This window comes from Paenarthrobacter aurescens (assembly GCF_025421775.1).
GTDB classification, from domain to species: Bacteria; Actinomycetota; Actinomycetes; order Actinomycetales; family Micrococcaceae; genus Arthrobacter; species Arthrobacter aurescens_B.
Genome location: NZ_JAOEFX010000004.1, coordinates 1 through 455,512, shown reverse-complemented (window position 1 = coordinate 455,512; position 455,512 = coordinate 1). Strand labels below are relative to the sequence as shown.

Here is a 455,512-nt window from a genome sequence, read left to right as displayed (position 1 = left end):
GGCGGCTGACAAGATCGCCGACGGAATGAAGACTGCGGCGTCAAGCCCGGACTACCAAGCCGTCATGAAGGACCCGGCCGTGGCTTCGGACCCCGCTAACGCCAAGCTGTTCGACTTCTTCAAGAACGGCGCCAACAACGAGTCCTTGAACGACACCAGCTGGCTCCACTCGGCCAACAGCACGCTGACCAGGCCGATCACCGAGGGCTTTGCCCAGGCGATCGACGTCGTCATGCTCACGGCCGCTGCGCTCATGCTCATCGCTTTCCTGATCAGCTTCGCGTTGCCCAACAAAAAGCTCACGGATCCCAAGGCCGCCGCCAAGGAATCCGTGCCGGCGCACTAGCAACATCCACCCTTTGCGCGGCATTGATCGCGCTGACAAGAACGGCAGGCAGTCCTCGGACCGTCTGCCGTTCTTGTTGTGAAGCAGGAATCACTGCGCGGATCGGGACCTAATGTGCGGCCCGAACAAGCTGCTGGGCTTGGTCCATGTCGCCGCGGAGGTCACGGTCGGCAACGTCGGAGGGCAAAGTAAATCCAGCCTGCATCATCGCGCGCAGCCTGGGGCTGCCGAACTCCGAAGCTCGCCGCCCCTGCAGCCTCAGTGCCCGCGCCGCGCAGACAAGTTCGACGGCAGTGACGGTCGCCAAGGTTTCGGCAGTCGACTGCAGCTGGGCTGTGGCCGTGCTCGCAAAGCTCGCGTCCTCCTCAGCTCCCAGGGACAACACCACCGTCTGCAGGCTTGCCGGCTGGGCGTTCGAGCGAATCCGCCCTACTGCTGCGGCGGCCACGTACTCCAGCATCATGACGCCGGACTGGCCTGTTCCATCCTCGGCCAGGAAGGGGTGCAAGCCCGTGTAGTTGGGGTCGCACAGGAGATCAATCCTCCGCAGATGCGTTGCACACGCGGCACCAATGGCCAGCTGCAAGATATCCACACGGCGGGCAAGATTGGTCATTTGGAAGAGCCCATGGTGGGCGACGTCGTTTGAGCCATCGGACATCGACCCGTGGACCAGTGGGTTCTCATTTCCCGCTGTCACGAGACGGCTCAACAATGCCCCCAGTGCGTCCAGCTCCTCGGCCTGGGATCCGAAGATCTGAGGCAAGGTCCGCAGGCAATAGGGATCCTGGATTCGGGAGGGCACACCACTGCCCTGGACCATGCCATGGAAGGTGTTCGCGGCTTCTGCCACGGCAAGGGTGTCCGCCGCCGCAGCCACCGCCGGGCTCAGCGCCTCAGCATTGCCGGACATCGCCACGAAAGACAATGCGGCCACTGACGCCGCGTTGTCCAGGAGCCTCGATAATTCCTGATGAGCAAGGACGGCCTGGGCGATCGTCAAAGCACTGGAGCTGATGAAGGGCAGGGCATCGGCCGTAGCCCAACCCGGCACGATGCGTTGCGTTCCTCCCCCACCCAGGGGACTGCGCTCCCCGAGCATCGTGAGCGCAGTCCCCGCCAGTGCTTGCAAATCTGCCGTACCAATGCCGCCGAACTCCCGGATTTCAGGCACAATGTCCGCGTTGATCAGCTCAGTGAGCGCCACGGCAACGTCGGGGTTGATCCCCGACCCACCGGCCGCCAACTGGGACAGCCTGACCACCAACATGGCTCGGACGGTCCGGCGGTCCAAAGGCTTGCCCGCATCAACGGCGTGGCTGCGCAGAAGCTTGAGACCATGGGAGTCGCCCCCGTCTGCTTCCGCCAAAGCAACAGTCCGATTCGCGCCAACCCCGGTTGAACGGCCATAAACGGGCCGTCGCGAGGCTGTGGCAATGGCTGACTCCTGCGAGCCGGCCATGCGGATCAACGCATCAGGTGCGAGGTGGACTGAAGCGCCGTCTGCAACGGCTGCGATATCCGCCAAGGCCAAGTTCCGGCCGTCGATCTCGATCATGGAGGGATCCTTTCATCCGTCGTCGACGTTGTCATGGACGTTTGCCGGCAGGTGTGGCGATGGTGGCAAGCTAATCGGTTTCGGGAGCAATGCGGACTGGATTCCACACATCCCGAACCCCCCGGGCAGGAACCCGTTCCCGCGGGACTGTATCGGCCGGCGGGCCAACCACCACCTGGGGAGAGTCGCAATCCGTTGGGAAACGCTCCGTAGTGGAGCTGGTGGACGCCATCATTGGCTTCCTTCCGAGGAACCGTCCTCCGGGCCCACGCGAGCAGGGTTCCCGGACCGAGCCCGCGTGGTTAGGGAGTTCGTGGGGATGGTCATGTTCTTAGTTCTCGTTCATGGGGATGCGGACGCCGCGTTCGTTGGCGACCTCGATGGCGCGGTCGTAGCCGGCGTCGACGTGGCGGATGACGCCCATGCCGGGGTCGTTGGTCAGGAGCCGTTCGAGCTTCTCGGCAGCCAGGTCGGTGCCGTCGGCGACGGAAACCTGTCCGGTGTGGATGGACCGGCCAATACCGACACCGCCGCCGTGGTGGATGGACACCCAGGTAGCACCCGAGGATGCAGCGGTCAGTGCGTTCAGCAGCGGCCAGTCAGCAACCGCGTCCGAGCCGTCCTTCATGGACTCGGTCTCCCGATACGGAGACGCCACCGAACCGGAGTCCAGGTGGTCACGGCCGATCACGATCGGGGCCTTGACCTTGCCCTCCTTCACCAACTGATTGAACAACAACCCGGCCTTGGCCCGTTCGCCGTACCCGAGCCAGCAAATACGTGCCGGCAGGCCCTCGAACTCCACCCGCTCGGCCGCGGCATCAATCCACTTGTGCAGGTGGGTGTTCTCCGGGAACAGTTCCTTGATGGCTTCATCGGTTACGCGGATGTCTTCCGGGTCACCGGAGAGTGCGACCCAGCGGAACGGGCCAAGACCCTCGCAGAACAACGGACGGATGTACGCCGGGACGAAGCCGGGGAACTCAAACGCCCGGTCATACCCGCCCTTACGGGCCTCATCACGGATTGAGTTACCGTAATCAAACACCTCAGAGCCAGCATCCTGGAATTCCACCATCGCCTGCACCTGACGGGCCATGGAAGCCTGGGCCTTCTTCGTGAACCCTTCCGGATCCGCCTCGGCCTCGGTATGCCACTCAGCCACCGTGATGCCCTCGGGCAGGTACGACAACGGGTCATGCGCGGACGTCTGGTCCGTGACCACATCAAAAGTGACCTCGCCGGCCTTGTGGCGGCGCAGCAATTCCGGGAACACCTCCGCGGCGTTGCCCACATAACCGACAGACCAACCGCGGCGTTCATCCTTCGCGGCCTGGACCTTCGCGAGCGCGGTGTCCAAATCGGTTTCGACCTCGTCCAGGTACCGCTTGCCCACACGTCGACGCAGGCGGGACTCATCCACATCAACAATCAAGCAGGCGCCGTCGTTCAACGTCACGGCCAGCGGCTGGGCCCCGCCCATGCCACCACACCCACCGGTCAACGTCAAAGTGCCGGCCAAAGGCCCCTCCGTGGAACCAGTCGGGGCCGGATGACGGCCAGTGTTCTGCCTAACAGCAGCGAGCTTGTTGCCGACGGCGGCAAACGTTTCGTACGTGCCCTGCAGGATGCCCTGGGTGCCGATGTAAATCCAGGACCCGGCGGTCATCTGGCCGTACATCATCAAACCCTCAGCCTCGAGGCGGCGGAACTCAGGCCACGTCGCCCAATCCCCCACCAGGTTCGAGTTGGCCAGCAACACCCGCGGCGCCCACTCATTCGTGCGGAACACACCCACCGGCTTGCCCGACTGGACCAGGAGGGTCTCGTCCTTCTCCATGGTCTCCAGGGTCCGGGTAATCGCATCAAACGCAGCCCACGAACGCGCTGCGCGGCCCGTGCCTCCGTAAACCACCAGATCATCAGGACGCTCAGCGACCTCCGGATCCAGGTTGTTCATCAGCATGCGCAACGGCGCCTCGGTCTGCCACGACTTGGCAGTGAGCTCAGTACCCCGGGCAGCCTTGACCGGACGGGCTCCTGTAGTGAAATCAGCAGTCATTCTTTACTCCTATTAGCCGGGAACCCGCAGGGCAGCGGGATTAGCCCAGGTTCTTGGTCTTGAGCCATTCCTTGGCGATTTCGCCGATGTCCTCGAACTTGGCCACACGACCGTTCATCTTGATCAGGTCCTCGGTGGTGAGCGCTGCAGAGACCTTGTCCAGCGTTTCCTTGACGGCGTCTGTCGACTTCTTCTCATTGATGACCGGCACGATGTTCTCGGAGAGGAAGAGGTTCTTGTTGTCCTCAAGTGCCACCAGGTTGTTCTCCGCCAGCGCCGGATCCGTGCTGAAGAGGTCCGCTACCTGTACCTGGCCGGAAAGGAGCGCATTCAGCGTGAGCGGCCCACCGGCGTCGAGCGCTGAAAATTCCTTGAACTCAAGGTTGTAGACGGACTTCAGGCCGGCGACGCCGTTGAGGCGGGTCTTCCACTCCGGCGGGCCGCCCAGCACGAGCTCCTTGGCAACGGGCTGAAGGTCTTCGATGGTCTTGAGCTTGTACTGGTCGGCGATGTCCTTCTTGACGGCCAGGACGTCCTTATCCTCCGCTTCGGAAGCCGTCAGGACAGTGAGGCCGGCCGGGATCTTGGTTGTCAGTTCTTTGGCAACGTCCTCGGAGGAAACAGCCTTGGTGGCTGAGTCCAGGTACTGCAGGAGCGCTCCGCCGTACTCGGGCATGAGGTCGATGGAACCGTCCTTGAGGGCGGGGATGGTGACCTCGCGGCTGCCAATGCTTGGCTTCTCGGTAACCTCTACGCCTTTGGCCTTGAGGGCTTCGGCGTAGATCTTGGCGATCAGTTGGCTCTCCGGGAAGTCCGCGGAACCAACGATGATGCTGTCGCCAGAGGCTCCTGCCGCAGTGTTGGACGTACTCATGGGATCCCCGCCGCCGCAGGCGCTCAGGGTGATTGCGGCAACTGCCGCGAGGGTGAAACCGGTGAGGTACTTCTTCATGTCAGCTCTCCTGGAACGGCCCTGCAGGACATGCAGCGGCCAGGTGGGGGTGGGGTGGAGGTGCAAAAGGGTAGTGGCTAGACCGTGACGGGGGTCTTCACGGGCTCGGCTTCAGGAGCCGACTTGATAGTGCGCCGGGTGAGTCCGGGTGAGACAACGCGGCGGGTGATGAAGGCGAGGAGCTGGTCGAAGAACAAGGCCAGCAATGCGACGAGGACCGCGCCTGCAACCATCTGGCTGTAGTCGTTCTGGGCCTTGCCGTCGATAAGGAGGCGACCAAGGCCGCCAAGCGAAATGTATGCGGCGATGGTCGCCGTCGAGATGATTTGCAGTAGGGCACTGCGGACACCGGACAAAACCAGCGGAAGGGAGCAAGGAAGCTGGACATCCGTGAGGATCTTCATGGTACGGAAACCCATGCCCTTGGCCGCGTCGACGGCGGCAGCATCCACCGCCCGGACGCCGGCATAGGTGTTGGTAAGGATGGGCGGGACTGCCAGCAGAACCAGCACGATGAGGCTCGGCAGTACGTAGCCCATGCGGGACGGGAAGGCAGGCGAGATGAGCAGGACCAACAGGATCAGCAAACCGACGCTGGGAAGTGCCCGGAGGGCGTTGGCGAGGCCGGCGATCATGAACACGCCCTTGCCCGTGACGCCGATGTAGATACCAAGCGGGACGGCGATGACCGCAGCCACAGCCAGGGCGATGAGGGAGTAGAGGAGATGCTCGGCTATCAGCGTTGGGATGCCGTCGGCGCCGCTCCAATGCGCGGGGTCGAACAAGTAGTTCACGATGCCACCACCTTGGGGGTCCACGGTGTCAGCCACCGGTTGATGAGGATGATCAGCCCGTCCAGGATCATGGCCAGGACCACGCAGAGCACTATGCCCGCGATGATCGGCGTGTAGAAACGGAGCTGGAAGCCCTGCGTGAAGAGCGAACCAAGCTGCGGAATGCCAAGCAGCGCAGCGACGGAGACGAGGCTGACGTTGGAGACGGCGGCAACGCGCAGGCCGGCACAAATGACCGGGACACCCACGGGAAGTTCAACCTTCAGGAGGCTTTGGTAGCCGCGGTAACCCATGGCCTTTGCGGCTTGGACGGTGTCCTCAGGGACGGAGTCCAGCGCATCCGCTACCACCCGGACCAGGAGGGCCACGGTGTAGATGGTCAGGGCGGCCACAATGTTGAGCGGGTCCAGGATCTTGGTGCCCAGGACCAGCGGCAGCAAGACGAAGAGCGCCAGGGACGGGACCGTGTAGAGCAAACCCGCCACGCCCACCAGCAGTGGGTAGATGCGGCGGCTCCGGTGCGCCCACCAGCCCAGGGGTAAAGCGATGAGCAAGCCCAGGATCAGCGGGGTGACAGCCAGCAGGACGTGCCAGCCGAACAGGAACACAATGTTGTCGAACTGGCGGCCCAGCCATTCGAAGTTCATCGTGCCGTCTCCAAGTGCGGCTCGGCCTCAATGGCCTTGACCACGTCCGTGGCAGTCACCGTGCCGATCAGCTCACCATGCTCGTTGACCACGACACCGCGACGGCTGGGGGAGGAAAGGGCCGCATCGAGCAGCTGGCGCATCGTCCCTGATGCCGCGGCCGGGATGCCGCTGAGGTTCAGGTTCTCGCGCTTCACCTCACCGTTGAGAAGGTCAGGCTGAGCCCAACCGAGGGGCTTCCTGCCGCCGTCGACCACCAGGACCCAAGCACCCGACGCCTTGGCGCGGGCCTCATCAACGGATGTCCCAAGCTGCACCACAGCTTCTTCGCCGATGGCCACAGTGCCTGCGGTCTTGGTGAACCCGAGCGAGCGGTAGCCGCGGTCCCGGCCAACGAAGTCGGCAACGAACTCGTCTGCGGGAGAAGTGAGCAGCTCAGACGGAGTAGCCATCTGCGCCAGCTTGCCGCCGACGCGCATCACGGCCACCTGGTCGCCCAGCTTGAGGGCTTCGTCAATGTCGTGGGTGACCATGATGATGGTCTTGCCGATCTCGCGCTGGAGGCGGAGGAACTCCTCCTGCAGCTGGCCACGGACCACGGGATCCACTGCGCTGAACGGTTCATCCATCAGCATGAACGCGGGGTCAGCGGCCAGGGCCCGGGCCACACCGACGCGCTGCTGCTGGCCGCCGGACAGCTGCCATGGGTATCGCGTGGCGAAGCTCGTGGGAAGCCCCACGCGCTCCATCAGTTCCAGAGCTTTGGTCCGGGCCTTCTGGCGGCTTTCGCCGAGGAGGACCGGCATGGTGGAGACGTTGTCCACGATGGTCTTGTGCGGGAAGAGCCCCGCGTGCTGGATGACGTAGCCGATTCGGCGGCGGAGTAACGCTGCGTCCATGCCGGAAGTAGGCTCGTCATCGAGGTAAATGGTGCCGCTAGTAGGTTCGATGAGGCGGTTGATCATCCTCAGCGAGGTGGTCTTGCCGCAGCCTGAGGGACCAACAAGGATGGTCAGCTTGCCCGTCGGCGCCTCCAGGTTGAGGCCGTCGACGGCGACCGTGCCATCAGGGTAGGCCTTGGTGACATTTTCAAACTTGATCATTTTGCTTCCATGCTTTCCTGGGGTAGCTCATGGTTGTCGGTGTTCAGGGTGAGGATGTTGTCAGCTTCCTCCACCAGTTGCTGGCCGATTTTGAGGGCCTTCAGCTCATCCACGCGGTAGCTGGGAACCACGACGCTGAGCGAAGCCACCGTTCGTCCTCCCATCACCACCGGCGCAGCAATGGCCGTAACGTCGTCCTCCACACCGCTGCGCACTACGGCAAAGCCACGCTCAGGATGTTCGCCCTTGAGTACTTGGCCGGACGCTGTGCCTTCGAGCGGAATGCTCCGTCCGACCCAGCTGGAGTGCCTGATCGAGTGAGTGCCCTCGACGATCGCAATGTAGATTCCCGTGTCCCCAACCCCGGGAATGCTCAGATAGCAGGATTCGCGCGTTGTTGCGACGAGACGCTTCATGGCGGGCGTGCACAACGAGACGAGTGATTCCTTGCCGAGTGCGAGCGCACCCAGCTGGATGATGCTGGCGCCCGGACGGAAGTTTCCGCCGTCGTCTCTTGAGACGAAGCCAACGCCTTCAAGGGTGCGGAGAAGGCGAAGAGCCGTGCTGGGCGAGAGGTCCGCAACCCGTGCGGCGTCGCTCAACGCAATGGCTCCCTCGGAGCAAACTGCCCCCAAGAGGGCGAGCGCCCGCTCTACCGTCCGAGTCGAAGAATCTGCTGCCATTGCCTGGCCTGCTTTCAAGTGGTCTGGATCACCATGTCTTGCCACTTAGTAAAAAGCAATTTTCACAGCATGGCAAGAGTCTTCGAGAACTTTCGCGGTATTTCGGGAAATATGTCGCATAACCTCACCAGCCCATGACGCCAAGATTTCCTGCCCGTTAAATAGAACTCACCCGCCCGTTAACCCTTGCCATGTGATGACAACTGCTTTTTACTTGGTGGCAGTCGTCAACATCGGAGGAACACGTGGAAACCGTCAATCAGCTCCTTGATTCGATCAAGGATGTAGGCCGGGATGGCGTGCGCGGAGGCTACTCCAGGGCCGTGTATTCAACGCCTGAACTCGATCTCCGGGAGTGGTTCATGGAGCAAGCCGCGCAACGTGGCCTGCTCATCGAGACAGACCGCAACGGCATTATCTGGGCGTGGTGGGGCGAGCCACAGGACGGCGCCCTGGTCACAGGAAGCCACCTCGATTCGGTGCCCGGCGGCGGAGCATATGACGGACCTCTTGGCGTCGCTTCCGCACTGGCCGCCGTCGATATCCTCAAAGACCGCGGGCTCCAGCCAAGTCGCTCCTTGGCAGTCACCGTCTTCCCGGAAGAAGAAGGGTCCCGTTTCGGCGTGGCATGCCTGGGTTCCCGGCTCCTGACGGGTGCCATCGATGTGAACAAGGCACTTAATCTGCGCGATGCCAATGGCGACACTTTCGCCGACGTGGCACGATCCAATGGCCTGGATCCCCGGCATGTTGGTGCCGACGCCGAAGCGATGGCCAGAATCGGCGATTTTGTTGAATTGCACGTGGAACAGGGCAAGGGGCTGGGGCAGGGCGGTCCGGCGATCGCCGTTGGCAGTTCGATCCTGGGTCATGGACGCTGGAAGATCAGCGTCAGCGGCCAAGGAAACCACGCAGGCACCACGCTCATGGCAGACCGCGCGGATCCAATGGTGGCTGCCGCCCAGATCGTCCTGGCTGTTCGCGACACCGCAGCCAGGCAGCCGGATGCCCGGGCAACCGTTGGCCGTTTGACGCCCATTCCCGGCGGCACCAATGTGATTGCATCCCGCGTAGACATGTGGCTTGATGCCCGCCACCCGGACGACGCCGTGACCGCTCGCCTCATCGAAGCGATCTACAGCGCGGCCCAGGAAGTGGCCGCAGCTGAAGGGTGCACCGCGACCCTCACCGAAGAGTCCTACAGCGGGACCGTTCATTTTGATACAGAGCTAAGCCGACGGATCGGTGGCCTTCTCCCGGAGGCGCCGGTGTTGGCTACGGGCGCCGGGCATGACGCCGGCGTGCTGGCGGGGTACGTGCCCTCGGCCATGCTCTTTGTCCGCAACCCCAGCGGAATCTCGCATTCGCCGGAAGAACATGTTGCCGATGAAGATGCGTCCTCCGGAGCCGTTGCCCTTGCAGACGTTTTGGAGGGGCTCCTGTGAACGCGTTCTGGTGTGAAACGGCGATCATCGCGGCCAACAACGGGTCAGGGGTCCCCGAGGCCGCTTCCGGAGTTCGTCTGGAAACCCACGAGGGCCTGATTTCCAGCGTCACCACCGGCACCCAGCCCCAACCCGGCGACAAAAAACTGGACGGCATCGTCTTCCCCGCAGCCGCCAACGCACACTCGCACGCCTTCCACAGGGTGTTGCGTGGCCGGACCCATGAAGGGCGCGGAGATTTCTGGGTGTGGCGGGAGCAGATGTACACGAGTGCGTCGGAGCTGACTCCGGAGAAGTACCAAAAGCTGGCGACGGCTGTGTTTACCGAGATGGTTGTGGCCGGTTTCAGCAGCGTCGCGGAGTTCCACTATGTCCACCACCAGCCCGGCGGTGAACCTTATCCGGAGCCCCACGCCATGGAGTTGGCGCTGGCCCGCGCGGCAATGTCAGCCGGTATCCGTTTGACTCTTTTGGACACCTTGTACCTGGCCGGCGGAATGGGAACACCCCTGAGTTCCGAACAGGCAAGGTTCGGGGACGCTGACGTGCACGCCTGGCTCCGCCGCCTTGCCTCGCTCCGCGCTGCGATAGCCGGAAGCTTCCCGCCGGATCGCGTGAGCATCGGAGCGGCCTTGCACTCGGTTCGGGCGGTACCTGAAGAGGACCTGAAGGTTGTGGCCGCCAAATTGCCCGGCGACATTCCCCTTCACATCCACCTGAGCGAACAACCTGCCGAGAACGAAGCTTGCCTTGAGGCTTACGGCACCACACCCGCTGGCCTCTTGGAACGTCATGGGCTGCTGACCAGCAGGCTCTCGGCTGTCCATTCAACCCACCTGACACAGGAAGACATCACTGCGCTGGGACAAGCCGGCATCACGGTGGTGATGTGCCCAAGCACCGAGGCCGACCTCGCAGACGGTATTGGTCCGGCGAGGGAACTTTCCGATGCGGGAGCAACGATCGCCCTGGGTACTGACCAGCACGCCGTGATCGATCCATGGATTGAGATGCGCACCCTGGAACATGGGGAGCGGTTGGGCAGCGGCCAACGCGGGAGGTTTTCACCCCAGGAATTGCTGCGGGCCGCAACCGATGGGGCAGCCCGATCCATGGCCACGCCGGTGGCCCAGTGGGCGCTCGAAGAGGGTGGTGTTTGCGATCTTATGGTCATTGACCCGGCCTCCACGCGCACTGCTGGATCCAGGCCGATGCAGATGGCATTCAGCGCGACAGCCAGCGACGTCACTGAGGTCATCATCGCCGGAGAGCTGCTCGCCTCGCACGGTGTCCACACGCGGCTGGGAAGGCCTGGCAGCCTGCTGTCGGCAGCGCTCAAGGAACTCTCCTAGCGCAGCTGCTTCGGTCGCAAAGCTGCCGACGGCGGTCCTTGGGTTTGGCACCAAACTTAAGGGCCGCCGTCGTGCTGTGTGTTCAATTAGTGGATTCAGGAGGGGGTGTCGCTGCCAGGAATTGCCTCTCTAGCGCTCTCAGAGGACGTCCAGGTCGAAGTCAGGGATGATTGAGTTAAGTAAGTGAACGCATGTCATCCGACACGCCTTGACTGGAACTTGCGCGACGGGGCATGCCACACTGTGTAGCGCGAGTGCACCGGCGTCCCCGTCGGAACAGCCGACGACGTCCCGCACCGCGATCCCACACCACCATTCCCCAAGGGAGTCCCATGTCCAGTTCCAGCACCGAAGGCGCGCCCCAAGTCTCCCGGAAGGTGATCGGCCTGGCCGTTGCCGGCGCGGTTGGCGGCTTCCTCTTCGGCTTTGATTCCTCCGTGGTCAATGGTGCCGTGGATGCGATGGCAGACGAGTTCGTCATGAGCGAAGCCCTGACCGGGTTCGCCGTCGCGGTTGCGCTGCTTGGTTGTGCCGCGGGCGCCTACTTGGCCGGCAAGGTTGCCGACCGCTACGGCCGCATCCCGGCCATGAAGATCGGCGCATTGCTCTTCCTGGTCAGCGCAGTTGGAACCGGCCTGGCGTTCAGTGTTTGGGACCTCATTTTCTGGCGCCTCGTGGGCGGCCTGGGTATTGGACTGGCGTCCGTGATTGCCCCCGCTTACATCTCCGAGATCTCCCCCAGGCACGTGCGCGGCCGTTTGGCTTCCCTCCAGCAACTCGCCATCACCACCGGTATTTTCGCAGCGCTGCTCTCCGACGCGGTTCTTGCCAACTCGGCCGGTGGCGCCGACGGAACGTTGTGGCTGGGCATCGAAGCCTGGCGCTGGATGTTCATCGCCTGCGCGGTGCCCGCTGCAGTGTATGGCTGGATCGCCTTCCGTCTGCCGGAGTCTCCGCACTTCCTGGTGCTGAACGGCAAGGAAGACCAAGCCCGCACCATTTTCAACAAGCTGATCCCGGGCGACGACATCGAACGGCACATCCGCGAGATCCGCGAATCCATCCAGCAGGAAAAGCTCTCCACCAAAAAGGGCTCACTCCGCGGCAACAGGTTCGGCCTGCTGCCCGTGGTGTGGATCGGCATCATCCTCTCCGTGCTGCAGCAGTTCGTCGGCATCAACGTGATCTTCTACTACTCCACCACGCTATGGAAAGCGGTGGGGTTCCAGGAAAAGGACTCCCTCACCATCTCCGTGGCCACCTCCGTCACCAACATCCTGGTGACCCTGGTTGCCATCGCATTGGTAGACCGCATTGGCCGCCGCCCCATCCTCCTCACAGGTTCAATAGGCATGGCGGTATCGCTGGGCGTCATGGCACTGGCCTTCTCGTCCGCCACCGGCTCGGGTTCCGACATTTCCCTGCCGGGAGCATGGGGCCCCGTGGCGCTCGTGGCGGCAAACGTCTTCGTCATAAGCTTCGGCGCTTCCTGGGGCCCGCTGGTGTGGGTGCTGCTGGGCGAGATCTTCCCGTCCCGCATCCGCGCCCGCGCGCTCGGCCTCGCAGCTGCGGCTCAGTGGATCGCGAACTTTGCCATCACGCTCAGCTTCCCCATCATGGCGGCAGGTTCGCTGCCGCTGACGTACGCCATGTACGCGGCCTTCGCGGCGGCGTCGTTCTTCTTTGTAATGTTCAAGGTTCCCGAGACGAATGGCATGTCCCTGGAGCAGGCAGAGACGCTGTTCGTACCCAAGGGCGCACCAGTGGCGCCGCTGCCGGTCGCCTCTGACGAACCCAAGTAGATGCACAAAGAGCCCCGCGGATTGCCGCGGGGCTCTTTGCTTAAGGCGCAACCTTTACACCAAGTGCGGTTCGTGCGACGTGAGGTAACTGCGGCCGCCGAAGGCGATAAGGATCGCGACGACCATGGCCACTGCACCGGCGAAGAATGGCACCTGCGGGCCGAAGTGTTCGCCAAGTTGGGCCGCCGCGAACGGAGCCAGCGCGCCGCCCATCCAGCGCACGAAATTGTAGCCGGCGGACGCAACGGGACGCGGCGAATCGGAGACGCCCATGGCCAGTTCGGTATAGACCGTGTTGTTGATGCCCAGCAGGGCGCCCGCCACAATGACAAGCACGACGACGGCAGTCACCGAGTGCCCCGCTGCCAGTCCGAGTCCAATCAGGTCAAGCATGAGGACGGCCAGGGTGCCGGTCAGAACCTTGACGGCACCGAAGCGCTTCTGCAGCACGGGAGCGACGAACACCGAGAACACGGCCACAGCAACGCCCCAACCGAAGAACACCCCCCCGATCCCATAGGCATCCATACCCAGGATGAAGGGGGTGAAGGCGAGGATGGTGAAGAAGCCGTAGTTATAGAAGAGCGCACTGGCAGCGGTGGTCCTGAGCCCCCGGTGCCCGAGCGCCAGAAGCGGATCCCTCAGGCGGGATTTCTTCGCCGGAGCAGGTGTCTTAGGGAGCAGTGCCAGCAGCGCGATGAAGGCGGCCGCCATGAGGACTGCGGTGCCGAAAAACGGAGCACGCCACTGCCAGCCACCCAGAAGGGCTCCCAGTAGCGGGCCGAGCGAGATCCCGAGGCCCAAGGCTGCCTCATAGAGAATAATGGCCGTTCCGGTTCCACCGCTGGCCACGCCCACGATCACTGCCAGGGCAGTTGCTACGAACAGCGCGTTGCCGAGACCCCACCCCGCGCGGAACCCAACCAGCTGCTCAACGCTTCCGGAGAGGCCTGACAACGAAGCGAATGCCACGATGATTGCCAAGCCGATCAGCAGCGTCTTCTTCCCGCCGATCCTTGAGGAGACGAACCCACTGATCAACATCGCAACTGCGGTCACCAGAAAATAGCTGGTGAACAGCAACGACACTTCACTGGTGGAGGCTTCCAGGTTCTTGGCAATCGCCGGAAGGATCGGATCCACGAGGCCGATGCCCATGAACGCGAAAACGGCCGCGAGGGCCGTGGCCCACACCGCCTTTGGCTGCTTGAGGAACGAAGCTTTCTCCGCTTCCAGGGTGGTTTCGGTGGTTGTTTCGGCGCTTGCTGAAGCGTCAGCCAACTGGCGTGACATTCAATTGCTCCTTGTCGGTGCGTTAATTCTGGTTAGTTCTGGAATGAGCTGTTGATCTTGCTGATGACGGGAAGGGCCGCGGCCAGCTGCTCGATTTCTTGCTTACTGAGGCCCTGAAGCAGTTGGGCCACCATGGCGTTGCGCCGCTGGTTGGCAGATTCGACAGCGGCGGTCCCGGTCTTGGTGATGGCCACCTGGACCGCGCGGGAATCGTCAGGGTCAGGTTGGCGAGTGACGAGGTCGGCGCGCTCGAGCTTGATGATCTGCTCGGTAGCGCTCGGAACTTTGATCCCCAGGTTCTTGGCGATGTCACCCACACGGAGGCCCCCGTCCGAGATCATGGAGAGCAGGCTCAGTTGCGCGGCGGTAAGGTCGCCTTCCGGATCAAGGCGACGGAACATGTACACGCCTAGCCGCAGTGACTCGCGGAATTCCTGCGCGAGGTCAAGGAGCCGGGGATCAAAGGTGTTCATATTTAGGTAGCCTAATAGTTAGGGTACCTAATAGTCAAGCCTGGCCGGTGTGGTTGGTCCGCGTCCATGTCCCGGTGGCGCCGGGGCTTTTGATGTGTAGGTGTGGCCGGTTGGTGTGCAGACTTCAAGGGTGTGCACATCCCCGGGGAGCGACTTGGCCGTCCAACCATGGCTTTCCTTCGTATAGTTGCAGGCTTCGCAAAGTCCGGCTCCGTTGGCCGGTGTGGTGGTCCCACCGGAATGCCAGGCGACCACATGGTCGATGTGCCTGATGGGCGCGTCGCAGTAGGGCGTCCGGCAGGTGTCGTCGCGGGTTTCGATGAATCGCCTGAGCCGCGGTGGGAAGAGCCTTGCCTTGGAGTCCATGGCCAGGAGTTCACCCGTGGCCGGTGCGGTGTAGAGCCGCCGCAGCCACACGACCAGCTCATCGGCTTGCCTTGGTGCCGGACCATCGGGTGTCGAGGGTGATTGGCCAGCCACAGGATTCTTCCTCGTCCCACGAGGCTCGTCCGAGACAGTCCCTCCGGCACCAACCAGTGCCCTGGCCCATTCCGCAGGCACAACTCCGTACCCCCGCAGCCGGGCGGGCTCGCTGTCGCCTTGGAAGAGGGCTCGGTCGGTCATGACGAGCTGGAGGTCGACGCCACTGATCCCTCCGCGCCTGCCGGTGACGCGCTCGACGAGGGTATCTGCCATGACTTGGCCCCTGATCCGGGAGTCGCCGCCGGAACGGGCGGAGTCCGCCTTTCGGGTAAGGGCGGCATAGACGGCTACGCCGTGGGCGACGGGGAGCAGCGCGGTCAGGTACGTCATGGCATCCGGAGCAGGACGCAGGTTTACTGTCCGCTCGGCAGCGGCGTAACTGGCACGCTGGGCAACGGAACGGGGATCACGCCGGTAGGCGGCGGCCTTCGCGGCGGCGACGATGGCGTTGTCGCCGGCGCCAATGAAGGTGCCGGCGTCGGCGGCAAGTTCCTCGTCCACGGCAAACCGGTCCGCAACTGACAGGCAGGCAGTTTCTTTCACGAGCAGCGTGGCGCGCCACTCATTGAGCAGGCCTGACTCCAGCGCCGCCATGGTGTGCGGCATCTCCGTGACCAACGCTTTCGCGAGCCCGAGGAGACGGGAGCCGCGGTTGGGCGATTCGCGCCGGGCCAACGCGAGCTGCGCACCCACACCCCTGCCCCGCTCCGACGAGGGAACACCCGCAGCCGCCTGCTGGCGCCGTTGGGCCAGGTCAAAGGCCACCGCGGCCCGGGCCTGTAGACCAACGATGGCCGCCTTCAGATCCTCCAGCCCACGGATTTGGTCGATCAGCTCGCTGCTTTCGGCGCCGAGGCGGACGGCGCGCAAGAGTGGGACGAGTTCCGAAACACGGGGTGCGGAGCCATTGGACCGAAGCCCCACCCCATCGTCAGTAGGGGCCGTATCAATCGATTGCTGTTCCCGAACCTGCTCCATGGCTCAAGACTTCCAGCCAGCCACGGACACCAGAAGGCATGAAGATTCCTATGTGGAAAACAATCCGGCCTTGAGCCCGGCGCGTCTTTTGTAGATGACGACTCCCTACCTTGTCCGCTCACCTCGCCGCTGTACGGTGCGCGGGGCGAACAAGTACAGGAAGCGCGCTAGAGCGTCAGCTTCATCCCCTCATGACTCGCGACGAAGCCGAGCCGTGAGTAGAAACGGTGCGCTGCCACACGCGATTTGTCGGTTGTCAGCTGCACCAGTGAGCAGCCCCGCTCGCGCGCCTGGCCGATGGCCCACTGGATCATGAGCGCCCCGACACCTTGGCCGCGCAGCACTTCGGACACCCGTACCGCCTCGATCTGAGCGCGCCAGGACCCCCTGCGGGACAGGCCCGGAAGGTAGCTGAGCTGGAACGTGGCAACAACGTCGCCGGCGAGTTCGCCGACCACCAGCAGGTGGGCCGGGTCGGCGTCGATCGCGTCAAAGGCGTGTTCGTATGGCGCTGGATCCTCGAGGTTTTCCCGCGTGGCGCCCAACTGGTCATCCGCGAGCAAGGCGAGGATCCGCGGCAGGTCGCCTTTGCGGGCGCGCCGCAGGCTGAAGGTTCCAGAGTCGACGGCGGCAGTCATCAGGGCGGGCGCGGCGGCAGATTCCATGGTCACCAACCCAGCATGCCATCCAGCTCGGAACTCAGTATTGCTAAGTACTGGTACTTAGTTCTACTATGTAGTGGTAGCTAGTAATACTGAGTAGCTAACCAGACAGAGAAGCAGAGGAGGTGTCTGATGGGCAAGCAAATGACAGAGATGCTCAAAGGCACGTTGGAGGGCATCGTTCTGGCTCTCCTGACCGGAAAGGCAGCGTATGGATACGAGATCACTACGCAGCTCCGGGAGCAGGGTTTCACCGAGATCGCTGAGGGCACCGTGTATGCGCTGCTGGTCAGGATCGAGCAAAAGGGGCTGGTGGACGTTGAAAAACGGCCTTCAGAAAAGGGGCCACCCCGCAAGGTCTACACGCTCAACGCGCAGGGCCAAAAAGAACTGAACGAATTCTGGAACACCTGGAGCTTCTTGTCCGAACGGCTTGAACAGCTCCGCAAGGAAGGAAATTAACATGGCAGCGAAATGGATCGAACTGGTCACCGGATCACTCGAGCAGAAGAAGCAGTACAAGCAAGCCAAGGCGCGGCTGGATTCCCTGCCCGAGCCCTACCTCACCGTGGCCAACGCCTTCAACCGCTACCTCATGTACTACGGCGGTGTCACTGAGGGCGACACCATGGTTCAGATGCTGACGGATTTCGCAGACCTCTGGGACCGCGCCGCCATCGACGGCACGCCCGTGACTGAGATCGTCGGCGATGATCCCGTCGAGTTCGCCGAGGCCTTTGCCCAGGCCTACGGCGGAAAGCGCTGGATCGACAAGGAACGCGACCGTCTCATCAAGGCAATCGATAAAGCGAAGGAGGCGGAGTCATGACCGCAACGGCAATCCGCGTAGAGGGCATTGAGAAGTCATACAAGGACCTGCATGTCCTGCGCGGTGTGGACTTCGACGTAGCGTCAGGCAGCATTTTTGCCCTTCTCGGCTCCAATGGAGCGGGCAAGACCACCATGGTGAAGATCCTGTCCACGCTGCTCAAAGCGGACGCCGGCTCGGCCGCCGTCGAAGGCTTTGATGTGGCTGCGGAGTCGCTTCAGGTGAGGCAGTCCATCAGCCTCACCGGGCAGTTCGCAGCCGTGGACGAGGTCCTGACCGGCAAGGAGAACCTGGTCCTCGTGGCGAAGCTCCGTCACTTGAAGAACCCGGGACAGATCGCGGATGAGTTGCTGGCGCAGTTCAGCCTCACCGAGGCCGGGCCCCGCAAAGTGGCAACGTACTCCGGCGGCATGCGTCGGCGTTTGGACATCGCGATGAGCCTGATCGGCGACCCGAAGGTGATCTTCCTGGATGAGCCCACTACGGGCCTGGACCCTGAGGCCCGCCTTGAGGTGTGGCAAATCGTCAAGAACCTGGCCAATCAGGGGACCACGGTCCTCCTCACCACCCAGTACCTCGACGAGGCTGAGCAACTCGCGGACCGGATTGCCATCCTCCACGAGGGACGCATCATTGCGAACGGCACCCTCGCCGAGCTGAAGCAACTGCTGCCGCCGGCCAAGATCGAATACGTCGAGAAACAGCCGAGCCTGGAGGACATCTTCCTTGCTCTGGTGGGAACCGGCAGCAACGTCCCAGCCGGTAACAACGAGTCAGCAAAGGACAGGTCATGAACACCCATTTCTTCGCAGACACCTCGGTCCTGCTGGGCCGTTCCATGCGCCATATTTTCCGCAGCGTGGACACCATCATCACCACGGCGATCACCCCGATTGCCCTCATGCTGTTGTTCGTCTACGTTTTCGGCGGAGCCATCAGGACCAACACCGAGAACTACGTCAACTACCTGCTCCCGGGAATCATGCTGATCGCGATCGCGTCCGGCATTGCCTACACAGCGGTCCGGTTGTTCACGGACATGCAGAGCGGCATCTTCGAGCGGTTCCAGTCCATGCCGATCGCACGCTCATCGGTGCTCTGGGCGCACGTACTGACCTCCATGGTGGCCAACGGCCTCTCACTGGTGATTATCGTGTTGGTGGCGCTCCTCATGGGGTTCCGGACCTCGGCGAGCGTGCTGGACTGGCTGGCCGTTGCGGGAATCCTGGCGCTGTTCACGCTGGCGCTCACGTGGATCGCCATCATCGCGGGTCTCTCGGCCAAGTCCGTGGATGGTGCCGGAGGGTTCTCCTACCCGCTGATTTTCCTGCCGTTCATCAGTTCGGCCTTCGTCCCGACGGAGACAATGCCAGGCCCGGTCCGTTGGTTCGCCGAGAACCAGCCTGTGACGTCCATCGTGAACACCCTCCAGGATCTGTTCGCGCAGCGTCCGGTGGGCGGCGATATCTGGGTTGCCCTGGCATGGTGCCTGGGGATCCTTGTCGTCTCCTACGCCTTCGCCACTGCCGCCTACAAGCGCCAGATCGCCTAGCAGAGTCAGCCAGGAACACCGGCCTAAGCTCCCCTTTTCCACAGGGGGAGCTTTCGCCATGCAGACCGATTCGCCATTGGTCAGACATTGGCTATAGCTTTATCGAACAGATTTGTAACGGCCGTCACTAATATGGCGGGTCCTTCGAAGGGTTCTTGAACTAATGTCCGACCAGACAACACAGGGGCAGCTCCGCGCCTCCAGCAGGGACAGCGAGCCCCACCTGTCGCGCTCGCTCAGCAACCGCCACATCCAACTCCTGGCCATCGGCGGCGCGATCGGAACGGGCCTCTTCATGGGCTCCGGCAAGACCATCTCCGTTGCAGGTCCCTCCGTGATCTTCGTGTACATGATCATCGGCTTCATGCTCTTCTTCGTGATGCGGGCCATGGGTCAGTTGCTGCTTTCCAACCTGAACTACAAGTCCTTCAGCGATTTCGCGGGCGACCTCCTGGGCCCGTGGGCGGGCTTCTTCACCGGCTGGACCTACTGGTTCTGCTGGGTCGTCACCGGTGTTGCGGACGTCATCGCGATTGCGGGCTACGCCAACGAACTCTGGCCGGGAATCCAACTCTGGATCCCAGGCATCGCCACCATCATCATCTTGCTGCTCCTCAACCTCCCCACGGTCAAGGCCTTCGGCGAGACCGAGTTCTGGTTCGCACTCATCAAGATCATTGCCATCGTGGCGCTGATCGTGGTGGGCCTGGTGATGATCTTCACCGGATTCCAGTCCAACGCAGGCACCGCGAGCTTTACCAACCTCTGGAGCCACGGCGGTTTCTTCCCCAAGGAATTCATGGGCTTCGTGGCCGGTTTCCAGATCGCCGTCTTCGCCTTCGTCGGCATCGAGCTGGTGGGCACCGCAGCGGCCGAAACCAAGAACCCGGAGCACAACCTCCCCCGTGCCATCAACGCCATCCCCCTGCGCGTCATGCTCTTCTACGTGGGCGCCCTCATCATCCTCATGTCGGTCACCCCGTGGACCGAATTCAAGGCGGGCCAGAGCCCGTTCATCGCAATGTTCTCCCTCGCCGGTCTGGGAATGGCAGCGACCGTGGTCAACCTCGTAGTGCTCACCTCGGCCATGTCCTCGGCCAACTCGGGCATCTACTCCACGTCCCGCATGGTCTACGGCCTGGCAAACGACGGCGATGCCCCCAAGCTCTTCGGCCGGCTCTCCAGCCGCAAAGTACCCCAGAACGCGCTGTTCCTTTCCTGCGTCCTGTTGCTGGCCGGCGTCGCGCTTCTCTACGCGGGCAAGGACGTTGGCGTGGCGTTCGACATGGTCACCACTGTGTCCGCCGTCTGCTTCATGTTCGTCTGGTCCATCATCCTGGCCAGCTACCTCGTGTACCGGAAGCGCCGCCCTGAGCAGCACGCCGCCTCTCCGTTCAAGATGCCAGGCGGCATCCCGATGGTGTGGGTGGTCTTCGCGTTCTTCGCGTTCCTCGTGTGGGCACTCACCACCCAGCCGGATACGCTCACGGCACTGCTGGTGACGCCCATCTGGTTCGCGATCCTCGGGGTCGCCTATGCAGTGGTCCGCAGGTCACCCCCCCCCCCGCCCGGCGGGCCCGTGTGTCCGGCCCTGTCCGCGGCCGAACCCGCGGCACCGCGCTGACACCCGAGAAACCGAGCCCGACGTCGGCACCCCGCTGGGGTGCCGACGTCGGGCTCTGTTGTCTGACGGTGAGAGAGCGTCCCGCCCAAGCACGCGGAAGGTGAGAGAGCGTCAGGCGAAGTACACGCCGATCCGGTTGCCGTCGATTTCCTCGATGCGGATGTTGATGTCGTAAACGTCGTGCAGCATCCCGGCGCGCATGATCTCCGAGGGCGTGCCCTGATGGATGAGCCGGCCGTCCTTCATGGCCAGGATGGTGTCCGAGTAGCAGGACGCGAAGTTGATGTCGTGGACCACCAGGACGATCGTCTTTCCGAGCTCGTCGGCCAGCCGGCGCAGCAGCCGCATCATTTCCACGGAGTGCTTCATGTCCAGGTTGTTGAGCGGTTCGTCGAGCAGCAGGTATTCGGTGTCCTGCGCCAGGACCATCGCGATGTACGCGCGTTGACGCTGACCGCCGGAGAGCTCATCCACGAACTTGTCAGCCATGGACGTCAGGTCCAGCTGCCGGATGGCCTCGTCCACGTGCTCAAGGTCCTCCACCGTTGGCCGGCCGCCGCTGTGCGGGAAGCGGCCAAAAGCCACGAGGTCGCGGACCGTGAGCCGCATGGTCAGGTGGTTCTCCTGCCGCAGGATGGCCATGGTCTTGGCCAGTTCCTTGCTGGGCGTCGCTGTGACATCCAAGCCAGCCACCGACACTCCCCCGCCGTCCATGGGCTGGAGGCGGCTGATCAGCGATAGCAGCGTGGACTTGCCCGCGCCGTTGGGGCCGATGATGGAGGTGATGCCGCCGCGAGGGATCTCGCAAGTGACGTCGTCCAGCACCGTAGTGCCGCCGTAGCGCTTGGTCACGTTCCGGACGGTAATCATGCACAGACGCCAATCATTTCAGTGAGCCTTTCAGCAACAGGTAAAGGAAGAGGATGCCGCCGGTGAACTCGATGATGACGCTCAGCGCCGTGGCGAACCCGAAAACGCGCTCCAGCAGCAACTGGCCGCCCACCAACGCAATGGCACCAATGAGCACCACCATCGGTAGCAGCCACGCATGCCGGAAGCCGCGGCACAGCTGGTAGCCAAGGCTGACCACCAGGAGTCCGAAGAACGTCACCGGCCCCACCAGGGCCGTGGAGATCGCTACCAGCAGGGAGCACGCCAACAGGACGCGCATCACTACACGCTTGTGGTCGACGCCCACGTTGATGGCCACTTCGCGGCCGAGCGCCAGCACGTCCAAGGTGTGCCGCATCCGCCACACGCCAACGCACACCAAGGCGATCAGCACCGCGGAAACTGCCAGCAACCCCGGGTCCACGTTGTTGAAGCTGGCGAAGAACAAGTCCTGCAGGATGATGAATTCGCTGGGCTCCATGAGGCGCTGCAACAGCGAGGAGAAGCCGCGGAACAGAGTTCCCAGCACGATTCCCACCAACAGCAACAGGTGCAGGGATCTCGTGGCGCCGGTGAACATCCACCGGTACAGGAAGGCGCTGAAGCCCACCATCAGGAGGATCTCGAGCCCAAATTTCAGCGTTGACGGAGCCGTCGCCAGCGTCGCGGCACCCGCCACGAACGCCAGCGCGGTCTGCACCAGAATGTACAACGAATCGAAGCCCATGATGGACGGCGTCAGGATCCGGTTGGCCGTCACTGTCTGGAACAGCAGCGTGGAAACCCCAACCGCGACAGCCACCAGCAGCATCGCGGACACCTTGATGGCCCGGCGAGGCAGGATGTAGGCGATGTTGCCCTTAAGGTCGATCGTCAGGAAAACGGCAACAAGCACGACGGCGGCAATAGCCAGAATGCCGATCACCAGTCCCGGTGGGGTACTGCGGATGGCGTCGCGCCAACGGGTGCGGGTGGACAGACGGGGTGCCGTGAGGACAGTTTCAGGCATTGCGTTTCCTCAACAGCAGGAAAAGGAACAGGATGGCGCCCAACACGGACATGACCATGCCTACTGGCACTTCGTAGGGGAACCGGATGGTCCGGCCGATGATGTCGCAGACCAGCACGAATGCCGCCCCAAAAAGAGCGGTCCACGGCACAGCCCGGCGGAGGTTGTCGCCGAAGAGCAGGGACACAATGTTGGGGACCACCAGGCCGAGGAACGGCACGGCCCCCACGGTGGTGACAACCACTGCGGAGATCAACGAAACGATCATCAGCCCCAGCCGCATGGTGCGCGCGTAGTTCAGGCCAAGGTTGGTGGTGAAGTCCTGCCCCATGCCGGCCACGGTGAAGCGGTCAGCAGCAAAGAGGCCCACCAGCACCAGCACGGCCACGATCCACAGCAGTTCATACCGCCCGCGGAGCACGCCGGAGAAGTCGCCGATCATCCAGTTGCTCAGGGTCTGGAGGAGATCGAAGCGGTAGGCGAAGAACGTGGTGACTGCAGCAATGATGCCGCCCAGCATGATGCCTACCAGCGGAATAAGCAGGGTGTTGCGCGCGGGCAGCCTGCGGAGAATGGCCAGGAACAGGGCCGTGCCCAGCACGGCGAACACAGAAGCCACCAGCATTTTGGTGAGAATCGGAGAGTCCGGAGCCAGCACAGTGACGACCAGGATTCCCAGGGTTGCCGACTCCACGGTGCCCACGGTGGAGGGCTCAACAAAGCGGTTCCGGGCCATGAGCTGCATGATTAACCCGGCCACGGCGACCGCCATTCCGGCCAGGACTACGGCCACGGTGCGTGGCACCCGGGAGACCCAGAAGATTTCCCAGGCACCGGCGTCGTTCGCCAGCAAGGCGGGCAGCGAAACATCGCTGACGCCGACGAAGATGCTGCCAACCGCGATCACCAGCACAACGGCAGCAGCCGCAACCAGTCGGGCGGTCTCGCCCGTCCGGTTGCGGCTTGCTGCTGCCGTGGGGCGCACGGCTGTAGTTGTCACGTCAGGATTTCAGGTGGAGCGGGTTGTCAGGCGACAGAGTCGGCCACTGCCGTGACCATGGCCTGGACGTTGTTCAGGCCATAGCCCACGATGTACCAGCCGGCGGGATCCAGGTTGACGATCTTGTTGTTCTTGGCAGCGTTGGTGGACTTCACCAGCTCGTTGTCCAGGATGGGGTTGGCTGTGGAGCCTGCGGTGCCGATCGCGGTGTCGCGGTTGATGACGTAGAGGATGTCCGGGTTGGTTTCCTTGATGTATTCAAAGGAAACAGCCTCGCCGTGGGAACCTTCGGCTTTGACGTCTGCGGCGGTAGGAACGCCCAGGACGTCGTGGATGATGCCGAAGCGGGAGCCCGCACCGTATGCGGTGACTTCACCGCCTGAGGTGAGGACGATCAGGCCCTTGCCAGCCGAGGCGGCCTTGGTCCTGGTATCCGCGACGGTCTTGTCCACCTCTGCGAGCTTGGAAGCGACTTCGTCTTCCTTCTTGAAGATCTTGCCGAGCTTCTCGGTCTGGGCCTTGAAGCTTTCCATGGGCTTGGCCGCATCAACGGAGAGGTCGATGGTGGGGGCAATCTTGCTCAGTTCCTCGTAGGCGCCGGCAGTGCGGCCGGAGACGATGATGAGGTCCGGGGCTGCGGAGCTGACGGCTTCGAAGTCGGGTTCCTTGAGCGAGCCCACCTTGGCGTACTTGGCCTCGGAGAACTTTTTGAGCGCCTCCGGGTAGCTGGCCTCGGGAACACCGGTGGGCTCGACGCCGAGCGCGTTCATGGTGTCCAGGACGCCGAGATCGAAGGTGACAACCTTGGCCGGATTCACGGGAACGTTGGTGGTTGAACCCTGGGCGTGCTCGATGGTGATGGTGCTGGCTTCTTCAGGCTGCGAGGACGCCGTCGCGCCGCCTCCGCACGCCGTGACGGTCAGCAAGGCAGCGCCTGCAGCCAGTGCCCCAATGTAGCTCGACAGCCTCTTTTTCACGCCAGTACTCCACTCACTAATAAGTCATAGATGTGTTGCCTAATTGTTTTTGACTCTATTAGTAAGGTGAGGCTAACTTCAAAACCGAAAGGCCCTCCAGCGGGCATTTGTGACTGAAGTCACGCTTTTTTCTCCCGCCGGAGAGCCTTTGTTACTTTCGGGTGGCGCTTACGCCTCGGCCTGCCGATCTTCCACGAGCTTCTGCAACGCCGGGAACAGAGGGTGCGTCGGCGTCAGTTCCGTGATGCGTTCGACGGCGGCAGCCGCGTCCAGCTCGGACAGCATGTTTGCGAGCTCAACGGCTTCGTCGTCGGCGCCGTCGTCGAAACGAAGGGCCGCAGACATTGCCTCGAGCAGCGCTACCGGAGTGACTCCACGCTCGGCGAGCTCAGCTGCCGGGCCAACAAACCGTTCGTGCCGGCCGAGCTTCCGCAGCGGCGCACGGCCCACGCGGTTCACGGTGTCCGGCAAGTGCGGGTTGGTGAAGCGGGACAAGATCTTCTGCACATACGCTTCCTGCTCCGCCTCGACGAACCCATGTTTGGCCACCAGCAGTTCCTTGGTTTCCTCCAGGACTGCGCGGACCTTCGCTGCAACTGACGGATCCGCCATAGCCTCGGAGATCTTCTCAAGCCCGGCTTGGTACCCGAAGTACGCTGCCGAAGCATGCCCAGTGTTCACCGTGAACAGCTTGCGCTCGATGTACGGGCCGAGCTCGTCCACGAAGGTTGCACCGGGGATGTCCGGTACGTTGTCACCGAACGGGGTGCGGTCGATGACCCATTCGTAGAAGGTCTCCACCGTGACATCCAGGCCCTGGTCCGGAGCCTGGTTGGGGACAATGCGGTCCACAGCAGTGTTGGCAAAGACCGCGACGGCGTCCAAGTCGCCCGCCGAGTCGTCCCAGGCCGCCCGGATTTCCGTGTGCAGGAGGTCCGTGGCGTTAATGGCGTTCTCGCAGGCCATCACCTGCAGAGGCGGCAGGTCAGTGGGCCTGGCCGCCAGCCCGCGGGCGATCACCGGTGCCACAAACTTCAGGATGTGTGGCCCCACAGCAGTGGTGACCACATCCGCCGTCGAGATTTCCTCCACAACAGCTGTTTCCTGCGACGCGGAATTGAAGGCACGGAAGCCGGTAACGGTCTTGACCGCCGGACTCTCGCCAACCTCGTGGACGTCGTAGCTGCTGGCCGCTGCGAGCTGGCTGATCAGCGCGTCCGCGACATCCGCGAACACCACCTCATAGCCGGCCTCGTGAAGCAGCAGCCCCACGAAGCCGCGCCCGATGTTGCCTGCCCCAAAATGGACTGCCTTCACTATGCGTTGACCTTTCCGAACAGCTCCAGGACTTCATCAACCGTGGTTGCTTCCTCCAACTGGGCTACCTGCGCCTTGTTGGTGAAGATCTTGGCGATCGACGAGAGGATGTGGAGGTGTTCGTTGTTGATGCCGGCCACGCCGACCACGAACTTCACTTGCTTGCCGCCCCAGTCGATGCCCTCGGGGTAGCGGATGATGGACACTGCCGAGTGGTTGATGTGTTCCTTGGCATCGTTGGTGCCGTGCGGGATCGCCAGGAAACTGCCCATGTAGGTGGACACTGATTCCTCGCGTTCGTGCATGGCGTGGACGTAGCTGACATCAACGGCCCCGCGATCCAGCAGGAGCTTTCCGGCCTCGTCGATCGCCGCGTCGCGGTCAATCGCCGTGCCGTTCAGGACCACGCTTTCGCGGAGCAGGACACCTTTACCCTCGACGGCGGCCGCGGGTTCAGCGGCATGCGCACCGTGGGTGGTGGCTGCCGGAGTGGCGGCTGCCGGGGTGGCGGCAGCCGGAGTGGCGGCAGGGGCTTCGCTGTTGCTACTCCGGACCAACTCGACGATTTCGTCGTAGCGGGGGCTGTTCATGAAGTTGTCCACCGAGTAGTGAACGGCGCTGGCCGTCCTCGGCTGGGCACGCTCGGTCAGGTCCTGGTGCGTGACCACCACATCGTAGCTGTCGTTCAAGTTGGCGATGGCCGAGTTGGTGACCTTGACGTCCGGGAAACCGGCTGCCTTGATCTTGTTGCGCAGGACCGAGGCACCCATGGCGCTGGAACCCATGCCGGCGTCGCAGGCGAACACGATGTTCTGGACCGGGCGGGTCAGGACGGTGCCAGGCTGGGCGCCTGCGCGGTCACCAACAAGTGCCGAAGAGACGGAGCTCTTCTTGCCCTTCATGGCTTCCATCCGGGACGTTGCTGCCGAGAGGTCATCCTCGCCCGTGTTCTTGGAGGCACGGAGGATCACCGAGGCGATCAGGAAGGAAACAGCCGTCGCAATAATGACGGCCAGGATGACCCCCAGGTAACTGTCACGCGCGGTCTGGGCGAGCACCGCAATGATGGAGCCCGGAGCAGCCGGAGCCACCAACCCTGCGTTGGTGATGGTGAGCGTGGCGATACCTGCCATGCCGCCGCCGATGGCAGCGAGGATCAGGATTGGCTTCATCAGGACGTACGGGAAGTAGATCTCGTGGATGCCGCCAAAGAAGTGGATGATCGCGGCGCCGGGTGCCGATGCCCTGGCTGCACCGCGGCCAAAGAACATGTACGCCAGCAGGATGCCGAGGCCCGGACCGGGGTTGGCCTCAAGCAGGAACAGGATGGACTTGCCCTCTTCCAAGGACTGCTGAATGCCGAGCGGCGTCATCACACCATGGTTGATGGCGTTATTGAGGAACAGGACCTTGGCAGGCTCAATGAAGATGGAGGTCAGCGGCAGCAGGCTGTTGTTGATCAGGAATTGGATCACCGCGGTAGCGCCATCAGTGAACACCTTGACCACGGGTGAGATGGCAAACAAACCGAGCAACGCCAACAGCGCCCCCCAGATACCGGCGGAGAAGTTATTCACCAGCATCTCGAAGCCGGGGCGGATTTTGCCGTCCCATAGGGCGTCGAGCTTCTTCATGGTCCAGCCGCCCAGCGGGCCCATGATCATGGCGCCGATGAACATAGGAATCCCGGCACCAACAATCACACCCATGGTGCCAATGGCACCCACCACGCCACCACGGACGCCGTGGACCATCTTGCCGCCTGTGTAAGCAATAAGTAGCGGCAGCAGGTACTTCACCATGGGGTCAACGAGGCCCAGGTTTTTGACTCCCTCGGCATCAGTACCGAATCCGCCGAGGACGGGTACTGGAATCCAACCCTTCTCGATGAACAGGGCCGTGATGAGTCCCCAGGCGATAAAGGCGCCAATGTTGGGCATGATCATGCCGGACAGGAATGTTCCGAACTTTTGGACACCAACGCGGACGCTGGTGCGGGGCTTCGCAACTGTCTCTGTTGCCATGTGAATTCCTAACGTGTGTCCCGCGGCGGCGCGGGGTCAGTCGATATAGATCGAGAGAGTGCAGCCTTAGGAGCTGCTGGAAATGCGGTGAAGCCATTCAAGGAAGAGCTTCAGTTCAGAGCTGGAAAGTTGGTCCGAATGCGAGGCCTGCAGTGCCGCATTCAGGGCGATTGCCGCAACAACTACCGACGACTTACCGGAGTCGTCCGCTGCGGCGCCACGGGCGGTTTCCGTGGAGACAGCAAAAATCATGGAATCCCGGGTCATCGTTGAGAGCTCGAGGTTCCGTTCTTCCACCGGTTCAGCGATCAACATGAGCGTGACGCCCACGTTGGCCGCCAGGATGCTGCGTGCCGCTTCGCGGGGTGGCACGTTGATCTGACCGGAGATAGCGGCCTTGTTCAGCATCTCTTCCAGAAGCGCTTCAGCATCAGCCACGATTGCTGGGCGGCTTTCCGGCCTGATGTTGCCGAACATCACCAGATACAGATGGGGTTGGCTCAGCCCGAACTGGACGTGGTTATCCCACATCCGCCGGACGTCTTCCAAAGGCTCCCCGGACGGCGCAAAGTCACGCTCTCCTGCCACATACTCTTCAAAGCCGGCGGAAACGACGGCGTCGAACAGTCCTTCTTTGTCACCAAAGTGGTGGTAGAGCGTAGGCGCCGTGACCCCGGCAAGCTTGGTGATCTGGCGCGTTGAGACCGCTGACCCCTCCGAATTCGCCAGCAACTCGGCAGCTGCGCGAAGCAACCGAATTTTGGGCGGAAGCTGGTCATCGAAACTCATAACCGCTACCCTAGCACCTATAGCGTTGCTATATGAAGTGGCTCACAAAGGAATTTTGTAGGCTAGTTTTCGAGGCTCCCGGTGCCGTCGCCGGCGGGCCTGAACCAACAAGCAGGAACAGAGGATTCAGTGCAGAATTTCCAAGGAGTAGGGGTAAGCCCTGGCCGCATCATTGGTTCCGTCCGCCAGATGCCCAAGCCGGTGAGCGAACCGCCGTCGGGAGAGCGTTTGGCTGCGGACGTTGCGCCGGAAGACGCTGTCGCAGGCTTGAAGGCTGCCGCGCAGTCCGTCCATGACGAGCTCAAGGGACGTGCGGACAGCGCTTCAGGCGACGGCAAGGCCGTCCTCGAAGCCACTGCGCTCATGGCCAAGGACACCATGCTCCTGAAGTCGGCGGCCAAGCTCATCAACGCCGGATCTTCAGCGGAGCGGGCCATCTGGGAAGCCGGCGCGTCTGTCTCTGAAATGCTGCACAACCTGGGCGGCTACATGGCCGAGCGCGCCACTGACGTCCTGGACGTGCGCGCCCGTATTGTGGCTGAACTCCGTGGCGTCCCCGCACCGGGCATTCCTGCCTCGGAGACGCCCTTCATCCTGGTGGCCGAGGACCTGGCGCCGGCCGACACCGCAACGCTGAATCCCTCCGTGGTGCTGGCATTGGTGACCTCCGGTGGTGGCCCGCAGTCCCACACGGCCATCATCGCCCGCTCCCTCGGCCTGCCTGCTGTTGTTGCCGCACACGGGGTTGACGAGATTGCCGATGGTACCGAGGTCTACGTGGACGGCGCGGCTGGTTTCGTTGCTGTTTCCCCCTCTGAGGAGCAGCGCGCCGCAGCGACGGCGTGGGCGGAAACCTCCGCCACGCTCGCCGAATTCGACGGAAACGGCACGACGGCGGACGGGCACTTGGTGCCGCTGCTCGCCAACGTCGGCGGAGCCAAGGATGCTGTGGCAGCTGCCGCTTTGGGCGCCCAAGGTGTTGGCCTGTTCCGCACCGAATTCTGCTTCCTGGAACGTGACACGGAGCCTTCCGTGGACGAGCAGGCCGCAGCCTACAAAGCCGTGTTCGATGCGTTCCCGGGCAAGAAAGTGGTCCTCCGCACCCTGGATGCGGGCGCGGACAAGCCCCTGCCCTTCCTCACCGACGCCACCGAACCCAACCCTGCACTGGGTGTGCGTGGTTACCGCACCGACTTCACCACACCGGGCGTGCTGGAGCGCCAGCTTGAGGCCATCGCCCGGGCAGCCTCAGAGTCCGACGCCGATGTGTGGGTCATGGCACCGATGATCTCCACCGCCGCCGAAGCCGGCCGCTTCGCATCCCTGTGCGCCGCCGCCGGTATCCAGACACCGGGCGTGATGGTGGAAGTTCCCTCTGCTGCGTTGACCGCCGCCACCGTCCTGCGGGAAGTCGGGTTCGCCTCCCTGGGCACCAACGACCTCACCCAGTACGCCATGGCCGCCGACCGCCAGCTCGGACCCCTCGCCGAACTCAACACTCCGTGGCAGCCCGCCGTGCTCCGTCTCGTCCAGCTCACCGTGGAAGGCGCGGCGCAGGAAGGCTCCGGTCGGGAAGGCGATCCCAAGCCGGTGGGCGTCTGTGGCGAGGCAGCCGCGGACCCGGCCCTCGCCGTCGTCCTTACCGGACTGGGTGTGACCACACTGTCCATGACCGCCCGGTCGCTGGCCGCCGTCGGGACTGTGCTGAAGACCGTCACCCTGGAGCAGGCGCAGGAACTGGCACGCTTGGCTCTGTCCGCACCGAGCGCCCTTGAAGCCCGCGACTGGGTGCGCGCCAAACTCCCCGTCCTCGAAGAACTCGGCCTCTAACTTCTGTTTGTTTCCGTCAAAGGAGAAACCCATGCCCGAACGCACAGCCACCATCGCCAGCCGCTCCGGCCTGCACGCCCGCCCCGCCGCCTTGTTCGCCGAGGCCGCGGGTGAGCAGCCAGTGGAGGTCACCATTGCCATGCAGGGCGAGCCCGCCGATGACGCGCTCGACGCCGCCAGCATCCTTTCGCTCATGACTCTCGGTGCCGCGAAAGGCGACGTCGTGGTGCTGCGGGCCGAGGGGGACGGTGCCGACGCTGCGCTGGACGCACTGGTGAAGCTGCTGGAGACGGACCTGGACGCGGAATAGCGTTTCCTGCTTGCCCGGCCGGCGGTGCGCCTCAGGCTAGGCTTCTGCCATGGCATTGATAGCTCCACGCGTCACCGCTGGCCTCCCCGCCGATGACGCCCGGAATCTGGCGCGCTCCCTGGCGGACAGCAACGACATCACCGTGTTTGTGGATGGCACCGTCCACCGTCTGCCCGATCAGGCGAGGGACGCCGTCGTCGATCTCCTCGCGAGGCTGGGCCGGGGCGAAACGGTGACGGTCAGCAGCGTGGAGGAAATGCTCACCACCTCGCAGGCAGCGGAGCTCGCGGGCATTTCGCACACGTATCTGCGCAACATGACAGATCGCGGCGAAATCCCCGTGGAGTACCGTGGCACGCATCGCCGGATCCGGCAGGCCGCCATCATGGCCTGGCTGGAAACGCAAAAGAAGAAACAGGCTGAAGCGGCCGCTGTGCAGGCCGACGAAAATGACTTAAACGCCGGCTAAAAGTGTCGGAGTGATAAGGATCAAGCAACGATCCCATCCAACAGGCCAGCACCACTTAAGGCCGGGGTTACGCTTGATCGGTGGGCAATTTCAAAGGGTGGCATATCGTGGCCGGGTTGGCCGCCATGGCCCTTGCCGCACCCTTGGGCTCTGCCATGGGATTGAACTTTGTGGCAACCTTCATGTTCGCGTGCACGGTGTTCGTGGCCGTGGCCATGTGGACGGAATCGAGAATTGCACGACGCCGGGACGCAGCTGAGGCGGCCGCGGCGCTTGACGCTTCACGTCCCGCAGTCGACCCCACCGAGTCGGACGACGCGAACAGGGAATAGCCCAGCCTGAATTGCCGCCATGCTGTTCAATAGCAGTATGGCGTCGACTTCCCCTTCCATTGTCTGGCCCGTGGTGCATGAGGAACGCCGTGCCCTGATCCAGGATCTGGACCAACTTCCGCCAGAGCAATGGAAGACACCGACGCTGTGCCCGGGCTGGGACGTCCATGATGTCCTGGCTCACATTATCGACAGCGCCAAGACCACGCGCCTCAATTTCATGCGCCGAATGATTGCCTCCCGGATGGATTTTGACCGCGACAACGCCGTGGGTGTGGAGCGCGAGAAGACCGGGGACCCCGCAAAGACCTTGGTCCAGTTGGAGTCCGTACTCTCCCGGACATCCGGTCCGCCGGCCGGACTGGCCACCAGGCTGGTCGAGGCGTTCGTCCACGGGGAGGACATTCGCCGCCCACTGGGCTTGCACCGCGATTATCCGGCGGACCACGTCGCCACTGCCATCGATTACCAAGTGCGGACCACCACCAAGATGGGTGGCGGCAAGGAGATCGCAGCGGGTTGGCGCCTGGTGGCAACAGACACCCCGTTCGAGCACGGGGACGGCCCCGCCGTTGAAGGCGCGGCCATTTCCCTGCTGCTCGCGGTGTCCGGCCGGCCGGTTGCGGAGAGTGAATTGACCGGCCCAGGCGCTGCGGCGTTCCTGCAGCGGACATCCTGATGAAAGCGCGGGAGAAGCCGGCAGCGCTGCTGTCCGCCGACGTCGAGGCGTTGGGCCTGAAGGGGCGAATCGTATGGGCAGAGGGCACGCCTTCGCCCGAGCCTGGGCCCGGGTTGGGCACCGAACCTGCGTACATCCTGATCCATGGCATCGGGGTCTCACACCGCTACCTGGCGCGACTTCATGCCGTTCTCGCGGCTGATGCACCCACGTACTCCCTGGACCTCCCGGGTTTTGCAGGGACACCAAAGCCTGATCGGCAGCTCTCCGTGGAGGATTACGGGGCCTTCATCGCTGCGGCCCTCGCGTCCCGCGGCATCGATTCGTACGTACTGGTGGGCCACTCCATGGGCGTGCAGTTCACCATCGAAGCGGCTTTGCATGCGCCGGAACGCGCCCGGCAGTTGGTGCTGATGGGACCGGTGGTTGATTCGCGGCACAAGAACGTGGGGCGCCAATCCTTGGCCCTTGTCCTCGACGGGCTGCTCCGCGAGAGTCCCTCGTCAAACTGGATCGTCATTTCCGACTATTTCCGCTGCGGCCCGCGCTGGTACCTCTCCCAGCTGCCCGTGATGATGAAGTACCCCACCGAGAAACGCCTGGCCTCGATCAACGTTCCGGTGCTGGTGCTGCGTGGAAGCCGCGACAACGTGGCGGGCCCTGATTGGTCGCTACGGCTGTCCCGGGCGGTTTCACAGGGTCGGCTGGTAGAGATTCCCGGCGTAGGACACGTTGCTCAACACATGCGCCCGAAGGCCGTGGCGGATGCCATCCGGAGCTTCGTCGCCGCGACCACTCCGCGGCGCTGAGCGCAGGCACGACGCCGGCGGGGGGCTTGAGTGCACTTGTTGGGTCAGCGAGTCACGACTAGGCTGACGAAGCAGGCGCACTAGTAAGTTTGCTTATGAAAGGGTTGATCGTGACGAACAAAGACTCAAATGAAGAAACCCAGGGCTTCGGGGTAACCGGCGCCACGGGGCCCTACGGCGCTGCAACGACCCCCGAGCCCGTCAAGGACGACGTCAACGCCGATCCCGAACTGCGCCAGGACGAGGACGATGATCCGGCCGCCTCCGCCAACCCTGATCCCCTCGACGGGACTGTCACGGGACTGGAGCCCGGCGGCGGGGTACCACCGGGAGAAACCCCGCCGGCCGAGGGCAGCATGAGCAGCGATCAGGGACACGAAGAGTAACTACGGCAGCCTCAGGATCTCCCCCAGGTCATAGTCCGCCGGCTCCTCCAGCTGCGAGTACGTGCAGCTCTCTGGAGTCCGGTCCGGCCGCCACCGGCGGAACTGTGTGGTGTGCCGGAAACGGTCGCCCTCCATGTAGTCGTAGGCCACTTCGATCACCAGCTCGGGACGCAACGGCACAAAGGAGAAATCCTTACCCCCGCTCCACCGGCTTTGGGCACCGGGCATCCGCGAACCTGAGGCTCCCTCTCCCTGGCTGGCCCACTCGCCCCAAGGGTGCTCGCTGAGTTCAATCTGGTAGGGCTCAAGCTCGGCCACCAGGCTTTCCCTTCGGGCCATGGGAAATGAGGCCACCACCCCCACGTGCTGCAGCCGTCCGGCGTCGTTATAAAGACCCAACAGCATGGACCCCACAACTTTCGCTGTCTTGTGCCAGCGGAATCCCGCCACCACGCAGTCCGCAGTCCGCTCGTGCTTGGTCTTGAACATCACACGCTTGTTGGGTTGATAGCTCCCATCCAACGGCTTGGACAGCACCCCATCCAGTCCGGCGCCTTCCAACTGGACGAACCACTCCTGCGCCCGCTCAAGGTCCTTCACCGCGGGGGTCACGTAGACGGGAGGCTCAGCCTCGGCGAGCGCACGCTCCAGGATGGCGCGGCGCTCCGAGAAGGGCCTGTCCATGAGGTTCTCATCACCCAGGGCGAGGATGTCGAACGCAATCATGGAGGACGGAGTCTTCTCGGCGAGCATCCGGACCCGGCTGTCCGCGGGGTGGATCCGCTGCTGCAGCACCTCGAATTCCAGCCTGTTGCCCTGGATCAGGACAATCTCGCCGTCGATCACGCATTTGTCCGGGAGGTTCTTTCGCAGCGCCTCCACCAGCTCCGGGAAGTACCGGGTCATGGGCTTCTCGTTGCGGCTGCCCAGGATGACCTCGTCCCCATCCTTAAAGACGATGGTCCTGAAGCCGTCCCACTTGGGCTCATAGTGCCCAACATCGGGGATGGCCGGAACGGACTTGGCGAGCATGGGCGAGACGGGCGGCATCACTGGCAGGTCCATAGACAATGTCTACCTGCCGCTGCACGCCGAAGCTAGTCTTAGGCGATGGATATCTTGGCCGTGTTGGCCGCAGTACTCGGAGTTCCCGCGCTCCTCGCCGGCCTCTGGTACTGGACCTCGCGGCAGTCCAAGCACGGAGTCAGGCGGGCGGCGGCGGGCGGAATGCTGGGCATCGCCGACGAGATCTTCCGCCCTGAGACTCATCAGGCACACCAAATCCAGAAGATCCAGCACGAGCTCCCGGCTCCAGCGCCGGCCCCGAAGCCTAAGCGGTAGGGCTCCCTCAATCCGGGCGACCTACCGCCCGTTACATTAATGTGACTTTACTTTCCGGCTCATGTACCGTCGTAGGGCGACCCGTATATCCGCTGGGCCGCTTCCGGATTGACGCCGAGCTCTGCCGCAATCCGGGATCCGCCAGACCCGCGGCAGAGGCGGGGGACCCAGAGTTCCCGGGCTTGTTTCCAAGTCCTTGGGGTGAAGCCGCTCAGGCGGCCGGACGGCCTCGTCCGAACCCGACAGCTAACCTCGAAGGCGTTGAGAGGCAACCACCATGTCCCCAACCATGGATCAGCCGCGCCGCGCCCAGAACGACCGCGAGCGCACCAAGCCAACCGGACGCCGTCGGGCCCAACCCAGCGGATCCCTCACCAGCGCGCCAGCAGACGCCGTCGCGGCGCCGGAAACTTCAAGCACGACGCCGGAAGCCGCCATTGCGGCCACCCCCACCGTCGCAGCACCCGCCACGCGCGCAGCCGTTCGCGCGGCGGAGCGTGAGCAGGCGGCCCGGGCCGTCATCGCACCGGAGGAATCCGCAGCTGAAGAGTCAGCACTGCCGGAACCGGCTACCGCGGCAATTCCGACCGTTGAGGCCGCCCGGGCAGCAGCTCCCAAGCCGACCACGCCGGGGCCTCCCACTGCGGCCATTCCGATCGTGCAGCCAGCAGGCACTGAGCCGGACAAGTCTGAGCCCGCAACGGCCGCCATTCCCGTAGTGGCCGTCCGCGAGGAAGCCGCGACCGCTCCCGTAGCCCGCACCTCGTCTCCGGCACCCACCTCGCCGGCACCCACCTCGGCGACACCCATCTCGCCGCGAGGCAAGTCCCCGGCCCAGGTTGCCGCGGCCGCAACAGCCTCGGCTTCCCTCGCCAGCCGCAAGGATTCACGGAAGCAGCCGGGAGCACCCACGGCTGCCAAATCCGGCTTCGGCGCCGCGTCGTCGTTGGGCCGCGAACCCCAAACTGTTTTGCGGAAAGCCGCTTCGGTGAAGCACATGAGCCAGCGTATGGCAGTGGTTGCCGGCGCCCTTGGCTTGGTACTGACGGCCGGAACCCTGGGCCAGGCCCTGGAAATTCCGTTCTTCGGACAGGAAACCCCGGCCCAGGAAGCCAGCGGCAGCAAGGGCGGTGAGGACCGCGAGTCGGCGTCAACCTCCCCCGCGCCACGAGCCTCCTATGCCACGGCATCAGCACCCTCATCGTCGGCTTCGTCATCGTCCCAAGCGGGCCAGCCCGCAACGGTTCCGGAGGCACCCGCGGCAGTATCGCCGTCGTCAGTCCCGACACCACAGGTATCGCTCGCTGATCCGGTGTGGGTTCCTTCAGCGGCAGCCCCGTCAGCCGTCACCCCTGTGCCCGGCGTGACCACCCCTGTTCCGGCCCAGCCGGCACCCGCACCCAGCGACGTTCCATCGGATACGATCACCACGCCGCCCACTACGCCGACGCCCACAACGACCCCGACGGTCACTCCCACGCCGACCCCGACTCCCACACCCACGGAGACCGCCACGCCGACCTCCAAGCCGCGCCCCACGGGCAATCCCAATGCGGGCACCACCCCGCAGCCCAGTGAAACCACCTTGGAATCGCTCCTTGACGCAGCCAAGAAGGCATTGCAGTGAGTACGCGGTTGCCCCGGACCACCGTGCACGTCGGGTGGCATGGGCGGTATTGCAGCAGCGGCCGCACTGCCATGTTCCGACGCCGGCTGGGGCGCTGGAGCTGCCAGCGGTTGAGGCGCTCGTAGAGCCGTACGTCAAAGGAGGCAGGCACCCACACTGGGTGCCTGCCTCCGGGCTTTCCGGGGATCAGATCCGAGGTCGCCCCGCCCACCGCCTCGCTTTCAACGCCGCATGCAATTCAAGCCGGATCGCGCCGTTCAGCGGATCAGCACCGATGAGTTGGCGGATACGGCCGAGCCTGTTGTAAATGCTGCTTCTGTGGAGGTGGAGTTTGGACGCGACGTCCTGCACGGAACTGTCGTTGTCGTAGAGCAGTTCCAGGACGGGCAAGAGCTCGCCGTTCTTGTCCTGATCCTCAAGGGTCCTGAAATGCACTGAACCGGTGTCGTCCCAGCCGCCCGGGGCCAGCAGGCGGTCAAAGAGCTGGTAAACCCCCACGGCGCGGCTGTCCACGAGCTCTCCCAGAGGCCTGTCCACTGAAGCCGCCTGCGCAGCAACCCTGGACTGGCGGTATGCACCCGAAAGCTGCCGGATGACTTGGAATGGCTCACTGATGCCCAGAATCACCCTGTCCACCTTGCGGCCCGCGCGTTTCGCAAGCTCCAGTTGATAGTGCACCAGCACCTGAGCGTGGTCAGCCCGTCCCCCGGACTCGCGGAACAGGACCACCGAGTGCGTCTCGGTTCCGGCGCTGAACAACGCGGCATGGACGCCGATGGTGGACTGCAGCGCGGCCGAGCGGTGCGTCAGGGTCGCGGCAATGGGATCGACGTCGGACCTGGCACCTTCAGGGTCCAGGATGGTCACCAGTTGCCACGGACCGCGGCCTTGGATTTCCTTCCAACCGGCCACTGCGGCAACAGCGTTCGATTCCCCACCGCAGGCCGAGAGGAACTCCTGCTCACGCCTGCGCCGGAACTCGGATTCGGCTGTGTTCGAGTCAAGGAGCAACCCCGCCAACAGGTCCAGTTCGTCGCGCACGCCGGGCAATTCGGCGAGTATCGCCGTCGCGCTTTGCTCCTCGAGGTCCAACTGAACCCACAAGTAGCCCACACGGAAACCGCGCACCAGCAGGGGCACGCACACACGGCCCAACATGCCGAGTTCGTCATTGGCGGGAACCACCACGGGACGCACCGCCGTTGCGATGCCGTGGGAGAGCTGCCAGACGCTGACGTCGCTGGGGACCCGCTTGCTGAGGAGGAAGTTCACGCGAACGCGGTCGGCGTGCGACTGGTTGGAGCTGTAGGCCAGGAGGACACCGTCAAGGTCTTCAAGGGACAGGCCACGGCCGAGCTTCAAAGCCACGCGTTCTACGATCTGTTCCACGTCCTGCTGCATCCAGAAAGCGTACCAACAGCAGGCGACACCTGACGCTCCAGTGCTCGACAAATGTCGAGCGGCAGCAGGGAAGAACCTTGACTTTCCGGGGTTTCCGCAGATGCAGGCGCTGGAATCCATGTCGCCTGCCTCACAGCCGGATTTATTCTGGAATCACAGCCCGCAACACATTTTCGGCCGAAGAGGCCGCTAACGATGGAGCCCACAGATGATCATCGGCGTCCCCAAAGAAATCAAGAACAACGAATTCCGCGTAGCCATCACGGCTGCTGGTGTCCACGAATTCCGCACCCACGGACACACCGTTCTGGTTGAGCGCGGCGCAGGCCTCGGCTCGGGCATCACCGACGAGGAATACTCGATCGCCGGCGCTGAAATCGTCAACGAAGCTGACGACGTCTGGGGCCGCGCGGACATGGTCATGAAGGTCAAGGAGCCCATCGCGGCCGAGTACCACCGCTTCCGCAAGGGCCTCATCCTCTTCACCTACCTGCACCTCGCCGCAGAGCCCGAGCTCACCGCCGAGCTCATCAACTCCGGCGTCACGGCCATCGCTTACGAAACCGTGCAGGAAGGCCGCACCCTTCCGCTCCTCGCTCCCATGTCCGAGGTCGCGGGCCGCCTGTCCGTCGTGGTCGGCGCTTCCTCCCTCATGGCTCCTGCCGGCGGTAAGGGCGTCCTCCTGGGCGGCGTACCGGGAGTCCGTCCGGCCAAGGTTGTCGTCCTCGGTGCCGGTGTTGCGGGAACCAACGCCGCCGCCATGGCGCTGGGCCTCGGTGCTGATGTCACCATCATGGATATCAACATCAACCGGCTGCGCGAACTCGATGCCCTCTACCAGGGCCGCCTGAAGACCGTTGCCTCCAACGCCTACGAGATCGAGAAGTCAGTCATCGACGCAGATCTCGTGATCGGCTCCGTCCTGATCCCGGGTGCCAAGGCTCCCAAGCTGGTCACCAATGAACTTGTCTCCCGCATGAAGCCGGGCTCGGTTCTGGTGGACATCGCTGTGGACCAGGGCGGCTGCTTCGAGGACACGCACCCCACCACCCACCAGGAACCGACGTACAAGGTCCACAACTCGATCTTCTACTGCGTTGCCAACATGCCTGGCGCTGTTCCGAACACCTCCACGTACGCACTGACCAACGTCACCCTGCGCTACGCAGTGGCACTGGCCAACCTGGGCGTCAAGGCCGCATTCGACCGCGACCCCGCACTGGCTGCAGGCCTCAACATCGCCGCAGGCCACGTGGCACACCACTCCGTTTCCGAGGCGCACAACCTGCCCTTGGTGACCGACTGGCACGGCCTGGTTTCCGCGTAGTACTTACGCCCGACGGCGGGGTGCAGCTTCCACACGAAGCCGCACCCCGCCGTCGTGGTTTAACCCGCGCCGAAGATGCTGGGATCGGCCGGCGGTGAGGGAACCACGTGGGTGGGAACCGGCACGGGAAGGTCCGACGGGCGGAGCTGAGAAGGATCGACTCTCGGCGCATCGAGGGCGGGCGGTGTCACAGGTACGGCCGGGGGCGTCGGGATGACATTGCCGGGCCCGCCCTTTCCGGGAGCCTTGGGCATGTGGGCCGACGCTCCCCCGCCGGGCTGAGGCTGGGAACCGGACTCCGGGGCGCCCGTGGGCGTGGGGGCAACCGGCGCTGGCGCGGGCAGGTTCCGGGCAGGAGCTGCGGGCGTTTCCCCAACACCGGGAGCCGGGGTTGAATCCGCCGGACCGCCTTGCTGCGGAACGTTCCCGGAGCCGGGCGTGAACTGCGAGACCACTGAACCGATGGCTGCGCCAAGATGCTGGAAGGCGCCGGGGATGCCGCCATCGGACGCAACTGCAGCAGTAGCACCACCGGCCAGCGACACGACAACTGCGAGGCCGGCAATGGTCGCACCACGCTTCCTCCGCCGCCGCGCAGCAAGTTCGTCGACAGGCGCCAACTCCTCCATAGGGGCGGGGACCGTCGGGGCAACCGTGGTGAGTACCGACGTCGGTGCGCCGGACGATGCCGGCCCGCCATCCGCCGTCGTGGGCTGCTGGGTGGCCGCAGCCGGGCCGCTGGCCATAAGTGCGCGGACTGCGTCGGACGGCAAAGGCGCTGTGCTGGCCAGCGAGCGGAGTTCCAGCAATTCGGCGCGGAGATCAGCGTCGCCTTCCAGGCCGGAGTCAGCCATCAGGCGGTCGATCGCCTGCTCGTCGTTGCGTCCCCGCAGCGGAGAATGTTCGCTCATGATGTGCCGTTCGTTCGTTGCGCACGTTTCTTCAGTGCGCTCAATGCCCTGCGCTGTAACTGCTTCACGGCTCCCTGGGACTTGCCCATGGTGGCCGCTGTTTCCTCCACGGAAAGGTCCGCTACAACGCGCAAAGCCAGGACCTCCCGGTAGTCGTCCGCGAGGTCGTCCAGAAGTTCCGTGACGGCCAGGCCGGAGGCCCGTCCCATGGCCTGGTCTTCCGCCGACGGTGTACGCCGCGAGTCCAAGTCTGAGTCATAGGGGGTGGAACCAGGCGTGCGTTCGCGTTTGCGGTAATGGTCCACCATCCGCGCGTGGGCGATCGAGAACAACAACGCCTTGGCACCTTGGAGGCCGCCGTGGAGAGTCTCCAGCTTTGGATACAGGGCGAGGAACACGTCCTGGGTGACGGCTTCGGGGTCGTCCACGCCGCGGGCACGAAGGTAACCAAAGACAGGTCCGGCGAAGTTGTTGTAGGCAGCCGTGAAGAGCAGCGCGGGGTCGTCATGATCCGCCTGCACATATTCATCAGCCAAGGGGTCAAGCACCCGTGGACGCCTCCATCCCACGTTATGAAGCGGGGCTCCTTGTCCTAAGCCAAGGAGCCCCGCCCTTAAACCGTAGCCGCTGCCCGCTTAGCGGACAGAATCGAGGGGTGCTCCTGGTGCCGCCGGAACGTCGCTCGGAACCTGCGACGGGAGAGCCGGGACAGCAGGCGTCGCCGGGACCGCAGGGGTCGCCGGCACGTCAGGCGTTGCAGGGACGGCAGGCTTGGCGGGGACGGCCGGTACCGCCGGCTTTGCCGGGAGTCCGGACACCACGGAAGCATCGGCGTCGGCGTCTGCCTGGGCCGAACCGTTCGCCTTCGCGTCGGCGGCATTGCCGGCGTCAACCACTGCCTCACAGTGCGCTTCCACCTTCGCTTCGCCACCGGCGGCAATGGTCAGGGACTCAAAGCCCGGGACCTTGGCATCAGACTTCAGTCCGCCGTTGAGGAACGCGGTGCACAGGCCGAAAGCCTCCGGGGAGGTGGCGTCGTTGGCCGTGGCCGTCGCGCCGGAAACAGCATCGGCAGCCTTTGCCTGACCGGCTTCGGCGGCTTCGGTCGCCTGTGCCTGCGCGGTCCCGACGGCGCCAGCCGCCTTGGTGTTGGCCGATTCGACGGCTTGGGCTGCTTCCGCGGCCTTTCCGTCGAGCGGGGCAGGTGCGCCGGCCATGTCATGGGCGGTCTGCTGGAGTTCGGTGGGGAGTGCGCCATTGAAGGCAGCTACACCGGTTCCACCGGCAGCTACAGCTCCGGCGGCCAGGACGCCCGCGGCGACTTTGCTGGTGGCGAGGACAGTGAACAAGGACATAAAAACCCTCCGACAAAATTCTTGGGATTGCCCCGGCAGCGGTTGGGTCGCTGCCGGATGATCAGTGCGCGGACGTGGCCCGCACTCCCCTTACATCGTTCGCGGCTGCGACGAGGTTACGCAGGTGGCCAAATTTTCCGGACGGACTTATCCACCCCGGTAGTTCTCCCCATGGCAGCCTTGTTCCCGGGCAACTATGCTCGGGAGACGCCTGGCGCCAAGACTGGTCCGCAGGTTTTTGCAATGTCGCTACGTTCAGGGGATGCGTGATGGGGCTGAGTACATAATGGGGCAGGGACTGGTAGGCGCCGACGTCGGAGATCTCCGCCGGCTCTCGGCAGTGATGGACTCCGAAGCTGAGAAGCTCACCACACTTCAACAGCAGCTCAACGTGCTCATTCAGAATGGCAACTACTGGCGGGGAAACGACGCCGAGCAATTCCGCAGCAACTGGCACAGCCAGCTTTACGGACGGCTCGGTGCGGCAGCGGTTTGCCTCAAGGACAACGCCCGCGCCCTGAAACTCAATGCCGATCAGCAGGAGCAAGCTTCGCTGGGCGGTCCGGGGCGGGGGCTTGGTGACGGAAAGGGCAGGAGCCCCTCAGGGCCACTGGGTTTCACTTTTGATCCCACCACCTACGGTCCCGTCACCGTTGAAGGCGAAGGCTCCTTCGACAGTCAGGCAACAGGCGAAGTGCACGGCTCGATGGGGCCGGACGGGATCGCAGTAGGCGGCTCCGCCGAGGCATCCACCGGCGGGCAGATGACGTGGACAGCAAAGTCCGGATACGGGCCAGTGGACACCACTGTCACCAACGAAACGTTCGTCGGAGCGCGCGCCAACGGCGAGTTCGATGCAAGCGTGCCCTTCGGGCTGCGACTCCCCCACGCCAGCGCCACCGGCGAAGCGTTTGCAGGGGCCGAGAACACTACCACCGTGCGGTCCGACTTTTTTGACGGCTGGGCCACCAATACCTCCACGACGCGCGTGATGACCGGGGTGGAGGCCAGCGCACACGCCGAAGCGACCAGCCCGTTCCTGTTTTCCGCGGGCGGTGAAGGCTTTGCTGGTCAGAAGCTCACCGTGGACAACAAGACCGAGTTCGCCGGCGGGCTGTTCTCCCTGGGGCAGGGCGGAGAACTGCGCGCCGGGGCCTGGGCAAGCGCCGGCGAAGGCGAGCTGAGCGTTAAGGGCCGCGAGACAACCGGTACAGCGTTCAGCGCTGGTGCCGGAGCGGAACTGACCGGAAGCCGGTACGTCGAAGTTTTAGGCCAGACGCTGACTCTCAACGCAACAGTTGCCGCCGGAGCCGGCGAGAGTCACTTCTTTACGGCTTCCATGGACGAAGACGGACTGACCCTCGGCGCGGGCGCCAAGATCACTGCGGAGCTGGGACTGGGAGCAGGTGGCCAGATCACCATCAGCCCGTCCGGGTTCGTTGATTCCGTGACCGGGTTTGTCGACTTCCTCAGCAAATAGCTTCCTGCACTGAACGCTCCGAAAGGGCTCCCATGACATCGCACCAGGTTTTCCCGTCCAGCGGGTTCCCCGCCTACCCCACCATCAAACTCAACGCACCCGCGGGATGGTCCCAGCAAGTGGTCCCCGACGCGGTGGGCGCCCTGATGGCCCCCACTGCGGAAGGACGCTACACAGCGAATGTGGTGATTTCCGTGTCGCGCCGCTTGCCCGGCTACCAGCTCCAGGACATCGCTGCGTCCGTGGACTCGTTCCTGGATGCCTTGCCGGATGCTGTTCTGCTGGGCACGGAGCCGGTGGTGATTAATGGCCGGGATTGGCACGTACGCGAAGCACGCTACACGCATCCGCAGGCCGGCTCGCTGGCCCAGTTCACCGCCGTCACGGTAGTTCACCACGAGACCGCAGCGGATATCGTCCAGCTGACGGGCAGTTGCCAGCCCACTGAAGGCAACGACGACCTCAAGGCCATCTACTCGCTGGTTGCCAGCGCGGACGTTACGCCAGCGACCTAGCCTGCTCAATCAGCTTCAGCACCGCAACGGAGCCGGCCGGATCCACAGGTAAGGGAAGCGCGGAGGCTGTGCCGCCGTCGTCGAGCTTTTCCGCCAGAATCCGGTAGAACTCGGGGTAGGCGCCGCGCTCTGTGGGGACCTCGATGCGCTGCCCGTTCAGTTCCAGCGTGCCATGATTTTCGGCGGGTTCGACGCCGTATCGCGCGTCCGTAGGGAGCCCGCCTCCCAGCACATAGGGCTCCTGGGGGTCGGTGCCGAACTTCACGAAGCCGCCCTCGGTACCGAGGATGCGGAAGCGCGGGCCGTGCAGGTGGCTGGTCAGGTTGATGGTGACATGGCTGACCACACCGGACTGGTGCCGGAGTGCCAGGAAGACATCGTCATCGACGCTTTCCTGGGGACGGCGCGCCTGGATTTCCGCGTAGGTGACGGTGGCCGGACCAAAGAACTGCAGGCACAGGTCCAGGACGTGCGTGCCGAGGTCGAACAGGACGCCGCCACCGTCTTCTGCCGTGGCGCTGGCCTTCCACGCTTTGGCGATCTCCGGCGCCCAGCGCTCCATGCCCACCTCAAACCTGGTCACGGTCCCCAGCGTTCCGGCGTCGAGCAGTTTCCTGACGGTGAGCGAGTCGCCGTCCCATCGCCGGTTCTGGTAGACCGTGAGAACACGGCCCAGTTTCGCCGCGAGGTGGATCAATTCCTCGCCCTCGGCGCTCCGGACCGTGAACGGTTTGTCCACGACGACGTCAAGCCCGGCTTCCAGCGCGGCTTTCGCGAGGGGGAAATGGGTTGCGGGCGGTGTGCCCAGGACGATGAGGTCCAGCTGGTCAGCCAGTGCCAAAATGTCCTCCGGCGTGCGGACAATGGTGGCCTGCGGATAGCGGTCCTTGGCCTTCGCTTGGCGCGACTCGTCCGAAGTGGAGATGACGGCAAGCTCATATGCAGGGTTGCTGGCAATGAAGGGCGCGTGAAAGACGCTGCCCGACAGGCCAAAACCTGCCACTGCGGTACGGATCGGCTGGGAAGTCATGACCCTAGGCTACCGATCCTCTCTCACGTAATAGCCCTTTCACGCCAACCCTCTATCACCGGGTGAGAGAGGGTAGGGGTGAAGGGCGCGAAAGGTGAGAGAGCGTCGGGGACGGCGAAGGCCGGGAACCTCCCGAACCCCTCAAGGGGTTCAAGAAGTTCCCGGCCTTCAGGAAACTACTGCTGAGGGGCTACTTCTTGGTGCCCTTTTCCCAGCCGATGGTGGTCCAGTCCGGAACATTGGAGTTGCTCTTGAACAAGGACGGACCGTAGTTGGCCAGGCCCGTGCGCACAAACTGGATCTCCGGGCCGTTCAGCAGGGTACCCATGGAGAAGTACTTCTCCATGTGCTTCTTCTCTACCTCCATGGCGGCCTTGTTGCGCTCTTTGTCATCAGCAATGGTCGCCAGGCGCTTGATTTCAGCGTCCAGCTCGGCATCGCCGAGCTTGTTTTCGTTGGTGGTTGAATCGTAGAACTGCTTGACGCCGCTGGTAGCATCCGGGCCAACCGTGTAGCCCGAAATCGTCAGGTCAAACTCCCGCGACCCCAGAACCTTCTGGAAGTCCGCGTCACCGCGCTGCTCAACCGCGACGTCCATGCCCGCTGCCTGAAGCTGCTTCTGCAGGGTCTGCGAGACGGCCGCCCGTGTGGGATCCTCGCCAAAGTAGGTCACCTTGAAAGTAACGGGAACGCCGTCCTTGGCCATGATGCCCTTGTCATTGGCAGTGTAACCCGCGTCAGTGAGGACCTTCTTGGCGGCCTCAGCGTCCGAGTCCTTCACGGGGTAGTTGTCCTGGTAGTACTCGGAGAACGGCATGAGCATCATGGAGCCCGAGCTTTCCTCGGACCAGTTCAGTCCGTTGAACTGAACATCCCGGAGAGCTTTTCGGTCCACGGCCGTGAAGATCGCCTTGCGGACGGCCACATCGGCGAGGGCCGGCCGCTCGGCATTGAGGTTGAGACCACCGGCGAACAGTCGCTGACCGCGTCGTACCTCGGCGTTCTTGGTTCCTTCAAGCTGCTTGTAGCGGCTCAGGGTGCGAGCGTCAGTAGCATCAATTTCGCCGTTCTTGAAAGCGGCGATGGTTGCGCTGGGTTCCATCTGGCGCCAGATGATCTTGTCCAGGACAGGCTTCTGGCCCCACCACTTGTCGTTGGGAACCATGGTGACGGTCTTGGCGGTGGTGTCGAAGTTCTCCACCTTGAACGGGCCGGCCATCCATTCAGGATGCATGTTGCCCGCAAAGCCATTGTTGAAGATTTCCGCCGTGTTGACGGCAGGGTGGATCAGTCCGAAGAAGAGATCCTCAAGGGGATAGACCGGCTGCGTAGTGGTGACAATGACTTCCTTGTCGTTGGCACCAGCTTTGACTGAGTCTACAAACGGATATGCCCCCGGGTTGACGATGTCAATCGCCTTATCTTCGCCGCGGGACATCTTCCAGGTGTTCTCGAAGGTCTTGACGTCGATAGGCGTACCGTCGTTCCAGGTTGCCTTGTCGTTGACCTTGATGGTGATGGTCTGCTTGCCATCCTTGACTTCGCTCTTCACCTCTTCGCAGAAGTCCTTGTTCGGCTCAGCCTTGCCGTCAAAGTCCAGCTTCCAGCAGCCGCCGATCCCGCCGCTGCTAAGGCCTGCCGGATTGACTGGAGTCAACACAGCTGCGGTGGGGCCACTGTTCCCGACGTTGGAATTATTGTTGAAGTCCGGCCCGAGATCCACGGTTGGCAGGGTGACCGTGCCGCCCGGTTCCAGGTCTTTTGCTTCCTTGGCGTTGACGCTGATCAGCTTGCTGATGTCACCGCCTGCTTCTTCGGCCTTCTGCGAGGCCGGACCCGACGGCGTTCCCCCGCCGCAAGCGGTCAGCATGAGCGTCGCTGCGAGCGCTACGCCGCCGATCGTCGTGTATTTCTTCATGGTTTGCCCTTCATGTTTACGACTGGAATTTCATTTGCGAGTTGAGACCAGGGATTCATTTCAAATGCGTCATATGTCGTCAGGCATGCACCACCAGCATGTCGGCATCCAGCTCTCCGTCCGGGAAGAAGCATGCGAAGTCCTGCGCGCCTTCCTTCTCAGAAGCCAGTGGCGGCTCCAGAGTAAGGCACTTCTCCTGCTTCGCGGCAGGTAGCGCGGCGAACACAGGACAACGCGTGGCGAAATTGCATCCCTTGGGCGCATCCAACGGGCTGGGAAGGTCACCCTGCAGGATGATGCGTTCGCGGGTGCGCTCCAGGTTGGGGTCCGGCACCGGGATTGCGGACAACAAAGCCCGGGTGTACGGGTGGCGTGGGTTATCGAAAACGTCGTCCACGTCGCCGGTTTCCACGATCTTGCCCAGGTACATCACGGCCACACGGTCTGAAATGTGGCGGACCACCGAGAGGTCGTGGGCCACCATCAGGTAGCTCAGCCCCAACTCGGCCCGGAGCTTGTCCAGCAGGTTGATGACCCCGGCTTGGACGGAGACGTCCAAGGCAGAGACTGGTTCGTCCAGGACCACAAGCTTGGGATTGACCGCGAGCGCCCGGGCAATGCCGATTCGCTGACGCTGTCCGCCGGAGAACTGGTTGGGGAAGCGGTTCACGTGGTCAGGCTGCAGTCCCACCAGCTTCATGAGTTCCATGATGCGTTTCTTGATGGCGGCCTTGGGCATCCCCAGGTTCTCAAGGGGTTCCGCCAGGACTTCATACACGGTGAAACGCGGATCCAAGGCGCCTGTGGGGTCCTGGAACACCATCTGCATTTCCTTGCGCATGGCCATCTTGGTCTTGTGATCCGTGGCCACCTTGTTGCTGACGCCGCCGATGATGACTTCGCCCACCTGGTCCGGGTGGAATTCCATGATCTCCAGGAGCGTGGTGGTCTTACCGCAGCCGGACTCACCCACGATCGAGACACACTCACCCTCGCGGATGTCGAAGCTCAGGCCATCCACAGCCTTGACCGTGCCGATCCGCCGCTTGATCAACGCACCCTTGAGCAGGGGGAAGTGCTTTCTCACGTCCTTGAGTTCCAGGACCTTGTCGCGCTCGACGCGGGCGACGCCGTCGAACTTTGACACCGGCTTGGGCGGCGCGTGGAAGATCCTGTGGGCGTCGGCGTCGTTGGACAGCTCGTTTGCTTTGATACAGGCGGCCTTGTGTCCCAGTGCCTGACCCTCAACACCCGGCACAGCGACGCCCGGCACCGGGAACAGCTCCGGCTCGCCGTGCAGGCAGGCGTCGCTGACCAGGGGGCAACGGGCCGCGAAGGAGCAGCCAGTCACCGGCAGGGCGAGGTTGGGTGGAGTTCCTTCGATGGGTACCAGCGACTGCTTGGTGGCGGTATCCACCCGAGGTACAGCACCAAGCAGGCCCAGCGTGTACGGCATCCGCGGGTTGTAGTAGATGTCTTCAACAGTGCCGGTTTCCACCGGTTTGCCGGCGTACATGACCATGATGTCGTCGGCCATGCCGGCTACGACACCGAGGTCGTGCGTGATCATGACGACGGCGGCGCCGGTCTCCTCCTGCGCGGTGTGCAGGACTTCCAGCACCTGCGCCTGGATGGTGACGTCGAGCGCCGTCGTGGGTTCATCGGCGATGAGTACGCGGGGATCGTTGGCGATGGCGATGGCGATCATGACGCGCTGGCGCATGCCGCCGGAAAATTCGTGCGGGAAGGCCTTCAGCCGGTCCTTGGGGCTCGGGATACCCACCATGCGCAGAAGGTCGACGGCGCGGGCTTCTTTGGCCTGCTTGCTCATGGTGGGGTTGTGGACCGTCAGCGCCTCGATGATCTGGGTGCCCACCGTGTAGACGGGGGTGAGCGAGGACAGCGGGTCCTGAAACACCATCGCGATGTCGTTGCCGCGGTGCTTGCACATGGCCTTATCGCTGAGGCCCAGGAGTTCCTTGCCCTTGAAGCGCACGGAGCCGGTGATGTCCGCAGTTTCGGGGAGGAGCCCCATGATGGCCATGGACGTGACGGACTTGCCGGAGCCGGACTCGCCCACGATGCCCAGGGTCTTGCCGGGCATGAGGTCGAAATCCACTCCGCGGACGGCGTGGACCACACCGTTTTCGGAGTTGAAGCGGACGTTGAGGTCGCGGACGCTGAGGACGGCGTCTCCGGGTGCGTAGAGTCCGGCGTCGCGGAGGCGCTCTGCGGGAGTGATGTTGGTGCTCATTTGTTGACCTTCTTTGCGGTCTTGGTCTTCGCCCGGCCAATGGAACTGGAACTGGGGTCGAAGGCGTCGCGGAGGCCGTCGTTCATCATGGCCAGCGAACCGGTCAGCAGGAACATGACAGTCAGCGGTACCCAGAACATCCACGGGAAGGAGGACACCTGGCCCGTGGCCTGCCCAATGAGGACGCCGAGGCTGACGTCGGGAACCTTGATGCCGATGCCGATGAAGGAGAACGCGACTTCGGCAAGGATTGCGCCGGTGATGCCGCGGGTGAAGTCGAGCACCAGCAACGAGCCGATGTTCGGAACCAGGTGACGCCAAACGATGCGGCGGGAAGGGACGCCCATGTACTTGGCGGCTTTGACGTAATCGCGCTGCATCAGGGACATGGACAGTGAGCGCACCAGACGGGCAGTGCCCATCCAGCTGAAGAAGAGCAACACGACCACCAGGAGGAGCCAACTGGGGAGGTCCTTGAGTCCACCGCCGCCGCTGGTTGCCACGGCCACCACCAGGATGGCGGGCATCATGATGAGTGCTTCGAGGATGAACAGCATGGTGGCATCCACTTTGCCCCCGAAGAAGGCCATGGTGCAGCCGTACACAGCGGAGATCAGGACGGACAGGCCGCCCACAATGAGGCCGATGAGAATGGAGGTCCGGGTGCCGTCCACAATCAACGCCAGAAGGTCGATGCCGGCCTGCGTTGTACCGAGCAGGTGGTCCGGTGATGGCGGCATGCCGATGTTCAAAGGATCGATGGTGTCCTTATCCCATGAAGTCAGGAACCCGCCGAAGATCGAGAAAAGGAAGAGCGCAAGGAAGATGAACAAGCCGGCGACGGCGGTCCGGTTCCGCATGAAGCGACGGAAGATAATGCGGGACTTCCCAATGACGACGTCCTGGTCGGCAACCCGGGCTTCGTCGATTTCCGCGATGGGATCGATGATGTTGGTCATTACTGGACCCTCACTCGTGGATCGACCAGCGTGGTGGCGAAGTCGGCAAGGATCGCCCCGATCGCGAAGATCACCGAGCCGTAGGCAAGCGTGGCAGTGGCGACGTTGACGTCCTGCAGGCTGATGGCCTGGATGCTCCAAAGGCCAATGCCTGGCCAGGCGAAGATGGCCTCCGCGAAGAAGCCGCCCGTGAAGATTGCCGGAATGGTGAACGCGATGCTTTGCGCCACTGGGATGAAGGAGACGCGCAGGGCGTGTTTCCTGATCGCCTGGTTACGGGTCAGTCCCTTGGCCCGGGCCGTGCGGACAAAATCGGCATTGACGTTGTCCAGCAAGTACTGCCGCTGGGCGATCTGGTAGCCCGCCCAACCGAAGATGGTCATCGCGAAGGTGGGCACGGCGTAGTGGGCCACCATGTCAACGAAAGCCGGCCAGCCAGGGTCGATTCCCGGCGTCGAAATTCCCGTCACGAAGAAGATGCGCTCCCCCACAGCCTCGTTGATGCCGATGGCGCCGAGCTGGACCAGGAAGTACGCGATGGGTGCGGGGAGGATGTGGACCAAGTAGCTGTAGGACGTGATGACACGGTCTTGGAATTTGTACTGGCGTGCGGCGGAGTAGACCCCGAGCGCGACGCCGATGACCAGTGTCAGGATGATTGAGGCGATGAACAGGCGGGTGGAGACCAGCACCCTGTCCGCGAATTCGGCATTGACGAACGCGCCGTTGGGGCTGCGGCCCCAGTCCCAGCGGGTGACGATGCCACCGAGCCACTGGATGTAGCGTTCCCAAGGGTTCAAGTCCGGGTCCAAGCCCAGTCCCCGGAAAGACGCAGCTACCTGTTCAGGGGTTGGCCGGGGAATTTTCTCCTGCTCGAGAACTGCGGGCTTGAGCGATGAGACCGCCAGGAAGTAGCCGGCGCTTGTGGTCAGGAAGATCATGATCAGGTAGATGCCCGACCGCTTCATCAGATATTTCAGCATGTCGGGCGGCTGCCCCGAATCGTGGCAAAACTCAAAGCTCGTCCTTCCGCGGTTCCCGGCTGTGGCCGGCGTCAGCTACGAATTGGCGCAGCGGGTCTTTGGGTCCCCCGCACCCCTTCAGTGATCACCAGCCCTGTATGGCATGCGTCACATTCAAGAGGAAACTACCACAATAACTGCTTCACGTTTTGCTTCCCCGCCTCCAGTTTCGCGCCTGCAGCCAGATTGTTATGTGCAGACTGCGTCACGTTACCGGGGCGGGCGGCACTATTGCCCCGCGACTGCGCTGATGGGGGCGCTAACACGGATGGCAAGGCGGCGCCGTGGCTTGTCAGGCGGCGGGCAGCAGGCGCGTGATCAGTTCACGCCAGGAGTCCGTGAGGCGGGTGGGTGAAATGCCGCGCACACGGACGTCGTCCACAATCCGCTCGGGGTCCAGCGCATAGGTCAGGGACATCGCCATGACCCAGGGATCAGCAATCCCCGCCTCACGGAGCAAGACCTCCATGTGGCGGTGAGAGAGTTTGGTCGCCGGGACGTCGAACCTGTTGCGGGTGGCAGCACCCGCCGCCTTCAGGAGTTCGCCGTTTTCCAGGACGAAGTAGATCCGCCCTTCGCCGAACGCAATCAGGCGTTCTTTAGCGGCGGCGCCGGGACCCAGCGGAGGCGGCCCGAACATAAAGCCGTACTGGAACTCCGATTCAGAATCGCTCAAGAGGGTCATCATGAGCCCCGCCCTGCTGCCGAACCGGCGGAAGACGGTGCCCTTGCCCACGTGTGCCTTACAGGCGAGCGCGTCCATCGTCAGTGCTTCAGCGCCGAACTCGGCTACCAGGTCCCGGGCAGCACTGAGAAGGCGCTCACGATTTCGGGCGGCATCGCTGCGCTCATGGGGCGCGCCCAAGGGCACGTCCGGCCGAAGAGGGATGGAGCTCACAGAAATATTCTAGACCCCGGGAATAGAAAGCGGACCATAGTCCGTTTAGTATCGATGAAGGCTCCAGAGCCCAGATACCGCAGGTCGGGTTCCGCAAGGCACCCGGCCAGACACAAGGAGACACCATGTCCAAGAGCACCGTTCTTACCCTCGTCGGCAGCCTGCGCGCCGACTCCCACAACAAGAAGCTCGCCGAAGCCATCCAGCTGAACGCGCCTGAGAATGTTGATGTGCAGATCCACGGCTCGCTGGGCAGCATCCCGTTCTACAACGAGGACATCGACGTCGAAGGCCAGGTTCCCGCCGAAGCCGCCGCACTCCGCGCCGCAGCAGCCGACGCCGACACCATTCTGCTGGTCACCCCCGAGCACAACGGCACCATGCCCGCATCGCTGAAGAACGCCATCGACTGGCTGTCCCGCCCGTTCGGCGCCGGCGCCCTCTCCGGCAAGCCGACCGCCGTCGTCGGAACCGCTTTTGGCCAGTTCGGTGGCGTGTGGGCCCAGGACGAGGCCCGCAAGGCAGCCGGCATCGCCGGCGCCAAGGTACTGGAAGACGTTAAGCTGGCCGTCCCGGGTTCCATGATCCGCTTCGCTGAACTGCACCCGAAGGACGACGCCGAGGTCGTGGAGCAGATCAAGGGCATCTTCGAGCCCCTGACGGCCGTCCAGGATGAAGAAGCAGCAGCCTAGTCTTTTCGCTTTTGATGCCCCCGTTCCGCTTATCGCGGGGCGGGGGCATTGGCGTTTGTGCTGGCTTACTGGACTGCCGCCGGCCGCAGCGTGACCAACTCTTGTCCGAACCGTCACCGCAGCGGCATGTTGTGTTTCGCAGAACCCACCTAACGTTGGAGATACAGGTGGACGGACAGGAGCGCGGGCTGTCATGCATGCCGGACGTAGGCCAAAAAGCACGACGACGATCGCGGCTGCCTGCCTCTTGATGAGTCTGTGGGTGTCTGGCTGCACTTCGGTTCCGGACGCCGCCGGTCCAGCCGGAACAGGACCCCTGCCGACGGTTTCAGTGAACCCACCGCCCGTCTCGCCCAGTAGTGCGCCTGCGGCTTCGACACCTTCAGCGTCTCCTCCTGCTGCCTCCAGCCCGGGTACTGCGTCCAGTGCACCCCCTTCCCCGCCACCGTCGCCAGCGGCCCCGGTTCCCGCGCCCTCCGCCAGCACACCCGCGCCCGTCGCGCCCGTCGAGCCCGTCGCGACTGAGTCCGCACCCGCCGTCGAGCCTTCTCCGCAGCCGGGTACCAGCGCCCCAGAGCCTTCAGGAACCGGCATGGTGGTGACCGTGGATGCCTCCGGGCCGGCGGTCTACTACGTGGCAATCGACGACGGCGGCTCCCGCGGGGTGCGGTTCGGCTGCAACGACAGCCTGGTGGCCGTCCGCGGCGTGGCCGTGCCCGGGGATCCCTTGGCTGTTGCTCTGGGGCGCCTGCTGGAAGCGGGAATGCCTATGGACAGTGACGCCGCACTCTATGACGCACTCGCGGGCTCATCCTTGCGGTACCTCTCCGGCTACATGAGCGGGTCCACGGTGGTAGTGAACCTGAGTGGATCCCTCCGGCCCGGCGGGGCGTGCGACATTCCACGCATCCAGGCCCAACTAACGCACACCATCGTGTCGGCCAGTGGTGCGACACGTGCCGAGATCTACGTCAACGGCCGGACATTGATAGAGGCCCTGAGCGTGCGATGATGCCGGACTGCTATGACGTTGGGAAGCCGCTGTTCCGTGGTTGCCCGACGACGAATAAGCGGTCGAACAACGGATTAGCGGTTTTGGCAGCTTAGGCCGTCGCGATTGCCAGCACCCGCCGGAGGGCCCATGCCACACGCAGCAGGGCCAGCACTGACGCGAACGCCAGCACGAACACCACCGTTTCGGGTATCCAGAGGCCTGTGGGGCCGTCTCCCTCCAGGACTATAGTGACCAAGCCAGCAACCACCAGCAGTCCAAGCCCCGGGATGGCGAACAGGAATACCTCCCCGATCTGGCGCCGGTGAGTGGCCGTGAGTTTTTCCAAGGGGAGTTCCCGCTGGCCCGGAGCAGCTTTCTTGCCAAGGACGTTGATCAGCATGGAGACGCTGGTGAGCGTGAGGCCGGCTGTGGCGCCGGCCAAGGTGGCGAGGGTCTGGAAGAGCGTTCGCCGCGCGCCGGCGTCGGCCCCTTCCAGCATCAGTGGTTGACGCGCCAGCAGCGCGATCCCCAGCCAAAGCAGGACCGCAAGCACAGCCCAAAGGTAGTCGGCCGTTGGATGCAGCAGGAACCACCGCCACAGTGTGCGGCGGCGGCCGGTGCGCTCGACGTCAACCTCGTACAAGCTCATGGCCCGCACCGCCTGGAAGTTCTGCCCTGACTGCCGCCGCGAGTGCCTCACGCGTTGCCGCCATTCCGCCTGCGACGATGTCCGGGACCAGACTGGAGTCAGCGGAACCTTTGATATCCGGCAACGTCCTCGCGAAGAATGACTCGTTGTCCCTTGCCTGTTTATTGAGGATTGCCATGGCCTCCGCGATGGACTTTTGGGGATCGTTGAAGACGTCCGGGTCAACTTCCACGTGCGAAACAAAGCGCTCTTTCAGCAGGTCCACTACCTCGCGCTCTCCTGTCAGGGAGTCCTTCCCCTCGGCTACCACGTAGTCGAAGTGCTCCACGGAACCGGCCCGTCGAAAGAGATCGATCAACTGCTGAATGCGGTCCCGAATACGCTGTTTATCCTCAGCCTTGCCGGACCGCCCCACACTCAGGGAAATTCGGAAAGTTCCCTCATTCATGAGCCGGGAGGCACTCTCCAGCACGTCAGCCCATTCCCCTTCCATGAGCTTTCCTGACAGGCGCTCGGCCGGAAGCGCGAACTCGAAGCGGCTCACCTCCAGCCTGGTGAGGATTTCCTCGATATCCTCACGGACCACAGGCACCAGGCTAAGCTCCAGGCCGAGCATCCCCTCGAGGTACTCCCCCAGTCTGGACGCCCGGGGTCCGTTGCCACTGGTCAGCACTGCGATGACGTTGCGTTTCAGGAAGGCAAAGTACGTGGTCTCCAGCAGGTGGTCGCCCGGAGCCAACGGCAGTGGCTTGCGCCGGCCAAGGGCGTCTCCGACGCTTGGCAGGTTGGTATCCCGCACCCGGTCCAAAAGCAGCACGGGATGCGGCGAAGAGGCCACGGCCTGCGCGAGTAACACCGTGCCGTCAACACTGGTGAAGTGCCTGTCAGTGGCAGCATCCTGGGCCTTTTTGAGGACCTCTGCCACACGGCGCGCAGGAAATGGGCGATTGAGCTCATCACCGTTCAGCTGCTCGATGCGCCAGAACTGCACACTGCGTCGTGCCATGGACCCTCCCCTTGTCTTCCACATGACCAAAGCTACTGGCGGGGTCCGACAATAAAAGGCGGGTGCCGCCGTCGTACCTTCCGCTGCTTCAGAGGCTGTATTTGGAGCCTTGCTCGAACAGGGCGTCCATCTCAGCGTGGCTGCGCGTGCCGGCCAGCCCGGCCCAATTGCCGTCGCCAAGGATCTCCTTCGCAACCCGGGCTACCTTGGCGTAGGCGGCCTTGGCCGCGTTGCCGCCAATGCTGACCCGACGGACACCCGCGTCATGCAGTTCCAAGGGAGACGGATCTCCGACGCCCGCCAGGGCGTTGAGCGGCGCGGGAATCCGGCTGGACAACTCATGCAGCACATGCAAATCCACGACGCCGGGAACGAAGACTCCGTCGGCGCCGGCAGTGAGGTATGACTCGGCGCGCTGCAGCGTTTCTTCGTATGCTGCGTCCGGGAACTGGCCAGACAGGTAAGTGTCGGTACGGGCATTGATGAACAGCGGGATGCCTCGGTCGTCCGCAGCGGCGCGGATGAGGGCAATCCTGCGTGATTGCTCGGTGATGTCGGTGAGGGGTTCCGTGGCGGAGTCTTCGATGTTGATCCCGACGGCGCCCGCGTCCAGGACGGCGTGGACCGTCGCGCGGAGTTCGTCGTCGGTGCGCCCGTAACCGGTCTCAATGTCCGCCGTCACCGGCAGCGTGGTCGCCCCCACCACGCGTCCCAACGCTGCCATGGCCAAGCCCCATGGCACGTGGTCTCCATCCCGGAACCCCAGGCTCCAGGAGACTGCCGAGCTTGAGGTCGCGATCGCCGTCGCACCTGCTTCCTGGACGACGCGGGCGGAAGCCGCGTCCCACACGTTCACCAGCACCAACGGCATGGGCCCGGCATCGTGAAGTTTATGGAACTGTTCGGCTTTGGTCACGGATCCCCGGTGCGCTGTCATAGCTACATTCCAGCCCTTCCGGATCGCGACGTAAAGCGCGGACTGCCAAGATGGGAGACATTCGAAAACAACTGTTGCCTCGTTAGCAACATCGAGGAGTATCCTGTGACTGTGACCCACGAAACATTGGATGCCGGCGCAACGCTGCCCGCTGAAGCCATCGACGCCATTGAGCGGGCCGCCACGGCCGCCCACCCGCACGAGGAACTGTTCTCCGCGCGGGCCGCCAACATCAAACAGTCTGCCGTCCGCGATGTCTTCGACATCTCCATGCGGCCGGGCCTTGTCTCCCTCGCCGGAGGGAACCCGTACTTGCAGTCCCTGCCACTGGAAAGGCTCGGCCAGACCGCCGCGCGCATCATCGCAGAAGAGGGTATGACTGCGCTCCAGTACGGCGGCGGCCAGGGCACAGAGGAACTCCGTCAGCAGATCTGCGGGATCATGGCCGCCGAGGGCATCGCGGATGCGCTCCCCGAAAACGTGGTCATCACCGCAGGATCGCAGTCAGCACAGGACGTCGCCACCAAAGTCTTCTGCAACCCTGGCGATGTTGTCCTGGTCGAGAACCCCACGTACGTTGGCGCCCTGAACACGTTCGAGGCGTACCAAGTGCAGGTGGAACCGATCGAAATGGACGACGACGGCCTGGTACCGGAGCTCCTTGAGGCCAGGATCGCGGCGCTCCAGTCCGAGGGCAAGAACATCAAGTTCCTCTACACCATCCCCAACTTCAACAACCCCTCCGGCATCACCCTTGCCGAAGAACGCAGGCAGCGCATCGTCGATATATGCCGCACTGCGAATATCATCGTCCTCGAGGACAACCCCTATGGGCTCCTGCGGTTCGACGGCCACCCCATCGCTCCCATGCGGGCAGCAAACCCGGACGACGTCATTTACCTCGGCTCGTTCTCCAAGATCTTCGCCCCGGGACTACGTATCGGCTGGGCCCTGGTTCCTGCGCATCTCCAGCGGCGTTTTTACCTCGCTTCAGAGGCCGTGACGCTCTGCCCGCCGCCACTGAACCAGATGCTCGTCTCGGCATACCTCCGCGATTACGACTGGGAAGGCCAGATCGACACCTACCGCAAGCTCTACGCTGAGCGCTGCGAGGCCCTCCTCTCCGCGCTGGACGAGTACATGCCCGAAGGCCTCACATGGACACGACCGGACGGCGGCTTCTTCGTGTGGGTCACGCTGCCCGAAGGCGTTGATACTTACCCACTGCTCGCGAAGGCCATCGATGCGGGCGTGGTGTTCATCCCCGGCGCGGCGTTCACACCGGCAGACGGACCCTCCAACAAGCTCCGCCTCGCCTTTAGCGCCGTGCCCCCGGATACGATAGCCGAAGGTGTACGTCGCTTGGCCCCTGTCCTGGCGGATGCCATTGAAGCTACCAATGAAGGAGCAGCACAATGACCGGAGTTGTGATTGTCGGAGTAGACGGCAGCGAGACGGCAATGAGGGCGGCTCAGGCCGCCCAGCAGTTGGCAATTGGCCTCGGAGCCAGCCTTCGCGTGGTCAGCGCATTCGACAGCAACCGGACCGAGGTGGTTGAGATCGGCACCGATAAATGGATCGTCTCCGACGCAGCCGAAGCTGAAGCCGTTGCCCGCGCCGTTGCCGAGCGGCTGACGGACGATCGCCTGGAGGTCACCTACTCGGCCGCCCGCGGCAAGCCGGGCGAAGCGCTGGTCAAGGAAGCTGAGATGCAGGATGCCCGCCTGATCGTGGTGGGCAACCGGCGCATGCAAGGCTTGGGCCGCGTGCTTGGGAGTGTGGCCAACACCGTTGCCCACACCGCCCCTTGCGATGTCTACATTGCCAAGACCGACCAGCCGTAAAGCGAGCTGAGTCACGCCGCCGGGTGGGGAGGCTCACCCGGCGATTGGCGTATTTTGGGCCTGCTTGGAGGTCCAACCGTTATAAAATCGAGATGCCCCCAATGGTGTGCGCCACCATCCACTTCTCGATTTCAGGGGAACTTCCTTGCTTACCTTGCAGCCGCGCCAGCGCGTGGGACACGACATCCTGCTTGCCCGCCACGGTAACAACATCAGCACCATGCGTTACGACCGCGCCAACGACCGCATCATCGCGATGCTGGATGACGGCTCATGGGACAGCGCCCCCAACATGATTTCCCCGAGCCTTGATATGCCCGAGACCATCGGCAGTGTCTTCCGCAAGGACTGGCGCTTCCTGTCGGTGGCTTGCGTCGCGATGATCACGATTGCCGCTGTCGCGATGGGCATCAGCGTCGAGATGGCCAACAACATGTCGACCACCGAACTCCAGGCGCTGCTGGTCAGTTACCCGGCGTTCTAGCTCTGGACGCGGCGCGGATCCTCCGTGAGGGCCGCGTCGTCGAAACCAAGAGCCACGTGACCGCCGGATTGCCGGCGACGCACCACGAAAATGGTTGCTCCTATTGCCAGCCAGGCGGCTCCCAGCAAATAGGTGAACCAGGCGAGCGACGTCCATAGCCACGCAATGCAAGCGAACCCCAGCAGCGGCAGGATCAGGTTCCGCAGGGTCCCCACTGTTCCCCGCATCCGCAGATCGAAGAACAGCACTTTAATGGTTGCCAGGTTCACCACTGCGAAGGCGATCAAAGCCCCGAAGTTGATCATGTACACGGCCTGCTCCAACGTAATGAACAGGGCAACGAGGGAAATTGCCGAGACAAGCAAGGCGGCGACGTACGGCGTGCGGAAACGAGGTTGTAGTTTCGCGGTCACTCCGGGCAGGATCCGATCCCTTCCCATGGCATAGATGACGCGGCTGACACTCATCTGGGCGGCAGCGCCGCAGAGAACAAGTCCGCCAAGGTTCACCACCACGAAAACCACCATCAGGACATCGCCCCCGGCGCGTTGCATGAGCTCCGTTCCCGCTGCGTCGAGGTTCTCGATTGCCCTCCATTCGGGAACAATCAGGCTTCCGGCGACGGAAAACAGCGTGTAGCCCAAACCGGCGAAGAGCGTGGACAGGATGATGCCGCGCGGCACGTCCCTCCGGGGGTTGCGTGATTCCTCGGCAAGCGTGGAGACGCCGTCGAACCCCAGGAACGCAAAGGCGACGATTGCAGCAGCGGCCATGACCGGCGCAATTCCACCGTCTCCCAGGGTGAGGGGGCGGATGACGCTCTCCACAGTCAGGTTCGGGGCGTTGAGGACTGCCAGCACCAGGAAGACGACGATGACAAGGACCGATGCCGACACCACCACAAAGTTCATCTTCTTGATCCAGGCAACACCGATCACGCTGAAGAGGCCCACCACCAGAAGACAGGCGAGGACTGCCAGCTGCGGCGGTATACCGGGCAGCAAACTGTTGAGGTAGAGGCCAAACAGCAGGAAGTTAACCATGGGCAGGAACAGGTAGTCCAGCATCATGGTCCACCCCACCAGGAATCCCACTGGCTTACCGAAGGCGTGGGAAGCATACGCGTAGGCGCCGCCGGTCACGGGAACATGGCGTGCCATCCGGCCATAGCTGTGGGCCGTGAACAGCATGGCAATCAGGGCCGCCATGTAGGCCGCCGGCAAATGACCGTCGCTGATTTCGGTCCCGGCGCCGTATACCGCCACCACGGACAGAATGCCCATGGAGGTCAGGCCGAAGGCCACGAGGGATGGCAAGCCGAGGACGCGCTTAAGCGTGGGCGCTGATGCAGTAGCCTCCGTTGCGCTGGTTGGGGTGGTGTACATGGCGTTCTCCTCGATGCGATCCAACTCACATAAATGAATGATGTTCATTAGAGTAGAGGCCAGGCTCGCTCATGTACAGAGTTTGGTATTCCAAAATGTTTGGTTGCGCGTGGATGGTTGCCGAACTTTCAGCCTTTTGGCTATTTCCTCGCATCGACTATCGAGGCGCTCTACGTTTTGGTATACCGTTGAGGACTACGAGGAGAGGACTCGGATGACTACGAATTCAAGGCTGATGGACGATCACGGCCTCTTGGGCGGCGTGAAGCCTCTGCTGCTCACGCCAGGTTTCGTCGACGCGCACATCCATCCGGACAAGACCACGTGGGGCTCCGGTTGGCTGTCCCGCCTGCCCGCCCAAACACTGCCGGACCTCATCGCCCACGACCTCCGTGCACAACTTTCGTTCCAGGACAGCGTAGAGGACCGCGCTTTTGCCCTAATGCGGCACGCTGTCCTCAACGGAACCATGGCCATGCGGGCGCACGTTGATGTGGCACCGCAACTCGGCCTACGGAACGTTCACGGCGTCAGGGCGGCCGCCGAACGCTTGGCACCCTTCCTTGACGTCCAGATTGTTGCTTTCCCGCAGTTCGGTCTGGTGAGCAATCCGGGCACCCTCGACCTCATGGAGGCGTCGTTGACGGAAGGGGCCGACCTGGTGGGCGGCATCGACCCCATATCTCTGGACGGAGATCTTCGCAGCCATCTGGACGCCGTCTTCAGACTCGCGAACCGGTATGGCCGGGACGTGGATATCCACCTCCACGATGAAGGGCCGGAAGGATTGGCCCAGCTCAGGGCGATAGCGCAGCGGACCGTGTCAGAGGGGATGCATGGACGTGTCACGATCGGGCACGCCTTTGCCCTCTGCGATATCGCTCAACCGGAGCTTGGCGCCACCCTCGACGCCATGGCGGAGGCCGGGATGTGGATGGCGACGTGCGCCCTCGGTGCAGATCCGGTCCCCGCGCTGGACCTCATGGAGAGCCATGGGGTCAGGGTTGCCCTCGGATCAGACGGTGTCCGCGATGCTTGGTCACCCTACGGCACGGGCAGCATGACGGACCGAGCACACCTTCTGGGTTACCGCACCGGCGCCTTGACCGACGCAGAACTCGAACGCTGTTTCCGGATCGCTACCACCGCCGGGGCGGAACTCGTCGGATCAGCAGCGGTGATCGGCTTCTCCGGCGCCGGGTCCGATGATCGACTGGAGTTCGCAGCCAATTCAATCCCTGAGTTGGTGGTGGACAGGCCTGCCCCGCTGCGGGTTGTCCGGAACGGGCGAACGGTGACCCTTTAGGCGGTGACCCTTGAGGCTCAGTGCCTAGAGCATCCACTCCCGCAGGAGCCACCACAGTCCCGCAATCACCACTCCACCAAACAACGAGCCCACAATGACCTGGCCCAAGGTGTGCGCGCGCAGGACCAAACGGGACCAGCCCACTGCGGGGACAAGCAGCAGCACGGGCAGCCATGCGGGTCCAAACATTGCGACGACGATGACGGCAGCCGCGGCAAGGGCTGAAGCATGCCCGCTCATCTTCCAGAAGGCACTCACCACCGCCAAAATGCCGATGCCTCCAATGAGCGCAACGATCATCACCGAGACGCTCGCCGGGCCGTTCAGAAGCTGCAGCACCCCCAGCCCGACCACCACTGAGATCAGGGCCATCGCCAGCAATGCGGGCCGCTGGCGCCGGTCGCTGACGTGGTGGTCGGTGATCCTGCCCAGTTTGACCATCACCAAGACGTACGCCAGTGGCAGAACGCAGACGAAAAGGGCAGCGAGCAAGCCGAACCACACGGTCCCGGGGAATCCGGGTTCGATTGCAGGGCTGATCAACAACAGGACGGTCACCACGATCGGCGGCTGGAAAACCTCAGTCAACACGCGGGCCACCGTACGCCACGGCCCCGTCAACAGCTGTGGGGGCACATGTCCTGACTCGTCGCCCCTTGCGGCTTCGACTCCAGCGCCCGTGCCTGGGTGTGCAGCCGAACCCAGGCCGGGAGAAGCTTGCTGCTCAGTCAAGCAATAACGCCGGTTCTTCAAGAATGGCCGCTACGTCAGCCATGAAGCGGGCCGACAGATCGCCGTCCACCACGCGGTGGTCGAAGGAACCGCCAAGGGTGGTGATCCACCGCGGAATGACTTCGCCGTCCAGAACCCATGGTTTCTGCTTGATGGTTCCGAACGCGATGATGGCAACCTCGCCCGGGTTGATGATCGGCGTGCCGGTATCAATCCCCAGGGCGCCGATGTTGGTGATGGTCAAGCTTCCGCCCTGCATCTCAGCCGGCTGGGTCTTCCCTGCCCGGGCCTTGGTGGCCAACTCATTCAGTGCCAGGGCCAATTCCTTAAGCGAAAGGTCCTGGGCGTCCTTGATGTTGGGGACCATGAGTCCTCGCGGCGTTGCGGCGGCAATACCCAGGTTCATGTAGTGCTTGACCTGGATTTCAGCGTTTCCGTTCCCGTCGGCATTTTCAACCCACGTTGCGTTGACACTGGGGTTGCGCGCGGCTGCCCAGATGACGGCCTTGGCAAGAATCAGCAGGGGCGAGACTTTGATGCCTTCGAAGTCCCGCGAGACCTTAAGCCGCTTAACGAACTCCATGGTGCGGCTGGCATCCACGTCCACAAAAATGCTGACGTGGGGTGCCGAGAAAGCAGAGTCCACCATGGCCTTGGCTGTGGCCTTGCGTACGCCCTTAACCGGCAACCGCTCAACGCGCTGGTCCTGCGGCTTTTTTGAAGCTCCCCAGAACGTGTCCGCCTGGTCATGTTCGGCATCCCGCTGCGCTTGGTAGCTCACCAGGTCCTCGCGGGTCACCTCGCCGCGCTGGCCGGTGGCCACGACGTCGGCGAGGTCGATGCCGAGATCGCGGGCAAATTTGCGCACTGGCGGCTTCGCCAAGACCTTGTTGACCAGGCCGCTAATGGTGCCGCTGATGGCCGCACTGCGGGAAGCTGCCCCTGAATGGGCCGCCGGCGTTTCCGGCATCTGGGTGGTTTGCGCCTGGGTGGTTTGCGACTGGGCGGGAGGCGCGACGGCGGCGCGTACCGGCGTCGTGCGGTGGGCAACCGGTGTTTCGGCTGCTTTGGCAGCCAGAACTGCCTGATAGTCCTGCACGGTGCCTTCGGCGTTCTCGGCGACCGCGGCTGCCTCAACGGATGCGCCGGCGGGGCGCTTGCGCGCGCGGCGCTTGACGGCGTCGGCCTTGGGTCCCGAACCCACCAGCGGGCCGCCTGCCGGACGGTTGTCATCGCTGTCGTCGTCGTTCGGCAGCTTGCCGTAAAGGGGCGCCTCAACAGCGGGCGCTGCCGACGACGGCGACTTTACCGGAGCTTCGCCATCCTGGCCTTCCGCAACAGCGATGATCGCAGTGCCGACCTCAACCGTGATGCCTTCCTCGACCAACAACTCCGTGACGGTCCCAGCAAATGGCGAGGGCAACTCGACGAGTGACTTGGCGGTCTCGATCTCACACAGGACATCGTTGATGGCAACGACGTCTCCCGGCTTGACCTTCCAAGCCACTACCTCGGCCTCGGTCAGGCCTTCGCCAACGTCCGGCAGATTGAATTTCTTTACAGTCACAGTGGTCCTCGATTTCCGGTTACCTGGCAGCGAAGCCGGGCAGGATCAGGGCGGTTTAGTAGGCCAGGGAGCGGTCGAGCGCTTCGAGGATCTTGTCGATGTCCGGCAAGTAGTCCTCTTCAACCTTGGCTACGGGGTAAGGCATGTGGAAGCCGCCCACGCGGATCACCGGGGCTTCCAAGTGCAGGAACGCCCTCTCGCTGATGCGCGCTGCGATCTCGCCTCCGATGCCTCCGAAGGTGGGGGCCTCATGGGCAACGATCAAACGGCCAGTCTTCTTGACCGACGCTTCCACAGTGTCGAAGTCCAAGGGCGAGATGGAGCGAAGGTCAATGACCTCGATGGTTCGCCCGTCCTCCGTCGCAGCGTTTGCGGCCGCAAGCGCAACCGGCACCAACGGTCCGTAGGCCACGATGGTGGCGTCGGTACCTTCGCGGACAACGTGCGCCTTGAAGGGGTCCTCTGAAAGGCCGGCGTTCTCGACATCCACCTCACCCTTAAGCCAGTAGCGGCGTTTGGGTTCGAAGAAGATGACGGGATCCTTGCACTCGATGGCCTTTTGGATCATCCAGTAGGCATCGTGGGCGTTGGATGGCGAAATGATGCGCAGTCCGGCGGTGTGGGCGAACAATGCTTCAGGGGACTCGGAGTGGTGCTCGATCGAGCCGATTCCGCCGCCATACGGAATCCGAATGACCACAGGAACGGTGAGCTTGCCGAGGCTGCGGGAGTGGATTTTGGCCAACTGTGTGGTGATCTGGTTGAAGGCCGGATAGACAAAGCCGTCAAACTGGATCTCGCACACCGGTGAGTACCCACGCAGGGCCAGGCCGATTGCCGTGCCCACGATGCCTGACTCTGCCAAGGGTGTGTCCACGACGCGTTCGTCGCCGAACTCCTTGATGAGGCCGTCGGTGACACGGTAGACCCCGCCCAGATGTCCAATGTCCTCACCCATAAGCAGGGACTTGGGGTTGCTCGTCAAGGATGCGCGGAGACCCTCATTGATGGCCTTCGCAATGGTCATGGTTGCCATCAGTTAGCTGTCTCCTCATCGCTTTCGAAGCCTGCCGAGTATTCCTCGAACCAAGCCAGTTCCTCCGCAATCAGCGGGTGTTGTTCGGCGTAGACGCTGCCGAACGCGTCCCGGATGTCCGGAACCTCCAGGCCATGCGTGGTGCTGCGGACGTACTTGGCCAGCTCATCGCCGTCAGCCTTCACCTGATCGAAGAAGGCCTCGTCGGCAAGCCCTTCAGCGCGCAAGTACTTCTCCAAGCGGTCCAGCGGATCCTTCTCCCGCCAGGCAGCTTCCTCGGCGGATTCCCGGTACTTGGTGGGATCATCGGCGGTGGTGTGCGCACCAACCCGGTAGGTATACGCCTCGATAAGGACGGGGCCGCGGCCCTCCCGGGCATGCTCCAGGGCCCACTCCGTGACGGCGTGGACGGCGATGACGTCATTACCATCCACGCGGATTCCAGGGAACCCGTACCCCTTGGCGCGGTTGGCCAAGGGAACCTTCGTCTGGACTTCCGTGGGTACGGAAATGGCCCAGTGGTTGTTCTGGCAGAAGAACACAACCGGGGCGTCGTAGGAAGCAGCGAAGACCATGGATTCGTGGACGTCGCCCTCGGAACTGGCGCCGTCGCCGAAGTAGGCAATGACGGCAGCCTTGGGATCGTTGGAGTCCGTGGCGGCTGCGAGCTTCTGGTCCCGCTGGATACCCATGGCGTAACCAACCGCGTGGAGTGTCTGCGCTGCAAGGACCAATGTGTAGAGGTGGAAGTTGTTCTCCCGCGGATCCCAGCCACCATTGGAGACACCACGGAACTGTTTGAGCAGCTCGGCGAGGTCAACATTGCGGACCAGCGCAACACCGTGTTCGCGGTAGGTAGGGAAGATGTAGTCCTGTGGTTGGCTCGCGTGGCCGGAACCTATCTGCGCTGCCTCCTGGCCGGTCAACGGCACCCACAGTGCAAGTTCGCCCTGGCGCTGCAGCGCGGTGGCTTCCTGGTCGAATCGACGGATTCTGGCCATGTCCGTATAGAAAACACGCAGCTTTTCAGGATCAATGCGCTTGGCGTAATCCGAGAACACCGGATCGGTGCCCAGTTTTCCGTCAGGGCCGAGCAACTGAACCATTTCCACCGGTTCGCCTGGCGCGGCTGCTGCCGCGGAGGTTGCCGCGAGAGTTTCTTCCGTCCCGGGGGGCAGTTGTGTCGAGCCCATTCCGTCTCCTTGCTTGCCACGGCGGGGTGCCGGGCAATGTCTGTCGCTGGGATATATGCCCGTTCCGGAATGCATTCCGGAACGGGCATATTTTTGGCTTTCGTCCCTTACTTTATCGGCAGTAAGTAAGGTTGGCGCATTTGTTAACCGCTAGGAACCCAGCGGCGCATTTGTATAACCTGCACAGAGATTCAAGAATCGGGTGTTCGCTTCAACTTCACCGATGCTGACTCGAACGCCCTCATTTCCGAACGCCCGGACTGACAGGGCCTGTTGTGCGGCCAGTGCCGCAAATTCGCTGCTGTTCTCGCCAAGATTCAACCAAACGAAGTTGCCCTGGGCTTCCGGCACGAACCAACCCAAAGCCCGCAGGCCAGCCGTAACGCGGTCGCGCTCCTCCACCAGGCTTTGTACCCTTTCCACAACCTGATCGAAATTCTCAATGGATGTCACGGCGGCGCGTTCCGCGATTTGGGAGACGGCAAACGGAGTGGCTGTCACACGAAGGTGTTGGGTCAGCAAGGGACCGGAGACGCTGTAGCCAACGCGCAGTCCAGCCAGTCCATGGGCCTTGGAGAAGGTCCTCAGCACTATCACGTTGGGGTACTTGCGGTAGAGCTTGATGCCGTCCACGGCCTCAGCATCACGAACGAATTCTTGATAAGCCTCATCGATGACCACCACCACGTTGGGCGGCACGGCCTGAATGAAGCGTTCCGTTTCCTCCGCAGTAAGGATCGGTCCGGTGGGGTTGTTCGGGGTGCAGAGGAGGATGACCTTGGTGCGCACGGTGATCGCCGAGGCCATGGTCTCAAGGTCGTGGCGCCCGTCGGCCAACAACGGAATCTGCACACTGGCGGCACCGGCAAGACCAACACATATGGGATAAGCCTCAAAGGAACGCCAGGCGTAAATGACTTCGTCAGCTTTGCCGTCATCATTCTGCCCGGCGAAGGTGGCGAGGATCTGGTTCAGTGCTCCGAGACTGCCGGCACCGGTGACGACGTCGTCAGCGGGGACACCAAGGAAGCCTGCAAGGGCGGTCCGCAGCTTGGTCGCGAGCGGATCCGGGTAGCGGTTGATATCGGACTGGTCAGCGATTGCCTGCAACACTGCAGGGATCGGAGGCAGCGGGTTCTCGTTGGACGACAATTTGTAGCTGGTGAGGCCCTCAATCGCGACGGGCGGTTTGCCTGCTGCATACTTGGGGAGCCTGTCCACGACCGGGCGAGGGAGTACGCCCTCCGGTACGTTGTCAGTAGTAGTCATGGCTTCAAGCCTACTTGTCTCCACACGGCTATCGCTGAGCTGTTTAACAGGTGCGTGTGGAACCATGGGTGCATGGGTTCATTCATTATTCGCGTCCTGATTAACGGGCTTGCCCTTTGGGTGGCTACCTGGCTGCTGGAGGGCATGGATATCTCCACGACTGCCACCGAAACGGCCGCCTCCAATGCTGGACTTACACAAGGCGCGGACACCGCAGGAATTGTCCTGGCGTACCTCTTCATCGGACTCATCTTCGGAGTGGTCAACGCCTTTGCGCGGCCCTTGGTCCGGTTACTTTCCCTCCCGGTGACCATCCTGACTCTTGGACTCTTCACCATCGTGATCAACGCCGCGATGCTGTACCTCACCGCGTGGCTGAGCACTTTCACGCCAGTGCACCTCACCATCGACTCCTTCTTCTGGACGGCCATCCTGGCCTCGATCATCATCAGCATCATTTCGATGGTGGCCGGCCTCATTCCGGGTGCGCGCAAGCGGTAGCGGAAGGATTACGTCCTCCGCAGTTGAAGCCTTATCAAGTCCCAACGTCATCTGGTCCCAGCGTCCGCCTTCGTGTCCCGGACAATTGGGGGCGAAGCAGGCTGTACCCCCGATGACCGGACTTGCATGGGCGCCCTTTCCAGTTTGAACCGAGTCACCTTGGACACCCCGCCTGCACCCACAACACCCGCAAACGCAGCAGTTGAAGCCAACAGTGATTCGTCATGGCTGGCGGCAACCAACTCTGCTCCTGCCGCGTAGTTCTCCTGGTCATGTCCCGGCCCTAGGCCCGGGTCTTCCCCGTCGGGTGCCCTGACTTCGTCCGTCAGGGTCACAGTCACCCTGTCCTTTGTATCGGGGTTCATACGGCCATCTGCTCCCGGGACCCAGTCCTGAATGTGTTCCAAATGGAGTGAACTGATGCCGGGCTCAGCAGTGATGCCACCAACAGGAGCTCCAGCCGTCAGCACGTACTTGAGGTCGAACCCACTGAGAAAAGCCCTGTCCCGGCTGAGATTCATGGCATGGACACCACCTTGGCTGTGCCCCACTGCCACCACTGGATCCCCGGCCACAGCACCCGCCTCACGGAGCGCCTGGCCAACGGCTGGAACGACGTCTTCAGAGTCGTAGCCAAGCGCTTCACCGATTCCCTGAACATCAAGGGGATTTGTGGTGGGTGACTTGGGTTGGGTTCCCGGAATCAGGACCATCCATGAGGGAGACCCGTTGTTATCGAATTGAATGACCTCAATTTCACCGTCGTTCCGGGCATGCAGCCTCTCGAGACGCCGGAGGCTTTCCGCCATGGACGGGTCCACGTACTCAACCGAATCGTTAGTCCTCTCGATACTCACGGGTCTTGGCCGCATGTCCGGACGTAGCGGCGATTCCAGAAGGCCTCGAATGACGCCCCGTGAACCCACCCAGAAGGGAAGGACCATCGTCGCGAGATTGTGCGCGACCTCCCGGCTCGGGGGCCAAATCGACGTGCTCAACCTCATCTCGTCCAGAGTCAGGACCCGCGGAAGAACATTTTTTGCCTCCGTCTCCGTGTAGTCCCGGTGGCTGGCCCGCACGCTTGCACTGACTCCCACCAAGTCATGGCGCACCCGCCCCACTTCCTTCCGGCTCTCCGCCACCGCATTGATGGCGTTGCAGCCAGTGCCGTAGGAGTCGTAGAGGAACGGTTCCAACTCTTCCTGAACCCGGCGTGCTTCTGCTTCGATATCAAGGAGCTGCTGGACCATGCCGTCAAGCTGGTTGGCGCCCCGCAGGAGCTCCTCAAGCTGGAATGTCATCCCGCCAATTCCACCCCTGATGTGGAGAATTCCGTCGGGGGCCGGAGGCAAGGGCTGTGGTGCTGCACCTGCCCCCACAGGGGCTGAATCAGACATCAGGGACCCCTTTCGCTCGAGACGGACACGTTTTGGGAGTGACGGAGCACCAAGGCAACGGCGACATCCAACGACTCCCGGGCCCGCATCAGCGCCGATGCCTGCATGGCAATGGTTGTGCGGTAGGCGCGCCCCGCGGGAGAGAGCCAGTGATCCATCTGCGCCCGCCTCAGGGACGCAAGGACGGTGTCCGCTTGGTCTACGCAGGCCTTAATACGCCAGGCGAGCCGCTGGACTTCGTGACTTCGGGAAGCACATTCCAGGGGGTCGAAGGTGGGCGGGTTGGCTGCAGTCATCAAGCCGACGCTCATGTCCGAGTACTCCATTGTTTGTTCTGGTGAATGTTTCGATCTGGTGATTGATTGATCTGGTGATCGGTAGCTACGACGCTACGGAGTGCCGGAACCGGACGGAAGCGCCGCCGTCGTCTATGTGGATAACCAAACGGACCGTCCACATAGCGCTGTCACCAACTCCCAGCCCTCGGGCGGAGCATGAAAGAATAGGCACCATGGCTGAATCCCCTCGCGTGTCCCTCGCTTCCGAACCTCTCGCCCTTGGCCCCCTTGACGGCCGCTACCGCGCCGCCGTCGCGCCCCTCGTGGACTACTTGTCCGAGGCCGCGCTCAACCGCGATCGCGTTCACGTTGAAGTTGAGTGGCTCATCCACCTCACCAGCCAATCCGTGCTGCCCGGCACCGGTCCGCTCTCTGATGAGCAAATTGCACAGCTGCGTGCCATCGTTACCGATTTCAACGCCGCATCGGTCAACGAACTCGCCGAGATCGAAGCCGTGACGGTCCACGACGTCAAAGCTGTTGAGTACTACATCGGCCGTCGTTTGCCGGCCATTGGCATCGAGAACCTGACGGCCATGGTGCACTTCGGCTGCACGTCAGAGGACATCAACAACCTCTCCTACGCCGTAGGTATCAAGGGTGCCGTGGAGGACGTGTGGCTTCCCAACGCCACCGCCCTGGTCAAGCAGATCGAAGCCATGGCGGAAGAAAACCGCTCTGTGCCGATGCTCTCCCGCACGCATGGCCAGCCCGCCACCCCGACCACGCTCGGCAAGGAATTGGCTGTCATTGCGCACCGCCTGAACCGCCAGCTGGCACGCATCGCCAAGACCGAATTCCTGGGCAAGATCAACGGCGCTACCGGCACCTACGCAGCGCACGTCGCCTCCGTCCCAAGTGCTGACTGGGAAGCCGTCGCCAAGACGTTCGTGGAAGGACTGGGCCTCACGTGGAACCCGCTCACCACGCAGATCGAAAGCCACGATTGGCAGGCCGAGCTCTACGCCGACATCGCGCGCTTCAACCGCATCCTGCACAACGTCTGCACGGACATCTGGAGCTACATCTCCATCGGATACTTCCGCCAGATCCCGGTTGCCGGAGCCACAGGTTCTTCCACCATGCCGCACAAGGTCAACCCGATCCGCTTCGAGAACGCTGAAGCCAACCTGGAAATCTCCAACGGCCTCCTGGACACCCTGGGCGCCACACTGGTGACCTCCCGCTGGCAGCGCGACCTCACGGATTCCTCCTCGCAGCGCAACATCGGTGTCGCCTTCGGCCACTCGCTGTTGGCCATTTCCAATGTCGCCAAGGGCCTGAAGGCTCTTGACGTCGCCGAGGAAGTCCTCGCCGGCGACCTCGACACCAACTGGGAAGTGCTGGGCGAAGCCATTCAGATGGTCATGCGCGCCGAAGCCATCGCCGGCGTCGAAGGCATGGAGAACCCCTACGAACGCCTCAAGGACCTCACCCGCGGCCAGCGTGTTGACGGTGCCCGTATGCAGGAATTCGTGCAGGGCCTCGGACTCTCCGCCGACGCCGAGGCACGTCTGCTTGCCCTGACCCCGGGCAAGTACACGGGCATCGCCAACAAACTGGTGGACCACCTGCAGTAGTACAGATCGTTTGAAAGTGCAGGTCGCTCGAAAGTACGGGTCGATCGAAAGTACAGATCGTTTGAAAGTGCAGGTCGCTTGACGACGACGACGGCGGGCCGGGCTGGGTGCCTCGGCCCGCCGTCGGGGTTTACCCCTGCCGTCGGCGCTTAATCAGGTGGACGAAAGCACATTCCTCCCACCTGCTTTGCCCACCCACCTCCTTTGCCCAGCTCGGGCGGGACCTCGAGACACGGCGTGTCTGGCTGTTCCTCTGCTTCAGCGACTGATTGGGTGGAGGTATCCGGGCTGGAGCGCAGCGCGTCCAACCCCCACCAGCTACGACGTGAGGAGCGGAGCACCCATGAAGCTCCTGTTGATCAGGCACGGACAAACACCCGGCAACGTGGCGGGCCAGTTGGACACGGCATTTCCAGGACCGGGGCTGACCAAACTCGGTGAACGCCAGGCTGGGGCCCTGCCGGAAGCGTTGGCCGATGAAGCCGTGGAGGCGCTCTACACCTCCACGTTGCTGCGCACCCAGCACACTGCGGCGCCGCTGGCACAAGCCACAGGATTGGAGCCAACTATCCTGGATGGCGTCCACGAAATCGAAGCCGGTGCACTGGAAAAGAAGACAGACCACGAGTCCCACATGCGCTACATGAGCACTGTCTTCGCCTGGACGGACGGTGACCTTGATGTTCGCATGCCGGGAGCCTTCAACGGGCACGACTTCTTTGCCCGTTTCGATGCTTCGGTGGAGAAAGTTGCAGCCGCAGGCCACTCAGCGGCCGCGATCGTCAGTCACGGCGCGGCAATTCGTTGCTGGGCTGGCAGGAGGGCCACGGACATTGACACCGTCTTCGCCCAAACGCACCAGCTCCCGAACACCGGAATCGTGGCTCTGGAAGGCGATCCCGAAAAGGGCTGGAAGGTGCTGCACTGGGACCAGATCCCAGTGGGCGGCAAAGCCCTTGCGGACCAGACTGCCGAGGACCCCACAGGCGAGGCACTGTAGGGCATGTTGCGAGGTCCACGGTGCGCCCCGGACTGATTCCGAGGGACACAGAGCTGGCCCCACAACGCAGGGGCAGCCAGCAATTCTCCCGAAGCTTACGCGCAGGAAACACCACGGTAACCGCAGCTCCGTAGGCTAAAGACGCATAGACACCTCTCCGATTCACGGCGAAATGAGGCACAGATGCAGACCAACCCACGGCTCAACATCCGGCAGGTCACGTGGGCCAACCCCGTGGGTGCGGACCTCCGGGCCGCGCAGCAGGCAGAACTCGACGCCCGGTTCGGAAGCACGGATCATGAATCCGGACCTCCTCCGACTGAAGTGGACACCGCAGTTTTTGTTGTGGCCTACGAGAAATGCTCGGGACAGCCTTTGGGATGCGGCGGGCTGAGGATGCTTGACGAGAAGACAGCCGAGATCAAGAGGTTGTATGTGGTCCCCTACGCCCGGGGCTCGGGAGTCGCAAGCTCCATCCTGGCAGCGCTCGAAGCTCAAGCGCATTCCCACGGATTCACCGTGATCGCGGCCGAGGCAGGGTCGGCCCAGTCGGACGGTCGAAGTTTCTATGAGAGCGCAGGTTTCGCTCCAGTGCCGAACTTCGGCCCGTATGTGGGCGTCGACGATTCCTATTGCTACTCCAAGCGGCTCGATTCCCACAGTGCTTCGCACACGGCGATGGCCTAGGACCGTGCCTGTAGAGGTGGTGGCATAGGGGCGGTGGAACCGCGGCGCAACATCAAGCGAAGGTTGCGCCAGTTCGATAATCTCGGATTATGGAAAAAGCAGACATCACCTTTCGCACTCGCAAATGGGTGCGGCCCGAGGACCTCAACGCCAACGGCACACTCTTTGGTGGCAGCCTGCTGAAGTGGATCGATGAAGAGGCTGCGATCTACGCCATCCTTCAATTGGGCAACGGCCGCGCCGTCACCAAGTACATTTCGGAGATCAACTTCGTGAGCTCCGCTGTGCAAGGGGACCTGATCGAGATGGGACTGACCGCGAAACGCTTCGGCCGCACGTCCCTGACCATGCGCGCCGAAGTCCGAAACATGATTACGCGGCAGGCCATTCTGACCATCGAGGAAATTGTCTTCGTGAACCTGGGCTCCGACGGCCGCCCGCAGCCCCACGGCTACACGGAAATCACGTATGACCGCGACCGCATCCCCACACATCACCTGACCGAGACGCTCGACGAAGACTGAACCGGCCGGCGTCGGACGCTACTGCAAGTATCGGAAGACGGTCCAGGTCCGGGAGTTCAGGCAGCAATCGGCGGTATGCCTCGCGCTGAACGCCGCCCTGCGTCCAGTACCTGCCGTGCGGAACATCGCCTTTCCTCCACAGGCCAGGCAGACCAATTGTTGCCGCCTGTGCTCTTGACGATATTCGTCGAGGTTATCGAAGTCCTCAGCGTCCCAGTCCCTCCGGTCGGCGAGGCACAGTGCCCTTCTCATCGGTTGTGGCTTTCACTCGTAAAACAGCGGTTAAACGGGTGCTGGCGGCCGCGATGGACGCGGCCGCCAGCTTGTATTTCCGGTGACGGGAGTGATGCCACCGGAACCTTGGGGCTGCTGAATCGGGACAGTCAGCGGCGGTCGAACGTCAGCCCGCCGGGTACCTGGAACGTCGGCATGAGTTCAAGCATGCCCACGTTCACGTGGCGCGGCGTTTCGATGGCGTAGTCCAAGGCGTTAACGATGTCGTCGGTAGTGAGCGACTCGTAGCCCTCGTAGTAGGTCTGCCAGGCTTCTTCCATGGCCTCGGGCGTGCCGCCCAGGTTGCGGCCGAAGATCTCTGTCTCCACCCGGCCCGGGCAGATCTCGGTGACGCGGATGCGCTTGCCCACGGTGTCGTTCCGGAGTTGGCGGGAGATCTGGTGCACGGCTGCTTTGGTGGCGTGGTAAACCGTGTGGCCGTAGAAGTTGTAGACACCGGCGATGGAGCTGATGTTGATGACGTGGCCGAGATCGCGCTCCACCATCCCCGGCAGGACCAGACGGGTGAGCTGCAGCAGGCCACGAAGGTTCACGTCCACCAGTTCGTCGATGTCCTCTTCGGACGAATCCAGGATGTTCCCCGGCCGGGAAACCCCGGCGCAGTTCACCAGGACGTCCACCTTGAGGTCATTCACGACGGCGGCCAGCGCGGCTGTGTCGGTCAGGTCCACTACGTGCGGGATGGCTCCGGTGCGGTCGGCCAGTTCGGCGAGGCGTTCCTCGTTGCGGGCAACGGCATGTACGGTCAGGCCGCGCTTGGCAAGCCGCTCGGCGATGGCTGCACCCATACCGGTTGATGCTCCGGTGACGAGGGCGGTGGTGTAGTCAGAAAAAGACATTGGGTTCTCCAGAAGGTGGGGAATCGGTGGGGCAGAGTGCGGCGGGCTTGGAAGCCCGGCGCACTTCACTGTGTGGGTAGGGCTAGGCGTCGCGCAGCGGTTCGTGGGCGCGGTCCTTGACTGTGCTGACCGCGATGAGCGTGCCGAGCGCGGTAATGACTGCGTAGAAGGCCGGCATGTAGATGTTGCCGGTGCTGCCGATCAGCCAGGTCATCAGCAGCGGTGCCGTGCCGCCAAAGAGGGCCGAAGAGATGTTGTAGCCAAGGCCGTAGGCGGAGTAGCGGACACGGGTGGGGAACAGTTCGACGATCAGGATGTGGATCACTGCTGTGTGGCCGGCGAAGACGATGGCCATGATGCAGGCGCCCAGGATGGCCATGCCCATCTCGCCAGTGGCAATCAGGGCGTAGGACGGGATACCGAGGACTGCCATGGCGATGGCCGAGCCGGCAATCACCTTCTTGCGGCCAATACGGTCGGACAGGGCGCCCATGAACGGGATGGCGATGCAGATGACAACCAGGCTGCACGCGGTGACCAGGAGGGCTTCGCCGATGGTGAAGTTCAGCTGCTTGCCCTTGAGGAACGTGGGCATGTAGGAGAACAGAACGTAGTAGCCGGAGCCGTTCATCAGCGGGATGAAGAGTGCCAGGAGCATGGCACGGCGGTGCTCCTTGGACTGGAAAGCTTCCTTGAGCGGGTTCTTGGAGAGGCCGCCCTCTTCCTTCAGCTTCTCGAAGTTGGGGGTGTCGCTGATGGCCTTTCGGATATACCAGCCGATGATGCCCATGGGGATGGCGACCAAGAACGGAATGCGCCATGCGAACGAACCGAAGCCGCCGCCGTCGATCGCTGCCTGAGTGAGCCACGGCGACATGGAGAAAGCGACCAAAGTACCGGTGAGCAGTGCTGCGAAGGAGGCGATCTGGGCGTAGGAGGTGATGATGCCGCGCTTGCCTTCGGGAGCGTGCTCAGCGAGGAACGTCATGGCGCCGGCAGCCTCGCCACCAACGGAGAAGCCCTGCATGAGGCGCAGCAGGACCAAGAGGATTGGCGCCGCAACGCCGATGGCCGCATAGGGAGGCAGCAAGCCGATACCGGCAGTGGCAACACTGATCAGGAGGATGACAAAGACCAGGAGCTTTTGCCTGCCGATCCGGTCTCCGAGGTACCCACACACCACGGCGCCAAGCGGGCGGACGAAGAACGAGACAGCGTAACCGGCGAACACGAAGAGCAGTGCGTTGTCCGGGTTGCCCGGCGCGAGGAAGACGAGGGCCAGTGTTCCCGCCATGAAGGCGAAAATGCCGTTGTCGTACAGTTCCACGAAGATGCCAACACAACCTGCGGTGACTACCTTGCGGGTTTGGCGGCTGGTGAGCCGCTCATGCTGCACTGGCGCAGCGTTGGTGCTTGCGGTCATGACTTTTCCTTACTGGGATGAGCGTAGCAACGCCTACTGGTATGACGACAGGGTTTTAGCTGCATGCCGCAACTGGTAGGTCCTGCCACTGGGGACGGCATCCGATGCCGAGGAGTCCGAAGACGGTGTTGACGGATTCGCGGAGGGTTTCAAGTTGGGTCCGCGAGCGCCTATGGGTGGCAGTTGCTTCTGCCACTGTGGTTTTCCGAAAACGGACTTTGTCCCCTGGCCGCGCTTGGGCCAGGACATCCAGTCCGGTGCTGGTGACTACTGCGAGGACGGGATACCCGGCGGTGACGCCGCGGCCCCGGTGCAGTACCAGCAGCTCTTCCCTTGAGGGAACCTCGACGGCGCCCACTGGCACTCCGCGGGAAAGGACTTCGCCGCTTGAGGTTCTTTCCGGAAGTTCCCCGCCGAGCCGCAGGCCGATGTGGTTGCTGCGGCCGCTGACGGCGTATTCCGAGGTATAGAGCAGTTCACCGGATTCGCCGAACTCGGCGACGTCCGGCCCGTCGGTCACATCGACCAACAAGTTTGAGTCCATCCGGGGCCGTTCAAGGCCTAGGCGGAAAAGCGGAAGATCGAAATACGGCTGACGAACCGGGCCAACGCTCCTGCGGTTGAGGAGGATGGTTCCTTCCTTCAGCTGAAGCCCGAAACCCACCACGGTGTCCGGGGCTACACTGCCGAGCAACGTCTCTGCCTCGATGGAGCCATGGACGGCCACGTAGGCACGGAGGCCGCGGTGGATTCCGCGGATGGAGACGGTTTCTCCTGCTCTCACGGATACAGGTTCCCACTGACTGGACGGGCGACCTCCTACTGTCAGCGTGAGCGGCGCACCGGTGACGGCGATCAGGATGTCCGAGTTGGCCTTCATCCGGAAGTCGAGGGCGGTGATCTCCACCAGGGGGTCGTTGTCCAGGTTTCCAGCCAAGATGTTGGCGGCCCGGGCCGAGTACTGGTCCAGGGCGCCATTAACTGGAAGCCCGAAGCGGGGTCCACGGAAACGGCCGAGGTCCGTGACAACGGAGTTGCCGGGCTGCTGGATCAGGATTCCGCCGCTCATGGCAGGGGCTCCAGTTCCATGCCCAAGAATTCGTTGAAATCCTCAGGACCGACTTGCCGAAACCGCAGGATGTCGCCCGGCTTGTATGGAACCAGCGGTTCGCGACGGATGTTCAAGACTGAAAGCGGCGTCTGGCCGATCACGCACCATCCGCCGGGAGCCACCGCCGGAGCGATGACTGCTTGACGACCGGCAACTGCCACGGCACCGGCAGGAACGCTGAGCCTGGGATCCTTGAGGCGGGGCACAGGCTTGGGGAAAGCGGGGCCGTCCATCATGGGAGAACCAGCCGGAGCACCTAGGCAACGCACGGTGTAGGTCTTGTGGGTGTGGAGGCGGATGACCTCCTCCACGGAGATTCCCTGGTGCTCAGCAACGCGCTCCAAATCCGGGCCGTATTCGCCGCCGTAGACCACGGGTACATCGAACTCGCGGGGTGCATGTGCGGATTCCCCGGTGTGGCCGAGTTCCAGCAGCCCGAGCTTCACGAAGGCCCGCACCTGCCGGGCGGAAACCAGGATGGGGTCGAATTCCACCAGCACGGAATCGTAGGTGGGAACGGCTCCATGAAGACCTTCGGCTCCGCAGTTTTCCAACCAGTCGGCCAGTCCGTGGACGGTCAGCCAGTTGTGTTCGCTGGTCTCCGAGATGGCCACGACGCGCAGTGCCGAGTCCCCGGATTCGTAGATCTCGGTGGAGGCCGCTGTGAGCACGGACATGTCAGGCCACCTTCTTCTTTGCGTCCATGACCTCGGCCACCGGGGCAATCCGCACACCGGCTGAGATGAGCTCTGCACGGATCTTGCGTGCCAGGTCAACTGCCCCGGCGTTGTCCCCGTGCAGGAGGAGGGTGTCGACGTCGATGTCCAGGTCCGCGCCGTTGGCGCAGCGGATCTTGCCCTCAACCACCATGCGGATGGTCCGCTCAACGATTTCTGCGGCGTCGTGGAGCACGGCGCCGGGCTGGCTGCGGGGAACCAGCGTGCCGTCTTCCTGGTAGGCACGGTCCACGATGCCGACGATGGCAACGTCAAGCCCGGCAGCCCGTGAGGCGACAGCCAGTTCACCTTCCTGCGCCACCACGATCAGCTCGCGGTCTACGCGGGCGGCGGCGTCAGCGACGGCCCGGGCGTAGTCAGCGCGGACAGCGACCAGGTTGCCGAGCCGGCCGTGGGGTGCCAGGTGCGTGACCTTGGTTCCTTGGAAGGCTGCGAAGCCGTTCAGCGCACCCAATTGGTACACAACGTCGTTCTGAACCTCGCTGGCAGTGAGGCCCATGTCGCGCCTGCCGAAACCACGCAGGTCCGGAAAGCTCGGGTGGGCTCCGATGCCAACTCCGCGGCGTACGCATTGGGCGACGGTGGCCGCCATGATGTCCGGATCACCGGCGTGGAAACCACAAGCGATATTGGCACTTGTGACGATCTCCAGGAGTTCGGAATCGTCGCCGATGGTGTAGGCGCCAAATCCCTCTCCAAGATCCGCTACAAGATCAATGATCGGTTTCACGTGGTTCTCTTTCCGTGGTCCTGCATTTGATGGGGAAATTCGCAAAGGCCATTTACTGGGCACCATGGAATTTCCGGGAAAAGACAGCCGCTGGATGGAATCCAAAGCGTTGCCTGAAGTTCGTCCTAAAAGTCTTGCACCGGTCAAGTACGTTGCACAAAGACCTAATAGCTATCCCGTGATAGCTCTCCGTTATGACCTGCGCCACCCCACCCTGTGGCATGGGTCCCAGGGACTGCCCGCTGGGCGATGCGTCTATATTTGAACATCGGGACCTGCCACCCAAGGGGACTTTCCACCCACGGGGCACGGCTCTCCAGGAAGGTACATCCATGGACACGCGGAAGCTCTCATACTTCGTGCAGATCGTTGATTCGGGGAGCATCACCAAGGCAGCGGCAGCCCTCCATGTTGCCCAGCCGGCCCTCAGCCAGCAGGTGTCTGCACTGGAAAACGACCTCAAGCAACGCCTCCTGATCCGCAGCAAGCAGGGAGTGGAACCGACGGCGGCCGGGCACACGCTTTACCGCCACGCGCAGTCGATCCTGCGGCTGGTGGAACAGGCACGGCAGGACGTCGCGTCCTCCGGCGCAGCCCCCTCCGGCAGGGTGTCCATCGCGATCGCTCCGTACAGCATGGCCTCGAGCCTGACACCCCAGATCATCAGTGAAGTGGGCCGCCGCTACCCGGATATTGTGGTGCATCTGACGGAGATTTTCGGCGGCGTACTGAGCGAGGCCATCAAGAACGGCCGCCTCGATATGGCTCTGATCTATGAGCCTGGAAAGATCCGCGGAGTTCAGTTCACCACCATGATCGTGGAAGACCTCCACTTGGTGGTGCACCCTGATGTGGACATCAACCACGGCAGGGACACCATCACCCTTGCCGAAGCCAGCACCGTGGGGCTGTTCCTCCCGGAGAAGAACCACACGCTGCGTCAACTCATCGAGAAGGGCCTGGCGGACCAGGACCTTCCCCTGAAGCTGGTGGGCGAAGTGGAATCCGTTCCTTCGCTGACAAGGCTCATCCGCGCCAACCTCGGCGGCACGGTGTTGCCCAAGTCGGCCGCGGATGCGCTCTTCCCGGACCAGGACTTCAAGGTGCTGCGGATCGTGGAACCCGGACTGCAGAGCAAGATCGCCCTCTGCACCCCGGACCACGAGCCACTGTCCGAGGCTGCGTCTGCCGTGCTGCTGGTGGTCAAGGAGATGCTGCATCAGCAACTGATCAACAAGTACGGGACCGACCCCGTGCAACTCCCGGCCCATCCATAACAAAGCCTTATCCGGACAGACAGCTTTGGTCTTATTCAAGACCGTATTAATTTCCTAATATCGAATTAACAAACAATTCGAAACCAGCTCACGGATTCCATGGGCAAGTTCAAAGGAAACAACGGTGAAAAAGATCAACACAGCCGGATGGGTATCAAATCCAACCCGCGGAACAGTCAGCGCACGAACCGGATTCCATTGCCCACGGAACGGATTCTGGCGTCCGGGCGGCGGCATCGGTGAACCCCTCTTCGTCTTCGAAGGCAGCCTGATGCCCGCCCACGCCGGCAGCAGCATCGAATGGCATCTGGTGGACACGCGGCCGGGACACTCAGGGCTTGACTGAGCCCACGCGGGCCCGGCCGAACCCCACGAACCCGGCCACCCGCCGTCGTACCTTCACCAAAGCTCCACCACCATAAGGCGCCCTGCCCCTGGCAAGGCGCCTTTGCTGTGCCAAGTGGGGGTGCCTAAGTGGGGGTGCCCACGTGACCGTGCCCACGAATAGGCAAGACAGCACGCCAAAGGGCCGGCCGCCGTCTACGACGGCGACCGGTCCTGACAAAAACCCTTAGTCTTCGACCAGCAAGCCCTTCTCCTTGAGCTTCTCGGTGAGGCCGCACAGCTCGATGGTGTTGCCCCCGTCATGGTAGAGCTTGATGAGTTCGCGCTCGTGGTCGTCGCGGGCCTGGGACAGTGCGATGACTTCCTCTGCCTCCTCGCGGCGGACAACCACCACGCCGTCAGCGTCACCGCGGAGGATGTCGCCGGGATAAATGATTTCGTCGCCGAAGACGATCGGGTGGTTGATGGGGCCGAGGGTTTCCTTGACAGTGCCCTTGATGCTGACGCTGCCGGAGAAGACGGGCAGGCCGAGTTCAATCAGGTCCTGGGTGTCGCGCACGCCGGAATCGGTGACCATCGCGGCGATACCCTTGGCCTTCATGGCATTGCCCAGGACGTCGCCGAACGTGCCGGCTTCGGCCATTTCCTGCGCACCGACCAGAACCACGTCGCCGGCCTGTGCGTAGTGGATGGCCACTTGGAGCATGAGGTTGTCCTGCGGGGCACAAGCGACCGTGACGGCCGGGCCGCAGAAGGACATGGAGCGGTCTATCGGCTTGATCTTGGAGCTCAGCGCGCCACGGCGGCCCTGGGCTTCGTGGATAGTGGCGGAGGAAAAGGCAGCGAGACGGCTGACGACGTCGGCATCGGGGCGCTCGAATTTGGTCTTGACGTGGATCATTTCAGGGATCTTTCTGTGGGGCTAGGACAGGGCGTTGACGGCATCGCGGATGGAGTCCACGCCGTCGTTGATGGTCTCCAGCGAGGTGGCGAAGGAGATCCGGAAGTAGGGGCCCAGCCCGTAGGCCGACCCCTGGATGACGGCGACGCGTGCAGCGTTCAGGAGGTAGAGCGTGAAGTCCTGGTCGTTCTCGATGACTGTGCCGTCGGGCGCGGTTTTCCCGACGACGCCGCTGCAGTTCACATAGGCGTAGAAGGCGCCTTCCGCCGGCGCGACGGACAGGCCGTTGATGGCATTGAGACCGTCGACGGCGGCGTCCCGGCGCTTGCGGTACACCTCCACACTGTCGCGGACGAAAGTCTGGTCGCCGTTCAACGCCGCTACGGCGGCAGCCTGGCTGATGGACGACGGGCAGGATGAGGTTTGCGACTGCAGCTTGTTCATGGCGGCGATCAGGGGAGCCGGTCCCACGCCGTAGCCGAGCCGCCAGCCCGTCATGGCGTACGCCTTGGAGACGCCGTTGACCAGCAGGATGCGGTCCTTGAGAACCGGCGCGGCGGTGACCAGGCTGGTGACGCGGCCGTCGCCGAAGTGGATTTCGTCGTAGATCTCGTCCGTAAGGATGAAGACGTGCGGGTGCTGCTCAAGGACCGCACCGAGTGCCTGCAGTTCCTCGCGGGTGTACACGGCGCCGGTGGGGTTGGACGGCGCGTTGAGGATGAGCCACTTGGTCTTCGGTGTGATGGCCTTAGCCAAGGCGTCCGGGGTGAGCTTGAAGCCCGTATCTTCGCCGCAGGCAACGATCACAGGAGTGCCGTCGTTGGCGAGAACCATGTCCGGGTAGGAAACCCAGTACGGCGCGGGGACGATCACTTCATCGCCCGCATTAAGGGATGCCATCAGGGCAACGTACAGGACCTGCTTGGCTCCGCCGCCGATGGTCAGCTGGTTTCGCCCATAATGGTGGCCGGTGTGGCCCTCGATTTTGCGCAGGATGGCGGTCTGCAGCTCCGGCGTGCCAGTCACCGACGTGTACTTGGTCTCGCCGTTGTTGATCGCCTCGATGGCGGCGGCTTTGATGTGGTCCGGGGTGTCGAAGTCCGGCTCGCCGACGGTCAGGTCGATGATCGGGATGCCTTCAGCTTTCAGTTCGCGGACGCGGGCGGCCGCGGCGACGCTCGCTGAGGACTTGATGCGGGTGACCCTCGACGCCGGCAGGTAGTCGGACATGTCTCCTCCAGGAATGTGGAACTCAGGACATGCGGATTCGTATGTCCCCTTTTTCGAGACTAGGGATCCGTGAGCGCTGTGGATAAGACCTAATGTGCGTGGATCTATAAGGGGGCCTTATGACGCAGATCGTCCTATGGGATCTCAGCACTCATTTGGCGCGCAATATACGTAATGACGCCCCTTAGGGCACTTCTTCCATGCACTTTGCTTATGGGTTCACGCGGTATTGGTATTTCCTCACCCGGGCCAACGACGCCTACATTCGAGGGATCACAAGGACCTGTTCCGAACCGAAAAGGGAGCCCTATGCCACCCCGAACCCGCTCAGCCCCCGCCGTTTCCGCGCAGGGCCTCTCAGCCACTGGAAGGTACACCTACAGGGCCAAGGCACAGCGCCCGCAAGCACAGGAACACACGGAACACGCAACGCTGGCGCACGCGCTGGGAGTTCATCGGCAGCTCATCTCGCACGCGGCCAGCGCTATCCGGAACCTGACCTCGGCCAGAAACGAGCTGATAGCCCAGGCCATTGAGGACGGGCTCACCATCGCCACTGTTTCAGCGGCCACCGGGGAGAACATGAAATCAGTCAGGACCATCGCTTTGGCTTATGACGATCTCCATCCGAGCGGCCTCCCCCGCGATGCGCACGTGGCTGCTTTGACGGCGAAGAGCGAGGCTTTGAAGGCAGCGGAAAGCCACCGGGAGCAGATCACTGAACGCCGCGAGGCACTGATTGTGATCGCCCTCCGGAACCAGGTCTGCGATGACTTGGAGCTCGCCTCGCTAACCGGACTCACTCCGGACCACATCCGCCGGGCAGCGCGGGGCATTCCCCGGCCGGACCAGGACCGTTGGCTGCCCACCCGTTGAACCCAACACCGTTGAACCCGGCCCAGCAGCAGGGTAGAACGGGTAGATGACCAACGACGTGAACTCCTGGATGGATCAGTACGAACGCGCGTGGACCTCGAATGACCCCGGGGAAATCAGGGCACTCTTCACCGAGGACGCCGTCTACAACGACCGCCCCAACACCTCAAAACCTTGGAACGGCCACGAAGAGATCGTCAAAGGGTGGGCCGACGCCGGTGACAAGCCCGAGGATTGGACCTTCGAGTGGACGCTCCTGGGCAGGGAAGGCGATACTGCCTTCGTCCAAGGCCTCACCACGTATCTGAACGGGGACCCCACCTACGACAATCTGTGGGTGATCCGCTTCGCTGAGGACGGCCGGGCACGCGAGTTCACGGAGTGGTACATGGCCCGCAAATAGCTAGCGGGTTTTATACAGGAGGTTGGGGTGGACCTGGGTCCAGCCGTCGTATTTCGACTGGCCGGCATCCACGCCGTCGTTGATGAGCTTCGCTTGTGAATCGTCAAAGTTAGTCAGGGTGACGATGTCCTCACCAGTCGCTACCGCTGCGCATCCCGCCCTCCACCGCCCCGGGAGTCCTACAGGCACCGAAATCAAGCAGGCAGACCCGCCAGTGGAACTCTTGGCCGCGAAGTACTCCACATCGTCGTGGGTCGCCAGCAGTCGGGCTGACCCCGCTTTGATGTCCGTATCCACACTGATAAGGCTCACGGTCTCCGGAAGCTCGTCCTCGGCCGTCGCTTCCCGTGCCAGGACGTCCGGGCCAGTCGGCGACGAACAACCGGCCAGTCCGAGCCCAGCAACTACGGCAATTACAACCAACCCACGACGATTCACGGCTCTGCCCCCTCAGGCTCTCGTTCCATCGAGCCTAGCCCACCGTCTACCGAGGACAAGAACAGGTCAGTAGCTTTCGCGCTCAGCCGTTTCAGACACGGGAATGAACGTTGATGCGAACCCTTCCGACGCGCGGGCCAGCACCGCTACGTCGGCGCCGACCAGCACAAAGGAGGCACCGGCGTCGAGATACGCCCGGGCGGTTGACTCATTGAAGGCGTTCACGCCGGCCGGCTTCCCAGCCGCTTTCGCGGCTTCAAGACAATGCTCGACGACGGCCCTCACCAAGGGATTTTCCTGCTGTCCCAGCAGGCCCATGGATGCTGCGAGATCCGAGGGGCCCAGGAAGATGCCATCCACGCCGTCGACGGCCAGGATCTCCTCCACCGCTGATGCCGCAGCTTCGGATTCGATCTGAACGGTGAGGCTGATGGTCTCCGAGGCGGAAGCCAGGTAGTCCGGGACGCGGTTCCAGCGAGCGGAACGGGCCAGTGCGGATCCGACGCCGCGAACACCGTGCGGCGGGTAGCGGACAGCAGCAACCGCAGTCGCGGCATCAAAGGCCGAGTTCACCATGGGGATCATCAGGTTCTGCACACCGAGGTCCAGGTACTGCTTGATGACCACGGTGTCGTTGACCGGTGGACGGACCATGGCCTGTACGGGGTAACCGCTGACGGCATGGAGTTGGGCGAGGATCGATTCGAGGCCGTTGGGACTGTGCTCGGCGTCGATCAGTACCCAGTCCAGACCGGATCCGGCGCAGATCTCGGCGACCAGTGGGCTGCCGGAGCAGACCCACATGCCAGCCAGCGGCCGGCCGGCCTCAGAGAGGGCCGAGTAGAAGGTGGGGCTCAGTCGAATTGGCATGTCACAACTCCCAACGGTCCGTAGTCCGCGTGCACTGTATCCCCTTTGTACACCCACAGTGGTCGGGTAAACGAGCCCGCCAGAATGATGTCCCCGGCCTTCATCGAGTCACCGTGCGCGGCGATCTTGTTGGCCAGCCAGTGCACTCCGTTGGCGGGGTGGTCGAGTACCCCAGCCGCCACTCCGGTCTCCTCCACGGTCTGGTTTTTGTACAGGATGGCGGAGACCCAACGGAGGTCGACGGCGTCCGGCCGCACCGGACGTCCACCCACCACCATGGCGCCCATCGCGGCGTTGTCCGAGATGGTGTCCACGATGGTCCGGCCCTCCATTTCGATCCTGGAGTCCAGGATTTCGAGGGCCGGAACCACGTAGTCGGTGGCGTTGAGGACATCGAAAATCGTGCAGCCTGGCCCCTTGAGACCGGACTTCAGCACGAACGCGAGCTCCACCTCAACCCGGGGATGCGTGTATTTGTCCCACTCCACGGAGCAACCGGTTTCCAGGACCATGTCATCAAAAATGGCACCGTAATCCGGCTCGGTGATGCCCGTGGCGGCCTGCATGGCCTTGGACGTGAGGCCGATCTTGCGCCCCACCAACGTGCGCCCGGCTTCCTCGTTCCGCCGCATCCACAACTGCTGCACGGCGTAGGAGTCCTCCACCGTCATGTCGGGGTAGCGGGCAGTCAACCGAGGAACGGGCGTACGGGAGCGGCCGGCCTCGAGCAATTCGTCGGCAATGGCTTCGATCGTCTTCGCGTCCAACATGGCTTAGACCTGCGCCCCGAGCTTGAAGCCCTCTGCAGCTTCACCGGATGCGCCTTCGGGGCGGGTGTAGGAGAATCCATCGGCGCCCACGGTGACGGCCATTTCGGACTTGTCCTCGCGTTCGATGATGGGCTGCGGGTTGCCGTCCAGGTCCAGGACCAGGGAGGCCTCGGTGTACCAGGACGGGACCACGGGGTTGCCCCACCAGTCGCGACGCTGGTTGTCGTGGACGTCCCAGGTGACCGTGGGGTTGTCCGGATCGCCGGTGTAGTAGTCCTGGGTGTAGATCTCCACGCGGTGGCCGTCCGGGTCAAGGATGTAGAGGTAGAACGCGTTGGACACGCCGTGGCGGCCGGGGCCGCGTTCGATCCGGTCGGAGATGCGCAGGGCGCCCATCTTGTCGCAGATCTGGATGATGTTGTGCTTCTCGTGCGTGGAGAAGGCGATGTGGTGGAGGCGGGGTCCGTTGCCGCCGGTGAGGGCGGTATCGTGCACAGTCTGCTTGCGGTGCATCCACGCGGCGTACGTGACGCCGTCGGAGTCCTTGATGTCCTCGGAGACGCGGAAGCCGAGGTCTTCCAGGTACTTGCGGCCGCGCGGGACGTCCGGGGTGACCTGGTTGAAGTGGTCCAGGCGGACCAGTTCGCCGGCGGAGTAGAGGTCGTAGCGCTGGGTGAGGCGTTCCACGTGCTCTACGTCGTAGAAGAACTCGTACGGGAAGCCCAGCGGGTCCTCCACACGGACGGAATCGCCCACACCCTTGGTGAAGCCTTCCTTGCGGCGCTCAACCCGGCAACCCAGTTCGCGGTAGTAGGCCTCGGCGGCGTCGACCTCGGCCGGGGACTTCACGCGGTACGCAAATGCGGCAGCGGCGGCGACCGGGCCCTTGCGGAGGACCAGGTTGTGGTGGATGAACTCCTCGAAGGAGCGCAGGTAGATGGTGTTCTCGTCTTCCTCGGTGACGTGCAGGCCAAGGAGGTCAACGTAGAACGCGCGGGACTTGGCCAGGTCCGTGACCACGAGTTCCAGGTAGGCGCAGCGGACGATGTCCGGCGCAGGAACGGTCGGGGTGGGGATGGGGCCGGTAAACGGGTTGCTCATGGGATTCTCTCTTCGTTGAAAGGGGTCATTTGGATGGAGTTTTTGTACAGGTACGGCCCTTTAGAACGGGTTTTAGGGGCGTTATCTGTACAAAAACTCCGAGTTTAGGCGCCGAATTTGGGGGTGTGAACGGATCCGAGCGTGATGTGCACGGCCTGCTGGTCGGTGTAGAAATCGATGGAGCGGTAGCCACCCTCGTGACCCAGCCCGGAAGCTTTCACGCCACCGAACGGGGTCCGGAGATCGCGGACGTTGTGGCTGTTGAGCCACACCATGCCGGCCTCCACGTTCTGGGAGAAGTTGTGGGCCCGGGTGAGGTTCTGGGTCCAGATGTAGGCCGCCAGGCCGTACTTGGTGTTGTTCGCCAAGGCGAGGGCTTCGTCGTCGTTCTCGAAGGGCGTGATGGCCACGACGGGACCGAAGATCTCCTCCTGGAAGATCCGCGCGTCAGGCGCGACGTCGGCAAACACCGTGGGTGCGATGTAGTTGCCTTCAGGCAGATGGTCGGGTCGGCCACCGCCGGCCAGGAGCCGACCTTCGGACTTGCCGATCTCCACGTACGACGCCACCTTGTTGTAGTGCTCGGGGTGGACGAGCGCACCCACCTGGGTCTTGGGATCGTGCGGATCGCCCACCACGATGTTCTTGGCCCGGGCGGCGTACTTTTCGCAGAATTCGTCGTAGATGGCCCGCTCCACCAGGATGCGGGAGCCGGCGGTGCAACGTTCGCCGTTGAGGGAGAAGACCCCGAACAGTGCCGAATCGATCGCGGCATCCAGGTCGGCGTCGGCGAACACGACGCACGGGGACTTGCCGCCGAGCTCCATGGACAGGCCCTTGAGGTTGGCTGCGGCGTTGCGGAAGATGGTCTGGCCCGTGGTGGTCTCACCCGTGAAGGAGATGAGCGGCACGTCCGGGTGCTTCACCAGGGCATCGCCGGCTTCTTCGCCCAGGCCGTTGACCAGGTTGAACACACCGTCCGGGAGGCCGGCGTCCTTGAAGATCTGTGCCCAGAGAGACGCGGACAAGGGGGTGAACTCAGCGGGCTTGAGAACCACGGTGTTGCCCGTGGCCAAGGCCGGGGCGAGCTTCCAGGACTCCAGCATGAACGGGGTGTTCCACGGCGTGATGAGGCCTGCGACGCCGATCGGCTTCCGGTTCACGTAGTTGATCTGCGAGCCGGGGACCTTCATGGCGTCGTCGAACTGGGCAACGATCAGGTCCGCGAAGAAGCGGAAGTTCTCGGCGGCTCGGAGCGCCTGGCCCTTGGCCTGGGTGATCGGCAGGCCGGTATCGAAGGTTTCGAGTTCGGCGAGGCGTGCTTCCTGGGCCTCGACGGCGTCGGCGATCTTGTTCAGCACCCGGGCGCGTTCGCGCGGCTTCATCTTCGGCCACGGGCCATTGACGAACGCTTCACGGGCCGCGGCGACGGCGAGGTCGATATCTTCTTTCTGGCCGGCAGCAGCCGTGGCGTAGTTGCCGTTGGATACCGGGTCCAGGACGTCAAAGGTCTTGCCGGATACCGAATCGACAAACTCGCCGTTGATGAAGTGCTGGATGTGGGACGGCAGGTTCTCGGGGATGTAGTGCTTGGCGGTCTCTACTGAGGTCGTCATCGTTGAAGTCCTAACTAGCGATCAGTGGTTGGTAGTTATTGCTTGGCTTGGGCCAGGTACGCGTCCAAGGTGGAAGCGCGGTGCTGGCGGGCTGCTTTTTCGATGGTGTCGGCGTCTGCACCGCTCTCGATGAGCTGCAGCAAAGCTTCGTGTTCGCGTACCGATTCCTGCGCGCGGCCCGGGACGAACCGGAAGGTCGAGGACCGGATGGAGGCCAGCCGGTTCCAGCCCCGGTGGACCAGGTCAAGAATGTGCGGGTTGGGGCAGTGCTCAAAAAGGACACTGTGGAAGTCCTGGTTCAAGGCGGTGAACCGGACCGGATCAAAGTGCTCCAAGCACTCCCGCATTTCCTCGTTCACCGCACGCGCCCGGGCAATGGAGACCGAGTCGATCAGCGGTGCGGACAACGCCGTGGCCGCCCCTTCCACGATGCTCAGGGTCTGCATGGTGTAGAGGTACTCGGTGGGGTCGATCCCGGACACCGTTGCGCCCACGTTCCGCTCGAACTTCACCAGACCTTCGGCTTCCAGACGGCGGATCGCTTCCCGCACCGGGACCACGCTGAAGCCCAAATCTTCGGCAATCTTGGCGAGCACCAACCGGTAACCCGGCGTATAAGCGCCCTCCACGATGCGCGCTTTGACGGCGGCATACGCCTGCTGGGATTTGCTTTGGGCAGCGGCGTTCTCGACGGCGGTACTTCCGACGGCGGTTTCAGTCACTGTGGGCTCCTTCCGCGGCTTGCTTGCGGGCGGACCATTCCTGGAAGCGCGCCTGCCATTCCTTGTTCATCGGATACAGCCCATCAACGCTGTTGCCTTCCTGGACCATCTGGAAGATGAACTTCTCTTCCTTTTCCTGGACGATGCAGTCGTCCACCAGTTCCTCGGCGATGGCCGGCGGGATCACCAGGATGCCATCGGAGTCGGCCACGATGATGTCACCCGGCTGGACCGTCGCTCCGCCGCAGGCGATGGTGATGTCCGTGTCCCAAGGAATGTGCCGGCGCCCCAGTACTGCGGGGTGCGGGTTCGCGAAATAGGTGGGCATCTCCAGATCGGCCACCGCGGAGTAGTCGCGGACGCCGCCGTCGGTGATGATGGCAGCAGCCCCGCGGACCTGGGCACGAAGCGCGAGGATGTCGCCGACTGTGCCGGTGCCCTTCTCGCCGCGGGCTTCCATGACCAGGATTTCGCCCTCATTCACGGAGTCGATGGCCCGTTTCTGGGCATTGAAACCGCCGCCGTGGGACTTGAAGAGGTCCTCGCGGTTGGGCACATAGCGCAGTGTCCGTGCCAGGCCCACCACTTTGCGGTCCGGGCGGGTGGCCTGCAGGCCGTCGATGCTCACGTTGTTCAGCCCGCGCTTGCGGAGCTGGGATGAGAGGGTGGCGGTGGCGACGGACTCCAGCTTCGCCTTGAGCTCCGGCGTCAGTACGGAAGCATTTTCGGGAGCGGGCAGCCCTGCCGCTTCCCGCGATCCGTACGCCTCTTCCCGCTGGATGTCATCGGTCTTGGGCCGGGCACCAAAGTCAGCGAACGGCGTCGTACCTTCCGTTACCTTCGTGGCGAGGCGGCCGCTGCTGAAGTCGCCGCCGGTGACCTCAATTTCGACGACGTCACCCGGCTTGGCCACTGAGGCGCCGGCCGGGGTGCCGGTGAGGATGATGTCGCCCTCTTCGAGGGTGAGCAGCTGGGAAAGGTCCGCCACGAGCTGCGCGAACGGGAAGAGCAAGTCCTCGGTGGTGTCGTCCTGCACGAGGTCCCCGTTATGCCAGGTGCGGATACGCAGCCCGGTGGGATCGACGGCGTCGGCCGGGATCAGCGCCGGACCAACGGGGGTGAAACCGTCGCCGCCCTTGGACCGGACGTTGGAGCCCTTGTCCGCGTAGCGGAGGTCGTAGACGCCGAGGTCGTTGGATGCGGTGACCCATTCGACATGGCTCCATGCATCCTCGAGGCCAACGCGGCGGGCGGACTTGCCGATCACCAGGGCGATCTCGCCCTCGTAGCCGAGCAGTTCGCAACCTGCGGGGCGCTCCACCGTGCCGGGAGAATCAGCAGAGCCGAGAGCCAGGGAGGACGACGGCTTCAGGAAGTACGACGGCTGCTCAGGAGTACGCCCGCGCTGGGCCGCACGGCTGGGGTAGTTGATGTGAACGGCAATGACTTTGCGCGTCCGGGCCAGCATGTCCTGGCTCAGGTCCTGGGTCCGGAACTCCAGTGTCACGGCGCCTCCTCTTCGTCGAGTTGAATCAAGTACGAAATCGTATACGATAACTATGACCCGCGAATGTGACCCGCGTCAACCCCCTCCCCGAACCCAACTGAGTAGGAGCAGAGCGCGTTTTAATCGTCCATAAGGCTCCTGCTGCGACGTGCCTGGGGGATGCTTGTACTTGAGTGAGGGCGACGGGAGGGGAAGCCATGGATCACGGGGACGAACCGGAGTTGCTTCGTTTTGCCAACGGCGCCGAGTGGGAACACTGGCTCGCAGCGCATCACGACACACACACCGAAGCCTGGCTGGTGATCGGGAAGAAGAACGCGGGCGCCGGCCTCATCGAGATCCAGGATGCGCTGGACGGCGCCCTCTGCTTCGGCTGGATCGATGGACAACGGAGGGGCCACGACGGGAAGACCTTCCTGCAGAGGTACTCACGGCGCCGCGCCCGGAGCACATGGTCGCAAGTGAACGTGGGCAAAGTGGCCCACCTCATCGAGGCCGGGCGCATGCAGCCTGCGGGGTTTGCGGAGATAGAGGCCGCCAAAGCGGACGGCCGCTGGGAGGCCGCATACGTTTCACAGGCCAAGGCCGAGGTGCCCGAGGATCTGGAAGCGGCACTGGCCGCCAACCCGGCTGCCAAGGAAGCCTTTGAACAGCTGGGCAAAACCGATCGCTACCTCATCATCCTGCAGGTCCTTAAAGCCCGCACGCCAGCGGCCCGGGCCAGGATCCTTGCGAAAGTAGTGGAGAAATTGGCGGAGAGAGACTAGCCACCCTACAAACTGTCGGAGGCCTCCCGTAGGGTACCCGCATGGACATCATCCTTGTACCCGGTTTCTGGTTGGACGCGTCTTCGTGGGAGGAGGTGACCCCACCGCTCGTCGCGGCCGGCCACACGGTGCATCCCCTGACGCTCCCTGGATTGGAATCTGCCGATGCACCCCGCGCGGGCATCGGCCTGCGCACGCACATCGACGCCGTTGCGGCCAAGGTGGATTCCTTGGAAGGAAAAGTCATTCTGGTGGGCCATTCAGGCGGCGGCGCCATTATCCACGGCGTGGCGGATGCCCGCCCAGACCGGGTGGCGCGGGCCATCTATGTGGACAGCGGGCCGCTCGGAGAGGGCGGGGTCATCAATGATGAACTGCCCGACGACGGCGACGACCTCCCACTGCCGCCGTGGGAAGCGTTCGAGGATGAAGATCTGATTGACCTGACCGACGAACTCAAGGAAGCATTCCGCGCCCGCGCCATCCCCGAACCCAAAGGTGTCGCTTTCGACCAGCAGCACCTCACCGATACACGGCGTTATGACGTCCCGGCCACCATCATCGCGTGCCAGTTTCCGGCGTCCCTCCTCAAGGAGTGGATGGACGCCGGACACCCGTTTACCGCTGAACTCGCAAGGATCCGGTACGTCGACTACATCGACCTGCCAACTGGGCACTGGCCACAGTTCACCAAGCCCAAGGAGCTGGGCGAAGCGATTCTGACGGCGGTAAACCGCAGCAACTAGCTGAGCCGGGCAAAATCAGGCACGGGGTGGCGTGTTGGTGGCTGGTCCTTCCGGCGCAGCGCCACCCTCGCCCGTCCAGTCACTGCCCGTACCGTCATCCAAGGCAGGATCGGACACTACATCGGACTTGATGGTGGGCGCGGTAAGCTTCGCGTCAGCATGCTGGCTGGCCTTCGGGGCCGTAACGCCCGGGAACATGGCCTCAGCCTTCTCCATCAGCTTCTTGCCGGCCTCATACAGGTTGTCCAGAATGTCCGGCACCGATTCCTGAACGGCCTCGGTGGCCTGGTGAACGTTCTCCTGGACATCCGGGTTCTTCCAGAGCTTCTCCGTGCCTCCACGGACCCGTCGATACACCTCCGGCCAGGACTTCGACCCCCATACGTAGCCGACAGCCACGCCAACGGCGAACAATGCCTTCCCTTTCACAGCAATCACTCCTTCCGAGGTGTTATTCCTCGACACTATCCCCGCGGGCCATGCCCTGTCACGCACCCATTGGCCACTGTCTGGTTAATAGGTATTTGCCGAAATAAATCATTCGACTAAACTGTTATGCCATCCAGCGGGTAACCGCAGGAAGTAACCGCATCACAACCCGAGGAGTGAAAACCATGGGACTGGGCGACAAGATTAAGAACGCTGCCGAAGAAGCAACAGGCAAGGTCAAGGAAAAAACCGGCGAAGCCACCGGAGACCGGGACCTGCAGGCCGAGGGCCTGGCTGACCAATCGAACGCGAACCTGAAGCAGGCGGGCGAGAAAGTCAAGGACGCTGCCAAAGACGTTAAGGACTCCTTCAAGGGCCACTAGGCCGCGAATCCCCGCAACTCCGGGGCCCCAAGCAAGGGCAGGCTAATAGTCAGGTTACTTGCTACTGCACCCGGGAGCCGCTAGCGTTGCTGGTGTAGTACGGAGCCCGACCCAATCGGCAGGAGTGCTTTATTGGCTGCATTACATAAATTCATCGGGGTTGCATAAACCGTTCCAATCCCCATATTCCATAGGGCCTCCAGGGGCCCCATTACGGTGCCTACACCTTGGAACCGGCACCCGGTGAACTTAATCCCCTCATCACGTTCATGGAATTTCCATCAACAAGAAAGTAGGAGCAAAAATGGGTTTCTTTGGTTTTCTTCTGCTCGGTCTTTTGGCCGGCGCTATCGCAAAGCTTATTCTTCCCGGCCGTCAGGGTGGCGGTTGGTTCGTGACCCTCCTGTTGGGCGTCGTGGGCGCACTTCTGGGCGGCTGGATCGGCGGGCTCATCTTCAACACGGGCCTGCAGGAATTCTTCTCCCTGACAACGTGGCTCCTGGCCATCGGCGGCTCGATCATCGTGCTGCTGATCTACGGCCTGGTCACCGGACGCAAGGCGACCCATGGCTAATGACCAGCATCGCGACGCCAACGGCGACGAACTCGAAGGTCAATACTCCGAGGGCAACTACGGCGACACGGGCGTGTCCCCGGAAACCCTGAAAGATGATGCCGGAGGCGACTACACCGAAGGTGATTACGCCGAGAAGACGGTACCTTCGGCAGACGCCGAGCTCGATGAGCACAACACGGAAGACACCCCTGAAGGCCGGCCCTTCTCCTCCGAACCGGAAGATGAAGCGTCTGGCTCAAGTGGCCCGTAACACCTGAACAAAGCCCAAGAACCCGGAGCGCTGCGGCTGCAGCCTCCGGGTTCTTGCGTTGTCCGCAGGGCCTGATACTTTCGGGCAAGGATTGACGGGGCCCGGGGACAACGCGCGGCGTAGCGTCAGTGGCAGGAATGGAGCCAACGTGCAGAAGGGCGACAAGGTGCAGGAGGGCGACAACGTGCAGAAGGAGGCAACGTGCAGGAGGAGGCAACGTGCAGGAATGGAACCGTGCCATCGAGCTCATCGAGCAGGATCTGACGGAGAACGTCCCGGTTGGGACATTGGCGCGGACTGCGTTGACGTCCGAATACCACTTCCGGCGCATGTTTTCCTCCTTGGCTGGTCTTCCCATCTCGGAGTACATCCGCAGGCGGCGCCTAACGGCAGCCACAGCGGAGATCATCGCCGGCGGGACAGTCCTGGACGTTGCCGTTCGTTACGGATACGGATCGGCAGAAGCCTTCACCCGCGCGTTCAAAGCCATGCACGGCCTGACACCTTCAGAAGCCCGACAACCAGGCGCGGTTCTCCATTCCCAACCTCAACTGAGGTTCCACCTCCGAGTCGAAGGGAATACCGACATGAAGCACCGTATTGAGGACAAACCCGCATTCCGCCTGATTGGCTTGAAGGCCCGCGTCCCCCTGGTCCACGAAGGCCCCAACCAGGCCATCATCGATTTCCAGAAGGGACTGGACCCTGCCGTCACCAAGCGCATGCTCGAATGTGCGGACACGGATCCGGCCGGCCCGTTGTCCGTTACCGACAACATTGATGAGCAGCGCACGGAGGGCAGCGGATTGGACTACTGGCACGCAGTGGCTTCCAGCAAGCCGGCGCCTGAAGGTTTCGACGTGCTGGAGGTCCCCGCCGGCCTGTGGGTGGTCTTCGAAGCCGAAGGGAAATTCCCGGAAGTCCTGCAGCATATGTGGGCTGACGCCGCTACCGAGTGGTTCCCGGCCAACCCCTACAGGTGGGCGCCCGGACCCGAAATGCTCAGCGTGCAGCCGGAGCCCGGCGGCACACACGGCCGCGGGCAGCTATGGATTCCCGTTGAAAGGGAAGAAGTACGCTGACGGGCCGAATCCTGGAAGTCGCAGGATCCCGGCAAGAGATCAGAGTCCCTTGCCGCCGGTGACAGGAAGGACTGCTCCGGAAATGTATGAACCTTCGTCTGATGCAAGCAATACGTACGCCGGAGCCAGCTCCGCAGGCTGCCCGGCCCTGCCCAGCGGCGTGTCCTGACCGAACGTGGGAAGCTTGTCCGGCCATTCCGTGGCCGGAATCAGTGGCGTCCAGATGGGGCCAGGGGCAACCGCATTGACCCGGATTCCCCTGGGCCCAAGCTCCTCAGCCATGGCTTTGGTGAACGCCACTTGGGCCGCCTTGGTCATGGCGTAATCGATCAACTGGGCGGACGGGTTGAACGCCTGGATCGAGGCCGTCACAATGATCGAGGCCCCTGGACGGAGATGCGGAATGGCTGCCTGTGCCGTCCAAATCAGCGAGTACAGGTTGGTTTTGAAGACGCGGTCGAATTCCTCGGTGGGGATGGTTTCCAAGCCTTCGCGGTTCTTCTGATAGGCCGCGTTCAACACCACCACGTTGAGCCCGCCGAGTTCCTTCACGGTGTGTTCCACGATCTCAGCTGCGAAGCCTTCATCCCGCGCATCTCCGGGCAGCAGGAGGACCTGAGCTCCGCACTCACGGATCCATTCCGCCGTCGACTGCGCGTCCTCCTCTTCCTCCGGAAGGTAGCTGATAGCCACGTTGGCGCCCTCGCGGGCGTAGGCGATGGCGACGGCAGCACCAATCCCGGAGTCACCGCCGGTGATCAGGGCGGTCTTGCCCCGTAGGCGCCCGTGCCCCACATAGCTCTTCTCGCCATGGTCCGGTTGCGGATCCAAGGGTTTGGTGAGGCCCGGCTGTTCCTGCTCCTGCTGGGGGAATTCGCCCGAGTAGTATCCGCTGCGGGGGTCCGAGGGCGCGGAAGCGAGGCGGTTTCCGTCGGTTCGCGGCTTTCCAGCCTGGTTCGGATCACCTTGTGTCATGGTTCTGCCCCTTTTCGGATTTCAGGTCTGCAATGTCCGTTGTTGTTGCACGGTCCCTTGCCCAGTACCCAGGCGGCCGGGCTCCTAAACGGGATGATTCCTATGTCCGGAGCGTCCTGGCCTTGACCATCAGGAAAAGGCCGTAGGCGATAAGTCCCAGGGCAACGGCCGCCAGCAAGTATGGCCCGTACGGCTGTTCCTTCAGCGCTTTCAGGCTGCCATCAAGCCCGGTTGATTGCTCGGGCTGGGCACGCACCGTGGCAATGACCACCAGCAGCCCAACCAGGAACAGCGCGATCCCCTTGGCGATGTAGCCCACCACCCCTACCCCGAGTTGGAACTTGCGGACGGCCTGGTTTGACGACAGTGAAAGGTCCTTCTTGAACGTCTGCCGGAAGCCCCTGACGGCGAATACGATGCCGGTGATCGCGATGCCGGCGCCGATGGCGATGAGAAGGAACATTCCGAACGGTGCTTTCATCAGCGTGACGGTCACGTCGCTGGTGGACTCCCGGCTGTTCTGTCCTTTGCCCATGACGAAAGACATGATGGTTGCGGCCATAGCGGCGAAGACGATCGCCTGCCCGGCGGCGGAGAGTCTTTTTGTGAGTTTTTTGCCCGAACCTGCCGTGTCGCCAAGGACGGCGTTACCCAGTTGCCACAGCGCGAGCGTTGCACATGCCCCGAAGCAGGCCCAGAGCAAGAACGGTCCAGCGGGCTTGCTGGCCAGCTCGGCCACGGCTCCGCTGACATCTGCTTCGCCGCCGCCTCCCACCGCGAGTTGCAGCGCGATGACTCCGATGAGTGCGTGCAGGAGTCCGCTCACCGCATAGCCCACCCGGGCAACGGCCGCGAAAGTTCGGGAGTTCGCAGCTTCTTCGGCCACATCAGCGGCCTTCTTCATCTCGTCCTTGATGACAAGCCTCCTTATTTTCGCGTTGGACTCCATCGTCCCTTAAACGACGCCGGGCAGGGTACCTCCCGAAGTGGAAGAGTGCCTGCCCGGTCCGAAGCTGCTGGGTCCTAGAATCCGCACACCGACTGCGGCCAAATGCTCCGAAGCCCCACTCCGAGCGGGTTGAACTGCTCACGGACAGCCGAGACGGCACGGGTCTGGCCGAGAACTTCCCCCGAGTGGCGAACGGCCTCCGTGGTGCCGGCGAAGGAGTCGGACTTTACGTGGGCAGCGCCTGCGTTCGATGACGTGGCGGAGATCTGGTCAGTCATTTCGGTGGTCCTTCCTGGAAGCCCCATCAGCAGATTGGCTGATGTTTCAACCATCGGATGGAGTCCTCAAGAAGGGCGCCGGGTCATCTCAAGATTCGCTCAAGATTCGCACCGGCCAACTTAGAAGTCGAACAGCACCTCCAACACCTGTCCCGGGCCCAAAGTAAGGCTCGCGCTGATGCGGCGGTCGTCATCGAGCAATTCAAAAACCGGAGAGGGTCCGACGGCGGGAGGAACCCAGGTGGGCGGCTCACCGCCGAGGTACACCAGCGACGCGAAGCAGCTGCGTTCTCCGGACAATTGGCCTTCCAGGTAGCCGCACGCTGCCAGTCCGCCGATGGGCGACACGCCTTCAGCGCGGTAGGTGCCATTGACTGTGTAGCCGTAGAGGGGCCAGATGGCTGTGTGAAGACGGCCGTCGGTGAGTACTCCGTGGCGGTCCTCCACCGGGCTGTCCCCTGCGAGCGCGTAGCCGCCATCGCGGATGGTCCACCCGGAGCCAACCTGCGCCACCACGGCGTGCACACGCAGTTCGTACCCTCCTGCAGCTGCGGTTCCCGTTGCGGCGCGCCAGGGTGAATCGGCGGGGTCATCGGTGTCGTTCCACACGGGGGCGTGCCAACTGGCCGCTTGCTTGTGCCCTGCCGTGAGCCGGTGGATCCTCGCCCGGCGACTGGGTGTCCCGACGTCATTGAGGATGGCGAAGTGGTTATCGACGGGGTGCTGGGTGAACAGCGGCGCAGTGTGGCTTGAATACGCGAGGCGGCGGTAGAGGGGATCGTCCGGACCCGGTGCGTAGTATTTGTCGCTGCCGTGGTTGAGCAGCCGGGCGATGCCGTCGGCGGCTGTGGAGTGGAGCAAGTAGTTCGGTGCTTCGGCGCGTTTCAGCCCGTTGTTGACTTCCAACGGCGACGGCTCCTCGACGGCGGTCCACACGGGGTGGTCCGCGGGCAGGAGGAGTCCTACGAACGCTTTGGATGTCCAATACGGCGAGGCTGGACCGGAGTATTCCTGGGTCATCGGTTCAAAAGCGCCGAGCCATCCAAGGGAAGGCAGGCCGTCGTCGTAAGCGCCGCCGTCGAGGAAGAACTTCGCTGCACCGCTGGCAATCCGGCGGGTCTGGCCGGGGTTCAGGGGCGTTGCAGCGATCGCCTCGCCCATGAAGAGGGGCGCTACGGCTGCGTAGCGGTAGATCAGGGAACGGCCTTGGAAAACCGGGGCGCCGTTCGAGCCGAAGAACCTGACATGGTGGTCAAGGAAGGTTGCGAGCCTGGTCCTGTACAGCTCCAGCCGGTCATCGGCCTTCGGGTGCCGGCCGGCGGCGAACTCCGCCCACAGGATGGGGTACAGGTGCATGGCCCAACCGCAGTAGTAGTCGAAGAAGTCTCCGGTGCCGTCGTTGTCCCCATCCCGGTACCAGCCCCCGCCGACGTACCAGTCCTCCAGCCTGTCCAGGCCGTGCTCAATATGGTCTGCGTTGTGCTCAAACCCGGCACCGGCCAGAAATTCGGCGATCATCACCTGGAACAGTACCCAGTTGTTGTCCACGCAGGTACTTCGCGAGGAACCCTGCAACCATGCGGCCACCTGCGCCTGCTGTGCGGCGGGCAAGGCGTCCCACAGCCAAGGCTTGGTGAGCTGCAGTCCGAGGACGATGGATGCGGCTTCCACCATGGGCTGCGATCGATCAGTGATCGGCAGCCACGCTTCCTGGCTGTCGGTCCTTGTCCCTTCCAGGAGGCCCTCGCGGTACAACTCAAAGTGTCCGTGGGGATCGCGGCCTGCCTCACCTGCCACGCGGAAGGCGGCCAGCAGGAACGTCCGGGCGAATCCTTCCAGGCCGTCGGACACAGCTCCCGACGACGACGGGCGGCCGCTCAGCCGGATTGTCGCCTTGCGGGGTGAAAAGTAGGGGCGAACCGCGAGCAACTGCTGATCCGCGAGGGCCAGCCAGTGCTCCCGCGTCCATCCAGTGATGGGGCTGCGATCAAAATCCGGGGCGGGCATGGTGAAGCCGATTGCCATGAGTCTCCTGCGGGGCGTAGTTCCAGCCTCATTACAGTAGAGCGCCCAGGCTTCGATCGGGGTGAGCTGAACAATAGTGAACGCATGTGACACAGCTCACACAGTTTCCACCGTGAGGATTCGTTGCCGGGCCACGTCCTATTCATGACGGCGCAAAAGAACGCCGCACACAACGGACAGGAGTGATTGCCATGACGATCCAGACCCACACCCCCGCAGACGTTCCCGCTAAGAACACCCAGGCAGCCACCCCGGCGCATGCACAGGACAAGCATGCACAGGACAAGCTGGCACAGGACAAGGGCAAGGACGGTCGCGGCGCAACCACTGTGGCCGACGGCGTCGTAGCCAAGATCGCCGGCATCGCAATCCAGGAAATCCCCGGCGTCCACGCACTCGGCGGCGGCGCGGCCCGTGCCATCGGAAACCTGCGTGAAAAGGTTGGTCAGAAAGACCTCACGCAGGGCGTCAGCGTTGAAGTCGGCCAGACCCAGGTGGCCGTGGACGTCACCTTGGTTGTTGAATACCCGCACCCGCTCCAGGAAGTGGCAGACAATGCCCGCGACGCCGTTTACACGGCGATCGAAGACCTGGTGGGCATGGAAGTCACCGAAGTGAACATCACCATCACGGACATCCACGTCCCGTCCGAGGATTCCGAGGCCGATGACGCCACGCGTGAGCCGAGGGTCGCATGAGCCCCACAGTGACCGGCATGGCCGTAGGGGCCGTCTTGGCATTGGCCGGGCTGGCATTCGGGTTCTGGGGCCTGCTGCTGACAGCGCTGTTCGTGGGGATCGGGGCGGTGCTGGGCCGTTCCGCCGAGGGGAAGCTTGACCTGGGCGGGGTGCTGGATGCCCTGCGGGGCAAGCGCTCCTCCTCATGATCAGCCAAGCCGGCCGCCAGGCCTCGGGGAACAGGGCCGGGCACACCCGAATTGCCCGGACCGCCCTCCGCAAAACAGTGGAAACCATTACGGCCGGCGCTTTCCAGGTAGGACCGGGCCGCGTCTCGGCTGAACTGGAAGACGACTCCGGCAGGTTGGGAGTCAAGGTTTCGGTCCAGCTGGCGCTCCCGCCACTCCTGGGGGCGAGGACAAACGCCGTCACCGTGTTCGAACAGGCGCAGGCCGCGCGGGCCGAGCTCTTGGCCCGCAGCCTGGAACTCACGGGGATGGAACTTGGCCGGGTGGATATCCGGCTTACCGGCACCAAGCAGGCACAGTTCAAGGAAAGTCAGTCCAAGGAAAGGAGGGTGCAGTGACGCAGGACCGAATCATCCGGCGCATGATCCGCAGGGACACGCACTCTTCGCGGTCCGTTCCGTCCATCGTGGCGGCCTCCATTCTCTTGGTTACGTTCCTCTGGCTGGCGCTGGAATCCGTGCTGTGGCTGCTCAAGGACCAGCCCCTGCTTGCCAGCCCCGCCCAGCTGCGGCAGTGGCTGCTTGACCTTCCCGCCAACACCATCCCGGCGGGCATGACCGCAGCTGGCGTTGGCCTGGGACTTCTGGGGCTGCTGATCATCGGTATAGCGGTTGGCAAAGGACGCCGGTCCAGGCGCGCACTGGCGAGCGAGCGCACGGCAACAGTTGTCGATGACGACGTCATCGCCGCAGCCGTGTCCAGCAAAGCCCGGCTTGCCGCGGGTCTGGCGCCAGGGCAGGTGACCACCACCGTCGGTGGACGGTCCGTACGCGTCCAGGTGCGTCCGACGTCGGGCGTTCCCCTGAGCCTTGAGTCCATCAAAACAGCGCTCGACGGCGAACTGGCCACCTACGCGCTGGATCGGCCAGTGAGGCGCGACGTACGGGTACTGAACGAAGGAGCCGTGGGGCAATGAGAAGGACCAATCGTGCAGCGAACCGCATCCTGCTCACCGTCGTGGGGCTTGCACTGCTGGGCGCCGGAGCCGCACTCATCGCGGCCGGAACCTTGCCAGGTGCCGCGGAGACCTGGCAGGCCATTGGCTCAAACCTGACGGATCAGGCCCGCGCCCTTGCCACCAGTGCACCTTTGCCGGATCCGGTCCGGAGCTGGTGGCTGGCGGCCGGCGTTGTGGCGTTGCTTCTGGGCGCCGGGCTCAGCGCAGCCTGGCTTGCGTCCCAGGGTGGCGGCCGAACACCCCGCCTGGCAGAGCAGGCCGACGGAGCCCGCGGACGGACCGTGGTGGACGTTGGCCTGATCACCGCAGCAGTCCAGGAAGCCCTCAACGGGAACCGGAATGTGCTGGCCAGCTCCGTCACGGCCTGGGAATCGAGGAACGGAACGGCGCTGAGGCTTCGCATGCAAGCCCGCAAGGGAACCTCGCCCCGGGAACTGGCCGACACCGCCGAGCAGCTTGTACAAGGAATCGACGCGTGGCTGGGCCATCCAATGCCGGTCCTGGTCCGAATCACCAGCGGCGCCCGGACCCGGGTGTCCAGTTCTCGCCGTGCCCGGTGAGCCCGGGGCACGAACAAACCAATAGTTCTTGACCAAGAAAACCGGCACGGCACCGTCAAGGACCGTGCACAACAAGAAACAACAAGAAAAGGGAACATCATGGGGATCAACGACAAAATCAACAACGCAGCCACCGAACACCTTGGTGCAGCCAAGGAAGGCGCAGGAAAGCTCACGGGTGACCAGTCCTTGGAACGCGAGGGCCAGCAGGACCAGGCGCAAGCCAAGATCCAGCAGGCAGGCGAAAAAGTGAAAGACGCTGCAGCGGACATCGGTGAAAACATCAAGGATGCCGCACAGAAGCTCAAAGAAGGCTTCACCAAGAAGTAGGGCCGGGTCGGGGGACGGTTCCACTGGCGTCCGGAACCGTCCCCCAGCAAGACCCAGAACTCAAACTCAAGACTCAAGACTCAAGACTCAAGACTCAAGACCACTGTGAACTGGGAAGGCAGGTAACGTGACTGGTTCACCCGCGGCACAGCACCAACTGGACCTCGTGCCCGACGCCCTCCTGGCAGGCAGGGCCGCAGATGGTGACACGGCCGCTTTCGAGGCACTCGCCAGACGTCACGGCCCGCTGATGCGGGCCACAGCCCGGCGGTTGACGGGCTCACTGGCCGACGCTGACGACGTCGTCCAGGAGACACTCGTCCAGGCCTGGAAACAACTGGACGGCTTGCGGGACCCCGCCGCTGTGAGGGGTTGGTTGCTGCGCATAGTAGGCAGCCGCAGCATCGACCACCTCCGGAAACGCCGCAACCACGCGGACCTTAGTGGCGTGGAAGACGCAGTGGATGCCAGTTCCGGGCCGAAGCACGAAGACCCGGAAAGCAACGCCCTCAACGGCTCCCGGGTTGAGGCCCTGAAGGCGGCGCTCGCCAAGCTCCCCGAGGAACAGCGACGTTGTTGGGTGCTCAAGGAGTTCAATGACCAAAGCTACGAGGAAATTGCCCAGACATTGAACATCAGCCCAGCCAGTGTCCGCGGCCGCCTGGCCCGGGCACGGATCACTCTTGCGCGCACCATGGAGGAATGGCGATGAACACCACCAGCGATACCCTCGAATGCGGTCACAGCCTGGCGGAGCTGAGCACCTATCTGGACACGGGGCAGATTGCCGATCCCGTTCACTTGGAAACGTGCCCCGAATGCCAGGCAGGCTTGGCCTCGCTGCGCCGTCTCTCCGTGCTGGGCAGCGAATTGCTCAGCTCAGACGTGGCCGATGCCGGCTCCGGCAATGACGACTGGATGCAGTCCATCCTGGACAACCTTCGGCTGGAGTTGCGGCCGGGACGGAGCATTCCCTTGCACTCCGGAAACGCCCAGGACAACCTCTGGGAAACTGAAGGATCCATCTCGGCCCTCATCCGTTCCGTGGCCGATGCCCTCCCGGGAACAGCTGCCGGCAAGTGCCGTTTGCACGGCGACGTCACCACACCAGGGGCGGGGATCACGGTGGACGTGGAGATCGCCGTGGTCTACGGGCACCCCATGGAAGAACGTGCCGCCACGCTTCGCCGGGAGCTGGCAGAGGCCTTGGCGCTCCACACGGAGTTGGCCATTGACGCCATAGACATCACCGTCACTGACGTGTTGGAGTCGCCCGCGACGACGGAGCCCGGCACCCCTCCGAGCCTTCAAACTCCGCCTGACCCTGCAGATTCGCCGACCACCGAGGAGCAGCCATGACCGAGCCGTTGGAAGCCAGGGATGACTCCCCTGCAAACGTTTCAACCGCTTCAACCACTTCAACCGCATTGCCAGGGCTGGACGGCTTGGCCGATGAGTTGCTCGGCGTGGTCCAGTCGGTGGACGGCGTCACGGCCGTCTACCCCGCCCAACCGCTATGGCAGTCCATTGCGGGCGCTGCGTTGTCGGTGGTCACCGGCGGGACTCCGGCCCTCATTACCCTCACTGATGACGCCGGTGTGCTGGCCGTCAAGGCACGGATCGCCGTGGGCACGTCCCGCCCTGCTCCGGCCGTGGCCCGCGAAGTAGCCGAAGCGGTGCGGAAGCACCTACTCCCCCGGCCTACCGCCGTCGACGTTTCGGTGGTGAAAGTGGGCGGATAAGAGGTGGCAGCCGCAGGGGCACGCTGTTCTGGTTCATAATGAACAAACTGAACACAAGTGAACTTGATAGGTGGAGACCTGCATGCTGTCCGAGGATCGTCAACAGCTCATCCTGAGGGAACTCGCTCTCCATGGCTCCCTGAATGCCGGTGAGTTTGCAGCCAAGCTGGGCACATCGGGGATGACGGTGCGGCGCGACCTTGCCGTTCTCGCCGAGCAGGGCTTGCTGGAGCGGGTGCACGGGGGCGCCATCTCCGTCGGCGGCAAGCCCTCGGCTGGCCCCGCTGCCCAGCCCTCCACGTCCTGGAGGCCAGGCGGAAGGCGACCATTGGCGACGATCGGGATGATCGTGCCGTCGGCGTCGTACTATTTCCCGGGCGTCATCCGTGGCGCAGAAGCCGCCGCGCAGGAAGCCGGCGTCCGGTTGGTGCTGGGGGTTTCCAACTACTCGGCTGTCGAGGAGCGGCGGCAGCTGCGGCGACTCTACGAACACGGCGTGGACGGAATCCTCGTCACGCCCAGCGAGCAATCGTTGGCCGGAACCGAAACACTGGACCTGTTGGCGGAAGCGGAGGTGCCAGTGGTGGTGGTGGAGCGGTCCATTGACGACGCATTGGACCACGGCCGGCTCGAATCAGTCCGGAGCGACCATGTGCGCGGCTCGGAGATCGCGGTGAACCACCTGCTGGGACTCGGCCACCAGAGGATCGCCATCTGCCTGCGCGAGAACAGTCCTACCGCGTCGCAGCTCATCGATGGATTCCACATCGCCATGCAGCGCGCCGGACATGCCCACGACGATTCGATGGTGCGCGCCATGTCCCGTGCGCAGAATGATCCCCAAGCCCATCGAGAGCTGATGAACGGGATCCTGGATTGGTGTGCCTCGACGGGGGTAACGGCCGTAGTTGTCCACACCGACGAGGACGCACTCCAGTTCGTCAGTTCCTGCCTGGAACGGCAGGTCCGGGTGCCGGAGGACTTCGCGATCGTCTCGTACGACGACGAGATTGCGGCGCTCGGGGCCGTTCCGCTCACCGCAGTGGCACCGCCAAAGTACGACGTCGGCCACCAGGCTTTGGTGATGTGCCTGAACCGTATCGGGGCCAGGCGGGGAAGCACATCCGCGCTCCAGCGGGTCAACCTGTCTCCTGCGCTGGTGGTGCGGGACTCCACCACGGTATAGCCCCCGCCGGGATGGCACTTAAGGGCAATGTTTGGCCTCATCATTGTCATTAAATGCCGTCTCGATGGCCCCTGCTTGTTTACTTCTGTTCATCTCATTGAAGATGTTCACTTTTGTGGATTTCATAGTGCCTAGTCAAAAGTGCCCCCAGAGCACACCACGACTTCGCATCGTGAACTTCAAAGGAGAACAGAATGAAGCGTCGCCAGCTTCTGCTTGGAGCAGTCAGCCTCATGGCCAGTGCTGCCCTCATCACCGGCTGTGGCAGTACCCCGGCTGCCACGCCAACGCCCACGCCCACCGAAGACCCCACAGGCACCATCACCTTCTGGTCATCCATGGCCGGGATGGACAAGGTAGCCGCCGCGTTCAACGCGAGCCAGGACAAGATCAAGGTCAACTTCGAAACCATCCCCAACGGCGGCGCCGGGGGTTACGCCAAGCTCTCGACCGCCATCACGGCAGGCAATGGGCCGGATGTTGCCACCATTGAATATCCGCAGTTGCCCCAATTCGTGAGCAACGGCCAACTCCAGCCGCTGGACGGCTACATCAACAAGGCCGAAACCGTAGACAAGCTCTCGGACGAAACCAAGGCGCTGGTGCAGTTCGGCGACAACACCTATGCCCTCCCCTACGATGCCGCCCCGATGATCATGTGGTACCGAAAGGACATGCTGGACAAGGCAGGCGTGTCCACGCCCACCACCTGGCAGGAATTCGAAGAAGCCGGCAAGAAACTGAAGGCCGTTGATCCGGAAGCGTACCTTGCCAGCTTCAACCCGAACGAAGCCGCGCTGACGGCGGCCCTCTCGTGGCAGGCCGGCGCCAAGTGGTTCGGCACCGAAGGCGACAGCTGGAAGGTGGGAGTCAACGACGAAGCGACCAAGAAGGTGGCCACCTACTGGCAGAAGCTGATTGACCAGAAGATCGTCAAGGTCCAGCAATCCTTCAGTGACGAGTGGTCCGCAGATTTGGCGAGTGGCGCCGTCGTCGGTGTCCTTGGCGCCAACTGGAGCGCAACCGGCATCCAGAAGCGTACGGAAGCAAGCGGCCAAAAGGGCCAGTGGATCGCAGCCGAGGTGCCCAACTGGGGCTCACCCGCGGACGCCTTCTACGGCGGTTCCAGCTTCAACATCACCAAGAGCAGCAAGAACCCGGCTGCTGCGGCCAAATTCATTGAGTTCCTGGCCACCAGCAAGGACGCCATCTCTGCCCGCGGCAACACCGGTTCTGCCTACCTCGCCTTCCCGGGCCTGACCCCGATAGCTCAGCAAGCGTTCGACGCCAGCTACTTCGGCAACGACATCTACTCGGTCTTCGACAAGGCATACTCCACCATCACTCCGGGCTGGCAGTGGGGTCCCAACTGGGACATCACCAACACCGCCCTCAAGGACGCTTACGGCAAGTTGACCAGCGGCGGGAAGGTCCTCGAAGCCGTTGACACGGCTCAGAGCGCCACGGTTGCCGGACTCAAGCAGAACGGCCTCTCCGTCAAGGAGTAGCCCGCACGGTGGGGCGGCTTCGTGACTGCGAAGCCGCCCCGCCAGCGAGGAGATTAATCATGGTCACCCCAGCACCCACAAAGCCGCCCACCGCCACCAAACCCACAGGCCCGGCCCAACGCAAACCCCGGGCAATGTCCGGAACCGGGGGCCGAACCGCAGCCCTGTTCCTCACGCCCTTCTTCACGATCTTCGCCCTCGCAATGGTCGCGCCGGTCGTCTACGCGATTGTGCTGAGCTTCTTCGCCCAGCAAAAGTCCGGATTGGGCTTTGGCGAGGCAAAGACCGCGTTCGTGGGCTTGGAAAACTACCTGCAGGTCATGCAGTCAGAGAGCTTCGTTGGCGGTATCGGACGGCTCGCCCTGTACTGCCTGCTCTACATTCCCTGCATGGTGGGAGGTGCGTTGGCGTTCGCGCTCCTGCTCGACGCTGCCGTGGCCCGTGCGCGCAAGCTCTTCCAGCTCCTGGTGTTCCTCCCCCACGCGGTGCCCGGCGTGATCGCGGCGCTGATCTGGGCCTATCTCTACACGCCCGGCGTCAGCCCGATTGTCTCCGTCCTGGAAACCGGCGGAATCTCACTGAACTTCCTGGACAACCAGATGATCCTGCCCTCCATCGTGAACATCGCAGTGTGGGAGTGGACGGGCTACAACGTGATTGTGCTGTTCACCGCGCTGCAGGCCGTTCCGAGGGAGATCCTGGAAGCTGCACGCGTGGACGGTGCCGGCGAAATCCGGGCAGCCATCAGCATCAAGCTCCCCCTGATCCTCCCGGCACTGAGCGTGATCATGCTCTTCACCGTGATCGGAACGCTGCAACTGTTCACCGAGCCGTCCATCATCTCCAAGGCCACAGCATCAGTCACCAGCACCTGGGTGCCGAACATGTGGGCTTACGATGCCGCGTTCAACCGGCACAACCTCAACCAGGCAGCGGCAGCCTCGATCATCATCGCGCTCATGGCCGCCGTATTGTCCTGGGCCGTTACCCGCTTCAGCTCAAGGAACAAAGCATGAGCACCTCTACGATGTCCAGGGCCCGGCCCCATTCTCCCGCACTGCCGCAGGGAAGGCGGCGGCACGCACGCAACGGGGGTTTCGGCAGCACCTTCACGGTCAACGCCTTGCTGATCCTGGGCTGCGCCTACATGGTGCTTCCCGTGGTGTGGCTGTTCTTCGCCTCCACCAAGAACACGGCAGACCTGTACGGAACCGCCGCCTACGCTTTGGGGGAACCGGCGTTCCTGGAGAACGTTATGGCAGTCCTGAACCAGGACGGCGGGGTGTTCCTCCGCTGGATGGCCAACTCCATGTTCTATGCAGCATTCGGAGCGATCCTTGGCGGCCTCATCTCCGTCATGGCCGGCTACGCCTTCGACAAATTCCAGTTCCGCGGCAAGGACTCGTTCTTCGGCATAGTCCTGGTGGGCGTCCTGATACCGAACACCGCCACGGTCCTTCCCATGTACCTGCTGGCCTCCGTTTTCGGCATCACCAACACCATCTGGGCCATCCTTATCCCCGTGCTGTGCAACCCGTTCGGCGTGTACCTGGCCCGCGTCTACTCAGCGGCGTACGTTCCGGCCGAAACCCTTGAGGCGGCCCGCGTTGATGGTGCCGGGCCCATCCGCTCCTTCTTCTCCCTGGGCTTACCCATGATGATGCCCGGTTACATCACCATCGCCCTGTTCCAGTTCGTGGGCGTCTGGAACAACTTCATGCTCCCGCTGGTAATGCTCCAGGACCAGCAACTGCTGCCAGTCAGCGTCGGCATCTCCATCTGGCAGGGCTACTCCATCCCACAACCCGAATTCACACCGATGGTCATCACCGGGTCCCTGCTTTCGATCATTCCGCTGCTCCTCGCATTCATCATGCTGCAGCGGTTCTGGAAGTCCGGACTCACCGCAGGGAGTGTTAAGTGAGCTTGAATGTTGCCTTGGCCATGCCGGCCCACACAGCGCGGGCGGTGTTTCCGCCAAGGAGCCTGGAGCCGTTGGAACCGGCGCTGACGCTCCTGGGCCGGGAGCCCATCCAGGACTTCACATCTCCCGCCGGACGTTCCATGCTCGCAGAGGTGGACATCCTCCTCACCGGCTGGGGCTGTCCGATGATCGACGAGGCAGTCCTCGACGCCGCACCCCGCCTCCGTTATGTCCTGCACGCCGCGGGCAGCGTGAAACACCACATCGGCGCCGCCTGCTGGGAGCGCGGGATCCAGGTCAGCTCAGCTGCGGACGCCAACGCCATCCCGGTGGCCGAGTACACCGTGGCCATGATCATCCTTGCCAACAAGCGCGTCCTTCAAATCGCCCGCGCGCTGCACACCACCCGCACCGATGTCCTCGCGGAGCAGCTCTTCCCGGGCATGGGCAACTACCGCAAGCGCGTCGGCATCATTGGCGCCTCAAAAATCGGCCGGCATGTCATCCGTTTGCTCGCCCCGTACCAGCTTGATGTGGTGGTGGCCGATCCCTACCTGTCCCCCGAAGAGGCCGGCATTCTTGGGGTCGGTCTTGTCACCCTTGATGAGCTTGTGGAGAGCAGCGACGTGGTCAGCCTCCACGCGCCGTCGTTGCCGTCCACCAAGAACCTGATGGATGCCGGTCAGATCGAACGGATGCGACCGGGCACCACCTTCATCAACACCTCCCGTGGCGAACTGGTGGACCAGGATGCGCTGCTCGCACGGGTGGAACGGGGCGACCTCTACGCGGTGCTGGACGTGACGACGCCTTGGGTGCTCCCAGCTGATTCCCGGTTCTACACGCACCCCAACGTGCTGCTCACGCCGCATGTTGCGGGGTCCCTCGGCAACGAGCTTGAGCGTATGGCGGCGAGCGCCGTTGACGAAGCGTTGCGGCTCGCCCGCGGGGAAAAGTTGCGGTTCCAGGTGAAAGTCGAAGATCTGGCTTTCACCGCTTAGGTGCACCGGCATTGTCTTGAGGCAAGCGCGCAACCTGCTGCAAGCGTACGACGGCGACCTCCCGCCGTCGTGCGCTTGTTTCGTTGTGTTTGGTGCGGCTTTAGCGCGCGTCCTTCTTGGCTTGGCGTTGGGCGCCCTGCGAACGGCTGGAGGCGTCCCGTTTCACTCCACCGGTGGTTTTCTGGTGCGACCTGGCCCGTCCCGACCCGGTCGTGGATGCGGTACCCACCCCGGATGTCTCCGGACCTGTCGACTTTCCGGCGCTGGCGCGTTCCAGCCGCTCGTCCTTCAGCTCCTCGGCGGCCTCGTGGGCTACCCGCGCCAGTTCGGTGCTCACTATCGAGAGTGCTTCCTCAAACACCAGGGCCCGGGCCCGGGCTTTGTCCGATTTGTTCGCCGCGGCTCCGCGTCCACCGGCTTCCAGCACTTCGTCTGCAGCTTTGCGTCGATAATTGGTGGTGTATTTGTTGCGGGCACGCCGTACCCGTTTATGGAGTGCGAGCAGGCCTTCCTCGTCGAGGAGCTCAAGTCTGGCCGGCTCCAATTCGCGAATCACATCAAGTTGATCTTGCTTCAACACCCACAGATACTGGTCCATTTGCCGATAATTCCATACCCCCCGGTCGCGGTATAGAGCGTTAGGGAGTTCTCACTCGAAGAGGGCGATGGTGGTGGTGAACCCCAGCATCTCCTGGCTGCTGCCGGTGAAGTCATGGTGCTGCTCCTCCCACGGAACCGTCCAGGCCTTCTTGCCGGTCATTGGACGGTTCGCCGGAGTTCCTGAGCCAGGCCATCGCCTCAACTTCGGAAGTGAAGAACCGGGTGGGACAGGGTGCCGGTTGGGCAGCCAATTGGTAGTCAGCGAGCATCCGGTCCACGGGGTTCCTGCCCACCAAGGCGATGCTGCTGGCTGCGCAGGGTTCAACGAAGACGTCACGGGCCGCGCGGCTCAGGTGGCCAGCGACGGCCATCTTGACGAGCAAGGGATAACGTTGGCCGTCGGCAATTCTGTTCACTGCGTCTACGGCATCCCGGGCATTGGCTGCTTCTATGCGGACACCAGGATTCCATTCCAAGGACAGGACATTGTCCGGCTCCAGTCGAATAACGTAATCGGCCGTGTCCGGTTGAGCCATGTGACTGTCTCCATCTCTTCAGGACTGCCTGAGTTCCGTGAACTGACTCCACACTGCACCCGCGGTCAATCTTCCCGTCTCATCCGAAAAGAGTGATCTTTGGCTGCAGTTCAGCCCGAGTACGGGGTGTCCGCGTTTTCTTTTGCCGATTCCTCCGCTGCTGTCTGCGCATAGGATGCCGATACGCGGCGGTAGACCGGCGTCAGGAAGGCGATCAACGCTACGGCGATCATGATGAGGCCAGCCGCCAGGAACACCAGCGCGATGCCGCGTGAAATGCCCTCACCCAGCAGCGGTTCAAGCTGGGCCGCACCATCGGAAGAGCGCGCGTAGGGAATGATCCAGAACTGGGCGATCGGCGCGATGAGGAACGCGGTGATGGGCGCTGCTGCGGACTCGAAAGCCATGGCGAAGCCAAACACCCTGCCTTGCCGGGGCAGGGGGACCACCTTTTGGATGACGGTCTGCTCGGCTGCCTCCACCACGGGAACCAGCGCCATGTAGAGCCAGATCCCGACGATGTAAAGCCACGCCCACTCCCGCACGGTGAACAGGGCTCCAATGAGCCCCATCAACGCAACAGCAATGAGCATGGTGCGCAACGGGTTGGAACCGAGCCCGAATTTTCCGATCAGTGCGCCGCCCAGAATGAAGCCCGTAGCGCCTATCGCGAAGACAGTGCCCCACATCTCCACAGAGAACATCTCCAGGCCGTAGGGATCCATCAACGCCATGTAGACACCGCCGATGAAGTTGTTGAACGTGGAGAAAAGGATCAGCGCGAAGAGCCCGGAAATCGCCATGACGGCAGCCCATGACCCGCGCAAGTCGAATCCGCCTTGCGCGTCGGAGGCGGCTGCCCGCACTTCCTCCGGCAGGCGCAGCGTGAGCAAGTGTCCGAAGGCCAAGGCCGTGAGGACCAGAGCCACTACCACTGTCCATCCCATGCCCAGTAGTCCCACTGATAGTCCGGAAAGGACCGAGGTCACCACGAACATGAGCCCCTGCACCATGCCCACCAGCCCGTTGGCGTTGGCCCGCCGGTCCGGTTCGATCAGGATGGTGACGGTCGTGGAAAGGGCGATGTTGCGCATGTTCTCCACCACCGCGCCGATCAGGATGATCATGGTAAAGATCCAGAACCAAGGCTGTGTCAGGTCGAGCAACGCCTGTTCCGGCGTCAGCAGGAACATGACTCCGGACAGGACGAACATCACCAGCGTGAAGGCGGCGGCGAAGCGCATCACGGCCAGCTTGCGGTACCGGTCCACAAAAGTGCCGAAGCTGATGCTGGAGAGCGCGATCAACAGCATGTACGCGCCGCCGATCACCCCAGTGGCGATCACGTTGCGGGTCTCCAGGTACACCCAAAACGTCAGGGCGAACCAAAGGTAGCTGGTGGTGATGTTGGCGACGGCGGTGTTCACCAGGATCCCGGTGAACGTGCGGGATCTTTGCGCGGGAGTGCGTACGGATAGATCGATGGTGTCAGTAGACCCGGCGGAGGCCGGTTCCGGCTCGGTCATGCGTCCCAGTAAACCACCGCCGGGAACGCCCCGGTAGTATCGGCAGGGAATCCTGATGACTCTGGGGGAATTGCTTAATGACGCGCGCACACGGGCAGATCGCTTTTACCGACGACGTTAGCCGAGACCTCGAATTACAGGAATATGGCCTGGACCCTGCCGTGGATTCCGTTCTCCTTCCCAACGCGGCCGTCATGAGCGCCCTGCAAAACCTCGTGCGGCTGGCAACGGAACTGTGCGGCGCCCCGTATGGCGTGGTCAACATCATCAGTGCGCAGTACCAGCACCAGATCGGCGCTTGGGGCGTGGAGCCGGGTGTCTGCTCCCGCGAAGACTCCATGTGCGCCAAGGTGTTCCTCTCCCGCGAGAGGACCGTCGTCAGCGACGCTTCCCAGGATCCCCGCTTCGCGGACAATCCCTTTGTCACCGGCGAAATCGGCAAGGTCCGCTTTTATGCGTCCGTTCCGCTGCAGACAGACTCGGGGTTCGTCCCTGGAACCTTGTGCGTCTTCTCCGATAAAACCAAGGATCTGCGTCCCGAACAGGTCAGCATGCTGGAGGTCCTGGCCAAGCAGGTGGTCGAGTTGCTGGAATTGCAGCACCGCACGGTCCAGCTGGACCGCACCTATGCCGAGCTCAAGGACAGCAATGCCAAGCTCGCCGGGTTCGCAGGCCGCGTCAGCCACGACCTCCGCATTCCGCTGACCACCATCCTCGGCTACGTCGAGTTGGTTGAAGACGATCCCGACGTGGAACCCGAGAGCACCGCTGCCCGGTACCTGGAGCGCATCGGCGCCAGCGGCCGGCGGATGCTCGGAATGCTGGAAGACGTCCTCAGCTACTCGAGGGTGGGCGGCGGAATCCAGCCGGCACACGTGTCTTTGCGGGAAGTCACAGAGGAGGTCGCGGGAGACCTCGGAATTGAGAATGACGGGATGGTCGACGTCGAAGACCTCACTGTCTTTGCTGACCGCGGACAACTCCGCACCCTCCTGCAGAACCTGGTCTCCAACGCCGTGAACTACCGGAGCCCCGAGCGCGACCTCCACATCCACATCAGCGGGGTTTCCAACTATCAAGGCGCCACGATCTTCGTCGCGGACAACGGCAAAGGCATCAATCCGGAGGACCGCGCCAAGTGCCTGGAGCCTTTGGTGCGCCTGCGGCGGCAAGGCGACGGGCCGGGCTCCGGACTCGGCTTGGCCACCTGCAGCAGCATTGCCAAGGCACACGGCGGCGACCTCACCCTGGCGGAAACCCCCGGGGGCGGAACAACCGTGGCGGTCAGCTTTCCCACCGGGTCCTGACCCTTTCGGAGTGTCTCCCGGTTCCCCGGCGTTCTGACTGCCATCATTCGAGGCATGACCACCCCGCACTTCGTGTAGAGAAATCCGTGAAGCGGCCCGCCCCCGTCCGCTCACCGTTCGCGATCCCACTCGTGGTCATCGTGCTCTTCGTCTCCGCCTGCGTCCCAACACTCCCTCAGCCGGCACCCTTGGCTGAACCGGCGATCGCGGTCATCGGCGCGGCTCCGCCCAGAATCGCCTTGGGGGCTCCGTCCACGGTGGAGATGACGACGCGCACGGCCGGGGCTTCGCCCACGGTTGCGACGTGGCAATACATCAACGGCGCCGAGACCTTCAACAGCAGGCTGGACGCGCGGCTGCTCGGCGTTTTTGATGCCCGGTCCGGCGGCCGGCACGAACCCGCGACGTTGCCGGCCACCCCTGCGGCCTTGTTGGCCGACGGCGTTTCCATCACCCATGAACTCATCCTGGCCACCGGTAACGTGGTGGGATCCAGGTTTGTGCAGACAACAATGACCGGCGGCGTCCTGACCGGGCGGATTGACCAGATCACCTACGAGGACCTCAGCACAGGCGCGGTCACTGACAGTTCCGCCCTGGTCAATCCGGCCATGACGGGCGCCTTACGGACAATTCTTGGGGACATCCTCCGTCCGGAGATTCCAGGCCCGGCAGCAGGTTCGCTGTCTGACGCCGATCTGCTCACGGCCGTCGCGTTAACCTCAGCGGGGAACCTCAGCGTGACCATCCACCAAGACCCGGGAACAGACGCCGCCCTGGCAGGCCCACTCACCGTGGAGCTCAGTGCTGGGGCCACGAACAAGGTCATCTCGCCTGCCGGCCAAACCCTTCGCAACGCAGTCATCGCCGGAACACCGTTCACCATCCCTCAGCCTTCGCCGGGCGGCCTGACGCACATCAACTGCGACCTCGTTCCCTGCGCCGCCCTGACCTACGACGACGGACCCAACGCCCAAACCACCAAGCTCCTCAACATCCTGGACAAGCACAAGGTGTTCGCCACGTTCTTCCAGCAGGGCGGCTATGTAAAGGCCAATCCGGGAGTGGCAAAATCCGTGGCGGCAGCGGGCCACACCATCGCCAACCACACCATGAACCACCCCTACCTGACCAAGCTCCCACAGGCTGGCATCGAACGTGAGGTCCAGTCGGCCCAGGCCGCCATCGAAACAGCAACAGGGGTTGTGCCGGCGTACTTACGGCCGCCGTACGGAGCAACCAACAAGTCGGTTGCCGTTTCCGTGGGGCTGCCTCAGGTCATCTGGGATGTCGACTCCATGGACTGGCAGTCCAGGAACAAGGCTGTGTTCCTTCCCCGGATCATGGGCCTGGTCAAGCCCGGATCGATCATCCTGCAACACGACATCCACGCTTCCACCGTTGATGCCCAGGCCGAGCTGATCACCCAGCTCAAAGGCAAGGGCTTCTATTTAGTGACCCTCCCGCAGCTTTTCGCGGGTATCGACCTGAAGCCAGGTGTCACCTACAAGTGCCGCGGCACTTCGCCGGGGTGCGTCCCGGGCCGCTGAACTTCCAGGACATAACCCACGACGACGGCAGGTCGCCGTCGTGCGTCTATTCACGCAGCCGGGGCTACTTGCCCTCGCCGCCCTTTGCCTTTTCGGGCTTCCCGGTCTTGCCGCTGCCCTTCTCGTCGGCGTCTTTGCCCTTCTTGTCTTCGATCTCCCTGCCTGGCGCCACAGCGGGGCCGGGCGCTGGCGCCTGGACCGCGGGGACCTGGTCCGGTTGCGTGGTCTCCGGAAGGTTGACCACCTCGGCGGGCACAACCTCGGCGGGCACCACCTCGGCAGGCGCGGGCACAACGGGCGCACCCGGCAGGGCCGGCTGGGGCTCGGCCTGGGATACGCCGGGATCGGCGGGGTCGGAGGGATCCACCGTGTCGGCCGACGGCGCAAACCCTTGGGTGAGGATCACCAAGGCCAGCGGTACGGTCACTGCCGCAGCGGCCACTGCCCGGACAGTCCTGGGACGTCGTTTCCCGAAGGTCCGGATGCCCGACACTGTGGCCTGCTTCCGCGTGGCTTGCCGTGAGGTCGGCGCGCGGAGCGGTTGTCGCGAAGGCACGGGCGGCAGCAGCGCAGTCCTTCGGCCCGATTGGATCCCCTCTTCCGCCAGGGTCTGTTCGACTTCCTGCGCCTTCGGCCGCTTTTGGGGGTCCATGTCCGTCATGGCTTCAAGGAGCCCGCGCAGCGGCCCGGGCAGCTCCAAGGGAATCTGGGGTGCCCGGTGAAGGCGCGCTGAGGCCGTCTCGATGGGCGTCCCCGGATATTCGGCCCTGCCTGTGAGGCACTCAAGGAGCACGAGGCCGAGCGAATAGATGTCGCTCGCAGGAGTCAGGCTCAGGCCTTGGGCCTGCTCGGGGCTGAGGTACTGGGCTGTGCCCACGGTGAACCCCGTGGCGGTCAGTCGGCTGTCATTCATCACCAGCGCGACGCCGAAGTCCGCCAGCTTCACGGATTCGGCCAGTTCGCCGTCGTCGGATACCAAAATGTTGGCTGGCTTGATGTCGCGGTGGATGACGCCGTGCTCATGAACTTGGGACAGCGCCCCCGCAAGCCGGATCCCGATCCGGACTGTCTCCGGCAGGGTGAGTGGCCCGTTGGACAGCACGGCACGCAGGTCCCTCCCCTCGGCGAGTTCCATCACCAGGAAGGCGCGTTCCTCGTCGTTCCTGGCATCGACGCCGGCATCGAAGGCGGCCACGAGTCCGGGGTGGTCGAATCCGGCGAGAAGCCGCATTTCGGTCTCCTGGCGGCCCCGGAAGGAGTCATCGCCGGAGCCGGGGAGGAAGATCTTGATGGCCACATCGCGGCCAAGCAGCAGGTCCGTTGCCCGATAGACAGTGGACATGGCGCCCCTGCCCAAGACGGGGCCCAGCTGGTAGCGGCCGTCCAGTGTGTCGTCGATGGAATCGGGGATCCGGAAGTCCACGGCCTCGTCATTGTTGCCCACGAAATGTCACGCCCTTCAGGCATACCTGGATGTCCGGGACCTGGGTGCTGTCCGTCGTTACCAAGCAACGCCGTCATACAAACTCTCACGGTAGTCGCCCGGCCGTCTGCTTCAGCCACTGCGACTTGAGCAACCCCCAGCCCATACAGCATCATCCGGTGTCACCGGATAAGTCATCAGGATACTGATTAACGCGCGGGAAGGACAAATGCGACGTTCACCATCAGGCCTCGCGCCGGCGGTCCACCTCGGCGCGCAGCCTGCCGGCAGGAACGCCCAGAGACCATTCAGCCACATCAGTAACGAAACGCGTGAAGGCCTCGTAATCAAAGGACCCGACATTGTTGACATAGGAGCCCACGCCGTCGATTGCCACCCAGATCCGGATGCACGCCGCGAACGGGTCATCCACGGCGAAGTCACCCGACGCCACGCCATCCTCAATGAGGGCGGTCAATCGCGTGCGATCCAGGTATTCCTGCGCCAACATTGCCTCCCCCAATGCAGGGGTGAATCGGCAGAGATGCCGGGCGTTAAGCCACAGTCGGGTGAGTTCGAAGGCACCGTGACCTTCGATGCGCGAGATGAGGTGGGCCATGCGCCCAAGGGGGGTGCCGCCGTCGGGAAACAGCTCTTCCCGCTCTTCAGAAACGGCGCGGACGAAGGCGGCGATCACCAAGTCTTCGGCCGCCGGATAGTAGTGGCTGATCAGGCCGGGCCGCACACCCAATCGGTCCGCGACAGCACGGAGGGTTATCCGCTCCAGCCCCTCGGCCAGGGCAATGGAAGCGGCCTCGGAGAGGATCTCCGCGCGGCGCTCATCGGGTAATTTTCGGACGCGTTGCGATGTGGGGCTTGACACCATGCCCCACAGTCTATTGGATTAGTGACCAATAGCACGTTGGTCATGCGACCAATAGCGCCGATGGACCGGTTTCCCAACGTTGTGAGCCGGACCCAGCCCGAAAGGAACAGCGTTGTCCCAGCCCCATATGACCGATCCGGTCAGTTACCCCGAACCCCTTGCCCACCCCGAAACCCGCGGCATCGAACTCATTGAAGCCTCCGAAAGGCACGGCCGCGCCCGCGATCTCTTCCCCGTATGGGCAGCCCCCAATGTCAGCGTCCTGAACTTCACCGTCGGTGCCTCGCTGATCCTGCTCGGCTTGGAACTCTGGCAGGCCATCCTCGTCATCATCGCCGGCAGCCTCCCTTGGATTCTCACCGGCATCGTTGCCACGAGTGGCCCTGCCGCAGGGACATCCGGCTCCGTCATCACCCGCGCCATCTACGGAATCCGCGGCAACAGGGTTGTTGTCGCCTTCTTCGGATGGTTCATCTCCGCCGTCTTCCTGGCCCTCAACTGGCTCGCGTCCTCGTTCATGGGCGCTGAGCTCCTCGCCCAGCTTGGTTTCACGGATCCCGTGGCTGGTCCGGTGCTGGTCACGATCGCGGTTGCCGCGATCACCGTGCTGGTGGCGGTATTCGGCCACAGCCTGATCCTGCGCAGCTATCCAGTGGTGGTTTCGGTGCTGCTGGCAATCTTCCTGCTGGTTACAGCATTCGTCCTGCCCCATGTGCAGTGGGACTATGCGGCTCCGACGCCCTTGGAGGGCGCACCGCTGTGGTCCGCGATGACCATCGGATTCGCCATCCTGGCCTCCACTCCCCTGTCCTACTCCAACAGCCCCGACCTGGCGCGCTACCTCCCGGAAAGCACCAAAAGGTCCCACGTCATCGCGGCCACGGCCTTCGGCGGCGCGCTGCCTTGCATGTTCTTCACGGCCGTGGGCGCCCTGCAGGCTACCGGCATTGACGCAGCGGCCATGGACCTAGGCATCGAATCGGCACTCCTCGCCCTGCTTCCGGCCTGGTTGGGACCCATCTTCGTGGTGGGCGTCATCATCAACACGATCTCGCTCAACGGCATGACCACCTACACGGCGAGCATGGCATTCCAGTCCATTGGCGTCCCGATCCGCCGCATCCCTTCCGCGGTGGTGGTCGGAGCGATCGGCACAGCACTGACCATCTACCTCGTCATGTCCACAAGCCTCCTGGACGCCGTCAACCTGATGCTGCAGCTGCTGGTTCTCATTTCCGGACCCACCATGACAATTTTCGCCGTGGACGTCATTCTTCGCCGCAGCCGCTACAACGGCGTGAACCTCTTCAACGAGAAACCCGGCAGCCCCTTCTGGTACAGCGGGGGCTGGCACATCCCCGGCGTGCTCGCCGTGGTCCTCGGCGCGGCCGTGGCATCGCTCTTCCTCACCAACGCCGTCTGGACCGGCCCCATCTCAGCAGCCATGGGCTTCCTGGACCTTTCCGTGCCCGTATCCATGATCGTCACCGCCGGGGTCTACATCGCAATGAACCCGGCTTTGCGCCGCAGCCTGAGCAAAGCACCCGTCACCATAGGAGCCCCCGCATGACCATCCCCACCGGCCCGCACCCCACCCGCTATCCCGGCGCTGCCGGTCAACCAACCCTTGACACCTGGCAGGAGGGACCGCACAACCGCTGGACGTTCGCGCACCTCGGCGAATTGCTTCCGACGGCGTCAGTGGCCCGCCGTTTCCCGGCCGCCCCGGTTGAGGCTACTGACAGCTTGGGAGCCTTGCCCCTTCCAGGCTTGAGGCGCCGGCTGGAGGAGACGTATACCGATGCCTTCCTGGTCCTGCACCGCAACCGGGTCCTCGCGGAGTACTACGGCCCCGGCTTCGCCCCGGATGGCCGCCACCTGGTGATGAGCATTTCGAAGTCGATGTGCGGCCTGGTTATTGGAGCATTGATCGATTCCGGAGAGATCGTCCCGTCCGCACGCGTGGTGGATTACGTTCCCGGGCTTGCCGGGTCTGCTTACGATGGGCCCACCGTGCAACATGTGCTCGACATGGCGATCCACCTTGACTACAGCGAGGACTACGTCGATCCGGCCTCGGAAGTGCAGACCCACGACCGGTCCGCCGGCTGGCGCACCCGGCGGGACGGCGATCCTGAGGACACGTATGCCTTCCTCACCACCCTCACAGGCAACGGGACAGTGGGTACGTTCCAATACTGCTCAGCCAACACCGACGTCCTCGCCTGGATCATCGAGCAGGTGACCGGTCTCCGCTACCCGGAAGCTCTCTCCAAGTACCTATGGTCCAAGCTCGACGCAGACCGGGACGCCACCATTACCGTGGACTCCTCCGGCTTCGGCTTCGCCAACGGCGGGGTCTCCTGCACCGCCCGCGACCTCGCCCGGGTGGGGCAGTTAATGCTCGACGGCGGTGCGGGTCCAGGCGGGAGGGTTGTGTCCGCGGAGTGGGTCGAAAGCATCCTCGCCGGCGGGGACACCAACGCGATGGCCGACGCCTCGTTCACCGCGATCCACCCGCGGGGCTCCTATACGAGGCAATGGTGGTGCACCGGCAACGAGAGAGGCAACGTAACGGGCATCGGAATCTACGGGCAATACCTTTGGATCGATCCGGCCACCGATACCGTGATCGTGAAGATGTCCACATGGCCTGAGCCGGACAGCGAACACCTGCACGCGCTTCAGAACCAGCTACTCCTCGATATCAGCCGTGCCATGGACTCCAATGCCCTGAATTCCAATGCCTTGAACGGCACAAACACCACAGGACCAGAAAGCAAGGAAAACGCAGCGTGACCACCCAGCTCTACACCAACGCCCGCATCTTCACCTCCGATACCCGCCGCTGGGCCGAGGCCATGCTCGTCCAGGATGGGCGAATCCTTTACGTTGGCGACGCCGGCACCGCGGAGCGCCTCCGCCCTGATGCCGGGCGGGTTGACCTCGAGGGCCGCCTGGTGGTCCCCGGTTTCGTCGACGGCCACGCGCACGTGGTTGGCACTGGCGAAGCCCTGGGACAGGTCAGCCTGTGGGGCGCCAAATCCGTGGAGGAAATCCAGCAACGGATCAAGGCACGCGATACTGGGCACCCGGACCTGGCCCGGATCCTCGCCACCGGCTGGCTGCACGGAGCAATCCCGGGCGGCGTACCGGACGCTGGGATGCTCGACGCAGCAGTCCCCGGCAAGCCCGTCTATGCCTTCGCCTACGACTTTCATTCAGTGTGGGTAAATACCGCGGCGCTGGCTGAACTCGGGATCGATGACCACACGGAAAATCCGCACGGCGGCACCATCAAGCGCGATTCCCAGGGGCACGCCACCGGCTATATCGACGAGAACGCCTTCTACGATATGGTGCTCCCGTTCCTGGACTCCCAAGTGAGCGAGAACGAGCACGGGGCAAGCATCGCCGCAGTCCAGCAGGCCTACCGCGAATCCGGCGTGACCACTGCCTGCGACATGGGCTTCAACGAAACCGACCTGGACGCCTTCAAGCGTGCGGACAAGGACGGCACGTTGACCAGCCGCCTCATCGCGTATTGGCGGGTGAACAACGCCGGCTCCGTGGAGGACAACATTGTCCAGGTCCAGCGGGCGGCAGCGCTCGCCGTCGAGAATGAATCGCCTTTCCTGCGTGTGGTGGGCATCAAGGTGATCATCGACGGAACCATCGACGGCTGCACCGCCACGCTCGGGATGCCGTACGCCGACGGGTCGAACGCCGAACCGATCTGGAGCCTTGAGGAGCTCGCGCCGGTGGTTGCCGCGGCGGACGCTGCCGGTTTGAAGGTTGCCATGCACGCCATCGGAGACGAGTCGGTAAGGATCGCGATCGGGGCCGTTGAACACGCCGTGGCGGAGAATGGCCCCCGCGAACGCCGTCACCGGATTGAGCATCTTGAGTTGGTGGACAGGGCCGACGTCGATCGCCTCGCCGCGCTGGGGATCACGGCCAGCATGCAACCGGTCCACGCCGATCCCGCCATCAGCGAGAACTGGGCCGCCAAGCTGGGCGACGACCGTGTGGAGCGCGGATTCGCGTGGCCTTGGATCACGGCTGCCGGCGCCCGGCTCGCTTTCGGCACGGACTCCCCCACGTCCCCACACGCACCGCTGCCCAACATGTATGTGGCCACCACGCGCGCCTCGGCCTTGGATGCCTCGGCAGGCACCAACGTCCCGGAATTCGCCCTGCCGCTGGCGGAGTCGATCGAGCACGCCACCCGTGATTCGGCCTGGACGTGCGGAGCGGAGAATGACATCGGCCGGCTGGCTGCAGGCCTGTACGCAGATTTCGTTGTCCTGGACACCGACGTTTTCGCAGCAGGGGACCCGGCGGCACTCCTGGAAGCAAAGGTCCTGCGGACTGTGGTGGGCGGGCGCACGGTCTACGAACAGGAGCAATCAGTCGCTTGAAAGGCCCCCGCCGATCCAGAACGCCCGCTGCTCCGAATCAGTGTCAAAAGCCAGGAGCGGCGGGTGGTCATGGAAGTTCTGCAGGAAGCGTCCCTCTCGGGCAGCACTACAATTCAGCGCGAGGTGGTATCCACAGGACTGGGACCGTGCGCGGTCCGCCTGCAAAGAGGCCCGGATGAGCACGGCCACATCGCCGACGTGTTCCTTCATGGCGCTGCGGGATCGTGGACAACGTTCCAGCCGCTGCTGTCCGGCGCTCACGAACGTGACCGCGTCCTCCTCGACCTGCCCGGTTGGGGCGACTCCACAGAAGGTGCCCGGCTCGGGTCCGCCACGGTCGAGGCCATGGCGGGTGCAGTCGTCGAGGTCTTGAACAGCCTCGGTTACCGCAGCTGGAACCTTGTGGGCCATTCCATGGGTGGCGCCATTGCCCTGCATATTGCTGCGGACTGGCCCGAGCGGACTCTGAGCGTTGCGGCGATTTCGGCAACCACTTTTGGGGTGGCCGGGTCGACCCGGCAGCCGTCGCATGGGCTGACCAAACTGCCATGGTTCGTGGGCATGCTCTTGCTCATGCGGTTCACCGCATTGCTCGGAAACGCAGGGAGGGCGCTGATCCGCCTGGCAGGGAACACACCATTCATGCGGCTGCTTCTGGCGCCGCTGTTCGCGGAGCCGGCAGCCATACCGGCGCATGTCATCCGCGGACTGGCCCGGGACGGGCGTCCCGCAAGCTTTTGCGCTGCTGCCCGTGCCGTTTCGCAGTACGACTTTGCCCGCTGGCACAGCATCAGCTGCCCCGTCATTGCCGTCCGAGGCGACAACGACGCGTTCACTCCCCAGTCCGACCTTGACCAGTTGGCTTCCCTGGGACCCCACATCCGGACGATGACGGTGCCGCGATGCGGCCACTTCGCGATCGTCGAACAGCCCGTCCTCGTTCAGGAACTGTTGGATGAGCTGTGGCAACGCTGAACGCCCGACGGCGGCCTCCCGCCGTCGCGCCTGTCCTTACGTGACGTACGGAACTGCGGGAGGGCAGGCCCGCAAGGCACAATGGGAAGCATGACCCTCACAACTTTCGCCCTCGTCCGCCATGGCCAGACCGACTGGAACGCGGAGCGCCGGCTGCAGGGATCTACCGATATTCCGCTGAACGACGTCGGTCGCGGCCAGGCACGCGACGCCGTCGCCTTCCTGTCGGATCAGCCATGGGACGCCGTGGTGTCCTCACCGCTGGGCCGCGCTGCTGAGACTGCGGAAATCATCGCCGAGGGGCTGGGCCTCAGGGTTGCCCGGCTGGTCCCGGAGCTCACCGAGCGCAGCTTCGGCCCAGCCGAAGGACTCCAAGCTGGACCTGAACTGGAGGCCCTGCGTGTCCCTGGCGGTTTCCGCGGTGCAGAAACCGACCAGGCCGCCGCTGATCGCGGAATTACTGCCTTGGAACAACTGGCGGCAGAGTTCGCTGGCAAGCGCGTCCTGGTGGTGGCGCATGGCACCCTGATCCGGCTGACCCTCAGCCAGGCCATCGGGCGCACTTTGGACAGCGTCCAGAACGCTGTTTTGAACCTGGCCCATCACCACGTGACTGATGGCTGGCAGTTGGAGTACTTCAACGGCGAGCGCGTCACGGCCGACGTCGAGGCCTGATTTCAGCGAACTTTCAACGTCGCATCGAGCAACCGGTCGAAGCTGGCAAGTCCGGCCCTTGGCGGGACGGCCGTGATGACTGCCTGCCATTTCTCTGGAGCATCGTCAGGAACGGCGAGGACCCTCTGCACGTGCAGTCGCAACCCGGGCATACCGCAGACCAGTAGCGGAAGCGCCTCGCCACTCGTGGCCAGGTGGCGAAGCTGCTTCGCAGAAAGCCCAACGCCGGCGCCGCCGGTGACTTCAGTGATGGTGTCATTGATCCTCGTGGTGAGGCCTCGCATGAAACTCCTCCGGGCTACGACCGCGGGGACCGTGAGGATGCCAGCGAAGATCACCGTGAAGAGCGCCATTGCGCCGACATTTCTGAGGGCCGTCAGGAAGACCATCATGATCAGCCCCACCATCACGCCCAGCACACTGAAGATGACGAACTTGATAGCGGGGTTGTCGCCCGGCTTCCGCTCCCACCACACAACGGTCACGACGTTCTGCATCATCGGGGTCCCTTCACTTCCATGAGCGCTTCGGCAAGGACGACTGCCTCGCGGGCTTGCCTCAGATCGTTGAGCAATCCGGGATCGGGGGTCGATTCCGCGGCGCCCCTTGCTCCGGCGAGTTCGTAGAGGGCCCTGTTCAGGTTGTGCCGGTCTTTTGACAATCTCCTGGATGCATTCAGCGCGGCACTGCTGGCCCTGAGCTCAACGAGTGACTGCCGGATGGCGTTGCATTGTCCTTGCAGGAAGTGCACCTGTTCCTTGATTCGAAGAGTCTGTGCATGGTGAAGGGTCACCATTTTCACGGCGGTATCGTGGAGTTCGCCCAGAACTGCGTAGGTCTCCGGCCCGCCGGCATGGTGGTCCAGTTCCTCGCTGACGCGAGCCCGGCGCTGCTCCCATTTCAGGGATGCCGACTGGTACTTCTCCACGAGCGAAGAGACTGCGGTGAGCGCCTTGTCCACCGATCTGAGCCTGGTGGTGAGCCTGGTGGTGGCGTCATTCAGCCGCTCAAGGAAGGCCTCGTAGTTGTCCTGGGGCGGAACCTGGTCCTGCGGGGTCATCGGCCAACCGCCCACCTCGACGATGGAGCTGCGCATGCTCGCAGGAAGGTGCAGTCCCGCCCGTTGAAGGGGGAGTCCGGCAAGGAAAACGCTCCCCAAACGCCCATGTCAAGAGAATAGAGGCTTCGGGACGGTTGTCATAGGCCCCGGCGTCAGCGAAGGGCTGGCCTGAGCAGCCCTTTCTATCTGGCGTCGAGGCGCGCCTTCAGCTGCTCCGCATAATCCGTGTAGGCGGCAGCAATTTCTTCCAGGTCCACAGTCTGCGGGAAGTCGATCACGGGCTGGTGTTCGGCCAGGTACGCGGTGGTTTCTTCGACAATGAGCTGCTCATCGAATCCGCCCAAACCCACCTCTGCAAGGAACTCCGGGTTGGTGTGGACAAGGGACTCCCCGGTTTGCCCTTCGGATGCCCAGCGCACCAGGTACTCGTTGTGATTAACCAGTTCAATGTCGAAAGTCTTGTCCATGGCAGCAGCCTACGCCGTTACGCCGCAGGTGATGACCCACCCCGGACGGCCATGAGCTCCAGCAGGGTTTCACTCTTCAGCCCCAGCAGCGAGGCGGCGAGGCTCCCCATCAGATCCAGTACGTACGCACTGCTGGCACTTCCGGCCAACACGTCCATCACCAACCCGTCTTCCTGGGCAACCAGCGTCCTGGCGATCTTGGCCGGGTCCAAAAGGGGCGAAAACTCGCCGGAGAGGATTCCGGCGTCGATGATTTCCCGGTAAACACGTTCCTGGGCGCCGGTGAGCTCTTCCTGGATCCGGCGCTGTTCGGGGTCCCGCAGCATGTGCGGCCAGTACTCGTAGAGGATGCGGGACACGTCGTCGTCGAGTCCTGCGGTGGTACCCGCGCCGATGACGGCGGCAAGCCGGGCTGTGGGGCCCATTTCCGGATCAACCGCTTCCGCGAGCTTTTCAAGGAACCTGTCCGAGGATGCGTGCACGGCGGCGGCGATGATCTCGGCGTGGCTGCCGAAGTAGTAGAGCACAGCGTTGGCGGCCATACCGGCTTCGGCGGCGATGGCACGCAGTGTGGCTCCCTCGGCGCCGTCACGCGCAGCCACAGCCTGGGCTGCAGCCACGATCTCCTGTCGCCGGATTTCCTTCTTGTCGACCCTTGCCACTGCTGTTCCCCCGTGGACTCCCGAAGATTTCTGTTGACATTGACTCTAGACGGGTATTGAATGGCATTCAAATTTGAATGTGATTCAAATTACTGATTCACCGAGGAGTCTCCGTGTCACAACCACCGTCCCCGCCCACGATCACCACCGACCCAGCAACCAAGGACCCAACCTCCAAGGGCCTCAAAGCCGGCTCCATCGGCATCGGCCCCACTGTCGCCCTCGGCCTTGCTGCCGTCGCCCCCGCCTACAGCCTGGCCGTTACGCTCGGCTTCGTGGTCCTGGCCGTTGGCGCGAGCACCCCTGCAGCCTTCCTGCTCGGGTTCGTCCCGATCCTGTTCACAGCCCTCGCCTTCAGGGACCTGAACAAGGAGATGCCTGACTGCGGTGGTGTCTTCGTCTGGATCACCCGCGTTTTCGGTCCGGCAGCCGGCTGGTTCCTGGGCGGCTGGGTTCCCCAGATGGCCACCTTCATTGCGAGCGCGGCGCTGGCCCAAGTGGCCACCACCTATCTGCTCACTTTCTTTGGCCTGGCCTGGATCGCCGCTGAGCCTATCGCTGTCGCCGCCATTGCGTGCGGGCTGATCGCCCTGAGCGCATTGATCGCAGCGCGGGGCATCGAGCTCTCCGCCTGGGTCCAGTACGCGCTGATCGCCCTGCAGTTGGTAGCTCTCGGCGGCTTCTGCGTCGCAGCGTTCACGGCGATGGTTACGGGGGCCTCCGCCGGAACGGCAGAAGGCGGAGCCGAACAGCCAAGCCTTGCCTGGTTCAACCCCTTCGCATCCGGGGACATGTCCGGGCTGGTCTCCGGCGTCATCCTGTGCCTCTTCATTTACTGGGGTTGGGACGCTCTGATAGCCGTGAATGAAGAAACCACCGACCGCAAGGGAACGCCCGGCAAGGCAGTGGTGATCACTACCGTGATTCTGCTGTTCTTCTATGTCGTCACGGCCACTGCCGCCGTCGGCTTCGCCGGCACCGCGGGCATCACCGAGCCGGAAACCGTCTCGGATGTCCTCTCCGTCCTCGGCCCGCAAGCTGCCGGCGAGGTGTTTGGCCAGGTCATCATGCTGGCAGTGGGTCTCTCAGCGTTGGCAGCCCTGATGACCGTGGCAGTCAGCACACCGCGGACCTGGCTCAGCATGGGTACCTACGGCGCCCTCCACCGCGCAACCACCCGGATGCACGCCAAACGCGGAACGCCCACCACCTCCATCATCTGGTGGGCGGTCATCACCATGGCAATCACGCTGGGATTGACGGCCATCAGCGCCGACTTCATCGGGCTGGCCATCCTGTCCGTAGGCCTCATGATCGCGGCCTACTATGCGGCAACGGCTTTGGCCTCCGTGGTGTACTTCGCCCCACTGATGCGCACCTCCGCCTCCGCGCTGGTCCTCAAGGGTGTCCTTCCCGGACTCGGCGCGCTTCTGATGATCGGAGCGTTCGCGTACAGCGCCGTGGACATGCTCTCCCCTGAATACACGGGCCTTTCATGGCTGGGCATCGGCTCGGTCTTCTGGATCGGCATCGGTGTCCTGGCCGCGGGCGTTGTGGTCACAGCAATCTTGAAGCCCAGGCTCCGTCCCTTCTTCTCCGGCGAAACGATCCCCCGCGGCAACGTCACTACCCGCCACCACCTTCCGACGATTCTCAGCAACGAAACCGAGGCATAAATGCGCATCCTGTCCATCGCAGCAATCCAGACCAACCCCGTCCCGCACGATCCCGAGGCCACGTGGGCGCGCTTCGAGGCCCAGGCGGAGTCCGCCAGGAAACTCGGCCCTGATGTGGACGTCATTGTGGTTCCCGAGCTCCTGCTTTCGGCACCTGGCGAGTTCCTGATGCCGGACCCGGAAGGCGAAACCCGCTCCGCCGCTCCGATCCCCAGCCCGCTGACCGACCGCATCTCGGCACTGGCCCGGAGGCTCAACGTGTGGCTCGTACCAGGCTCCCTGCTGGAAACAGACAACGGGAACACCTTCAACACAGCCATCGCCGTCTCACCGCAGGGCGAGATCGTGGCCCGCTACCGGAAGCTCTTCCCGTGGCGGCCGTTCGAAACCACAACACCCGGGGATTCGTTCGTCACGTTCGACATCCCCGGCTGCGGACGCATCGGCCTGGCCATTTGCTTCGACGGCAGCTTCCCGGAAGTGGCGAGGCAGCTGGCATGGCTGGGCGCCGAAGTCATCATCCAGCCAACCCTCACCACCACACGGGACAGGGCCATGGAGATTGTCATGTCCCAGGCCAACGCCTTCGCCAACCAGGTGTATGTGGTGAACGTCAACGGCGCGTCCCCGTCCGGGGTTGGCGAGAGCGTCATCGTGGATCCCGAGGGCACCATCATGCAGCACGCCAGGGGCGGTGAAGAGATCCTCTTTGCCGTGCTGGACCTGGACCGCGTTACCCAGCTGCGCCGCTACGGAACCCACGGCATCAACCGTCCGTGGACCCAACTCCGGGACCAGGAAGGCCTGCTGTCCTTCCCGATGTTCGGCGGCGCCCACTTCGAATCGCCGGCATGGAGTGCGGACCCGACTGCAGCGCGGCAGGGCAGCGTACGGGCCTGACCACACGACCAAGCTGAAAAAGCGTTCGACGGCGGGCTGCCGCCGTCGAACGCTTTTCCTCACCACTTGAGAAGATCGGGTTACCTACTTCCATGCTGGCCGGCTTCGTCTTGTCGTTCACGCTGTCGCTCACCTGAGCCGCCCACCCCGGAACGCAAGAAAGCGCACGACGGCGGGGGTCGCCGTCGCGCGCTTCCATCCGTTTGTTGCGGCTGCTAAACCTCGGGGCGCCGCTCGACAACTGTTTCAGGTGCGGTGCGCCGCTCTACAACCGTCCTGCGGGTCCTGTTGGACATGGCGATGGAAATGATGAGGCCGATGACGCCGACCACCATCAGGATGTAGCCCACCAGGACCTGGTCCAGGAAGGGGATGAGTCCTGGGGCGAGCGCGAAGGCCAGAATAGCTCCGACAGCAATCAGGGCAATGGAAGAACCGATTCTCATAGCGTGCTCCTCGTGTCCGTTCGGCGCATGGTCAGGGAAATCCGGCCGAATCTGTACCGTCAGCATACTTATCATCCAAGGCTCCCGCCAGACACGCGCACACCCGCGGCGGCGTCGCCCTCAGTGCCCGTAGCGTGCAGCCACACGGGAGATGGCATCCTCCGGAGTCGGAGCCGGCCCGAACACCTGTTCCTGGCGGGTGGTGTCCGCGACGTACTTTCCAGTCTCGAACCAGGCCACCATGCTTGCCATGTCGCCCACCAACGGAAGGATCTTCGAGGTGACCTTGCCAAGCCCGGCAATGGCGCCGGAGGGTATCGAAATCACCTTGATCGGCTTGCCGGCCCGGCGGCCCGCCAGTTCCGCAGCTTCGTGAATGCTCAACGGCCGGCTCCACCCGATATCGATGCGCTCCCCCTCAACAATGTCCGCATCAACAGCCTCCGCGAGGTACCGCGCCACGTCGCTGGCCAGAACGAACGTCAGCCGCGCATCTTTCGAACCCAGCCACACGAACCGCCCCTTCGCGAAGGGGTCGCCGCCCATCCCGACCGCCTGGTCAAAGAAAGCGCCTGGCCGGAGGGCCACAAAAGGAACGCCCAGCTCTTCGAATTTGTCCTCCGCCAGCTTCTTGTTCCAGAAATGCGGAATCTGTGGAGTTTGGTCGCTGGTGACGATGCTGATCAGCACAAACCGGGGCACACCGGCATGCTTGGCTGCGACCGCGAGGTTGCTGTTCCCGTAAGTATCGATCGCTTGGGCGTTCTTGTCGTTCCGGGTGTAGCCGGCCGCCGTCGACACCACCGCGGAAACTCCCGTCATCGCGGCGATCAACGAGGCGGTGTCCAACATGTCTCCGCGTGCGATCTCAACACCTTTGGCCTCAAGCTTGGCGGCATTGGACGTGGACCTCACCAGCGCGCGGACTCTCTTGCCACCCTTGAGAAGCTCATCCACCACTTGGCCACCCAGGAAACCCGTGGCACCAACAACAAGGACAGGCAGGTCTTCGGCCACAGTTTCTCCTCAGGGGTTTTGGTCCTACGGTCAGTGGTAACACGTGACCGTGATTACGGCTAGCCCACGTGCCAGAACAATCAGTGCACTCTGAGTGCAGTATGATGCACTTATGGATGAAAGCACTACCACCCTCTCGTCGGCCATCGGCGCCCGGGTCAAGCAAGAACGCCAAACCCGCGGTTGGACCCTGGATCAGTTGGCCGAGGCCACCGGCGTGAGCCGCCGCATGATCATCAATGTGGAGCAAGGTGCGGCGAACCCCAGCATCGGCACGCTGCTCCGCATCAGTGACGCCTTGGGGGTTGGGCTACCCGCACTGGTTGAGTCCCCGCGCCCGAAGCCCATCAACGTTACCCGCAGCGGCGACGGCGCAACCTTGTGGACAAGCGGGAACGGCGGGCGCGGAATCCTGGTGGCCGGCACCGAGTCGCCGGATGTTGTGGAGTTGTGGGACTGGACCCTGGGCCCCGGAGACCAGCACGGCAGCGAAGCGCACTCCTCAGGAACAAAGGAACTCCTGCAGGTTCTCCACGGCACCCTGACTGTGGACGTCGACGGCCAGGCGACCACCCTTGAGATGGGCGATTCCATGACCTTCCCCGGCGACGTCACCCACTCTTACGCAAACCCCGGCACGGAACCCGCCCGGTTCTCCCTGGCAGTTTTTGAGCCCGGAGTGGGCTCGGGACACCTGCAGGAGGCCGATTCATGACGACGCCCCGACGTATCCCTGTTCCACCGTGGGCACTTGCAGTGACAGCGATGATCTCCGTCCAACTGAGCTCGGCCTTCTCGGTGGGCCTCATTGCGGAGGTGGGTCCGGCCGGAACAGCATGGCTTCGGCTGAGTATGGGTGCCATCATCTTTCTCGCCATTGCCCGCCCGCCGATTCGCTCCGTCCGCCGGCCAGACATCATGCCGCTCCTGGGACTGGGCATCGCCACCGGCCTCATGACCATCATGTTCCTTGCCGCCATTGAGCGCATACCGCTGGGCACCACAGTGGCCATCGAGTTCCTCGGACCCCTGACGGTGGCAGCAATCCGAAGCCACAACCGCACGGCACTGGCATGGCCGGTATTGGCGCTGGCCGGGGTAGTCCTCCTCACGGAACCGTGGCATGGCGAGATCGACCCCCTTGGCGTCATGTTCGCAACCATCGCCGCCGTCGGCTGGGGTGCCTACATCCTGCTGACGCAACTGATCGGCGATCGTTTCACGGGAATCGGGGCGCTCTCACTGACGGTCCCCATTGCCGCCGTGACGGCCGCCGTCGTCGGAATCCCGCAGGCTGTTGGCCACCTCGACTGGGGCATCCTGGCAGGCGCACTGGGCGTCGCCATCCTGATGCCGGTGCTGCCGTTCGTGCTGGAACTGAAGGCCCTTCGCCGCATGACCTCCAACGCCTTTGGCACTCTGATGTCGCTGGAGCCCGCGTTCGGCGTCCTCCTGGGGTTGCTGGTGCTGCACCAACAACCGTCCATCATTCAGTTCATTGGCATCACGCTGGTAGTGGTTGCCGGTGCCGCGGCCCAGCGTGGCGGAGACAGGACTCCGCCGGCGCCTGAACCCGTGGCCGGCCTGGAACCGCCCCTCACCCAAGCCCTGCCCACCGCCATCCGGCGGAATGAGGGCTGAGCATGTTCACAGGATTGAGCGCCTTTCCCTTGACGCCGCTCACCAACGACACGCTGGACGAAGGATCCTACGTTGGCTTGCTGGAACGCCTGCGTGATGCACGTGTTGACTCCATCACCGCGCTGGGTTCCACAGGTTCTTACGCTTACCTGACAACTGAAGAACGACGCCGGGCAGCTCACCTCGCCGTTCGGCACGCCGGAGACATTCCGGTATTCGTGGGAGTGGGGGCTCTCCGCACTTCACAAGTCCTGGCCAACGTTGAGGCTGCCGAACAGGCAGGCGCCTCCGGAGTGCTGCTGTCGCCGATGACCTACCAGCCACTTACCGAGGATGACGTGTTCGAGCTGTTCCACACCGTCACGTCCTACTCCTCGCTTCCGGTGATCGTTTACGACAACCCCGCCACCACGCACTTCACCTTCACCACCGGACTGCACAGCCGCATTGCCCAGCTGCCCGGGATCGCCTCCATCAAGATCCCAGGCGGCCCGGATGCCCAGCGACTGAAGACACGGGTAGAGGAGGTCCGATCACTCGTGCCGAACCACGTGACCATCGGCATCTCCGGCGATGCCAGCGCCGCCGCCGGGTTGAGCGTGGGGTGCGACGCCTGGTATTCAGTGGTCGGAGGAACACTGCCGGGCATCGCCCAGCGCATCACGCGCGCCGCCCTCAACGGACAACACAGTGAAGCGGCCTCCGAGTCGGCACGCCTCGCACCCTTGTGGCAGCTCTTTGCCGACTTTGGCGGCAGCCTAAGGGTGGTCGCCGCCATCGCAGAAAAGTTGGGACTGACCCATGCCAACTGCCTGCCACTGCCCATCCAGGGGCTCAGTCCTGATCAGCGTGCACGCGTCACCGCGGTCATCGAGGAGCTTGGCCTGGACAGCCAGCTGTAGTGTCCCGGCAGCTGGCCCGACTCAGATGATGATGGCCAACTTCCCGCGCACGTCTCCTGCATCAAGGGAGCGCATGGCGTTGGGGACCTGGTCCAGCGGATAGCTGCGATGAATGGCCGGAGTAATGGTTCCCTTCTCAAGAAGGCCGGCAAGGAACTCAAGGTCTGCGGCCTTCTGCGTGCCCACGATCATGGTGAGCTTTTGCCGGATGAAAGGTGAGAGAGCTACTGCACGCAGCTGCCTGTCCATGCTCCCCGTCCACGTGCCCCCTTCCTCGCCACCGGTGATCACTGCAGTCCCGGCAGGCGTGAGCGAGCGGCGGAGGCGGCCAACGGAGGGGTTGCCCGCGATGTCGATGATGACGTCGTACCGTACAGACCCGTCAGCGAAGTCCTGCTTGGTGTAGTCGATGACATGATCGGCGCCCAAGGCACGCACCAGGTCAATCTTCGCAGTACTGGCTACGCCCGTGACCTCAGCGCCAGCCGCCTTGGCGAACTGCACCGCGTAGCTGCCCACGCCGCCCGAGGCTCCGGTGACCAAGACTTTGAGTCCCTGCGATGACAGCTCCCGACCGGGGTCGATGCCACCCGCACGCACGGCGATCAGGGCGGTGCAGGCGGACACTGGCACCACTGCCGCCTGCTCGTAGCTGATGCTTTCAGGCTTGTGGGCCAACTGGTTTTCGCGGGCAGCGGCGTACTCGGCGAAGGTTCCCTTCCCTGACCCAAAGACCTGGTCGCCCACGGCGAACCGGGTCACCTTTGCGCCGACGGCCTCCACGGTGCCGGCGAGGTCCAGCCCGGGAACAGGGTTCTTCGGAGACTTGAACCCATAGACCGGGCGCAACGCATACGGCAGGCCTGTGGTGAGGTGCCAGGTACCGCGATCGAGCCCGGCGGCATGGACCTTCACCAGCACCTCATTCTCTGCGATGGCGGGCCGTGGGACCCGTGCTTCATGGAGGACATCGGCGGGTCCGTAACCCTCCTGCACGATGGCCCGCATGGTTGGACCCGGCACGGCCTGATCCTTGTGATGACGGGGTTCCTTGGCTTGCTGACCAGTGGTCATGGCCGGGCCTTTCAGTTCTGGGGAGGTTTGCGTATTGCAGGGCTTTGGGGGCTTTCGTACGGTGTACCAACGACAGTACCGTACACTGTACTAAACCGCTAGGGGCCGGGCTAGCCACCAGGGGCCGGGCAACCGCCAGGGGACAGTTCGAATCGAGGGAGATCCCGTGACCACCGCAGCATCCCAACGACTCCCCCTCAGCCGTGAAAGAGTGCTCGCATGCGCCGTCGCTCTCGCCGACGAGTCCGGCATAGCGGCCCTGACCATCCGCACGCTCGCCCAACGCATGGGGACCAAACCCATGTCGCTCTACTACTACGTGGCCAACAAGGACGAGATCCTGGACGGCATCGTGGACATGGTCTTCAGCGAAATCGAGCTACCAGTACCCGAGGGAAACTGGCGCGAGGAGATGCAGTTGCGGGCCCACCGCGTGAGATCTGCGCTCAGGCGCCATCCCTGGGCGGTTGGCCTGCTGGAAAACAGGTCAGCTCCGGGCCCGGCAACCCTCCGGCACCACGAGGCAACACTCGCCACGTTGAGGACGGCAGGCTTCTCCGTACAACTGACCGCGCACGCTTATGCCCTGTTGGACAGCTATATATACGGCTTCGCCGTTCAGGAAGCAGCGCTGCCCTTCGAGGGGCGCGACACCGCGGCCGAGATCACCAAGCCCATCATGGAGCGCTTCACCACAGGTGAGTATCCGCGCATGGTGGAGATCGCCGTCGAACATGTACTCAAACCCGGCTACGACTTTGGCGACGAATTCGAGTTCGGCCTGGACCTCATCCTGGACGGCCTCAGCCGCCTGACGGCGGACCCGGGCTAGGATCTGATCCATGGCCAGGATTGAGGACTACGCGATCATCGGGGACCTGAACACGGCGGCCCTGGTGGGACGCAGCGGTTCCATCGACTGGATGTGCCTGCCGCGATTTGATTCGCCTGCGTGCTTCGCTGCGCTGCTGGACTCCCCCGAGGCGGGGCGCTGGCTCCTGGCGCCGGCCGGGACACCCGACGGCGGCAACTGCACCCGACGCCACTACCGCGAAGACACGCTGATCCTGGAAACCGAATGGGACGTGGACGGCGGCTCGGTCCGGGTCACCGATTTCATGCCAGTGCGCGATGACGCCGTGGACCTGGTGCGTATTGTGGAAGGCCTGTCCGGCGAGGTGGACATGCACATGGAACTTGTCCTGCGCTTCGATTACGGCCGCGTGGTGCCATGGGTCCGGCACAGCAAACACGGAATCAGCGCGGTGGCCGGGCCGGACTCGGCCTACCTCACCACCCATGCGCCCCTCGAAGGCCGGGACAGGCGGACGTTCAGCGACTTCACCGTCCGCGCGGGAGATAAGGTTCCCTTCGTGCTGCGCTGGGCACCCAGCCATGAGCGCGAGCCACGACGCATAGACCCATTCCGGGCCTTTTCCGCGACGGAGAAGTTCTGGCTGGACTGGATAGGCCGCAGCGAGATGGCGGGGAAATACAAGGAACCGGTGGAACGGTCGCTGATTACCCTCAAGGCGCTGACCTATGCACCAACCGGGGGCATCGTGGCCGCCGCAACCACATCCCTGCCCGAGCAAATCGGCGGCCCGCGCAACTGGGACTACCGATACTGCTGGCTCCGCGACGCCACGTTGACCCTGCAATCGCTGCTCGCTGCCGGTTACACGGAGGAGGCCTCCGCGTGGCGGGATTGGCTGCTGCGCGCCATCGCCGGCGACCCGTCAGAGCTTCAGATTGTGTATGGGCTCGACGGCGCCCGGAGGCTGCCGGAGGCGGACATCCCCTGGCTGTCCGGTTACGAAGGTTCACTCCCGGTCCGCACCGGAAATGCCGCAGCCCCGCAGCTCCAACTGGACGTGTGGGGGGAGGTATTGGACGGACTTTCGCTGACCCGCGCGGCTTCCGAGGATGGCGCGGTGGACAATTCATGGGACATCCAGATCGCCTTGATGGAATACCTCGAAGGCGCATGGAACCAGCCGGATAACGGGCTGTGGGAAATGCGCGGACCAAGGCAGCACTTCACGCATTCCAAGGTCATGGCATGGGTGGCTGCGGACCGTATGGTCAAAGCCGTCCGGACCTCCGGGTTACCGGGTCCGGCCGACAGGTGGGCGGCCCTCCGCGGCGAGATCCATACGGATGTCATGACCAAGGGTTTCAACGAGGAACTCAATACGTTCGTCCAGTCATACGGAAGCAAGGAACTGGACGCGAGCCTGCTTCTGATCCCCCGTGTGGGCTTCCTTCCGCACCGGAGTTCGCGCGTGGCAGGAACAGTCGAAGCCATTCAACAAGGGCTTACCGACGACGGCCTGGTCCTCCGGTATCGAACCGGGTCGGGGCATGACGGCCTGCCCGGCGACGAAGGCGTGTTCCTGGCATGTTCGTTCTGGCTGGTGGATGCGCTGCTGGGCATTGGCCGCTCAGGAGAGGCAACCGAGCTCTTTGAGCGGCTGCTCACCCTGCGCAACGATGTGGGCCTGCTCAGCGAAGAGTGGGATCCCCGGACCCAGCGGCAACTTGGCAACACCCCGCAGGCTTTCAGCCACTTCCCGCTGATTCACAGTGCTTTGCAGCTGCACCAGGGCGAAGCCCACAGCAGTGACACCCCGCTCCATAAGCCCAAGCATCCTGGGCAGGCGAGCGGCTCTACCCTTCGGAATGATCCTCGCCTTCGGTAGCAGGCGGTTCTCCTTTGTGGCTCGCTTCCTCCAAGTGAAGGTCCAGCTTGCGTTCGGCCTCACGGCGCCGTTGGCCGACGGTCCGCATCTGCTGCGTTGTGGGGTCTCCCCTGTCTTCGAACGCCCCGCCTGTCGGCGCAGCGGGCTGCACATTCTCTTGTTCGCCCATGTACACATGGTCCCATCGGCGGCGCTTCCGCGATAGCGAAATATTGCGTTGCGGGCCCGCTTTGCGTCCTCTCCGGGTTTTTGGGGCGCAGAGCGGGCCTCACAAGCGGGCTGCATCACCGGGCATGGTTTCGGGACGCCGACAGGGACTCACATCAACCCACCGACTTTAGGGAACTCCAAATCATGAGCATGCTTACTGTTTGCTTGGCAAGACCCCGCCAAGATTCCCTTCAGCTTGCCAAGGGGGCAGCAGGCACTTAGTCTCGAGAGTGGAGAAACCATACTTGTGACAAAGGTATCCACTCTCCATCACCTCAGGGTCCTCAAATGTCTGCTCAGTCAGCACACCCCACTTTTTCTTCCCCTTCTTCTTCGACACCCTCTTCGGCTTCCCAGCCCCGCTGCGAACAATGCGGAACCAGCCAACACCTCATGGTTGACACCATCGGCGCCCACTCCGACCTCTCGTCGGGACTCATCAAAGTGGGCTACAACTGCAGGAAATGCGGCACTTTTCGCGCGCATGCAGCAACGGTGGCAGACGTCGCAGAGGTCCTGAACACCTCGGAAAACCTCCCCGGCCTTCTGCAGTTCGGAAAGCAATTCCTGCACTGCGGCGTGCCGATGCACACCGGCGCGGGCAAGCGGAGCCTCCTGTCCGCCGGGTTCTCGGACCGCAGCCTGGATCCAGAACTCGAGGTCTACCTCACTACCCGCGTGCTGCACTGCGATGAGTGCGGCTTCCAGATGGAGATACCGGACTAGGGGCACCGGGACGGCCGCCTCAGCGGCAACCAGAGCCAGGAAGCCCACGACGGCGAGCTACCGCCGTCGTCCGCGTCGTGATGAGAGCGCTTCAGTACCTTGGGCAGGCGGGCCGACCCCGGTAGCGTGAGCCACAGACAGGTTGCCCCGCTGCGAGCGAACGATTCCAAGGAGTTGGCCCATGAGCAGATCCCACCGAGCGTCACAGCACGAACCGGACACCGCCGTCGAACTTAACCCTTTGTTCAGCAGGCCCGGCGAATCCACCATTTTTCCCCGTTTCACCCTGCCTGACGGCGAATCCCTGCCGGCAACGGCCTACCAGGTTGTCCACGATGAAGCGATGCTGGACGGCAATTCGCGGCTGAACCTGGCCACCTTTGTGGGGACGTGGATGGAGACGGAAGCCTCCAGGCTCTATGCCGAGACGTTCGACAAGAACATGATCGACAAAGATGAGTACCCCCAAACGGCACTCATCGAGACCCGGTGCTGGCGGATGTTGGTGGATTTGTGGAACGCGCCCGACCCGGAGAAGAGCATCGGCACCTCCACCATCGGTTCGTCCGAGGCTTGCATGCTGGGAGGCCTGGCCTTGAAACGCCGTTGGCAGCATGCCCGGCGGGCGGCAGGGGAGTCCACGGAGAAACCCAACCTCGTCCTTAGCTCTGCGGTCCAAGTGTGCTGGGAGAAATTCTGCAACTACTGGGACGTGGAGCCTCGTTTTGTCCCGGTCTCCGCCGAACATCCCACGCTGGACGGCCATGACCTGGACCAGTACGTGGACGCCAACACCATCGGCGTTGTGGCCATCCTGGGCGTGACCTACACCGGCAAGTACGAACCAGTGGAACTGATCTCCAATGCGTTGGACGAAATTCAGGCACGCCGCGGCCTGGACGTCCCCATCCACGTGGATGGCGCGTCCGGAGCAATGGTGGCCCCATTCCTGCAACCCGAAACTGTGTGGGATTTCCGGCTCCCGCGCGTGGCCTCGATCAACACCTCCGGCCACAAATACGGGTTGGTGTATCCAGGTCTGGGATGGGTGGTCTGGCGGGACGCGGCGGCACTCCCCGAGGACCTGATCTTCCACGTCAGCTACCTCGGTGGGGACATGCCAACCTTTGCCCTGAACTTCTCACGGCCCGGCGCGCAGGTCCTGCTGCAGTATTACCTCTTTCTCCGCCTGGGCTTTGCCGGCTACAGGTCCGTTCAAGGGACATCACGTGACGTCGCGCTGTACCTTTCCAGCGAGATCGGTGCCATGGAGGCGTTCACCCTATGGAGCGATGGGTCCGACATCCCGGTGTTCGCGTGGCAGCTCACCGACGGGCACACGGAGCACTGGAATCTTCACCACCTGTCGGAACGGCTCAGAATGAACGGCTGGCTGGTTCCGGCCTATCCCCTGCCTGATGGCTTGGGCGACGTCACCGTGCAAAGGATCGTGGTCCGCAATGGTTTCACCCGCGACCTCGCCTCCAGCTTCCTGGCCGACCTCAAGAAGGAAGTCGACTACCTCGATAGCCTCACGGCACCGATGCCCACGGACAAGCAGGCAGAGGGCTTCCACCACTAATCACAGAAGGGCCCTTCCATGTGCCGTCTCTTCGGGCTCCACGCCGGTCCGCGGCCGGTACGCGCCACCTTCTGGTTGCTGAACGCTCCGGACAGCCTCTCGGTCCAAAGTCGTCGGGAGCCGGACGGAGCCGGAATAGGAACCTTTGATGCGGCAGGCAAGGCCCGTGTGGCCAAACAGCCCCTGCCGGCATGGGAGGATCATGCGTTCGCCCGCGAAGCACGCGACCTGAAGAGCACCACGTTCCTTGCCCACGTGCGGTACGCCAGCACTGGGGCCCTCACCATCGTCAACACACATCCGTTCGAGCAAGACGGGCGCCTCTTTGCCCATAACGGCGTGCTCCACGGGCTGGAGCGCCTCGACCAGCGCCTCACCGAACTCGGCGTGATGGACCTGGTGCTGGGCCAATCGGACAGCGAGCGGCTTTTCGCGCTCATCACGGCCGAAACCCGCCGCGCCGGCGGGGACGTCGGCACGGGCATCACCCACGCCGTCAGCTGGATCGCCAGGGAACTGCCGGTGTTCAGCCTCAACTTCATCCTGACCACAGCAACGGACTTGTGGGCACTGAGGTACCCGGCTACCCACGAGCTGTACGTGCTGGAAGGACCGGCCGCTGAACCCGCCCCGTTCGACGCCCGGAGCAAGCGAATCCGTTCCCGCAGCGCCGAGCTCTCCCATACCCCGCATGTCCTCTTCGCCACCGAGCCGATGGATCCCAACCCGGGCTGGCGTGCCATGGAATCCGGCGAGCTGGTCCATGTGGGCCCGGATCTGACAGTGACCTCCACGCTGCCTTTCCCGGCCCCACCTGCGCACCCGCTCACTCTTGCCGACCTCGAACCGGCCGCGGCGGAGTCCCAAAAGCCGTGACCCCGGCTTCCGCTGCCGGCAGCTACGCGGCCAACGCACGACGGCGACCTGCCGCCGTCGTGCGTTCGCAGCACTTCCGCGGCGTTAGGCGGAAGCCGGCTTCTTGAGGAACAGCGCCACGGCCGCGGCGGCCGCGAGACATAGTGCCGCGTTCACCCCGACGGCCATCGTGACGGCGCTGTGCACAGCTGGGGAGTCATTGGCGCCGCTGGCCAGCAACCGGGCTGTGAACACCGCGCTCATCACCGGGATGCCCATGGTGATGCCAATCTGCTGGCTCATGGTGGCCAGCCCTGTTGCCATTCCCTGATCGGCATCGGGCAACCCGGAAGTCGCGGTGACCATGAAGCCCACAATGACCACGAGGTTCGCGACGCCCCCAATGAACGTCGCCACCAGCAACAGCCCTATGGACGCTGAATCAGTTCCGAGGAAGACCAAAGCACCCGTAGCGATCGCCTGTACCAAGAACCCGAACACCATGGCCTTCTTGCTACCCATCCTCGCGATCACTTTGGGTCCCAACATTCCGCCGAGGACCGTGCCCAGGCCCAAAACTGCGAAGGAAAGCCCCGCCCCCAGCGGCGTATAGCCGAGGACCTGCTGCAGGTACAGGGTCAGCAGAAACACCAGCGAGGTCTCGGTGACGAATGCCAAAACCCCGGCGACGTTGCCCCACGCCACGCTCGAACGCCTGAGGATGCCGAGGGGCACCAGAGGGTGCGGCGCACGGCTTTCCACCTTGGCAAAGACGGTAAAGAGGACGACGGCGGCCGCAAGCGCACCGAGCGTCAGGGGGTCGGTCCACGAGTGCTCCGCGGCGTGGGTGAGGCCGAAGACCAAAGCGAGCAGGCCCAAAGTGACTGTGATGGCACCGGGAATGTCGAGCCGGAGCTTGGATGCCGGCTTACTTTCAGCGAGTACAACCGGTGCGATGAGGAGAACGGCTACGGCAACGGGAACATTGATGAAGAACGCCCACCGCCAGCTGAGGAGGTCGGTCAGCAAGCCACCCAGGATTGCCCCGGTGGTGAATCCGGCAGCCATGAGGGAGCCGTTGAGCCCGAGTGCTTTGTCCCTGAGGGGGCCTTCCGGAAACGAAACCAGCAACAGCGACAACGCGGCCGGCACAACCATCGCTGTGGCAATGCCTTGGCCCACCCGCGCCAGCAGCAGCATCGCAGGTTCGGTGGCCAGGCCACCCGCCAGCGACGCTGCCCCGAGCAACGCCATGCCGATCAGGAACATCTTCCGCCGTCCTGCGAGGTCCGCCACGCGTCCGAACAGCAGCGTGAAGCCGGCGGCGCACAGGGCAAACGCGGTTGCGATCCACTGGAGATTTTCCAGCGAGAAGCCTACGTCGGGGCCGATCGCAGGCAGGGCGACGTTGAGGATGGAGAAATCGACGGCCAGCGTGAAACTCGCTGTCAAAAGGACGATGAGTGCCAGCCGCTGCCTGGTGGTCATGCCTTTCGCTGGCTCGACGTGGGGATGACTGGCTTTTTGGGTTGTTGACATGCGTCCAGCGTGGCCGGGTTCGTCAGCGGCAACCACACCCCGCTGTGGGTACCCCTGGCAGTGACAGGACAACGCCGCCCACTACCTGAACAATGGGTGCATGGTTACACACAGTGAACTTGGGGAGTTCCTTCGCGTGCGTCGGGCAGCCTTGCAGCCCGAGGACGTCGGCGTTCTGAATTATGGAATCCGGCGCGTCCCCGGCCTGCGGAGGGAGGAGCTTGCCATGCTGGCGGGGGTCAGCACCACGTATTACACACGGCTGGAGCAGGGCCTCAGCACGAATGCTTCAGAAGCTGTCATCGGCGCGATCGCCCGTGCCCTGAACCTCGGCAACGATGAGCGCGCGCACCTCTTCAACCTGGCTCGCCCCGGCAAAGCCAAGCGGCGAACGCCGGTCAAGCCGGACAAAGTGCGGCCCGGAACCTTGCGGCTGATCCAGTCCATGTCCGGCACTCCGGCCGTGGTGATGGGGCGGCGGAGTGAAGTGCTGGCGTGGAACGCCTTGGGACACAGGCTCGTTGCCGGCCACCTCGACTTCGCTGCGCCGGAGACCCCTTCCACTCGTCCCAACATGACCCGGTTGCTGTTCCTCGACCATCACACCCGGGAGCTGTACACGCGCTGGCCGGAGGAAGCCCGCCGGGCTGTAGCGTCCTTGCGCCTCCTGGCAGGAAAGTCCGCCGATGACCACGAACTTGCGTCCTTACTGGGTGAGCTGACATTGAAGAGCCAGGAATTTGCGAAGCTCTGGGCCAAGCATCCGGTGGAGAACTGCATGTCCGGGTTGAAGTACATGCACCACCCCGAGGTCGGTTACCTGGAGTTGAACTTCGAGGTACTCACGCCGCCGGACGAGTCCGGGCACCGGGTCCTGCTGTACGCCGCAGACCCGGGAACTCCGGCAGCGGCCGCCGTGCAGCTTCTTCAGGGTGCCAGCGAAATCGAGGCAGCCCCTCGGAGGACGGCAAATAAAGTTCATCCCTGATGCTGGTCTGCCATTCCGGCCTGCCTCTATGCGGTGGGCTGAGGTTTTCCACATAGGGCCGATGAGGGCTGATCACTGGCGAGGCATCGTGACAGGGTTGAGTCATGGAAGGCATCGGGCAGATCTTGGCACGGAGGCCGGGTTTGCCCGGCGCCTCTGAGGTGCCACAAAACAGCGTCTGCCTGGCCACCTCAGCGCCTACCAGCCCGGCCTCCGCCGGTCATATGACGTCGACGGCGGTGGTCACCGCGGCGGCCGAACAGCCCGCCGAAGATCTGCTTCACGGAGCAGAATCCATCGCTGGGCCCCGGACGCACGTCGCGAACGACAGGCTGGTCCCGGCTCCCCGTCCGGGCGGGCAACCAACGACTTCAGTCGCGATGGTGACGCCCATGCTTGGTACAGGCGGCGCTGCGACGGAACTGGGAGAGGCGCTTGACATCGGTGCTGCTGCAGCGGAAACGTTGCGTTCGATCGCGGCTACAGAGGTTCGGTTGCTTGGTTTCGTGGAGGCTGCTGATTTTGCCGGCCGGGTGGAGGAGATCTCCCGGTGCGTGGAGTACTTGCAGGTCGTTGCGGCGCAGGCGGTGGAACGGTCCCGGACGGAAGCACAGCAAACGAAGCCAGGGTCCTCAGCAGCAGCGCCGGAATGGCGGACGGGCTGGAGTGAAGCACCGGAAGAGCCAACGAGTGGAACCGGCACGGGCACAACGGTTCCTGAGGCAACAGTTCCGGGAGCGGCTGGGACGACCAGTCCAAGTCAGGCGGGTGCGGCCGCCGCAGGGACCTTCAGTGCCGCAGCGGCGCAGAGTCCTGCCCGTGCCGCCAGCGGGACGGGCGCTGAGGGTACTGCCAACCCTGCGGATGATGGGTACCGGAACGCGGCCGAGTTCCTGCGGGCACGGTTGCGGATCGGCATCGGTGAAGCCCGGCGCAGGCTTGCCCTCGCCGCCGAAGTCCTCCCCCAGACGGGCATGACCGGGCAAGAGGTCCCTGCCCGGCGCGAACTGCTCGCCGAAGCGGTTGGTTCCGCGCTGGTGCCGTCCCGGTCCGCGACCATCATCAGCACCTCCCTGGACAAGGTCCGGCACCTCGCCGACCAGGACACCATCACCCGGATGGAACACGCCCTGACCACCACCGCCATCGAAACCGACCCGGACTTCGTCACCAAAATGGCCAAGCGCTGGGCCGACAGGATCGACCACGACGGCCCCGAACCCTCCGAAGAAGCCCTCCGCCAATTCCAAGGTGCGTTCCTCCGCCGCCGACGCCGCCACGGACTCCACCACCTCGAAATCTTCGCCACCGACGAACAATACGAAACCCTCATCACCGTCATGAACGCCGCCACCAACCCCCGCCTCACCACCCACCAGCACGAGGCGAACACCGTAACCGGGACTGCCGGCCCGGACCTGGACCGCCGCACCCGGCCCCAGAAACACCTCAACGGCCTCGTCGGCGCCTGCAGCGTCGCGATGAGCACCGGGAAACTGCCCTCCAACGGCGGACTCCGACCCCAACTCACCGTCACCATCGACCACCGCGACCTCTTCGAACGAGTCCAAGACCACCAACAGCACAACCAGCACGAAAGCACCGGAACGGCACCGAAACAGCCCGGCACCAGGCCACAGACAGGCACAGGCACAGGGACAGGAACAGGAACCGCAACGTTCACCGGCCCCGTCCACCCGGACACGGACACAACCCGGAACCCCCTCAACACAGGAACCGCAACGTTCACCGGCCCCGTCCACCCGGACACGGACACGGACACAACCCGGAATCCCCTCAGCACAGGAACAGCGACGTTCACCGGCCCGATGCACCCTGACACCATCCGCAAAATCGCCTGCGACGCCGACATCATCCCCGTCCTGCTCGGCAGCGACTCCCGGATCCTGGACATCGGCCGGACCACCCGGATCTTCCCACCCCACATCCGCAAAGCCATCACCGCCCGCGACGGCGGCTGCGCCTTCCCCGACTGCACCATCCCCGCACCCTGGTGCGAAGCACACCACACCACCTACTGGTCCCACGGCGGCACCACCTCAACCAACAACGGCACCCTGCTCTGCAGCCACCACCACCACCTCATCCACAAAGAACAATGGCGCATCAACATGACAACAGGCGTCCCCTGGTTCATCCCCCCACCCCACCTCGACCCAAACCAAACACCCCGACGCAACCACCACCACACACCCCACAGAACATAAGGTGAGTTGACGAACATCAGGCGAGTTGCTGTGGAAGCGGATTGCTGATTCAGCGGTTCAGTGAGCCACCACGTGCTGTTGAGGCATCAAGTGCCCTGCCGCGGCCTGCCTCAACAAGGAGGCCAGGCCGCAGCGAGCACATGTTGGTGTCGAGCACTTATTGGTGTCGAGCGCCTATTGGTGTCTGGCACTTATTGGTGTCGAGCACTTACCGGCAGTGGCCCTTCTATAGAGACGCCCACAATAGACGCCCGGACCTACCGAGAGGTCGGCCAGCCCGTGTACGACTCCGCGAGGTATGCCTTGGCATGCTCGGACGTGACAACTGAGTGCAGCTCGCCGAGTTGGCGTGCGCGGTCGAAGTCGTCGGCACCGGGAACGGTGTGCAGCATGGACGTCATCCAGTAGGAGAAGTGCTGGGCCTTCCACACACGGTCCAAGGCACGGTCACTGTAGGAATCGAGCAACGCAGTGGAGCCGTTGGCATAGAAGGAATCGAGGCCCTCGAAGAGCACCTTGACGTCGTGGATGGCCAGGTTGAGGCCCTTGGCGCCTGTGGGCGGGACGGTGTGGGCGGCATCGCCTGCCAGGAAGAGGTTTCCGTGGCGCATGGGAGTGTGGACGAAGCTGCGGAAGGGGAGCACCATCTTTTCCAGGACGGGTCCTTCCTTGAGCTCAAACCCGTTTCCGTTGACGCGCTTGCGGAACTCGGTCCAGATGCGTTCATCGTCCCAGTCGGCGACGTTTTCTTTGGGGTCGCACTGGAAGTACATGCGCTGAACGGTTTCGGTGCGCTGGCTGATCAGCGCGAAGCCGTTCTCGGAGTTGGCGTAGATCAGTTCGTCGGCGCTGCGCGGGGCTTCGGCGAGGATACCGAACCAGGCAAAGGGGTACTCGTGGAAGTACCACTTGCGGTGGGCTTCGGGGATTTGGAACCGGCAGTGGCTACGGGATCCGTCAGCACCCACCAGGAAGTCGGCCTGGATTTCGAATTCCTGGCCGTCCGCATCGGTGAACCAGACTTTTGGCTTGCCTTCGAGGTCGTGCACGGTGGTGTCCGTGACGCTGTAGCGGACGTCGCCGCCGTCGGCCTCCCGCTTTGCAGCGAGGTCCATGAATACGTCGGTCTGCGGGTAGAGCCACACAGATTCGCCCACGAGTTCCTTGAAGTTGATGCGGTGGCTCTCGCCATTGAACCGCAACTCGATGCCATCGTGCCTGTCGCCTTCGCGCAGCACCCGGTCTGACACTCCGGAGTCCACCAGCAGGTTCACGGTACCGTGCTCCAAAATGCCGGCCCGGACTGTCTCCTGGATTTCCTTGCGACTACGGATTTCCACCACTACGGATTCGATGCCCTGCTTGGCGAGCAAGTGGGAGAGCATGAGCCCGGCGGGTCCTGCGCCCATGATGGCGACTTGGGTTGTGATGGGTGTGCGTGCCATGGTTGTTCCTCGCTTCGTTGCGGATCCCGGCTTGCTCGGAAGCGGGATGAATCTGGAATCAGTGTGGCCCGCACTTGGTGATTGGCGTTACATGAATTCCGTTGAACGGAATCCGGACTTAGTCGCCGAGCTGCCGCCCTATTCCCCGCGCCGCGGTCTGGAGCGCCGGAACAAGCGCCTGCAGCCTCATCTCAGCGAGAGGGACAACAACACCCAGGGCCGCCACGGTGCGCCGCTTCCCGTTCACCACGGGAACAGCGATTCCCCATGTGTCCGGATCAACCACCCCTGCGAGTTGCGCGTACCCCTGCTGGGCCGCTTCGGCCAGGAAATGACGCACGGCTTGGGCAGTTACCTTTCCGGACGGGTCCTCGAACTGCTCGAGGTACTCCGCCTGCACTTCACGTGACTGGTGGGACATCAAGGCCAGCCCTGCTGAAGAGATATGGACGGGCATCCGTCCGGCGATCCGCGCCCGGTTGGCCACCGATCCCCTCCGCGAAAGGCGCTCCACAAAGAGCGCCTCCCAGCCGTCCAGCACGGCCAGGTTCACGTTCTGGTTCAGGACCTGCTGTATGTCCTCCATGAACGGCATGGCCGCCTGGCGAAGGGCCAAGGTGGGCGAATTGCGGTTGACCAGTTCCCACAACCGCAGGCCCAAGCGAACCGTCCCACCCGCGCCAAGATCCAGCAGCCCGTGCTGGGACAGTTGTCGCACGAGCCGATGGGCCGATGACAACGGGAGCCCTGCGCGGTCGGCCAACTCGGTCAACTGCAGCGAGGTCACTCCCTCCGGGAAGGCCTCGATGACCCGCACCACCCGGTCCACCACAGAATCGCCGGATGCTGAGTTCGCCACCATGCCCTCCTTTGTTTATTGGCTACAGGTACTTTGCTTCGTGGCCAGGCATTAGGTTTCCCGGCTGCCGGGTTCCTGGCAACCAGGTTTTGGCCACCTGGCAGCACCTTCCATTCAATGGTAGAACGTGTGCCACGCAACATCGGACGGTGATACAACTCTCATAACCGACCGACCGTTCTGTGGCCGGGACCAACCACAAAGAAGTACCGAGGACGCTATGCCAACGATGTCATCTGCCCGCCGATCCCAATGGCCTGTTTGGCTCTGTTGGCTGGCCATGGTCCTGGACGGTTTCGACCTCGTAGTCCTGGGCACCGTAATCCCAACGCTTATCAAGACCGGCGAACTAGGCTTCGACGCTGTCGGGGCCACCTTCGCGGCCACCATTTCGTTGGTAGGCGTTGGCCTTGGCGCGCTCTTCATCGCGCCGCTCTCGGACAAATTCGGCCGCCGGAGACTCCTGATCGCCTGCGTGGCAGGCTTCTCGCTGTTCACCATCGGAGTTGCCTTCGCCCCGAACGTCGCAGTCTTCTCAGTTCTGCGCCTACTTGCAGGACTTGGCTTGGGGGCATGCCTCCCCGCCGCCTTGGCCTACATGAACGACTACGCCCCCGCGGGATCGGCCGGTAAGTCCACTACCCGGACCATGACCGGCTACCACGTGGGTGCTGTGGCTACCGCCCTGCTGGCCATCTTCATCGTTCCCAACTGGCGGCTCATGTTCATCATCGGCGGCGTCGCCGGACTGGTCCTCCTGCCGTTCCTGTGGGCCAAGTTGCCCGAATCGCTTCCCGAAGCAGCCCCGGCGAAGGCAGGCGAACCAACGAAGGCAACAGCCGACGTCGAGCGTTCCGCCATCACCAAACAAAAGACCGGCTTCCGCGATCTCTTGCAAAAGCCTTATCCCATGGTGGCTGTTGGTATTGGTATCGCGTCGTTCATGGGGCTGCTGTTGGTCTACGGCCTGAACACCTGGCTTCCGCAGCTGATGGCTGCCGCCGGATATCCCGTGAGCACCGGACTGACACTGCTGCTGGTCCTGAACGTTGGCGCTGTGGCAGGGCTGTTCCTCGCCGGAATCCTGGCGGACAAGCATGGGACCAAACGGATCGTACTGTTGTGGTTCGGGTTGTCCGCGGTTCTGCTGGCGATCCTCAGCGTCAAGATCCAGAACGAGTTCCTGCTCAATGCAGCTGTCTTCGTCACCGGAGTCTTCGTCTTCAGTTCCCAGGTGTTGGTATACGCGTGGGTCAGCCAGTTGTTTCCGGCCAGGCTCCGCGGAACGGCCCTCGGCTTCGCCGCAGGCGTTGGCAGGCTCGGCGCAATCGTTGGTCCTGCGGTGACGGGAACATTGGTGGCGGCGAACATCGCCTATCCTGCCGGCTTCTACGTGTTCGCCGCCGCCGGCCTACTGGCAGTGGCTGCACTGTTCCTGGTACCGCATGAGGTCAAAACCGCCGACACAACCGTGCCGGCCGACCGCTGACTGCTCTTTAATGCCGGTACTTGCAGAGGGACTCCTGGGCCTTCCCGAGCAACTGCGGCCCTGCAGCGAAGCAACGATCGGTGGAGTTCCGAAGAGCAGGAAGCGCCAGGACCGCTGAGTCGAAGTGGTCTTCCCGGATCATCGATTCGATGGCCCGGCACTGGTCCTCTGTCTCCAACGCACCAACCATCGCGGAGGAGATCTTGAGGCTCAAGACCGCGTCCATGCTGGCGTCGGGATCGTGCCTGCACAGGCCGTTGGAGATCCTGAGGATCCGGCCGGGCAGCATGGACAGGTAGGTGGAGAGGAAACGGAGCGCCGGAGTGGAGTCTCCCAACTCTTCAGCCAGCGCCTGAAGCCTGCACGGCTCCAATACGGGCCCTTCCGGCGGCTGAGCCGGATCCGCTTCGTCACTCACCGCGGGCTGCCTGGGGTGCTGCGGCGCCTTCCGGGGCTGACTTGTTGGGATCTTTGGTCCAGATGGAGGCGAGCATCCCGATGACCAGGATGGCGGGTGCGCCGTACATCAGGATGTTCATGACCATGGGCTCGCGCAGGGCGCGGATGGCGTTGCCGACGTAGGGGATGGTGGCAACCTGCTTGTCCACGGTTTTGCCTTGGAGGGTGGCGATCCAGGGGTCGATGCCGTTGTTGGCGTCGCCCTTGGTCTGGACGGCTACTCCGCCGTCGGCGGTGGCGGTGATTTCGGTGATGCGGTGGGTTTCCACCCGCTGGTCCTCCACGGGGATGTGGTAGGTGATGATGTCGCCAACCTTGACGTCAGTGATGGGAGTGGGGACAGTGACGACGACGTCGCCCGGGTTGATCAGCGGGGCCATGGAACCGGTCAGCATGGTTGAGGTCTGGTAGCCCAGCAGGCGGGGTCCGATCGCCAGGAAGAGGAACACCAAGGCTGCCAGGATCAGCATGCCCAGTCCGACGAACTTCACTGCCGCGCCGGCAACCCGGCGGAACATGCCCGGCGTGGCGCTGGCTTCTGCGCGGGTCTCGACGGCGGCGGGCCGGGTCTCTGCGCGGGTCTCGACGGCGGCGGGCCGGGTTGCGGAACGCCGTCCGTGGAGGGCGGGGGTGGTGATAGTGCTCAGTGCGCTCATGCCTGGCGTTCCTTCCGGGTGCGGGTCATCGTCTGATTAAGAGTCTGGGTGGTCTGGCTCAGGCTTTCCTGCGGAAATTCCTCAAGTCTGGCTCAGGAAAATACCGGCGAACCTGATCGGGCAGGGGGGAGCCCGACCAGGCCCGGCGGGGCTTATGACCGGAGGCCCGGCCGGAAAGGGCGTAACGGCCGGCCTCCGGAGCTTTTGGTGCTACTTGGTGGTTTCGGTGCGTTGGGTGCCGGTGAAGGAGAAGGCGAGGGTGGAGGTGGCGCCTTGGAAGTCGTTGTTCGCGGTGGCGGGCAAAGCGGTGGTGACCTTGAGGTTGTCGGTTTTGGTCGAGGTCAGGGAGCTCAGGTTGTTCAGGACCTTGTTCGCTGCGATGACGGGGCCGTTGGCCAGGACGGTGGTTTTGGTGCCGGCGCAGGTGTAGGGGGCGGCGGTGCCGGTCCAGGCGACGGAGCAGTTTTCGATGGTCAGCTGCAGCCCGTGCGTGGTGTCGGTGGTGAGCAGGGAACCTGTGGCGCCGGCGGAGGTGGTGAGGGTGACGTTGTTCAGGTCCGAGTTGCCGGTGTTGGCCAGGGTGACGAGCTTTTCGACCTTGTCTCCGGGCAGCAGTCCTGCGACCGGGACGTTGAGCGTGTTGGCCGCTCCGGTGCCCAGGGCGATGGTGACGGTCCCTGCGGTGACTGCCTGGGAGGCGGAGGTCGAGGAGGTGAACGCGCCGTAGGTGCCCATGCCGGCGACGGCGGCTGCGGTGCCGACCAGTGCGACGGAAGCGAGGATCTTGCCGGAGGTGGACTTCAGGGTGATGGCCATGGGGATCAGGTGTCCTTTCGTGTGGCCACCGTGATCGGCCGGCCGGTTCTTGCCGGCCTGCGTGGCTGACAAGAACTACTGTGCCGGGCCCGGATCAAGAACCCATCCTGCAAACCCGCAACACTTCCTCAGGAAAACCTCAAGACTTTTGCTGCTCCACAGGCACCTTATGAAACACTGCTTGATGCACATAAAAGGCCGATGAGAGGGCGTATTTGATGCCGATGTGGCTGCAGGCCTTGATGTGGGGAACACTGGCAGGCGGAGCCTTGGTCCTCGGAGCCGGCATCGCTTGGTTGTGGAAAGTTCCGCCCAAGATTGTGTCCACCGTGATGGCGTTCGGTGCGGGCGTCCTGATCTCTGCCCTTGCCTTCGAATTGGTTGACGAAGCCGTCCAAGGCGGCGGATTGATCCCCACTATCCTGGGCTTCCTCATGGGTGCGCTGATCTTCGTGGGCTCCAACGTTCTGCTGGCTCGCGCAGGCGCCAAACACCGGAAGCGTTCCTCCGGGCCGCAGCCGTCCGAGAAGGACGTACCCGGCAGTGGAACGGCCATCGCGGTGGGGGCGCTGATCGATGGCATTCCGGAGTCAGTGGTCCTGGGCGTCGGGCTCCTCGCCGGCGGGGCAGTCAGCCCTGCGATGCTTGCCGCCGTCTTCATCTCCAACGTTCCGGAAGGCCTTTCCAGCACCGCCGGCATGAAAAGGGCCGGCCGCAGCCCCGCGTACGTTTTTGGTACCTGGGCGGGCATCGCAGTGTTCAGCGGGCTTGCGGCCCTGCTCGGCTACACCGCTTTGGAGAACGCCCCTGGGACTGTGATTGCGTTCATTACCGCCATCGCTGCAGGCGGGATCCTTGCCATGCTGGCCGACACCATGATTCCTGAGGCGTTCGAAGAGCACCACAACCTCACCGGGCTGACAGCCGCCGTCGGTTTCCTGAGCGCCTTCACCATCCACCACGTGGGCGGCTAGCGGGGCAGCAGCCCCAACAAGGGCAAGGCAACCGCCGTCGCCACTGCCATGGCTGCGGTGTTGCCGATGACCGGGTGGAATCCGGCCGGCAGCCGGGCGGAAACGGCCCTCGCGATGGGCGGTGCAAGAACAGCACCCAGCACAGCCCCGCCGACCACCCCGATCCACGACCCGCCAGAAGCGAGCACGGCCGCCGGGGCAACGGACACGACGGAGGCGTAGGTAGCCGCCCACCCGCCGTCGCGGTACCACCGCCGCCACAGGACCACGCCGACGGCCGACGTCAGCGCTTGGGCGAACAGTATGTGAGGCAGCAGGTTCGAGCCGTACGACGGCAGCGCCGGGTTCAGCACAAAAGCCGCCCCGACGGCCAGGATCACGCAGATGCCGGCGAGTTCGTTGGCAAAGAAATGCGTTTCTGTGAAGTCCTTGAGGACTCGGCGGGCTGCCCACATGGCGTCGCTGCGAAAGGTTTGGACAACGCCCGACGTCGGCCGGTGCGGTTGTGTGGTGGGGCGCGGGTTTCGCAGGACAAGCCACGGCAGGCGCCGGGCAACCAGGAACGCGAGGACGGACCCAATGGACATCGCCAGGACGTTCGCTACAACCGTCGGCAGGCCCAGCGGTGTCGAGATACTGGGGATAAGGATCAGTGCGAGAGGCGTGGTGGTGCCTGCTCCCAGCACAGCCCCAGTGACGCAGGTCCTCCACCCGGCTCCGTAGAGAAGGACCATGGCGGGAGCGACGCAAACGAACGGCACGAAGGTGGGCTGCCACCCGTCGTCGAGCATCCATCCGAACGCAAGGTTGGACAGCAGCAAACTCAGGGCCGCCGAGGCCAGCACCCAAGGCCAGAGGCCTGTTCCGTACGTCAGCGAGCCGGCCCATCTTCTCCTCCGGCGGCCAGCCCACCACGCCAAGGCAGCTCCGGCGAGCAGGCCGGCTGCTGCCAGATCCGACTTATAAAACAAGGGCTCGGTCATGTCACCCAGCAACCAGCGCAACGCTGCCAGCGGTGAGTCACCGACGGATTGCGGCCATCCGGGGTAGGCCGGGCCAAGCGTCGGCAATTGCTGTCCGAGCGTATGCAAAAGGAGGGCGAATACTCCGACAATGGCCACCATGCTGAACGCCCCAACAGCGGTGCCCGTGGTGCTGTGTTTGAGCGAAGGTTCCGGCCGTTGGGTGACGACGGCGTCAGCTGCGAAAGAGTGCGTCATTGGTGGCCCTAAACGTGCGATGTGGCGTGGCTCTGAGCAGCGTAACCGAACGCCGATTGCCACAAACAACCACGGAGTTACGGGGGATTTGTGACCGCGTCGGCCGGCAGTCCGGCCAGCCGGTCCAGGTTCCCACAAACCACCACTCACCCTTAGTGGGTGATCTTTCTGTCCAATCGCTATGGATACAGCGCGGGCACGCTCTGGACGGCGCGGCCGATCTGAGAATGGTGTTGTGATCCCGTTAGGGAACGGGTTCCTTCCGGATAGCGGTCCATGCCCGGGCCGAATGAACGATGGGAAAGACACATGAGCTTTTGGGAATCGCTGTGGAGCATCTTCGTTGCTTTCTTGTTTATCGCGTACCTGCTCCTCCTCTTCCAGATCATCTCCGATCTCCTGCGCGACAAAGCACTCAGTGGAGGCATTAAGGCTCTGTGGATTTTGTGTTTGTTCGTAGCACCGTTCATTTCTGCGTTGATTTACGTGATTATGCGCGGAAAAGGCATGGCACTGCGGAATGAATTGCGGTTCCGCGAGTCAGTGAACGAAACCGAAAAATACATCCGGGAAGTCGCCGGAGCCCCATCGCCCACCCAGCAAATCGAAGCAGCCAAGGCACTGCTTGCCGCTGGAGATATCACGGAGGCCGAGTACGCTCGCCTGAAGGAGCTCGCTTTGTCCTGACGAGGGCGACCTTCCGCCACCTACTCACGCCGAGAGGGACGCATGACGCAATTGAAGGCATTCCCACTGTTGCAGGGCGGACCGTTTCGATTCGGCCTGATAACGGCGCTCGGCGTTTTGGTTGCCCTGGCCTTGGGTTCAGCGGTCATCACCTTGCGGTATTCGCTCACCCTGATCTTTGCCGCGCTGTTCATATCGCTGGGCCTCTACCCGCTGGTGCGATGGCTGGAACGCTTGAAGCTCTCACGCGCCGGCGCAGTTCTGGTGGTAGCAGTTGGCTTCTTGGTACTGGTGGCTGTGCTGATCCGCTTCATCGTCCCGATTCTGGTGGAGGAGGGTGCCGCGCTGGTCAGTCTGCTGCCATCCAGCTTCCAAGCCGTCAGTGAACAGGATTGGTTCCAGGAATTCAACGGAACCCTGGGAGGTGCACTGACCCCGCTGCTGGAGTGGCTGGAAACATCGGCTGCCGATCCAAACGTATGGCTTGCCATCGGTGGCGGCGCGGTGCAGGTTGGCTACAACGTGGTGAATGGCACTTTTGCCGTCATCTTCGTCGTGGTCCTGACCCTCTATTTCGTGGCGGGGCACGAAATGATGAAAGCCAGCCTCTATTCGCTGGTTCCCTCCTCCCGGCGGGAATCATTCGCAGAAATCACCGACACCATTGTTGCCTCCGTGGGCAAATACCTCAGCGGCATGTCCGTTCTTGCCTTGTTCAACGCGATCTTCACCTTCATTCTCCTGTCCGTCGCTGGAGTCAGGTACGCCGCAGTGCTCGCCGTCCTGGCGTTTCCCATCACCCTCATCCCGCTGGTGGGAAGCGCCATCAGCACGGCAATTATTACCGTGGTCTCCCTCTTCACCTCCCCCTCAACAGCCTTGGTGGTCTTCCTCGTGATGCTTGCCTACATGCAAGTAGAGGCGTACGTTCTGACGCCACGCATCGTGGGAAAGGCCATCAGCATCCCTGGGTCCCTGGTCCTGATCGGAGCCATGGTGGGCGGGACGCTCCTGGGGCTTCTGGGAGCGCTGATCGCTTGCCCCACCACGGCCTCGATTCTGCTGATCATCAAAAAAGTGGTCATACCGCAGCAGAATGCCAAGTAGCGCGGGATGCAAGGGCTATTTCACGACGCCGATACCGTCGCCTTAATCTTGTTGGCGCTCCACATCGTGCTCGGATCAATCGCCGCTGTGATGGTCTCGGCCAATCGACGGCCGTCGTCCGCTATTGCCTGGGTGTTGGCGATCATTTTCATTCCCTATCTGGGCATGGTGGCGTTTCTGCTGGTTGGCCGCGGCAAGCTTCCCAAGGCCAGGCGGGAAAAACAGCGCGCCGTCAACGAAGTCATGCTGGGACGCACCCCCGGCCTCTCGGCCGTCAGCCACAGTGAGGACTGGCCCGCCTGGCTGCGTTCCGCCGTCGAACTCAACCTCCGGCTCGGTGCGCTTCCCATGGTGGGCGGCAACCGGGCCGAGTTGCTGGAGGACTACAACGGAAGCTTCGACCGCATGATCGGGGACATCGACAAAGCCGCAGAGTACGTTCACGTGGAGTTCTACATTCTCGCGATGGACCCCACGACCGCCCCTTTCTTCGATGCGATGGCGAGGGCTTGCGAACGTGGCGTGGCAGTCCGGGTCCTCTTCGATCACTTGGCGGCGGTAGGCGACCCCAAATACCGCGACATGCTGCGGGCTTTGGATGGCATGGGCGCCGAGTGGCACGCCATGCTGCCTTTGCGCCCCTTCAAGGGCCAGTGGCAACGTCCGGACCTGCGGAATCACCGGAAGTTGGTGGTAGTGGACGGGCGGGTGGGCTACACCGGCTCGCAAAACCTGATCGACGCGTCCTACAACAAGAAGCGCAACATTCAGCGTGGCCTCCAATGGCACGAACTGATGGTGCGTTTGGAAGGTCCGGCAGTGCGGGAGCTCAACGCGGTGTTCGTCACCGACTGGTACAGCGAGTCCGAGACCCTCCTGCCGTTGGATACTTCCCCCGTGGTGCTGGGATCGGAGCCTGAGCTCATCGATGCCCAGGTCCTGCCCAGCGGCCCCAGCTTCGACAATGACAACAACCTCAAGCTCTACACCACGCTCATCTACAAGGCCGAACATCGCGTCAGCATCACCAGCCCCTACTTTGTGCCTGACGAGGCCATCCAGCTGGCGATCATCACCGCAGCCTCCCGCGGCCTGAGCGTTGAACTCTTCGTATCCGAGATTGGGGACCAAGCCATGGTCTACCACGCGCAGCGCTCCTACTACGAGGTCTTGCTCCGCGCCGGTGTCCGGATCTACCTGTACCGGGCCCCGCAGGTCCTGCACGCCAAGCACTTCACCATCGACGACGACGTGGCAGTCATCGGCTCAAGCAACATGGACGTCCGCTCGTTCAGCCTCAACATGGAAGTCTCGGTGCTGGTCCACGGACGAACAATCGTGGACCAGATGCGGGCGGTGGAGGACCGGTACCGTGCAGCCAGCAAGGAGCTGCTGTTGGAGGATTGGCTTCGCCGCCCGGTTGGCCACATGGCCCTGGACAATCTGGCCCGGCTGACGTCATCGCTTCAATAGCACGTCTGGGCTGTATCAGTAGTCCAGCCGTGTCAGTCCTCCAACTGCAGGTACCAGGTCACCCCGGCACTGATACCCCGGCCCAGCAGCAGCGAGAATGCGATGGCGATGACCACAGCGAACTCCGTGGACAATCCGGGCAGGAGGCCGGACAGGGCGCCAATGCCCACCGAGTACCCGGACCACAGGACACCGGCCGCCACCGAATAGAGGGCAAACGTGCCCCGCGGCACCGGCGTAATGGCACTGGCAACGTTCATGGTCAGCCGCCCGAGCGGGACGAACCTGGACGTCAGCACCCACGAGGCCGCGTGTTTGGCCAGGCGCTCCCTGGAGGCGTGTAAAGCCTTCTGCGTGCGGGGCCCACGGAGCATCTTCCAGTTGGCCATGTCGCGGCGTCGGACCAGCTCGTAGGCACCCAGATCCCCCGCCACAGCACCGGCCAGCATTGCGGCCATCAACAGGAGCCCGTTCGGAAGGCCGTCCGTGGCTGACAACGCCCCCAGTGCTACGAACAAGGACGTAGTGGGAATCGGCGGGAAGATCGCAGACAACGCAACAAAAAACGCCCCGAGGGGATAAACCCACCCGGAATCCGCGGCGCTCATGATGTCCTTGAAAACTTGCACGGTGAAATCCCTCTCCGGGCCTCGTCCAAGCCTCTCACGGCCGCCATGTTCATCCTTACGTCCTATGGCCGCCGCACGGATCGCCCTGACTGGGTGAATCCTCGTTGCCCCGCCCCTACACTGAAGGGGTGGACGACCAAGGTGGTACCCGCCCGGACCTCTTGAGCCCCCAGCTAATCGCGGTCCCCCGGCCGCCATTGGACCTGTTGGCTCGACCCCGGCTTGTGGCCAAACTCGATGCCGCAGCAGACGTTATCTTTCTTTGCGCCCCTGCGGGATACGGCAAAACAGTGCTTCTCAGCCAGTGGCTTCACGGCCAGGAGCAGAATGTCGCGTGGCTAAGTCCCAACCAACAGAACAAGGACGCCCTCTGGCCCGCAATACTGCACGCACTGCAGCAGTGCGCCGCCATCCCGCACGAAGCCCTGCGGCAGTTCTCCGGGGCGGAGGACAACGCTCCGGACGTGCTGGAACACCTGGCGGTTGCGTTGACCGCAGCCGGCACCACCATCCGACTGGTCATTGACGGCATCGACGGCTTCTCTGACGATCAGCGCAACCGTTGGATTCCAGTACTGCTGAACCAAGCCGCACTGCCCGTCCAGCTAGTGCTGGCGACCCGGGACAGCACGGCGGTTGATCCCGGACCTGCGCGACTCAGCGGTCGCATCGTTGAATTGCAGTCGAGTGACCTCGCCTTCTCTTTGGACGAGATCAACACCCTTGCAGCCAAGACCATCACGCTGCTGGGGATCCATCAGCTGGGCGAACTGTTCCGGCAGACAGCGGGCTGGCCGGCCTGCGTGGTCCTCGCCCTGCGTTCCCTGCGGAACACGGCCGACCCCGAGATGTCTGTGGGCGACCTTGCTGCCAATAACCGGCAGCTCTCCGAATACTTGGACCACGAAATCGTTCGCGCGTTGACCAGCGAGGAGCGGCACGTGCTTTCCAGCACCAGCGTGTGTCGCATAGTGATCGCCGCCCAAGCCAACGCCCTCGCGGGCCACCTGCATGCCGGAAACATCCTTTCAAGGCTTGCCGATGATCGCGATCTGGTGGAGTCTGCCGGTAACGGGCGGAAAGTCTTCCTGGTCCGCCCCTTGATCCGAGCGTATTTCCGGGCCGAGCTGGCCCGGAAAGAGCCCGAAGAACTACTTCGCCTCAACCTGCTGGCCGCACAATGGCATGAGCTTGCCGGAGAACCCGAGGCCGCACTGAGGCACGCGACCGACTCAGCCGACTACGGGCTGATCGGCACCATCCTGGAACGGCACGGAGCCGCGATCCTGGGATCCGGAGGGGTGACGCGGGTGCGCCGGGCGATTGCACTGCTGCCGGAGTCAGTCATGACGGCGAGCCCCAAACTCTGCGTGGTTGCCGCATTAACCCATGTGGAGAGCCGTCAGCCCACTACCGCCAGCCGATACCTGGCCACCGCAAACCGCATCTGGGCTGACGATCCCCCTCCCGATCTCCGTGAACTGCGGGCCTTGGCGGAAGCACGACTTTCCTGGTTCAGCGATGGATGGGAGGAACAAGACCCCCGCATGGCCATCAACGACGCCGAGCTCCCCTCTTCAGGGCAGAGCGACATCCGGATCGAGGCGAGAATGGTGTCGGTCACGGCCGCGATCGTCGAAGGGCGCTATGGAACTGCTGAGAATGAGGCTTTCGCTGCCCTGATCGACGCCTCCGAGGCGGGCAACTCGTATCTGGCCGGAAAGGTCTACCTCAAACTGGCGGCCACGGCCTCGGTGCAAGGCAACCTGCGCCGCGCCACCGAGTACCTTCGGCAGGCAGAGGAGAAATTGCCGGCCAGCGTATGGACGGCCGGGGCAGGCAGGTCGGTTGGTGCACTGATGCACGCGTCTGCCGCGATCCTCGGCGCCGAACCGGCTACTGCCTTGAAATTCGCCGCTGCGGGCGCGTCGGAGCTCGGGCAACTGGGGTCCTCTTCCAAGGGTGTGGGAGCTGCCGTGCGCGCCACCCTGGACATGATCAACGCGTGCGCCCACTTGGATTCCGGGGACAGGCGTCACGCCCTTGATGGCATGCGGCAAGCCAGGCTGCGCGTCGGCCCGGACCACCTCTTCGCCCAGCCGTTGGCTGCATGCATCGCTGTCATTGAACACACGGCCGCCTTGGCACTGGGGCATGCCGAGCGTGCCCGCGAGGTTGTGGAATGGGCGGAGGAACGGATCCCCGGAACGGGTGAACTCTGCCTGCTGCGGGCTCAAGGACCCGCTGGAATCAGCCGGTTCGATGCGGCAAATGACCGGCTCCGGCCGTTGCACACGGGCGCAGTCAGACCAGTGCTGGAATGGACCTGGCTCCATGTAGCCGTTTTGGAGTGCTCCATGGCCATCCGCACGGGCCGCCGGACCCTGGCTGCCAAGCTCCTTGAGGAAGCATTGCGAAAGGCCGACGAACTTGCGGTGCTCCGCCCCTTGGCCATCGCACCGCAGGAGGTCATCGACCTGCTGGTGGAACGGGCGGGTGCCCACGGACCACAAGAGGACATTGCCCAGCAGCTGCTCGCTATGCGGCCTCCCTCTGATGCCCGGCGAGCGCCATCGCTGACTCCTCGGGAACGTGAGGTCCTTGTGCTGCTTCCCTCGCATTTATCCCAGGAACAGATGGCCACGGAACTTCACCTGTCAGTGAATACCGTGAAGACGCACATACGCATCATTTATTCGAAGCTCGGGGCGGGCTCGCGCCATGACGCCGTGGCCGCCGCCTACAAATTCGGCCACTTACCTTAGGCCATGACCTCGGAAGACGCCCATCAGTCACCCAAATGGGGTGACCCTGCGGCATTAACCCGGATCTAGTCTGAAAGCATGCTGGCAGAAGACCCGGGGATTTGCCGAAGGCACCCATGACAGACGTCGTCGTCACGTTGCTGGTGCTCGTCGTGGTGATCGCCGCGTTCGTCTGGAACCGCTTGCCGGTGGAGGTCGTGGCGCTGGGAGCAGCGTTGGCCTTGTACGGCACCGGCATCGTTGGCCTTGAGGACACGTTCGCCGGCTTCGGGAGCGGGACGGTGGTGTTGATCGCCGCGTTGTTCGTCGTGGCGGAGGCTATCGACGCCGCAGGAGTCACCACGTGGCTCGGGAGCCTGCTCATCAGGTTTTCGGGGACCAGCCGGACCCGGCTCATGGTGTTGATGATGGTCCTGACGGCGCTTTTGACGGCTCTCATCAGCGTCAATGGAGCTGTTGCGGCCTTGCTGCCCATGGTTGTTGTGCTCGCAGTCCGGCTGGGTCGCAGGCCTTCGGAGCTCCTCATGCCCATGGCTTTCGCGGCCCACGCCGGCTCCCTGCTGATACTTACCGGCTCACCGGTGAACATCCTGATCCTCAACGCGGCCCTGGACACTACGGGGAAGGGGATCGGGTTCTTCGAGTTCGGGCTGGTTGGACTGCCACTGCTCCTCGGCACCATTGGACTGACTCTCTGGCTTGGCCCTTCCCTGCTGCCCAGCCGCACCCCCGATGCCCTTCCCAAGGACCTGGGTTCCCACGGCAAGACCCTCATGACCCACTACCTGGGTGAGGACGGACTGAGCAGGCTCACCATTCCGTCCGGTTCAGTGCTGGTGGGCCAGCAGGTTGCCTGCATCCAGGAAGATGATGACGGCGCCGGCCACCTGCACCTCATCAGCGTGCAAGGACCGGACGGCAAACAGTCCACGAACGGGACATTCGAGCCGGGCGATGAGATTGTGGTGCGTGGCGGTCAACCAATCATTGACGCCTTCGCGGCCAAGCACGGCCTCATGCAGGACGACGACGCGACCTGCGGACTCATCAGCAGCAGTTACGGCGTGGCCGAGGTGGTGGTCGCACCGCGTTCCAACCTCGTCGGCACCGAGGCTTACCCCGGCATGGTGACGGACAGTGGTGCCTTGGTGGTGCTGGCTCATCAGCATCCGGGCGAACCCGAATCCTCCGGACGCTCACGTGTTACCGCCGGTGACAGGCTCCTGCTGCAGGGGACTTGGTCCGCGCTGGACCAGCACACCCTGGACCACAATGTGCTGCTGGTGGACTCGCCGGACACCATCCGCCGCCAGACAGTCCCGTTGGGACCGCGAGCGACGCCGGCCCTCATAGTCCTCGGGGTGATGGTGGTCCTGCTGGCTACCAACATTGTGCCAGCCCCCATTGCCGCACTGTTGGCCGCGCTGGCCATGGTGGTGCTGCGGGTTGTCACGGTAAAACAGGCACACCAGTCCTTGGCATGGACCACCCTCATCCTGGTGGCCGGCATGATTCCGCTGTCCACGGCCATCACGTCGACGGGGACGGCTGAGATCCTCGCTGAGGGCATGGTGTCTGTAGTAGGGAACGGCGGGCACTTGCTGCTCCTTGTTGGGCTCTTCGTGGTCACCGCCGTGTTGGGTCAGCTCATCAGCAACACCGCCACCGCCTTGATTATCATCCCGATCGCCCTTTCGGTGGCCCAGGAGTCAGCCATCAACCCGTACGCGGTGCTGATGTGCGTCTCGGTGGCCTCATCCGCGGCCCTGCTGACACCGGTGGCGACGCCGGCCAACATGATGATCATGCAACCGGCCGGCTACAGGTTTGGCGACTACTGGAAGTTTGGCCTGGCCATCATGGCACTGTACGCGGCCGTGGCCATCCTGCTGGTTCCCGTGTTCTGGCCACTTCAGGCCTAGCAACCAAGAAAACCCATGCAACCACCAGAGCAACCAGGAGCAGACATGGCCAGTGACCACACCACCCAAGCGACACCACCTACCGTCAAAGCGGCCTCCTGGCTGCCTTTGATCGTGGTGGTCCTCACCCAGATCCAGGCATCGTTCGCCGTGAACGCATTGACCGTCTCAATGCAGGGCATCACCACGGACCTGGACACGGCAGCAACCTCCGTGGGCACGGCCATCACTGCCGGCACGTTCTCGATGGCGGCCTTTATCCTTTTGGGAGCGAAGCTCGGCGCCCGTTTCGGAACGCGCAAGGTGTTCCAAATCGCCGTCGCCATCCATGCCGCCGCCATGGCGGGTGTGGCGCTCAGCCTAAGTCCCACGATGCTCTTCATAGCCCAGGCCTCCTCGGGCGCCGTCATTGCGCTGATCGCCCCCGCCCTCACGGTTTTCATCGCCACCAACTACAAGGACCAGCAGCAAGCAAAGGCCATCGGGCTCCTGGCTGCGGCCATCCCCGCGGCTGGCGTGCTGGCACTGCTGATTGCCGGCTGGTTCGCCACCACCATCGGATGGCGGTATTCGTTCGGCCTGATGGTGGTCCTCGGAGCCATCAACCTGCTGCTGAGCTTCAAGCTCAAGTCCGTCCCGGCGCAAACCCAGCTGAAGATCGATTGGACCGGCTCCATCATTGCCGCCGTGGCCATCATCTTGTTGAGCTTCGGCTTCAGCGGCCTCTCCGCTTGGGGCACGTGGTTTGCTACCCCGCAGGCACCCTTCGACATTTTGGGTCTGTCGCCGGCACCACTCCTGATCCTCCTGGGGGCCATCGCGGGACAGGTGTTCTTCATGTGGGTGCGGAAGCGCCAGGATGCCAAACTGCCTCGCATCTTTGACCTGAGGGTGCTGGCCTCCAGCTCCGAGCTCGCGGTCACGGCCTGCATGGCCACCATGCTGTTCGTGGGAACGGCCGCCAACTTCCTGATCCCCCTGTACATGCAGATCGTGCAGGGCCGCTCCGGCATTGAGACGTCGTTCTCGATCATTCCCTACACCTTGTCCATCTTCCTCGCGAGCACCTTCGTGGCATTCCTGTATGAAAAGTTCCCGCCAAGGACCATCGCGCAAGCCGGCTTCGTGGTGGTGGCCGGCGCGCTGGTCCTGCTCGCTTTCACCATCCGGAACGACTGGGGACAGCTCTTTGTGGTGCTGGGCCTGATCCTGCTGGGACTCGGTCAGGGCGCGATCGTCGCTTTGGTGTTCAACACCCTCCTCAGCGCTGTGCCCCGTGAGTTGGCAGGCGACGTCGGTGCGTGGCGCGGCCTGGTGCACAACCTTTCGGGCAGCGTTGGCATCGCAGTGGCGAGTGCGTTCGCCGTCGGAATGCTTTCCTCGCTGATCGCCAGCGGCGCCGCCGCGCACCCGGAGGTCTCTCCCGAGCTAATCCAGAAGGTCAACATCAACGACGCCGACTTCATGACCAACGCGCAAGTGGAGGCGGCCATCGGGGACAGGGTGAGCAGCCCTTCGGAGCTGGCCGCCGCGACGGAAGTCAACGCCGAGGCACGACTCCGGGCCCTGCAAATCTCCCTTCTGGGGTTGTCCGGCCTTGCCCTGCTGGCGATTGTTCCAGCGGGCCGCATGCCCGGCCGTATGAAGGGCGACCTGCCCGAACAGCTCGAACCCGACGATCCCGATGCGATCCCCGAGCCAAGCCTTCCGGCCGACCAGGCCGTTACAGCGCATCCCACTCCCAAAGAACAGGCGAAACGGTGAATCACGAACCCTACAAATTGATCGCGGAAGACTTCTCACCCGTTCCTTCCCTCGACCCTTCCCTCGACGGAACAGAGCCGGAGTTGCACTTCGTGGACGGCTTCGGCAAACTCGATGCGATCGGCGTGCTGGTCCCCTCGGAGGGTGACGTTCCGGCGTCCGTTGGCCTGCACCGCGAAACCCTGGAGAGCGCTGGCTTTGACGCCAAGCCCGGGACTAGCCTGCAGCTGGCAAATGCTTCGGGCACGCTGGTGGTGGCTGTCGGCGGTGGGAAACCGGGCTCCTTGGATTCCGATGGATGGCGTAAGGCGGCGGCCACCTTGGTCCGGGCAACCCAGAGGCACTCGCGGATCGGCTTCGAGCTCTCCGACACGGCGGGGATGGATGCCGAGCGATTGGGCCAGGTGCTCGCCGAGGGCGTGCTGTTGGCCCGCTACAACTACGACACGCTCAAGAGCAAAGCAAAGGGAAGCCCACTTGCCGAAGTGCAGTTCCTGGCTCCGGGGGTAGACACTGCGGCCGCTGAACGAGGCGTGGCGACGGGACGGGTGAAGGTGCGCGCCACCACTATTGCCCGGGACCTGTGCAATGCGCCGCCGAGCCATTTGACCGCGGCCGGCTTGGCTTCGGCGGCGAAAGAGCTGGGGGACCGGTTCGGTTTTGGGGTTGAGGAGTTCGGCAAGGAACAGCTCATCGACCTCCGCTGCGGCGGGCTCCTTGGCGTCAACGCCGGCAGCGCCCAGGAGCCACGGATGATCAAGTTGACGTACCAACCCGGGGGATCTCCCACGGGCCACCTCGGCCTGGTGGGCAAGGGCATCATGTACGACTCCGGCGGTGTCAGCCTCAAACCCAGCGACCCCATGCACCTGTTGATGAAGATGGACATGGGCGGAGCGGCAGCGGTCCTGGCCGTCTTCACCGCCCTGCGCGACCTCGGCTGCAAAGCCTCCGTCACGGGATTCCTGATGTGCACGGACAACATGCCTTCCGGCTCGGCTTACAAGTTGGGGGACGTCCTCACCACCCGCAGCGGACTCACCATCGAGGTGAAGAACACCGACGCCGAAGGCCGCCTGGTGATGTGCGATGCCCTGACGCTTGCGGTCGAGGATGGCGTGGACGGCATCGTTGATATCGCCACGCTCACGGGCGCCGCCCTGATGTCGCTGGGGCAGCTCACTGCTCCGGTATTCGGAAACGATCAGCGGTTGGTTGACCTCGTCCTCGAGTCGGGCGGCCGTGCGGACGAGCAGCTGTGGCAGCTTCCGTTGGAACGGGCCTACCGTCCCCAGCTGGATTCTGACATCGCGGATATTTCCAATCTCGGTGGCCCGTATGCAGGCTCCACCACGGCCGCCCTGTTCCTGGCCGAGTTTGTGGGCGAAACCCCGTGGGCGCACATCGACATCGCGGGCACCATGCAGTCGGACAAGGACGATGCGTGGCGAAGCAAGGGAGCCACCGGCTTCGGCGCACGCCTCCTGATCGACCTCGCCGTCGGCTATTCGGCCGAATAACCCGAAACACCCAGCGAAGGGAGTCCACTGTGGGTCTATTCAGGACCGCAGGCCGTGCCGCCGTCGTCGGTTCGATCCTTGGCCGCACGCAACGCAGGCAACAACAACGCTTTGCCGCCGAGGATGCTGCTGCAGCCGCGGCAGCCGGCAGCCAGCCGCCGCCCGCGTATCTGCCAGTGCCGCCGTCCCCGCCGGCTGCACCGGCCGCCGTCGATCCGACCGATCACATGCTCGCCCAACTCAAGCAGCTCGGGGAGCTGAAAAGCGCCGGCGTCCTCAGTGACAAAGAGTTCCAGGCGCAGAAAGCGAAGATCCTGGCACGCTGATTGTCGCCTGCTTGAAGACAGCGAAGAGGCCCCGACGCAGCAGCGTCGAGGCCTCTTGGCATTCAGGCGGTTAGGCCTTCTTGCGCGTGAGCAGTCCCCAGATGATGAGGACGATCAGTGAGCCGCCGATTGCAAGCAGCCACGTGGACAGCGACCAGAACTGGTTGATGCCCACGTTGAAGAGTGCGCTGCCGATCCAGCCGCCCAGGAGGGCGCCGACGACGCCGAGCAGGAGCGTAGCGATCCAGCCGCCGCCCTGGTTGCCAGGCTTAATGGCCTTGGCGATGGCTCCGGCAATCAAACCCAAAACAATCCAACCAATGATTCCCATTTTTCATTCTCTCTTTCTTAGGTGGTTAATTCACGGCTCCGCGATCCGCGCGGACAGCCGAAGTTCACATCAGTGTCGCCGTAGGAGCGTTTCGACTTCGATGGCCGGCACTCCGGCTACCTCCGCCAAAGCCTGTGGTTCGATGCCGGCATCAACTGCTTTGTTGAAGGCCAGCTCGAGGGTGTTCTGCGCGATGGCGAGCTCGTGCTCAAGGCTCTGGCGGCGAAGGGCCGCAATCCACACGGCGCTCACGGGGTCCACGGCGTCGATATCCATCCGGAAGCCGCAGCCGCATGCCCATTCCGGCCAGACAGGCTCCACGGAGACCCACTTCATGGAGTCGTACGTGGGACCCGCGGAGATGGCCATGTGCGAACCGCAGTGCACGGGGCCCATGGGGAGCACCTGTTCGGTGGCAACGTCAACGGCTTGTTCAGCCAATGATGTGGAACCGGGTTCACGCAGTGCGACAGTCATCGTCTTTCCACACCTTCAACTAGTAAGTATCTTGGGTAACTAGTTATATGTGTACTTACTAAATATGTCCAACCGGGCCCCGCACCGGCGAGGCAGGCTCAGGCTGCTCCGCGCGCCGCCCGGGCCCTCCGCCACACCGCCGGGGCCACCACCACGGCAACGCCGACGGCGGCACCAATGACGGTCTCGATGATGCGGTCCCGCAGGAGCAAACCAGGGTCCACCGGCGCAGCCAGGAGCGTGGCAATCAACGCCAGCGGCGTCACGAAGACCTGCGCCACAAAGTACTGCCTGGCGATGAACATCTCGGCCCCGAATTGGCACGCCGCAATCACCAGGACCATGGCCCACGGCGCGGGATTAAGCCACAGAATGCCGGCCATAAGCACCAGCCCGATCACTGTTCCTGCGATCCTTTGGATCCCACGGCTCACGCGGTGACGCGTCGAGTGGCCCACCAGCGGGACCACGGCCGCAACCATCGCCCAGTAGGTGTGCCCGAAACCGAGCCGCTCCCCCACCACCGTCGCGAGGGTTCCCGCAAGGCCCGCAGCCACCACGTAGCCGCCTCCCTCAAGCCAAATGGCCCGGCGCTCAGCAACGGTGTGACGGATGCGTGGGGGCCGCTTCCACGGTGTCCGGTGGCTCCTCAGAACGCGTGAGGACATGCCAATCAACAGGCAGAACACGGTGGTCAGGACCGCCACCAGCATCCCTTCCCAGAGGGGCGGCTGGGCTGCGATGGACGCAATGGCAGCAAACGCAAAGATGTGAAAGAGGGACCCGCCAGGCCGGAGCCGCCAGGCAGCAACCACCACGGAGCACACACCGGCCACCAGGGTGGTCGCAGCCGTCAAAAGCCACGAATACGCGGCCCCTTCGATCCCCAAGGCTTGGGCAAAGCGGGCCATGAGCGTGGCCAAGAGGATCACCAAAAGCATGAAGCCGCCGGCACGCAGCTGGCTGCGGAAGCGGACGCTGTGGGGCTCGTTGCGGCCATAGATTCCAGTGAAAGCACCGAACGAGGCAAAGACCGCCAGGTCCAACCGACCGATCAGCGTCAAGGTAATCAGCGGAACAAACACACCTACAGCGCAACGGAGTGCGGGATGGTGGTCCTTGTTTCCAGGGCCCATCGTGAACATTTCCGCTACAGCCTTCAAGGGGCGGCTCGCCTTTCGTCGCAGGATCAAACGTACGACGACGGCGCTGGCGTCCGCTCCAAGGTTACGCCCCGGGATCCGGGCTACTCCGGAATTGCGTACAGATAGTGCCTCGAATCACGGATCGTAGCGGCATATCCATACATAAACTGCGGGGCTTAGAACCGGGACGTGGTGGGGCTGGTGAATTTGGAGGTGGAGAGCGCGTTGCCAGCGATATCCGTCAATCCGGACGTCGGCGTAAATGCAGCGTTGTCTGCGCTCTGCGTTGACGAGATCGGGTTGCCTGATACCAGCGCACCCAGAGTGATGGTTATTGTCTTGGACGCGGGGTTCCACTCCAGCACCGATACGCTGGCGTTGGTTCCCCTGTACGTCAGCGTTTGCGAGGTGTAGTTGCTGCCAAGATCGACGTTGCCCAGTTTGAGCGTCGAGCAACCGGTGGCAGAAACGCTGAGGATGTCTGCCGAAGTGACGGAGACAGTGACTTGGTTGTCGTCGTCAAGAGTTTGCGTAGTGGTGTCATCTGTCCACGCACTGCACATCTTGCTCGCATCCAAGGCCTCGGAGAAAGACAGGGTCACCTTGTCGCCGCGTTCGATTCTGCCCGTCAGGCTTCCTCCGTTGCTGAGCTGCACGTTGGTAACAGTTGGGACGGTGGTGTCCTTGACGGACGTCGCCGTACCTGGCGCACCGGTGTTTCCAGCTGCGTCAGTAGCTCGAGCGGAGTAGGTAATTGTTCCGGCGTTGAACGTCGTCAGGTTCAATGTGGTGGCTGACCAGGCTCCCGATCCATTCGCTGTCCGGGTCTGGCTCACGGTGTGTGCCGCACCCACGTCCGTCACCGTCAACACCACAGTGGAGTTCGCTTCGGCCGTGCCGGAAACGGGGACGTTGGACACATTGCCGGCGGTCACGTAGGCCGGTGCGGTGACAACTGGAGCGCCTGGGGCAGTGGCGTCCACTACTAAGCCTGTGCTTCGCAGGCTCTCGGTCCCTTGCCACAGCGAAAGCATCGGCGTGACCGCGTAGTACCACGTGCCGGTTGTCGCCGTGTCAGTGCACGTCAGCGCGGCAACAGTTCCCTCGCAGCTACCCGCGGCCGCGACTTTGGTGCCGCCCGTGGCGGATGCGTAGCGAGCGATGCTGTAGCCTGTCACGGGCTGTCCTGCCGCCGTCGTGCTTGCCGCCCAGGTGACCGTCACGCTGCCCGCAACGCCGACGACGGCCACCGGCTTGGCACCTTGGTTGACGGTGCTGGCCTTGGCCGCTCCGAGGTTGCTGCTGACCGTGCTCCAGAACGCGCTGGCGGCCGGCCCGCCCCACGAGACCAGGAGAATGCCCACCACGATCACCACCAAGCGGTCCCACCTGCCCATGGTTACCGGCCGGGACGCCGCGGCGCCCAAAGACTTGCGGCGCCGGATCATTTCCGCACCTCCAGCGTGACGGGAACGCGGAATTGGGCTCCCTGGCATGCCGAAAGTGAAGCAGTGCTCATGCTGGCAGCACCCGGCAACGTCAGCAGGATGGACGAGTTTGGCTGGATGGTCAGCGTGGGTGAGAACGGGACGGGAGGCGGCGTGAACGTCACTCCGGTGGTGGTGCAGGCTGCGTGGGCAGCGTCGGCGGTCACTGCACCGTTGGCTGCCACCCCGTAGATGGTGACGGCGTGCGCATTGGGATTGGTGGCCCGAAGGATGACGTCGGCAGTTCCGCCTGGAACGAGGCTGTTCTGCGGGGTGTCCCCTGCGATGAGCGCGTCCACGATAACCGTTTGCATCGTCCCGTTGGCCGCCGAACCCGCACCAACGCCGGTGCTTGCCCAGTAAGCGTAGGCGGCCCCTGTGCCGCCGAGGACGCAAAGCGCCACCGTGGCAGCAGCAGTTCGTGCGAGCCGTCCAGTGGTGAATGCGCGGGCTGTCGTTTTCATGTCAGTTCGCCTGTCCCGTCCCGGAGTAGGTGAATTCGAGCGTCGCACCCTTGCAGCCGTCCTGAAGCAGCAAGGTATCCAGCATGCTGATGCGGGGCCAACTCCCTTGCGGAACCCCCAATGCGGACAGCGACGTTGCTCCTGGCTGGACAGTGAGCGGATACGTACCGGTGTACTGCGTGATGGCGTAGTCGGCAGCACCGCAGGGAAGCCCGGCCGCGACGGCCCCCGGCGCACGAACCACTTGGCTGATTGACGCGGACAAGTTCGTCACCGCGATGGACTTGTTCTCCGGGTTGGAGATCTGCAGGTCGATGGGAAGCGAAAGCCCCGGGGCCAATGCGCCAGTCAGCGAACCCGAAATTCCGAAGTTCCGCTTTACTTCCTTCACGTGCAACTGCGCCTTTGCAGCGTTCGACTGAAAGTTGCCACCGGTTGCGGTAACAGTGAAGTCGAACTTCCCGGTCGGTGTGGTGGGATTCGTGGAGACGGTCAACGTCACCTTCGTGGAACTACCGCTGGTAAAGACGCCCGACGACGGCGACCACGCCGCCGTCGCTCCGGAGGGGACTCCCGCGGCTGAGAGGGTCACGGTTCCTCCGAATCCTCCGGCCGATGAGATCGTGACATCGAACGCCGCCGACTGTCCTTGGTCCAGGCTGCGGCTTGATGGGGAAACGGCCACGATAATGCCCTTCGTCTCCTTGGCCCCGGTCGCATTCCCATTGTTCTGCCCTCCGCTGGCACCCAGGGATGCAACAGATGCAAGGACGACCAACAGACTGAGGAGCACCCCCTTAACGGCAACCCCCGCGCGTCCGGACGGCATCCTCATGCGTGTTGCCTGGGGTTGCATGGAGCCTCTTTTCGGACGAGGTGTTGGGGACGGGTTCCTGGTGGCCAAGGCCTGGCCGGGGACCCTCCCCGAAAGGGGTGGTCCCCGGCATGGACGGGCTAGCTGCTGGTGACGTTGACGGTCACGATTGCCGACTTGCAGGCGTCCTGGTTGACGGTGCCGCTGTCGTTGAACTTCAGCGTCCCGCTGCCCACGGAGGTTCCGGTGGCATTGGCCGCAACCAAGGTGTTGGTCGTAACTGCGGTGACCTCGAACCAAGCCGGGAGACAGCCGGCCACGTTGGTGGTCACGTTGGCGGTCAGGGCTCCAACGACAGTGCCAGTCGTCGTCGAGTTGTCAGCTGTGTACGCGACCGGCACCTGGTTGCCCGGTGCGAGGCCTCCGACGAACGTTGCGTGCAGCGTGACAGTTCCACCGCCGGCCGAGTTGGTGGCCGAACCGCTGCCGGAGCCCGTCGTGGTCCAGTAGGCGTATGCCGCTCCGCCGCCCACAGCCACCAACGCCACGCCTGCGACTGCGGCGGTGATCCGGCTCTTCTTCGAAAGTTTGCGCATGATATGACTCCTTGGTTGATCGATGTACCGGGGAGCCGCAGCGCAACCCCCAGCATCCGGCCGTTGCTGGCGGATGAAGCGATGCCCCCATAGTTCAACCATGGGCTGACCCGTGGCTACTCTCGGATGTACGCCTTTTTTGCGTCCGACCAAGGGCTCGGAAATACGCTCATCGGGCACGCGGGTACTCAGTTTTGAGGTCGGACCACTTGGACGTGTGCCGGATTCACTGGCACTGGCGCGGCCACGTGTACTCAGTTTGGGGAGGCTGCTTTCCAGGCCCGAACCGCCCTGCCCGGCACGCCTTTTTGTCGGGCTGCGCCAACATTGTGCCATTCTTGAGGCAAAACTGCGCTGGCGTTCGATGCTCACATGTTCATGACTCAACGCACGTACTTAACGCACGGCGTCAACGCACGTACTTAACGCACGACGGCGGCCAGTCGCCTTGGGAGGCAACCGGCCGCCGTCGGAGGCTGGTGCGGCAAGCAGGTGACGCTGAGGGTGGTGGAGCACTGACTAGCCGTGGGCGGCGAGGATGGTGGAGGCTTCCTGGCGGGTGGTTCCGGAGGACTCGATGTGGGCCAGTGCGGCAGGGATTTCCCAGCCCTTCTTGCGCATCGCGGTGGCCCACAAACGCCCGGCCCGGTACGAGGAACGCACCAACGGGCCCGACATGACGCCGAGGAACCCGATCTCCTGGGCTTCTTCCTGGAGGTCAACGAACTCCTGCGGCTTGACCCACCGGTCCACCGGCAGGTGCCGCTCGGACGGTCGCAGGTACTGGGTGATCGTGATCAGGTCACACCCGGCAGCGTGCAGGTCCCGGAGGGCTTCGGAGATTTCCTCCCGCGTCTCGCCCATGCCCAGGATCAGGTTGGACTTGGTCACCATGCCCAGGTCCCGGCCCTGCGTGATGACATCCAGGGACCGCTCGTACCGGAACGCCGGACGGATCCGCTTGAAAATCCTCGGCACGGTCTCCACGTTGTGCGCGAACACCTCGGGCTTGGAATCACAGATCGCCGCGATGTGCTCGGGCTTGCCGGAGAAGTCCGGGATCAGCAGCTCCACCCCGGTTCCCGGGTTCAGTTCGTGGATCTTCCGGACCGTTTCGGCGTACAACCACACACCCTCATCGGCCAGGTCATCACGGGCCACCCCGGTCACGGTCGCGTAGCGCAACTGCATGGCCTGGACGCTCCGGGCCACCTTGGTGGGTTCGAACATGTCCACCGGGGACGGTTTTCCGGTATCGATCTGGCAGAAATCACAGCGCCGGGTGCACTCGGACCCGCCGATCAGGAACGTCGCTTCCTTATCTTCCCAGCACTCGAAAATGTTCGGGCAGCCGGCCTCTTCACAGACCGTGTGCAGGCCTTCCTTCTTCACCAGGTTCTTGAGCTGGACGAACTCCGGGCCCATCTGGACCTTGGCCTTGATCCACTCGGGCTTGCGTTCAACCGGGACCGCCGAGTTACGCTGCTCAACGCGCAGCAACTTACGGCCTTCAGGTGCGAGTGTCATGAGTTTCTTCCTTGTTGGTGTTCCAGTTTCGCAGGAGGGTCTGGCGTCAGCATTCGACGACGTTGACGGCGAGGCCGCCCATCGCTGTTTCCTTGTACTTATGGGACATGTCCTTGCCCGTTTCACGCATGGTCACAATGACCTCATCCAACGACACCCGATGCGTCCCATCACCCCACAACGCCATCTTCGCCGCGTTGATCGCCTTCGCCGCAGCAATCGCATTCCGCTCAATACACGGAATCTGCACCAACCCCCCAATCGGATCACACGTCAGCCCCAGGTTATGTTCCATCGCGATCTCCGCAGCATTCTCCACCTGACCCGGCGTACCACCCATCACCTCAGCCAACCCGGCAGCAGCCATCGACGACGCCGAACCCACCTCACCCTGACAGCCAACCTCAGCACCCGAAATGGACGCCTGCTCCTTATACAACACACCCACCGCACCAGCAGCGAGCAGGAACTTCACCACCACATCGTCCTTATCAGCCTGGGTGGCCTTGTCCATGCCCGGAGCATAATTCAACGCGTAATACAGCACCGCCGGAATGATCCCCGCAGCACCATTGGTCGGAGCCGTCACCACCCGCCCGCCAGAGGCATTCTCCTCATTCACAGCCAACGCGATCAGGTTCACCCACTCCTGCCAATACTTCGGATCGTTCCGGTCCTTATCCTCCTTCAGCAACCGCTCCAACCAATCAGGAGAACGACGACGGACCCGCAACCCGCCAGGGAGCACACCCTCACGCTTCAAACTCGTTTCGACACAGGCTTCCATCACGGACCAGATATGCAACAGACCCTCCCGGATCTCCTCCTCCGACCGGGACGCCCGCTCATTGATGAACATGATGTCGCTGATCCCCAACCCCTTGGACTGGCACCGGCCCAGCAACTCCGCCGCCGTCCTGAACGGCAACGGCAACTCCGCCTTCGTCTCCTCCAACTCCTGCTGAGCCGCGTTCTCCTCACCCTCACGGACAATGAACCCGCCACCCACCGAAAAGAACGTCGCCTCCCGCACCACGTTCCCCGCAGCATCGGACACAGCAAACTTCATCCCATTCGTATGCCGCGGCAACACCGTCAACGGATGCAACACCATGTCCTCCACCGCATAGTCGAGGAGCACGCCGCCAGCCAGGTTGAGCTTGCCCGTCTCGGCGATGGAGGCGAGCCGTTCCTCCACCTCGTCAGGCAGGATTTGTTCCGGGTCGAAGCCCTCGAGCCCAAGCAAGACGGCCGTGAAGGTGCCGTGCCCCTTGCCCGTGGCGGCCAATGAACCGTACAGATCAACCCGCAAACCTGCCACGGATTCGAGCATCCCGGACTCAAGAAGCTCGCGCGCGAACACCGCCCCGGCGCGCATTGGCCCCACGGTATGGGAACTCGACGGGCCAATACCCACCGAGAACAGATCGAAGACGCCAACAGCCATGGTGATTTCCTCACTAAGTAAAACAACATTGAACCCGCCCCGCCCCCAACAAACGGAGCGGACCCCAAACCCCAAACCACCACCCCGGCGCCATATGCGGCCCACTTCGCCGATTCGGGGCTTCGCTGCAAAACACGCCGCGCCCACGGCCTGTCCGGCAGCAACCCCCCCGAACCGGACAGAACACCAACGCACTCCCAAACCCCGAAGAACACCCCCGGCAGCTGGACCTAGCCATCACAAGCGAATGATGGCTGAGCCAGGAGTCACCTACCGTCGACCGCGGCGTCCGGCAGCATGCGTCCAAGGGAGCTTCGCGCCCGCTCAGCGGGCGCTTTAGCGACCGAGCATGCAGAGGTCGTCGCGGTCGACGAGCCAAAACCCCCGATTAGCCGAGGTTCGCGACTCCCGGGTACAGCGGGTGCGCCTTCGCGAGGACATCAACGCGGTGACGCAGCCCGGAAAGGTCCGCGTCGGCGTCGGCAATCAACACTTCGGCGATGATGTCCGCAACCTCGCGGAAGGCCGCTTCCCCGAAGCCGCGCGTAGCCAGCGCCGGGGTGCCGATGCGCAGGCCGGAGGTGACCATGGGCGGGCGGGGGTCGAAGGGGACGGCGTTGCGGTTGACGGTGATGTCGATCGCGGCGAGGCGGTCTTCGGCCTGCTGGCCGTCGAGTTCGCAGTTGCGAAGGTCCACGAGGACCAGGTGCACGTCGGTGCCGCCGGAGACCACCGAGATGCCCTTCCCGGCCACGTCGGGCTGGACCAGTCGCTCTGCGAGAATACGCGCACCTGCCAGGACGCGTTCCTGACGCTCCCGGAATTCTTCCGAGGCGGCGATCTTGAACGCAACAGCCTTGCCGGCGATGACGTGCTCCAGCGGTCCGCCCTGCTGGCCCGGGAACACAGCCGAGTTGATCTTCTTGGCGATGTCGGCGTCGTTGGAGAGGATGATGCCGCCGCGCGGACCGGCGAGGGTCTTGTGCGTGGTGGAGGTGGTGACGTGGGCGTGCGGGACCGGTGACGGGTGCAGGCCCGCGGCTACGAGTCCGGCGAAGTGCGCCATGTCCACCATGAGGTAGGCGCCAACGGAGTCGGCGATCCGGCGGAACTCAGCGAAGTCCAGCTGCCGCGCGTAAGCGGACCAGCCTGCCACGATCAGCGCGGGCTTGTGCTCTTGTGCCAGGCGCTCAACTTCGGCCATGTCCACCGTGTGGGTGTCCTCCCGGACGCCGTAAGGGACCACGTTGTAGAGCTTGCCCGAGAAGTTGATCCGCATGCCGTGGGTCAGGTGGCCACCGTGGGCGAGGTTGAGGCCCATGATGGTATCGCCGGGCTTGATCAGCGCGTGCATCACGGAAGCGTTGGCCTGCGCGCCGGAGTGCGGCTGGACATTCGCGTACTCGGCCCCGAACAGCGCCTTGATGCGGTCGATGGCGAGCTGCTCGATCACATCCACGTGCTCGCAGCCACCGTAGTAGCGCTTGCCCGGGTAGCCCTCGGCGTACTTGTTGGTCAGGACCGAGCCCTGGGCCTGCATCACGGCAACGGCGGTGTGGTTCTCGGAGGCGATCATTTCCAGGCCGTCGCGCTGGCGGCCCAGTTCGTCGTCGATCTTTGCGGCGATCTCAGGGTCCAGCTCGGACAGCTGGGCATCCAACGACGCCGAGACGACCTGCTGGTATTCAGTGACAGTTACCGGGTTCACAGTTCTCCACCGTTCGTTGCAGCGTATTCTTCGGCCGACATGAGCGGCCCTTCCTCCGTGGCGGCCACCTTGAACAGCCAGCCGGCCCCGTAGGGATCGTTGTTGATGAGGGCCGGATCGCTGACAACGGCGTCGTTGATCTCGGTCACTTCCCCCGTCACGGGCGAGTACAGGTCAGACACCGACTTGGTGGACTCCACCTCGCCACAGGTCTCCCCCGCGGTCACCGTCGACCCAACCTCGGGCAGGTCCACGTACACAATGTCGCCCAGGGCGTCAGCGGCAACCGCGGAGATCCCGATCCCAACAGGCCCGGACCCATCGGCGGAAACCCACTCGTGCTCGGCCGAGTACTTCAGTTCAGCAACTACCTTGCTCATTCGCATTCCTTCTTTCTGAGAGTTTTTGTACAGCTAATGCCCTCAAGAGGGCGTCATTAGGGCGTTATGTGTACACAAACTCCCTATTTTTGGCGCTTGTAGAACGGGAGCTGAACCACTTCGAACGGTTCCGCCTTGCCGCGCAAGTCCACTTCTACGATCGTGCCCGGCTCTGAATGCTCGACGTCGACATAGGCCATCGCTACCGGGTAACCGAGCGTCGGGCTCGGCTGGCCGGAGGTTACTTCGCCGATGAGTGAGCCGTTTTTGAGGACGGAGTAGTGCCCACGGGCTGCTCGGCGGCCGGTGCCTTTGAGGCCCACGAGCTTCTGGCCGATGGTGGATCCAACCCCGGCGGCCTTGATTGCCGTGAGTGCGTCGCGGCCCACAAAGTCGCCCTCCTTGGCCAGGGAGACTACCGGGCCAAGTCCTGCGGCGTAAGCGTTGACGTGCCGGGAGAGCTCGTTGCCGTACAGGGGCATTCCGGCTTCCAGACGGAGCGAGTCGCGGGCTGCGAGGCCAGCGGGAATGAGTCCATGGCCGTCGCCGGCTTCGAGGAGGGCCTCCCACAGGCCGGGTGCGTCGACGTTCGGGACGTAGATCTCGAAGCCGTCTTCGCCGGTGTAGCCGGTGCGGGCCAGCAGCAGGTCCTGGGTGCCGCCGTCGAACGTCAGCCCAACCTCAACCGCCGCGTAGTACTTCAGTTCGGTGACCAGCGCGTGCTGATCGGCGGGAACCAGAGTCAGCAGGATGGCTTCCGCGTTGGGTCCCTGGACGGCGATCAGTGAGGTCTCGGCAGAGACGTCTTCCACCGTGACGTCGAAACCCGATGCCCGATCCAGCAAGGCGGCCGCCACCACCTTGGCGTTCCCCGCGTTGGGGACCACAAGGTACTTGTCCGCCCCTTCCTCGGTGGAGGGGCGACGGTAGGAAATGAGGTCGTCAATGATGCCGCCGTCGGCGTTGCAGATCAGCGAGTATTTCGCCTTGCCCACCGCGATGGCGGAGAGTTTGCCCACCAGCGCGTAGTCCAGGAAAGCAGCCGCGTCGGGGCCGGTCACCCACACTTCACCCATGTGGGAGAGGTCGAACAGGCCCGCTGCGTTACGGACTGCGTGGTGCTCGGCGAGCTCGGACTCGTACTTCAGGGGCATCTGCCAGCCACCGAAGTCGGTGAAGGAAGCGCCGGCCTTTTTGTGCTGCTCGTAGAGAGCTGTGTAGTTCTCAGTCATGGAGTCAGTCCTTAGTTTTCAAAATCTTCGAGGGGAGGGCAGGAGCACACAAGATTCCGGTCACCGGCTGCGCCGTCGATCCGGCCAACGGGCGGGAAGTACTTGTCCTGCTTGAGGTGGTGGACCGGGAAGGCGGCCTGCTCACGCGGGTAGTCGCGGTCCCAGTCGGAATTTACGACGGCGGCAGCCGTGTGCGGCGCGTTGCGCAGCGGCGACTTCTCAACAGTGAAATCACCGCTGGCCACCTGATCGATCTCGGCGCGGATGGTGATCATGGCTTCGATGAAACGGTCGATCTCGGCCAGGTCCTCGGACTCGGTGGGCTCCACCATCAGCGTGCCCGCAACCGGGAAGGCCAGCGTGGGAGCGTGGAAGCCGAAGTCGATGAGGCGCTTGGCCACGTCCTCGGCGGTAACGCCGGTGCGGGCCGTCAGATCACGGAGGTCCAGGATGCACTCGTGCGCCACAAGCCCGCCTTCGCCCGTGTAGAGGACCGGGAAGTGCTCATCCAGCCGGGAGGCAACGTAGTTGGCTGCGAGCAGCGCGGACTTGGTTGCTTCGGTCAATCCTTCGCCGCCCATGAGCTTTACGTACGCCCAGGAAATCGGCAGCACACCGGCGGAGCCGTAGCGCGAGGCCGAGATGGCAACGCCAGTGTTGTTCGCATCATTCCTTGACGAGGCAGCGCTGTTCGCGTCGCCCGGCATGAACGGTGCCAAGTGCGCCTTGGCAGCAACCGGACCAACGCCCGGCCCACCCCCGCCGTGCGGGATGCAGAAAGTCTTGTGCAAGTTCAGGTGCGAAACGTCGCCGCCGAACTTGCCCGGCTGGGCCAATCCAACCAAAGCATTGAGGTTGGCGCCGTCAACGTACACCTGGCCGCCGGCTGCGTGGATGGCGTCGCAAACCTCACGGACGTCGGCGTCGTACACACCGTGGGTGGACGGGTAAGTGATCATGATGCAGGACAGGACGTCCTTGTTGGCTTCGATCTTGGCTGACAGGTCCGCGTGGTCGATGGTGCCGTCAGCAGCCGTGGCCACCACAACAACCTTCATGCCGGCCAGCACAGCTGAGGCTGCGTTGGTGCCGTGGGCCGACGCCGGGATCAGGCAAACGGTGCGCTGCTCATCGCCGCGGGAGTGGTGGTAGCCACGGATCGCCAAGAGCCCGGCGAGCTCACCCTGGGAGCCGGCGTTCGGCTGGATGGACACCTGGTCATAGCCCGTGATCTCCGTGAGGTCCGCTTCCAGGTCTGCGATCAGCTCACGCCAACCGGCTGTCTGGTGGTCCGGAGCGAACGGGTGGATCGAAGCGAACTCCGGCCAGGAAATGGCTTCCATTTCAGCGGTGGCGTTGAGCTTCATGGTGCAGGAACCCAGCGGGATCATGGTGCGATCCAGCGCGAGGTCCCGATCGGACAGCTTGCGGATATAGCGCAACAGCTGCGTCTCGGAACGGTGCGTGTTGAACACCGGGTGCTGCAGGAAGTCGCTGGTCCGGACCACGGCAGAGGGCAGTTCGAACCCGGAGGCGTCCCCTACCGGACCGGCTCCAAAGGCGACGGCTACGGCGGAGAGAACCTCCGGCGTCGTGGTTTCATCAACAGAAACGCCAACGGTGTCCGCGTCGATGAGTCGCAGGTTGATGCCGCGGGCTTCGGCTGCGGCGATGACCTTGTCGGCTTTGCCGGGAACGCGGACGGTAAGGGTGTCGAAGAAGGCCTCGGAGACGAGTTCGCGGCCGGCCTTCTGCAGGGCCGAAGCCAAAACACGAGCGTGGCCGTGGACGGTTTCGGCGATCGACTTCAGGCCTTCGGGGCCGTGATAAACGGCGTACATCGAAGCCACAATGGCGAGCAACGCCTGCGCGGTGCAGATGTTGGACGTGGCCTTTTCGCGGCGGATGTGCTGCTCGCGGGTCTGGAGTGCCAGGCGGTAGGCGGGGACGCCGGCGTTGTCCTTGGAGACGCCCACGATGCGGCCGGGAAGCGTGCGCTCCATGCCTTCGCGGACGGCCATGTAGGCAGCGTGCGGGCCGCCGAAGAACAGCGGAACACCGAAGCGCTGCGCGGTCCCGACGGCGATGTCCGCACCTTGTTCGCCCGGGGGCGTGATGAGGGTGAGCGCCAGCAAATCCGCGGCCACCGTGACCAGCGCACCGCGTTCCTTGGCGTCGGCGATCACGCCGGAGTGGTCAAACACGCGGCCCGACACGCCGGGCTGCTGCAGGACGATGCCGTTGATGTCGCCGTCGGGGAGACCGGCCGACAGGTCCGCGATCTGGACTTCGAAGCCCAGCGCTTCGGCGCGACCCTTCACGATGGCGATGGTCTGCGGGAGGAGATCAGCGTCCAGAACAGTCTTGCCGTCCTTGGCAGTCTTGGACTTGTTGGCGCGGCGCATCAGCAGCACGGCTTCGGCAACGGCGGTGGCTTCATCCAAGAGCGACGCGTTGGCTACGGGAAGTCCCGTGAGGTCCTGCACCATGGTCTGGAAGTTGAGCAGCGCTTCGAGGCGGCCCTGGGAAATCTCCGGCTGGTACGGGGTGTAAGCCGTGTACCAGGCGGGAGCTTCGAGGATGTTGCGGCGGATGACCGGCGGCGTGACGGTGTCGTAGTAGCCCTGGCCGATCATCTGGACAGCGGTTTTGTTCTTGGCCGCGAGCTTGCGGAGCTCGGCGAGGACCTGCACCTCGGTGAGGGCGTCGTTTCCACTCGAAAGCCTGAGTGCAGTGTCCTGGCGGATGGAATCGGGGACCGCGACATCTACCAGGCCGTCGACAGAATCGTAGCCGATTGCCTTGAGCATGGTGTCAACGTCGGCTTGGCGACGGGCACCGATGTGCCGGTCCGCGAAGGCGGTGGGGGTTGATTGAACAGTCAAGAGGAACTCCATGATTCAGGCGCCCAGTGAGCGCCACGATGATGTGGGGTTCCTCCCCGCTCTGTATTGGACCTGAGAGATTCCGCAGGGATGGTTGCCTGCTTGCACCGTCGGTGAGCCCGGTTTCCCGGACTGCTTTCCAGAGTTGCCTAACCGCGGCGGTACATGGGCCTGAGAGATTCCTGGGGAGGATTTGCTCCTACGGCGCCTGACTGGATGTACCGGCAGGACTCTCCCGCCGCAGATCAAAAGCGTTGCATCACTGTAAGTGACACGCTTCACACCATAGCGGGTGGATTCGAAAAAGCGCAAGCAAGCTGAAGCTACTGATGCATCGCCTCATGGATCTGCAGCGCAAACCAGAGCTGGGCAACTGTGGATGTCTCACCCATGTCCAGCCCCGTCAGCTCGCCGATTTTCCGGATCCGGTAGATGATGGTTTGGCGGTGCGCGAACAGCGCCGTCGCGGTCTTTTGCCACGAACGCTGCGAGTCCAAATACGTCCTCAAGGTGACAATGAGATCGCCTTCCCGGCTCTGCTCGTAGTCAAAAATTGGGCCGAGAAGACGCCGGACCAGTGCCGTTCCTTCCTCAAAACCGGTCAGGCCCAGCCATGACGGCCCCTCCGCATAGCGGGCCAGCCCCAGCTTGTTGGCGCGGGCGGAACCAAGCGCCCAGAGAGACTCCTGCAACGCCCGCTGGATGGTGGCAACGGCTGCCGGGGCGCTGATCCCGATGGCAGCATCCGCACCGGCACAATGCATCAGGACGTCGTCAGGCACGTCAGCCGGGACCACCACATGAAGCCTGTTGTTACGCTTCAACGACGCCGACGCAACCCCGTGCCGCCACAGTTCGATGTGCACGTTTGCCAACCTGTCGCCGTCGTCGGCTGGCTTGGAAGCGTCCGCCGACCTGAAGGCGTCCGCCGACATGGAGGCGAGCAGGAAGTCCTGGGGCGGAACATCAAAAGCTGCCAGCCGGCTCTCTATCTCTGCCGCACCCAGCCGCCCGTCCGTGGCCTGCAGCAGGAACTCGCCGGCCAAGCGGTGCCGGCCTTCCAAGGACAGCACAATGCGCGAAAGTTGCAGTCCCAGCACGGTTGCCGCATGAAGAAGTACGACGGCGTCCGGGTGCGGTTCGCTGTTGGGCAGCACCACCAGGAGCGCGTTGGCATGCGTAGGAATATCCATGGTGAGCACATGCCTGCCCCGGATCCGGTGCCACTGGAAGTTCTTCCCCGCGAGGCCCACCTGCCCGGACAGGGGAGCCCATTCTTCCGCGAGGAACACCGGGAGCGCTTGCCCGTCCGGGTGCCAGGGGTGGAGGCAGCGGCGATCCACCACGAACAGGTCAGCGTCCAGCTCGGTCGCCAACCGCTGGACCAGGCTCTGCCAATGGTCCTCCGAGGCGCCGGCAGTGCGGAGCAGATCGTAGACACGGGCCGTTTGCCGCAGCCGGCGGGACTCTTCGAGCAGGGAGGACTCGGCAACCGACCGGGCGATGGCGATGAACGGCAGCGGGTACGGGATGTTGACCAAGGGCAGGGGGAGCCGGTTGCACGCCTCGAGGAATTCCGCCGTCAGTGGTGGGGCGTGCATCTTTTCGCCGATCGCCAAGGCACTCGCGCCGCTGTCCATGAGGGCCTCGGCGAGCGCCACCTGCCCGTCCGCATCGGCGGGAATGGACAGGCCGTTGGTCATCATGAGCTCGCCGCCCGTGACCCACTCCCACAGCCTGGGCAGGTCCGAGGTGTGCGCCCAGGTGATGCGGTTGTCCAGGCCTGCCGATCCTGCCAGGAGGGTGAGTCCCAGCTGTGGTTCGGCGACGAGTTCACCGACGGTGATTGCCATGTCTTAGTCTCCGGATTCCTTGGTTTGCGCCGGTGGCGCCGGTGGTTTGCGCCGCCTGTTTGCGCCGGTGGTGGCGCCGTATTCAGCAGCACTTAGACATTCGTCTAAACGGCTCACCCATTTGTAGTCAATGTATCGCTATCCGGAGTGATCCGCGTCACCAACAATGGAATTACTTACTTCCCGCTCAACGGCGAGCACCCCTCAACCCAAGGATCCGTCAATGACAACGCACAAGCCCATCGGCCCTGTCGACGCAACCAAAGTCCCCCGGTTTGCAGGCCTCGGCACCTTCGCCCGTCTCCCCCAAATCGACCGTGTTCCCGACTACGACATTGCGATCGTCGGCGTACCGTTCGACGGCGGAACCTCCTTCCGGCCCGGCGCCCGTTTCGGTCCTGCCGCAGTCCGCGAGGCTTCCCGCCTCCTCCGTCCGGGGTACCACCCGGAGCTCGACGTTGAACCCGTGTACGAAGCCCAGGTAGTGGACGCCGGCGACATCGCCTGCACCCCCTATGACATCACCCGGGCAGTCCGTGAGATCGAGGAGCAGGCATTGCCTTTGATGAGCGAGGACAAGCGGCTCATCTCGATCGGTGGCGACCACACCATCGCCCTTCCCATGCTGAGGGCCCTGAACAAGGTCCACGGCCCGGTAGCGCTGCTGCACTTCGACGCCCACCTGGACACCTGGGATACGTACTTCGACCAGCCGATCACGCATGGCACCATCTTCCGGCGGGCGTTCGAAGAAGGCCTGTTGGTGGAGGACAAGTCCATGCACGTGGGTATCCGCGGCCCGGTCTATGACCGAAACGACTTCCTCCGCGACCACGAGTTCGGATTCCAGATCATCCGCTGCTCGGACCTGGACGTCATCGGAGTTCCGGCCGCCATCCAGCGCGTGAAGGACCGGCTCGGCGACACCCCCGTTTACGTTTCCATCGACATCGACGTGCTGGATCCGGCCTTCGCACCCGGCACCGGCACCCCGGAGATGGGCGGGCTCCACTCCCGCGAACTTCTGGCCCTGCTCCGCGGACTGAATGGCATCAACATCGTGGGCGCCGACGTCGTTGAAGTCGCTCCGGCGTACGACCACGCTGACATCACCACGGTTGCCGCCGCCACCTTGGTGTTCGACCTTTTGGGGCTCATGGTGAACCGCAGCAAGGCAAACAGCGCCGTTGGCCGTGAACTGGCCTCGGCTTCCCGGACCGCATCATGAGCACCGCGCCAACAACTGAAGTTCCCCGGCTCGAGGACAAGACCATCCAGCCGATCCCCGCCAACGAGCGCCACGGCAAGGCCCGCGACCTCTTCACCATCTGGTTCGGCTCCAACATCATGATCATGACCATCGTGACCGGCGGACTCGCCACCACGGTCTTTGGCCTGGGCTTCGTCCCGGCGATCGTGGGCATCATCATCGGGAACGTGGTGGGCGGCATCTTCATGGCGCTGCACTCGGCCCAAGGACCCCAACTGGGGGTTGCGCAGATGATCCAGACCCGCGGCCAGTTCGGTTCCTTCGGCGCCTTGTTGATCGTGGTCATCGTGGTGGTCATGTACGTCGGCTTCTTCGCCGCGAACCTGGTGTTTGGCGGCGAGGCAATGGCCGCCGTCAGCCCTGGCATCAGCGTTGATGCAGGCATCATCATCATTGGCATCGTCAGTGTTATTGCCACGATTTTCGGCTACCGCCTCATCCACGCCTACGCACGCGTCCTCAGCGTCGCGGCCGGCCTGGCCCTGCTGCTGGCGTTCGGCTGGATCCTGGTGGTCCACGGATTGCCCGGCAACTTCCTGGAGACGGGCAACTTCAACTGGGTTGGCTTCATGGGGACCATCTCCGTCTCCGCCCTGTGGCAGTTGGCCTACGCACCCTACGTCTCCGACTACTCCCGCTACATGCCGCAGGGCACTGGCTCCGCCCCGGCCTTCTGGGCGTCCTACTCAGGTTGCGTGCTGGGAACGCTGTTCCCCATGATCCTGGGCGCTTTGGTGGGCACGCTCGCTGTCTCCATGAGCACCGGCGACGTCGAAATCGTCGGCAGCCTGGGTGCACTGCTTCAGCCGTGGACGCTGATCATCGTGGGCATCTTCTGCCTGGGCGTCGCAGCCTCGAACGCCATGAACCTCTACTGCGGCGTCCTGTGCACCCTCACTATCGGGCAGACGTTCAAGCCCTCCTGGTTACCGCGAGCCAAGACCCGCAGCATCGCCGCGATCATCCTCTTCGTCGTCGCCGTCTCCATCGCCCTCTTTGCCCGCGACAACTTCATCCTCTTCTACACCAACTTCCTGTCCTTCCTCATGTACGTCCTGGTTCCGTGGACGGCCATCAACCTGGTGGATTACTACCTTCTCCGCCACGGTGAGTACCGGGTTGAAGACTTCTTCAAGCGCGACGGCGGCGTATACGGGCGGTTCAATTGGGTCGCCATCGGCTCCTACGTGGCAGGCGCCCTGATCCAGGTCCCGTTCTCGGCCACCGCCATCTACACGGGCCCCTTGGCCGCAGCGATGGGCGGCGTGGACATCTCCTGGATCGTCGGCCTCGTCGTTGTCGCTCCCCTGTATTACGTAGCGGCACGGGTCTTCGGCAAGAAGTCAGAAGCCGCCCCCTTTCCCGCCACTGCACTCACCCCGGACCTGATCTGACCAGCCCTCATCTGATCAGCCCCTCCCCTGACCAGCACCTCCTCTGAAAGCGAAGCATCATGACCACCCAGACCGAACAGTTCACCGTCCGACGCTCAGAAGCCGGTTCTCCAGACTTCGACAGCGTCCCTGCTCTGCCTCTGCAACTGCCGCCTGCCGGGCACTTCATCAACGGTTCCTTCGTCCCCGGCTCCTCGGGCCAGTCCATCGACGTCGTGGATCCCACCACGGAGCAGGTCATCGCCTCAGTGCAGGCCGGCACGGCCGATGATGTCGACGTCGCTGTTGCCGCCGCCGTCGTGGCCCAAAAGAGCTGGGGTGCCACTACCCCGAAGGAACGCGCTGACGTCCTGAACCTCATTGCGAACATCATCGAGGAGAACCGGGACGCGTTCGAGGCCATCGAATCGGCCAACACCGGCAAGCCACGGGCCGTGTCCGAGGACGATGTCTCCAGCACCATCGACACCTTCCGGTTCATGGCCGGGGCCTCACGCACCCTGACCTCCATGGCCGGCGGCGACTACGCCACGGACCACACGTCCGTGATCCTGCGCGAACCCGTGGGCGTCGTCGGCGTCATCACTCCCTGGAACTACCCGCTGCTGATGGCTGCCTGGAAGATCGCCCCCATCCTCGCCGCCGGTAACAGCATTGTCATCAAGCCCTCCGAGCAGACCCCATTGTCCACGCTGAAGCTGGTGGAAGTGCTGGCCGGACGCATTCCGGATGGCATCCTCAACGTCGTCACCGGCCGCGGCCGGACTGTCGGCCAGCGACTGTCGGAACACCCCGACATTGCCTTGGTGGCACTGACCGGCAGTGTGGTCAGTGGCCAGGCCGTGGCTGAAACTGCCGCGAAGTCCGTCAAGCGCGTCCACTTGGAACTCGGCGGCAAGGCTCCCGTTGTGGTCTTCCCCGACGCCGACCTCCGCGCCGCCGCTGCCGGCGTCCGCAACGCCGGCTTCTGGAACGCCGGCCAGGACTGCGGCGCTGCCTGCCGCGTCCTGGTTCACGAATCCGTGGCTGAGGAATTCACCGAGCACCTGGTCCGGGAGGTCAGTACCTTGGTGGTCGGCGCGCCCGAGGCGGGTGACGACGTCGAAATCGGTCCCATGATCTCCCTCCCGCATTATGAGCGGGTCAAGGAATCGCTGGCAGAGGCGCGGGCCGCCGGGCTCAACATCGCTCTGGGTGGTTCGGCGCTGGAAGGTCCCGGCTACTTCATCGAACCCACGGTCATCAGCAACGTACCGGCGGGCGCGCACATCGCCACGCACGAGATCTTCGGACCAGTAGTCACGGTGGAAACCTTCAGCACCACTGAGGAAGCCGTGACCCGCGCGAACGAGAGTCCCTACGGTTTGTCGGCCTCGGTGTGGACGCGCGATTCAAGCCTTTCCCTCCGCATTCCCAAGCAGCTGGACTTCGGTACGGTGTGGGTCAATGCGCATCTGGTGCTGGCATGCGAGGTACCGTGGGGCGGATTCAAAGGTTCCGGTTACGGCCGCGACCTCTCGCTCTACGCCCTGGATGACTACTCGCGCACCAAGCACGTCATGATCAACCACGGCGCGTGAGCGTTCAGACAAGCAACGGAGCTTTCACCATGACCACTCATGCTTCCCGGGCCTCGGGCGCACCGGCCGCAGCCACTCCCACAGTCCCCTTCACCACGGACGCCACGTGGACCAACTGGGGCGGCAACCAGAGCGCGACGCCCGCCTTCACCGTGCGGCCCAGGAATGAACAAGAAGCGCTCGACGCCGTCCGGTTCGCCATCCGCGAAGGTTTGCCAGTGCGGGCGGTCGGCTCAGGGCACTCCTCCTCACCGTTGGTCCAGACCGGCGGCGTGCTGATGGACATGTCCGGGCTCTCGGCCATTACGGGCACTGACCAGCCCGGACGCCGGGCCCGTGCGCTTGCCGGCACCACCATCAACGCTTTCGGGGATGCCCTCTGGGAGAAGGGACTGGCGCTCAGCAACCAGGGCGACATCGACAAGCAGCAGATCGCCGGCGCCCTGGCCACCAGCACCCACGGATCCGGTAAGGATTTGGGCAGCTTCTCCTCCAAACTGCGCTGGGTGAAGCTGATCAACGGCTACGGCGAAATCGTGGAGATCGGCGAGGGCCAGCTCCGCGAACTCCGTGCCGCACAGACAGCCCTGGGAACGTTGGGGATCTTCCTGGAAGTCGAGTTGGCCGTTGAGGACAGCTACTACCTGCAGGAACAGATCACGTATCCCACCTGGGCAGAAACCACCGCCACGTGGCAGGCGGACATCGATGACAACCGGCATTACTCGTTCCTCTGGTGCCCGGAGGATGACTCCTGTGAGCTGTTGGACCTCCCCGGCTCGCCGGATCACAGTATGGGTGGCCGCAGCTACACCAAGCGGTACAACGTCGCTTCGATTCAGAACGAGGATGAAATTTCCACTGTTGAGGGTGCCCGACTGGACCGTTCCTACCGGATCTACCCGGGTGGCTTCACTACCCAGTTCCATGAGCTCGAGTACTTTGTGCGCAGCGAGGACGGCATGGTTGCTGTCGAGGCCATCCAGGACCTGATCCGCAGCAAGTACCCCGAGCAGAAGTATCCCGTGGAGGTCCGCTGGGTGAAGTCCGACGACGCCTACATGTCCCAGTTCCAAGGCCGCGACAGCACTGTCATTACCCTGACCACCGAGCCCGGTACCGACTACTGGCAGTTCTTCCGCGACGCCGACGCCGTGCTCCAGGAATTCGAGCCGCGCGCCCACTGGGGGAAGATCCATTTCATGACCCGGAGCCGGCTGGAACGCCTCTACCCGGAGCTGGACACCTTCATCCAGGTCCGCCGCGAATTCGATCCCCGCGGAATGTTCCTCAACGACCACACCAGGTCGCTGCTCGCCTGATTGACTGGCTGCCTGACGGGGCGGGCCGGGAGCTCTCACCTCCCGGCCCCTCCCGCCAACCCTCTCCCACATCCCGGTTACACCATCTTGAAACCCCGGAGTGGTAGTTTGTTCTCTGCTGGAGGCAGACACTGCACCTATTCGGAGGACCATCCATGTTCAAGGGTTTCAAGGACTTCATACTTCGCGGCAACGTGATCGAGCTGGCCATTGCCGTGGTCATCGGCAGTGCGTTCACCGCACTCGTCACTGCCTTCACCAACAACATCATCAATCCCGTCATCGCCGCCGCCGGAGGCATGAACGCCGACGGGCTCGGCTTTAGGATCTGGGAAAACAACCCGGCCACGATGGTCAACATCGGCGCCGTGCTGACGGCGCTTGTGACCTTCGTGATCACCGCCGCCGTGGTCTACTTCATTTTCGTGGCGCCCATGAACAAGATCAATTCCCTGGTCAAGGACCGCCTCTCCACCGAGGAGCCCGAGGAAGAGCCGCTGCCGGCAGATACCGCGCTTCTGGCCGAAATCCGCGACCTTCTGAAGGACGCCGCTGCCGCCCGAAACGCAGGCCAGGCTTCCGACCTGGACGCGGACTTCGATTCCGACCGCACCCGCTAGGACCGGCCGCTCTCCGCGGGCGTTCCCTCCCAGTTGCTTGGCCTGAGCCCGGCGTTCTCCCCGTGGGAATGCCGGGCTTTTGCGTGCCGGCCTGTACCGCGAAACCTGCCAGTCCCCAGAACGTGACTCACAGGCAACGGGTACGAAACAGGGGCAGGGCAGCATGAAAACATGAAGCCCAACCCGAGCACTCCCGTCACCGCGGATCTCCTCTGTGACGCCTGCGGCCAGCTGCCCGAACCGCCCAAAGCCCGGCTCACCCTGGCCAATATCGCGGTGATGCTTCCCATCGAACTGCTGGTTCATGCGGCAGTGGTGGAAACCCATCTGCCCTACGTAGCCAAGGTCCTGCTTCTGGCAGTCACGGCCACGGTGCTGGTCATCTGGGTAGCCGAGCCGTCAGCCGCGAAAGTCCTCAGGCGTTGGTTGCACGCGCCGGCTCTTCGGCAGCGACGCACACTCAATCTGGCACCGTCCTTGTGGCGTGCTCGGACCGTGCTGCTCGACCAGCCCGGATCCTTGCAGAAAATCACCCAAGCACTGGCCAAGCTGAACAGCAACATCCTCAGCCTCCATGTCCATCCAATGACCGGACCGGGGCCTCTTTCAAGTGGCCAAAGCCAAACAGTCATGGACGAGTTCGTCCTCTCCGCTCCGGGCGGCGTCACCGAGTTTGAACTGCTGAAGGCACTGGACGACGGCGGTGGGCGCGAGTCCCACGTTTGGCCCACCACGGCTTTGGCCATGGCTGATGGCCAAACCAAGGCTTTGAGTCTCGCCACCCGCATCGCCGGGAACCCGGAGGAACTTCCGCACGCCGTTGCTGAGCTTCTTTCGGCCAAAGTTGTCCCGCTCGATCCGGAACGCCCGGCTCCCCACACGAGTGCAATCGTCGGGCCGTCCCCTGACATCCTCAAAATCCCGACGGCGTGGCACGGCCCGCTGGTCTTCTCCAGGCCGGGCGAGCCGTTTTCGCCGGCGGAATCGGCTCGCGCACACAGGCTGGCCGAACTCGCCGAAATTTTGGCATACCGTCAGGAGCCCACGAAGGCGGCAGCCCGCTAGATTCCTATCTCCGCCCTTCCACTTTCGGCGGAAAAGGCCGGGACGAGGCGGCTTGAGGGACGGCATCGCGATCGGTCACATTTGGTGTGAAGATTAGGTATACCAAACCCCTTGACAGTGTGGCGCGTCACATCTAACTTAGTTTTTGGGATCCCAAAACGGGATCCCAAAAGATCCGCTCCGGCTGTGACCCCACTCAATCAACGAGCAGGGGCCACAACAGTTGCCGCCGGAACGGCTCAGGCTGCAGCGGTATCCCGCCCGGCTCATCCCCCCAAAGACATTCCACCCGTCGACTCCTAATGAAGGAGAAGCTGTGTCTCCCCAAAACACCCAACTGGCAACCGAGGAAACCCAGGAAAACGAGCCCACATCCGGCAAGAACGGCGTGCAGCGACGCACGAACGTCCGCTGGAAGCTCTTCATCCTGCTTCTGGTCCTCGTCGCGGTCAATTACATCGACCGTGGATCCATCTCCGTAGCCCTGCCCATCATCCAAAAGGAATTCAACCTGCCACCCGAGCTCGTCGGGCTCTTGCTGTCGGCCTTCTTCTGGACCTATGCCCTGATGCAAATACCAGTCGGTTGGCTGATCGATAAATTCGGCCCCCGCAAGATGGTCACCGCCTCCTGCATCGGCTGGGGTGCAGCCACGGCCGCTTCCGGTTTCGCCGGCGGCTTCCTCAGCATGTTCATCGCACGTTTGGGTATCGGCGTCACCGAGGCAGGCGTCATGCCGGCCGGCGGCAAGCTCAACGCCATCTGGATGCACAAGAAGGAACGTGGCCGCGGGGCCACCATCCTTGATGCCGGCGCTCCCTTGGGCGCGGGCCTGGGCGGCATCCTGATCACCTGGCTGATCGCCTCCACCGGCAGCTGGCGGATGTCCTTCATCATTGCAGGTGCCGCAACCATCCTGATGGGCTTGGCAGTCTGGTGGTACATCCGCGACAACCCCCGCCAACACAAAGGCGTCAATGAGGCCGAGGCGGCCTATATCGAGGCTTCCCACGCCGAGGACGATGCCGAGGCCGCGAAAGAAGGCGCCCAAGGTAAGCGCGCGCTCCTCCCCTATTTGAAGTTCCGGTCCTTCTGGGCCATGTGCTTTGGATGGCTTGGCTTCAACGGCGTCTTCTACGGCCTGCTGACTTGGGGCCCGCTGTACCTGGCCCAGGCCAAGGGCTTCGACCTGAAGACCATCGGCTGGTCCACGTTCGTCATCTTCGGCGCGGGCTTCGTCGGTGAAATCCTGGGCGGCATCATCGCGGACAAGTGGCGGGCATCCGGCGCATCCGCCAACCGCGTCATGCGTACTCTGCTGGGCATCTCCAGCGTCGTAGTGGTGGGCGGCCTCGTAGGTGTCACCGTGGTCGCAGACCCGATCACCGCCGTCGTGCTTCTCTCGGTCGTCCTGTTCTTCCTGCGCTGGGTTGGCCTGTTCTGGTCCATCCCGTCCATCCTTGGCGGCCGAACCAACGCCGGCGTCCTGGGTGGTGCCATGAACTTCAGCGGCAACATTGCCGGATTCGTCACGCCGATTGTGGTAGGCCTGATTGTCGGAGCCACCGGTTCCTACACTTGGGCACTGCTGTACTTTGTTGGATCCGCAGTGGTCATGGGCGTCTCGGTGCTGGTCCTGGATTACAACAAGCGACTCCCGGTCTAACTCGCATCGACCGGGCCGGCCGTACGGTCCTGAACCGCCGGATGGCCGGACGCCCGCCGGGTCGCCGGGCGCACTGCCTCACACATCACGAAATGGAGCTGGAAATGCTAGCCGCAGAAGACACGAAGAACGCTGACCGACCCCTCCGGGAGTCAGTGCGTGACACGCTCCGTTCAAGGATTTTTGAAGGCCACTATGCGCCCGGCACCCGGTTGGTGGAACGCGATCTGGCAGCCGAATTCAACGTCTCCCGCCTCCCTATCCGCGAAGCACTTCGCATGCTCCGGCAGGAGGGCCTGATCCAGGACCGCTCCGGGCGCGGCTCTGAAGTCAGCGGGCTGAGCCCCAAGGACGTTGAAGACCTCTTCGACGTCCGCCAGTCCCTTGAGGTCCTTGCCTGCCGGCTGGCCTCCAAACGCGCCACTGCGGAAGACCTCAAATATCTCCAAGGGCTCCTGGCCGAGGCCGATCGCTGCCTGGCCAAGGGCTCCATTCTTGAAGCACACCGCGCCAACAGCGAATTCCACGATGCCATCACGCGCATCGCCAACAACGACTTTCTCCGCTCCGCGCTGGAACCCCTGCAGGGGCGCATGCACTGGCTCTTCCGCCACGTCAGCGACCTCCCCGAACTCATCCAGGAACACCGCGACCTCTACGCCGCCATCGCCAGTGGCGACCCGGACCGCGCCGCCGCCCAATCGGCGTCGCACATCGGCAAGTACCGCGAGCAGTTCCCGCAGGATTCCAGCGCCTCCGACCCCAAGCTGCAACGGAAGAAACCATGAAACTCCTGGTCATCAACCCCAATATCAGTGACGATGTCACCGCCCTGATCGAGGCCGAAGCCCTAAGGTCGGCAGGACCCAATACCGAGCTGATCGTGCGGACCGCCGGGCACGGCGTCGAATACATCGAGACGCGGTTCGAAGCACTCATCGCCGCTGGTGCGGTTGCCGAACTGCTCGCCGAATACGCGCACGACGGCGGCAGTGGCCCCGAGCACGACGGCGCCGACGACGGCGGTCCCGTGGACGGCGTCATCGTGGCTGCGTTCGGGGACCCTGGTATGCCGGCTTTGAAAGAGTTGGTCGACGTACCGGTCATCGGGATCACCGAAGCCGCCCTGTGTGCAGCCGCGCTCCAAGGCCACCGCTTCTCCATCATCGCCATCTCCGACCGCATCCAGGCCTGGTACCTGGACTGTGTGGAGCGGTTCGGCTTTGGCGGCCGCCTCGCGTCCATCCGCTCCATCAACCAAAGCCTGAATTCCATCGGCTCGGTGCAGGCCGACTTCAAGGAAACCCTCCTGGCACTCAGCCGGCAAGCAGTCGAAGAGGACGGCGCCGACGTCGTGATCCTGGCAGGTGCGCCGCTCGCTGGCCTGGCCCGCGAGCTCGAAGGACAGATCCCCGTGCCTGTGGTTGACGGCATCTCGGCCGGCATCCGCATGACGGAAGCCGTGGTGGCCCTTCGCTCGGGAACCCATCGCGGGGGCTCGTTCGCTTCTCCGCCCGTGAAAGCCCGCCGAGGCCTGTCGAAAAACCTCGACGCCGCCCTTGCAGCCGCACAGTCGACGCGCCTTTCCACCAGCTTTTCCACCACTGTCTAGAAACTTTCAAGAACAAAGGAGGACAACGATGTCCCAACTCCCGGATCTCGTCATCGCCCACGGCACAGTGGTCAATAGCTTCGGCCGACGGAACGCCCACGTGGTGGTGGACGGTGGCCGGATCAGCCAGCTCGTCGACGCAGCCGAAGCCGTACCTGCCGCCGCGAAAACCATTGAGGCGTCCGGCAAGCTGGTCATCCCCGGAGGCGTGGACGGCCACTGCCACGTCGCACAGGTGACCGGCCGTTTCCGTACGCTGGATGACTATCGAACCACCTCGACAGCTGCCCTGTGGGGTGGCACCACCACCATTATCGACTTCGGTATCCCCCGCGATGCCCAGGAAACTCCGCTCGATGCCGTGTTGAACAAGAAGCGTCTGGCCACCGAGTCGCGTTGTGATGTGGCCCTGCACGGATCTGTGGTCAGTTGGGACGAAACCGTGCCGTGGCAGCTGGAGCGGCTCGCTGCCGAGGGCGTCCGGTCAGTGAAGATGTACACCACCAACCGCGGCTCCACCATGGCGGACGGCGACACGGTCCTGAAGGTCATGCGTGAAATGGTCAGGTTGGATGGTCTCACCTACATCCATGCTGAGCACGATGCCATTATTGCCGACTGCACGGAACAGCATGCTTCTGATGGCCTCATCGGCATTGAGCACCTGCACCGGACGCGGCCCGAACTCGCCGAGGAAGTCTCCGTCAAGGAGACCCTTGCGATGGCCGAGTACACCGGAGCACCCGTGTACTTCGTGCACCAGTCAACGCCCGGTGCCGTGGATCTGGTGACCGCGGCCCGCGAGCGCGGGCAGGAAGCCTACTCTGAGACATGCCCGCACTACCTGACCTTGGATGACACTGTCTACGGTTCCGCGTTCCCGGAATGGTACGCATGCTGCCCGCCCATGCGCAGCGCCGAAACGGTGGCTGCGCTGAAGGACCGCCTCACCTCCGGGGCTATCCACACTGTTTCCTCGGACCACTCCTGCTACGACCTCTCACAGAAACGCGAGCGAACTGACGACGTCCGCTACATGCCGCATGGCTTGCCTGGCGTAGAGACCCGCATGCCGGTGAGCTTCACCGCTTTGGTACCTGAATCCGGGGGTTCCGTGGAGGACTTTGTCGAGGTCTTCTCCGCCGGTCCCGCACGGATCAACGCTCTGCCGCGCAAGGGTGCCATCGTGGAGGGATTCGATGCTGACCTGGTGATCTTCGATCCCTCCACCCAGCGAGTCGTCGACGGCGGCGCGCTGCACATGGGGACTGATTTCTCGCCTTTCGAAGGGAAAACACTGAACGGGTGGCCTGATGTGGTTGTCTCTGCCGGCCTGGTGGTTATCGACGAAGACGGCTTCCACGATCCCGGACCTGTGGGACGTTTCATCGCCCGGAACGGCTTCGCGGAACATCGCCACGCCCTCGCCGGCCCCCTGCCTATTCCTGCCGCGTCTACTACTGCCTAGGAGCCACCATGCCTTCAGATAACCGCCCCACCCGCATCGGCATGATCGTCCCGTCGTCCAACACCTGCCTGGAACCGCAGAGCTACAGGATCCTCGGCGATCGCCACGACGTCACCATCCATTCCACGCGCATCCCTGTCACACGCATTGCCCTGGACGATTCATCCGACAAGCAGTTCGATTTGTCCGTGATGCGTGCCGCCGCCGAGCTCCTGGCCACGGCAAATGTGGACGTGATCGCGTGGAACGGGACCTCCGGATCGTGGCTGGGCGCCGCGCATGACCATGCGGTGGTCCGCGAGATCACCGAAGTCACGGGCATCCCGGCCACGACTTCCACACTCGCCTACCTCGAGGCGTTTGCGGCTTTCGGAACCGAGAGGATCGGGCTGTTCACGCCCTACACCGCGGATGTGAATGAAGCCGTGATTGGCTCTTACGGCTGCGAAGGAGTCAAGACCATTGACCACCGACACTTGGACTTGAGCGATAACGAGTCTTTTGCGCGGGTTACTGACGACGAGATGCTCCCGGGCTCCCTTGAATTGGCGGCTTCGCACCCCGATGCCTTGGTGTATTTGTGCACCAATTTGTACGGCGCCAATATCACTGCCGAGGTGGAGGCTCGTACTGGTGTTCCCGTACTCGACTCCGTAGCGGTCACTTTGTGGCATGCGCTGAAGCTGGCCGGTGCTCCGCTGCTCGACCCGAAATGGGGGCGCTTGCTGGCAGATCCGGCATAGGGCCCGTTAGCTGGGCACGCGGTACCTGAGGAAGACGGTGCCGTTGCCGAAGGTGCGTTCTTGCAGGAGTTCCAACTTCGCACCGATACCTTCCGGCAGGCCCTTCTTTCCGGCACCGACCAATATCGGCACGATGTACAGCTGGCATTCATCCACCAGCCCATCCTGAAACGCTTGTGTAGCGAGTTCAGGCCCACCAATCAGGATGTCATTGTTGGCGGAGGCTTTGAGCTCCCGCACCTCCCCGGCGTTGAATTCGCTCACAATCCGGGTGTTCCCGGTAGAGGGCTCCTTCAGGGTTCGGGAAAACACCAGCTTCTGGGCCTGCCTCCACAACTGGGCAAAGGCATCAATGTGGGCCGGCTCGGACGAGGTGTCCCAGCTGTCCCAGGCGCTCATCACGTCGTAAAGCCGCCTGCCGTAGAGGTAGTGCTGCACGGTCCGCTCACGAGCATTGATGAACCTGTGCACTTCCTGGTCCGGCACACCCCAGTCGAAGTTGCCCTCGGCGTCCGCAATGAAGCCGTCCAAGGACATGATGGCTGAGTAGATGAGCTTGGCCATGACAGGTCAGTCTTCGTCGATCTTTTCAAGAAGCTTCCCCAAAGCCTCACGAATGTCGTCGTAGTCATACTGGCCCGCGCGGCTCTCCGCGGCGATGACACCGCAGCGATGGATCTTTTTGAAGTCGCCGATGGGGAACTTGTAGTGGCCTTTTTGGTCGTCCGGGTGTTCGTCATCCACGCCGAGGAACCACTTGGAGTATTCAGCGTGCCCGTGCTTGTCCAGAAATGTGTTCTCGTCCTTGGTGGATGGGGCGTGCTCGCTCCAGTCGTCGCGGGCGTCCTTGACCACCTTGCCGTCGCGGACCAGATGCTTTGCGTGGTCCAGGGCCTTCTTGTTGAGTTTCACGGTCATGGCATAACCTCGCTGGGATGTGGGCTTGGCTGGTTTCGTTAACTCGTGCAGCCCAGCTTAGGACGGCGGCGGACGCCCGGGAAGGCCCACGGCCGGTGGGCGCTGCCCCTTAGTTGATCAGTTGGATCCGAAGGCGGGCTCCCCGTTCCTTGGTCACCATCCGCCGTCCAATCGCTCCCTTCTGGGTAAGCCACAGAACGCTGCCGTCAGGAGTTACGGTCTCCACCGTGCCTTGGTCCACGATGTCGTCACCACGCCAAATTTGAACGGTTTGGCCAACCAGCAACCTCCAATTGGTGACGCTCTTACCCTGTGCGGGGACGAAGCGCGACCCAAACAACGACTCTTTCTTACGGTCTTGCACTCGATGACTCCTAGCCTGCTGTACATGGTTCTGTACAAGACCTGTGCCTCCACCGATGCATACGTGACGCGGTTAAGAGGCCCAAAAAAGGAGAAATACGGTTTTCCTAGAGTCCCTTCACGGCACCCAGGACCTTGGTCAGCGAGTCTTTCGCATCGCCAAACAGCAGGGTGGTTTGGGGTTCGTACAACAGTTCATTCTCGATACCGGCAAACCCGGGGCGCATGGAGCGTTTGAGGAACACCACCTGCCGGGCGTCGGCAACCTCCAGGATGGGCATTCCGTAAATCGGCGAACCCGAAGTGGTCTTCGCAGCCGGATTGACCACATCGTTGGCTCCCACCACCAAGGCAACATCGGCCGTCTTGAACTCGGAGTTGATGTCGCCCATTTCCTTCAGTGACTCGTACGGCACGTTGGCCTCCGCAAGCAGCACGTTCATATGCCCCGGCATCCGGCCCGCCACGGGGTGGATGGCGAAATCCACCTCAATCCCCCGTGCTTCCAGGGCCAAAGCAAGCTCGGCAGCAGTGTGCTGCCCTTGGGCTACTGCAAGGCCATATCCGGGAACGATAATCACGCGCTGTGCATAGCCGAGCAGCACTGCGACGTCCTCCGCGCTGGAGGACCGGACCGGCCGCTCACTCACGGCCGTGGATCCGGCAGTGGATCCACCCTTGAACGCTCCGAACATGATGCCTGCGACGCTGCGGCCCATCGCGGCGGCCATGGCCCGGGTAAGGATGGTGCCCGAGGCACCCACCAAGGTGCCGGCAACAACAAGCAGGACGTTCCCCAACACCAGCCCGGACGCCGCCACAGCCAGGCCAGTGAAGGCATTCAGGAGTGAAATGACGATCGGCACGTCAGCGCCACCCACCGGAAGCACCAGCAGGATGCCTGCCACAAGCCCCAGGACCAACAGGACCAGTGCGAGGAGCACCCAACCGTTCAGGATCACCACAACACCGGCGCCCACGGCCGCCAGCAACACCACCGCCATCAGCGCGGGCAGGCCGGGGAACGTCACCGGCCGCGTGGTCATGAGCCCTTGGAGTTTGGCAAAGGTGACACCGGAGCCCGCAAAGGAAACTGCACCCACCAGCAGCGTGAAGACGATGGCCACCCGAACCCAGGAGTCGTCCGTATGTGGAAGCTCCAGCAACGCCACGAGTGCCGCAGCGCCACCGCCCACGCCGTTGAAGAGGGCCACGAGTTGCGGCATCTGCGTCATTTGCACCCGGCGGGCCACCGGCGCCGCCACACCGGAACCGACCGCGATGGCCCCTAGAATCCAGGGAATGTTGTCCAGCTTCACGGACACAAACACCGTCACCACGGCAAGCAGCGCGCCGAATGCTCCAATGAGGTTGCCGCGCCGGGCGGTTCGTGGTGAGTTCAGGCCCTTCAGCGCGAGAATGAAGCACGCCGCCGCGGCCAGGTACAGGAGTGCCGTCCAGGTGGGATTGAGCAGCGTCACTGGTGGCGCTCCTTAGCCACGGTTTCCACGGCATCAACTTTCGACGGCGGCCGTTGCCGTCCCCGGAACATTTCCAGCATGCGGTCAGTCACCACGAACCCGCCCACGAGGTTGGCCGTGGCCAGGACGACCGCCAGCAGGGCGACCGCCAGCACCCACGGATCGGCGGCCTGTCCAGCCACGATGATGGCCCCCACCAGGATGATGCCGTGGATCGCGTTCGCCCCGGACATGAGGGGTGTGTGCAGGGTGCTGGAGACCTTCGAAACAACCTCAAAGCCAACAAAAACGGCCAGCACGGTGATCGTCAGCAGGCTCATGCCGTCCATCAGCGCGCTCCTTCGGTTCCGGGATGAATACTTCCAACGGGTGCCGTTTCCTCGGCGAGCGCGGTGAGTGCCTCGGATGTGGGTGCGTGCCGGACCTCGCCGTGGTGGGTGAGGCACGTGCCTGCAACCACTTCATCGTCAAAGTCCGGGGAAACCACTCCGTCCTTGGTCATGAGGGCCAGGAGGTTGGCCACGTTCTTGGCGTAAAGGCGCGACGCGTCCGCGGGCATCGCTGACGCGGCATCCTTGATTCCCACCAGCGTCACAACCCCCTGACCGTCAGCGGTGGTTATGGGGATGTCCTGCCCGGGAATGCTCCCCTCAACATTGCCGCCGGATTCCGCCGCCAGGTCAACCACCACGGAACCTGGCCTCATGCCCTGCACCATCTCGCGGCTGACCAGCAGGGGTGCGCGCCTGCCAGGGACGGCGGCCGTGGTAATCAACACGTCCGCCTGGGCAACGTGAGGCGCCAAGAGTGCCCGTTGCAATGCGCCGCGGTCCGCGCTCAATTCACGTGCGTACCCACCGGATGCCTCTGCGGTTTCGAGGTCAAGCTTGATGAACGTTCCGCCCATGGACGCTACTTCGTCAGCCGAAGCCGGGCGAATGTCGTTGGCGGAAACCCGGGCGCCGAGCCGCTTGGCTGTTCCGATCGCCTGGAGACCGGCAACACCGGCGCCCAGCACCAACACGCGGGCCGGTGGAATGGTCCCCGCCGCCGTCATGTACAGCGGGAAGAACCGAGGCAACCGCATAGCTGCTTCAAGGACGCACCGATACCCCGCCACCAAGGCCTGGGATGTCAACGCATCCATGGATTGTGCACGCGAAATACGGGGAACCAGCTCAAGGGCGAAGGATGTGATCCCACCGGCGGCGAGCGCCCTCACGGTAGGTAACTCCGAGGACGGCGACCCCAAGCCGACTGTGACAGAGCCCCGGCGAAGGGCTCCCGCCGTCGACGGTTCCATGGGGCGCACGTGGCAGTAGACATCCAGTGTCCCGAGGTCCAGGGATTGGACCACGGAGGCGCCGGCCTGCCGGTAATCGTCGTCGCTATGACCGGAGGCTGATCCGGCCCCGGACTCGATCTGGACTTCCAGGCCCAACCCGGCCAATTGCTTGACCGTTTCAGGCGTGGCGGCCACACGTCGCTCGCCGTCGAGCACCTCGCGCGCTATACCTGCTTTCACCCGCCACCCCTCTTCCCGAACCCTCCAGAAACCAGTTGGCATGAGTCTATGACCGCAAGGGTCCCGGCGGGAGTAGGGGCTGCGCTACGTGCACAAGTCCACTAGGGTCGGTTGAAGCTGGGGGCAACCAGCCACCACACCGTCGACGAGTCGGTTCCGGCCGTGCCGTCGGAAAGGAACGCCGCTATGGACACCTTCAAAATCGGCTATTTCGTCGGAAGCCTGGCAAGCAATTCCATCAACCGGGTCCTCTCCAAGGCCCTGATCAGCGTGGCACCCCCGGAGCTGGAGTTCCATGAGATCGCCATTAAGGACCTCCCCCTCTACAGCTCCGATTACGACGCCGATTTCCCTCCCGCAGGCCGGGAACTGAAAGATGCCATCGCCGCGTCGGACGGGATCCTGTTTGTCTCCCCTGAATACAACCGTTCCATCCCGGGTGCGCTGAAGAACGCCATTGACTGGGGTTCGCGCCCATGGGGAACCAACTCGTTCGCCCGGAAGCCCACGGGGATCATCGGGGCGTCGCCGGGCGGCATTGGCACCGCAGTGATGCAGTCATCCATGCGCAGCGTGCTGAGCTTCCTGGACGCACCGCAACTGAACGCGCCCGAGGCCTATATCCGCTTCGTGGCAGACGCTTACGACGACGACGGTTCAGTCAAGGACGAAGGTACTGCCGGGCTGTTGCGGCACTACATGGAGGAGTACAGCGCGTTCGTGCAGCGTGTCCTCGCCGCCAACGCCCCCGGCCACATCGGTGACCCGGAACCGGACTCCGCCAAACTGACGCGCTAGGCGGCCGCGGGTGCCGCTCCCAGCCCCGCTGCGGCACCCGCTGACAGGCATCCACAGTCATGGTTTAGTCAGTATGCTTACGACTATGAGGATTCGCGAACATGCCCCTACCCCAGGAGACAACGATGCTTCGTAAATTAGCCATGACAACCCTGGCCTTGGCCCTTTTCGCCGGGTGCGCGCTCTCCACTTCGGTGGCAGCCAACGCAGCAGCTGTCACGCAGGGCGGCGTAGCCGCCACCACTCCATCACCGTCACCCGAACCCACCAACCCGAGCGGCCCGTCAACCCAGACGCCCACTAATCCAGCGCCTTCATCGGGGGCATCCAGCACTCCCAATCCCGCGGGTAGCGGCCCGGCCAACCCAGGGACCGGGGAATCGGACCCCCAAGAGCAGACACGCACAGATGTCATTCCATGGATCCTGGCCGCCGTTGCCGCCGCCATCATCATTGCTTTGATCATTTGGACGATGCGAAACCGGCGCGGCCGGGACAAGGGAATCAGCGACGGGCAACGTTAGGCGCTGAGGGACCCTGCTGCCAGCCGTCCAATAAGGCTGCTTTCCAGGTGCTCCAGCAGGTGCCGCGGGTTGTCGTAGACCTCGGCGGCACCTGCATCGCGCAACTCAGCCTCGCTGATACCGCCACAAGTCAGGGCAACCACGGGCACGCCGATAGCCGCACCGGCCTTTACATCCCAAACGGCATCGCCAACAAACACAGCATCCCCGGGGCTGACTTCGAGCTTCTCCAGGCAAGCGACCAGGATGTCCGGGGCAGGCTTGCTTTCCTCGGCATCTTCGGAGCTCGTCCACGCATCGATAGAGGATCCGGCGTCGAGGATGTGCCTGCTGACCTCCAGATCACGCTTTTGCGCCGACGACGCAAGGCCTACCGCCAGGCCACTGCCGGAGCACGCGGCCAGCAGATCACGGACGGAGTCAAAAGGCCGCAGGGTTGGCCAGAATGTTGAGAAGACAGCGCCGTGGGCCGATTTCAGGTCCTCCAGCATGTCCCGGGGGCAGTCGGGCACCTGGTTCTGGACCAACCGATCGCCTCCCATACCCACGAGTCGATGGATCGAGGACATCTCGACGTCCAACCCTTCGCGCCTGAACGCCTGCCACCAGGCCATGGCGTGGAAGTAGCTGGAGTCGATCAGCGTTCCGTCCACATCGAAAAGGACGCCGCGCTTCTTTACCGGGTTCGAGTCAGCTGCCACAATTAACCACCTTTGATTGAGTCTGCGGACTCTGCGCTGCGAGCACAGAATCCATAACAGGTTCCTCCAGCATCAGTACGGCGTAGCGCTCAGCCGTACTGGTGCGGAGCAGGCCCGTCCCCGCCACCTCCCGGATCGCGGCGACACCCTCAACGGCCTCATCGACCGAAGAGAAACGCTTCGACATTCCCATAAGGGAATCATCGCCGTCTACCAGCAAAATTCGACATCCCCCGTCAGGGGTTTCAACCAGCTCCAAATGCCCGGCCATTCAACCCTCCTCGTCGTCAGCAACAACCAACAAGCAACATAGTAAGACTACTTAGTATAGGCCTGGTCGAAATATTGCGTAACGCGGGAAATAGGCGCCTGCAACATCTTGTTGGGACCAGCATGACAACAATCGGAATCATCGGTGCAGGACACATTGGCAGCCAGGTCGCACGCAAGGCAGTGGAACTGGGCTACGACGTCGTGATCAGCAATTCACGGGGTCCCGAAACCCTCGGTGAGCTGGTGGCGGAACTCGGGCCGCGTGCCCGGGCCGCAACGCCGGCCGAGGCAGCAGCGGCGGGCGATTTCGCCGTCGTAACCGTGCCCCTCAAGAACTACCAGGACATCCCCGCGGAGCCGCTCGAAGGCAAGATCGTCATCGACACCAACAACTATTACTGGGAGCGCGATGGCCGCATCCCGGAACTGGACAACGGCGAAGCCACCACCTCCGGCCTGCTTCAAAAGCACCTTCCCACCTCCAAGGTGGCCAAGGGCTTCAACCACATCTTCGCCAAGGAAATCACCACCGACGGAACCCCCGCCGGCACTTCCAACCGTCGCGCGCTGGCAACGGCGAGCGACTTCCCTGAGGCCGCCGAACTGGTCACCAGGCTCTACGACGAATTCGGCTTCGACACCGTCAACGTTGGCCCGCTGGAGGACAGCTGGCGCGTTGAGCGCGACCGGCCCGCATACGTCATCCGGCAAAACGCGGACGAACTCCGCGACAATCTCGCCAAGGCGACCCGCACGGTCTAAGGCATAGCGCACGACGGCGGGCAGGCGGCTTTCGCTTGCCCGCCGCCTTTGTTGTGGGGTGCTTCCGATTTTCGAAGGCGAAACCGTGTCACGAACCGGGTCCGACATGCACTTTATGAGTGGCTGCCTCCTCGGGCGCTCGGCGCATAGGGCAAACGGGGAGGCAGCCGCCCCTTAAAGCCCCTGACCCGAGGAGTCCCATGTCCACCAAAATCTCAAGCTGGCCCGCAGCAACGCCCATGTGGGTCGATCTTGGCGTCGACAACCTTGAAGCAGGCAAGGCCTTCTACGCAGATCTGTTCGGATGGGAATTCGTTTCCGGGGGCGAGGACTCCGGTGACTACCTCCTGGCGCACCTCGGGGGGCGGGCCGTGGCAGGAGTGGGCCCCAAACAGGATCCAGGAATACCCACCGTTTGGACCACGTTCCTGGCGTCGGACGACGTTGATGTCACGTCCAAGAAGGTGGTTTCGTCCGGGGGACAGCTGATGGCACCTCCCTTTGACGTCATGGACTCCGGCCGCATGGCCCTGGCCCTCGATGCCGTCGGCGCCGTCTTCGGGATCTGGCAGGCCGGCACCCACATTGGGGCGGAACGCGTCAATGAGCACGGGGCCTTGTGTTGGAATGAGCTCCACACCCGCGACTACGCCGCCGCCCGCTCTTTCTACTCCGAAGTCTTCGATGTCAGCTACCAGGATGTCACCGAGGAAGGCATGGTCTACTCCACCATCAGGAGGCCCCTGGATGGTCGCGAAGTGGGCGGAGTCCACCACGACACCGAGCTTCCCGAGGACACACCCAACCACTGGATGACGTGGTTCGCCAGCAACTATGTCGAGGGCACTGCCACCCGGGCCGTCGAGCTTGGCGCCACGCTCCTGGGACCTGTCACGGAAAGCCCTTTTGGCCGAATGGCCGTGGTCCGGGCGCCGCAGGGTGAGGTGTTCGGCATCATCGACGTTCCCAGCACCAGCGAGTAGTCAGGCTGCAGCCGGGTCCAGGGCCTCAGCGATGACCTCGTGCGCGTGCGCTGCCGCAAGGGGCGCCGCCAAGCGATGTACCGCTTGGAAGGTCCTGCGAACCGCCGGCCCGTGCCATTCGGGCGGGAGGTAGTCGGTGGGCAGGTTTGGGTCCCGGTACGGGAACTTGCGCCACATGGTGAGCATCGGAATGTAATAGCGGAAAGCGTCGCGCCGCAGCTCTACGGTGGACTCAGCCAAGGCACGGTCAGGATCCTCGCCTACCCGCCCGGCCCACTGCTGTTCTGCTCCGTCGTAGAGCTCAAGGAACTCGGTGAACTGCTCATCGAGTTCCTTGAGGTCCCACCATTCAGAGATCTTGGGCCGCATGGGTCCATCAAAGACGTAGTCGCTGCGGAACAGGTCAACAAACTCGATCAATCCGCTTGCCGTGAGCCGCTCCCTGGCCTGTTCCAGCTTGTGGGCAGGTGCAATCCATACCCCGTTGGCCACGGATCCAAACCCCAGGCCCAGCAGGGCAGAGCGCAGTTGGTGCCGGCGGTTCCGCATGGATTCCGGCACCGAGAAAACGGCCAGCACCCAGGTATCCACGGGGGCGGGCTGTTCGGGAGCGAAGATCCGCCGGTCGCCTTCGCGGAATACATCGCTGACCGACTCTGAAATCTTGTACTTGGCAATCCCGTCCTCGCGGACACTCTTCAACACACCCTTGGCTTTAAGCCTGGACACTGAGGACCTCACTCCCGGCGCGTCATAACCGAGTGAACCCAGCATGGAGATCAGTGCAGAGACCGGCAAAGCATCGCCGGCGTTCCGGCCATAGAGGCCGAAGATCGTGACGAGGAGCTGCTGGTGGCGCACCGGGGGCGCCGGGACGGCGAACATCGAAAGGGTCCTCATTTCCGCGCCGCAGTTCAGGCGCCAGTCCAGTTCATCATAGGTGTGGGATATCCGGTTCCTCATGGCTGGCCACCACATAATAAGCATGCTTACTATGGGTGAACGCTGTTTCGTGGCTGATACCGCCTCGAAAGGTCCTCTCCGTATCAACGATAGGAAGCACATCATGGCAGGAAATCTCGTAGCCCGTTCCATTCACGACCTCACAGCCGCAGCATGGTTTGGCGGCTCGCTGATGGGGGCCGTCGGACTCAACGGTGCAACAGCGGAAGCCAAAGACCCCACGGAACGAACCCGTCTTTCAAGCAAAGGATGGGGCAAATGGGCTCCGATTCAGACAGCCGCCTTTGCCGGGCATCTGGCCGCAGACCTGGCCATTGCGTGGGAGAACAAAGGGCGCATTGCCAAGCAGGACAGCGTGGCCGCAAACACCATCTACAAGACAGTGGTGACCCTGGCTGGAGCTGCGGTTACTTTGTACGCCGGGGTTGTGGGCAAGAAAGTGGATGAGCTGTCCCACGAAGGCGCAGAAGGGGCAACGGAACCGCGCCCCGGCGCATCGGATGAGTTGAAGGCCGCCCAAACCCAGCTGAAGGCACTCCAGTGGGCCATTCCCGCCTTCGCCGCCTGGGTGATCGTTCTTGGTGCCAAGCATGGCGAGATGCAGCGCCCCAAGAACATCCTGAAGGGCCTGCGCTAGCCACCTCACCCCACGCCGGGATGACAATTAGTGACAGTGCCGGCGCTCGACATTGTTATTAAATGGCATCTCGGCGAAGACTATTCGGCGCCCCGCACAGCCCTGACGAAATGCTCCGGCCAGGGCTGTGCGGCGTCGGTGCCGTTGGGGACGTGAACCGTGGTGACCGTCCCGTAAGCGGCGACGTCGCCGGCGTCGGACGTTACTTCGAAAGCCATGGTCAGCGAGGTCCGGCCGAGCGCGTGGATCTTCACCGTTGCGGTGATGCGCTGGCCGAACCACAGCTTGGCTTTGTAATTGATGACTTGCTGGACGCGGGGAGCGTTCGGGAAGTAATCCGGCAGCACCAGCTTCCGGAAGAGCTCGGCTTCGGCGGCTTCTACCCAACGCAGTATGGCCGAATTGTGCTGGTGGCCCGAAGCATCGGTATCCACCCACTCCACCGTCCGCTCGACGCACGCCTCCGGAAAGCTTTCCACGGCTCCCCTTAGCGGGCGCTGACGGTGGCGTCGTCAGGGTCGACGGCGGTCACGGGCACCTCGGGCTGCGGCTTCGGGATCATCGCCACAGCGCCGGCGGCCAATACTGCGATGCCGGCGAAGATCGCGAAGTTGGCCTCAAAAGGCAGCTTCGAGCCTGCAATCCAGCCGCCGATCAATGGCCCGGAGATGGCGCCCAGACGGGCGAAGCTCAGTGCCCAGCCCGTAGCCGTTCCGCGAACCTTGGCCGGGTAGTAGTCGGCGATGTAACCCGTGAGGACCAGCGACGTGGAGATGGAACCGACGCCGGCGAAGGCGACGAACAGCAGGTTGACCACCATGGTGTTCGGGAAGACGAGGAGCATGATGCCCAGTCCGCCCAGGATGTAGAACACCACCAGGATGAGCTTCTTACCGTATTTGTCGGCAGCGCGCCCCAGGAGCAGGCCGCCGATGGCCGACGCCAGGCTGAAGACCAGGAGGAACGTCAGTGAAGAACCGAGGTCGTAGCCGGCCTTCTTCATGATGCTCGGCAGCCACGTGTTCAGGCCGTAGACCAGCACCAGGCCGCAGAACAGCGAGATCCAGAAGAACACGGTGGACCGCAGGTACTTCCGCGAGAACATGGTGGTGATGGTCTTCCACCACGGATCAGCGACTTGGGCTCCGGAGGGAGCCACTGGGACCACGGGCCGGTAATTTGCGATCCGCAGCTTGGCGGCCAGCGCCTTGGCTTCGGATCGCCGTCCCTTGGACTCCAGATATTCGAGGGACTCAGGAAGGAACTTCCAGATGATCGGAATCAGCACTACTGGAGCAGCGCCGATCGCGATCACTGCGCGCCAACCACCCACCGGCAGGACGAACAGTGCCGCAAGTGCCGCCGCAACGATCCCCAGCGAATAGCCGGAGTACATGAGGCCGTAGTTGTAGGACCGCTTGTTCGGAGCCGAATACTCGATGGTGAGGGCCGCTGCCACCGGGATGACGCCGCCCATTCCCAAGCCACCAATCAGGCGGAAGATGCCGAACAGTTCAGGCGTCGGAGCCCACGCCGCCCCGGCCTGGGTGAGCGTGAAGATCACCATGGAGGCCAGAAGCATCTTCTTGCGACCCACCAGGTCACTGAGTGTCCCGATAAACAGGGCACCAATAAGCATGCCGATCAGGGCATATGATCCAAGGCCGCCCAGAGCGAGAGGGCTGAGGTTCCATTCCTTGTACTCGGCAAGGGCCGGCAGGATGGCACCGAGGACGCCGACGTCGTACCCTTCGGCGAGAATTGCGAGCCAGCAGCAGAACAGCACCAGGCCGGTGGTCTTCTTGGGCACGTTCCAGTCGTTGACTGGTGCGGTGGCCATGGTTACTTCACCAAAACCGATGCGGCGGCCGACTCAGGAGTCCAGCGCAGGTGGGTGTTGGCTTCTTCGATGTCCGCTTCCTTCAGCAAGGAAAGGCGGGGGCGAACGGCATCCGTTCGGGAGCTCGGCGGCTTGCGGCGACCGGCACGGAACTGCGGAATCCACTGGGCACCCGGGCCTTGGTATTCCTGTTCGGCGGCAGCGTGCAGGGTCCACTGGGGATCGTAAAGGTGCGTACGGCCCAGGGCGATGAGGTCCGCACGGCCCGCAAGGAGGATGGAGTTCACGTCGTCGTAGCTGGAGATGGCGCCGACGGCGATCACGGCCACGCCTGCCGGAGCGGCAACTTCCTGACGGATGCGGTCGGCAAACGGGGTCTGGTAGCTGCGGCCGAAAGCGGGCTTCTCTTCCTTGGCAACCTGGCCGGTGGAGATGTCCAGCCCGGCTGCACCGTGCTCAACAAACGCCTTGGCAATGGCCACCGAATCATCGGAGGTGTTTCCACCCTCGATCCAGTCGGTCGCGGAGATGCGGACCGTCACGGGCTTGCTGGCAGGCCAAACCGCACGAACGGCGTCGAACACTTCCAGCGGGAACCGCAGCCGGTTCTCCAGGCTGCCGCCGTATTCGTCCGTCCGCTTGTTCGAGACCGGCGAAAGGAACGATGACAGCAGGTAGCCGTGGGCGGCGTGGACTTCCAGGAGGTCGAAGCCTGCCTGCTCTGCGCGGACAGTCGAGGCAACGAACTCCGCCTTGATGGCATCCATGCCGGCGCGATCCAGCTCCACAGGTGTCTGGTTCTCCGGGCTGTACGGCAAGGCTGAGGGCCCGACAGCGGTCCAGTTGCCGGACTCGAGCGGCTGGTCGATGCCCTCCCACATGAGCCTGGTGGAACCCTTGCGGCCTGAATGGCCCAACTGCGCACCGATCTTGGCGGTGGAACGGCTGTGAACGAAGTCCACGATTTCCTTCCAGCTGTCGCGCTGCTCGTCCGTGTACAGACCGCTGCAGCCCGGGGTGATGCGGCCGGCTGCGGAGACGCAGACCATTTCGGTCATGACCAGCCCGGCACCGCCGAGGGCTTTGGAGCCGAGGTGAACCTTGTGGAAGTCGCCAGGAATGCCGTCCGTGGCTGAGTACATGTCCATCGGGGAGACGACAATACGGTTCTTGAGCTCCAGTTCGCCCACACGGAACGGCTGGAACATGGCCGGGGCAACCTCGGCGAGGCCCTGTGACTCTGCGAAGTCGCGGTCCACGGCGTCAGCGAACTCGGGATCACGCAAGCGAAGGTTCTCTTGGGTGATGCGCCGGCTGCGGGTGAGCAGGTTGAACGCGAACTGGGTGGGGTCCTGGTCCTTGTACTGGCCGATGCGCTCGAACCACTCAAGGGATGCCTGGGCGGCACGCTGGGTGGACGCCACCACGGGCCGGCGCTCTGCCTCGTAGGCGGCCAATGCAGACTCAACATCAGGGTGCTCGTGCAGGCAGGCAGCCAGCGCCAGGGAGTCTTCCATGGCCAGCTTGGTGCCTGAGCCGATGGAGAAGTGAGCGGTGTGGGCAGCGTCGCCCAGCAGCACCACGTTGTTGTGGCGCCAGCTCTCGTTCCGGACAGTAGTGAAGTTGATCCACTTGGAGTTGTTCGTCAGGACCTCGTAGCCGTTCAGCTCCTCTGCGAAAATCTCGCGGATCTTGGCGATGGCTTTCTCGTCGGAGACGCCCGGAGGGAAGACCTCGTTGGCGGTCTCGTCGAAACCTGCCGCATGCCACACGTCCTGGTGCATTTCCACGATGAACGTGGAGCCCTCGTCGGAGTACGGGTAGCCGTGGATCTGCATGACGCCCCACTCGGTCTCCTTCACGAAGAACTTGAAGGCCTCAAATACCTGGTCCGTGCCAAGCCACATGAACTTGTTGGTCCGCGGGTCCAGGTTCGGTTTGAAGGAGTCCGCGTACTTGGCGCGGATCTGCGAATTGACGCCATCGGCGGCGAGCACAAGATCGTAATTGGCTTCGAGCTCCTCGACGGCCGGGGCCAAGGTGCTGAAGCGCACGTCGACGTTCAGCTCGATGCAGCGGCGCTGCAGCAGCTCTAGCAATTCCTTGCGGCTCATGGCAGCGAAGCCCTGGCCGCCGACAGTGATCATCTGGTCGCGGAAGTGGATGTCGATATCGGACCAGCGGGCAAAACGGCGGCTCATGTACTCGGCCACCACGGGATCGGCGTTGCCGATGCCGCCCAGCGTCTCATCGGAAAATACCACGCCGAAGCCAAAGGTGTCGCTGGCAGCGTTGCGTTCCCAGAGCGTGATGTCGTGCGACGGGTCCAGCTGCTTCATGAGTGCTGCGAAGTACAGGCCGCCGGGGCCGCCTCCAACGATTGCGATTTTCATGGTGTTGCTCCTTCTCAGGCCTGGCTCTGGCCGGCGGGGGTCAGTTGTTCGGTGTTGCTCGCGTTCCCGGTTGCGTCCTCTGAGAGGACTTTGTCGCGGAGCTTGAAGTGCTGGAGTTTGCCGCTGGGGTTGCGGGGTAGTTCGGTGACGAAGCGGACGTCACGCGGGTACTTGTACGGGGCGATGGTCTGCTTCACGAAGTCCTGGATTTCCTTGCGCTTGGCGGCGTCGCCGGTGACGCCCTCACGCAGGACGACGAACGCGCAGACGATGCTGCCGCGCTCCTCATCCGGAATTCCGATGACCGCGTTCTCCACCACATCCGGGTGTTGGTCGATTGCCGTCTCAACCTCGGGCGCACCGATGTTGTAGCCGGAGGAGACGATCATGTTGTCCGAGCGGGCCTGGTACGTGAAGTACCCGTCCGCGTCCATGGCGAACGTGTCCCCGGTGACGTTCCAGCCGCGGACCACGTAGTTCGCCTGCCGGGCATCGTCCAGGTAGCGGCACCCTGTGGGGCCAATGACGGCCAGTCGACCGATGGTGCCCGGGCCAAGTTCGTTGCCGTCGTCGTCCAGAATGGTGGCCCTGAACCCCGGAACGGCCCGGCCGGTGGTTCCCGGGCGGATGTCGTCTCCGGCGGCGGAGATGAAGACGTGCAGCATCTCCGTGGCGCCGATCCCGTTGACCAACCGCAGGCCCGTGGCCTCATGCACGGCTTCCCAGGTTTCCTTGGACAGGTGCTCGCCCGCCGACACAGCGATGCGCAGGCCGCGCAGCAGCTCGCCGCGCTTCTCTTTGAGGATGGCCCGGTAGGCCGTGGGGGCAGTGAAGAGGATGGTGGCTCCGGCTTTTGAGGCATGCTCGGCCAGCTCCACCGGACCCGCCTTTTCGGTCAGGAGCGACGACGCGCCAAACCTCAGCGGGAAGACCACCAGGCCACCCAGGCCGAAAGTGAAGGCCAACGGCGGTGATCCTGCAAAAACATCGTCTGCTGTGGGCTGCAGGATGTAGCGGGCAAAGGTGTCGGCGTTGGCCAGGATGTCCCGGTGGAAGTGCATAGTCACCTTCGGCACACCGGTGGTGCCCGACGTCGGACCCAGCAAGGCAACGTCGTCGGCGGCGGTGTCCACAGCCGTGAACTTGCCGCTCTTGTGCCCGCAGCGCGAGGCGAGGTCGCCGTCGTCGTCGAATCCTTTATCGGCTCCGTACGTCAGGACGGTGACGTCTTCCCCGGCCGCAACCAACAGCTCATCCACGAACCGGTGATCAGAAATAGCCACCACCGGCTTGGTGAGTTCGATCAGCGTGGAGACCTCTGTGGAGCGCAGCATGGGCATGGTGGTGACCACCACGGCGCCGGCCTTCAGCACCCCTAGCCAGCCCGCGACGATCCACGGGTTGTTGGGGCCACGCAGCAACACCCGGTTGCCGGGAACCACACCGAGGTCTTCGGTGAGGACCTGGGCCACCTGGTTGGAACGCGTCTGGAGCTGACCATAGGTCCAGACCGAGCCATCGGGTGTCCACAGGGCCGGGCGGTCCGCGCCGTACTGCTCGACAGCGTCGTCGATCAGTACCGCGGCAGCATTGAGCCGTTCCGGGTAGTGAAGCTCGGGAAGGGTGAATTCAAGCGCAGGCCAGGTATCGGCGGGCGGCAGGTGGTCGCGGGTGAAGGTGTCCACGTGGGCCGATGGCATCATGCTCATGGCCGTTCCTTTCAGTGGTGCGTCGTTGAAGCTGATGGTTGGGGAGGTAGAAAGCTCTTTAGGCGCCGGCCCGGATCATGCCCTCTTGGGCCACCGTGGCGAGGAGCCTTCCTTGCTTGTCGAAGAAGCGGCCCATGGCGAGGCCCCTGTTGCTTTGACCAGAGATGGCGTCCTGGGCGTAGAGCACCCAGTCGTCAGCGCGGCCGTCCCGGTGGAACCACATGGAGTGGTCGAGGCTGGCGGTGGCGAGGCCCGGGCTGGACCAGTTGAGACCATTGACCCGGAGCAGCGGCTCCAGGATGGTGTAATCGCAGACGTAGGCGAGGGCGGCGCGGTGGAGGTCGGCGTCGTCGGGCAAAGCATCGAAGGCCTTGACCCAGATGGCTTGCTGCGGCACGGCACCGCCTTCCAACTCGATGTATACCGGACCAGGAATATGCCGCATATCGAAACTGCGACCCGTGGACCAATAGTCTGCGGCCGGCCCGTCTGTCCCGTCCAGCGCTTCCGCTGCGGTCCGCAGCGATTCAGGCTCGACGGCGGCAGGGGCTTCAGGTTGGAAGTCCGGACCGTCCTCGGGAACCTGGAAGGAACCCATCGCGGCATAGACGGGTTTCCCGTTCTGGAAGCCGCGGACGGTGCGGGTGGAGTACCCGCGGCCATCCCTCAGGCGTTCTACTTCGTAGCGAACACTGGAACCGATATCCACGGGACGCATGAAGTAGCTGTGCATGGAGTGCAGCTGCCGGTCCGCGTCAACGGAACGCATCATTGCAGCTGCGGCCTGGGCCACCATGTCTCCGCCGTAGGCTTTTGGCCACGGCACGTACTGGGTGGTTGCTTCATACGCTTCATCGAATACTTCTGCCGTTGCCGGCGTGAGCTCGATGGCCTTGAGAAAGGTCTCCGACGTCAGGGTTCCAGTGATCATGGCTTAGACCCGGCGGTAGTCGGCGAGGGTTTCGTCGGCGACGTCTTCGAGGTTGACCACCAGGTTTTCCGGCGTACGGGCCGTCAGCCAGACGAGTTCCTCAGTGATGGACATGTTGGCTTCGACGTGGGGCATGAAGGGCGGGACGAAAACCCAGTCGCCGGCCTTCATGTCGATGAACTCCGAGTAGTTCTCGCCGAAGTAGATCCGGCCGTGGCCCCGGAGCACGTAGCCGCCGGTTTCAGCCTCGCCGTGGTGGTGCGGGAGTGAGCGGTATCCGGGAGTGTTGGAGACCTGGCCGAACCAGATCTTGGTTGCGGGGGTGTGCTGGATGCTCACGCCGGAGACGCGGATGCAGTCCCCGGACTGGGCGGTGTTGGTGTCCTCCGCGCCAGCGCGGGTGACGACCGGAACGACCTTGCCATCTGCCTGGGCGTAGATGGAGTTGTCGCCTTCGAGGCGGTATTCGGTGGCGGTCTGGCTCATGGGGCTCTCCTTTGATGTGGTGTGGTTTAGGCGTTTGCCGGGACTGGTACGTGGATCCGGAACTGGTTCTGCAGCCGGCCGATCCCGTCGATTTCGGTGGTGAGGACATCGCCGTCGTTGAGGTAGCGGGGCGGGGTCATCCCCATGCCCACACCCCCGGGTGTTCCCGTCAGGACGAGGTCGCCGGGGCGCAGGACGGTGAACTGCGAGATATAGGACAGGAGCTGCGCGGGGCCAAACACCAGGGTGCTGGTGTTCCCCTGCTGCACCAGCTCGCCGTTGACGTAGCCGCGGACCTCGAAGCTCTGGCCTGCCTCATCGGCCGTCAACATGACAGGGCCCACGGGAGTGCTGCCATCCCAGGCCTTCCCCTGGAACCACTGAAGGGTTCGGCTCTGCCAGTCGCGCATGGAGACATCGTTGGCCACGGTGTACCCGGCGATTGCCTCGCTCGCCTGGTCTTCGTCCGCACGGAACAGTTCAGAACCCACGACGACGGCGAGCTCGGCTTCCCAGTCGACGCGGACGCTGCCGTGGACTTCTACGGCGTCGTTTGCTCCGACCAGGGTGTCTGCGTATTTGGCGAAGAGCGTGGGGTACTCAGGAAGTTCGCGGCCCATTTCCTGGATGTGGTCACCGTAGTTCAGGCCGCAGCAGATGACCTTGCCTGCACGGGGCAGGAGCGGCGCCAGGTCGGCGTCGGCTGCAGCGATGACGGCCTGCCCGTTGGACGCTGCAGTCTCTGCTGCCTTCTCGACGACCAACCGCCACTCCGGCTGGGCCAGGAGGGCCCCGACGTCAGTGGCGGGCAGCGCGAGGTAGGAGTCGGTGCCCGTGGCGAGTGCCGCCGTCGTACCTCCGTTGGCCGTGCGCAAGGTGGCGAGTTTCATTGCGGGTTCCCTTCGAGTCTTTGTGATGTGTCGACTTTTTTACGATCGTCACATATGCTCAACGTAGCACGGCAGAAATGATCTGCACAGAGGCTTTCCAAAAGTTTTTGCAGTTGCCACAACGAGGAGGAACAGCATGAGCCACCAGACGATCAACCCGGAATCGCTGCCCAAGCCATCGGGTTTCGCGCACGGCATTCTTGCCGGAAACACTGTTTTCCTGGGCGGGCAGACGGCCTTGGACAAGAACATGAACATCGTTCCCGGCGGCATCGTGGAGCAGTTCACGCAGGCGTTCTCCAACGTCATCACCACCTTGCGCGAGGCCGGCGGACAGCCCGAGGACCTGGTCAACGTGACCATCTACCTCACGGACGTGGACGACTACATGGCCAATGGCCGCGAGATCGGGCGCATCTGGCGTGACATGGCAGGCTCTCAATACCCCGCGATGGCCGGTATCGGCGTCACGCGCCTGTGGCAGAAAGAGGCCCTGATCGAAATCCAGGGCATCGCGGTGATCCCGGAGCGCTAAACATCTGGACCGCGCAGCCGGGTCAGATGCCGCTCTCAGCGTCGAGGCGGCCTGTCCGGACTGCGCGTTCCAACTCCGCATGATCCTTCTCGGTCTGGTCGGCGTAGCACTTCGCCCATCCCGCCATTGCCTTGTCGAACACGTCCGAACGGCCCAAGTAGCCTGCGATAAACGCACTGCCGGGGGTTTGGGAATGCGCGCGGGCGAGCACTCCGCCGCACAGCCGGGCGTAGTCCGTCAGGGGCCCCGGGCCCAGCTGATCCACCGCGAAGGAGCCCTTCATGTCGCGGAATTGCCGGACGAAGTAGTCGCGCAACTGGCCATCGGTCTCCACTGTGTTGCCTACCCATCCAAGGAAAGGGTCTGACTGCGCCTGCATGATCCGTTGCCCGGCCACGGCGCGGTAGCCCTGGCCAAAGTTCGTCAGCAACCGCACGACATCGGAGGACGGCCGGGCACCACCATGGCTCTCCAACACCGAACGTTGCACCTCCTTGGCTTGCAGGAAGAGCGGCTCCCCGGACGGTCCCAGCATCAGGATCACCCAGCACCGCGTGCCCACGCTGCCGACACCGACTACCCTCAGCGCTACGTCGACTAGCCGGTACTGGCTTACCAACACGGCAGTATCGGCCCGCAACGAGCTTCGGTACAGCTCGAAGAGCGCGCTCACGCGATCCAACGTCGCTGTTTCCGGGTGGTAGACCAGCGGCCACTGGTCCACGATCCTCGGCTCCCCGTGGACAGTTTCAGCCGTCATCTTCGCCAGGACCTGCTCCGAGGTGCGTCGCTTGGCTTTCTTCATGTCCTTGTCCAGGATGCCTGCCGATGCCATGGTCGCCGTCAGGATGTCCGTGTCGACTTGGAAGTAGTACCGTTCCGCGGCTGTTCCCTCGAACAACCTCCGCATGGCCAGGCGGTACGAACGTGCAGCAGCTTCTGCGGCGGTGCGGCACTGCTCTTCGGAGTGCCCGCTGTTGCGTCCGCTCAGCCAGATACTTGCCGTGAGCCTCTTGACGTCCCATTCCCACGGCGCCGGGAAGACCTCGTCAAAGTCGTTGAGGTCGAAGACCAAGCGCCGCTCGGGGGACGCGTACAAACCAAAGTTGGCCAGATGCGCGTCGCCGCAAGCCACCACCTGATGTCCGGAAGTCTGCTCATGGGCAAGGTCGCCCGCCATGACGGCAGCGGCTCCCCGGAAGAAGGCGAACGGCGTCTGCAGCATCCGCCCAACACGAACAGGAACCAAGTGCGCCAACCTCGAGGTGTGTTGCTCCTCAAGAATGGCCACGGGGTTTCGCTCCGGCGTCGCGAAGATCCCTTGGGCGCTGCGCGGCAGCGATTCCCGGGCGGCTTTCCCACGGGCATGGTCTTGGTCCGCGGGGCTCCAACCACCATTGACGAGTGGGCTCATGTCCCAAGTGTGGCATTCGGCCCGACTTGGGTGAACCATGTCCCTATGGGCACCGTCACCGAATATCTGGAGAACGTCAGCGAGGGCAATCGCTCGATTCTGGAGCGGATTGTGGGGATCGCCCGCGAGTTGGCCCCCGACGCCGAAGAAGGCGTCAGCTACGGAATGCCCGCGCTGACGGTTGATGGCAAGGGCTTTCTGAGTGTGCTCGAAACCAAGAAGCACCTGGCACTGTATCCGTTCAGTGGACAGATCCTGCCGGAAATGTCGGAGGAGCTGGGCGGTTACTCCTGGTCGCCGGGGACGTTGCGGTTTTCGGCGGACAACCCCGTGCCGGACTCACTGGTGCGCCGGATCCTCGAGACGCGGTTGGCAGCGATCCGGAAGTAATCAGTGCTTCGCTGAGACGTCCTGCGAAATGGCGTTGGCTGTGGCCACCACTTCCTGTCGCACTGACTCGAGGTACGCGTCCGGGTCCGGCTGCGCTGCGACCGCTTGGGCCTGCAGGGACACGTTGATCGCTGCGACGTTGTCGCCATTGTTGTGGTTCCATACCGGCGCCGCGATGGACATCAGTCCGATTTCGAGCTCCTGGTCGAGCAGGCACCAGCCTTGCGCACGGACGCGCTGGACGGCGGCCCTCAGGTCGGGCGCGCTGGCAACGGTTCGCGGCGTGAGGGCTTTCAACTCAGCCCCGGCCAGATAAGCCTCAAGTTTGGCCTGCGGCAATCCGGCGAGCAGGACCCGACCCATGGACGTGGCGTAGGCCGGGAAGCGTGTGCCGACTGTGATGCCGACGTTCATGATCCGGCGCGTGGCGACGCGGGCCACATAGAAGATGTCCGGGCCGTCGAGGACCGCGGCCGACGTCGACTCCCCCAGTTTCAGGCTCAGCTGCTCCAGGTGTGGCTGGGCCAGCTGCGGCAGGGACAGCGCCGACAAGTAGGAGTAGCCAAGCTGCAGCACCTTGGCCGTGAGCGCGAAGGTCTTGCCGTCGGTGCGGACGTAGCCCAGCTCAACCAAGGTGTGCAGGAAACGGCGTGCCGTGGCGCGGGTCAGGTCCGTGCGGGCTGCGACTTCGCTAAGCGTCATCACCGGGTTGTTCGCGTCGAACGCCCGTATCACCGAAAGCCCGCGGGCCAACGACTGGACATACTGGTCGCTGGCCTGCGGGGTAACTGCGGAGTCGGTCATGGTTACCAATCCTAGGGTGCGTTGCGGGGCCTGATCTGCGCTTTTGGTTCAAGAAATAGCGCGCAGAGCGGGCCTCTCAACGAGGAGCCCAAACTTGCGGGGCCTACTCCGCCTTTTTCAACGGCAGGGGTACGAGCTCCTGGATTTCCTCGAAGGTGCAACCGAACGTCTCGCGGACGGTGACGCCGTCGGGTCCGGTGAGGAAGACGGCTTTGTCCGTGTACACGCGGGTGACGCAGCCGACGCCGGTGAGCGGGTACGTGCACTGCTCCACGAGTTTGGACACGCCCTCACGGGTCAGCAAGGTCATCATCACGAAGACGTCCTTGGCACCCGTTGCGAGATCCATTGCGCCGCCAACGGCGGGGATGGCGTCCGGGGCGCCAGTGTGCCAGTTGGCGAGGTCGCCGGTGGCGGATACCTGGAACGCGCCGAGCACGCAGATGTCCAGATGCCCGCCGCGCATGATCGCGAACGAGTCGGCGTGGTGGAAGTACGAGGCTCCGGGCAGTTCGGTGACGGGGATCTTGCCGGCGTTGATGAGATCGCCGTCAATCTCCTCGCCTTCAGCGGCCGGGCCCATGCCGAGCATCCCGTTCTCCGTGTGGAGCGTGATGTTCTGTTCTTCGGTGAGGTAGTTGGACACGAGCGTCGGCTGGCCAATGCCCAGGTTCACGAATGAGCCGGGCACGATGTCGCGGGCCACCAACTGGGCGAGCTCGTCGCGGCCCAACGGCTTCTCGGAGGTCTGGATGCTTGTTTGGGTGCTCATAATCAGGCCACCTGTTCTGCGCTGGAACCGCCGACGCGGACCACGCTGTTGACGTAAATACCGGGTGTCACCACGTTCTCCGGGTCCAGGGAACCGGTGGGCACAATCTCCGATACCTGCACGATGGTGTGCTTGGCAGCGGCGGCCATGATCGGGCCGAAGTTGCGGGCGGTCTTGCGGTACACGAGGTTGCCCTTGCCGTCGGCTTTGAGTGCCTTGATCAGGGCGACGTCGGCGTGGATCGGCGTTTCGAACACCTGGCCCCGTCCATCGATAATGCGGGTTTCCTTGCCCTCAGCCAGCGTGGTGCCGTAACCGGTCGGAGTGAAGAATCCACCAATACCCGCGCCCGCGGCCCGGATGCGCTCAGCCAGGTTGCCCTGCGGGACCAGCTCCAGCTCGATCTCACCGGCGTGGAACTTGGCGTCGAAGTGCCAGGAATCGGACTGCCGCGGGAAGGAGCAGATCATCTTGCGGACCCGGCCCTCCTTGATCAGCAACGCCAGGCCTTGGTCGCCCTGGCCGGCGTTGTTGTTGACCACGGTCAGGTCCTTCGCGCCGCAATCCATGAGGGCGTCGATCAGTTCGAACGGCTGCCCGGCGTTGCCGAACCCGCCGATCATCACCGTGGAGCCGTCCTTGATGCCGGCGACAGCCTCGCCAACAGTGTCAATGAAATTCAGCATGATCCTTAGACTCCTTCCGAAACACCGGCAGTAACGTTTTCGAGCACCACAGCCAGGCCTTGGCCCACGCCGATGCAGATCGCCGCGACACCCCAGCGTTGGCCGGAAGCCTGCAGGGACCGGGCCAGGGTGCCGAGGATGCGGGTACCGGAGGCACCGAGCGGGTGGCCCATCGCGATCGCCCCGCCGTGCTGGTTCACGATTCCGGGGTCGATCCCCCACGCGTCAACGCATGCCAGTGATTGCGCGGCGAACGCTTCGTTAAGTTCGACGGCGCCCACCTGGTCCCAGCCGATGCCCGCCTTCGCGAGGGCCTTGTTCGCGGCCTCCACCGGGGCGAAGCCGAAGAACTGGGGGTCGTTGCCATGCGCACCGCGGCCGGCGATGCGGGCGAGGGGCTCCATGCCGAGGATCGAGGAAGCAGCTTCCGAACCGATCCACGCCGCCGAAGCACCGTCAGACAAAGGCGAGGCGTTCCCGGCGGTGACCGTACCGCCGTCGGGCCCGGCAGCCTCGGGACGGAAGACGGTCTTCAAACCAGCGAGCTTCTCCGCCGAAGAACCGGCACGGATGCCCTCGTCCCGGACAAGGTCGGTGCCCGGCACCGCTGTCACCAAAGCATCGTAGAAGCCTTCGTTCCACGCAGCGTCGGCCAGGTTGTGCGAATCCGCAGCAAACTGGTCCTGGCGTTCCCGCGTAATCCCGTACTTCTCGCGCAGCCGTTCCGTGGCCTCGCCCAGGGAGATGGTCCAGTCCTTGTTCATGGCCGGGTTCACCAAACGCCAACCGAGCGTGGTGGAGGCCAAGGTCATGTCACCGGCCGGGTAGGGCTTGGACGTCTTCGGCAAAACCCAGGGCGCACGGGACATGGATTCGGCGCCGCCCACCAGCATCAGCTCAGCGTCGCCGGCGTTGATCTGCCGCGACGCAATGATCGCCGCATCCAGGGACGAGCCGCACAGCCGATTGACCGAGGTTCCCGGAATGGACACCGGCAGGCCAGCCAACAAAGTGGCCATGCGGGCAACGTTGCGGTTTTCCTCGCCGGCACCGTTGGCGTTGCCGAACACGACTTCGTCGATCCGCTCAACATCCAGCCCCGGCGCCCGGCGAACGGACTCACGGACCACGTGCGCAGCAAGGTCATCGGGACGGACCGCAGCAAGGCCGGAGCCGAACTTACCAAAGGGAGTGCGCACGGCGTCGTACACAAAAGCCTGGTTCATGGGTTTCACTTTCTATCTGCCCAACTGAGTGGCAGTTCAGGCCGTTTTCAGCGTTCAGAACGACCTGAAGTGCGACTCAGTTGGGTTCGTTGGAGGGGGAAGCCGCGTCGATCTCGGCGAATACTTTTTGGGCCGTTTTGAAGGCCGAATTGGCCGACGGAACACTGCAATAGATAGCTGTCTGCAGCAGGATTTCCTTGATCTCGTCCCTGCTCAGGCCGTTGTTGAGGGCCGCCCGGACGTGCATGGCGAGCTCCTCCCAGTGACCGTGTGCCACCAGCGCTGTGAGGGTGACGGCGGAGCGCATTTGCCGGCTCAGGCCGGGCCGCGTCCAGATGCCACCCCAGGCGATCCTGGTGATCATGTCCTGGTAATCCTCGGTAAAGGAATCCTTGTTGGCGTTCGCGCGGTCCACGTGCGCGTTTCCGAGCACTTCACGGCGGACCACCATGCCGGCGTCGTAAATGTCCTGCGTAGTTGCGTCGGGCTGAACAGCACCATTGTGCTGGGATTCAGGGGTCATCGTCCGTTCTCCTTCATGAAGGTGCGCATCAGTTCAGCCACAGCTGCCGGCGCCTCGGCGGGCGCGAGGTGACCTACGCCGTCGAGCGTTTCAGCCGTGGCGGTACCGCCGCCCGCGGTGATGCCAGCGGCAACAGCTTCAGCGAACGACGGCGGAGCAACCGTGTCCTCGCTGCCGGCGATCGCCTGGGTTGGAACAGCGATGCTGCCGAGCTGCTCGCGCACGTCGAACGCAGCGAGGGCTTCGCAGCAGAATGAGTAACCAAAGCGGTCGGCGTCGCGCAGGGAGTGCAGAAGTCGGCTGCTGATTTCCGGCTGGCGGTCCATGAAACCGGGTGCGAACCAGCGTTCCGCCGAGCCTTGGATCATCACGGGAGTGCCGAGTTTGCGGACGGTCTCCGCGCGTTCCAGCCAGCCTTCCGGTGTGCCCAGCTTGGCACCGCTGCACTGGACGGACAGGCTGTTCAGGCGGTCGCCGTGCTTGATGCCGAGCTGCAGGCCGGTGGCCCCACCCATCGAAACACCCGCGTAATGGAACTTCGCGCCGGGGCTCACAGAGTCAACAAGGTCGACGACGGCGTCAGCCAGTTCCGCGATATCGAAACCTTCGGTGACGGTCGGCGAGATGCCGTGGCCGGGGAGGTCCCAGCCGATGACGTCATAGTCATTGCCCAGGAGGGCCGCGGTTTCCGTCCAGAGAATCGTGGAGGTGCCCAGCGACGGACCCACCACCAGGAGCGGCTTGGCTCCCAATTCGCGCTGCGGGGACAGCAGCACGGCCTTGACAGTTGGCTTAGCCACGAATGGCTCCTTTCGATGGGTTTCCAGGATTTTCGGCTGGCGCGGAGAAGTGCGGGTAAGCGGCGAGGATGCGGCGGCTGATCTCCTGGGCTTCGCCGAGGTAGCTCGCCGGGTCCAGCAGCGCATCAAGCTCCGCATCGGACAGTTTGTCGGCAGGGACGGCTTCGCGCAGCAGCTTGGTATAGATGCGGGACTGTTCGGCGGCGGGTGCCTTCAGGGTTTCGTCGACGACGCCCTGCAGCTTCTGCTTCCCGTCCTCCCCGAGGAGAGGTGCGACGCCGGCCGCCACACCTTCGCTGAGCAGCAGCGGTCCAGAGATTTCGAGGTTCCGGCGCATGGCTTCCGGGAAGACACGAAGGCCTTCCGTGAGCTCGAGAAGATGTCCAGCGGCTCCCAATGCCAAGGCGAGGAGTTGGCGCAGGGCCGGCCACTCGCTGTGCCAGGCACCGTCGGGGCGTTCGTCGTTGAAGGTTGCCGCCGCGAGGTGCAGTTGCGACGCTGGACCGGGCGCCTGCAATGCCGCGCTGCGGACCAGCACGGACAGCACCGGATTCTGCTTCTGGGGCATGGCCGAGGAAACTCCGCGGCCGGCGGCCAACGGTTCGCCGAGCTCGGCAACTTCCGGGCGGCTCAGGAACAGGAGATCGGCGGCGATCTTGCCAAAGGAATCGACCAGGGCAGCGAGCCCATCGCCGAGGGCCGTGATGGGCAGGCGGTTGGTGTGCCAGGGCGCGGGAGCTGGCTCAAGGCCCAGCTTGGCAGCCAGCGCATCAGCCAAGTCGAAAGGTGTGGAGGCAGAACCAGCAGTCAGCTTCGTGGCCGAAGCCAGCGTTCCGCCCGCCCCGCCGAACTGGACCGGCAACTCGAGGGACTCCAGCCGCGCAGCCGCAGCGGCCACGCTCTGGAACCACTGGGCGGCCTTGAGCCCGAAGGTGTACGGAAGCGCATGCTGCGTCAGGCTCCTGCCCACGCACAGCGTGTCCGCATGCTGCTCCGCCAAGGTAGCGAGCGCCGTCGTCGTGCCCTTGACGTCGACCAGCAGCGCCGTGACGGTGCGGCTGGCAAGCAGCATGAGGGCGGAGTCCAGGACGTCCTGGCTGGTCAGCGAGGTGTGGACAGCTTTACCGGCGCCGATTCCGGTGGTGTCCAACTCCCGGACGCGGGCGCGCAAGTCACCGAGAAGCGGAATCACCGGGTTTCCGCCACCCTGGGCGCGTTCCGCTACCGAAAGCATGTCGTAGGAACCGGCATCGGCGGCTTCGGCCACCACAGCAGCGGATCCGGCGGGGACAAGTCCCGCGTCCTCGAGGACGGCAGCCCAGGAGGCTTCGACGTCGAGGATCGCCGCGATCACGGCATGGTCGCCCGTCAGCGCCGCCACAGCGGGCGACGCCGAGACGGGGCTAAGGAGGCCGAAGTCGCCGTCGGTCATGCCTGGTTTTCCCGTGCAGAATGGTCCGCGTTGACGCTCGTATCCAAGGAACCGTCCTTCTGGAAATCCAGGAAGACGGTCTCGTCGCCACCCTGCAGACGGATGTCCCAGGTGAGGCCGCCGTCAGGATCGCGGCGGGCGATGAGCGTCTTGCGGCGCTCAGGATCCAAGGAGCTCAACAGCGGATCGTTGGCCAGCGCTTCCTCGTTTTCCGGCAGGTACACGCGGGTGAAGAGGCGGTTCATGAGGCCGCGGGCGAAGACCGCAACTGAAATGAACGCCGCAGCGCCTGGTGCCGTGGGTCCGGGGTTGACCGTGGTGAAGGTGTACACGCCGGAGTTGCCCACGGAGCCGCGGCCCCAGCCGGTGAAGGTGTAGCCGTCGCGGACCAGGGAGCCGGTGCGCTGCACGATGTTGCCCTCGGAGTCCGGCTGCCAGATCTCCAGGATGGCATCCGGGATGGTGCTGCCCGAGCCGTCGTAGACGGTGCCCTGCAGGCGGATGCTGCCGGGGCTGCCCGGAGCCAGGAGTTCGTTGTCCTTGTTAAAGGGAAGCGCGTAGCCGTAGAAGGGACCAACGGTCTGGCCCGGTGTGGGTGTCAGCTTGCTCATGTGCCTACTCCTCGTCCCCGGCGTCGCCGTAAGCTTCGTTTTCCGTCCAGGTCCGCTTGGAACCGGTCAGGATGATGTCCCACTTGTACCCGAGCGCCCATTCGGGGCTGGTGAGTTCGTGGTCGTACTCCGCCACAAGTCGGTCACGTGCATCCTGGTCCACGATCGACTGGTAGATGGGGTCCAGCGGGAAGAGCTGGTCACCAGGGAAGTACATCTGGGTGACGATGCGCTGCGTGAACTCCGAGCCGAACATGGAGAAGTGGATGTGCGCCGGACGCCAGGCGTTCAAGTGGTTCTTCCACGGGTACGCGCCGGGCTTGATGGTGGTGAAGCTGTACGAGCCGTCGTCACCGGTGATGCAACGGCCGACGCCGGTGAAGTTCGGGTCCAGCGGCGCCGGGTGCTGGTCGCGCTTGTGGATGTAGCGGCCAGATGCGTTGGCCTGCCAGATCTCCACGAGCTGGCCGGCAACCGGGCGGCCGTCGCCATCGAGGACGCGGCCTGCGACGATGATGCGCTCACCCTGGGGTTCGCCGTTGTGCTGGATGGTCAGGTCCGATTCCAGGGCGTGCACATCCTGGTGGCCGAACGCGGGCGAGTAGAGCTCGATGGTCTCCGGGTCCGCGTGGTGCAGGCTCTTGGTGGGGTGTCGCAGGATGCTGCTGCGGTACGGTGCATAGTCCAGGCGTGGCATGGTCTCGGGACCCCTGCCGTTCTTCAGGGCCTGGGCGTAGCGGTCCCCGATGGTCTTGATCTCAGCACTGAGATCCGCCTGGGTTTCCACCTTCTTGGAATGGTGGGCGGCGTGTGGCTCAGCGGGCGGCACGAGTTCCTCGGATTCAAGCGCCTGTGCTGTCTGTTCTTGCGGCACGGCCGGCTCCTTTCGGTTGATGGTTCTCTTGGTTTGCGGGGCGGCGGCGGGTTACACCCGGTGGAGCGAGTCGTATTGGACGGCGTGGCGCACTGGAGCGTTGGGCGCCCCATAGCCGTCGTAGTTGCCGCGGCGCTCCACCATTTCGAAAAACACACTGCCCACGGTGGCGGTGTAGAAATGGAGGAATTCGCCGTTGGCGTCCCGGTCATACAGGAGGTTGAGCTCCTTGAGGGTGGCCAGGAATCCGGGTTCAAGATCGAACCGGGCGTCCAGGTCCTCGTAGTAGTTGGCCGGAATCTGCAGGAACTCAAGGCCACGCTCGCGGGCTGACCTGGCCGTGGCCACGAGGTCGTCCACGGCGAAGGCGATGTGTTCCTGGTACGTTTTGCGTGCTGTTTCCTGGGCTTGCTGGGCGGGTGCCAGGTTGAGGACCAGCCTGACCGTCCCGTCGCTGGTCTCCATGACCTGCGAGCGAACCAGGCCGCTGGGGCTGGGGACCTCGGCGAACGGCTGCGGTTCCAAGGCCAAAGCGCTGGTGTAGAAGAGGACAGCTTCGTCAAAGTGCTGCCAGGGCTGGGCCAGGTTCACGTGGTCGATCACGGCGTTCTGCGCGCTGGAAACCTGCTCCAGCCCTTCGCCGAACTCGTGCGTCCATGCCGCGGTGCCGTCCGGGCTGCCCTGGCAGAGGAAGATCTCGGTGGAGTCCGGGGCGGAGATGCCTTGGAAGACTTCCTCGTCGGCCTGGACTTTGCGGGCCACCACGGGCGCCTTGAGTTGCTGGGCGCGAGCGGAGGCAATCACTGGAGAGTCGACGTCAAACCCCAAAGCGGCGATAGCCGGTTCCGCGTGCGATGCCGCTTGCTCGTTGATGATCACGCGGGCCTGGCCCATGGTCCAGAGTTGGACATCCTTGGTGCGGTGACGGCCTTCGAACTCGAAGCCCAGCTGGCCCAGGAGCTTCTCCAGCTGCGCGGTGTCGTCGGCCTTGACCTCGGCGAAGTTGAAGCCGGCGGGTTCGTTCACCTTGGGCAGCGTGGCCAGTTCCATGGGATAACGACGGCGGGACGCGCTTCCGTTACCGGCGGCGGTTTCTGTCCCGGCTTCCACAGAGGTGCTTGCCAACCATTTGGCGCTCTGCTCCTCCAGCCAGATCAGGGAGCGCATGGCGTCGACAGCGGTGCGCTCGGTGTCCGCCTGACGGAAGACGTCATTGAAGACTTCCAAGGACACCGGGCCCGTGTAGCCCGCGCGGACAACGTGGCCCATGAACTTGGCGAGCTCGAACTGGCCTTCGCCTGGGAACACACGATAGTGGCGGCTCCAGGACAGAACATCCATGGAGAGCTTGGGGGCGTCCGCGACCTGGACGAAGAAGATCTTCTCAGAGTTGATCTGCTCGATCGGCGCCGTGTCCCAGTCGCGGGAAAGGATGTGGAAGGAGTCCAGGCACGTTCCGAGGTTGGGGTGGTCCACCATCTCCACCAGACGGTAGGCGTGCTCGTAATCGTTGACGTACTTACCCCAGGCCAGGGCTTCGTAGGCAACTTTGACGCCGTGATCCCCGGCCAACCCGGCGAGTTCCGCCAGCTGGGAGGCGCGGAGTTCGTCGTCGTCGATGGTTGCCGTGGCTACGTTGGAGCAGACCAGGATGGTGTCCATGCCCAAGCGGGACATGAGCTTGAACTTGGCCTCGGCCCGCTTGAGGTTGGCCTTCAGCAGGTCCGGAGTGACGCCGTCGAAATCCCGGAACGGCTGGTACAGATCCAGGCCCAGGCCGAGGTCCGCGGCCATCTTCCGGACTTCCTCCGGACTGTGCGGGGACGTGACGAGGTCCTGCTCGAAGATCTCGATCCCGTCGAATCCCGCGATGGCACAGGCCTGCATCTTCTCCTTCAGCGTGCCGGACAGGCAGACCGTGGCGATTCCGGTGCGCATCAGTGGCCCGCCTTCGTCAGCTCCGGGGCCAGCGCAGCTGCTGCGTCTTCCCCCGCGATCAGTTCCAGGAAGTGTGCGCGCATACGGTCACGGTCTGGTTCGCGTCCTGTGATGAGCTTGAAGGAGTCGGCCGCCTGACCGACCGCCATGCGGCCGCCGTCGAGCACGTCGCAGCCCTTGGCGCGCGCTTCGCGCACCAGTTGCGTTTCGATAGGGCGGTAGACGATGTCAGCCACCCAGTGGCGCGGTTCCAGCAGTGCGATGTCGAGGGGAAGGCCGGGGTGGGCGGCCATGCCGATGGGAGTGCAGTGCACCAGGCCGTCGGAGAGGGGCATGATCCCGCTTAGTTCCGCAGGAGTCCTCGGCGTGACGGTGGCTTCCGGGAAGAGCCCGCTGAGTTCAGCGGCACGTTCCGCAGCGCGGGCAGGGTCCATATCCACAAGGTCCAGCGTGCTGACGCCTGCTTTGAGGAGCGCGTAAGCGACGGCCGAGCCGGCGCCGCCTGCACCGAGCTGCACTACGCGATCCAGTTTCGCGTTCGGGAGACCGGATGCGAGCGCCGCGCCGAAGCCGGAGAAGTCTGTGTTGTGGCCAATAAACCGACCGTCCTGAATAAGGACCGTATTGACGGCACCGAGGCGACGGGCGTCGTCGGACATTTCATCAAGGTACTCAAGCACCAGCTGCTTGCACGGGTGCGTGATGTTCAGGCCGTTGAATCCCATGCGCTGCGCTGCGGTGAGGAGATCCCCGACGGCGGAGGCCGGCAGCGCGAGTTCCAGCAGGTCGATGGGGCGGTACAGCAAGCGAAGGCCCTGCACATCGGCTTCGCGTTCGTGCATGGGCGGCGTGAGCGAGGGCATGACGCCTTCGCCTATGAGGCCCACCAGAACGGACTCGGCTCGGTTGCTCATCCTAAAGCTCCTTTGACTTCAGCACCGCGGGCTCTTGGCGCTTTGTGGGGCGCCGCCTGACCGGGGTGTTATTTAGATTACTACAAGTGTTCATATTCCGCACGCATGTTCTTATCGCGAACAATTGCCGTGCAGTTCGCTCGTTGCGGGGCCCACTCTGCACGCAATAACGCGTGTTTGGCATGTAGAGCGGACCTCACAACGACGGGTCATCGCCGGGGCAGACGGGCCGCGAGTTCAGCCGCGGCCTCCTGCAACGTGGGCACGTGCGCGATGAGCTCCTCCATGGTGAGGCGGAAGACCGGCACGGCAGTGGCGAGTGAGGCGAAGGCGTGACCCTGGGAATTAAGGACCGGTACGGCGACGGCGCGCATGCCGATCTCGTTCTCTTCATCCATGACGGCGTACCCCTGGCGACGCACCTGCTCGATTTCCGCCCGGAACTTGTCGCGGTCGGTAATCGAGTGCTCGGTGAGCGGATCCAGCGGGAGTTCCTCCAGCAGGCGCTTCCGCTCGATCTCGTCCTCGAAGGCCACAATCGCCTTACCCACGGAGGTTGTGTGCAGTGCACCCAGATGGCCGGGATCACTGGTGACGCGGAAGGTCTTGGGGCCATCCACCTTGTTGACCGTCAGATGATGGTTGCCGTCGCGGACGGACAGGATGGTGGCCTCATGCGTGCGCTCGGTGACGCGCTGCAGGACCGGCAATGCAGTGGCGGCGAAGCCGTGGTGATTGGACACGCGCTGGCCGAGCTGGAAGACGCGCAACCCCAAGTGATAGCGGCGACCATCGGGCTCATAATCAACAAACCCATCCCGCGTGAGCGAGCCCAGCAGGCGATAGGTGGTGCTGAACGGGAGGCTGGCACTCCTCGCCAAATCCGCGGCACTTGCCCCGCGTGGTTCATTACCCAGCAATACCAATAGGCTCAGGGCCTTGCCGACCATGTCGGTCTTTGTGTCCTCTTTCACACTCATAACCCGATGCTCTCACATAGTGAGAGTCATTTCTAGATGGTGGTGACTTCTCTTGACAAGTGACCCCACTCACAGCCACCATTGCTGTATTGCACAAGTAGCTCTCACCATGTGGTTACTTTTCGGGATGATCCGGCCGCACCTCGTTCTGGTCTTCCCATAGAAGCTAGATCCGCGACATCGTCGTCACAGAAGGAACCTCCCATGAGCCAAACAATGCCGTCAGCGACGCCAGGCACTGAAACCACCACAGGAACACCCAAGAAAGCCGCGCTTGCAAGCTTCCTGGGCAGCGCCGTCGAGTACTACGACTTCTTCATCTTCGGCTCGGCCGCAGCCCTGATCTTCCCGCACGTGTTCTTCCCATCCGCCGATGCCAACGCAGCCATCATGTCGTTCGCGACCTTTGGCTTTGCATACGTCGCCCGTCCCGTGGGCGCCGTGATCCTGGGCCACTTCGGTGACCGGATCGGCCGGCAAAAGGTCCTCATGTTCACCTTGGTCCTCATGGGTGCCGCTACCTTCGTGATCGGCTGCCTCCCCGACTTCAAGACCATCGGCTGGTGGGCCCCCGTCCTGCTGGTTCTCGCCCGGCTCTGCCAAGGCCTCTCGGCAGCTGGCGAGCAGGCCGGCGCCTCGTCCATGACGCTGGAGCACGCCCCGGATAATCGCCGCTCGTTCTTCACCTCGTGGACCCTCACCGGCACACAGGGTGGCCAGATTCTTGCAGCCCTCGTGTTCATTCCCGTGGTGGCCCTGCCGGACGAGATCAAGTACGGCATCGGCTGGCGCATCCCGTTCTGGCTCAGCGCAGTGGTGGTCTTGGTGGCCTTCTTTATCCGCCGCACGCTGCACGAGCCGCCGGCATTCGCTGAAGCCAAGAAGAACAACCAGATCTCCAAACTGCCGGTTGCCGACCTCCTTAAGCTCCACTGGCGCGACGTCCTCCGCGTGGTCTGCTGTGCCTTCATCGCCGCAGTGAGTACGGTCTTTGGAACCTTGGCCATCAAATACGCCCAGGATGTTGCGGGCGTCAACAGCACCATCACGCTCTGGCTGGTGGTCGTGGCCAACGTGGTGGCCCTCGGAACACAGCCGCTGTTCGGAATGCTCGCAGACAAAATCGGCCGCAAGCCCGTCTTCATCTACGGGGCTTTCGCCAGCGCGATCATGACTCCGGTCTTCCTTCTGACGCTCGAGTCGGGCATGGTGCCGCTGATGTTCCTGGTCTCCGTGGTGTTCTTCTCCTTCGGCTACGCAGCCGCCAATGCCGTGTGGCCGTCCTTCTACGGTGAAATGTTCAGCACGAAGGTCCGCTTCTCCGGCTTGGCCATCGGTACGCAGCTCGGATTCCTCATGGCAGGCTTCGCCCCGGCAATCGTGACCGCACTGGGCGGCACCAAGCCGGGTGGTTGGGTGCAGATCTCCATCTTCACCGCAGTGATCTGTGTCATCGCAGCAGTTTCGGCCATGACGGCCCGCGAGTCTGCAAAGACACCCACCGCGGAGCTCGGCCTGCACAAGCAAGCGCAGCACGCCTAACACTGACGCTCCTGCCCGGTTACTGGGTCCGGAGAACCAAAGGCCCGGAATGTCACCTGACATTCCGGGCCTTTCACTGTCCAGGACCCTGGGCGGCCGGAGGCAACCGGGAAAGAGCGCTTATTTTGATGTGGCTAAAGCCTCAGCCGACGAGGCCATGGAAAAGCTACCGCGGGTTCAGCGCCACCGGTTTGAACGCGCCCCGGCCCGTCCCGGAGTACGTCAACAACGTTCCGTCCCCGGCCACGCCCACCAGGGACGGATCGCCTGTACCGGTAAACGCGTTGCCGATGGCCGCGAAGGTGGTGAACATATTCCAGCCCGAGCCCAGGTACTGCCGGGCGAGGAAACCCCCGCTGCCGTTGCCCGGGTAGAGCCAAAGTGCGCCGTCAGTCCCACGGGCCAGTACGTCTTCCCTGCCATCGCCGTTGAAGTCGCTGCCCTGCATCACCGCGTTGAAGATGTTCCAGCCGGTGCCGATTTGCCGCCACGGCTGGAATCCGCCCGCGCCATTGCCCGGGTACAACCACATGCTGCCGTCAGCGGCCCTCGCCAAAATATCGGCGCGGCCGTCACCCGAGAAATCGCCCGGCGCCAGCAGTTCCGTGAACCCTTGCCAGCCCGTACCGATCTGCTTGCGGGCCAGGAATTGTCCCTTCCCGTCGGTGGGATACAGCCATAGCGTCCCATCGGAGGACCTGGCCACAAGATCGGGGTGCTTATCGCCGTCGAAATCCCCGGCACTGAGTACCGCCGTGAAGACGTTCCAGCCCGTCCCGAGCTGCACGCGCGGCAGGAAGCCGCCCGAACCGTTGCCCGGGTAGAGCCACAGGACGCCATTGGTGCCGCGCGCCAAAATGTCAGCGACAGCATCGCCGTCGAAATCCCCGGCTTCCCAGACTTGGCTGAATTGGTTCCAGCCGGTGCCGATCGCCAGGCGGTCGGCGAAGCCGGCGCCGTCACCCGGGTACAGGATCATGGACGCGCCCGCGAGGACGTCGGCACGCTGATCGCCTGTCAGGTCCTGCCCGCCGACGATGTCGCCGGCGCCGTTCCAGCCACTTCCGACGGCGGCACGCGGCAGGAAGCCGCCCTCACCATCGCCGGGGTAGACAAAAAGCGTGCCGTCGTTGGCCCGGGCCAGCAGCCCCACCGGTCCTCCGCCGAAGGACCCGGCCGGGGCCAGGCTGTTGAACGAATCCCAACCTTGACCGATCATTGCCCGGGCAAGGAAACCACCAGAGCCGTTGCCCGGGTAGAGCCACAGGCGGCCGTCAGGGTCGGACGCGATCACGTCCGCACGGCCGTCCCCGTTGAAGTCCCCCGGAGCCACTAACTGGGTAAAGCCCTGCCATCCGATGCCAACCTGGCTTCTGGGTAGGAATCCGCCCTTGCCGTTGCCGGGGTAGAGCCACAGGGCACCGTCGCTGCTGCGTGCCACAATGTCCGCAAAGCCATCCCCAGTGAAATCGGAAGTGCCCAGAACGGCGTTGAAAATGTCCCATCCGGAGCCGATCCGCACAGAATCCTCAAGGCGGTTCCCGGGCAGGCCCGCGAAAAGGAGCAAGGAGCCGTCGGCTTCGCGGGAAATGACATCGGCGAGTTTGTCGCCGTCGAAATCGCCTGCTGAGAACCGCATGCGGGTCTTGAGCTTGGGATCAGCGTTGATGGTGACCGTGGCCGAGGTCGACGAGACGGAATTGATGGTCACCTTGGTGCCCGTGTAGGTGGTGAATGTGCTGCCAGCCTGCCACGCGTGGTTCTTTGCGTAGTAGGGCTCGGAGAACGGAACGGTCGACGGCATGAGGATCAGTGACGAGGCAATGGTGGCCCCGCCGCGCTGGACGATTTTGACGCCCCTGTTGCCGCTCTGCGTCGATGCCGAAAGGTAGTTGTCGTACCCAGCCGGTTGCCGAAGCTCAAGGTAATAGACCTCGCGGCTGATGGGATCCGTGAACTTGATGGCCCGCTGCGCCTCAGTGCCGCCCCATGGCTTCAAGGTGTAGCTCTTGACCCCCGACGCAACGCCGACATCGCGGATTTCGTCGCCACGGCCCAGCCCGGCGAAGTCCCACAGCGTGGAACTCACCACGGGCGAGGTGTACTGCGCAGCACCCATGATGTCCGTGGTGTCGCCGTACTCGCGGATGTAGCAGGAAGAGTCGGTGAAACGCCCGTTGCTGTCCACCCCTACGTCGGAAGCACCGCTGCGGCACTGCAGTGCGTCCGCGTGCATCAGGCCGATCACGTGCCCGAATTCGTGGCTCATCACGTTGTTGGAGAAGTTGCTGATCTGCGGCATCAGGACGCGGCCACTGTAGCTGCCGCTGCTGTAGCCGGCGCCCAGCGCATTCCCGGACAGCGTTGCCGTGGGAACGAAGATCACCAACGCCGTGTAAGGGCTCGCGGACCACTTCAGCTCACTGGTGATGGTGGACATGATGGTGCTGTAACTGTCCGTGGACTTCGCCTTGGACTGGTGCCCGGCAACCTTGCTGGCAACGGACATGGACAGCTTGTTGGCCGTCATCGCTTTCCAGTAGCTGCTGGTCGCAGCCACAGCCTGCTCGGCACCCGCCATCGAAACCGGGTTGGTGTTGTCCGCCAGCTTGGCCGTCACCAGCCGGACGCGGATATCTCCGCCCGGACCGGCGGCCAGCGCCCCGTCGCGGAGGAGGGAGTCGACGTCGGCCTGTCCCTTTGGTGCGTTATCAACGGGTGGCGTCTCGAACGTATGCTCCGAGTGCGGCGTGCCCTCCACGAACTGGACGTTCGGATTGTCCGGGCCCGGCAGGGGAACGGCAGTGGCCGGTGCCTGGACGAAAAACAGGCCCGTGGCAAACACCACCAAGCCTGTAGACAACGCGATCGATCGCCGCAAAACACCCATTGAATCTCCCCGGGGACGGAGCCTGTTGGTTCCTGTGAGTCTCAAGAACCGAGATCAGGCTACAGCCGCGGCCGCAGTGCACCCGGAAGGCAGGGCTGGATCAGCGGAAATGCAAGCAACCCGGAATGCTAACCGGACCCTAACCGCCCCGAAATACCGTGGCAACATTGGGCCGCCACACTGGAATAGCCGGCAAGTGCAGGCACAAGCTCCAGCCCAGGAGGCCACCATGTTGAAGGAAGTCACAACACACACAACACGTATACGCGCGATCAGCCAGCTCCACCGTGGAGACGAGATCGAAGCCCGCCTGTCCGTGGGACCCGCCTACGATGACGTGGTCATCCGCCGCGGACAGGTCCAGGAAACCGCGCCGGGAATCGGTGTCGTCTGGATCATGGATCACGTCTCAGGCATGAGGAAAGCCATCAATACCGACGAATGCAGTGTTTGGCGCGTCGCCTGAACCGGCCTGACCCCAAACCTCACTCAGCCGCCGGCCACGGATTGGACAATCAGGACCTCCTGGCCGGCCGCAACCTCCGTATCAAGACCCTTCAGACGCCGGACCTCATCACCGTTCACGTAAATATTCACGAAACGGCGGAGGGCCCCGGTTTCATCGCGCAAACGCCTGGCCAGCACCGGATAATCTCCGGTCACAGAATCCAGCAACTGTCCCACGGTCACAGCCCCGTCGGCGGACGCAGTCAGATAGGACTGTCCGCCGACGAGTGGCTGCAGGACACCAGGCAACAGGACCGTAAAGTCAGCCACAACGGGCCTAACCAGGTACCGGGGCGCTGGATTGATCGTCCGGAGTGGGGTCAATCGACTGGGCCGCTTCCTCCACTATCACTGCGGCTTCGGCAATCACGCTGGCTTCCGCCGCAGCCAGCGGGGCTTCCACGCCTGCGGCGTTGTCCACCACGACGGCGGCCCGCACGCACAGTACGTCCGGTAGGTGCGAGGCCACTTCAGTAAAGGTCCCGCCCTCGTCGGCGCTGGCGTACACGGCACCGCCGCGCGTTCCGAAATACACCCCAACGGGTTCGGCTGTGTCTACGGACGCGGCGTCGCGCAGGACGGCGTTGTATTCGTGGTCCGGGAGTCCTGTGTGGAGTTCCGTCCACGTATTTCCCGCATCATCTGTCCTGTGAACGCTGAGCTTGCTGTCAGGAGGGATGCGTTCGCCATCGGCCTTCAACGGAATGACCCATGCCGTGCCCTCGCGCCGCGGATGCGTCAGCATGACGAAGCCAAAGTCCGCCGGCAGCCCCTCCGCGATGGAGTCCCAGTTCTCGCCGTTATCGTCCGTGCGGTACACGCCGTGATGGTTCTGCGCGTACAAACGGCCCTCGACGGCGGCATCCGCTGCGATCTTGTGAACGCACTGGCCGAACTCGGGATTGGGATCGGGCATGAAGTAGGCCGAGATGCCTTTGTTGCGGGGCTCCCAGGACGTCCCGCCGTCGAGCGATCTGTAAACGCCGCCCGTGCTCATGGCGATGTGGACCTTTTCGCCGGACGGATCCACCACGATCGAGTGCGCAGCCGCGCCACCATAGCCGGCGCCCCATTCGCTGCGGTGCGGGTGGTCCCAGAGTCCACGGTTCAGCTCGAAGTGTTCGCCGCCGTCGGTTGATTTCCACACGGAAATCGGTTCGCAACCAGCCCATACGACGCCGGGGCGGGAGTCGGCGTCGGGGTAGATCTGCCAGATGCGTTCCAAGGCGGCGTCCGTGCCGTCCGGGAATTTGATGGCACCTTGCTCGGGCTCGGTCCAGGTGGCACCAAGGTCATCGGAGTGGGCCACGGTGGGGCCCCAATGCTCGGAGCGCACGCCCACCATGATCCGGGTTTTGCCGTCCCGCGTGTCTATCCCGATGCTTGGTATCTCGCTCATCAGGAAATGCGGGCCGGAGAGGGACCACTCTTTGCGGTCCGGGCTGGTTGCCAACCACAGACCTTTCTTGGTCCCGATCGCTAAGACATAACTCTCTGCGGTATCTGCGGTTGCCATGAGTCCCATCGAACCATCAGGGCGGGTGGGTGGCAAGGGTGGAATATTTGCCCCGTTGGGGCCGGGGCCGGCATTTTCCATCGCCGATAAATCAGTACCGATTCCGTTATAGGCGTGCGGCAACATCCCCAGCAAGGATTTGATGTAGCGCTTGGCCACGCACAAACTCTCACGAGATGCCTCTGTTTTCACGTTAGGCTGGTTTGATGCTTAGTTCCGGCAAGCTCACAGAATCTCAGGCAATACGTATGACTGGAAGGCTCAGTTGGGTATTCGGCTGTTCCATGACCGGTTTAGCAATATCCTTATTGCCCGCATCGCAAAATCTGCTGCTTCCGCCACTATTGGCCCCTTCACTGGTGCTCTTGTTTTTTATGCTGGCGTCGGGCAGCATCGCAGGGTTGGCCGCGGTCCGCATCAAGAGTCCTTCGAAGTCACTGCGCAATAAGGGCTAGGGACCGCAACAGGGGCAACCACATGGCGCCGGAATCGCTCGCCCGCACCCGCTGCCTGGGGACAGCCTCCCGCCCTCCAACTGCGATCCACCTTCCCACGAACCTGAATCCAGGCGCCCTCCCTATTCACTATTGGGGCAAAACATGCTTGACTATTGGCTTTGTGGCCGAATGCCACTAGAGAAAATCTTGGGGGAACAGTGAATTACGGAAATGACAGGCAATGAGAAAAACCCGTGAAGGATCAGTGGTCTTCGGCTGGTAACGGCGTCGCGCCATGATTACACACTCATTGCAAGAGGGAGCGATAGTCCTGGACCCCTTCTCCGTAAGGATGGTCCTCGCATTGGTCACCCTGACCCTGATAGTCATTTCCTGTGTCTCGTCCCGTAGACGCTCGCCCTACGCCGAGTGGTGGAGGGTTGCCCTGTGCCTCTTTTTCGTTGGCAATGCCGCCTTCCTTCTGAATGGGACTGCCTCCCAGGTGTGGGCCAACCCGGCGGGCAAAGCGTTGGTGGTCGCCGGAACGTTCTGCGTCTGGGCTGGAGCACGAACCCTGCGGGACCGCAGGGCCAGCCCTTGGATGCTGGCGCCGGCACCCCTGCTCAGCGGCCTTGCATCGGCGCTGGACGACCCGGGAGCCAGCGTATGGTCCGGCGGTTTGGTGTACCTGTGCCTGACGACGCTGGGTATCACGTTGGCAGCCATGGAATTATGGTTCGCGAAACCTGTCAGGTCCAGAATCACCAAGTTCCTGTCCATCGCCGCCGGGCTAACCGGCATCTACTACCTGCTCCGGGCCAGCATCTTTGTGCTGGCCGGGCCGGACAGCGAAATCTTCCGCGCATTCTTCGGTTATGCACCGGCGGCCCTCATGCACTTGATGCTCCTGGTGTCTGTGTCCTCCACCATGAATACGCTCAGCAACAAACAGCTGATCAAACGTCTCCGCGAACGGGCCAATCGCGACCACCTGACTGGACTGCTGAACAGGGGTGCTTTCCTGGAGCTCGCCTCCAGGCAACTCAAGGGGCCTCTGTCACATCACGGCGCCGCCCTGGTCCTGGCCGACTTGGATCATTTCAAGGCAGTCAACGATGAACACGGGCATTCAGCCGGTGACGCCGCCCTCCGCGCCTTCGCCACCGCCTGCACCGCCTCGGTCCGGTCAACTGACCTCGTGGCGCGGTACGGCGGGGAAGAGTTCGTCCTGTTCCTGCCGGGAGCCACGCAACAGCGGGCAGAGGCCATCGCTTCGGAAATCAGTAGCCGCCTGTCCGCGATGCAGGGTCCGGACGGTCTTCCGTTCCCAACAGTGAGCTACGGCGTTACTTCAACCGGGGCGGACACTCCTGACCTGGCCTTCATGATCAACGTGGCCGACGCCGCCCTTTACAGCGCCAAAGCCCAGGGGCGGAACAGGGTTGTGGGAGCGGACCCTGTGGAAATCGAGTCAGCGCCCGAAGCCAACCACTCGCCGTCGTAGTTCAGGGTAGGGCGTTCCGCTGTCCGCAGGCGCTTGGTATCGCGTTGTGAGACGTTATGCCTAGGCTGAGGGTGGCAAGTGGGACTGGTTCCCACCCGTGGATCACGGAGAACATCGATGACGGAGAACGACGATGACTGAAGCAAACACCACCGCACGTGCACAGCAGCTGAAAGCCCTGCACGAAGCCCCCGAAATCCTGAGCGTGGTAAATGTGTGGGACGCCATCAGCGCCCGGACAATCGCAGCGCTTCCTGAGACGAAGGCCATTGCAACGGCAGGGCACTCGATTGCTGCGGCCTTTGGCTACGCCGATGGCACCATGCCCTTGGACGTCGCGCTGGACGGTGTGAAACGCATTGTCGACGCCGTCGACCACCCGGTCACCGCCGACCTGGACGATGGCTACGACAACCCGGCCGAGACAATCCGGAGGGCCATTGGGATCGGGGTGGTGGGTGCCAATGTTGAGGACCGATTGCGGCCCTTCGACGAAGCCGTTGCCCGCGTGCAGGCGATCATGTCGGCTGCCGCGGACGAAGGCATCCCGTTCCAGCTGAACGCACGCACCGACGCAATCGCCCGCGGTGGGGACCGGCCGATCCAAGACAGTATTGAAGATGCCATCGCCCGAGGACGCGCCTTCCTGGACGCCGGCGCTTCGCTGGTCTTCGTGCCTGGCGCCATGACCCGCGAGGTCATCGAGCCGCTGGTGGAAGGCCTCGGCCATGGGAAACTCTCCGTGATCGGCGCACCGGGGGCCCTGCCGGCCGCCGAGCTCCAGGAACTTGGTGTGGCACGCGTGTCCTACGGTCCGTTTACCCAGCGGGTGGCTCTGCGTGCACTGCGGGACTTGGCCAGCGACCTTTATGGATCTGGCGTGATCCCTGCCGACACTCCGGCCCTGAACTAGCTGGACTGCCGAATCGGCTGAATCAAGAATCCTTGCCTGACGTGTCACGCCTGCGAAGGCGGGACACGTCAGGTTCCCGAGCGGGTGTCGAACGCCGCAGCAGATTCCCGCAGCAAGCGCGCCACCGTGTCCACGGGCAGGCTCGCTGCCTTTCTCCGGTCGAACCGTCGCAGGGCGATGTGCCGGGTGCCCAGGCCAGGAACATCCAGGATGTCTACCTGGTCATGGACGACGCCCGTAAGTGCCAGGGTGGGCACAATCGCAACGCCCTCACCGGCAGCGACGAGGGCGAGCGCGGTGAGTGTGTCGTGGTACTGATGAACAGTCTCTATCCGGGCGCCCGTCGAGTGCCGGAGGCGCCCAAGCACGGCTGTGTTGGCCGTTGTTGGCTCCACTCCCAGCCACGGCAAGTGCAGACGGCTCAGGTCGATGTTGTCCGTGCCAAGCAGGCTTCCTGCGGGCACCACGAGCTTCCACGGCTCATCCAGCAAGGGTTCCTGGACCATTCCGGCCGCCATCGGATGCTGCTCGGCCGCCGTCGAATCCAGTTCAATCACCACAGCGTCGAGCTGGCGTTGCCGGAGCAACCGCATCAACGCGGGGTAGGAATCCTCCACGATCTGGATCTGCAGCTGTGGGTGTTGGCTGCGCCAGTCGGGAAGACGCGGGATCACCACTGTGCGCATGAAACTGGTGAATCCGCCTATCCGCACCACCCCTGCGATATTGACCTCGCTTTGCAACCGGCCGCGCGCAACATTGAGGGCTCTTTCGATCTCTTCCCCCGCCTCTGCCATGGCCAGGCCTGCGGGCGTGAGCAGTGAACCTTTGGGGGTGCGCAGGAGCAACGCCTGACCGGCCTCGTTCTCAAGTTTGCTGAGCTGCTGCGACACTGCGGAGGGTGTAATCCGCAGTTCATCAGCGGCCGCAAGAACGCCTCCAGTGCGGGCAACGGCAAGAAGAACCAGCAGTCGGCGCGGGTCCATATCCATGTTAAGCGCTCCTAAACACGGGCTTCAGAATATTGCAATTGAACTAAATGGCTTACTCACTCAATATTGACTCAAAAGCACGATTCAGTCGCCCACCACCGACTACCGAATCAAGCCTCCACTCAGGACTACACGCCGCCCGCCGGCTTCATCCGGGTGCCCAAAATCATGAAAGGACTCCCATGGAAATGCTGTTCGAAATCACCGGCTGGGCCGGCGCAGTGGCAATGCTCGGCGGCTACATGGCAGTGTCCATGGGCTGGTTGCAGGCGGGCAGCACCTTCCAGACGGTCAACCTTTTTGGTTCATGTGCCTTCATCGTCAATGGCACGCTCCATGGAGCCTGGCCTTCCGTAGTGACGAATGTCGCCTGGTTCCTGATCTCGGCAGTGGCTCTTCTCCGGATGCGGGCCAAGCAGCGGCCTGCGCGGGTCGTGGCCCAGGCTCCGGAAAGCCCTTCACTGGGCCCGGACACTGCCGCCCAGGTCATCGTCGCGGCAGCACGCCCGGCCGCCAGCTGCGCGTAGTCCCGGAACCACGAGCAGCCCTCCATCACAAAAGGTAACGTCCCGCCGTCGTCCCCGGGACCGGAGCCTATTCTGGGCAGTAGCCGCCGCCCGACCGTGAAGGAAGCCCATGCCCACCCCCGAACAGCCCCTCCGCAAGCTTGGTTTCCTCACTATCGGCCTGTTCGATCCAGCTGACCCAGCCGCCGGGCACCAATCGACGCTGGAGATCATCGAACTCGGCGAGCGGCTGGGGTTCGACAGCGCTTGGCTGCGGCACCGCCACCTGCAGTTCGGGATCTCCTCACCTGTTGCGGTGATGGCCGCGGCAAGCCAGCGCACCTCCAGGATTGAGCTCGGCACCGCCGTGACGCCGCTGGGTTGGGAAAACCCCTTGCGACTGGCCGAAGACCTGGCCACCGTGGACCTGCTCTCCGGTGGGCGGATCAACCCAGGGCTGAGCGTCGGCGAACCCATGAACTTCGACACTGTGAAACATGAGCTCTACCCGGACACCGCTGACGTGGAGGACTTCAGCTACGCACGGGTGGACCGGCTTGCCCGTCTGATAGCCGGCGAAAAGGTGCGGGACTTCTCCGGGAAGCAAGGCGTAGTGGAGGAATTCTCCAACCGCGTGGAGCCGCACTCCGCCGGGCTTCGTTCGCGTCTTTGGTATGGGGCGGCAAGCATGAAATCGGCCGTGTGGGCCGGAGAAAACGGCTTCAATCTGCTCTCCAGCAGCGTCATCTTCCCCGACAAGGACCAGGAACCGGATTTCGCCGGGGTCCAACAGTCACAAATCCGCGCTTACCGCGCGGCCTCCGCCCTGGCAGGGAACAGTGCCCGGGTATCTCAGGGCCTGGTGGTAATCCCCACTGATTCGGCGTCCCCGGCCCAACGGCAGAAGTACCAGCGGTACGTCGACGAGCGCACACCACGCACACGCACACCCCAAGGACCGAAGCGCATGATGTTCGCCCAGGACATCATCGGCACCAGCGATGACATCGCCGGGCAGCTCTACGCCCATCAGGGATTCCAGGAAGTCGACGAGGTTGCCTTCGCGCTGCCCTTCAGCTTTGACCAGGAGGACTATGTACAGATCCTCACCGACATCGCGGACAAACTGGGACCGGCCCTGGGATGGAAGCCGGCCAGCTGAGCAGCTCCCTCAGTCCACGAACTACGACTCAGTCCACGAACTCCGACTGGGTCTCGATGAAGTCCCAATCCTCAACAGTCAGTACGCCGCTGACCTTATCCGGATGGGGTCCGCCGGCCTCGGCAATATGCTGCAGGACGTGCAACGGCAGTTCGTCGGCGCGGAGGTTTTCGCGCAGCCATTCTTTGCTGTCCAGGTGCAGATCGAGCCACCACATGTAGATTTCCATCGCTGACCGCCTTTCCTCGAATTAACCGTAGGCCGGGGCAGTTGCGTCTACAAGGGTTCCCAGCCATCAGGCTCTTGTGGCGGGCCGGGCTTAGGGCCAATCTATTCGTAAGGGCACTCCGGCGAGATTCTCCCGGCCAGCGGGCCCGATGCAAAGGGAACCGCGATGGACTGTGACATCGAGCTGGAAATCGATACCGGCTCTGCACGCGGCGAATACACGGTGCACGTGGTCCGTGCCCCGGCGGGAGGCCACGCTTCGGGGGCATTCACCCTTGACGTGGACGGCATCCTGGACCGGCTCCCCCAGCTCGAAGCCACTGTCCTGGCCTCTGCCGTTGCAGCCCGACGCACGATGCCCGTGGCCGAGATGGCGGTTCGCGAAGTAGGCCAGGAGTTGTTCCAGGCCCTGTTCACCCGCGAGGTCTACGGCACGTACCGGGCAAGCCTGGGCGCGGCACAACATGCCGGCCAACAGCTGCGGGTTGTCCTGAGACTGGCAGCCCCGGAACTGGCCACCATGCCTTGGGAGACCCTGTTCGACCCGGAAACCGAAACGTACCTCTGCCAGACCGAGCCCCTGCTCCGGCACGTCCCCGCCCCCGATTACAACCTGAACCCCTTGGATGTGGCGCCTCCGTTGCGCATCCTCGGGATCGTGGCCTCACCCCGTGACCTGCCCACTTTGGACGTCGATGCGGAGAAGGACCACTTGGGCAGGGCCCTTGCCGGTCCGGTGTCCGAAGGCCGGGTGGAGCTGGTTTGGGCAAAGAGCGGCACTTGGGATGACGTGCAGTCCATGCTGCTCGCCGGCCCCTGGCATGTGGTCCATTTCGTGGGACACGGCGACTACGACTCCCGTACCGACGAAGGCCGGATAGCGCTGGTGGGACCCGACGGCAGGGCCGCGATGGTCCGCGCTGTCCGACTCATGGCCCTGCTCAGCGTCGCCGCGCCCCGCCCACGGTTGGTGGTGCTGAACTCGTGTTCCTCCGGCGAGATGGGGCAGTCTGACCTCTTCTCAGGCACCGCGTCGGCCTTGGTCCGGAGCGGCATCGGAGCCGTGGCAGCAATGCAGTTCGCCATCAGCGACTACGCCGCAATCGCCTTCGCCCACGGTTTCTACGCCGCCATCGCAAACGGCCGCACAGTGGACGAGGCAGCACGGATCGGCAGGATCTCGGTCATGGCCAGCCCGGACGGCACCCTGGAGTGGGTCACCCCGGCCCTCTACGTCCGCGGCGGCTCCACGCAACTGTTCACTCTGAAAGGTACGCCGCGCGCGCCGGCTTTGGTTGAAAGTTCGACGGCGGCCCACGCCCCAGGCGGCCAAGCGGTTGGTTCGACGCCACTTGCCGGCGTAGGGGGCCGGGCCGGAGCTCCTGTGGGAGCGGTCGGCGGTGCCGGAAGTGGTGACCCGGCAGCCCGCGACGGGCACTCCAACGCCCCGCAGGCCAATGCTGCGCAAGCCAACGCCGCACAGGTAAACGCTGCGCAGGCCATGAAGCGGGCCCAACTGCGTGCCCTATACGTTCAGGCATCCGCGGAACTGCGGGCACGGCGCTTCGAGCAGGCCGTAGAGCTGTTCGAAGACCTTCTGACGTTGGAACCCGGATATCGCGACGCCACGGCCTTGAAGGACAACGCGCGGCACCGGCTTGAGCTGGCCCGGACGTACCGCGAAGCGCTTGAAGCTGAAGAAGCGGGCGATTGGTTGGCTGCGGCGGATGGCTTCGCCGTGGTCCAGGACGACCCCGCGTACCCAGAAGCCGCAGCCCGGAGGCAAGAGTGTGAACGGCGGCAACGCATCTCCGATCTGCAGGGCGAGCTGCGCTATCACTCGTCTCTCGGCTCGTGGGAGGCGGTGCTGGACGTCTCGGATGAGTTGGCGGCCGTGGACGCCGGCGCAACGGATCCCGACGGCCTCGCCACGGCCGCGCGGGCAGAAATCGAGAAGGCCCGGCCCAAGGAACCACCCCCGGCTGAGGTGCCTGCGGTTGCCGGGGCCACTGAAGATGAGACACCACATGGCTCCTACACAGCGGCCGATCCACAGTTGCGGCCACTACGGAAACCGACGCCGGCACGCACCGTCGCCGCGGACCAAAGTCCCGGCCCCGGGACTGGCGCCAGAGAACACTCCCGCACGAACCCGACCCCAACTACCGGCCTCGAAGCACGTCCGGCACCTGACCCAACCCCTGACGAAACCAAAGCTGAGGCACCCGACGGCGTCCCGGCGTCGGGCGCTGGCGTTTCAGCACCCGTCCCCGGAGGCGGGCCGGAGCCGCTGCTGTGGACGCCGCTGGCGTGGGGCGGCGCCGCGCTGGCTGTTGCAGGCGGCGTGGGAGCGTGCTTCGCGGTGTTCTTCATGTGGTTCGACGTCGAGTTTTGGCAGGACAACGGCGGCGACATCGTTCTTCGGGTCCTTTATGGGCTGTTGGCTCCTATCGGGTTCCTGCTGTTGGCCGTCGCGGGTCTTCCACAGCGAACAGCCCAGGGGCGGTTGGCGATGGCGGGCGTGGTTGTTTCGCAGGCGGTTTTTGGCTTGGCCGGCCTCAACTACACGGTAGAAACAACCGCCGTCGTGTCCAGCTTCATGCTGTGCGTTTTCGGGCTCTGGGCGGGCATCCTCGCGCTCCGGGACCCGGCACTGCGGACGCTGGCATGGCTTTTGCTGCTGCCCCCTGTGCTGCAGCCCATCATCTGGATACAAGGGAAAGGCGTGTTCATGGAGAGCTGGTATATGACGCAGGCGCTGCCGTTGCTCCTGCATTTGCTGCTGCTTTGCTCGGTGGGCATTGGAATCATGGTGACTGCCCGCAGGCTTCGTCCGGCTGCTGAAGCGGGGACCGCGCCATGAGCCGGCTGGTTGAATTCACCACCGACGACGGCGGCACTGTAGTTGTGGAAGTGGCGAGCGCTGCGGGGAGCCTGGTGACCAGGGGTGGCGATCACGCAGGGGATCATTCCGGGGTTTTCGCGCGTGCCCAGCCGACCTTTGAACGGGCTCTGGCGCATGTGCGTCCAGCGGTTCAGGGTGTCATCGATGAGCTCCTGAGCCTGGAGAACCGCCCGGACGAGGTCAGTGTGGAATTCGGCATCGACCTTCACGCGGAGGCGGGCGCATTCATTGCGTCTGCAAGCACAGCGTCCAACTTCAAGGTGCGGCTCACCTGGAACAAGCCGTCTGAAACCTGACCCGTAGTGGACCCTAGAAATTCACTGCACTTTGCAGGAAACGGGACGTTCCAGACGCGCCTGTGGTCGAACCTGGTCGTTGAACCTAGACGCTTTCTTCTTTCCCATGTACTTTGTTGATTCACTAGCCAATTGATGGGCTTTCTGTTTGGTGGAACTTTGAAGAGACTTTTGCGCTCTTCTTTGTGTCCATGTCGCTGGTCCTAACTTCGACTATTGCTGGAACTGCTCAGGCAACGACGCCGACGTTCGTTCGCTGACTGGTGCATCGAAGCTGATTTGACCAACCGGCCTATCGTTTCCATAGGCCTCGGCAACGAGCGAATTATTACCGCATTCCCCGCCCATTAGCCTGCGAGGACGAACTTGATTGATAACAGTGCTCAACGTTTAGCTGCATTGCTGGCCACAATGAACGACCGCGAGTTAGCTGCTACTTTCAATGAGGTTCGTCGGGAATTCGAGATTATTTTTACCGATAACCGTGGAGGTTCCAGAACTTTTAGGATGCCCACAGAGCCAGAGGAGCTATGGAATCGCATCCAAGTGCCCGAGTCGGATCGGGATTCTTTGTGGCCGGACGCTTCTGTGGAAGAAGCATCGTTGCGGTTGTTTAGTGTCCACTTGTTGGAGGCGGTCATGATGGCGAAAGACGGTCATGACGTGCTGGTGAAGGAGCAAGGAGGAGTCCGGGCGGTTCCTGGGAATCGTCCTGCCGAACCGTAGTGGTGGCTGGCATGAAGAAACTACTTCAAGGTGCAGGTAACATACCGCCTGTTCATCCGCACCCTGCGGCGCAACAATAAGGGTATGGCTGCGGAGAATTTCAGCGGACGGATTCCCTTGGTGGTCGGCGTCCTGCCGGACCAGCATGTGGAAGTGCTGCAGACCGCCCGGACCCTCGCCGAGCAACTCGGCGTGCCGTTGGTGTGCGCCTACGTGGATGAAGCCAGCTATCTGGTGGAGTGGGACCCCTCGCGTGCGACACACCGGATGTCGCTGCACCCCGAGAAGGACGACGAAGATGTCGCGGCCGTTCGGGACGATCTCGGAAAAGTGATCGGTGAGGCCATGGATGGTGGCACCACCGATTGGACGCTGCGACTGTTGGCCGGCGATCCTGCACGGGCTTTGGGCAGGCTGGCGGCCGACATCAATGCTTCCATGATCATCGTGGGAACTCCCGAGCCTGGTCTGGGTCACCGGATTTCGGAGGCGTTGAACGGCTCCGTTGCGGCGTGGTTGAGCCATCATCAGCGCCGTCCTGTGCTGATAGTGCCCCAGAAAAAGCAGCCTGACGCGGCACATAGAAACTAAAGCGAAAGTACTTATTCGAGGTGGTGGAAATGGGGTCCCACGGCACGTAGAGTGATTACTGCAGGTCAGCGAAAGCCCCTGCTCAAAGGCCGCTCCGGAGTGCGTATCCCCCAATAACGCACTCCGGAGCTCTTTGTTTAAGCGCCGGCTTGGACCATGTGCCGCCACCACCTTCTTTGACGCAGAAACGGCCCCGACACACCTTTCCCAAGGCGTGTCGGGGCCGTTCTGATTCCATAGTGGGTGGTGGCGGGCCGGGCTCAACCGGACAAGCACGACGCCGGCACCCGGGTTGGGTGCCGCTGGCTCACCTGACGAACAATCACCTCACGAAGGTGTACAGCAGGGCCGCCATTCCGAAGCCCACGATGGACAGCACCGTTTCCAGCACGGTCCACGTCTTCAGGGTGTCCTTGACGGACATGTTGAAGTACTTGGAAATGATCCAGAACCCGCCGTCGTTCACGTGGCTGGCGATGATGGAGCCCGAGGAAATGGCCACCACGATCAAAGCGAGCTGGGGCTGCGAGTACCCGGAGGCCAAACTGGGAGCCAGGATGCCGCCAGTGGTCACGATCGCCACAGTGGCCGAACCCTGGGCTATGCGCATGCCCGCACTGATCACGAAGGCAGAGAGGATGATCGGAAGGCCTGCCTGGGACAGCGAATCGGCTACGGCCTTGCCAACACCGGTGGCGGAAAGGACCGCACCGAAGAAGGCGCCGGCACCGACAACCAGCAGGATCATGCCCACGGGACGCAGCGAGGAGCCCGTGATTTCGCTGAGCTCGGCCGAGGTCATGCCGCGGCGGATACCCAGGAGCCACATGGCAAGCAGCACGGCCACGGTCAACGCGATGGCCGGGTTACCGAAGAATTGGAGGATGTCCCGGAATGTGCCTGCGGGAGCGAAGATGTTTCCGAAAGTGCCGCCGAGGATGAGGATCATGGGCAAGCCGATGGCCAGGAGGACCAAGCCGATGGACGGCTCGTTGCCCTTGGCCTGATCCGATTCGGGAACGATCCGGTCCTCCGGCACGGAAACCATGACGCGCTTGCCGATCCATGTGCCCCACAAAATGCCGGAAGCAAACCAGGCCGGGATGCCGCAGATGAGGCCCATCAGAATGATCCAGCCAAGATCGACGCCAAACAGTCCAGCGGCCGCAACCGGTCCGGGGTGGGGCGGCAGGAAGGCGTGGGTCACGGAGAGGCCGGCGAGCAAGGGCAGCGCGTAGAGGGCCAAGGACTTGCCGCCACGGATCGCAGCAACGTAGACCAGCGGCGCCAGGACGAAGATGCCAATATCGAAGAACACCGGAATACCCAGCACAAAGCCGGTGATACCCATGGCCAGGGGGGTGCCCTTTTCGCCGAAGATCTTCACGAGCTTTCCCAGCAGCACTTCCGCGCCGCCGGACCGTTCCAGGATTGCGCCAAGAACGGTACCAAGGCCGATGATCACCGTGATGTGGCCAAGGATGCCGGCGAAGCCCTTCTCAATGAGGGCGTCGCTGCTCTTGGTAGCTGAGCCCACCAGGGCCTCCACCGAGATCCCGCCGACCAAAGCCACGATCACACCGGTTCCCACCAGCGCGATAAACGGTTCGAGCTTGACCTTGATGATCAGGAACAACAGCAGGGCGATGCCGGCGCCTGCCAGGAGGAGAAGGCCGGCGGTGTCGTGCCGCAGCCATTCAAGGAATTCAGTCATGACGAGTCTTTCTGGGGTAAGTCCTACTTGAGGGTGCCGGTGAAGGCTGCGGCACGTGCCGCGATGTCTGCCCAGTCACCTGCCGCAACTGCTGCGGGCGGGACTACGCTGGTGCCGCAGCAGACTGCGGCAGCACCGGCGTCGAGGTAGCTCTTGGCGTTTGAGGCGTCGATGCCTCCCGAAGGCAGCAAGCGGATGCCCGGGTACGGGCCCTGCAGGTCCTTCAGATACGCCGGGCCGAGCTGGCGGGCGGGGAAAATCTTGACGGCGGCCGAGCCCAGGTCCAGGGCCTGTGCCACCTCGGTGGGGGTCATGGCACCGAGGCTGAACGGGATCCCCGCAGCCACAGCGACAGCGGCGACCTCGGGCCTGAGGCCCGGCGTCACCAGGAATTGTGCACCGGCGTCGATCGCTGCGCGGGCCTGGTCAGCGGTCATCACGGTACCGATTCCGACGGCGGCACCATGTTCCGCTGCGGTCTCCGCCGCACGCTGTACGTGCTTGAGCACATCCGGAGTGGTGAACGTCAGCTCGACGCTGCGGATGCCGCCGTCGGCCAGTGCCCGGCAGAGATCCGCGGCGTCGGTGATGGACGGGGCGCGGACCACCGCGAGGGTACGGTCGGCTTCGAGCTGCTGGAGGAATTGTTCAGGAGTCATGCTGTCCTTCTCTGGTGAGGCCGTCGCTGCTGCGACGAAGGGCGCGGCCGGCTCGGGTGCCGGTGGCTTTGCCGCCGTCGATCGCTGCCGTGCCGTTGACGAAGACATACTGGATGCCGCTGGCGGCTTGTCGGGGTTTCTCGAATGTGGCTTCGTCGCGGATGGTTTCCGGATCGAAGAGCACGACGTCGGCCGCGTAGTTTTCGCGGACCAGCCCCCTGTTGTGGAGCTTGAGCCGTGCGGCGGGACGGCCGCTGAGGTGATGGACCATTTCCTCGAGGCTGAGCAGTCCGAGGTCGCGGGAGTAGTGGCCGAGGTAGCGCGGGAACGTGCCCCAGGCCCGGGGATGTGGCTTGGCGCCGACCAGGAGTCCATCGCTGCCGCCGGTGTGGGTCCGGTGCTTCATGATGGCTTGCACGTTTTCTTCATGGCCTACGTGCTGCAGGATGCCGGTCCCGAGGCGGTCTTCGGTGAGGATCTGCGCGAAGACATCGAAGGGTTCCTGCTTGGTCTCCGCAGCGATGTCCCTGACGGTCTTGCCCACGTAGCCTGCGAGCGCTGGGTTCTGGACGCCGCTGATTTCCAGGGTGTCCCACTCGGCAACCACGCCGTGGCAGCCGTCGGAGCCGTAGACCTCCACGGCTTCTTGGATGCGCGCACGGGTTTCCGGGTCTGCCAAGCGAGCCAGCGTGGCTTCGGTTCCGCCGGACGAAGCCCAGCTGGGCAGGATCGCCGAGAGCGTTGTGGCTCCCGGGAGGTAAGGGTAGGTGTCCAGGGTGATGTCCACACCTTGGTCCAAGGCTTCATCGATCAGCTCCAGCAGTTCCCCGGCGCGGCCCTTGTTCTCCGCGAAGTTCATGGTGGCGTGGGACAGATGCAGTGCGCATCCCGTGTCGCGGCTCAGCCCGATCATCTCGGCGTAGGCGCCCAGCGCACCTTTCCCATAGGAGCGGTGGTGCGGCGCGTAGAAGCCGCCCAACTCCCCCACCGTCCGGCAGAGCCCGGCGAGTTCCTCGGTTTGCGCGTACATGCCCGGCGTATAAGTCAGGCCGGAGGACATTCCCACGGCGCCTTCCTCCATCGCCGCGCGGATGACATCCTGCATCTGCTGCTGTTGCTCCGGCGTGGGGTCGCCTTCCGCGAAGCCCATCACCATGGCCCGGACGGTTCCCTGCGGGACGACGTACGCGGCGTTGGTGGCGATGCGCCCACCGTCGTGTTCTGCGTCCAGGCGATCGAGGTACTCGCCCACTGTCCGCCAGTTCCAGTCGAAGCCGGCTGGGTTGTCGTTCCACCCTGCGATCTTCTCCCGGACACCGGCGAGGGTGGTGTCATCAACCGGCGCGTAGGACAGTCCGTCCTGGCCGAGCAATTCCGTGGTGACGCCCTGGCTGAGCTTGGCGTAGTGGTCCCTGTTGACCAGAAGTTGCAGGTCCGAGTGCGCGTGCATGTCGATGAACCCGGGGCTCAGGACCAGTCCGGTGGCGTCGATGACGCGATCGGCACCGGTTTCCGCTGCGGTGAGGGTCCCGGCGTCGACGACGGCGGCAATCACCGCGCCGTCCAGCAGGACGTCCGCGGGACGGCGGTCCGTCCCGGTTCCATCCACCAGGGTGGCGTTGCTGATGAGGGTCTTCATGGCATGGGTCCTAGAAGAAGGTATGGATAAGGTCGACGACGGTTTGGTCGGCTGTCTTGCCGGCTTCGCCGGTGTTGGCGAGCACCGGGATGACGGTCCACTTGTCGAACGCAGTGCAGGGGTGGGAGAGACCCAGCCGGACGACCTCGCCGGGGTTCACCGTGGTGGTATTGGCGTCGTAGGTCATGAAGCTGTGCTGGTCGTTGACCGAGGTGATCCCGGCACCAACCAAAGGCTCCATGGCCCCACCCAGCACCGGGCCGATGAGCTGCGGCTCGGGCAAGCCTTCGTCGAACGGGAGGTCGCGCTTGCCGGCGTCCAGGATGGCCAGGCCGGGCTCAGTCTGCGAAACAACACGCGCCCAGCCATACATTCCGGCAGTGAAAGGCTGATCGCCTTCACGGGAGAACGGCGAGATTCCGCGGTAGAAACCGTCGTCGTGGATGATATAGGCGCCACTGCGGATCATGAGGTCCACACCCATTTCGCCTGCAACCCGGCCGGCCCCTCGTTTGTGGATGTACGGCGACAGAACGGAGACGACGTCGTCGAAGTAGGCGCTTCCCCCGGCCGTGAGGATCACGGAATCCGTCCCGTACAGGCCTTCGGCGAGGAGTTGTTCGTGAAGCAGCCCCATCTGGGCGAGGTATCCCCGAACAGCGGCCAGGCCGGCGTCGTCCGCTGTGTGCGCGAGTGAGCCTTCGTATCCGCTGACGCCCACCAGGCGCAGGTTCGACGAGGCGGAGATTGCCCGGGCCACGTCCATCGCGGCATCGATGCCGCGGGCGCCGGTCCGGCCACCATGGGCACCGAGCTCCACCAGGACATCCAGCACGGCATCGCTGCCAGCGAGCGTCCGGTTGATGACGTCCACAGTTCCCTTGGAGTCGATCCAGGAAAGGATGGTGGTGTCCGCGGGCTGGCCGGCTACCCACAGGATCGCGCGCGGATCCGTCAGGCTGTTGGCGAGCTGCAGGTTCCGGACGCCGAATTCACGGGCCACGCGAAGCTGCGCGAAGTTGGCCAGCGTGATGCCCCAAGCGCCGCGGTCGAGCTGCTCGGTCCAGAGCTGCGGAGACATGGTGGTCTTGCCGTGCGGGGCGAGCAGCACACCATGTTCCCTGCACCAGTCGGCAAGGCGATCGGCGTTGGCTGCGAGCGCACCGGCATCAAGTGTCAGCAGCGGCGTCTGCAAGTCCGCCAACGTGTGCCCAGCCGCCAGGAACTCCGCGTGGGTGGTTCCATTGGCGGTTGCCGGAATGGCCTTGTGCCGCCAGTCGAGACGGTGCTCAGCCAGGCCCGCTACGGCAGTTGCCGAGATGGCTTCGGAAGTGTTCACGCGTTTGGTTCCCTTCGCGGTGCTGCGTTTTTGAAGCTGCGTTGTGGGGTTTGTTGGGTGAGTTCTGGTTACGTTGCGTATTTTGCAACGCTGGTTGCAAACCTGCTGGTGATATGTCTAACATGGTGGCGGATCGAGAGTCAAGGCCGCTGAGAAGCGCACGAACTAGTGGGAGAACGATGCTTTCAGCTGTATGCGTGGGCGAAACGATGGCCATGCTTACCCCTGTCCACGCCGTCCCCCTGCATCTGGCAACCGAACTTCACTTCGGCATCGGCGGTGCAGAATCCAACGTCGCCATGGGCCTCGCAGCGATGGGCTTGGACACCCACTGGGTCAGCCGGGTTGGCCGCGACGGCTTCGGCACCCGCATACTCCACGACCTTCAGGATCACGGCGTGGGCGTGTCCGGCGTGGAAGTGGACGAGTCCCTGCCCACCGGGCTCTACGTGAAGGTCCCCGCGCAGGACTCAAACCCCGACGGCGGCAGCTCGGTTTTGTACTACCGGCAAGGATCTGCGGCGTCGGCCATGGGACGCGGCACTCTTTCCAATCCCGCAGTTTCCGCATTGCTTGAGAATGCGGCCCTGGTTCATTTGAGTGGGATCACCGCTGCGCTCTCCCCCGAGTGCTTGTCTTTGCTTGAAGCCATCCTCACCGCACCCCGGAATGGGCGGACCATCAGCTTTGACGTCAATTGGCGGGAAGCCCTGTGGGCAGGCCAGGACCGTTCCGTCCTGCAGCGCCTGGCGAACATGGCCGACATCGTACTAGTTGGCAAGGACGAAGCCGAGCACGCCTTCGGCACCACCGATGAAGCCGAACTCCGCCGGATGATGCCGGATCCAGAGGTGCTGGTCATCAAGAACGAGGCGATCAGTGCTATTGCGCTGACGCGCGGCACGGCTGACTCAAGCGGCACGGCTGACTCAAGCGGCACCCGGGAAGAGGTACCCGCACTGTCCGTCGCCGTCGTCGAGCCTGTTGGTGCAGGTGACTCGTTCGCCGCCGGTTACCTCAGCGGCATGCTGTTCGGACTGGGCCAAAAGGAGAGCCTGCGCCGCGGCCACGTTGCTGCTGCGTGCACCCTGACCGTCCACGGCGACCGCGGCCCGCTGCCCGACGCCGCCCAGCTCGCGGCCATCCTCGATTCTTCGGATGCGGCGTGGGCTGCTATCCATGTTGAAGACGGACAATTCAACACCAGAACCGGAGCGTGACACCGTGAGCCAGAGCCTCATGCGGGCCATCGACCTGCTCGGCGAACTCGCCGCAAAACCAGCCACCCTGGACGAGCTTGCTTCCAAGGCCGCCGTCCACAAGACCACGGTAATGCGGCTCCTGCACGCCATGGAAGAAAAGCGCTTCGTGGTGCGGGACGAAGAGCAACGGTTCATGCTGGGTTCCAAGCTGTTCGAACTGTCCTCCCTCGCACTGGAACAACGGGACATCCGCAAGGTAGCCCACCAGCACCTCGCCGAACTGAACGGCCGCACCGGGCACACCGTGCACCTTGCCGCATTTGAAGGGAACGAGGTGGTGTACATCGACAAGTTCGAGTCGCACCACCCCGTCCGCATGTACTCGCGCATCGGCCTGACAGCATCGCTGCACTCGGCCGCTGTGTCCAAAGTCCTCCTCGCCGACATGCCGCGCTCCCGGCAGGAAAAGATCGCCGCGGGGCTGGACTACGTCAAAGTTACCGAGAACACCCTGACCTCGCCGGAGGCCTTGCTGGCCGAACTCGAGCAGGTCAAGGAACAGGGCTGGGCCCACGACAACGCCGAGCACGAAGCATTTGTGCACTGCATTGCGGCTCCCATCCGCGATGCCAGCGGCGCCGTTGTGGCCGCAGCCTCTTGTTCGGTACCGGTAGTGATGCTCAGCTATGAAGGCTTGCTTGAGCTGCTGCCCGACCTCAAAGCCAGCACCGAGGCCATCTCCAACGACCTCGGCTGGATCAGCCACGAAAGGAACTCAGCATGAGTGAAAAGACCGTAGTACTGACCGAAAACGCCCCCGCCCCGGCGCACGTATTCTCCCAGGGCATCCAGAAGGGCGGCATGTTCCAGGTTTCCGGCCAGGGTCCCATGGACTCCGCCACCAACCATTACATCGGCGAGGGCGACGTCCGCGTCCAGACCCGTCGCACGCTGGAAAACGTGAAGGCCATCCTGGAAGCCGGCGGATCCTCCGTTGAAGACGTCCTCATGTTCCGCGTCTACCTCACCACCCGCGACGATTTCGCCGCCATGAACGAGGTCTACGGCGAGTTCATCCGCGAGAACGTTCCAAGCGGCCAGCTGCCGAGCCGCACCACCGTCTTTGTTGATCTCCCCCACGAGGTCATGCTCGTCGAGATCGACGCTTTGGCTGTGACTGCGTAACCCCCCTCCCACCTAACTACAGCTTCCACCGGACGCTCTCTCACCTTCCGCACGGTTTCGGAGAACGCTCTCTCACCTCCGCGCTTAAGGCTCGACGGCGGCACTCACCCGAGTGCCGCCGTCGAGCCTTAAGCGGTGGCTGGCTTCCCACTGCGTGCCGCCACCACCCACTTTGGAGCTGAAACCACCCCGGCACGCCGCGATTGACGGCATGTCGGGCTCCGTCGGGTTTCAAAGTTGGTGGTGGAGGCCCAGCCAGATGGACAGCTGTTGGGCTTAGCCGAACAACCAGGCCGCGCCCAGCAGCAGCGGCACGGCAAGGATGCTGGAAAACACCGCCGTGGATTGGGCAATGCCTTGGCCCACGCCGTAGCGGACCGCGTAGAGGACCACGTTCTGGCCGGTTGGCAGGATGGCACAGGCCGTGACCACGAAAGTGCTGAACGGGTCCAGGTGGAAGACGAAGGCAGCCAGAATCCAGGCAAGTGCAGGCTGGACCGCTGATTTGAGGATCACGGCCACGGTTGTGGGAACCCGGTCACCGATTCCCGGCCGGACCGAGAGTCCGTGCAGGGACATGCCAAAGATAATCAGCATCAATGGCACGGCCAGCTGCGCCACCAGCGCCAACGGATCAAGGATGAGCTTGGGAACTTCAATGCCCAGGGCGCTCACTGCCACCCCAAGAATCGCGGCAACAGTGACCGGGTTGCGGAAGGGGATGGACAGCACCTGCCAGATGGAGACGTGCTTGCCCGCCGGATCCGTGAGGTCCAGGATGGTCAGGGCAATGGGCGTGACGACCGCCAGCTGAAACAGCATGATGGGCGTGACGTATGTGGCGCTGCCAAGGATGTAGAGGGACAGTGGAACGCCCAGGTTGGTGGAGTTCACGATTCCCACGGACAGCGCGCCGATGGTGGTCCGCCGAACACCCCAGCGGCCAATCAAGCCGGCCACCGTGAAGACGAGCATCACCGCCACTGCGGTGACCACGGAAATCAGGCCGGTGGCGCTGAGGACATCTGAAATGTGGCGGGAGGCAATCGCCGAGAACATCAAGCAGGGCAGCCCCACCATGAAGGTCAGCGTGGAGAGGACTTTGCTTCCCTCGGGGCCCAAGGCCTTGGTTCTGCCAAGGATGTAGCCAATGAGCAGCACAACACTGACAACAAAGAAACCCTGAAGGACTCCGTCCACACCGTCTTCCTCAATCCGCAACTCTGGAGGGCCGGCTGGTACGCAGGCTGACTGGAAACGGATTAACCCTATCGGGCGTGATACGGCCGCCAGGCCAGGTTACGTCAGCACGCTACCTCCAGGTCTCGCGGCAGCCCGGTGCCACTACGGTGACGCTGGAGGCATAGGTTACGGTCCAGCGTTCGACGGCGGCACCCGGGTGGGTGTCGCCGTCGAGCTTTGATCGGGGACGGCGTATCAGGGTCCTGCAAACTTCAAGGAAGGTCAGGACGGCACACGCCGGTTGACCAGCTCCGGGGGAAGAGCGGGAATGCGTTGGCGCTTCGCGTAGACCCTGGCCCGTTGACTGGACAGTGCCAGCAGCACCAGGATGTCCGAGGCCAGACCGGCGAGGCCGGCTTCCAATGTGAGGTTCGCGGTCCCTGTCGAGTAGTCAACGGCCTGTACCAGGATGGAGATGGAACTCAGGGCCATCGCGATCACCCGTGCCCCGTTGCTGCCCAGGAAAATCCGCCACGCGAGGAAAACCTCACCCAGTCCGAAGACCAACACCACCAGCCCCATAACGGTGACGATCGCCGTCGTGGTTTGCGGGTCCAAAGCCTCCCCATCGGCGCTGATATCGGTGGCCAAATCCGATGATGTAAACAGTGTGACGGCAAGAACGATGGCCGCAATGGATCTCGCCACCACCAATGCGGCACCCACCATGATGGGCGCGGGCCGCCGGTCCCTGCTGTCTGTCCGGCGGGGCAGTTGGTCCGCCGGGACCGGGACGCTCCGGGCATCGACGATGGGGAGGTCGCCGTCAGTGGTGATTGAATCCCCGCCGCCGTTGCGTGAGTGGTATCCGGTGGAGAAGTCCTTGATGACATGGACTGAGACAGCTGGGTCCGCAGCCGAAACGGTTGAAACGATGTGGTCCCGCTCCACATCCGTGTCCTGCTCGATCTTGTGGGTGATCTGCAGAGTAAAGAGTGAGAAACCGACGCTGCGGTCGTAGGTTCCGGCGGCAAGCCAATCCACTTTGTGTCCACCCGGCAGGAGCCATCCTTCGGGGCAACGCCAGAAGCGGACGTGGTGACGTTTGCCCGGGTTGTTGTCCACCTCCTGCTGGTAGGCGAAGTCTTGCTGCCGATCGAAGAGATACAACGGACTGACGGGTGCCTCGGAGTAGCTACGCCGGAAAATAGTTGAGCTGATGATGCGCCGGCTGCTGGCGAAAGTGACGTCGTCGGCCTTGGTCCAGCCAGCGGACTCCATGATGGCGTGGATCTGGGGCTCGTCGCCCAGCAAGGCGACGTTGACCGGGTCACCCAGGAGCCCGTCGCTGGTCCGTGCCCGGCCAATGAAATAGCCCGGCACGTAGATGGTGGTCAGGATCCGGTGGAGCCGTGGGAGCAGCAGGTAGGCAAGGAACGCCCAGAACACCACGTAGAACCACACCTGCCCCCATCCCAGCTGGAAGCTCTCGCCCACTAACAGGAAGGCGAGCCATACCGCCGCGGCGCCGCCCAGGACAAAGAAAGCATGGTCGAGCCGGGTGTCGGTTACCCCTTTGTTGGCTGCCTTGAACATGGATGCTCCCCCTTGCCCCTTAAGCTTCAGGGTTGGGGCGGCCGTTGTACAGACACCAATACATACAGTCCCAACGTCCCTGCATCGCACACCACGCGCCGTCGCCGGGTGTGGCGCAGGTCCGGCGTCGAGCGTTACACCGCGGTGTCAAGGGAAGCCTGAACCTGAAGCTTGTTGTTCCCGATAAGCCATTCCAGCGCCTCACGAACGGCCTGTTCCGGCTCGTAGCGGGGAGCGTAGCCCAGGAGGGACCTGGCTTTTTCGATGGTGAGGCAGTGGTTGCGGGAGAGGTGGGCCCAGCTCGTGTCGGCATGTTCAGGCAAGGTGGTTTGGCGGAAGTCCTCCCAACTGACCATCTCCGAGTGTGGCTCCCGCCCGAACCACGACGCCGCGATTTCCAGGTAGCCACGAACTGTCAGGGCGGACGGAGCAACAATGTTGAAGTCCTCGCCGGCGGCCGCTTCGCGGTTCTGAATTGCCTTCTCGAAGGCCTGCGCGAGGTCGTCCGCATGGACGTGGTGCATCAGTTCGGTGCCACCTCCCGGAATCTGCAGTGGCTGTCCGGCCGCGATTCTTTGCCAAACGGACGGATCGAAGTTTCCGAGCGGACCCACGGGATGCCATCCGGGGCCGACAATGTGTCCGGGGTGCAGGGACGTAGTGACGAGCCCTCCGGAGGCCGTCTCATCCTTCAGCATCCGGGCAATGTCGCGCTTCTGGATGCCGTATTCATCCAGCGGCTCCGCGGTGGAGTCCGACCCCTCTGAGATGGGCAGCTTCCGACTGGCACCATATCGCCAGATCGACCCGCAATGCAGGAGGTGCCCCGCCTCGCCTCGCAGCCGGTTCACCAGCGCCGTAGCGGAGTCGAGCGTGAAGCACACCAGGTCAACCACGACGTCGGCACCCAGGTCTGCGATCCGGTCACCGAAAGTGGCCTCCCGGTCCTCCTGCGCGCGGTCCGCAGTGACTTGCCGGACCTGCTGCCACTCGGGCGCGTCAACATATGCCGTGCTGGTCCCGCGGCTGATATTGACGACGTCGTGACCGCCCCGGACGAGCCGTGGGATGAGGAATGAGCCAATATGGCCGCTTCCGCCGACAACAACAATTTTCATGTGTCCTCCGATCTTCGCCAGTCACGGTAATGACTGTTCGGCGCCGACCCATGGGGCCGGATAGGGCTTTCGCGGACCGTTGACTGCCTTCGGCCAGATGCTTACTCTATCGAAATGACTAACATGAAGAAGAAGATTGCGTCCATATTCGCGGCAACCTCTATCCTGGCTGGCGGTGGAATTGCTTTGGCCGCCCCGGCCGAGGCGGCCAGCACCTACGTCTATTGGTTTCACACGAAGGCGACGTGCGAGTCGAACCTGGATGCGGCCAGGCCCGGATTCGGTTCCTACGTGCGCCTGGTCGAGGGGTGTGTCCGGAACGGCAACGGCTACGCCTACACGGTGGTGTGGCGGTACTGACCGCCCCACACCCAGCCCGCACAAATCCGAGCCCGACGTCGGCACCCACCTGAGTGCCGACGTCGGGCTTTATCGTGGCTACCACAGCGGCACCAACGTCAACCCGACACATAATAACGAGACTTACTTGTTCCCGGGTTAGACAAACGGCAGGCTCCCCCGACTAGCATGATTAAGCCGGGCATGCCCGGGTACGTGACCTCTTGAACGACCCCCTCGGACGGTCGGCGTTGACGCGGCGACCACGTAAAGGAGAAAACTGTGCGGGAGCCTGCAGTCAACGAGAGCGTGTCAGAAATCAGCGAAACCCCTGAAGGAAATTCGGAGGAGACGCCGCAGGAAACGCTCGATGAAACAGCAAGCGAACCGGCGGAAATCACCTTTGATGAACAGTTCTACCCAGCCCGCCCCAAAGCGCTGCGGCCCATCGCCCGCCGTCGGCAATTTTTTGCCGCCCGCCCATCGTTGGAATTCGATGGCCTGAACAAAACCTACGTGGATTGGCTTCGGAACCAGTCCATGCTGGGCGACGCCAACACCATGGCGCGCCAACTCTCAGGTCAGGCGAGCATGTGGCAAAACTCGTACGCAAGGCCAAACCCGCGGGCAGCTGTGGAACGCGCGCCTGTCTGGTTCACCGCCTACCCGTTGTCCTTCATCACCAAGGACGGTCAGTCCTTCCTTTCGGCGCTGGGCGATCCGGAGCTGTGGGACGCGTTCAGCAAGATTGGGATCCGCGGGTTGCACACCGGGCCGGTCAAGCTGGCCGGCGGCATCCGCGGGTGGTCGCAAACTCCCAGCGTCGACGGACACTTTGACCGCATCAGCATGGCGATCGATCCTGCTTTTGGAACAGAGGAAGAATTCCGCCAGATGTGCGAGGTCGCCAATGAGCACGGCGGCACCGTCATCGATGACATAGTTCCGGGCCATACCGGCAAGGGAGCGGACTTCCGTCTCGCCGAAATGAACTTCCGGGACTACCCCGGCATTTATCACATGGTGGATATCCCGGAGGAGGACTGGCACCTCCTGCCCGATGTTCCCGAGGGCGAAGACTCCGTGAACATCAGCCCCGCGGCGGAGGAAGCCCTGCAGCAGGCCGGCTACATCATCGGGCGGCTCCAGCGGGTGATCTTCTATGAGCCCGGGGTCAAGGAGACCAACTGGAGCGCCACCAAGCCGATTATCGACACCACTGGCAAGACCCGCCGTTGGGTCTACCTCCACTACTTCAAGTCCGGCCAGCCATCCATCAACTGGCTGGATCCAACGTTTGCCGGCATGCGCCTGGTGGTCGGTGACGCCCTGCATTCCCTGCTGGACCTGGGAACCGGCGCGTTGCGACTTGATGCCAACGGCTTCCTCGGCGTCGAGAAGAGCGCGGAGGAGGAGCCTGGCTGGTCCGAGGGCCACCCTCTGTCCGAGGCCGCGAACCAGTTGATTGGCTCCATGATCCGCAAGGTGGGCGGGTTCTCCTTCCAGGAACTCAACCTCACCATCGATGACATCAAGACCCAGTCCGAGTCCGGCCCGGACCTCTCCTACGACTTCATCACCAGGCCCGCTTACCACTACGCCCTGGTCATTGGTGATACCGAGTTCCTGCGGCTGACGCTCAGGCTTTCCATGGAGATCGGAGTGGATCAGGCCTCCCTGGTCCATGCGCTCCAGAACCACGATGAGCTTACTTATGAGCTGCTCCACTTTGCCGCGGGGCACAGGGACGATGTGTTTGAACTTGGCGGCGAGGAGCTGACCGGCGCCGAAGTGGCCGAGAAGGTTCAGAACACTATGCGGGAACGGCTCACGGGTGAGAACGGACCGTACAACGCGCTCTTCACCACCAACGGCATCGCCTGCACCACGGTCAGCTTCATCATGGCAACCCTGGGCATCAAGGACCCGGACACCATCACCCCGGAACAGGAAGCGCAGGTACTGGACGCCCACGTGCTGCTGTCCATGTACAACGCGCTGCAGCCGGGCGTCTTCGCACTGTCGGGCTGGGATCTCACCGGCGTCACGGCCCTGGACCGCGAAACGGTCCGGGAACTCACATCTCAGGGCGACACCCGTTGGATCAACCGCGGAGCCCACGACCTCATGGGCACAAGCCCTGACGCGAAGACTTCCTTGGCCGGCATGGCAAGGGCCCGGAGCCTCTACGGACCATTGCCGGAGCAGCTCAAGGACCCAAAATCCTACGCACGGCGACTCCAGCAGATCCTCACAGTGCGGGAAGAGTCCGGCATCGCCACCAGCACCCTGCTGGACGTGCCAGACGTCTCCAACCGTGGGCTGCTGGTGATGGTCAACCAGCTTGCCGACGGCGCACTGCAGGTCACCGTCCTGAACTTCTCGGACCAGGACATCGCAGGCAGCATCCAGTCCTCGCATCTGGTGCCGGGCGCCAGCGTGCATGACCTCTTCAGCGGCGAAAACGTGGGCCAGGTGGACGACCTCCACAGCTTCTTCCTCGAAGTGCCCGCCTTCCAGGGAACGGCGCTCCTGTTGAAGGACCCTGCAGTGGAGGACGAGGTCACTGAATAGAAAGCACGACGTCGGCACTTACGGTGAGTGCCGACGTCGGGTCCTGCTGCTAATCGGACACCGACACAGCAGATCAGGGGATCGGGTCCCAGCTCTGAACAAGGAAACCCACGCCCGTTGAGAGGCACTCACTGGGCGTCAGGTCTCCGGAAAGGCCTCCGCCGAACGCGAAGTCGTCGCCAATGTTCAAGGATGCGCCGTCGGGAAAGACGACGCCGGTCTCCGTGACACTTGTCCCGGCGGGGAAGATGAGTCCGCCCGACCCGCCGGCTGCGGCGTCGTTGACAAAACATCCACCGCTGTTCAGGCCAAGCTTGCCCATATTGAGTGCGTCCATATGGAAGTCTGCCTCGGGGTCATTGGACACAGCAGCCTTGTTGCCGTTGCCGCCGGTGACTATGTGGTTATCGAACGTCGACATCCGGACTCCGGTAATTTCGGGCAAGGGTGGAATCTCCGAGGAGCCCGTCCCGGGCTCAGTGGCAGCCGGCGCGGCCTGCTCGAGAAGAACCTCCGTTGGCGTGGAGGACGCCACGAAAGCACCAGCAATGACGGCAGCAGCAGCAGCCGCCACCAGCCCATACCGTGCCAGCAAGGGCATAGGGCGCCTGGCGGGTTGCCGGTGGAAATCTTCAACGGAGCCACCGACGGTGAGTTGCTCCGCGTCGACGCCCATGACGGCCAGGCTTTTCGCCCGGCTTCGAGCCAGTTCATCGTCCGTGACCGCCAAGGCCGGATCGGCTGCGGTCAGGCGTTCAAGGGTTGACTTACTCATCGCTGGCATCCTCTGTGGTTTGGTCCGTCCGAAGCAGGTTGCTGAGTTCCTTCCGCGCCCTGTGCAAGCGCATCCGGACGGCCGTGGCGGTGACATTGAGCAGGTCCGAAACCTCGGCAGAGGTGAACCCGTCCCAGTACGTCAGGAGGAGAACCTCTCGTTCCTCGGGCTTGAGCCGGTCCAGCGCGTCCTGCACCATGCCGTCGTCGGAACCCAACTGGTGCGTCCGCTGCCTCTCCAGTTGCTGTGTGAGGTTGTGGGAGCGAACGGCTGAACGGTAGTGGTTTCGGAGGACATTGCGGGCGATCCCGAACACCACCAGCACGGACGCATCCTGGTCTTGGCGGCACTTTTCCCAGGCGATGCGGAACACTTCGGCGCAGAGGTCCTCGGCCGTGGACGCGCCCTCGGTTCGACGCCGGAAATAGCGGTAGACCTTGTCATGGCACGCCGCGTGTGCGGCCAGGAACTGTTCCTGCCTGGCCACATCCACGCGATCTCCCCGGTCCGTCTGCAAGCTCATACCCGGTTAATGTCCGGCAATCAGAAGAATGTAACGGACTTCCGGAGAAAAATTCAGAAAGCACGACGTCGGCACTTACGGTGAGTGCCGACGTCGTGGTTTAACGTTTGGTCGCCTGCGGCGTTAGTCGCCTACAGCGTCGCGGCCGCGGCGGAGGATGAGCGGATCGGCGTCGTAGACCACCGAGGTGTCCTTATCCTCGTAATCGAATTGGTTCAGGAAGTAGCGCATGGCGTTGATGCGTGCCCGCTTCTTGTCGTTCGACTTAACGGTGATCCACGGCGCGTGATCCGAGTCGGTGTGCAGGAACGTTTGCTCCTTGGCGTCCGTGTATTCGTCCCAACGGTTCAAGGAAGCCAGATCCATGGGCGAGAGCTTCCACCTGCGGACCGGGTCGATTTGGCGGATGGCAAAGCGCGTGCGCTGCTCCTGCCGGGTCACGGAGAACCAGAACTTGGTCACATGTATGCCGGCGTCCACCAGCATCTTTTCGAACACCGGGGCCTGACCCATGAAGGTGTCGTACTCGTCGTCAGTGCAGAAGCCCATGACGCGTTCCACGTTGGCCCGGTTGTACCAGGACCGGTCGAACATCACGATCTCGCCGGCAGTGGGAAGATGCTGGATGTACCGCTGGAAATACCATTGGCCTTGCTCGCGGTCCGATGGCTTGGCGAGCGCTACGGTCCGGGCGGAGCGGGGATCCAAGTGCTCAGTGAAACGCTTGATGGTGCCGCCCTTGCCGGCGGCGTCCCTGCCCTCGAAGACAATCACGTGCTTGAGCCCCAGGTCTTGGCCCCAGTACTGGAACTTCAGCAGTTCGATCTGAAGGTGGTACTTCTCTATCTCGTACTCGTCGCGGGTCATCCGCTCTTTATATGGATAATCTTCGTGCCAGGTTTCAACCGCTGATCCACCGGGATCTATGAGATCCGGGTCTTCCCCTTGGCCTCCACTGATGGTGTAGCCCAGCTCCACCAAGTGGTCGATGGTCTCGCGCAGGTTGTCCCTGACCCACCAATTGTCCAGTGATGTGGAAAGTAGGTTTGACTCCGTCATGCGGTCCTCCTGGTCAGCCGTGTAGTGCGCGGCAGCCTAACAACCGTTGGTGACGGGAACATGAACAGGCGCCAGATCGATCCAGTAGCGCCGAAACAGACGTCCATCCGTATCCGTCCGGGTGTCCTCGAGCGCCCCACCTCCACGCTCGATGGTCTTGGCGGAGGCGGCGTTCGTATCGTCGCAGGTCAGCAGAACCCGCTCAGGCCTTCCCTGCGCAGCCAAGCGGGAACACAACTCCCGCAGGGCCCATGACGCCGCCCCCCGGCCGCGATCCGAGGGCCGGACACCATATCCAATGTGCCCGCCGGAGTTCAGGAGTGCGGGGGTGAGGTAGTGCCGGAATGCAATGGCGCCCACGTACCGTGAGCCTTCGGTAATCCAGAGGTAGGTGCAGGGAACAATGCCGTCCTTCTCCGCCGTTTGCGCGGCGTCCTCCAGTTGCCGAATCCACGCCGCGAACCCTTCGGGGGTGATGACATCGTCCGCCATGAATACCCCGGCGCCGTCCTGATGGGCCCCGTCCCACTCGCGGTGGGACTCAAGGAAGGACTGGTGGAAAGAGACATCCGGAGCGACGAGCTTAAACATGAAGTCGACCCTATACCTCGCCACGGCAGCGCCGGCGACACGGGCGCGACACGCGGATAAATTATCGACAAACTTGTCATACGCACAACAAGCGTCGTATATTCGTTCCGTCCACCGAGTTTATAAAACAAAGGAGTGAATCAAATGCTTAAGCTGAAGCGACTGGCAAAGCGCCGTTCCAAGCTGAACTTCGTGTTCAACTGAACCAAGCAGAAATAGTGGGGACCACGCAATGCGTGGTCCCCACTCATCATTGGAGGCAAGAATTGGCAGCCACTACCTACTCGCTCAAACAGTCCCTCCCGGTTGTGACAACGGAGACGGCCGTACAAATCGGACTGGCACCGCCCAACGCGATTGAAATTGAGGACGCCCCGCCTGGGCTCGCCGAATTGCTCGGCTTTGCATCGCACCCACGGACGCTGGATGACTTGGGCGCCAAGGCACAGGACCTGCTTGGTGGCGACTCCGGGCAGATCGTTGAGGAGCTCATCGAGGCTGACATTCTGGTCCCGTACAGGTTCGACCTCACCGGCCGGTACAGCCGCCACGATCTCTACTTCGAACTTGCCCACGGCACAGGACCGGGCGCAAGCGATCTGCTGCGCAGCCGGAACGTCGCGCTCATCGGCGTTGGAGGCATCGGCACGAATGTGGCCATGCAGCTCGCAACAGCGGGGGTGGGGGTCATCATGCTGGTCGACGGCGACACAGTGGAAGAAAGCAACCTCACCCGGCAATACCTCTTTACGGCACAAGACGTTGGCGCTTCGAAGATCGAAGCCGCCGCACGAAACCTTCAGCTTCGGGCTCCGGCCACCAACACGGTTGAAGTCGCGGCCATGATCTCCGGCGTTGAAGATCTTCTGCCCATCTTTCAGGACGCAGACTTCGTAGTGGTATCCGCAGACACGCCCCAGGAAGTGCTTGAGTGGTCCAACGAAGCCTCCATCGCCACCGGAACACCCTTCACCTGTGCCGGATACCAGGACACGCGCGGAGTGGTGGGACCAGTTGTCAGGCCCGGCACAACCCCTTGCCTGCAATGCGCAGCAACTGACAACGACGTACGCACCAACTCCAGGGCGTCGCTCACCACGGCAAACCTCAATACTGCATACCAAGCCCCAAGCTTTGGCCCCCTGAACGCCATCGTGGCCTCCATTGCCGCTATGGAGGTGTTCCGTTACCTGCTCACTGGATCCACCAACCTGGACGGCAGAAGACTGGTGTTCGACTCTCTGGAGTTGTCGTCCGAGTTCGAAGATTTCGCCAGGAACAAGCGCTGTGCTGCGTGTTCCTGACTGCGATCCAGGGAAGGTGCTGGTGACCCTCACTGGCGCCTACGTGGTTGCATCCCTCGGTGCCACCATCGCCAACAGGAACTTCTGGCCCATCGCATCCAACAACATGTTCAACGCAAAGTTCGGGGACCGGGTGTCACGCTTCGCGGTCGAATTTCACCTGTCGGACGGAACCGTGGTCACGTGCGGTCCCGCCAACTGCCTGCCAACCCAGTTCTTCCGGGCCGGGGCAATGTTCGCCAACATTTTCATGGCTGCTGACGAGCAACCAAAACGCGTCCTTTGCCAGAGAATTGAAACCCGTCTTCGTCGAAACAGGTGGAAACCTTTCGATGAGGTCCGGGCACCCGCCCATCTGCCCAACATTCCACTGGGCAGGATGGACATTCTTGTGGAGACCACCGTTCGGGGAATGCCTGAGGAAAAGGAAGTCGTGTACACCTATGTTCCGTCGATTTCGCGCTAGATCAGTCACGTCCCGGCAGATTCGTGCTGCTGGGGTGTGGATCGTCGCCGCCTTGGCAGTAACACTTCGCCCAGGTCCGGCGGCAGCGCAGGACTACCGGGCCGCAGTTGCTTCGACGGACTTGGATGCGGATCCAGCTTCTGATGCCCGCAAGCAGTGGGTTGCCCGACGCGCGGTAACTGCCCTCCTGTTGGCGGCCGCGGCTACGAGCGAGGTGTACAGCGGGCCTGGCGCAAGGCACGCGCCGTGGCTTCGGCGGGTAGCTCTGGGGGTGTTCCTGGGGACTCGCGCCGCGGATGCCCGGTCACTTCCAGGGCGTTGGCCTTACGACACGTTTATCGAGGCCGTACTTCTCACAAGTCAGCTGTCCACGCCGGCGAACAGGCAGCCGGCCAGCCTGCCGCTCTCCATCTCGCGCGTGGCCCTGTACCTGCCCTATACCCAGGCAGGCTTATCCAAGCTCATCCACGGTTCCGACGCCTGGGTCCATCGTGGCGACGCCAACCATATTTACCACCGGCATTTGAAGGCATCGGCCGGCCACCCATTTGCGCAGGAGCGATTTGACCTGCCTGTTCGGGCAATGACCCGGCTCATTCCATTTCTTGAATTTCTCGCACTCCCACTGGCATTGGTCCTCCCCGGCAGGTTCCGGATCCTGGTTCCATGCTGCACCACCATATTCCATATGATTATTTCCCGCACGTGGAATATTAGCTTTTGGCAGGCCCCACTCATGCAATGGTTGATGTTGTCGACGGAAAAGCAGCCCGATCTCGCAATCATTCTCCGCGCATCCCGAGGTGATTAAATTGGCGATGGCAAAGACATGGCAGAGACGTCTCCACCTGACCGGAATGTGGGTGAATTCGCTGGGTGGTGGCGCGTACAACATCGCACTCCCCCTCATAGTCCTCCAAACGAGCGGCAGCCTCGCCCAGATGTCCATCGTGGCCGTGGCATCACAGCTGCCCAAGGCCTTCCCTGGAGTACTCATCGGCGGACTCGCTGACCGCATGTCACCCCGCACCATGACCCACATTGGCTATTGGGGCCAGGCACTGGTTGTTGCCGCGATGGCGCTGCTTATCGGCCCGTGGCACACACCTTTCTGGGTTCTGGTGCTCGGCGCGTTCCTGCGCGGCAGCCTCGACATGTTCGCCAGAACAGCCACCTTCGTGGCCATTCCGAAAATGTACGGCGAAGGCACAGCCAAGTTCAACGCATCAGTGTCCACTGCGTGGACTTCCGCGTCCATCGTGGGACCGGCCATCGGCGGCGCCCTGAGTGCCGTTTGGGGCCCCTGGTGGTTGCTGGCCGTGGACGCGGTGTCCTTTACCGTCATCGCAATGATCATGAATTTTCTGCCGTGGCCGGACCGCCCAACCAGGCAACCTGACCGCCCCGGCTTCTTCAAGGATCTTTCAGCCGGGTACCGAAGACTCTCCCAAGTCAATGGTTGGTGGCGCTTTGCCGGAACCGTTGTCCTCATCGGCTTCCTGTCCGCCCCGCTGTCCACGCTCGCGATCTTCCAGACGTCAGTTGGCCTTGGAGGCTCTACTACGGAAGTGGGAATCGTCGGCGCGGCTGCGGCTGCGGGACTGTTCTGCGGGTCAATATTGTCCGGTCTGGTCTCCGCTTGGCAACCGAACCTGTTGATGCAACGTTCCTCGTGGCTTATGGCAGGAGGAGCTTTGCTCTTCTTCATCCCGTCGTGGATTGCCGTTGCGAGTGCGCTGTTCGTTGTCTGCACGGGTGGCATTGCGTGGACGATTGGGCGCACTTCCCTCATTCACCAACAGATCCCCGCGTCCGATCTTGGCAAGACCATGACGGCCGTCCAATTCTTGGAAACAGTGTCGAGCCCCCTCAGTCTTGCCGTCGCCACCCTCCTCATGGGCGTGTCCTCATTTATGGCCTTTGCCTCGATACTCCTGGCAGCACTTCTTTCAGGGGTACTTGCCATCAATTCGGGATCGATGCTGAAGCCGGGTGAACTGCAAGCCGAGGACAAGGAAAGCGAGCCCGTCCACTAGCAGCAGCCCGCGGCGTCGGGACCTAATCGGTTGAACTGGCCCGCGGCAGTTTCCGGCCCTGGACAGCGGCGTGCGTTTTTTGAAGTGCCGTGACCGACGATTCGTAGGAGCGCTGGGCAACTCCCACGAAAAGACAGTCCACAACCATCATCTGGGCGATCCGGCTGCCCATCGCACCGGACCTGAAAGGCGTCTCGCGCGCGGCGGTGGCCAGCACAATGTCGGCGGCACGACCCAAGGGCGAATCAGAGTGGTTGGTGATGGCGATGGTGGTAGCCCCGGCCTTCTTGCCCGCCTTGAGGAAATCAACGGTATCCACCGTGGTGCCCGAGTGCGAGATGCCCACGGCCACGCCGGCGTCGTCGAGAAGTGCGGCAGAGGCCAAGGCGCCATGGGGGTCTGACCAGCTGAAGGACGTCAGGCCGATCCTGTGCAGTTTCTGCTGCAAGTCCTGGCCAACCAGGCCTCCTGCGCCAACTCCAAAAATGTCGGCCTTCCGCGAGCTGGAGATCGCGTCAACTGCCTCAGTGAGCTTGCCGACGTCCAGCACCTGCGCTGTATCTGCGATGGACATGGTCTCGTTAAAGGCAATCTTGGAAACGATGTCGCGCAGCGAGTCGGACGTGTTGATGTCTTCGTAGACCTCTGCCGACACGTTGTGGGCCAGGCTCTCGCGGGCGGTCTCCCGGGCAAGGTCGAGGCGCAGGTCCGAGTAGCCGCGGTATCCCACCTTCTTGTAGAAGCGGACCACTGACGTAGTGGACGTTCCACCCTGCTCGGCAAGGTCACCGATGGACATCATGGCCGCCCGGGAAGGATCCGCCAGGACCAACTCGGCCACAGCCCGCTCGGAGGGGCGCAGCGCTGGCAAGGCGGAACGGATCCGCACCAGCACAGTCCGTGACAACTGCGCGCTTTCTGCCTGTCTCATGGTGTTTCCTTCCTGGCGTCCCGGCCGACCCGCAGCCGATGGCAGCGCATGTAAATAAGTTACACAACAGCTCGCACAAAGGTAAACGATTGACGCAATCCCAGTGAGCGAATACGGTCGATGTAATCCAAGTCACAAAAGTTGTCATGCACTTCTGCTCATCAGGAAAGGCTCCCCATGACACTCAACCGCCGAAAACTCATCCATGCCTCGGGGCTGGCCGCCGCTGCCGCCGTCGTCGCACCTTTCGCGCCAAGCGCCGCCGCCGCCCCTCAGGCCAACCGCCCCGGAAAGCCGGGAGCCACAGTCAATGGCGCCGACATTGCCGCCGCCGACAACTGGAGTATCTTCGCCGGGCGCCGGGTGGGAGTCATCACCAATCCCACCGGAGTCCTGGAGAACTTCCGCTCGATCGTTGACGATATGGCGGACAAGGACGTGGAGGTGGCCGCGGTCTTCGGCCCGGAACACGGCTTCCGCGGCACTGCCCAGGATGGCGCCAGCGAAGGGACCTCCGTTGATCCCCGCACCGGGATCACCGTCTATGACTCTTATGGCGCCGAGGTGGCCGACTACGTGGGCTTCTTTGAAGCGTCAGGCGTGGACACCATCTGCTTCGACATCCAGGACGTCGGGGCGCGGTTCTACACCTACATCTGGACCATGTGGGGTGCCATGCAGGCGGCATCCCGGACGGGTGCCAGGTTCGTCGTCCTGGACCGCCCGAACCCCATCGGCGGCCAAGCACGTGGGCCAGTCCTCCAACCAGGCTTCGAGTCCGGAGTGGGACGGCTGGGCATAGCCCTCCAACACGGCATGACGGTGGGTGAGCTGGCCAAATACTTCAATGCAGTACACCTCCCTGCCGCCGGCCTCACGCCGATCCAGGACCTTGAGGTGATTCAAGCGCAGGGATGGCGCCGTGAAATGACCGGCCCGGACAACCGTGGGGCCTGGATCCTGCCGAGTCCCAACATGCCGACACCGGAAACCGCCACCTTGTATCCCGGCACAGCCTTGTTCGAAGCGACCAACATGTCCGAAGGCCGCGGGACGACCCGGCCGTTCGAGCTCATCGGCGCACCCTATGTGGACTACCGCTGGGCGGAAGCGTTGAACAGCAAGGGGCTCAACGGCGTCACGTTCCGCGAGGCCTACTTCCAGCCAACGCTTTCGAAGAATCAAGGCCTCATCTGCGGCGGCGTACAGGTGCACATCACCGATGCCACCCGAGTTGAAGCTCTGGAAGTGGGCACCCACATGCTGGTCGAAGCCAAGCGGCTGTACCCGGGCTTCGATTGGCGCGGCGACGGAGGCCGTTGGATGGGGCTGCTCAGCGGTTCGGCCCGCTTTGCGGAACAGCTCGACGGCGGCGCTGACGCCAGGACGATCATGGACAGTTGGCGGCCGGAACTGGGTCAGTTCGTCCGCGATACCCGCCAATATCTCCTCTACAACGGGCCACGCTAGGCCAACCGGAATACTCACGATTGGGATTGGGATCCACATGCACAGAAAAGGAACTACCCTCATGACGGCTGCCGCCACAGCGTTGCTCATGACCGGCATGGGCACTGCGGTTGCCGCCGTGCCCACCAGCACGGTGATGACGACGGCGGCCTCCGCCTCACCGGACATCGACGCGATGATTGCGGGCATGACGCTGGACGAAAAGATCGGCCAGATGACGTGGACACATGTCTATGGTTCGTCGGCGGATGACACGTCCATGGCGGCAAGCAATCAAGAACGGTACGGCGTCAATACGCCAGCCGAGGTGGTGGAAAAGTACAACCTCGGCGGCGTCCTCTACTTTGCATGGTCAGGGAACACCGCCAATCCCCAGCAGGTTGCGGGCCTCTCCAACGGCCTGCAACAAACCGCAGTGGGAGCCGACGGAAAAGGCATCCCATTGGCAGTCACCATCGACCAGGAAGGCGGGTTGGTTGCCCGCATCGGACCACCCGCCACGGTCCTCCCCGGCAACATGGCCCTCGGAGCAACAGCCGATGAGGATCTTGCCAGGGCACAAGGCGAAATCCTTGGTTCCGAGATGCGCGCTATGGGCATTAACGTCGACTTTGCACCGGTGCTTGACCTCAACTCCAATCCGGACAACCCGGTCATCGGAATCCGGTCCATGGGTGAGGACCCCGCGTTGGTCAGCAAACTTGGCGTCGCCCAGATCGATGGCATGCAGGCTCACAACGTCGGGGCCGCGGCCAAGCACTTCCCCGGCCATGGCGACACCTCCGTGGACTCCCACTACGGACTGCCAACCGTCACCTACGACCGCGAAACCTTGAACAAACATCTGCAGCCCTTCAAGGCCGCGATCGATGCGGGCGTGGACATGGTCATGACGGCACACATCATTGTTGAGGCCATTGATCCTGACATGCCGGGCACCCTGTCCCATAAGGTACTCACCGGATTGCTCCGTGATGAGCTCGGATTCAAAGGGCTGGTGACAACGGACGCGCTGGACATGGCTGCGATGGCCGCCGAATGGCCCCAGGAGGAAATCGCCGTTAAGGCCATCCAAGCGGGTTCCGACATCCTCCTGAACTCCCCCGACGTCGACGCCTCGTTCGCCGGGGTGCGTGCCGCCGTCGAGTCCGGCGAGATCACCGAAGCCCGCCTCGATGAGTCCGTTCGACGAATCCTCGAATGGAAGGTCAAGCGTGGAGTCTTCGAGCAGCCCATGGCGGACGCCACCAAGGTGGACACAATAGTTGGCACGGCGGACAACCTTGCCACCGCCAACCTGATCTCGGACCGCGCCGTCACCCTGGTACGGAACGAAGGCCGGGTCTTGCCGCTCGCGGCCGACAGCTCGGTCCTCGTGGTGGGTTCCGGATCAGCGTGGCCGGAACTCGCGGGCCCAATGCTCAGAGATCAAGGATTCAGGGTCACTGAAGACTACGAGAATGGTGCTTCACCCTCCGCGGCCTACCGTGCACGTGCGGTTGCGGCCGCCGGGGGCGTGAATGCCGTCATCTTCGCTTCCTACAATGCCACCAGCAACGCTGCGCAACAGCAGATGGTGGCAGAGCTCGCGGCTACCGGAACACCAGTAATTGTCATCGCCACCCGCAATCCCTACGACATCAACGTCTTCCCCGGTGCCGACGCCGTGCTCAACAGTTATGGGGTCAAGGAAGTCAACTTCCACGGTGCCGTCCGTGCCATCTCCGGTGCGATCAACCCCAGCGGTAAACTGCCGGTCAACATCCCCGAAGCCGACGGCGACGGCGTACTCCTGCCGCTGGGATTCGGTCTCCGTTATGACACCGCGACGCCGGCGGCGGTCGCCTTTACCGACCGGCCGGGCAAGGGCCAGGACGCGTACACCATCCCCGACGTCCCGGGTGTGGCGTACCTGATAGACGGCACGGAGGTCGCTGCAGGGACCTACAGGAAGCCTGCCGGTACCGTGACCGTTACCGCCGCACCTACGAAGGGCTATGTGTTCACTGACGGCGCCATCACACAATGGAGCCACACCTTCACCACGGGGCTCCCCAAGCCCTAGGACCTGAACGGCGTCACACCACCGGCGAGTTCATCAGTGCGACCGTGATGAGCAGGGCAATCCCGAACATCGGCAGGCAAAGAATGATGTTCGTCAGGCGGTTGTCCCTCATCACGGCCACAAACTCCCGGAGGAACGCGCTGGGCACAAAGTACCTGGCAGTCGGAGCACCCACCACCTCGGCGTTGATCTTCTGCCGACGGGACAGGAGGGCGGCGCGGAGCACGTGGTAGTTGTTGGTACACACCAGAAGCGGCCCTTGGACACCTTTTTCGGCCAGCAGCGCAACGGAATACGCGAGGTTTTCCCGGGTGGTGGTGGCCTTGTCCTCCTCCAACACGTCGCCGGAAGCGGCGCCCTTGGCCACTAGGTAATCCTTCATTGCCGAGGACTCCGGCCGCGGCTCATCCGGGCCTTGGCCCCCGGAAGGTACCAGGACGGGCCTGACCGGTGTGACGCCGTCGTAAATTTCCAAAGCCTTGTTCAGGCGCGCGGCGAGCAGCGGCGGGACCTTGCCCTCAATCAAGCCGGAACCGAGGACGATCACGGCAGCTGGATTGGGGCTGAAACGCATTTTGGAGTACACCACCGCGTACCCCAGGAAAACAACAAACGCACAACCAAGGTAGGCGCACAAGAAGAACGCCAGTGCGGCGATGCCCGCCAGGATGGGCTGCCCGCTCAGCACGAAAAGGAACGCGACTACCGGAGCGAGGAAAACCGCCAGTCCCACCGCGAACGGCAGGAAGCTGGTGATACTCGCGCCTTCCCTGCGGACCATGATGACGCTGTTCGCGATCAGGAAGCCGGCAAACACAAAGATGCTCACCACGGGCACCACCAAAACCACCAGGTTCAGCCACTCGAACCACGGATTCAGGTCAATCAGAAAGTCCAGGAGGGCCTGCAGCAGGAACCACGCCGCTACCAGCAGGAGCACGCCATTTCGGAGCCGGCGCCGGTCCGACTGAAAGGAGGCAAGGAAGAGGCCCGCGAAGAGAAGTCCAAGGACCAGGGTCAGCATGGTCCAAGCCTATGCGGTGCCGCTACGGCGCGGGGGGTGCCTCGTAGGATTCGGGCATGATGCCCTCGCCGGTGGCCACATGGGTCTGCATGCCGGGAACGACGTCCGTGTTCTGCGCGCTGACCGCAAGCCAGCGGCCATCACTTTGGCGAACAGCCGTGAAACTGATGACTCCCCGCCTGGGTCCGGATCTTTCGCCGGCCGGCGTGATCTGGCCTGTCATGAACCACCTCGCATGGACAACGGCGGCGTCGCTCCCAAGCTCCCGGACCTTGACCTTTTCCAACACCATCTCCGTGTCCGGAAACATGTGCCGGAATCCGTAGTCGTGGTTGAACTGGATCTGCCGACGGTTGTTCCACCACATGCCCACCACGTTGACGAAGTCGGCATCTTCCACAAAGAGCCCAGCCAGAGCTACGGGATCAGCCACGTTCCATGCGCGGGCGAAACCATCAGCTACGTCGCGGGGGCTCGGTGTCATGGAAGCGGTCCTTCTGCAGGTGACGCAGCGGCGAGTAACTCAAGCCCCGCCGGAAGGCAGCTGCTGCACCCTCCACGCAATGATTTCGCGGATGAGTTCGGTGGGGAGCGGGGTTTTATGGGGCAGCTTGATGGCGTGCCCGGTGGTTCCGTAATCTGCCAATTCCGCCGAGAAATGTTCAATCGCATCAGGCGTCGGATAGAACCCGATGTGTTGCTTTGTTCCGGTGAAGAAGAACAGCGGCTCGGTGCCGAGCTTGAAGGTGGGCATCCGCCAACTGATTGATTCTTCCGCTCCATCAGGCACGGCCGAGCGGATCATGTCGTACACGGCCAACAACCGCTGCCGCACATCGCCGTCGTACTGGTCGATGTACCCGCTGATCGAGGTGGCTGTCATGGAGGTCCTCCTTTTCGCCCACTACATGTGCACGACAATCGCATCTGGAGCGATGGCGCACACTCGATCATATTCCAGCGATCTGCTGGGCGAAGTCGTTGAGTGCGGCAGCTACAGCGTCCGGATTGCTCAACGTGGCGTAGTGGCCGCCAGGAATCTCTACCGGTTCGATTCCCAGCCGGTCGCGAATTTGGCGCCTCATGAACGACCGTGGAAAGAAGAGGTCGTCACGGCACAGAATCCCCAGGGTTGGCACGTCCGGATGGTTGCCAGGCCAAGGTCCCGACATCCAGGCGCCTTGTTGGTCGCGCTCCCTGTTGGTTGCCTGCTGCGCCAAATCTGCAGGGACGAGATTGAAATATGGCTCTTCGGGGATGGACTCACGGTCATGTCCCGTGTTGGTCCACCAGTCGCCAAAGGTCTCGCCAGGCATCGGAATCATTGCGGAGAGGTACACCAAGCCGTCGGAGTGGAGCTCTTCGCAGGCCAAGGGTGCCGTGAAGCCACCCAGCGAGTGCCCCACCACGATGGTGTGCCGGGCATCGCCAACCGCTTCCGTCACCGCGCGGGTGTAGTCCTCGAGTCCGGCATCAACATCTTCGATGGGCAAGTCGACGGCCACCACACCATGTCCGGAAGCTTCAAGCAGTGGGCGGACCAGATGCCAATCCCACGCGGTGGAACCACCACCGTGTATCAGTACGAAAACTGCCATCATGCCCCCGCTTCAACTCAGGCCGTGTGTGCTGTCACCAGCGCATCCGGCTTACTCTGGACGGCACCCGCGGCTGTTTCCACGGGGAGCCCGTTCCGGATCCAATACTCGATGCCGCCGATCATTTCCTTCACGGAATAGCCGAGTTCGGCGAAGGCGAGTGCAGCGAACGTGCTGCCGTTGCATCCTGGCCCCCAGGAGTACACGACAACCTGCGAACCAGCCGGCACCAGCTCAGCGGCACGGGACGGAATCTTGGCGGTTGGAATATGTACCGCACCTGGAATATGTCCGTGGTCCCACGAGGAACGCCGGCGGGTGTCCACCACAATCACTGAGCCGGGCTGCGACCCGGCGACTTCCATAACGTCGATCTCGCACTGCAGCTTGGCGCGGAAATAGTCTGACGCACTCATGGTCATGCGAGTTTCGCCAGCTTCGCAGACGCCCGGCGTGAACCGAGCTTGGCGGAAATCCGGAGGCTCGTCTCCGCCGCCATCGGCCCGACTTCCCGGACGCGCTTGGCGGTCATCCGCGACGACAAGGACGACACGGACAAAGCTGCCACCACGTGATCGTCGTGCCCAAAGATCGGCGCGGCGACGCAGCGCACTTCCGGCTCATTCTCCCGATCATCAATGGAATAGCCTCGTCGCCGGATGGCTTCAAAGTCAGCGCGCAGCAAAGCCGGATCCGTGATGGTCTTTTCAGTGAGTGGCTGCAGTTCGGAGGCGAGGATGGGCCCCACCACCTCCTCGGGACTGAACGCGAGCATTGCCTTGCCAACGGCAGTGCAATAGGCCGGCATGGTGGCGCCCACCCGCGACGCCATGCGCACCGTTGCCTCGTCCTCCACCTTGTCCAGGTAAACCACGTCGTGCCCGGAAAGCACCACCAAGTGGCAGGTGCTTTCCGTGGCACGCATGAGGCTGCGGAGCTCGCCGTTGGCGACACTGCGCAGATCCACGCGGTCAAGATAAGACTGGCCCAGGCGCAAACAGCCGTGGCCCAAGCGGAACTTGCCCGTCTCGTGGTCACGCTCCAACAGGTTTTCCTCCAGCAACGGCGCGGCGAGACGCAGCAACGTGCTCTTGTTCAAGCCGGAGAGCCGGGCGAGCTCCACGAGCGCAAGCCCATCTCCGTTGCCGGGTTCCTCCGCCACGACGGACAGCAGAGCCAACGCTTTGCGGAGAGATGCCGAGGAGTTCCGGGCATCCTTGCCTTCAATAGTCACTCAGTTCCTTACAAGCTGCTCGGCGTCGTAATCGCGCTTCCAACCCTCCACGCCCGGGCGCTGCTGCCATGGCGTTGGACCGGACAACGGCCGGTATTCCACACCCATGGCCTCGAGCCGCGCCAGATGTGCACTTGTGAGTCGGGTCAGGAACTCATCGTAGTCCCGGCCCTCCGGCTTGGACCAGAAGACTTCGGCGATCGCGCTAAGACGCGGGAACGCTGCGAACTGCACTCGGCGCGGTGAGTCCAAGTGCTCAGTCCAGATATTGGCTTGGGCTCCCAGCAGACGGCCCGGGAAGTCCGTGCCCTCAAGACCTGGCAGCGGCTCAAACTCGTAAACAGCCTGCAGCGTGGTCACGAAACCAACGGGCACTGGTTCGTCGTCACCATCGGCTTGGCGGTGGTCGAGGTAGAGCTTGTGCTCGGGGCACATCACCACGTCGTAGCCATTGCGGAGAGCGTCGATGCCGCCTTCATAGCCGCGCCAGGACGCCACGAGCGCACCGTCCGGAAGGCCGCCGTCGCCGATTTCATCCCACACGGATGTGGCGCGGCCGTGGCCCTTCAGATGCACCGCAAGCTGCCCGACGAACCAGCTGTGCAAGCCGGAAACGTCGTCCAAACCCAGCTCGGCGGCCTTGGCATGCGCCTGGGCACTGGCCTGCCATTGGGTCAGAGGGACTTCGTCGCCGCCGAGGCTTATCCACGGGGAGGGGAAGATCTCCACCACTTCGTCCAGCACGTGCCGGTAGAACTCGAGCGAGGTTTCGGACACTTCCAGGACGGTCTCGTTGATACCCCAGCGTGTCCACACCTCCACAGGCGCTGAATCGTCGGCTGGGGCCGCGCCGAGCTCCGGATACGCCGCGATGGCCGCCTGGCTGTGGCCCGGAACGTCCACCTCCGGGATGACCGTGATGTGCCGGTCAGCGGCGTAGGCCACGATCTCCCGCAGGTCGTCTTGTGTGTAAAAGCCGCCGTGTGGGCGGCCGTCGAAAACGCCTGCACGCCAGGAACCCAGCGACGATTCACGGCGCCAGGCACCCGTTTCGGTCAGCTTGGGATAGCGGTTGATCTGGATCCGCCAGCCCTGATCGTCGGTGAGATGCAGGTGGAGGACGTTGAGTTTGTGCATGGCCATCACGTCGATGAACCGGAGCACGTTGTCCTTGGGCATGAAGTGCCGCGCAACATCCAGCATGGTCCCGCGGTAGCCGAAACGCGGCTTGTCCTCCACGGAAACCCGCGGAACCGACCATCCCTCAACAGCCCCCACAGGAGCCTGCCGCAGCGCAGCCGGTCCCATCAACTGCAGAAGCGTCTGTGCACCGTAGAACGCACCTGCGGCACCACCAGCAGAAATCACGACGGCGTCACTCACCTCCAAGCGGTACGCCTCGGCGTCGAGCGCTGGGTCAAGCAGGAGGAGGATGTCCGCGTCGTTGGCCGGCGCGGGAGCCAGGTCCCAACCGGTGGCTGCCCCCAAAGCCCGGACGAGCCAGCGGCGGATACCGGCGAACGCAGGATCCGCACCCAAGGTTGCGCCGGCGTCGAGCTCCAACTCGCCTGTCCCCGCGGAGAAGGACCACGGAGCTGGGACCAGCTGGTGAACCGCGCTCATCCCTTCACCGCCCCGGCCAGTCCGGACACAAGCTTGCGCTGGACTGATACGAAGAAGATCAGCACAGGAATGGTCATGATGACCGAGCCGGCCATGATGGCTCCCCAATCGTTTTGGTCGGGCTTGAAGAACGTCAGCAACGCCATGGGCAGCGTCTGGTTCTCCTGGGCGGAAATGATGAAGGTCTTGGCGAACAGGAAGTCGTTCCACGTGGAAATGAACGAGAACACCGAACATGCCACCACACCCGGCGCCACCAAGGGGAACAGGATGGAGCGGACAAACCGGAAGCTGCTGGCGCCGTCCAACCGGGCGGCTTCTTCAACTTCCAGCGGAACAGCTGCCACGAAGCCGCGAAGCATCCAGATGGCGAAGGGGATGCTGAACCCCACGTGAACCAGGACCAGCGAACCCAGCTGGTTCAGGCCCACCAAGGGGATGGCCTCGCCTGCGTTGCGCAGCAGGAAGAACAGCGGAATCGTCAGGGCTTCAACAGGCACCATCTGCGATACCAGGATGATGATCAGCAGCTTGGTCCGCATCTTGAAGTTGTAGCGGGTCAACGCCACAGCCGCGAGAAACGCCAGCACGGTGGAAAGCACCACCACCACAAGAGCCACGATCACGCTGTTCAGGAAGTACTGGCCAAAATTGTTCACACCCAGGACACGCCCAAACGAGTCCAGCGACGGTTCCAATGTGTACGGCGCCGCATCACCGGCGTCGAGCGCTGTTTTGGGCTTCAGCGCGGAAAGCACCATCCAGAACAGCGGGAAGGCAACGATCAGCGCGATGACGATCGCCGCGGCGTCGGCGCCGAAACGCCGCTTGCCTTGCTTGCGAAGCTTCTGCGGCGCCTCATCATTGGTGGTTCGGCGCGAGACTGGTGAAACGTCGACGGCGGTCATAGGGCTTCGCCTGTTCTCTTGAGGATCCGGAGGTAGACAAGCGTGATGACCATGAGGAGTGCGGTCATGATCACGCCCAGCGCTGAACCGAGGCCGTACAGGCTCGCGGCGAAGGCCTGCTGGTAGCCGTAGACGTTCAGCACCAGGTTCTGGCCCGCAATGCCACCGCCGTTGGTCATGATGTAGATCTGCGAGAAGATCTTGAAGTTCCAGATGATGGATTGGATGGTCACCACAATCACGATTGGCCGGAGCATCGGGAGCATGATGCTGCGGGCAATACGTGGCATGGACGCGCCGTCGATCCTCGCGGCTTCAATGACCTCGGTGGGGATCGCCTGGATGCCTGCATAGACAGTGACCAGCACGAACGGGAACGAGCACCACACCACTTCACTGGCGACGAGCCCGAACGCCGACCACTTGTCGTAGGTCCAGGAGTATCCCTCGAACTGCGTCAGCCCGATGGCCACCAGCGTCTTGTTGACCAAACCCAAGGTGGGCTCGAACAGGAACAGCCACACAGCGCTGCCCGTGACTGCCGGGGTAGCCCACGCGCCGAGCGACACCACGAACAGCATCGAGCGGACCCACGGACGCAGCCTGGTTGCCAGCACCGCCAGCGAACTGCCCACCAGCAAGGTGAACACCACACAGGCGGTGGCGAAGACGACCGTGTTGCCAAGGACCGTCCAGAACTGCGGATCGGCGAAGAGCTTCTGGTAGTTCTCCAAACCGACGAAGTTCAGGGGCGCCTTGCCGCTGACCTGCGCCTGGCGGTAGTCATACAGCGAGACGTTGATCAGCTGGAAGATCGGGTAGCCGAGCAGTGCGATCAGGACGATGAAGGCCGGGGCAAGGTAGAGCCAGGGCTCCAGGCCACGCTTTCCGTTGGAGAAACGCCGGGACTTGCGTGCCGCCGTCGTCGATCCCTTACCTGGTGTGCCGCCTTGGGGCGCATCGGGCAGAACCGGGGTGAGCGCTGTCATGACGCGCCTTCGGTTGGCGATGTGGTGCAGCTTGGTGACGTGGTGCAGCTTGGTGAGGGGGCGCAGCGCATTACTTGGACCCGAATGCCGTGTTCATGGCCGTTGCGGCCTCGGTGGTTGCCGCGTTCACGTCAGCCTTGCCCGTAACCACCTTCTGGTACATGCCCGTGAAGACACCCTGGGCGTCGATGGTGGACCAGTTTTCCGTGACCGGAACAAACTTGGTACCGGCGCCGAGAGTGTTGATGAAGGGTTCAACCTGCTTGTTGTTCTCCGCCACGGACTTCTGGACATCGCTGAACGTGGGGAGGTTGCCCATGGAGTCGAACATCTTTTGCTGGTACTTCTTGCTGGCCAGCAGCTTCACGAAGTCAGCTGCGAGGGTGCGGCGTTCGCTGCTGTTGAAGACGCCCAGGTTGTTGCCGCCGGCAAATGCGGGTGCGATGGAACCGGCAGTCTTGCCGGGAACGGGAACCACTGCGAACTTGTCCTTGATGGCGCTGGCGGCAACGGCCTTGTAGTTGAAGTCGCCACCGATGGTCATGGCCGACTTACCGGCAATGAACTGCTGCACGCTTGCGTTTCCACCGAACTCAGCGCAGGTCTGGGCCGGGCAGATGTCGTCCTTGAGGAGGCGCGTGTAGGCCGCGACCCCTTCGCGGGACTCAGTCGAGTCCAAACCGGAAACGAACGTGTCACCTTCCTTCGTGGCGATCTCGCCGCCATTGGCCCAGAGGTACGGCATGGCGGAGAACTGCGCGGCGCCACCCACGGAGATACCCAGCAGGTCCGGGTTTGCTGCCCGGACAGCGCGGGCGACGGTTTCTACCTCGTCCAGTGTCTTGGGAACCTCCAGGCCGAGCTGCTGCAGGAGGTCCGTGCGGTAGTAGAGGGCACGAACGCCGACGAACCACGGCACTCCGTAGTTCTTGCCGTCGATTTCGGTGGTATCCAGGATCTTCTGGTCCAGGTCCTTTGCTTCGTCCCAGGACTTGATGTCCTCGGTGACGTCGGCCAGGCCACCGGATGCCACGTAGCTGGCCAGGTCGGTGTTGCCGAACTCAGCCACATCCGGCGCGCTGGAAGGATCGTTGAACGCGGCCTTGAATCGTTCGGCCCGGCTGTCTACCGGAATGTACTGAACATCGATCTTGGCACCACTGTGTGCCGCTTCGAATTCAGTAACGGCTTCCTTGACCACTGCGGACTTGGGATCCTGGTTGACCTCGGAGAAGAGCCAGACGCGGACCGTGCCGGTCTGCTCGTCCGAGCTGGAGGCTGCGTTGTTCGAAGTGGGCGGAGCGCAGGCGGTCAATGCGAGCGCTGCGATGGCTATTGCCGCGGCGGAGCGTGCGAGTTTCAAGTGTCCTCCATGGAGAAAAGTTGGGTTCCGCGGGACTTCCCCCTCCGCGGCTATGAAACCAAACACTATGAACGGGTAGGTGTGGGCGGAAGCACATTTGCCAAAAGGTTTGCATTGCAAAACAAGAATCCAGTTTTTGGGCATTTTGGTCTATACCAAGACGTGTTTTCCTGCATGCGGACGGGCATGTTTGCGCATGAGGAATGCGGCAAGCTCTCGCCCTTTTCGAGGCCCGGCGGTAGAGTGCCGCCTATGGCGCGGGGGAGCGTCCTGGCACTTTGGGGGGATTTCAGTGGGAACTGTTGTCAGTGATTCAGCAACGCCTGCGTTCAGCTTTATCGGCCGGGTGCGGTCCCGGCGGGGCACCATGGTTGCAGCCGCCGGAGTAGCGGCGCTCCTGCTTGCCGGGATCCCGGCTGTTCCTGCCGAGGCGGATGTCATCACGGACACCCTTGGTGTGGGGCCAAATGGTCATGACGTTGCAGTTAACGCGCTCACGAACACTGTGTACGTGGCCACGGAGGACGGGCTGACCATCGTGAACGGCACAACGCATGCCATCACCAAGGTAAATACAGGCGGAATAGCGGACGCCGTGGCAGTCAACGAAGCCACGAACAAGATCTACGTTGGCAACAGGGTTACCAATCCGGGCGGAAGTGTGGCTGTGGTTGACGGCACCACGCTTGCCGTGACCATGGTCCCGGCCGGGGCGCAAACCGAAGACATCGTAGTCAATCAAAAGACGAACAAAATCTACGTTGGTACCCGCTCCGGGCTGTACGTGATCAATGGAACGAACAACCAGAGCACACAAATCACTACGAGTCCGTCAAGTGACCTCTCCATCAATCAGGCAACCAACAAGATTTACGCGTTGAGCGGCGGGGTGATGGTCATCGACGGATCCACCAACGCCGTCAGCCACCTCGATGCCGGCCACGACGTTGCCGCGCCTGTCGACCTGGCCATCAATGCGGCCACCAACCAGGTCTACGTAGCCCTCAAGGTAAGAAACTACATGGAGCTCAACGTCATTGACGGGGCTACCCACGCTGTTGGAGGGCTGTTCTCCAGCTACGACACCAGCCCCACCGAACTCACCGTCGACGAAACGCGAAACAAGGTCTACCTGGGCCGTTCGCTCGGGGGCGGACTCGGACCCACAACGGGAATAGTGTCCATCTTCAACGGCGGAGGTGGGGGACGCATCGATATCAGGACGGGCCTGCTTCCTTCCGAAATCGCCGTCAACCGAACCACCAACAAGCTGTATGTTTCCACGGAAAATGGCGGCACCACCGTCATCGATGCTGCCAGTTTCGCCGCGACCACATTGAACACCGGGGGCGCGGCGGATGTGGCCATCAACGAGTCGACGAACAAGATCTACGTCACGGAACCACCCGGCTCATTGAACGTCATCGACGGAAACAGCCCGACGCCCCTGAAGAACGACTTCAGCGGCGACAGGAAGACTGACCTCCTCGCCCGCGACGGATCAGGCGTGTTGTGGCTATACCCCGGAAACGGCACTGGCGGCTGGCTCCCCCGCGCCCAGGTGGGATCCGCCTGGAACTCCATGACCGCCGTCGTCAGCCCGGGCGACTTCAACGGTGACAAGAAACCGGACATTCTTGCCCGGGATGGTGCGGGGCATTTGTGGATGTATCCGGGGAACGGTGCGGGGAATTGGCTGCCACGGGTCCACGTGGGTTCAGGCTGGGGGATCATCTCCGCAATCGTCACTCCCGGCGATTTCAATGGCGACGGAACAGCCGACATCCTCGCCCGTGATACCTCAGGGACCCTTTGGCTTTACCCCGGCAACGGGCGCGGCGACTGGCTGCCACGAACCAACCTCGGGGCCGGCTGGAATTCGCTGACGGCAATAGTCGGTTCGGGCGATTTCAACAGTGACGGCACTCCCGACGTCCTCGCCCGTGACGGCTCCGGAGTCCTCTGGCTTTATGGCGGTAACGGCTCCGGAGGCTGGCGGTGGGACCGCCAGCAAGTCGGTGAGGGATGGAACAGCATGACGGCCATCCTCGCCCCTGGGGACTTCAATGGTGACGGGCGGCCGGACATAGTTGCCCGCGACAGCACCGGCGCCCTTTTCCTCTACCCGGGTGCGAGTGGAAGCGGCTGGCTGCCCACAGTCCGGATCGGAACAGGCTGGAACGCCATGTCCGCCATCCTCTGACGCTATCGCTTAAAGATACCCCCAGGGGGTACTTGATTTAATACCCCCTTGGGGTATATGTTGGGTCCATGAGCAAGGTAGACCTGAGCGCCAATCACCCGAGCGTGGATGCCCCCGTCATCGAAGGTGACGTGCAGCCCGCATCACCGCACGGCTACACCAGCAACAAGGACGCTTACCTGAAGCGCCTGAAACGCATTGAGGGCCAAGTCCGTGGGATCGCCCGCATGGTTGAGGACGATAAATACTGCATCGACATCCTTACCCAGGTAGCGGCCGCGACGAAGGCCCTGCACGCGGTCAGCCTTGGGCTTGTTGAGGAGCACATCGGCCATTGCGTCGTTGGCGCTGCCTCCGAGCCCGATCCCCAAGCCCGCGCCGAGCAGATCGACGCCAAAGTCAAGGAGGCAACTGATGCAATCGGGCGCCTGCTGCGGTAACTCCGCCACCAACCACCACTCCATCCAATCCACCAAGGAGCACGCCATGAGCCAGACCATCCAGACCAACGTGAACGTTTCCGGCATGACCTGTGGCCACTGCGTTTCCAGCGTGAGCGAAGAACTTGAAGCACTCAGCGGTGTTGAGGGCGTAGCCGTAGACCTCAACCCGGGTGGCCTGACCACCGTGACCATCACCTCATCCAAGGAGCTCTCGCCGTCGGAAATTGGCGAAGCCGTGGCAGAAGCCGGCTACCTGGTGGTAGCCAACGAAGCTTAGGAGTCCTCTTGAACAGCCAGGAGACTTTCAACAAACCCGCACCCAGGGTCATCGAACTGGACATCGAGGGCATGACCTGCGCCTCATGCGTCAATCGAGTGGAACGAAAACTGGGCAAACTTGAAGGCGTCGAGGCAAGCGTCAACCTGCCCCTCGAATCAGCCCACGTCACGGTCCCCGGGAACGTGACGGACCAGCAAATTGTGGACACGGTCAACGCGACAGGCTACAAGGCCACCGTCCGCCAAGTCCCGGCGCCGCACACCCGTGGACACAATGAACATGAACACCACGGCAACGAGGCTCCGGAAGCAGGGCACGCTGCGCACGGGAATCACATGGAGCATGGCCCGTCCGCGTCGACACTCCGGCCCCGCCTGATGGTCGCCGCTGCCTTGACCGTGCCGGTGTTCGCGATCTCGATGATTCCCGCCCTCCAGTTCGCCAACTGGGGATGGGTCGTCGGCGCCTTGGCTTTGCCTGTGGTGAGCTGGGCAGCTTGGCCGTTCCACAGGGCCGCGGCCATCAACGCGAGGCACTTCGCCTCCACCATGGACACACTCGTCTCCATCGGCGTCATCGCCGCCTACCTTTACTCGGCGTGGCAGCTGTTCGCGGATCCCCGCATGACCGAACACCCCGGTATGGAAAGTATGTCCGGAGGGGGGCTGTACTTCGAGGTCGCGGCAGTGGTCACCACCTTCCTGCTCCTTGGGCGCTACCTTGAGGCGAACGCAAAGGCCAAGGCAGGCAATGCGCTCAAGGCACTGCTGAACCTGGGGGCCAAGGACGCCACGATTCTGGTGGACGGCACGGAGCAGAAAATCCCCGCGGATCAGCTCCTGGTGGACGACCTCATCGTGGTTCGCCCGGGCGAGAAAATCGCTACCGATGGCGTGGTGACGGACGGTGCATCTGCCGTCGACGCCTCGCTGGTTACGGGCGAGTCAGTGCCGGTCGAGGTCGGACCGGGCAGCCTGGTAACGGGCGCTACGATCAATACGTCCGGCCGTCTGCTGGTCCGTGCAACCCGTGTTGGTTCGGACACGACGCTCGCCCAGATGGGTCGTCTTGTCAGCCAGGCACAGACCGGAAAAGCACCTATTGCCCGGCTCGCGGACAGGATCAGTTCTGTCTTTGTGCCAATCGTGCTGGTCATTGCCCTGGTGACGTTCCTGCTGTGGCTGTTCTTCTCCGGTGACCTCAACGCAGCCTTCACGGCCGCCGTCGCTGTCCTGGTTATTGCTTGCCCCTGCGCCTTGGGGCTGGCCACTCCCGTCGGTCTGCTGACGGGAACGGGCCGCGGCGCTCAGCTGGGCATTCTCATCAAGGGCCCACAGGTCCTTGAGGACACCCGGCACGTGGACACTATCCTGCTGGACAAGACGGGCACCGTGACCAGCGGCAAGCTCGCTGTGGACCACACTGTGGGACTCAATGGCTACTCCCCCACCACCGTCCTGACACTGGCAGGAGCCGTTGAAGCCGCTTCCGAGCACCCGATCGCCCACGCGATCGCCGCCTCGGCGCAAGAAGCACTGCACGACGCCGGCAGCCTGCCTCGCGTAGAGGGCTTCAGTTCAGCTCCTGGCGGCGGAGTGCGGGGAACCGTTGTGCTGGAAGGCACTGCCAGGACTGTGGTGGTTGGACGTTCCGGCTGGCTCGAGGAGAACGGCATCACCCTCGAGGCGAGCCATCGGGAGGCGTTGACTGCCGAGGAAAACGGTGGTGCCACAGCCATCTGGGTGGCAGTCGACAGCGAGCCTGCCGGCATTGTCAGCCTGAGTGACACCATCAAGCCCGGTTCGGCAGCAGCAATCCAGAAGTTGAAGGACCTGGGCATCCGCCCCATCCTGTTGACCGGAGACAACGCCGCCGTGGCCGCCCAAGTGGCTGCCGCCGTCGGGATTTCACCTGAGGACGTGTTCGCCGGCGTACTGCCGGAGGGCAAAGTTGAGGCGGTCCGGAAGCTTCAGGCGTCGGGCGCCACGGTGGCCATGGCGGGCGACGGCGTCAATGACGCGGCGGCCTTGGCGCAGTCGGATCTTGGTATCGCGATGGGTTCGGGCACGGATGTTGCCATCGAGGCTTCAGACCTGACGGTCATGGGCAGCGATCTGGGTCAACTGGTGCAGGCGATTGAGCTGTCCCGCAAGACCCTGTCCACCATCAAGACCAACCTGTTCTGGGCGTTCTTCTACAACGCGATCGGTATTCCGGTGGCAGCACTCGGATTCCTGAACCCGATGATCGCCGGCGCAGCAATGGCGGCGAGCTCGGTGCTGGTAGTAGCGAACTCGCTGAGGCTTCGGTCCTTCGGGAAGTAGACCCGGAAAGCGAACAGGGGCCCGGGCTAGGCCGTCCCGAAACGGACGGCCGACCGGGCCTTTGCCTTGGCTGCTTCCTCGTCACGGTTCTTCGCCGGAGCGTGGCTCACCAGGGAGTCCAGGAGATGCTGCGTAATGTGGGCGATCTCGTGGACTGCCTCGGCAAAGGCTTCCTCGTTGGCTTTGGAAGGCTTGGTGGAACCGCTGATTTTGCGCACGTATTGCAGTGCTGCGGCCTCCACTTCGGCGTTCGTGGCATGCGGTTCGAAGTTATGCAGGGTCCTGATATTGCGGCACATAAACCCATGCTAACCATGGGCAGTGCTGCATGGGGAGGGGTGCCCATCGACGGGTTTGCGATTCCCGGGATAGGTTTTAGCTATTGGATCTTCCGGATGAGCCGGAGGCCGCTGGGGATGCCGAAGAGCTCGGGTCCGAACAAATGAAGGAGAATCTCATGGCTATTTGGGGTGCAGATGTTGATCAGCTTCGTCAGCTCGGTAACAAGCTGAAGGCAGGTGCCGAGAACATCGAGCAGCAGCGTTCACAGCTCAAGGGCGCACTTGACGGCACCGACTGGAAGGGTCCGGACGCTGACAAGTTCCGCGGCGAGTGGGACAGCCAGCACGCTTCGAACCTGAAGAAGGTTGCCGACGCACTGCGTGAAGCCGGCGATCGCGCTCAGAAGAACGCTGAGCAGCAGCAGCAGGCTTCCAACTAAGACAGTTGGGAAAGGCCCCGGACGCAGCAGCGTCCGGGGCCTTTCGCTTTAAGTTCTGCCGCCTAGCCTTGCGGCGCCTTGGCGATGTGACCGGAGGGGACGGGTTCGACGTCGTTCGGGTGATCCAGAGCCCTTGCCGCAGCCGCGCGTCGGTCTCCCCGTAGCTCGTCAATGCGGACCAGAACGACGCCGCCCACAATGAGCAGTCCACCCAGCAGCTGAATCGAACCCGGAAGTTCGCCCAGCAGCAACCATGCCCACAACACCGCGAAGAGCACTTCCGTCAGGGATACGAACGATGCCACCTTGGAACCCAGGCTGCGGGCCGCCATGATCCCGGAAACGTAAGCAAGTACCGTCGCCAGGATGACGAGACCCAGTACCGAGACCCACCACGGCGTCGTCCACGGCCCAAGCGTGGTGTCCGCGGTACTGAAGGTCATCGGCAACAGGCCAACGATCCCTATCAGCCACATGGTGAGTGCGCCCACAACAAGGCCGCCGGAGGCCAGAACCAGCGGGGGAAGCGTGTCATTCTCCTTGGCGGTGATGAAGAAGTAGATCACAAGGCACACAGCGGCGGCCATGCCCCAGAGGACTCCAATGAAGTCGACCTTGACGGCACCCGTGAGGTCGAGCACCAACACCAAACCGCCCAACGAGAGCAGCGCGCCCGCGGAAGTCAATGCCCGGGGCCGGCGCCGGCTGGCGATCCACAGCCACAGCACGATCATCACCGGGGCCAGGTATTCGAGCAGCAGTGCGACGCCCACGGACAGCCGCGCCACGGCGTTGAAGTAGAACAGTTGGCAGCCCGCCACCCCGATGAAGCCGAACAGCAGGATGGTGAGCCAGTTGTCCTTCAGCTGGTGCCAGCGTCCGCGAAGAACCACGACGGCGGGAATCACCAGAATCAGGGCGGCGCCAGTGAGGCGCACGGCAACTGCGGCGCCAGGTGACCAGCCGGTTTCCAGCATGGATTTGGCGAACGAGCCGGACGTACCAAAAACTGCGGAAGAAAACAGTGCGATGCCGAGTCCTGATGCCAGGAAACCTTTTGCATCAGCCTTCGTCGTTGGAGCTGACACAGCAGCCTCCTGTCAGGAGTAAAGTGGGCTTATGGTCATGACAGTACTCCCGAAACATGTAAGGAGTCAAAGTGCTTTTTGCGCCTGACACCGAGGTTGCACTCCGTAGCGTCGTCAATCTGATCAATACGGCCGCCAACGGGGAGGATTCGCTCGCCACCATGGAGGACCTCGACGCGTTCCTGGATGCCGAAGAATTCACGGGCTCACGGGTCAACTCCCCCGCGGAACTGAGCAGCATCAAGCGTCTTCGCAGCGAACTGGCGGCACTTTGGAGTGCCGACGAGGACACTGCAGCCAAGTCCGTCAACAAGCTCCTCATCGACGCCAAAGCCCTTCCCCAACTCGTAAAGCATGACCGCTGGGACTGGCACCTCCACGCCACCACACCGGAAGCGCCACTGGCCGACCGGATGGGCACGGAAGCCGCGATGGCCATCATCGACGTGATCCGCAGCAAGGAAATGGAGCGCATGCGCGTGTGTGCCGCAGACGACTGCGACGCCGTGGTGCTGGACCTTAGCCGAAATCGCTCCAAGCTCTACTGCGACACCGGAAACTGCGCCAACCGCGCCCATGTGGCCGCGTACCGGGCGCGCAAGGCCGCAGAAGGAGACTAGCGCCAGCGCTCCGCCGAAATGGCCTCCCGGCATGCCTGCAATTGGGCGCCGCTTCCACCTCGAAGCCTGGTGACGAAGGTCACAATCTGATTCACGACACGATTCCGCATCCCCCTATACCTACCCCTCAGAAGAAGAACAGCGTCGCCTCCCACGGAGGCTGCGGCCGAGGTATCAGGGAATAGGAATCACATGCGGAAGCAGTTGGGGCACGTGCGTGCTCACGTTCGAGGCAGGTTGGGTGAGAGGGCAGGGCATTCGATGTTCGCCCTCATGGCTTCCGTGCTTCTCGTCCTGGTTGGAATGACGGCCTTCGGCGTGGTCGGGTCGTCTGCTCCCGTGTCCGCAGCGCCGGGTTCACCCGGCGTCACGCAACCGGGCATCCAAATCTACAGCGAAGACTTCTCAAACCAGAGTGCTGCCACGGCGCCGATCCCCCTTGGCATCTACACCGGCAGCGCTGCGGCGCAGACTGAGCGCTACACCGCTGGCGCTGCCTGGTCTCCGGGTTCAGGGGCCTGCAACGGCTGGATCCTCAGGCAAGGGACTCCGGTGCCCGCCAATGGCGGCGGCATCACCAATAACGATCAATGCCTGCGAAACGGGGCGTTTACCCACCTCGGCAACATGGCCTTCGCCATGGGCAAATACCAGGGCATGACCGACGCGCAAGCCCGGCAAAACCAGATCCTTAGCGAATACACCAACGACCCCAGCTCAAACCAAGCCGCCGGCCTGCAGCTCCAAACCACCAAGAACAGCATCCCGACCATCGCTGGCCACTACTACGCCGTCTCGGGCATCTTCGGTGAGGCGAACTGCTTCTCCAACCATGCGAGCCAGGAATTCGCCATCCTGGTCAACGGAGTAGCCAACGTTGTTGGCAGCAACCTGGACCCTTGCGCAGACGCCAGCCGCCAAGTCATCGTGGTTGACAACACCAACTTCAGCGTGGCCAAGCTCCAGTCCGCTGCCATCCAGGTGCCGCTGACCGGCGCGACGCCCACGCTCGGCATCCGCGTCCGTAACCTGACTGCGACCGGCACCGGCAACGACGTCGGTTTCGACCTTCCCCAGCTGGTGGACGTTACGCCCCAGTTGGACAAGGCCTTCTCCCCCGCCTCGATCTTCCAGGGCCAGAACACAACGCTCACCTACACGGTCACCAATACCTCTGACCTGATGGCCAAAAACGGGTGGCACTTCGTCGACAACCTCCCCGCCGGCCTGACCGCCAGTGGCCCCCTCGGTGGAACCTGTGTTCGCACCGCGGGTACCGTATCGGCTGGCACTGTTGATGTCACCGGAAACCTCGCTCAAGGCAGCGCTTCCTGCACCATCACGGTGACGGTCACCAGCAACACCCCCGGCGTCTACAACAACTCCGGATGCGTGGCCAATACCGGCGCAGCAATCCCGGATTGCGTCAACAACTTCCCCACCATCACCGGCCTGTACTCTCCCGGCACGGCACCCTTGACCGTTCGCCCGCTTGTGGACCTGTCCATCACCAAGGACGACAACCTGGACTCGTACACCCCTGGCCAATCCATCACCTACACGGTGGTTGTCCATAACGACGGACCAAGCGATGCCGTCAACGCGACGTTCACTGACCCCCTGCCCGCTTCCATCCAGGGCGCTACCTGGACGTGTGCGGTCACGGCACCCGGAACAGCAACGCTCTCCCCTGCCGGCCCCACAGCGTGCAACGCTCCCAGCGGCTCAGGAAGCGTCTCCGGCACAGTCCGGATCAACACCGGTGGAACGCTGACATACACCATCACTGGAACCATCGCTCCGAATACCTCCGGGACTATCTCCAACACAGCCACCATCGTGCCTGCAGCTGAGACCGCAGTGCCCAACATGCCTGGCGGCGGACCAATCCCGGTTCCAGGATCAACCACCATGGTTCCCACCGTGGACCCTGCCTGCCCGCCGGCCCCCGGCATCGGCTGTTCCGCGACTGTCACCACACCCGATGTTCCAGGGTGGACCATCGCCAAGACCGCCACAGTGGATGGGGTTGCCTCCAACGGCCAGACCGTCAAGCCCGGCGACACCATCACCTACACCGTGACGGCCTCCAGCAACCGAGGCCAGATCGACGGCATCGTCCTGACTGATGACCTGTCCGACGTCCTGGACCAGGCTGCGTTCGTCCCCGGCTCCGCCGTCCTGACAATCGGTACCGCTACTCCCATCCCGGTGGCCGGCCCTGTGGCGCCGTCAACCACGCTGACAACCCCTGCCTTCAGCCTCAGTACGGGCCAGACGGCCACGCTCAGCTACGAGGTCACCGTCAATGAGGGTGCCTGGAGTGCCCAGCTGGTCAACGTCGTCACCGGCGAAGGCAGCGTCGCACCCCTACGCTGCGCAGCCAACACCACCCCACTGGCGCCAGAGTGCTCAACCACGCACCTGACACCAGCCAAGATCCTCATCGAGAAGGTCGGCGAATCGTCCGACTCCACGTGGGTTCCCATGGCTGGCTCCACCTGGGCCATCCACAACGATGCCAACGGCGCACCGGGGGCTGTTATCAGCAGCTACACAGTCTCCCCCATCACTTCGCAAACCGGCCAGTTCCAGCTCGAAGGCATCGATCCGGGCGTTTACTGGCTCGAAGAAACCACTGCTCCGGAAGGCTTCAACCTCCTGGCTGAGGCCGTGCAGTTCACCATCGCGCCCAATGGCGCCGTGACACTCGGGCAAGGAAGCGGCGCAGGAGTCGTCACCGCCAGCGACGACGACGCCAACGGAATCTTCCTGGTTACGGTTCGCGACGTCCCCGCACTGAAACTTCCGGAATCCGGCGGTGTTGGTTGGTGGCCATTCACGGCGGGCGGAGCAGCACTGCTTCTGACCGCATTGGTCCTGGCCCGCCGCAACGTGCGCAGCACACGAAACCACCTGTCTGCCTAACTCAAGCCCCGGTCCCGCCGAACCCGGCGGGACCGTATCTCCAAAGTGTTCGTTCCCGAGCATCGCAACACCACCAAGAAAGAGGAAAATAGTGAGTAATCACAGCTCCCGGCGTGTTTGGAAGACCGCCGCCGCCACCATTGCCGGGGCGGTGCTGGCAATGTCCTTCTCCGTGGCTCCGGCGTCGGCCGCACCGTTGGTTGATGGCGACCAGATCGGTTCCATCACCGTTCACAAGTTCGAGCGCCCGGCTACGCCCAGCGGCCTGCCCAACAACGGCACCGCCGTCGACACCACGGGCCTTACGCCTTTGGCTGGCATCGAGTTCACCGTCCAGCAGGTCAACGCTCTAGACCTGTCCACCAACGCAGGGTGGGACGCCGCGCACAACCTGAGCAGCGTCTTCTCCCCCGCTGATCCCTCTGGCTCCATCAACGGCGCCGGGTTCACCCTCGGTACCGGCCAGGCACAGACCACTGACGCCGCAGGCACCGCAACCTTCGGCAGCCTTCCCGTCGGCCTGTACTTGGTGACGGAAACCAATTACCCCTCCGGCGTGACGCCGGCGGCTCCGTTCCTGGTGTCCGTTCCGTTGACCGACCCGGACAACAACGACAACTGGATCTACGACGTCCACGTTTACCCCAAGAACTCCATCACGGGTGCGGAAAAGACCGTCACGGACGCTCCTGACGTCAAGCTCGGCGACCAGATCGACTTCACCATCACCGGCGACATCCCGAACGAAGAAGTCATTGATGGCTACAAGATCGTGGACGCTTTGGACGACAAGCTGACCTACGTTGGCGCCTCGGCTACCCTGACCAACGGCACCGCAATCGCCGAGGGCACTGACTACACCGTGGAATTCGATGCCGCCAGCAACACGGCTTCCATCGTCTTCACCCCCGCTGGCCTCCTGCTGCTGGCCGCTAACAACGACGCCCGCGTTCAGGTTGTTGTGAACACCACCGTGAACACCATCGGTGAGATCGAGAACGAAGCACTGGTTTACCCGAACCTGGGTAGCTTCACCGCCGTTCCGGGCGAGCCCGGCGGCCCCATCGTTACTCCCCCGGTTGTTACCAAGTGGGGCGAAATGACCCTGGAAAAGGTCAACGAGAACGGCGAAGCCCTTGCAGGTGCTTCCTTCTCGGTCTACGCCACTGAAGCTGACGCACAGGCCGGCACCAACCCGATCGTCCTCAACGGCCAGAGCACCTTCACCGTTGCTGCCGATGGAACCCTGACCATCTCCGGTCTGCGTTACTCGGACTGGGCCAACGGCGCTGCAGTTGCACCCGGTTCCGCCGACTACCGCACGTACTACCTGGTTGAAACCACCGCGCCCGAGGGCTACGAGCTGCTTGCCGAGCCGATCTCCTTCCTGATCAACTCTGCATCCACTGCGGTTGGAATCGACCTTGAGGTCAAGAACATCCCGTCCAACAGCGGCTTCGAACTGCCGCTGACCGGTGGCGCGGGAACCGGCGTTCTCTACGCAGCCGGCGCGCTGCTGGTTGCCGGTGCCGGACTCCTGCTGGTCCGTTCACGCCGGAGCACCACCAATAGCTAGTACCTGAGGACCCACAAGGGTTCCCAGCATGAACACCGGAGTGGGGAAGAACGCCAACACGCGCTCTTCCCCACTTTGCTTCCCAAAAGCACACCCCCAGGATTCTGATGACACAGCTTCAAACGCCCTTGCCGCAAGCCCACCGAAAACTCCGCGACGCGTGGAGCCTCCAACGCATCTTCATCGTTGTGGCCGCAATCCTTGGCGTCGGAGTGTTGCTCTACCCCACCGCGGCGGCCTGGTTCTCGGACCGCATCCACGCGACCGAGATCAGCGGCTACGTCAATACTGTTGAGAGCCTCTCGCCCTCCGCGCAGAAGGCGCTACTGGACGAGGCCCGGCAGTTCAACCAGGAACTGCCCTCCGGCCCGCTACGGGACCCGTATTCGCTGAACGAAAAGGGCGAGCAAACAGTGGTCGGCGCTGGCTCTGAGACCTACAAGAAGATGCTCGACGTCGGTCCGGGCGGCATGATGGGGCGCATCAGCATCCCCTCCATCAAGTCTGATCTGCCCATCTTCCACGGCACCGACGAAGAGACGCTGTCCAAAGGAGCAGGGCATCTCTTCGGCTCCGGTCTCCCGGTAGGCGGCGTAGGAACCCATAGCGTCATCACGGCACACTCAGGCTTCGTCAACGCAAAACTCTTCGACGATCTGGACCAAGTAGCTGAAGGTGACGTCTTTTCAGTCACGGTGCTCGGCGAGACCATCTACTACAAGGTGGACCAGATCAAAACCGTACTGCCTGAAGAAACCGATGATCTCCGCAAAGTCCAGGACAAGGACTACCTCACACTCGTGACATGCACACCTACCGGCGTCAACTCCCACCGCTTGCTGGTCCGCGGCGAACGCACGGATCCCCCCTCCGGCGATGCCGCACAGACAGTCCCCAGCCAGGCACTGGATCCCGGGTTCCCCTGGTGGGCCGTGGGCTTCATCGGCACCGCCGTCATCATTGTGGTGGTCACCCGGCCGCGAAAGTCCGCCCCGGCGGAGACCCCCGATGAGCATGGCGAAGAACCAGCAGACGACCTCGCCGACACTTTGTTGAGCTAGGACTTGCTGGGCTGGGACTTGCTGGGCTGGGCCGAACCACACGGCTCAGCCACGCATCAACCAAGCCACGCACCAACCAAGCCCTGCACCAACCAAGTCCGCCCATAAAAAAGCGCTCCCCCACCGACGTGAGGGAGCGCTGGCAGGTTAACGGCCGGCGTCGGGGGTTTCAGTCTCTTCGTCGGCATCCGGGGTGGCAGGACCGCCGTGGCCGGGACGCTTGGAGCTGAGGTTGATGCCGGAGCCCTGGCCGAGGTGGTCGGCGTTTTCCTTGTGGCTCATGGAAAGCATGGCTGCTACCACGAGGCTCACGATGAACGCGATGCCTGCGCCCGTGAAGGCGAGGTCGAACCGCGGGGCGTGTGCGCTGCCACCGGAGGCAAAGATGAGTACGGCAACGAAAGCCAGTACTGCAAAGAACGCGGAGAACATGAGGGGTCCCTTGACCGAGGTCCGCATCTTGCGCGGTTCTCCTGGTGTCTGGTCTGCCACGGTCATTCCTCCAATGATGGCGGTTGGTGTCCGCCGGTTTGCAAAAGTTCTACGACGAGTAGAACGTCCAGCTACTAGTTTACGGCCTCGGGCGAAGCCCCCGGCGCAGCAGCCTCAACTCCGCCGGAAACAGTGCGGGCGTCGTGCCGCAGAGTCAGTCCGGACAGCATCCACAGCACGCCGGAAATGATGGCTCCGCCGCCGGCAACACCCAACAGCGCGTGGGCTCCGAGGGAGGTGAAGAACGGCAGCATGACGGCCGTGCCCACGGAAACGATGCCGGAAACAAGCCAGTCGCGCGCCAACGAGTCCCTCTTCCGGAGACCGTGGACAAACTCGAGGAGGCCCAGAACCAGCAGGGCAAACATAGCGGAGAGGGCAACGCCCGCGTCAGACTGGGTGACCACGGCGCCGATGCCTCCAAGCGCGACAACCACCGGAACTGCAACCGGCAAGGAGCGGGACATCCACATGGCCCCGGCAGTAGCCAGCAGATACAGGCCAACAGCCCACGCCAGGACGTGCACGGACGGCGTTGCCCAGAAGATGGTGACCGCGCCGAACAACAGTGCAACCGTGGCACGGATCAGCACGGGTTTCCAGAGTCCGGCCACGGGGGCAGAAGGAGTCTGGGCGGGAATCGCTGGAAGAGTCACCCGTCCAGTTTAGTGCGAACCCAGCACCATCCACCGATCGGTCCGCGCGCGCAGCCCCAAAGTCACGCCACGGGCCAGCATGTAGCCCAACGCAAACGCGGCCCACAACCAGAAGAGCCCCGCCTCGCCGTCGGGCCTTGTTTGGTGGATGGCCACCAACAGCGGCAAATAGACCACCAGATTTACGACGCCGGCAATCGCCAGATACCGCGCATCACCGGCGCCTATGAGCACTCCGTCGAGGACGAAGACGTAGCCTGCCAACGGCTGTCCCACCGCAAGGACCCAGAGGGCGATGGTGAGGGCCGATCGAACGCCGGCGTCGGAGGTGAAGAGGTATCCGGCCCACGGTGCCGCGATGGCCAGGAGCACGCCGGTGACCACGCCGAATCCCAGGCCCCACCGGATCATGGTGCGGGTCAGCTCCCGGACGCGGTGGGCGTTCCTTGCGCCGAGCTCCTTGCCGATCAGGGCCTGGGCCGCGATGGCCAACGCATCCAGGGCGAACGCGAGGAACGAGAAAATGGTCATGGCCAACTGGTGCGCCGCCAGGTTCACGGCGCCCTGGGCAGTGACCACCAGGACGGTCGCGAGGATGGCGAGGCGCAGGCTCAGGGTGCGCAGCATGAGCCACGAACCCACCTTCGTCATCGCGCGGATGCCATGCCAGTCGGGCCTCAGGGACACGCCGTGTTGCCGCGCGTTTCGACTGACCATCACCAAGTAGACGGCGGCCATGGCCCACTGCGCGATGCTGGTACCGATAGCCGAACCCGCCACGGACATGTTCAGCCCGTAGACCAGGAACCAGTTGAGGGCAATGTTCAAGGCAAACCCAGCCGTAGCCACCAGCAGCGGAGTCCTGGTGTCCTGAAGCCCGCGAAGAACGCCGGTGCCCGCGAAGATCAGCAGCATCGCGGCCAGGCCCGGCATGGACCACCGCAGGTAGTCGACGGCGAATTCGCGCACATCCCCGGTTGCGCCCATGAACCCAACCAAAGGCTCGGCCGCCACGAAACCGACCACCGCGAGCGCCAGCCCCAACAGCAGTGCCAGCCATACGCCGTCGCGCCCTGCCGCCAAAGCCTTTCCCAACTTGCCATCGCCTATCGCACGGGCGACTGCGGGCGTCGTGGAATATGCCAGGAAGACCATAAGCCCCACGGCGGTGTGCAAAATGGTGGACGCGAGGCCAACACCTGCCAACTGGTCGACGCCCAAATGTCCCACGATTGCGGAGTCGGCCAGGAGGAACATTGGTTCGGCGATGAGCGCACCGAAAGCGGGGACGGCCAGGCGCAGGATCTCGCGGGCGTTGGATCGAGGCGTGGCGGTTGTTGTGGTTTGAGGCACTAAACAAGCCTAGTCCGCCGCGGGCCGGGTACATTTGGGCCGTGTCACACGAGCATCCCGTCACCGTTTCCGTCGCCCGCACGATCCTTCCCGGCTATACCCGGCAAGCTAATGCCTGGGCCCATGCCGGCCAGGAACTCGCCCGCGAATGGCCGGGCTACCTGGGGTCTGGATGGGTGCGCAATGGGGTCGATTCAGCTGAATGGCACATGTTGTACCGCTTCGCTGACGCAGACTCGCTGCAGGAGTGGGAGGACTCCGAGGAGCGGCGCTGGTGGATCGATAGCGCCAGGGACATGATGGAAACCACGCGCGTGGAGCGCCACACCGGGATTGAGGGATGGTTCTCGAAGCCAGGCGACGTCTCGGTAGTTGTCCCCGAAACTGTGGTACCGCCGCGCTGGAAGCAGGCCATCAGCATCTTCCTGCCGTTCTTCCCGCTCAGCCTGCTGGCCAACTTCCTGCTGCATCCTCTGACTCAGGACTGGCCATTGGTGTTCTCCGTGCTCCTCAACATCGTCATCCTGACGCCGTTGATGACGTACATCTTCCTGCCGATCACCACCAGGCTCCTGCAGCCGTGGCTTCAGAAGCCGGCCAGGAAGCGTCGGATGCAGGCGAAAAGGGCCACGCCATGACCCACATCCTCTCCACAGACAAGAACCGCGTGGATCGCGATTGGCTCTGGACCGAGCTCTCCACCAACGTGTATTGGGCAAAATGGCGCACTCGGGCCGACGTCGAAGCGCAGTTGGAGAACGCTTGGCGGGTTGTTGGCGCCTACGACGCCCGGACCGGCGCCATGGTGGGTTACGCCCGGGCGTTTTCCGACGGCGTTGCCCTCGCCTACCTGGCCGATGTGTACGTGCACGAATCCGCGCGGGGCCAGTCGCTGGGCAAGGCGATAGTGCGCGAAATGATCGACGCCGGGCCGGGGGCCCGGTTCCGGTGGATGCTTCACACCGGCGATGCCCATGGGCTGTACAAGCAGTTCGGCTTCATTGAGCCCGACGCGCGCTACTTGGAGCGAGCCGAAGTCCGCTAGCCGTGTTTTGGTCATAAAAGGCCATCATTAGTTGACACTTCAACTTATCTTCGGGAGGGTTGATCTATGAACAAGTCCAGCTTGACCACCACAGCCCTGACCATCCTGCGCGTTATTGCAGGATTTCTCTTCGCCGCGCACGGTTGGCAGAAGTTCAACGAATTCACCATCGCCGGCACGCAGGCGTCCTTCACCCAGATGGGCGTTCCCGGCGCTTCCGCCGTAGCCCCGATCGTTGCAACCCTTGAGCTTGTAGGCGGCATCGCTCTGATTATCGGATTCCTTACCCGCGTGTTCGCGGCGCTCCTGGCCGTCAACATGCTCGGCGCACTGTTCCTGGTGCACGCCCCCGCAGGCATATTCGTTGGCAACGGCGGGTACGAACTGGTGCTGCTGTTCGCTGGCGCCGCTTTGGCCCTGGCATTGGCGGGTGCCGGCAAGATCTCCGCGGACGCCGCCCTGTTCGGACGCTCCGGCTCCAAGCTGCGCGTCCTCGCGTAAGCGCCCCCCGGACGCTCTCTCACCTAACGGCCCCTAACTGCCGGCGCTCTCTCACTTCCTTCAGAAGAGTGAGAGAGCGCCGGTGTTTAAGTGGCCGGAGGTGAGAGAGCGCCGGTGTTTAAGTGGCGTGTCGTGAGAGAGCGTTCGGCCTTAAGCGGCGTGTCGTGAGAGAGCGCTAGCCCGTCACACCGGTGAGCTCATTCGGGACATGGTCCAGCTTCGCCGACTTCGCAACCTTTCCGGCCTTCAAGTCCACCGCATGGATGGTGCTGGTGGCCGGTTCGGTGACGAACGCCGTCGAGCCTTGGACGAAGAGTGTCGGCCGCGGATCCTGCCACGTGGCGGACTCTTCCCACCCGGCAACTACCGGGATGGTGGACGTAACAGCGCCGGTGAGTGGGTCGATCACACGCAGGCCCCCGTCAGTCCCAAGTACCAGCGCTTCACCAGCGGGCCCGCGGCCGAGGGAACGGAACGAGTAGCTGGTGCCGATATCCACGAGCTGCATACTGGCGGTTTCGGTGTTCACGAGGGAGATCCGGGTAGGTCGCTCCGGCTTGGCCGCCTTGTCCACTTTGTAGTCACCCAGGATCACCGGGGACTTCTCCGAACCAGCCTGGTTGCCCAGCCGACCGTACGCGTCGGGGCTCGCCACCTTGGTGATGGATCCGTCTTTGTAGATCAACATGCCGTTCTCGCACCCAACCACCACGGCTTCACCCGCGGCGACAGCCTCGCCATGGACACCCGGGCAGTCCTCGTTGCGCACGATTTCCTTGCGATCCTGCCCCTTGCCGGCAGAGAGCACCGCAATTCCGGTTCGGCTCTCCTCATTCCCGAGGGTCACCAGCAGCTTGCCGTCTTCAAGTTCGACAGCCACTCCGTGGTGCGCTTCGGGCGTCACATAAGTGTCAGTGGCAGGTAGCTTTCCGTCCTCCACGGCAGCGGCCAGGGCAGACGTTTCGAAGCTCTGCACCTTGCCCGACCCGTCGTTGAACAGCACGGTCTTGTCCGCGTGGAGCACCACATGGCCAGCCTTGTCTGCCTCAAACGCCAATTCAGTCAGCTTGGGGTCGGCTACGTAGTGGTGGCTGTGATCGCCGTGCGGCTCGGTCCAGGCTCCCGCGTCGAATAGGCGGAAGGCGTCGCCCGTGGAAACAAATACGTGCCGCCCATCACCGGCCGGGTTCAGCCGGTTGAAGCCGGACATTTCCGCACCGCCCACCTGCTCCAGCAAGGTTGCGTCCAGAACTGCGATGCCGGCGTCGTGCGTGTATACGAGGCGCGGAGTCGGGGCGCCAGCCTCCTTGGGGCTCTGCGCCGAGCTCACCGACGGCGAGGCGTCCACTGCGTTTCCGGCCGGGCCGCCTGGGGCAGCGCAGCCAGTCAGCAGCAAAGCAGAAAGGCCGACGGCGGCTACTGGCTGTGCGCGGAATCGATGTCTGCGCGCGGTAGGGACAGGGGGCATGGGGGTGGAGTAATGAGGCATGAGTTAAATGATATTAATTCTCATTTAGAGCGCAACTCGAGCACCGACAGGATGTGTACTCAATATTTTGTTGACAACAAAGTGTTGATATTCAAAGCTGGAGCAATGAACCACACCACGAGCGCCCACGATGCTGCCGCGGCCGACCTCCAGTCACGGGCAACCAAGGTGCTGCTGGACAAGGGCGCCTCGGATCTCCCAAACCGGCCTTGGCTCCATGAGCAGCAACCGCCCTCTGCGATGGATCTGATCCAGCACGTACTCTGGCGTTCTCGGGGACAGGGCGGCCCTCCCCCGCCTGATGCTCTCGATCTCCGCGCCGCCCTCACATTGGTGTCCGCCGCCAGAGCCGAGATGGACGCCGTCGAAACCGCACTTTTGTTCCTTGCCAGATCGGAAGGCCTCACGTGGCCGCACATCGCAGAAAGCCTCGGGTTGCGCTCCGCGCAGGCTGCCCAGCAGCGGCTGGATCGGCTCGCGGATCGTCGGCAGTCACGGTCCGGGGGCCTGCAATGACGGTGGTCTTCACGGGAACTGCTGCGAGCGCAGGTGCAACCCTAGGCCCGGCCCGACTCATCCACGGGCCCGACGAATTCGCCCGTTTCCAGTCTGGCGATATCCTCGTCTGCCGCACCACTGACCCTGCCTGGACGCCCCTTTTCGGAATGGCATCAGCGGTGGTCACGGAGAACGGCGGAATGTTGTCGCACGCGGCGATTGTCGCCCGGGAGTTCGGGATCCCTGCCGTGCTGGGGGTTCGCGCGGCGCTGGAACTGCTCACTGACGGTGGGCCGTTGGCTGTGGACGGATCCCGCGGAACAGTTACCCGATTGGATACCGCATGATGCTCCTCACTTTGCACGCCGTCCGCCTCCTCGGGTTCGCTGACACTCTGGAGGTGGCGGCTCGCTTCTCACTTGATAGCCACCTCGTGGAGTCCCGGTTGATCGACGCCGGCGTCAACGGCTTTGTCTCGCGCAGCACCTTCGCGGGAACCAGTGGCTGGTCCCTGTCGAGTCAGGGGCGGGCCGAGAATGAGCGGCTTCTCGCGGAGGAACTGGACCGCGCGGGTGCGCGTGGCATGGTGCTGGCCGTGCACGACGACTTCGCGGACTTCAACACAGGAGTTGTGAGTGCCTGCAGCGCCATCCAGCTGCAGTCGCCGGCTACTCAGGATGCCATGGACGTCCTGATGGGCGCCTTGGCTTCATGGCGCCCATTGGAAGCACGGTTGATCGGCTTGTTGCCCCGATTCGAGGGCTACTCCGAGCGCCTGCTCCGCTCTCTCAAACAGGCAGCGGAGGACCCGGTCTGGGTTACCGCCACCGATCGTGATTCCTTCCACCGCGCCTGGTTCGAGCTGCACGAGGATCTCATCGCGACCCTCGGCATCCAGCGCGCCTGACGCGTCTGGTCGCTGCGACAGCCCGGGCTGACTTAGTCACGTAACAGAAACCTGCCGACAGTAAACTTCGAAACATGAGCGATGACGCCGGCAATTCCGTGACCCTCCGCTTCCTCGCGGCCCCTACCGACGTCGGGCACAGCGGCTCTGTTGATGCCGGTACCGTCCTGGAGTGGGTGGACAAGGCCGCCTATGCGGCGGCGGTGGGATGGGCGAAGTCCTACTGCGTCACTGCCTATGTGGGCAACATCCACTTCACGGATCCCGTGAACAGCGGCGACATGGTGGAAGTGACCTCCACGATTGTTTACACAGGCCGTTCCTCCATGCACATCCACACCGTGGTCAGCTCCAGGGATCCCAAGGGCGGCCCGGAGACAATGCACAGCCAGTGCATGGTGATCTTCGTAGCTGTCGGGCCCGACGGCAAGCCGATTCCCGTCCCCCAGTTCGCGCCGTCCACGCCCGCAGAGATCGAGCAGCGGGACCACGCGCTGGCGCGCATTGAGGTCCGCGAGCAGATCGTCAACGCGATGAACGCCCAGGAATATACCGACGCCGGGACCGCCGAGCGCGTCGTCCTGCGGTTCATGGCGTCCCCCACTGACGTGAACTGGGGCGGCAAGGTCCACGGCGGCATCGTGATGAAGTGGATCGATGAGGCCGCGTACGTTTGCGCCTCCCGATACTGCGGCAAGGACACGGTTGCGGTGTTCTCAGGCGGCGTTCGCTTCTACCGCCCTCTGCTGATCGGCCATGTGGTTGAGGTGGAAGCTCGCCTTGTCTACACCGGCGCCAAGGGCATGCACATCGCGGTCCACGTGCGTTCCGGAGATCCCAAGACCCGCGAAATGAACCTGACCACGTACTGCCTCACGGTGATGGTGGCCCGGGACGAAACGGGGACGGCCGTGCCGATTCCGCAGTGGGTACCTGTGTCTGATGAGGACAAGAAGTTGCACGCACACGCTCGTGAGCTGTTGGAAATCCGGGGCCGGGCTCCAGGAAACCGTCTGCCGGACCACCTGATGAAGGCGGCCGGCAGCTAAAGGGAACCGGCGTTAAGACTCACGGTGGGACGCGCTGCCCCCGGCTGCAGCCATGCCATCGTGGCGAGATGGTCGGTGCCCGGAGACCTGATAACGGACGCACCAGAAAGGGTAAACCCGCGGAACAGGATGTGGTCCGGCCTGGTGGCAGGTAAGCCGGCCGGCCAGGTGAACCCAAAGCCAGCCCGGGCGTCGTCGAGTATTGCTTGCAATGGGGCGAAGGCGCGGTCGGTGTTGGCCGCATTAAAGTCCCCCACCACCAACATCCGTTGCGACGGATCCGCCTCCACCATCCTGCTGAGCTTGGCAAGCCCGCTGTTCCTGCTGCCTACTTCGCCGGGTCGGACCGACGGCAGATGTACGGCATAGAGCTGAACGGGACCGTCCGGCGATTCCACCTCCATGCTCAGTGCGCGTGACCAGCCGAGCCCCAAAGCAAGGGGCCTCCCCTGGCTCAGCGGAAACCGGCTCCATACCCCCACCGTCCCCGCAACCTGCCGGTACGCGAACGTCCCATCCATCAGCGGAGATATTTGTTCCAGGGTGGGCCCGGAGAGCTCCTGAAGGACCACGACGTCGGCACCTGACGTGATCAGCTTCTCTACGGCCTCGGAGGCATGCGGATTTCCTGCCCGGAGGTTCTGTGTGACAACGCTCCAGCCGCCGGCGGCCTCCTCCGAGGCACCTGCATCGGAAGCCGGCGCGATGCCCGTCGCCATGACTGGTAGAAAGACCACGCACCACGAAATGAGTGCGGCCGCCGCTGGGAGAGCTCCGACCCAGGCTTTCGAGAGCAACGCCACGATCAGCAGGGCCGCTATGACCATCCCCAACCAGGGCAGGAAGCTCTCGATGGCGAGGGCCATCCCGCGAGCCTCCGGCACCAGTCCGTGGCCGAAGAGCAGTGCCATCAGTAGTCCCGCGAAGAGGCCCACCACCCAGTCCCTGGCCCGTGGACGACGCCGCCGGGCCTCAAACAGCCCGCGCTGCGTGGCGGTTGCGTAAGTGGTTCCGATGTCCTTGTCCATAGCCCCATGGTTCAGAAAGGAACTTAAAGGATTCTGAAGCCCCGCAAACTATGCTGGTGGCCATGACGGAGCCCATAACAGTCCTGGTCGTCGACGACGATCCGGACATCAGGAGCTCCCTGCCGTCCCTGCTTGAAGCGGCCGGTTACCAGGTTGAAACGGCAGCTGACGGCCGGGAGGCACTCGAAAGGGTCGCCGCAACATCTCCGGACCTGCTGGTGGCGGACGTTTTGATGCCGCTGATGGACGGACTCGGCCTCTGCCGAATGCTCCGCACCGCCGGCAACACCGTTCCCATCCTCCTGCTCACGGCCCGCAGCGATGTGGCTGACTGCGTTGCGGGGTTGGACGCAGGAGCGGATGACTACCTCTCCAAGCCCTTTGAACCCGATGAGCTGCTGGCACGGTTGAGGGCCATGGCCCGCCGGACAACCCACCCTCCTGCCAGCCCCACCGTTTACCACGATGTGGAACTGGTCCCCGAGGCCCATGCCGTGAGGCAAAACGGACGCTGGATTGACCTCAGCAGCACCGAATACGCCATCCTTTGCATCCTCGCGGAAAAACCGGAACAAGTACTCAGCCGGGGCCAGATCAGCGACGCCGTGTGGGGATATGCCATGACACCGGCCTCCAATTCACTGGAGGTCTACATCAGCTACCTGCGCCGAAAACTCGAAGCCGAGGGCGAGGCACGGATCATCCAGACCGTTCGGGGCGTCGGATACAGGCTGGCGGCATCGTGACGCTGCGCCTGCGGATGACCTTGGTCATCGCAGCGGCCATCACCCTCACTGTTTCAGTGTTCGCAGTACTGGTGTATGTCTTCGTCGGTCATGAACTGCGCAAGAACGAGGATCTTTCCCTAAGGCGCGAATCGGATCGCATCATCCAACTGATCCAGACCGATCCCAATTGGCAAGGGTTTTCGCAGTGCACCTGGGTCCGATCGCCGGCCTGCGCGCAGGTAGTGGCGCCAACCCCCAGCGAGGACCCGGACTCCGGCGCCGGGCCGGCATTGCCCATCACCGGTCAGATGCGGGAAGTGGCATCCGGCCAAAGCCCGGCGTTCTTCACGGAAGCGGCCATCGGCGACGATCCCATCCGCGTGTACGTCAGGCCATTACCGAATCAGCGTGCTTTGGTAGTGGGTGTTCGGGACGACAGGGTTCTGGCGTCCTTCGAGCGACTCGGTTGGCTGCTGACGGCGACAGTGCTGGGCGCCCTGGTGGTGGCCGCCGGCACTGCCTACGTAGCCGCCAGGCGCGGACTTCGGCCGGTAGATCGGCTCACAGCAGTAGCCGAGAGTATTGCCCAAACCGGGAACACTGACATCAGGATCCCTCGAAGCAAAACCACCGAGACCAACAGGCTCGGCAGCGCGTTCAATACGATGCTGAGTGAATTGGAGGAATCCCGCCGCCAGCAGGAACAGCTGATAGCCGACGCCTCCCACGAACTGCGGACTCCCCTGACCTCGCTGCGGACCAATGCAGCCATGCTCAGAAACCCCGAACTGTCGCAGGGCAGCAAAGAGCGCATCACTGGAGCTCTGGAGCACGAACTGATAGCGATGCAGTCCCTCATCGAGGACCTGATCGACCTGGCCCGGCACGAAGAGGCCCCTTCCTTCGTCGAGGAAATGGACCTCCACGAACTTGTTCTCTTCTGCATGGACAACGCCGAACGCCGGTACCCAGGGGTCGCGTGGTCTCTGGAAGGACCCGGCGGCCCTCTCCTGGTGACAGGGGAACGCGTCAGGCTGGCCCGCGCCATCGCGAACTTACTGGACAACGCCGGCAAATTCACGCCCGAGCCGGGCCAGGTCCGGGTGACCCTGAGCGTTTCACAGGGCGCGGTCACCCTCGATGTGCGGGATACAGGACCGGGTATCCCTCCGGAGGATCTGGACCATGTCTTTGACCGGTTCTACCGTTCCACCAGCGCGCGAAGCGTCGCCGGGTCAGGTGTGGGACTCGCCGTGGTGCACAACGTGGCCGTCGCCCACAACGGCACGGCGAAAGCGCATCCGAGCCCACGAGGGGCACACTTCAGCTTTACCCTGCCGCTGGCCGAAGGCAACTAACACCCCGGGCCAGCTAGCCCACCAAATTCTCCGCCGCGCCATCCATGTGCGCGATGATCGTCTCGCGCGCCTTGGCCGCATTCCCCGTCTCAATGGCAGCGACAATGTCGTGATGCCTCCCGACACTCATGTTCCGCGTAGCGCGTTCCAACCCGGCGAACATGATGGACATCCGGATGGAGCCCTCCAGGGATTCCCACGAGTGCAGCAGCGTTTCGTTTCCGGACAGGCGGCAGAGCGTGCGGTGGAACTCAAGGTCGGATTCAATCCTCTCCTCCAGCGACGATTTCGCGGCCTTTTCCATAGTGTCGACGGCGGCACGCAGCTCTGCGAGCGCGGCTTCCTTATCCGGCATGTCACTGAGGGTCCGGGCCGCCAACGATTCCAGGACACCTCGGACGGAGAAGATGTCGCGGATTTCCTTGACGTCCAGGTGCCGCACGGACATCCTGCCGCGGGCTCCAGCGGAGATCAGGCCTTCCTGTTCCAGCTGGCGCAGGGCTTCGCGGAGTGTGCCCCGGCTGATCTGCAGCATCTCGGAGAGCTCGGTTTCGACCAAGTGCCGCCCAGGCTCAAGCTCACCACTGGTGATGGCGGTCCGCAGTGCTGCGAGCGCCTGTTCGCGCAGGCTCTTCTTCTCAAGTCCCAGCAGGGATGCGGTGGCGGCCATGGTGTGTCCTCGGTTCTATGGGCAACTGCTAACAGTCCGTTGTTAACTGTCGATACTACGGGCAGGAGTGCGGGACCGGCAGTCATGTCCCGTCCCGCACACCCACCGGAAAACAAGAAACTCAGCCGAGTTCCGCCAGCACCTTCGCCACGATCCGGTCCACGGACAGTCCGTAGCGTTCGTGCAGCGTTGGCAGCGCACCGGCGTCGAGGAATTGGTCCGGAAGCGCGATGGGAACCACCCGCTTGCCCAAACCGGCGGTGACGACGGCGGATGCAACGGTTTCGAACAGACCGCCAACAACGGTGTGGTTCTCCAGTGTGACGGCCAGCCGGTCGGTGTTCAGCTCTGCCAGTACGGTGGCCGAGTCGAACGGCTTGATGGTGGGCGTGTGCACCACGGCGACATCCACGTTGTGCTTCGCCAGGGCGTCTGCTGCCTGCAGCGCACGCATGGTCATCAGGCCGGACGAAACGAATACGACGTCGTTGCCGCCGCGCAAGACCTTCGCCTTGCCGAGCTCGAACTTATAGTCGTACTCATCCAGGACTGTAGGCACGTTGCCGCGCAGCAAGCGCAGGTACGTGGGACCGTCCGAGGCAGCAAGCTGGGGAACGGCCTGTTCGATGTCCACGGAGTCGCAGGGATCCACGATGGTCAGGTTGGGCATGCCGCGGAAGATCGCCATGTCCTCGGTGGCCTGGTGGCTGGGTCCGTAACCGGTGGTCAGGCCGGGGAGCCCGCCGACGATATTGACGTTCAGGTTCGGCTCGGCGATGTCCAGGCACAGGAAGTCATACGCACGCCGTGCCGCGAACACCGAGTAGGTGGAAGCGAACGGGATCAGTCCGGTTTCGGCCATGCCGGCAGCGGCGCCGAAGAGGAGCTGTTCGGCCATGCCCATCTGGAAAAAGCGCTCCGGGAAAGCCTTCGCGAAGATATGCATGTCGGTGTACTTACCCAGGTCTGCCGTGAGGCCAACAATGCGGGAATCAGCCTCAGCGGCCTTGACCAGAGCGTGCCCAAAGGGAGCCGGGGTGGTCTTCTGGCCTGGATCGGCGAAGGACGCGATCATGGCGGACGTCTTGAGCTTCGGTTTGGTGGTCACTGTGCTCATGCTGAGGCCGTCCCTTCGTATCCTGCGGTCAGCTGTTCGCGGCAGATCTGCCACTCGTTTTCTTCGATGCGCATGAAGTGGGCTTTCTCGCGGTTTTCCAGCAGCGGCACGCCGCGCCCCACCTTGGTGTCGCAGAGGATCACCGACGGCCGCCCGACTGGCGCCGCAACGGCGGCGATGTTGTCGAACGCTGCCAGCAGCGCACCGACGTCGTTCCCGTCCACGCGCTGCGTGTACCAACCGAACGATTCCCACTTTTCGGTGACTGGTTCGGTGCGGAGCACGGTGTCGGTGGCGCCGTCGGCCTGGAGGGCGTTGATGTCCACCAGGGCCGTCAGGTTGCCCAGCTGGTGATGGTGCGCACCCATGGCAGCCTCCCAGGTGGAACCTTCATCGAGTTCGCCGTCGGAGAGGAAGTTGATCACGCGGGAAGCGGAGCCCTGAAGACGTAAGCCCAAAGCCATGCCGACGGCAATGGTCAGGCCGTGGCCCAGCGAACCGCCGGAGATTTCCATGCCCGGGGTGTACGTGGACATTCCGGACATTGGGAGGCGGGAATCGTCGGAGCCGTACGTTTCGAGTTCGGCCACCGGAACGATCCCGGCTTCGGCCAACGCCGCGTAGTGCCCGATTGCGTAGTGCCCGGTAGAGAGCAGGAAGCGGTCGCGTCCCTCCCAGTGCGGGTCTTCGGCGCGGTACGTGAGCTGATCGGCGTAGACGGCGGCCAGCATGTCGGCGGCTCCGAGCGCCTGTCCAACGTAGCCCTGGCCTTGGACCTCGCCCATGGTCAGGGCGTGGTCGCGGATGCGGTAGGCGGCGGCGCGGATGCGGTCCACGCGCTCGGGTTTGGGGGCTGCCACGACCGGGGTCGTTTCAACTGATGAGAGAGTCACTGGTTTCCTTCCGGAGTCGGGCGCGTACCGATGGGGAGAACGCGTCCGACGTCGAGGGGTGCTTTAGGCGTTTACCGTCTGGGGAGTTTTGCTGGCGGCTTCTTCGGCGAGCTCACGCTCACGCTTGCCCCAGGTTTCCTTGGTGATCAGCGCTGCCCACAGGCCGATGGCTGCGTAGATGCTGAACAGCAGTGCCGGACCCATCCAGCCCATGCTGACGAACAGCAGGGTAGTGATGAAGGGCGTGAAGCCGGAGACCATGGCGGAGATCTGGTAGGACAAGGAAGCGCCTGAGGATCGGGTCTTGGCTTGGAAGAGTTCCGGGAACCACGCGCCCTGGGCGCCGGCCAGGGAGTTCTGGCAGACAGCGTAGGCGATGACGATCGTGGCGATGATCAGCAGGAAGACGCCGGTGTTGACCAGCATGAACATCGGGATTCCGAAGACCACCGCGAAGGCAGTGGACCAGATGTAGACAGGACGGCGGCCAACCTTATCCGTCAGCTTTCCCCAGTAGTAGGTGGCGAAGATACCGATTCCGGCCGCGATGCAGAGAGCCACCAAGGTTTCCGTCTTGTCTGCCAGGTTATTGGTGTGCAGGTAGGAAATCATGTAGGTCACAGACACGGCGTAACCGGCAGTTTCTGCGATGCGGAGGCCGATGCCCCGGACGATGTTGCGCCAGTCGGTCTTGATGACCTCGACGATGGGGGACTTCACGATGTCGCCCTTGGCCTTGACGTCCTCAAACACCGGGGACTCGGGAACCTTGGAGCGGATGATCAAGCCAACAGCCACCAGGACGATGCTGGCGAGGAACGGCACACGCCAGGCCCATTCGCTGCCGAGGCCTACGCTGCTGAGGAAGACGAGGTTGGCGAGCAGGAGTCCAACGGGGAATCCGGCCTGCACGATGCCCGTGAACTGACCCTTCTTCCGCCATGGCGCGTGCTCGTAGCTCATCAGGATGGCACCGCCCCATTCAGCACCGAAGGCCAGGCCCTGAATGATGCGGACAAGAACCAGAAGGGCGGGAGCCAGCAGTCCAACCTGCGAGTACGTCGGCAGCAGGCCAATGGCGAAGGTTGCCAGGCCCATCAGGATGAGCGAGGCAACGAGCACCGGTTTGCGGCCGAGCTTGTCGCCGAGGTGGCCACCGATGATGCCGCCCAGCGGACGGGCAGCGAAGCCGACGCCGAGGGTCGCGAAGGAGGCCAGGGTGCCCGTCACCGGGTCAGCGCCCGGGAAGAATGCTGTACCGAAGTACAGTGCAGCGGCGGTGCCGAAACCGATGAAATCGTAGGTTTCGATGACTGCGCCAACGCCGGAACCGACGGCGACGCGCTTTGCTTCCTTGGTTCCATGAACCGGACCACGCATGGTCAGAGCTTCATTGCTCATGTGTGTCTTTCCCTTTCAAAAGTGCGGCGCTTGTTCGGCAACCCCACTGTCGACAGTCAACATAATACGTCAACTGTGACCGACGACACCAGCAATGTCAACAGTCAACTGTGAAGGTTGACTGTTGACAGTCAACGGAGCTAACGTGGTGTCCATCACTAAGGTCCCTCTCTGGCGAGGGCCCCAACTTGAGGATCAACGACGATGTTTCATCAACGACTGGGCTGCTCGTCCATCAGCTTCCGCCACCAGGACCTGGCCACTGCCCTGCACACCATGGGCGGCCTCGGCTTCGAGGAAATCGACCTCGGTGCGCTCCCGGGCGTCTGCGATCATGTGCCCTACGTACTGGACGCCGAGGCAGTGGAGGCGGTTGCCGCCGTCGTCAATAGCTCGGGACTGCGCGTTCGTTCGGTCAACGGCGACATCGGGGACCTGAACGCAACGCTCGACGCCGGTGCTCAAGTGGCGCGCGAGCGGCACCTGGAAATGCTGCTCACCCTTGCGGCCAAGACCGGCGCGAAAGCCTTGGTCCTCCCGTGTGGGGCGATCGACCACGAACCAGTGAGCACGCTCGAATGCGACATCGACGCCGTGGCAGCGCAACTCATCCATGCCTCTGTTCGCGCGGCGGAATTCGGGGTCGGGCTGTGGACCGAATCCCTGCACTTCTACCGCTTGTGCTGGAACACCGAACGCGCGCAACAGCTCGCTGATCGCCTGGCCGGGTCCGACGTCGGAATCGTTATGGATTTCAGCCACATTGTTGCCTCCGGCGGCGACCCCGTGGACTTTGTGGTCCGCTTCGCTGACCGGATCAAGCATGTCCACCTGCGCGACGCCGTGCCTGCCACGGAAATTGAGCCAGGCAACATCAACCTCAGCATCGGCAACGGCAACGCCGACTTCGCTGCCGGACTGTCAGCGTTGCGGGATGCCGGCTACACCGGTCACTTCTCCCTGGAACTCGAAACCCGGGACGTCACCCACGACGAACGCCCGGCCGCCGCCGCCAAAGCGGCCAGCTACATCACAGACCTCATCTAAACCGCGTTAACTCATATTCAAGGAGCACCATGACCACCATCCAGCGCACCGCCGTCCTCACCGGAGCTACCTCCGATCGCGGCATCGGCCTGACCACCGCCCGTCGCTACGCCAACCAGGGCTGGGGCATCGTCATTCTGGACCTCGACGGCGAGAAGTCCGCCAAGGTTGCCGCCGAGATCGCCAACGAATTCAATGTCCCGGCCTTCGGCTACGAAATCGACGTTGCCAACGAAGCTTCCGTGACCGCAGCCCAGGCCGCCGTCGCCGCAGAGGTTGCCGCCGGAAACCTCCCTCCCATTGGAGCCCTGGCCAACATCGCCGGCATCACCTCCCCCGTTCCTTTCCTGGAAACCACGCTTGAGTTGTGGCACAAGGTCATGGACGTCAACGCAACCGGCACGTACCTGGTCACCAAGGCGTTCCTGCCGGACATGATCGCCAACGGCTGGGGCCGCATCGTCAACATGTCCTCCGTCTCCGCCCAGCGCGGCGGCGGCGTGTTCGGCAAGGTTCCCTACTCCGCAGCCAAGGCAGCCATCCTCGGCTTCACCAAGGCACTCGCCCGCGAAATCGGCGAAACCGGCGTGACCGTCAACGCCATTACCCCCGGCGCCGTTGACACCAACATCCGCGTCGGCAGCACCGAAGAGCAGGAAGCTGCCATCAATGCCGGCATCCCCCTGGGCCGCAACGCCACCACCGAAGAAGTTGCCGCAGTGATTACCTTCCTCTCCTCCGAGGACTCCGCCTACCTCACCGGCACCACCATCGACATCAACGGCGGCAGCCACATCCACTAATTCGAGCTGCTCGAAAGAATCCCAGGACCCACCATGACCAGAATCTTCAACGATCCCGCCGACTTCGCCGACGAAGCCCTTGCCGGTTTCTGTGACGCCCACTCGGACCTTGTCCGCCAAGTGGAAGGTGGCGCAGTCCGCCGCGGCCGCCCGGCAACGCCCAAGGTCGCCGTCATCACCGGTGGCGGCTCCGGACACTACCCGGCCTTCGCCGGCATCATCGGGCCGGGCTTCGCTGACGGCGCCGTGGTGGGCAACATCTTCACCTCGCCGTCGGCACAGCAGGCCTACTCCGTGGCCAAGTCTGCCGACTCCGGAGCCGGCGTGGTGTTCACCTACGGCAACTACGCCGGGGATGTCATGAACTTCGGCATGGCCAGCGAACGCTTGAACGCCGAGGGCATCCCGACGCAAAACGTGCTGGTCACCGACGACATCGCCAGCGCCTCCGTCGAGGAGGCCGAGAAGCGCCGCGGTATTGCCGGTGACTTCGTGGTCTTCAAGGTCATGGGAGCTGCCGCCGAAGCTGGACTGGATCTCGACTCCGTGGTTCGTTTGGGGCGCAAAGCCAACAGCCTCACCAAGACCATCGGCACAGCATTCAGCGGCTGCACCTTCCCCGGCGCCGACCAGCCGTTGTTCCGGCTTCCCGAGGGACAGATGGGCCTGGGCCTGGGTATTCACGGCGAGCCTGGACTGTTCGATACCGAGCTGCCGACCGCCGTCGAACTCGGCCGGGAACTGGTGCGGCGCGTGCTGGCGGAAACGCCTGCTGCCGGTTCAACGCGACTGGCCGTGATCCTCAATGGTTTGGGTTCCACTAAGCACGAGGAACTGTTCGTCCTGTGGCGCACGGTTGCTCCCCTGCTGCGCGAGGCCGGCTACACGCTGGTCATGCCGGAGGTCGGCGAGCTGGTGACCAGCCTGGACATGGCGGGTGCTTCGCTGACGCTGACGTGGTTGGACGAAGAGCTGGAGCAGTACTGGACTGCGCCGGCGCTGACACCGGCGTACCGTCGGGGTGCTGTGGGCTTCGATGTTGCTTCCGCTGGCGCGGACGACGCGGAGCTGGATACGGCCGCGGCGGCCGACTACTCCTCCACAGACGAATCCCGAGCCTACGCTGCACAGTGCCTCCGAGCCTTGGACACGACGGCCGCGCTGCTTCTCGATTCCGAAGCGATGCTGGGCGACATGGACGCAATCGCCGGCGACGGCGACCACGGCCGCGGCATGGTCCGCGGATCCGCCGCGGCCAACGAAGCCGCAGCCGTTGCCTTTGAACGCGGCGCAGGAGCGGGCTCACTGCTGATCGCCGCCGGCGACGCGTGGGCCGACAAGGCCGGCGGAACCTCCGGCGTCCTGTGGGGTGCCGGACTGCGCGCCTTTGGCGAACGATTGGGAGACGCAGAGACCCCGACGCCGGATGTCCTCGCCGAGTCGGTCCGCGCCTTCGCGGACCGCATCGCGAGCCTTGGGAAAGCCGAGATTGGCGACAAGACCATGATGGACGCGCTGCTGCCGTTCGCCTCCACGCTGGAGGAGCGCGTCTCTTCCGGCTCTGCCGCGGAGGACGCGTGGGCAGCCGCCGCAGCCGACGCTACCGCGGCCGCAGCGTCAACTGCGGAACTCCGCCCACTGAAGGGCCGCGCCAGGCCGCTGGCCGAGAAGAGCGTCGGTACGCCGGACCCCGGGGCAACGTCGCTCGCCATGGTGTTTGCCGCCGTCGGGCCTCACTTCACTGCCGTGCCCGTTTCCGCCGCAGCAAACATCTAGGAGAATTTCATGCGCATCATTGTGGGCGCCGACGAAGCCGGCGTTGAGTACAAAGACCGAATCCTGGCCGACCTTGAGGCTGACTCCCGGATCACTGAAGTGATCGACATCGGAGTAAACCGCGCCGACGAGGACTTCACCAGGCCCTACCCATATGTGGGCATCGCCGCCGGTGAGATGATCCGCGACGGCAAGGCCGATCGGGCCATACTGTTCTGCGGCACGGGAATCGGGGTGGCCATCGCCGCGAACAAGGTTCCCGGCATCAGGGCAACGGCTGCCCACGATTCGTTCTCCGTTGAGCGCTCCATCCTGTCCAACGACTGCCAGGTCCTCACCATGGGCCAGCGTGTTGTAGGCGTGGAGTTGGCCCGCAGGTTGGCCAGGGAGTGGATCGGCTACGCGTTCGATCCGTCGTCCGGTTCGGCGGCGAAGGTGAAGGTCCTCAGCGACTTCGAGGGCTGCTGAAAACCTCTTGGGGGGCGCGAAAAAGGCCGCACAGGAGGGTAACGCCCCTGCCTGTGCGGCCTGTCGATGCGAGAACTACTTGATCAGCGCGGCTGCCTGGTCCATCAGGGCGCCGGCTGCTTCCGGCCCACCGGCCACACCCTCACTGGCGGACGCCGTGGCGGAGATCAGGACACCATCTTTAACCGCATGGGCAATAAAGATTGCGCCAACTCTTCCGTCCGGGAGGGCCATGACGGTCTTGAAACCCACTGTTCCGGGTACGTTGCCCACGCCTTCGACCTTCTGGGTAGAGGTGGTGAGCGTTTCCCCTTCAGCGGAGTACGACACCTTCTTGCACTCCTCCGCCTGGGATTTGCTCTTCTCCAAATCGTCGTGGAGACGCGCAGCATCGACGCCGGAGGTCATTGACACATTGCTGATAAAACCGTTGGCTTTGGTCCGGGTTGTGCCGGCCGCAGTGGAACCGTCGATGGTGCGCGGCGCCCCCAGCAAGAAGGGATCCTTGCAGGCCGCTGGTTCGATGGTGGCTCCTGCGAAACCCTTGACCACCGAGTCATACTGCGCCAACAGCTCGTCGCCGGAGAGTACGGCGGGGCTGGTGCCGTCCGCCAGTTTGACCTGCCCAACGAGGCTTATGAGCTCTTCCTTGGTGTACTGCTTCACGGGCGTCGGCGTCGAAGTGGCCGCCCCGCTGGATTGCGACGACGCTGGTTCGGGAGATGCCGTAGCCCCACCGCACGCAGTCAATGCCACAACCATCAATGCCGTTGCCCCGATTCCGGGCAGCAAATGCTTCTTCATGCATTTCCCCAATAACTTTAGAAATGCCCGCGCACGCGGGGCAGGGACCACACTACCGCCAAGGGGTGTCTGCGCGGGAACCGGGACCGGGCGGCCTAGAAGCCGCCGCCGCCGGCACCCGAATCGCCTGCCATGTTGGCAAACCGCGAGTAGTGGCCCTGGAAGGCAACCACGATGTCCTTGGTGGGGCCGTTACGGTGCTTGGCGATGAGGATGTCTGCTTCACCGGCGCGGGGCGACTCTTTGTCGTACACGTCTTCACGGTGCAACAGGATGACCATGTCGGCGTCCTGCTCGATGGAGCCGGATTCACGGAGGTCGGACACCATGGGGCGCTTGTCCTGGCGTTGCTCGGAACCACGGTTCAGCTGCGACAAGGCGATGACGGGAACCTGGAGTTCCTTGGCCAGCAGCTTAAGCGCACGCGAGAACTCGGAAACTTCCTGCTGGCGGGATTCCACCTTTTTGCCGGAGCTCATGAGCTGAAGGTAGTCGAGGATCACGAGCTTGAGGTCGTGCTGCTGCTTCAGACGGCGGCACTTGGCCCGGATTTCCATGAGGGACATGTTGGGGCTGTCATCGATGAACAGGGGAGCATCGTTCATGCGGCCCATGGTCGTCGCGATCTTGGACCATTGCTCGTCCTTGATGGTGCCCTTGCGGAGATCCTGCAGGCCAATGGTTGCTTCTGCGGAGAGCAGACGCATGGCGATCTCGTTCCGGCCCATTTCCAGGGAGAACATGACAGTGGCCAGGTTGTTCTTGATAGCAGCGGAACGGGCGAAGTCCAGTGCGAACGTGGACTTACCAACAGCAGGACGGGCTGCGATAACAATCATCTGGCCCGGGTGGAGGCCGTGCGTCAGTTCGTCCAGCTCGTAGAAACCGGTGGGAACGCCGGTCATGCCTTCGCCACGGTGGCCGGAGGCCTCGATCTCGTCCACGGTGGATTCCATGACGTCCTTCAACGCCACGTAGTCCTCCGCAGTGCGCTTCTCAGCAACCGCGTACACCTCGGCCTGGGCCTGGTTGACCAGGTCTTCCACTTCGCCATCCTGGCCGTAGCCCATCTGGACGATTTTGGTGCCTGCGTTTACGAGGCGGCGGAGCACTGCCCGCTCGGCGACGATCTCGGCGTAATAGCCGGCGTTGGCCGCGGTAGGGACTGTCTGGATGAGCTCGTGAAGGTAGGCTGGACCGCCGATCCTGTTGATCTCGCCACGCTTGGTCAGTTCATCCGAGACGGTGACGGCGTCCGCGGGTTCGCCACGGCCGTAGAGGTCAATGATGGATTCGTAGATGGTCTCGTGGGCGGGACGGTAGAAGTCGTGCCCGCGGACGATTTCGACGACGTCGGCGATTGCGTCCTTGGACAGCATCATGCCGCCGAGGACGGACTGCTCGGCCGGGATGTCCTGGGGAGGTTTACGGCTCGAGTCCGAAGCGCGTGTGCCCTCGATTGAGTCCAAGTGCGTAACTGACAAAGCCGTCCTCCATTTGTGTTCCGCTGCAGGAATTAACTCCCTGGCGGCCCGTAAAGCGCAGTGTGTGGCTTACGAGTTCGCCTGGTGTCTCTGACGATGTCAGGCAGGGCAGACAAAATAACAGTCCGTATCCACAAGTTATCCACAGCGCATTTTCCGGGACCGCTACCAGCGGCGGTTATCGCGGGCTCCGGGAAACACAACAGGGGATATTCGCATCCGAAATGGACACTCCAGACACGTTACAGCAGGTGCCGGACACCCCCTGTGGAAAAGCTGTGGAATACCAGCCCCACGTTGTGCACAGACTGTGCGTTACCCTGTGGATAGAGAAATTCTTTTGGCAGTAACTAGGCCCTGACCTGCGGAAACACACTTCACAAGCTGTGGACTAAAGAAAGATCTCAGGGAAATTCATCCACAGCCGCAACCCTGCAACGGGCCTCGACGCGAGGCGAAAGCACCCCAAACATGCCACAAATGTGATGCATCTTACAAAGAGTGCCTTAATTTGACACTAACCTCTCAGAAGCCTATGCCGGAAGTGGAATGTGCTGTGGATAACCAACTTCTGGCATAAGCTCTAGGCATGGGGATCAACTTTGGTGACGTGCTGACGATTGCCCTTCCACTTCTAGTCCTCGTTGGCCTGCTGTGGGCGCTCACGGCGGCCTTCAAGCCGCGGGATACCGGCGTCTCGGACGCCGAGAGGTATCAGCGCGAGCTCGCGGCCCGTTCCGCTGCGCACCAAGCTTCCCAGGTGCAGGAGGCGCTGGCCCTGCGCGCCCGGATCGAAGCAACCACAAAGCCGAGCCAGAACGAGGCCAGCCACAGGGAGCAGGCGGAGAACTCCAGGACAGCAATCGCGGCTCAAGCTGCACGGTCGCACGCGGCCGGCCAAACCGGTCACCAGCCGGCTGTACTTCCCAATGGGCAACTGAACCCGCAGCTTGCTTTCGAGCTGCAAAACCTGGTCCGCAGTGGGAAGAAGATCGAAGCCATCAAGGTCCTGCGCCAAGCAACCCACTCAGACCTGCTCACCGCCAAGAACTACGTAGATCGGCTCTGACAACGCCATGGATTCCATCCTTATCCCGCTCCTGATCCTCGTTGCGGTCATTGCGGGCGTGCTACTGCTGATGCGCTCCTTCTCCAAGCGCTCTGCTGAAACCAAAGCCGGCGAGGCAGCCGCGAATGCGCCGAAGGATCCCGTGGAGTTGGCCAGGGAATCGGCGGCCAAGCTCAACCAGGAACAACACCGCCAGCTCTACTCCCTTATCGCGCGGGGCCAGGGCATGGCAGCGATCAAGCTTTACCTTCAAGCGACCGGTGAAGGCCTGCGTGCGTCACGTGACGCCGTGGGTGCCCTGGCCGCGCACCCGCAGCCGTTTACGCCCGAAGCTCCGCCCAAGGATCTACTGGCGGATGACGATGACGAGCCTGAACGTTTCCCCTACCGATACCGGGCGATCGTCAGCAAGGGCGACGTGACCCGGGAAGTGAGCAGCAATATGCTCAATGACGAGATCTACGGACGTATCCGGACGCTCGCCAAAAGTGGTGATGCCGAGGGCGCAGCGATTGCCTTGACGCGCCACTCGGACATCACCATTAAGCAGGCGCGCGAGTTCATCGAACTGCTGGACGACTAGAAGTCGAACAAGTCGCCCAGGAAGCCTTCCTTCTTCTTGCGCTTGCGGCCGTACTCATCGCGGCGATCGTGGTCGCCCCTACGGTCGTAATCCCGCCGGTCATAGTCACCGCGACCATCGCGCCTGTCCCTGTCGTCATAGCGCGGCTGCTGCGGACGGGACTCGAAGGGGTTGTAGAGGGGTGGCGGCGCGATCGGGGGCTGGGAGGGCGCCGCCGCGGGCCTCGCCGGGGCGGGGATGGTTTCGGCCGCGACGCGATCGATGATCTTGTCCAACTCACCGCGATCCAGCCAAACACCCCTGCATTGCGGGCAGTAGTCGATCTCTACGCCGCTTCGCTCGCTCATCACCAGGTCAATGGAATCCACAGGACACTTCATGTTTGCCCCAACGATCGGCCCCGGCAAATAGTTCGGAGTGACCAACGTCCGGGATTCATGCAGCGGAAGGACCCGCATGCATACTGAACGGATGATCCACCCGGACGTTGCCGAAGCGCAGCAGCTCATGCACATGCTTGGAAGAGAGTGCTCCCTCCCCGTTCCCGAGGAGGACAACGCTGAGTACGGTGCCGCAACCGCCACCAGCGGCACGGCACTGATCCGCTTCCGGGTTGGCAAGGTCACGCCCACCAAGGTGGGGCTCTTCGTTGCCGTGTGGCGGCGTTCGGCTGCCGGCGGTACGGAACCCTTCCCGGCGGACGGCCCTTCCGCCGACCCGGCCGACACCCTGGTGGTCTCAGCCCGGGAAGCGGAAAACTCCGGCCACTTCGTCTTTCCCCTGTCCGCGTTGATCGATCACGGAATTGGTTCAGTCGACGGCATCGGCGGGAAGCGTGGATTCCGGGTCTATCCTCCGTGGTCCTTGACGTCGAACCGTCAGGCAAGGAAGACCCAGGAGTGGCAGGGCGGGTATTTCCACGCTTCCGCTGAAAACGGACTACCTGCCCGCTGAGATCCCGGCCAGCAACTGCTCGAACGGCAGTGACTCAAGGGCATCGTTTTTGCGGTTCGGCTGGGGGCCACTGAGCAACTGCACCAGTTCACCCGCCGCACGGTCCACACGCGCCGAGAGGGGCGAGCCGCCGTCGTCGGTGTTTCCCCAGTCCTGGGGACCCGCGAAGACGCCGGTGGCCGCAATCCTGGTGCGCAGGTAGGTGAACAGGGGGCGCATGGCGTAATCGAGGACCATCTGGTGGCGATCGGTGCCGCCGGTGGCGCCCAGCAGTACTGCTTTGCCGTCCAGCGATTTCGGGTCCAGCACGTCAATGAATGACTTGAACAAGCCGCTGTAGGAGGCGCTGAAGACGGGGCTGACGGCGATGATGGCATCGGAATCGTCGACGCCGGCAATCACCTCGGCGAGGCGGGGCGCGGCATAGCCGGTGACAAAGTTGTTGGCGATATCGACGGCGAGGTCCCGCAGTTCAACGACGTCGATCTTCGCGTCGTACCCTGCCGCCCGCAGCTGCCGCTCGGTCGAAGCGGCCAGCTGATCGGCCAGCAGGCGGCTCGACGAGGGGACACCGAGTCCGGCGGAAAGGACGGTGATGCGGCGGGTTTCCATGGCGTTCTCCTGTTGCTCGTTCATCCAGCTTACATGCATTTGCATCTAAATCAATGAACAGGGGCGCGCTTGGAAGTATTCCCGGAAGTCCTCGGCTCCCCTACATCTGCGTCAGGAACGACACCGTGGCGGCGGCAATCTGCTCTTGGGCAACGTCGCGCCCCACAGTGGGTTCGCCGTCGCCCGGCTGGGGTCCATAGTCGCCAAAGAACGCGTGGTTTCCGCCCTGAACCTCCACGAAGGTGGTGTCGAGGGGCAGCAGCTGGCGGGAGGCATCGATCTTTTCCGGCGTGCTGAGGCCGTCTTCCGAGCCCGAAATGGACATGACCTTCAGCCCTGCGCGGTCACGCATGGAATCCAAGGGGTAGGAGGCGTACAGCAGCAGGCCATCGACATCCGGGTTACCCAAGGCGAACGAACTTGCACTGACGCCACCCAGCGAGTGCCCGCCAACCGCCCACGAGGAGACCTCCGGATGGGCGGTCATGGCACCACGTGCCTGGTTTCCGTCCAACAAGCTGAGATTCAGGGGCGTCTTGAGGATCACCACCAGGAACCCGGCATCCACCGCCGGCCGCAGGATGTCCGTGTAAGCCCGCGCCTCGACCCGGGCTCCGGGATAGAAGACGAGCCCCCTGCTGGCGGGTGCACCCGCGGGCGTCATGACGATCGCCGTCGACTCTTCAGCCACCGAAGCGCTGGACGCCGAACCAACTGCCACTGGGCTGGATGGAAGATAGGCGAAAGGGTTCAGCCACAACAGCATGGCCACCAGCGCCAACACGGCAACGCGCCCAGCCCAGGCACCAACGGACCGCAGTACCGAACGCTTCGGGGACGTGCGGCGGCGGCGCCACAGCAGGACAGCCCAAAGAACTCCGACGACGACGGCCGTCACCAGCAGCGCGGGCAACAACGGGTGTCCGCGCAGGACAGCGGGATTCCCGAGCAGCATCCACAGGGGCACCAGGACCAAGGCGGCAACACACAGGGCAGAGGCCCAGAAGAGCGCCGGCCTGTGTGTGACGGGTGGGGCTTCAGGGGAGGAGGTCATATTCACATAATAGTTCCATCATGGAGATACTTTGAACTTCTCCGGACAAGCGGACTATCAGCGCCTCGCGGCGTGCTTGGACAGGAAGTCGAAGGTCCTGTCACGTGCCTCGCGCGCCTCGTCAAAGTTCAGGTGGAACTGGTACTCATGCGGCAGCTCAGGCTCGTGGTTCGCAGGCCAGAACAGCTCTGTCACAGGAACGCCGGCGTCCTTGAGGCGGTTGCTGTACGGAACGGACTGGAGCCAGGTGAGCCCGTCGCCGTTGCCGCCGCTGATGAATGTCGGCGGTAAGTCGTCAGTGACGAAGTCGATGGTGGACATGGTGGCTCCGGCGTAGGTAGCGGACCAGTCCTTGGTGCCCGTGTACGCCCAGAGGGACGTCTTGAAGCCCCAGGCGACGATGCCGTTGAGATCCGCCATGGCCCGCAGGTCGTACACACCGCAATGCAGGATAGTGGCCGCGAGATCCGACTTCTGGAGAGCGGGCTGGATTCCCATCAGGTTGGCGTATTCGGGGTTCACGGTGAGCGTGCTCATCTGGCTTGCGAGTTGCGCGCCGGCAGAGTCGCCGGCCAGGACGATGCGGCTGCTGTCCACGTTCAGCTCTGCTGCATGGGCCTTAATGTAAGCGAGGGCTTCATTAATGTCCCGCACGGCTGTGGGATACGTGGCCTCGGGGGCGATCGGATAACTCATACCGATGGTGGTGTATCCCTCGGCAGCAAGAATCTGCAGGTAGGGATTCACATCGCGTTGCGCCCCGGAAATCCATGCGCCGCCGTGAATCCACACCACTGTTGGAAGCGGGGCAGTGGTCCCTTCGGGGCTGAAAACATCGAAGGTGGACCCGGGCTTGTAGACCACGCCCGCCTGGGTTTTCAGTGGCGTATCGGGAATGTAGGGCGTCATTTCGTCGATGGTCGCCTGGGCCCCACGCTCAAAAACACTTCGGATCAGCATCGCCGAAGGCCACGGAGTAGCGGAAAGGGCAAGAAGAACAACCAGCACCAGCAGGATCGCCAGGTCCAGCTTCTTCAGCCGTGAAGACCGTTTGCGCGGCGGACGCGAGCGGCCACTCAAACCCGAGCCCACCGATCGGTCCCGTTTCTCGCTGGCATGGATCGATTCCAACGGCCCCATCACACACTCCCCCAGTCGGCGCATCCTTGGACCCATGCTAAGGCTGCAGGGGCGCCTCCCGACGTCAGGCCAGCGGCCGCGCCGCTGACAGCAGCACCCCTTCACCGCCGTCGAACGTTACGGTGTGAAAGCCAGCGCCCCGCGCGACCTCCCGGAATCCCCACTTCCGATGCAGGGCCAATGAGGCCTCATTGCAGGCGTTGACCACATACCAGGCCTCCTCGGCCCGCCCCCAAATCCAGCCGAGCCGGACGGCAGTCAGCTCCACCGCGAGCCCCCTTCGTCGGAAATCCGGCCTTACGGTGACGCCACCCAGGTAGTGACCGGCCGGAGCTGCGCCGTCCGCATAGTCCCAATAGTGCGTCTTGGCCCAACCCACGACGGCGGACCCGCCTTCCGCTGTCGCTTCCAGCGAAGCTTCAGCCACCACGACGAGGCGGGCGGGGTCAGCGACCGCTGCACTGATACCCGCGGCGAATCGCCCAGCGTCAGCGGATGAAGTGCGCCCGGCTTCAAAATCCGCGGCGAGGATGCCCGCCACGTCGGAAGGGTCGGCGGGACGGATAGTGAAGTCCATCGGTTCAGTCTAATTTGCCGAAAATGCTTGCATTATGAGTTTCAACTCATAATATGGGATTAGAGATGTGGCCCGGCTCACGCTGCGCGCAACAGATTCAGCCTTCAAAGTGGAAGGCCCAACGATCGGATTTCCCCATGTCAGACATTGCTGTTCTGATCAACACAGCTGTCGCGGTTCTAGCCGCCGTGCTGTTGATCGTCCGCTTCCGGGTCAACCCGGTGATTTCCCTGATCCTCGCGTCCGTTTACCTGGGCCTGGCCGTTGGCCTTGGCGTCGAAGAGACCGTCAAAACCATCACCGGCGGGTTCGGCGAGATCATGGTGGACGTCGGTCTGCTCATCGCGTTCGGCGTCCTGATGGGCTCCATCCTGAACCAGAGCGGCGCCATCCGCAGACTCGTGGAGCACCTGCTCAAGACCTTCGGTCCCAAGCGCCTTCCCTACACGATGGGTCTCGCCATCGGCACCGTGCTGCAGTCGATCTTCCTGGACGTCCTGTTGGTCATCTCGGCCCCTTTGGCCCGGAAGCTGGCGCCGAAGATCGGCAAGCTCGGCACGGCCCGCATGGCCACTGCAATGGCAATCGCCCTTGAATGCGGCATCGTGTTCACGGTTCCTGGCGTCGCCTCACTCGCATTGGCGGGCCTCCTGAATGTGCCGCTCGGCAAGATGCTGCTCTTCGGGCTCCTGCTGGTCATCCCCACGATCATCATCTCCATCGCCATCATGACGTTCCTGTTCCGTCGCGGATTCTGGAATGAGGCCAAGGATGAGGACCACACGTTCGTGGCAGAGGAAGACCTCGAGGGTGAGGAATACCCTGCCAGCGGCCAAGCACCCGTGGCGCCCGCGGCAATGGAAGAGCAAGGTGCTGCAGCATCCGGCGCCCAACCAGCCGGCGGAAGTGTCGCCGTCGTCGAACGCGAACGCAAAGAAGCCCCGCTCATCCTGCTCTTTGCCCCGCTGCTGACGTCCTTGCTCCTCATCGGTGCAGGGGCCATCCTGGAGATCTTCGAGATTCAACTTCCCTGGCTGCAGCTTCTCGGCGAGCCCGTGATTGCCCTGCTCATCGGCCTCATCGGAACCTGCCTGGTGACCCGCGCGGCCATCGGCCAGAAGAAGGTCGAAGAGGCCATCGCGGTCGGCTTCAAGGAAAGTGGGCAAATCCTGATCCTTACCGGCGTCGGCGGATCGCTGGCAGCAACAGTTGCAGCCGCAGGCTTGGGCGACATCCTTGGCGGCTTCTTCTCCGCGAGCACCGTAGCCCCGCTGCTGGTGGTCTGGGCCATCGCCGCTGTGCTGCACATCGCCGTCGGGTCCGTGACGTTGTCCGCCATTACGGCAGCCGGCCTGCTGGCACCCATCGCGCCGGCCATCGGCCTCGATCCGGTCCTGCTGGCACTCGCTGCCGGCGCAGGCTCGCTCTTCATGGTTCACGTCACCAGCAACACGTTCTGGCTCCTGCAGTCACTTTTGGGCCAGAGTGTGAGGGGGGCACTCAAATCGGTCACGGTGGGAGTGTCCGTAGCCTCCGTGGTGGCGATCCTGCTGATCCTGCCTATGAGCCTGCTGTTCTGACCGGCCCTGCCAACCGACTCCCCACCACGCACGAAAGAAGACCATGACACACCAAACAATCGCCCCTCTGGACGGCGTCCGGGTCCTGGAACTCGGCAACTACATCGCTGCGCCCACGGCCGGCAGGCTGCTGGCCGACTTCGGAGCCGAGGTCATCAAGGTGGAGCGGCCCGGCACGGGTGACGAGCTGCGCAACTGGCGCCTGCACAAGGGCAACACGTCCATGCTGTACCGGACGCTGAACCGCAACAAGAAGTCCGTTGTCCTGGACCTCCGCACCGACGCGGGAAAGCAGGCCGTCCTGGAGCTCGTGGCCAAATGCGACATCCTGCTGGAGAACTTTCGCCCCGGCACCCTGGAGAAATGGGGCCTCGGCCCCGAGGTCCTCAACCAGGCCAACCCTGACCTCATCGTTACCCGCATCTCCGCCTTCGGGCAGACCGGCCCGTTATCCGAGCGGCCCGGTTTTGCCGCCGTCGCCGAAGCGTACGGCGGGTTCCGCAACCTGGTGGGAGACCCGGACCGCGCACCCGTCCGGGTTGGCGTCTCCATCGGGGACTCGATCGCGGGCCTGTACGCCGCCTTCGGCTCCATGATGAGCCTGTACCAACGTGAAGCACGACGCCGGGACTCGGCTGGCGCTGTTCCCCTCACCGAGCGCATCATCGACGTCGCGCTGAATGAGGCCATGTTCTCCATGATGGAATCGCTAATCCCGGACTACCAGGCCTACGGCGTGGACCGGCAGCGCGTAGGTGGCCGGATGGAGGGCATCGCTCCTTCCAACGCCTACGTCTGCAAGGACGGCGCGAGCATCGTGGTGGCAGGCAACGGTGACTCCATTTATCAGCGGTACATGCAGACCATCGGGCGCCCTGACCTCGCCGAAGACCCTTCACTGCAAACAAATGCCGGGCGCTGGGCCCAACGTGAGGAGCTGGACCAGGCCATCGGCGAATGGGCAGCGACGCTTTCAGGTGCTGAGGCCCTCGCGGCCCTCGAAGCCGCTGGTGTTCCCGCAGGACCCATCTACACTGCGGCGGACATCAGTACGGACAGCCAGTACGCCGCCCGCAACATGATCCAGAAGTTCGACGTTTCCACGGGCGAGGAAATCCTGCCTGGAGTGGGCTTCCCCGGCATTGTTCCTGTGATCGGAGACCAGTCCTTGCCCATCCGGAACCTCGGCCCGGACCTGGGCGAAAACACGCAAGAAATCCTTGGTGGGCTCCTGAACATGGATGCCGCACAGATCAATGCGGCTTCCGGCCGCGAGGAGGCACTCCGACCATGAATCGCTTTGAAAGCCCCTTGGCCACGATCCTTGGCGACACCATCCTGAGGGACGTCACCCTGCGTGACGGACTCCAGCTCACCGGCAAACTCCTGCCCACCGAACAGAAGATCGAAATTGTCCGCGAACTGCTGCGGCTGGGCGTGCCCGCCATCGAGCTCGGGTCCATGGCACGCGCCGACCTGGTCCCCACCATGGCGAACACGCTGGAAGTTGTCCAAGCACTCACCCCGGAGGAACTGGAAAAGTGCTGGATCTGGGTAGCCACTCCTGGCCACGTTGCCAAGGCATCCGCTGCCGGAGCGCGGAACTTCCAGTACTGCTTGTCAGCCTCGGATTCGCACAACAAGGCGAACATCGGGCGGACCACTGATGAGAGCCTGGCCGCTTTGCCCGAGGCCGTGGAGTACGCACGTGCGGTGGATGGCCAGATCCAGCTGTGCATCGCGACGTCCTTCACCTGCCCGTTTGAGGGGTACGTTCCGGAGGAGCGGATCCTCTCCATCGCCAACGATCCCCGGGCCGAGGGCACCACGGACATCGTCATCTGCGACACCCTGGGGCAAGCCGTTCCCGCGCAGGTGGCCCGGCTGATCACCCGCGTGCGGGACGAGTCCCCTGCGCGTCGGATCGTTTACCACGGCCACGACACCTGGGGCTTGGGCGTTGCGAACACCCTTGCCGCCATCCAGGCCGGTGCGGCCATGGTGGACGGCGCCCTCGGTGGACTGGGCGGCTGCCCGTTCGCACCAGGAGCCAGCGGCAACACCTCCAGCGAGGACATCCTCTTTGCAACCCGTCCCGCATGGCTCACTACGGACGTCTTCGGGGAGCTTGTGGTGTTGTCTGAGAAATTGCTGGCCGAACTGGGTGAGCCGAACCGTTCCAAGGCAGCCCAAGGAGCCCGTTCCAGGGCCGAAGCCTTCGACTGGGTCATGCCTTCCGCCGTTCAGCCGGCCTCCGCTGGGGACAACTAAGCATGGGTCATCATTTCCTGGTCACCACGGCTATCCCGGAACCTGGCCTGCACCTGCTGTCCGACGCCGGTCAGGTCACCGTCCTGCCCGAGCCGCCGGATTACGCGACGCTCTCCGCCTTGTGCGCTTCCGGGGACTACGACGTGGTGCTCACCCAGTTGCGCGACGTCATCGATGAACCCCTGCTGGCGGGCGCCCGCGTGAGGGGTGTGTCCAACTACGCCGTGGGCTATAACAACATCGACGTCGACGCCGCCACCCGGCACGGCATCGTGGTGGGCAATACGCCCGGCGTCCTGACGGATGCGACGGCGGACATTGCCATGCTGCTCATCCTCGGCACCGCCCGACGCGTGGTGGAAGCGGACCGGGTAGTCCGCGAAGGAAAGTTCCACGGGTGGGAGCCGGAGTTCATGCTGGGCCGCGACGTTTCCGGCGCGGTCCTCGGGCTCGCTGGTTTCGGCAGGATTGCCCGGGCTGTGGCACGCCGCGCGTTGGGCTTCGGCATGGAAGTGCTCTTCTCGCCGCGGCCACCCGGCGACCGGCCTGTCTCCGATGAAGAACTCGGCGAATTCGCGGGCAAGGTGCAGCAAGTGCCGTGGAATGGGCTGGTGGAGCGAAGCGATTTCCTGTCCCTCCATGTTCCGCTCAACGAACAGACCCGGCATCTGGTGGATTCTTCCGTCTTGCAACGGATGAAGCCCGGCGGCATCCTCATCAACACCGCCCGCGGGCCGGTTGTGGATGAGGCGGCGTTGGTTGAAGCCCTGCGCAACGGAGTGATCGGGGGCGCCGGTTTGGACGTCTTCGAGGAGGAGCCGCAACTCGCGCCAGGCCTGGCCGAACTGCCCAATACGGTCCTGCTTCCCCACGTGGGCAGCGCCACCGTACCAGTCCGCGCTGAAATGGCCAGGCTCAGTGCCCTCAACGCGATCGCCATCGCCGAAGGCCGCCTGCCGCTCCACCCCGTCAACCCGCTCGTCCGGGCATGACGCTTAGTTCTGCCTGCCCGCTCCACCTTGGGCCATGAGTTCCAAGCGCTTCAGCGTCTCGCGGTTTCGGACGCCGATCAGGGGATCCCGCAAAGCCTTGGGCACCAATTTGCCTGGGCCCTTGACCGCATCCTCGGCGATGGAGACCCGGCACTGGGAACCGCCGAGGTCTTCCACGGTGATCAGGACCTTGGCTTCGCCCAGGGGCCACCCTTTGGCGAGGAGTTCCAGCGTTCGACCAGGTTCCACAGCAGTGACCCGGCTGCTGTCATCGATCAGAAAAGGCCAGGAACCCACCGAATGATGCAGTTTGGAACCCACCTGTGGCCAGTGGTCGTCTACGGCGCGGATCCTCGAGGCACCCACCACCCAGCCGGAGTACAGCCACCCGTCAGCGATCACTTTCCAAACGTGGGCCGCGGGAGCGTCGAATACCTGGGTCACTGTGGACATGTGGAGCCCTTCTGAAACGGATGGCCGTGGCGATAACCTTAAGCTAAGCATGCTTATTGTTTGCTTGCCATAGCCCGTCGTCCATCACTGCTGTGGCTTGCTGGCCTTGCCATCAAGCCACAATGTGTCCGACTCGTCCCGGTGTGTTCCGTCCGAACCGACGTGCTTACTGTCGATCTTGGGTCCGTTCTTGATGACGTGCACCAAAGCCATTCCGTGCCCCCGGCCAAGGTCATAGTCCGCTTTGAGCCATTCAAGGATGGTCCCGGCCTTCACCGAGGGGTCATTGAAGCCCTTGGTTTCGGCAATGTCGACCAACTCCCTCGGAGTGAGGCCGGTCTTGTCTTCAATGGCGTCGAGGTAAGCCTGGAATGACATCGGTGTCGCCTTTCATGGTCAACTTCCCGGAGGAGTTGATAGGTGTGCGTGAGCGACATCGTACCCGTGCCCAAGGAATCAATACCTAACCGCCTGATATTGACCAGCGCCCCTACACTGATCGCATGGTGTGCCGAGGGTGGCGTTCTTTTGCAGTGGGTATGGCCGTCGCTGTGGCTGTAGCCCTTTTGGCCGCCTGCGACTCCGGCGATCCCGGCTCGCAGGCCACCAGCGTCAGTGCTTCCCCCATCACCGTTGAGGTCAACCAATCCCGGGACCAATACGGCAAAAAGGCAATCCTGATACAGCTCACCAACACCACGGACACACCCTTGACGGTGACCGGGGCGCGGTTGGACTCATCGCTTTTCGCGGAAGGTATTTCATGGCAGCCATCGGAGGGCGGACTGGAGTTGCCGCCCCGCCAGCCCAAGAGCATCCCCGCGGATTTGCCGGCGGCTGCCTGTGGAACGCCCCATGATGCTTTCGCCAATATCGAGGCAAAGCTCACTTACTCTGCACCTGGCAAAGACCCCGCAGAAGAAAACACCGACGCTTCCGATCCGTTCGGCGTCCTGACCAGAAACGCCGGCGAGCTGTGCCTCGCAGCAGAAGCAGCCGCCGTCGCCACACTGGCGTTGGACCCGGGACTGGAGGTGGCCGCGGACGGCCGCACCGCCGTCGTACGCCTTGTCATCACGCCCGCCACACCGGGAAATGGCCGGCAAAGCCTGACGATCGAATCGATCGATGAGACCACCTTGTTGGCGCAGTCCTCCACAGCTCCCTGGCCCGTAAATTTCACGTTGGGCACGGTCAAACAGGAACTCCAGCTGACCATCCGCCCCGCACGTTGCGATCCCCACGCGGTGGCCGAGGACAAGGTTGGGACACTCCTGCCACTGAGGATCAAGGTGGGGGAACGGCAGGGCTTGCTGAAGATCGCCGCCTCACCTGAGCTACGCGGCCGCATTTACGACTTCGTCACGGCCGCCTGCGCCCCTGGGGGCTAGGCGCGACTAACCGAGGGTTGCCAAGGCTTGCGGAGCGCACTCCACTGTGACCTTGACGTTGGCCTCCACGGTCTTCACTTCGCCATCCATTTGGTACGGCAGTGGCTTGAGCGTGGTGAATTCGTAGCTGCTCACGCTCGGCTGATCGCCAAGCCCCTGCGTGGTGGCCTTCAGCGCCGTCAACAGAACGCGCCATTTGGGCATGTGCGGGAAGACGATGACTTCGAACTTTCCGTCCGACGGGTGGTCCTCCGCTTCACTCAACGTGGCGTACTTGGCCATCTCGTTGATATTGGCGAAGACAAGGCTGTCGAACTTGCGGCGCTTCCCATCAGTCTGGCGAATAGCGAAGGGCTGGAACTCGGAAAAAGTCTTAATGACGGTGACCATCTCCTTCAATGCGCCCTTACTGCCCTTTTCGAGTTCGGTGGCCACCACAGGAGTGAGTCCAAAACCGATGTAGGAATGAGCGTATTCGAGAGGCTCATTCTCTTTTTGGCCGGTGTGAATGCGAAGAAGGTCGATGTTATGAACACGACCTTCTGCAATGGCCTCTTCCAAAGGTTTGGTGCCGATGATCCGGCTGTGGTCATTGGCATTGCCCGCAGCCATGACGGCGCAAACTGCTTGCGGGTTCCCGGCCTGCATCACGCCGTTGACCACCTCGTTGTAGCCGCCATCGCCGCTCACTGAGACCACAAGGACATCTCCGCCCTTCGAGGCTGCCTCCCGCGCCAAATCGACGGCATGCCCGGCGTGCTCGGTGGGCCGGAGAGTAATCTCGGGCTGGTTCGTGAGCAGCTCCTTGAGCTTCCCGTGCAGCTGCTGCGCCAGCTCAGGCGCATTCCCGGTGCTGTTGGGATTGAAGATAATGACGATCGACTCAAAGGTCCGGGCAGAATCCACGATGTGCTCCTGATTCATTGCAAGGTCCCTTACAGGCGGTAGTTTCCATAGTATTCGGTAAGCCCGGGGGTTTCGGATAAGGCTTGGACGTGGAAGCATGAAATTGGGTTTCCAGAACCGGAGATCCACGTCAATCAGCCTGATGCGGTCCGACGCCGAGTCAGCAGTCGGGAAAGCCCATGGAAGACTCACGCCAGACAGCACGAACGCTGATCTTGGAACACGAGATCACCTTGGACGATTTGTGGGCTTGGTATTGGGCCAACGGTGGGAACGCCAGGCCCTGGGACTTCGACGCCTACCTGTTCGGAATCGAAGAGCGCGACCCATTCGACCTGAAGATTCTCACGTGGGCCATGGAGGACCTGGAAGCCCGCTCATTGCTCTGAGCGTTTGCGGGCAGGGCGCCCACTCCCTTGCCGGTGATCTATATCCGGTGGGCGTCCATGAGGTGCCGTGTTGAGTGGGCTGTGAACGGGCGTCCGGCCCTCATCTGCCTATCCAGCTCGTGGAGCTCGTCCATGTAACGTTCTGCTGAGAAGCCTGGGACCCACCACACACATTTGCGCAGGATCCACACCACTGCGCCTACGTCGAAGAATTCCATGCGGCACCGGGCCGTGCGGAGCTCCGTGACGGCCAGGCCGGCAGCTTCCGCAGCTGCTGACTCCGCCTGGGCGTCGCGGCCTTTTCGTTGTTCAGGCAACGGGCCCAGGAAGTGCTCAATCAGTTCGAAGGCCGAAGCCGGGCCAACATGCTGGGCGAAATAGTGGCCACCAGGTACCAGCACCCTGCGGATTTCCTCCCAGTCGGGGCTGACGGGGTGCCGCGCAGTTACAAGCTCGAAGGACTCGTCAGGGAAGGGCAGGCCTGAACCGGCCGTGACCTCAACGATGTCCACGCCGCGTGCGCCAAGCCGATCCCGGGCCCGCTGGGCGTTGGGCGGCCATCCCTCGGTGGCCACCATGCGTTCGGGGAACCTCACGGCCTCCGAGAGCACTTCGCCGCCACCAGTGTCCAGATCAAGGGCACTCCGGACGGTGGCAAGGCGGCCCGCCAAGAGCTTTGCGAATCCCCACGGCGGCCGTTCCTCCGAGGCCCGACCGTCAAGCCAGCCAAATCCCCAGCCGTTCACGTCGGCTTCAACAGCCTCTTGGACCAAGGTCTCAAAATCGCGCACTATTGTCCCGCCTCCAAAGTCCCGCGCCTCTTCTCTGCCGCGAGCTGGGCAGCAACCCTCGCGATGAGACCGTACGGAACCGGCTTCGCCAACGGAAACTTCAAGGTTCCCTTCCCTGAGACAAACTGTTCCATCTCTGCGTTCAGGTTTTCGTCCTCACGTGGAATCGGATACACCGAGATGTGGTGCGCCCATGCGGCGAAGTACACCACGTAGTGCCCGTCGATGGTGATCGTGGGGATGTCGTAGCTGATCATTTCGCCGGCACCCGGCACAGCAGCATGAATGCTCCTGCGGATCTCTTCGAGGACCAGCCGGGAAGCCGCAGGTTGGGCAGAGACATAGGCGTCCACGGTGGGGTGTTTCTCAGCCATCGTCATTCTCCTACTGTTGAAGGTTCAGCTTTCGCCGGGGAACCGGCCACCGATCAGTCTGGTCATGTGCTCGGCAGTAGCGAGCAAGGGCTCAACCCAGGCCTCGCACGTCTCCAGCGGCATGCGGAGCGTTGGTCCGCTGATGGTTACGGCACCCACCAAGCCGGCGGCCGAGTCGAAGACCGGAGCGGACAGGCCTGAAGCGCCGTCTTCCCGCTCACCGACCGTGATCGCGAAACCATCGGCGTGGGTCTTCTTGACTGCGGCTTCCAGTTCTTCGGAGCTGGTGATGGTGAAGTCCGTGATTGATTCCAGGGGGTCACGGAGGACAGCTTCCATCAGCTCAGGAGACCAAGCCAACAAGACCCGGCCCGCCGAACCGGCGTGCAGCGGGACGATCTTGCCCAGGTGCATCTCCCGGCGGAGCGCGTGATGCGTATCAGCCATTGCCACGCACACCCGGTAATGCTGTTCTGCCTTAAAGAAGCACGCAGTCTCACCCGTGGTGTCCCGCAAGGTCTTGAGCAGCGGACTCAGGATGTCAACAACCTCCATCCCCCTGGTTGCAGGCGCCGCCCAGTACGCCATTCTCATGCCGATCCTGTAGGCGTCGCCCTCACGATCCAGAAAGCCCTGCGCCGTCAGGTTGGTGACCAGTCGCTGCACGGTGGAGGTGGGCATTCCGGTGTACTCGCGGATGTCGCCCAACTGCAGCACTGGGTTCGACAAGGAGAAGGCGTCCAGGATGGACGTGATCTTGCCCAGGACAAGCAAAGGGTTGCCGTTGGCCTTCGCGGAAGCATCGGATGCTGACATAGGACTCACGCTAAACGCTGCAGCGGGGTCGCGCCAATCCCGCCGGTAGGGTTGCAGCATGGGGACAGTTCTTGAGGCCGAAGGCTTGCTGGTGGGGTACGCCGGGGCTCCGGTGTGCGGTGAAGTTACTGCGTCCGTGGACGCGGGTGAGGTCTTGGGAATCGTGGGCGTCAATGGCGCCGGGAAGTCCACGGTAGCCCGCACCATCGCGGGACGGCAGGCCTCCTTGGCCGGGGACGTGAAAGTCCATGGACTCCTCATTGATCCCGACGCCGTCCCCTTCCGCCGGCAGGTTTCCGCGGTATTCGACGACGATCTCTTCTTCCCTTCACTCACTGTCCGGGAGCATTTGCTTCTCATTGCCCGCGGCCACTCCCTCGACGACCCGGAAGGGCGTGTGGAGGAAGAGCTCGAGTTCTTCGGACTGCTGGGCAGGTCCCACGCGATCCCTGACGCACTGTCCTCGGGACAACGGCGCAGGCTGTTGCTCGCCGCTGGACTCATCCGCCCGTCGTCGCTCCTGATCCTTGACGAGCCGGAACAGCGGCTCGATCCCCGGATGCGGGTCGCGCTGGGTGAACGCATCTCCGAGCACGCCAAAGATGGTGGCGCGGTGGTCCTGGTGACCCACGATCCGCAGCTTCTGCTCGCCACGGCTTCCACATGTTTGGTCATTGACGACGAAGTACAGCAATTCGATCCGGAGCAGGGGGCTTCGATCATTGCCGGGTCCTGACATGCTCACCGTTTCACCGTCCACGCAGGACCGGGAGCTGGCCGCCGCAATTGTCCGCTTCACCCGCCGGTCCTCCCGACGCTACAAACGCAGCCGGACGTCGTGGGCCGACCGCTTCGTCGATGCCTACAGCTGGGGACTCGGAATCGGTGTGTCACTGACCATCGCGGCCTCATTCGTCCTGGCGCTGCGCAACGAGATTGCGGACCGGGCCTCAACCACAACCAGCATCATCCACGCGCAGTGGCTCGTCCTGCCCGAAGCGGTGTTGTGGACGTCCGTGACGTTCGCGGTCCTCCTGGTGATCAGCAACCTGGCCCGAAAACTCGGGCCGATGACAGTCAATGGACCAGAGAGCTCCTGGTGGCTGACGCTTCCCGTCGACCGCCGTCCCATGGTCCTGCCGCCTTTCCTCCGCAAAGTCGCACTCACCGCGGCCGGTTCGGCAATCATCTACTTGCCCTTCAGCTTGGTGACCACAGTAGACCGCGCGCCCAGCGACCACCTTCTCGCATCACTGTCTTTCAGTGCTGCCGGCACCATTGCGGTGGCGCTGGCCGCCATGCAGCAGCTCCGTCTCTTGGGGCACCGCGTTGGCCGGGTCGCGTCGGCGGCGGTTCTCCTGGCCTGCTCGACGGTTCCAGCGCTCTCATCCTCCTTCTGGCCAACAGCGCTGGTGGGTATTGCCGCCGTCGGCCTTTTGGCACTGGTGGTGCCGCGTGCCGGGCAGGTGCGGGGTGAAGAGCTGGTCCGCGGCGGTGCCGTTGCCGGTCATGCCGGAGCGTCGCTGTTCATGCTGGACTCCAATGAGGTGCTTCGCGCCTTGGGCGGCGGCCGGAAGACGGTCGACGGCGGCAGGGCAGCCAGGTTCTATGCCCGGCCCGCGCACGGTCCGCTGAGGGCACTGATCCGCGCCGACGTGGTTGCCTTCCTTCGGCTCAATCCCCCACTGACACCGCCACTCCTGTGGCTTGCTGCCTGCATCGCGATTCTTCTCGTGGAAGGCGGGTTGCCGGAGTTCGCCCAATTGGCGGTCATTGTGATCGCAGGATGCGCCACTGCTTCCGGTTTGGGGAGCGTGGCCCGCAAGACTGCGTTGGTTCCCGAACTCGACGCACTCCTGCCACTGCATCCTGCATTGGTAAGGACCAGCCGAACGCTCATGCCTTGCCTGGCGATGGCCGTGTGGATGGCCGTACTCAGCAGTCTTTTGCTTGTCCTCGGCGCTGCCGATCCGTGGTTGATAGCAGTCGGCGCCATTGCAGGCGTTGGCATGGGTGCGGGGACCCTCCGCGCCGCCACCAGGACCCCGCCGGATTGGACAGCACCTCCGGTTGAAACACCGTTCGGACCCGTTCCGCGAGCCCAACTGGGCTCGTTGATGCGGGGATTGGACGTGACCATCCTGGCGATGATCCCCCTGCTGGTGGCGTTGTACCTCGGCTACGTTCCGCTGCTGGTGGTGATGGTGCAGGCCGTTTTCAGTGTCGGGATCTTCCTGGTGGTGGTACTGACCCGGCCCAAGCGATCCTAGCCAGCGTTTACAGCAGAACCGTGCCTTGGATGCACGTGGCCGACGCTCCACCTACCCAGATCTCTCCGTCTTCTGCTTTGACGTGGACCCGGCCTGCCCTGCCCAACGCAGTGCCTTGGGCAGCTACGTACTCCCGGGGTGCCCTGCCGCTGCCGAACAACCATTGGGCTGCGCCGGCATTGAAGCTGCCCGTGACCGGGTCCTCCACCATGGCGTCGCCCGGAATGAAGGTACGCACTTCGAAGTCGACGGCGGCACCCGGCTCGTGCGGGCCGATCACCCCGACCTTGAGATCGCCCATGGCGACGAGGTCCGGCTCGATGGCCAGCACCTGTTCCGCCGACCTGAGGAGCACGCCGATCCATGTCGGGCCGTTCACCAACCATGACGCGTCCAGCAATGCGTCTGCCGGCAGGCGCAATCCGGCAGCAAGCCGGGCACGGATGTCCTCATCTACCGGGCCGAAGCGTGTCAGCGGCGGCGCAGCGAAAGCCAACCGCCCGGCGTCGTGCTTCACCCGTACCAAACCCGCGCCGCACTCTTGAACCAGAACGCCCTCCGTCTTGGGCACTCCCCCCGTCTGCAGCCACGTATGCGCCGAGCCGAGCGTGGGATGCCCGGCGAAAGGGAACTCCTCGCTGCCCGTGAAGATCCGTACCTTGTAGTCAGCTTCCGGGTGGGTGGGAGGAAGAAGGAAGGTGGTTTCGGAGAGGTTGGTCCAGTTGGCGAAGTGCTGCATCGTCTCGCCGCTGAGATCTTCCGCATCCACCACCACTGCCAACGGGTTGCCCAGATACGGCTCCTCGGAGAAGACGTCAACTTGGTGGAACGGGCGGATGCGCAGGGGTTTTGAAGTCACCGCTGCAGGCTACCATCGCTTGCTGGCGGGCCTGCCCGGTGTCTGCGAAACTACCAGCATGGCAGAGAACAAGACCCAGCCCACGGACGTGTCCGTGGAGGATTTCCTGGCCGCCGTGGAGCATCCGAAGCGACGCGAAGACGGTTTGGAGTTGCTGGAAATGATGCGGGACATCACCGGGCAGGAAGCAGTCATGTGGGGTCCGACGATTGTCGGATTCGGGAGTTACCACTACAAGTACGACAGTGGACGCGAAGGCGACTCCGCCGCCGTCGGATTTTCACCCCGCAAGGCTAACCTGGTGCTGTACGGCGTCACGGAGGGCCCCGACGCAGACCGTCTGCTCCCGGAACTGGGCAAGCACAAAACCAGCACCGCGTGCCTGTACGTCAACAAACTGGACGACATAGACCGGGACGTTCTCGCCGAGATGATCCGTTCTGGCTACAAGCACGTTATGGAGGAAATCCACACCCCGTAGACCTCGCACCGGGATGGCACTAAGTGACAGTCGGAGCGCTCCGGATTGTCACTAACTGGAATCTCGGCGCGGGCATGGGGAACAGAAAACCCCCGCCACCGGAATCCGGTAGCGGGGGTCTTCAGGTGCAGTCAGAGACTACTTGCTTGCAACGACCTCGAGGTCGATGACAGCAGAAACATCCTCGTGCAGGCGAACGTTGGCCGTGTACGAACCGACAGACTTGATGTGGTTCGGCAGTTCAACGTTGCGCTTGTCGATGGCGCCGAGGCCAGCGGCCTCAACAGCAGCAGCGACATCAGCAGGCTTGACGGTGCCGAAGAGACGACCGGACTCGCCGGCCTTCACCTCGAGCTTGACCTTCTTGGAGGACAGAGCCTGGGCCTGTGCCTGTGCAGCTTCGACAGAAGCGTGCGCACGAGCGGCGCGGGCAGCCTTGATGGACTCAACCTGCTTCTCGCCACCCTTGGTCCAGGTCAGAGCGAAGCCGCGGGGCAGCAGGAAGTTACGTGCGTAACCGTCCTTGACCTCGACAACGTCGCCAGCAGCACCGAGACCGGTTACTTCGTGGGTCAGAATGAGCTTTGCCATGTTAGTTAATCCCTTCCCTTAGCCGCGGCCAGCGCCGGAGTAAGGCAGCAGAGCAACTTCGCGGGCGTTCTTGATTGCCTGGGCGATCTTGCGCTGTTCCTGAACGGTAACGCCAGTGACGCGACGAGCGCGGATCTTTCCGCGGTCGGAGATGAACTTGCGCAGCAATGCTACGTCCTTGTAGTCGATGACAGTGATGTCAGCGGCCTTCAAGGGGTTGGACTTTGGTTTGGGCTTACGGAGTTCAGCCTTAGCCATCGTGGAGCTCCTTTTCTATGGAGCCCGTGGATATTGATCCACGGGATGGTGGTGTTCGACGGCGGTTGTCACCAAGGTGCCTTGCGGCAGTTCAGGTGAGTGTCCGGCGTCGGACTTTTATTTTTTGTTTAGAAGGGAGGTTCGGAATCGGGGCCGTTGCCCCAGCCGCCAGCATTGCTGACACCGGGCGTAGCCCAAGGGTCATCCTGCTGCTGTGCGGGCTGGTTGCCGCCCCAGGTTCCACCGGAGTTGCCGCCACCCTGGTTTCCACCAGGAGCGCCGCCTCCAAAGCCACCGGAATTACCGGCGTTACCGCCACCGAAGCCACCCTGGCCACCGCCGGAGCGCTGGGTACGGTTGACCTTGGCGTTTGCGTAACGCAGGCTGGGGCCGATTTCGTCGACCTCAAGCTCGATAACGGTGCGCTTTTCGCCTTCTTTGGTTTCGTAAGAACGGCTCTTCAAACGGCCGGAAACGATAACGCGCATGCCCTTGGTGAGGGACTCGGCTACGTTCTCGGCTGCTTCGCGCCATACCGATGCGCGGAGGAACAGGGTTTCCCCGTCCTTCCACTCATTGGACTGGCGGTCAAAGGTCCGGGGAGTAGAAGCGATGGTGAAGTTCGCTACTGCTGAGCCAGACGGGGTGAACCGCAGCTCGGGGTCATTGGTGAGATTACCGATGACCGTAATAGTGGTTTCGCCTGCCATCTACTGCCTCCTTGTTCGTTCCTGCGGGTTAAAGATCTGGAAGGGGCTGATTACTCAGCAACGACCTTCTGGTCTTCAGGGCGGATGATCTTGGTGCGCATGATCGTCTCGTTAAGAGACAGCTGGCGGTCAAGTTCCTTGGCGGTAGCCGGTGCTGCGGTGAAGTTCACCACTGCGTAGATACCTTCGGACTTCTTCTTGATGTCGTATGCCAGACGGCGACGGCCCCAGATGTCTACCTTTTCGATGGTTCCACCATCGGTGGTGATGACATTGAGGAACTTCTGAAGCGACGACTCTACGGTACGCTCTTCGACCTCGGGGTCGATGATTACCATCAATTCGTAAGGACGCATATGTGAACCCACCTCCTTTGGGCTAAGCGGTTACGGTATTTCCGTAACAGGAGGTTCATTTGCGATGCTGTGGCTCGCTCCCCCGCCGAAGACTCGGAAGGAGGGCGCAACACAGACTTCAATATCTTAGTGCATCTCCTGCACCCAAAGCTATTCGAGGGGATCCGGAGCTGGAACCGGCCAGATAGCGTATGTGGATAACCCAGGCCCGCAGCAGGGAATACTGGGGCCATGACCGTCCTGAAATCCATCGTCCTCTTCGTTTTGGCTGCCGTCGCAGAGATCGGCGGCGCCTGGCTGATCTGGCAGGCCGTGCGCGAGGGAAAGGCCTGGTGGTGGGCCGGGCTGGGCATCGTGGCACTCGGAATCTACGGGTTCTTTGCAGCTTTCCAGCCGGACGCCCATTTCGGCCGGGTCCTTGCCGCCTACGGTGGCGTGTTCATCGCGGGCTCATTGGCATGGGGGATGCTCGTGGACGGCTTCCGGCCGGACCGGTGGGACGTTATCGGCGCAGCGATCTGCATCGTCGGCGTGGGCGTCATCATGTTTGCTCCGCGCCCCGGCGCCTAGTGCGAGCGGCCAGTCCAGGAGCACCGCCCGGAAACGACAAAACCCCGGAAGATCAAGGACCTTCCGGGGTTTCTTTGTGCGCGGAGGGGGACTTGAACCCCCACCCCCTTTCGAGGACTAGCACCTCAAGCTAGCGCGTCTGCCATTCCGCCACCCGCGCAAGGTGATCAGGAGAACCAGTGTTTCGTTTTTCTCCTCGACAGCGACAAAGACACTAACACGAGGAACGTCATTCCGTAGATTCCTGTTGCCCGGATGGCGTCCGGCTAGGGTGGGGCCATGGATGCCACACCCCTGAACGCCTTGGTCCTGACGGTCGTCTTCGCTGCGATTACGCTCTATGCCCTCTACTTCGTGGTCCGCGCCGGGGTGAGGGATGGCATCATCCAGGCAGAGAAGAAGCGCGGAGAGCAAGCGGAACTGTCACGTCAAGCGGACTTCTAAATACATGAAACCCGTCCGGGTGAGGCGCTCACGGCTGCGCTTCATAGTCATGGTGGCAGCAAGCGCGGCGGCCATCCTCGCCACGGGCTTTACTGGCAATTGGGTGGATGCCCCGGCAGTCGGCTGGGCGGTTGCCGCGCTGGTTTATGTGGCTTGGGTGTGGCTGGTGATCGCCCGGATGGATCCGGCCCAGACTGAACAACACGCCACCTCCGAGGATCCCTCCCGCGGGACCACGGACCTTCTGATCCTCGTGGCAAACCTGGCCAGCCTTGCCGCTGTGGCCGCCGTGATCGTGGACTCCCACGCCGAGGCCTCGGGCACGCGTTGGTACTCGGGTGGACTGGCACTGGCCTGCGTGGCCCTGTCCTGGATGCTGGTCCAAACGCTCTTCACCCTGCGCTACGCGGAGCTCTACTACAGCCCGGAGCCCGACGCCGGCGGTGAAGTGGGCGGCATCAGCTTCAATCAGGACCGCCTGCCCCAGTACACGGACTTTGCCTACCTCGCCACCAGCCTGGGGATGACTTACCAGGTATCGGACACCAACATTGGCAACCACCGGATCCGCGCCGAAGCCCTGAAACACAGCCTGCTGTCCTACCTCTTCGGCACTGTCATCCTGGCCGTCACCATCAACCTGGTGATCGGACTGGCGCAGTAGCGCCAACCGTAGGCGCCTTTAACGCCGAAACGGGACAGCCGCCGTCGAACATTGACGGCAGCTGCCCCGCGGCATAAGGACGTGTACGACGCCGGTCAGGAACGGATGTCGGCGCGCTCGGCTTCTGTGGTGGTCGCCTCAGGTGAGGCGGCACCGCGCTTGCGGTAGCGGAACACGCCGATGGCCACCACGATCGCAGCCAACGCCAGCGACAGGAAGAGCGATTCACGCGTGGATTCAATAATGACCATCCCGACGATGAGAGCCACGATGGCGCCGATGGCAATCCACGTCAGGTACGGGAAGAACCACATCTTGAGGTCCAGGTCCTTGGCTGCCGCGCCCATGCGTTTGCGCAGGATGAGCTGTGACGTCGCGATGACCAGCCACACGAACAGCGCGATGGCGCCCGAAGTGTTCACGAGGAACAGGAACACCGTGTCCGGCGCAATGTAGTTCAGGCCTACGGTGATGAACCCAACCACGGTGGAAGCAAGCACTGCTGCAGCCGGAACGCCACGCTTGGAGATCTTCATCCAGGACTTGGGCGCGTCGCCACGCTGCGAGAGCGAGAACAGCATACGGCTTGCGGTGTAGAGGCCTGAGTTGAGGCAGGACAGCACCGAGGTGAGGACAACGATATCCATGATGGTGCCGGCTCCCGGGATGCCGTAGAGCTCGATGACAGCAACATACGGGCTCTTGGCAACAGAGGCGTCGTTCCAAGGCAGGAGCGTCACGACGATGGCGATGGAGCCGATGTAGAAGATCAGGATGCGCCACACTGTGGACTTCACTGCCTTCTTGACGGCGTCCACGGGGTTCTCGGATTCACCGGCTGCAATGGTGGCGATTTCGGCGCCGAAGAAGGAGAAAACCACCACGAGGATGCCCGCCAGGACCGCACCGGGTCCGTTCGGCATGAAGCCGCCCTGATCCAGGAGGTTGGCGACGCCAGGCGCTGAAACGCCCGGCATGAGGCCGAGAATTGCGGCTATGCCGGCCAGCAGGAAGATGACGATCGCGGCGACTTTGATGGACGCGAACCAGAACTCAAACTCACCGTAGGACTTCACGGACCCAAGGTTGGTGAGGGTCAGCAGCACCATGAGGATGAGTGCCCAGATCCACTGGTCCACCCCGGGAACCCAGCGGTGCATGATCGCGGCACCGGCCGTGGCTTCGATGCCAAGGACGATGATCCAGAACCAGGCGTAAAGCCAGCCGATGCTGAACCCGGCCCAGCGGCCAAGTGCTTTGTCCGCATAGGTGGAGAAGGAACCCGTTTCGGGGTTGGCCGCAGCCATCTCACCAAGCATGCGCATGACGAGGATGACCACGAGGCCTGCAGCCAGGTAGGCCACGAGGATGCCCGGGCCGGCCTGCTGAATGGCAGCGCCGGAGCCTACGAACAGGCCTGCTCCAATGACGCCGGCGATGGCGATCATGGACAGGTGACGTGGCTTCAGGGACTTGGAAAGCTGTTGGTCAGCGTGCATGGATCGGCGCCGTCCTTTAGGTTTGGGGTTGGCCTCTATGGTGTGCCACGGGCCACATGACTAATTCACGCTAACCTGCTACACCAAAGCTGATCCTGTGCAACCGAACATTTTGTGCGACCCGAAACAGGAACTGTGCACAAAATGTAACCCTCAAGGCATCTAATGTTTCCTATAGGAAACTTTTGAAATACCCCTGAAATGACTGCTTGAGGCTTTTTGCGCTAGACGGTGGTCCGGAAGAACAGCTCTGCCACGTCAGCCAAACTCTTAGGATCTTCCACACCGCACAGCTCGCGTGCAGAGTGCATGGAGAGCAGCGGAATACCCACATCCACCGTCCGGATGCCAAGGCGGGTGGCAGTCAGGGGGCCGATGGTGGAACCGCACGGGAGATCGTTGTTGGAGACGTACTCCTGGTAGGGCACTTCGGCTTCTCCGCATAGCCGGGCCCACAATGCAGCTCCTGTGGCATCCGTTGCGTAGCGCTGGTTGGCGTTGATCTTCAGCAGCGGACCACCGTTCAGCACCGGCTTGTTGGCGGGATCATGCTTTTCCGCGTAGTTGGGGTGTACAGCGTGGCCCGCGTCCGCAGAAACACAGAACGACGCCGCCAGGGCCTGCCGCCGCTGGCTCACCGAGGCGCCAAGACCGTCGGAGATGCGTACCAGGATGTCCTCAAGGATCGGGCCACAGGCGCCGGAGCGCGAGTTGGAGCCGATCTCCTCATGATCGAAGGCCGCAAGGACGGCGATCGGGCCATCGGCTGGTGCGGCGGCGGCATGCGCTATCAACGCCACCAAGCCTGCGTGCGTGGAGGAAAGGTTGTCCATGCGGCCGGAAGCGAAGAACTCACCATTTGCTCCGAAAATCGCCGGTGCCTGCGTGTCTGCCACCACTACGTCGTACCCGCCAATGTCGCCAGCGTCCACAGTGGCGCCTTCAACGCGATCGGCAAGCAGTCCCAAGAGATCTTCGCCTGCCGGATCGCCCTGGCCAAAGATGGGATTCATGTGCTGCTGCTTGGACAGATGGAGCCCATTGTCATTGACGCCACGGTCCAGGTGGATGGCCAACTGAGGGAAGCGAAGCAGCGGACCGGTAGCAGTCAGGTGTTGCGTGCCGTCGCGCATCACGAGGCGGCCGGCCAGCTGCAGCTCACGGTCCAGCCAGGAGTTCAGAAGCGGTCCGCCATAAACCTCGACGCCGGCCTGCAGCCAACCGAACTTGCCCGTAGTAGGTTTCGGCTTGAGCTTGAACGACGGCGAATCGGTGTGCGCGCCCAGGATGTTGAAAGCCGTGGTGGGGCCGGCGTTCTCAGGAGTTACCCATGCGATGAGGGCGCCGTCACGGATGATGTAGAACTTGCCCGCACCGCCGTCCCACGGCTGCAATTCATCCAAAGCGGTGAAGCCTGCTGCGTCCAGTCGACGAGCGGCTTCATGTACTGCGTGGAAGCTTGACGGCGACGCCGAGACATACGCGCCGAGGTCCGTGATGTGGTCAACTGCTGCGGAGGCATTCGAAGGCATGCCCCCGAGTCTAGCCCCGCTTTCGGAGACCGCCGGGCTAAACGGTGACGTTCAGTGCGGCCGTGTAGCCGCCCGCTACGGAACCGGACATAGTCGCCAGTTGGTATATTCCGCCGTCGTCACCGAAGACGTTGTCCGAGGTCAGGGTTGTATTCGGGAAGTTCCGGGCGCTGGATTCGTAGCCAGCGGTCGTGTACACCTCCTTGCAGGCCTTTTCAGTGAGTGCGATCTGCGAGACGGCCAGGACTTGTCCTGCAGAGGTGGCGTTGCCCATGGATTCGAATACCTCGAAGTGAATATGTGGCCAGCGGCCGCTGTAGGCGCCGGGATAGATGGTGCTGAACGTAAGCTGCCCGTTGGCATCGGATTCCTGGACGCCCCGGAGGTAGTTCTCGTTCTCAAGCCCTGAATCGTAGAGCGAGTACTTGCCGTCCTGGTCGCAGTGCCAGGCATATACAGCGGCACCCACCAGCGGCGTGCAACCGTTTGCGTTGTCCAGGAGCGTCAAGGTAACCGTCAGCGGCACACCTTCAGCCTTGGTGGTGGATGTGCCAAAGCTGGACCTGATGTCGCGGCGGACCACTCCGGACGCCTCCAGGACGTTCGGCCCATTGGAACCGTCGCCCGGGTAGGGACCCAGTGTCTCTTCAGGGATCTCAACCCCACATTCCGCGAGTGCACGAGTGACAGTACTGGTTGCCGAAGGTGAGGCCACCGCCGTCGTACTTTCCGTCGCCGTGGCTGTTGTGCCGGCGGTGCCCGACGGCGACGCGCTGCCCCCTCCCGAACCTGGCGTACAGGCCGCAAGGGCGGCTGCCGTACCTGCTCCGAAGAGAACTCCCAGGGTGCGGCGCCGGCTCAGGAGCGTGGAGAGATCGAACTCCAGGCCGCGGTCATGGTTCGGGTGCGGCTGATCTTGGTCCGTTGGTTCCTTGGACGGCTGTTGAGGAGAAGTCATGAATCCATGAAACGCGCCCTGCCTATGCCTTGTACATGGGGAAACTGTGCCCAGGCTGTGATGACACCTCGAGGAGAATTGAGCTGCGTGTGCATAATAAGCAATTTCATATGCTTGTAATGCCCGTCACGGTGTGTCACGATATTTCACAGAAGGCACATCCACGGAAGGTTCCACCCATGAAGATTCAACTGAAACCAGTTCGGAAGCTCCGCATCCATTGGCCCATCCCGGCCGAGACCATGACACAACTCGCCGGAGGCGACCTCGCCGCTCTGGAAGCGGACGCCGGCATCTCGTCCCTGCTGGAAGCACTGACAGAAAGCCCCGAACTGGGTGGCTTCGGCAACTACCATCATGTCTTCGAGTCCTCCGCGGGCTACGAGGGGTTCACCGTTGCTGAAGGCGCAAACCCCACGCTGGGCTCTGTAGGCCAGAGAACCATCTCTCCGACCTTCGTTTTCACCTCCTACTTTGATGACTCGCTGGATGAGGACGCAGTGCACCAACTTGTCCAGAGGATCGTGGACATCCACCCCTGGGAGGTCCCCGTTATTGAAGTGTCCGGGCCCCTGAGCGTCTCCAGCAGCGTTCTGACTTCGGTTGCCGAAAGCCGCGTGGCCTCATGACTACGGGACTTTGGCAGGAGCTCGCTCCCCTGCTCCGCAACAGAACCTTCACGGACCTCACGCACGCCTTCCACCCCGGCCAGCCCCGGTTTGCCGCTTTCCCGGATGAATCCCGCGAGGCCCTCTTTGATATGGAGAAGGGCGACGGATTCACTGCCCACCGCTACTCAATAGTGGGCCAGTGGGGTACCCACGTGGACCCTCCTTCGCATTTTGTGCGCGGCGGACGGACCTTGGACCAGATACCCGTGGACGAGATGATTCTTCCCCTGGTTGTCCTGGACATCAGCCACCGCGTGCGCGCGGACCGTGATGCCACCCCCACACTGGGCGACGTCAAAGCCTGGGAAGCACGAAACGGAGCCATCCCCGGCGGTTCATTCGTGGCCCTCCGCACAGGATGGAGCCACCGCTGGCCCGACAGCGGGGCCATGGCCAACAAGGACGAATCCGGAACAAGCCATACTCCGGGCTGGTCCAAGGAGGTCCTTGAATACCTCATAGAACATCGGGACGTGGCTGCGGTGGGCCACGAACAAACCGATACGGACCCTGGCGTAGCCACCTCCCGGCAGGACTTCAGCCTGGAGACCTACGTCCTTGCACAGGACAAATGGCAGATCGAACTTCTGGCGCATTTGGACGGGTTGCCCGAGTCCGGTGCCGTTCTGGTTGCGTCCTGGGCCAAGCCCCTGGCAGGCAGCGGCTTCCCCGCCAGGGTGTTCGCCATTCACTAGGGCTGCGTGTCGCTAGAATCGTTCCATGTCAAAGACCTCCAGCATGGGCCGTGGCATGATGTCTATCCTGGCAGTTGGGGCCCGTCACGCCCGCGGATACGACGGCGGTACTGTCGCCGACGTCGCGGCGCACTTGGACAAGGACCGCAGCCAAGTATCACGGAGCCTCAAAGGCGCCCTCCAGGAAGGCTTCCTGGCCCGCACCAGCAACAGGGAATACAGCCTGGACTGGTCCATCCTGGCGGACGCCCAGCTGGTCACGGAGCAACGACTCAAGACCGACGGGCTCACGGCACTTGAAGGCTTGGCAGCGGAAACCAATGAAGCATGCTTTCTGGGCGTGTTAAGCGGGAACACCACAGTCACCATTGGTGAACAGGTACCTGCCAGCGCCAATTTGGTGGGTTCCTGGCTGGGCCGGCCTTATCCTGCCTATTGCAGTGATGCCGGCCAAGCCCTCCTGTGGGATGCCCCGGATGAGGAAATCCGCACGCTCTTTAAGACTGTGGAATTCGTCAAGCACGGACCCAACACACCATCCTCCATTGAAGACTTCCTGGACCGGCTCAACCAAGCCCGGGAGCGTGGATACTCAATTGTTGATGAAGAAGCCGAGCCAGGACTCTACTCACTGGCCGCACCCGTCCGGGACTTCAAGGGTGAGATCGCTGCCGCGCTCCAGATCGTTGGCCCGAAGACCCGGCTTGAACCACAGAGCGAAAGCTACGCCACAGCACTCCGTTCATGGTGCGAGTGGTTGGAAGCCATGGTGGGAGGCCGCGCGGCGTCGTGAGCTCTAGGCCGGCACCGTGCCTGCCGAGCCAAGCCGTTGGGCGGCTGCGTGCAGTACCGCGGCGATGTCCGGTGCCGCCTTCTCAATGCTGGACCGGCTGCCCAAGATGCTGAGCGACGCGTGGATCTTCCCTCCGGACCGCACCGGAACAGCCACCTCCCACACATCATGCTCGAACTCTTCGGCCGCGACAACGAATCCGTTGGGCTTGTCCCGTTCCATCAGTTCATGGACTTCCGGAACAGAATGTGCCGCCGCCGGGCCTCCGACACCAATGAAATTCACGTCGCGGAGCAGGGAGTCCAGCTCACGTGGAGAGTGATCCCACAACAAAGCCCTTCCGGCGCCCGTGCACCAGACCGGCGTCACCATGCCCGGCTTGGCAAAACCACCCAGGACTGAGTTGTTGGTGGATGAACGCAAAAGCAGGACGCGGACGCCATCCCGCACTGAGAGGCGCGATCTCAGGCCAAAGGCGGATACAAATTCCTCCAGCTCTGCCCGCGACCTCTGAACCCAGCCACCATTCAGCGCAGCTGCCAGGCCGAAGAACCCGGGGCCGACACGGAAAGGACCCCGGTCCATCCGTTCCAGCAGTCCCAGGTCGCACAGCTCCTGGGCCAAGCGGGAGACCCTGCTTTGCTCCATATCCAATTCCGCGGCCAGTTGCGAGACGCCCAATAGCTGGCGGCCCTGCTTTTCGCGGTCCGTTACCAAGCGAACAAGGCGAAGGCCTTGTGCCAAGGACGACGCCTCCGGTGACACATCCACGAATCGGCTCCTTCCACCAAGCGCTCACGCCATTCTCACATGACGGCATCAGCGGCGAGGATCCGGGCGTCTTTGGCCCACACCGTGTACAGGTCTGCGAGTATCCCGCGATTTGCAGACTCCAGTTCACCGGCCGTGATTTCCGCGCCATCCTGACGACCAAACAGCACCACTTCGTCACCTGGCCGCACGTCGTCAAGGGCAGAGACGTCTACCACCATGGAATTCATGGAGATCGCATCGACAACGGGCACCCGATGGCCCCGGACCAAGACAGTTCCGCCCCGCCCCAGTGCACGCCGGTACCCATCGCCGTATCCCACCGTCACGGTGGCCAGCTTTGAATCCCCTTGAAGCGTATGGGTATGCCCGTAGCCCACTTTGCTTCCCGCCGGATAATTGTTGACGGACCCGATCCGCGCTTTGAATGCCAGGCAGCGCCGGAATCCGGGGTGGCTGGGGTCCGAATCGCCATACAGGACGGCACCGGTCCGCACCATATCAAGCCACGTTGCCGGCGTATTCAGCGTGGCAAACGAATTCGCCGCGTGAAGCAGAACCTGCCTCCGCGGGACGTTGGCTGACCGCAAAATAGTCGTGGCGTCGGTTTTGAAGCGCTCCAGCCCTTGCTCAATATGCTCACTGTCGTCCAACGGAAAATGCGTCATGATGCCAGCGAGTTCAAGGTGCGGATGGCTCACCACCGCTACGGCACTAGCCCGGCCCAGCGGTGACGATACGTCAAGGCTGTGCCTGCTGATACCGGAGGAGTTGATGTCCAGGTGGATCCGGATCTTTCGTCCAGCCTCAGCGGCGATCCTGCTCAGTTCCCACGCGCTCTGCGGGTCGGCCACCAGCTCTTCCACATCATGGGCCACCGCAGCGGCTATTTCCTGGGGCGCAGCGGCGCGGACCCGCAAAAGCCTGCCCGTGTAGCCATGCAATCGGGCCGTCTCTGCTTCTGAGTTTGAGCCCACACCGATGTAGGGCACCCCCAGGCGCACCAAGGAGGGCATCAATAGACCGGCCCCGTGGCCGTACGCATCGGATTTGATCACGGCGCACAGCACGGCGCGCTCTTGCAGCAGTCCCAGCATGGTCCGGATATTGGATTCGAAGGCGTTGCCGTCAATTTCAAGCCAACTTGAAAGGTTCTCGATCCTCAGCCGGGGGCTCACAACCTGCATCAGCATTCCCCTTTATCAACGCCTTGCGGCCGGACCGGAGGCCCGGCCGCAAGGCTCAGTGATTGTTTGGTCAGGACGTCCGGCCGGACCGTGCCGGGCGCCGGTACCTGAAGTAGAAGTAGGCGTAGCAAGCCCCAACAAAGGGAACGCCGAAGTACAGCGCGGCAATCTGATGTGGGTCAAACGCAATGCCCACCAATGAAATCAGGCAGAGAGCGAAGGCCAGAATCGGAACCAGTGGGAAGAACGGCGCCTTGTAGGCAAGATCCTTCACCCGCCCGCCGTTCCGCACGAAGGCCCGGCGGTGGAAGAAGTGGGAGGCTGTGATGGACATCCACACGCCAACAACTGCGAAACCGGCCACGGAGACCAAGGCCAGGTACACCGTTTCCGGGGCAACCACGCTGCTGATCAGCGATGCGATGCCGCCAACCATGCTGACCGAAAGGGCTATGAGCGGTATACCCCGCCGGGTGAGCTTCTTCAGAGCCTTGGGCGCATGCCCCTCGTCAGCCAGGGAGTAGAGCATACGGGCACAGGAGAACAGTCCGCTGTTTCCGGCCGACAGCAGCGCCGTGATGATGACGAAGTTCATGATGTCAGCGGCATAGGGAATTCCGACGGAGGAGAACACCGTCACGAAAGGACTCTCGTCCAGTCCCACTTGGTCATACGGGACGGTTGCGGCAATGACTGCGATAGCACCAACAAAGAAGATCAGCAGCCGGATGACGGTGCTGCGCATGGCCTTGGGAATGTTCTTTGCAGGATCAGTGGTCTCCCCCGCGGCCACGCCGATGAGTTCAGACCCGGAGAAGGCATAGAAGACCGCCAGGGCCGTTACCAGGACTCCGGTAAAGCCGTTGGGGAACAATCCCCCGGTGGTGTTGAAGTTCTCAAAGAGAAATGGATGGTTGCCGGACTCAGAGAGTGGGTGGAATCCGAAGAGGGCTGCGCCGCCCAGCACGATCAGGGCAATGATCGCACCCACCTTGATGATGGAGAACCAGAACTCCGATTCCCCGAAGAACTTGGAGGACACGGCATTGAATCCGAACAGGATGGCGGCGAACACAAGGCACCACACCCATACCTCGACCTCAGGAAACCAGCGCTGCATGAGGAGCCCTGATGCCGTGAATTCCGAGCCGATAGCCACTGCCCAACACAGCCAGTACAGCCAAGCTGTGGCGAAGCCCGTGGCTGGACCGATGGATCGGGACGCGTAAATGTGGAAAGCACCTGATACGGGATAGGCGATGGCCAACTCGCCAAGGCAGGCCATCACGAGGTACACCACAAAGGCGCCCACAAGGTAGGCAATCACAGCCCCGAGCGGACCGGCCTGGGAGATCGTGTAGCCAGAACTCAGGAACAGCCCGGATCCAATGACACCTCCCATCGCGATCATGATGAGGTGCCGTGGACCCATTGACCGGCGCAGTCCGGTTTCGGCGGGGGCGGGAGCGGCCTGGGGTTGATGGTCCAGTTGCAGGGGTGCTGAAGATTCCATGTGGTGTCTCCGGTTTTGTGGCAGATGCGAACGGTACGCCTTGTGAAGTCCGGGGCTGGGGTGCCGGGGAGGGCGTCTGTAGTGATGAAGGTAACACAAAAGGGATCCAAGTGGTCATTAAAAACATTTGTTAATGCGTATAACGCACATGTTTTAGGTGACTGAGAGTCAGAACGGCCGTCGAATGGTCAGAATGCCCACTCTTTGAGGCGATTCAGCATGCCCCGACGGACACCGGGGGGCCACAGGATTGAACCATCACCCCCACCTACCTGAGGAGCACCATGAAAACCTACGACCTCGCGCTGATCGGCTTTGGCGGCGTCAACCGGACCCTCGCCGAGATCATCGCTACACGGGGAGATGCCCTCCGCTCGGAGTTGGGTTTCGGCCTGAGGGTTGTGGCCATCACCGATCTCAGGCTCGGTTCCCTGGTCCAAGCCGAAGGCATCGATCTTCTCATGGCACTGAACCTTGGCGCTGGCGAGACGTTTGCAGAGCATGGCGGCTCCATGGACACAAACAACGAAGCTGTGATCCGTTCCTGCACTGCAGACATCGTCTGCGAAGCAACCTTCACCAATCCCGACGACGGCGAGCCCGCCGTCTCGCACGTCCGATGGGCCCTGGAATCGGGCAAGAGCGTCTGCACCACAAATAAGGGACCCGTGGCACTGCGGGGCGATGAACTGGCCGCATTGGCCGAGAGCAATGGCGTTCACTTCGAGTTCGAAGGCGCTGTCATGAGCGGCACCCCCGTGATCCGCCTTGCCAAAAAGATGTTCGCCGGCCTGAAGATCGATGGCTTCGAAGGAATCCTAAACGGCACCAGCAACTACGTGCTGGGGCGCATGGAGTCCGGCCTGGACCTGGATGCCGCCATTCGGGAGGCCCAGGACCTGGGGTATGCCGAAGCAAACCCTGCCGCTGACATTGAGGGCTACGACGTTCGACTCAAAGTGCTCATCCTGGCCAATCAACTTCTTGAGGCAGGCATTACCTTGCAGGACGTTTCATGTGAGGGCATCTCCTCCCTGACCCGTGACGACATTGAAGACGCTGCCCGCCAAGGCCTGCGCTGGAAGCTCATCGGCTCAGCAAAGAGGTCTGCCAACGGGGCGGTAACAGCCAGCGTAAAGCCCGTGGCAGTGCCCCTGGCCCACGGATTGGCTGGAATCTCCGGCGCCACCAACGCCGTGTCGTTCAGCACCGATCTCCTGGGCCCCGTGACGGTTTCCGGACCCGGGGCCGGACGAGTGGAGACGGCCTACGCCCTGCTCTCAGACATCATCGCCATGCACGCCGCCTCGGAGGTTCCCTCCCATGCCTAAGACCGCACCCAGCGCCCCCGAAGCATCAGTCCTGCCGATGTTCCAGAATGTCACCAGTCCCTACGACCACCGGGTGGTGGGCGCCGTTCCGCTGACCGATGCCGCCGCCGTCGAGAGTGTCCTGGATGCTGCCCGCGCGGGAGCCAAAGTGGCAGCCGGCCTCTCCCGGGACGCGCGGGGAAAGATACTCGACAGGGCAGCCACCCTGGTGGAAGACCGGCGCGATCTCTTTGCCGAAACCATCGTCGCTGAAGCTGGCAAGACCGTGAGGCAGGCCCGCAAGGAGGTTCTGCGTGCAGTCAATACGCTGCGGCTTTCAGCGGCAGAAACCCGCCGCAATGCCGGTGAAGTCATCCCCTTTGACGCCTACGAAGGGTCCGAGGACAGGCTGGGCTGGTTCTCCCGTGAACCGCTGGGTCTCATCCTGGCAATCACGCCCTTCAACGATCCCCTCAACCTGGTAGCCCACAAGGTGGGACCGGCCATTGCGGGCGGAAACGCTGTTATCCTCAAGCCGTCGGCCCTCACTCCCCTTTCCGCGCAGCTTCTCACCGAGGCACTCCTGGAGGCCGGACTTCCCCGGGACGTCCTCACGGTGGTCCATGGGGACCGCGGGATTGCCCGGAAGATCATCGCCGCGCGGGACGTCCGGATGGTGTCGTTCACCGGCGGGTTTGCCACCGGAGAGGACATCGCCTCAACAGCCGGACTGAAGAAGCTCTCCATGGATTTGGGCGGAAACGCGCCAGTCATCGTCTTGGCTGACGCCGACCTCCAGGAAGCCGTGGCTTCCTGCGTTTCCGGTGCATTCTGGGCCGCAGGCCAAAACTGCGTGGGCGTTCAACGAATCCTGGTCGACAAGTCCATCTACGTCGAATTCCGGGAGTTCTTCCTCGCTGCGACCAACAAACTGGTAGTTGGCGACCCGTCCGACGAACTGACGGACGTAGGGCCCATGATCACCTCACGGTCCATGGAAGATGTCCGGACGAAAGTCAACGAGGCAATCGAGCACGGTGCAGTTGTTCTGGCAGGAAACCAGGCTGCCGGAAACATCCTCCACCCCACGGTTCTTGAGGACGTTCCGGAAGACAGCCGTTTGTGGACCGAGGAAGTGTTCGGGCCGCTGGTGATGCTCCGCCCTGTGGACTCCCTCGAGGAAGCGATCGGGATTGCCAACTCCATCGAGTTCAGTCTTCATGCCGGGATCTTCACCGCCTCCCTCAGCGACGCCATGAAAGCAGCCAAGGAAATCCAGGCCGGGGGTGTCATGATCAACGACTCGTCGGACTACCGGTTCGACGGCATGCCTTTCGGCGGATTCAAATACGGAAGCCTGGGCCGTGAAGGCGTTCATTTCGCCTACGAGGAAATGACCCAGCCCAAAGTCATCTGCATCAAGAACTGACGGCCTGGTGGTGGACTGCGGACACAGTCCACCACCAGGCCGCCGACTGGCACAGGACCGTCCCGGAAAGGACTGCACCACCTATGACGTATCGCCTCGAATCAGACTCCCTGGGATCCATCCGCGTACCAGCCGATGCCTTGTGGGGCGCGCACACCGCCCGGGCCCTGGACAATTTCCCCATCAGCGGGATCCCCGTGTCCCGGTATCCCGGACTGGTGGTGGCCCTGGCCCAGGTAAAGCGCGCGGCCGCCCACGCCAACTCCGGCCTTGGAGTCCTGGATCCCGCCATAGCTACCGCTATCAGCCGCGCTTGCCGGGACATCGAAGAACGGCAGCATCACCAGCACTTCTGCGTGGATATGATCCAGGGCGGCGCCGGGACAAGCACCAATATGAACGCCAACGAGGTCATTGCAAACATAGCCCTGGAAACCTTGGGCCACCCCCGTGGCAGCTACCAGCATGTGCACCCCATCGACCACGTGAACAAATGCCAGTCAACCAACGATGTCTACCCCACCGCCATCAAGCTCGCACTGATCACCGCAGTGCAGGACCTTGACCACGAACTGGGACATTTGACGCAGTCCATGAGGGAGAAAGGGGCTGCCTTCGGCCACGTGGTGAAGATAGGGCGCACCCAGCTACAGGATGCCGTGCCCATGACGCTTGGTCAGGAGTTTGGGGCCTTTGCCGCCACGATTGAGGAAGACAGATGCCGGCTGAGGGAGTCCGCGGGACTCATGCTCGAATGCAGCCTGGGAGCAACCGCTATCGGGACAGGGATCACTGCCGAGCCCGGCTACCGGGAGCGGGCCATTGATGCCCTCGCTGAAATTTCGGGGCTGCCGCTGATACCCGCAACTGACCTGCTGGAGGCGACATCCGACGTCGGGGTTTTCATGCATGTATCCGGAATGCTCAAGCGATCGGCCATCAAGATCTCCAAAATCAGCAGCGACCTGAGACTGCTGTCCAGCGGTCCGCAAAATGGCTTCGGAGAGATCCAATTACCACCCCGCCAGGCGGGGTCATCCATCATGCCGGGCAAAGTTAATCCCGTGATTCCCGAGACCCTGAACCAGATCGCCTTTGCGGTTGCTGGTGCGGACACCACCGTCACCATGGCCGCCGACAACGGCCAGTTACAACTTAATGCCTTTGAACCCGTCATTGCCCATGCCCTGCTGCAGGGCTTTGCCTGGCTCACCAATGGGGCGAGGATTCTCAGGACCCATTGCGTCCAGGGCATCACGGCAAACGAGGAGCTGCTTGGTGGGCGGGCTGCGGGCTCGGCTGGACTGGCCACCGCACTGATACCCGCCCTTGGCTACGCAGCCGCTGCGGAGGTAGCCAGTCGTGCGTTGACGGGACGCATGGCGGTGGTCGATGCCGTCACGTCGATGGGGCTCATGGAACGGGACGCCGCCCAACTGATCCTTGAGGGCGCCTCCACGCGCGGACACTGAGCTACTGCGATACCCGCCGGATCACATTGGACAACGTCATGGCAGTGACGGTGTTGGTCACCCCGGGGAGGGCAGAAATCTGCTCCCAAATCTCCTGCACCCTGCCATGGGAACGGGCTTCGACGCGCACGATCAAATCAAAATCACCGCTCAGCACGTCACACAGGACGATTTCGGGAATCGCCCTGAGCTCACTCAGAACATCGGCACCCCGCATACGGTCTTTCCGGTAGACCATCAGGAACGCAGACACAAAATCCTGGGTCTCTACTCCGGCCACGACGGTATAGCCCTGGATGTAACCCTGCCGCTCCATGCGATCGATCCGCTGACGGACAGCATTCCTGGAAAGCAGGACCTTTCCTGCCAATTCGGCGTGCGGGACACGGGCGTTCTTGGTGAGCTCCGAAAGGATCCTCTGATCGATGCCGTCCAGGCCCGCTCGCTCCATGAATCCCTTCCAAGTAAAAAACTCTCAGGAGCCCAGAAGCTCCTGCCCTTGACCGAAAGGCCACGAAGAAGATGATACGTCCAGAGCACCACAAACCACTCCCGGGGGCGTACTCGTGCATCCTGTTCGACATGGATGGCACACTGGTGGACTCGGCCAAGGGAGTCACCGCCAGTGCGGCAGAAGCACTGGCCTCCGTGGGAGCCACCGTGCCAGGTCCTGACCAGTTGCGCCGCTTCGTGGGACCACCCATGATGGACTCGTTCCGGAGCGTTGTGGGGCTTGACGAGAACGTGGCGAAGGTTGCTCTCCAGCACTACCGGGCGGCATACGCCAGGAGCGGAGCTGCCCAGGCCCAGCTCTACGACGGTGTTGAGGCGCTCCTTCATCAATTGCACTTACAAGGCATCCCCATGGCGGTGGCAACGTCGAAAGTAGAGGACCAAGCCATCAGGTTGACCCGCCACTTTGACGTAGCCCACTACTTTGCCGATGTCTGTGGCGCGTCCGATGCCCTGGGCCGATCGCGAAAAGACGATGTGATCGCGGAATCGCTGAACCGGCTCCGTTCACGCGGCGTCGACACATCGCGGCCCGTCATGGTGGGCGACCGGATATACGACGTTGAGGGAGCAGCCAGCTTCCGGATACCAGCCATCTTCGCGCTCTGGGGCTACGGGGAACCCGGCGAATCCGTCCACGCCGCCGCTACCGCGTCCTCTCCCGGCGAGCTCTTACCGCTGCTGCAAGGACCCGTGCAGCGATCGACGGCGGTTCAGTAGTCCGGGTTGCTCGGCACCACCAGCCCGGTTTCGTACGCGTACACCACCACCTGAACACGGTCCCGCAGCTGCAGCTTGCTCAGGATCCGGCGTACATGGGTCTTTACCGTCGCTTCCGAGAGGAAGAACTTGTGGGCGATTTCCGCATTGGACAGGCCCTCCGCGATGGTGGTGAGGATCTCGGTTTCCCGCGGAGTGAGTTCGTCCAGCAGCGGGTCCCGGTGGGGAGTGGGCGGATGACCGGGCACCGCTCCACCTCGGACATACGTTTCCAGCAACCGCTGCGTAACCCGCGGAGCCACCACAGCATCTCCGCTGGCTACCAGACGCACGGCTTGGACCAGTTCGGAGGGAGCCACGTCCTTCAGCAGGAACGCAGATGCTCCCGCTTGCAGACCGGTGAACGCATACTCATCGAGGTCGAACGTTGTGAGGATGATGACACGCGCTTCGGAGCCCGAATCCGAGATGCGCCGCGTTGCTTCAATCCCGTCCATCCCCGGCATGCGTACGTCCATCAGAACGACGTCCGGCTGCAGGGCTTCCACTTGGCGGACGGCCTCGATGCCATCGGAAGCTTCGCCCACTACATGGAAGTCTTCTTCACCTTCCAGGATGAGCCGGAAGCCCATCCGCAGCAGTGGTTGATCGTCAACGAGCAGCACTTTGATGATGTCTTCTGTCATGATTCCCCCTTGTCGCCGTTCCAGCGGAGCTCGGCGTGGACCGCCCAGCCTCCCCTTTTTCCTGGACCGGCAGTAACGATTCCAGCATAGATACCGGCACGTTCATTCATCCCCGCGATACCCTGCCCTGTACCGAGGCTTCCCACGGATTCGCTGCCACCCTCCCGGGTTCCGCGACCGTCGTCGAGCACGTCAATGGTGACCAGTTCGCCGTCGCAGGCCACTTGGACGTCGACGCGGCTGAGCGAACGTCCGTAACGCAGCACGTTGGTGAGCGACTCCTGCACGATCCTGTAGACAGTGAGCTCGAACGCCGGGTCTGCCGGTAGAGCGGGCCCGGAGTGCGCATAGTGCAGCGGCAGCCCTGCGGTGCGGAAGCCCTCCAGGAGCTTGGTGAGGTTGTGCCCGGATTCAAGCGGCGTGAGCGGGGCCGGCCGCCCGGAATCATCCCTCAGGACGCCGAGTACGCGACGCATATCCGCCAAGGCAGCCCGGCCGGTCCGGGACAACTCACTGAGCACCTCGCCGGCCCGCCCCGGGTCCTTCTTGACCACTACGGCTGCACCGTCGGACAGACTGATCATGACCGTCAGGGAGTGCGCCACGACGTCGTGCATTTCGCGGGCGATCCTGTTGCGTTCGGTGACCTTGCCCAGCTGCGTGGTTCGTGCGGCCCACGCTGCGATCTCCGCTTCGTGTTCCCTGCGCTGGCGAACCGAAATGCCGATGCCCGTGGCCAGGAGGTTGGAAAGCATGATGGTCACTGCGGTGGCGATGTTGTTGATGAGGTGGAAGTTCTCCGGGACGTCCTGGAGGTTGTCCATCTCGCTGGGACTTGTCCACATGAACAAGTAGAGAAGGCTCAGTGGCAGGCTCGCTGCCACAAAGACCACAAGGGCGATCCCGCGCCTCCGGAGGGAGGCCAGTGCGTACAGCGCAAACCACAGCCCGGCGGAAACGTTCGAGCCCCATGGGTTCAGGATGGTGGCCGCTACTTCCAGCAGCGCTACGGCGAGAACCACCTGTAGCGGGAACTGTCGCCTGAAGATCAACGCGGTCGCGATCAGCAGCAATATTGCTGCCACGAGCCATTTGCCGTCGATGACCGACGGAATGATGGTGGGCAGCGCCAACAACACGTAGCAGAGAACCACCACGGCATCCATGGCGCGAGGGCGTTGGTAGAAGTATCGCCGGATCCTGCCCCTGCGGCGTTGGGCGATTTCAGCGAAGGACGCATCGGCCGTGGTGGCCGATGCGTCCTTCATCTGTGGAGCTTCAGTCATGGATTGAGCCTAGACGGCGCCTAGACGTCGCGCTTCTTCAGCAGGACCATGGCCAGCGCTACGGGCACAACCACCCACGCGCCCAGGACCAGGGCCGCCTGCCACGCTTCGAGCGTTTCGGGGACATGCTCGACGGCGGTCAGCGGGCTGATGGTGCTGGTGGGAAGGTACTTGTTGGCTTCCTTGAAGAAGTCGCCGGGAATGAGCTGGAAGGCAATCGGGGCCACGAACAGGAGCCCTACCAGGCTCATGATGCCGCCTGCCGAATTGCGGACGATCGTTCCGAGCGCCATGCCAATGGCTGCCACGGCCGCCACGTAGAGGCTGTTGACCAGGAGGAGCTTCACGGATTGTGAGCTGCCGAGATCCAGCTTGAGGTCGTAGTTGTCCACGATGGGGAGCGACACCAGTCCGGCGATGTAGATGGATATCGCCGTCAGGAGGAAGGCGCTGACCATGACCACGATGAGCTTGGCCAGGAACGGCGAGAGCCGTTTGGGGACGGCAGCAAACGTGGAACGTGCCATGCCGGTGGTGAATTCGGAGCTCATCAGCAGGACGCCCAAGGAGCCGAGGATGAGCTGGGCGAACGAGATTCCGGAGGTGGGAATGCTGACGGCCAGGTCCCCGCCCTGCGCGGCCATGGCAGCCGCGGCTTCGGGATCGTTGGCAACCTGTTCAGCAAACTGCCCGGTTCCCCAGGCCGAGAGGGCAGCGAAACCCACCATTACCAAGGCTGTGGAAGCCAGGAGGATCAGCGTGGACATCAGGGTGCGGAACTTGATGAACTCCGAGTTCAGCACACGGTGGAACGCCGGTCCGGGACCGACGGAGTTACGGATGGACCTGCGGTCCACAGTGGTGGTGCTCATGTCTATTTCCCTCCGGCCTGAGCGGGAACCGAGGCCCCGGTGGTGATGTGCGAGTGGTATTCGACCTCGTCCTTGGTCAGCTCCATGTATGCCTCTTCCAGGCTTGCCTGAAGCGGAGTCAGCTCGTAGACCATGACCTGGTTTTCAAGGGCGGTCCGGGCAATGCCGCGGGGGTCCAGGCCTGAAACTTCAAGAAGCTCACGTTCGTGGACCTCCACGGAAACGCCTGTTCCGGCGAGAAGCTGCATGAGGCGTTCCGGCTGATCCGTGCGGACGCGGGTCCGTGCGTGGCCCTTGCCCGTGATGATTTCTGCGATGGGTGCGTCGGCGATGATCTTGCCGCGGCCAATCACGATCAGGTGGTCTGCCGTTAGCGCCATCTCACTCATGAGGTGGCTGGACAGGAAGACTGTACGGCCTTCGGAGGCCAGGTACTTGACGAGGTTGCGGACCCAGACCACGCCTTCAGGATCGAGGCCGTTGACGGGCTCATCCAGAATGATGGTCTGGGGATCGCCCAGCAGCGCGGCGGCAATGCCGAGGCGCTGACCCATTCCGAGCGAGAACCCCTTGACCTTCTTCTTGGCCACGTCACCCAGACCGGTCATCTCGATGACTTCGCGGACCCGGCTCTTGGGGATGCTGTGTGTGGCGGCCATGGCCAGCAGGTGGTTGTAGGCGGTGCGACTCGTGTGGACGGCTTTGGCGTCCAGGAGGGCACCGATTTCACGCAGCGGCGCCTTGTGCTGGGCAAACGGTTCACCGTTCACGGTCACAGAGCCCGCCGAGGGAGAATCCAGCCCCATGATCATGCGCATAGTAGTGGACTTGCCGGCACCGTTCGGGCCCAGGAAGCCCGTCACCCGTCCGGCTTGGACAGTGAAACTGACACCGCCGACGGCGGTCTTCTCGCCGTAGACCTTGGTCAGGCCTTTTGCTTCGATCATGGAAGCGTTCCCTCCTCGGAGCACATGAGTGTGCAGGTGAGTTTTGAATGTACTCACCACGCTACTCATGGAGGGGACGTTAATCGCCGGTCTCAGGGATGATTCAGGGTTCAGTCAGGGTAGTCCTCGCGGATGACCCCCGGGCTCCAACAGCCTCAGCCGGCTGGAAGCGGCGAGTACACGCGAAGTTTGCGCGGTTTCACGGTGAAGGTGGCGCTGCGCACCCCGGGCTTCGGCTCGCCGTCCACCGCCAGGACCAGGGGCTGCCCGATCGCCTCAACGGTGATGGTGGTGGCCTCGGTCAGGTGGGTAACCTTGGACGCCGCCACAGTGCCTGTCACGACAGCCCACAACAAGCGGGCCCGGGCGAACGGCTCGTCGGCCGTGATCATGCGGAGATCGAACACACCATCATCAAGCACCGGCCTGCGAAGCGGGGCGTGATCCCGCGGGTAGTAGCGGCCGCGCCCCAGGTAAAGGATCCAAAGTTTGTGTTTCACTCCGTCCACGGTGAGCGTGGTGGGCGAGTTCACGCCAAAGGTGCGCAGGGAGGCAACCAGTCCTGCCACGGGTTTCCCGAGCGCCGGCTGGAGCCGCTCACGCCTGCGGACTAGATTGGGATACACCCCTACGCTGGCGGTGTTCAGCATCGCCAGCTCGGTGGTCTCCGGAGTCTCAGGCAGGCCGCGCTGGACCACGACGTGCCCCAGGTCAACGGATGCTGCAAGCCCCTTGGTCACAGCGTCGATTGCGTCGTCGATCGAGCTGGTGCCTACGTCACGTGCGAAGTGGTTGAGCGTTCCGCCCGGCAGTACCAGCAGGGGCAGGGAATGCTCGACGGCGGCCGCAGCCGCGGTGCCCACCGTTCCGTCGCCGCCCCACACACCCAGCGCGACGGTTCCGGGCCGCGTCGCCGCCGCCTCTATCTCTCGCGCTACGTCGTCACCCTCCGCGATCTCGCGTATATGAGCCTTGGGGAATATAACTTTCAGTAGTTCGCCTGTTTCGGGAGTGTAGGAACCTCCCATGACGTTGACGGCGATGCTCAGCCCCTCGCCGCCCTGAATAGCGGGTGCTTCCACCGGCGTGCGGCGGGGTGTTGGCTCAGCGGGCCTCGCTGGCCACCATTTCCGCGTCAGGAGCGCTGCTCCGGCTCCCAACGCCGAACCGAACACAACGTCCGATGGCCAATGAGCTCCTGTATGCACCCGGGAGTACGCCACACCCGCAGCAATCGGGGCAAGGACAGCGCCAATCGGCGGCGACACGATCCCAGCCCCCACCGCAAATGCCACAGCGGATGCGGAATGACCCGAGGGCATGGAGGAACTGGTCGGTTGTGGATTCACGAACCGGAACAGCGGCAGGTGTTCAGGGAGGGGCCGGGTCCGGGGGAGCGCCCTCTTTAAAATGACGTTGGTAACCCCCGAAGCGACACCCAGGGCCAGCAGCCCGTGGAGGGCCGCCCTTCGCGGTTTACCGGGGAACGAGGCCATGATCCCTGCGATGCCGAACCACAGTTTTCCCTTGGTTGCCGCAGAGGAGAGCCGGCGGAAGAAGGCGTCGTGATCGCCTTGGGGCTGCCGCGAAACGGCCCGCACCAGGAAGTGGTCAAATCTCGCAACACGTTTGGGGCCCTTGCCCACGAAGCCTCGCATCCCATCACCCTAACGCTTGGCAGTACATCCCTGCTGCCGTGGATACGATGAATGGATGATTCGCGTCCTGCTTCCGCGCCAGCGGCCTGATTGGCAGTTGGTCACACCAGGAGTGCTCCTGCTGTGCGCTTTTGCGGTGCCCGGCGCCATGCTCGTTGCCGGGCAAGGCGAGCCGGCTTTCAACGGCGTTGACACCGCCTGGCAGGCTTACTCCTTCACCTTGCACTCGCCTTTTTGGGACAGTGTGAATTCATTGCTCAACTGGGCCGGATACGTGGGGATGCTGGTCTTCCACGTCGTGCTTGCGATTGCACTCTTGGTGTGGCGGCGCCCCATGGCTGCAGTCTTCGCCGCAGCCTCGGGAGTTTCCGTCCTGGCGCTCACTCAGCTGACCAAGGCAGTGGTGGGTCGCGACCGACCTGAGGGGGCCAAGGTTCTCACTGATACCGGCTCATACCCTTCTGGGCATGTATCGGCGACCACGGCGTTCCTCATGGTGCTGGCGTTTCTCATCGGACGCTGGTGGATGGGCTTCCTGGCCGTCATCGGCGTCATCGCCATGATGATCAGCCGCACATACCTGTCAGCTCACTGGCTCAGCGATGTTCTCGGCGGTGCGTGCCTGGCTGCTGGCGTAGTCCTCTTGATGTGGTGTCACTTCCGGGATATATGCATCAAAGAGAATGCAGAAGCGGACGGCAGGACTATTTGGGCGGCAAAGGCTTCGCAACGCCGGCAAGGAGCAGGGCCAGCAAAATAGGTGCCCCGATAGCCAGCAGAGCCATGTGGATTCCGGTGTGGTCGCCGAGGTAGCCCAGCAAGGGAGGACCTGCCAGGAACGCGATGTAGCCGATAGTGGAAACGACCGATACCCGGGCCGCTGCATGCTTGGGATCGTCCGCAGCAGCTGACATGCCCATGGGGAAGGCCAACGCGGCTCCGATGCCCCACAGTGCCGCACCAACGCCGGCCAGGATCACATTGCCTGCGAAGACGAACAACGCCAGGCCCAGTGCTGCCGCGGCCATGCTCGCACGGAGAACAGCCACGCGACCAAACTTGTCGATCGCCTTGCCACCGAGGAACCGCATGACCGTCATCGCCAGGACGAAGAGCGCGAACAGCAACGCGCCCGTGGATTCGGAGGCGCCAAGACCATCAACGGCCGCCTTTGCGATCCAGTCGTTGCCCGCACCTTCGGTGAGGGTGGCACCCAGGACCACGACCCCGATGAGCAGCGTCCTGCCATCGCGCCAAGCCGAGGGGCCCTTCTCAGCCGGCACGCCGCCGTCGTGAATTTCCTCAACCTGGTGCGGCAGGAAGAACTTGGGGACCGTCAGCGCGAGGGCGACGGCAATGGCTGCGATGACCAGCAGGTGCTCAGGGAGGCCCACACCAAGTTGGGAAAGACCAGCGCCAATCAGAGCACCAAGGAAAGCTCCGCCGGAGAAGGCAGCGTGGAACTGCGGCATGATGGTGCGCTTGAGCCGGTGCTCAACGTCGGCGCCCTCGATATTCTGGGCAACGTCCCACAAACCAATGCCGATACCAAAGAAGAACAGGGCAATTGCCGTAGCCGGAACTGAGGCAGCCATCAACGAGAAGGCAATAGCTGCCCCGGCGGCTCCCGCCACAATGCCCGCCACGCGAACGGTGTTCGCTGTGCCGATCTTGCCCACTACCCAACCTGCCGACGGCAACGCCAGCAGCGAGCCGACGGCGGTGCAGAGCAGCAACGTACCCATCTGGCCGGACGTCAGGCTGAGGGCCTCGGTCACGGCCGGGATGCGCGCCGCCCAACTGGCGAAGACCAAACCGTTCATGCCAAAGATCAGGAACGTCGCAACCGCAGCGGCGTTGACGTTGGTGGAGCTTCTGGTGTTTGTGGTCATGCAATCACAACTTCCACGGAGAGTTTGGTGAGCCGGGCGAGGTCTTCGGGGGATGGTTTCAAGTCTGTGACGATGACATCCACGGTATCCATGGCTGCAACCAGCGCCACCGCACTGGCATTCCACTTACTGCCTGAAGACGCCACGATCACCCGTGCGGCCGATTCCAGGCCGGCGCGTTTCACCGCCGCATCGTCGAGGTCATGGGCAAGCAGGCCGTCCTTGAGGTTTAGTGCACAGGGGGTCACGACGGCGGTATCGAACCTCAGCGACCGGATGTTGGCTTCCGTCATGGGTCCCCGGAATGATCGCTCGCCTTGGACGAGCCTGCCACCGGGGAGGATGAGATCCGGTGTGCGGCCGGACGCGTTTTCCGTCAGCGCTTCCACGCCGTGAAGGGACATGGGCATGACAGTGAGTTCGCGCCTGCTGAGGCGGCGCGCGATCTCCGTGGCGGTTGAACCGCTGTCCAGCCACACGTGTTCGCGGTCCCTGATGAGTTCGTCAACAGCCGCGGCGATGCGGGTCTTGGCCTGATGATCTTCGAGCTCGCGCTGCCCGTAGCCCGGATTTTCTCCGCGGGCCAGCATGCTGCGAGCACCTCCGTGGACTCTCTTCAGCACGCCGTTGGCAGCGAGGATCTCCAGGTCCCGGCGAATGGTGGCCCCCGAAGCCCCCGTAGCGGTGACCAGTTCGTCCACGGTGGCTTCTTCGCGTGTGCGCAGCAGCTCGCCAATGAGCCGGTGGCGGTCAGCAGTTCCCATGGTTCAACCGTAGCAAGATCTGCGTACTTAATCACGTACGGTGATCATTTGCGCACCAGACGCTCGCTTCGTGCTTAGCGGGCGCGCTCCACGCGCTTCTCATCCCAAACGGGTTCCTCGGATTCGTAGACCTTGCCGTCAGACCCGAAGATCATGAACCGGTCAAAGGACTTGGCGAACCAACGGTCGTGCGTGACCGCAAGGACGGTGCCTTCGAAAGAGTCGATGGCACGCTCCAATGCCTCACCGGAGTGCAGGTCCAGGTTGTCGGTCGGCTCGTCCAGCAACAACAGGGTGGCGCCGGAAAGCTGCAGCAGCAGGATCTGGAAGCGGGCCTGTTGGCCACCGGACAAAGACTCATACTTCTGTTCGGACTGACCAGCCAAGCCGTACGAATCCAGGGCGCCGGCTGCGGCCTCGCGGGCGAGTCCGGAGCGGTGCTCGTCACCGCGATGCAGGATCTCCAGCAATGTGCGCCCCAGAAGATCAGGCCGGACATGGGTCTGCGCGAAGAACCCTGGCCGGATGCGCGCGCCCAGCTTCACGGTTCCTTCGTGCGGCACTTCAGCGATAACGACGTCGGACACCGGCAGGTGCTCGCGCTCCGGATCGGTACCACCGGTGGCTAGGAGCCGCAGGAAGTGGCTCTTGCCGGAACCGTTGGAGCCGAGCACGCCCACGCGGTCACCGAACCAAATCTCCGTGGAGAACGGCTTCATGAGTCCGGTCAGTTCAAGCTTCTCAGCTACTACGGCACGCTTGGCCGTTCGCCCACCCTTGAGGCGCATCTTCACGTTCTGCTCGATCGGCAAGGCCTCAGGCGGCCCGGCTTCCAGGAACTTTGCGAGACGGGTTTGCGCAGCTTGGTACCGGTTGGCCATGTCGGAGCGGAACGCGGCCTTGTTCTTGTACATGTTGACGAGTTCTTTGAGCTTCACGTGCTCCTCGTCCCAGCGCTTGCGGAGTTCCTCGAACCGGGCGTTACGGTCCGCGCGTGCCTCCACGTAGGATCCGAAACCGCCGCCATGGATCCACGCCGAGGCGCCGTTGATGCCGGGTTCGAGCGTGACGATTCGACCGGCAGCGTTGTTGAGCAGCTCGCGGTCGTGGCTGATGAACAGAACCGTCTTCTTGGACTCGTTGAGCTTGCCCTCCAGCCAGCGCTTGCCGGGGACATCCAAGTAGTTGTCCGGTTCGTCGAGGAGCAGCAGCTCATCCGGACCGGCAAAGAGCGCTTCCAGCACCAAGCGCTTCTGCTCGCCACCGGACAGCGTCGAGGCGCGACGGAACTGCGCCTTGTCGAAGGAAATCCCCAACGCAGCCATGCACACTTCATCCCAGACGGTCTCGACGTCGTACCCACCGGCATCGCCCCAGTCCACGATCGCCTGGGCGTACTTCATCTGGGTGGGCTCGTCGTCGTGCTCCATCATGGCCAGCTCTGCGTCCTCAACCGCCTTGGCAGCAGCCGCGAGGCCAGCCTGGGCAGTGGAGACGAGGAGGTCGCGGACGGTTGACTCGTCACGGACCTGACCCACGAACTGCCGCATGATTCCCATGTTGCCTGATCGGCCCACAACACCTTCGTCGGGCGTGAGGTCGCCGGAGATGATCTTGAACAGCGTGGTCTTGCCCGTTCCGTTCGGTCCGATCAGCGCAGTCTTGGTGCCGTCGGGGACCTTGAAGGTCACCCCGTTGAGCAGCTGGGTGCCGTCGGAGAGGAAGTAGTCGATGCCGGAAACGTCAATATGGGCCACGTTTCAATCCTCCCACGGACATGTATCAGGGCTCGACGGCGGTACTCGGCGGCCGCGGGTACGCGGACTTGAGCGGATGGCCGGCTAGGGTTTCCTGCGGGCAAATCCGGGAGCATGCTCCGGACGCGGGCCGAACGCAATCATTCGCGCCGGCAGCTTCCCGAAGGAAGGAAAGTTCCTGGCCACGAAGACCAAAGGCTTGGGAGGCTTCGGCTGCTTGCCCGCCATGACTTGCGCGAACACCACCCGGTGCAGGATCCGCTGGAAGGTCTGGACGATGACGGTGGGGAGCCATCGACGCTTTTGAACAGCGGCGAGGTGGCCGTCGTCGAGCCTTTCACTCAGTAAAGGCGGCGCGAGCACACGCGCTGCCGCCACCGCGTCCTGAACTGCAAGGTTGATCCCCACGCCCCCGGCAGGGGACATCGCGTGGGCAGCATCCCCAATAAGCAATAGTCCTGGCTTGTGCCACCGGGACAGGCGGTTGAGTTTCACATCCAGGAGGTGGAGATCGTCCGTGGATTCAATGGTATTCACACGATCTGCGAGGTCCGGGCGCAACCTCGCGACCCGGGCACGAAAAGCGTCCACCCCTTCGGCCCTCAACTGAGGGTCCAAACCTTTGGCGGCCAAGTACGCAATCTGGTGGTAATCCTTGCGGGTCAGGCTCAACAACACATCAGAGGTCCCAAAGCGTGGCGCGATGGAGGCCACAGGATCGTCCTCGTCTGCGGTGCGTGGAATCCGGAACCACCACGTATCGAAGGGCACTGGATATTCGTGGGGAACCAGTCCGGCCCGCGACCGGAGAACGGAGCCGCGACCATCGCACGCCACCGTCAAGGGGGCCCGCAATTCTCCGCCTCCCACAACAGAACGAGTCAGCGGATCGCGGGTTTGATACAGCACTCCAACAACAGCTCCTGAGTCGTCGCGCAGCAAGTCCGTGGCCTCAGTGTTCATCAACAACGTGAACGTAGGTTCCTGACGGGCCGCCTCCACCAGAAAGTTCAGCAAGTCCCACTGCGGCACCATGGCCACGTAGTTGTAGGGGGCCTTAAGTCGAGCAAAATCCGCGAGGACCACGGAATCACCGGATCCTGCGGGTAGCCGGAAATTGCCCAGTTTGCTCTGGGGAAGGGCACGAAAACCCTCACCCAGCCCCAGCTCGTCCAAGAGCCGGATCGTCGAGGCGTGCACAGTGTCGCCCCTGAAATCGCGCAGGAAATCGGCGTGCTTCTCCAGCACAGTCACCTTCACACCGGCGCGGGCAAGCAGCAGTCCCAGGACGATTCCGGCCGGCCCTCCGCCTGCCACCACACACTGGGTATCTGCTGCCATGATCAGCCTCCGGTTCAGCCCGCCGCGGTCAGGAACGACTTCAACAACGGCCCGCTGGTGGTGGCACCCAGCCCGCCGTCTTCAACAAAAACTGCGACTGCCAGGTCCCCGTGGGTCGCCACGATCCAGGCGTGGGTCTTGGGTGGGTTGTCGTTGCCGAATTCTGCGGTGCCCGTCTTGGCTCCCACGGGCGCGCCGGGCACCTCGGCCAGGAACCCAGCGTGCCCGGACGTGACCACGGCGCGCATCATGTCGGCCAGGGAAGCGGCCTCTTCCTTGGTGATCGGTTTGGTGGACGCGGGGGCAGCACTTGCTGTGGCGGAGGCGGACGACGGCGATGCGGAGACGCTTTCCGTGGGGGTCGCAGCACCACTGGGGTCCTGCGCTGCGTCGGCGTTCAGGACGAGCTGCGGCGATACCGGGGCGCCGTTGGCTACGGAAGCGGCCATGACCGCAGCTGAGAGCGGCGAGAACAGGACTTTGCCCTGGCCGATCATGGAAGCGGCGTGCTCGGTTCCTTCAGCTTCACCGGGGACTGAGCCAAGGAAAGCATCCGCGCCCAGCTTGGGTGCTTCCACCGCCACACCCAGAGCCTGGGCAGCCGACTCAAGTTGGTCCTGGCTGACGGTTTCGCGGGCGTTGATGAAAGCGGTGTTGCAGGAATGCGCAAACGCGTCCCTCAGTGTGACGGAGCCAAGTGAGGTTTCGGGGTAGCCTTCGGCGTTCTTGAAAGTGCGGCCGTCGACGTTCAGCGTCGAGGGGCACTCCACCTTGGAATCCGGGGTGGCACCGTTGCGGAACATCGCCAGCGAATCAACCATCTTGAAGGTGGAACCGGGAGCGTACTGGCCCAGAAGTGCGGTGTTGTAGCCGTTGCTGCCCGGTCCGGACGCTGCGGCAAGCACGGCGCCGGTCGAGGGCCTGAGGGCCACAATGGCGGACGCCGGCTCGATTCCTGCCAATGTTTCCTCGGCCAATTGCTGAAGCTTCAGGTCCAGCGTGGTCTTGAGGGTGGTGCCGGGCGCGGGAAGCGACGAGAAGAACACCTTGGTACCGGGGGTTTCGCCCTCGGTCTTTTCAGCAGGGGTGGCCACGACTTCCGCGCCGTCCTTGCCGCGCAGCAGGGAGTCGTATTTCTGCTGCAGTCCGCCGGTTCCCGTGGTGTCGCCGGCACGCAGTGCGCCGTTGGACTTCTCGATCTGCTCCGCATTGGCTTGGCCTACGCTGCCCAACAGGGCTCGGGCAAAGGTCCGGGTCGGAGCCAGTGCCATGGAATCCAGAATGCTCACGCCACCGGGAACAGCCTTGATCTTGGCCTCGGTGATGTCAGCGGTGTAGGCGCGGAGGACGAGACCTTCCACGAAAGCCTGGGGACCGGATGCGGCAACCTGCTTGGCGTACTCGTCGGCGTCCAACCCGAGCAGCGCTGCCATGGAGCGGGCAGAGCTATCCGCCTGCTCAGCGGGAACCTTGGTCTTATCGATGCCAACGCGGAAAACCGGCCGGTCCTCAACAATTGGAGCGTCCCCGGCTCCAAGGATCTGGCCCCGCTGGGCCGGTACGGTCTTGACCGACAAGGTCTCACCGTCTGAGAGTTCGAGGGCAAGCAGGGCAGGGTTCCATTGAACCGCCCACTTGTCGCCCGACTTCTTGAGGGTGGCCTCGGAGCTGTACTCCCACTTGGCCGAACCGATATTCCAACTGTAGTTAAGAGGGAAAGTGGCGGTATCACCGTCGAGCTTTACGTCGCCGGAGGAAACTGACGGCTTCGCGTCGAGTCCCTCGAACACCGCCTTGAGTTGCTCGTTGGCGGCGGCGGCGTCCTTGCCCTCCACGGCGAGCGAACCGACGTCGAGCGCGGCCAGGGACGAGGCAAGCTGCTTGGCAGCGCCCTCCGCACCGGCACGCCCGTCATCACAGGCGGTCAGCGAACCAGCCATGACAAGAGCTACGAGACCAAGGACAAAACCCTGCTGCATTTTCAGTTTCCCCATTTGCGACATTATGCCCCGTTCCCCTGACAGTTTCTTGTTGTGCCCGGGAAGCGGACAGCCGCCGCTTGCCATCCCGGGAAGAGACGGCAAGCGACGGCTGCCTGGAGAATCAAGCTACGGAGCGCAAGTGAACTTGGCATCACCCCAAACACCATGCGCACCGTTGACGGAGCCGGACGGGTCCACCACCAGCTCTACGTAAGCCACACCAGTCAGGTCCACTGATACCGATTCCGGAGCGAACCCGGGCGTGTACGTGCGTGACTGGTACTTATTCACGCCGTCGGCGTTGACCTTGAAAATGATGTTGCCGCCAAAACCGCTCTCAAGGCCCACCTGCGAGGTGAACGAGGAGCACTTGCCGCCAAGGTAATACGTAATCTTCGAGGCAGCGTGGACGCCAAGGCCCTTGGTGAAGACGGGCTGCTGGCCTGTTGCGGGGTCCGTGTAGTTGATGGCCAGCGGCTTGTCCGGGGACGACGCCGAGTCCTTGTTGGCCACGTTCTTGCCGATCACGCCGTAGCCGTTCAGGGCCTGGACCCATGGAGTTTCGGAGGCGTACACCGAACCGCGGGGAACGTCCGGCAGCGGCTGCGAGGTGACCTTCCAGTCGAAGAATTTCACCCGCGTCTCCGTCGGCAGCGTGACCGAGGCCAGCTCCTTGGTGGGGTTGAGCCGGACGGTGTTGGAGAACGCCTGGTACTTGTACTGCGTGTACTCCGGTGACGGACCGTTGGCGTTGTTGCGGCCCTGCTCTGAGACTGCAAGCACAGCCCCGTTCAGCACGGACGGCTGCAGCCAGTTGGGGAAGAAGATGGATTGCTTTTCTATGCTTCCATCGGCATATGTCAGGGTCAGTTCCGGACTGGTGCCGTTGCCAACCGCAGCGGAACCGAGGACGGCCAAGTGCGTCCCCTTCCCCTTGACGGCGATGGTTTGGGCGGACAGTGCCACGGAGTTGGGTACGTCCGGTCCAACTGCCGGCCACGTATAGTCGACCTGCGTCGGCTTCCCGGCGTCCACCGTTACCGTGCTGCCCGGCCGGACACCGCCCGCCGGAACCGTAGCCGCTGCCAGCTGCTCGGCAGCGAAGGTGGCCCCTCCGCCGTCGAAGTTTCCAAGGGCTTTACCGGCCACCGTGGTGACTGAAACGGTGTTGTAGGCGGCGGCCAAGGAACCGTAAGCGACGTAGATCTGGTTGCCGCCGGTCACCGACTGGGCGGAGCCGGAAGCAGCGTACGACGCCGAAACCCGCACGGTCTGTTGACCCGCCTTGGCGCTGGAGCCGGGTTTGATGACGAACGTTGCCGTGGTTGTCGCGCCACCTTCGACCTTGGCTGCAGTTGCGCCGGAGGATGAGACCACAGTCCACCCCTCAGGGAGAACCGGCGTCAGGACTACATTGGTCTTGGCTTTGGTTCCGGTGTTCACGAAGGCCGCGGTGACGGTGGTTTCCTGGTCCTGGAAGACCTGCTGGCCAGTGGTCACTCGGACTTCGGCCGCCGTGTCTTCCTGGCTCTTGCCACCCAGCGGACCTGCTTGCTGGAGCTGAACCGTGGCGGACTGGTTGGAAGCGATGGAGCCCGTCTTCACCCAGATGGTCCCGTTGTTGGCCTCATCGAAGTACCAGCCCGTGGTTGCTGCAGCGTAGGCGGCCTGGGTGGAGTGGTGGGCAAGCTTGGTGCCGCCGATCTTCACATCCTTGGGTGCTGCGCCCGCGTGAACCTTGAGCTCGTAGGGGCGGGCCGCGGCCTTACCGGTGTATTCGCCCTTCCGCTCACCGATGGATACCTTGACGCTGCTGTTGCCCGTACCGGGAGCATCCACGGTGAAGACCTGGCTGGAGGATTTCCCGTCCTTGAATTCGCGGGTGACCTTGTCGTCTTCGTACAGGGTGAACGTGTCCTTGCCCTTGGCGTAGACATCCAAAGTGATCATGGAATCTTCGGGAACCAAGGAAGCGTTGCGGGCCACGATGCCTTGCGGGATCACCGCTCCGGCACGAACGAAGACCGGGAGCCTATCCAGCGGCGCGTTGTAGCCGTTGAGGATCTGGCCACCCTGGTAGAGCTTGCCTGTCCAGTAATCCACCCACTGCTGGCCTGCCGGAAGAAATATGCCGTTGCGGACATCGGTCTGGGTAAAGACCGGAGCCACCAGGAAGTCGGAGCCGAGCATGAACTGGTTGTTGGCCTCGGCACCGTAGGACCACTGCTGGTCAGGGAACTCGAGGGCCATGGAGCGCATCATCGATACGCCCGTGGTGGAGGATTCCTGCGCCAACGAGTAGATGAAGGGCATGAGCTGCTGGCGGAGCTGCAGGTATTGGCGGTTGATGGCCGTGGCTTCATCGCCGTAGAGCCACGGACGCTTATCCGTCGCAGCCCAGCCGGACATGGAGTAGAGCGCCGGCGCGAAGGCCTTCCACTGAAGGTCACGGACATACGACTCCGCAGAGCCGCCAAAGATGCCGTCAACGTCACCCGTGGTGAAGGCCAGACCCGAGTTGCCGGCGCCGGTGAGGGCCGAGACCTGCCAGCGGACGGCGTCGAGGTTTCCTGAATGGTCACCCGTCCACTGCATGCCGCATCGCTGGGAGCCTGCCCAGCCTTCCACCATCAGCGAGGTGCCGCGGGCGTTGGAGTATTGCTCGATCCCGCCGTGCGCAGCTTCGCACCCGGTGAGCGCTTGGCGGTAGCCCTGGCCCACCCAGGCGACGTCGAGCTTGCGGAGCCGGACCCCGGCCTCGCCTACTTCGTATTCCTGGTTGGTCAGGGAGCGCTGGGTCCACAGGCCAACTTTGAGGTCGGTTTCTTCCTCGATGTTGCTCACGGTTTCCGGGAGCTGCTGATACTCGCAGCCGTAGCCGTCGTTGACCAGCATCCAGCCGGCCGGCATGTCGTTCTCAACGAACTTCCGCGCGGTCTTGATGGCGTCCGGAGTGCGCTGCTTGGCACCGTCGGGATCACCGTAGCCGGAGGAGGAGTAGCCGGGATTGGATCGGTTGTAGCAGTCCGCATCGCCGTATTCCAGGGCGTAAACCGGGGGCATCATCGGTTTGCCGGTCAGCGTGGTGTAGGCACCCAATGACTGCTTGTAGTCGCCCACGAAGTAGTAGGCGTCGAAGCGCTTTTCCTCATGCGTGGTGGTGGGCTGGCCGCCGAAGTTGTAGGAGCCTCGGGCAAACGTGTCGCGAAGGACGCCGTAGCCCTGGGAGGACATGTAGTACGGCACGGCGTTGGGGTAGCCGTCGTCGTCCCAGTCGAAGTTCTTGGCGATGTTGATCAGGGCGCCGGTGTGCACGGAGCGGCCGTTCTGCATGCCGCCGCCGATGAACTGCTCGCCGTCCTGTTGCGCGAGGTGCTGGGTGGCGGAGTTGGCGCCGAAGGTGATGGGCGAGGATTCCTCCAGGACCAGTGAACCGTCAGCCCTGACAATGCGGAGTTGGGTGGTGGCCTCGTTGATTTCGACACTGATCTTGGCGGTCTTCAGGATCAGCCAGTTGCCGTCGGTGACGGTAGGCGTGACGCCCGGGAACTTGTCCTTGCCCACCACGATGTTGGCTGTCCTGGCCGGGTCACCTTGGTCCGTGTTGGCGGGGTCCGAGAACTTTCCGCTGGGGTCCGCTTCGAGGCGGAAGTTGCCGTCGTCCAGGAAGCTCACCCGAATGGCGCCCTTCTCTGTGGAAAGGTCGACGACGTTGCCGGACTGGGTAAATCCTGTCACCGCGCCCACAGGTACTCCGGCGGCATCGACAGGTACTTCAGGAGTGACGGTTTTTATCGCCGCGGGATCACCGGGCGCGGCATTGGCGGCCGCGGCAAACGTGAGCGCAGGGATGGCTCCGGCGAGGAGCAATGAGGCCAGGCCAAGTGACGCGGCCTTTCTGGCTAACGAACCTTTATTAGCGCGTCCGGAGCTGTTGGGGGCAGCGCCGGATAAGCCCAAGGAGGGTGCGGACATGTGGGGCCAACTTTCGACGAGTGACTGTTTGTGATCTAACTCATAGCGAAACGTGCACTAATCGTCACCGCAAAAAGCCCAAAGGTCAACCGTTTCACCAAAATTGCTCGCCCAAATAGCGCGCGGCAGGGCGGCGGGGCTCAGTGCCCGCGGATGATCCTGCGCTGCGTGGCAACGGCGATGGCAGCCGTGCGGTTATCCACCCCAAGCTTGGAGTAGATGTGCACCAAATGTGTCTTCACTGTGGCCTCGGAAATGAAGAGTTGCTTGGCCATGGCCCTGTTGCTCATGCCGGTCGCCAGCAGTTCCAGCAATTGGACTTCCCTGCCGCTCAGCGCCGGCGATGGGTTCCGGATCCGCCCCATGAGCCGCGCCGCAACCTCCGGGGCCAGCGCGGTCTGCCCGGCGGCTGCGGACAGGACGGCCTGCCGGATCTGCTCCGGTGGGGCATCCTTCAGCATGTAACCGCTGGCGCCGGCTTCCACCGCGGCGAGGATGTCGGCGTCGGTGTCGTAAGTCGTCAGAATCAGCACGGGAGGCGGGGGATTCCCGGCCTCCCCGGCCTTGATCTTCTCCGTGGCCGTCACGCCATCCATGCCGCTGCCCATCTGCAGGTCCATGAGCACCAGGTCCACAGGCTCTCCGAGGGTGTTGAGCTTGCTGAGTTCCACCAGGGCAGCATCACCGTCGGATGCCTCCGCAACCACCGTCACGCCCGGGAAATCCGCCAGCATGGCGCGGAGGCCAGCCCTGACCACGGGGTGGTCGTCCACCAGGAGGATGCGGATGTCACTCATGAAACACCTTCGTCTACCGGGAGCGGCACCCGAACGGCCACCACAGTCCCTTCGCCAGGCGCCGACTCAATCTCCAGTCTGCCGTTCAGCGCGGCCAGTCTCTCGCGCAAACTCTGAAGCCCGACGCCGGTGCCGTCGCCACGCGCTGTACCGGCCGCCGTCGACGGCTCGAAACCTTTGCCGTCGTCGAAAACGTCCAATGTCACCTCAGCGCCCAGAAAGGACAGAGTCACGACGGCGGCACGTGCGTGGGCGTGTGCCCACACGTTCGCGAGGGAAGCCTGGGCGGCCCGGAGCAGCGTGGTCTGGTAGGTGTTGGGCAGCTCCACGGGCGTACCCACCAGCTCGAAGCGGCAGCGCAACGCCGTACCCCGGGCAGCGGCCTCAGTCTCCGTCTTGTCGCAGAGCCGGCGCAGGGTGTCCACCAGCCCGGACTGCTCAAGTGCCGGTGAACGCAGCCCGCGAACAAAGCTCCGGGCTTCGGCAAGATTGGCCGATGCCGTTTCCTGCACCGTTCGCAACCGATCCCGGGCTGCTTCGGAGTCGCCGTCGTCCAAGGCCTTCTCCGCAGACCTGCCCATGAGGACGATGCTGGAAAAGCCTTGCGCCAAGGTGTCGTGGATTTCACGGGCCAGCCGTTCACGCTCAGCAAGCATGCCGGCGTCGTGCTGGGTTTGCGCAAGTTCAGCGCGCGTACGGCGAAGGTCGTCGGCAACAGTGCGCTGGTTTTCGGCTTCCAGGAACAACGCACGGTACGCCAGCCCGGTGACCACGGCGAAGCCAGCCCCGAACACCGGCCCCAGAACCATCGCCAGCTGCAGGCCACCGTCAACCGACCCCCGGCTATGGAACCACAATGCACCGATCAGCAGGATGGTGCTTAGAGCAATCGCCGGGAGTGCCAGCCGCCGGGGGAGAAGGTGGAGTTGCAGGAAGAACAAGGGAAAGGCTACCCAGGCGAAGTCACCGCTGACCAAAAGGAGCAGCAGCCACAGGATCATCACAGCGCCTAACCACCAGAGCGCATAGTTTGTCGGGTTGAACCGCGAGGGATCGCTTGAGTGCCGTTTTTCCAGGATGGTTCCGGCGAGGTACACCACCGCCAGCAGGGCCGAGAGTCCCAGACCCGCTGCCATGGCCACGGGTGTTGGCGGCGCCCCGGCAACTCCTACACCCGTCAGCAAACGAACAACGGCCACCAGCAGCAACACCGCGAAACCCACGTGCAGGCAGACGCGGAGCACGCGAAGGATGGTGGCGGCGCCGGTGGGGGACTGCATGCCTCCCAGCGTATCCCCGGCGATGTGCGAACCGGGGAGGATTCCGTGTCCTGAAACCCGAATCAACCATTTGGATGATCGCCCTTTCAACCCCTTGGCGTCAGCGAATCCATCCGGTTCCCGATGTCTCCGCGAGGCATCGCCGGAAGAGTTGATTGTGCCGGGACCAAGCCCGCACCGAACCGAAGGAATCCGATGTTTCTCGCCATCCGCGACATCCGTTTCGCCAAGGGCCGCTTCGCACTCATGGGCAGCGTGGTCGCCCTGATCACCTTGCTGCTCGTCATGCTTTCCGGGCTCACAGCTGGCTTGGGCAACCAGTCGACCTCAGCTATTGCGGACCTGCCCGCTCAGCAGATCGTCTTCGGCGCTCCTGCCGGGGGTGAGCCCAAGGCCTCATATACGGAGTCGGAAGTCTCCAGCCAGCAGCTCCAGGCATGGCAGGAACAGCCGGGAGTTACGTCGGCGCAGGCACTGGGAATCAGCCAGACGCGGTTCCAGTCACTGGGTGATGGCGGCACACCGAGCGGAACGGCGAACGTCGCAGTTTTCGGCGGCTCTGTGGCTCCCTCAGCTGTGGAGGACGGAACGGTTGTGATCGGTGAAACCCTGGCAAAGGACTTGTCGCTGCAGACCGGAAGCCGGGTCCGGGTTGGCGGGAAAGACCTGACCGTCTCAGCGGTTGTTGAGGACCAGTGGTACTCACACACTGGCGTGGTCTGGACGACGCTGGAAACCTGGAGGTCCATCGCCCACGCGGCGCCAGGCACTGCCACAGTCCTGGCGGTAACGCACGACGCCGGAACCTCCGTGGACATCGATGCCGCCAATGCGACGGCTGGCACAGTGAGCGCGGACCCCGTTGGGTCCTTCCAGGCGTTGGCCTCATACAAGAGTGAGAACGGATCACTCATGCTGATGCAGGCATTTCTCTATGGGATCTCCGCATTGGTGATTGTGGCCTTCCTGACCGTCTGGACCGTGCAACGTACCCGCGATATCGCCGTACTCAAGGCGCTGGGCGCGTCCTCAGGCTACGTGTTGCGGGATGCGTTGGCGCAGGCAACCTTGGTATTGCTGGCAGGAGCAGCCGTGGGCGGCTCGTTGGGACTTGCCGGCGGAGTGTTCGCAGCGCAGGCCGCGCCGTTCCTCATCACTCCCTTGACCACGCTGGTACCCATTGCCGGAATCGTCATCCTTGGCTTGGGCGGTGCCGTTCTCGCAGTCCGCAAAGTCACCAAGGTCGATCCATTGCTTGCCCTCGGCGGCAACTAGAACATTCCACGAAAGGCATACATCGTGACTACAGCATTGAACCTCGTCAACGTCTCCCTCGAATACCCCGATGGAGGCTCCACCCTCAAAGCACTGGACGCCGTCAACCTCAGCGTTCGCAGGGGTGAATTTCTCTCCTTGGTAGGTCCGTCAGGATCCGGCAAGTCCTCGCTGCTCGCCGTCGCCGCTACTCTCGTGACACCCACCGCCGGGCTGGTCGTCATCGATGGACAGGACGTTTCCGCGCTCAAGGACGCCCAGCGCACAGCATTGCGCCGGGACAAGGTGGGCATCATCTTCCAGCAACCCAACCTGCTTCCTTCGCTGACCGCCGTCGAACAGTTGCTGGTGCGTGAACATCTCCGGGGTCATGCGCTGAAGCAGGCACGCCGCACGGCGGAGGAGCTTCTGGACGTCGTCGGCCTGTCCGGCGCTGCCCACAAGCGACCACATCAACTGTCCGGCGGCCAGCGTCAGAGGGTGAACATCGCCCGGGCACTCATGGGCAATCCTTTGGTATTGCTCGTAGACGAGCCCACAGCGGCGCTCGATCACGAACGCAGCGAGTCGATCGTTCGTCTCCTGCGGCAGGTCACGGACGAGTTCACCACGGCCACCGTCATGGTCACCCACGACACCGAGTTCCTCCCGCTCACGGACGCCGTTGCGACCATGAGGGACGGACGGATCAGCCGCGCGGCAGTCCCGTCCGCCCAACCCAACTAGCTAACAGCACACGCCCTGTTGAGCCACCATAAGGGCGTTCGCTGCTACTCAGGTGGATGAGCCGAGGAGGGCTTCGTCCTGGGCGTCATCGTAGGCGTCGCGGGCGTCCAGGATGGTGGGGACGTGGCTCTCCGCCCATTCCCGGAGCATGGACAGCGGCTGCAACAGGGATTCCCCCATGGCGGTCAGTTGGTAGTCCACCCGCGGCGGCACCTGGGCGTGAACGGTCCGGGTGATCAGACCATCACGCTCCAGGGCTCGCAGAGTTTGCGTCAGCACCTTGGGAGTGACAACGCTGACCATTTTGCGCAGTTCAGAGAAGCGCACCGGCCCGTCGCCAAGCACTTGGATCACCAACGACGCCCATTTGTCACCGATGCGCTGGAAGATCACGCGCGAAGGGCAATTGGGGTCGAGGATGTTGGCGGGGAGGTCCTTGCTGTCCATGTCAGTATCCCTGAGGTAACTAGGTTTCTTTGAAGCTATCAGTATCCATTGGATACCGTTGTCTTATTGCAAGGATACCAACCCCAAGGAGAGCAATGAAAATCGCAGTCTACGGCGCAACGGGCATGGTCGGCAGCCAGATCGTCAAAGAATCCATCACCCGCGGCCACCAAGTCACAGCCATCTCCCGCAAGGGCGCAGAGGTACCCGGGGCCAAGGCTCAGGCCGCGGATCTGGCTGACGGCCAGGCCTTCGCCTCCATCGCAAAGGACCACGACGTCGTTGTGCTGGCTACGGGCCCCAGCCGCACCGGCGGCGACCACGGAGAATGGCTGGAGGCCATGGCCACTGCCTACAGCAACGCCGAAGGAACGCGCCTCATGATCGTCGGCGGCGCCGGAAGCTTGGAAATCGATGGAGTTCGCCTGCTCGATTCCCCCGATTTCCCGGAGGCGTACAAGGCCGAGGCCACCACCGCTGCCAAGGCGTTGGAAGCCGTAAAGCAGACCCCGGACACGATCGACTGGACTGTCCTGGCTCCGGCGCCTGTCATCCAGCCGGGTGAGCGCACCGGCGAATACACCGTGGCCAAGGATTCACCCGCAGGCAACAGCATTTCTTCGCAGGACTACGCCGTAGCCATGCTGGACGAAATTGAAAGCCCGGCTTACCGCCGTGCGCGTTTCACGGCAGCTAACTAGCCCCGAAACGGCCGGCTAAAGCCCCAGGCCCAGCCCGGGTACCCGCATCTTGAATATGTCCTTAAGGGCATGCTTTGCTGCGTGGTATCCGGGCATTCCTGTCACACCCGGTCCAGGCGGCGTGGACGACGAACACAGATAGACGCCAGGCATCGGCGTTCGCCATGGATTGTTGGACACTACGGGCCGCTGCACCAAGCCCCGCAAGTCCAGGAGGCCCGCACTGAAGTCGCCCCCAACGTAGTTCTCGTTATAGGCAGACAGTTGAGCCGCCGTCGTGGTTTTTGACGCAACCACAACGTCGCGGAAGCCCGGCGCGTACCGCTCAATACGGGCAGTGACGGCCTCAGCCATGTCCACAGTGGAGTTGGCAGGCACGTGGCAGTAGGACCAGAGGACGTGTCGGCCTTCCGGGGCCCGTGTTGGGTCCACCACCGACGGTTGGGAAACCAGGACGTAGGGCTCCGTAGGGTGCTTGCCCATGTCCACAAGATTCTCGGACTCGGCCATGGCAAGCCTCGAACCACCCACATGGACGGTTCCTGCTTTCGCCAATCCCGGGTTCAACCATGGGACCGGAGCGGACAGGATAAAGTCCACCTTGCACGCCGCATTCCCGAATCGGAATGCTTCAAGCGCACGCCGGTAGCGGTCAGGTACCTCTCTTCCGCCAAGATTGGCAAGGGTCGGCGGAGCAACATCCAGCAGGATGGCTTTCGCCGGCCGCACCTGATCCAGCGAATCGACGCGCTCACCTACGCGAATGGATCCGCCATGGGCGATCAGGTCATCTGCCATTGCAGTGGCGATGGACATCGAACCACCAACAGGTATCGCCCAACCGCGCGCATGCGCCAGGACGCTGAGCATCAGACCTGCCCCGGTTGAACTGAGGGATGGCTGCGAACCGAGGGCGTGTGACATCACGCCAGTCAGCAGCGCCGGGGCAGCTTCTTCCTGGAAGCGGCGATTCCAGATCGGCGTCCCCTGATCCAGCGTGGCAAGTCCGAACAGGACTGCGGCCAGAGGGTCTTTCGGAACACGCAACAGCTGGTTGGAGGTAAAGTCCACCACGCCGTCCACCCGTTCCAACAACGGCCCCAGGAGCCGACGATAAGCCGGACCGTCCACACCCAACCCAAGCACCGTCCGCTCCAGCGACTGGTATGCCAAGGCTGCCCCGCCTGAGTCCAGGGGAGTGCCGTGCTGGACTTCGGGTACCCGCAGATCGATGCGCTGCGAAAGCTCAAAGGCGCGGAAGAACGGTGAAGCCAGCGCCATAGGATGCACTGCGGAGCATACGTCGTAGAGATAGCCGGGTTCGATCAGCTCACTGGTACGCGAACCGCCACCGATCGCGTCTGCGGCCTCGTACAACTGGACGTCCAGGCCTGCACGGGCCATGACCACTGCAGCGGCCAGGCCGTTGGGACCGGCTCCGACGACGGCGACATCAGCCATCGCTGTTACCTCCGCTCGCTGGGCTGCATGGGTTCGGGAGTCTTTGCGGCAGTCTTTTCCTTGGCAGTCATTGACCGCCAAGGCAAAACAGACCGCGACGGATGGGCAAGGTCAATCCGCAACCAGTCCCGGGCGCCATCGAAGGGCCCGCCATGAGGATCGTCTTGGCCATGAATGCGCAGCGGGTCCTGGGCCGGATCCCACACGTCCATGACCACCCTTGCCATCAGGTACGCGGTGGCAGCCATGTGCAGGCAGACGGCCAGGACGTAGTAGGACATGTCAATGTTGTGCTGGACCGAGCCGCCGCTGGTCGCCTGGCCGAGGTACATCCAAATGGCCGCCCAGTGCAGCCCTTCAGCGGCCTGCCACATCAGGAAGTCACGCCAACGGGGCCGCGCCAGGGCCAGGAGTGGAATGAGCCAGATGACGAACTGGGGCGAGTAGACCTTGTTGGTGAGGATGAACGCGGCAACAATCAGGAAGACCAGCTGGGCGATGCGGGGTCGCCGCGGTGCGCACAAAGCCAAGGCTCCAATGAGTGCGCACGCCAGGATGAACAGGTACAGCGCCAGCGAGTTGATGGTAGCTGCGTTCATTTGGTTCCACTGAACGCGGTCTGCCACAAGGTTGTACGCGAACCACGGCGAGCTGTACCCGGCAGGCCGTGCCTGCGTGAATTCGAAGAAATACCGCCACCCTGACGGGTTCATTGCGGCTATGGGCAGGTTCACGGCGAGCCAGGATGCGAGTGCTGCGCCGGCTGTCAAGAAAAAGGTGCGCAGCTTGCCGGTCCGGAGCGCCAGGACCAGCACCGCCCCGAGGATCAGGACGGGGTAGAGCTTGGTGGCTGTCCCCAGCCCGATGCACACTCCGGCCAGGACCAGTTTGTCCCGGGAGAAGAAGAACATACCCAAGGCCAGCAGGCCTACAGCCCACATGTCCCAATTGATGAATCCGGCCAGGATGATACCGGGCGCTACGGCCACCATCGCCGCGTCCCAGGGCCTGCGCTTGTTGATACGTGCTGTCAGAAGGACCGTGACGATCCAGACCGCCACAATGAGGGCAGCGTTGATGTCGAAGTAACCAAGGATGCGTTCGCTGCCTACGCCCTGCCCAGGCACCAAGAGGGCGGTGATGCCCGCGATGATCCCCATGATGACGGGGTACTCGAACAGGCTGCCTTGGGTGAAGAAGGGAAATACACCATCGCCGAGTCCGCGGTTCTTGAAGAGCTCAGGGAAGTCGGAGTAGCAGGTGGCGTAAAACTGGCCGGGCGTTTGCCAACCGTTGACCCGGCAGTAGTCCTTGGCGAGCACTGCCAGCAGCGCGGCAATGACTGTGAGGATGATGAGGACCCGCTCCACGGTGAACGGCCCGGAAGAGATCTTGCCCGGAGAGGTGTGCTTCCCCAGCGGGCCACCTATGAGTTCCGTGAAGTTCCGGAGCAAGGAGTCGTTGCGGCTGGGAACCACAAAGCGGGCACGCTTTTGCTGCCGGTGCGGCTTCGTCTCCTGCATGGATCGAGCTTACAGTCACGCGTTGATTGCAGCATCCCGCCGGGAGCATCACAGGACACCAGGCAATACAGCCATTTTAAAAGGGGGGAGCCCACGCGTAGCCGCGTGGGCTCCTTGAGGTTCAGCATGAATGTGTTGCACCTGAACTCCTTCGGGGTGGCTGAAGGACGTCAGCGGATGAGTCCCATCTGGTGCAGGACAACGTAAACGTCTTCACGGCGTTGGTCCAGCAGTTGGCCGTTGAACAGGGTGCGGTCCTTGGGAGCATCACTGCTCTTGTAGAAGCGCATGTCTTCGGGGCGCTTTGGCATGGTTCACCTCCTTTCAGGGGAATAATCGCCGGAATTTGGGCACAACAATTAAAGCCAAATGAATTCACGAGGAATCAAAGGCATAAAAAGGGCACAAATAGCCGAGGCTGGTAATGGGATGAAGCGGACTGAATCAGGGAAATCCCGAATCGTTGTGCAGAATTGCGCGTGCTTCCGGCAGTCGACCCAACAAGAAGCTGGTTCCGAACTATGGGGAAACTGCGCACCCGCGGCATGCTGCGTGGGTCCGCGCCTACAACTGACTACTCAGCCATCCAAGGAAAGGAGAGCTGTCATGAACACCGCCGGCAATGGGCCGGCCCGGCGAATCAGGAGTGGGTCAGAGAGCAAAAATGGCGTCGATCATCAGCAGAGGCCGGGGTAGCAGTAACGGTCAACTTCCGTCCGCTAGTCAAAGTAATCATTTTTCCCAACCTCCTTTTCTGGCCACAAGGGCCTGCTGTGGCATTATCCCGACTGACTGAACCGGGGAATGCGCGCCTGGGTTCCCGGCGAGTCGCTCTGGGAACAAGATATAAGCTACCCCATCAACATGGGATTTGACCAGCACAATTGACTGATTTGCAAAAAGTTTTTGTAAATTCGTGTTTCAGAGGCCCCAGCGGACAATTGCCGGCGTGCGCTTATCCCAACCGAGTGTGCAGACCTTCGCTGTCCCAAGAATGAAATGGCGGCCTTCGCGGGCATCCATTTCCAGCCATCGTGCCGTGAGGATACGGGAGAAATGACCGTGTGCCACGATCAGGACATTGTCCATTCCGGATTCCAGGACGCGTCCAATGATCTTGTCGGCCCGGGCAGCAACTTCGTCCAGCGTTTCCCCGTTGGGTACGCCGTCGGTCCAGATGAGGTAGTCCGGGTTGTCCTTGCGGATAAGGTCCGAGCTGATCCCTTCGTAGTCGCCGTAGTTCCACTCGACAGCCAGCGGCTCGTGAACGGCTTCCGGGTAGCCTGCGAGTTCTGCGGTGCGCCGGGCGCGGCGCAGGGGCGAAGTCAGGACGAGGTCGAAGTCGATCCCTTCCAACACCTTCCGGGCCTCGACGGCCTGCTGCTCGCCCTCAACAGTGAGGGGAAGATCCGTCAGGCCGGTGTACTGGCCGCTCTTGGACCACTCGGTCTCGCCATGGCGAAGGATCCAAAGTTGGGGACGCGGGGAAGTCGCAGCATTCATGAAGGCTCCTCAGTTTCGGTCACAGGCTCGACGACGGCGGACTCGGGTTGCTCTTCCCACCAGGCCAAGAGTTTCTGCTCGGCTTCCTCAGGGGAAAGTGGTCCGTGTTCCATCCGCTCTTCCAGAAGGAACTTGTAAGCCTTCCCCACCACTGGGCCAGGCTTGAGTCCCAGGAGCGCCATGATCTGCGCTCCATCCAGGTCAGGCCGGACAGCCGCCAAGGATTCCTGTTCCAGAAGAGCCGAGATGCGTTGCTCAAGGTCATCGTAGGCGAAGGACAGGCGGTCGGCCTTGCGCTGGTTACGCGTGGTGACGTCGGACCGGGTCAGCCGGTGCAGGCGTTCAAGCAGGGGACCGGCGTCGGTCACATAGCGGCGGACCGCGGAATCGCTCCAGCCGGCATCTCCGTAGCCGTAGAAGCGCATGTGCAGTTCAACCAGACGCGAGACGGCTTTGATCGAGTCGTTGTCGAAACGCAACGCCTTCATCCGCTTCGCTGTCAGCTTCGACCCCACAACGTCGTGGTGGCGGAAGCTCACCGCGCCGCCCGGTTCAAAACGTCGCGTAGCCGGCTTGCCGACGTCGTGCATCAACGCAGCGAACCTCAGCACAAAGTCGGGGCCGGGCACCGGGCCGTCAGGGCCTGTTTCCAGGGCAGCGGCCTGCTCAAGTACCTGCAGCGAGTGCTGGTACACGTCCTTGTGGCGGTGATGCTCATCAGCCTCAAGGCGCAGGGCGGAGACCTCGGGGAGCACGAACTCGGCAAGCCCTGTATCCACCATGAGATCGATGCCCACGCGGGGGTGCGCTCCGTTAATAAGCTTGACCAGCTCTTCCCGGACGCGCTCGGCGGAAATGATCTTGATGCGATCCGCCATTTGGGACATGGCCAGCCGGACGTCGTCGTGAACCGACACGCCGAGCTGCGACGCGAAACGCGCCGCGCGCATCATGCGCAGGGGATCGTCGGAGAAGGACGCCTCTGGAGCGCCTGGCGTGGCGAGCTCGGAGGCGTGGAGGTCGCGGACGCCGCCAAAGGGGTCCACAAGTTCCAGGCTTGGCAGCCGCAGCGCCATGGCATTGATGGTGAAGTCGCGGCGGAGGAGATCGTCCGTCAGGGAGTTGCCGAACGCCACCACGGGCTTGCGCGAATCGGGGTCGTAGGCCTCGGCGCGGTACGTGGTGATTTCGATCTGGAAGCCGCTCTTCTTCATCCCGATGGTGCCGAAGGCGCGGCCGATTTCCCAGAAGTTGTCCGCCCACTTCTTGATGACGGCGATGGTCTGGTCCGGGGTGGCGTCGGTGGTGAAGTCCAGGTCCGGGGATGTCCTCCCCAGGAAGAGGTCGCGCACGGGTCCACCCACCAAGGACAGCTCATAGCCGGCATCGACAAAGCGCTGCCCGAGATCGAGCACCACCGGATCGATGGTGAAGTTAACTGAAGAGCTGTCCAATACGTGCGCCATAGTTCCTTAAGCTTGGCAGATTTTTACGCAGCAGTGGGCCACTGTTCCATGCGAAATCAGGCATGCGTCCGCGGACCATCTCCTGCAGTCCATCTTGTGGCCATGTCCCGGTCATCACTCCGGGGCAAGAGTCGTTAGAGTGGACCTCATGGCCAACCCGATCCCGAGCGCTCCTGGCAGGAGGACAAACGCACCGTTGCCGTCGGCAATCGGTGCGCACGTCGCGCCAGCCCAGCAGCACCCGGTCCAGGCCTCTCTTCCCACTGTGGAGGAAGTCTCTGCGGGCGGCGTCGTAGTAGACACGTCCGACGGCGAACTCCGGGTTGCGATCATCGCCCGCCTTAACAGGGGTGGCCGGCTTGAGTGGTGCCTGCCGAAGGGCCACCCGGAAGGCCGCGAGAACAACGAAGAAGCTGCTGTCCGCGAAATCGCCGAGGAAACCGGCATCGAAGGCAGCATTCTGGCGCCCCTGGGCAGCATCGACTACTGGTTCACTGTGAGCGGCCACCGCGTCCACAAAACCGTGCATCACTTCCTGCTCCAGGCAACCGGCGGTGAGCTGACCATCGAGAACGATCCCGATCAGGAAGCCGTGGACGCCGCGTGGGTTCCCATTCAGGAACTCGCCCGCAAATTGTCTTTCCCCAATGAACGCCGCATCGCCGACCTGGCACGGGAAGTGCTGCCCGAACACCTCTGACCCGGGTACATGGGACGATAAAGGCGATGTCTGAAGCCAAAACCACCGAGTCCGTTCAATCCGGAGAAGCACGTTCCAGCGCCATCATGGCCGCAGGAACGCTTGTTTCCCGTTTCCTTGGCTTCGCCAAAACCTGGATGCTTGGTGCCGCCCTCGGCCTGGGTTCCACGGTCAATGACACGTTTATTAACGCGAACAACCTGCCCAACCTGATCTTCCTGCTGGTGGCCGGTGGCGTGTTCAACGCTGTGCTTGTCCCGCAGATCATCAAGGCCAGCAAGGCGCCGGACCGCGGTGCGGACTACATCAGCCGCCTGCTGACCCTGGCTGTGCTGGTGCTGCTGGCATTGACGGCGTTGGTGACACTTGCGGCGCCCCTGGTCATCGACCTCACCACGCAGGGGTACTCGGAACAACAAAAGGCCCTGGCAGTAACGTTCGCTTTCTGGTGCCTCCCGCAGATCTTCTTCTACGGTCTCTACGCCATGCTCACCCAGGTGCTGAACGCCCACGGCGCGTTCGGCCCGGCCATGTGGGCGCCCATCCTGAACAACCTTGTGGCCATCGCCGGCCTGGGTATGTTCATCTGGATCCTGGGCGCCAACATCACCAACCCGCACACCGTAGACAATTGGGGGCCCACCCAAACGTTCCTGATCGCCGGGTTCTCTACCTTCGGCGTGATCGCCCAGACAGCCATCCTGCTCGTCCCTGTCTTCCGCCTTCGCCTCGGCCTTCGTCCGCGCTTCGGCTGGCGTGGGGTTGGACTGGGCCAGGCCGCCAAGCTGAGCGTGTGGACTTTGGCGACGGCCGCCGTCGGGCAATTGGCGTTTCTTTACGTCATGAGGATCGCCACCATTCCCGGTGCTGAACGCCTCCGGTTGGACAACGCGGGGGACACAGCCGCAGCTGCGGTCCTGCCCGGTAACGCCGTCCTGGAAGTGGCGAGCCAGCTCTACCTGCTGCCACACTCGATCATCGCGTTGTCCTTGGCTACCGTCCTCTTTAACCGCATGACCCGGGCGTCGCAGGACGGCAACAAGGCCGAGCTCCGCGATGCCCTGTCCCACGGCCTGCGCACCATGGCCGTGGCCACTGTCTTCGGAGCCTTGGCCCTGTTCGCTTTGGCCGGGCCGCTGGGCATGTTCTTCTCCGGTGGCGACAAGCAGGACGGCGTCATGCTCGCCCAAACGCTCACCATCCTTGCCCTCAGCACCCCCTTCCTCAGCGCCAACTTCATGATGTCGCGCGTGTTCTACGCCAACGAGGACGCCCGCACGCCCCTGTATGTCCAGCTGTGGCTGGCAGTCATCTACGTGGTGGGTGCGTTCTTCATCCAGTTCCTCCCCGTCGGCCAGATCATCTACGCGATCGCCATTCTCTACACACTGGGCAACATCCTGTCCGTGGTGATCAGCGTGGTATTCCTGCGCCGTTTGCTCGGCCACCTCGACGGACCGCGTATCGCGAATTCCTACATCCGCATGGGTTACGCCGGGCTGGGTGCAGCGATCGCTGGCGCGGGCGCCTTGTGGCTTTTGGGCAGTTACCGGGCCGACGGTTTCGCGTGGAGCAGCCGCCCGGCCGCCTTGGTGACGGTGGTCGTCGTCGGGCCCGTCATGCTGCTGGCCTACCTTGTCCTGCTCCGCGTCTTCCATGTCACCGAACTCCGCGACCTCCTGCGCCCGCTCATGGGGCGTTTTGGACGCGGTGTTCCCGCGCCGGCTACAGGTGCAGTTTCGGAACCCACGACGGCGGCACGCGCCACGGTCTCGGACGATACCGGTTTGATTCCGCGCATCTCGGGCGAGTTCGACGCCGCCTCCTACCGGGCCGGCCCAGCCGTGGAGCGGCGGCAGGCAGCTTCCGAGCCCGGCCCGGACGCCCCAAAGACCTACCTGCCCGAGGAAGACGAACCCAGCACGGCCCGTGGCGGCAAGTTCCGGCCGCAGGTCCCGTTGCCGGGTCGGCGTACCTACCAAGGGGATGCCGGACAGAATCCGTACTTCCCCACCCGTGGAAACCGCAGGAAGTGAGCCGGTGCCGCCAACATGGGCGGCGGGCATCAATCGGCTAGGCTAGAAAATGAATATAGGTAGTTGCAAAAGCGGTTGAACCGGCTCGCCGGGCCGGCCGCGTGCAGGACCCGCAGCTCCCGGACAGCCTAGGAGGAACACGTGTCCCACCCGATCGACGTCGGATCAGTACTTGGCGGCCGCTACAAGGTCACGGCCAATGTGTTGACCTCGCATGACCAAGATCAGGTGCTCGACGGCGTGGACCAGGTCCTCAACCGTCCCGTGAGCATCCTTGTGGCCGGTCCCGGAAACGCTGAGCAGGTAGCGCAGAGCGCCCGCGAGGTGGCCACCGGAGAGCGTCCGGGCCATGTCCAGATCCTGGACCTCGGCGTCAGCGACAACACCACGTACCTCATCACCAACCACAGCACCGCGCCTGACTTGCTGGATCTGGTGGTTGCCACCAACCCGCCGTACATCGAGCCCTTCTTCACGGAGACACTGGGCAGCGAGATCTTCGGCCAGGCACGCACCTACGAGCCCGAAACGTACGACGGCCTGTACGAGGATGACGAGCACGACGCCGAGTACATCCAGTACGACGAAAACGGCTACCCGATCCCGAACGAGGGCGACGCCGAGCAGGACGCCACCGGATCCCAGGCAGGGCATGTCCCACCCATGCCTTCCGCGAGCCCGTCGTCGTCCAAGAGCGGCATCGCCGGAAAGCTGGCTGCTGCTGCGGGTGCCGGAGCAGCCGGTCTGGCCGCCCTCAAGAATTCCGGTTCCAGGAACCACGACGCCGGTGCTGCCGCCGGCACCGGGGCCGCCAGTGCTGCACCCGGGGGAGCATCCCCTGCCGCTTCGACGCAGCCACCCACCCAAGCCGTGACATCGCAGCCCGCTGCGGCACCTCCCGCCGCCCCGGCCCAGCCGCCAACACAGGCGGTCAATTCGCAGCAGCCAACCACGCGGGAACAAGCCGAACCTAAGGTATCCCTGTGGTCAGACGAGGACTACGGCCTTGCTGCCGGAAGCGCCGCGTCCGGTGGCGCCGCTGCTGCGCACGGAACCTCAGACCCGGGTTACGACCGCGCTCCAACCAGCTTCCCGGCGTCGGCCGCTGTCCAGAACGACTATGACGACGAAGAAGTTTACGAGGACGACGCTCCGGAGAAGGAGCCACGTTCCCTTCGCTGGCTGGTCGGCGGCCTGCTCGCGGCCGTGTTGATTGTGGGACTGGTCCTCGCGGTCACCAACTTGGGCGGCCTCCTCTCCAGCGGTACGCCGGCAGCTACCCAGAGCACCTCCGCTCCGCAGTCCAGCAGCACGGAAACCCAGGAGCCTACACCGACGGAGACCGCAGCCCCTGCTGTCCCGCCGGCCATCGCAGGCATCACTCGCTTGGGTGACTTCCCCTTCGCCGCAGAGTACGACAAGGACCTCACCCGGGCCTTTGATGGCAACGCAGCGAGCTACTGGTCGGACATGGAATTTGCCACTGCTGACTGGGGTGGGCTGTTCGGGGAAATGCCGCTTGTTGTGAAGCTCAAGGAACCGGCAGAGGTCAAGTCCATTGTGCTGAACCAGTTGGGTGGATCGGGTGGAAGCATTAGCGTCTACACCAACGATCGCCCGGCAATGGATGGTGCCAAGCTCGTGGGCACCAACAGCTTCACCTCGCCGGAGCTGACAGTTCCGTTGGCCGCACCGACACAGACGCAATACGTCATCGTAGTCATCAAGGCGCTCCCCAAACTGGCAGCACCGAAGACCCGGTTCGGATACGGACTGCGCTTGGCCGAGGTGACGGTCCAGTAGTTCCAAACTACCTGTTTCGCACAGTGGGGGCTCCCGGTCATCGGGGGTCCCCACTTCGATTTGCCGTGCTTCCAGACGGTACCCTGAATGGTGGTGGCTTTTAGGGTCCCCAACTCCAACGGAATATTTGGGGCATTACAGGGGTTGAGTCAGGTGGCTGCCCCGAAAGCCGCAGCATCGACTAAGGAAGAGGTTCACGCCACGTGAGCATTGCAGAAAACAGCGCATCGCAGGTGCGTGACGTCATCATCGTAGGTTCAGGCCCCGCCGGCTACACAGCCGCTGTTTACACCGCCCGCGCCAACATGAAGCCTCTGCTCATTGCCGGCTCCGTCACCGCTGGTGGCGAACTCATGAACACCACGGATGTGGAGAACTACCCGGGTTTCCCGGACGGCATCATGGGCCCGGACCTCATGGAAAACTTTGAGAAGCAGGCCGCACGTTTCGGCACCGAGATCCAGTTCGAGGATGTCACCGAACTGGACCTCGACGGCGACATCAAGACCGTGACCATCGGAACGGGGGAGACCTTCCAGGCGAAGGCCATCATCCTGTCCACGGGTTCCGCCTACCGGGAGCTCGGCTTGGCCAACGAAAAGCGCCTCTCAGGCCACGGCGTTAGCTGGTGTGCAACCTGCGACGGTTTCTTCTTCAAGGACCAGGACATCGCGGTCATCGGCGGTGGCGACTCCGCCATGGAGGAAGCACTGTTCCTGACCAAGTTTGCGAAGTCCGTTACGGTTGTCCATCGCCGCGATACCCTCAAGGCTTCCAAGATCATGGGCGACCGTGCCCAGGCGCACGAGAAGATCAACTTCGTCTGGAACACAGCCGTTGAAGACGTTCTCGGTGGCGACAAGGTCACTGGCCTCAAACTCAAGAACCTGGTGGACGGCACCGAGTCCGAACTCGCCGTCACTGGTGTCTTCGTGGCCATCGGCAACGACCCCCGCACGGATCTCGTCAAGGGCAAGGTTGACCTCACCCCTGAGGGAACCATCGCCGTGGAGGGACGTAGCTCCCGGACCAACATCAAGGGTGTCTTCGCCGCGGGCGACGTCATCGACCCCACGTACCGCCAGGCCATCACGGCTTCGGGCTCCGGTTGTGTGGCTGCCCTCGATGTTGAGCACTACCTCGCAGACTTGCACTCCTAAGCTGCATCCAAGCAACCATACGAAGGGAAAAGTTATGAGCAACGCAAAAGACGTAACTGACGCAAGCTTCAGCACGGATGTCCTGGCTTCCGAGAAGCCGGTCATCGTGGACTTCTGGGCAGAGTGGTGCGGCCCCTGCCGCAAGCTCGGCCCCATCCTCGACGAGATCTCCGTTGAATACAGCGAGAAGGTTGACGTCGTGAAGCTTAACGTCGACGACAACCCCGCCATCGCAGCCGAGTACGGCATCACGTCCATTCCGGCCGTGTACCTGTTCAGCGGGGGAGAAGTTAAGAGCACCGTGATCGGCGCCAAGCCGAAGCAGTTCTTTGAGAAGGAATTCGCGGACGTCCTGTCCTAGGTTCAATTCCTGATCCTAATTTTGTCGAAGCCGGCGGTTGCTGCTCCTGAGGGAGGATGAACCGCCGGCTTTCTTATGTCGTGTGGGCTATTGAACCGAATACGTTCGTTTATGCCTGTTGGATTCCGTCGGAGCACTTGATCAGTCGCTGTCTTGTCCGATTCACTTCTCCCTACCTGGGGTAGGCCAAGTTTTCCTCAGTCTGCCCATGAATGGGTTGGCTTAGGGTCGGTTGGCTCACTCACCTGCGTCCGGGTTTCGCCAGCTATTGCACTGGCTTGAGGCGCTCTTGCCTGACGAGCATGACGGAGGTGCTCTTAGCTGGCCCAGGGAGCGTTCCCAACAGAGTCACAGGGATGCTCTGCTCAATCTGTGGCCGCTGGATAGTCGCCGGTGTCGAGTTCATTCTTTCGAGCCCCAGTTGATGTGTTCCTGGCGCCTTCTGCGTCACGTCCGTATTCCGGGGTCCGTTTCTTGCCCCCGTTATTCAAGGGCAAGCCTCCCGCGCAGCCCGAACTAGGGTTCACCCGTGCTTCGCGTCCTTATTCGCGTCCTTATTCGCGTCCTTATTCGCGCCCTCACGGAGGTGCCGCAGCGGCGCTTCGGGCCAGGATGGTGATGGTGTGTTTCACGTGAAACACCGCAACTACGAGGAGACGAGGAGGACAGTGATCGGAGTCCTTAGCGTGTTTCACGTGAAACGTGCTCCCCAAAGTCCGGGCCTTGAACCCCCAGCTTGTTGCTCGTAGAAATCGACAGAGTCGCGAATCCGCCAGGAAGAACTGCAGGAATGACGCTTCTCCTTCACCGAGACAGAATCCCGTCCCTTATCGAAGTCGCATCAATTCACCGTCGCGCGTGCGTACTGAGCTGACGGCCCACAGACGACGTCAGGCAACCAAACGGGGGATCAAGTGTGTGCGGCGGCCAAGGCGCTTGCGGCACCACCCGGTTCTCAACCTGAAGCCGTGAGGGAGCGGGACAGCCGTAGTGGGAGCTTCACCTAGGGGAGTGGGGGACGATTCTCTTGTTGCGAGCACCCAACCGGCCTAGCCAGAATCAATGCACCAGGTGTCTTCCTTTCCGAGAAACCCCGTATACCTTGCTGGGGCATGGCGGTCGTATCAACCGGATTCCCACTGACATCGACGCAGACATGCCTGGAGAGAGCCAACAATGGCGTCTTTGCCTCGCCCGGGCCATGAAATCGACCTGCCGGCTACATAAGATCCCATCCGCTGAATAGCCTCAAGCCGGGCGCTCAGGAGCTCGGCTGATCGCCCACATCTGTGATTCATACGAAACTTGAGCCCATTCAGTTAGGCGTGGACCGGCTTTTCTACCCCTTGGAGGCCCATCAATTGCGGACTCTGACCGAAACTGCTGGAGTGCAGGCCTGGTATGACTGTCAACACCGGCTTAGGGCGATGTTTCACGTGAAACGGTGCAGGCCGTTTGGGGTCCGTGACGGTGCCCCGGAACATTTGAAACACTACGGAATGAGCAGGCTCCAGCTGGAATCCGGGGCATCGTGACACTGTAGACACTTCGCGATGAACAGGAGATCGCGCGTGGCAAGTAGACGTCCTCACCCCCTTGAGGCAACAACTGCGCGGCGCTGAGACCTCCTTAGGGCCAGATGGGCCACAGCCACTGTCAGCCCTAAGACCATTACCTAGTGGCTCCCGGCACGTATCACGCCTTTTCCTGCGGCGCTCTAGGCGCGGAACGCCCCATAGCCGCCCTAAATACCGCGGAGGCGCCAGCGCCCGGATGTTAGGCATAGAGAGGCCTAAGCCGGCTGCTGAGGGGGGAGAGGCCTAAGCCGGCTGCTGAGGGTGGAGAGGCCTGGATCTGACCAAAGGAGGCGACGCACAGCGCACTCACAAGGGGGTAGGAGCTTTTGAACCCACAGAACTCTAAGCACGCGGCGCAGCCCATTCACTACGTTCGTTCGGTGGGGTAACCCAGCGCGCTCCGATAGGGAGGGCGCCCCTTCCTCGCCCATCCAGTCAGACAATCCACCACAGGGCGCCATCAGATACACGGGCTTGTCCAGCCAGGTCCATGGGAGTTGGGAGGCGGGCTCTAGTCCCTAAAGGTTCACCCCCTAGTCAGAGCGCTGCTAAGTGCCAGATCCCTGTATGGCCTCCTACGACTCATGGCCAACTTCGTCCTCCCGTCGATCCACGACGGCTTGTAGTCCCTCGCAGCCCGAAGCCAAACACAGCCCACCGTAGGCGACGGAGACCACAGGCTGTTTCTCGATGTTTCACGTGAAACGCATTAGTTGGCCCTTCCGGGGTCCAGGATCCGAGGCCTCAGTAGAACCCCTCGCTTAGGCGTCACAAAGCCTGCGCAACCGAAGAGGCTCCCCCCCAATGTACGGGGAAGGGCGAACCCCTCCAGCTATGGCCCGTAGTGCTCAACGTAAGGTCCCCTCCTCCAGCAACATGACAAGGACGAGTAAGGCTGGAGCTGCCTGCAGCAGGGGAAGGCCTGCTAATCCACCACCACCTGGGACCCAGCCCCAGCGGGCAAGTGGTCTTGCCTGTTGCGTGTTGCGTGTTGCGTATAGATCAGTGCTGGAGATCTTCAGCATGGACACCGTGTCCAAACCAATCGACTGCACTACCGGCTGGTGGGCTATCGCCAAGCCCCAGGCCGGCCCCCATAGCTGCTCCATTCGAAGAGTCCCACCGCCATAGGAGAGGATGAGGCGAAGACATCAGATCATTTGTTTGCGGATACACGTCAAGCTCGCACGCACGTCAGCGGGGAACCATCTCCTTGACCGGCGTGTAGTCTCGATCGCTTGAGGGCCAATGTTGCGCGGGCCGGACGGCGGCCTGTGGAGAGACATTCCAGTCATCCGGCAAATGGTCGGCAACTGCGCCGAGGACTTGAATTGTGAGCGACCGACCCCCGCACTCCGTCCGGCCTCAGTCAGTTCAGACAGCGAGGCAATCTAAATGAATGCCAGATGTCGCCACAGTTATGCACATAGTTATCCACAGGCTTTTCCACCGGTGATGAGATTGCCCACAGTACCCCGCCTCCTCGCCCCTGGAAGCCCACGTTCGTGGCCCTTACGTTCTGTTCAGGAAGCCCAGGGAGCATTGTGATAACCAGCCTCCGCACGGCTCGAAATATGCAGCAAATTCAATAGAAAACGGCACATAATCGGGCTAGGGACAGGACCTGCCGGTTGTGGGCCTGATGCATACCGAACATTCCAACATCGAGGCCGTCGCACCCTGACCCTTACCCAAAAATTGGATCGCCCGATGCTCCCTCGGTCGTACAGAGAACCCTCCTTCCACAGGAGTTATCCCCAAAGTTTTCCACAGAGATATCCACCGACTTATCCACCGATCCTCCGCGATCGTGGGCGGTGACAAGGGCATGATCCTAGGTCTATTGCGGAGCTGTTTCACGTGAAACATCTCCCGGCCCAGCCTGTCGACCTGCTCACTGACTAGGCGAGTCGACCTGCTTAGCTGACAGCTACCCAGCCCCATACTTCGTGCGCTGCAGCTAAGTGCGTTCCCAATGTTTAGGTGACAGCAAGGCATTCTCAGTTGGGAGCCTCACGCGGCAGCTCCAACATCGGATCAATCAACGCGGCAGGGACACAGGCCGGCGGCGGGTTGTGGTTACGCCGAGGGATCGCCGCATCCACTTTTAGTCTTTGCATGACGCACAGGGGTAGTTCGGTGACGCTGTCTTAGTAGCTGCGGTCCCGGCGTTGCACGAAAGGGGCCGATGGACTTGGGCAGTGGCCGCACTTCCGATTCGCATAGAGGGGATCATGGGACCACGGGAGCAGCAGGCACCCGCGTCACACGGACTACAAACGTGGGTGTTGGCAGCGACAGCCGCTCTGCAATCAACACCTGTCGGCAGTTCCCACTTGCATGACCACCAAGCCCAACCGCCCCAAGCGTCACTGACCTCACCAGGCAGCCCCAAGAGTGTATGCCAGTCCCGCGCCTCGTGCGGAAGAGTCCAACTGCCATTTCATTGAATGCGTAGCGAAGAGCACTGCCTACGATGATGGAACTCTGGCTCTACCATCGACACCAGCGTGCGTTAGACGCATATGTACGCATCAAGGGCTACGTGGCTCCTATCCCGCAGGGGAGGCGCAAACAGGTGATGGGCGTGATGCCAGGCAAGCAGTTGAGGCAGCCCATCTTGGGGTCCACGCGAAACTCCCAGGCTCCCATAGTCGACATGCCACAAGCGAGCAAGGCCAGCCTCGAGCAGCTTCAACTGTGTAGACCCTCTCCATTAGGGCAATACCTCAGAAAGCGTCCCAGCGAAGGCCCTGGTCGTCCGATGCGAGGGCAATGGACTCACTGCCGGAAGGGCGAGGAGATTGGCCACCTCCTACGGGGGCCGGATCGCTTCCGCTGTCTAGTCTTTGATCTACGATTCGCTCCATCAAGCGATGTAGATACGGATACGGCACTGCAGGGGAGTGAAGCACCATTCAAGAGCTCGCCAGCCCTATCTACTGTGTGCGGACAGTTTGCTGTTGGGCCAGGTGGCCCTGGAGTCTGCACAAGTGGATCCCTGGAGTCTGCACAAGTGGATTCAGAATTCTATGCCGCCAGAACTCCGGAAGCCTTTTCCGGTACTGCATGGAGCGAAGCCACTGGTCTTCTCTTACAGAAGGCGAGGCTATCGGTGTTCGCACAAGCTCTCATTTTCAAAGAAGTAGGCGGTGATATGCGCGATCCACATGCCGCAGTGTGCAGTTTGCCCAGGGTAGCTTGCTCTGTTTCACGTGAAACATCCGCAAACTGTCGAGTGTACTCACGCCGCAGACGAGTGTTGACCGCCTTCGTGGCTTAAATTCCTGAAGCGCAATGGAACAGAGTCGTCACTGAAAACGTGTCACATCCAAATGGCGGTCGAATGCACTCAAATGAGCGCTTCGGTGCCACTATTGCTGGACTTGCGAGGTTCGGCGAGGGATTTCCTGAGCCCAGAAGTCCTGAAGCGCTTTGGATTCACGTGAAACATGCTTGGTCTAGAGGCAGCAGGCCTGATGCCACGTCATGCCGCGCGCTCGGGCGATGAGCGGACAGAAGCATGAGACATCTCGTCACCGCAATCGCTAGTGGCGACAGCTGGGACAAGGAGCTGCAAGGAGTAGTTCGTTACTGTGAACCACCCGAGAAGGGTACGACGGGCCCTCTTCACCGGGGCCAGCGCCTTGGCCGAATGCCTACCCCGGTGCTCGCCCCTCCGACGGTAATCCTCTGGTCCCTTGGACCAGATAGAAGCGCCGCATTCGGTGAAACGGTAGTTACAAGCCACCTCGGCTCTTGTTTCACGTGAAACGGACCTCCGAGATGGTCATAGCCGGCCCACTTCGACGATGGAGTACTACGCAGTCCAGCTTGATACCTAGTGTGGAAGACTGACGAACTAGCCCCAGAGATCGATACTGAAGGAGTCCACCTCGCACTTGGCTCCGTGTAAGACGGAATCCGCGTTACAGGGGCCTCCGTCACTACACATGGACACTATTGGGTTCCCCGATACTGACTGCCTGCGTGGCACTTTGGGGCATAGGACGTAACCAGAACGTCCTGAAGGGGCCCACCTGGTGGGAGGCCGGAATGCATCAGGGTGCAGGAGCGCGCCCGTCGGGCCCAATGCGCATCCACGAATGCCAGAATGGCTGTGGCAATCGGGCATGGCCCAGTTCATGGCGCAGGTGTCGTACCTGATACCTTGTCGCAGCACCAGGTTTCACGTGAAACATCCCAGAGCCCTCCGTACCACCATCAGCGAAAACGGAGATTCTGACACGAAACTGGCCTTGGAGTATTGCGAACCCGGGCAAAAAAACGGGGCCCGCTCCAAGAGCGGACCCCATTAAGTTCTTTTCAGGAGACTAGTCCTACGCAGCGGTGGCTAGTCCTCAGCGCCGGGACCCAAAACATCCATAATTCGATTGAGATCTTCGACGCTGGCAAACTCGATACTCACGCGACCCTTGCGGGCTCCCAGCGTGATCTTCACGTTCGTGTCCAAGCGGTCCGAAAGGGAAGAGGCCAGGTAGTCAAGGCGCTCGTGACGAGCATTTGGCTTGGGGATGCTGCTCTTGGCAGGAGTGGTGGGGTCCTGGTACAAAGCCACTGCTTCTTCTGTGGCTCGAACCGACATGCCCTCAGCAACGATCTTCTGCGCGAGACGTTCCATAGCAGCGGCGTCAGGGAGTGCCAGCAGTGCGCGCGCGTGCCCGGCCGACAGGACGCTGGCTGCCACTCGACGCTGCACCAGAGGGGGAAGCTTCAGCAGGCGCAGGGTGTTGGACACCTGCGGCCGCGAGCGACCTATACGGTCAGCAAGCTGCTCGTGCGTAGTTCCAAAGTCTTCAAGCAACTGTTGATAGGCAGCTGCTTCTTCCAAGGGGTTCAGCTGGCTGCGGTGAAGGTTTTCCAGCAGCGCGTCTCGGAGAAGGTCATCGTCCGTGGTGTCACGAACGATCGCAGGGATGGTTTCGAGTCCCGCGGCCTGTACAGCACGCCAGCGACGCTCACCCATCACGAGCTCGTACGGTTCTCCACCCTTTTCGGTTGAAGTACGCACAACAATTGGCTGTAGGACGCCTATTTCCCGAACAGAGTGAACCAGCTCGGCCATGTCGTCCTCATCGAAGACTGAGCGGGGCTGTTTGCGGTTCGGATGAATGTCACCGACCGGGATCTCGGCAAACCGAGCACCAGGGACCTCTACCAACTCCACCTCGGGAGCAGACGGGGCGGACGAGGGGGCAGCCGCCGTCGACTTCATCTCTTCGGCAGATTCCGTATCGGGTGATGCAGCGCGCTTGGCGGCAGGCTTCGAAGCTGACGACTTGGAAGTGGACGACTTGGCAGGTGCCTTGGCGGTAGAGCTCCTGACCTTGGGCGCTGCGGCCGACGACTTGGAAGCGGCCGCCTCGGAAGGAACTGCAGCCGCTTCCTCGGCAGGAACGTCTACTACAGGCTCCGCCGTCTTGCGTGCCTCAGGGAAGAACAGATCCACGGGACGCGAGGGCGCCGCACCGTTGCCTTGGGCCGCAGCCGAGCTAGGAATGAGAGCCCCAAGACCCCTGCCGAGGCCCCTTCGCTTTTCGCTCATTGATTCATCCCTCCGATGGAATAGCCGAGCACGGACCGGCCCTGGCTGTTGCAGTGTTTCAAGAATTCTAGCGTTCAGCGATTTCGGCGGCAGCTTCCATGTAGGACAGCGCGCCGCTCGATGAAGGATCGTAGGTCATGACGGTTTGCTGATAACTCGGCGCTTCAGAAATGCGTACCGAGCGAGGAACCACGGCTCCCAATACCTGTTCAGGGAAGTGCTGGCGTACCTCGGATGCAACCTGGGCAGCCAGGTTGGTCCGGCCGTCATACATTGTCAGAAGAATCGTGGAAACCACCAGGTCAGCATTCAGGTGCTTCTGGATCATCTCGATGTTCTTGAGGAGCTGGCTCAGGCCTTCGAGCGCGTAGTACTCGCACTGGATGGGAATGAGGACTTCGCTGGCCGCGCAGAACGCGTTGACCGTCAATAGACCCAGGCTCGGTGGGCAATCGATGAAGATGAAGTCCAGCCGTCCTTCGCCGTTCTTCTCCCGCTCCTTGGCATAAACATCAATGGCGCGTCGAAGCCTCTGCTCGCGGGCCACCAACGAAACCAGCTCAATTTCAGCGCCGGCCAAGTGAATGGTGGCCGGTGCACAGATCAGGTTGGGAATGTCGGGGCACGGGGCTACGACGTCCTTCAAAGGAAGATCGTTGATCAAAACGTCGTAAATGCTGTCGACGTCGGCATGGTGCTCAATGCCCAGAGCCGTAGAGGCGTTGCCCTGGGGATCGATGTCGATTACCAGTACGTTGAGACCGGCACTTGCCAAAGCCGCAGCGATGTTCACCGTCGTGGTTGTCTTACCAACCCCACCTTTTTGGTTGGACACCGTGAAGATGCGGGTCTTGTCCGGCTTAGGCAGTTCCCTGCCGATCAGGCGTTCACGTCGACGAGTCTCGTTGGCCAGCTGGCGGGCGATGGGACTGGAATCATCAATGGAATCCATCACGTTACGCACTCCATCCGAAACCGTTTCACGTGAAACGGCAGCATTATCAACCGAATCCGTGCGGACTATCGCAGACTGAAGGGACGCAGAGGGTGTAGCCATTGCCCGCGCGGACCCCAAAGACATAAACGGGGGGATTCGCTGCGTGGAGGTTTCACTACTACCCACTGGTCACACTCTCACTCTCATTTCGGCGCTTGCTGCCGTTCTCTAGCCTAACCGCTCAGCCGCCGACACGCGGGAAACCGAGCGGGAGCTAGGCCGTCTTTCCGGGCTTGTTGACGATGATCCTCACCACGGTGGTGGGTTCCTCCAAAAGCTCCTGTCCACAAACCACAACGGACGTTTCCACGCCGCCGAGTTTACGGATGACCTTCTTTGCCTTCTCAATCTCCTCGGCTGCGCTGCGGCCCTTGATGGCCACCACTTCGCCATGGCCGTTCAAGAGGGGAATAGTAAGGCCGGCCAGGTTGCTCAGTGCGGAAACGGCCCTCGCCGTGACAACATCCGCGTCCACCATTCCGACGGCCAGCTCGGCGCGCGTCCTCATGATGGTGACGTTGTCCAGGCCGAGGTCGTCAACCACTTCCTGAAGCCAGATGACGCGCCGTTCCAGCGGTTCAATCAAGGTCAGCTCGAGATCCGGCCGGGCAATTGCCAGGCAAAGACCCGGCAGACCTGCGCCGGATCCGACGTCAGCCACGTGGCTGTCCATGGCAATGGCAGATTCAATGACGGCACAGTTCAGGACGTGGCGACTCCACAAACGCGGAATCTCGCGGGGGCCAATCAGCCCGCGCTCGGTTCCCGACGTAGCCAGGTGTTCTACATAGCGCTTGGCGAGATCCAAGCGCTCCCCAAAAATCTTCTCTGCCGCTTCCAGTTCAGCTGCGGTGATTTCAACCATGAGCTGCTAGTCAGCCGAGACTACGATGTGGCGGCCTGCGCCCTCGCCCTCGGACTCGGAGACAAATCCGAGGTCAGCGACGGCGTCGTGGACGATCTTGCGCTCATAGGCACTCATCGGCTCAAGGGCTACGGTTCCGCCGTCAGACTTGACCTTGGCAACGGCGTCTTCGGCGATCTGCTGGAGTACGCCGGCACGCTCTTTTCGGTATCCGTTGATATCCAGGACCAGGCGTGAACGGTTCTCCGTGGCGGAAAGAACGGAGAGGCGGGCCAGCTCCTGCAGTGCTTCAAGAACCTCGCCGTCACGTCCCACGAGGCTATCCAGGGCGGCAGACTCTTCATCGGCACCGATGGAGATGTACGTGCGTCCGTTCCGGACCTCGATGTCGATATCACCGTCGATATCGGCAATATCAAGGAGTTCTTCGAGGTAATCGGCGGCGATGTCGCCTTCTTCTTCCAAACGGCTGGCCGTCTTGGACTGCGTCTCTTCCTGGGTCTCGTCCTGCTCTTCAGTCACAGCGGCGATAACTTCTTCGGTGCTCTCGGCAGACATTACTTCTTCTTCCTGTTCTTACGTTGTGGCTGGACGCGCTGGGCTCGGATCTCGGCCGCGGCGGCCGCAGCAGCTTCGGCTTCAGCGGCGGCGTCCGCAGCAGCGGTCTTCTTACCACCCAGCAGCGGCGGCAGGCCCTTGGCGGCACGGCGCTCCTCCAGTGCCTTGGCGGCAGGGGAACCCGGGGTGGGCATGCGGCGGATCACGAAGAACTGCTGACCCATGGTCCAGAGGTTGGTTGTGGTCCAGTAGATGAGGACACCGATGGGGAAGTTGATTCCACCGATACCGAACACGAGCGGCAGGATGTAAAGCATCATTTTCTGCTGGCGCATGAACGGGCTGGCCATGGCCTCTTCGGACATGTTCTTGGCCATGATCTGCTTCTGGGTGATGAACTGCGAGGCCGTCATGGCAATGATCATGATGATACTCAGAACCCAAACAGCCACCGCACTGTTGCCGCCGCTGGGGTCACCGTGGAGCAGCGAAGCCGATAGCGGGGCACCAAAGATGCTGGATGAGTCAAACTGAACTACTTGCTCATGGCTCATCGCACCAACGCCCTGGCCCTGCTTGGCGTTCGTCGAGATACCCGACAACACCTGGAACAGCGCGAAGAAGAACGGCATCTGAATCAGCATCGGCAGACATGCCGAGAACGGGTTGGTGCCGTGCTTCTTGTACAGCGCCATCTGTTCCTGCGCCATGGCCTGGCGGGACAGCTGATCGGTCTTGCCCTTGTACTTGGTCTGAAGTTTCTTCAGGTCCGGCTGCAGCAGCTGCATGCCGCGCTGCGCTTTGATCTGCTTGACGAAGACGGGAATCAGGGCGGCACGGATCACCAACACGAGGCCAATGATGGACAGAGTCCACGTCCAGCCGTTCGCGGCGGGCAGGCCAATGAAGCTCAGTCCCTCGTGGAAGCCAACCATGATGATTGACACCAGCCACTTGAACGGAAACATGATTGTTTCAAAGAAGTCCATACGATATCCCTATTCGTTAGGCCGCCGAGCGGCCTTCTTCATCAGCCTGAGCAGCCAGGAACTGGTCCGGATTGTTCAGTACAACAATTGTGGGCGTCCGGCCTTCAGGCCAATGACGGTGCCCGGCGGGGACATGGTCCACTCCACCGGCGTTCCAAGGGTGACATTTGGCGAGCCTTTTAGCTGCGAGCCAGCTACCCTTCACGGCGCCATGCACCGTAACTGCTTCCAGCGCATATGCCGAGCAGGAGGGAAAGAAACGGCAAACCTGGCCGTACAGGGGCGAGACGACCTTTCGGTACGTCTTCAGCAAGACAATGAGGATGTTGCGCGGCAGCTCCCAGAGGAAAGTGCCCACCGCCGCCGGCAGATTCCTGGAAGGAACCTTGCCGGTGGGGTCGCTTGAGGAAGGAACGACGGCGGTGCTTATGTCATGCACGCGGTGTCCCTTCCGTTGTGGTGCCGTTGTGTTCCGTCGAAGCGTTGCGTGGAGCTGAGCCACTCAATCGCTTCGTCGTCACTGCCAATGCGGCGTTGTAGTCCGAGAGCAACTGCTCCCAGCTGGCTGTTGCAGCTGCGGGCAGTGCCCGGACCACGACCGCCAGGCCCATTCCATGCGTGTGCAAGGAAAGTGCGCCTGCTTCTCTCAGTCTCCTCTTAACGAGGTTCCTGGTCACGGCGTTCCCGACGGCTTTGGAGACAATGAAGCCGATTCGACTCGGCTCCCCGGCCCCGATAGAGGCCGTATATAACACTAAGTTCCGGCGTCCATTGCGGACGCCGGAACGTACAGTTGTTGAAAAGTCGGTAGACGTCCGCAGACGGTTAGGGGTGGCTAGCACCGTCGAACCCGCAAAAAGACCCTGACCGACAAGTCAGTTATTTACGCCGACAGTTCGACGCGGCCCTTGCCGCGACGGGCAGCCAGGATGGCGCGGCCGGCACGGGTGCGCATACGAAGGCGGAAGCCGTGCTTCTTGGCCCGACGGCGGTTATTCGGCTGAAAAGTCCGCTTGCTCACGTTAGTTACTCCAGTGGATCAAAGGTGCGCCCACCCGATCAAATAAGGGGAAGAACTGGCCGACGCTAAGTTTTGTATGTGCCTGCCGCCGTTGCCTTCCGTACGGTAAACGCACGGGGTTACAACTGATCTCAAAAGCGGACACAAAGGACTTCACAACGTTAGGGCAAAAAGGCACCCACAGTCAAACCGGGAGCCTGCCGCAGGACTATCCACAGCTGTGCCCAACTCCCGTTCCCAGCCTGTGGATGAAGTGGCTCACAGGCCTCTTTCGAGAACCACAACGGTGTAATTATCCACAGGCAACTTCCCAGCTATCTTCTGGCGATTTCATCCCCTAGAGTGGCTCAGTAGCCCATTGTCCACCCGCTGTGCATAACTCTGTGGATTATCGCCCAGAACAGCGCCGCCGGAGACACTTCGGCTGCCAGCAACGCCGGCAAGCAAGTATTTAGGAACTGATTGATGACAGTAGACGAAGCCAACCACGCCAACACTGTCGGAAGTTCCTGGCGCAGGGTGCTGAGCCTTATGGAACAAGACGACCGGGTTTCACCCCGTCAGCGCGGTTTCGTCATCCTCGCCCAGGCACAGGGTCTTATCGGTTCGACCCTCCTGGTTGCTGTTCCCAACGAACTCACCCGCGAAGTCCTGCAGACGCAGGTGAAGGATGCCCTGGACGACGCCCTCCGAAACGTCTTCTCGGATGACATCCGCTGCGCAATCGACGTGGACACCGATCTGGTGCCCGTCCACGCAGAGCCGGAACCCGCCGTCGAGCTTTCCGCCGTATCTGACTTCGCCGAACCAAAACCGCAGCCCACGCCCCCGAGCACCTCGCATGAGTTTGGGCGCCTGAACCCGAAGTACATCTTCGATACGTTCGTGATCGGTTCCTCGAACCGCTTTGCGCACGCGGCCGCCGTCGCTGTTGCCGAAGCTCCGGCCAAGGCCTACAACCCGCTGTTCATTTATGGCGACTCGGGACTGGGCAAGACGCACCTGCTGCACGCAATCGGCCACTATGCCCGTCGGCTCTACAGCGGCATCCGGGTCCGTTACGTGAACTCCGAGGAGTTCACCAATGACTTCATCAACTCCATTCGCGATGACGAAGGCACCAGCTTCAAGACCACATACCGCAACGTGGATGTGCTCCTCATCGATGACATCCAGTTCCTGGCGGGCAAGGACCGGACGCAGGAGGAGTTCTTCCACACGTTCAACGCCCTGCACAATGCCAACAAGCAGGTTGTCATCACCTCGGACCAGCCGCCGAAGATGCTCGCCGGTTTCGAGGACCGCATGACGTCCCGCTTCGAGTGGGGCCTGCTGACCGACATCCAGCCGCCGGAACTCGAAACCCGCATTGCCATCCTCCGCAAGAAGGGCCTGAGCGAAGGCTTGTCGGCACCGGACGATGCCCTGGAGTACATCGCCTCCAAGATCTCCAGCAACATCCGCGAACTCGAGGGCGCCCTGATCCGCGTCACGGCGTTTGCCAGCCTCAACCGCCAGCCGGTGGATGTTGCCCTGGCTGAGATGGTGCTCAAGGACCTGATCACTGACGACGGCGCCCAGGAGATCACAGCGAAGCAGATCCTGGACCAGACGGCGGACTACTTCAAGCTCAGCATGGAAGAGCTCTGCAGCAAGTCGCGAACCCGTACGTTGGTGACCGCCCGCCAGATCGCCATGTACCTGTGCCGTGAACTAACGGACATGTCCCTGCCGAAGATCGGGCAGGAGTTGGGCGGCCGCGATCACACCACCGTCATCCACGCAGACCGCAAGATCCGCGAGCTGATGGCAGAGCGTCGTGTGATTTACAACCAGGTCACTGAGCTGACCAACCGCATCAAACAGCAGCAGCGCGACTCCTGAAGTCCACATCGCGTCCGCCACTACATACCTTATTAACAGGCACATGTGGATAAGCCTGTGGATACTTAAGGGGACAAGCGTGCTTAATGGGCTTAAAACCCTTAAGCCGTCTGTGGATCGTTAAAAACGGCCCTGGGAGTTGTCCCCATCCACACCCTGTTTAAAACCCAGTTAACGCACAGTCCGTGAACAGGGCTTAACCGCGGAACTGCGCGGCGAGATCGGGTTATCCACAGTTTCCACAGCAGTTATTAACACTACGAATCCCAAAAAATTGAAATCCCTCAAATAACAATCTCGTTCTGCCACCCACCGAACACTTCCACCGACGGACCAGCAGCCAGGCCAAGGCCAGCCCGCGGCTGTCCACATACGAAGGGTCCTGCCCGTCGGGGATGGGTTAATCGCGGATCTTCCGGCTAAGCTGTCAGCAGCGCTCCCATCCCTGGGTCTGTTTGTAGTTCGCTCAGCGCGGACCATGCAGGTTCCGGTGCCGGACTGCGAAGATTTAGCGGCTTCCAAGCAGGAATCCGCAGCTACTACATGGCAGCAGCAATGAAAGGCGGCACCCCTCCGTGAAGTTCAGAGTCGACCGCGACGTCCTGGCAGAAGCCGTTACGTGGACCGCGCGGTCGTTGTCTCCGCGGCCGCCCGTACCTGTGCTTTCCGGCCTCCTCCTCAAAGCCGAGGCGGGAACCGTTAGCCTCTCGAGCTTTGACTACGAGACCTCTGCGCGCCTGGAAATTCCGGCAGATATCGCCGTTGAAGGCACCATCCTGGTATCCGGACGCCTCTTGGCAGACATTTGCCGCAGCCTGCCCTCGGCTCCTGTCGAGGTTGAGACCGATGGCAGCAAGGTAACGCTTACCTGCCGTCGAAGCAGCTTCCACTTGGCCACCATGCCCGAGTCCGAGTACCCCGCCCTCCCGGCAGTGCCCGCCATCAGCGGAACCCTGCCCGGCGACGCATTCGCTCAAGCTGTTTCGCAAGTGATCATCGCGGCGAGCAAGGACGATACCCTGCCGATCCTCACCGGTGTCCGCATGGAGATCGAGGATGACCTCATCACGCTCCTTGCCACCGACCGCTACCGCCTCGCAATGCGCGAAGTCCCCTGGAAGCCTGTCACTCCGGGCATTTCCACCAGCGCACTCGTCAAATCCAAGACCTTGAACGAAGTAGCCAAGACTCTCGGTGGCAGCGGCGACATCAACCTGGCCCTCGCCGACGACGACAGCCGGCTCATTGGCTTCGAAAGTGGTGGACGAACCACCACTTCACTCTTGGTTGACGGTGACTACCCGAAGATCCGCTCGCTCTTCCCGGATTCCACTCCGATCCACGCCACCGTTCAGACCCAGGAACTGGTGGAGGCCGTCCGCCGTGTGTCGCTCGTGGCCGAGCGAAACACCCCGGTTCGTCTCGCCTTCACGCAGGGACTGCTGAATCTCGACGCCGGTACAGGTGAAGATGCGCAGGCCTCCGAAGAGCTTGAAGCCCAGCTTTCCGGCGAAGACATCACGGTGGCCTTCAACCCGCACTACCTCGTTGAGGGCCTGAGCGTCATCGAAACCAAGTACGTTCGGTTCTCCTTCACCACTGCTCCCAAGCCGGCGATGATCACGGCACAGGCTGAAGCGGATGGCGAAGACCAGGACGACTACCGCTACCTCGTCATGCCGGTTCGCCTTCCCAACTAACTGGAACGCGCCCCGCCACCTTCGCAGAAAAGAGTTCATACCGTGCACATCGGACTGATCGGCCTTGGAAAAATGGGTTTCAACATGCGGGAACGCATGCGGAACGGCGGCATCGAGGTCACAGGTTTCGACCGGAATCCGGACGTCACGGATGTTGCTTCAGTAGATGAACTCATTGCTGCGCTGCCCACTCCAAGGCTGGTGTGGGTGATGGTTCCGTCAGGTGCGATCACCGATGCCGTCGTCACGGAACTTGGCGAGAAGCTCAGCCCGGGTGACATGGTGATCGACGGCGGCAACTCACGATTCACGGAGGACCAGAAGCACGCCGCTGCACTCGCCGAAAAGAGCATCCGCTTCGCGGATTGCGGTGTATCCGGCGGTGTTTGGGGCCTGCAGAACGGTTACGGCCTTATGGCTGGCGGCGCCGATGAAGACATTGAGCTCGCAATGCCGGTCTTCGACGCCCTTCGGCCCGAAGGCGAACGGGCCGACAGCTTTGTGCACGTCGGCGGGGTTGGTGCTGGTCATTACGCCAAGATGGTTCACAACGGGATCGAATATGGCCTCATGCAGGCGTACGCCGAAGGCTACGAATTGCTGGCAGCCAAGGACATCGTGAAGGACCTTCCAGGAACTTTCCGGGCGTGGCAAAAGGGCACCGTTGTCCGGTCCTGGCTCCTTGACCTCATGGTCAAGGCACTTGACGAAGATCCGGGCCTGGCCTCGATTGATGACTACGTCGAGGACTCGGGCGAAGGCCGCTGGACCGTGGAAGAAGCCATCGCCAACGCAGTGCCGGCACCGGCCATCACGGCAGCGTTGTTTGCCCGCTTTGCATCCCGCGAGGACAATTCTCCGGCCATGAAGATGGTGTCGGCCTTGCGCCACCAGTTCGGCGGACACGCCACCCGTCCGGCCAACTAGGCTGCAGGAGTCCTGCAAACGGCGTGTACCTCGAACATCTTTCGCTGACGGATTTCCGCAGCTACGCACAGGTTGACCTGAAGCTCGGCCCCGGCGTGACAGTGCTGGTCGGTTCCAACGGAATCGGCAAGACGAACCTGATGGAAGCCATCGGGTACCTGGCGACGTTGAGTTCGCACCGGGTCAGCACGGACGCGCCTTTGCTACGTTTCGGCTCGGAGCGTGCGATGATCCGTGCCAGGTTGGTCCGTGGAGAACAGTCGACGGTCATCGAGCTTGAGATCAATGCCGGCCGGGCAAACCGGGGTCGAATCAACCGCAGCAATCCGGTCCGGGCAAGGGACATCCTGGGCATATGCCAAACCGTGTTGTTCGCACCCGAAGATCTGGCGTTGGTCAAGGGCGATCCCTCGAACCGCAGGCGCTTCCTTGACGAGCTGCTTGTGAGCCTTGTTCCGCGGCATGCTGCGACCCGCAGCGACTACGACCGTGTCCTTAAGCAGCGCAACGCTCTCCTGAAATCGGCACGAACCGGTAAATTCACCTCAGGCCATGAGGCAACCCTGGACGTTTGGGACCAGCACATGGCCCGCGCGGGCGCCGAACTCCTGCATGCCCGCCTGGAACTCGTGGAGCGTTTACGTCCGCACCTGAACAGCGCTTACGCCCAGCTCACGGACGGGTCCAAGGAGGCTGGCGCCGTCTACCGCTCCACCATCCAGGGCGTCCTTGACGACGACGGCGGCCCGGCCGAATACGGAACGGAACCATCGGCGTCGGTTGACGACCTACGGCTGCTGTCCGTGGACGAACTTACCGATCGCTATATCCAGGCTTTCGCAGCATCGCGAAAAAAGGAGCTCGAACGCGGCATCTCCTTGGTAGGTCCCCACCGCGACGAACTTGAACTCGTACTGGGGCAAGCCCCCGCCAAAGGTTATGCGTCCCATGGGGAAACCTGGTCCATGTGTTTGTCACTCCGGCTCGCTTCCTACTACGTGATGTTGGATGATGCCCGTACCGGCGGTACCGCCCCGATCCTCATCCTGGATGACGTTTTCGCGGAACTCGATGTGCAGCGTCGGCGTAAACTGGCTGCAATAGTGGCCGGCGCCGAGCAAGTGCTGGTGACCGCCGCCGTCGATGCCGATATCCCCGAGGAGCTGGCCGGACGGCGCGTAACCGTTGTTCCGGGAGGCATCGATGGCGAAGGATAGCCGCGACGGACTTCAACCCGGACGTGATCCGGACGAGATTGATGCTGCCCAGGCGGCGCTGAACCGCATGCGCGAGGCAGCTGCTGCCCGCGGCGAAGTAAGGCAACGCGCCCCGCGGCCCGGATCTGCCCCCAAACGCAAGGGCCTTCGTGATACCCGGGGCTTCACCCAATTCCACGGCAGTGGACGGGACCCCTTGGGCCTCGGAAATGTGGTTGGCCGACTGGTGGCCGAACGCGGGTGGACATCGCCTGTGGCCGTGGGCTCGGTGATGGCGGAATGGGAAACCTTGGTCGGAACGGACATCTCGGCACACTGCACGCCGGAGAGCTTCACGGACACTACCCTCCATGTCCGTTGCGATTCAACGGCCTGGGCTACCCAACTGCGTTTGCTGAGCACGAGCCTCCTGGAGATGTTCCGCAATGAGCTTGGAGAAGGTGTGGTCACCAGCATCCAGGTGCTGGGACCGTCGGCTCCAAGTTGGCGAAAAGGCGGGCGCAGCGTCAACGGTCGGGGCCCGAGAGACACCTACGGCTAAACGGCGTGCAGGGCGATTCAACGCCCCTGAGTCGTATAGGCCCCCATCGGGACCACCGTAGGGCCATTGCAGATAGGGCCAGCGGCCTCCTACGGCCATATTCAGCTCTCGGCTGCCCCCGTATTTGCAAGGATTCACGCCTTTCCACGATAGAATTGGCATAGATCACTGAGCGCCGGTGAAACATCGTCGGGTCTTGGTTCCACTTTCGTGGCATCGGAGGCTTCCGTCGTTGGAGTAAACGGCGCAATCAGTCACGTGCCCGTTGGCGGCCGCGGTTCGCCGTGGACAGCACCGGGAACGGCCGACATCGAGTACAGAGGAGTCGAAAGCGCCTGTGGCTAACGACAATGCAGAGACCTTGGCAGTAGAGCCCGAAGAGGAGACTGTTCCCAAGCCCGACACGCCCGCTGAGGCGCCCAGGGAGTACGGTGCCAGCGACATTACCGTGCTGGAGGGCCTCGAAGCTGTGCGCAAACGCCCCGGTATGTATATCGGTTCCACCGGTCCCCGAGGCTTGCACCACCTGGTCTACGAGGTAGTGGACAACTCTGTTGACGAAGCCCTGGCCGGTTACTGCAGCCACATCGAAGTCACGCTCCGTGCCGATGGCGGCGTCCGGGTTGTCGACGATGGCCGCGGCATCCCCGTGGACATCCACCCGACCGAAGGCAAGCCCACGGTTGAAGTGGTCATGACCATCCTGCACGCCGGCGGTAAGTTCGGCGGCGGCGGATACGCGGTTTCCGGTGGCCTCCACGGTGTGGGTATTTCCGTGGTGAACGCACTATCCCGGCGCGTGGATACTGAAGTCCGTCGCCAAGGCCACGTCTGGCGCATGACCTTCGCCGACGGCGGCAAGCCCCAAGGCGAACTCGTCAAGGGTGAAGCCACTGACGTCACCGGTACATCTCAGACGTTCTACCCGGACGGGACTATCTTCGAGTCCACTGAGTTCGATTTCGAGACGCTTCGTGCGCGCTTCCAGCAGATGGCCTTCCTCAACAAGGGCCTGCGGATCACCCTGACGGACGAGCGCCCGGTGAACCGCGACGGTGATGATGACCTCGACCTCGACGCCGTTGCCACCGAAGGCGAAGTCGCCGCCGAGCACCGCACTGTTGTGTACCAGTACCCGGATGGACTGCTGGACTACGTAAAGCACCTGAACTCAAGCAAGAAGGTTGAAATCGTCCACGAGGACGTCATCGCTTTCGAAACCGAAGACACTGAGCGGCACATCGCCGTCGAGGTCGCCATGCAGTGGACCACCGCCTACTCGGAGAGCGTCCACACGTATGCAAACACGATCAACACCCATGAGGGCGGAACGCACGAAGAAGGCTTCCGCGCCGCGATGACCTCGCTCATCAACCGTTATGCGCGCGAGAAGAGCATCATCAAGGAAAAGGAAGACAACCTTACGGGTGACGACATCCGCGAAGGCCTGACGGCCGTTATCTCGGTCAAGCTTTCCGAGCCGCAGTTCGAAGGCCAAACCAAGACCAAGCTGGGTAACTCCGAGGTAAAGGGCTTCGTCCAACGCGTTGTCACGGATCAGCTGGGTGACTGGCTGGAGCGCAACCCCGGTCCCGCCCGCGATGTCATCCGCAAAGCAATTTCTGCTGCCCAGGCACGCATGGCTGCCCGGAAGGCCCGCGATAACGCCCGCCGAAAGAGCCCGCTGGAGTCATTCGGCATGCCCGGCAAGCTCTCCGACTGCTCCTCCAAGGATCCTTCGCGTTGCGAGGTTTACCTGGTGGAGGGTGACTCCGCAGGTGGTTCGGCCAAGCGCGGCCGCAACCCGGAAACCCAGGCCATCCTGCCACTGCGCGGCAAGATCCTGAATGTTGAGCGTGCCCGCCTGGACAAGGCCCTCGGCAACGCCGAAGTCCAGTCCATGATCACCGCGTTCGGAACGGGCATTGGCGAAGACTTCGATATTTCCAAGCTGCGCTATCACAAGATTGTTTTGATGGCCGATGCTGACGTTGACGGCCAGCACATCACCACCCTGCTGATGACCCTGTTGTTCCGCTACATGCGCCCGCTGATCGAAAACGGCTACGTCTACCTGGCCCAGCCGCCGCTGTACAGGATCAAGTGGTCCAACGCAGCCCACGACTACGTTTACAGTGACCGCGAACGTGATGAAACCATCCGCAAGGGTGCTTCCATGAACAAGCGGCTCCCCAAGGACAACGGCATTCAGCGCTACAAGGGTCTCGGCGAGATGGACTACACCGAGCTGTGGGACACCACCATGGATCCGGATCGCCGCACGCTGCTGCAGGTCACCATGGATGATGCCCTGGCCGCCGACCAGACCTTCTCCGTCTTGATGGGCGAGGACGTTGAATCGCGCCGTAACTTCATTCAGCAGAACGCCAAGGACGTCAGATTCCTCGATATCTAGGGCTCCACAAGGGCATCTGAATATTCTTGAACTGACATATACCTGAAACGGAAACCTTAGATTATGAGTGACGAAACTCCCGAAGTCCCGGCGGAACCCACTGCCGACGACGTTGTTCTTGAGGGCGATGTGCTGACCGACCGCGTGGAGCAGGTGGACCTGCAGACAGAGATGCAGCGGTCCTACCTCGACTACGCCATGGCCGTCATTGTCGGCCGAGCCCTCCCGGACGTACGCGATGGCCTGAAGCCGGTGCACCGCCGCGTTTTGTACGCAATGTTCGACGGCGGCTACCGCCCCGACCGCTCCTTCAACAAGTGCGCCCGCGTGGTTGGCGACGTCATGGGTACCTATCACCCGCACGGCGACATGGCCATCTACGATGCACTGGTTCGCTTGATCCAGGACTGGACCATGAGGTATCCCTTGGCACTTGGCCAGGGTAACTTCGGCTCCCCGGGCAACGACGGCGCAGCTGCACCGCGTTACACCGAAACAAAGATGGCCCAGTTGGCCATGGAGATGGTCCGCGACATCGACGAGGAAACAGTCGATTTCCAGGACAACTACGACGGCAAGAACCAGGAACCCACCATCCTGCCGGCGCGTTTCCCCAACCTGCTGGTCAACGGTTCCTCCGGCATCGCCGTTGGTATGGCCACCAACATTCCGCCGCACAACCTCCGTGAAGTTGCCGAGGGCGTACAGTGGGCGCTCGACAACCCCACGGCCACACGGGAAGAGCTTCTCGAAGCCCTGTTGCTGCGCATCAAGGGGCCTGACTTCCCCACGGGCGCCACCATACTGGGCCACAAGGGCATCGAAGACGCTTACCGCACAGGTCGCGGCTCCATCACCATGCGTGCTGTGGTCAATGTCGAGGAACTCCAGGGCCGCACGTGCCTGGTGGTGACCGAGCTTCCCTACCAGGCCAACCCGGACAACCTGGCCATCAAGATCGCTGAACTGGTCAAGGACGGCAAGATCCAGGGCATCGCGGACCTCCGCGATGAAACCTCGGGCCGTACCGGCCAGCGCCTGGTGATTGTGCTCAAGCGCGATGCCGTGGCCAAGGTTGTACTGAACAACCTTTACAAGCACACGCAGTTGCAGGACAACTTCTCGGCGAACATGCTGGCAATCGTGGACGGCGTTCCGCGCACCTTGAGCCTGGATGCCTTCATCCGGCACTGGGTTGCGCACCAGATGGACGTCATCGCACGCCGCACCCGCTACCGCCTGCGCAAGGCCGAGGAAGAAGCACACATTCTGCGCGCACTCCTCAAGGCATTGGACATGCTGGACGAGGTCATTGCGCTCATCCGTGCATCCAACACCACGGAAGCTGCCCGCGAAGGCCTTATGGAGCTCCTGGAGATCGACGAACTCCAGGCCCGCGCCATCCTGGATATGCAGCTGCGCCGTTTGGCAGCACTGGAACGCCAGAAGATCCAGGATCGGCATTCCGAGCTCGAAGCCATGATCCAGGAATACAACGCGATTCTGGCTTCCGAGGAACGCCAGCGCCAGATCATCAGCGAGGAACTCGCGGAAATCGTTGCCAAGCACGGCGACGATCGCCGGACGCACATCCTGATGGGCTTCGACGGCGACATGTCCATGGAAGACCTCATCCCCGAAGAGGAAATGGTTGTCACCATTACCCGCGGTGGCTACGTCAAACGGACCCGTAGCGACAACTACCGTTCGCAGCAACGCGGCGGCAAGGGCATTAAGGGTGCGCAGCTGCGTGGAGACGATGTGGTGGAGCACTTCTTCGTGACCACCACCCACCACTGGTTGCTGTTCTTCACCAACCTGGGTCGCGTCTACCGGGCCAAGGCCTACGAGCTGGCTGAAGCGGGCCGTGACGCCAAGGGCCAGCACGTCGCAAACCTGCTGGCATTCCAGCCGGATGAGCACATTGCCCAGGTCCTGGACTTGAGGGACTACCAGCAGGCTCCGTACCTGGTGCTCGCCACCAAGAATGGCCTGGTGAAGAAGACAAGGTTGGAGGACTACGACACCAACCGCACGGCCGGTGTCATCGCCATCAATCTGCGTGACGAAGATGAGCTCGTATCTGCCCAGCTGGTCAGCGAGACCGATGACCTGCTCTTGGTTTCCCGCAAGGGTCAATCCATCCGATTCACGGCCACTGATGACGCATTGCGCCCCATGGGTCGTGCAACCTCCGGTGTGACCGGTATGAAGTTCCGTGAAGACGATGAGCTGTTGGCCGCTGACGTGGTCCAGGACGGCTCCTTCGTCTTCATCGTGACCGAGGGCGGCTACGCCAAGCGGACCGCCGTCGATGAATACCGCCTGCAGGGCCGCGGCGGCCTGGGTATCAAGGTAGCCAAGCTCGCTGAAGACCGTGGTGACCTCGTTGGCGCCTTGATCGTGCAGGAAGAGGATGAAGTCCTGGTGGTCATGGAGGGTGGCAAGGTGGTCCGCTCGGCCGTCACCGGCGTTCCCGCCAAGGGCCGCGACACCATGGGTGTCATCTTCGCCAAGCCGGACAAGAATGACCGCATTATCGAGGTTGCGCGCAACAGCGAACGAGGCTTGGAAGTCGAAGAGTCAGAGGACGGACTCGACGATGACGTAACGTTGGCTGCAAACGACGGCGCCTCCGAGGCGACCGTGACGGCCGAAACGGAAAACGACGCAGACCCGGAAATCGAAACGGGCGCGGAGCTGAACGAAGACAACACCGGAGGTAACGAGTGAGTAATTCCGACTCATATCCCAAGCCGAGCACAGGTGTCCCCGGCGGACTCCGGCAGCCCTCGGGCAGCGCACAGGCAGGAACGCCTGCACGTCCCCAGCAGCGACCCGGAACCGGGTCCACTGGGGCCGGCGCTGCCGGAGCGCGACCCGCAGGCGGCGCGAACTCCGCCCAGCGACCCGCTCAGGCAAGCCAGCGTCCGGCTGGAGCTCCCGGCCAGCGCCCGGCGCAGCCTGGCCAGCGGCCAGCAGGGTCCCCTGCCCAGCGCCCCGCACAGGGCGCCCCGGGACTGGTGAAGCCGGCCCCGAAGGCCAAGGTGCGCCGCGCTCGACTTCTGATCAGCAAGGTGGACCCATGGTCCGTCCTGAAGATGGCTTTCCTGCTGTCCGTTGCGTTGGGCATAGTCACCGTGGTGGCTGCCATCGTTTTGTGGACCGTGTTGGATCTCACTGGCATCTTCAACCAGGTGGACAGCCTTCTGGGTACCCTGGCCGGTTCTGAGGGCAGTGGATTCGAACTGAAAAAAATTGCTTCGCTGGGGCAGGTGGCTTCCTTCGCCACCATCATTGCCGTGGTGAACGTGGTGCTGCTGACGGCACTGTCCATGCTCTCGGCGGTCTTGTATAACATTTCCGCAACGTTGGTTGGTGGCGTTGGTGTCACTTTGACCGACGACTAGCAAAAACTCCCGGAAATACGCCGAAATTGGCGGAAATCCCCCGGGGAAAAGCCTCGATTTGAGATCGGGCCGGGATGTGCTGTACAGTCATATCTCGGCCCGATGAGGCATCGGGGCGTATAGCTCAGGCGGTTAGAGCGCTTCGCTGATAACGAAGAGGTCCCAGGTTCAAGTCCTGGTACGCCCACGGAACCTACAACAGGTTCAGGTAAAACTGAACTGGAATGAGGTACTTGTGAAGAAGTTGCTGGTAGTAGTGGCAGCCGCAATCGCAGGTGTCCTGGTCTATAAAAAGGCCCAGGAATCCGAAGCCCGGAAGGATGTCTGGAGCAAGTCAACCGACAAGGTGGACTAGCCGAGGAACCCGGTTTGAACTGGTAATTACCAGTCCGGACATGGGGTATGATTGACGGGTTGCTTCTTATGGGGGCATGGCGCAATTGGTAGCGCACCTGCTTTGCAAGCAGGGGGTTCGGGGTTCGAGTCCCCGTGCCTCCACCATAAGAAAAGTCCCGGTCAGAAATGACCGGGACTTTTGCTTTTAACCCTCATTGTTTCCACACGAACAACCAGCCGGTTACCGTGCTGCGGACACCCACGCCTGACAGTGCCACTTAGCTTCTGCGGTGCTGCGGAGTTGGGCCGACGCTACGCTTTCGGGCTGCCGCCGCGCATATTCGTGCGTGCCACCCTCCTGGGCGGGTTCCACCCAAATCCGGGTGTCGCCGGCCCGTTTCCGCGTCGCCGGCCCGTTTCCGCGTCGCCAGCGAATTTGCGCGTCGGCACATGAGAAGTCAGCCGGCCTGGACCTGTTGAAGTGCCCGTTCCAGGAACGACGTCAGCTCGCCGTCCCCCAACACTGGCGTCACCACACCGAGTTCCAAGGTTGGCTGTGTCTTGGCGGCTGCTGCCCTCAGGGCGCCTTGGACGTTGATGCGGGCCTCCGTGGCAGCCTGGGTGTCGCCGCGCTTCGCAGCCTCCAGCATCACCAGGGCCTCCTCCACGCCGCGTCCGTACTGAGCAGCCGCTGCCGCCCAGTGGGTTGCGTCCTCGGCGAAGCCCGGAACGGCCATCCGGGGCAGGAGCGCGGGCAGCCGCTGCAGCAGCTCAGCGCGCGCTTTCAGGGCTCCGGATGGTGACCTGCCGGCGTCGTAATCCGACCAGAACTGGTCAATATCGCGCCGCAGCTCCGGAGCGGACGGTGTGAGGGCATCATCTTGCCAGTCTTGGTTCAGATCCACGAAGGCCCGGACAGCTGACTGGACCTCAGGATCGGGCCCGGCAACCAGGGACAAGGCAGCATTCATGGATTTGCCCGGATCATACGCCGGACCGTTCCACGAGAGATCGGCGTAATTGAAGATAGCCGGCAGGGACAGATAAGGCTCGATCATGGGGTTGGTGACCATGCCGCGGATCGACTGGTGAAGATCGGCGTCCCTTCCGATCACCGGAGCCATGAAGAGGTGGTCCTGGGAGAAGTCGTTGACCGGATAGTTGTCCCAGATGACGATGCTGCGCGGGGACCCGGGGCTCCCGTAGGTGGTGGCTGCAGTTTGCGCTGACTCCAGGGTTATCCGGTGCGACACAACATCTTCCCCGGTCCACTGAACCACGATGCCGGGATTCAGCGCCTGGCCAAGTTCCCGCTTGTACGGCGTGCTGCCGGAGCCGTTGTAGAAGGTGGGGACGGTTTCAAGGGGCAGGATTCCGTCCTTGGCGGAGATGAACCTTTCATTCACATCGTTGAGGAAGGACGCCTGTGCCTTGGCCAGGTTGGCTTGCCCCGAACCGAACTCCCGGAGATCGTCGGAGCATTGGACCTTGGTTGCTATGTCGTCCAAGGGAATCACGAACGACCTGACGCCAAGCGAGTACAGGGATTCAAGTTTGGCCACCGCGTCCTCAAGATCAGCCTCGCTCGAATAGCAAACGTCGATTCCAGGTGAGAGCGCGTAGCTGAAACGGATGTGGTTGGTTGATGCGGCATCGATGAGCTCCCGCAGTTCCCCAAGTTCCTGATTCGTGTAGAGGTCACGCCATTTGTCCCGCAGCAGGGGATCGTCCTTCGGCGAATAGATGTAGGTATTCATTTTCTGCCGACCGGCGAATTCGATGACATCCAGGCGGGCCTGATGGGACCACGGCGTGCCGTAGAAACCCTCGATCACACCGCGGGTTTCCATCAGCGGCCAATCTCCCACGCGCACGGCGCCCACAGAACCGTCCTTGAGGAGCTGTCGAAGGGTCTGGACTGAGTGGAAGACGCCGTCGTTGTCGCGTCCGGCGAGTACCGCCGTCGGAATCCCGTCTGACTGCCCGGTTCCAATCGCGTAGCCTTCGGCACGTCCCAGTGAATCCTTGATCTCCGGGTCACTGTCCAGCTGTAATTCCTTGAGCACGGGAGCTACTGCGGAATCAGTACCCAAGTGGATGGCAGAGGATCCATCGCGGGGGCTGGCCAGCGCCGTCACGACTTCCGCGGTGCCCCCGGCACTTGCCACAAGGTCCTGAACTGCGGCCGTGGAGGCTGGATCCGTTCCGGCAGGGGCAACAATGTACACGTGGCCGGTCAGGGGAACAGGTTCACCGGTCCCGGCGCGGACATGTTGGGGTGTCGGGAAGATACTTGGCACACCACCCCTGTTTCCTTCAGGTCCATCGGGGTGCTCGCGGGAAACAGCGAACCACCCTGCGACCACGAGGGCGGCAGTGAGCGCCCCGGCCGCTACCAGCAGCAGGACAGATCGTCTCCGCTTGGCGCCAGCGCCGATGGGTGCCGTGTTCAATCAGATATCCCCTTGGGTATGCCGTTACCGGCTGACTGGAATGGTGAGTCAAGACAATCACACTGTTGGTGCATCAGATAGGGGCAGGAGTGGTCCCCCACCCCACTAGGGTTGATCCGTGACCCTTCTCATTGCTGCCCTCGGGGTGCTCGGTGTTGCCTCATCCGGACCGCTCATTGCCGGCACCCTCGGTGCCACCTCGGTGACGGCATTGGCCATTGCCTTCTGGCGGAACGCAATCGGTGCCGTGGTGATGGCCGCTCCCGTCGTCGTACGGGAGCCGAAGGCGTTCGGAAGGATCACCAAGCGTGAGTTCGGCTGGTCTGCTGTGGCTGCTGTTGCACTCGCCTTCCATTTCGCGTGCTTCATCACCGCGCTCCAGCTGACATCCGTAGCTGCGGCCACCGCGTTGGTCTGTTTGCAGTCGGCGTGGATCGCGGTATTTCAGTTGCTCCGGGGAACCCGGCACCGCTGGCCGGTGCTGGTGGGTTTGGGGATCGCGTTCGGCGGCGTCGTAGCCATCACCGGGTTCGACATGGGCTCCTCCCCGGAGGCCCTGCTCGGCGACCTCCTGGCCATTGCCGGCGGCGCCTTGGCGGGCCTCTACACGCTTGCTGGTGGCAAAGCCCGTCAAACAATGGGCACGGGAACCTACACCACACTGTGCTACGGCATGTGCGCGGCGATCGTGGCGGTGCTGGCTTTGTTCAGCGCCCAGCCACTGGCAGGTTTCGACGCCGGAGGCTGGCTTGGAATTATCGCCATCACCGTTTGCGCGCAATTGGTGGGGCACACAGCGTTCAACCACCTCCTGGCCACCATGAGCCCGTTGTTGGTGTCCATGATCATCCTGCTGGAGATTCCAGGCGCTGCCATCCTGGCCGCCATCTTCCTGAATGAGACCTTGCCAGGCGGAACTTATGCCGGCCTGGCACTGATCCTTGTTGGTCTGGCGGTTGTCGTCAGCGGACAGCGGCGGGGACGGGCTGGAGCAGACCGCCGCGAAGCCGAGCTTGGCACCGACTGAGCCGCCGCCGTCGGACGTTCACGCAGCCGCCAGGCGTCTATACGCCGCCGCGTCGGGCGCCCTGTGCGGAGTTGGCTGCGTGGATTGCCCGTAGCAACTTGGCCGGGAAGTACACCGAGAAGAACACCACCATGGGCGCCTTCAGGGCCATCTTTTTCACGTTGTGGGCCTTGTATGTCCGGTCGAATCGCTGGACGTAGTAGCGGTAGTCGCGGGGTGAGTCCTCGAGCCGGCGGGCCGACATCCCGGACACCATCTGCGGCAGGTACTGGACTTTGAGGTCGTGTTCAAAGAGGTGCAGGGAGAGATCGATGTCCTCGTGCATCTCGTCCTTGGGATCCAGGCACGCTTCGTCCCGGATGGTCTCCCAGGCGGTGCGGCGAAGGGCCATATTGGAACCGAAAAGGAAGTGGTACTGGTGCTTGGCCAGTCGCAACATGAGCTGGCGCATCTTGTCGTCGGCTTTGAGTCCGAAGCGGCGCATGGGCATGTCGTAATAGACCACGGGACCCGTGGCTGCGGAGATTGACTGGTCCATGAATGCTTTTTGGACCTGTTCAACCCAGTCCGGTTCCAGGACCGAATCAGCATCGATGCGTCCGACCACGTCCCCTTTGGCGTTGTTCAGCCCATGATTACGTGTGGGAATCAGGCCCTGCGCGGCTTCCTGGCGCAAGAGGATGATGGGGCTCTCCGGGTATTCCTGCTGCATCTGGCGCACAATCCTGGCTGTGCGGTCCGTGGACAGGTTGTCCACCACGATGATCTCGTTGGCGGGGACGGACTGGTAGATAGCCGCGATGAGGCACTGGCGAATGACGCTTTCCTCGTTATACGCCGGGATGACGATGGACACGCCCGGAGGTTCCGGAGCATCCTGAAGGGCACCCGCAATGGGTCTATCGGCTGACATCATTCCAAATCTAACACCCGGGGCCGTGCACCCGGCGGAGGCTTTGGTTACAAGCCGGCAAACACTGAAGGGACCCCGGCAACGGCCGGGATCCCTTCAAGTGCTTGACTTGTTGCCCCTGTCGAGGGGGACTCAGGTACTAGCTGTGGGCACCCTTGGCGTCCGTGTCGGTGCCATCGGTGTCCTTGTGAAGGCTGGCCGCGATGTTCTTGACGGCCGTCTTGGCATCGGTTGCCACCTTCGCAGTGGAATCCTCCACGTTCTTGAACGCGTCCTTGGTTGCCTGCTCAGCTTCAGCGGCAGCTTCTTCCGGAGTGATGTCCGTGGACTCGGATACCGCTGCAGCCTTTGCTGACGCCGAGGCATCGGCCGGAGCCGCAGTGGCAGGCGCTGCCGGAACCGGAGCGGGCGTCGGCGTCACCGGGGAAGGCGTCTTCCACGGATCTTCAACCGGCTTGGAAGCCTTCCACGCCGCAACACCTGCAGCTGCAGCGGCGGCGATGACCGTGACGATCAGCCAACCGCGCTTCTTGGGCTTCGGTTCCTTGCCCAATTTGGTGGAAACGGCCTTGCCGGCCTGGTCGGCCACTGCTTTGATCTGCTTTCCAGTGGCCTGGGCCTGCTCCTGGACGCTGTGGACCACGCCGGAATCGACCAGCTTTTGGGCGACGGCGTCCACTTGGGCCGGGGCGTTCTCCAGGGCATGGTGAACGGCTACCGAAGCCTGGCCCAATTGCTCGGACAGCTTGGGAAGGTATTCGTCCACCACTTTGTCCCGCGCGTGACCAAGAGCCGGAGTGGCCCTGTTGAGCGTCTCCTGGATCTTGGGTGTTGCGTCCTCTACAGCGTCATGGATCTTCGGCGCGAGGTGCGCCAGTCCATCCTGAATCCGCGGCGTGACAACTGCAACGCCGTCGGCGAGGTTGTGCGCAGCGGACTTCAGCCCTTCTTGAATCTTGGGGGAAGCGGTGTCAATGCCGTGCTGAATACGCGGAACAGCCCAGTTGACGGCGGCTTCCACGCGGGGTGCTGCCCAGTCGCGGGCGTTATCCACACCTGCCACAACGGATTGTTCGAGGTCGCGGGCAATACGGTCTGATTTCTTCACAACTACCTCCCGATACACATGCTCGTTTGTTGCTAGCCTACGTCGACAAGTGAACACGGGCTATTCATCTGCCGGATTCCACCCGGATTTCACCGAGCGCGGAACCAGCTTTACAACAGCACCGGCGTTGACCCTGCATGAAACAATGGGGCCATGACCATCGCAACCGCAAAAGCAACGATCCACACGACCCTCGGCGACATCAAGGTTGACCTCTTCGGTAACCACGCGCCGAAGACGGTCGCCAACTTCATTGGCTTGGCCACTGGCGAAAAGTCCTGGAACCACCCGGAAACCGGCGAAGACAAGACCGGAACGCCCCTGTATGACGGCACTATCTTCCACCGCATCATCAAGGACTTCATGATCCAGGCCGGTGACCCCTTGGGTCGCGGCGTTGGCGGACCGGGTTACCAGTTCGACGACGAGATCCACCCGGAACTGAACTTCAACGCCCCCTACAAGCTGGCCATGGCGAACGCCGGCATCCAGATGGGCAAGGGCACCAACGGGTCACAGTTCTTCATCACCACCGTGAACACCGACTGGCTGTTCGGCAAGCACAGCATCTTCGGTGAGGTCACCGATGAGGAATCCCGCAAGGTTGTGGATTCGATCGAAGCTGTCCGCACGGGCATGGGCGACCGCCCTGTTGAGGACGTAGTCATCAACAGCATCGACATCGAACAGCTCTAGTCACACTCTGAACCCGAGCTCATGAGTTACGGAATTCCGTCGGCCGAGCCGTCCGCTGATATTCCGGTGTGCCCAAGGCACCCGGACAGGCCCTCCTATGTGCGGTGCCAGCGCTGCGGGCGCCCTGCGTGCCCCGAGTGCCAGCGGGCGGCCGCCGTCGGGTTCCAATGCATTGACTGCGTCAACGAACAAAAACGTACGACGCCGGTATACCGGTCCCCTTACGGCGGAGCCTTGGCGGTGGGCCGGCCTTTGGTGACGTTCACGATCATCGGGCTGTGCGTGCTTGTGTACATCCTGCAGTGGATAGTGCCTGGCGAGCAGATATTCAGGAACTTTGCGTTTGCCAACGTCTTCGCTGTCAGTGAGCCGTGGCGGATGGTCACCTCGGCCTTCCTGCATTCACAGGGATTCCTCCTACACATCGTCCTCAACATGTACACACTGTGGATCTTCGGACAAGCCCTTGAGCCGTTGCTCGGGCGTATCCGTTTCCTTGCCGTGTACTTAATTTCCGCTATTGGCGGATCTGTAGGTTTCCTTGCCCTGACACCGACCACCCTGCCCGCAGTCGGCGTGGTGGGCGCCTCCGGGGCCATCTTCGGTCTCTTCGGAGCGATGCTGGTGGTGCAACGCCACCGCGGCGGTGAAACCAAGCAACTTTGGGTCCTGATCGCCATCAATGGCGCGATTGGTTTCTTTGTCCCCAGCATTGCCTGGCAGGCGCACCTTGGTGGTTTGATCACCGGCGGCCTTGCTGCTGCCGCCATCGCCTACGCTCCCCGCGGCAAAAACCAGGCCCTGCTCCAGGCTGGTGGGCTGGTGCTCGTGGCTGGCTTGTTGGCCTTGGTGACCTGGTTCCGCGTCACTGCCGGATGACGGGCGAACTACTTAGCCCTTCTCTTGGCCTGCGGCGGGTCTGACCGGTTGCCGCAGGATCGTCTTCAACTTCTCCGGGGCTGTGCGGCGCGCATCGCTGAGATAAATCTCGTGATGCTTTCCCGTCATCGTCAGTGATTGACCGGGAATGAAGTTGTTATGCATCTCCTCCAGCACGGGTGCTTCGTCGTCATAGGACCCTATGTGGAGCGTCTGCACGCTCAATCCCTCGTCCAGCGACTCTAGACGGAGTGCCTCCAAGGCCGGGGCCTCCCCCTTTTTGCCCACTACCCGGGTTGCCTCTTCAAAATGCGCAAGGGTGATCCACTCCGGGACCATGTTCATCAGGGTCCAGTCCCACTGTGACTTATCCCTGGCGTTGGTGAAGGACTCCATGTCATCAGCCCACCACAGGGCTTCCAGTGGCATCACGCCGTAGTCCTTGGCCAGCTCCTCCTTGCTGAAGAACTTCAGTTTGTAGGCCACCGGATACAGCGTGGTCAAGGCATCCTTGTATGCCTGGGCGGTGTTGGGGTCTCCGTGGCCGTCGATCATCAGAAACTGCATGGTGGGAACTGTCACCACCGAGAACCGGGCGTGTTTGGCGCTGTAGCTCGGGATCTGTTTCTTGAAGTCGCTTTTCATGGGACCACGGTACGCCCCGCGGATCACAGCGCTGGCGGACTCCATTACTGAAGTCATTCGACTCAGTTATCCACAAGCGTTATCCACACTGTGTGTAACTTACACGCGTGTAGTTACTTCCACTTACCGTCCTATGGGCCGTCAAACCGGCAGATATCCCCCGAAAGGCATGAATTACTCCACAGCTGTGGATAACTTTGTCCCCGGGCGACTCTAATATGTGGACAAATGCGCCTCATTGAGTTCGACTGTGGACAACCCTGTTAATTGCCCCGGACAGCGCCATCTATCAACAGGCTTATCAACAGTGTTAATAACTTACACACGTGTAGTTCCATCGACGGTATGGGCCTGTGGGCCCTGCATGGCAAGGATCCCCGCTACGAAACCCACACGTTGTCCCCAGCTGTGGATAACGTGTGGGTAGGTCATTGTTATTAAGTGGGTAACCAGGGAAGCCCGGTAGTTGCGCAACAACGCGGACGGCTGTGGAAGATGCCGGGTCGAACCCCTTGGAAATACCTCAAGGCGAATCCGGCAATCCTGGGATGTTGAACTTTTGGTGAAGCTTGGAGCACTATCCACAGCTCCGTGCACAGTGGGCATAACTGCTCCACATCACATTCGTGGGGAAAAATCTGCGGCAGCACAGTGATTCCGGGGTCAACTACGTGGATGTCCACAGAAGTTATCCACGCTTGTGGATAAAGTTGCGCACTTCTGTGGACAAGAACTGTGGATTCATCCGGAGAAGAAGTTCATGCCCGGTGCGATCCGGTCAGGCCCACACACCCGACGACCCCCGGCGGTGACTGTCCACCAGGTGTGTGTCGATGATTCCGATGGCTTCCATCAGCGCGTACATGGTGGTGGGCCCGACGAAAGCGAAGCCCTTCTTCCTGAGGGCCTTGGATAAGGCAATCGACTCGGGTGACGTTGTAGGGATGTCGGCATAAGTGCGGGGCACTGGCGTGTCCTTGGGCTTGAACGACCATACAAAGTCCACCAAGCCACCCTCCTCGCGAAGAGCGATGGTGGCCTTGGCATTGGTGATGGCGGCGCGGATCTTCATGCGGTTGCGCACAATCCCGGCATCCAGCATGAGCCGTTCGACGTCGTCTTCCGTGAACGCGGCAACACTTTCGGGGTGGAAGTCGAGGAAAGCCTTCCTGAACGACTCCCGTTTCCTGAGGATGGTGGCCCAGGAAAGGCCGGCTTGGAAGGCTTCGAGACTGATGCGTTCGTACATGCCCTGCTCATCGCGGACGGGCATGCCCCACTCGTGGTCATAATAGGCCTGCATGAGCGGGTCCGAAGCAGCCCACAGAGGACGGGCAAGGCCGTCCTCACCGATAATGGTGCCGTTATCCGGGGTCATGCCTGCTCCTCCGTTGCCGGAGCTTCACGATGCACCCGGCCATTTATTTGCCTATAGGGACATTCTGCCCGGCGCCCCTGACATTCTGTGCCGTGACGTTCGGGGGCAAGGCCCCGACTTACGAGAGTCCGGTAACCCGCATAGTGATGTTGATCCGTCCGTGCGACAGTCCGCAATCCTTCGGAGCCGTGCCCCGGAGGACCTTGGGGATGCCGTGATGGGCGAACCGGGATGGCCCACCGAAGACGAAGAGATCCCCGGAACGGAGTTCAACGTCCGTGTACGGCTTGGTCCGCGTCCTGGTGTTACCGAAACGGAAGACGCACGCTTCGCCGATACTCAGGGACACAACAGGCGCGCTGGAGCGCTCGTCCTTGTCCTGGTGCATACCCATAGCGGCACCGTCGTCGTAGAAGTTCACCAGCGCGGCGTCGGGAGCGTAATCCATGCCGAGGGCTGCCAGGGACTCGTCGACTTCGACTCCTGACCCGTATGCGGTTGAAACCGCCTTCTGCCCCAAGCGGACCATCCAGTCCGGGAAATCGAGCACAGGACGACCGTTGACGTCGGTGGCTTCCCGCGTGTACTTGTAAGGCTGCCAGTGCCAGCCGAGGCACACGGTGCGCACTGACATCTGGTGCCCGCCTGGAAGAGTTGCGGCCCGCAAGGGGACGGGTCCGCGTGTCCATTCGCCGAATCGCTCCACGATCCACCGCTGCTGTCCGGAGGTGAGCCAGCCGGGCACGTGGACCGCGCCAGGGGCAATAAGCCGGGGACCGGCGTCGTGGTTTTCCGGCTGAACCAACTCCCGCGGAAACAGTGCGTCATCGCTCACGCTGCTGCCTCAAGGGTGAGTAGTGCGCGTTTGGCTTCGGGTCCACCGAGGTAGCCGCCGAAGCTGCCGTCCGACTTTACAACGCGGTGGCAGGGGACGATGACCGGCAGCGGATTAGTGGCGCACGCGGTGCCGACGGCGCGGACTGCGTTTGGGCTGCCTGCAGCCAAGGCAACTTCTGCATAGCTTTCGGTGTGGCCGTAGGCAATCCTGGGCAAGTGTTGCAGCACGCTCAACCGGAAACCGCGGGACAGGCGGAAATCCAGGATGAGGTCGAACTCCCTTCGGGCACCCCCGAAGTACTCCTCGAGTTGCCGTGCAGCATCATCCAAACGCGCCGGTGCTCGAAGGATGCGTGGGCTGACCCTGTTGGCCAGGTACTGCAGGACGTCATCGTGGTTTTCCCCTTCGAAGGCAACCCGCAGGATGCCGCGATCCGTCGCCGCCAAGAGGAGCTTTCCTACCGGGGAGTCCACCACACGGTAGGCAATATCCAAGGCATGGGTCAGTTGCGCGTCACGGGCCAACCGCGCCTGGAGGCTGGCAAGGGCCGGTTCGAGTCCAACATCGAGGGGCTCCAGGAGCGACACAACGTCGCCGTGGTCCGGGCTGGTTTCAAGGGTCATCGAATAACTCCTTTCGAAAATGAGTGTGCCAGTGCTGGAATATCAGCCAATGCACTGCGCAATGACTTCACGCCGTCCGCTGCGGCGCGTCGTGCGGCCTCGGGAGTCCCTCCCAGGAGAGACGCGACATCCGCGTACGGCAACCCGGCAAGGTAGTGGTAGGCGACGGCCTGCCGTTGCTTCGGGGGAAGGTGCGCGACGGCGTCCAGCAGCTCTGCGTGCCCGTCACCGGGGATGCCCAGGAGGGAAGGCTGCTCGGGTGGAGAGTCCACAGGGAGGGCCCTACGACTTCCGGCCCGCAAGTGGTCGATGCATTTGCGGTGGGCGATGGTGACCAGCCACGCTTGGATGTTTGCCCCGTGTGGGAGGCCGGGGTAGGCCTGAAGTGCAGCGAGGAAAGTTTCGGACCAGGCGTCGTCGGCATCATGCACGCCGAGGACTGCACGGCACACCCGAAGCACTGTTGCGCCCTGTTCGTGGACCACTGCCTCGAACGGCTTTTTGGTGTCCGACTGGCTGTGCTCCATCAGAAAAGCTTGCCCTCTCTGACAACCGCGGGCTCTTCAAGTTCCAGGAGGAAGCGCTTGTTGCGGAGTCCGCCCGCGTACCCGGTCAGTTGCCCCTGACGTCCCACCACGCGGTGGCAGGGGATGATGATACTGATGGGGTTGCGCCCAACGGCCGACCCCACGGCTTGGGCCAGATGGGGATCGCCCAGTTCCGTGGCCAGTTCGCCATAGCTGACGGTGCTTCCAAAAGGAATACCCTGAAGCCGGGACCATACCTTCTCCTGGAAGGCGTTTCCACGTGCCTCAAAGGGAACGGTGAAAAGGGTACGGTGGCCGGCCAGGTATTCATCGATTTCGACCCTTGTCCGGGCGAATACGGAATCACCGATTCCAACGGAGTCCCCGAAATAGGCTGGCGGAGGCATGTGCCAGTGGCCTTCGTAGAAGATACCCGTCAAAAATTCATCGCGGGCAGTCAGCGTCAACTGCCCCAGCGGGGAATCCATGGTGGTGTGCCGGATGCTCATATCTTGTAGACGTCCACGGGCACGGAAATGTGAGGTGCGTTTTTCCTAGGAGCGCCAGCGGGTGGTCATGAGGAAGCCGACAATCGCGATGCCAAAGCCTGCCACGATGTTCCACGAGGCCCAATCACGGACCGGGAATTGGCCCTCAGTGATGTAGAAGGTGATGATCCAGATCAGACCGAGGATCATCAGTCCGAACATGACGGCCTTGTACCAAACCGGGTTGGGCTTGTACTGCTGCGCTGCGGAAGTCTGCTGGGCCTGACGGGCAGGCCGCTTGCGGGGCTTGGACTCGGGCACGGATCCTCCTTGGCTGTTGGTTAATACCCGTTCCAGCCAGCCTTGATATCCTGCAGGAAGGAAAATTCCAGCGGTTAACGGCCACGCGGCGTTCCGGGTTGGTTCTAGCTGTCAAGTCTAGCCGCAACTCGGGGTCCGCCTGCCCGCGTCCGTGCCCGATTCGAGGAGACCCAGTGGCGCACCAGCAGACGACGGCGGATTCGGCCGTGCCGTCAGCCCGCCGTGGGCAGGACCAGGGTCCCCGACGCCCGCTCCGCGCGTCGGATGTGATCCGCAAGGTCAGCCAGGTCATGGGTGAACTCCTCATTACCGCCGGTATTGTGTTGCTGCTGTTTGTGGGCTGGGAGCTGTGGTGGACCAACGTGGACGCCAACGCCAAGCAGACAGAAGCCGTCCAAGCCTTCGCGCAGGAATTTACGGGGCCTGTCACTCCGCAAAACCCGGCGGAACCTGTGGACTTTGGTCCTCCAGTGGTGGGGACTGCCCCGGCCTACGGGGAAACCATTGGGATCATGTACATCCCACGGTTCGGTGCGGACTATACGCGCCCCATCATTGAAGGAACCGGCTCGGACGTCCTGGATACCCTGGGGCTTGGCCGCTACGAAAGCACCAGTATGCCCGGCGCCCTGGGCAACTTTGCTGTGGCAGGCCACAGGCAAACCCACGGCGCAGTGCTGGACAACATCCACACTCTGGTTCCCGGCGACAAAATTTATGTCCAGACGGCAGACGGTTACTACACCTATGTTTTCCGTAATAACCAGATCGTTTTGCCGAACCGTACGGACGTCCTGATGCCTGTTCCCACTCAACCGGGAGTCACGCCCAAGGAAAGTATCCTCACCATGACCAGCTGCAACCCACGGTTCGGGTCGCAGGAACGGATCATCGCCTACTCGATACTGGAAAGTTGGCGACCTGCCTCGGCCGGACCGCCGTCGGAGATCGCTGCCCAAGTAGCCCAAGCCCACGGAAAGGCGTAACGGATGTACGCATGGATCTTCCGCAATTTGCCTGGACCGGTGTGGGTGCGGATCCTGACCTGTTTGGTATTGGTGGCTGTTGCCCTGGTACTTATGGTCCAGTTCCTCTTCCCGTGGTTCTCCCAATTCACCACTTTGACTAACTCAACGATTGGTTTAGTGCAGCAGCCATGAGCACAACAAAAATCCTGGTAGTGGATAACTACGACAGCTTCGTCTACACCCTGGTGGGATACCTCCAGGAACTCGGCGCCGAGACTACCGTGGTCCGCAACGACGACGTGACTCTCGCTGAAGCCACTGAACTTGCGGCAACCCGCGACGGCGTCCTTGTCTCGCCCGGGCCGGGCACCCCAGCGGAAGCCGGTGTGTGCATCGAGCTCATCAAATGGTGCGGCAACAATGACAAGCCAATGTTCGGCGTCTGCCTTGGACATCAAGCCCTCGCCGAGGCCTACGGCGGCGTAGTGACTCACGCGCCCGAGCTCATGCACGGCAAGACTTCCCCTGTCCGGCACGAAGGCAAGAGCGTCTTCGCAGGCCTCCCCTCGCCCGTCACCGCAACGCGCTACCACTCACTCGCTGCGGTTCGCGATTCCATCCCGGACGTCCTGGAGATCACCGCGGAAACCACCAACGGCGTAGTGATGGGCTTGCAGCACAAGACCGCACCCCTCTGCGGTGTCCAGTTCCACCCCGAATCGGTCCTCACAGAAGGTGGCTACCAGATGCTCGGCAACTGGTTGGAGTCCCTGGGGATGGCCGGAGCGGCCGAACGCGCCTCCAAACTGAGTCCGCTGATCAAGCAGTAGGGAAACAGAAGACCCCACTGCCGCGGGCCGGTGACCGGAAGCGTGCGTCAAAGCGACGAAGGAGCAGCACGCGGAGGTTGGCGGACGCGGCTGGCGGTCATCCCGCTACTTCTTGGTGGGCGTCGGTTTGGGGGTCGGCTTGTCCGTCTCCGTGGGTGTCGGAGTGGGGGTCGGGCTCGGGGCGGGAGCCTTCGCCACCGTGATGGTGACCGACCTGCCCTGATCCACTTCGGTATTGAACGTCTCGCTCTGGGCGGTTACCGTTCCCGCAGCGACCTCCGAGTTTTCCTGCTCCACTACCACCATGGGCAAGCCGTTGGTCTTGAGCGAGGCTTCCGCTTCAGCCAGCGGCAGTCCGATCAGCTGAGGCATGAGTACCTTGCCCGAGGAGACCTGGAGCTCCACCTTGGAGCTGATGGCGATGGCTCCGCCAGGGGCCGGTCCGGTGTTGATCACCAGTCCCACGGGCACAGTGGCACTGTGCGTCCGGGCGGTCACGATGTCACCGGTGATGCCAAGTCTGCGCAAGGCGTCTCGCGCGTCGGCCTCAGTGCGGCCAACGATGTCAGCAGGAATGGTCACCGAGCTGGGACCACTGGAGATTTTCAGGACCACTTCGGCGTCCTGATCCAGCATGGAGCCTGCCGTGGGAGACGTGCCGATGGTCATGTCCTTGGCCACCGTGTCACTGGCCTCGCGTACGGATTTGGGCACCAACTTGGCTGAATAGAGTTCCTGGATGGCCTGGGACTCGGACATGTTGGCCACCACGGGAACAGCGATCTTGGCCGGGACCGGCGGTTGCGCGTTCATGAGGTTGTAAAGCCAGAACCCGCCGCCGGCCAGGACGATAAGCGTGAAAATCACCAGGGTCGCAGCCCACGCACGACGGCGGGTCTTCTGGCCCGCTGTCCGCTCGCGTTCCGGTGGGAGACCAAGGGGAAGGGACTCTTCCGGGTGCTGTTCAGCGGGTTCGTCCTTGTACTCTGCTTCCTTGAACTGATCAACGTCCAGGAAGCCCACCGCGGTGGTGCTAAGGAGTTGGGTTGCCGGGTCCTCCGGGTCCACGAGGTCGTTCGGATCTGTGGGCGCCTCGCTGGCTGGCAGTGCCGGGACGGGGATGCCGTTACTCGCCGCCCGGAGTGCGCGGCGGAATGATGCAGCGTCCTGGAAACGGTCGGTCCGGCTCTTCTGCAGCGCCTTGTTCAGAACCGAATCCAAGGCTTCGGAAACCTCGGGGTTGTGGGTACTGGGCATGTCCGGGGTTTCGCGGACGTGTTGGTAAGCCACTGAGACCGGACTGTCGCCGACAAAGGGCGGCCGGCTGGTCAGCAGTTCATAGAGGAGGCACCCGGCAGAGTAGAGGTCGCTGCGGGCGTCCACGGTTTCGCCACGCGCCTGCTCCGGTGAAAGATACTGCGCCGTGCCTACCACTGCCTGTGTTTGGGTCATGGTGGCGGCGGAATCGGCCATGGCACGGGCGATGCCGAAGTCCATGACTTTGACGTCTCCGGTGTCTGCGCAGACCATGACGTTGGCCGGCTTGATGTCGCGGTGGACAATGCCCGCGCGGTGGCTGTACTCCAGGGCCGCAAGGACGCCCAGGGTGTGGCCAATGGAATTCTCCACGCCCAGCTCGTTCGCCTTGATCATGTCCCGCAAGGTACGGCCGGCCACATACTCCATGACGATGTACGGGACCCGGACGTCCTCGCCAGGACCGCCAGCGACGGAGTACTCACCGGTATCGAAAATGGCCACGATGGACGGATGGTTCAACGCCGCGACGGCCTGGGCCTCGCGCTTGAACCTGGCCTGGAACTGGGGATCGCGGGCAAGGTCCGCACGCAGGATCTTGACCGCGATGGTCCGTCCCAGCAAAGTATCCGTTCCGCGGTATACGTCCGCCATGCCACCACGACCGATCAGGTCACCGAGTTCGTAGCGTTCATTGAGGATGCGCTGTGAAGACACAGGTGTGCTCTCCTCTCGATGCGCAGGACCTTGGCGTGGCGTAGACATGGGACTCAGTTAGTTGCTCGGGCTGCCGCTGGGGCTGGCGCTGGAGGAACCAGGGTTGGTGGGTACAACGGCCTTGGACAGGAAGTAGGTCACGGTGGAACCGGCGGGAACCTCAGCTCCAGCGGCCGGCGAAGACCTCACGAACGTGCCCGCCTGTTGGCCTACGGCTCCGTTCACGGGATCCCCTGCAACCCACCGCAGTCCGGCGCCTTCAATGGCCGCACGAACCTGTGCTTCATTGGCTCCGACACCGATAGTGGGTACAGCGACGGCTTCGGGTCCCTTGGAGTACTGAACCGTGATGGTCTGGCCTGGGTCCACAGCACCTGTCGGGTTAAGGCTCACCACTGTTCCGGGGACCGCCGAGTTGAAGACTTCCTGGCCGTCCACACCAAGACCCAAAGCACGGAGTTCAGCGCTCACGGCTTCGAACTGCTGACCCAGGTACTGCTCGGGAATGACATTGATCTTCTGCGGCGTGGACTGCGTGGGCGTCGGGGATGGAGACTCCGACGTCTGCGTGGGGGTGGGAGTGGCCGACGTCGACGTCGGGCTGGCGCTCCGGCTGGTGCTGGCCGTCGTGGACTGGCTGGGGCTGGGGGTCGGCGAGAAGAAGCCCGACTGGGAAATCAGGAAACCGATAAGCGCGAACAGCACCAGCAGGATCAAGGCAACCAACGGCCAGGTCCACGGGCTGCGCTTCTTGCGTTCCGGCTCGCGATCGTCGAAGTTTTCGTCGTCGCTGTAGGCAACTTCCTCTTCGTCGTTGAGCTGGCGCTCTGCTTCCAATGCATTGGCGCGCGACAGCGGGTTTTCGGACGCGGCCGCAGCCGCTCCCACAGCGGCCCCGGCTGCGCCTGCACCCAGCACCGGAAGTGCGGAGGTCGCCGTCGACGATTGCTCTTTACCGTAAGGCGAGGTGACGACGCCGGTGGGTGCCGTTGCGGTGTCGACTGGCGCCGTGATGGGTCCGGTAGTGGATTCGAACAGCAACATGCCCGGCACTGCCGCGTGGGCCGTGGCGATGTCTCCGTTGCGGATGGCTTCGGCTGCTTCGGCCAGCTTGATGGCGTTGGCGGGACGGTTCTTGGGATCCTTGGCCAGCATGGACATCAGGAGAGCCCGCACCGGCGTGGGCAGCGTCTCCGGAAGGGGCGGCGGTGCGTCGTTGACCTGCGCGAGGGCAATGGCGATCTGCGATTCGCCTGAGAACGGACGGTGACCGGTCAAGCACTCGTAACCGATGACGCCCAGGGAATAGATGTCCGAGGAACCGGTGGCAGTTTGGCCCGTTGCCTGCTCGGGTGCCAGGTACTGGGCAGTGCCCATCACCTGGCCCGTCTGCGTCAGCGGAACCTGGTCCGCCAAACGGGCGATGCCGAAGTCGGTGACCTTGACGCGGTTGTCCGGGGTGATCAGCAGGTTGCCCGGCTTGATGTCGCGGTGGACCAAGCCTTGTGCGTGGGCCACAGCCAGGGCGCGGGCAGTCTGGGCGATGATCGAGAGGGTCATGTCCGGAGACAGCACCTGCTCGCGCTCAAGGATCCCGCTCAAAGGGTGTCCCGGTACGAGCTCCATCACCAGATAGGCCGAACCGGCTTCCTCGCCGTAATCAAAGACATTGGCGATGCCCACGTGGTTGAGCAGCGCGGTGTGCCGCGCCTCGGCACGGAACCGCTGGAGGAACCCGGGGTCACCCGTGTATTCCTCCTTGAGCACCTTGATGGCAACGATCCGGCCAAGAATCTGGTCCTTGGCCTTCCAGACCTCGCCCATGCCGCCAATCGCAATGCGACTGGTCAGCTGGAACCTGCCGCCGAGTGTGATTCCTGAAGTAGGCCTCACTTATTCAACACCGCCTCAAAAATCTTCTTTGCGTTCGGACTGGTTAGCTGGGCACCGCTGAGCACATCCACACCTTCCATGACGATGGTGACGGCCACTTGCGGATCGTTTGCCGGGGCGAACCCGGTAAACCATGAGTTGTTCAAACCTGAATCGCCGAGCTCCGCGGTGCCGGTCTTGCCGGCCACCTTGACCCCGGGAACGGCTGCTCCCTTGGCAATGCCGTTGTCCACTGCGCTGGTCATCCATTCGGTGATCTGACCGGCTATGGGCTGGGTGGTGCTGGTCCGGAGGGCTTCAGGCTTGAGTTCGCTGATAACGCGAAGATCGGGAGCGCGCACTGTTTTGACCAGGTTCGGCTTCATTTGCACGCCGCCGTTGGCGATCGCCGCAGTCATCATGTTGATCTGCAACGGAGTGGCTTTGACGTCGCGCTGGCCCACCGCTGACTGGGCCAGCTGGGCCTGGTCGAGGTCCTCTGGGAAGACACTGATGGCCTGCTGGAGCTTGAGCTGATCGCCGAAGGTCTCGCCGAAGCCAAACTTCTGCGCCTGCTGCCGAATGGCATCCTGGCCGAGGTCCAGCGCAATGCTGGCAAACGGTGTATTGCACGACTGCTCCAACGCAAAGGCAAAGGACGCCGTTTCGCGGACGTTGCAGTTACCACCGGCATAGTTGGGCAGGCTGGCACTGGACCCGGGCAGCGGGAGGCTACTGGGATTCGGCAACTCGCTGTCCTTGTTGTACTTGCCGGAGTTCAACGCGGCCGCAGTATCAATGAGCTTGAAGACCGACCCGGGTGAGAGGAGGTTGCCTGTGGGGCCGCTGACGTTCTGGTTCAGGTTGATGCCAGGGACCTGGTTCAGCTCGGCGTAGCTGGCGGCTGCGGCTGCGGTGTCATGGGTGGCGATCAAATTGGGGTCGTAGGACGGCTTGGACACCATTGCGAGAACGGCGCCGGTCCTGGGGTTGGTCACCACGATGGATCCACGCTGGCCGTCGGGGATGAGATCGAAGGCCAGCTTCTGGACCTCGGGATCCAAGGTCAGCTCCACCGAGGCACCCTTGGGCTCGTTGCCCAGGAACATCTGGCTGATGCGGTCCAGGAAGAGCTGGTCGGAGTTGCCGGCCAAGGTATCGCCCATGGACTGTTCAAGGCCCGTTGAGCCGAAGCCCTTGGAGAAGTAACCGGTAATGCCTGCGTACAGCTCGGGTTCGGTGTACTTGCGCTGGAACGCGCAGGACTCTGTGCCGGCAACAGACTCAGCCACCGGCTTGCCGCCGACGATGATGGCGCCGCGGTCGTTGCAGAACGAAGCGAGGATGGCGCGCTGGTTCCAGGGATTGGCGTTGAGGTCGTCTGCGCCAATGACCTGGACATAGCTGATGGCGCCGAAGATCAAGGCAAACATGGCGACGGCGGCCATCCAGGAGCTGCGAATAGCCTGGTTCATTGGTGCTTCACCGCCTCTGTTGGTGCGCTGGGTGTCTGGCCTGTGGTCGGTTTACGTGCGGGCGCGCTGCTGCTGGCCGGGGGTTTGCCCACCATCGGGGTGGTGTCCACTGGCCCGCGGGCCGTGTTGGAGATCATGAGCAGCAAGCCGACGATGATCCAGTTGGCCAGGAGCGAGGAACCACCGGCTGCCAGGAACGGCGTGGTCAGGCCGGTCAACGGAATGAGCCGGGTGACGCCACCAATGACCACGAAGCACTGCAGGGCAATGGCGAAGGACAGACCGCATGCCAGGAGTTTCCCGAAAGCATCGCGGGTACCGAGTGCAGCGCGGAAGCCGCGGGTGAAGAGCAGCAGGTACAGCATCACGACGGCGAAGAGGCCGATCAAGCCGAGTTCCTCGCCGATGAGGGCCACAATCATGTCGCTGTTGGCGAACGGAACCAGGTCCGGGCGGCCTTGGCCTAGGCCAGTACCCACCAGACCGCCGTCGGCCATGCCGAACAGGCCCTGCACAATCTGTCCGCTGCCGCCGGGCGACCTGCCGAAGACCTCCGGTGTGAAGGCGTTGATCCAGCTGTCGATGCGGAAAGCCACGTGCGAGAAGATCTGCGAGGCAATGAATCCGCCGCCGAGGATCAACAACAGGCCGATGACAACCCAGGAGATACGGCTGGTGGCCACGTAAATCATCACGATGAACAGGCCAAAGAAGAGGATGGAGGAACCGAGGTCACGCTGGAAGACCAGGACTCCGATACTGACCAGCCAAGCGGTGATCATGGGCCCGAGGTCCTTGAACCGCGGGAACTGCATGGGACCGATCTTCCGGCCGGCCAACAGGATGAGATCCCGGTTGGAGGAAAGATACCCGGCAAAGAATATGGCCAGCGTGATCTTGGCGATCTCACCTGGTTGGAACGTCATGGGGCCTACGCGGATCCAAACGCGGGCACCGAGAATTTCACCGGCGGAAATACCCGGTATCAAGGGCAGGATCAGCAGGAATGCACTGGCTGCCAGTGAGATGTACGTGAAACGGCGCAGAATCCGGTGGTCTTTGAGGAACCAGATCACGGCGATCGATACTGCCATGGCAATCAGGGTCCACCGGAGCTGGTTGTTGCCAGTATCGTCACCCGGGCCGTCCATGCGGTGGATCAGGGCAAGCCCCAGACCGTTCAGGGCGACGACAATCGGAAGTATTACCGGATCGGCATACTTTGCGCGGAGCCTGAGGACCATATGGAAGGCAAAAGCCGCCACAGCCAGCAGGCTCGACTGGAACCAGAAGTCCCTGTCCAGTCCGACGTCGGAGTTAATGCTCACCAAGGCACTCGCGCCTACGCCTACGGCAAGGGCCAGCACGATGAGGGCAAGCTCGACGTTCCGGCGCGGTTTGGGTGCTGTTTCAGTCTGGATCACTTGGCCGCCTCACAGGGAGTCGGAACGGGCGAAGGTGTGGCAACCGCCGCGGTGCTCGGCACGGGCACGCTGGTGGTCGGTGACGGTGTGGGCGTGGCCGGAGTGGTGGGGCAGTTAGCTGAGGCGCTGCCCGTATTCTTCAGGTTCTCCACAATGGTCTGTGCGTCGTCGAGGTCACCCGCCGGAACTGTCTGGCGTACGCTTTGCTGGCCGTATTCCGGCAATGAATCCACCCTGATGTCGGTTACGGCTTCGAGTCGGGAAAGCTGAATGGGTCCGAGTCTCTGGGAGATTCCGTTGAAGATGGCCACCCGCTGATCGTATTCGCCCACGTAGTAGCGGGTTTGGGTCCAGGCGTAGCCAAGCCATAGGCCCACCACGACGCCGAGCACAACAACGGCTGCGACGGCAGGCATCAGCCAGCGGATACGGCGCCGTGCGGGCTCCTCGACGTCCAGGCGATCCTGTTCGGCCTTGTGGGTGAGTACTGTGGCGGCCCTGCGGGCGACTGTGCGGCCGGCAACAGTAGGTATGGATCCGGTCTCGGCGGCTGTGGCTGCAGCGCCAACAAGTTCGTGGGGACGGCTGGCCAGTTCTTCGCGCAGAACCTCCGCGGACAGGTGCTCACCGAGGTGCGGGTCTGTAGTTGTGGGGGGCTCGGTGGACTCGTCCGAGGGCTCGGACGAGACAGCCGAGTCGTCTGACTGCTTCGTTGGATCGCCTGCGCTGTAGGACGATCCGGCGTCGGCCGGCCGCACGGCCTTCGCCTTGGGCTCGGACTTGTCGTCCTCTGCGGGCTTGGTTGCCGAGGGGCCTTCGGGGGTCTTCGAAGCGGTGACGGCCTCCGGTTCGTCCACTGCGGCCAGAGCCGCAGCCGGAACGACATCGACGGCGGCGGTGTTGACGTCGTCGTCGGTCTCTTCCGAAATTTCCAGCATCACTACGGTGACGTTGTCCGGGGCGCCGGCTTCCAAGGTGAGATCGACCAGGATCTCGGCGCACTCGCGGAGGTCCTTGGTCTCGCGGACCATGCGCTCCACCACGTGGCCCGCCACGTAATTCAGGCCGTCGGAGCAAAGCAGCCAGCGTTCGCCGGGTTCGACGTCGAGGACGTCCAGATCAAGCTCGGGACTGGCGTCGACGTCACCCAGTACACGCATCAGGACGTTCTTGTGGGGATGTGTTTCGGCTTCCTCGGGACGGAGGCGTCCCTCATCAATGAGACGCTGCACGAACGTGTGGTCGATGCTGATTTGCTCGAACTTTTTGTTACGCAGGCGGTAGGCGCGGGAGTCGCCAATATGGGCGAAGTGGAGCTTGCGGTCCTCCAAGAGGAGCGCAGTCACGGTGGTTCCCATGCCGGAAAGCTTGGGATTCTGGTGGACAAGCTCGGAAAGCAGTGAATTAGCGGTCTGGATCTCGTCCGCGAGGACGGTCTCGGCGCCGTCCGGATAGTCGTCATGATCAAGGTGGATCATGTCCAGGACCGTTGAAGCGGAGGCGACGTCGCCACCGGCGTGACCACCCATGCCATCGGCCACGACTGCAAGATGGCGGCCCACATATGCGGAGTCGTCATTCTTGGAGCGGATCCGTCCGACGTCGGAGCGAGCCGCGTAGCGCATGATGAGTGGGCGCTCCGCGGGCGTTTCCTTGCCTTCGGGGGTCTCGGGGGAGGCCATGGACTACGGCCTCAATTCAATGACCGTCTTGCCGATTCTCACGGGGACGCCAAGCTCAACCGGTAAAGCGCGGGTGAGCTGTTGATCGGCCAAGTAGGTGCCGTTGGTAGAGCCGAGGTCCTCAATGAACCAGCGGCTGCCCTGTGGGAACAGGCGCGCGTGCCGGCCCGAAGCATAATCGTCTTCCAGGACCAGCGTGGCTTCCTGTGCGCGGCCAAGCAGGATGGGGCTGGCGGCGAGGGGAAGAGTAGTGCCCTTGAGCGGGCCCTCCGTGACTACAAGTGTGCGGGCATGCTGGATGGCCGGCGGCGGTGACGCGGCCAGTTCCGGATGCTTGCGCACTTCGCGGGCCGTGGGAGCTCCGGTGACGGCCTTGCGGCCGATCTGGAGATCACGGCGCATGGTGGTCACAATGCTGAAGATCAGGACCCACAGCAGCAGGAGAAACCCGAAGCGAAGAGCCGTGATGGTCAGTTCACTGACGTCGTTCACGCGTTGCCACCCGGGGTTTGGGGGAGGAGGCGGAAAATGATCTTGGTACGTCCCATCGTGATGGTTGAGCCGTCTGTAAGCTCCACGCTGCCGTTCACTTTATGTCCATTGACGTAGCTGCCATTGGTGGAGCCAAGGTCAACGGCCCAGGTGCTGCCGTTCTGGGTGCGGACCTCGAGGTGCTTCCGCGAGACGCCGGTGTCATCCACCAGGATGTCGGCTTCGGAGGATCGTCCCAGCACCACAGACTGGGCGTTGAGGGAATACCGCTGACCGCCGATATCCAGCACAGGCTGAAGGCGCGTGGGCTGGCGTGCCGGAGCCGCCGGAACATGTGCCCGGGGAGCTTGCGGAGCCGGAGCTGCGTCATCGGAGGATTTCTCAGTCCGGGACGCGATTTCGAAGTGCCCTGCACGTTCCTCGTCATTTCGACGGAACGAAATCCGGACCGCGCCCTGGAGGGTGTAGCCCTGGCTGCGGACATGCTGGATCACGACGTCACACAGCTCCTCAGCCAGCGGTGTACCCCATTCCTGGGCCCTGGCGAAGTCCTCGTCACTGAGCAGGACATCGAAAACGTTGGGAGCGAGTGTACGACCGGCGGCGATGGTGAGGGACTTGTTGTCCAACTCGCGCCTCAGTTTGCTCGCAATCTCCACCGGCTCAACACGTGCCCGCGACCCCGTGGAGAAGACGTTGCGAACGGCTTTTTCAATGCCGCGCTCGACTTTGTCCAGCAAACCCATGTCCTTCTCCTTTCCTTGCCGCGGCACCCGCTGTGCCTGGTCCGATAGTCCATCGTTTGGTACGTCTGCGCACACAGCGAAGTACGCGCCTGACGGCCCTTCCACTTCCCGATACTACTGGGACTGACTGGGAATGGCCTTAATCCACAACGCCTTGCGACCCGGAAAAGTTCGCGCACGGCCCTTGCTGGCGCGGGAGTGGGGGCATGAAATTTTCGTGGAATTCAACCGTTGTTGGCGGCCTTTCCAGGGGCTCCTGTGCCTCCCGGCGGGGCCCTCCTCGCCTCGATTGGTGTTTTCCCGGGAATGTCCGTTATGCTTGATCTCGCTGCTTTTGAAGGAAACGAAGCTGGGAGACCTGCGGAAATCCTGAAAAAGAAGTTGCGCGCGAGTGGCGGAACGGCAGACGCGCTGGCTTCAGGTGCCAGTATCCGAAAGGGTGTGGGGGTTCAAATCCCCCCTCGCGCACGCAATTGAAAGAGCCCCGGTCTTAGGATCGGGGCTCTTTTGTTTTATGCGGGATTCCCAACTGGGTGACAGATAACGCTCCATTGGCGCTTCGTAGGAGCAGGTGCTGTTACCTGGTTGGGTGAGGCGCGCGTGACCGTCAGCCGCGTGCGGAAGCCGTGAACCGGCGTCGTGAGTTACTCAAGTGCAGGCGCATTGCCGCCGCGGCAGCCACTTGGTCTCCCTCTGCGATTGCTGCGTATATAGAGGAGTGTTCGTGGACCACCTGCGCGAAGCGCTCGGGGGAGTCCCGGTCTTCGCTGGCGACGAGGCGCGGACGGGGCATGGTGATCATGGTCTGGCCCAGGGCGGAGATGCAGTCCGTATAGAAGGGATTGCCTGTGGCCGCAGCAACGGCCCGATGGAACTCGAAATCCGCTTTCATGGAATGCGCCGGGTGGCCTGAACTGGCGGTGAACTGCTCCAGGGCACCATGAACTGCTTTGAGTTGGTGTTCGGTGTGGTTCCGCGCGGCCAAGGCCGCGGCTTCGGTCTCGACGCCGATACGGAAGTCGAGCATCTGCAGCCGCTCTTCCATGCTTGAGACCGGCCGTGTGCCGGGCGCCGCGGCGGGACCTTCCGCGGGCGGAGTCAGCGCGAAGCTGCCCCGCCCACGTTCGGTTTCAACCAATCCCTCAGCCTGCAGGCGGGTCAGCGCCGAGCGGACCACCGTCCGGCTCACCCCGAATTCGCTGATGAGGGTGTTTTCGCTGGGGAGCTTCTCACCTGGTTGGATGGCGCCGTCGACGATGCGGGTGCGAAGGTCGGCGGCGAGATCCGCGGTCAGGTTTCGGCTCATGGGTTCAAGATTACGCGCCGAACTCTACTGATTCCGTGGTCCACGCGCGGGCCTGCCCGCTGAGGGTGACGCCCAATCCCGGGCGGTCCGGGACGATCATGCGGCCGTTCTTGGTCTCCAGGCGTTCCTCGAACAAGGGGTCGAGCCAGTCGAAGTGCTCCACCCACGGCTCTCGTGGATACGCGGCGGCCAGGTGGAGGTGGATTTCCATGGCGAAGTGCGGTGCAAGGCCCAGGCCTCTTTCATCCGCCAAAGCCGCGAGGCGCAGGAACTGGGTGATGCCACCAACGCGCGGAGCATCCGGCTGGATGATGTCGCAGCCATTGGCGTTGATGAGGCCTTTGTGCTCGGCGACGGACGCCAGCATTTCACCGGTGGCGATGGGCGTATCCAGGACCTGGGCCAGGTGCGCGTGGCCCTCGAAGTCGTAGGCATCCAGCGGTTCTTCGATCCAGATCAGGTTGAATTCCTCGAGCTGGCGGCCCATGCGCAGCGCTGTGGCGCGGTCCCATTGCTGGTTTGCGTCCACCATGAGCGGGACGTCCCAGCCGATGTGCTCGCGCACTCCGGCCACACGGCGGAGGTCTTCCTTGGAGTCGGGCAGGCCCACCTTGATCTTGACGCCGCCGATGCCGTCGTTAACGGATTGCGTTGCGCGTTCCTTGACCTGCTCCAGCGTGGCGTTCAGGAAGCCGCCGGAGGTGTTGTAGGTCTGCACCGAGTCGCGGTAGGAGCCCAGCAGTTTGGCCAGGGGGAGTCCGGCACGCTTGGCCTTGAGGTCGTAGAGCGCGATGTCGATGGCCGCAAGCGCCTGAGTTGCCACGCCGGACCGGCCCACGGAGGCGCCGGCCCAGAGAAGCTTGGTGTAGATCTTGCCGATGTCGTTGGGGTCCTCGCCGATGATGCCTTCGGCGACTTCCTTGGCGTGGGCGTACTGTGCGGGGCCGCCTGCGCGCTTGGAGTAGCTGAAGCCCATGCCGCTGTGGCCTTGTTCGGTGGTGATTTCCGCGAACAGGAACACCACTTCGGTCATGGGCTTCTGCCTGCCGGTGAAGACTTTCGCGTCGCTGATGGGTACGGTCAGGGGCAAACGTGCCGTGGATAGCTTGACGTGGCGAATGAGATCTACGGTGCTCATGGTTCTCCTAGTGGGTGCGGCATCCTTGCCTGCCACTTAGGATACAAGTTCCGTACTTGTACTACAAGAGTTGAGGGGGTGTGGTGGCGACTGCCGAGGCTTCGCATACTCATCTGTTCCCCGGGGCCGTTCTCGTTATTGCCGGGGCAGGCCCTTCGCTGGTGGTCACCTTCCGGGACGGCGCTTCGGCCGCAGCGGAAATAGTCGACGACGGCGGCAAGCCCGCCTTGGTGGTGGAGGCGTACACCACAAGTGCCGGGACGGTGATCCCGCGCAAGATGTGGCTGGTGAGTGCGGTTGAGACCGAGGGCGCCGGGGTGCGCCTGAAAGTGGGGCGGTCGGTGGTGTTGGAGTGAAGGAGCCCAATTGAGTCTCCCGGGTCCAGGGAAATGGGACGTCAGGATTGTGTTTGGGGCCGGCGTCGGCGCCGTATCGAAGCGAGGGTGTGGCGGGCTCAGTTCCGACAGCCCGCCACGCCCCAGCCATCAAACACGCCCCAGCCATTAAACAGGGGTGTTTCCTTCTTAAAACCGTCCTTGATCTTTTCGTCGGCCTGCTATGCCCAGGATTGATCCCGATTGATGCATGCCCCTTCTATTTGAATTGAGGACACCCGGTTCTTCATGCCCATTGAAGCCAAATTGACGCGTTCTCCACCGTAGGTAGCCCATGCCTCGCCAGTGCAGTTGGGTCCGTCATAGATGTTGGCTCCGCCTGGGGTGTTGTTGATGAGCGACGCTGCGTTGTTGTTGACTTGGACTCCCCAGCCGTTCGCGCCAACTGGGCCATCGGTGAAGAGCTCGTTGCCCAGGCCGGCATCACTGTATGCGAAGTCAGCCCGGGCCCCTTCAAAGTTGCTGTTGAAGTACAGGCACACACGGTTTGCAGGGCAGGCTTGGCCCGTACCCGAGGCATTGGCCGCAGGTACCCCCGCTAGCAGTGACGTTGCAGCGAGTCCCAGCAGAGCGCCGGCGCTTGCGATCTTTGAGGCGAGTTTCATGGTTCTGGCTCCTTTATCGGGGATGTAGGTGGCCGTCCGGTGTCACCGAAGCGTGTTTGTGTATCCTCGCGCAGGGCTGGGGTGTTCGCGATGGGGTGAACTACCCACGATGCCCACCGCTGATAAGTATGGGGCCGGCTAGTCGGAGGGGTGGCTGCTTACTTGAGGGTCAAGGCCATCGGCGCTGGTTCGTTCAGCCCTGATCCGGTATTGGCTGTTTGTATGGGTGAAACCATGACTTCGACGTGAGGAAAGTGGTCCGGGGGCTTTCGTCTGTGCCAGCGGAAGCGGCTGCCCCACAACTAAGGAAGTGGGACACGAGGCGATCAGTGAACGGCTGCTTTAAGTAAAGTCTCCGGCTGTTTTGCCCTTGATCTGTTGTGGAGGAAGGCCAGCATGATGGCGGCGAAGCCGAGGAGGCATGAGCCGACGAGCGCGGGGGACTGGACGGAGGTGCCCACCAGTGTTGCTCCGCCGGCGGATCCGGCGGCGATTCCTGCGTTGAACGCGACTACTGCGGCTCCTGAGGCCATGGTCTGGTTTCCGCGGGAGCGGTCGAGGATTTCTGACTGCATGAGGGTGGGAAGCATACCGAAGCAGGTTCCTGCCATGGCTGCAGTGGTGAACACCAGGACGGGTCCTGCGAACAGGGCGGCGCCAGCGAGGATGACAGCTTCGGCAACCATGACGATAAACGCTCGCTGCAGTCGTCTTTTCCCAGCCAGGCGCCCGGAGAGTGCTGTCGCGATGATCACGGCTCCTCCGTAAACCGCAAGGACAAGGGACGGTTGGGTCCCCGCGTGGGTGGCCATGGGTGCGAGGAACGTGTAGTACGAGAAGTGTCCAGCCAGTGCCACGGCAAGGATGAGGGCTATGGGCACAAAACTGCCCTTGGATCCTGCCTTCGTGGCGAGCTCTGCCTGTGTAGGGCCTGGTTGTGGTCGGGGCGCGCAGATCATGGCTGCGAAGACGCCGCAGGACGCCAAGGCAAGGGGGATCCGCCAGTCGATGGAGCTTAGCGCCTCGGCAGCCGGTACGCCGAGGGCGAGGGCACAGCCGTTACCCAGGAGCACCCTGGCGGTTGCTTTGCCGGTGTTGGTTGGTGAGGCCGCGGCTGCCAGGGCCAGGACCAAGGGGAAGAACGCGCCGTGGGCGGCTCCTTGGATTGTTCGGAGGACCAGATAAGTGGACATGTCCGGGGCAGCGCTGGTGGCGAGGCCCAGGACTGCGAAGATGCCGGCGGTGAGGATTGCTGTCTTGCGGAGATTGAATCGTTGGGCCAGGGCTGAAAGTGGAAGCGCAAACAGCGCGGTGCTGAAGGCGTAGAGACTCGAACCGGCGGCGGCTGTTCCAATGTCTGAACCAAAGGCCCTGGCGATGTGTTCCAGCGCACCGGTGGGGGCCATCTCGACTGTGACGGCGAAAAAGAGTGCGAAGGGCAGGGCCCAGGCGGTGAGCTGCCCTGCCCTTCGCGTTTCAGATGGCACGTTCACTTTCGGGTAGCTCGGGAACTCTGGGCGGGAGGTTGCTGGTGACCGTCTGAGGGTAGGTCCTGACGCTTAGCAGGATGGTTTCCGTCTCGGCCCGCAGCGTTCCCTGCTCTTGAGCTGGCGCAAACAGCACGGACCCCGCTGACAGCTTCCTGCCTTCGATGTCCGCCTGACCGGACAGAATGATGAACGCTTCGTGCACGCCTTGGCCGCCCAGGGCCAGGCTTTGCTGAGGGGCCAGCCTCCAGTGCTCGATGGCTTCTGTTTCGCTGTGAAGCATTCCGCGGCGGATCAGGCAGCTCCAGTAATCTGCCGGGTCCGGTGTGGTGATGATCATGAGCCGGGGGTCCTGAGCTCTACGGCAAACAATTCCACGTTGGAGGTTGCTGTCAGCACGGCAGGAGAGCCGTTGGGCACCAGGAACGATGTTGGTGCATCGATCGTGGCGGTCGTGTCAGCGAATGAAAGTGTGGCACTGCCGGTGTTCAGGAAGCCTGCGATTTCTGCGCCGGGCTTTCCGAGCTCTATGTTTTGTCCTGGGGTGAGGGTGTGCCGTTCGATGGCGGCCAATGGCCCGTCAAAGGTCCCTTGTGTGTCGACGATGGGGGTTGCGTGGAGGTCATGGATCCGGGCAGGCATGGGCGGCCTTTCTGTGTGGTGGCTGCCTTCGAGGCAGCTCTGGGTGTGTGGTGTGAGGGTTTCAATGACCCACCAGTTCAGCGTCGTCGAGCCGGTGTTTCGCAGGCCGTGGGTGTTCCCTGGTGTCGTCAAGGCGAGGGTCCCGGGGCTGACCTTATGCGCTGTGCCATTAAGGAAAAACTCACCCGTTCCCTCCAGAATCAAATAGATTTCCTCGGTACGCGTGTGGCGGTGTTCACCGCTGACCCCACCCGGCGGGAGAGTAGCCCATTCCACAGCTTCTGTCGCTGATTCGAGCTCGCGCCGGGTATAGAAGGCCTTCCATCCGGTGGTGCCTGCAGCGCCGTGGACGCCAAGGACCGTGGCGTGGCGGTGGGGGGTGCGGGGCCGTGGAGGCGCTTTGGTGGGGGTGTTCATGCCGCCGACCTTTCCAGGTCCCGGTTATCGGCGCCGGTGAGGATGTTTAGTGCTGCTTCGATGTCCCGGGGTGTGAGGTCGTTGACGAAGGTAGCCGCGCCGATCCCGGTGGGCAGAGGCAGGCGCTGGAGTCCATTGCGGTGGCGGGTTGTGTCGATGAGTGCCTGGACCAGGACATCGACACTCATGGAGGGGTGGGTGACAGGCAAACCAAGTGTGCGCATGACGCTGAATATCCGGCTGGCTTCGTCCGGGGTTACCAGACCCCGGTGGACGCTGATGGCGGTGGTGAGGGCCATGTCCAGGCAGACGGCTTCACCGTGAAGCAGTTCAGGTAAGGCGGTCATTTCCACGGTGGGGGAGAAGGTGTGGCCGTAGTCGACCAAACGTTCCAGGGTCTGTTCCCAGAGGTTGGGTTCCAGCTCTTCCAGCATCCCGCTGATGGCTTTGTCGATGATTTGTTGTTGGGCCTCGGTGTGCTGCTGGAACCGGCCGGCCAGTGCAGCCGCGCCGTGCTCTTCGAGCAGGGCGAACAGTTCTTCGTCCTTAACCAGGGCGATTTTGAGAATCTCCGCGAGTCCGTTGGAGACGTGGCGCTGCTCGAGGGAGCTGAGGAAGGAGGTGTCGAGGAGGTTGCGGGACGCGGCGAAGTAGGTGCCGATTTTGTTTTTGCCGGTCTGGAAGTTCACTCCGGTCTTGACTCCGACGCTTGCATCAACGATTCCGATCAGAGTGGTGGGGACTCTGACGAAGGGGGTGTTGCGGCGGTAAATGCTGCAGGCGAATCCTACGATGTCGGTGAGGACTCCGCCCCCGATGGCGATCACGGGTTCACGACGGCGGTCGAGCTTGAAGGTTTCGATGGCTTCGAGGACGGTTTCTACTGCGCTCCAGCGTTTGTTCGTTTCGCCATGGGGCAATACCAAGATCTTGTATTCGGAGAGGTTCGCTGCGGCGTAGGCGCGGATCCTCTCGCCGTAGAGATCGTTGACGGTGGTGTCGGTGACGATGAGTCGTCGTGAGCCGTGCTCTCCATCGACCAAAGTCGGGTTGGCCGGGTCAAGGATGTCAAAGGTGGTTTCCACCCGGTATTGGACGTCCTGCTGGGCGGAGACGGTCCATGCGCGGTTGATGGTAGTCATTTCAGGCCTCTCGGGAGATGGTGGGTCGTGCGGAGAAGGGGTTGCGGGAACGTAGTGCGTTGTTGGCCGGGACTTCAACCAGCCGCCAGAGCAGGTAGGCGCAGCCGAGGCTGAGCACGAAGGCGGCAAGAATGGTTAAGGCTGCCGGCAAGGGTTGCAGCGCCGCCGACCCGACGATGGAGCGGGTCAGGGTCAGGACGATGTCGTGGACCATATAGAACGCGAAGGACAATTCGCCCAGGCGGACCGCTGCGGGGGAAGCGAAGATCCCCGGTGGGGAGGTATCTTGCGCTGCTGCGATGACAAGCAGCAGCACGGGGATGACGTAGGCGGCGTCCATTTGCCAGGTAATGGGGAGGAAGAGGGATCCCCCGTAGCCGATCGCCGCGACCAGAAGGGCCGGGCCGAGCGGGATGGTCGGCAGGATTCTCTCGCGGACGGCCCGGGCCGCGAGCATGCCCAAGGCGAATTCGAGGAGTCTGACCGGTGGCAGTGCGTAGACGGCCCAGATTTGCGGGATGGATGCGCCGAACAGTGGCGATTGGGCATGGTTGGGACCGAAGAGTTCCCCGGCGGGGAGTAGCCCGGCGGCCAGCGGTGCCAGAGTGATCAGTCCTATCAGTGCGGTGCCGATGAGGAGGAGGCTGTGTCGTGGGATGCGGTTCACCAGTGGCAGCACAAAAGGGAACGCGAGGTAGAAGAAGAGTTCGGCTGAGAGCGACCAGCTGGGGTGGTTGATGCTGAAGAAGGCGGTGTCGGCCGGTATCCAGGCGTGGATCAGCAGGAGGTTGGCGACCGCTTCACCGATCGTGGAGGCCCCGAGCCCGCCGATGGCCAGAGCGAGGAAAAAGGTCACGGCATGGTTCGGGACGATCTTGGCGATTCGTCGCCAGATGAACCGTCCGGGAGTGTCCCCGGCGCGGGCAGACCACATGAGGACGAACCCGGAGAGAACGAAGAAGAACGTGACGCCGAACCATCCACCGTTCTTGAGGATGAACTGCAGCGGTTCAACTATGTCCGAATCGCCGAGGTAGAAGCGACTCAGGCTGATGTGGAAGGCGAAAACGAGCAGCGCGGCGTAGAAGCGGAGTCCCGTCAGGGCGTCAAGGCGGCGTGCAGTTACCGGAAGCGTGCCGGTAGGTTCAGGCAAGAGGGATGCTTTGGGCATGGGAGAACACTCCCTTCGGGTCGTAGGCGGCGCGTGCGCGTTTGAGGCGTGGCAGGTTGCCCTTGTAGTAGAGGTCGAACGAAGTTAGTCCGGAGGTGTTCCAGGCGCTGTCGTCCAGGTCCGTGTCTGCGTAATTTACGAAGGCACCATCTGCTGTGGAGTTCAGGGGAGGGACTCCGCCTGTGGAGGCGAACATGCCCTGGTAGGTGTTGCGGGTCCAGGTGACGTTGGTTTGGTCATCTTCGGGGTTGTCCCAGATGGAGACCACCTGGAATTTGATGATGGAGTCCCGTTGGGGGACGGCTGTCGCGTCCGGGGCGACGCTGTTAACGGCACCTCCGTAGGAGGCAATCATCAGCAGCGCTCCCGGGTTGGCGATCCTTGGATCGTTCAGGCCGCGGTAGGCAGCGGCGATCGCCTCGGGTGTGAACGTACGACGCAGGTACGCTGACTTACCTTTGAACCGGCGGGTGGAGTCGGGTCCGGTGAACCCGGTCCATTGCGTGGCCTGCATCCACGGCACGATTCGGCGCTGGGTGACCTTCGCCGTGGGCACTCCCTCCGACATGGCTGCCAGGTAGCGGTCCAGGACACCTTCAGCATCAGGGGTTGCTGCGTCAACGATGGTATCCATGGTGATAAAACCGTTGGAACGGTGCCAGGTTTTCAGTTGGGCGAAAAGGTTTGCTTCCGGGGTTCCGGGGGCTGTGTTTCTTTCGTGCCATTGGCCGTGGTTGTTCAGCAGCCGGGTAAATGCTGCTTCATCGATGTCAGCCCAGGACCAGGACACAGTGCTGAGCCAGACATGACGCGGAGGTGAAGGCAGGGCCTTTTCCGGCCGGTTCTCCGTGGCTGAGGGGCTGCGAAGCCAGTACCGGGTCGCGATGCCAAAATTCCCGCCCCCACCGCCTGTGTAGGCCCACCACAGTTCGTGGTGTCGGTCCTTCGGGTCCCGGGTGCCGCGACTGATCGCGACGGAACCGTCCTTGCGGACGTGAACGGCTTCAACGGCGAGGAGGTGGTCAACGACGAGTCCGTCGCGGCGGTTCATTGATCCGTAACCGCCGCCGGCGATGTGGCCGCCGGCAGCAACAGTGGGGCAGTTCCCTGCGGGAACGTAGACGCCCCATTGCTTGTAGAGCAGTTGATAGACCAGCCCGAGTTGCGCGCCGGCGCCTACTTCGAAGGCATTCATCTCGGGGTCCCAGCGGACTTGGTCCATGGCGGAAAGGTCGATGATGGATTTCACGGCCGGGTTGGCGACGAATCCTTCGTAGCAGTGCCCTCCGCTGCGGGCAGAAGGACGCAGTCCCAGCCGCAGGACGGCGCGAAGTTCTTCGGCGACCTCGGCTGCCGTGCGTGGGAACGCGATGCGCTCGGCCTCACCTTTCCACCTCAGGTTCGTGCCTTGTTGCAGGTCATCGAACTGTTCGGAGGCGGAGGTGATGACTTGATAGCCCCTGGTACGGGGTTGGGTCTCGGCGGCTTGGGCGCGCGCTGGCGCACCGCTCAGTGCGATAGCGCCCAGCAGTGCGCCGCTTGCGCTGAGCATCGACCGGCGGGAGGCGGTGCGGCTCAAGAGAACGCTCCGATCGCGATGGGGGTCCGAAGCGCAGCAGCGTCCCTTTCATAGGGCAGGGTGCCGTCGGGCATGTTGATGATCTCGAGCTGGAGCCCGAATGGAGAGTTGAGGTACACCCACCTGTCTCCTGCGATGGGTCCGTCAATGATGGTCTCGGGTTCACCCAAAGTGGTGTAGCCGCTGATGTTCCGAATGGAGTTGACCGTCTTGTCCACGTCGTCGGCGTGGAACGCTACGTGATGGCCGCCCAGGTCGCTGTTGGCTGGACGGGGTGAGGGAGAATTCCCATGGAGTACTGCGACTGGCAGCCCATGGTCGCTGGCGAAGAGGTAACCGGTGGCCCCGAATGCGGTGGTGGCCTCCTGCTGGCTGAAACCGAGCGTGGATGTGAGTTCGTGCTGGGCCGTCGCGAAGTCGTACCGGCTCAGCGCAACTGCTCCGAGGAGACGCTGCACTGGTCTGTGCTGGATTGCCAGGTTGATCCCGGAAGGCAGTGCTACCTCATACCCGTTGATCGGGTGCTCGATGGGGCGGACTGTCGCGTTCTCGTTGTAAAGCCTGGCGATCACGCGGTCAGGGTTCGGGGTCTGGAAAATGAGGAAGAAACTGCCCGCCGCTCCCGGAGGAGTGTCCCAGGAGCGGCGTTCGGCGCCGACGTATTCGAAAAGTTCGAGGTTGATACCGTGAACATTCATTGCGGCCACCGTTAATGAGCAGGTTCCCCGGGCTCCCAGTTTCGCCGCCATCCAACCAGGTTCCCGATCAGTGATCGGGCCTTCTACGTAGCAGACCTCAGCGCCAAGGGCGTTCCGAAGGTCGTGGATCGCTTGGCGAAGCGATCTGATAGTGAGACCGAAATGGTCAATGCCACGAATTCGGGCACGGTTCATGATTCCCCCTGGATGTGATGCGGGTCAGGCCTAGGTTGGGCCCTGTGCGGATGTGACGCTTTAGGACGGTAAGCGTCCAGATAGTGCGGTGAGTTAGAGGTTGGTGCCGCCGGTGGCGTCGATCTTCTGCCCCGTGATCCAGCGCGCTTCGTCGGAGGCAAGGAAAGTCACGATGCTCGCAATATCGTCGGGCTGGCCCACGCGGCCCAGGGCGCTGCTGGCAGCTACCCCGGCCTGGGCTTCTTCGTTGCCGCGGAGCCAACCAGCGTTGATGTCGGTGTCCACGACACCCGGGGCGACCGAGTTCACGGTGATTTCCCTGGGCCCGAGATGTTTGGCGAGGGTCAGGGTGAAGGCTTCAATGGCGCCCTTAGTGAGGGCGTAACCAATGATTTCCGGGAAAGCTATGCGGGTGACTCCGGAGGAGATGTTGATGATGCGTCCCCCATCAGCGATCCGGGGCAGTCCTTCCTTGACGATGAAGTAGGGCGCATTGACGTTGATGGCCTGCTGGGTAAGAAAATCTTCCCGGCTAAAGTCCTCGATGGCCCCGCGCAAGGTGACCCCGGCATTGTTCACGAGTACGTGAATGGGCTGGTTCAAGACACCGGCTTCGGCAGCGGCTTTATCGTAGGAGGCCCAAAAATCCTGGGCCGCGGTATCGGTCCCGAGATCTGCCTGGAAAGGGAAAGCCTTTCCTCCGGCGGCTTCGATGGAGGCCGCTACGTCCGCAGCCGCCTTCCCGTCCTGTCCGTAGTGGACAGCAATAGTCAAGCCTGCGGTGGCAAGGCGGGAGGAGATTGCCGCGCCGATCCCTCGGCTGGCTCCGGTCACGACGGCGATGTGGTCTTTGTGTGTTTCGCTCATGAATGAGATACTTACATACGTTTAGCGATCACTACAAGAAAGATTTCGAAAACATATATGTGGCGCTGACCACATAATGAAAAACCACTCTCGTGGAGGCGGCGGGAATAGATGCCTGCTGCTGGGGGCTCTTCTTGAGAGGAACGACGAGAGGACGACGATGTCAGGAAAAGCAGGCCAAGGACGGAAATTTAGTCTCGATGATGCCTTGGAAGCCGCCACTTTGGTCTTCTGGGACAGCGGATACGAGGGCACCTCACTTGCGGAGCTCACGAAGGCCATGGGCATCAATCCGCCCAGCCTTTATAAGGCCTTTGGCTCCAAGGAAGACCTCTTCTTCTCCGTTGTGGATCACTACAACGCCACCCACGGAAGCTTCATGTCCATCGCCTTCGCAGAAGAAGACTCCGGGCTGAATCTTATGCGGCGGCTGCTCATAGAAGCCGCCGACCACTACCCGTCAAAGACATTCCCGGGTGGTTGTCTGGTGATCAGCTCCGCCGTCGCGGTTACCTCCGCGAACCGCCACGTCGCAGAACGGCTGTCCAAAATGCGCAACGACAACATCCTGGCCATGGCAGAAGCACTGACCCGGGATCGCGAAGCAGGCCGGATCCCCCAATCCACCGACACCCATGCAATGGCAGCCTTCGTCGGAGCGACACTACAAGGAATGAGCCAGCAAGCCCGCGACGGCGCCAGCAAAGAGGACCTCCTCCGCATCGCCCACTACGCCATCGCCGCCATCGGGGCCTAACAAGCGACACGGCTGGGCACGACGAACGCCAAGTTTCGGCCGCCGTCGTGCAACCGGGGTGGGGCAGCCAACCCAACCCACCACCGCTCCGAAGAACTCCGGCAACAGGTTAATGGACCGGTTCCCCCGGGTCGTCACAGCCGTGGAAGCGCTGGAAATGCAGATCAATGGACACGAACACACGCTGTCACACCGGTGAAAGGGAGAAGCAAGTTGCCGCGGCCCTCCCTCGTTGGCAGGTCAGCCGATCAGGGCAGTGGCCGCCGAGTAGCGCGCCAGTGTGGTGTACGCAGTTTTGGTGCCTGTGACGCGTACTTTGATGGCGCTTCCCTTGTCCGCGGCGATCAGTTTGTACGTCGCCGAGGTGGCGCCCGCAATGGCAGTGCTTCCGCGGAACCACTGGTAGGTCAACGTCACAGGTGCCGGACCCCATGCGCCGGGGGTTGCGGTGAGCGTGCTGCCCACCGTTTTGGTGCCCGAGATGGTGGGAGTGGGCGCAGTCAACGTGCCCGCTGCGACGGCGGCTGTCGCAGCGGAGGTTTTCGCGGCCGTCGTAAATCCGGTCTTGGACCCGGTCACCTGGACTGTCATGGTCTTGCCTAGGTCTGCCGCAGCCAAGGGGTAGGTAGCTGAAGTAGCGCCGGTGACTGCAACACCAGAGCGGAACCACTGATACGCCAAGGTCACCGGAGCAGGGCCCCACGCACCCGGAGCAGCGGTCAGCACCGATCCCACCTTTGCCGTCCCCGACACCGTGGGAACTGGCGCGGTCAACGTGCCTACGGCGACAGCGGCTGTCGCTGCGGAGGTTTTCGCGGCCGTCGTAAATCCGGTCTTGGACCCGGTCACCCGGACTGTCATGGTCTTACCCTGATCGGCAGCGACAAGAGAGTAGGTAGCTGAAGTAGCGCCGGTGACTGCAACACCAGAGCGGAACCACTGATACGCCAAGGTCACCGGAGCAGGGCCCCACGCACCCGGAACAGCCGTCAACACCGATCCCACCTTTGCCGTCCCTGACACCGTGGGAACCGGTGCGGTCAACGTGCCCGCTGCGACGGCGGCTGTCGCTGCGGAGGTTTTCGCGGCCGTCGTAAATCCGGTCTTGGACCCGGTCACCTGGACTGTCATGGTCTTGCCTAGGTCTGCCGCAGCCAAGGGGTAGGTAGCTGAAGTAGCGCCGGTGACTGCAACACCAGAGCGGAACCACTGATACGCCAAGGTCACCGGAGCAGGGCCCCACGCACCCGGAGCAGCGGTCAGCACCGATCCCACCTTTGCCGTCCCCGACACCGTGGGAACCGGTGCGGTCAACGTGCCTACGGCGACAGCGGCTGTCGCTGCGGAGGTTTTCGCGGCCGTCGTAAATCCGGTCTTGGACCCGGTCACCCGGACTGTCATGGTCTTACCCTGATCGGCAGCGACAAGAGAGTAGGTAGCTGAAGTAGCACCTGTCACCGCAACACCAGAGCGGAACCACTGATACGCCAAGGTCACCGGAGCAGGGCCCCATGTCCCTGGAGCAGCGGTCAGCACCGATCCCACCTTTGCCGTCCCCGAGATGGTCGGTACCGGGGCAGTCAAAGTGCCTGCAGCAACGGTGACGGAGGCCTGGCCGTAGTACGGCTGGAGCGGCCAGTCGTGGATGCTGAGCCGGGCGGTGACTTTTTTGCCGGCGTCTGAGGCTTGCAAGACGAAAGTTTTCGCGTTCGACCTGTAGTCCTGGACGCCGTTGACGAACCAGTCGTAGTAGGGGCCAAAGTCCGGCGCGGGCGTCAGAGTGCCGTGGTCCACGGTCAGGGTATTTCCGGCGCTGGGCGTGCCCAGAATAGTGAAAGGCTTGGAGGCCGTGACAGCGTCGGCGCCCGATTTACCGGCGTGCACCGTGTCGTAGTGCGGGACATACCCGGTCTTTGTGCCCGTGACCCTTGCCCAGATGTCGTACCCGGCATCAGCGGCGGTGGGCACATAGGTAGGCGCGGTGGCACCTGCGATGTCCTGCAGTTCGGTACCGTCAGTGGAGCGCTGCCACTGGTAGGCCAGGGCTACCGGAGCGGGGCCCCACACGCCGGGGTCAACGGTCAGGGTTTGCCCTGCCTGGGCCGAGCCGTAAACGAAGGGCCTGCCCGGGGCCAACGACAGGCCCGCTACGTCCAGCTGCATGGTCAGCTTCACGCGTTGACCGGCAGCGGTCGCCGTCAGGACAGTGGCCGTGTCCTTGGTGGGAGTGTTGTCGTAGCACTCGGCCTTGTAGCGTTTGTCGCGCGGTGTGCCTTCGTAGACATCGTCCGAGACGCAGAGTTTGTACTTCTTGCCCACGGTCATACGCCAGTAGATCTTGCCTTGCGCATTAGAGGTGAGGGGGCCCATTTGGGGTCCGTCCCAGGCCCCCGTTGCGTCGTTGTAGACCCACGGGATGTAGCCGACGTCGGCGATCGGCGCACCAGCGGTGTCTGTCACTGTGGCTTCGATGATGGTTTCATCCTTGAGGACGAAGTTCACGTTGGTCCAGGCGACTCCCGACGGTACGGTAGCCGCCGTGTAGGTGTCTACGGTGCCGGTGCCGGTCCAGTACTGCTCCAGATAGAGGCGCTGGCCTGATTCGTCCCGGACGCTGATGTATGCCTGGTTGGGCGGGATCTTGGTGAGGGTGAAGTAACCGTTGGCATCGGGCTTCGTGCTGCTTACTTGTCCGCCGCCGCTGGGCGAGGCTGAGACGGAGACTGCTGTCAGCGGCTGGCCTGCCTTATTGGTGACCCGGCCGCTCATGCTGCCGAAGGCTTCCAACTGCGGGTTGTACGTGGTGGTGGGGGCAGCATCGGTGACCGCAACCGGCGTCGAACCGTAGGAGCCGGACTGGTTCACGTTCCACTCGCCGGCGTAGGTGGCGGAGCAGGGTCCGCTGCTGCAGGTGGTCCACATTTTGTAGCTGCCGGCAGCCGGCACAGTGAAACTGTAGGAACCATCGGGAGCAGACCACGCACCGGCAACCAAATCGGCCCGGTCGTCATTGGTGTAAGCCCCCACCCACACGTCGCCCAGCACGGTGGCCGTTGCGGTGGCTGTCGGTTTTCCTTTGACTACTCCCTTGAAGGTGTAGGTTGCGGCCGAGGCGGGTGCAGTGCCGGCGAAGAGGCCTGCAGCCACCAGGAGGATGGCCGCCAGGATGGCCCACACCCCCTGCCGTGTACGTTGAGGTGGATGGTCAGCGGCAGGTAGCGGCAACGGCATGGGTAAGGTCCTTTTCCCCAAAAAAGTGACTGAAGGGACCGAACGGTCCCCTGCCATCGTAGGCGTCGGCCCGCAGCAGTGCCATGGGGAGTTCTGCCCTGTTCCACTGATGGCCGCGTCCGGGAATTTTCGGTGCCATGCAACACACTTAGGTACGTGGCGGACAAGTACAGGGTATGAGCTACCTATCGAGAGCCCCCGACCGGGAAGAGGCCTTTAGGGCGCTTTACGAATCCGCCTACGCTGACCTGTTGAAGTTCGTGCATCGTCGCACTGACTCAGCGAATGCCGAGGATGTAGTGGCTGAGGCATTTCTTACAGTCTGGCGGCGGTTTTCGGAAGCCCCGGAATGCGAGGACGACGCACGTGCCTGGCTCTTTGGCATCACTCGGAATCTCATGCTGAATGCCAGCCGCGGAGAACAGCGGTGGCAGGCCCTGGGCGTCCGCTTGGCTGAGGCGACGGTGACATCCCCGAGCGATAATTCCCATGCTGACCTGGTGAGTAGCCGCGTGGATTTAGGCAGAGCCTGGGCGCTTCTCTCCGAAGTCCACCAAGAGACCCTCGGGCTTGCGATCTTTGAGAACCTGTCGGCGCCCCAGGCAGCACATGTAGTGGGCATCTCTCCGGTCGCGTTTCGGCTGCGCCTCACCCGTGCGAGGCGGGCCCTGCGGCTACTTCTTGACCACGTCCCCCGGAATGGGCCGCCGTCGCCTGCAACGTTTCCAGAAAAGGCCACAACACCATGAAAAGCAACCAAAATATCGCCGCTCTTCTCCGCTCCATGGACGCAGCCGACCAGACTGCGGCTCCCGACCCGAACCGTTCGCAGAACGACCTCGAACAGATTCTCAGGTCCCATCCGATCTCTGCGGCCGCCGCCACCAGACCCGCGAACCACAAAACGTCGACGTCGCACCCAAGCCGCCGTCGTCGTCGAACCCTCGCTTTGGGTGCCGTTGCTTTCGCCGCCACAGTTGGGTTCCTGATTGGCCCGGCCCTTTCAGGAGGCGACCCTGCCTTTGCAACATGGACCGCCGCGCCCGGCGAATTGACCGGTGCCGAGCGAGACCGCGCGGTTTCCGACTGCGTCCGCTCGAGCAAGGGTGTTGGTGATGGCATGTTCGCCAGTGACGTGGCCGCGGCGGAAGCCGCCATCGCCGAGAGGCGCGGCGCCTGGACCACGGTGGTCCTCAGCGGGGCCGACGGTTTCGAAGCCACATGCACCACCGATTCCACGGCCCCATGGTTCATGAGGGGGTCCTTCGGTTCAGTGGGAAAGCCCGGATATGGGAAGGAACCCACCGGCCGGGATATCAGGACCACCCAGCTCGGAACCGGTGTCATCGCCAACAACCCGCTCTCCATGGCGTCTGGGCAGGTTGGTCCGGACGTTGCGGCCATGAGTTACACCAGCAGGGCCGGCGACAGGATTACGGCCACCGTATCCAAAGGGCAGTTCGCGTTTTGGCTTCCCGGCGGGGAACTGCCAAATTCCGGCGAAGACGTACCCGTTGACGTGACCTACACCGATAACACGAAGGAAATCCGCTATCTCAGCCTCTGACGGGAGATCCTCGAACCAAAGGCAACTACCCCCGCAGCGCCCCGAACCCGGTAATCAGCGCTTCGAGCCCCAAGCGGAAGGCAACATCAGTCGGACGTGCGTGCCGCTCCAGGGCTAACCGGTCCACCGCTGCCGTGAAGTTGGGGACTTGTTCGGCGAGGTTGCCGGCGTCGAAGATGTCCTCCGGCGCGGTGACGTCATAAGCGGCGCCGAACACAAACGCTTCCAAAGCCACGATCGCGGAGATGATCTTCTCCTCGGGGAATCCGGCGTCGCGGAAGCCGGCGGTCACGGCCTCGTACATGGCCAGGGTCTTCGGGGCATTGGCCACCGGAAGTACTGCAATCACGGGGATCAGCGGCGTATGCTCCGAGAACACATCCCTGTAGGACCACGCCCAACGACGCACGGCAACATCCCACGGTTCCACCCCGAAAGCAGTCACATCCACCATTGCTGCCAAGTGGTCCTCCACCAACAGCAACACGTCATCCTTGGAGGCCACATGGTTGTAAAGCGCAGATGGAGCGACGCCGAGGGAACGGGCCAGGGCCGCCATGGTGAGTCCGTCGTAACCCTTGCTGCTGATCAGCTCAAGTGCCGCCGTCGTAATGCCGTCCTGGTCCAGGACCGCCGCAGTGGGCCGCCCGACGCGACGGCGCACTGAACCGGCAGGGCCGGGGGAAGAAGCGGGAGTGGGTGCGGGCATCGGAGGCCTTTCTGCTGCCTGTGTCCCCAGCATTATTCCATCGGGCCTTCACAGGGACGGACTCCGACGCTAGAATGGATGTAAATGAATGCCATTCATTTATTGGTCAGCCACTACGGACGACCACGGAGAGGACATCATGCAGAATCTTGATCGCGACGTTGTGATCGTCGGCGCCGGACCGTCAGGGTTGACGGCCGCACGCGAATTGAAGAAGGCCGGACTCAGCGTCGCAGTGCTCGAAGCACGTGACCGCGTGGGCGGCCGCACCTGGACCGACACCATCGACGGCGCCATGCTGGAGATCGGTGGCCAGTGGGTTTCCCCGGACCAGACGGCCCTCATGGAGCTGCTGGACGAGCTCGGACTCAAAATGTACTCGCGCTACCGCGAGGGCGAGTCCGTCTACATCGGCGCAGACGGCAAGCGCACCCAGTACACCGGTGACACCTTCCCGGTAAACGAGACCACCAAGGCCGAGATGGATAAGCTCGTCGCCATTCTGGATGAGCTTGCTGCCGAGATCGGCCCCACCGAGCCCTGGGCACACCCCAAGGCCCGTGAGCTGGACACTATCTCCTTCCACCACTGGCTCCGCCAGAACTCCAGTGATGAGGAAGCCTGCAACAACATCGGCCTCTTCATCGCCGGTGGCATGCTGACCAAGCCCGCCCACGCTTTCTCCGCACTGCAGGCAGTCCTCATGGCCGCCTCTGCCGGCTCCTTCAGCCACCTGACCGACGAAGACTTCATCCTGGACAAGCGTGTTATCGGCGGCATGCAGCAGGTTTCGCTGCTGCAGGCAGCCGAGCTGGGTACCGACGTCGTACTCAACAGCCCGGTCCGCACCATCAAGTGGTCCGACGACAACGTAACCGTCGTTTCCGAGCAGGCAACTGTCAACGCGCGCTTCGTGATCATGGCCGTGCCGCCGAACCTGTACTCCCGTGTCTCGTTCGAACCGCCGCTGCCCCGCCGCCAGCACCAGATGCACCAGCACCAGTCCCTGGGCCTGGTCATCAAGGTCCACGCCGTCTACGACACTCCGTTCTGGCGTGAAGAAGGCCTCTCCGGCACTGGCTTCAGCGCCGGCGCACTGGTCCAGGAGGTCTACGACAACACCAACCACGGCGACTCCCGCGGCACCCTGGTGGGCTTCGTGTCCGACGAAAAAGCCGACGCCGTCTTCGAGCTCAGCGCCGAAGACCGCAAGAAGGCCATCCTCGAGTCCATCGCCGGCTTCTTGGGCGAGAAGGCCCTCACCCCCGAGGTCTACTACGAATCCGACTGGGGATCCGAAGAGTGGACCCGCGGCGCCTATGCATCCAGCTACGACCTCGGCGGCCTGCACCGTTACGGCAAGGACCAGCACGCGAACGTTGGGCCGATCTACTGGTCCTCGTCCGACCTCGCAGCCGAGGGCTACCAGCACGTCGACGGCGCCGTCCGCATGGGCCAGGCAACCGCCGCCCGCATTGTTGAGGCCAACAAGCTGAGCGCGTTGCCCGTCGCCTAAGGCGTTTCGCACCAAACCGGCAGGCCGGGGGAGCACCATCCCCGGCCTGCCGGCGCCACTGTTTAAGCACCACCACAGGAAGGGACCACCATGCGCTACGTAGTGGGCTACACCGCCAACGCGAGGGGGCACGACGCCGTTCACCTTGCCGTCGCGCTGGCCCGGAACCACGATGTCAGCCTGGACCTGGTCCTGGTGATCCCGGAAGACTCCCCGTTCAACGCCGTATACCCGCCCGAGGCCGGCTACAACGACATCCTCAACGAGCAGGCACAGCGTTGGCTGGACGAGGGCCTGGCCCTGGTTCCGGACGACGTTACCGCCCGCGCCCACATCCGCCGCGGCGACTCAGAGGCTCAAACCCTGATCGAGGCGGCCGTGGAAATGGACGCTGCGGCACTGGTTATCGGCGCCACCAACAGCGGCCTTCTCAAGCGCTTCACCATCGGGTCCGTGGCGGGTTCGCTGCTCCACTCCTCGCCCGTTCCGGTCGCTTTGGCGCCCCACGGCTACCACCGCACCGAGCCGATCACGCGCTTGAGCTGCGGTTTCGGGACGCGCCCGGGCGCTGATGAACTGCTCGACGTCGCCGTTGAGTCCGCGCGCGACCGTGGCCTTCCTCTGCGGCTCGTCTCCCTGTTGGCGCTCGACGGCGGTAACTCGCCTGGCTTGGCCGACGCCGCCTGGGTGCATGCCGCCGACCGGCTTGCCGCCGTCGGAAGTTCCGCACGGGCGGACGGTTCCACTGACGCTGCCGGCGCCGCGGGTTCCGCTGCCGACGCCGCGGGTTCCGCTGCCGATGTGCCGGAACCAGAGATCGTCGTCGCGCAGGGCCGCACCATCGAAGAAGCCGTTGACCGGCTCGACTGGGAAGACGGCGAAATCCTGCTGATCGGATCCAGTCGCCTGGCCCAGCAGCGGGCCACCTTCCTGGGCACCACCGCAAACCGGATCCTGCGTGCCCTTCCCGTTCCCATGATCGTGGTCCCCCGCGACTACAAGCGACAAAACTCCTAGCAATCGCCTGAGAGGCAAAACCCATGTCAACTGCACCAAAGACGGTCCAGTCGAAAGAGACGTCCCTGAGTGAAAAGGGACTGAAAGCCGGATCGGTGGGCCTCATCGGCGCCGTCGTCATCGGCGTCTCCTGCATCGCCCCCGCCTACACCCTTACCGCGGCCCTGGGTCCCACCGTGTCCGAGGTTGGCGTGCATCTGCCCGCCATCTTCCTGGTGGGTTTCATACCGATGTTGCTGGTGGCGCTCGGCTACCGCGAACTGAACAACGCAATGCCCGACGCCGGAACTTCCTTCACGTGGGCGACGCGCGCGTTCGGTCCGTGGATAGGTTGGATGGGTGGCTGGGGCTTGATCGCGGCCACCATCATTGTGTTGTCCAACTTGGCGGCCGTCGCGGTGGACTTCTTCTACCTGATGCTCGCGCAGATTTTCAGTAATCCGGAGTTGGGTGAGCTCAGCAAGATCCTTCCGCTGAACATCGCCACCACGCTGGTGTTCATTGCCCTGGCCTGTTGGATTTCTTATCGCGGCATGGAAACCACCAAGGGCGTCCAGTACGTGCTGGTGGCGTTCCAACTGTTGGTGCTGGGCTGGTTCGCGGTCTCCGCGTTCGCCCACGTGGCAAACGGCACGGCCTTCGACGCCACCGCTATCTCGCCCGACTGGTTCAACCCCTTCGCCGTTGACTCGTTCTCGTCGTTCGCCGCGGGTGTGTCGCTCTCGATCTTCATCTATTGGGGTTGGGACGTCACCCTGACCATGAACGAGGAAACCAAGAACCCTGAGAAGACCCCGGGCCGTGCAGCGACCATCACCGTGCTGGTCATCGTCATCATCTACATGACCGTCGCGTTGGCCACGCTCTCCTTCGCCGGCGTTGGCGAGACCGGGTTGGGTGCCGGTAACCCCGAGAACCAGTCCAGCATCTTCGCCGTGCTGGCCGGTCCGGTGATGGGTCCGTTCGCGATCCTCATGTCACTGGCCATCCTGAGTAGCTCCGCCGCGTCGCTGCAGTCGACGTTCGTTTCCCCCGCCCGCACCATGCTGGCCATGGGTCACTACCGCGCTATCTCGCCCAAGTTCGGAAAGATCAGCCCCACGTACAAGTCGCCCAGCTTCGCCACGATTGCAGCCGCGATCGCTGCAGCGGGCTTCTACGTGATCACCCGTACGGTGTCCGAGAACGCGTTGTGGGACACCATCACCGCCCTGGGCATGATGATCTGTTTCTACTACGGCATCACTGCGCTGGCCTGCGTCTGGTACTTCCGGGCCGAGGCTTTCCGGGGTGCACGGGCGTTCTTCTTCAAGTTCCTGGCCCCGCTGGTGGGTGGCGTCATCCTGCTGGTCATGTTCGTCAAGACCGCCATGGACTCAATGGATCCGGAGTACGGCTCGGGCTCGTCCGTGGGCGGGGTGGGCCTGGTGTTCGTCCTGGGAATGGGTGTGATCCTGCTGGGCGTAGTTGTCATGCTGGTGATGTACCGGCTGCGGCCCGAGTTCTTCAAGGGCAAGGTGCTGACCCGGGCCTAGCTCCGCGGGTAATGGACGCCGCGAATGCCAGCACGGCCGCGGAGAAGTCCAGCACGTCCGGCGCTGCGCGCTGGCCGTGACCGCCGCCGTCCTCGTGGAGCAGCCAGGCCCGGCCGCCGCGTTCGCGGATTCCGGTAACAACCTCGACGGCGGCACTGTTGTCCACGCGTTCGTCGTACCCCAGCAGGCAGCACAGGAGGGGTGGAAGCGCGGCGGCGGAGCTGAGTCCGCCCAGCAGGTGAACCGGAGAGTAGGCCGCCCGATCGTGGGCAGAACACTCCCCATTGGCACCAAACTCGTGCTGCCACTGTTTCCCCAGGCCATGGCGATGAAGGTCCACGGTGTCCAGCAATGGAGCTACAGCCACCACTCCGCCGAATGAGGCGGGGGACAGGAGGGCTGCAGCCGTGACCACCAGGCCGCCATGCGAGGCCCCGAAGGCTACGGTCTGGGCGGGCGTGGTCCACCGGGTATCGGCGAGGTAGCCAGCCACGTCGATGAGGTCCAGGATGGTCCGCATCTTCCGTGGACCCCGGCCCGCCTCATGCCAGTCCCGGCCCATTTCCCCGCCCCCACGTAGTTGTGCAGCCACGTACACCCCGCCGCTCTCCAGCCACGCCGGCACGCTGGGTTCGGCCTCGGTCCTGTGTGTGACGCCGAAACCGCCGTAGCACGTGAGAATCAGGGGCAGTGGCCGCACCGGGAAGCCGTCAGGCCCAATGTCTGAAGCCCGTGCGGAGATGACCAGGGGAATCTCGACGCCGTCGCTCGCCAGGGCTGTGACCTTCCGGTGGACTATGTGGCTGCTGGAGTCTCCGGAGTTTTTGTTCGAGCGCACCGGTTCGTCCACACAGAAGACCCCCGATGGACGTTCAGGGGAGGCCGTCTGGATCCAAAGGTCGGTGGCATCGGCGCGGGGTTGGACGGCGAACGATGACACGTATTCCGCTGGGGATAAACGGTAGACCGGGCGGCCATCCAGTGTGACCGTAGTGCCGTGGTGGTCGGAGACGAGTTCCACACGGTTCCTGCCATCGGCCGCAGCCACGGTACGCCACGCCCCGGATGCCAACTCCCACTCTTTGGTGCCGGTCCTGGGGTTCTTCGCCACGAGCCGAAGGTGCTCTCCGACGCGTGCCAGCGCGAGACGGCTGCCCGTGGTGTTGCCAAGATCCGCTGGAAACGGGAGCTCCTGGAAGTGACCGGAGCCGAGCGGGCTGCGATTGATCTTCTGGAAGGGTGGCTTGCCGGTTAAAACCCAGATCCCGCCCCCGTCGGGCTCCCACACCGGTGCTGCGTACCAAGCCGCCGCGCCTGGGATGTGGACGGGTTGGGTCCCGGCAGCGAGGATCCAGGTTTCCGCTAGTTCGCTGGTGGAGGTGCTCAGCAAGGCCGCGATGTGCGTTCCGTTAGGGGAGATGGTGAATCCGCGGACGATAGTGCCCGGTGGCGTGGGGAGCCGGACACCGGGCGGAGCGGCCACCTCCAGGTGCGCCCGGCGAACATTCCAGGCATCCCGAAGCCCGGCCTCGTCTGCCAGATGCAAGGACGCAAACGCTTCGCCTGGCCCGCGCCAAAGAAAGGCAGCCTGTCCGGAGGCGAACTGTGGGAGCCCTTGGCGGGGTGTGGAGTCCCAGCGTTCCAGGAGGGAACGGAAATGCGGCCGAAGTCCTATGCCCGGAACAGCCTCCTCGATGGTGCTCACCGTCCCACCGTGTCGCCCGGCACCGCGTCCAGAGCGGAGACCCAAGCGAGGTGGCCGCCGTCGTGCAGGGGACTGCCCAAGGTGATGGTGCGCAGGGGGCTACCGGGCGCTGACGTGTCCACTAGGTGCAGTTCACCGTGCCCACCGCGGGTCACGGCGACGAGTTCCGAAGACGGTGAGGCGGCAATGGCTCGCCGTTCGGCGTTGTCCCAGGGTTCATGTCCGGGCCGTGGGGCGCCGTCCATGCGGGGGAGGTCCCACGTGCCCCGCAGCACCGGCGGGCCTGCCTCCAATGGTCCAAGGTGGTGCACCGAAAGCTCGTCGCCCTCCGGATGGACGCGGGCGGTCGCGATGCCGGTGTCAGTCAGCGCGAAACGGAAGACCAACCCGTGGCCCAATGGTGTGGTCCGCGTCAGCCCCGTATCCACGTGGTGCACCCACAAAGTGTTGCCCCATTGGGCCCAGCCCCTGGGCTCCCCGCCGCCATCGCGAAGAACGGCCACCAGGACACGCCGCCGCGGGCAGAAGCGCAGGAAGTAGGCGCGGCCGGGAGCATCCCACGCGATGGTCTGGAGGGCCTCCGGCTGCGGCTTGCGGACGTCGAAGCGTTCCAGGCCCTGGCCCGTGGCCACGAACATGGTGCCCGTGACGGGATCGAAGGCGTCGCCGTGGCCATCGGGGGAGGCCTCAGCCCGCAGCCCTTGCATGGGCGGGCAGTGCACTCCTTCGGCCAGGATCCGCTCCACGCTGAAGGATTCGATGCCGCCTGGTTCGCGGTGACGCACGACGGCGGCAGGCCCCTCTGGCGTTTCGCCCACCACAACACCCGGCTCCCCCGCCCTGGTGCGGATGCGGCGTGAGGTGGGTCCGCCGTCGGACTCCAGGTCCACAACCGTGAGGAGATCGCTCCACGGTTCCCAGGAGACACCAAGGCCGGTGGTGACGGCGATGAAGCGGCCCGAGGGGTCGCAGGCCAGGTGCTCACCCGGGATGGCTACGGGAATGATCCGGGGCGGGGTGTTGGTGAACGCATCGGCAATGACCAGGGCGCCTCCGGCGTCATCAATGAACGCACATCGTCCGCCTCCCAACGGCAGGAACCCGGCGTGCTCCGCCAGGACCACGGAGTCCACGCGGTGCTGGACTGCCCCGGTGACGGGATTCAGGAACTGTACGTTGCCCGCTTTTTGGTCGGCGACAACCAGAACTTCGGAGGTCATGGGCTCTCCCTTTCGCTTAATTTGAGAATGGTTCTCATTAACTATAGTGTGACGTTGTCGCCGCATCAGCGGAGGCAACCACCACCACCGAAAGGAGACCAACCATGGAAAAGACCACGGTTCTGGTTGAAGTTGAAGAGACCGAGCAGCTGGCACACCTGTCAGCAACACACTCGAATGCACTGGTCGAGAACCCGTTCGACTAGTCACTAAGCCAGGGGGCGGGGGCGGCCGCGCGCCCCCCCCCCGAGATCCCCCCCCCCCCCAGTAGGGAGGGACCACGGGCGCCCCCCCCAGCAGGGGTGTGCGAGCCGGGCGGGGGACCCTCCCCCAGGGGGGGGGGGCCGGGG

The 455,512-nt window shown here is 63.0% G+C and carries 445 protein-coding genes, 4 tRNA genes and 2 riboswitches (1 of these 451 cut by a window edge); of the genes, 202 read left to right on the top strand and 247 right to left on the bottom strand.

The features are described 5' to 3' along the window. On the top strand, positions 1-346 hold the end of the coding sequence (locus tag N7568_RS11310; RefSeq protein ID WP_261609918.1) for an MDR family MFS transporter. Its footprint begins 1,307 nt before the window's first position; 346 of the gene's 1,653 nt are visible here — the last part of the coding sequence; its start codon lies beyond the left edge, outside the window; it ends in the stop codon at positions 344-346. Between the two features lie 109 nt (positions 347-455). Here the strand turns inward: N7568_RS11310 and N7568_RS11305 are convergent, their stop codons facing one another. The 7 genes from N7568_RS11305 to N7568_RS11275 all read right to left on the bottom strand — a co-directional run bounded on the left by N7568_RS11305 (position 456) and on the right by N7568_RS11275 (position 8,145). Beyond that, positions 456-1,904 (bottom strand): aromatic amino acid lyase, encoded by a 1,449-nt coding sequence (locus N7568_RS11305; RefSeq protein ID WP_261609917.1) that lies wholly within the window; start codon positions 1,902-1,904, stop codon positions 456-458. A gap of 331 nt (positions 1,905-2,235) precedes the next feature. After that, complete coding sequence (locus N7568_RS11300) at positions 2,236-3,966, bottom strand: urocanate hydratase (protein WP_261609916.1); 1,731 nt, start codon at positions 3,964-3,966, stop codon at positions 2,236-2,238. Between the two features lie 40 nt (positions 3,967-4,006). Beyond that, a complete protein-coding gene (locus tag N7568_RS11295; protein WP_261609915.1) occupies positions 4,007-4,918 on the bottom strand; it encodes an ABC transporter substrate-binding protein in 912 nt (303 codons plus the stop codon). 77 nt (positions 4,919-4,995) lie between these two features. Then, on the bottom strand, positions 4,996-5,748 hold the full coding sequence (locus N7568_RS11290) for an ABC transporter permease (RefSeq protein WP_261609914.1): 753 nt from the start codon (positions 5,746-5,748) through the stop codon (positions 4,996-4,998). Continuing rightward, a complete protein-coding gene (locus N7568_RS11285; protein WP_261609913.1) occupies positions 5,709-6,359 on the bottom strand; it encodes an ABC transporter permease in 651 nt (216 codons plus the stop codon). Before N7568_RS11285 ends, N7568_RS11290 begins: the two co-directional genes overlap by 40 nt. Next, positions 6,356-7,462: an ATP-binding cassette domain-containing protein gene (locus N7568_RS11280; RefSeq protein WP_261609912.1), complete on the bottom strand. Its 1,107-nt coding sequence runs from the start codon at positions 7,460-7,462 to the stop codon at positions 6,356-6,358. The genes N7568_RS11285 and N7568_RS11280 overlap by 4 nt, the downstream gene beginning before the upstream one ends. Beyond that, on the bottom strand, positions 7,459-8,145 hold the full coding sequence (locus N7568_RS11275) for an IclR family transcriptional regulator (RefSeq protein ID WP_261609911.1): 687 nt from the start codon (positions 8,143-8,145) through the stop codon (positions 7,459-7,461). Before N7568_RS11275 ends, N7568_RS11280 begins: the two co-directional genes overlap by 4 nt. A gap of 245 nt (positions 8,146-8,390) precedes the next feature. On the opposite strand from N7568_RS11275, the gene N7568_RS11270 reads away from it, so the two are divergent. From N7568_RS11270 to N7568_RS11260, 3 genes are all read left to right on the top strand, one after another. Continuing rightward, a complete protein-coding gene (locus N7568_RS11270; RefSeq protein WP_261609910.1) occupies positions 8,391-9,590 on the top strand; it encodes an allantoate amidohydrolase in 1,200 nt (399 codons plus the stop codon). After that, positions 9,587-10,942: a formimidoylglutamate deiminase gene (locus N7568_RS11265; protein ID WP_261609909.1), complete on the top strand. Its 1,356-nt coding sequence runs from the start codon at positions 9,587-9,589 to the stop codon at positions 10,940-10,942. The genes N7568_RS11270 and N7568_RS11265 overlap by 4 nt, the downstream gene beginning before the upstream one ends. A 332-nt stretch (positions 10,943-11,274) precedes the next feature. Then, complete coding sequence (locus N7568_RS11260) at positions 11,275-12,744, top strand: sugar porter family MFS transporter (protein WP_261609908.1); 1,470 nt, start codon at positions 11,275-11,277, stop codon at positions 12,742-12,744. A 54-nt stretch (positions 12,745-12,798) separates the two neighbouring features. Here the strand turns inward: N7568_RS11260 and N7568_RS11255 are convergent, their stop codons facing one another. The 4 genes from N7568_RS11255 to N7568_RS11240 form a co-directional block, all read right to left on the bottom strand. Then, positions 12,799-14,037: an MFS transporter gene (locus N7568_RS11255; protein WP_261609907.1), complete on the bottom strand. Its 1,239-nt coding sequence runs from the start codon at positions 14,035-14,037 to the stop codon at positions 12,799-12,801. 32 nt (positions 14,038-14,069) lie between these two features. Then, complete coding sequence (locus N7568_RS11250; protein ID WP_261609906.1) at positions 14,070-14,510, bottom strand: MarR family winged helix-turn-helix transcriptional regulator; 441 nt, start codon at positions 14,508-14,510, stop codon at positions 14,070-14,072. A gap of 27 nt (positions 14,511-14,537) precedes the next feature. After that, the gene (locus N7568_RS11245) at positions 14,538-15,971 is read right to left on the bottom strand and encodes an HNH endonuclease (RefSeq protein ID WP_261609905.1); all 1,434 of its coding nucleotides are present in this window, start codon (positions 15,969-15,971) and stop codon (positions 14,538-14,540) included. A 167-nt stretch (positions 15,972-16,138) separates the two neighbouring features. Continuing rightward, on the bottom strand, positions 16,139-16,636 hold the full coding sequence (locus tag N7568_RS11240) for a GNAT family N-acetyltransferase (protein ID WP_261610015.1): 498 nt from the start codon (positions 16,634-16,636) through the stop codon (positions 16,139-16,141). Between the two features lie 129 nt (positions 16,637-16,765). On the opposite strand from N7568_RS11240, the gene N7568_RS11235 reads away from it, so the two are divergent. The 5 genes from N7568_RS11235 (at position 16,766) to cycA (ending at position 20,638) form a co-directional block, all read left to right on the top strand. Then, positions 16,766-17,095, top strand: a complete 330-nt coding sequence (locus N7568_RS11235) for a PadR family transcriptional regulator (RefSeq protein ID WP_261609904.1) — start codon at positions 16,766-16,768, stop codon at positions 17,093-17,095. 1 nt (position 17,096) lies between these two features. Next, positions 17,097-17,462 carry a DUF1048 domain-containing protein gene (locus N7568_RS11230; protein ID WP_261609903.1) on the top strand — a complete coding sequence of 122 codons (366 nt, stop codon included), beginning with the start codon at positions 17,097-17,099 and terminating at the stop codon, positions 17,460-17,462. Beyond that, positions 17,459-18,256, top strand: coding sequence for an ABC transporter ATP-binding protein (locus N7568_RS11225; RefSeq protein WP_261609902.1), 798 nt, complete (start codon positions 17,459-17,461; stop codon positions 18,254-18,256). Before N7568_RS11230 ends, N7568_RS11225 begins: the two co-directional genes overlap by 4 nt. Continuing rightward, positions 18,253-19,014 (top strand): ABC transporter permease, encoded by a 762-nt coding sequence (locus N7568_RS11220; protein ID WP_261609901.1) that lies wholly within the window; start codon positions 18,253-18,255, stop codon positions 19,012-19,014. The genes N7568_RS11225 and N7568_RS11220 overlap by 4 nt, the downstream gene beginning before the upstream one ends. A 163-nt stretch (positions 19,015-19,177) precedes the next feature. Then, positions 19,178-20,638, top strand: coding sequence for a D-serine/D-alanine/glycine transporter (gene cycA, locus N7568_RS11215; protein ID WP_261609900.1), 1,461 nt, complete (start codon positions 19,178-19,180; stop codon positions 20,636-20,638). A 111-nt stretch (positions 20,639-20,749) separates the two neighbouring features. Here cycA and N7568_RS11210 read toward each other — a convergent pair whose 3' ends face one another. The 7 genes from N7568_RS11210 to N7568_RS11180 all read right to left on the bottom strand — a co-directional run bounded on the left by N7568_RS11210 (position 20,750) and on the right by N7568_RS11180 (position 28,645). Further along, positions 20,750-21,508: an iron ABC transporter ATP-binding protein gene (locus N7568_RS11210; RefSeq protein ID WP_261609899.1), complete on the bottom strand. Its 759-nt coding sequence runs from the start codon at positions 21,506-21,508 to the stop codon at positions 20,750-20,752. A gap of 13 nt (positions 21,509-21,521) precedes the next feature. Next, on the bottom strand, positions 21,522-22,538 hold the full coding sequence (locus tag N7568_RS11205) for an iron chelate uptake ABC transporter family permease subunit (RefSeq protein ID WP_261609898.1): 1,017 nt from the start codon (positions 22,536-22,538) through the stop codon (positions 21,522-21,524). Further along, positions 22,531-23,538 (bottom strand): ABC transporter permease, encoded by a 1,008-nt coding sequence (locus N7568_RS11200; protein WP_261609897.1) that lies wholly within the window; start codon positions 23,536-23,538, stop codon positions 22,531-22,533. The genes N7568_RS11205 and N7568_RS11200 overlap by 8 nt, the downstream gene beginning before the upstream one ends. 26 nt (positions 23,539-23,564) lie before the next feature. Then, positions 23,565-24,515 carry a siderophore ABC transporter substrate-binding protein gene (locus tag N7568_RS11195; protein ID WP_261609896.1) on the bottom strand — a complete coding sequence of 317 codons (951 nt, stop codon included), beginning with the start codon at positions 24,513-24,515 and terminating at the stop codon, positions 23,565-23,567. A gap of 168 nt (positions 24,516-24,683) precedes the next feature. Beyond that, entirely contained in the window at positions 24,684-25,832 is a 1,149-nt protein-coding gene (locus N7568_RS11190) for a mannitol-1-phosphate 5-dehydrogenase (RefSeq protein ID WP_261609895.1), read from the bottom strand. Further along, a complete protein-coding gene (locus tag N7568_RS11185; protein WP_261609894.1) occupies positions 25,832-27,856 on the bottom strand; it encodes a PTS mannitol transporter subunit IICBA in 2,025 nt (674 codons plus the stop codon). The genes N7568_RS11190 and N7568_RS11185 overlap by 1 nt, the downstream gene beginning before the upstream one ends. Positions 27,857-27,922: 66 nt before the next feature. Next, positions 27,923-28,645 (bottom strand): TetR/AcrR family transcriptional regulator, encoded by a 723-nt coding sequence (locus tag N7568_RS11180; protein WP_261609893.1) that lies wholly within the window; start codon positions 28,643-28,645, stop codon positions 27,923-27,925. Between the two features lie 129 nt (positions 28,646-28,774). Between N7568_RS11180 and ptsP the strand changes: the two genes are divergently transcribed. The 7 genes from ptsP (at position 28,775) to N7568_RS11145 (ending at position 33,460) form a co-directional block, all read left to right on the top strand. After that, entirely contained in the window at positions 28,775-30,475 is a 1,701-nt protein-coding gene (gene ptsP, locus N7568_RS11175; protein WP_261609892.1) for a phosphoenolpyruvate--protein phosphotransferase, read from the top strand. Positions 30,476-30,506: 31 nt separating this feature from the next. After that, on the top strand, positions 30,507-30,785 hold the full coding sequence (locus N7568_RS11170; RefSeq protein WP_089596564.1) for an HPr family phosphocarrier protein: 279 nt from the start codon (positions 30,507-30,509) through the stop codon (positions 30,783-30,785). 49 nt (positions 30,786-30,834) lie between these two features. After that, on the top strand, positions 30,835-31,254 hold the full coding sequence (locus N7568_RS11165) for a helix-turn-helix domain-containing protein (protein ID WP_261609891.1): 420 nt from the start codon (positions 30,835-30,837) through the stop codon (positions 31,252-31,254). An 80-nt stretch (positions 31,255-31,334) separates the two neighbouring features. Then, the gene (locus N7568_RS11160) at positions 31,335-31,586 is read left to right on the top strand and encodes a hypothetical protein (protein WP_261609890.1); all 252 of its coding nucleotides are present in this window, start codon (positions 31,335-31,337) and stop codon (positions 31,584-31,586) included. A gap of 19 nt (positions 31,587-31,605) precedes the next feature. Further along, positions 31,606-32,265 carry a maleylpyruvate isomerase family mycothiol-dependent enzyme gene (locus N7568_RS11155; RefSeq protein ID WP_261609889.1) on the top strand — a complete coding sequence of 220 codons (660 nt, stop codon included), beginning with the start codon at positions 31,606-31,608 and terminating at the stop codon, positions 32,263-32,265. Next, positions 32,265-33,074 (top strand): alpha/beta fold hydrolase, encoded by an 810-nt coding sequence (locus tag N7568_RS11150; RefSeq protein ID WP_261609888.1) that lies wholly within the window; start codon positions 32,265-32,267, stop codon positions 33,072-33,074. Before N7568_RS11155 ends, N7568_RS11150 begins: the two co-directional genes overlap by 1 nt. Positions 33,075-33,184: 110 nt before the next feature. Continuing rightward, the gene (locus N7568_RS11145; protein ID WP_261609887.1) at positions 33,185-33,460 is read left to right on the top strand and encodes a DUF6480 family protein; all 276 of its coding nucleotides are present in this window, start codon (positions 33,185-33,187) and stop codon (positions 33,458-33,460) included. On the opposite strand, the gene N7568_RS11140 is transcribed toward N7568_RS11145, so the two are convergent. Next, positions 33,461-34,525: an ATP-dependent DNA ligase gene (locus N7568_RS11140; protein ID WP_261609886.1), complete on the bottom strand. Its 1,065-nt coding sequence runs from the start codon at positions 34,523-34,525 to the stop codon at positions 33,461-33,463. Positions 34,526-34,570: 45 nt separating this feature from the next. Between N7568_RS11140 and N7568_RS11135 the strand changes: the two genes are divergently transcribed. Further along, positions 34,571-34,801 (top strand): hypothetical protein, encoded by a 231-nt coding sequence (locus tag N7568_RS11135; protein ID WP_261609885.1) that lies wholly within the window; start codon positions 34,571-34,573, stop codon positions 34,799-34,801. Positions 34,802-34,930: 129 nt separating this feature from the next. Further along, positions 34,931-35,076: riboswitch (cyclic di-AMP (ydaO/yuaA leader) on the top strand. Between the two features lie 2 nt (positions 35,077-35,078). Further along, positions 35,079-36,428, top strand: coding sequence for a hypothetical protein (locus N7568_RS11130; RefSeq protein ID WP_261609884.1), 1,350 nt, complete (start codon positions 35,079-35,081; stop codon positions 36,426-36,428). Positions 36,429-36,614: 186 nt separating this feature from the next. On the opposite strand, the gene N7568_RS11125 is transcribed toward N7568_RS11130, so the two are convergent. Then, entirely contained in the window at positions 36,615-37,829 is a 1,215-nt protein-coding gene (locus N7568_RS11125) for a PucR family transcriptional regulator (protein WP_261609883.1), read from the bottom strand. A gap of 208 nt (positions 37,830-38,037) precedes the next feature. Here N7568_RS11125 and ald point away from each other — a divergent pair, with 208 nt between their 5' ends. Further along, on the top strand, positions 38,038-39,156 hold the full coding sequence (ald, locus tag N7568_RS11120; RefSeq protein WP_261609882.1) for an alanine dehydrogenase: 1,119 nt from the start codon (positions 38,038-38,040) through the stop codon (positions 39,154-39,156). 59 nt (positions 39,157-39,215) lie between these two features. Here ald and N7568_RS11115 read toward each other — a convergent pair whose 3' ends face one another. From N7568_RS11115 to N7568_RS11105, 3 genes are all read right to left on the bottom strand, one after another. After that, entirely contained in the window at positions 39,216-40,067 is an 852-nt protein-coding gene (locus tag N7568_RS11115; protein ID WP_261609881.1) for a hypothetical protein, read from the bottom strand. Beyond that, positions 40,064-40,615, bottom strand: coding sequence for an RNA polymerase sigma factor (locus N7568_RS11110; protein ID WP_261609880.1), 552 nt, complete (start codon positions 40,613-40,615; stop codon positions 40,064-40,066). Before N7568_RS11110 ends, N7568_RS11115 begins: the two co-directional genes overlap by 4 nt. Positions 40,616-40,702: 87 nt before the next feature. Further along, positions 40,703-41,422, bottom strand: coding sequence for a hypothetical protein (locus N7568_RS11105; RefSeq protein ID WP_261609879.1), 720 nt, complete (start codon positions 41,420-41,422; stop codon positions 40,703-40,705). 286 nt (positions 41,423-41,708) lie between these two features. On the opposite strand from N7568_RS11105, the gene N7568_RS11100 reads away from it, so the two are divergent. After that, positions 41,709-42,902, top strand: coding sequence for a hypothetical protein (locus N7568_RS11100; RefSeq protein ID WP_261609878.1), 1,194 nt, complete (start codon positions 41,709-41,711; stop codon positions 42,900-42,902). Positions 42,903-42,934: 32 nt separating this feature from the next. Then, positions 42,935-43,417, top strand: a complete 483-nt coding sequence (locus tag N7568_RS11095; RefSeq protein ID WP_261609877.1) for a hypothetical protein — start codon at positions 42,935-42,937, stop codon at positions 43,415-43,417. On the opposite strand, the gene N7568_RS11090 is transcribed toward N7568_RS11095, so the two are convergent. From N7568_RS11090 to N7568_RS11065, 6 genes are all read right to left on the bottom strand, one after another. Next, positions 43,401-44,447, bottom strand: coding sequence for a Gfo/Idh/MocA family protein (locus tag N7568_RS11090; protein ID WP_261609876.1), 1,047 nt, complete (start codon positions 44,445-44,447; stop codon positions 43,401-43,403). The genes N7568_RS11095 and N7568_RS11090 overlap by 17 nt on opposite strands. Before the next feature lie 190 nt (positions 44,448-44,637). Beyond that, positions 44,638-46,365, bottom strand: coding sequence for an ABC transporter family substrate-binding protein (locus N7568_RS11085; RefSeq protein ID WP_261609875.1), 1,728 nt, complete (start codon positions 46,363-46,365; stop codon positions 44,638-44,640). Positions 46,366-46,444: 79 nt separating this feature from the next. Continuing rightward, positions 46,445-48,619, bottom strand: a complete 2,175-nt coding sequence (locus tag N7568_RS11080) for a dipeptide ABC transporter ATP-binding protein (protein WP_261609874.1) — start codon at positions 48,617-48,619, stop codon at positions 46,445-46,447. Then, a complete protein-coding gene (locus N7568_RS11075) occupies positions 48,616-49,578 on the bottom strand; it encodes an ABC transporter permease (RefSeq protein ID WP_261609873.1) in 963 nt (320 codons plus the stop codon). The genes N7568_RS11080 and N7568_RS11075 overlap by 4 nt, the downstream gene beginning before the upstream one ends. Further along, positions 49,578-50,561: an ABC transporter permease gene (locus N7568_RS11070; RefSeq protein WP_261609872.1), complete on the bottom strand. Its 984-nt coding sequence runs from the start codon at positions 50,559-50,561 to the stop codon at positions 49,578-49,580. The genes N7568_RS11075 and N7568_RS11070 overlap by 1 nt, the downstream gene beginning before the upstream one ends. 331 nt (positions 50,562-50,892) lie before the next feature. Further along, a complete protein-coding gene (locus N7568_RS11065) occupies positions 50,893-51,498 on the bottom strand; it encodes a TetR/AcrR family transcriptional regulator (protein WP_261609871.1) in 606 nt (201 codons plus the stop codon). Positions 51,499-51,623: 125 nt separating this feature from the next. Between N7568_RS11065 and N7568_RS11060 the strand changes: the two genes are divergently transcribed. After that, a complete protein-coding gene (locus N7568_RS11060; RefSeq protein WP_091463742.1) occupies positions 51,624-52,190 on the top strand; it encodes an NAD(P)H-dependent oxidoreductase in 567 nt (188 codons plus the stop codon). 592 nt (positions 52,191-52,782) lie between these two features. After that, a complete protein-coding gene (locus tag N7568_RS11055; protein WP_261609870.1) occupies positions 52,783-53,202 on the top strand; it encodes a GerMN domain-containing protein in 420 nt (139 codons plus the stop codon). Positions 53,203-53,293: 91 nt separating this feature from the next. Here N7568_RS11055 and N7568_RS11050 read toward each other — a convergent pair whose 3' ends face one another. The 3 genes from N7568_RS11050 to N7568_RS11040 all read right to left on the bottom strand — a co-directional run bounded on the left by N7568_RS11050 (position 53,294) and on the right by N7568_RS11040 (position 55,776). Further along, positions 53,294-53,833, bottom strand: coding sequence for a hypothetical protein (locus N7568_RS11050; protein WP_261609869.1), 540 nt, complete (start codon positions 53,831-53,833; stop codon positions 53,294-53,296). Beyond that, positions 53,814-54,839: a hypothetical protein gene (locus tag N7568_RS11045; protein ID WP_261609868.1), complete on the bottom strand. Its 1,026-nt coding sequence runs from the start codon at positions 54,837-54,839 to the stop codon at positions 53,814-53,816. The genes N7568_RS11050 and N7568_RS11045 overlap by 20 nt, the downstream gene beginning before the upstream one ends. An 88-nt stretch (positions 54,840-54,927) precedes the next feature. Beyond that, positions 54,928-55,776, bottom strand: a complete 849-nt coding sequence (locus N7568_RS11040) for an isocitrate lyase/PEP mutase family protein (protein WP_261609867.1) — start codon at positions 55,774-55,776, stop codon at positions 54,928-54,930. A 111-nt stretch (positions 55,777-55,887) separates the two neighbouring features. Between N7568_RS11040 and N7568_RS11035 the strand changes: the two genes are divergently transcribed. The 3 genes from N7568_RS11035 (at position 55,888) to N7568_RS11025 (ending at position 58,104) form a co-directional block, all read left to right on the top strand. After that, positions 55,888-57,195, top strand: coding sequence for an aminotransferase-like domain-containing protein (locus tag N7568_RS11035; RefSeq protein WP_261609866.1), 1,308 nt, complete (start codon positions 55,888-55,890; stop codon positions 57,193-57,195). Continuing rightward, the gene (locus N7568_RS11030; RefSeq protein WP_261609865.1) at positions 57,192-57,620 is read left to right on the top strand and encodes a universal stress protein; all 429 of its coding nucleotides are present in this window, start codon (positions 57,192-57,194) and stop codon (positions 57,618-57,620) included. The genes N7568_RS11035 and N7568_RS11030 overlap by 4 nt, the downstream gene beginning before the upstream one ends. Positions 57,621-57,792: 172 nt before the next feature. Next, positions 57,793-58,104 (top strand): hypothetical protein, encoded by a 312-nt coding sequence (locus tag N7568_RS11025; protein ID WP_261610014.1) that lies wholly within the window; start codon positions 57,793-57,795, stop codon positions 58,102-58,104. Here the strand turns inward: N7568_RS11025 and N7568_RS11020 are convergent. After that, entirely contained in the window at positions 58,101-59,489 is a 1,389-nt protein-coding gene (locus N7568_RS11020) for an APC family permease (protein ID WP_261609864.1), read from the bottom strand. The two genes, N7568_RS11025 and N7568_RS11020, sit on opposite strands and share 4 nt — an antisense overlap. Positions 59,490-59,703: 214 nt before the next feature. On the opposite strand from N7568_RS11020, the gene N7568_RS11015 reads away from it, so the two are divergent. Continuing rightward, a complete protein-coding gene (locus tag N7568_RS11015) occupies positions 59,704-60,795 on the top strand; it encodes an amidohydrolase family protein (protein ID WP_261609863.1) in 1,092 nt (363 codons plus the stop codon). Positions 60,796-60,819: 24 nt separating this feature from the next. On the opposite strand, the gene N7568_RS11010 is transcribed toward N7568_RS11015, so the two are convergent. The 5 genes from N7568_RS11010 to N7568_RS10990 form a co-directional block, all read right to left on the bottom strand. Beyond that, positions 60,820-61,416 (bottom strand): phosphatase PAP2 family protein, encoded by a 597-nt coding sequence (locus tag N7568_RS11010; RefSeq protein ID WP_261610013.1) that lies wholly within the window; start codon positions 61,414-61,416, stop codon positions 60,820-60,822. Between the two features lie 103 nt (positions 61,417-61,519). Beyond that, positions 61,520-63,094: a dihydrolipoamide acetyltransferase family protein gene (locus N7568_RS11005; protein WP_261609862.1), complete on the bottom strand. Its 1,575-nt coding sequence runs from the start codon at positions 63,092-63,094 to the stop codon at positions 61,520-61,522. Between the two features lie 55 nt (positions 63,095-63,149). After that, entirely contained in the window at positions 63,150-64,130 is a 981-nt protein-coding gene (locus tag N7568_RS11000) for an alpha-ketoacid dehydrogenase subunit beta (protein WP_261609861.1), read from the bottom strand. Then, positions 64,130-65,323: a pyruvate dehydrogenase (acetyl-transferring) E1 component subunit alpha gene (gene pdhA, locus N7568_RS10995; RefSeq protein WP_261609860.1), complete on the bottom strand. Its 1,194-nt coding sequence runs from the start codon at positions 65,321-65,323 to the stop codon at positions 64,130-64,132. The genes N7568_RS11000 and pdhA overlap by 1 nt, the downstream gene beginning before the upstream one ends. Before the next feature lie 150 nt (positions 65,324-65,473). Next, complete coding sequence (locus N7568_RS10990; protein ID WP_261609859.1) at positions 65,474-66,592, bottom strand: histidinol-phosphate transaminase; 1,119 nt, start codon at positions 66,590-66,592, stop codon at positions 65,474-65,476. A 72-nt stretch (positions 66,593-66,664) separates the two neighbouring features. Here N7568_RS10990 and N7568_RS10985 point away from each other — a divergent pair, with 72 nt between their 5' ends. Continuing rightward, positions 66,665-67,093 (top strand): phage holin family protein, encoded by a 429-nt coding sequence (locus N7568_RS10985; RefSeq protein ID WP_261609858.1) that lies wholly within the window; start codon positions 66,665-66,667, stop codon positions 67,091-67,093. 47 nt (positions 67,094-67,140) lie between these two features. Here N7568_RS10985 and N7568_RS10980 read toward each other — a convergent pair whose 3' ends face one another. Together N7568_RS10980 and N7568_RS10975 are read right to left on the bottom strand one after the other, a co-directional pair. Next, on the bottom strand, positions 67,141-68,490 hold the full coding sequence (locus N7568_RS10980; RefSeq protein ID WP_261609857.1) for a hypothetical protein: 1,350 nt from the start codon (positions 68,488-68,490) through the stop codon (positions 67,141-67,143). Then, positions 68,490-68,801 (bottom strand): hypothetical protein, encoded by a 312-nt coding sequence (locus tag N7568_RS10975; RefSeq protein WP_261609856.1) that lies wholly within the window; start codon positions 68,799-68,801, stop codon positions 68,490-68,492. The genes N7568_RS10980 and N7568_RS10975 overlap by 1 nt, the downstream gene beginning before the upstream one ends. Before the next feature lie 200 nt (positions 68,802-69,001). Between N7568_RS10975 and purB the strand changes: the two genes are divergently transcribed. From purB to N7568_RS10955, 4 genes are all read left to right on the top strand, one after another. Beyond that, the gene (gene purB / locus N7568_RS10970; protein ID WP_261609855.1) at positions 69,002-70,408 is read left to right on the top strand and encodes an adenylosuccinate lyase; all 1,407 of its coding nucleotides are present in this window, start codon (positions 69,002-69,004) and stop codon (positions 70,406-70,408) included. Positions 70,409-70,751: 343 nt separating this feature from the next. Beyond that, the gene (locus N7568_RS10965; protein ID WP_261609854.1) at positions 70,752-71,408 is read left to right on the top strand and encodes a histidine phosphatase family protein; all 657 of its coding nucleotides are present in this window, start codon (positions 70,752-70,754) and stop codon (positions 71,406-71,408) included. A gap of 183 nt (positions 71,409-71,591) precedes the next feature. Continuing rightward, positions 71,592-72,095 (top strand): GNAT family N-acetyltransferase, encoded by a 504-nt coding sequence (locus tag N7568_RS10960; protein ID WP_261609853.1) that lies wholly within the window; start codon positions 71,592-71,594, stop codon positions 72,093-72,095. Positions 72,096-72,184: 89 nt separating this feature from the next. After that, complete coding sequence (locus N7568_RS10955) at positions 72,185-72,619, top strand: acyl-CoA thioesterase (RefSeq protein ID WP_090824227.1); 435 nt, start codon at positions 72,185-72,187, stop codon at positions 72,617-72,619. Between the two features lie 383 nt (positions 72,620-73,002). Here the strand turns inward: N7568_RS10955 and N7568_RS10950 are convergent, their stop codons facing one another. From N7568_RS10950 to N7568_RS10930, 5 genes are all read right to left on the bottom strand, one after another. Further along, the gene (locus N7568_RS10950; protein ID WP_159732412.1) at positions 73,003-73,752 is read right to left on the bottom strand and encodes an SDR family oxidoreductase; all 750 of its coding nucleotides are present in this window, start codon (positions 73,750-73,752) and stop codon (positions 73,003-73,005) included. Positions 73,753-73,834: 82 nt separating this feature from the next. Next, on the bottom strand, positions 73,835-75,175 hold the full coding sequence (locus N7568_RS10945; RefSeq protein WP_261609852.1) for an MFS transporter: 1,341 nt from the start codon (positions 75,173-75,175) through the stop codon (positions 73,835-73,837). A gap of 55 nt (positions 75,176-75,230) precedes the next feature. Next, the gene (locus N7568_RS10940) at positions 75,231-76,244 is read right to left on the bottom strand and encodes a biotin-dependent carboxyltransferase family protein (protein ID WP_261609851.1); all 1,014 of its coding nucleotides are present in this window, start codon (positions 76,242-76,244) and stop codon (positions 75,231-75,233) included. Next, positions 76,241-76,963: a 5-oxoprolinase subunit B family protein gene (locus N7568_RS10935; protein WP_261609850.1), complete on the bottom strand. Its 723-nt coding sequence runs from the start codon at positions 76,961-76,963 to the stop codon at positions 76,241-76,243. Before N7568_RS10935 ends, N7568_RS10940 begins: the two co-directional genes overlap by 4 nt. 1 nt (position 76,964) lies before the next feature. After that, a complete protein-coding gene (locus N7568_RS10930) occupies positions 76,965-77,753 on the bottom strand; it encodes a LamB/YcsF family protein (protein ID WP_261609849.1) in 789 nt (262 codons plus the stop codon). A 332-nt stretch (positions 77,754-78,085) separates the two neighbouring features. Here N7568_RS10930 and N7568_RS10925 point away from each other — a divergent pair, with 332 nt between their 5' ends. Next, positions 78,086-79,030: a LysR substrate-binding domain-containing protein gene (locus N7568_RS10925; protein ID WP_261609848.1), complete on the top strand. Its 945-nt coding sequence runs from the start codon at positions 78,086-78,088 to the stop codon at positions 79,028-79,030. A 124-nt stretch (positions 79,031-79,154) separates the two neighbouring features. Continuing rightward, entirely contained in the window at positions 79,155-79,376 is a 222-nt protein-coding gene (locus tag N7568_RS10920) for a hypothetical protein (protein ID WP_261609847.1), read from the top strand. 225 nt (positions 79,377-79,601) lie between these two features. On the opposite strand, the gene N7568_RS10915 is transcribed toward N7568_RS10920, so the two are convergent. Then, on the bottom strand, positions 79,602-80,276 hold the full coding sequence (locus N7568_RS10915; RefSeq protein ID WP_026548509.1) for a 4-carboxy-4-hydroxy-2-oxoadipate aldolase/oxaloacetate decarboxylase: 675 nt from the start codon (positions 80,274-80,276) through the stop codon (positions 79,602-79,604). Between the two features lie 21 nt (positions 80,277-80,297). After that, positions 80,298-81,506, bottom strand: a complete 1,209-nt coding sequence (locus tag N7568_RS10910; protein WP_261609846.1) for an aspartate transaminase — start codon at positions 81,504-81,506, stop codon at positions 80,298-80,300. 309 nt (positions 81,507-81,815) lie between these two features. Here N7568_RS10910 and N7568_RS10905 point away from each other — a divergent pair, with 309 nt between their 5' ends. Together N7568_RS10905 and N7568_RS10900 are read left to right on the top strand one after the other, a co-directional pair. Continuing rightward, positions 81,816-82,382, top strand: a complete 567-nt coding sequence (locus tag N7568_RS10905) for a hypothetical protein (protein WP_261609845.1) — start codon at positions 81,816-81,818, stop codon at positions 82,380-82,382. 46 nt (positions 82,383-82,428) lie between these two features. After that, a complete protein-coding gene (locus N7568_RS10900) occupies positions 82,429-82,785 on the top strand; it encodes a nuclear transport factor 2 family protein (protein ID WP_261609844.1) in 357 nt (118 codons plus the stop codon). Here the strand turns inward: N7568_RS10900 and N7568_RS10895 are convergent, their stop codons facing one another. The 7 genes from N7568_RS10895 to N7568_RS10865 all read right to left on the bottom strand — a co-directional run bounded on the left by N7568_RS10895 (position 82,786) and on the right by N7568_RS10865 (position 89,809). After that, positions 82,786-83,208: a hypothetical protein gene (locus N7568_RS10895; protein WP_261609843.1), complete on the bottom strand. Its 423-nt coding sequence runs from the start codon at positions 83,206-83,208 to the stop codon at positions 82,786-82,788. An 81-nt stretch (positions 83,209-83,289) separates the two neighbouring features. After that, positions 83,290-84,093 (bottom strand): HpcH/HpaI aldolase family protein, encoded by an 804-nt coding sequence (locus N7568_RS10890; RefSeq protein ID WP_261609842.1) that lies wholly within the window; start codon positions 84,091-84,093, stop codon positions 83,290-83,292. Continuing rightward, complete coding sequence (hpaH, locus tag N7568_RS10885) at positions 84,078-84,863, bottom strand: 2-oxo-hept-4-ene-1,7-dioate hydratase (RefSeq protein WP_261609841.1); 786 nt, start codon at positions 84,861-84,863, stop codon at positions 84,078-84,080. The genes N7568_RS10890 and hpaH overlap by 16 nt, the downstream gene beginning before the upstream one ends. Positions 84,864-84,866: 3 nt before the next feature. Then, complete coding sequence (hpaD, locus tag N7568_RS10880) at positions 84,867-85,964, bottom strand: 3,4-dihydroxyphenylacetate 2,3-dioxygenase (RefSeq protein WP_257370733.1); 1,098 nt, start codon at positions 85,962-85,964, stop codon at positions 84,867-84,869. A 104-nt stretch (positions 85,965-86,068) separates the two neighbouring features. Continuing rightward, on the bottom strand, positions 86,069-87,580 hold the full coding sequence (gene hpaE / locus N7568_RS10875; protein WP_144652317.1) for a 5-carboxymethyl-2-hydroxymuconate semialdehyde dehydrogenase: 1,512 nt from the start codon (positions 87,578-87,580) through the stop codon (positions 86,069-86,071). A 35-nt stretch (positions 87,581-87,615) separates the two neighbouring features. Then, the gene (locus N7568_RS10870) at positions 87,616-88,302 is read right to left on the bottom strand and encodes a GntR family transcriptional regulator (protein ID WP_261609840.1); all 687 of its coding nucleotides are present in this window, start codon (positions 88,300-88,302) and stop codon (positions 87,616-87,618) included. Continuing rightward, positions 88,295-89,809: a fumarylacetoacetate hydrolase family protein gene (locus N7568_RS10865; protein ID WP_261609839.1), complete on the bottom strand. Its 1,515-nt coding sequence runs from the start codon at positions 89,807-89,809 to the stop codon at positions 88,295-88,297. The genes N7568_RS10870 and N7568_RS10865 overlap by 8 nt, the downstream gene beginning before the upstream one ends. A 197-nt stretch (positions 89,810-90,006) precedes the next feature. On the opposite strand from N7568_RS10865, the gene N7568_RS10860 reads away from it, so the two are divergent. Together N7568_RS10860 and N7568_RS10855 are read left to right on the top strand one after the other, a co-directional pair. Continuing rightward, positions 90,007-90,576, top strand: a complete 570-nt coding sequence (locus tag N7568_RS10860; RefSeq protein ID WP_261609838.1) for a YdeI/OmpD-associated family protein — start codon at positions 90,007-90,009, stop codon at positions 90,574-90,576. A 41-nt stretch (positions 90,577-90,617) separates the two neighbouring features. Beyond that, positions 90,618-91,322 (top strand): alpha/beta fold hydrolase, encoded by a 705-nt coding sequence (locus tag N7568_RS10855; protein WP_261609837.1) that lies wholly within the window; start codon positions 90,618-90,620, stop codon positions 91,320-91,322. Positions 91,323-91,337: 15 nt separating this feature from the next. Here N7568_RS10855 and N7568_RS10850 read toward each other — a convergent pair whose 3' ends face one another. After that, positions 91,338-91,751 (bottom strand): hypothetical protein, encoded by a 414-nt coding sequence (locus N7568_RS10850; protein WP_261609836.1) that lies wholly within the window; start codon positions 91,749-91,751, stop codon positions 91,338-91,340. Positions 91,752-91,936: 185 nt separating this feature from the next. Here N7568_RS10850 and N7568_RS10845 point away from each other — a divergent pair, with 185 nt between their 5' ends. The 4 genes from N7568_RS10845 (at position 91,937) to N7568_RS10830 (ending at position 94,043) form a co-directional block, all read left to right on the top strand. Next, on the top strand, positions 91,937-92,134 hold the full coding sequence (locus N7568_RS10845) for a CsbD family protein (protein ID WP_261609835.1): 198 nt from the start codon (positions 91,937-91,939) through the stop codon (positions 92,132-92,134). A 304-nt stretch (positions 92,135-92,438) separates the two neighbouring features. Next, complete coding sequence (locus tag N7568_RS10840; protein ID WP_261609834.1) at positions 92,439-92,708, top strand: GlsB/YeaQ/YmgE family stress response membrane protein; 270 nt, start codon at positions 92,439-92,441, stop codon at positions 92,706-92,708. Beyond that, the gene (locus N7568_RS10835; RefSeq protein ID WP_261609833.1) at positions 92,701-92,961 is read left to right on the top strand and encodes a hypothetical protein; all 261 of its coding nucleotides are present in this window, start codon (positions 92,701-92,703) and stop codon (positions 92,959-92,961) included. Before N7568_RS10840 ends, N7568_RS10835 begins: the two co-directional genes overlap by 8 nt. Before the next feature lie 218 nt (positions 92,962-93,179). Continuing rightward, complete coding sequence (locus N7568_RS10830; RefSeq protein WP_261609832.1) at positions 93,180-94,043, top strand: AraC family transcriptional regulator; 864 nt, start codon at positions 93,180-93,182, stop codon at positions 94,041-94,043. 39 nt (positions 94,044-94,082) lie between these two features. On the opposite strand, the gene N7568_RS10825 is transcribed toward N7568_RS10830, so the two are convergent. From N7568_RS10825 to N7568_RS10810, 4 genes are all read right to left on the bottom strand, one after another. Continuing rightward, positions 94,083-95,018, bottom strand: coding sequence for an SDR family oxidoreductase (locus N7568_RS10825; RefSeq protein WP_261609831.1), 936 nt, complete (start codon positions 95,016-95,018; stop codon positions 94,083-94,085). Positions 95,019-95,118: 100 nt separating this feature from the next. Further along, complete coding sequence (locus N7568_RS10820; protein ID WP_261609830.1) at positions 95,119-95,967, bottom strand: DUF1206 domain-containing protein; 849 nt, start codon at positions 95,965-95,967, stop codon at positions 95,119-95,121. A 74-nt stretch (positions 95,968-96,041) separates the two neighbouring features. Then, positions 96,042-96,245: a hypothetical protein gene (locus tag N7568_RS10815; protein ID WP_261609829.1), complete on the bottom strand. Its 204-nt coding sequence runs from the start codon at positions 96,243-96,245 to the stop codon at positions 96,042-96,044. Between the two features lie 120 nt (positions 96,246-96,365). Beyond that, positions 96,366-98,270 (bottom strand): DUF2264 domain-containing protein, encoded by a 1,905-nt coding sequence (locus N7568_RS10810; protein WP_261609828.1) that lies wholly within the window; start codon positions 98,268-98,270, stop codon positions 96,366-96,368. 191 nt (positions 98,271-98,461) lie between these two features. On the opposite strand from N7568_RS10810, the gene N7568_RS10805 reads away from it, so the two are divergent. The 14 genes from N7568_RS10805 to N7568_RS10740 all read left to right on the top strand — a co-directional run bounded on the left by N7568_RS10805 (position 98,462) and on the right by N7568_RS10740 (position 108,404). Next, positions 98,462-98,968, top strand: a complete 507-nt coding sequence (locus N7568_RS10805) for an Asp23/Gls24 family envelope stress response protein (RefSeq protein WP_261609827.1) — start codon at positions 98,462-98,464, stop codon at positions 98,966-98,968. Next, a complete protein-coding gene (locus N7568_RS10800; protein WP_024818603.1) occupies positions 98,965-99,156 on the top strand; it encodes a DUF2273 domain-containing protein in 192 nt (63 codons plus the stop codon). Before N7568_RS10805 ends, N7568_RS10800 begins: the two co-directional genes overlap by 4 nt. Next, positions 99,153-99,533, top strand: coding sequence for a hypothetical protein (locus N7568_RS10795; protein ID WP_261609826.1), 381 nt, complete (start codon positions 99,153-99,155; stop codon positions 99,531-99,533). The genes N7568_RS10800 and N7568_RS10795 overlap by 4 nt, the downstream gene beginning before the upstream one ends. Beyond that, entirely contained in the window at positions 99,530-100,111 is a 582-nt protein-coding gene (locus tag N7568_RS10790; protein WP_261609825.1) for a hypothetical protein, read from the top strand. The genes N7568_RS10795 and N7568_RS10790 overlap by 4 nt, the downstream gene beginning before the upstream one ends. Further along, positions 100,108-100,713, top strand: a complete 606-nt coding sequence (locus N7568_RS10785; RefSeq protein ID WP_261609824.1) for a hypothetical protein — start codon at positions 100,108-100,110, stop codon at positions 100,711-100,713. Before N7568_RS10790 ends, N7568_RS10785 begins: the two co-directional genes overlap by 4 nt. A gap of 99 nt (positions 100,714-100,812) precedes the next feature. Beyond that, a complete protein-coding gene (locus tag N7568_RS10780) occupies positions 100,813-101,043 on the top strand; it encodes a CsbD family protein (protein WP_261609823.1) in 231 nt (76 codons plus the stop codon). A 127-nt stretch (positions 101,044-101,170) separates the two neighbouring features. Further along, complete coding sequence (locus N7568_RS10775) at positions 101,171-101,755, top strand: RNA polymerase sigma factor (RefSeq protein WP_261609822.1); 585 nt, start codon at positions 101,171-101,173, stop codon at positions 101,753-101,755. Further along, on the top strand, positions 101,752-102,402 hold the full coding sequence (locus N7568_RS10770; RefSeq protein WP_261609821.1) for an Asp23/Gls24 family envelope stress response protein: 651 nt from the start codon (positions 101,752-101,754) through the stop codon (positions 102,400-102,402). Before N7568_RS10775 ends, N7568_RS10770 begins: the two co-directional genes overlap by 4 nt. Further along, the gene (locus N7568_RS10765) at positions 102,399-102,785 is read left to right on the top strand and encodes a hypothetical protein (RefSeq protein WP_261609820.1); all 387 of its coding nucleotides are present in this window, start codon (positions 102,399-102,401) and stop codon (positions 102,783-102,785) included. The genes N7568_RS10770 and N7568_RS10765 overlap by 4 nt, the downstream gene beginning before the upstream one ends. An 82-nt stretch (positions 102,786-102,867) precedes the next feature. Continuing rightward, positions 102,868-103,971, top strand: a complete 1,104-nt coding sequence (locus tag N7568_RS10760) for a substrate-binding domain-containing protein (protein ID WP_261609819.1) — start codon at positions 102,868-102,870, stop codon at positions 103,969-103,971. 194 nt (positions 103,972-104,165) lie between these two features. Continuing rightward, complete coding sequence (locus tag N7568_RS10755) at positions 104,166-105,479, top strand: ABC transporter substrate-binding protein (RefSeq protein ID WP_261609818.1); 1,314 nt, start codon at positions 104,166-104,168, stop codon at positions 105,477-105,479. A gap of 59 nt (positions 105,480-105,538) precedes the next feature. Next, positions 105,539-106,495 (top strand): carbohydrate ABC transporter permease, encoded by a 957-nt coding sequence (locus N7568_RS10750; protein WP_261609817.1) that lies wholly within the window; start codon positions 105,539-105,541, stop codon positions 106,493-106,495. Further along, positions 106,492-107,403: a carbohydrate ABC transporter permease gene (locus tag N7568_RS10745; RefSeq protein ID WP_261609816.1), complete on the top strand. Its 912-nt coding sequence runs from the start codon at positions 106,492-106,494 to the stop codon at positions 107,401-107,403. Before N7568_RS10750 ends, N7568_RS10745 begins: the two co-directional genes overlap by 4 nt. Beyond that, positions 107,400-108,404, top strand: a complete 1,005-nt coding sequence (locus N7568_RS10740; protein ID WP_261609815.1) for a hydroxyacid dehydrogenase — start codon at positions 107,400-107,402, stop codon at positions 108,402-108,404. The genes N7568_RS10745 and N7568_RS10740 overlap by 4 nt, the downstream gene beginning before the upstream one ends. A 100-nt stretch (positions 108,405-108,504) precedes the next feature. Here N7568_RS10740 and N7568_RS10735 read toward each other — a convergent pair whose 3' ends face one another. The 3 genes from N7568_RS10735 to N7568_RS10725 all read right to left on the bottom strand — a co-directional run bounded on the left by N7568_RS10735 (position 108,505) and on the right by N7568_RS10725 (position 111,066). Then, complete coding sequence (locus N7568_RS10735) at positions 108,505-108,984, bottom strand: hypothetical protein (RefSeq protein WP_261609814.1); 480 nt, start codon at positions 108,982-108,984, stop codon at positions 108,505-108,507. A gap of 130 nt (positions 108,985-109,114) precedes the next feature. Then, positions 109,115-109,540: a DUF7793 family protein gene (locus N7568_RS10730; protein ID WP_261609813.1), complete on the bottom strand. Its 426-nt coding sequence runs from the start codon at positions 109,538-109,540 to the stop codon at positions 109,115-109,117. Positions 109,541-109,650: 110 nt separating this feature from the next. Continuing rightward, entirely contained in the window at positions 109,651-111,066 is a 1,416-nt protein-coding gene (locus N7568_RS10725) for an MFS transporter (protein ID WP_261609812.1), read from the bottom strand. Positions 111,067-111,143: 77 nt separating this feature from the next. Between N7568_RS10725 and N7568_RS10720 the strand changes: the two genes are divergently transcribed. Beyond that, positions 111,144-112,373, top strand: coding sequence for a GAF domain-containing sensor histidine kinase (locus tag N7568_RS10720; protein ID WP_261609811.1), 1,230 nt, complete (start codon positions 111,144-111,146; stop codon positions 112,371-112,373). An 86-nt stretch (positions 112,374-112,459) separates the two neighbouring features. Then, the gene (locus tag N7568_RS10715; protein ID WP_261609810.1) at positions 112,460-113,923 is read left to right on the top strand and encodes a polysaccharide deacetylase family protein; all 1,464 of its coding nucleotides are present in this window, start codon (positions 112,460-112,462) and stop codon (positions 113,921-113,923) included. Positions 113,924-113,987: 64 nt separating this feature from the next. Here the strand turns inward: N7568_RS10715 and N7568_RS10710 are convergent, their stop codons facing one another. Both N7568_RS10710 and N7568_RS10705 read right to left on the bottom strand, forming a co-directional pair. Beyond that, the gene (locus tag N7568_RS10710; RefSeq protein ID WP_261609809.1) at positions 113,988-115,367 is read right to left on the bottom strand and encodes a serine/threonine-protein kinase; all 1,380 of its coding nucleotides are present in this window, start codon (positions 115,365-115,367) and stop codon (positions 113,988-113,990) included. A gap of 223 nt (positions 115,368-115,590) precedes the next feature. Next, positions 115,591-116,232 carry a TetR/AcrR family transcriptional regulator gene (locus tag N7568_RS10705; RefSeq protein ID WP_261609808.1) on the bottom strand — a complete coding sequence of 214 codons (642 nt, stop codon included), beginning with the start codon at positions 116,230-116,232 and terminating at the stop codon, positions 115,591-115,593. Positions 116,233-116,359: 127 nt separating this feature from the next. On the opposite strand from N7568_RS10705, the gene N7568_RS10700 reads away from it, so the two are divergent. From N7568_RS10700 to N7568_RS10680, 5 genes are all read left to right on the top strand, one after another. Beyond that, positions 116,360-117,802 (top strand): purine-cytosine permease family protein, encoded by a 1,443-nt coding sequence (locus N7568_RS10700; protein WP_261610012.1) that lies wholly within the window; start codon positions 116,360-116,362, stop codon positions 117,800-117,802. After that, a complete protein-coding gene (locus N7568_RS10695) occupies positions 117,799-119,031 on the top strand; it encodes a serine hydrolase domain-containing protein (protein WP_261609807.1) in 1,233 nt (410 codons plus the stop codon). The genes N7568_RS10700 and N7568_RS10695 overlap by 4 nt, the downstream gene beginning before the upstream one ends. Next, the gene (locus N7568_RS10690; RefSeq protein ID WP_261609806.1) at positions 119,028-120,653 is read left to right on the top strand and encodes an amidohydrolase; all 1,626 of its coding nucleotides are present in this window, start codon (positions 119,028-119,030) and stop codon (positions 120,651-120,653) included. The genes N7568_RS10695 and N7568_RS10690 overlap by 4 nt, the downstream gene beginning before the upstream one ends. Positions 120,654-120,722: 69 nt before the next feature. Continuing rightward, positions 120,723-121,628, top strand: coding sequence for an alpha/beta fold hydrolase (locus N7568_RS10685; RefSeq protein WP_261609805.1), 906 nt, complete (start codon positions 120,723-120,725; stop codon positions 121,626-121,628). A gap of 81 nt (positions 121,629-121,709) precedes the next feature. Further along, on the top strand, positions 121,710-122,303 hold the full coding sequence (locus N7568_RS10680) for a histidine phosphatase family protein (RefSeq protein WP_261609804.1): 594 nt from the start codon (positions 121,710-121,712) through the stop codon (positions 122,301-122,303). A 2-nt stretch (positions 122,304-122,305) separates the two neighbouring features. On the opposite strand, the gene N7568_RS10675 is transcribed toward N7568_RS10680, so the two are convergent. From N7568_RS10675 to N7568_RS25955, 4 genes are all read right to left on the bottom strand, one after another. Then, a complete protein-coding gene (locus tag N7568_RS10675) occupies positions 122,306-122,803 on the bottom strand; it encodes a hypothetical protein (RefSeq protein ID WP_261609803.1) in 498 nt (165 codons plus the stop codon). Continuing rightward, positions 122,800-123,399 carry a hypothetical protein gene (locus N7568_RS10670; protein ID WP_261609802.1) on the bottom strand — a complete coding sequence of 200 codons (600 nt, stop codon included), beginning with the start codon at positions 123,397-123,399 and terminating at the stop codon, positions 122,800-122,802. Before N7568_RS10670 ends, N7568_RS10675 begins: the two co-directional genes overlap by 4 nt. Before the next feature lie 146 nt (positions 123,400-123,545). Continuing rightward, entirely contained in the window at positions 123,546-123,830 is a 285-nt protein-coding gene (locus tag N7568_RS10665; protein ID WP_261609801.1) for a hypothetical protein, read from the bottom strand. A gap of 17 nt (positions 123,831-123,847) precedes the next feature. Then, positions 123,848-124,492 (bottom strand): TetR family transcriptional regulator, encoded by a 645-nt coding sequence (locus tag N7568_RS25955; protein WP_261609800.1) that lies wholly within the window; start codon positions 124,490-124,492, stop codon positions 123,848-123,850. A gap of 113 nt (positions 124,493-124,605) precedes the next feature. Between N7568_RS25955 and N7568_RS10655 the strand changes: the two genes are divergently transcribed. Together N7568_RS10655 and N7568_RS10650 are read left to right on the top strand one after the other, a co-directional pair. Beyond that, entirely contained in the window at positions 124,606-126,168 is a 1,563-nt protein-coding gene (locus tag N7568_RS10655; protein ID WP_261609799.1) for an APC family permease, read from the top strand. After that, positions 126,169-127,068, top strand: coding sequence for a carbon-nitrogen hydrolase family protein (locus N7568_RS10650; RefSeq protein WP_261609798.1), 900 nt, complete (start codon positions 126,169-126,171; stop codon positions 127,066-127,068). A 215-nt stretch (positions 127,069-127,283) separates the two neighbouring features. Here the strand turns inward: N7568_RS10650 and N7568_RS10645 are convergent, their stop codons facing one another. Both N7568_RS10645 and N7568_RS10640 read right to left on the bottom strand, forming a co-directional pair. Continuing rightward, on the bottom strand, positions 127,284-127,514 hold the full coding sequence (locus N7568_RS10645) for a DUF6458 family protein (RefSeq protein ID WP_144652359.1): 231 nt from the start codon (positions 127,512-127,514) through the stop codon (positions 127,284-127,286). A 120-nt stretch (positions 127,515-127,634) separates the two neighbouring features. Beyond that, positions 127,635-128,531, bottom strand: coding sequence for an SDR family oxidoreductase (locus tag N7568_RS10640; protein WP_261609797.1), 897 nt, complete (start codon positions 128,529-128,531; stop codon positions 127,635-127,637). Between the two features lie 112 nt (positions 128,532-128,643). Here N7568_RS10640 and N7568_RS10635 point away from each other — a divergent pair, with 112 nt between their 5' ends. Genes N7568_RS10635 through N7568_RS10625 form a run of 3 tightly spaced genes read left to right on the top strand, consistent with a single transcriptional unit; the run spans position 128,644 to position 131,074 of the window. Beyond that, entirely contained in the window at positions 128,644-129,246 is a 603-nt protein-coding gene (locus N7568_RS10635; RefSeq protein ID WP_261609796.1) for a helix-turn-helix domain-containing protein, read from the top strand. Further along, the gene (locus N7568_RS10630; RefSeq protein WP_261609795.1) at positions 129,243-130,172 is read left to right on the top strand and encodes an EamA family transporter; all 930 of its coding nucleotides are present in this window, start codon (positions 129,243-129,245) and stop codon (positions 130,170-130,172) included. The genes N7568_RS10635 and N7568_RS10630 overlap by 4 nt, the downstream gene beginning before the upstream one ends. Positions 130,173-130,174: 2 nt before the next feature. Next, positions 130,175-131,074, top strand: coding sequence for a dihydrodipicolinate synthase family protein (locus N7568_RS10625; RefSeq protein ID WP_261609794.1), 900 nt, complete (start codon positions 130,175-130,177; stop codon positions 131,072-131,074). Between the two features lie 21 nt (positions 131,075-131,095). Here N7568_RS10625 and N7568_RS10620 read toward each other — a convergent pair whose 3' ends face one another. Next, positions 131,096-132,148 (bottom strand): NAD(P)-dependent alcohol dehydrogenase, encoded by a 1,053-nt coding sequence (locus N7568_RS10620; protein ID WP_261609793.1) that lies wholly within the window; start codon positions 132,146-132,148, stop codon positions 131,096-131,098. A gap of 166 nt (positions 132,149-132,314) precedes the next feature. On the opposite strand from N7568_RS10620, the gene N7568_RS10615 reads away from it, so the two are divergent. After that, entirely contained in the window at positions 132,315-132,980 is a 666-nt protein-coding gene (locus N7568_RS10615; RefSeq protein WP_261609792.1) for a TetR/AcrR family transcriptional regulator, read from the top strand. Positions 132,981-132,990: 10 nt separating this feature from the next. Next, positions 132,991-134,850, top strand: a complete 1,860-nt coding sequence (locus N7568_RS10610; RefSeq protein ID WP_261609791.1) for a glycoside hydrolase family 15 protein — start codon at positions 132,991-132,993, stop codon at positions 134,848-134,850. Here the strand turns inward: N7568_RS10610 and N7568_RS10605 are convergent. Beyond that, positions 134,819-135,019: a hypothetical protein gene (locus tag N7568_RS10605; RefSeq protein ID WP_261609790.1), complete on the bottom strand. Its 201-nt coding sequence runs from the start codon at positions 135,017-135,019 to the stop codon at positions 134,819-134,821. The genes N7568_RS10610 and N7568_RS10605 overlap by 32 nt on opposite strands. A 434-nt stretch (positions 135,020-135,453) precedes the next feature. Here N7568_RS10605 and N7568_RS10600 point away from each other — a divergent pair, with 434 nt between their 5' ends. The 3 genes from N7568_RS10600 to N7568_RS10590 all read left to right on the top strand — a co-directional run bounded on the left by N7568_RS10600 (position 135,454) and on the right by N7568_RS10590 (position 138,244). Beyond that, the gene (locus tag N7568_RS10600; RefSeq protein WP_261609789.1) at positions 135,454-135,786 is read left to right on the top strand and encodes a hypothetical protein; all 333 of its coding nucleotides are present in this window, start codon (positions 135,454-135,456) and stop codon (positions 135,784-135,786) included. A 181-nt stretch (positions 135,787-135,967) separates the two neighbouring features. Further along, positions 135,968-137,368, top strand: a complete 1,401-nt coding sequence (locus tag N7568_RS10595) for a glutamate decarboxylase (protein ID WP_261609788.1) — start codon at positions 135,968-135,970, stop codon at positions 137,366-137,368. 18 nt (positions 137,369-137,386) lie between these two features. Further along, positions 137,387-138,244, top strand: a complete 858-nt coding sequence (locus N7568_RS10590) for a class II glutamine amidotransferase (RefSeq protein ID WP_261609787.1) — start codon at positions 137,387-137,389, stop codon at positions 138,242-138,244. An 84-nt stretch (positions 138,245-138,328) separates the two neighbouring features. On the opposite strand, the gene N7568_RS10585 is transcribed toward N7568_RS10590, so the two are convergent. Then, positions 138,329-139,762: an MFS transporter gene (locus N7568_RS10585; RefSeq protein ID WP_439898974.1), complete on the bottom strand. Its 1,434-nt coding sequence runs from the start codon at positions 139,760-139,762 to the stop codon at positions 138,329-138,331. Positions 139,763-139,862: 100 nt separating this feature from the next. Here N7568_RS10585 and N7568_RS10580 point away from each other — a divergent pair, with 100 nt between their 5' ends. Then, entirely contained in the window at positions 139,863-140,750 is an 888-nt protein-coding gene (locus tag N7568_RS10580; protein WP_261609786.1) for a helix-turn-helix transcriptional regulator, read from the top strand. A 104-nt stretch (positions 140,751-140,854) separates the two neighbouring features. Further along, positions 140,855-142,978, top strand: coding sequence for an HNH endonuclease signature motif containing protein (locus tag N7568_RS10575; RefSeq protein WP_261609785.1), 2,124 nt, complete (start codon positions 140,855-140,857; stop codon positions 142,976-142,978). Positions 142,979-143,235: 257 nt separating this feature from the next. On the opposite strand, the gene N7568_RS10570 is transcribed toward N7568_RS10575, so the two are convergent. Both N7568_RS10570 and N7568_RS10565 read right to left on the bottom strand, forming a co-directional pair. Then, on the bottom strand, positions 143,236-144,423 hold the full coding sequence (locus N7568_RS10570) for a 4-hydroxybenzoate 3-monooxygenase (RefSeq protein ID WP_261609784.1): 1,188 nt from the start codon (positions 144,421-144,423) through the stop codon (positions 143,236-143,238). A 118-nt stretch (positions 144,424-144,541) separates the two neighbouring features. After that, the gene (locus N7568_RS10565; RefSeq protein ID WP_261609783.1) at positions 144,542-145,282 is read right to left on the bottom strand and encodes an IclR family transcriptional regulator; all 741 of its coding nucleotides are present in this window, start codon (positions 145,280-145,282) and stop codon (positions 144,542-144,544) included. A gap of 220 nt (positions 145,283-145,502) precedes the next feature. On the opposite strand from N7568_RS10565, the gene N7568_RS10560 reads away from it, so the two are divergent. Then, positions 145,503-146,771, top strand: coding sequence for an MFS transporter (locus N7568_RS10560; protein ID WP_261609782.1), 1,269 nt, complete (start codon positions 145,503-145,505; stop codon positions 146,769-146,771). A gap of 7 nt (positions 146,772-146,778) precedes the next feature. Here the strand turns inward: N7568_RS10560 and N7568_RS10555 are convergent, their stop codons facing one another. The 3 genes from N7568_RS10555 to N7568_RS10545 all read right to left on the bottom strand — a co-directional run bounded on the left by N7568_RS10555 (position 146,779) and on the right by N7568_RS10545 (position 148,774). Then, positions 146,779-147,189, bottom strand: a complete 411-nt coding sequence (locus N7568_RS10555; protein ID WP_261609781.1) for an Hpt domain-containing protein — start codon at positions 147,187-147,189, stop codon at positions 146,779-146,781. After that, complete coding sequence (locus tag N7568_RS10550) at positions 147,182-147,886, bottom strand: signal peptidase I (protein WP_261609780.1); 705 nt, start codon at positions 147,884-147,886, stop codon at positions 147,182-147,184. The genes N7568_RS10555 and N7568_RS10550 overlap by 8 nt, the downstream gene beginning before the upstream one ends. A gap of 210 nt (positions 147,887-148,096) precedes the next feature. Further along, positions 148,097-148,774, bottom strand: a complete 678-nt coding sequence (locus N7568_RS10545; protein WP_261609779.1) for a CalY family protein — start codon at positions 148,772-148,774, stop codon at positions 148,097-148,099. A gap of 146 nt (positions 148,775-148,920) precedes the next feature. Here N7568_RS10545 and N7568_RS10540 point away from each other — a divergent pair, with 146 nt between their 5' ends. Beyond that, positions 148,921-149,676, top strand: coding sequence for a ZIP family metal transporter (locus tag N7568_RS10540; RefSeq protein ID WP_261609778.1), 756 nt, complete (start codon positions 148,921-148,923; stop codon positions 149,674-149,676). On the opposite strand, the gene N7568_RS10535 is transcribed toward N7568_RS10540, so the two are convergent. Continuing rightward, positions 149,673-150,896 (bottom strand): hypothetical protein, encoded by a 1,224-nt coding sequence (locus N7568_RS10535; protein WP_261609777.1) that lies wholly within the window; start codon positions 150,894-150,896, stop codon positions 149,673-149,675. The genes N7568_RS10540 and N7568_RS10535 overlap by 4 nt on opposite strands. A gap of 309 nt (positions 150,897-151,205) precedes the next feature. On the opposite strand from N7568_RS10535, the gene N7568_RS10530 reads away from it, so the two are divergent. The 3 genes from N7568_RS10530 to cls are packed head-to-tail and all read left to right on the top strand — an operon-like array spanning position 151,206 to position 154,163. Beyond that, positions 151,206-151,583: an SHOCT domain-containing protein gene (locus N7568_RS10530; RefSeq protein WP_261609776.1), complete on the top strand. Its 378-nt coding sequence runs from the start codon at positions 151,206-151,208 to the stop codon at positions 151,581-151,583. A gap of 42 nt (positions 151,584-151,625) precedes the next feature. Next, a complete protein-coding gene (locus N7568_RS10525; RefSeq protein WP_261609775.1) occupies positions 151,626-152,690 on the top strand; it encodes an AI-2E family transporter in 1,065 nt (354 codons plus the stop codon). Positions 152,691-152,696: 6 nt separating this feature from the next. Beyond that, positions 152,697-154,163, top strand: a complete 1,467-nt coding sequence (cls, locus tag N7568_RS10520) for a cardiolipin synthase (protein ID WP_261609774.1) — start codon at positions 152,697-152,699, stop codon at positions 154,161-154,163. A 32-nt stretch (positions 154,164-154,195) separates the two neighbouring features. Here the strand turns inward: cls and N7568_RS10515 are convergent, their stop codons facing one another. After that, on the bottom strand, positions 154,196-154,792 hold the full coding sequence (locus N7568_RS10515; protein ID WP_261609773.1) for a DedA family protein: 597 nt from the start codon (positions 154,790-154,792) through the stop codon (positions 154,196-154,198). A 128-nt stretch (positions 154,793-154,920) separates the two neighbouring features. On the opposite strand from N7568_RS10515, the gene N7568_RS10510 reads away from it, so the two are divergent. The 5 genes from N7568_RS10510 (at position 154,921) to N7568_RS25950 (ending at position 163,089) form a co-directional block, all read left to right on the top strand. Beyond that, the gene (locus N7568_RS10510; protein ID WP_261609772.1) at positions 154,921-157,557 is read left to right on the top strand and encodes a LuxR C-terminal-related transcriptional regulator; all 2,637 of its coding nucleotides are present in this window, start codon (positions 154,921-154,923) and stop codon (positions 157,555-157,557) included. Between the two features lie 116 nt (positions 157,558-157,673). Beyond that, on the top strand, positions 157,674-159,479 hold the full coding sequence (locus N7568_RS10505) for an SLC13 family permease (protein ID WP_261609771.1): 1,806 nt from the start codon (positions 157,674-157,676) through the stop codon (positions 159,477-159,479). Positions 159,480-159,524: 45 nt separating this feature from the next. Beyond that, complete coding sequence (locus N7568_RS10500) at positions 159,525-161,243, top strand: MFS transporter (protein WP_261609770.1); 1,719 nt, start codon at positions 159,525-159,527, stop codon at positions 161,241-161,243. Continuing rightward, positions 161,240-162,763: a leucyl aminopeptidase family protein gene (locus tag N7568_RS10495; RefSeq protein ID WP_261609769.1), complete on the top strand. Its 1,524-nt coding sequence runs from the start codon at positions 161,240-161,242 to the stop codon at positions 162,761-162,763. Before N7568_RS10500 ends, N7568_RS10495 begins: the two co-directional genes overlap by 4 nt. 29 nt (positions 162,764-162,792) lie before the next feature. After that, positions 162,793-163,089: an SHOCT domain-containing protein gene (locus tag N7568_RS25950; RefSeq protein WP_261609768.1), complete on the top strand. Its 297-nt coding sequence runs from the start codon at positions 162,793-162,795 to the stop codon at positions 163,087-163,089. Between the two features lie 70 nt (positions 163,090-163,159). On the opposite strand, the gene N7568_RS10485 is transcribed toward N7568_RS25950, so the two are convergent. From N7568_RS10485 to N7568_RS10420, 14 genes are all read right to left on the bottom strand, one after another. Continuing rightward, complete coding sequence (locus N7568_RS10485; protein ID WP_261609767.1) at positions 163,160-163,420, bottom strand: GlsB/YeaQ/YmgE family stress response membrane protein; 261 nt, start codon at positions 163,418-163,420, stop codon at positions 163,160-163,162. A 69-nt stretch (positions 163,421-163,489) separates the two neighbouring features. Then, positions 163,490-163,897, bottom strand: a complete 408-nt coding sequence (locus tag N7568_RS10480) for a hypothetical protein (RefSeq protein ID WP_261609766.1) — start codon at positions 163,895-163,897, stop codon at positions 163,490-163,492. Between the two features lie 98 nt (positions 163,898-163,995). Further along, positions 163,996-165,060, bottom strand: coding sequence for an FUSC family protein (locus N7568_RS10475; protein ID WP_261609765.1), 1,065 nt, complete (start codon positions 165,058-165,060; stop codon positions 163,996-163,998). Positions 165,061-165,218: 158 nt separating this feature from the next. Continuing rightward, positions 165,219-166,490 carry a hypothetical protein gene (locus N7568_RS10470; protein WP_261609764.1) on the bottom strand — a complete coding sequence of 424 codons (1,272 nt, stop codon included), beginning with the start codon at positions 166,488-166,490 and terminating at the stop codon, positions 165,219-165,221. Further along, positions 166,487-166,993: a hypothetical protein gene (locus N7568_RS10465; protein ID WP_261609763.1), complete on the bottom strand. Its 507-nt coding sequence runs from the start codon at positions 166,991-166,993 to the stop codon at positions 166,487-166,489. The genes N7568_RS10470 and N7568_RS10465 overlap by 4 nt, the downstream gene beginning before the upstream one ends. Before the next feature lies 1 nt (position 166,994). After that, positions 166,995-167,849, bottom strand: a complete 855-nt coding sequence (locus N7568_RS10460; RefSeq protein WP_261609762.1) for a COG1470 family protein — start codon at positions 167,847-167,849, stop codon at positions 166,995-166,997. A 98-nt stretch (positions 167,850-167,947) separates the two neighbouring features. Continuing rightward, positions 167,948-168,403 (bottom strand): hypothetical protein, encoded by a 456-nt coding sequence (locus N7568_RS10455; protein WP_261609761.1) that lies wholly within the window; start codon positions 168,401-168,403, stop codon positions 167,948-167,950. Between the two features lie 519 nt (positions 168,404-168,922). After that, positions 168,923-169,930: a lipoyl synthase gene (lipA, locus tag N7568_RS10450; RefSeq protein WP_261609760.1), complete on the bottom strand. Its 1,008-nt coding sequence runs from the start codon at positions 169,928-169,930 to the stop codon at positions 168,923-168,925. A 46-nt stretch (positions 169,931-169,976) separates the two neighbouring features. Continuing rightward, the gene (locus tag N7568_RS10445) at positions 169,977-171,377 is read right to left on the bottom strand and encodes an L-serine ammonia-lyase (RefSeq protein WP_261609759.1); all 1,401 of its coding nucleotides are present in this window, start codon (positions 171,375-171,377) and stop codon (positions 169,977-169,979) included. 388 nt (positions 171,378-171,765) lie between these two features. Beyond that, positions 171,766-173,085 (bottom strand): serine hydroxymethyltransferase, encoded by a 1,320-nt coding sequence (glyA, locus tag N7568_RS10440; protein WP_368736514.1) that lies wholly within the window; start codon positions 173,083-173,085, stop codon positions 171,766-171,768. Next, positions 173,082-173,465 (bottom strand): glycine cleavage system protein GcvH, encoded by a 384-nt coding sequence (gcvH, locus tag N7568_RS10435; RefSeq protein ID WP_261609758.1) that lies wholly within the window; start codon positions 173,463-173,465, stop codon positions 173,082-173,084. Before gcvH ends, glyA begins: the two co-directional genes overlap by 4 nt. Positions 173,466-173,548: 83 nt before the next feature. Then, positions 173,549-174,697, bottom strand: a complete 1,149-nt coding sequence (gene gcvT / locus N7568_RS10430; RefSeq protein ID WP_261609757.1) for a glycine cleavage system aminomethyltransferase GcvT — start codon at positions 174,695-174,697, stop codon at positions 173,549-173,551. A gap of 11 nt (positions 174,698-174,708) precedes the next feature. Then, positions 174,709-177,582: an aminomethyl-transferring glycine dehydrogenase gene (gene gcvP, locus N7568_RS10425; protein ID WP_261609756.1), complete on the bottom strand. Its 2,874-nt coding sequence runs from the start codon at positions 177,580-177,582 to the stop codon at positions 174,709-174,711. 149 nt (positions 177,583-177,731) lie between these two features. Next, positions 177,732-177,830: riboswitch (glycine riboswitch) on the bottom strand. Between the two features lie 75 nt (positions 177,831-177,905). After that, a complete protein-coding gene (locus tag N7568_RS10420) occupies positions 177,906-179,435 on the bottom strand; it encodes a PucR family transcriptional regulator (protein WP_261609755.1) in 1,530 nt (509 codons plus the stop codon). 223 nt (positions 179,436-179,658) lie between these two features. Here N7568_RS10420 and speB point away from each other — a divergent pair, with 223 nt between their 5' ends. The 11 genes from speB to N7568_RS10365 all read left to right on the top strand — a co-directional run bounded on the left by speB (position 179,659) and on the right by N7568_RS10365 (position 192,175). Then, positions 179,659-180,663, top strand: coding sequence for an agmatinase (gene speB / locus N7568_RS10415; RefSeq protein WP_261609754.1), 1,005 nt, complete (start codon positions 179,659-179,661; stop codon positions 180,661-180,663). Continuing rightward, the gene (locus N7568_RS10410) at positions 180,660-182,099 is read left to right on the top strand and encodes a purine-cytosine permease family protein (protein WP_261609753.1); all 1,440 of its coding nucleotides are present in this window, start codon (positions 180,660-180,662) and stop codon (positions 182,097-182,099) included. The genes speB and N7568_RS10410 overlap by 4 nt, the downstream gene beginning before the upstream one ends. Before the next feature lie 59 nt (positions 182,100-182,158). Next, positions 182,159-183,679 carry an aminobutyraldehyde dehydrogenase gene (locus N7568_RS10405; protein ID WP_261609752.1) on the top strand — a complete coding sequence of 507 codons (1,521 nt, stop codon included), beginning with the start codon at positions 182,159-182,161 and terminating at the stop codon, positions 183,677-183,679. Beyond that, positions 183,676-185,001, top strand: coding sequence for a D-arabinono-1,4-lactone oxidase (locus N7568_RS10400; protein ID WP_261609751.1), 1,326 nt, complete (start codon positions 183,676-183,678; stop codon positions 184,999-185,001). Before N7568_RS10405 ends, N7568_RS10400 begins: the two co-directional genes overlap by 4 nt. 155 nt (positions 185,002-185,156) lie before the next feature. Further along, positions 185,157-185,621, top strand: coding sequence for a large conductance mechanosensitive channel protein MscL (gene mscL, locus N7568_RS10395; protein ID WP_261609750.1), 465 nt, complete (start codon positions 185,157-185,159; stop codon positions 185,619-185,621). A 171-nt stretch (positions 185,622-185,792) separates the two neighbouring features. Continuing rightward, positions 185,793-186,686, top strand: a complete 894-nt coding sequence (locus N7568_RS10390) for an amino acid-binding protein (protein ID WP_261609749.1) — start codon at positions 185,793-185,795, stop codon at positions 186,684-186,686. A 316-nt stretch (positions 186,687-187,002) separates the two neighbouring features. Next, on the top strand, positions 187,003-188,352 hold the full coding sequence (locus N7568_RS10385) for an MFS transporter (RefSeq protein WP_261609748.1): 1,350 nt from the start codon (positions 187,003-187,005) through the stop codon (positions 188,350-188,352). A 104-nt stretch (positions 188,353-188,456) separates the two neighbouring features. After that, complete coding sequence (locus N7568_RS10380) at positions 188,457-189,140, top strand: GntR family transcriptional regulator (protein ID WP_261609747.1); 684 nt, start codon at positions 188,457-188,459, stop codon at positions 189,138-189,140. Next, a complete protein-coding gene (locus N7568_RS10375) occupies positions 189,137-189,964 on the top strand; it encodes an aspartate/glutamate racemase family protein (protein ID WP_261609746.1) in 828 nt (275 codons plus the stop codon). The genes N7568_RS10380 and N7568_RS10375 overlap by 4 nt, the downstream gene beginning before the upstream one ends. A 28-nt stretch (positions 189,965-189,992) precedes the next feature. Next, complete coding sequence (locus tag N7568_RS10370) at positions 189,993-191,432, top strand: amidohydrolase family protein (protein ID WP_261609745.1); 1,440 nt, start codon at positions 189,993-189,995, stop codon at positions 191,430-191,432. An 8-nt stretch (positions 191,433-191,440) separates the two neighbouring features. Then, entirely contained in the window at positions 191,441-192,175 is a 735-nt protein-coding gene (locus N7568_RS10365; RefSeq protein ID WP_261609744.1) for a maleate cis-trans isomerase family protein, read from the top strand. Between the two features lie 6 nt (positions 192,176-192,181). Here N7568_RS10365 and N7568_RS10360 read toward each other — a convergent pair whose 3' ends face one another. The 6 genes from N7568_RS10360 to N7568_RS10335 form a co-directional block, all read right to left on the bottom strand. Beyond that, a complete protein-coding gene (locus N7568_RS10360) occupies positions 192,182-192,739 on the bottom strand; it encodes a dihydrofolate reductase family protein (RefSeq protein WP_261609743.1) in 558 nt (185 codons plus the stop codon). A gap of 6 nt (positions 192,740-192,745) precedes the next feature. Next, on the bottom strand, positions 192,746-193,093 hold the full coding sequence (locus N7568_RS10355) for a hypothetical protein (protein WP_261609742.1): 348 nt from the start codon (positions 193,091-193,093) through the stop codon (positions 192,746-192,748). Between the two features lie 109 nt (positions 193,094-193,202). Then, positions 193,203-193,457, bottom strand: coding sequence for a hypothetical protein (locus N7568_RS10350; protein ID WP_231340401.1), 255 nt, complete (start codon positions 193,455-193,457; stop codon positions 193,203-193,205). 106 nt (positions 193,458-193,563) lie between these two features. Next, entirely contained in the window at positions 193,564-194,937 is a 1,374-nt protein-coding gene (locus N7568_RS10345) for an NAD(P)(+) transhydrogenase (Re/Si-specific) subunit beta (RefSeq protein ID WP_261609741.1), read from the bottom strand. Beyond that, positions 194,934-195,266, bottom strand: coding sequence for an NAD(P) transhydrogenase subunit alpha (locus N7568_RS10340; RefSeq protein ID WP_261609740.1), 333 nt, complete (start codon positions 195,264-195,266; stop codon positions 194,934-194,936). Before N7568_RS10340 ends, N7568_RS10345 begins: the two co-directional genes overlap by 4 nt. Beyond that, positions 195,266-196,462 carry a Re/Si-specific NAD(P)(+) transhydrogenase subunit alpha gene (locus N7568_RS10335; RefSeq protein ID WP_261609739.1) on the bottom strand — a complete coding sequence of 399 codons (1,197 nt, stop codon included), beginning with the start codon at positions 196,460-196,462 and terminating at the stop codon, positions 195,266-195,268. Before N7568_RS10335 ends, N7568_RS10340 begins: the two co-directional genes overlap by 1 nt. 186 nt (positions 196,463-196,648) lie before the next feature. Here N7568_RS10335 and N7568_RS10330 point away from each other — a divergent pair, with 186 nt between their 5' ends. After that, positions 196,649-197,260 carry an NADPH-dependent FMN reductase gene (locus N7568_RS10330; protein ID WP_261609738.1) on the top strand — a complete coding sequence of 204 codons (612 nt, stop codon included), beginning with the start codon at positions 196,649-196,651 and terminating at the stop codon, positions 197,258-197,260. Positions 197,261-197,385: 125 nt separating this feature from the next. Next, the gene (locus N7568_RS10325; RefSeq protein WP_261609737.1) at positions 197,386-197,784 is read left to right on the top strand and encodes a hypothetical protein; all 399 of its coding nucleotides are present in this window, start codon (positions 197,386-197,388) and stop codon (positions 197,782-197,784) included. Here N7568_RS10325 and N7568_RS10320 read toward each other — a convergent pair. Together N7568_RS10320 and N7568_RS10315 are read right to left on the bottom strand one after the other, a co-directional pair. Further along, positions 197,781-198,485: an HAD family hydrolase gene (locus tag N7568_RS10320; RefSeq protein ID WP_261609736.1), complete on the bottom strand. Its 705-nt coding sequence runs from the start codon at positions 198,483-198,485 to the stop codon at positions 197,781-197,783. The two genes, N7568_RS10325 and N7568_RS10320, sit on opposite strands and share 4 nt — an antisense overlap. Next, positions 198,475-198,672, bottom strand: coding sequence for a hypothetical protein (locus tag N7568_RS10315; RefSeq protein ID WP_261609735.1), 198 nt, complete (start codon positions 198,670-198,672; stop codon positions 198,475-198,477). Before N7568_RS10315 ends, N7568_RS10320 begins: the two co-directional genes overlap by 11 nt. 206 nt (positions 198,673-198,878) lie before the next feature. Here N7568_RS10315 and N7568_RS10310 point away from each other — a divergent pair, with 206 nt between their 5' ends. Together N7568_RS10310 and N7568_RS10305 are read left to right on the top strand one after the other, a co-directional pair. Further along, entirely contained in the window at positions 198,879-199,520 is a 642-nt protein-coding gene (locus tag N7568_RS10310; protein WP_261609734.1) for an NADPH-dependent F420 reductase, read from the top strand. Between the two features lie 200 nt (positions 199,521-199,720). Next, complete coding sequence (locus tag N7568_RS10305) at positions 199,721-200,503, top strand: VOC family protein (protein WP_261609733.1); 783 nt, start codon at positions 199,721-199,723, stop codon at positions 200,501-200,503. On the opposite strand, the gene N7568_RS10300 is transcribed toward N7568_RS10305, so the two are convergent. Further along, positions 200,504-201,466: a PaaX family transcriptional regulator gene (locus N7568_RS10300; RefSeq protein WP_261609732.1), complete on the bottom strand. Its 963-nt coding sequence runs from the start codon at positions 201,464-201,466 to the stop codon at positions 200,504-200,506. It lies immediately after the preceding gene. Between the two features lie 103 nt (positions 201,467-201,569). On the opposite strand from N7568_RS10300, the gene N7568_RS10295 reads away from it, so the two are divergent. Further along, on the top strand, positions 201,570-202,103 hold the full coding sequence (locus N7568_RS10295; protein WP_261609731.1) for a hypothetical protein: 534 nt from the start codon (positions 201,570-201,572) through the stop codon (positions 202,101-202,103). 80 nt (positions 202,104-202,183) lie between these two features. Here the strand turns inward: N7568_RS10295 and N7568_RS10290 are convergent, their stop codons facing one another. Genes N7568_RS10290 through N7568_RS10260 form a run of 7 tightly spaced genes read right to left on the bottom strand, consistent with a single transcriptional unit; the run spans position 202,184 to position 210,352 of the window. Beyond that, on the bottom strand, positions 202,184-202,582 hold the full coding sequence (locus N7568_RS10290; protein ID WP_261609730.1) for an acyl-CoA thioesterase: 399 nt from the start codon (positions 202,580-202,582) through the stop codon (positions 202,184-202,186). An 8-nt stretch (positions 202,583-202,590) separates the two neighbouring features. Next, complete coding sequence (locus tag N7568_RS10285; RefSeq protein WP_261609729.1) at positions 202,591-203,943, bottom strand: MFS transporter; 1,353 nt, start codon at positions 203,941-203,943, stop codon at positions 202,591-202,593. A gap of 2 nt (positions 203,944-203,945) precedes the next feature. Beyond that, positions 203,946-206,336 (bottom strand): bifunctional salicylyl-CoA 5-hydroxylase/oxidoreductase, encoded by a 2,391-nt coding sequence (locus N7568_RS10280; protein ID WP_261609728.1) that lies wholly within the window; start codon positions 206,334-206,336, stop codon positions 203,946-203,948. A gap of 14 nt (positions 206,337-206,350) precedes the next feature. Continuing rightward, positions 206,351-208,045 (bottom strand): AMP-binding protein, encoded by a 1,695-nt coding sequence (locus N7568_RS10275; RefSeq protein WP_261609727.1) that lies wholly within the window; start codon positions 208,043-208,045, stop codon positions 206,351-206,353. Between the two features lie 58 nt (positions 208,046-208,103). Next, positions 208,104-208,976, bottom strand: coding sequence for an acyl-CoA thioesterase (locus N7568_RS10270; protein ID WP_261609726.1), 873 nt, complete (start codon positions 208,974-208,976; stop codon positions 208,104-208,106). A 3-nt stretch (positions 208,977-208,979) separates the two neighbouring features. Next, entirely contained in the window at positions 208,980-209,462 is a 483-nt protein-coding gene (locus N7568_RS10265) for a cupin domain-containing protein (protein WP_261609725.1), read from the bottom strand. 26 nt (positions 209,463-209,488) lie between these two features. Further along, a complete protein-coding gene (locus N7568_RS10260) occupies positions 209,489-210,352 on the bottom strand; it encodes a fumarylacetoacetate hydrolase family protein (protein ID WP_261609724.1) in 864 nt (287 codons plus the stop codon). Between the two features lie 136 nt (positions 210,353-210,488). Between N7568_RS10260 and N7568_RS10255 the strand changes: the two genes are divergently transcribed. After that, positions 210,489-210,887, top strand: coding sequence for a RidA family protein (locus N7568_RS10255; RefSeq protein ID WP_159708016.1), 399 nt, complete (start codon positions 210,489-210,491; stop codon positions 210,885-210,887). A 22-nt stretch (positions 210,888-210,909) separates the two neighbouring features. Here N7568_RS10255 and N7568_RS10250 read toward each other — a convergent pair whose 3' ends face one another. Next, on the bottom strand, positions 210,910-212,301 hold the full coding sequence (locus tag N7568_RS10250) for a DUF2252 domain-containing protein (protein ID WP_261609723.1): 1,392 nt from the start codon (positions 212,299-212,301) through the stop codon (positions 210,910-210,912). 45 nt (positions 212,302-212,346) lie between these two features. On the opposite strand from N7568_RS10250, the gene N7568_RS10245 reads away from it, so the two are divergent. Next, positions 212,347-212,691, top strand: coding sequence for an iron chaperone (locus N7568_RS10245; protein WP_261609722.1), 345 nt, complete (start codon positions 212,347-212,349; stop codon positions 212,689-212,691). Here N7568_RS10245 and N7568_RS10240 read toward each other — a convergent pair whose 3' ends face one another. The 12 genes from N7568_RS10240 to N7568_RS10185 form a co-directional block, all read right to left on the bottom strand. Continuing rightward, entirely contained in the window at positions 212,692-213,495 is an 804-nt protein-coding gene (locus N7568_RS10240; RefSeq protein ID WP_261609721.1) for an IclR family transcriptional regulator domain-containing protein, read from the bottom strand. Positions 213,496-213,598: 103 nt separating this feature from the next. Next, positions 213,599-214,267 carry a 3-oxoacid CoA-transferase subunit B gene (locus tag N7568_RS10235; protein ID WP_261609720.1) on the bottom strand — a complete coding sequence of 223 codons (669 nt, stop codon included), beginning with the start codon at positions 214,265-214,267 and terminating at the stop codon, positions 213,599-213,601. A gap of 2 nt (positions 214,268-214,269) precedes the next feature. Next, entirely contained in the window at positions 214,270-214,953 is a 684-nt protein-coding gene (locus N7568_RS10230) for a 3-oxoacid CoA-transferase subunit A (RefSeq protein WP_261609719.1), read from the bottom strand. A gap of 5 nt (positions 214,954-214,958) precedes the next feature. Continuing rightward, the gene (locus N7568_RS10225; RefSeq protein WP_261609718.1) at positions 214,959-216,179 is read right to left on the bottom strand and encodes a thiolase family protein; all 1,221 of its coding nucleotides are present in this window, start codon (positions 216,177-216,179) and stop codon (positions 214,959-214,961) included. 76 nt (positions 216,180-216,255) lie between these two features. Then, positions 216,256-216,702, bottom strand: a complete 447-nt coding sequence (gene pcaC / locus N7568_RS10220) for a 4-carboxymuconolactone decarboxylase (protein ID WP_261609717.1) — start codon at positions 216,700-216,702, stop codon at positions 216,256-216,258. Further along, the gene (locus N7568_RS10215; protein WP_261609716.1) at positions 216,699-217,502 is read right to left on the bottom strand and encodes an alpha/beta hydrolase; all 804 of its coding nucleotides are present in this window, start codon (positions 217,500-217,502) and stop codon (positions 216,699-216,701) included. The genes pcaC and N7568_RS10215 overlap by 4 nt, the downstream gene beginning before the upstream one ends. Beyond that, positions 217,495-218,934, bottom strand: coding sequence for a lyase family protein (locus N7568_RS10210; protein ID WP_261609715.1), 1,440 nt, complete (start codon positions 218,932-218,934; stop codon positions 217,495-217,497). The genes N7568_RS10215 and N7568_RS10210 overlap by 8 nt, the downstream gene beginning before the upstream one ends. Next, the gene (pcaG, locus tag N7568_RS10205) at positions 218,931-219,545 is read right to left on the bottom strand and encodes a protocatechuate 3,4-dioxygenase subunit alpha (protein ID WP_261609714.1); all 615 of its coding nucleotides are present in this window, start codon (positions 219,543-219,545) and stop codon (positions 218,931-218,933) included. The genes N7568_RS10210 and pcaG overlap by 4 nt, the downstream gene beginning before the upstream one ends. A gap of 4 nt (positions 219,546-219,549) precedes the next feature. Next, entirely contained in the window at positions 219,550-220,419 is an 870-nt protein-coding gene (pcaH, locus tag N7568_RS10200) for a protocatechuate 3,4-dioxygenase subunit beta (protein ID WP_261609713.1), read from the bottom strand. A 51-nt stretch (positions 220,420-220,470) separates the two neighbouring features. Beyond that, positions 220,471-222,357 (bottom strand): bifunctional sugar phosphate isomerase/epimerase/4-hydroxyphenylpyruvate dioxygenase family protein, encoded by a 1,887-nt coding sequence (locus N7568_RS10195; protein ID WP_261609712.1) that lies wholly within the window; start codon positions 222,355-222,357, stop codon positions 220,471-220,473. Next, positions 222,357-223,271, bottom strand: coding sequence for a shikimate dehydrogenase (locus N7568_RS10190; protein ID WP_261609711.1), 915 nt, complete (start codon positions 223,269-223,271; stop codon positions 222,357-222,359). Before N7568_RS10190 ends, N7568_RS10195 begins: the two co-directional genes overlap by 1 nt. 209 nt (positions 223,272-223,480) lie before the next feature. Next, on the bottom strand, positions 223,481-224,251 hold the full coding sequence (locus N7568_RS10185) for an IclR family transcriptional regulator (protein WP_261609710.1): 771 nt from the start codon (positions 224,249-224,251) through the stop codon (positions 223,481-223,483). A gap of 204 nt (positions 224,252-224,455) precedes the next feature. Here N7568_RS10185 and N7568_RS10180 point away from each other — a divergent pair, with 204 nt between their 5' ends. Then, entirely contained in the window at positions 224,456-225,793 is a 1,338-nt protein-coding gene (locus tag N7568_RS10180; protein ID WP_261609709.1) for an MFS transporter, read from the top strand. Positions 225,794-225,959: 166 nt separating this feature from the next. Here the strand turns inward: N7568_RS10180 and N7568_RS10175 are convergent, their stop codons facing one another. Then, on the bottom strand, positions 225,960-228,683 hold the full coding sequence (locus N7568_RS10175; protein ID WP_261609708.1) for a VCBS repeat-containing protein: 2,724 nt from the start codon (positions 228,681-228,683) through the stop codon (positions 225,960-225,962). 229 nt (positions 228,684-228,912) lie between these two features. On the opposite strand from N7568_RS10175, the gene N7568_RS10170 reads away from it, so the two are divergent. Further along, positions 228,913-229,149 carry a hypothetical protein gene (locus N7568_RS10170; protein WP_159707992.1) on the top strand — a complete coding sequence of 79 codons (237 nt, stop codon included), beginning with the start codon at positions 228,913-228,915 and terminating at the stop codon, positions 229,147-229,149. A gap of 23 nt (positions 229,150-229,172) precedes the next feature. On the opposite strand, the gene N7568_RS10165 is transcribed toward N7568_RS10170, so the two are convergent. Beyond that, complete coding sequence (locus N7568_RS10165; protein WP_159707990.1) at positions 229,173-229,460, bottom strand: MoaD/ThiS family protein; 288 nt, start codon at positions 229,458-229,460, stop codon at positions 229,173-229,175. 7 nt (positions 229,461-229,467) lie between these two features. Then, complete coding sequence (locus N7568_RS10160) at positions 229,468-230,715, bottom strand: WD40/YVTN/BNR-like repeat-containing protein (protein WP_261610009.1); 1,248 nt, start codon at positions 230,713-230,715, stop codon at positions 229,468-229,470. Positions 230,716-231,438: 723 nt separating this feature from the next. Between N7568_RS10160 and N7568_RS10155 the strand changes: the two genes are divergently transcribed. Together N7568_RS10155 and N7568_RS10150 are read left to right on the top strand one after the other, a co-directional pair. Further along, a complete protein-coding gene (locus N7568_RS10155) occupies positions 231,439-232,647 on the top strand; it encodes a GGDEF domain-containing protein (RefSeq protein WP_261609707.1) in 1,209 nt (402 codons plus the stop codon). A 133-nt stretch (positions 232,648-232,780) separates the two neighbouring features. Continuing rightward, complete coding sequence (locus N7568_RS10150; RefSeq protein ID WP_261609706.1) at positions 232,781-233,560, top strand: isocitrate lyase/PEP mutase family protein; 780 nt, start codon at positions 232,781-232,783, stop codon at positions 233,558-233,560. Positions 233,561-233,628: 68 nt separating this feature from the next. Here the strand turns inward: N7568_RS10150 and N7568_RS10145 are convergent, their stop codons facing one another. Then, a complete protein-coding gene (locus N7568_RS10145; protein ID WP_261609705.1) occupies positions 233,629-234,552 on the bottom strand; it encodes a LysR family transcriptional regulator in 924 nt (307 codons plus the stop codon). 182 nt (positions 234,553-234,734) lie between these two features. On the opposite strand from N7568_RS10145, the gene N7568_RS10140 reads away from it, so the two are divergent. Together N7568_RS10140 and N7568_RS10135 are read left to right on the top strand one after the other, a co-directional pair. Next, a complete protein-coding gene (locus N7568_RS10140; protein WP_261609704.1) occupies positions 234,735-235,079 on the top strand; it encodes a CBU_0592 family membrane protein in 345 nt (114 codons plus the stop codon). Positions 235,080-235,188: 109 nt separating this feature from the next. Next, positions 235,189-236,220, top strand: a complete 1,032-nt coding sequence (locus N7568_RS10135) for an LLM class flavin-dependent oxidoreductase (protein ID WP_261609703.1) — start codon at positions 235,189-235,191, stop codon at positions 236,218-236,220. Between the two features lie 28 nt (positions 236,221-236,248). Here the strand turns inward: N7568_RS10135 and N7568_RS10130 are convergent, their stop codons facing one another. Continuing rightward, complete coding sequence (locus N7568_RS10130) at positions 236,249-236,449, bottom strand: hypothetical protein (protein ID WP_261609702.1); 201 nt, start codon at positions 236,447-236,449, stop codon at positions 236,249-236,251. Positions 236,450-236,614: 165 nt separating this feature from the next. Here N7568_RS10130 and N7568_RS10125 point away from each other — a divergent pair, with 165 nt between their 5' ends. The 4 genes from N7568_RS10125 (at position 236,615) to N7568_RS10110 (ending at position 240,966) form a co-directional block, all read left to right on the top strand. After that, entirely contained in the window at positions 236,615-239,311 is a 2,697-nt protein-coding gene (locus N7568_RS10125) for a CHAT domain-containing protein (RefSeq protein ID WP_261609701.1), read from the top strand. Beyond that, positions 239,308-239,649 (top strand): CU044_2847 family protein, encoded by a 342-nt coding sequence (locus N7568_RS10120; RefSeq protein ID WP_261609700.1) that lies wholly within the window; start codon positions 239,308-239,310, stop codon positions 239,647-239,649. Before N7568_RS10125 ends, N7568_RS10120 begins: the two co-directional genes overlap by 4 nt. Positions 239,650-240,015: 366 nt before the next feature. Further along, entirely contained in the window at positions 240,016-240,375 is a 360-nt protein-coding gene (locus tag N7568_RS10115; protein WP_261609699.1) for a hypothetical protein, read from the top strand. An 84-nt stretch (positions 240,376-240,459) separates the two neighbouring features. Further along, on the top strand, positions 240,460-240,966 hold the full coding sequence (locus tag N7568_RS10110; RefSeq protein WP_261609698.1) for a universal stress protein: 507 nt from the start codon (positions 240,460-240,462) through the stop codon (positions 240,964-240,966). Positions 240,967-241,288: 322 nt separating this feature from the next. Here N7568_RS10110 and N7568_RS10105 read toward each other — a convergent pair whose 3' ends face one another. The 4 genes from N7568_RS10105 to N7568_RS10090 are packed head-to-tail and all read right to left on the bottom strand — an operon-like array spanning position 241,289 to position 246,317. After that, entirely contained in the window at positions 241,289-242,680 is a 1,392-nt protein-coding gene (locus N7568_RS10105; RefSeq protein WP_261609697.1) for a GntP family permease, read from the bottom strand. Positions 242,681-242,703: 23 nt separating this feature from the next. Next, the gene (locus N7568_RS10100) at positions 242,704-243,339 is read right to left on the bottom strand and encodes a bifunctional 4-hydroxy-2-oxoglutarate aldolase/2-dehydro-3-deoxy-phosphogluconate aldolase (RefSeq protein WP_159707966.1); all 636 of its coding nucleotides are present in this window, start codon (positions 243,337-243,339) and stop codon (positions 242,704-242,706) included. Continuing rightward, positions 243,329-244,978 carry an N-acyl-D-amino-acid deacylase family protein gene (locus N7568_RS10095; protein WP_261609696.1) on the bottom strand — a complete coding sequence of 550 codons (1,650 nt, stop codon included), beginning with the start codon at positions 244,976-244,978 and terminating at the stop codon, positions 243,329-243,331. The genes N7568_RS10100 and N7568_RS10095 overlap by 11 nt, the downstream gene beginning before the upstream one ends. Positions 244,979-244,988: 10 nt before the next feature. Beyond that, complete coding sequence (locus tag N7568_RS10090) at positions 244,989-246,317, bottom strand: alanine racemase (protein WP_261609695.1); 1,329 nt, start codon at positions 246,315-246,317, stop codon at positions 244,989-244,991. Between the two features lie 179 nt (positions 246,318-246,496). Here N7568_RS10090 and N7568_RS10085 point away from each other — a divergent pair, with 179 nt between their 5' ends. The 3 genes from N7568_RS10085 to N7568_RS10075 are packed head-to-tail and all read left to right on the top strand — an operon-like array spanning position 246,497 to position 248,704. After that, entirely contained in the window at positions 246,497-247,537 is a 1,041-nt protein-coding gene (locus tag N7568_RS10085; RefSeq protein ID WP_261609694.1) for a sugar kinase, read from the top strand. A gap of 4 nt (positions 247,538-247,541) precedes the next feature. Then, complete coding sequence (locus tag N7568_RS10080) at positions 247,542-248,303, top strand: IclR family transcriptional regulator (protein ID WP_261609693.1); 762 nt, start codon at positions 247,542-247,544, stop codon at positions 248,301-248,303. Then, a complete protein-coding gene (locus N7568_RS10075; RefSeq protein WP_261609692.1) occupies positions 248,300-248,704 on the top strand; it encodes a RidA family protein in 405 nt (134 codons plus the stop codon). The genes N7568_RS10080 and N7568_RS10075 overlap by 4 nt, the downstream gene beginning before the upstream one ends. 84 nt (positions 248,705-248,788) lie before the next feature. Here N7568_RS10075 and N7568_RS10070 read toward each other — a convergent pair whose 3' ends face one another. From N7568_RS10070 to N7568_RS10055, 4 genes are all read right to left on the bottom strand, one after another. Then, positions 248,789-248,917 carry a hypothetical protein gene (locus N7568_RS10070; RefSeq protein ID WP_261609691.1) on the bottom strand — a complete coding sequence of 43 codons (129 nt, stop codon included), beginning with the start codon at positions 248,915-248,917 and terminating at the stop codon, positions 248,789-248,791. 63 nt (positions 248,918-248,980) lie between these two features. Continuing rightward, positions 248,981-249,904: an AEC family transporter gene (locus N7568_RS10065; protein WP_261609690.1), complete on the bottom strand. Its 924-nt coding sequence runs from the start codon at positions 249,902-249,904 to the stop codon at positions 248,981-248,983. Between the two features lie 264 nt (positions 249,905-250,168). After that, a complete protein-coding gene (locus N7568_RS10060; RefSeq protein WP_261609689.1) occupies positions 250,169-251,482 on the bottom strand; it encodes an LssY C-terminal domain-containing protein in 1,314 nt (437 codons plus the stop codon). A gap of 134 nt (positions 251,483-251,616) precedes the next feature. Beyond that, complete coding sequence (locus N7568_RS10055; RefSeq protein ID WP_261609688.1) at positions 251,617-252,600, bottom strand: NAD-dependent epimerase/dehydratase family protein; 984 nt, start codon at positions 252,598-252,600, stop codon at positions 251,617-251,619. A 114-nt stretch (positions 252,601-252,714) separates the two neighbouring features. Between N7568_RS10055 and N7568_RS10050 the strand changes: the two genes are divergently transcribed. Together N7568_RS10050 and treS are read left to right on the top strand one after the other, a co-directional pair. After that, entirely contained in the window at positions 252,715-252,960 is a 246-nt protein-coding gene (locus N7568_RS10050; protein ID WP_261609687.1) for a hypothetical protein, read from the top strand. Between the two features lie 261 nt (positions 252,961-253,221). Then, a complete protein-coding gene (treS, locus tag N7568_RS10045; protein ID WP_261609686.1) occupies positions 253,222-255,513 on the top strand; it encodes a maltose alpha-D-glucosyltransferase in 2,292 nt (763 codons plus the stop codon). Between the two features lie 73 nt (positions 255,514-255,586). Here treS and N7568_RS10040 read toward each other — a convergent pair whose 3' ends face one another. From N7568_RS10040 to N7568_RS10025, 4 genes are all read right to left on the bottom strand, one after another. Further along, positions 255,587-256,288 (bottom strand): hypothetical protein, encoded by a 702-nt coding sequence (locus N7568_RS10040; protein ID WP_261609685.1) that lies wholly within the window; start codon positions 256,286-256,288, stop codon positions 255,587-255,589. Continuing rightward, positions 256,281-256,811 carry an RNA polymerase sigma factor gene (locus N7568_RS10035; protein WP_261609684.1) on the bottom strand — a complete coding sequence of 177 codons (531 nt, stop codon included), beginning with the start codon at positions 256,809-256,811 and terminating at the stop codon, positions 256,281-256,283. Before N7568_RS10035 ends, N7568_RS10040 begins: the two co-directional genes overlap by 8 nt. A gap of 123 nt (positions 256,812-256,934) precedes the next feature. After that, on the bottom strand, positions 256,935-257,870 hold the full coding sequence (ppk2, locus tag N7568_RS10030; protein WP_261609683.1) for a polyphosphate kinase 2: 936 nt from the start codon (positions 257,868-257,870) through the stop codon (positions 256,935-256,937). A gap of 36 nt (positions 257,871-257,906) precedes the next feature. Next, positions 257,907-258,461: a GNAT family N-acetyltransferase gene (locus N7568_RS10025; RefSeq protein ID WP_261609682.1), complete on the bottom strand. Its 555-nt coding sequence runs from the start codon at positions 258,459-258,461 to the stop codon at positions 257,907-257,909. A 266-nt stretch (positions 258,462-258,727) separates the two neighbouring features. On the opposite strand from N7568_RS10025, the gene N7568_RS10020 reads away from it, so the two are divergent. Genes N7568_RS10020 through N7568_RS10005 form a run of 4 tightly spaced genes read left to right on the top strand, consistent with a single transcriptional unit; the run spans position 258,728 to position 262,267 of the window. Then, positions 258,728-259,765 carry a TOMM precursor leader peptide-binding protein gene (locus N7568_RS10020; RefSeq protein WP_261609681.1) on the top strand — a complete coding sequence of 346 codons (1,038 nt, stop codon included), beginning with the start codon at positions 258,728-258,730 and terminating at the stop codon, positions 259,763-259,765. Then, a complete protein-coding gene (locus N7568_RS10015; protein WP_261609680.1) occupies positions 259,749-260,231 on the top strand; it encodes a hypothetical protein in 483 nt (160 codons plus the stop codon). The genes N7568_RS10020 and N7568_RS10015 overlap by 17 nt, the downstream gene beginning before the upstream one ends. A gap of 52 nt (positions 260,232-260,283) precedes the next feature. Further along, positions 260,284-261,042 carry a hypothetical protein gene (locus tag N7568_RS10010; RefSeq protein WP_261609679.1) on the top strand — a complete coding sequence of 253 codons (759 nt, stop codon included), beginning with the start codon at positions 260,284-260,286 and terminating at the stop codon, positions 261,040-261,042. A 46-nt stretch (positions 261,043-261,088) separates the two neighbouring features. Continuing rightward, a complete protein-coding gene (locus N7568_RS10005) occupies positions 261,089-262,267 on the top strand; it encodes an MFS transporter (RefSeq protein WP_261610008.1) in 1,179 nt (392 codons plus the stop codon). A 22-nt stretch (positions 262,268-262,289) separates the two neighbouring features. On the opposite strand, the gene N7568_RS10000 is transcribed toward N7568_RS10005, so the two are convergent. Next, positions 262,290-263,198, bottom strand: a complete 909-nt coding sequence (locus tag N7568_RS10000) for a MurR/RpiR family transcriptional regulator (protein ID WP_261609678.1) — start codon at positions 263,196-263,198, stop codon at positions 262,290-262,292. A 177-nt stretch (positions 263,199-263,375) separates the two neighbouring features. On the opposite strand from N7568_RS10000, the gene N7568_RS09995 reads away from it, so the two are divergent. Both N7568_RS09995 and N7568_RS09990 read left to right on the top strand, forming a co-directional pair. Continuing rightward, positions 263,376-264,668 (top strand): exo-beta-N-acetylmuramidase NamZ family protein, encoded by a 1,293-nt coding sequence (locus tag N7568_RS09995; protein WP_261609677.1) that lies wholly within the window; start codon positions 263,376-263,378, stop codon positions 264,666-264,668. 61 nt (positions 264,669-264,729) lie between these two features. Then, positions 264,730-266,733, top strand: coding sequence for a glycoside hydrolase family 3 protein (locus N7568_RS09990; protein ID WP_261609676.1), 2,004 nt, complete (start codon positions 264,730-264,732; stop codon positions 266,731-266,733). A gap of 13 nt (positions 266,734-266,746) precedes the next feature. Here N7568_RS09990 and N7568_RS09985 read toward each other — a convergent pair whose 3' ends face one another. The 10 genes from N7568_RS09985 to N7568_RS09940 all read right to left on the bottom strand — a co-directional run bounded on the left by N7568_RS09985 (position 266,747) and on the right by N7568_RS09940 (position 275,472). Then, positions 266,747-267,757: a YdcF family protein gene (locus N7568_RS09985; RefSeq protein ID WP_261609675.1), complete on the bottom strand. Its 1,011-nt coding sequence runs from the start codon at positions 267,755-267,757 to the stop codon at positions 266,747-266,749. Between the two features lie 22 nt (positions 267,758-267,779). Further along, positions 267,780-268,241 carry an SgcJ/EcaC family oxidoreductase gene (locus N7568_RS09980; protein ID WP_261609674.1) on the bottom strand — a complete coding sequence of 154 codons (462 nt, stop codon included), beginning with the start codon at positions 268,239-268,241 and terminating at the stop codon, positions 267,780-267,782. A gap of 39 nt (positions 268,242-268,280) precedes the next feature. Further along, entirely contained in the window at positions 268,281-268,640 is a 360-nt protein-coding gene (locus N7568_RS09975) for an iron chaperone (RefSeq protein ID WP_261609673.1), read from the bottom strand. 67 nt (positions 268,641-268,707) lie between these two features. Beyond that, positions 268,708-269,358 carry an alpha/beta fold hydrolase gene (locus N7568_RS09970; RefSeq protein WP_261609672.1) on the bottom strand — a complete coding sequence of 217 codons (651 nt, stop codon included), beginning with the start codon at positions 269,356-269,358 and terminating at the stop codon, positions 268,708-268,710. Positions 269,359-269,372: 14 nt separating this feature from the next. Beyond that, positions 269,373-269,777 carry a rhodanese-like domain-containing protein gene (locus N7568_RS09965; RefSeq protein WP_261609671.1) on the bottom strand — a complete coding sequence of 135 codons (405 nt, stop codon included), beginning with the start codon at positions 269,775-269,777 and terminating at the stop codon, positions 269,373-269,375. Further along, positions 269,774-270,589 carry an IclR family transcriptional regulator gene (locus N7568_RS25945; protein ID WP_261609670.1) on the bottom strand — a complete coding sequence of 272 codons (816 nt, stop codon included), beginning with the start codon at positions 270,587-270,589 and terminating at the stop codon, positions 269,774-269,776. Before N7568_RS25945 ends, N7568_RS09965 begins: the two co-directional genes overlap by 4 nt. Further along, a complete protein-coding gene (locus N7568_RS09955) occupies positions 270,590-272,212 on the bottom strand; it encodes a beta-N-acetylhexosaminidase (RefSeq protein WP_261609669.1) in 1,623 nt (540 codons plus the stop codon). Further along, positions 272,209-273,120, bottom strand: coding sequence for a carbohydrate ABC transporter permease (locus N7568_RS09950; RefSeq protein WP_261609668.1), 912 nt, complete (start codon positions 273,118-273,120; stop codon positions 272,209-272,211). Before N7568_RS09950 ends, N7568_RS09955 begins: the two co-directional genes overlap by 4 nt. After that, positions 273,117-274,109 carry a carbohydrate ABC transporter permease gene (locus tag N7568_RS09945; RefSeq protein ID WP_261609667.1) on the bottom strand — a complete coding sequence of 331 codons (993 nt, stop codon included), beginning with the start codon at positions 274,107-274,109 and terminating at the stop codon, positions 273,117-273,119. The genes N7568_RS09950 and N7568_RS09945 overlap by 4 nt, the downstream gene beginning before the upstream one ends. A gap of 70 nt (positions 274,110-274,179) precedes the next feature. Next, positions 274,180-275,472 (bottom strand): extracellular solute-binding protein, encoded by a 1,293-nt coding sequence (locus tag N7568_RS09940; RefSeq protein ID WP_261609666.1) that lies wholly within the window; start codon positions 275,470-275,472, stop codon positions 274,180-274,182. 292 nt (positions 275,473-275,764) lie between these two features. Here N7568_RS09940 and N7568_RS09935 point away from each other — a divergent pair, with 292 nt between their 5' ends. The 4 genes from N7568_RS09935 (at position 275,765) to N7568_RS09920 (ending at position 280,722) form a co-directional block, all read left to right on the top strand. Next, positions 275,765-277,675, top strand: a complete 1,911-nt coding sequence (locus N7568_RS09935) for an FG-GAP-like repeat-containing protein (RefSeq protein ID WP_261609665.1) — start codon at positions 275,765-275,767, stop codon at positions 277,673-277,675. A gap of 68 nt (positions 277,676-277,743) precedes the next feature. After that, positions 277,744-278,115, top strand: a complete 372-nt coding sequence (locus N7568_RS09930) for a metal-sensitive transcriptional regulator (protein WP_261609664.1) — start codon at positions 277,744-277,746, stop codon at positions 278,113-278,115. Positions 278,116-278,161: 46 nt separating this feature from the next. Further along, positions 278,162-278,395: a heavy-metal-associated domain-containing protein gene (locus N7568_RS09925; protein ID WP_261610007.1), complete on the top strand. Its 234-nt coding sequence runs from the start codon at positions 278,162-278,164 to the stop codon at positions 278,393-278,395. A gap of 8 nt (positions 278,396-278,403) precedes the next feature. Further along, positions 278,404-280,722 (top strand): heavy metal translocating P-type ATPase, encoded by a 2,319-nt coding sequence (locus N7568_RS09920; protein ID WP_261609663.1) that lies wholly within the window; start codon positions 278,404-278,406, stop codon positions 280,720-280,722. 26 nt (positions 280,723-280,748) lie between these two features. Here N7568_RS09920 and N7568_RS09915 read toward each other — a convergent pair whose 3' ends face one another. Beyond that, on the bottom strand, positions 280,749-281,021 hold the full coding sequence (locus N7568_RS09915) for a DUF2277 domain-containing protein (protein WP_231342225.1): 273 nt from the start codon (positions 281,019-281,021) through the stop codon (positions 280,749-280,751). A gap of 158 nt (positions 281,022-281,179) precedes the next feature. Here N7568_RS09915 and N7568_RS09910 point away from each other — a divergent pair, with 158 nt between their 5' ends. Beyond that, positions 281,180-281,443 carry a WXG100 family type VII secretion target gene (locus N7568_RS09910; protein ID WP_011776688.1) on the top strand — a complete coding sequence of 88 codons (264 nt, stop codon included), beginning with the start codon at positions 281,180-281,182 and terminating at the stop codon, positions 281,441-281,443. Positions 281,444-281,505: 62 nt separating this feature from the next. Here the strand turns inward: N7568_RS09910 and N7568_RS09905 are convergent, their stop codons facing one another. Beyond that, complete coding sequence (locus tag N7568_RS09905; protein ID WP_261609662.1) at positions 281,506-282,531, bottom strand: EamA family transporter; 1,026 nt, start codon at positions 282,529-282,531, stop codon at positions 281,506-281,508. Positions 282,532-282,602: 71 nt separating this feature from the next. On the opposite strand from N7568_RS09905, the gene N7568_RS09900 reads away from it, so the two are divergent. The 4 genes from N7568_RS09900 to N7568_RS09885 all read left to right on the top strand — a co-directional run bounded on the left by N7568_RS09900 (position 282,603) and on the right by N7568_RS09885 (position 288,716). After that, on the top strand, positions 282,603-283,151 hold the full coding sequence (locus tag N7568_RS09900; protein ID WP_261609661.1) for a CGNR zinc finger domain-containing protein: 549 nt from the start codon (positions 282,603-282,605) through the stop codon (positions 283,149-283,151). A gap of 273 nt (positions 283,152-283,424) precedes the next feature. Then, complete coding sequence (locus N7568_RS09895; RefSeq protein WP_261609660.1) at positions 283,425-286,079, top strand: SpaA isopeptide-forming pilin-related protein; 2,655 nt, start codon at positions 283,425-283,427, stop codon at positions 286,077-286,079. A gap of 91 nt (positions 286,080-286,170) precedes the next feature. Beyond that, on the top strand, positions 286,171-287,655 hold the full coding sequence (locus N7568_RS09890) for a SpaH/EbpB family LPXTG-anchored major pilin (protein ID WP_261609659.1): 1,485 nt from the start codon (positions 286,171-286,173) through the stop codon (positions 287,653-287,655). 107 nt (positions 287,656-287,762) lie between these two features. Beyond that, positions 287,763-288,716 carry a class C sortase gene (locus N7568_RS09885; RefSeq protein ID WP_261609658.1) on the top strand — a complete coding sequence of 318 codons (954 nt, stop codon included), beginning with the start codon at positions 287,763-287,765 and terminating at the stop codon, positions 288,714-288,716. Positions 288,717-288,863: 147 nt separating this feature from the next. Here the strand turns inward: N7568_RS09885 and N7568_RS09880 are convergent, their stop codons facing one another. From N7568_RS09880 to N7568_RS09870, 3 genes are all read right to left on the bottom strand, one after another. Beyond that, the gene (locus tag N7568_RS09880; RefSeq protein WP_261609657.1) at positions 288,864-289,214 is read right to left on the bottom strand and encodes a hypothetical protein; all 351 of its coding nucleotides are present in this window, start codon (positions 289,212-289,214) and stop codon (positions 288,864-288,866) included. A gap of 68 nt (positions 289,215-289,282) precedes the next feature. Further along, entirely contained in the window at positions 289,283-289,864 is a 582-nt protein-coding gene (locus N7568_RS09875) for a DUF308 domain-containing protein (RefSeq protein ID WP_261609656.1), read from the bottom strand. Between the two features lie 9 nt (positions 289,865-289,873). Beyond that, positions 289,874-291,217: an MATE family efflux transporter gene (locus N7568_RS09870; RefSeq protein WP_261609655.1), complete on the bottom strand. Its 1,344-nt coding sequence runs from the start codon at positions 291,215-291,217 to the stop codon at positions 289,874-289,876. 41 nt (positions 291,218-291,258) lie between these two features. On the opposite strand from N7568_RS09870, the gene N7568_RS09865 reads away from it, so the two are divergent. The 3 genes from N7568_RS09865 (at position 291,259) to N7568_RS09855 (ending at position 292,763) form a co-directional block, all read left to right on the top strand. Then, a complete protein-coding gene (locus N7568_RS09865; protein WP_261609654.1) occupies positions 291,259-291,855 on the top strand; it encodes an antibiotic biosynthesis monooxygenase in 597 nt (198 codons plus the stop codon). Beyond that, positions 291,852-292,262 carry a GNAT family N-acetyltransferase gene (locus tag N7568_RS09860; protein ID WP_261609653.1) on the top strand — a complete coding sequence of 137 codons (411 nt, stop codon included), beginning with the start codon at positions 291,852-291,854 and terminating at the stop codon, positions 292,260-292,262. Before N7568_RS09865 ends, N7568_RS09860 begins: the two co-directional genes overlap by 4 nt. Before the next feature lie 66 nt (positions 292,263-292,328). After that, positions 292,329-292,763, top strand: coding sequence for a DoxX family protein (locus tag N7568_RS09855; RefSeq protein WP_231342578.1), 435 nt, complete (start codon positions 292,329-292,331; stop codon positions 292,761-292,763). Between the two features lie 175 nt (positions 292,764-292,938). Here the strand turns inward: N7568_RS09855 and aztD are convergent, their stop codons facing one another. After that, positions 292,939-294,252 carry a zinc metallochaperone AztD gene (gene aztD / locus N7568_RS09850; protein WP_306422770.1) on the bottom strand — a complete coding sequence of 438 codons (1,314 nt, stop codon included), beginning with the start codon at positions 294,250-294,252 and terminating at the stop codon, positions 292,939-292,941. A gap of 105 nt (positions 294,253-294,357) precedes the next feature. Between aztD and N7568_RS09845 the strand changes: the two genes are divergently transcribed. From N7568_RS09845 to N7568_RS09830, 4 genes are all read left to right on the top strand, one after another. Beyond that, positions 294,358-294,768, top strand: a complete 411-nt coding sequence (locus tag N7568_RS09845; protein WP_261609652.1) for a hypothetical protein — start codon at positions 294,358-294,360, stop codon at positions 294,766-294,768. Further along, complete coding sequence (locus tag N7568_RS09840) at positions 294,765-295,097, top strand: PEP-utilizing enzyme (RefSeq protein WP_261609651.1); 333 nt, start codon at positions 294,765-294,767, stop codon at positions 295,095-295,097. Before N7568_RS09845 ends, N7568_RS09840 begins: the two co-directional genes overlap by 4 nt. After that, positions 295,094-295,657 (top strand): hypothetical protein, encoded by a 564-nt coding sequence (locus N7568_RS09835; protein WP_261609650.1) that lies wholly within the window; start codon positions 295,094-295,096, stop codon positions 295,655-295,657. Before N7568_RS09840 ends, N7568_RS09835 begins: the two co-directional genes overlap by 4 nt. Positions 295,658-295,731: 74 nt before the next feature. Then, positions 295,732-296,706 carry an acyl-CoA thioesterase gene (locus N7568_RS09830; protein ID WP_261609649.1) on the top strand — a complete coding sequence of 325 codons (975 nt, stop codon included), beginning with the start codon at positions 295,732-295,734 and terminating at the stop codon, positions 296,704-296,706. Here N7568_RS09830 and N7568_RS09825 read toward each other — a convergent pair. Next, positions 296,703-297,734, bottom strand: a complete 1,032-nt coding sequence (locus N7568_RS09825) for an endonuclease/exonuclease/phosphatase family protein (protein WP_261609648.1) — start codon at positions 297,732-297,734, stop codon at positions 296,703-296,705. The genes N7568_RS09830 and N7568_RS09825 overlap by 4 nt on opposite strands. A gap of 62 nt (positions 297,735-297,796) precedes the next feature. Between N7568_RS09825 and N7568_RS09820 the strand changes: the two genes are divergently transcribed. Both N7568_RS09820 and N7568_RS09815 read left to right on the top strand, forming a co-directional pair. Continuing rightward, the gene (locus tag N7568_RS09820; protein WP_261609647.1) at positions 297,797-298,480 is read left to right on the top strand and encodes a response regulator transcription factor; all 684 of its coding nucleotides are present in this window, start codon (positions 297,797-297,799) and stop codon (positions 298,478-298,480) included. Further along, positions 298,477-299,820, top strand: coding sequence for a sensor histidine kinase (locus tag N7568_RS09815; protein ID WP_261609646.1), 1,344 nt, complete (start codon positions 298,477-298,479; stop codon positions 299,818-299,820). Before N7568_RS09820 ends, N7568_RS09815 begins: the two co-directional genes overlap by 4 nt. A gap of 13 nt (positions 299,821-299,833) precedes the next feature. Here N7568_RS09815 and N7568_RS09810 read toward each other — a convergent pair whose 3' ends face one another. The 4 genes from N7568_RS09810 to N7568_RS09795 form a co-directional block, all read right to left on the bottom strand. Continuing rightward, positions 299,834-300,490 carry a GntR family transcriptional regulator gene (locus tag N7568_RS09810; protein WP_261609645.1) on the bottom strand — a complete coding sequence of 219 codons (657 nt, stop codon included), beginning with the start codon at positions 300,488-300,490 and terminating at the stop codon, positions 299,834-299,836. Between the two features lie 121 nt (positions 300,491-300,611). Beyond that, positions 300,612-301,607 carry a transketolase family protein gene (locus N7568_RS09805; RefSeq protein WP_261609644.1) on the bottom strand — a complete coding sequence of 332 codons (996 nt, stop codon included), beginning with the start codon at positions 301,605-301,607 and terminating at the stop codon, positions 300,612-300,614. Next, positions 301,604-302,500, bottom strand: a complete 897-nt coding sequence (locus N7568_RS09800) for a transketolase (RefSeq protein WP_261609643.1) — start codon at positions 302,498-302,500, stop codon at positions 301,604-301,606. Before N7568_RS09800 ends, N7568_RS09805 begins: the two co-directional genes overlap by 4 nt. 63 nt (positions 302,501-302,563) lie before the next feature. After that, positions 302,564-303,901: an MFS transporter gene (locus tag N7568_RS09795; protein ID WP_261609642.1), complete on the bottom strand. Its 1,338-nt coding sequence runs from the start codon at positions 303,899-303,901 to the stop codon at positions 302,564-302,566. Between the two features lie 204 nt (positions 303,902-304,105). Here N7568_RS09795 and N7568_RS09790 point away from each other — a divergent pair, with 204 nt between their 5' ends. Genes N7568_RS09790 through N7568_RS09775 form a run of 4 tightly spaced genes read left to right on the top strand, consistent with a single transcriptional unit; the run spans position 304,106 to position 307,995 of the window. Then, positions 304,106-304,948 (top strand): sugar phosphate isomerase/epimerase family protein, encoded by an 843-nt coding sequence (locus N7568_RS09790; protein ID WP_261609641.1) that lies wholly within the window; start codon positions 304,106-304,108, stop codon positions 304,946-304,948. A gap of 29 nt (positions 304,949-304,977) precedes the next feature. Further along, positions 304,978-305,751 (top strand): SDR family NAD(P)-dependent oxidoreductase, encoded by a 774-nt coding sequence (locus tag N7568_RS09785; RefSeq protein WP_261609640.1) that lies wholly within the window; start codon positions 304,978-304,980, stop codon positions 305,749-305,751. A 33-nt stretch (positions 305,752-305,784) separates the two neighbouring features. Beyond that, a complete protein-coding gene (locus tag N7568_RS09780) occupies positions 305,785-307,527 on the top strand; it encodes a dihydroxyacetone kinase family protein (RefSeq protein ID WP_261609639.1) in 1,743 nt (580 codons plus the stop codon). Between the two features lie 9 nt (positions 307,528-307,536). Continuing rightward, positions 307,537-307,995, top strand: coding sequence for a ribose-5-phosphate isomerase (locus N7568_RS09775; protein WP_261609638.1), 459 nt, complete (start codon positions 307,537-307,539; stop codon positions 307,993-307,995). 75 nt (positions 307,996-308,070) lie between these two features. On the opposite strand, the gene N7568_RS09770 is transcribed toward N7568_RS09775, so the two are convergent. Further along, positions 308,071-308,799 carry a hypothetical protein gene (locus N7568_RS09770; protein WP_261609637.1) on the bottom strand — a complete coding sequence of 243 codons (729 nt, stop codon included), beginning with the start codon at positions 308,797-308,799 and terminating at the stop codon, positions 308,071-308,073. 95 nt (positions 308,800-308,894) lie between these two features. Next, positions 308,895-310,283 (bottom strand): replicative DNA helicase, encoded by a 1,389-nt coding sequence (gene dnaB, locus N7568_RS09765; protein ID WP_026541078.1) that lies wholly within the window; start codon positions 310,281-310,283, stop codon positions 308,895-308,897. Between the two features lie 595 nt (positions 310,284-310,878). Here dnaB and N7568_RS09760 point away from each other — a divergent pair. Both N7568_RS09760 and N7568_RS09755 read left to right on the top strand, forming a co-directional pair. Next, the gene (locus N7568_RS09760; protein ID WP_261610005.1) at positions 310,879-311,352 is read left to right on the top strand and encodes a hypothetical protein; all 474 of its coding nucleotides are present in this window, start codon (positions 310,879-310,881) and stop codon (positions 311,350-311,352) included. Positions 311,353-311,359: 7 nt separating this feature from the next. After that, the gene (locus tag N7568_RS09755) at positions 311,360-311,935 is read left to right on the top strand and encodes a hypothetical protein (protein WP_261609636.1); all 576 of its coding nucleotides are present in this window, start codon (positions 311,360-311,362) and stop codon (positions 311,933-311,935) included. On the opposite strand, the gene N7568_RS09750 is transcribed toward N7568_RS09755, so the two are convergent. After that, positions 311,932-312,303 (bottom strand): zf-TFIIB domain-containing protein, encoded by a 372-nt coding sequence (locus tag N7568_RS09750; protein WP_261609635.1) that lies wholly within the window; start codon positions 312,301-312,303, stop codon positions 311,932-311,934. The genes N7568_RS09755 and N7568_RS09750 overlap by 4 nt on opposite strands. 88 nt (positions 312,304-312,391) lie before the next feature. Here N7568_RS09750 and N7568_RS09745 point away from each other — a divergent pair, with 88 nt between their 5' ends. Next, positions 312,392-312,889 carry a MepB family protein gene (locus N7568_RS09745; RefSeq protein WP_261609634.1) on the top strand — a complete coding sequence of 166 codons (498 nt, stop codon included), beginning with the start codon at positions 312,392-312,394 and terminating at the stop codon, positions 312,887-312,889. Here N7568_RS09745 and N7568_RS09740 read toward each other — a convergent pair. The 4 genes from N7568_RS09740 to N7568_RS09725 all read right to left on the bottom strand — a co-directional run bounded on the left by N7568_RS09740 (position 312,875) and on the right by N7568_RS09725 (position 316,272). Further along, positions 312,875-313,501: an FMN reductase gene (locus tag N7568_RS09740; protein ID WP_261610004.1), complete on the bottom strand. Its 627-nt coding sequence runs from the start codon at positions 313,499-313,501 to the stop codon at positions 312,875-312,877. The two genes, N7568_RS09745 and N7568_RS09740, sit on opposite strands and share 15 nt — an antisense overlap. A 100-nt stretch (positions 313,502-313,601) precedes the next feature. Further along, entirely contained in the window at positions 313,602-314,555 is a 954-nt protein-coding gene (locus tag N7568_RS09735) for an alpha/beta hydrolase (protein WP_261609633.1), read from the bottom strand. A 57-nt stretch (positions 314,556-314,612) separates the two neighbouring features. Then, complete coding sequence (locus N7568_RS09730) at positions 314,613-315,695, bottom strand: alpha/beta hydrolase (protein ID WP_261609632.1); 1,083 nt, start codon at positions 315,693-315,695, stop codon at positions 314,613-314,615. A 64-nt stretch (positions 315,696-315,759) separates the two neighbouring features. Next, on the bottom strand, positions 315,760-316,272 hold the full coding sequence (locus N7568_RS09725; protein WP_261609631.1) for a GNAT family N-acetyltransferase: 513 nt from the start codon (positions 316,270-316,272) through the stop codon (positions 315,760-315,762). A 137-nt stretch (positions 316,273-316,409) separates the two neighbouring features. Between N7568_RS09725 and N7568_RS09720 the strand changes: the two genes are divergently transcribed. Genes N7568_RS09720 through N7568_RS09705 form a run of 4 tightly spaced genes read left to right on the top strand, consistent with a single transcriptional unit; the run spans position 316,410 to position 321,115 of the window. Further along, positions 316,410-317,852, top strand: a complete 1,443-nt coding sequence (locus tag N7568_RS09720; protein ID WP_261609630.1) for a GntP family permease — start codon at positions 316,410-316,412, stop codon at positions 317,850-317,852. A gap of 43 nt (positions 317,853-317,895) precedes the next feature. After that, positions 317,896-319,146: a CaiB/BaiF CoA transferase family protein gene (locus N7568_RS09715; RefSeq protein ID WP_261609629.1), complete on the top strand. Its 1,251-nt coding sequence runs from the start codon at positions 317,896-317,898 to the stop codon at positions 319,144-319,146. Then, positions 319,143-320,123: a hydroxymethylglutaryl-CoA lyase gene (locus tag N7568_RS09710; RefSeq protein ID WP_261609628.1), complete on the top strand. Its 981-nt coding sequence runs from the start codon at positions 319,143-319,145 to the stop codon at positions 320,121-320,123. Before N7568_RS09715 ends, N7568_RS09710 begins: the two co-directional genes overlap by 4 nt. Before the next feature lie 2 nt (positions 320,124-320,125). Then, on the top strand, positions 320,126-321,115 hold the full coding sequence (locus tag N7568_RS09705) for a 2-hydroxyacid dehydrogenase (RefSeq protein ID WP_261609627.1): 990 nt from the start codon (positions 320,126-320,128) through the stop codon (positions 321,113-321,115). A gap of 3 nt (positions 321,116-321,118) precedes the next feature. Here N7568_RS09705 and N7568_RS09700 read toward each other — a convergent pair whose 3' ends face one another. Beyond that, positions 321,119-321,568, bottom strand: a complete 450-nt coding sequence (locus N7568_RS09700) for an SRPBCC family protein (RefSeq protein WP_261609626.1) — start codon at positions 321,566-321,568, stop codon at positions 321,119-321,121. A gap of 84 nt (positions 321,569-321,652) precedes the next feature. Further along, a complete protein-coding gene (locus tag N7568_RS09695) occupies positions 321,653-321,946 on the bottom strand; it encodes a DUF4287 domain-containing protein (RefSeq protein ID WP_261609625.1) in 294 nt (97 codons plus the stop codon). A gap of 173 nt (positions 321,947-322,119) precedes the next feature. Here N7568_RS09695 and N7568_RS09690 point away from each other — a divergent pair, with 173 nt between their 5' ends. After that, on the top strand, positions 322,120-322,959 hold the full coding sequence (locus N7568_RS09690; RefSeq protein WP_368736513.1) for a hypothetical protein: 840 nt from the start codon (positions 322,120-322,122) through the stop codon (positions 322,957-322,959). Positions 322,960-322,965: 6 nt separating this feature from the next. Here the strand turns inward: N7568_RS09690 and N7568_RS09685 are convergent, their stop codons facing one another. Continuing rightward, positions 322,966-323,865 carry a diacylglycerol kinase family protein gene (locus N7568_RS09685; RefSeq protein WP_368736516.1) on the bottom strand — a complete coding sequence of 300 codons (900 nt, stop codon included), beginning with the start codon at positions 323,863-323,865 and terminating at the stop codon, positions 322,966-322,968. A 179-nt stretch (positions 323,866-324,044) separates the two neighbouring features. Here N7568_RS09685 and N7568_RS09680 point away from each other — a divergent pair, with 179 nt between their 5' ends. Then, positions 324,045-324,254 carry a hypothetical protein gene (locus N7568_RS09680; RefSeq protein ID WP_261609623.1) on the top strand — a complete coding sequence of 70 codons (210 nt, stop codon included), beginning with the start codon at positions 324,045-324,047 and terminating at the stop codon, positions 324,252-324,254. A gap of 38 nt (positions 324,255-324,292) precedes the next feature. On the opposite strand, the gene N7568_RS09675 is transcribed toward N7568_RS09680, so the two are convergent. Genes N7568_RS09675 through N7568_RS09665 form a run of 3 tightly spaced genes read right to left on the bottom strand, consistent with a single transcriptional unit; the run spans position 324,293 to position 326,235 of the window. Beyond that, positions 324,293-325,045, bottom strand: coding sequence for a class I SAM-dependent methyltransferase (locus tag N7568_RS09675; RefSeq protein ID WP_261609622.1), 753 nt, complete (start codon positions 325,043-325,045; stop codon positions 324,293-324,295). Then, positions 325,045-325,419, bottom strand: coding sequence for an iron chaperone (locus N7568_RS09670; protein WP_261609621.1), 375 nt, complete (start codon positions 325,417-325,419; stop codon positions 325,045-325,047). The genes N7568_RS09675 and N7568_RS09670 overlap by 1 nt, the downstream gene beginning before the upstream one ends. 24 nt (positions 325,420-325,443) lie before the next feature. Next, on the bottom strand, positions 325,444-326,235 hold the full coding sequence (locus N7568_RS09665; RefSeq protein WP_261609620.1) for an IclR family transcriptional regulator: 792 nt from the start codon (positions 326,233-326,235) through the stop codon (positions 325,444-325,446). A gap of 58 nt (positions 326,236-326,293) precedes the next feature. On the opposite strand from N7568_RS09665, the gene N7568_RS09660 reads away from it, so the two are divergent. Both N7568_RS09660 and N7568_RS09655 read left to right on the top strand, forming a co-directional pair. Continuing rightward, positions 326,294-326,971, top strand: coding sequence for an ABC transporter ATP-binding protein (locus N7568_RS09660; protein ID WP_261609619.1), 678 nt, complete (start codon positions 326,294-326,296; stop codon positions 326,969-326,971). 1 nt (position 326,972) lies between these two features. Continuing rightward, positions 326,973-328,505 carry a DUF6297 family protein gene (locus tag N7568_RS09655; protein ID WP_261609618.1) on the top strand — a complete coding sequence of 511 codons (1,533 nt, stop codon included), beginning with the start codon at positions 326,973-326,975 and terminating at the stop codon, positions 328,503-328,505. A 7-nt stretch (positions 328,506-328,512) separates the two neighbouring features. Here N7568_RS09655 and N7568_RS09650 read toward each other — a convergent pair whose 3' ends face one another. Continuing rightward, positions 328,513-329,364, bottom strand: coding sequence for a PhzF family phenazine biosynthesis protein (locus N7568_RS09650; RefSeq protein WP_261609617.1), 852 nt, complete (start codon positions 329,362-329,364; stop codon positions 328,513-328,515). A gap of 58 nt (positions 329,365-329,422) precedes the next feature. Between N7568_RS09650 and N7568_RS09645 the strand changes: the two genes are divergently transcribed. Beyond that, positions 329,423-329,845 (top strand): DUF1801 domain-containing protein, encoded by a 423-nt coding sequence (locus N7568_RS09645; protein WP_261609616.1) that lies wholly within the window; start codon positions 329,423-329,425, stop codon positions 329,843-329,845. A 138-nt stretch (positions 329,846-329,983) separates the two neighbouring features. Here the strand turns inward: N7568_RS09645 and rplI are convergent, their stop codons facing one another. The 4 genes from rplI to rpsF all read right to left on the bottom strand — a co-directional run bounded on the left by rplI (position 329,984) and on the right by rpsF (position 331,760). Further along, on the bottom strand, positions 329,984-330,436 hold the full coding sequence (gene rplI / locus N7568_RS09640) for a 50S ribosomal protein L9 (protein WP_017197273.1): 453 nt from the start codon (positions 330,434-330,436) through the stop codon (positions 329,984-329,986). Between the two features lie 18 nt (positions 330,437-330,454). Then, complete coding sequence (gene rpsR / locus N7568_RS09635) at positions 330,455-330,694, bottom strand: 30S ribosomal protein S18 (RefSeq protein ID WP_003800144.1); 240 nt, start codon at positions 330,692-330,694, stop codon at positions 330,455-330,457. 128 nt (positions 330,695-330,822) lie between these two features. Further along, positions 330,823-331,404, bottom strand: a complete 582-nt coding sequence (locus tag N7568_RS09630; protein ID WP_011776754.1) for a single-stranded DNA-binding protein — start codon at positions 331,402-331,404, stop codon at positions 330,823-330,825. Between the two features lie 50 nt (positions 331,405-331,454). Continuing rightward, positions 331,455-331,760, bottom strand: coding sequence for a 30S ribosomal protein S6 (rpsF, locus tag N7568_RS09625; RefSeq protein ID WP_011776755.1), 306 nt, complete (start codon positions 331,758-331,760; stop codon positions 331,455-331,457). Between the two features lie 231 nt (positions 331,761-331,991). On the opposite strand from rpsF, the gene N7568_RS09620 reads away from it, so the two are divergent. Further along, on the top strand, positions 331,992-332,330 hold the full coding sequence (locus N7568_RS09620; RefSeq protein ID WP_261609615.1) for a YnfA family protein: 339 nt from the start codon (positions 331,992-331,994) through the stop codon (positions 332,328-332,330). Between the two features lie 77 nt (positions 332,331-332,407). Here the strand turns inward: N7568_RS09620 and N7568_RS09615 are convergent. Then, positions 332,408-332,490: transfer RNA gene (locus N7568_RS09615), tRNA-Leu, on the bottom strand. A gap of 119 nt (positions 332,491-332,609) precedes the next feature. Between N7568_RS09615 and N7568_RS09610 the strand changes: the two genes are divergently transcribed. Beyond that, complete coding sequence (locus tag N7568_RS09610; RefSeq protein WP_261609614.1) at positions 332,610-332,774, top strand: hypothetical protein; 165 nt, start codon at positions 332,610-332,612, stop codon at positions 332,772-332,774. Between the two features lie 4 nt (positions 332,775-332,778). Next, positions 332,779-333,438 (top strand): DUF1345 domain-containing protein, encoded by a 660-nt coding sequence (locus tag N7568_RS09605; protein WP_261609613.1) that lies wholly within the window; start codon positions 332,779-332,781, stop codon positions 333,436-333,438. A gap of 95 nt (positions 333,439-333,533) precedes the next feature. Here N7568_RS09605 and N7568_RS09600 read toward each other — a convergent pair whose 3' ends face one another. The 3 genes from N7568_RS09600 to N7568_RS09590 all read right to left on the bottom strand — a co-directional run bounded on the left by N7568_RS09600 (position 333,534) and on the right by N7568_RS09590 (position 337,427). Continuing rightward, positions 333,534-334,937, bottom strand: a complete 1,404-nt coding sequence (locus N7568_RS09600) for an amino acid permease (protein ID WP_261609612.1) — start codon at positions 334,935-334,937, stop codon at positions 333,534-333,536. A gap of 224 nt (positions 334,938-335,161) precedes the next feature. Beyond that, a complete protein-coding gene (locus N7568_RS09595) occupies positions 335,162-336,469 on the bottom strand; it encodes a M18 family aminopeptidase (protein WP_261609611.1) in 1,308 nt (435 codons plus the stop codon). A 37-nt stretch (positions 336,470-336,506) separates the two neighbouring features. Then, positions 336,507-337,427, bottom strand: a complete 921-nt coding sequence (locus N7568_RS09590; protein ID WP_261609610.1) for an intradiol ring-cleavage dioxygenase — start codon at positions 337,425-337,427, stop codon at positions 336,507-336,509. A gap of 179 nt (positions 337,428-337,606) precedes the next feature. Between N7568_RS09590 and N7568_RS09585 the strand changes: the two genes are divergently transcribed. The 3 genes from N7568_RS09585 to N7568_RS09575 are packed head-to-tail and all read left to right on the top strand — an operon-like array spanning position 337,607 to position 339,586. Further along, a complete protein-coding gene (locus tag N7568_RS09585; RefSeq protein ID WP_261609609.1) occupies positions 337,607-338,056 on the top strand; it encodes a hypothetical protein in 450 nt (149 codons plus the stop codon). Then, positions 338,053-338,793 (top strand): cyclase family protein, encoded by a 741-nt coding sequence (locus N7568_RS09580; protein ID WP_261609608.1) that lies wholly within the window; start codon positions 338,053-338,055, stop codon positions 338,791-338,793. Before N7568_RS09585 ends, N7568_RS09580 begins: the two co-directional genes overlap by 4 nt. Before the next feature lie 25 nt (positions 338,794-338,818). Beyond that, entirely contained in the window at positions 338,819-339,586 is a 768-nt protein-coding gene (locus tag N7568_RS09575; RefSeq protein ID WP_261609607.1) for an IclR family transcriptional regulator, read from the top strand. Between the two features lie 3 nt (positions 339,587-339,589). Here the strand turns inward: N7568_RS09575 and N7568_RS09570 are convergent, their stop codons facing one another. The 3 genes from N7568_RS09570 to N7568_RS09560 all read right to left on the bottom strand — a co-directional run bounded on the left by N7568_RS09570 (position 339,590) and on the right by N7568_RS09560 (position 343,057). Continuing rightward, positions 339,590-340,357, bottom strand: coding sequence for an IclR family transcriptional regulator (locus tag N7568_RS09570; protein ID WP_261609606.1), 768 nt, complete (start codon positions 340,355-340,357; stop codon positions 339,590-339,592). Positions 340,358-340,392: 35 nt separating this feature from the next. Further along, complete coding sequence (gene alr / locus N7568_RS09565; RefSeq protein ID WP_261609605.1) at positions 340,393-341,544, bottom strand: alanine racemase; 1,152 nt, start codon at positions 341,542-341,544, stop codon at positions 340,393-340,395. A gap of 70 nt (positions 341,545-341,614) precedes the next feature. Next, positions 341,615-343,057, bottom strand: a complete 1,443-nt coding sequence (locus N7568_RS09560) for an amino acid permease (RefSeq protein ID WP_261609604.1) — start codon at positions 343,055-343,057, stop codon at positions 341,615-341,617. Positions 343,058-343,341: 284 nt separating this feature from the next. Here N7568_RS09560 and N7568_RS09555 point away from each other — a divergent pair, with 284 nt between their 5' ends. From N7568_RS09555 to N7568_RS09545, 3 genes are all read left to right on the top strand, one after another. Further along, the gene (locus tag N7568_RS09555; RefSeq protein ID WP_261609603.1) at positions 343,342-344,388 is read left to right on the top strand and encodes a homoserine dehydrogenase; all 1,047 of its coding nucleotides are present in this window, start codon (positions 343,342-343,344) and stop codon (positions 344,386-344,388) included. Continuing rightward, positions 344,381-345,796, top strand: a complete 1,416-nt coding sequence (locus N7568_RS09550; protein ID WP_261609602.1) for an aldehyde dehydrogenase family protein — start codon at positions 344,381-344,383, stop codon at positions 345,794-345,796. The genes N7568_RS09555 and N7568_RS09550 overlap by 8 nt, the downstream gene beginning before the upstream one ends. An 83-nt stretch (positions 345,797-345,879) precedes the next feature. Continuing rightward, complete coding sequence (locus N7568_RS09545; protein WP_261609601.1) at positions 345,880-347,268, top strand: aspartate ammonia-lyase; 1,389 nt, start codon at positions 345,880-345,882, stop codon at positions 347,266-347,268. 1 nt (position 347,269) lies between these two features. Here N7568_RS09545 and N7568_RS09540 read toward each other — a convergent pair whose 3' ends face one another. Further along, complete coding sequence (locus N7568_RS09540; RefSeq protein WP_261609600.1) at positions 347,270-347,719, bottom strand: Lrp/AsnC family transcriptional regulator; 450 nt, start codon at positions 347,717-347,719, stop codon at positions 347,270-347,272. Between the two features lie 131 nt (positions 347,720-347,850). On the opposite strand from N7568_RS09540, the gene N7568_RS09535 reads away from it, so the two are divergent. Next, positions 347,851-348,501 carry an HAD hydrolase-like protein gene (locus N7568_RS09535; RefSeq protein ID WP_261609599.1) on the top strand — a complete coding sequence of 217 codons (651 nt, stop codon included), beginning with the start codon at positions 347,851-347,853 and terminating at the stop codon, positions 348,499-348,501. On the opposite strand, the gene N7568_RS09530 is transcribed toward N7568_RS09535, so the two are convergent. From N7568_RS09530 to N7568_RS09510, 5 genes are all read right to left on the bottom strand, one after another. Continuing rightward, the gene (locus N7568_RS09530; RefSeq protein ID WP_261609598.1) at positions 348,495-349,187 is read right to left on the bottom strand and encodes a response regulator; all 693 of its coding nucleotides are present in this window, start codon (positions 349,185-349,187) and stop codon (positions 348,495-348,497) included. The two genes, N7568_RS09535 and N7568_RS09530, sit on opposite strands and share 7 nt — an antisense overlap. Then, the gene (locus N7568_RS09525) at positions 349,184-350,473 is read right to left on the bottom strand and encodes a histidine kinase (protein ID WP_261609597.1); all 1,290 of its coding nucleotides are present in this window, start codon (positions 350,471-350,473) and stop codon (positions 349,184-349,186) included. The genes N7568_RS09530 and N7568_RS09525 overlap by 4 nt, the downstream gene beginning before the upstream one ends. 20 nt (positions 350,474-350,493) lie before the next feature. Further along, complete coding sequence (locus tag N7568_RS09520) at positions 350,494-351,345, bottom strand: ABC transporter permease (RefSeq protein ID WP_261609596.1); 852 nt, start codon at positions 351,343-351,345, stop codon at positions 350,494-350,496. 2 nt (positions 351,346-351,347) lie between these two features. Then, positions 351,348-352,292 carry an ABC transporter ATP-binding protein gene (locus tag N7568_RS09515; RefSeq protein WP_261609595.1) on the bottom strand — a complete coding sequence of 315 codons (945 nt, stop codon included), beginning with the start codon at positions 352,290-352,292 and terminating at the stop codon, positions 351,348-351,350. Between the two features lie 155 nt (positions 352,293-352,447). Beyond that, a complete protein-coding gene (locus N7568_RS09510; protein WP_261609594.1) occupies positions 352,448-353,950 on the bottom strand; it encodes a bifunctional phosphatase PAP2/diacylglycerol kinase family protein in 1,503 nt (500 codons plus the stop codon). Positions 353,951-354,005: 55 nt separating this feature from the next. Between N7568_RS09510 and N7568_RS09505 the strand changes: the two genes are divergently transcribed. Next, positions 354,006-354,710 (top strand): phosphatase PAP2 family protein, encoded by a 705-nt coding sequence (locus tag N7568_RS09505; RefSeq protein ID WP_261609593.1) that lies wholly within the window; start codon positions 354,006-354,008, stop codon positions 354,708-354,710. Here the strand turns inward: N7568_RS09505 and N7568_RS09500 are convergent. From N7568_RS09500 to N7568_RS09465, 8 genes are all read right to left on the bottom strand, one after another. Continuing rightward, positions 354,655-355,842: an MFS transporter gene (locus tag N7568_RS09500; protein ID WP_261609592.1), complete on the bottom strand. Its 1,188-nt coding sequence runs from the start codon at positions 355,840-355,842 to the stop codon at positions 354,655-354,657. The genes N7568_RS09505 and N7568_RS09500 overlap by 56 nt on opposite strands. Beyond that, entirely contained in the window at positions 355,839-356,606 is a 768-nt protein-coding gene (locus N7568_RS09495; protein WP_261609591.1) for a DeoR/GlpR family DNA-binding transcription regulator, read from the bottom strand. Before N7568_RS09495 ends, N7568_RS09500 begins: the two co-directional genes overlap by 4 nt. A 74-nt stretch (positions 356,607-356,680) precedes the next feature. Next, entirely contained in the window at positions 356,681-358,363 is a 1,683-nt protein-coding gene (locus N7568_RS09490) for an ABC-F family ATP-binding cassette domain-containing protein (protein ID WP_089597051.1), read from the bottom strand. An 84-nt stretch (positions 358,364-358,447) separates the two neighbouring features. Then, positions 358,448-359,704 (bottom strand): FAD-dependent oxidoreductase, encoded by a 1,257-nt coding sequence (locus tag N7568_RS09485; protein ID WP_261609590.1) that lies wholly within the window; start codon positions 359,702-359,704, stop codon positions 358,448-358,450. A gap of 14 nt (positions 359,705-359,718) precedes the next feature. Further along, positions 359,719-361,707 (bottom strand): penicillin-binding transpeptidase domain-containing protein, encoded by a 1,989-nt coding sequence (locus N7568_RS09480; protein ID WP_261609589.1) that lies wholly within the window; start codon positions 361,705-361,707, stop codon positions 359,719-359,721. A gap of 105 nt (positions 361,708-361,812) precedes the next feature. Further along, a complete protein-coding gene (locus N7568_RS09475) occupies positions 361,813-365,661 on the bottom strand; it encodes an NPCBM/NEW2 domain-containing protein (protein ID WP_261609588.1) in 3,849 nt (1,282 codons plus the stop codon). Positions 365,662-365,801: 140 nt separating this feature from the next. After that, positions 365,802-366,458, bottom strand: coding sequence for a response regulator (locus N7568_RS09470; protein WP_261609587.1), 657 nt, complete (start codon positions 366,456-366,458; stop codon positions 365,802-365,804). Continuing rightward, positions 366,455-367,738 carry a sensor histidine kinase gene (locus tag N7568_RS09465; RefSeq protein WP_261609586.1) on the bottom strand — a complete coding sequence of 428 codons (1,284 nt, stop codon included), beginning with the start codon at positions 367,736-367,738 and terminating at the stop codon, positions 366,455-366,457. The genes N7568_RS09470 and N7568_RS09465 overlap by 4 nt, the downstream gene beginning before the upstream one ends. A 195-nt stretch (positions 367,739-367,933) precedes the next feature. Here N7568_RS09465 and N7568_RS09460 point away from each other — a divergent pair, with 195 nt between their 5' ends. Together N7568_RS09460 and N7568_RS09455 are read left to right on the top strand one after the other, a co-directional pair. Continuing rightward, the gene (locus N7568_RS09460) at positions 367,934-369,013 is read left to right on the top strand and encodes an ABC transporter permease (protein ID WP_261609585.1); all 1,080 of its coding nucleotides are present in this window, start codon (positions 367,934-367,936) and stop codon (positions 369,011-369,013) included. A 24-nt stretch (positions 369,014-369,037) separates the two neighbouring features. Beyond that, entirely contained in the window at positions 369,038-369,739 is a 702-nt protein-coding gene (locus tag N7568_RS09455; RefSeq protein ID WP_261609584.1) for an ABC transporter ATP-binding protein, read from the top strand. Positions 369,740-369,787: 48 nt separating this feature from the next. On the opposite strand, the gene N7568_RS09450 is transcribed toward N7568_RS09455, so the two are convergent. Next, positions 369,788-370,186, bottom strand: coding sequence for a winged helix-turn-helix transcriptional regulator (locus tag N7568_RS09450; protein ID WP_261609583.1), 399 nt, complete (start codon positions 370,184-370,186; stop codon positions 369,788-369,790). 95 nt (positions 370,187-370,281) lie between these two features. Here N7568_RS09450 and N7568_RS09445 point away from each other — a divergent pair, with 95 nt between their 5' ends. Then, positions 370,282-370,887: an NAD(P)-dependent oxidoreductase gene (locus N7568_RS09445; RefSeq protein ID WP_261609582.1), complete on the top strand. Its 606-nt coding sequence runs from the start codon at positions 370,282-370,284 to the stop codon at positions 370,885-370,887. 15 nt (positions 370,888-370,902) lie between these two features. Here N7568_RS09445 and N7568_RS09440 read toward each other — a convergent pair whose 3' ends face one another. From N7568_RS09440 to N7568_RS09420, 5 genes are all read right to left on the bottom strand, one after another. Next, complete coding sequence (locus N7568_RS09440; RefSeq protein ID WP_261609581.1) at positions 370,903-372,348, bottom strand: phytoene desaturase family protein; 1,446 nt, start codon at positions 372,346-372,348, stop codon at positions 370,903-370,905. Positions 372,349-372,353: 5 nt separating this feature from the next. Then, positions 372,354-373,871 carry a glycosyltransferase family 87 protein gene (locus N7568_RS09435; protein ID WP_261609580.1) on the bottom strand — a complete coding sequence of 506 codons (1,518 nt, stop codon included), beginning with the start codon at positions 373,869-373,871 and terminating at the stop codon, positions 372,354-372,356. 170 nt (positions 373,872-374,041) lie between these two features. Then, positions 374,042-374,182, bottom strand: coding sequence for a hypothetical protein (locus tag N7568_RS09430; protein WP_167510425.1), 141 nt, complete (start codon positions 374,180-374,182; stop codon positions 374,042-374,044). A gap of 610 nt (positions 374,183-374,792) precedes the next feature. Next, a complete protein-coding gene (locus N7568_RS09425; protein ID WP_026541028.1) occupies positions 374,793-375,374 on the bottom strand; it encodes a histidine phosphatase family protein in 582 nt (193 codons plus the stop codon). Further along, on the bottom strand, positions 375,371-376,840 hold the full coding sequence (locus N7568_RS09420) for a CCA tRNA nucleotidyltransferase (RefSeq protein ID WP_261609579.1): 1,470 nt from the start codon (positions 376,838-376,840) through the stop codon (positions 375,371-375,373). Before N7568_RS09420 ends, N7568_RS09425 begins: the two co-directional genes overlap by 4 nt. Positions 376,841-377,036: 196 nt before the next feature. Between N7568_RS09420 and N7568_RS09415 the strand changes: the two genes are divergently transcribed. The 5 genes from N7568_RS09415 to trxA all read left to right on the top strand — a co-directional run bounded on the left by N7568_RS09415 (position 377,037) and on the right by trxA (position 382,900). After that, entirely contained in the window at positions 377,037-377,540 is a 504-nt protein-coding gene (locus N7568_RS09415; protein WP_026541026.1) for an NUDIX hydrolase, read from the top strand. A 26-nt stretch (positions 377,541-377,566) separates the two neighbouring features. Then, the gene (gene murJ, locus N7568_RS09410; protein ID WP_261609578.1) at positions 377,567-379,576 is read left to right on the top strand and encodes a murein biosynthesis integral membrane protein MurJ; all 2,010 of its coding nucleotides are present in this window, start codon (positions 377,567-377,569) and stop codon (positions 379,574-379,576) included. 141 nt (positions 379,577-379,717) lie between these two features. Continuing rightward, the gene (locus N7568_RS09405; protein ID WP_261609577.1) at positions 379,718-381,379 is read left to right on the top strand and encodes an ABC transporter substrate-binding protein; all 1,662 of its coding nucleotides are present in this window, start codon (positions 379,718-379,720) and stop codon (positions 381,377-381,379) included. Positions 381,380-381,582: 203 nt separating this feature from the next. Next, a complete protein-coding gene (gene trxB, locus N7568_RS09400) occupies positions 381,583-382,539 on the top strand; it encodes a thioredoxin-disulfide reductase (RefSeq protein ID WP_261609576.1) in 957 nt (318 codons plus the stop codon). A 34-nt stretch (positions 382,540-382,573) separates the two neighbouring features. Beyond that, entirely contained in the window at positions 382,574-382,900 is a 327-nt protein-coding gene (trxA, locus tag N7568_RS09395) for a thioredoxin (RefSeq protein ID WP_014923339.1), read from the top strand. A gap of 5,931 nt (positions 382,901-388,831) precedes the next feature. Here the strand turns inward: trxA and N7568_RS09390 are convergent. From N7568_RS09390 to rpmH, 8 genes are all read right to left on the bottom strand, one after another. Then, entirely contained in the window at positions 388,832-390,043 is a 1,212-nt protein-coding gene (locus N7568_RS09390; RefSeq protein WP_261609575.1) for a ParB/RepB/Spo0J family partition protein, read from the bottom strand. Between the two features lie 67 nt (positions 390,044-390,110). Continuing rightward, entirely contained in the window at positions 390,111-391,166 is a 1,056-nt protein-coding gene (locus N7568_RS09385) for a ParA family protein (protein WP_261609574.1), read from the bottom strand. An 88-nt stretch (positions 391,167-391,254) separates the two neighbouring features. Then, positions 391,255-391,905 (bottom strand): 16S rRNA (guanine(527)-N(7))-methyltransferase RsmG, encoded by a 651-nt coding sequence (gene rsmG / locus N7568_RS09380; RefSeq protein WP_011776793.1) that lies wholly within the window; start codon positions 391,903-391,905, stop codon positions 391,255-391,257. Positions 391,906-391,911: 6 nt separating this feature from the next. Next, on the bottom strand, positions 391,912-392,463 hold the full coding sequence (locus N7568_RS09375; RefSeq protein WP_261609573.1) for a Jag family protein: 552 nt from the start codon (positions 392,461-392,463) through the stop codon (positions 391,912-391,914). Then, positions 392,463-393,452: a membrane protein insertase YidC gene (gene yidC / locus N7568_RS09370; protein WP_261609572.1), complete on the bottom strand. Its 990-nt coding sequence runs from the start codon at positions 393,450-393,452 to the stop codon at positions 392,463-392,465. Before yidC ends, N7568_RS09375 begins: the two co-directional genes overlap by 1 nt. Positions 393,453-393,468: 16 nt before the next feature. After that, complete coding sequence (gene yidD, locus N7568_RS09365; RefSeq protein ID WP_261609571.1) at positions 393,469-393,954, bottom strand: membrane protein insertion efficiency factor YidD; 486 nt, start codon at positions 393,952-393,954, stop codon at positions 393,469-393,471. After that, on the bottom strand, positions 393,884-394,294 hold the full coding sequence (gene rnpA, locus N7568_RS09360; protein ID WP_261609570.1) for a ribonuclease P protein component: 411 nt from the start codon (positions 394,292-394,294) through the stop codon (positions 393,884-393,886). Before rnpA ends, yidD begins: the two co-directional genes overlap by 71 nt. A gap of 41 nt (positions 394,295-394,335) precedes the next feature. Beyond that, positions 394,336-394,473 (bottom strand): 50S ribosomal protein L34, encoded by a 138-nt coding sequence (gene rpmH, locus N7568_RS09355; protein WP_011776797.1) that lies wholly within the window; start codon positions 394,471-394,473, stop codon positions 394,336-394,338. 465 nt (positions 394,474-394,938) lie between these two features. Between rpmH and dnaA the strand changes: the two genes are divergently transcribed. The 11 genes from dnaA to N7568_RS09300 all read left to right on the top strand — a co-directional run bounded on the left by dnaA (position 394,939) and on the right by N7568_RS09300 (position 407,069). After that, on the top strand, positions 394,939-396,357 hold the full coding sequence (gene dnaA, locus N7568_RS09350; protein ID WP_017199749.1) for a chromosomal replication initiator protein DnaA: 1,419 nt from the start codon (positions 394,939-394,941) through the stop codon (positions 396,355-396,357). A 575-nt stretch (positions 396,358-396,932) separates the two neighbouring features. Beyond that, entirely contained in the window at positions 396,933-398,057 is a 1,125-nt protein-coding gene (dnaN, locus tag N7568_RS09345; RefSeq protein ID WP_261609569.1) for a DNA polymerase III subunit beta, read from the top strand. After that, positions 398,058-398,984 carry a phosphogluconate dehydrogenase (NAD(+)-dependent, decarboxylating) gene (gene gnd / locus N7568_RS09340; RefSeq protein ID WP_261610002.1) on the top strand — a complete coding sequence of 309 codons (927 nt, stop codon included), beginning with the start codon at positions 398,058-398,060 and terminating at the stop codon, positions 398,982-398,984. A gap of 23 nt (positions 398,985-399,007) precedes the next feature. Beyond that, a complete protein-coding gene (gene recF / locus N7568_RS09335; RefSeq protein WP_261609568.1) occupies positions 399,008-400,201 on the top strand; it encodes a DNA replication/repair protein RecF in 1,194 nt (397 codons plus the stop codon). After that, a complete protein-coding gene (locus N7568_RS09330) occupies positions 400,188-400,742 on the top strand; it encodes a DUF721 domain-containing protein (protein WP_261609567.1) in 555 nt (184 codons plus the stop codon). Before recF ends, N7568_RS09330 begins: the two co-directional genes overlap by 14 nt. A gap of 337 nt (positions 400,743-401,079) precedes the next feature. Next, a complete protein-coding gene (gyrB, locus tag N7568_RS09325) occupies positions 401,080-403,158 on the top strand; it encodes a DNA topoisomerase (ATP-hydrolyzing) subunit B (RefSeq protein WP_261609566.1) in 2,079 nt (692 codons plus the stop codon). A gap of 63 nt (positions 403,159-403,221) precedes the next feature. Continuing rightward, complete coding sequence (gene gyrA, locus N7568_RS09320) at positions 403,222-405,891, top strand: DNA gyrase subunit A (RefSeq protein ID WP_261609565.1); 2,670 nt, start codon at positions 403,222-403,224, stop codon at positions 405,889-405,891. Beyond that, positions 405,888-406,568: a DUF3566 domain-containing protein gene (locus N7568_RS09315; protein WP_261609564.1), complete on the top strand. Its 681-nt coding sequence runs from the start codon at positions 405,888-405,890 to the stop codon at positions 406,566-406,568. Before gyrA ends, N7568_RS09315 begins: the two co-directional genes overlap by 4 nt. Positions 406,569-406,681: 113 nt before the next feature. Beyond that, positions 406,682-406,755: transfer RNA gene (locus N7568_RS09310), tRNA-Ile, on the top strand. 48 nt (positions 406,756-406,803) lie between these two features. Continuing rightward, positions 406,804-406,923 carry a DLW-39 family protein gene (locus N7568_RS09305; protein WP_235036161.1) on the top strand — a complete coding sequence of 40 codons (120 nt, stop codon included), beginning with the start codon at positions 406,804-406,806 and terminating at the stop codon, positions 406,921-406,923. 70 nt (positions 406,924-406,993) lie between these two features. Beyond that, positions 406,994-407,069 (top strand) — tRNA-Ala (locus N7568_RS09300). 293 nt (positions 407,070-407,362) lie between these two features. On the opposite strand, the gene N7568_RS09295 is transcribed toward N7568_RS09300, so the two are convergent. After that, positions 407,363-409,357 carry a beta-N-acetylhexosaminidase family protein gene (locus N7568_RS09295; protein ID WP_261609563.1) on the bottom strand — a complete coding sequence of 665 codons (1,995 nt, stop codon included), beginning with the start codon at positions 409,355-409,357 and terminating at the stop codon, positions 407,363-407,365. Positions 409,358-409,475: 118 nt separating this feature from the next. Between N7568_RS09295 and N7568_RS09290 the strand changes: the two genes are divergently transcribed. Then, the gene (locus N7568_RS09290) at positions 409,476-410,384 is read left to right on the top strand and encodes a DMT family transporter (protein WP_261609562.1); all 909 of its coding nucleotides are present in this window, start codon (positions 409,476-409,478) and stop codon (positions 410,382-410,384) included. 37 nt (positions 410,385-410,421) lie between these two features. On the opposite strand, the gene N7568_RS09285 is transcribed toward N7568_RS09290, so the two are convergent. Further along, positions 410,422-411,297 carry a glycosyltransferase gene (locus tag N7568_RS09285; RefSeq protein WP_261609561.1) on the bottom strand — a complete coding sequence of 292 codons (876 nt, stop codon included), beginning with the start codon at positions 411,295-411,297 and terminating at the stop codon, positions 410,422-410,424. Positions 411,298-411,436: 139 nt separating this feature from the next. Then, a complete protein-coding gene (locus N7568_RS09280) occupies positions 411,437-412,405 on the bottom strand; it encodes a hypothetical protein (RefSeq protein WP_261609560.1) in 969 nt (322 codons plus the stop codon). A gap of 153 nt (positions 412,406-412,558) precedes the next feature. Here N7568_RS09280 and N7568_RS09275 point away from each other — a divergent pair, with 153 nt between their 5' ends. Further along, positions 412,559-413,101, top strand: a complete 543-nt coding sequence (locus N7568_RS09275) for a peptidylprolyl isomerase (protein WP_261609559.1) — start codon at positions 412,559-412,561, stop codon at positions 413,099-413,101. Between the two features lie 21 nt (positions 413,102-413,122). Beyond that, on the top strand, positions 413,123-413,980 hold the full coding sequence (locus N7568_RS09270; protein ID WP_261609558.1) for a rhomboid family intramembrane serine protease: 858 nt from the start codon (positions 413,123-413,125) through the stop codon (positions 413,978-413,980). 12 nt (positions 413,981-413,992) lie between these two features. On the opposite strand, the gene N7568_RS09265 is transcribed toward N7568_RS09270, so the two are convergent. The 7 genes from N7568_RS09265 to N7568_RS09235 all read right to left on the bottom strand — a co-directional run bounded on the left by N7568_RS09265 (position 413,993) and on the right by N7568_RS09235 (position 418,800). Continuing rightward, positions 413,993-414,625, bottom strand: a complete 633-nt coding sequence (locus N7568_RS09265; protein ID WP_261609557.1) for a GyrI-like domain-containing protein — start codon at positions 414,623-414,625, stop codon at positions 413,993-413,995. Positions 414,626-415,403: 778 nt separating this feature from the next. Next, on the bottom strand, positions 415,404-416,003 hold the full coding sequence (locus N7568_RS09260) for a DNA-3-methyladenine glycosylase I (protein ID WP_261609556.1): 600 nt from the start codon (positions 416,001-416,003) through the stop codon (positions 415,404-415,406). A gap of 118 nt (positions 416,004-416,121) precedes the next feature. Further along, positions 416,122-416,838, bottom strand: a complete 717-nt coding sequence (locus N7568_RS09255; RefSeq protein WP_261609555.1) for an alpha-ketoglutarate-dependent dioxygenase AlkB family protein — start codon at positions 416,836-416,838, stop codon at positions 416,122-416,124. After that, on the bottom strand, positions 416,835-417,464 hold the full coding sequence (locus tag N7568_RS09250) for a methylated-DNA--[protein]-cysteine S-methyltransferase (RefSeq protein WP_261609554.1): 630 nt from the start codon (positions 417,462-417,464) through the stop codon (positions 416,835-416,837). Before N7568_RS09250 ends, N7568_RS09255 begins: the two co-directional genes overlap by 4 nt. After that, the gene (locus tag N7568_RS09245) at positions 417,461-417,991 is read right to left on the bottom strand and encodes an RNA polymerase sigma factor (RefSeq protein WP_261609553.1); all 531 of its coding nucleotides are present in this window, start codon (positions 417,989-417,991) and stop codon (positions 417,461-417,463) included. The genes N7568_RS09250 and N7568_RS09245 overlap by 4 nt, the downstream gene beginning before the upstream one ends. Then, positions 417,991-418,500 (bottom strand): methylated-DNA--[protein]-cysteine S-methyltransferase, encoded by a 510-nt coding sequence (locus tag N7568_RS09240; RefSeq protein ID WP_261609552.1) that lies wholly within the window; start codon positions 418,498-418,500, stop codon positions 417,991-417,993. Before N7568_RS09240 ends, N7568_RS09245 begins: the two co-directional genes overlap by 1 nt. Before the next feature lie 45 nt (positions 418,501-418,545). Further along, positions 418,546-418,800: a cell division protein CrgA gene (locus N7568_RS09235; protein ID WP_159700295.1), complete on the bottom strand. Its 255-nt coding sequence runs from the start codon at positions 418,798-418,800 to the stop codon at positions 418,546-418,548. A 158-nt stretch (positions 418,801-418,958) separates the two neighbouring features. On the opposite strand from N7568_RS09235, the gene N7568_RS09230 reads away from it, so the two are divergent. Together N7568_RS09230 and N7568_RS09225 are read left to right on the top strand one after the other, a co-directional pair. Continuing rightward, complete coding sequence (locus tag N7568_RS09230) at positions 418,959-419,786, top strand: class E sortase (RefSeq protein WP_261610001.1); 828 nt, start codon at positions 418,959-418,961, stop codon at positions 419,784-419,786. 170 nt (positions 419,787-419,956) lie between these two features. Further along, positions 419,957-420,598 (top strand): aminodeoxychorismate/anthranilate synthase component II, encoded by a 642-nt coding sequence (locus tag N7568_RS09225; protein ID WP_261609551.1) that lies wholly within the window; start codon positions 419,957-419,959, stop codon positions 420,596-420,598. A gap of 105 nt (positions 420,599-420,703) precedes the next feature. Here N7568_RS09225 and pknB read toward each other — a convergent pair whose 3' ends face one another. From pknB to N7568_RS09190, 7 genes are read right to left on the bottom strand one after another with little or no spacing between them, the layout of a single operon-like run. Then, positions 420,704-422,620: a Stk1 family PASTA domain-containing Ser/Thr kinase gene (pknB, locus tag N7568_RS09220; RefSeq protein ID WP_261609550.1), complete on the bottom strand. Its 1,917-nt coding sequence runs from the start codon at positions 422,618-422,620 to the stop codon at positions 420,704-420,706. A 9-nt stretch (positions 422,621-422,629) separates the two neighbouring features. Next, the gene (locus tag N7568_RS09215; protein WP_261609549.1) at positions 422,630-424,465 is read right to left on the bottom strand and encodes a protein kinase domain-containing protein; all 1,836 of its coding nucleotides are present in this window, start codon (positions 424,463-424,465) and stop codon (positions 422,630-422,632) included. Further along, on the bottom strand, positions 424,462-425,919 hold the full coding sequence (locus N7568_RS09210; RefSeq protein ID WP_261609548.1) for a penicillin-binding transpeptidase domain-containing protein: 1,458 nt from the start codon (positions 425,917-425,919) through the stop codon (positions 424,462-424,464). Before N7568_RS09210 ends, N7568_RS09215 begins: the two co-directional genes overlap by 4 nt. Beyond that, positions 425,916-427,343, bottom strand: a complete 1,428-nt coding sequence (locus N7568_RS09205) for an FtsW/RodA/SpoVE family cell cycle protein (protein WP_261609547.1) — start codon at positions 427,341-427,343, stop codon at positions 425,916-425,918. The genes N7568_RS09210 and N7568_RS09205 overlap by 4 nt, the downstream gene beginning before the upstream one ends. After that, complete coding sequence (locus N7568_RS09200; protein WP_261609546.1) at positions 427,340-429,025, bottom strand: protein phosphatase 2C domain-containing protein; 1,686 nt, start codon at positions 429,023-429,025, stop codon at positions 427,340-427,342. Before N7568_RS09200 ends, N7568_RS09205 begins: the two co-directional genes overlap by 4 nt. A gap of 3 nt (positions 429,026-429,028) precedes the next feature. Then, complete coding sequence (locus N7568_RS09195) at positions 429,029-429,517, bottom strand: FHA domain-containing protein FhaB/FipA (protein WP_261609545.1); 489 nt, start codon at positions 429,515-429,517, stop codon at positions 429,029-429,031. Continuing rightward, positions 429,514-430,263, bottom strand: coding sequence for an FhaA domain-containing protein (locus N7568_RS09190; protein WP_261609544.1), 750 nt, complete (start codon positions 430,261-430,263; stop codon positions 429,514-429,516). Before N7568_RS09190 ends, N7568_RS09195 begins: the two co-directional genes overlap by 4 nt. A 385-nt stretch (positions 430,264-430,648) precedes the next feature. Between N7568_RS09190 and N7568_RS09185 the strand changes: the two genes are divergently transcribed. Then, positions 430,649-430,731 (top strand) — tRNA-Leu (locus N7568_RS09185). Between the two features lie 139 nt (positions 430,732-430,870). Here the strand turns inward: N7568_RS09185 and N7568_RS09180 are convergent. Beyond that, positions 430,871-431,569 carry a FadR/GntR family transcriptional regulator gene (locus N7568_RS09180; RefSeq protein WP_261609543.1) on the bottom strand — a complete coding sequence of 233 codons (699 nt, stop codon included), beginning with the start codon at positions 431,567-431,569 and terminating at the stop codon, positions 430,871-430,873. Between the two features lie 10 nt (positions 431,570-431,579). Next, positions 431,580-432,707 (bottom strand): L-talarate/galactarate dehydratase, encoded by a 1,128-nt coding sequence (locus N7568_RS09175; protein ID WP_261609542.1) that lies wholly within the window; start codon positions 432,705-432,707, stop codon positions 431,580-431,582. 83 nt (positions 432,708-432,790) lie between these two features. Here N7568_RS09175 and N7568_RS09170 point away from each other — a divergent pair, with 83 nt between their 5' ends. Continuing rightward, positions 432,791-433,063 (top strand): hypothetical protein, encoded by a 273-nt coding sequence (locus tag N7568_RS09170; RefSeq protein WP_261609541.1) that lies wholly within the window; start codon positions 432,791-432,793, stop codon positions 433,061-433,063. 200 nt (positions 433,064-433,263) lie between these two features. On the opposite strand, the gene N7568_RS09165 is transcribed toward N7568_RS09170, so the two are convergent. The 9 genes from N7568_RS09165 to N7568_RS09125 all read right to left on the bottom strand — a co-directional run bounded on the left by N7568_RS09165 (position 433,264) and on the right by N7568_RS09125 (position 441,905). After that, positions 433,264-433,707 carry a peptidase inhibitor family I36 protein gene (locus tag N7568_RS09165; protein ID WP_261609540.1) on the bottom strand — a complete coding sequence of 148 codons (444 nt, stop codon included), beginning with the start codon at positions 433,705-433,707 and terminating at the stop codon, positions 433,264-433,266. A 326-nt stretch (positions 433,708-434,033) separates the two neighbouring features. Beyond that, positions 434,034-435,194, bottom strand: coding sequence for an MFS transporter (locus N7568_RS09160; protein WP_261609539.1), 1,161 nt, complete (start codon positions 435,192-435,194; stop codon positions 434,034-434,036). Next, entirely contained in the window at positions 435,184-435,534 is a 351-nt protein-coding gene (locus tag N7568_RS09155; RefSeq protein WP_261609538.1) for a hypothetical protein, read from the bottom strand. The genes N7568_RS09160 and N7568_RS09155 overlap by 11 nt, the downstream gene beginning before the upstream one ends. Then, positions 435,531-436,253 carry a cupin domain-containing protein gene (locus N7568_RS09150; RefSeq protein ID WP_261609537.1) on the bottom strand — a complete coding sequence of 241 codons (723 nt, stop codon included), beginning with the start codon at positions 436,251-436,253 and terminating at the stop codon, positions 435,531-435,533. The genes N7568_RS09155 and N7568_RS09150 overlap by 4 nt, the downstream gene beginning before the upstream one ends. Continuing rightward, complete coding sequence (locus N7568_RS09145; protein ID WP_261609536.1) at positions 436,250-437,395, bottom strand: sedoheptulose 7-phosphate cyclase; 1,146 nt, start codon at positions 437,393-437,395, stop codon at positions 436,250-436,252. The genes N7568_RS09150 and N7568_RS09145 overlap by 4 nt, the downstream gene beginning before the upstream one ends. 1 nt (position 437,396) lies before the next feature. Then, positions 437,397-438,566 (bottom strand): acyltransferase family protein, encoded by a 1,170-nt coding sequence (locus N7568_RS09140; RefSeq protein WP_261609535.1) that lies wholly within the window; start codon positions 438,564-438,566, stop codon positions 437,397-437,399. After that, positions 438,541-440,145 carry an FAD-dependent oxidoreductase gene (locus N7568_RS09135; protein WP_261609534.1) on the bottom strand — a complete coding sequence of 535 codons (1,605 nt, stop codon included), beginning with the start codon at positions 440,143-440,145 and terminating at the stop codon, positions 438,541-438,543. Before N7568_RS09135 ends, N7568_RS09140 begins: the two co-directional genes overlap by 26 nt. After that, on the bottom strand, positions 440,142-441,038 hold the full coding sequence (locus N7568_RS09130) for a VOC family protein (protein WP_261609533.1): 897 nt from the start codon (positions 441,036-441,038) through the stop codon (positions 440,142-440,144). Before N7568_RS09130 ends, N7568_RS09135 begins: the two co-directional genes overlap by 4 nt. Before the next feature lie 93 nt (positions 441,039-441,131). Next, entirely contained in the window at positions 441,132-441,905 is a 774-nt protein-coding gene (locus N7568_RS09125; RefSeq protein WP_261609532.1) for an SDR family oxidoreductase, read from the bottom strand. Positions 441,906-442,065: 160 nt separating this feature from the next. Here N7568_RS09125 and N7568_RS09120 point away from each other — a divergent pair, with 160 nt between their 5' ends. Next, positions 442,066-442,662, top strand: coding sequence for a TetR/AcrR family transcriptional regulator (locus N7568_RS09120; RefSeq protein WP_261609531.1), 597 nt, complete (start codon positions 442,066-442,068; stop codon positions 442,660-442,662). Positions 442,663-442,902: 240 nt separating this feature from the next. Here the strand turns inward: N7568_RS09120 and N7568_RS09115 are convergent, their stop codons facing one another. Beyond that, positions 442,903-445,893, bottom strand: coding sequence for a carboxypeptidase-like regulatory domain-containing protein (locus N7568_RS09115; RefSeq protein ID WP_261609530.1), 2,991 nt, complete (start codon positions 445,891-445,893; stop codon positions 442,903-442,905). Between the two features lie 176 nt (positions 445,894-446,069). Between N7568_RS09115 and N7568_RS09110 the strand changes: the two genes are divergently transcribed. Together N7568_RS09110 and N7568_RS09105 are read left to right on the top strand one after the other, a co-directional pair. Continuing rightward, entirely contained in the window at positions 446,070-446,642 is a 573-nt protein-coding gene (locus N7568_RS09110) for a sigma-70 family RNA polymerase sigma factor (RefSeq protein ID WP_261609529.1), read from the top strand. Beyond that, entirely contained in the window at positions 446,639-447,460 is an 822-nt protein-coding gene (locus N7568_RS09105) for a hypothetical protein (protein ID WP_261609528.1), read from the top strand. Before N7568_RS09110 ends, N7568_RS09105 begins: the two co-directional genes overlap by 4 nt. A 25-nt stretch (positions 447,461-447,485) precedes the next feature. Here the strand turns inward: N7568_RS09105 and N7568_RS09100 are convergent, their stop codons facing one another. Beyond that, positions 447,486-448,202, bottom strand: coding sequence for a TetR/AcrR family transcriptional regulator (locus tag N7568_RS09100; protein ID WP_261609527.1), 717 nt, complete (start codon positions 448,200-448,202; stop codon positions 447,486-447,488). Between the two features lie 55 nt (positions 448,203-448,257). Here N7568_RS09100 and N7568_RS09095 point away from each other — a divergent pair, with 55 nt between their 5' ends. From N7568_RS09095 to N7568_RS09085, 3 genes are all read left to right on the top strand, one after another. Continuing rightward, positions 448,258-449,685 (top strand): flavin monoamine oxidase family protein, encoded by a 1,428-nt coding sequence (locus N7568_RS09095; protein ID WP_261609526.1) that lies wholly within the window; start codon positions 448,258-448,260, stop codon positions 449,683-449,685. 90 nt (positions 449,686-449,775) lie between these two features. Beyond that, positions 449,776-450,702 carry a universal stress protein gene (locus tag N7568_RS09090; RefSeq protein ID WP_261609525.1) on the top strand — a complete coding sequence of 309 codons (927 nt, stop codon included), beginning with the start codon at positions 449,776-449,778 and terminating at the stop codon, positions 450,700-450,702. 23 nt (positions 450,703-450,725) lie between these two features. Beyond that, on the top strand, positions 450,726-452,237 hold the full coding sequence (locus N7568_RS09085; RefSeq protein ID WP_261609524.1) for an APC family permease: 1,512 nt from the start codon (positions 450,726-450,728) through the stop codon (positions 452,235-452,237). Here N7568_RS09085 and N7568_RS25940 read toward each other — a convergent pair. Both N7568_RS25940 and N7568_RS09075 read right to left on the bottom strand, forming a co-directional pair. Next, on the bottom strand, positions 452,209-453,942 hold the full coding sequence (locus N7568_RS25940) for a prolyl oligopeptidase family serine peptidase (RefSeq protein WP_261609523.1): 1,734 nt from the start codon (positions 453,940-453,942) through the stop codon (positions 452,209-452,211). The two genes, N7568_RS09085 and N7568_RS25940, sit on opposite strands and share 29 nt — an antisense overlap. After that, positions 453,939-455,162 (bottom strand): hypothetical protein, encoded by a 1,224-nt coding sequence (locus N7568_RS09075; protein WP_261609522.1) that lies wholly within the window; start codon positions 455,160-455,162, stop codon positions 453,939-453,941. Before N7568_RS09075 ends, N7568_RS25940 begins: the two co-directional genes overlap by 4 nt. Before the next feature lie 104 nt (positions 455,163-455,266). Here N7568_RS09075 and amiA point away from each other — a divergent pair, with 104 nt between their 5' ends. After that, entirely contained in the window at positions 455,267-455,368 is a 102-nt protein-coding gene (gene amiA / locus N7568_RS09070) for a streptamidine family RiPP (protein ID WP_242703463.1), read from the top strand. Positions 455,369-455,512 lie beyond the last annotated feature (144 nt).

What these genes read in the sequence shown, in the direction of transcription:
- N7568_RS11305 (WP_261609917.1), bottom strand. Translation starts at nt 1,904, where the DNA reads ATGATCGAGATCGACGGCCGGAACTTGGCCTTGGCGGATATCGCAGCC.
- N7568_RS11300 (WP_261609916.1), bottom strand. Translation starts at nt 3,966, where the DNA reads ATGACTGCTGATTTCACTACAGGAGCCCGTCCGGTCAAGGCTGCCCGG.
- N7568_RS11295 (WP_261609915.1), bottom strand. Translation starts at nt 4,918, where the DNA reads ATGAAGAAGTACCTCACCGGTTTCACCCTCGCGGCAGTTGCCGCAATC.
- N7568_RS11285 (WP_261609913.1), bottom strand. Translation starts at nt 6,359, where the DNA reads ATGAACTTCGAATGGCTGGGCCGCCAGTTCGACAACATTGTGTTCCTG.
- N7568_RS11280 (WP_261609912.1), bottom strand. Translation starts at nt 7,462, where the DNA reads ATGATCAAGTTTGAAAATGTCACCAAGGCCTACCCTGATGGCACGGTC.
- N7568_RS11275 (WP_261609911.1), bottom strand. Translation starts at nt 8,145, where the DNA reads ATGGCAGCAGATTCTTCGACTCGGACGGTAGAGCGGGCGCTCGCCCTC.
- N7568_RS11260 (WP_261609908.1), top strand. Translation starts at nt 11,275, where the DNA reads ATGTCCAGTTCCAGCACCGAAGGCGCGCCCCAAGTCTCCCGGAAGGTG.
- N7568_RS11255 (WP_261609907.1), bottom strand. Translation starts at nt 14,037, where the DNA reads ATGTCACGCCAGTTGGCTGACGCTTCAGCAAGCGCCGAAACAACCACC.
- N7568_RS11250 (WP_261609906.1), bottom strand. Translation starts at nt 14,510, where the DNA reads ATGAACACCTTTGATCCCCGGCTCCTTGACCTCGCGCAGGAATTCCGC.
- N7568_RS11245 (WP_261609905.1), bottom strand. Translation starts at nt 15,971, where the DNA reads ATGGAGCAGGTTCGGGAACAGCAATCGATTGATACGGCCCCTACTGAC.
- N7568_RS11240 (WP_261610015.1), bottom strand. Translation starts at nt 16,636, where the DNA reads ATGGAATCTGCCGCCGCGCCCGCCCTGATGACTGCCGCCGTCGACTCT.
- N7568_RS11235 (WP_261609904.1), top strand. Translation starts at nt 16,766, where the DNA reads ATGGGCAAGCAAATGACAGAGATGCTCAAAGGCACGTTGGAGGGCATC.
- N7568_RS11230 (WP_261609903.1), top strand. Translation starts at nt 17,097, where the DNA reads ATGGCAGCGAAATGGATCGAACTGGTCACCGGATCACTCGAGCAGAAG.
- N7568_RS11225 (WP_261609902.1), top strand. Translation starts at nt 17,459, where the DNA reads ATGACCGCAACGGCAATCCGCGTAGAGGGCATTGAGAAGTCATACAAG.
- N7568_RS11220 (WP_261609901.1), top strand. Translation starts at nt 18,253, where the DNA reads ATGAACACCCATTTCTTCGCAGACACCTCGGTCCTGCTGGGCCGTTCC.
- cycA (WP_261609900.1), top strand. Translation starts at nt 19,178, where the DNA reads ATGTCCGACCAGACAACACAGGGGCAGCTCCGCGCCTCCAGCAGGGAC.
- N7568_RS11210 (WP_261609899.1), bottom strand. Translation starts at nt 21,508, where the DNA reads ATGATTACCGTCCGGAACGTGACCAAGCGCTACGGCGGCACTACGGTG.
- N7568_RS11205 (WP_261609898.1), bottom strand. Translation starts at nt 22,538, where the DNA reads ATGCCTGAAACTGTCCTCACGGCACCCCGTCTGTCCACCCGCACCCGT.
- N7568_RS11185 (WP_261609894.1), bottom strand. Translation starts at nt 27,856, where the DNA reads ATGGCAACAGAGACAGTTGCGAAGCCCCGCACCAGCGTCCGCGTTGGT.
- N7568_RS11180 (WP_261609893.1), bottom strand. Translation starts at nt 28,645, where the DNA reads ATGAGTTTCGATGACCAGCTTCCGCCCAAAATTCGGTTGCTTCGCGCA.
- N7568_RS11170 (WP_089596564.1), top strand. Translation starts at nt 30,507, where the DNA reads ATGCCCGAACGCACAGCCACCATCGCCAGCCGCTCCGGCCTGCACGCC.
- N7568_RS11165 (WP_261609891.1), top strand. Translation starts at nt 30,835, where the DNA reads ATGGCATTGATAGCTCCACGCGTCACCGCTGGCCTCCCCGCCGATGAC.
- N7568_RS11155 (WP_261609889.1), top strand. Translation starts at nt 31,606, where the DNA reads ATGCTGTTCAATAGCAGTATGGCGTCGACTTCCCCTTCCATTGTCTGG.
- N7568_RS11150 (WP_261609888.1), top strand. Translation starts at nt 32,265, where the DNA reads ATGAAAGCGCGGGAGAAGCCGGCAGCGCTGCTGTCCGCCGACGTCGAG.
- N7568_RS11140 (WP_261609886.1), bottom strand. Translation starts at nt 34,525, where the DNA reads ATGGACCTGCCAGTGATGCCGCCCGTCTCGCCCATGCTCGCCAAGTCC.
- N7568_RS11135 (WP_261609885.1), top strand. Translation starts at nt 34,571, where the DNA reads ATGGATATCTTGGCCGTGTTGGCCGCAGTACTCGGAGTTCCCGCGCTC.
- N7568_RS11130 (WP_261609884.1), top strand. Translation starts at nt 35,079, where the DNA reads ATGTCCCCAACCATGGATCAGCCGCGCCGCGCCCAGAACGACCGCGAG.
- N7568_RS11125 (WP_261609883.1), bottom strand. Translation starts at nt 37,829, where the DNA reads ATGCAGCAGGACGTGGAACAGATCGTAGAACGCGTGGCTTTGAAGCTC.
- ald (WP_261609882.1), top strand. Translation starts at nt 38,038, where the DNA reads ATGATCATCGGCGTCCCCAAAGAAATCAAGAACAACGAATTCCGCGTA.
- N7568_RS11115 (WP_261609881.1), bottom strand. Translation starts at nt 40,067, where the DNA reads ATGAGCGAACATTCTCCGCTGCGGGGACGCAACGACGAGCAGGCGATC.
- N7568_RS11105 (WP_261609879.1), bottom strand. Translation starts at nt 41,422, where the DNA reads ATGTCCTTGTTCACTGTCCTCGCCACCAGCAAAGTCGCCGCGGGCGTC.
- N7568_RS11100 (WP_261609878.1), top strand. Translation starts at nt 41,709, where the DNA reads ATGGGGCAGGGACTGGTAGGCGCCGACGTCGGAGATCTCCGCCGGCTC.
- N7568_RS11095 (WP_261609877.1), top strand. Translation starts at nt 42,935, where the DNA reads ATGACATCGCACCAGGTTTTCCCGTCCAGCGGGTTCCCCGCCTACCCC.
- N7568_RS11090 (WP_261609876.1), bottom strand. Translation starts at nt 44,447, where the DNA reads ATGACTTCCCAGCCGATCCGTACCGCAGTGGCAGGTTTTGGCCTGTCG.
- N7568_RS11085 (WP_261609875.1), bottom strand. Translation starts at nt 46,365, where the DNA reads ATGAAGAAATACACGACGATCGGCGGCGTAGCGCTCGCAGCGACGCTC.
- N7568_RS11080 (WP_261609874.1), bottom strand. Translation starts at nt 48,619, where the DNA reads ATGAGCACCAACATCACTCCCGCAGAGCGCCTCCGCGACGCCGGACTC.
- N7568_RS11075 (WP_261609873.1), bottom strand. Translation starts at nt 49,578, where the DNA reads ATGACCAACATCATCGATCCCATCGCGGAAATCGACGAAGCCCGGGTT.
- N7568_RS11070 (WP_261609872.1), bottom strand. Translation starts at nt 50,561, where the DNA reads ATGCTGAAATATCTGATGAAGCGGTCGGGCATCTACCTGATCATGATC.
- N7568_RS11060 (WP_091463742.1), top strand. Translation starts at nt 51,624, where the DNA reads ATGTCCAAGAGCACCGTTCTTACCCTCGTCGGCAGCCTGCGCGCCGAC.
- N7568_RS11055 (WP_261609870.1), top strand. Translation starts at nt 52,783, where the DNA reads ATGGTGGTGACCGTGGATGCCTCCGGGCCGGCGGTCTACTACGTGGCA.
- N7568_RS11050 (WP_261609869.1), bottom strand. Translation starts at nt 53,833, where the DNA reads ATGAGCTTGTACGAGGTTGACGTCGAGCGCACCGGCCGCCGCCGCACA.
- N7568_RS11045 (WP_261609868.1), bottom strand. Translation starts at nt 54,839, where the DNA reads ATGGCACGACGCAGTGTGCAGTTCTGGCGCATCGAGCAGCTGAACGGT.
- N7568_RS11040 (WP_261609867.1), bottom strand. Translation starts at nt 55,776, where the DNA reads ATGACAGCGCACCGGGGATCCGTGACCAAAGCCGAACAGTTCCATAAA.
- N7568_RS11030 (WP_261609865.1), top strand. Translation starts at nt 57,192, where the DNA reads ATGACCGGAGTTGTGATTGTCGGAGTAGACGGCAGCGAGACGGCAATG.
- N7568_RS11020 (WP_261609864.1), bottom strand. Translation starts at nt 59,489, where the DNA reads ATGTACACCACCCCAACCAGCGCAACGGAGGCTACTGCATCAGCGCCC.
- N7568_RS11015 (WP_261609863.1), top strand. Translation starts at nt 59,704, where the DNA reads ATGACTACGAATTCAAGGCTGATGGACGATCACGGCCTCTTGGGCGGC.
- N7568_RS11000 (WP_261609861.1), bottom strand. Translation starts at nt 64,130, where the DNA reads ATGGCAACCATGACCATTGCGAAGGCCATCAATGAGGGTCTCCGCGCA.
- pdhA (WP_261609860.1), bottom strand. Translation starts at nt 65,323, where the DNA reads ATGGGCTCGACACAACTGCCCCCCGGGACGGAAGAAACTCTCGCGGCA.
- N7568_RS10990 (WP_261609859.1), bottom strand. Translation starts at nt 66,592, where the DNA reads ATGACTACTACTGACAACGTACCGGAGGGCGTACTCCCTCGCCCGGTC.
- N7568_RS10985 (WP_261609858.1), top strand. Translation starts at nt 66,665, where the DNA reads ATGGGTTCATTCATTATTCGCGTCCTGATTAACGGGCTTGCCCTTTGG.
- N7568_RS10980 (WP_261609857.1), bottom strand. Translation starts at nt 68,490, where the DNA reads ATGTCTGATTCAGCCCCTGTGGGGGCAGGTGCAGCACCACAGCCCTTG.
- N7568_RS10975 (WP_261609856.1), bottom strand. Translation starts at nt 68,801, where the DNA reads ATGAGCGTCGGCTTGATGACTGCAGCCAACCCGCCCACCTTCGACCCC.
- purB (WP_261609855.1), top strand. Translation starts at nt 69,002, where the DNA reads ATGGCTGAATCCCCTCGCGTGTCCCTCGCTTCCGAACCTCTCGCCCTT.
- N7568_RS10965 (WP_261609854.1), top strand. Translation starts at nt 70,752, where the DNA reads ATGAAGCTCCTGTTGATCAGGCACGGACAAACACCCGGCAACGTGGCG.
- N7568_RS10960 (WP_261609853.1), top strand. Translation starts at nt 71,592, where the DNA reads ATGCAGACCAACCCACGGCTCAACATCCGGCAGGTCACGTGGGCCAAC.
- N7568_RS10955 (WP_090824227.1), top strand. Translation starts at nt 72,185, where the DNA reads ATGGAAAAAGCAGACATCACCTTTCGCACTCGCAAATGGGTGCGGCCC.
- N7568_RS10950 (WP_159732412.1), bottom strand. Translation starts at nt 73,752, where the DNA reads ATGTCTTTTTCTGACTACACCACCGCCCTCGTCACCGGAGCATCAACC.
- N7568_RS10945 (WP_261609852.1), bottom strand. Translation starts at nt 75,175, where the DNA reads ATGACCGCAAGCACCAACGCTGCGCCAGTGCAGCATGAGCGGCTCACC.
- N7568_RS10940 (WP_261609851.1), bottom strand. Translation starts at nt 76,244, where the DNA reads ATGAGCGGCGGAATCCTGATCCAGCAGCCCGGCAACTCCGTTGTCACG.
- N7568_RS10935 (WP_261609850.1), bottom strand. Translation starts at nt 76,963, where the DNA reads ATGTCCGTGCTCACAGCGGCCTCCACCGAGATCTACGAATCCGGGGAC.
- N7568_RS10925 (WP_261609848.1), top strand. Translation starts at nt 78,086, where the DNA reads ATGGACACGCGGAAGCTCTCATACTTCGTGCAGATCGTTGATTCGGGG.
- N7568_RS10915 (WP_026548509.1), bottom strand. Translation starts at nt 80,276, where the DNA reads ATGATCCACGTCAAGACCAAATTCGAGCGCCCCGATGCCGACGTCGTC.
- N7568_RS10910 (WP_261609846.1), bottom strand. Translation starts at nt 81,506, where the DNA reads ATGTCCGACTACCTGCCGGCGTCGAGGGTCACCCGCATCAAGTCCTCA.
- N7568_RS10905 (WP_261609845.1), top strand. Translation starts at nt 81,816, where the DNA reads ATGCCACCCCGAACCCGCTCAGCCCCCGCCGTTTCCGCGCAGGGCCTC.
- N7568_RS10900 (WP_261609844.1), top strand. Translation starts at nt 82,429, where the DNA reads ATGACCAACGACGTGAACTCCTGGATGGATCAGTACGAACGCGCGTGG.
- N7568_RS10890 (WP_261609842.1), bottom strand. Translation starts at nt 84,093, where the DNA reads ATGCCAATTCGACTGAGCCCCACCTTCTACTCGGCCCTCTCTGAGGCC.
- hpaH (WP_261609841.1), bottom strand. Translation starts at nt 84,863, where the DNA reads ATGTTGGACGCGAAGACGATCGAAGCCATTGCCGACGAATTGCTCGAG.
- hpaD (WP_257370733.1), bottom strand. Translation starts at nt 85,964, where the DNA reads ATGAGCAACCCGTTTACCGGCCCCATCCCCACCCCGACCGTTCCTGCG.
- hpaE (WP_144652317.1), bottom strand. Translation starts at nt 87,580, where the DNA reads ATGACGACCTCAGTAGAGACCGCCAAGCACTACATCCCCGAGAACCTG.
- N7568_RS10860 (WP_261609838.1), top strand. Translation starts at nt 90,007, where the DNA reads ATGGATCACGGGGACGAACCGGAGTTGCTTCGTTTTGCCAACGGCGCC.
- N7568_RS10855 (WP_261609837.1), top strand. Translation starts at nt 90,618, where the DNA reads ATGGACATCATCCTTGTACCCGGTTTCTGGTTGGACGCGTCTTCGTGG.
- N7568_RS10845 (WP_261609835.1), top strand. Translation starts at nt 91,937, where the DNA reads ATGGGACTGGGCGACAAGATTAAGAACGCTGCCGAAGAAGCAACAGGC.
- N7568_RS10840 (WP_261609834.1), top strand. Translation starts at nt 92,439, where the DNA reads ATGGGTTTCTTTGGTTTTCTTCTGCTCGGTCTTTTGGCCGGCGCTATC.
- N7568_RS10835 (WP_261609833.1), top strand. Translation starts at nt 92,701, where the DNA reads ATGGCTAATGACCAGCATCGCGACGCCAACGGCGACGAACTCGAAGGT.
- N7568_RS10825 (WP_261609831.1), bottom strand. Translation starts at nt 95,018, where the DNA reads ATGACACAAGGTGATCCGAACCAGGCTGGAAAGCCGCGAACCGACGGA.
- N7568_RS10820 (WP_261609830.1), bottom strand. Translation starts at nt 95,967, where the DNA reads ATGGAGTCCAACGCGAAAATAAGGAGGCTTGTCATCAAGGACGAGATG.
- N7568_RS10815 (WP_261609829.1), bottom strand. Translation starts at nt 96,245, where the DNA reads ATGACTGACCAGATCTCCGCCACGTCATCGAACGCAGGCGCTGCCCAC.
- N7568_RS10810 (WP_261609828.1), bottom strand. Translation starts at nt 98,270, where the DNA reads ATGGCAATCGGCTTCACCATGCCCGCCCCGGATTTTGATCGCAGCCCC.
- N7568_RS10805 (WP_261609827.1), top strand. Translation starts at nt 98,462, where the DNA reads ATGACGATCCAGACCCACACCCCCGCAGACGTTCCCGCTAAGAACACC.
- N7568_RS10800 (WP_024818603.1), top strand. Translation starts at nt 98,965, where the DNA reads ATGAGCCCCACAGTGACCGGCATGGCCGTAGGGGCCGTCTTGGCATTG.
- N7568_RS10795 (WP_261609826.1), top strand. Translation starts at nt 99,153, where the DNA reads ATGATCAGCCAAGCCGGCCGCCAGGCCTCGGGGAACAGGGCCGGGCAC.
- N7568_RS10785 (WP_261609824.1), top strand. Translation starts at nt 100,108, where the DNA reads ATGAGAAGGACCAATCGTGCAGCGAACCGCATCCTGCTCACCGTCGTG.
- N7568_RS10780 (WP_261609823.1), top strand. Translation starts at nt 100,813, where the DNA reads ATGGGGATCAACGACAAAATCAACAACGCAGCCACCGAACACCTTGGT.
- N7568_RS10770 (WP_261609821.1), top strand. Translation starts at nt 101,752, where the DNA reads ATGAACACCACCAGCGATACCCTCGAATGCGGTCACAGCCTGGCGGAG.
- N7568_RS10765 (WP_261609820.1), top strand. Translation starts at nt 102,399, where the DNA reads ATGACCGAGCCGTTGGAAGCCAGGGATGACTCCCCTGCAAACGTTTCA.
- N7568_RS10760 (WP_261609819.1), top strand. Translation starts at nt 102,868, where the DNA reads ATGCTGTCCGAGGATCGTCAACAGCTCATCCTGAGGGAACTCGCTCTC.
- N7568_RS10755 (WP_261609818.1), top strand. Translation starts at nt 104,166, where the DNA reads ATGAAGCGTCGCCAGCTTCTGCTTGGAGCAGTCAGCCTCATGGCCAGT.
- N7568_RS10750 (WP_261609817.1), top strand. Translation starts at nt 105,539, where the DNA reads ATGGTCACCCCAGCACCCACAAAGCCGCCCACCGCCACCAAACCCACA.
- N7568_RS10745 (WP_261609816.1), top strand. Translation starts at nt 106,492, where the DNA reads ATGAGCACCTCTACGATGTCCAGGGCCCGGCCCCATTCTCCCGCACTG.
- N7568_RS10730 (WP_261609813.1), bottom strand. Translation starts at nt 109,540, where the DNA reads ATGGCTCAACCGGACACGGCCGATTACGTTATTCGACTGGAGCCGGAC.
- N7568_RS10725 (WP_261609812.1), bottom strand. Translation starts at nt 111,066, where the DNA reads ATGACCGAGCCGGAACCGGCCTCCGCCGGGTCTACTGACACCATCGAT.
- N7568_RS10720 (WP_261609811.1), top strand. Translation starts at nt 111,144, where the DNA reads ATGACGCGCGCACACGGGCAGATCGCTTTTACCGACGACGTTAGCCGA.
- N7568_RS10705 (WP_261609808.1), bottom strand. Translation starts at nt 116,232, where the DNA reads ATGGTGTCAAGCCCCACATCGCAACGCGTCCGAAAATTACCCGATGAG.
- N7568_RS10700 (WP_261610012.1), top strand. Translation starts at nt 116,360, where the DNA reads ATGACCGATCCGGTCAGTTACCCCGAACCCCTTGCCCACCCCGAAACC.
- N7568_RS10695 (WP_261609807.1), top strand. Translation starts at nt 117,799, where the DNA reads ATGACCATCCCCACCGGCCCGCACCCCACCCGCTATCCCGGCGCTGCC.
- N7568_RS10685 (WP_261609805.1), top strand. Translation starts at nt 120,723, where the DNA reads ATGGAAGTTCTGCAGGAAGCGTCCCTCTCGGGCAGCACTACAATTCAG.
- N7568_RS10680 (WP_261609804.1), top strand. Translation starts at nt 121,710, where the DNA reads ATGGGAAGCATGACCCTCACAACTTTCGCCCTCGTCCGCCATGGCCAG.
- N7568_RS10675 (WP_261609803.1), bottom strand. Translation starts at nt 122,803, where the DNA reads ATGATGCAGAACGTCGTGACCGTTGTGTGGTGGGAGCGGAAGCCGGGC.
- N7568_RS10670 (WP_261609802.1), bottom strand. Translation starts at nt 123,399, where the DNA reads ATGCGCAGCTCCATCGTCGAGGTGGGCGGTTGGCCGATGACCCCGCAG.
- N7568_RS10665 (WP_261609801.1), bottom strand. Translation starts at nt 123,830, where the DNA reads ATGGACAAGACTTTCGACATTGAACTGGTTAATCACAACGAGTACCTG.
- N7568_RS10650 (WP_261609798.1), top strand. Translation starts at nt 126,169, where the DNA reads ATGCGCATCCTGTCCATCGCAGCAATCCAGACCAACCCCGTCCCGCAC.
- N7568_RS10645 (WP_144652359.1), bottom strand. Translation starts at nt 127,514, where the DNA reads ATGAGAATCGGTTCTTCCATTGCCCTGATTGCTGTCGGAGCTATTCTG.
- N7568_RS10635 (WP_261609796.1), top strand. Translation starts at nt 128,644, where the DNA reads ATGGATGAAAGCACTACCACCCTCTCGTCGGCCATCGGCGCCCGGGTC.
- N7568_RS10630 (WP_261609795.1), top strand. Translation starts at nt 129,243, where the DNA reads ATGACGACGCCCCGACGTATCCCTGTTCCACCGTGGGCACTTGCAGTG.
- N7568_RS10625 (WP_261609794.1), top strand. Translation starts at nt 130,175, where the DNA reads ATGTTCACAGGATTGAGCGCCTTTCCCTTGACGCCGCTCACCAACGAC.
- N7568_RS10620 (WP_261609793.1), bottom strand. Translation starts at nt 132,148, where the DNA reads ATGACCACTGGTCAGCAAGCCAAGGAACCCCGTCATCACAAGGATCAG.
- N7568_RS10610 (WP_261609791.1), top strand. Translation starts at nt 132,991, where the DNA reads ATGGCCAGGATTGAGGACTACGCGATCATCGGGGACCTGAACACGGCG.
- N7568_RS10605 (WP_261609790.1), bottom strand. Translation starts at nt 135,019, where the DNA reads ATGGGCGAACAAGAGAATGTGCAGCCCGCTGCGCCGACAGGCGGGGCG.
- N7568_RS10600 (WP_261609789.1), top strand. Translation starts at nt 135,454, where the DNA reads ATGGTTGACACCATCGGCGCCCACTCCGACCTCTCGTCGGGACTCATC.
- N7568_RS10595 (WP_261609788.1), top strand. Translation starts at nt 135,968, where the DNA reads ATGAGCAGATCCCACCGAGCGTCACAGCACGAACCGGACACCGCCGTC.
- N7568_RS10590 (WP_261609787.1), top strand. Translation starts at nt 137,387, where the DNA reads ATGTGCCGTCTCTTCGGGCTCCACGCCGGTCCGCGGCCGGTACGCGCC.
- N7568_RS10585 (WP_439898974.1), bottom strand. Translation starts at nt 139,762, where the DNA reads ATGTCAACAACCCAAAAAGCCAGTCATCCCCACGTCGAGCCAGCGAAA.
- N7568_RS10580 (WP_261609786.1), top strand. Translation starts at nt 139,863, where the DNA reads ATGGTTACACACAGTGAACTTGGGGAGTTCCTTCGCGTGCGTCGGGCA.
- N7568_RS10575 (WP_261609785.1), top strand. Translation starts at nt 140,855, where the DNA reads ATGGAAGGCATCGGGCAGATCTTGGCACGGAGGCCGGGTTTGCCCGGC.
- N7568_RS10570 (WP_261609784.1), bottom strand. Translation starts at nt 144,423, where the DNA reads ATGGCACGCACACCCATCACAACCCAAGTCGCCATCATGGGCGCAGGA.
- N7568_RS10560 (WP_261609782.1), top strand. Translation starts at nt 145,503, where the DNA reads ATGCCAACGATGTCATCTGCCCGCCGATCCCAATGGCCTGTTTGGCTC.
- N7568_RS10550 (WP_261609780.1), bottom strand. Translation starts at nt 147,886, where the DNA reads ATGAGCGCACTGAGCACTATCACCACCCCCGCCCTCCACGGACGGCGT.
- N7568_RS10540 (WP_261609778.1), top strand. Translation starts at nt 148,921, where the DNA reads ATGCCGATGTGGCTGCAGGCCTTGATGTGGGGAACACTGGCAGGCGGA.
- N7568_RS10535 (WP_261609777.1), bottom strand. Translation starts at nt 150,896, where the DNA reads ATGACGCACTCTTTCGCAGCTGACGCCGTCGTCACCCAACGGCCGGAA.
- N7568_RS10530 (WP_261609776.1), top strand. Translation starts at nt 151,206, where the DNA reads ATGAGCTTTTGGGAATCGCTGTGGAGCATCTTCGTTGCTTTCTTGTTT.
- N7568_RS10525 (WP_261609775.1), top strand. Translation starts at nt 151,626, where the DNA reads ATGACGCAATTGAAGGCATTCCCACTGTTGCAGGGCGGACCGTTTCGA.
- cls (WP_261609774.1), top strand. Translation starts at nt 152,697, where the DNA reads ATGCAAGGGCTATTTCACGACGCCGATACCGTCGCCTTAATCTTGTTG.
- N7568_RS10505 (WP_261609771.1), top strand. Translation starts at nt 157,674, where the DNA reads ATGACAGACGTCGTCGTCACGTTGCTGGTGCTCGTCGTGGTGATCGCC.
- N7568_RS10500 (WP_261609770.1), top strand. Translation starts at nt 159,525, where the DNA reads ATGGCCAGTGACCACACCACCCAAGCGACACCACCTACCGTCAAAGCG.
- N7568_RS10485 (WP_261609767.1), bottom strand. Translation starts at nt 163,420, where the DNA reads ATGGGAATCATTGGTTGGATTGTTTTGGGTTTGATTGCCGGAGCCATC.
- N7568_RS10480 (WP_261609766.1), bottom strand. Translation starts at nt 163,897, where the DNA reads ATGACTGTCGCACTGCGTGAACCCGGTTCCACATCATTGGCTGAACAA.
- N7568_RS10470 (WP_261609764.1), bottom strand. Translation starts at nt 166,490, where the DNA reads ATGATCCGGCGCCGCAAGTCTTTGGGCGCCGCGGCGTCCCGGCCGGTA.
- N7568_RS10465 (WP_261609763.1), bottom strand. Translation starts at nt 166,993, where the DNA reads ATGAAAACGACAGCCCGCGCATTCACCACTGGACGGCTCGCACGAACT.
- N7568_RS10460 (WP_261609762.1), bottom strand. Translation starts at nt 167,849, where the DNA reads ATGCAACCCCAGGCAACACGCATGAGGATGCCGTCCGGACGCGCGGGG.
- N7568_RS10455 (WP_261609761.1), bottom strand. Translation starts at nt 168,403, where the DNA reads ATGCGCAAACTTTCGAAGAAGAGCCGGATCACCGCCGCAGTCGCAGGC.
- lipA (WP_261609760.1), bottom strand. Translation starts at nt 169,930, where the DNA reads ATGACACTCGCACCTGAAGGCCGTAAGTTGCTGCGCGTTGAGCAGCGT.
- N7568_RS10445 (WP_261609759.1), bottom strand. Translation starts at nt 171,377, where the DNA reads ATGGCTGTTGGCGTCTTCGATCTGTTCTCGGTGGGTATTGGCCCGTCG.
- gcvH (WP_261609758.1), bottom strand. Translation starts at nt 173,465, where the DNA reads ATGAGCAAGGTAGTTGCTGAACTGAAGTACTCGGCCGAGCACGAGTGG.
- gcvT (WP_261609757.1), bottom strand. Translation starts at nt 174,697, where the DNA reads ATGACTGAGAACTACACAGCTCTCTACGAGCAGCACAAAAAGGCCGGC.
- N7568_RS10420 (WP_261609755.1), bottom strand. Translation starts at nt 179,435, where the DNA reads ATGGCAATCACCGTCGGTGAACTCGTCGCCGAACCACAGCTGGGACTC.
- speB (WP_261609754.1), top strand. Translation starts at nt 179,659, where the DNA reads ATGACAACGCACAAGCCCATCGGCCCTGTCGACGCAACCAAAGTCCCC.
- N7568_RS10410 (WP_261609753.1), top strand. Translation starts at nt 180,660, where the DNA reads ATGAGCACCGCGCCAACAACTGAAGTTCCCCGGCTCGAGGACAAGACC.
- N7568_RS10405 (WP_261609752.1), top strand. Translation starts at nt 182,159, where the DNA reads ATGACCACCCAGACCGAACAGTTCACCGTCCGACGCTCAGAAGCCGGT.
- mscL (WP_261609750.1), top strand. Translation starts at nt 185,157, where the DNA reads ATGTTCAAGGGTTTCAAGGACTTCATACTTCGCGGCAACGTGATCGAG.
- N7568_RS10390 (WP_261609749.1), top strand. Translation starts at nt 185,793, where the DNA reads ATGAAGCCCAACCCGAGCACTCCCGTCACCGCGGATCTCCTCTGTGAC.
- N7568_RS10380 (WP_261609747.1), top strand. Translation starts at nt 188,457, where the DNA reads ATGCTAGCCGCAGAAGACACGAAGAACGCTGACCGACCCCTCCGGGAG.
- N7568_RS10375 (WP_261609746.1), top strand. Translation starts at nt 189,137, where the DNA reads ATGAAACTCCTGGTCATCAACCCCAATATCAGTGACGATGTCACCGCC.
- N7568_RS10370 (WP_261609745.1), top strand. Translation starts at nt 189,993, where the DNA reads ATGTCCCAACTCCCGGATCTCGTCATCGCCCACGGCACAGTGGTCAAT.
- N7568_RS10365 (WP_261609744.1), top strand. Translation starts at nt 191,441, where the DNA reads ATGCCTTCAGATAACCGCCCCACCCGCATCGGCATGATCGTCCCGTCG.
- N7568_RS10360 (WP_261609743.1), bottom strand. Translation starts at nt 192,739, where the DNA reads ATGGCCAAGCTCATCTACTCAGCCATCATGTCCTTGGACGGCTTCATT.
- N7568_RS10355 (WP_261609742.1), bottom strand. Translation starts at nt 193,093, where the DNA reads ATGACCGTGAAACTCAACAAGAAGGCCCTGGACCACGCAAAGCATCTG.
- N7568_RS10340 (WP_261609740.1), bottom strand. Translation starts at nt 195,266, where the DNA reads ATGGACGGCATGAGCCTGCTGACGATCACCGTGCTGGCCGTTTTTGTT.
- N7568_RS10330 (WP_261609738.1), top strand. Translation starts at nt 196,649, where the DNA reads ATGGACACCTTCAAAATCGGCTATTTCGTCGGAAGCCTGGCAAGCAAT.
- N7568_RS10325 (WP_261609737.1), top strand. Translation starts at nt 197,386, where the DNA reads ATGCTTCGTAAATTAGCCATGACAACCCTGGCCTTGGCCCTTTTCGCC.
- N7568_RS10315 (WP_261609735.1), bottom strand. Translation starts at nt 198,672, where the DNA reads ATGTCGAAGCGTTTCTCTTCGGTCGATGAGGCCGTTGAGGGTGTCGCC.
- N7568_RS10310 (WP_261609734.1), top strand. Translation starts at nt 198,879, where the DNA reads ATGACAACAATCGGAATCATCGGTGCAGGACACATTGGCAGCCAGGTC.
- N7568_RS10305 (WP_261609733.1), top strand. Translation starts at nt 199,721, where the DNA reads ATGTCCACCAAAATCTCAAGCTGGCCCGCAGCAACGCCCATGTGGGTC.
- N7568_RS10300 (WP_261609732.1), bottom strand. Translation starts at nt 201,466, where the DNA reads ATGAGGAACCGGATATCCCACACCTATGATGAACTGGACTGGCGCCTG.
- N7568_RS10295 (WP_261609731.1), top strand. Translation starts at nt 201,570, where the DNA reads ATGGCAGGAAATCTCGTAGCCCGTTCCATTCACGACCTCACAGCCGCA.
- N7568_RS10285 (WP_261609729.1), bottom strand. Translation starts at nt 203,943, where the DNA reads ATGGCCACCGCACCAGTCAACGACTGGAACGTGCCCAAGAAGACCACC.
- N7568_RS10280 (WP_261609728.1), bottom strand. Translation starts at nt 206,336, where the DNA reads ATGAAAATCGCAATCGTTGGAGGCGGCCCCGGCGGCCTGTACTTCGCA.
- N7568_RS10275 (WP_261609727.1), bottom strand. Translation starts at nt 208,045, where the DNA reads ATGAGCATGATGCCATCGGCCCACGTGGACACCTTCACCCGCGACCAC.
- N7568_RS10270 (WP_261609726.1), bottom strand. Translation starts at nt 208,976, where the DNA reads ATGATCACTGGAACCCTGACGTCGGAGACCTTTCTCAAGGCCATCGAG.
- N7568_RS10265 (WP_261609725.1), bottom strand. Translation starts at nt 209,462, where the DNA reads ATGAGCCAGACCGCCACCGAATACCGCCTCGAAGGCGACAACTCCATC.
- N7568_RS10260 (WP_261609724.1), bottom strand. Translation starts at nt 210,352, where the DNA reads ATGAAACTCGCCACCTTGCGCACGGCCAACGGAGGTACGACGGCGGCA.
- N7568_RS10255 (WP_159708016.1), top strand. Translation starts at nt 210,489, where the DNA reads ATGAGCCACCAGACGATCAACCCGGAATCGCTGCCCAAGCCATCGGGT.
- N7568_RS10250 (WP_261609723.1), bottom strand. Translation starts at nt 212,301, where the DNA reads ATGAGCCCACTCGTCAATGGTGGTTGGAGCCCCGCGGACCAAGACCAT.
- N7568_RS10245 (WP_261609722.1), top strand. Translation starts at nt 212,347, where the DNA reads ATGGGCACCGTCACCGAATATCTGGAGAACGTCAGCGAGGGCAATCGC.
- N7568_RS10240 (WP_261609721.1), bottom strand. Translation starts at nt 213,495, where the DNA reads ATGACCGACTCCGCAGTTACCCCGCAGGCCAGCGACCAGTATGTCCAG.
- N7568_RS10235 (WP_261609720.1), bottom strand. Translation starts at nt 214,267, where the DNA reads ATGAGCACCCAAACAAGCATCCAGACCTCCGAGAAGCCGTTGGGCCGC.
- N7568_RS10230 (WP_261609719.1), bottom strand. Translation starts at nt 214,953, where the DNA reads ATGCTGAATTTCATTGACACTGTTGGCGAGGCTGTCGCCGGCATCAAG.
- N7568_RS10225 (WP_261609718.1), bottom strand. Translation starts at nt 216,179, where the DNA reads ATGAACCAGGCTTTTGTGTACGACGCCGTGCGCACTCCCTTTGGTAAG.
- pcaC (WP_261609717.1), bottom strand. Translation starts at nt 216,702, where the DNA reads ATGACCCCTGAATCCCAGCACAATGGTGCTGTTCAGCCCGACGCAACT.
- N7568_RS10210 (WP_261609715.1), bottom strand. Translation starts at nt 218,934, where the DNA reads ATGACCGACGGCGACTTCGGCCTCCTTAGCCCCGTCTCGGCGTCGCCC.
- pcaG (WP_261609714.1), bottom strand. Translation starts at nt 219,545, where the DNA reads ATGAGCAAGCTGACACCCACACCGGGCCAGACCGTTGGTCCCTTCTAC.
- N7568_RS10195 (WP_261609712.1), bottom strand. Translation starts at nt 222,357, where the DNA reads ATGCGCACCGGAATCGCCACGGTCTGCCTGTCCGGCACGCTGAAGGAG.
- N7568_RS10190 (WP_261609711.1), bottom strand. Translation starts at nt 223,271, where the DNA reads ATGAGCAACCGAGCCGAGTCCGTTCTGGTGGGCCTCATAGGCGAAGGC.
- N7568_RS10185 (WP_261609710.1), bottom strand. Translation starts at nt 224,251, where the DNA reads ATGAGTGTGAAAGAGGACACAAAGACCGACATGGTCGGCAAGGCCCTG.
- N7568_RS10180 (WP_261609709.1), top strand. Translation starts at nt 224,456, where the DNA reads ATGAGCCAAACAATGCCGTCAGCGACGCCAGGCACTGAAACCACCACA.
- N7568_RS10175 (WP_261609708.1), bottom strand. Translation starts at nt 228,683, where the DNA reads ATGGGTGTTTTGCGGCGATCGATCGCGTTGTCTACAGGCTTGGTGGTG.
- N7568_RS10170 (WP_159707992.1), top strand. Translation starts at nt 228,913, where the DNA reads ATGTTGAAGGAAGTCACAACACACACAACACGTATACGCGCGATCAGC.
- N7568_RS10160 (WP_261610009.1), bottom strand. Translation starts at nt 230,715, where the DNA reads ATGGGACTCATGGCAACCGCAGATACCGCAGAGAGTTATGTCTTAGCG.
- N7568_RS10155 (WP_261609707.1), top strand. Translation starts at nt 231,439, where the DNA reads ATGATTACACACTCATTGCAAGAGGGAGCGATAGTCCTGGACCCCTTC.
- N7568_RS10150 (WP_261609706.1), top strand. Translation starts at nt 232,781, where the DNA reads ATGACTGAAGCAAACACCACCGCACGTGCACAGCAGCTGAAAGCCCTG.
- N7568_RS10145 (WP_261609705.1), bottom strand. Translation starts at nt 234,552, where the DNA reads ATGGATATGGACCCGCGCCGACTGCTGGTTCTTCTTGCCGTTGCCCGC.
- N7568_RS10140 (WP_261609704.1), top strand. Translation starts at nt 234,735, where the DNA reads ATGGAAATGCTGTTCGAAATCACCGGCTGGGCCGGCGCAGTGGCAATG.
- N7568_RS10135 (WP_261609703.1), top strand. Translation starts at nt 235,189, where the DNA reads ATGCCCACCCCCGAACAGCCCCTCCGCAAGCTTGGTTTCCTCACTATC.
- N7568_RS10130 (WP_261609702.1), bottom strand. Translation starts at nt 236,449, where the DNA reads ATGGAAATCTACATGTGGTGGCTCGATCTGCACCTGGACAGCAAAGAA.
- N7568_RS10125 (WP_261609701.1), top strand. Translation starts at nt 236,615, where the DNA reads ATGGACTGTGACATCGAGCTGGAAATCGATACCGGCTCTGCACGCGGC.
- N7568_RS10120 (WP_261609700.1), top strand. Translation starts at nt 239,308, where the DNA reads ATGAGCCGGCTGGTTGAATTCACCACCGACGACGGCGGCACTGTAGTT.
- N7568_RS10110 (WP_261609698.1), top strand. Translation starts at nt 240,460, where the DNA reads ATGGCTGCGGAGAATTTCAGCGGACGGATTCCCTTGGTGGTCGGCGTC.
- N7568_RS10105 (WP_261609697.1), bottom strand. Translation starts at nt 242,680, where the DNA reads ATGACTGAATTCCTTGAATGGCTGCGGCACGACACCGCCGGCCTTCTC.
- N7568_RS10100 (WP_159707966.1), bottom strand. Translation starts at nt 243,339, where the DNA reads ATGACTCCTGAACAATTCCTCCAGCAGCTCGAAGCCGACCGTACCCTC.
- N7568_RS10095 (WP_261609696.1), bottom strand. Translation starts at nt 244,978, where the DNA reads ATGAAGACCCTCATCAGCAACGCCACCCTGGTGGATGGAACCGGGACG.
- N7568_RS10085 (WP_261609694.1), top strand. Translation starts at nt 246,497, where the DNA reads ATGCTTTCAGCTGTATGCGTGGGCGAAACGATGGCCATGCTTACCCCT.
- N7568_RS10075 (WP_261609692.1), top strand. Translation starts at nt 248,300, where the DNA reads ATGAGTGAAAAGACCGTAGTACTGACCGAAAACGCCCCCGCCCCGGCG.
- N7568_RS10070 (WP_261609691.1), bottom strand. Translation starts at nt 248,917, where the DNA reads ATGCCGTCAATCGCGGCGTGCCGGGGTGGTTTCAGCTCCAAAGTGGGT.
- N7568_RS10060 (WP_261609689.1), bottom strand. Translation starts at nt 251,482, where the DNA reads ATGTTCAAGGCAGCCAACAAAGGGGTAACCGACACCCGGCTCGACCAT.
- N7568_RS10055 (WP_261609688.1), bottom strand. Translation starts at nt 252,600, where the DNA reads ATGAAAATTGTTGTTGTCGGCGGAAGCGGCCATATTGGCTCATTCCTC.
- N7568_RS10050 (WP_261609687.1), top strand. Translation starts at nt 252,715, where the DNA reads ATGACTAACATGAAGAAGAAGATTGCGTCCATATTCGCGGCAACCTCT.
- N7568_RS10040 (WP_261609685.1), bottom strand. Translation starts at nt 256,288, where the DNA reads ATGAGTAAGTCAACCCTTGAACGCCTGACCGCAGCCGATCCGGCCTTG.
- N7568_RS10035 (WP_261609684.1), bottom strand. Translation starts at nt 256,811, where the DNA reads ATGAGCTTGCAGACGGACCGGGGAGATCGCGTGGATGTGGCCAGGCAG.
- ppk2 (WP_261609683.1), bottom strand. Translation starts at nt 257,870, where the DNA reads ATGACGGAGTCAAACCTACTTTCCACATCACTGGACAATTGGTGGGTC.
- N7568_RS10025 (WP_261609682.1), bottom strand. Translation starts at nt 258,461, where the DNA reads ATGTTTAAGCTCGTCGCTCCGGATGTCTCTTTCCACCAGTCCTTCCTT.
- N7568_RS10005 (WP_261610008.1), top strand. Translation starts at nt 261,089, where the DNA reads ATGTGGGTGAATTCGCTGGGTGGTGGCGCGTACAACATCGCACTCCCC.
- N7568_RS10000 (WP_261609678.1), bottom strand. Translation starts at nt 263,198, where the DNA reads ATGAGACAGGCAGAAAGCGCGCAGTTGTCACGGACTGTGCTGGTGCGG.
- N7568_RS09995 (WP_261609677.1), top strand. Translation starts at nt 263,376, where the DNA reads ATGACACTCAACCGCCGAAAACTCATCCATGCCTCGGGGCTGGCCGCC.
- N7568_RS09990 (WP_261609676.1), top strand. Translation starts at nt 264,730, where the DNA reads ATGACGGCTGCCGCCACAGCGTTGCTCATGACCGGCATGGGCACTGCG.
- N7568_RS09985 (WP_261609675.1), bottom strand. Translation starts at nt 267,757, where the DNA reads ATGCTGACCCTGGTCCTTGGACTTCTCTTCGCGGGCCTCTTCCTTGCC.
- N7568_RS09980 (WP_261609674.1), bottom strand. Translation starts at nt 268,241, where the DNA reads ATGACACCGAGCCCCCGCGACGTAGCTGATGGTTTCGCCCGCGCATGG.
- N7568_RS09975 (WP_261609673.1), bottom strand. Translation starts at nt 268,640, where the DNA reads ATGACAGCCACCTCGATCAGCGGGTACATCGACCAGTACGACGGCGAT.
- N7568_RS09970 (WP_261609672.1), bottom strand. Translation starts at nt 269,358, where the DNA reads ATGATGGCAGTTTTCGTACTGATACACGGTGGTGGTTCCACCGCGTGG.
- N7568_RS09965 (WP_261609671.1), bottom strand. Translation starts at nt 269,777, where the DNA reads ATGACCATGAGTGCGTCAGACTATTTCCGCGCCAAGCTGCAGTGCGAG.
- N7568_RS09955 (WP_261609669.1), bottom strand. Translation starts at nt 272,212, where the DNA reads ATGAGCGCGGTTCACCAGCTGGTCCCAGCTCCGTGGTCCTTCTCCGCG.
- N7568_RS09950 (WP_261609668.1), bottom strand. Translation starts at nt 273,120, where the DNA reads ATGACCGCCGTCGACGTTTCACCAGTCTCGCGCCGAACCACCAATGAT.
- N7568_RS09945 (WP_261609667.1), bottom strand. Translation starts at nt 274,109, where the DNA reads ATGACAGCGCTCACCCCGGTTCTGCCCGATGCGCCCCAAGGCGGCACA.
- N7568_RS09930 (WP_261609664.1), top strand. Translation starts at nt 277,744, where the DNA reads ATGAGCAAGGTAGACCTGAGCGCCAATCACCCGAGCGTGGATGCCCCC.
- N7568_RS09925 (WP_261610007.1), top strand. Translation starts at nt 278,162, where the DNA reads ATGAGCCAGACCATCCAGACCAACGTGAACGTTTCCGGCATGACCTGT.
- N7568_RS09915 (WP_231342225.1), bottom strand. Translation starts at nt 281,021, where the DNA reads ATGTGCCGCAATATCAGGACCCTGCATAACTTCGAACCGCATGCCACG.
- N7568_RS09910 (WP_011776688.1), top strand. Translation starts at nt 281,180, where the DNA reads ATGGCTATTTGGGGTGCAGATGTTGATCAGCTTCGTCAGCTCGGTAAC.
- N7568_RS09895 (WP_261609660.1), top strand. Translation starts at nt 283,425, where the DNA reads ATGGCTTCCGTGCTTCTCGTCCTGGTTGGAATGACGGCCTTCGGCGTG.
- N7568_RS09885 (WP_261609658.1), top strand. Translation starts at nt 287,763, where the DNA reads ATGACACAGCTTCAAACGCCCTTGCCGCAAGCCCACCGAAAACTCCGC.
- N7568_RS09880 (WP_261609657.1), bottom strand. Translation starts at nt 289,214, where the DNA reads ATGACCGTGGCAGACCAGACACCAGGAGAACCGCGCAAGATGCGGACC.
- N7568_RS09860 (WP_261609653.1), top strand. Translation starts at nt 291,852, where the DNA reads ATGACCCACATCCTCTCCACAGACAAGAACCGCGTGGATCGCGATTGG.
- N7568_RS09855 (WP_231342578.1), top strand. Translation starts at nt 292,329, where the DNA reads ATGAACAAGTCCAGCTTGACCACCACAGCCCTGACCATCCTGCGCGTT.
- aztD (WP_306422770.1), bottom strand. Translation starts at nt 294,252, where the DNA reads ATGCCTCATTACTCCACCCCCATGCCCCCTGTCCCTACCGCGCGCAGA.
- N7568_RS09845 (WP_261609652.1), top strand. Translation starts at nt 294,358, where the DNA reads ATGAACCACACCACGAGCGCCCACGATGCTGCCGCGGCCGACCTCCAG.
- N7568_RS09840 (WP_261609651.1), top strand. Translation starts at nt 294,765, where the DNA reads ATGACGGTGGTCTTCACGGGAACTGCTGCGAGCGCAGGTGCAACCCTA.
- N7568_RS09835 (WP_261609650.1), top strand. Translation starts at nt 295,094, where the DNA reads ATGATGCTCCTCACTTTGCACGCCGTCCGCCTCCTCGGGTTCGCTGAC.
- N7568_RS09830 (WP_261609649.1), top strand. Translation starts at nt 295,732, where the DNA reads ATGAGCGATGACGCCGGCAATTCCGTGACCCTCCGCTTCCTCGCGGCC.
- N7568_RS09825 (WP_261609648.1), bottom strand. Translation starts at nt 297,734, where the DNA reads ATGGACAAGGACATCGGAACCACTTACGCAACCGCCACGCAGCGCGGG.
- N7568_RS09820 (WP_261609647.1), top strand. Translation starts at nt 297,797, where the DNA reads ATGACGGAGCCCATAACAGTCCTGGTCGTCGACGACGATCCGGACATC.
- N7568_RS09810 (WP_261609645.1), bottom strand. Translation starts at nt 300,490, where the DNA reads ATGGCCGCCACCGCATCCCTGCTGGGACTTGAGAAGAAGAGCCTGCGC.
- N7568_RS09805 (WP_261609644.1), bottom strand. Translation starts at nt 301,607, where the DNA reads ATGAGCACAGTGACCACCAAACCGAAGCTCAAGACGTCCGCCATGATC.
- N7568_RS09795 (WP_261609642.1), bottom strand. Translation starts at nt 303,901, where the DNA reads ATGAGCAATGAAGCTCTGACCATGCGTGGTCCGGTTCATGGAACCAAG.
- N7568_RS09790 (WP_261609641.1), top strand. Translation starts at nt 304,106, where the DNA reads ATGTTTCATCAACGACTGGGCTGCTCGTCCATCAGCTTCCGCCACCAG.
- N7568_RS09785 (WP_261609640.1), top strand. Translation starts at nt 304,978, where the DNA reads ATGACCACCATCCAGCGCACCGCCGTCCTCACCGGAGCTACCTCCGAT.
- N7568_RS09780 (WP_261609639.1), top strand. Translation starts at nt 305,785, where the DNA reads ATGACCAGAATCTTCAACGATCCCGCCGACTTCGCCGACGAAGCCCTT.
- N7568_RS09775 (WP_261609638.1), top strand. Translation starts at nt 307,537, where the DNA reads ATGCGCATCATTGTGGGCGCCGACGAAGCCGGCGTTGAGTACAAAGAC.
- N7568_RS09770 (WP_261609637.1), bottom strand. Translation starts at nt 308,799, where the DNA reads ATGAAGAAGCATTTGCTGCCCGGAATCGGGGCAACGGCATTGATGGTT.
- N7568_RS09755 (WP_261609636.1), top strand. Translation starts at nt 311,360, where the DNA reads ATGGATTCCATCCTTATCCCGCTCCTGATCCTCGTTGCGGTCATTGCG.
- N7568_RS09745 (WP_261609634.1), top strand. Translation starts at nt 312,392, where the DNA reads ATGCATACTGAACGGATGATCCACCCGGACGTTGCCGAAGCGCAGCAG.
- N7568_RS09740 (WP_261610004.1), bottom strand. Translation starts at nt 313,501, where the DNA reads ATGGAAACCCGCCGCATCACCGTCCTTTCCGCCGGACTCGGTGTCCCC.
- N7568_RS09735 (WP_261609633.1), bottom strand. Translation starts at nt 314,555, where the DNA reads ATGACCTCCTCCCCTGAAGCCCCACCCGTCACACACAGGCCGGCGCTC.
- N7568_RS09730 (WP_261609632.1), bottom strand. Translation starts at nt 315,695, where the DNA reads ATGGGGCCGTTGGAATCGATCCATGCCAGCGAGAAACGGGACCGATCG.
- N7568_RS09725 (WP_261609631.1), bottom strand. Translation starts at nt 316,272, where the DNA reads ATGGACTTCACTATCCGTCCCGCCGACCCTTCCGACGTGGCGGGCATC.
- N7568_RS09720 (WP_261609630.1), top strand. Translation starts at nt 316,410, where the DNA reads ATGTCAGACATTGCTGTTCTGATCAACACAGCTGTCGCGGTTCTAGCC.
- N7568_RS09715 (WP_261609629.1), top strand. Translation starts at nt 317,896, where the DNA reads ATGACACACCAAACAATCGCCCCTCTGGACGGCGTCCGGGTCCTGGAA.
- N7568_RS09710 (WP_261609628.1), top strand. Translation starts at nt 319,143, where the DNA reads ATGAATCGCTTTGAAAGCCCCTTGGCCACGATCCTTGGCGACACCATC.
- N7568_RS09705 (WP_261609627.1), top strand. Translation starts at nt 320,126, where the DNA reads ATGGGTCATCATTTCCTGGTCACCACGGCTATCCCGGAACCTGGCCTG.
- N7568_RS09700 (WP_261609626.1), bottom strand. Translation starts at nt 321,568, where the DNA reads ATGTCCACAGTGACCCAGGTATTCGACGCTCCCGCGGCCCACGTTTGG.
- N7568_RS09695 (WP_261609625.1), bottom strand. Translation starts at nt 321,946, where the DNA reads ATGTCATTCCAGGCTTACCTCGACGCCATTGAAGACAAGACCGGCCTC.
- N7568_RS09680 (WP_261609623.1), top strand. Translation starts at nt 324,045, where the DNA reads ATGGAAGACTCACGCCAGACAGCACGAACGCTGATCTTGGAACACGAG.
- N7568_RS09670 (WP_261609621.1), bottom strand. Translation starts at nt 325,419, where the DNA reads ATGGCTGAGAAACACCCCACCGTGGACGCCTATGTCTCTGCCCAACCT.
- N7568_RS09665 (WP_261609620.1), bottom strand. Translation starts at nt 326,235, where the DNA reads ATGTCAGCATCCGATGCTTCCGCGAAGGCCAACGGCAACCCTTTGCTT.
- N7568_RS09660 (WP_261609619.1), top strand. Translation starts at nt 326,294, where the DNA reads ATGGGGACAGTTCTTGAGGCCGAAGGCTTGCTGGTGGGGTACGCCGGG.
- N7568_RS09655 (WP_261609618.1), top strand. Translation starts at nt 326,973, where the DNA reads ATGCTCACCGTTTCACCGTCCACGCAGGACCGGGAGCTGGCCGCCGCA.
- N7568_RS09645 (WP_261609616.1), top strand. Translation starts at nt 329,423, where the DNA reads ATGGCAGAGAACAAGACCCAGCCCACGGACGTGTCCGTGGAGGATTTC.
- rplI (WP_017197273.1), bottom strand. Translation starts at nt 330,436, where the DNA reads ATGGCAAAGCTCATTCTGACCCACGAAGTAACCGGTCTCGGTGCTGCT.
- rpsR (WP_003800144.1), bottom strand. Translation starts at nt 330,694, where the DNA reads ATGGCTAAGGCTGAACTCCGTAAGCCCAAACCAAAGTCCAACCCCTTG.
- N7568_RS09630 (WP_011776754.1), bottom strand. Translation starts at nt 331,404, where the DNA reads ATGGCAGGCGAAACCACTATTACGGTCATCGGTAATCTCACCAATGAC.
- rpsF (WP_011776755.1), bottom strand. Translation starts at nt 331,760, where the DNA reads ATGCGTCCTTACGAATTGATGGTAATCATCGACCCCGAGGTCGAAGAG.
- N7568_RS09620 (WP_261609615.1), top strand. Translation starts at nt 331,992, where the DNA reads ATGACCGTCCTGAAATCCATCGTCCTCTTCGTTTTGGCTGCCGTCGCA.
- N7568_RS09610 (WP_261609614.1), top strand. Translation starts at nt 332,610, where the DNA reads ATGGATGCCACACCCCTGAACGCCTTGGTCCTGACGGTCGTCTTCGCT.
- N7568_RS09605 (WP_261609613.1), top strand. Translation starts at nt 332,779, where the DNA reads ATGAAACCCGTCCGGGTGAGGCGCTCACGGCTGCGCTTCATAGTCATG.
- N7568_RS09600 (WP_261609612.1), bottom strand. Translation starts at nt 334,937, where the DNA reads ATGCACGCTGACCAACAGCTTTCCAAGTCCCTGAAGCCACGTCACCTG.
- N7568_RS09595 (WP_261609611.1), bottom strand. Translation starts at nt 336,469, where the DNA reads ATGCCTTCGAATGCCTCCGCAGCAGTTGACCACATCACGGACCTCGGC.
- N7568_RS09590 (WP_261609610.1), bottom strand. Translation starts at nt 337,427, where the DNA reads ATGACTTCTCCTCAACAGCCGTCCAAGGAACCAACGGACCAAGATCAG.
- N7568_RS09585 (WP_261609609.1), top strand. Translation starts at nt 337,607, where the DNA reads ATGAAGATTCAACTGAAACCAGTTCGGAAGCTCCGCATCCATTGGCCC.
- N7568_RS09580 (WP_261609608.1), top strand. Translation starts at nt 338,053, where the DNA reads ATGACTACGGGACTTTGGCAGGAGCTCGCTCCCCTGCTCCGCAACAGA.
- N7568_RS09575 (WP_261609607.1), top strand. Translation starts at nt 338,819, where the DNA reads ATGTCAAAGACCTCCAGCATGGGCCGTGGCATGATGTCTATCCTGGCA.
- alr (WP_261609605.1), bottom strand. Translation starts at nt 341,544, where the DNA reads ATGCAGGTTGTGAGCCCCCGGCTGAGGATCGAGAACCTTTCAAGTTGG.
- N7568_RS09560 (WP_261609604.1), bottom strand. Translation starts at nt 343,057, where the DNA reads ATGGAATCTTCAGCACCCCTGCAACTGGACCATCAACCCCAGGCCGCT.
- N7568_RS09555 (WP_261609603.1), top strand. Translation starts at nt 343,342, where the DNA reads ATGAAAACCTACGACCTCGCGCTGATCGGCTTTGGCGGCGTCAACCGG.
- N7568_RS09550 (WP_261609602.1), top strand. Translation starts at nt 344,381, where the DNA reads ATGCCTAAGACCGCACCCAGCGCCCCCGAAGCATCAGTCCTGCCGATG.
- N7568_RS09545 (WP_261609601.1), top strand. Translation starts at nt 345,880, where the DNA reads ATGACGTATCGCCTCGAATCAGACTCCCTGGGATCCATCCGCGTACCA.
- N7568_RS09540 (WP_261609600.1), bottom strand. Translation starts at nt 347,719, where the DNA reads ATGGAGCGAGCGGGCCTGGACGGCATCGATCAGAGGATCCTTTCGGAG.
- N7568_RS09535 (WP_261609599.1), top strand. Translation starts at nt 347,851, where the DNA reads ATGGATGGCACACTGGTGGACTCGGCCAAGGGAGTCACCGCCAGTGCG.
- N7568_RS09530 (WP_261609598.1), bottom strand. Translation starts at nt 349,187, where the DNA reads ATGACAGAAGACATCATCAAAGTGCTGCTCGTTGACGATCAACCACTG.
- N7568_RS09525 (WP_261609597.1), bottom strand. Translation starts at nt 350,473, where the DNA reads ATGACTGAAGCTCCACAGATGAAGGACGCATCGGCCACCACGGCCGAT.
- N7568_RS09520 (WP_261609596.1), bottom strand. Translation starts at nt 351,345, where the DNA reads ATGAGCACCACCACTGTGGACCGCAGGTCCATCCGTAACTCCGTCGGT.
- N7568_RS09515 (WP_261609595.1), bottom strand. Translation starts at nt 352,292, where the DNA reads ATGATCGAAGCAAAAGGCCTGACCAAGGTCTACGGCGAGAAGACCGCC.
- N7568_RS09510 (WP_261609594.1), bottom strand. Translation starts at nt 353,950, where the DNA reads ATGCGAGGCTTCGTGGGCAAGGGCCCCAAACGTGTTGCGAGATTTGAC.
- N7568_RS09505 (WP_261609593.1), top strand. Translation starts at nt 354,006, where the DNA reads ATGATTCGCGTCCTGCTTCCGCGCCAGCGGCCTGATTGGCAGTTGGTC.
- N7568_RS09500 (WP_261609592.1), bottom strand. Translation starts at nt 355,842, where the DNA reads ATGACCACAAACACCAGAAGCTCCACCAACGTCAACGCCGCTGCGGTT.
- N7568_RS09495 (WP_261609591.1), bottom strand. Translation starts at nt 356,606, where the DNA reads ATGGGAACTGCTGACCGCCACCGGCTCATTGGCGAGCTGCTGCGCACA.
- N7568_RS09485 (WP_261609590.1), bottom strand. Translation starts at nt 359,704, where the DNA reads ATGGCAGCAGATACCCAGTGTGTGGTGGCAGGCGGAGGGCCGGCCGGA.
- N7568_RS09480 (WP_261609589.1), bottom strand. Translation starts at nt 361,707, where the DNA reads ATGTCGCAAATGGGGAAACTGAAAATGCAGCAGGGTTTTGTCCTTGGT.
- N7568_RS09475 (WP_261609588.1), bottom strand. Translation starts at nt 365,661, where the DNA reads ATGTCCGCACCCTCCTTGGGCTTATCCGGCGCTGCCCCCAACAGCTCC.
- N7568_RS09470 (WP_261609587.1), bottom strand. Translation starts at nt 366,458, where the DNA reads ATGAGTGACATCCGCATCCTCCTGGTGGACGACCACCCCGTGGTCAGG.
- N7568_RS09465 (WP_261609586.1), bottom strand. Translation starts at nt 367,738, where the DNA reads ATGCAGTCCCCCACCGGCGCCGCCACCATCCTTCGCGTGCTCCGCGTC.
- N7568_RS09460 (WP_261609585.1), top strand. Translation starts at nt 367,934, where the DNA reads ATGTTTCTCGCCATCCGCGACATCCGTTTCGCCAAGGGCCGCTTCGCA.
- N7568_RS09450 (WP_261609583.1), bottom strand. Translation starts at nt 370,186, where the DNA reads ATGGACAGCAAGGACCTCCCCGCCAACATCCTCGACCCCAATTGCCCT.
- N7568_RS09445 (WP_261609582.1), top strand. Translation starts at nt 370,282, where the DNA reads ATGAAAATCGCAGTCTACGGCGCAACGGGCATGGTCGGCAGCCAGATC.
- N7568_RS09440 (WP_261609581.1), bottom strand. Translation starts at nt 372,348, where the DNA reads ATGGCTGATGTCGCCGTCGTCGGAGCCGGTCCCAACGGCCTGGCCGCT.
- N7568_RS09435 (WP_261609580.1), bottom strand. Translation starts at nt 373,871, where the DNA reads ATGCAGGAGACGAAGCCGCACCGGCAGCAAAAGCGTGCCCGCTTTGTG.
- N7568_RS09430 (WP_167510425.1), bottom strand. Translation starts at nt 374,182, where the DNA reads ATGCCAAAGCGCCCCGAAGACATGCGCTTCTACAAGAGCAGTGATGCT.
- N7568_RS09425 (WP_026541028.1), bottom strand. Translation starts at nt 375,374, where the DNA reads ATGAATGCTGCGACTTCCCCGCGTCCCCAACTTTGGATCCTTCGCCAT.
- N7568_RS09420 (WP_261609579.1), bottom strand. Translation starts at nt 376,840, where the DNA reads ATGGCGCACGTATTGGACAGCTCTTCAGTTAACTTCACCATCGATCCG.
- murJ (WP_261609578.1), top strand. Translation starts at nt 377,567, where the DNA reads ATGTCTGAAGCCAAAACCACCGAGTCCGTTCAATCCGGAGAAGCACGT.
- trxA (WP_014923339.1), top strand. Translation starts at nt 382,574, where the DNA reads ATGAGCAACGCAAAAGACGTAACTGACGCAAGCTTCAGCACGGATGTC.
- N7568_RS09390 (WP_261609575.1), bottom strand. Translation starts at nt 390,043, where the DNA reads ATGAGCGAAAAGCGAAGGGGCCTCGGCAGGGGTCTTGGGGCTCTCATT.
- rsmG (WP_011776793.1), bottom strand. Translation starts at nt 391,905, where the DNA reads ATGGTTGAAATCACCGCAGCTGAACTGGAAGCGGCAGAGAAGATTTTT.
- N7568_RS09375 (WP_261609573.1), bottom strand. Translation starts at nt 392,463, where the DNA reads ATGTCTGCCGAGAGCACCGAAGAAGTTATCGCCGCTGTGACTGAAGAG.
- yidC (WP_261609572.1), bottom strand. Translation starts at nt 393,452, where the DNA reads ATGGACTTCTTTGAAACAATCATGTTTCCGTTCAAGTGGCTGGTGTCA.
- dnaA (WP_017199749.1), top strand. Translation starts at nt 394,939, where the DNA reads ATGACAGTAGACGAAGCCAACCACGCCAACACTGTCGGAAGTTCCTGG.
- N7568_RS09330 (WP_261609567.1), top strand. Translation starts at nt 400,188, where the DNA reads ATGGCGAAGGATAGCCGCGACGGACTTCAACCCGGACGTGATCCGGAC.
- gyrA (WP_261609565.1), top strand. Translation starts at nt 403,222, where the DNA reads ATGAGTGACGAAACTCCCGAAGTCCCGGCGGAACCCACTGCCGACGAC.
- N7568_RS09285 (WP_261609561.1), bottom strand. Translation starts at nt 411,297, where the DNA reads ATGTCAGCCGATAGACCCATTGCGGGTGCCCTTCAGGATGCTCCGGAA.
- N7568_RS09275 (WP_261609559.1), top strand. Translation starts at nt 412,559, where the DNA reads ATGACCATCGCAACCGCAAAAGCAACGATCCACACGACCCTCGGCGAC.
- N7568_RS09270 (WP_261609558.1), top strand. Translation starts at nt 413,123, where the DNA reads ATGAGTTACGGAATTCCGTCGGCCGAGCCGTCCGCTGATATTCCGGTG.
- N7568_RS09265 (WP_261609557.1), bottom strand. Translation starts at nt 414,625, where the DNA reads ATGAAAAGCGACTTCAAGAAACAGATCCCGAGCTACAGCGCCAAACAC.
- N7568_RS09260 (WP_261609556.1), bottom strand. Translation starts at nt 416,003, where the DNA reads ATGACCCCGGATAACGGCACCATTATCGGTGAGGACGGCCTTGCCCGT.
- N7568_RS09250 (WP_261609554.1), bottom strand. Translation starts at nt 417,464, where the DNA reads ATGACCCTTGAAACCAGCCCGGACCACGGCGACGTTGTGTCGCTCCTG.
- N7568_RS09245 (WP_261609553.1), bottom strand. Translation starts at nt 417,991, where the DNA reads ATGGAGCACAGCCAGTCGGACACCAAAAAGCCGTTCGAGGCAGTGGTC.
- N7568_RS09240 (WP_261609552.1), bottom strand. Translation starts at nt 418,500, where the DNA reads ATGAGCATCCGGCACACCACCATGGATTCCCCGCTGGGGCAGTTGACG.
- N7568_RS09225 (WP_261609551.1), top strand. Translation starts at nt 419,957, where the DNA reads ATGAGCACAACAAAAATCCTGGTAGTGGATAACTACGACAGCTTCGTC.
- pknB (WP_261609550.1), bottom strand. Translation starts at nt 422,620, where the DNA reads ATGTCTACGCCACGCCAAGGTCCTGCGCATCGAGAGGAGAGCACACCT.
- N7568_RS09210 (WP_261609548.1), bottom strand. Translation starts at nt 425,919, where the DNA reads ATGAACCAGGCTATTCGCAGCTCCTGGATGGCCGCCGTCGCCATGTTT.
- N7568_RS09200 (WP_261609546.1), bottom strand. Translation starts at nt 429,025, where the DNA reads ATGGCCTCCCCCGAGACCCCCGAAGGCAAGGAAACGCCCGCGGAGCGC.
- N7568_RS09190 (WP_261609544.1), bottom strand. Translation starts at nt 430,263, where the DNA reads ATGGGTTTGCTGGACAAAGTCGAGCGCGGCATTGAAAAAGCCGTTCGC.
- N7568_RS09180 (WP_261609543.1), bottom strand. Translation starts at nt 431,569, where the DNA reads ATGAGCCGAAACCTGACCGCGGATCTCGCCGCCGACCTTCGCACCCGC.
- N7568_RS09175 (WP_261609542.1), bottom strand. Translation starts at nt 432,707, where the DNA reads ATGAGCACCGTAGATCTCATTCGCCACGTCAAGCTATCCACGGCACGT.
- N7568_RS09165 (WP_261609540.1), bottom strand. Translation starts at nt 433,707, where the DNA reads ATGAAACTCGCCTCAAAGATCGCAAGCGCCGGCGCTCTGCTGGGACTC.
- N7568_RS09155 (WP_261609538.1), bottom strand. Translation starts at nt 435,534, where the DNA reads ATGATCATCACCACACCGGACCCGGCAGATTACTGGAGCTGCCTGATC.
- N7568_RS09150 (WP_261609537.1), bottom strand. Translation starts at nt 436,253, where the DNA reads ATGAACACCCCCACCAAAGCGCCTCCACGGCCCCGCACCCCCCACCGC.
- N7568_RS09145 (WP_261609536.1), bottom strand. Translation starts at nt 437,395, where the DNA reads ATGACTACCATCAACCGCGCATGGACCGTCTCCGCCCAGCAGGACGTC.
- N7568_RS09140 (WP_261609535.1), bottom strand. Translation starts at nt 438,566, where the DNA reads ATGCCCAAAGCATCCCTCTTGCCTGAACCTACCGGCACGCTTCCGGTA.
- N7568_RS09130 (WP_261609533.1), bottom strand. Translation starts at nt 441,038, where the DNA reads ATGAACCGTGCCCGAATTCGTGGCATTGACCATTTCGGTCTCACTATC.
- N7568_RS09125 (WP_261609532.1), bottom strand. Translation starts at nt 441,905, where the DNA reads ATGAGCGAAACACACAAAGACCACATCGCCGTCGTGACCGGAGCCAGC.
- N7568_RS09120 (WP_261609531.1), top strand. Translation starts at nt 442,066, where the DNA reads ATGTCAGGAAAAGCAGGCCAAGGACGGAAATTTAGTCTCGATGATGCC.
- N7568_RS09115 (WP_261609530.1), bottom strand. Translation starts at nt 445,893, where the DNA reads ATGCCGTTGCCGCTACCTGCCGCTGACCATCCACCTCAACGTACACGG.
- N7568_RS09110 (WP_261609529.1), top strand. Translation starts at nt 446,070, where the DNA reads ATGAGCTACCTATCGAGAGCCCCCGACCGGGAAGAGGCCTTTAGGGCG.
- N7568_RS09105 (WP_261609528.1), top strand. Translation starts at nt 446,639, where the DNA reads ATGAAAAGCAACCAAAATATCGCCGCTCTTCTCCGCTCCATGGACGCA.
- N7568_RS09100 (WP_261609527.1), bottom strand. Translation starts at nt 448,202, where the DNA reads ATGCTGGGGACACAGGCAGCAGAAAGGCCTCCGATGCCCGCACCCACT.
- N7568_RS09095 (WP_261609526.1), top strand. Translation starts at nt 448,258, where the DNA reads ATGCCATTCATTTATTGGTCAGCCACTACGGACGACCACGGAGAGGAC.
- N7568_RS09090 (WP_261609525.1), top strand. Translation starts at nt 449,776, where the DNA reads ATGCGCTACGTAGTGGGCTACACCGCCAACGCGAGGGGGCACGACGCC.
- N7568_RS09085 (WP_261609524.1), top strand. Translation starts at nt 450,726, where the DNA reads ATGTCAACTGCACCAAAGACGGTCCAGTCGAAAGAGACGTCCCTGAGT.
- N7568_RS09075 (WP_261609522.1), bottom strand. Translation starts at nt 455,162, where the DNA reads ATGACCTCCGAAGTTCTGGTTGTCGCCGACCAAAAAGCGGGCAACGTA.
- amiA (WP_242703463.1), top strand. Translation starts at nt 455,267, where the DNA reads ATGGAAAAGACCACGGTTCTGGTTGAAGTTGAAGAGACCGAGCAGCTG.